Annotated in this window: 415 protein-coding genes, 1 tRNA gene, 2 other RNA genes, 1 pseudogene, 6 riboswitches and 2 other annotated features (2 of these 427 cut by a window edge); of the genes and pseudogenes, 75 read left to right on the forward strand and 344 right to left on the reverse strand. The window is 26.9% G+C overall.

Annotation, left to right across the window (positions count from 1 at the left end; genetic code table 11):
* The 12 genes from pepV to AC4FRL_RS02530 form a co-directional block, all read right to left on the reverse strand.
* On the reverse strand, nucleotides 1–602 hold the 5' end (the start) of the coding sequence (pepV, locus tag AC4FRL_RS02475; RefSeq protein ID WP_491138490.1) for a dipeptidase PepV. It extends 796 nt beyond the left edge of the window; the window shows 602 of its 1,398 coding nt (coding positions 1–602); its start codon is at nucleotides 600–602; its stop codon lies off the left edge, out of view.
* A 191-nt stretch (nucleotides 603–793) separates the two neighbouring features.
* Nucleotides 794–2,095, reverse strand: coding sequence for a uracil-xanthine permease family protein (locus tag AC4FRL_RS02480; protein WP_491138491.1), 1,302 nt, complete (start codon nucleotides 2,093–2,095; stop codon nucleotides 794–796).
* A gap of 367 nt (nucleotides 2,096–2,462) precedes the next feature.
* Complete coding sequence (locus AC4FRL_RS02485) at nucleotides 2,463–3,224, reverse strand: cobalt-precorrin-6A reductase (RefSeq protein ID WP_491138493.1); 762 nt, start codon at nucleotides 3,222–3,224, stop codon at nucleotides 2,463–2,465.
* Nucleotides 3,225–3,242: 18 nt separating this feature from the next.
* Nucleotides 3,243–3,965 (reverse strand): precorrin-3B C(17)-methyltransferase, encoded by a 723-nt coding sequence (gene cobJ / locus AC4FRL_RS02490; protein ID WP_491138494.1) that lies wholly within the window; start codon nucleotides 3,963–3,965, stop codon nucleotides 3,243–3,245.
* A gap of 37 nt (nucleotides 3,966–4,002) precedes the next feature.
* Nucleotides 4,003–5,004 (reverse strand): cobalt-precorrin 5A hydrolase, encoded by a 1,002-nt coding sequence (gene cbiG / locus AC4FRL_RS02495; protein WP_491138495.1) that lies wholly within the window; start codon nucleotides 5,002–5,004, stop codon nucleotides 4,003–4,005.
* 1 nt (nucleotide 5,005) lies between these two features.
* Nucleotides 5,006–5,761: a precorrin-4 C(11)-methyltransferase gene (gene cobM, locus AC4FRL_RS02500; RefSeq protein WP_491138496.1), complete on the reverse strand. Its 756-nt coding sequence runs from the start codon at nucleotides 5,759–5,761 to the stop codon at nucleotides 5,006–5,008.
* Nucleotides 5,762–5,802: 41 nt separating this feature from the next.
* Nucleotides 5,803–6,465: a cobalt-factor II C(20)-methyltransferase gene (locus tag AC4FRL_RS02505; protein WP_491138497.1), complete on the reverse strand. Its 663-nt coding sequence runs from the start codon at nucleotides 6,463–6,465 to the stop codon at nucleotides 5,803–5,805.
* Complete coding sequence (gene cbiT / locus AC4FRL_RS02510) at nucleotides 6,466–7,059, reverse strand: precorrin-6Y C5,15-methyltransferase (decarboxylating) subunit CbiT (RefSeq protein WP_491138499.1); 594 nt, start codon at nucleotides 7,057–7,059, stop codon at nucleotides 6,466–6,468. It abuts the gene before it with no gap.
* A 23-nt stretch (nucleotides 7,060–7,082) separates the two neighbouring features.
* Nucleotides 7,083–7,694, reverse strand: coding sequence for a precorrin-6y C5,15-methyltransferase (decarboxylating) subunit CbiE (gene cbiE, locus AC4FRL_RS02515; protein WP_491138500.1), 612 nt, complete (start codon nucleotides 7,692–7,694; stop codon nucleotides 7,083–7,085).
* Nucleotides 7,695–7,737: 43 nt separating this feature from the next.
* Nucleotides 7,738–8,814 (reverse strand): cobalt-precorrin-5B (C(1))-methyltransferase CbiD, encoded by a 1,077-nt coding sequence (gene cbiD, locus AC4FRL_RS02520; RefSeq protein ID WP_491138502.1) that lies wholly within the window; start codon nucleotides 8,812–8,814, stop codon nucleotides 7,738–7,740.
* Nucleotides 8,815–8,833: 19 nt separating this feature from the next.
* A complete protein-coding gene (locus AC4FRL_RS02525; RefSeq protein ID WP_491138504.1) occupies nucleotides 8,834–9,466 on the reverse strand; it encodes a precorrin-8X methylmutase in 633 nt (210 codons plus the stop codon).
* 2 nt (nucleotides 9,467–9,468) lie between these two features.
* Complete coding sequence (locus tag AC4FRL_RS02530) at nucleotides 9,469–10,308, reverse strand: sirohydrochlorin cobaltochelatase (RefSeq protein ID WP_491138505.1); 840 nt, start codon at nucleotides 10,306–10,308, stop codon at nucleotides 9,469–9,471.
* Between the two features lie 123 nt (nucleotides 10,309–10,431).
* A riboswitch (cobalamin riboswitch) is annotated at nucleotides 10,432–10,609 on the reverse strand.
* A gap of 218 nt (nucleotides 10,610–10,827) precedes the next feature.
* Between AC4FRL_RS02530 and AC4FRL_RS02535 the strand changes: the two genes are divergently transcribed.
* Nucleotides 10,828–12,069 (forward strand): 3D domain-containing protein, encoded by a 1,242-nt coding sequence (locus AC4FRL_RS02535; protein ID WP_491138507.1) that lies wholly within the window; start codon nucleotides 10,828–10,830, stop codon nucleotides 12,067–12,069.
* A gap of 45 nt (nucleotides 12,070–12,114) precedes the next feature.
* On the opposite strand, the gene AC4FRL_RS02540 is transcribed toward AC4FRL_RS02535, so the two are convergent.
* The 6 genes from AC4FRL_RS02540 to AC4FRL_RS02565 form a co-directional block, all read right to left on the reverse strand.
* Nucleotides 12,115–12,441: a hypothetical protein gene (locus AC4FRL_RS02540; RefSeq protein ID WP_491138508.1), complete on the reverse strand. Its 327-nt coding sequence runs from the start codon at nucleotides 12,439–12,441 to the stop codon at nucleotides 12,115–12,117.
* Nucleotides 12,442–12,571: 130 nt separating this feature from the next.
* Entirely contained in the window at nucleotides 12,572–15,727 is a 3,156-nt protein-coding gene (locus AC4FRL_RS02545; protein WP_491138510.1) for an SH3 domain-containing protein, read from the reverse strand.
* 355 nt (nucleotides 15,728–16,082) lie between these two features.
* Nucleotides 16,083–17,084 carry a GGGtGRT protein gene (locus tag AC4FRL_RS02550; protein ID WP_491138512.1) on the reverse strand — a complete coding sequence of 334 codons (1,002 nt, stop codon included), beginning with the start codon at nucleotides 17,082–17,084 and terminating at the stop codon, nucleotides 16,083–16,085.
* A 33-nt stretch (nucleotides 17,085–17,117) separates the two neighbouring features.
* The gene (locus tag AC4FRL_RS02555) at nucleotides 17,118–17,810 is read right to left on the reverse strand and encodes an iron-sulfur cluster assembly scaffold protein (protein WP_011592237.1); all 693 of its coding nucleotides are present in this window, start codon (nucleotides 17,808–17,810) and stop codon (nucleotides 17,118–17,120) included.
* Nucleotides 17,811–18,213: 403 nt separating this feature from the next.
* Complete coding sequence (locus AC4FRL_RS02560; protein ID WP_491138513.1) at nucleotides 18,214–18,891, reverse strand: superoxide dismutase; 678 nt, start codon at nucleotides 18,889–18,891, stop codon at nucleotides 18,214–18,216.
* Nucleotides 18,892–18,974: 83 nt separating this feature from the next.
* Entirely contained in the window at nucleotides 18,975–19,592 is a 618-nt protein-coding gene (locus tag AC4FRL_RS02565) for a hypothetical protein (RefSeq protein WP_491138515.1), read from the reverse strand.
* 363 nt (nucleotides 19,593–19,955) lie between these two features.
* On the opposite strand from AC4FRL_RS02565, the gene AC4FRL_RS02570 reads away from it, so the two are divergent.
* Nucleotides 19,956–21,404: an MFS transporter gene (locus tag AC4FRL_RS02570; protein WP_491138516.1), complete on the forward strand. Its 1,449-nt coding sequence runs from the start codon at nucleotides 19,956–19,958 to the stop codon at nucleotides 21,402–21,404.
* A gap of 46 nt (nucleotides 21,405–21,450) precedes the next feature.
* On the opposite strand, the gene AC4FRL_RS02575 is transcribed toward AC4FRL_RS02570, so the two are convergent.
* Nucleotides 21,451–21,618 carry a hypothetical protein gene (locus AC4FRL_RS02575; protein WP_491138518.1) on the reverse strand — a complete coding sequence of 56 codons (168 nt, stop codon included), beginning with the start codon at nucleotides 21,616–21,618 and terminating at the stop codon, nucleotides 21,451–21,453.
* Between the two features lie 25 nt (nucleotides 21,619–21,643).
* Nucleotides 21,644–22,981, reverse strand: a complete 1,338-nt coding sequence (mgtE, locus tag AC4FRL_RS02580) for a magnesium transporter (protein WP_491138519.1) — start codon at nucleotides 22,979–22,981, stop codon at nucleotides 21,644–21,646.
* Between the two features lie 509 nt (nucleotides 22,982–23,490).
* Between mgtE and AC4FRL_RS02585 the strand changes: the two genes are divergently transcribed.
* Complete coding sequence (locus tag AC4FRL_RS02585) at nucleotides 23,491–23,700, forward strand: cold-shock protein (protein WP_491138520.1); 210 nt, start codon at nucleotides 23,491–23,493, stop codon at nucleotides 23,698–23,700.
* Nucleotides 23,701–23,819: 119 nt separating this feature from the next.
* Here the strand turns inward: AC4FRL_RS02585 and AC4FRL_RS02590 are convergent, their stop codons facing one another.
* From AC4FRL_RS02590 to AC4FRL_RS02645, 12 genes are all read right to left on the reverse strand, one after another.
* Nucleotides 23,820–24,791: a Gfo/Idh/MocA family protein gene (locus AC4FRL_RS02590; protein WP_491138521.1), complete on the reverse strand. Its 972-nt coding sequence runs from the start codon at nucleotides 24,789–24,791 to the stop codon at nucleotides 23,820–23,822.
* A gap of 126 nt (nucleotides 24,792–24,917) precedes the next feature.
* Nucleotides 24,918–27,473, reverse strand: a complete 2,556-nt coding sequence (gene mprF / locus AC4FRL_RS02595) for a bifunctional lysylphosphatidylglycerol flippase/synthetase MprF (RefSeq protein ID WP_491138523.1) — start codon at nucleotides 27,471–27,473, stop codon at nucleotides 24,918–24,920.
* A 220-nt stretch (nucleotides 27,474–27,693) separates the two neighbouring features.
* Nucleotides 27,694–28,629 carry a lysylphosphatidylglycerol synthase domain-containing protein gene (locus tag AC4FRL_RS02600; protein ID WP_491138524.1) on the reverse strand — a complete coding sequence of 312 codons (936 nt, stop codon included), beginning with the start codon at nucleotides 28,627–28,629 and terminating at the stop codon, nucleotides 27,694–27,696.
* A gap of 135 nt (nucleotides 28,630–28,764) precedes the next feature.
* Nucleotides 28,765–29,256 (reverse strand): hypothetical protein, encoded by a 492-nt coding sequence (locus AC4FRL_RS02605; RefSeq protein WP_491138525.1) that lies wholly within the window; start codon nucleotides 29,254–29,256, stop codon nucleotides 28,765–28,767.
* A 134-nt stretch (nucleotides 29,257–29,390) separates the two neighbouring features.
* Nucleotides 29,391–30,539, reverse strand: a complete 1,149-nt coding sequence (locus AC4FRL_RS02610) for a hypothetical protein (protein ID WP_491138526.1) — start codon at nucleotides 30,537–30,539, stop codon at nucleotides 29,391–29,393.
* Nucleotides 30,540–30,548: 9 nt separating this feature from the next.
* Nucleotides 30,549–31,535, reverse strand: coding sequence for a hypothetical protein (locus tag AC4FRL_RS02615; RefSeq protein ID WP_491138527.1), 987 nt, complete (start codon nucleotides 31,533–31,535; stop codon nucleotides 30,549–30,551).
* 350 nt (nucleotides 31,536–31,885) lie between these two features.
* Nucleotides 31,886–32,614 carry a Bax inhibitor-1/YccA family protein gene (locus tag AC4FRL_RS02620; RefSeq protein ID WP_491138529.1) on the reverse strand — a complete coding sequence of 243 codons (729 nt, stop codon included), beginning with the start codon at nucleotides 32,612–32,614 and terminating at the stop codon, nucleotides 31,886–31,888.
* 104 nt (nucleotides 32,615–32,718) lie between these two features.
* Nucleotides 32,719–33,036 (reverse strand): hypothetical protein, encoded by a 318-nt coding sequence (locus tag AC4FRL_RS02625; protein WP_491138530.1) that lies wholly within the window; start codon nucleotides 33,034–33,036, stop codon nucleotides 32,719–32,721.
* A 6-nt stretch (nucleotides 33,037–33,042) separates the two neighbouring features.
* A complete protein-coding gene (gltA, locus tag AC4FRL_RS02630; RefSeq protein WP_491138531.1) occupies nucleotides 33,043–34,473 on the reverse strand; it encodes an NADPH-dependent glutamate synthase in 1,431 nt (476 codons plus the stop codon).
* Nucleotides 34,466–35,365 (reverse strand): sulfide/dihydroorotate dehydrogenase-like FAD/NAD-binding protein, encoded by a 900-nt coding sequence (locus tag AC4FRL_RS02635; RefSeq protein ID WP_491138532.1) that lies wholly within the window; start codon nucleotides 35,363–35,365, stop codon nucleotides 34,466–34,468. The genes gltA and AC4FRL_RS02635 overlap by 8 nt, the downstream gene beginning before the upstream one ends.
* Nucleotides 35,366–35,523: 158 nt before the next feature.
* Nucleotides 35,524–36,690 (reverse strand): iron-containing alcohol dehydrogenase, encoded by a 1,167-nt coding sequence (locus AC4FRL_RS02640; RefSeq protein ID WP_491138533.1) that lies wholly within the window; start codon nucleotides 36,688–36,690, stop codon nucleotides 35,524–35,526.
* Nucleotides 36,691–36,851: 161 nt separating this feature from the next.
* Nucleotides 36,852–38,306 carry an ABC transporter substrate-binding protein gene (locus AC4FRL_RS02645; RefSeq protein ID WP_491138535.1) on the reverse strand — a complete coding sequence of 485 codons (1,455 nt, stop codon included), beginning with the start codon at nucleotides 38,304–38,306 and terminating at the stop codon, nucleotides 36,852–36,854.
* A 347-nt stretch (nucleotides 38,307–38,653) separates the two neighbouring features.
* Between AC4FRL_RS02645 and AC4FRL_RS02650 the strand changes: the two genes are divergently transcribed.
* Nucleotides 38,654–40,960 (forward strand): SH3 domain-containing protein, encoded by a 2,307-nt coding sequence (locus AC4FRL_RS02650; protein WP_491138536.1) that lies wholly within the window; start codon nucleotides 38,654–38,656, stop codon nucleotides 40,958–40,960.
* 70 nt (nucleotides 40,961–41,030) lie between these two features.
* Here the strand turns inward: AC4FRL_RS02650 and AC4FRL_RS02655 are convergent, their stop codons facing one another.
* The 4 genes from AC4FRL_RS02655 to AC4FRL_RS02670 form a co-directional block, all read right to left on the reverse strand.
* Nucleotides 41,031–46,145: a PDDEXK-like endonuclease domain-containing protein gene (locus tag AC4FRL_RS02655; RefSeq protein ID WP_491138537.1), complete on the reverse strand. Its 5,115-nt coding sequence runs from the start codon at nucleotides 46,143–46,145 to the stop codon at nucleotides 41,031–41,033.
* A 276-nt stretch (nucleotides 46,146–46,421) separates the two neighbouring features.
* Complete coding sequence (locus tag AC4FRL_RS02660; RefSeq protein ID WP_491138538.1) at nucleotides 46,422–46,739, reverse strand: hypothetical protein; 318 nt, start codon at nucleotides 46,737–46,739, stop codon at nucleotides 46,422–46,424.
* A gap of 569 nt (nucleotides 46,740–47,308) precedes the next feature.
* Nucleotides 47,309–49,354 carry a DUF262 domain-containing protein gene (locus AC4FRL_RS02665; protein WP_491138539.1) on the reverse strand — a complete coding sequence of 682 codons (2,046 nt, stop codon included), beginning with the start codon at nucleotides 49,352–49,354 and terminating at the stop codon, nucleotides 47,309–47,311.
* Nucleotides 49,355–49,430: 76 nt separating this feature from the next.
* On the reverse strand, nucleotides 49,431–50,660 hold the full coding sequence (locus AC4FRL_RS02670; protein WP_491138540.1) for an HNH endonuclease domain-containing protein: 1,230 nt from the start codon (nucleotides 50,658–50,660) through the stop codon (nucleotides 49,431–49,433).
* Nucleotides 50,661–51,317: 657 nt separating this feature from the next.
* On the opposite strand from AC4FRL_RS02670, the gene AC4FRL_RS02675 reads away from it, so the two are divergent.
* Entirely contained in the window at nucleotides 51,318–51,782 is a 465-nt protein-coding gene (locus AC4FRL_RS02675; protein WP_491138542.1) for a GreA/GreB family elongation factor, read from the forward strand.
* A gap of 137 nt (nucleotides 51,783–51,919) precedes the next feature.
* On the forward strand, nucleotides 51,920–53,677 hold the full coding sequence (locus AC4FRL_RS02680) for a DUF4091 domain-containing protein (protein WP_491138543.1): 1,758 nt from the start codon (nucleotides 51,920–51,922) through the stop codon (nucleotides 53,675–53,677).
* 56 nt (nucleotides 53,678–53,733) lie between these two features.
* On the opposite strand, the gene fliB is transcribed toward AC4FRL_RS02680, so the two are convergent.
* The 7 genes from fliB to AC4FRL_RS02715 form a co-directional block, all read right to left on the reverse strand.
* A complete protein-coding gene (fliB, locus tag AC4FRL_RS02685; RefSeq protein WP_491138544.1) occupies nucleotides 53,734–54,858 on the reverse strand; it encodes a flagellin lysine-N-methylase in 1,125 nt (374 codons plus the stop codon).
* A 201-nt stretch (nucleotides 54,859–55,059) separates the two neighbouring features.
* Nucleotides 55,060–56,025, reverse strand: coding sequence for a tRNA dihydrouridine synthase (locus AC4FRL_RS02690; RefSeq protein ID WP_491138546.1), 966 nt, complete (start codon nucleotides 56,023–56,025; stop codon nucleotides 55,060–55,062).
* A 214-nt stretch (nucleotides 56,026–56,239) separates the two neighbouring features.
* Nucleotides 56,240–56,581 carry a PqqD family peptide modification chaperone gene (locus tag AC4FRL_RS02695; protein WP_491138547.1) on the reverse strand — a complete coding sequence of 114 codons (342 nt, stop codon included), beginning with the start codon at nucleotides 56,579–56,581 and terminating at the stop codon, nucleotides 56,240–56,242.
* Nucleotides 56,574–58,511, reverse strand: coding sequence for an OPT family oligopeptide transporter (locus AC4FRL_RS02700; protein ID WP_491138548.1), 1,938 nt, complete (start codon nucleotides 58,509–58,511; stop codon nucleotides 56,574–56,576). Before AC4FRL_RS02700 ends, AC4FRL_RS02695 begins: the two co-directional genes overlap by 8 nt.
* An 836-nt stretch (nucleotides 58,512–59,347) precedes the next feature.
* Nucleotides 59,348–59,662: a hypothetical protein gene (locus AC4FRL_RS02705; RefSeq protein WP_491138549.1), complete on the reverse strand. Its 315-nt coding sequence runs from the start codon at nucleotides 59,660–59,662 to the stop codon at nucleotides 59,348–59,350.
* Between the two features lie 324 nt (nucleotides 59,663–59,986).
* A complete protein-coding gene (locus AC4FRL_RS02710) occupies nucleotides 59,987–65,626 on the reverse strand; it encodes an NPCBM/NEW2 domain-containing protein (protein WP_491138551.1) in 5,640 nt (1,879 codons plus the stop codon).
* 434 nt (nucleotides 65,627–66,060) lie between these two features.
* Nucleotides 66,061–67,443 carry an MFS transporter gene (locus tag AC4FRL_RS02715; RefSeq protein WP_491138552.1) on the reverse strand — a complete coding sequence of 461 codons (1,383 nt, stop codon included), beginning with the start codon at nucleotides 67,441–67,443 and terminating at the stop codon, nucleotides 66,061–66,063.
* A 506-nt stretch (nucleotides 67,444–67,949) separates the two neighbouring features.
* On the opposite strand from AC4FRL_RS02715, the gene AC4FRL_RS02720 reads away from it, so the two are divergent.
* The gene (locus AC4FRL_RS02720; protein WP_491138554.1) at nucleotides 67,950–68,699 is read left to right on the forward strand and encodes a GntR family transcriptional regulator; all 750 of its coding nucleotides are present in this window, start codon (nucleotides 67,950–67,952) and stop codon (nucleotides 68,697–68,699) included.
* Nucleotides 68,700–68,741: 42 nt separating this feature from the next.
* Here the strand turns inward: AC4FRL_RS02720 and AC4FRL_RS02725 are convergent, their stop codons facing one another.
* On the reverse strand, nucleotides 68,742–69,923 hold the full coding sequence (locus AC4FRL_RS02725; RefSeq protein ID WP_491138555.1) for a NupC/NupG family nucleoside CNT transporter: 1,182 nt from the start codon (nucleotides 69,921–69,923) through the stop codon (nucleotides 68,742–68,744).
* Between the two features lie 408 nt (nucleotides 69,924–70,331).
* The gene (locus AC4FRL_RS02730; protein ID WP_491138557.1) at nucleotides 70,332–71,453 is read right to left on the reverse strand and encodes a S41 family peptidase; all 1,122 of its coding nucleotides are present in this window, start codon (nucleotides 71,451–71,453) and stop codon (nucleotides 70,332–70,334) included.
* A gap of 331 nt (nucleotides 71,454–71,784) precedes the next feature.
* Here AC4FRL_RS02730 and AC4FRL_RS02735 point away from each other — a divergent pair, with 331 nt between their 5' ends.
* The gene (locus AC4FRL_RS02735; RefSeq protein WP_491138558.1) at nucleotides 71,785–72,237 is read left to right on the forward strand and encodes a DUF1097 domain-containing protein; all 453 of its coding nucleotides are present in this window, start codon (nucleotides 71,785–71,787) and stop codon (nucleotides 72,235–72,237) included.
* A 62-nt stretch (nucleotides 72,238–72,299) separates the two neighbouring features.
* On the opposite strand, the gene AC4FRL_RS02740 is transcribed toward AC4FRL_RS02735, so the two are convergent.
* The 15 genes from AC4FRL_RS02740 to AC4FRL_RS02810 all read right to left on the reverse strand — a co-directional run bounded on the left by AC4FRL_RS02740 (nucleotide 72,300) and on the right by AC4FRL_RS02810 (nucleotide 85,877).
* Entirely contained in the window at nucleotides 72,300–72,914 is a 615-nt protein-coding gene (locus AC4FRL_RS02740) for an NUDIX hydrolase N-terminal domain-containing protein (RefSeq protein ID WP_491138560.1), read from the reverse strand.
* A gap of 256 nt (nucleotides 72,915–73,170) precedes the next feature.
* Nucleotides 73,171–75,186 (reverse strand): hypothetical protein, encoded by a 2,016-nt coding sequence (locus tag AC4FRL_RS02745; RefSeq protein WP_491138561.1) that lies wholly within the window; start codon nucleotides 75,184–75,186, stop codon nucleotides 73,171–73,173.
* 441 nt (nucleotides 75,187–75,627) lie between these two features.
* Nucleotides 75,628–77,217: a recombinase family protein gene (locus tag AC4FRL_RS02750; RefSeq protein WP_491138562.1), complete on the reverse strand. Its 1,590-nt coding sequence runs from the start codon at nucleotides 77,215–77,217 to the stop codon at nucleotides 75,628–75,630.
* Between the two features lie 361 nt (nucleotides 77,218–77,578).
* Nucleotides 77,579–78,493 (reverse strand): DNA primase family protein, encoded by a 915-nt coding sequence (locus AC4FRL_RS02755; protein WP_491138564.1) that lies wholly within the window; start codon nucleotides 78,491–78,493, stop codon nucleotides 77,579–77,581.
* A complete protein-coding gene (locus AC4FRL_RS02760; protein ID WP_491138565.1) occupies nucleotides 78,474–78,749 on the reverse strand; it encodes a hypothetical protein in 276 nt (91 codons plus the stop codon). Before AC4FRL_RS02760 ends, AC4FRL_RS02755 begins: the two co-directional genes overlap by 20 nt.
* Nucleotides 78,750–78,767: 18 nt before the next feature.
* Nucleotides 78,768–79,172: a hypothetical protein gene (locus tag AC4FRL_RS02765; protein ID WP_491138566.1), complete on the reverse strand. Its 405-nt coding sequence runs from the start codon at nucleotides 79,170–79,172 to the stop codon at nucleotides 78,768–78,770.
* Nucleotides 79,173–79,189: 17 nt separating this feature from the next.
* Nucleotides 79,190–79,570 (reverse strand): hypothetical protein, encoded by a 381-nt coding sequence (locus AC4FRL_RS02770; protein WP_491138567.1) that lies wholly within the window; start codon nucleotides 79,568–79,570, stop codon nucleotides 79,190–79,192.
* A gap of 14 nt (nucleotides 79,571–79,584) precedes the next feature.
* Nucleotides 79,585–81,183 (reverse strand): DNA polymerase, encoded by a 1,599-nt coding sequence (locus AC4FRL_RS02775; RefSeq protein ID WP_491138568.1) that lies wholly within the window; start codon nucleotides 81,181–81,183, stop codon nucleotides 79,585–79,587.
* Nucleotides 81,184–81,344: 161 nt separating this feature from the next.
* Complete coding sequence (locus tag AC4FRL_RS02780; protein WP_491138569.1) at nucleotides 81,345–82,298, reverse strand: hypothetical protein; 954 nt, start codon at nucleotides 82,296–82,298, stop codon at nucleotides 81,345–81,347.
* A gap of 312 nt (nucleotides 82,299–82,610) precedes the next feature.
* Complete coding sequence (locus AC4FRL_RS02785; RefSeq protein WP_491138570.1) at nucleotides 82,611–83,069, reverse strand: NINE protein; 459 nt, start codon at nucleotides 83,067–83,069, stop codon at nucleotides 82,611–82,613.
* Between the two features lie 3 nt (nucleotides 83,070–83,072).
* Complete coding sequence (locus AC4FRL_RS02790; RefSeq protein ID WP_075857583.1) at nucleotides 83,073–83,357, reverse strand: Mor transcription activator family protein; 285 nt, start codon at nucleotides 83,355–83,357, stop codon at nucleotides 83,073–83,075.
* A 718-nt stretch (nucleotides 83,358–84,075) separates the two neighbouring features.
* Nucleotides 84,076–84,432 carry a hypothetical protein gene (locus AC4FRL_RS02795; protein ID WP_316136823.1) on the reverse strand — a complete coding sequence of 119 codons (357 nt, stop codon included), beginning with the start codon at nucleotides 84,430–84,432 and terminating at the stop codon, nucleotides 84,076–84,078.
* A gap of 11 nt (nucleotides 84,433–84,443) precedes the next feature.
* Nucleotides 84,444–84,749 carry a DUF960 family protein gene (locus AC4FRL_RS02800; protein WP_491138571.1) on the reverse strand — a complete coding sequence of 102 codons (306 nt, stop codon included), beginning with the start codon at nucleotides 84,747–84,749 and terminating at the stop codon, nucleotides 84,444–84,446.
* Between the two features lie 368 nt (nucleotides 84,750–85,117).
* Entirely contained in the window at nucleotides 85,118–85,456 is a 339-nt protein-coding gene (locus tag AC4FRL_RS02805; protein ID WP_491138572.1) for a hypothetical protein, read from the reverse strand.
* A 91-nt stretch (nucleotides 85,457–85,547) separates the two neighbouring features.
* Entirely contained in the window at nucleotides 85,548–85,877 is a 330-nt protein-coding gene (locus AC4FRL_RS02810; RefSeq protein ID WP_491138573.1) for a hypothetical protein, read from the reverse strand.
* Between the two features lie 96 nt (nucleotides 85,878–85,973).
* Between AC4FRL_RS02810 and AC4FRL_RS02815 the strand changes: the two genes are divergently transcribed.
* Both AC4FRL_RS02815 and AC4FRL_RS02820 read left to right on the forward strand, forming a co-directional pair.
* On the forward strand, nucleotides 85,974–87,908 hold the full coding sequence (locus tag AC4FRL_RS02815) for an HsdM family class I SAM-dependent methyltransferase (protein WP_491138574.1): 1,935 nt from the start codon (nucleotides 85,974–85,976) through the stop codon (nucleotides 87,906–87,908).
* Nucleotides 87,908–88,852: a restriction endonuclease subunit S gene (locus tag AC4FRL_RS02820; protein ID WP_491138575.1), complete on the forward strand. Its 945-nt coding sequence runs from the start codon at nucleotides 87,908–87,910 to the stop codon at nucleotides 88,850–88,852. Before AC4FRL_RS02815 ends, AC4FRL_RS02820 begins: the two co-directional genes overlap by 1 nt.
* Before the next feature lie 219 nt (nucleotides 88,853–89,071).
* On the opposite strand, the gene ssrA is transcribed toward AC4FRL_RS02820, so the two are convergent.
* Together ssrA and AC4FRL_RS02830 are read right to left on the reverse strand one after the other, a co-directional pair.
* Nucleotides 89,072–89,432, reverse strand: a transfer-messenger RNA (tmRNA) gene (ssrA, locus tag AC4FRL_RS02825).
* Nucleotides 89,433–89,734: 302 nt separating this feature from the next.
* Nucleotides 89,735–90,313, reverse strand: coding sequence for a xanthine phosphoribosyltransferase (locus AC4FRL_RS02830; protein WP_491138576.1), 579 nt, complete (start codon nucleotides 90,311–90,313; stop codon nucleotides 89,735–89,737).
* 168 nt (nucleotides 90,314–90,481) lie between these two features.
* Between AC4FRL_RS02830 and AC4FRL_RS02835 the strand changes: the two genes are divergently transcribed.
* Nucleotides 90,482–91,471: a tetratricopeptide repeat protein gene (locus AC4FRL_RS02835; protein ID WP_491138577.1), complete on the forward strand. Its 990-nt coding sequence runs from the start codon at nucleotides 90,482–90,484 to the stop codon at nucleotides 91,469–91,471.
* Between the two features lie 84 nt (nucleotides 91,472–91,555).
* Here the strand turns inward: AC4FRL_RS02835 and smpB are convergent, their stop codons facing one another.
* The 21 genes from smpB to AC4FRL_RS02940 all read right to left on the reverse strand — a co-directional run bounded on the left by smpB (nucleotide 91,556) and on the right by AC4FRL_RS02940 (nucleotide 117,635).
* Complete coding sequence (gene smpB / locus AC4FRL_RS02840) at nucleotides 91,556–92,026, reverse strand: SsrA-binding protein SmpB (protein WP_491138578.1); 471 nt, start codon at nucleotides 92,024–92,026, stop codon at nucleotides 91,556–91,558.
* Between the two features lie 240 nt (nucleotides 92,027–92,266).
* Nucleotides 92,267–94,522 carry a ribonuclease R gene (gene rnr / locus AC4FRL_RS02845; protein WP_491138579.1) on the reverse strand — a complete coding sequence of 752 codons (2,256 nt, stop codon included), beginning with the start codon at nucleotides 94,520–94,522 and terminating at the stop codon, nucleotides 92,267–92,269.
* Nucleotides 94,523–94,742: 220 nt separating this feature from the next.
* Nucleotides 94,743–94,973, reverse strand: coding sequence for a preprotein translocase subunit SecG (gene secG, locus AC4FRL_RS02850; RefSeq protein ID WP_491138581.1), 231 nt, complete (start codon nucleotides 94,971–94,973; stop codon nucleotides 94,743–94,745).
* Between the two features lie 278 nt (nucleotides 94,974–95,251).
* Entirely contained in the window at nucleotides 95,252–96,544 is a 1,293-nt protein-coding gene (eno, locus tag AC4FRL_RS02855; RefSeq protein ID WP_491138583.1) for a phosphopyruvate hydratase, read from the reverse strand.
* 224 nt (nucleotides 96,545–96,768) lie between these two features.
* Complete coding sequence (gene gadC / locus AC4FRL_RS02860) at nucleotides 96,769–98,226, reverse strand: glutamate/gamma-aminobutyrate antiporter (RefSeq protein ID WP_491138584.1); 1,458 nt, start codon at nucleotides 98,224–98,226, stop codon at nucleotides 96,769–96,771.
* Nucleotides 98,227–98,544: 318 nt separating this feature from the next.
* Nucleotides 98,545–100,083 (reverse strand): 2,3-bisphosphoglycerate-independent phosphoglycerate mutase, encoded by a 1,539-nt coding sequence (gene gpmI / locus AC4FRL_RS02865; RefSeq protein ID WP_491138585.1) that lies wholly within the window; start codon nucleotides 100,081–100,083, stop codon nucleotides 98,545–98,547.
* Between the two features lie 123 nt (nucleotides 100,084–100,206).
* Nucleotides 100,207–100,953, reverse strand: a complete 747-nt coding sequence (gene tpiA / locus AC4FRL_RS02870) for a triose-phosphate isomerase (protein ID WP_491138586.1) — start codon at nucleotides 100,951–100,953, stop codon at nucleotides 100,207–100,209.
* Between the two features lie 221 nt (nucleotides 100,954–101,174).
* Nucleotides 101,175–102,368: a phosphoglycerate kinase gene (locus tag AC4FRL_RS02875; protein ID WP_491138588.1), complete on the reverse strand. Its 1,194-nt coding sequence runs from the start codon at nucleotides 102,366–102,368 to the stop codon at nucleotides 101,175–101,177.
* A gap of 141 nt (nucleotides 102,369–102,509) precedes the next feature.
* Entirely contained in the window at nucleotides 102,510–103,508 is a 999-nt protein-coding gene (gene gap, locus AC4FRL_RS02880; RefSeq protein WP_491138589.1) for a type I glyceraldehyde-3-phosphate dehydrogenase, read from the reverse strand.
* Nucleotides 103,509–103,598: 90 nt separating this feature from the next.
* Nucleotides 103,599–104,633: a sugar-binding transcriptional regulator gene (locus AC4FRL_RS02885; protein WP_491139517.1), complete on the reverse strand. Its 1,035-nt coding sequence runs from the start codon at nucleotides 104,631–104,633 to the stop codon at nucleotides 103,599–103,601.
* Between the two features lie 212 nt (nucleotides 104,634–104,845).
* Nucleotides 104,846–106,225, reverse strand: coding sequence for an RNA polymerase factor sigma-54 (gene rpoN, locus AC4FRL_RS02890; protein WP_491138591.1), 1,380 nt, complete (start codon nucleotides 106,223–106,225; stop codon nucleotides 104,846–104,848).
* A 212-nt stretch (nucleotides 106,226–106,437) separates the two neighbouring features.
* Complete coding sequence (locus tag AC4FRL_RS02895; RefSeq protein ID WP_491138593.1) at nucleotides 106,438–107,205, reverse strand: hypothetical protein; 768 nt, start codon at nucleotides 107,203–107,205, stop codon at nucleotides 106,438–106,440.
* A complete protein-coding gene (locus AC4FRL_RS02900) occupies nucleotides 107,192–107,764 on the reverse strand; it encodes an ECF transporter S component (RefSeq protein WP_491138594.1) in 573 nt (190 codons plus the stop codon). The genes AC4FRL_RS02895 and AC4FRL_RS02900 overlap by 14 nt, the downstream gene beginning before the upstream one ends.
* 321 nt (nucleotides 107,765–108,085) lie before the next feature.
* Nucleotides 108,086–109,153 carry a BMP family lipoprotein gene (locus tag AC4FRL_RS02905; RefSeq protein ID WP_491138596.1) on the reverse strand — a complete coding sequence of 356 codons (1,068 nt, stop codon included), beginning with the start codon at nucleotides 109,151–109,153 and terminating at the stop codon, nucleotides 108,086–108,088.
* Between the two features lie 113 nt (nucleotides 109,154–109,266).
* Complete coding sequence (locus AC4FRL_RS02910; RefSeq protein ID WP_491138597.1) at nucleotides 109,267–110,106, reverse strand: DegV family protein; 840 nt, start codon at nucleotides 110,104–110,106, stop codon at nucleotides 109,267–109,269.
* A 14-nt stretch (nucleotides 110,107–110,120) separates the two neighbouring features.
* Nucleotides 110,121–110,582 (reverse strand): tRNA (cytidine(34)-2'-O)-methyltransferase, encoded by a 462-nt coding sequence (locus AC4FRL_RS02915; protein ID WP_491138598.1) that lies wholly within the window; start codon nucleotides 110,580–110,582, stop codon nucleotides 110,121–110,123.
* An 87-nt stretch (nucleotides 110,583–110,669) separates the two neighbouring features.
* On the reverse strand, nucleotides 110,670–111,500 hold the full coding sequence (locus AC4FRL_RS02920; protein ID WP_491138599.1) for a Cof-type HAD-IIB family hydrolase: 831 nt from the start codon (nucleotides 111,498–111,500) through the stop codon (nucleotides 110,670–110,672).
* Between the two features lie 79 nt (nucleotides 111,501–111,579).
* On the reverse strand, nucleotides 111,580–113,052 hold the full coding sequence (locus tag AC4FRL_RS02925) for a VanW family protein (RefSeq protein ID WP_491138601.1): 1,473 nt from the start codon (nucleotides 113,050–113,052) through the stop codon (nucleotides 111,580–111,582).
* A gap of 168 nt (nucleotides 113,053–113,220) precedes the next feature.
* A complete protein-coding gene (locus tag AC4FRL_RS02930) occupies nucleotides 113,221–114,168 on the reverse strand; it encodes a glycoside hydrolase family 25 protein (protein ID WP_491138603.1) in 948 nt (315 codons plus the stop codon).
* A gap of 81 nt (nucleotides 114,169–114,249) precedes the next feature.
* Nucleotides 114,250–115,155 (reverse strand): D-alanine--D-alanine ligase, encoded by a 906-nt coding sequence (locus AC4FRL_RS02935; protein WP_491138604.1) that lies wholly within the window; start codon nucleotides 115,153–115,155, stop codon nucleotides 114,250–114,252.
* A 116-nt stretch (nucleotides 115,156–115,271) separates the two neighbouring features.
* Nucleotides 115,272–117,635 (reverse strand): sensor histidine kinase, encoded by a 2,364-nt coding sequence (locus tag AC4FRL_RS02940; RefSeq protein WP_491138605.1) that lies wholly within the window; start codon nucleotides 117,633–117,635, stop codon nucleotides 115,272–115,274.
* Nucleotides 117,636–117,825: 190 nt separating this feature from the next.
* On the opposite strand from AC4FRL_RS02940, the gene AC4FRL_RS02945 reads away from it, so the two are divergent.
* Nucleotides 117,826–118,689 (forward strand): DMT family transporter, encoded by an 864-nt coding sequence (locus AC4FRL_RS02945; protein WP_491138606.1) that lies wholly within the window; start codon nucleotides 117,826–117,828, stop codon nucleotides 118,687–118,689.
* Between the two features lie 29 nt (nucleotides 118,690–118,718).
* Here AC4FRL_RS02945 and nth read toward each other — a convergent pair whose 3' ends face one another.
* The 6 genes from nth to AC4FRL_RS02975 all read right to left on the reverse strand — a co-directional run bounded on the left by nth (nucleotide 118,719) and on the right by AC4FRL_RS02975 (nucleotide 124,245).
* Complete coding sequence (gene nth / locus AC4FRL_RS02950) at nucleotides 118,719–119,348, reverse strand: endonuclease III (protein WP_491138608.1); 630 nt, start codon at nucleotides 119,346–119,348, stop codon at nucleotides 118,719–118,721.
* 18 nt (nucleotides 119,349–119,366) lie between these two features.
* Complete coding sequence (locus AC4FRL_RS02955) at nucleotides 119,367–120,068, reverse strand: lysophospholipid acyltransferase family protein (protein WP_491138610.1); 702 nt, start codon at nucleotides 120,066–120,068, stop codon at nucleotides 119,367–119,369.
* Nucleotides 120,069–120,105: 37 nt separating this feature from the next.
* A complete protein-coding gene (gene queG / locus AC4FRL_RS02960) occupies nucleotides 120,106–121,098 on the reverse strand; it encodes a tRNA epoxyqueuosine(34) reductase QueG (RefSeq protein WP_491138612.1) in 993 nt (330 codons plus the stop codon).
* A gap of 103 nt (nucleotides 121,099–121,201) precedes the next feature.
* Complete coding sequence (epsC, locus tag AC4FRL_RS02965) at nucleotides 121,202–121,711, reverse strand: serine O-acetyltransferase EpsC (protein WP_491138613.1); 510 nt, start codon at nucleotides 121,709–121,711, stop codon at nucleotides 121,202–121,204.
* An 18-nt stretch (nucleotides 121,712–121,729) separates the two neighbouring features.
* Nucleotides 121,730–122,632 carry a cysteine synthase A gene (cysK, locus tag AC4FRL_RS02970; RefSeq protein ID WP_491138614.1) on the reverse strand — a complete coding sequence of 301 codons (903 nt, stop codon included), beginning with the start codon at nucleotides 122,630–122,632 and terminating at the stop codon, nucleotides 121,730–121,732.
* A gap of 42 nt (nucleotides 122,633–122,674) precedes the next feature.
* Nucleotides 122,675–122,913: a binding site (T-box leader), on the reverse strand.
* 60 nt (nucleotides 122,914–122,973) lie between these two features.
* On the reverse strand, nucleotides 122,974–124,245 hold the full coding sequence (locus tag AC4FRL_RS02975; protein ID WP_491138615.1) for a magnesium transporter: 1,272 nt from the start codon (nucleotides 124,243–124,245) through the stop codon (nucleotides 122,974–122,976).
* A 325-nt stretch (nucleotides 124,246–124,570) separates the two neighbouring features.
* Between AC4FRL_RS02975 and AC4FRL_RS02980 the strand changes: the two genes are divergently transcribed.
* From AC4FRL_RS02980 to AC4FRL_RS02990, 3 genes are read left to right on the forward strand one after another with little or no spacing between them, the layout of a single operon-like run.
* Complete coding sequence (locus tag AC4FRL_RS02980; protein ID WP_491138617.1) at nucleotides 124,571–125,350, forward strand: amino acid ABC transporter substrate-binding protein; 780 nt, start codon at nucleotides 124,571–124,573, stop codon at nucleotides 125,348–125,350.
* 18 nt (nucleotides 125,351–125,368) lie between these two features.
* Nucleotides 125,369–126,013 carry an amino acid ABC transporter permease gene (locus tag AC4FRL_RS02985; RefSeq protein ID WP_491138618.1) on the forward strand — a complete coding sequence of 215 codons (645 nt, stop codon included), beginning with the start codon at nucleotides 125,369–125,371 and terminating at the stop codon, nucleotides 126,011–126,013.
* A gap of 11 nt (nucleotides 126,014–126,024) precedes the next feature.
* Entirely contained in the window at nucleotides 126,025–126,702 is a 678-nt protein-coding gene (locus AC4FRL_RS02990) for an amino acid ABC transporter ATP-binding protein (RefSeq protein WP_491138619.1), read from the forward strand.
* Between the two features lie 51 nt (nucleotides 126,703–126,753).
* On the opposite strand, the gene AC4FRL_RS02995 is transcribed toward AC4FRL_RS02990, so the two are convergent.
* A complete protein-coding gene (locus tag AC4FRL_RS02995) occupies nucleotides 126,754–127,425 on the reverse strand; it encodes a hypothetical protein (RefSeq protein ID WP_491138621.1) in 672 nt (223 codons plus the stop codon).
* A gap of 62 nt (nucleotides 127,426–127,487) precedes the next feature.
* Nucleotides 127,488–128,378 carry a YegS/Rv2252/BmrU family lipid kinase gene (locus AC4FRL_RS03000; protein WP_491138623.1) on the reverse strand — a complete coding sequence of 297 codons (891 nt, stop codon included), beginning with the start codon at nucleotides 128,376–128,378 and terminating at the stop codon, nucleotides 127,488–127,490.
* A gap of 296 nt (nucleotides 128,379–128,674) precedes the next feature.
* Between AC4FRL_RS03000 and AC4FRL_RS03005 the strand changes: the two genes are divergently transcribed.
* Nucleotides 128,675–129,214 (forward strand): CDP-alcohol phosphatidyltransferase family protein, encoded by a 540-nt coding sequence (locus AC4FRL_RS03005; protein ID WP_491138624.1) that lies wholly within the window; start codon nucleotides 128,675–128,677, stop codon nucleotides 129,212–129,214.
* A 46-nt stretch (nucleotides 129,215–129,260) separates the two neighbouring features.
* On the opposite strand, the gene AC4FRL_RS03010 is transcribed toward AC4FRL_RS03005, so the two are convergent.
* The 7 genes from AC4FRL_RS03010 to thiD form a co-directional block, all read right to left on the reverse strand.
* Complete coding sequence (locus AC4FRL_RS03010; protein ID WP_491138625.1) at nucleotides 129,261–129,602, reverse strand: hypothetical protein; 342 nt, start codon at nucleotides 129,600–129,602, stop codon at nucleotides 129,261–129,263.
* 31 nt (nucleotides 129,603–129,633) lie between these two features.
* On the reverse strand, nucleotides 129,634–130,929 hold the full coding sequence (locus tag AC4FRL_RS03015) for a SpoVR family protein (RefSeq protein ID WP_491138627.1): 1,296 nt from the start codon (nucleotides 130,927–130,929) through the stop codon (nucleotides 129,634–129,636).
* A 36-nt stretch (nucleotides 130,930–130,965) separates the two neighbouring features.
* Nucleotides 130,966–132,132, reverse strand: coding sequence for a YeaH/YhbH family protein (locus tag AC4FRL_RS03020; protein WP_491138628.1), 1,167 nt, complete (start codon nucleotides 132,130–132,132; stop codon nucleotides 130,966–130,968).
* Between the two features lie 3 nt (nucleotides 132,133–132,135).
* Entirely contained in the window at nucleotides 132,136–134,058 is a 1,923-nt protein-coding gene (locus tag AC4FRL_RS03025; protein WP_491138630.1) for a serine protein kinase, read from the reverse strand.
* 90 nt (nucleotides 134,059–134,148) lie between these two features.
* Nucleotides 134,149–135,930: a DNA helicase RecQ gene (gene recQ / locus AC4FRL_RS03030; RefSeq protein WP_491138632.1), complete on the reverse strand. Its 1,782-nt coding sequence runs from the start codon at nucleotides 135,928–135,930 to the stop codon at nucleotides 134,149–134,151.
* A 144-nt stretch (nucleotides 135,931–136,074) separates the two neighbouring features.
* A complete protein-coding gene (gene thiE / locus AC4FRL_RS03035; RefSeq protein ID WP_491138634.1) occupies nucleotides 136,075–136,704 on the reverse strand; it encodes a thiamine phosphate synthase in 630 nt (209 codons plus the stop codon).
* A 31-nt stretch (nucleotides 136,705–136,735) separates the two neighbouring features.
* Nucleotides 136,736–137,530, reverse strand: a complete 795-nt coding sequence (gene thiD / locus AC4FRL_RS03040; RefSeq protein WP_491138635.1) for a bifunctional hydroxymethylpyrimidine kinase/phosphomethylpyrimidine kinase — start codon at nucleotides 137,528–137,530, stop codon at nucleotides 136,736–136,738.
* Between the two features lie 64 nt (nucleotides 137,531–137,594).
* Nucleotides 137,595–137,706, reverse strand: a riboswitch (TPP riboswitch).
* A 116-nt stretch (nucleotides 137,707–137,822) separates the two neighbouring features.
* Here thiD and AC4FRL_RS03045 point away from each other — a divergent pair.
* Nucleotides 137,823–138,665, forward strand: a complete 843-nt coding sequence (locus AC4FRL_RS03045) for a patatin-like phospholipase family protein (protein WP_491138636.1) — start codon at nucleotides 137,823–137,825, stop codon at nucleotides 138,663–138,665.
* A 53-nt stretch (nucleotides 138,666–138,718) separates the two neighbouring features.
* Here the strand turns inward: AC4FRL_RS03045 and AC4FRL_RS03050 are convergent, their stop codons facing one another.
* Nucleotides 138,719–139,732, reverse strand: coding sequence for a LacI family DNA-binding transcriptional regulator (locus AC4FRL_RS03050; RefSeq protein WP_491138638.1), 1,014 nt, complete (start codon nucleotides 139,730–139,732; stop codon nucleotides 138,719–138,721).
* 217 nt (nucleotides 139,733–139,949) lie between these two features.
* Between AC4FRL_RS03050 and mglB the strand changes: the two genes are divergently transcribed.
* From mglB to mglC, 3 genes are all read left to right on the forward strand, one after another.
* Nucleotides 139,950–141,020: a galactose/glucose ABC transporter substrate-binding protein MglB gene (gene mglB / locus AC4FRL_RS03055; RefSeq protein WP_491138640.1), complete on the forward strand. Its 1,071-nt coding sequence runs from the start codon at nucleotides 139,950–139,952 to the stop codon at nucleotides 141,018–141,020.
* A gap of 67 nt (nucleotides 141,021–141,087) precedes the next feature.
* Complete coding sequence (gene mglA / locus AC4FRL_RS03060) at nucleotides 141,088–142,635, forward strand: galactose/methyl galactoside ABC transporter ATP-binding protein MglA (protein ID WP_491138641.1); 1,548 nt, start codon at nucleotides 141,088–141,090, stop codon at nucleotides 142,633–142,635.
* Nucleotides 142,607–143,635 carry a galactose/methyl galactoside ABC transporter permease MglC gene (mglC, locus tag AC4FRL_RS03065; protein ID WP_491138642.1) on the forward strand — a complete coding sequence of 343 codons (1,029 nt, stop codon included), beginning with the start codon at nucleotides 142,607–142,609 and terminating at the stop codon, nucleotides 143,633–143,635. The genes mglA and mglC overlap by 29 nt, the downstream gene beginning before the upstream one ends.
* Before the next feature lie 40 nt (nucleotides 143,636–143,675).
* Here the strand turns inward: mglC and AC4FRL_RS03070 are convergent, their stop codons facing one another.
* Entirely contained in the window at nucleotides 143,676–144,698 is a 1,023-nt protein-coding gene (locus AC4FRL_RS03070) for an aldose epimerase family protein (protein WP_491138644.1), read from the reverse strand.
* A 224-nt stretch (nucleotides 144,699–144,922) separates the two neighbouring features.
* On the opposite strand from AC4FRL_RS03070, the gene AC4FRL_RS03075 reads away from it, so the two are divergent.
* Entirely contained in the window at nucleotides 144,923–146,086 is a 1,164-nt protein-coding gene (locus AC4FRL_RS03075) for a galactokinase (protein ID WP_491138645.1), read from the forward strand.
* 194 nt (nucleotides 146,087–146,280) lie between these two features.
* The gene (gene galT / locus AC4FRL_RS03080) at nucleotides 146,281–147,777 is read left to right on the forward strand and encodes a UDP-glucose--hexose-1-phosphate uridylyltransferase (RefSeq protein WP_491138647.1); all 1,497 of its coding nucleotides are present in this window, start codon (nucleotides 146,281–146,283) and stop codon (nucleotides 147,775–147,777) included.
* Between the two features lie 85 nt (nucleotides 147,778–147,862).
* Here galT and AC4FRL_RS03085 read toward each other — a convergent pair whose 3' ends face one another.
* On the reverse strand, nucleotides 147,863–149,518 hold the full coding sequence (locus AC4FRL_RS03085) for a nucleoside kinase (protein WP_491138648.1): 1,656 nt from the start codon (nucleotides 149,516–149,518) through the stop codon (nucleotides 147,863–147,865).
* A gap of 126 nt (nucleotides 149,519–149,644) precedes the next feature.
* Here AC4FRL_RS03085 and AC4FRL_RS03090 point away from each other — a divergent pair, with 126 nt between their 5' ends.
* The 4 genes from AC4FRL_RS03090 (at nucleotide 149,645) to AC4FRL_RS03105 (ending at nucleotide 152,425) form a co-directional block, all read left to right on the forward strand.
* Nucleotides 149,645–150,343 carry a DUF421 domain-containing protein gene (locus AC4FRL_RS03090; protein ID WP_491138649.1) on the forward strand — a complete coding sequence of 233 codons (699 nt, stop codon included), beginning with the start codon at nucleotides 149,645–149,647 and terminating at the stop codon, nucleotides 150,341–150,343.
* Entirely contained in the window at nucleotides 150,340–150,774 is a 435-nt protein-coding gene (locus tag AC4FRL_RS03095; protein ID WP_491138650.1) for a DUF4363 family protein, read from the forward strand. The genes AC4FRL_RS03090 and AC4FRL_RS03095 overlap by 4 nt, the downstream gene beginning before the upstream one ends.
* An 87-nt stretch (nucleotides 150,775–150,861) precedes the next feature.
* A complete protein-coding gene (fba, locus tag AC4FRL_RS03100; protein WP_491138652.1) occupies nucleotides 150,862–151,728 on the forward strand; it encodes a class II fructose-1,6-bisphosphate aldolase in 867 nt (288 codons plus the stop codon).
* A gap of 133 nt (nucleotides 151,729–151,861) precedes the next feature.
* Nucleotides 151,862–152,425 carry a class IV adenylate cyclase gene (locus tag AC4FRL_RS03105; protein ID WP_491138653.1) on the forward strand — a complete coding sequence of 188 codons (564 nt, stop codon included), beginning with the start codon at nucleotides 151,862–151,864 and terminating at the stop codon, nucleotides 152,423–152,425.
* A gap of 29 nt (nucleotides 152,426–152,454) precedes the next feature.
* Here AC4FRL_RS03105 and AC4FRL_RS03110 read toward each other — a convergent pair whose 3' ends face one another.
* From AC4FRL_RS03110 to AC4FRL_RS03120, 3 genes are all read right to left on the reverse strand, one after another.
* Nucleotides 152,455–153,066 carry a hypothetical protein gene (locus AC4FRL_RS03110; RefSeq protein WP_491138655.1) on the reverse strand — a complete coding sequence of 204 codons (612 nt, stop codon included), beginning with the start codon at nucleotides 153,064–153,066 and terminating at the stop codon, nucleotides 152,455–152,457.
* A 107-nt stretch (nucleotides 153,067–153,173) separates the two neighbouring features.
* Entirely contained in the window at nucleotides 153,174–154,736 is a 1,563-nt protein-coding gene (locus AC4FRL_RS03115; protein ID WP_491138656.1) for a C40 family peptidase, read from the reverse strand.
* Nucleotides 154,737–154,892: 156 nt separating this feature from the next.
* On the reverse strand, nucleotides 154,893–155,261 hold the full coding sequence (locus tag AC4FRL_RS03120) for a DUF2164 family protein (protein WP_491138658.1): 369 nt from the start codon (nucleotides 155,259–155,261) through the stop codon (nucleotides 154,893–154,895).
* A gap of 171 nt (nucleotides 155,262–155,432) precedes the next feature.
* Here AC4FRL_RS03120 and AC4FRL_RS03125 point away from each other — a divergent pair, with 171 nt between their 5' ends.
* Nucleotides 155,433–155,807: a hypothetical protein gene (locus AC4FRL_RS03125; RefSeq protein WP_491138659.1), complete on the forward strand. Its 375-nt coding sequence runs from the start codon at nucleotides 155,433–155,435 to the stop codon at nucleotides 155,805–155,807.
* 60 nt (nucleotides 155,808–155,867) lie between these two features.
* Here the strand turns inward: AC4FRL_RS03125 and ybaK are convergent, their stop codons facing one another.
* The 5 genes from ybaK to AC4FRL_RS03150 form a co-directional block, all read right to left on the reverse strand.
* Nucleotides 155,868–156,353 (reverse strand): Cys-tRNA(Pro) deacylase, encoded by a 486-nt coding sequence (gene ybaK, locus AC4FRL_RS03130; RefSeq protein ID WP_491138660.1) that lies wholly within the window; start codon nucleotides 156,351–156,353, stop codon nucleotides 155,868–155,870.
* 92 nt (nucleotides 156,354–156,445) lie between these two features.
* On the reverse strand, nucleotides 156,446–157,006 hold the full coding sequence (locus AC4FRL_RS03135) for an ATP-binding protein (RefSeq protein WP_491138662.1): 561 nt from the start codon (nucleotides 157,004–157,006) through the stop codon (nucleotides 156,446–156,448).
* 72 nt (nucleotides 157,007–157,078) lie between these two features.
* Nucleotides 157,079–158,026: a ribonuclease Z gene (locus AC4FRL_RS03140; protein ID WP_491138664.1), complete on the reverse strand. Its 948-nt coding sequence runs from the start codon at nucleotides 158,024–158,026 to the stop codon at nucleotides 157,079–157,081.
* Nucleotides 158,027–158,153: 127 nt separating this feature from the next.
* On the reverse strand, nucleotides 158,154–158,909 hold the full coding sequence (locus AC4FRL_RS03145; protein WP_491138665.1) for an MJ1433 family protein: 756 nt from the start codon (nucleotides 158,907–158,909) through the stop codon (nucleotides 158,154–158,156).
* A 215-nt stretch (nucleotides 158,910–159,124) separates the two neighbouring features.
* A complete protein-coding gene (locus AC4FRL_RS03150) occupies nucleotides 159,125–159,628 on the reverse strand; it encodes a GNAT family N-acetyltransferase (protein ID WP_491138666.1) in 504 nt (167 codons plus the stop codon).
* A gap of 304 nt (nucleotides 159,629–159,932) precedes the next feature.
* Between AC4FRL_RS03150 and AC4FRL_RS03155 the strand changes: the two genes are divergently transcribed.
* The 3 genes from AC4FRL_RS03155 (at nucleotide 159,933) to AC4FRL_RS03165 (ending at nucleotide 162,926) form a co-directional block, all read left to right on the forward strand.
* Nucleotides 159,933–160,712, forward strand: a complete 780-nt coding sequence (locus tag AC4FRL_RS03155; protein ID WP_491138668.1) for a histidinol-phosphatase — start codon at nucleotides 159,933–159,935, stop codon at nucleotides 160,710–160,712.
* Nucleotides 160,713–160,833: 121 nt separating this feature from the next.
* A riboswitch (TPP riboswitch) is annotated at nucleotides 160,834–160,938 on the forward strand.
* A gap of 97 nt (nucleotides 160,939–161,035) precedes the next feature.
* Nucleotides 161,036–161,731, forward strand: coding sequence for an energy-coupled thiamine transporter ThiT (gene thiT / locus AC4FRL_RS03160; RefSeq protein WP_491138670.1), 696 nt, complete (start codon nucleotides 161,036–161,038; stop codon nucleotides 161,729–161,731).
* A 109-nt stretch (nucleotides 161,732–161,840) separates the two neighbouring features.
* Complete coding sequence (locus AC4FRL_RS03165) at nucleotides 161,841–162,926, forward strand: pyridoxal phosphate-dependent aminotransferase (protein ID WP_491138672.1); 1,086 nt, start codon at nucleotides 161,841–161,843, stop codon at nucleotides 162,924–162,926.
* A 59-nt stretch (nucleotides 162,927–162,985) separates the two neighbouring features.
* Here the strand turns inward: AC4FRL_RS03165 and cax are convergent, their stop codons facing one another.
* The 7 genes from cax to AC4FRL_RS03200 form a co-directional block, all read right to left on the reverse strand.
* Nucleotides 162,986–164,035: a calcium/proton exchanger gene (gene cax / locus AC4FRL_RS03170; RefSeq protein ID WP_491138674.1), complete on the reverse strand. Its 1,050-nt coding sequence runs from the start codon at nucleotides 164,033–164,035 to the stop codon at nucleotides 162,986–162,988.
* A gap of 312 nt (nucleotides 164,036–164,347) precedes the next feature.
* Nucleotides 164,348–165,628: an alkaline phosphatase family protein gene (locus AC4FRL_RS03175; protein WP_491138676.1), complete on the reverse strand. Its 1,281-nt coding sequence runs from the start codon at nucleotides 165,626–165,628 to the stop codon at nucleotides 164,348–164,350.
* A 63-nt stretch (nucleotides 165,629–165,691) separates the two neighbouring features.
* Nucleotides 165,692–166,063, reverse strand: a complete 372-nt coding sequence (locus AC4FRL_RS03180) for a hypothetical protein (protein ID WP_491138677.1) — start codon at nucleotides 166,061–166,063, stop codon at nucleotides 165,692–165,694.
* A 111-nt stretch (nucleotides 166,064–166,174) separates the two neighbouring features.
* Nucleotides 166,175–166,588 carry a hypothetical protein gene (locus AC4FRL_RS03185; protein ID WP_491138678.1) on the reverse strand — a complete coding sequence of 138 codons (414 nt, stop codon included), beginning with the start codon at nucleotides 166,586–166,588 and terminating at the stop codon, nucleotides 166,175–166,177.
* 211 nt (nucleotides 166,589–166,799) lie between these two features.
* Complete coding sequence (locus AC4FRL_RS03190; protein ID WP_491138679.1) at nucleotides 166,800–167,705, reverse strand: DUF368 domain-containing protein; 906 nt, start codon at nucleotides 167,703–167,705, stop codon at nucleotides 166,800–166,802.
* Nucleotides 167,706–167,739: 34 nt separating this feature from the next.
* Nucleotides 167,740–168,528, reverse strand: a complete 789-nt coding sequence (locus AC4FRL_RS03195) for a M15 family metallopeptidase (RefSeq protein ID WP_491138680.1) — start codon at nucleotides 168,526–168,528, stop codon at nucleotides 167,740–167,742.
* A 197-nt stretch (nucleotides 168,529–168,725) separates the two neighbouring features.
* Nucleotides 168,726–168,812, reverse strand: a tRNA-Leu gene (locus AC4FRL_RS03200).
* 138 nt (nucleotides 168,813–168,950) lie between these two features.
* Between AC4FRL_RS03200 and AC4FRL_RS03205 the strand changes: the two genes are divergently transcribed.
* Entirely contained in the window at nucleotides 168,951–169,883 is a 933-nt protein-coding gene (locus AC4FRL_RS03205) for a DUF6414 family protein (protein WP_491138682.1), read from the forward strand.
* A 37-nt stretch (nucleotides 169,884–169,920) separates the two neighbouring features.
* Here the strand turns inward: AC4FRL_RS03205 and AC4FRL_RS03210 are convergent, their stop codons facing one another.
* The 13 genes from AC4FRL_RS03210 to AC4FRL_RS03270 form a co-directional block, all read right to left on the reverse strand.
* Nucleotides 169,921–170,790: a methionyl aminopeptidase gene (locus AC4FRL_RS03210; protein WP_491138683.1), complete on the reverse strand. Its 870-nt coding sequence runs from the start codon at nucleotides 170,788–170,790 to the stop codon at nucleotides 169,921–169,923.
* A 325-nt stretch (nucleotides 170,791–171,115) separates the two neighbouring features.
* Nucleotides 171,116–171,688, reverse strand: a complete 573-nt coding sequence (locus AC4FRL_RS03215; RefSeq protein WP_491138685.1) for a zinc dependent phospholipase C family protein — start codon at nucleotides 171,686–171,688, stop codon at nucleotides 171,116–171,118.
* A gap of 99 nt (nucleotides 171,689–171,787) precedes the next feature.
* Nucleotides 171,788–172,291, reverse strand: coding sequence for a hypothetical protein (locus AC4FRL_RS03220; RefSeq protein ID WP_491138687.1), 504 nt, complete (start codon nucleotides 172,289–172,291; stop codon nucleotides 171,788–171,790).
* An 85-nt stretch (nucleotides 172,292–172,376) separates the two neighbouring features.
* Entirely contained in the window at nucleotides 172,377–172,610 is a 234-nt protein-coding gene (locus AC4FRL_RS03225) for a hypothetical protein (protein ID WP_491138688.1), read from the reverse strand.
* A gap of 20 nt (nucleotides 172,611–172,630) precedes the next feature.
* Entirely contained in the window at nucleotides 172,631–172,837 is a 207-nt protein-coding gene (locus AC4FRL_RS03230) for a hypothetical protein (protein ID WP_491138690.1), read from the reverse strand.
* A 35-nt stretch (nucleotides 172,838–172,872) separates the two neighbouring features.
* Nucleotides 172,873–173,265, reverse strand: a complete 393-nt coding sequence (locus AC4FRL_RS03235; RefSeq protein WP_491138692.1) for a hypothetical protein — start codon at nucleotides 173,263–173,265, stop codon at nucleotides 172,873–172,875.
* A gap of 179 nt (nucleotides 173,266–173,444) precedes the next feature.
* Nucleotides 173,445–174,038, reverse strand: coding sequence for a ribosome biogenesis GTP-binding protein YihA/YsxC (gene yihA / locus AC4FRL_RS03240; RefSeq protein ID WP_491138693.1), 594 nt, complete (start codon nucleotides 174,036–174,038; stop codon nucleotides 173,445–173,447).
* Nucleotides 174,038–176,371 (reverse strand): endopeptidase La, encoded by a 2,334-nt coding sequence (gene lon / locus AC4FRL_RS03245; protein WP_491138694.1) that lies wholly within the window; start codon nucleotides 176,369–176,371, stop codon nucleotides 174,038–174,040. Before lon ends, yihA begins: the two co-directional genes overlap by 1 nt.
* 135 nt (nucleotides 176,372–176,506) lie before the next feature.
* Nucleotides 176,507–178,198: an ATP-dependent protease LonB gene (gene lonB / locus AC4FRL_RS03250; protein WP_491138696.1), complete on the reverse strand. Its 1,692-nt coding sequence runs from the start codon at nucleotides 178,196–178,198 to the stop codon at nucleotides 176,507–176,509.
* A gap of 105 nt (nucleotides 178,199–178,303) precedes the next feature.
* Nucleotides 178,304–179,611: an ATP-dependent Clp protease ATP-binding subunit ClpX gene (clpX, locus tag AC4FRL_RS03255; protein WP_491138697.1), complete on the reverse strand. Its 1,308-nt coding sequence runs from the start codon at nucleotides 179,609–179,611 to the stop codon at nucleotides 178,304–178,306.
* Between the two features lie 39 nt (nucleotides 179,612–179,650).
* Nucleotides 179,651–180,235, reverse strand: a complete 585-nt coding sequence (gene clpP, locus AC4FRL_RS03260; RefSeq protein WP_491138698.1) for an ATP-dependent Clp endopeptidase proteolytic subunit ClpP — start codon at nucleotides 180,233–180,235, stop codon at nucleotides 179,651–179,653.
* Nucleotides 180,236–180,424: 189 nt separating this feature from the next.
* Nucleotides 180,425–181,711, reverse strand: coding sequence for a trigger factor (gene tig, locus AC4FRL_RS03265; protein WP_491138700.1), 1,287 nt, complete (start codon nucleotides 181,709–181,711; stop codon nucleotides 180,425–180,427).
* Nucleotides 181,712–181,836: 125 nt separating this feature from the next.
* Nucleotides 181,837–182,625, reverse strand: a complete 789-nt coding sequence (locus AC4FRL_RS03270) for a sugar phosphate isomerase/epimerase family protein (protein WP_491138702.1) — start codon at nucleotides 182,623–182,625, stop codon at nucleotides 181,837–181,839.
* Between the two features lie 203 nt (nucleotides 182,626–182,828).
* Here AC4FRL_RS03270 and AC4FRL_RS03275 point away from each other — a divergent pair, with 203 nt between their 5' ends.
* On the forward strand, nucleotides 182,829–184,415 hold the full coding sequence (locus AC4FRL_RS03275; protein WP_491138703.1) for a DEAD/DEAH box helicase: 1,587 nt from the start codon (nucleotides 182,829–182,831) through the stop codon (nucleotides 184,413–184,415).
* Between the two features lie 50 nt (nucleotides 184,416–184,465).
* On the opposite strand, the gene AC4FRL_RS03280 is transcribed toward AC4FRL_RS03275, so the two are convergent.
* Nucleotides 184,466–184,681: a hypothetical protein gene (locus AC4FRL_RS03280; RefSeq protein ID WP_491138704.1), complete on the reverse strand. Its 216-nt coding sequence runs from the start codon at nucleotides 184,679–184,681 to the stop codon at nucleotides 184,466–184,468.
* Nucleotides 184,682–184,861: 180 nt separating this feature from the next.
* Here AC4FRL_RS03280 and deoD point away from each other — a divergent pair, with 180 nt between their 5' ends.
* Entirely contained in the window at nucleotides 184,862–185,569 is a 708-nt protein-coding gene (gene deoD, locus AC4FRL_RS03285; RefSeq protein WP_491138705.1) for a purine-nucleoside phosphorylase, read from the forward strand.
* A gap of 42 nt (nucleotides 185,570–185,611) precedes the next feature.
* Here deoD and AC4FRL_RS03290 read toward each other — a convergent pair whose 3' ends face one another.
* From AC4FRL_RS03290 to AC4FRL_RS03310, 5 genes are all read right to left on the reverse strand, one after another.
* Nucleotides 185,612–186,907: a zinc ribbon domain-containing protein gene (locus AC4FRL_RS03290; RefSeq protein ID WP_491138707.1), complete on the reverse strand. Its 1,296-nt coding sequence runs from the start codon at nucleotides 186,905–186,907 to the stop codon at nucleotides 185,612–185,614.
* 10 nt (nucleotides 186,908–186,917) lie between these two features.
* Nucleotides 186,918–187,262, reverse strand: a complete 345-nt coding sequence (locus tag AC4FRL_RS03295; protein WP_491138708.1) for a hypothetical protein — start codon at nucleotides 187,260–187,262, stop codon at nucleotides 186,918–186,920.
* A gap of 132 nt (nucleotides 187,263–187,394) precedes the next feature.
* Nucleotides 187,395–188,300: an exonuclease domain-containing protein gene (locus AC4FRL_RS03300; RefSeq protein WP_491138710.1), complete on the reverse strand. Its 906-nt coding sequence runs from the start codon at nucleotides 188,298–188,300 to the stop codon at nucleotides 187,395–187,397.
* A gap of 151 nt (nucleotides 188,301–188,451) precedes the next feature.
* Nucleotides 188,452–191,370: an insulinase family protein gene (locus AC4FRL_RS03305; protein ID WP_491138712.1), complete on the reverse strand. Its 2,919-nt coding sequence runs from the start codon at nucleotides 191,368–191,370 to the stop codon at nucleotides 188,452–188,454.
* A 212-nt stretch (nucleotides 191,371–191,582) separates the two neighbouring features.
* Entirely contained in the window at nucleotides 191,583–191,852 is a 270-nt protein-coding gene (locus AC4FRL_RS03310) for a hypothetical protein (RefSeq protein WP_491138713.1), read from the reverse strand.
* Nucleotides 191,853–192,018: 166 nt separating this feature from the next.
* On the opposite strand from AC4FRL_RS03310, the gene AC4FRL_RS03315 reads away from it, so the two are divergent.
* The gene (locus tag AC4FRL_RS03315; protein ID WP_491138714.1) at nucleotides 192,019–193,164 is read left to right on the forward strand and encodes an amidase domain-containing protein; all 1,146 of its coding nucleotides are present in this window, start codon (nucleotides 192,019–192,021) and stop codon (nucleotides 193,162–193,164) included.
* A gap of 75 nt (nucleotides 193,165–193,239) precedes the next feature.
* On the opposite strand, the gene AC4FRL_RS03320 is transcribed toward AC4FRL_RS03315, so the two are convergent.
* A complete protein-coding gene (locus AC4FRL_RS03320; RefSeq protein ID WP_491138715.1) occupies nucleotides 193,240–193,965 on the reverse strand; it encodes an N-acetylmuramoyl-L-alanine amidase in 726 nt (241 codons plus the stop codon).
* A gap of 160 nt (nucleotides 193,966–194,125) precedes the next feature.
* Between AC4FRL_RS03320 and AC4FRL_RS03325 the strand changes: the two genes are divergently transcribed.
* Entirely contained in the window at nucleotides 194,126–194,704 is a 579-nt protein-coding gene (locus AC4FRL_RS03325; protein WP_491138716.1) for a flavin reductase family protein, read from the forward strand.
* 49 nt (nucleotides 194,705–194,753) lie between these two features.
* On the opposite strand, the gene AC4FRL_RS03330 is transcribed toward AC4FRL_RS03325, so the two are convergent.
* Complete coding sequence (locus AC4FRL_RS03330; RefSeq protein ID WP_491138717.1) at nucleotides 194,754–196,325, reverse strand: ClC family H(+)/Cl(-) exchange transporter; 1,572 nt, start codon at nucleotides 196,323–196,325, stop codon at nucleotides 194,754–194,756.
* A 252-nt stretch (nucleotides 196,326–196,577) separates the two neighbouring features.
* Here AC4FRL_RS03330 and rsxC point away from each other — a divergent pair, with 252 nt between their 5' ends.
* Nucleotides 196,578–197,882, forward strand: a complete 1,305-nt coding sequence (gene rsxC, locus AC4FRL_RS03335; protein ID WP_491138719.1) for an electron transport complex subunit RsxC — start codon at nucleotides 196,578–196,580, stop codon at nucleotides 197,880–197,882.
* 12 nt (nucleotides 197,883–197,894) lie between these two features.
* Nucleotides 197,895–198,872, forward strand: coding sequence for an RnfABCDGE type electron transport complex subunit D (locus tag AC4FRL_RS03340; RefSeq protein ID WP_491138721.1), 978 nt, complete (start codon nucleotides 197,895–197,897; stop codon nucleotides 198,870–198,872).
* 257 nt (nucleotides 198,873–199,129) lie between these two features.
* Here AC4FRL_RS03340 and AC4FRL_RS03345 read toward each other — a convergent pair whose 3' ends face one another.
* From AC4FRL_RS03345 to AC4FRL_RS03370, 6 genes are all read right to left on the reverse strand, one after another.
* Nucleotides 199,130–199,387, reverse strand: coding sequence for a DUF1653 domain-containing protein (locus AC4FRL_RS03345; RefSeq protein ID WP_491138722.1), 258 nt, complete (start codon nucleotides 199,385–199,387; stop codon nucleotides 199,130–199,132).
* 116 nt (nucleotides 199,388–199,503) lie between these two features.
* On the reverse strand, nucleotides 199,504–200,658 hold the full coding sequence (gene thiI / locus AC4FRL_RS03350) for a tRNA uracil 4-sulfurtransferase ThiI (protein WP_491138724.1): 1,155 nt from the start codon (nucleotides 200,656–200,658) through the stop codon (nucleotides 199,504–199,506).
* Complete coding sequence (locus AC4FRL_RS03355; RefSeq protein WP_491138725.1) at nucleotides 200,655–201,800, reverse strand: cysteine desulfurase family protein; 1,146 nt, start codon at nucleotides 201,798–201,800, stop codon at nucleotides 200,655–200,657. Before AC4FRL_RS03355 ends, thiI begins: the two co-directional genes overlap by 4 nt.
* A gap of 142 nt (nucleotides 201,801–201,942) precedes the next feature.
* Entirely contained in the window at nucleotides 201,943–202,380 is a 438-nt protein-coding gene (locus AC4FRL_RS03360) for an ACT domain-containing protein (protein ID WP_491138727.1), read from the reverse strand.
* 321 nt (nucleotides 202,381–202,701) lie between these two features.
* Nucleotides 202,702–205,281 (reverse strand): alpha-mannosidase, encoded by a 2,580-nt coding sequence (locus AC4FRL_RS03365; protein ID WP_491138728.1) that lies wholly within the window; start codon nucleotides 205,279–205,281, stop codon nucleotides 202,702–202,704.
* A gap of 217 nt (nucleotides 205,282–205,498) precedes the next feature.
* Nucleotides 205,499–206,353, reverse strand: a complete 855-nt coding sequence (locus AC4FRL_RS03370; protein WP_491138730.1) for a homocysteine S-methyltransferase family protein — start codon at nucleotides 206,351–206,353, stop codon at nucleotides 205,499–205,501.
* Between the two features lie 221 nt (nucleotides 206,354–206,574).
* On the opposite strand from AC4FRL_RS03370, the gene AC4FRL_RS03375 reads away from it, so the two are divergent.
* Nucleotides 206,575–207,303 carry a lysophospholipid acyltransferase family protein gene (locus AC4FRL_RS03375; RefSeq protein ID WP_491138732.1) on the forward strand — a complete coding sequence of 243 codons (729 nt, stop codon included), beginning with the start codon at nucleotides 206,575–206,577 and terminating at the stop codon, nucleotides 207,301–207,303.
* 40 nt (nucleotides 207,304–207,343) lie between these two features.
* Here AC4FRL_RS03375 and AC4FRL_RS03380 read toward each other — a convergent pair whose 3' ends face one another.
* Complete coding sequence (locus AC4FRL_RS03380) at nucleotides 207,344–208,729, reverse strand: alanine/glycine:cation symporter family protein (protein WP_491138733.1); 1,386 nt, start codon at nucleotides 208,727–208,729, stop codon at nucleotides 207,344–207,346.
* A 74-nt stretch (nucleotides 208,730–208,803) separates the two neighbouring features.
* Nucleotides 208,804–208,889: riboswitch (glycine riboswitch) on the reverse strand.
* Nucleotides 208,890–208,891: 2 nt separating this feature from the next.
* Nucleotides 208,892–208,968, reverse strand: a riboswitch (glycine riboswitch).
* Between the two features lie 342 nt (nucleotides 208,969–209,310).
* Here AC4FRL_RS03380 and AC4FRL_RS03385 point away from each other — a divergent pair.
* Both AC4FRL_RS03385 and AC4FRL_RS03390 read left to right on the forward strand, forming a co-directional pair.
* Nucleotides 209,311–210,063, forward strand: coding sequence for an ECF transporter S component (locus AC4FRL_RS03385; protein WP_491138734.1), 753 nt, complete (start codon nucleotides 209,311–209,313; stop codon nucleotides 210,061–210,063).
* Between the two features lie 236 nt (nucleotides 210,064–210,299).
* A complete protein-coding gene (locus AC4FRL_RS03390; protein WP_491138736.1) occupies nucleotides 210,300–210,482 on the forward strand; it encodes an alpha/beta-type small acid-soluble spore protein in 183 nt (60 codons plus the stop codon).
* A gap of 45 nt (nucleotides 210,483–210,527) precedes the next feature.
* Here the strand turns inward: AC4FRL_RS03390 and AC4FRL_RS03395 are convergent, their stop codons facing one another.
* The 5 genes from AC4FRL_RS03395 to clpB form a co-directional block, all read right to left on the reverse strand.
* Entirely contained in the window at nucleotides 210,528–210,968 is a 441-nt protein-coding gene (locus AC4FRL_RS03395; RefSeq protein WP_491138737.1) for a gamma-glutamylcyclotransferase family protein, read from the reverse strand.
* Nucleotides 210,968–211,609, reverse strand: a complete 642-nt coding sequence (pcp, locus tag AC4FRL_RS03400) for a pyroglutamyl-peptidase I (RefSeq protein ID WP_491138738.1) — start codon at nucleotides 211,607–211,609, stop codon at nucleotides 210,968–210,970. Before pcp ends, AC4FRL_RS03395 begins: the two co-directional genes overlap by 1 nt.
* Nucleotides 211,610–211,644: 35 nt before the next feature.
* Nucleotides 211,645–212,574, reverse strand: a complete 930-nt coding sequence (locus AC4FRL_RS03405; RefSeq protein WP_491138740.1) for a DUF979 domain-containing protein — start codon at nucleotides 212,572–212,574, stop codon at nucleotides 211,645–211,647.
* A 19-nt stretch (nucleotides 212,575–212,593) separates the two neighbouring features.
* Nucleotides 212,594–213,268: a DUF969 domain-containing protein gene (locus AC4FRL_RS03410; RefSeq protein ID WP_491138741.1), complete on the reverse strand. Its 675-nt coding sequence runs from the start codon at nucleotides 213,266–213,268 to the stop codon at nucleotides 212,594–212,596.
* Between the two features lie 211 nt (nucleotides 213,269–213,479).
* A complete protein-coding gene (gene clpB, locus AC4FRL_RS03415) occupies nucleotides 213,480–216,080 on the reverse strand; it encodes an ATP-dependent chaperone ClpB (RefSeq protein ID WP_491138743.1) in 2,601 nt (866 codons plus the stop codon).
* 315 nt (nucleotides 216,081–216,395) lie between these two features.
* Here clpB and AC4FRL_RS03420 point away from each other — a divergent pair, with 315 nt between their 5' ends.
* Both AC4FRL_RS03420 and cls read left to right on the forward strand, forming a co-directional pair.
* Entirely contained in the window at nucleotides 216,396–217,937 is a 1,542-nt protein-coding gene (locus AC4FRL_RS03420; RefSeq protein ID WP_491138745.1) for a GTP pyrophosphokinase, read from the forward strand.
* Between the two features lie 59 nt (nucleotides 217,938–217,996).
* The gene (gene cls, locus AC4FRL_RS03425; RefSeq protein ID WP_491138747.1) at nucleotides 217,997–219,427 is read left to right on the forward strand and encodes a cardiolipin synthase; all 1,431 of its coding nucleotides are present in this window, start codon (nucleotides 217,997–217,999) and stop codon (nucleotides 219,425–219,427) included.
* A gap of 29 nt (nucleotides 219,428–219,456) precedes the next feature.
* Here the strand turns inward: cls and AC4FRL_RS03430 are convergent, their stop codons facing one another.
* The 10 genes from AC4FRL_RS03430 to AC4FRL_RS03475 all read right to left on the reverse strand — a co-directional run bounded on the left by AC4FRL_RS03430 (nucleotide 219,457) and on the right by AC4FRL_RS03475 (nucleotide 229,919).
* Nucleotides 219,457–221,073, reverse strand: a complete 1,617-nt coding sequence (locus AC4FRL_RS03430) for an FAD-binding protein (RefSeq protein ID WP_491138749.1) — start codon at nucleotides 221,071–221,073, stop codon at nucleotides 219,457–219,459.
* Between the two features lie 171 nt (nucleotides 221,074–221,244).
* Nucleotides 221,245–222,522, reverse strand: coding sequence for a glutamate-1-semialdehyde 2,1-aminomutase (hemL, locus tag AC4FRL_RS03435; RefSeq protein WP_491138751.1), 1,278 nt, complete (start codon nucleotides 222,520–222,522; stop codon nucleotides 221,245–221,247).
* A 43-nt stretch (nucleotides 222,523–222,565) separates the two neighbouring features.
* Complete coding sequence (gene hemB / locus AC4FRL_RS03440; protein ID WP_491138752.1) at nucleotides 222,566–223,531, reverse strand: porphobilinogen synthase; 966 nt, start codon at nucleotides 223,529–223,531, stop codon at nucleotides 222,566–222,568.
* A gap of 56 nt (nucleotides 223,532–223,587) precedes the next feature.
* Nucleotides 223,588–225,066, reverse strand: a complete 1,479-nt coding sequence (gene cobA / locus AC4FRL_RS03445) for a uroporphyrinogen-III C-methyltransferase (RefSeq protein ID WP_491138753.1) — start codon at nucleotides 225,064–225,066, stop codon at nucleotides 223,588–223,590.
* A gap of 10 nt (nucleotides 225,067–225,076) precedes the next feature.
* Nucleotides 225,077–225,952 carry a hydroxymethylbilane synthase gene (hemC, locus tag AC4FRL_RS03450; RefSeq protein WP_491138754.1) on the reverse strand — a complete coding sequence of 292 codons (876 nt, stop codon included), beginning with the start codon at nucleotides 225,950–225,952 and terminating at the stop codon, nucleotides 225,077–225,079.
* Nucleotides 225,953–226,027: 75 nt separating this feature from the next.
* Entirely contained in the window at nucleotides 226,028–226,684 is a 657-nt protein-coding gene (locus AC4FRL_RS03455) for an NAD(P)-dependent oxidoreductase (RefSeq protein WP_491138756.1), read from the reverse strand.
* Entirely contained in the window at nucleotides 226,648–227,850 is a 1,203-nt protein-coding gene (gene hemA, locus AC4FRL_RS03460; protein WP_491138758.1) for a glutamyl-tRNA reductase, read from the reverse strand. Before hemA ends, AC4FRL_RS03455 begins: the two co-directional genes overlap by 37 nt.
* Nucleotides 227,851–228,080: 230 nt before the next feature.
* Complete coding sequence (locus AC4FRL_RS03465) at nucleotides 228,081–228,851, reverse strand: formate/nitrite transporter family protein (protein ID WP_491138759.1); 771 nt, start codon at nucleotides 228,849–228,851, stop codon at nucleotides 228,081–228,083.
* A gap of 188 nt (nucleotides 228,852–229,039) precedes the next feature.
* A complete protein-coding gene (locus AC4FRL_RS03470; protein ID WP_491138761.1) occupies nucleotides 229,040–229,660 on the reverse strand; it encodes a DUF2238 domain-containing protein in 621 nt (206 codons plus the stop codon).
* A 10-nt stretch (nucleotides 229,661–229,670) separates the two neighbouring features.
* Nucleotides 229,671–229,919 (reverse strand): GIY-YIG nuclease family protein, encoded by a 249-nt coding sequence (locus AC4FRL_RS03475; protein ID WP_491138762.1) that lies wholly within the window; start codon nucleotides 229,917–229,919, stop codon nucleotides 229,671–229,673.
* A 220-nt stretch (nucleotides 229,920–230,139) separates the two neighbouring features.
* On the opposite strand from AC4FRL_RS03475, the gene AC4FRL_RS03480 reads away from it, so the two are divergent.
* The gene (locus AC4FRL_RS03480; RefSeq protein WP_491138764.1) at nucleotides 230,140–232,200 is read left to right on the forward strand and encodes a helix-turn-helix transcriptional regulator; all 2,061 of its coding nucleotides are present in this window, start codon (nucleotides 230,140–230,142) and stop codon (nucleotides 232,198–232,200) included.
* A gap of 326 nt (nucleotides 232,201–232,526) precedes the next feature.
* Here the strand turns inward: AC4FRL_RS03480 and AC4FRL_RS03485 are convergent, their stop codons facing one another.
* From AC4FRL_RS03485 to AC4FRL_RS03520, 8 genes are all read right to left on the reverse strand, one after another.
* On the reverse strand, nucleotides 232,527–233,792 hold the full coding sequence (locus AC4FRL_RS03485) for a helix-turn-helix domain-containing protein (protein ID WP_491138765.1): 1,266 nt from the start codon (nucleotides 233,790–233,792) through the stop codon (nucleotides 232,527–232,529).
* A gap of 16 nt (nucleotides 233,793–233,808) precedes the next feature.
* Complete coding sequence (locus AC4FRL_RS03490) at nucleotides 233,809–235,110, reverse strand: helix-turn-helix domain-containing protein (RefSeq protein ID WP_491138767.1); 1,302 nt, start codon at nucleotides 235,108–235,110, stop codon at nucleotides 233,809–233,811.
* A gap of 299 nt (nucleotides 235,111–235,409) precedes the next feature.
* Nucleotides 235,410–235,571 carry a hypothetical protein gene (locus AC4FRL_RS03495; protein ID WP_491138769.1) on the reverse strand — a complete coding sequence of 54 codons (162 nt, stop codon included), beginning with the start codon at nucleotides 235,569–235,571 and terminating at the stop codon, nucleotides 235,410–235,412.
* A gap of 80 nt (nucleotides 235,572–235,651) precedes the next feature.
* Nucleotides 235,652–236,281 carry a ribonuclease H1 domain-containing protein gene (locus AC4FRL_RS03500; protein ID WP_491138770.1) on the reverse strand — a complete coding sequence of 210 codons (630 nt, stop codon included), beginning with the start codon at nucleotides 236,279–236,281 and terminating at the stop codon, nucleotides 235,652–235,654.
* Nucleotides 236,282–236,294: 13 nt separating this feature from the next.
* Nucleotides 236,295–237,263, reverse strand: coding sequence for a YkvA family protein (locus AC4FRL_RS03505; RefSeq protein WP_491138771.1), 969 nt, complete (start codon nucleotides 237,261–237,263; stop codon nucleotides 236,295–236,297).
* A 160-nt stretch (nucleotides 237,264–237,423) separates the two neighbouring features.
* Nucleotides 237,424–238,449, reverse strand: coding sequence for a rhomboid family intramembrane serine protease (locus AC4FRL_RS03510; protein ID WP_491138773.1), 1,026 nt, complete (start codon nucleotides 238,447–238,449; stop codon nucleotides 237,424–237,426).
* Between the two features lie 16 nt (nucleotides 238,450–238,465).
* A complete protein-coding gene (gene pepF / locus AC4FRL_RS03515) occupies nucleotides 238,466–240,265 on the reverse strand; it encodes an oligoendopeptidase F (RefSeq protein ID WP_491138774.1) in 1,800 nt (599 codons plus the stop codon).
* A gap of 20 nt (nucleotides 240,266–240,285) precedes the next feature.
* A complete protein-coding gene (locus AC4FRL_RS03520; protein ID WP_491138776.1) occupies nucleotides 240,286–240,684 on the reverse strand; it encodes a DUF6762 family protein in 399 nt (132 codons plus the stop codon).
* A 158-nt stretch (nucleotides 240,685–240,842) separates the two neighbouring features.
* On the opposite strand from AC4FRL_RS03520, the gene AC4FRL_RS03525 reads away from it, so the two are divergent.
* From AC4FRL_RS03525 to AC4FRL_RS03535, 3 genes are all read left to right on the forward strand, one after another.
* The gene (locus AC4FRL_RS03525) at nucleotides 240,843–241,178 is read left to right on the forward strand and encodes a hypothetical protein (protein ID WP_491138778.1); all 336 of its coding nucleotides are present in this window, start codon (nucleotides 240,843–240,845) and stop codon (nucleotides 241,176–241,178) included.
* Nucleotides 241,179–241,250: 72 nt separating this feature from the next.
* Nucleotides 241,251–241,919, forward strand: a complete 669-nt coding sequence (locus AC4FRL_RS03530; RefSeq protein WP_491138779.1) for a metal ABC transporter ATP-binding protein — start codon at nucleotides 241,251–241,253, stop codon at nucleotides 241,917–241,919.
* Between the two features lie 14 nt (nucleotides 241,920–241,933).
* On the forward strand, nucleotides 241,934–242,743 hold the full coding sequence (locus tag AC4FRL_RS03535; RefSeq protein WP_491138781.1) for a metal ABC transporter permease: 810 nt from the start codon (nucleotides 241,934–241,936) through the stop codon (nucleotides 242,741–242,743).
* Nucleotides 242,744–242,810: 67 nt separating this feature from the next.
* Here AC4FRL_RS03535 and AC4FRL_RS03540 read toward each other — a convergent pair whose 3' ends face one another.
* The 7 genes from AC4FRL_RS03540 to AC4FRL_RS03570 all read right to left on the reverse strand — a co-directional run bounded on the left by AC4FRL_RS03540 (nucleotide 242,811) and on the right by AC4FRL_RS03570 (nucleotide 250,141).
* Nucleotides 242,811–244,199 (reverse strand): MATE family efflux transporter, encoded by a 1,389-nt coding sequence (locus tag AC4FRL_RS03540; protein ID WP_491138782.1) that lies wholly within the window; start codon nucleotides 244,197–244,199, stop codon nucleotides 242,811–242,813.
* Between the two features lie 78 nt (nucleotides 244,200–244,277).
* Entirely contained in the window at nucleotides 244,278–246,698 is a 2,421-nt protein-coding gene (locus AC4FRL_RS03545) for an FN3 associated domain-containing protein (RefSeq protein ID WP_491138784.1), read from the reverse strand.
* A gap of 176 nt (nucleotides 246,699–246,874) precedes the next feature.
* Nucleotides 246,875–247,285: a Fur family transcriptional regulator gene (locus AC4FRL_RS03550; RefSeq protein ID WP_491138785.1), complete on the reverse strand. Its 411-nt coding sequence runs from the start codon at nucleotides 247,283–247,285 to the stop codon at nucleotides 246,875–246,877.
* 151 nt (nucleotides 247,286–247,436) lie between these two features.
* Complete coding sequence (locus tag AC4FRL_RS03555) at nucleotides 247,437–248,264, reverse strand: PTS system mannose/fructose/sorbose family transporter subunit IID (RefSeq protein WP_491139518.1); 828 nt, start codon at nucleotides 248,262–248,264, stop codon at nucleotides 247,437–247,439.
* Nucleotides 248,264–249,070 carry a PTS mannose/fructose/sorbose/N-acetylgalactosamine transporter subunit IIC gene (locus AC4FRL_RS03560; protein WP_491138786.1) on the reverse strand — a complete coding sequence of 269 codons (807 nt, stop codon included), beginning with the start codon at nucleotides 249,068–249,070 and terminating at the stop codon, nucleotides 248,264–248,266. The genes AC4FRL_RS03555 and AC4FRL_RS03560 overlap by 1 nt, the downstream gene beginning before the upstream one ends.
* 44 nt (nucleotides 249,071–249,114) lie before the next feature.
* Nucleotides 249,115–249,612, reverse strand: a complete 498-nt coding sequence (locus tag AC4FRL_RS03565) for a PTS sugar transporter subunit IIB (protein WP_491138788.1) — start codon at nucleotides 249,610–249,612, stop codon at nucleotides 249,115–249,117.
* A gap of 109 nt (nucleotides 249,613–249,721) precedes the next feature.
* A complete protein-coding gene (locus AC4FRL_RS03570; protein WP_491138789.1) occupies nucleotides 249,722–250,141 on the reverse strand; it encodes a PTS sugar transporter subunit IIA in 420 nt (139 codons plus the stop codon).
* 400 nt (nucleotides 250,142–250,541) lie between these two features.
* Between AC4FRL_RS03570 and AC4FRL_RS03575 the strand changes: the two genes are divergently transcribed.
* Nucleotides 250,542–251,744, forward strand: a complete 1,203-nt coding sequence (locus AC4FRL_RS03575) for a 6-phosphofructokinase (RefSeq protein ID WP_491138790.1) — start codon at nucleotides 250,542–250,544, stop codon at nucleotides 251,742–251,744.
* 62 nt (nucleotides 251,745–251,806) lie between these two features.
* Here AC4FRL_RS03575 and AC4FRL_RS03580 read toward each other — a convergent pair whose 3' ends face one another.
* Both AC4FRL_RS03580 and AC4FRL_RS03585 read right to left on the reverse strand, forming a co-directional pair.
* Nucleotides 251,807–252,172 carry a C-GCAxxG-C-C family (seleno)protein gene (locus AC4FRL_RS03580; RefSeq protein WP_491138791.1) on the reverse strand — a complete coding sequence of 122 codons (366 nt, stop codon included), beginning with the start codon at nucleotides 252,170–252,172 and terminating at the stop codon, nucleotides 251,807–251,809.
* 133 nt (nucleotides 252,173–252,305) lie between these two features.
* Nucleotides 252,306–253,592 (reverse strand): aminotransferase class V-fold PLP-dependent enzyme, encoded by a 1,287-nt coding sequence (locus AC4FRL_RS03585; protein ID WP_491138792.1) that lies wholly within the window; start codon nucleotides 253,590–253,592, stop codon nucleotides 252,306–252,308.
* 162 nt (nucleotides 253,593–253,754) lie between these two features.
* Between AC4FRL_RS03585 and abc-f the strand changes: the two genes are divergently transcribed.
* On the forward strand, nucleotides 253,755–255,686 hold the full coding sequence (abc-f, locus tag AC4FRL_RS03590) for a ribosomal protection-like ABC-F family protein (protein ID WP_491138794.1): 1,932 nt from the start codon (nucleotides 253,755–253,757) through the stop codon (nucleotides 255,684–255,686).
* Between the two features lie 53 nt (nucleotides 255,687–255,739).
* On the opposite strand, the gene AC4FRL_RS03595 is transcribed toward abc-f, so the two are convergent.
* The 3 genes from AC4FRL_RS03595 to AC4FRL_RS03605 form a co-directional block, all read right to left on the reverse strand.
* The gene (locus AC4FRL_RS03595) at nucleotides 255,740–256,204 is read right to left on the reverse strand and encodes a dUTP diphosphatase (protein WP_491138796.1); all 465 of its coding nucleotides are present in this window, start codon (nucleotides 256,202–256,204) and stop codon (nucleotides 255,740–255,742) included.
* A gap of 120 nt (nucleotides 256,205–256,324) precedes the next feature.
* On the reverse strand, nucleotides 256,325–256,885 hold the full coding sequence (locus AC4FRL_RS03600; RefSeq protein ID WP_491138798.1) for a hypothetical protein: 561 nt from the start codon (nucleotides 256,883–256,885) through the stop codon (nucleotides 256,325–256,327).
* 79 nt (nucleotides 256,886–256,964) lie between these two features.
* Nucleotides 256,965–257,519, reverse strand: a complete 555-nt coding sequence (locus AC4FRL_RS03605) for a DUF1836 domain-containing protein (protein ID WP_491138800.1) — start codon at nucleotides 257,517–257,519, stop codon at nucleotides 256,965–256,967.
* A 233-nt stretch (nucleotides 257,520–257,752) separates the two neighbouring features.
* Here AC4FRL_RS03605 and trhA point away from each other — a divergent pair, with 233 nt between their 5' ends.
* Nucleotides 257,753–258,400, forward strand: a complete 648-nt coding sequence (trhA, locus tag AC4FRL_RS03610; protein WP_491138801.1) for a PAQR family membrane homeostasis protein TrhA — start codon at nucleotides 257,753–257,755, stop codon at nucleotides 258,398–258,400.
* A 39-nt stretch (nucleotides 258,401–258,439) separates the two neighbouring features.
* On the opposite strand, the gene AC4FRL_RS03615 is transcribed toward trhA, so the two are convergent.
* Nucleotides 258,440–259,324, reverse strand: coding sequence for a LysR family transcriptional regulator (locus tag AC4FRL_RS03615; protein ID WP_491138803.1), 885 nt, complete (start codon nucleotides 259,322–259,324; stop codon nucleotides 258,440–258,442).
* 11 nt (nucleotides 259,325–259,335) lie between these two features.
* On the reverse strand, nucleotides 259,336–259,620 hold the full coding sequence (locus AC4FRL_RS03620) for a hypothetical protein (RefSeq protein ID WP_491138804.1): 285 nt from the start codon (nucleotides 259,618–259,620) through the stop codon (nucleotides 259,336–259,338).
* Between the two features lie 192 nt (nucleotides 259,621–259,812).
* Between AC4FRL_RS03620 and AC4FRL_RS03625 the strand changes: the two genes are divergently transcribed.
* Nucleotides 259,813–260,517, forward strand: coding sequence for a polysaccharide deacetylase family protein (locus AC4FRL_RS03625; protein WP_491138806.1), 705 nt, complete (start codon nucleotides 259,813–259,815; stop codon nucleotides 260,515–260,517).
* 20 nt (nucleotides 260,518–260,537) lie between these two features.
* Here AC4FRL_RS03625 and AC4FRL_RS03630 read toward each other — a convergent pair whose 3' ends face one another.
* Together AC4FRL_RS03630 and AC4FRL_RS03635 are read right to left on the reverse strand one after the other, a co-directional pair.
* Nucleotides 260,538–261,068 carry a hypothetical protein gene (locus tag AC4FRL_RS03630; RefSeq protein WP_491138808.1) on the reverse strand — a complete coding sequence of 177 codons (531 nt, stop codon included), beginning with the start codon at nucleotides 261,066–261,068 and terminating at the stop codon, nucleotides 260,538–260,540.
* A gap of 82 nt (nucleotides 261,069–261,150) precedes the next feature.
* Complete coding sequence (locus AC4FRL_RS03635) at nucleotides 261,151–261,786, reverse strand: hypothetical protein (protein WP_491138809.1); 636 nt, start codon at nucleotides 261,784–261,786, stop codon at nucleotides 261,151–261,153.
* Between the two features lie 219 nt (nucleotides 261,787–262,005).
* On the opposite strand from AC4FRL_RS03635, the gene AC4FRL_RS03640 reads away from it, so the two are divergent.
* Nucleotides 262,006–263,661, forward strand: coding sequence for a SulP family inorganic anion transporter (locus tag AC4FRL_RS03640; RefSeq protein ID WP_491138810.1), 1,656 nt, complete (start codon nucleotides 262,006–262,008; stop codon nucleotides 263,659–263,661).
* Nucleotides 263,662–263,697: 36 nt separating this feature from the next.
* On the opposite strand, the gene AC4FRL_RS03645 is transcribed toward AC4FRL_RS03640, so the two are convergent.
* The 10 genes from AC4FRL_RS03645 to AC4FRL_RS03690 all read right to left on the reverse strand — a co-directional run bounded on the left by AC4FRL_RS03645 (nucleotide 263,698) and on the right by AC4FRL_RS03690 (nucleotide 271,262).
* On the reverse strand, nucleotides 263,698–263,844 hold the full coding sequence (locus tag AC4FRL_RS03645; protein WP_491138811.1) for a hypothetical protein: 147 nt from the start codon (nucleotides 263,842–263,844) through the stop codon (nucleotides 263,698–263,700).
* Nucleotides 263,845–263,913: 69 nt separating this feature from the next.
* Nucleotides 263,914–264,879, reverse strand: a complete 966-nt coding sequence (locus AC4FRL_RS03650) for a carbohydrate kinase family protein (RefSeq protein ID WP_491138812.1) — start codon at nucleotides 264,877–264,879, stop codon at nucleotides 263,914–263,916.
* Nucleotides 264,880–264,918: 39 nt separating this feature from the next.
* Nucleotides 264,919–265,113 carry a DUF4250 domain-containing protein gene (locus AC4FRL_RS03655; RefSeq protein WP_491138814.1) on the reverse strand — a complete coding sequence of 65 codons (195 nt, stop codon included), beginning with the start codon at nucleotides 265,111–265,113 and terminating at the stop codon, nucleotides 264,919–264,921.
* Between the two features lie 247 nt (nucleotides 265,114–265,360).
* Nucleotides 265,361–266,701 (reverse strand): MATE family efflux transporter, encoded by a 1,341-nt coding sequence (locus tag AC4FRL_RS03660; RefSeq protein ID WP_491138815.1) that lies wholly within the window; start codon nucleotides 266,699–266,701, stop codon nucleotides 265,361–265,363.
* Between the two features lie 15 nt (nucleotides 266,702–266,716).
* The gene (locus AC4FRL_RS03665; protein ID WP_491138817.1) at nucleotides 266,717–267,403 is read right to left on the reverse strand and encodes an ABC transporter ATP-binding protein; all 687 of its coding nucleotides are present in this window, start codon (nucleotides 267,401–267,403) and stop codon (nucleotides 266,717–266,719) included.
* On the reverse strand, nucleotides 267,396–268,157 hold the full coding sequence (locus tag AC4FRL_RS03670) for an ABC transporter permease (protein WP_491138819.1): 762 nt from the start codon (nucleotides 268,155–268,157) through the stop codon (nucleotides 267,396–267,398). Before AC4FRL_RS03670 ends, AC4FRL_RS03665 begins: the two co-directional genes overlap by 8 nt.
* Nucleotides 268,132–269,136 carry an ABC transporter substrate-binding protein gene (locus AC4FRL_RS03675; RefSeq protein ID WP_491138821.1) on the reverse strand — a complete coding sequence of 335 codons (1,005 nt, stop codon included), beginning with the start codon at nucleotides 269,134–269,136 and terminating at the stop codon, nucleotides 268,132–268,134. The genes AC4FRL_RS03670 and AC4FRL_RS03675 overlap by 26 nt, the downstream gene beginning before the upstream one ends.
* 77 nt (nucleotides 269,137–269,213) lie before the next feature.
* Entirely contained in the window at nucleotides 269,214–269,399 is a 186-nt protein-coding gene (locus AC4FRL_RS03680; protein WP_491138823.1) for a hypothetical protein, read from the reverse strand.
* A 122-nt stretch (nucleotides 269,400–269,521) separates the two neighbouring features.
* Nucleotides 269,522–270,379 (reverse strand): hypothetical protein, encoded by an 858-nt coding sequence (locus tag AC4FRL_RS03685; RefSeq protein WP_491138824.1) that lies wholly within the window; start codon nucleotides 270,377–270,379, stop codon nucleotides 269,522–269,524.
* 97 nt (nucleotides 270,380–270,476) lie between these two features.
* A complete protein-coding gene (locus AC4FRL_RS03690) occupies nucleotides 270,477–271,262 on the reverse strand; it encodes a sulfite exporter TauE/SafE family protein (RefSeq protein WP_491138826.1) in 786 nt (261 codons plus the stop codon).
* Nucleotides 271,263–271,406: 144 nt separating this feature from the next.
* Between AC4FRL_RS03690 and AC4FRL_RS03695 the strand changes: the two genes are divergently transcribed.
* Nucleotides 271,407–271,829: a hypothetical protein gene (locus AC4FRL_RS03695; RefSeq protein WP_491138828.1), complete on the forward strand. Its 423-nt coding sequence runs from the start codon at nucleotides 271,407–271,409 to the stop codon at nucleotides 271,827–271,829.
* A 71-nt stretch (nucleotides 271,830–271,900) separates the two neighbouring features.
* Here AC4FRL_RS03695 and AC4FRL_RS03700 read toward each other — a convergent pair whose 3' ends face one another.
* The 11 genes and pseudogenes from AC4FRL_RS03700 to uraA all read right to left on the reverse strand — a co-directional run bounded on the left by AC4FRL_RS03700 (nucleotide 271,901) and on the right by uraA (nucleotide 282,738).
* The gene (locus tag AC4FRL_RS03700; RefSeq protein ID WP_491138829.1) at nucleotides 271,901–272,425 is read right to left on the reverse strand and encodes a DedA family protein; all 525 of its coding nucleotides are present in this window, start codon (nucleotides 272,423–272,425) and stop codon (nucleotides 271,901–271,903) included.
* A 30-nt stretch (nucleotides 272,426–272,455) separates the two neighbouring features.
* On the reverse strand, nucleotides 272,456–272,953 hold the full coding sequence (locus AC4FRL_RS03705) for a DedA family protein (protein ID WP_491138831.1): 498 nt from the start codon (nucleotides 272,951–272,953) through the stop codon (nucleotides 272,456–272,458).
* A gap of 324 nt (nucleotides 272,954–273,277) precedes the next feature.
* Nucleotides 273,278–274,141 (reverse strand): annotated as a pseudogene (locus tag AC4FRL_RS03710) (tRNA 2-thiocytidine biosynthesis TtcA family protein); the annotation flags it as partial.
* Between the two features lie 155 nt (nucleotides 274,142–274,296).
* Nucleotides 274,297–274,797, reverse strand: coding sequence for a QueT transporter family protein (locus AC4FRL_RS03715; RefSeq protein WP_491138832.1), 501 nt, complete (start codon nucleotides 274,795–274,797; stop codon nucleotides 274,297–274,299).
* 236 nt (nucleotides 274,798–275,033) lie between these two features.
* On the reverse strand, nucleotides 275,034–275,906 hold the full coding sequence (locus tag AC4FRL_RS03720) for a ComEC/Rec2 family competence protein (protein ID WP_491138834.1): 873 nt from the start codon (nucleotides 275,904–275,906) through the stop codon (nucleotides 275,034–275,036).
* Between the two features lie 178 nt (nucleotides 275,907–276,084).
* Nucleotides 276,085–277,398 (reverse strand): GHKL domain-containing protein, encoded by a 1,314-nt coding sequence (locus tag AC4FRL_RS03725; RefSeq protein WP_491138836.1) that lies wholly within the window; start codon nucleotides 277,396–277,398, stop codon nucleotides 276,085–276,087.
* Nucleotides 277,392–278,102 carry a LytR/AlgR family response regulator transcription factor gene (locus tag AC4FRL_RS03730; protein ID WP_491138838.1) on the reverse strand — a complete coding sequence of 237 codons (711 nt, stop codon included), beginning with the start codon at nucleotides 278,100–278,102 and terminating at the stop codon, nucleotides 277,392–277,394. Before AC4FRL_RS03730 ends, AC4FRL_RS03725 begins: the two co-directional genes overlap by 7 nt.
* 150 nt (nucleotides 278,103–278,252) lie before the next feature.
* Nucleotides 278,253–279,251 carry an N-acetylmuramoyl-L-alanine amidase gene (locus tag AC4FRL_RS03735; RefSeq protein WP_491138840.1) on the reverse strand — a complete coding sequence of 333 codons (999 nt, stop codon included), beginning with the start codon at nucleotides 279,249–279,251 and terminating at the stop codon, nucleotides 278,253–278,255.
* A 68-nt stretch (nucleotides 279,252–279,319) separates the two neighbouring features.
* Nucleotides 279,320–279,607 carry a thiamine-binding protein gene (locus AC4FRL_RS03740; RefSeq protein WP_491138842.1) on the reverse strand — a complete coding sequence of 96 codons (288 nt, stop codon included), beginning with the start codon at nucleotides 279,605–279,607 and terminating at the stop codon, nucleotides 279,320–279,322.
* 157 nt (nucleotides 279,608–279,764) lie between these two features.
* A complete protein-coding gene (locus AC4FRL_RS03745; protein WP_491138844.1) occupies nucleotides 279,765–280,778 on the reverse strand; it encodes a resuscitation-promoting factor in 1,014 nt (337 codons plus the stop codon).
* 670 nt (nucleotides 280,779–281,448) lie between these two features.
* Nucleotides 281,449–282,738: a uracil permease gene (gene uraA, locus AC4FRL_RS03750; protein ID WP_491138846.1), complete on the reverse strand. Its 1,290-nt coding sequence runs from the start codon at nucleotides 282,736–282,738 to the stop codon at nucleotides 281,449–281,451.
* Nucleotides 282,739–282,925: 187 nt separating this feature from the next.
* On the opposite strand from uraA, the gene AC4FRL_RS03755 reads away from it, so the two are divergent.
* Nucleotides 282,926–284,509 (forward strand): ABC-F family ATP-binding cassette domain-containing protein, encoded by a 1,584-nt coding sequence (locus tag AC4FRL_RS03755; RefSeq protein WP_491138847.1) that lies wholly within the window; start codon nucleotides 282,926–282,928, stop codon nucleotides 284,507–284,509.
* A 26-nt stretch (nucleotides 284,510–284,535) separates the two neighbouring features.
* Here AC4FRL_RS03755 and AC4FRL_RS03760 read toward each other — a convergent pair whose 3' ends face one another.
* The 14 genes from AC4FRL_RS03760 to AC4FRL_RS03825 all read right to left on the reverse strand — a co-directional run bounded on the left by AC4FRL_RS03760 (nucleotide 284,536) and on the right by AC4FRL_RS03825 (nucleotide 302,963).
* Nucleotides 284,536–285,498 carry a polysaccharide deacetylase family protein gene (locus AC4FRL_RS03760; RefSeq protein ID WP_491138849.1) on the reverse strand — a complete coding sequence of 321 codons (963 nt, stop codon included), beginning with the start codon at nucleotides 285,496–285,498 and terminating at the stop codon, nucleotides 284,536–284,538.
* A 185-nt stretch (nucleotides 285,499–285,683) separates the two neighbouring features.
* The gene (locus AC4FRL_RS03765) at nucleotides 285,684–287,381 is read right to left on the reverse strand and encodes an exo-alpha-sialidase (protein ID WP_491138850.1); all 1,698 of its coding nucleotides are present in this window, start codon (nucleotides 287,379–287,381) and stop codon (nucleotides 285,684–285,686) included.
* 190 nt (nucleotides 287,382–287,571) lie between these two features.
* Nucleotides 287,572–289,758, reverse strand: coding sequence for a DNA topoisomerase III (locus AC4FRL_RS03770; RefSeq protein WP_491138852.1), 2,187 nt, complete (start codon nucleotides 289,756–289,758; stop codon nucleotides 287,572–287,574).
* 136 nt (nucleotides 289,759–289,894) lie between these two features.
* Nucleotides 289,895–291,325: a PH domain-containing protein gene (locus AC4FRL_RS03775; protein WP_491138853.1), complete on the reverse strand. Its 1,431-nt coding sequence runs from the start codon at nucleotides 291,323–291,325 to the stop codon at nucleotides 289,895–289,897.
* Nucleotides 291,326–291,334: 9 nt separating this feature from the next.
* Entirely contained in the window at nucleotides 291,335–291,802 is a 468-nt protein-coding gene (locus AC4FRL_RS03780) for a PH domain-containing protein (RefSeq protein ID WP_491138855.1), read from the reverse strand.
* Nucleotides 291,803–291,923: 121 nt separating this feature from the next.
* Nucleotides 291,924–292,325, reverse strand: a complete 402-nt coding sequence (locus tag AC4FRL_RS03785) for a hypothetical protein (protein WP_491138856.1) — start codon at nucleotides 292,323–292,325, stop codon at nucleotides 291,924–291,926.
* 116 nt (nucleotides 292,326–292,441) lie between these two features.
* Nucleotides 292,442–295,723, reverse strand: coding sequence for a ligand-binding sensor domain-containing protein (locus AC4FRL_RS03790; RefSeq protein WP_491138858.1), 3,282 nt, complete (start codon nucleotides 295,721–295,723; stop codon nucleotides 292,442–292,444).
* Between the two features lie 82 nt (nucleotides 295,724–295,805).
* Entirely contained in the window at nucleotides 295,806–296,906 is a 1,101-nt protein-coding gene (locus tag AC4FRL_RS03795; protein WP_491138860.1) for a DHHW family protein, read from the reverse strand.
* A gap of 15 nt (nucleotides 296,907–296,921) precedes the next feature.
* On the reverse strand, nucleotides 296,922–298,289 hold the full coding sequence (locus AC4FRL_RS03800; protein WP_491138861.1) for an MBOAT family O-acyltransferase: 1,368 nt from the start codon (nucleotides 298,287–298,289) through the stop codon (nucleotides 296,922–296,924).
* 106 nt (nucleotides 298,290–298,395) lie between these two features.
* Nucleotides 298,396–298,899, reverse strand: a complete 504-nt coding sequence (locus AC4FRL_RS03805; protein ID WP_491138863.1) for a DUF4358 domain-containing protein — start codon at nucleotides 298,897–298,899, stop codon at nucleotides 298,396–298,398.
* 173 nt (nucleotides 298,900–299,072) lie between these two features.
* Nucleotides 299,073–300,281 (reverse strand): DEAD/DEAH box helicase, encoded by a 1,209-nt coding sequence (locus tag AC4FRL_RS03810; protein ID WP_491138864.1) that lies wholly within the window; start codon nucleotides 300,279–300,281, stop codon nucleotides 299,073–299,075.
* Between the two features lie 20 nt (nucleotides 300,282–300,301).
* The gene (locus tag AC4FRL_RS03815; RefSeq protein WP_491138866.1) at nucleotides 300,302–300,613 is read right to left on the reverse strand and encodes a hypothetical protein; all 312 of its coding nucleotides are present in this window, start codon (nucleotides 300,611–300,613) and stop codon (nucleotides 300,302–300,304) included.
* A gap of 247 nt (nucleotides 300,614–300,860) precedes the next feature.
* Nucleotides 300,861–302,207, reverse strand: coding sequence for an NADP-specific glutamate dehydrogenase (gene gdhA / locus AC4FRL_RS03820; protein ID WP_491138867.1), 1,347 nt, complete (start codon nucleotides 302,205–302,207; stop codon nucleotides 300,861–300,863).
* Between the two features lie 261 nt (nucleotides 302,208–302,468).
* On the reverse strand, nucleotides 302,469–302,963 hold the full coding sequence (locus AC4FRL_RS03825) for a DUF6106 family protein (RefSeq protein WP_491138869.1): 495 nt from the start codon (nucleotides 302,961–302,963) through the stop codon (nucleotides 302,469–302,471).
* Nucleotides 302,964–303,185: 222 nt separating this feature from the next.
* Between AC4FRL_RS03825 and AC4FRL_RS03830 the strand changes: the two genes are divergently transcribed.
* On the forward strand, nucleotides 303,186–304,211 hold the full coding sequence (locus tag AC4FRL_RS03830) for a branched-chain amino acid aminotransferase (RefSeq protein WP_491138871.1): 1,026 nt from the start codon (nucleotides 303,186–303,188) through the stop codon (nucleotides 304,209–304,211).
* Nucleotides 304,212–304,259: 48 nt separating this feature from the next.
* On the opposite strand, the gene AC4FRL_RS03835 is transcribed toward AC4FRL_RS03830, so the two are convergent.
* From AC4FRL_RS03835 to AC4FRL_RS03845, 3 genes are all read right to left on the reverse strand, one after another.
* Nucleotides 304,260–304,787 (reverse strand): hypothetical protein, encoded by a 528-nt coding sequence (locus AC4FRL_RS03835; RefSeq protein WP_491138872.1) that lies wholly within the window; start codon nucleotides 304,785–304,787, stop codon nucleotides 304,260–304,262.
* Between the two features lie 149 nt (nucleotides 304,788–304,936).
* On the reverse strand, nucleotides 304,937–305,449 hold the full coding sequence (locus AC4FRL_RS03840) for a hypothetical protein (RefSeq protein WP_491138874.1): 513 nt from the start codon (nucleotides 305,447–305,449) through the stop codon (nucleotides 304,937–304,939).
* Nucleotides 305,450–305,531: 82 nt separating this feature from the next.
* Complete coding sequence (locus AC4FRL_RS03845; protein ID WP_491138876.1) at nucleotides 305,532–305,888, reverse strand: hypothetical protein; 357 nt, start codon at nucleotides 305,886–305,888, stop codon at nucleotides 305,532–305,534.
* Nucleotides 305,889–306,094: 206 nt separating this feature from the next.
* Here AC4FRL_RS03845 and AC4FRL_RS03850 point away from each other — a divergent pair, with 206 nt between their 5' ends.
* Nucleotides 306,095–307,426 (forward strand): polysaccharide deacetylase family protein, encoded by a 1,332-nt coding sequence (locus AC4FRL_RS03850; protein WP_491138878.1) that lies wholly within the window; start codon nucleotides 306,095–306,097, stop codon nucleotides 307,424–307,426.
* A 131-nt stretch (nucleotides 307,427–307,557) separates the two neighbouring features.
* On the opposite strand, the gene AC4FRL_RS03855 is transcribed toward AC4FRL_RS03850, so the two are convergent.
* The 9 genes from AC4FRL_RS03855 to AC4FRL_RS03895 all read right to left on the reverse strand — a co-directional run bounded on the left by AC4FRL_RS03855 (nucleotide 307,558) and on the right by AC4FRL_RS03895 (nucleotide 319,022).
* The gene (locus AC4FRL_RS03855; RefSeq protein WP_491138879.1) at nucleotides 307,558–308,187 is read right to left on the reverse strand and encodes an alpha/beta hydrolase; all 630 of its coding nucleotides are present in this window, start codon (nucleotides 308,185–308,187) and stop codon (nucleotides 307,558–307,560) included.
* Between the two features lie 426 nt (nucleotides 308,188–308,613).
* Nucleotides 308,614–309,660 carry a sulfite reductase subunit C gene (gene asrC / locus AC4FRL_RS03860; RefSeq protein ID WP_491138881.1) on the reverse strand — a complete coding sequence of 349 codons (1,047 nt, stop codon included), beginning with the start codon at nucleotides 309,658–309,660 and terminating at the stop codon, nucleotides 308,614–308,616.
* Between the two features lie 12 nt (nucleotides 309,661–309,672).
* Entirely contained in the window at nucleotides 309,673–310,464 is a 792-nt protein-coding gene (gene asrB / locus AC4FRL_RS03865) for an anaerobic sulfite reductase subunit AsrB (protein WP_491138882.1), read from the reverse strand.
* A complete protein-coding gene (gene asrA / locus AC4FRL_RS03870; RefSeq protein WP_491138883.1) occupies nucleotides 310,465–311,496 on the reverse strand; it encodes an anaerobic sulfite reductase subunit AsrA in 1,032 nt (343 codons plus the stop codon).
* A 310-nt stretch (nucleotides 311,497–311,806) separates the two neighbouring features.
* Nucleotides 311,807–312,508, reverse strand: coding sequence for a dethiobiotin synthase (gene bioD / locus AC4FRL_RS03875; RefSeq protein WP_491138885.1), 702 nt, complete (start codon nucleotides 312,506–312,508; stop codon nucleotides 311,807–311,809).
* A gap of 2 nt (nucleotides 312,509–312,510) precedes the next feature.
* Nucleotides 312,511–313,470: a biotin synthase BioB gene (gene bioB, locus AC4FRL_RS03880; protein WP_491138887.1), complete on the reverse strand. Its 960-nt coding sequence runs from the start codon at nucleotides 313,468–313,470 to the stop codon at nucleotides 312,511–312,513.
* An 18-nt stretch (nucleotides 313,471–313,488) separates the two neighbouring features.
* Nucleotides 313,489–314,043, reverse strand: coding sequence for a biotin transporter BioY (locus tag AC4FRL_RS03885; protein ID WP_491138888.1), 555 nt, complete (start codon nucleotides 314,041–314,043; stop codon nucleotides 313,489–313,491).
* A 174-nt stretch (nucleotides 314,044–314,217) separates the two neighbouring features.
* Nucleotides 314,218–315,312, reverse strand: coding sequence for a DUF1002 domain-containing protein (locus AC4FRL_RS03890; RefSeq protein WP_491138890.1), 1,095 nt, complete (start codon nucleotides 315,310–315,312; stop codon nucleotides 314,218–314,220).
* Nucleotides 315,313–315,617: 305 nt separating this feature from the next.
* Nucleotides 315,618–319,022, reverse strand: a complete 3,405-nt coding sequence (locus AC4FRL_RS03895) for an AAA family ATPase (RefSeq protein WP_491138892.1) — start codon at nucleotides 319,020–319,022, stop codon at nucleotides 315,618–315,620.
* Nucleotides 319,023–319,382: 360 nt separating this feature from the next.
* On the opposite strand from AC4FRL_RS03895, the gene AC4FRL_RS03900 reads away from it, so the two are divergent.
* Nucleotides 319,383–320,477 carry a ribose-phosphate pyrophosphokinase gene (locus AC4FRL_RS03900; protein WP_491138893.1) on the forward strand — a complete coding sequence of 365 codons (1,095 nt, stop codon included), beginning with the start codon at nucleotides 319,383–319,385 and terminating at the stop codon, nucleotides 320,475–320,477.
* A 64-nt stretch (nucleotides 320,478–320,541) separates the two neighbouring features.
* Here AC4FRL_RS03900 and AC4FRL_RS03905 read toward each other — a convergent pair whose 3' ends face one another.
* From AC4FRL_RS03905 to pulA (AC4FRL_RS03915), 3 genes are all read right to left on the reverse strand, one after another.
* Entirely contained in the window at nucleotides 320,542–321,609 is a 1,068-nt protein-coding gene (locus tag AC4FRL_RS03905; protein WP_491138895.1) for a PRK06851 family protein, read from the reverse strand.
* Nucleotides 321,610–321,774: 165 nt separating this feature from the next.
* Nucleotides 321,775–322,749, reverse strand: coding sequence for a polysaccharide deacetylase family protein (locus tag AC4FRL_RS03910; protein WP_491138896.1), 975 nt, complete (start codon nucleotides 322,747–322,749; stop codon nucleotides 321,775–321,777).
* Nucleotides 322,750–322,892: 143 nt separating this feature from the next.
* A complete protein-coding gene (gene pulA / locus AC4FRL_RS03915; RefSeq protein WP_491138897.1) occupies nucleotides 322,893–324,857 on the reverse strand; it encodes a type I pullulanase in 1,965 nt (654 codons plus the stop codon).
* A 171-nt stretch (nucleotides 324,858–325,028) separates the two neighbouring features.
* On the opposite strand from pulA (AC4FRL_RS03915), the gene lepB reads away from it, so the two are divergent.
* Nucleotides 325,029–325,571: a signal peptidase I gene (gene lepB / locus AC4FRL_RS03920; protein ID WP_491138899.1), complete on the forward strand. Its 543-nt coding sequence runs from the start codon at nucleotides 325,029–325,031 to the stop codon at nucleotides 325,569–325,571.
* A 21-nt stretch (nucleotides 325,572–325,592) separates the two neighbouring features.
* Here the strand turns inward: lepB and AC4FRL_RS03925 are convergent, their stop codons facing one another.
* The 17 genes from AC4FRL_RS03925 to AC4FRL_RS04005 all read right to left on the reverse strand — a co-directional run bounded on the left by AC4FRL_RS03925 (nucleotide 325,593) and on the right by AC4FRL_RS04005 (nucleotide 340,685).
* Complete coding sequence (locus AC4FRL_RS03925) at nucleotides 325,593–326,417, reverse strand: outer membrane protein assembly factor BamD (RefSeq protein ID WP_491138901.1); 825 nt, start codon at nucleotides 326,415–326,417, stop codon at nucleotides 325,593–325,595.
* 47 nt (nucleotides 326,418–326,464) lie between these two features.
* Nucleotides 326,465–326,734 (reverse strand): ATP cone domain-containing protein, encoded by a 270-nt coding sequence (locus tag AC4FRL_RS03930; RefSeq protein ID WP_491138902.1) that lies wholly within the window; start codon nucleotides 326,732–326,734, stop codon nucleotides 326,465–326,467.
* A 131-nt stretch (nucleotides 326,735–326,865) separates the two neighbouring features.
* Nucleotides 326,866–328,881, reverse strand: coding sequence for an LTA synthase family protein (locus AC4FRL_RS03935; protein ID WP_491138904.1), 2,016 nt, complete (start codon nucleotides 328,879–328,881; stop codon nucleotides 326,866–326,868).
* A 163-nt stretch (nucleotides 328,882–329,044) separates the two neighbouring features.
* Nucleotides 329,045–329,998, reverse strand: a complete 954-nt coding sequence (locus tag AC4FRL_RS03940) for an aromatic acid exporter family protein (protein ID WP_491138906.1) — start codon at nucleotides 329,996–329,998, stop codon at nucleotides 329,045–329,047.
* A 116-nt stretch (nucleotides 329,999–330,114) separates the two neighbouring features.
* Complete coding sequence (locus AC4FRL_RS03945) at nucleotides 330,115–331,809, reverse strand: bifunctional diguanylate cyclase/phosphohydrolase (RefSeq protein ID WP_491138908.1); 1,695 nt, start codon at nucleotides 331,807–331,809, stop codon at nucleotides 330,115–330,117.
* Between the two features lie 66 nt (nucleotides 331,810–331,875).
* Complete coding sequence (locus tag AC4FRL_RS03950) at nucleotides 331,876–332,010, reverse strand: cyclic lactone autoinducer peptide (RefSeq protein ID WP_491138910.1); 135 nt, start codon at nucleotides 332,008–332,010, stop codon at nucleotides 331,876–331,878.
* A gap of 5 nt (nucleotides 332,011–332,015) precedes the next feature.
* Nucleotides 332,016–332,672 (reverse strand): accessory gene regulator ArgB-like protein, encoded by a 657-nt coding sequence (locus AC4FRL_RS03955; RefSeq protein WP_491138911.1) that lies wholly within the window; start codon nucleotides 332,670–332,672, stop codon nucleotides 332,016–332,018.
* Between the two features lies 1 nt (nucleotide 332,673).
* Nucleotides 332,674–333,135, reverse strand: coding sequence for a hypothetical protein (locus AC4FRL_RS03960; protein WP_491138913.1), 462 nt, complete (start codon nucleotides 333,133–333,135; stop codon nucleotides 332,674–332,676).
* A gap of 23 nt (nucleotides 333,136–333,158) precedes the next feature.
* Entirely contained in the window at nucleotides 333,159–333,719 is a 561-nt protein-coding gene (locus AC4FRL_RS03965) for a DUF5317 family protein (RefSeq protein ID WP_491138915.1), read from the reverse strand.
* A 155-nt stretch (nucleotides 333,720–333,874) separates the two neighbouring features.
* A complete protein-coding gene (locus tag AC4FRL_RS03970; protein WP_491139519.1) occupies nucleotides 333,875–334,429 on the reverse strand; it encodes a TVP38/TMEM64 family protein in 555 nt (184 codons plus the stop codon).
* A gap of 166 nt (nucleotides 334,430–334,595) precedes the next feature.
* Entirely contained in the window at nucleotides 334,596–335,591 is a 996-nt protein-coding gene (locus AC4FRL_RS03975; protein WP_491138916.1) for a calcium/sodium antiporter, read from the reverse strand.
* 122 nt (nucleotides 335,592–335,713) lie between these two features.
* Nucleotides 335,714–336,790 carry a DNA polymerase IV gene (gene dinB / locus AC4FRL_RS03980; protein ID WP_491138918.1) on the reverse strand — a complete coding sequence of 359 codons (1,077 nt, stop codon included), beginning with the start codon at nucleotides 336,788–336,790 and terminating at the stop codon, nucleotides 335,714–335,716.
* A gap of 121 nt (nucleotides 336,791–336,911) precedes the next feature.
* Entirely contained in the window at nucleotides 336,912–337,541 is a 630-nt protein-coding gene (locus AC4FRL_RS03985; RefSeq protein ID WP_491138920.1) for a peptidylprolyl isomerase, read from the reverse strand.
* Between the two features lie 161 nt (nucleotides 337,542–337,702).
* Nucleotides 337,703–338,107 carry a DUF3785 family protein gene (locus AC4FRL_RS03990; protein WP_491138922.1) on the reverse strand — a complete coding sequence of 135 codons (405 nt, stop codon included), beginning with the start codon at nucleotides 338,105–338,107 and terminating at the stop codon, nucleotides 337,703–337,705.
* An 84-nt stretch (nucleotides 338,108–338,191) separates the two neighbouring features.
* Nucleotides 338,192–339,022, reverse strand: coding sequence for a Cof-type HAD-IIB family hydrolase (locus AC4FRL_RS03995; RefSeq protein ID WP_491138924.1), 831 nt, complete (start codon nucleotides 339,020–339,022; stop codon nucleotides 338,192–338,194).
* A gap of 150 nt (nucleotides 339,023–339,172) precedes the next feature.
* A complete protein-coding gene (locus AC4FRL_RS04000) occupies nucleotides 339,173–339,901 on the reverse strand; it encodes a PspA/IM30 family protein (RefSeq protein WP_491138925.1) in 729 nt (242 codons plus the stop codon).
* A gap of 85 nt (nucleotides 339,902–339,986) precedes the next feature.
* Complete coding sequence (locus AC4FRL_RS04005) at nucleotides 339,987–340,685, reverse strand: hypothetical protein (RefSeq protein WP_491138926.1); 699 nt, start codon at nucleotides 340,683–340,685, stop codon at nucleotides 339,987–339,989.
* Nucleotides 340,686–340,830: 145 nt separating this feature from the next.
* Here AC4FRL_RS04005 and AC4FRL_RS04010 point away from each other — a divergent pair, with 145 nt between their 5' ends.
* The gene (locus AC4FRL_RS04010; RefSeq protein ID WP_491138927.1) at nucleotides 340,831–341,496 is read left to right on the forward strand and encodes a hypothetical protein; all 666 of its coding nucleotides are present in this window, start codon (nucleotides 340,831–340,833) and stop codon (nucleotides 341,494–341,496) included.
* Between the two features lie 71 nt (nucleotides 341,497–341,567).
* Here AC4FRL_RS04010 and gshAB read toward each other — a convergent pair whose 3' ends face one another.
* The 14 genes from gshAB to AC4FRL_RS04080 all read right to left on the reverse strand — a co-directional run bounded on the left by gshAB (nucleotide 341,568) and on the right by AC4FRL_RS04080 (nucleotide 362,773).
* Nucleotides 341,568–343,904: a bifunctional glutamate--cysteine ligase GshA/glutathione synthetase GshB gene (gshAB, locus tag AC4FRL_RS04015; RefSeq protein WP_491138928.1), complete on the reverse strand. Its 2,337-nt coding sequence runs from the start codon at nucleotides 343,902–343,904 to the stop codon at nucleotides 341,568–341,570.
* A gap of 310 nt (nucleotides 343,905–344,214) precedes the next feature.
* Complete coding sequence (locus AC4FRL_RS04020) at nucleotides 344,215–345,132, reverse strand: patatin-like phospholipase family protein (RefSeq protein ID WP_491138929.1); 918 nt, start codon at nucleotides 345,130–345,132, stop codon at nucleotides 344,215–344,217.
* 141 nt (nucleotides 345,133–345,273) lie between these two features.
* Complete coding sequence (locus tag AC4FRL_RS04025) at nucleotides 345,274–346,563, reverse strand: NCS2 family permease (protein WP_491139520.1); 1,290 nt, start codon at nucleotides 346,561–346,563, stop codon at nucleotides 345,274–345,276.
* Nucleotides 346,564–346,964: 401 nt separating this feature from the next.
* A complete protein-coding gene (locus AC4FRL_RS04030; RefSeq protein ID WP_491138930.1) occupies nucleotides 346,965–347,918 on the reverse strand; it encodes an ABC transporter permease in 954 nt (317 codons plus the stop codon).
* Nucleotides 347,918–349,009, reverse strand: coding sequence for an ABC transporter permease (locus AC4FRL_RS04035; protein WP_491138931.1), 1,092 nt, complete (start codon nucleotides 349,007–349,009; stop codon nucleotides 347,918–347,920). The genes AC4FRL_RS04030 and AC4FRL_RS04035 overlap by 1 nt, the downstream gene beginning before the upstream one ends.
* On the reverse strand, nucleotides 348,999–350,534 hold the full coding sequence (locus AC4FRL_RS04040; RefSeq protein ID WP_491138932.1) for an ABC transporter ATP-binding protein: 1,536 nt from the start codon (nucleotides 350,532–350,534) through the stop codon (nucleotides 348,999–349,001). The genes AC4FRL_RS04035 and AC4FRL_RS04040 overlap by 11 nt, the downstream gene beginning before the upstream one ends.
* Before the next feature lie 123 nt (nucleotides 350,535–350,657).
* On the reverse strand, nucleotides 350,658–351,767 hold the full coding sequence (locus AC4FRL_RS04045) for a BMP family lipoprotein (RefSeq protein WP_491138933.1): 1,110 nt from the start codon (nucleotides 351,765–351,767) through the stop codon (nucleotides 350,658–350,660).
* A gap of 469 nt (nucleotides 351,768–352,236) precedes the next feature.
* Nucleotides 352,237–353,055, reverse strand: a complete 819-nt coding sequence (locus AC4FRL_RS04050) for an alpha/beta hydrolase fold domain-containing protein (protein WP_491138934.1) — start codon at nucleotides 353,053–353,055, stop codon at nucleotides 352,237–352,239.
* Between the two features lie 236 nt (nucleotides 353,056–353,291).
* On the reverse strand, nucleotides 353,292–354,122 hold the full coding sequence (locus AC4FRL_RS04055) for an energy-coupling factor transporter transmembrane component T family protein (protein WP_491138935.1): 831 nt from the start codon (nucleotides 354,120–354,122) through the stop codon (nucleotides 353,292–353,294).
* A complete protein-coding gene (locus AC4FRL_RS04060; protein WP_491138936.1) occupies nucleotides 354,122–355,828 on the reverse strand; it encodes an ABC transporter ATP-binding protein in 1,707 nt (568 codons plus the stop codon). Before AC4FRL_RS04060 ends, AC4FRL_RS04055 begins: the two co-directional genes overlap by 1 nt.
* A 107-nt stretch (nucleotides 355,829–355,935) precedes the next feature.
* Nucleotides 355,936–356,493 carry an ECF-type riboflavin transporter substrate-binding protein gene (locus tag AC4FRL_RS04065; RefSeq protein ID WP_491138937.1) on the reverse strand — a complete coding sequence of 186 codons (558 nt, stop codon included), beginning with the start codon at nucleotides 356,491–356,493 and terminating at the stop codon, nucleotides 355,936–355,938.
* A gap of 282 nt (nucleotides 356,494–356,775) precedes the next feature.
* Nucleotides 356,776–359,952, reverse strand: coding sequence for a type I pullulanase (pulA, locus tag AC4FRL_RS04070; RefSeq protein ID WP_491138938.1), 3,177 nt, complete (start codon nucleotides 359,950–359,952; stop codon nucleotides 356,776–356,778).
* Nucleotides 359,953–360,032: 80 nt separating this feature from the next.
* Nucleotides 360,033–361,991, reverse strand: a complete 1,959-nt coding sequence (glgB, locus tag AC4FRL_RS04075; RefSeq protein WP_491138939.1) for a 1,4-alpha-glucan branching protein GlgB — start codon at nucleotides 361,989–361,991, stop codon at nucleotides 360,033–360,035.
* Between the two features lie 98 nt (nucleotides 361,992–362,089).
* A complete protein-coding gene (locus tag AC4FRL_RS04080; protein ID WP_491138940.1) occupies nucleotides 362,090–362,773 on the reverse strand; it encodes a YybI family spore inner coat protein in 684 nt (227 codons plus the stop codon).
* 226 nt (nucleotides 362,774–362,999) lie between these two features.
* On the opposite strand from AC4FRL_RS04080, the gene AC4FRL_RS04085 reads away from it, so the two are divergent.
* Together AC4FRL_RS04085 and AC4FRL_RS04090 are read left to right on the forward strand one after the other, a co-directional pair.
* Nucleotides 363,000–363,770 carry a threonine/serine exporter family protein gene (locus tag AC4FRL_RS04085; protein WP_491138941.1) on the forward strand — a complete coding sequence of 257 codons (771 nt, stop codon included), beginning with the start codon at nucleotides 363,000–363,002 and terminating at the stop codon, nucleotides 363,768–363,770.
* Nucleotides 363,767–364,231 carry a threonine/serine exporter family protein gene (locus AC4FRL_RS04090; RefSeq protein ID WP_491138942.1) on the forward strand — a complete coding sequence of 155 codons (465 nt, stop codon included), beginning with the start codon at nucleotides 363,767–363,769 and terminating at the stop codon, nucleotides 364,229–364,231. The genes AC4FRL_RS04085 and AC4FRL_RS04090 overlap by 4 nt, the downstream gene beginning before the upstream one ends.
* Nucleotides 364,232–364,276: 45 nt before the next feature.
* On the opposite strand, the gene AC4FRL_RS04095 is transcribed toward AC4FRL_RS04090, so the two are convergent.
* From AC4FRL_RS04095 to AC4FRL_RS04170, 16 genes are all read right to left on the reverse strand, one after another.
* A complete protein-coding gene (locus AC4FRL_RS04095; protein WP_491138943.1) occupies nucleotides 364,277–365,044 on the reverse strand; it encodes a hypothetical protein in 768 nt (255 codons plus the stop codon).
* 292 nt (nucleotides 365,045–365,336) lie between these two features.
* Nucleotides 365,337–367,046, reverse strand: coding sequence for a phosphatidylglycerol lysyltransferase domain-containing protein (locus AC4FRL_RS04100; protein WP_491138944.1), 1,710 nt, complete (start codon nucleotides 367,044–367,046; stop codon nucleotides 365,337–365,339).
* Nucleotides 367,047–367,192: 146 nt separating this feature from the next.
* Entirely contained in the window at nucleotides 367,193–367,516 is a 324-nt protein-coding gene (locus tag AC4FRL_RS04105; protein WP_491138945.1) for a thioredoxin family protein, read from the reverse strand.
* 66 nt (nucleotides 367,517–367,582) lie between these two features.
* Nucleotides 367,583–368,011 (reverse strand): DUF3783 domain-containing protein, encoded by a 429-nt coding sequence (locus tag AC4FRL_RS04110; RefSeq protein WP_491138946.1) that lies wholly within the window; start codon nucleotides 368,009–368,011, stop codon nucleotides 367,583–367,585.
* Between the two features lie 93 nt (nucleotides 368,012–368,104).
* The gene (locus tag AC4FRL_RS04115; RefSeq protein ID WP_491138947.1) at nucleotides 368,105–368,692 is read right to left on the reverse strand and encodes a thiamine phosphate synthase; all 588 of its coding nucleotides are present in this window, start codon (nucleotides 368,690–368,692) and stop codon (nucleotides 368,105–368,107) included.
* 9 nt (nucleotides 368,693–368,701) lie between these two features.
* The gene (thiH, locus tag AC4FRL_RS04120; protein WP_491138948.1) at nucleotides 368,702–369,805 is read right to left on the reverse strand and encodes a 2-iminoacetate synthase ThiH; all 1,104 of its coding nucleotides are present in this window, start codon (nucleotides 369,803–369,805) and stop codon (nucleotides 368,702–368,704) included.
* A gap of 13 nt (nucleotides 369,806–369,818) precedes the next feature.
* The gene (locus AC4FRL_RS04125) at nucleotides 369,819–370,583 is read right to left on the reverse strand and encodes a thiazole synthase (protein ID WP_491138949.1); all 765 of its coding nucleotides are present in this window, start codon (nucleotides 370,581–370,583) and stop codon (nucleotides 369,819–369,821) included.
* A gap of 60 nt (nucleotides 370,584–370,643) precedes the next feature.
* Nucleotides 370,644–371,441, reverse strand: coding sequence for a sulfur carrier protein ThiS adenylyltransferase ThiF (thiF, locus tag AC4FRL_RS04130; RefSeq protein WP_491138950.1), 798 nt, complete (start codon nucleotides 371,439–371,441; stop codon nucleotides 370,644–370,646).
* Between the two features lie 17 nt (nucleotides 371,442–371,458).
* Entirely contained in the window at nucleotides 371,459–371,653 is a 195-nt protein-coding gene (gene thiS, locus AC4FRL_RS04135) for a sulfur carrier protein ThiS (protein ID WP_491138951.1), read from the reverse strand.
* 123 nt (nucleotides 371,654–371,776) lie between these two features.
* A riboswitch (TPP riboswitch) is annotated at nucleotides 371,777–371,878 on the reverse strand.
* 46 nt (nucleotides 371,879–371,924) lie between these two features.
* Nucleotides 371,925–373,628, reverse strand: coding sequence for an MFS transporter (locus AC4FRL_RS04140; protein ID WP_491138952.1), 1,704 nt, complete (start codon nucleotides 373,626–373,628; stop codon nucleotides 371,925–371,927).
* Between the two features lie 304 nt (nucleotides 373,629–373,932).
* The gene (locus AC4FRL_RS04145; protein WP_491138953.1) at nucleotides 373,933–374,742 is read right to left on the reverse strand and encodes a RelA/SpoT domain-containing protein; all 810 of its coding nucleotides are present in this window, start codon (nucleotides 374,740–374,742) and stop codon (nucleotides 373,933–373,935) included.
* A gap of 50 nt (nucleotides 374,743–374,792) precedes the next feature.
* The gene (locus AC4FRL_RS04150; RefSeq protein ID WP_491138954.1) at nucleotides 374,793–375,098 is read right to left on the reverse strand and encodes a DUF6483 family protein; all 306 of its coding nucleotides are present in this window, start codon (nucleotides 375,096–375,098) and stop codon (nucleotides 374,793–374,795) included.
* 29 nt (nucleotides 375,099–375,127) lie between these two features.
* The gene (gene msrB / locus AC4FRL_RS04155; RefSeq protein ID WP_491138955.1) at nucleotides 375,128–375,571 is read right to left on the reverse strand and encodes a peptide-methionine (R)-S-oxide reductase MsrB; all 444 of its coding nucleotides are present in this window, start codon (nucleotides 375,569–375,571) and stop codon (nucleotides 375,128–375,130) included.
* Nucleotides 375,572–375,588: 17 nt separating this feature from the next.
* Nucleotides 375,589–376,230, reverse strand: coding sequence for an alpha/beta hydrolase (locus tag AC4FRL_RS04160; protein ID WP_491138956.1), 642 nt, complete (start codon nucleotides 376,228–376,230; stop codon nucleotides 375,589–375,591).
* 154 nt (nucleotides 376,231–376,384) lie between these two features.
* Nucleotides 376,385–377,329, reverse strand: coding sequence for a polysaccharide deacetylase family protein (locus tag AC4FRL_RS04165; protein ID WP_491138957.1), 945 nt, complete (start codon nucleotides 377,327–377,329; stop codon nucleotides 376,385–376,387).
* Nucleotides 377,330–377,484: 155 nt separating this feature from the next.
* A complete protein-coding gene (locus tag AC4FRL_RS04170; protein ID WP_491138958.1) occupies nucleotides 377,485–377,754 on the reverse strand; it encodes a hypothetical protein in 270 nt (89 codons plus the stop codon).
* A gap of 94 nt (nucleotides 377,755–377,848) precedes the next feature.
* Between AC4FRL_RS04170 and AC4FRL_RS04175 the strand changes: the two genes are divergently transcribed.
* Nucleotides 377,849–378,514, forward strand: coding sequence for a TVP38/TMEM64 family protein (locus tag AC4FRL_RS04175; protein WP_491138959.1), 666 nt, complete (start codon nucleotides 377,849–377,851; stop codon nucleotides 378,512–378,514).
* A 31-nt stretch (nucleotides 378,515–378,545) separates the two neighbouring features.
* On the opposite strand, the gene AC4FRL_RS04180 is transcribed toward AC4FRL_RS04175, so the two are convergent.
* Together AC4FRL_RS04180 and AC4FRL_RS04185 are read right to left on the reverse strand one after the other, a co-directional pair.
* A complete protein-coding gene (locus AC4FRL_RS04180; protein WP_491138960.1) occupies nucleotides 378,546–378,908 on the reverse strand; it encodes a hypothetical protein in 363 nt (120 codons plus the stop codon).
* A 132-nt stretch (nucleotides 378,909–379,040) separates the two neighbouring features.
* Entirely contained in the window at nucleotides 379,041–380,357 is a 1,317-nt protein-coding gene (locus AC4FRL_RS04185) for a murein hydrolase activator EnvC family protein (protein WP_491138961.1), read from the reverse strand.
* A gap of 292 nt (nucleotides 380,358–380,649) precedes the next feature.
* Here AC4FRL_RS04185 and AC4FRL_RS04190 point away from each other — a divergent pair, with 292 nt between their 5' ends.
* The gene (locus AC4FRL_RS04190) at nucleotides 380,650–380,838 is read left to right on the forward strand and encodes a hypothetical protein (RefSeq protein WP_491138962.1); all 189 of its coding nucleotides are present in this window, start codon (nucleotides 380,650–380,652) and stop codon (nucleotides 380,836–380,838) included.
* Nucleotides 380,839–380,884: 46 nt separating this feature from the next.
* Here the strand turns inward: AC4FRL_RS04190 and ssrS are convergent.
* From ssrS to helD, 4 genes are all read right to left on the reverse strand, one after another.
* A non-coding RNA gene (gene ssrS, locus AC4FRL_RS04195) (6S RNA) lies at nucleotides 380,885–381,080 on the reverse strand.
* A 97-nt stretch (nucleotides 381,081–381,177) separates the two neighbouring features.
* Nucleotides 381,178–381,573, reverse strand: coding sequence for a hypothetical protein (locus AC4FRL_RS04200; RefSeq protein ID WP_491138963.1), 396 nt, complete (start codon nucleotides 381,571–381,573; stop codon nucleotides 381,178–381,180).
* Between the two features lie 15 nt (nucleotides 381,574–381,588).
* Complete coding sequence (locus AC4FRL_RS04205) at nucleotides 381,589–381,846, reverse strand: DUF1292 domain-containing protein (RefSeq protein ID WP_491138964.1); 258 nt, start codon at nucleotides 381,844–381,846, stop codon at nucleotides 381,589–381,591.
* A gap of 18 nt (nucleotides 381,847–381,864) precedes the next feature.
* Nucleotides 381,865–384,156, reverse strand: a complete 2,292-nt coding sequence (helD, locus tag AC4FRL_RS04210) for an RNA polymerase recycling motor HelD (RefSeq protein WP_491138965.1) — start codon at nucleotides 384,154–384,156, stop codon at nucleotides 381,865–381,867.
* A 317-nt stretch (nucleotides 384,157–384,473) separates the two neighbouring features.
* On the opposite strand from helD, the gene AC4FRL_RS04215 reads away from it, so the two are divergent.
* Entirely contained in the window at nucleotides 384,474–384,944 is a 471-nt protein-coding gene (locus AC4FRL_RS04215) for a DUF2383 domain-containing protein (RefSeq protein WP_491138966.1), read from the forward strand.
* Nucleotides 384,945–384,993: 49 nt separating this feature from the next.
* On the opposite strand, the gene AC4FRL_RS04220 is transcribed toward AC4FRL_RS04215, so the two are convergent.
* Nucleotides 384,994–385,680, reverse strand: coding sequence for a cation efflux transmembrane domain-containing protein (locus AC4FRL_RS04220; protein WP_491138967.1), 687 nt, complete (start codon nucleotides 385,678–385,680; stop codon nucleotides 384,994–384,996).
* Nucleotides 385,681–385,839: 159 nt separating this feature from the next.
* Nucleotides 385,840–386,802 carry a YybI family spore inner coat protein gene (locus AC4FRL_RS04225; protein WP_491138968.1) on the reverse strand — a complete coding sequence of 321 codons (963 nt, stop codon included), beginning with the start codon at nucleotides 386,800–386,802 and terminating at the stop codon, nucleotides 385,840–385,842.
* Between the two features lie 144 nt (nucleotides 386,803–386,946).
* On the opposite strand from AC4FRL_RS04225, the gene AC4FRL_RS04230 reads away from it, so the two are divergent.
* Together AC4FRL_RS04230 and AC4FRL_RS04235 are read left to right on the forward strand one after the other, a co-directional pair.
* On the forward strand, nucleotides 386,947–387,612 hold the full coding sequence (locus tag AC4FRL_RS04230) for a hypothetical protein (protein WP_491138969.1): 666 nt from the start codon (nucleotides 386,947–386,949) through the stop codon (nucleotides 387,610–387,612).
* Between the two features lie 92 nt (nucleotides 387,613–387,704).
* Nucleotides 387,705–389,636 carry an FUSC family protein gene (locus AC4FRL_RS04235; protein ID WP_491138970.1) on the forward strand — a complete coding sequence of 644 codons (1,932 nt, stop codon included), beginning with the start codon at nucleotides 387,705–387,707 and terminating at the stop codon, nucleotides 389,634–389,636.
* 53 nt (nucleotides 389,637–389,689) lie between these two features.
* On the opposite strand, the gene AC4FRL_RS04240 is transcribed toward AC4FRL_RS04235, so the two are convergent.
* The 22 genes from AC4FRL_RS04240 to AC4FRL_RS04345 form a co-directional block, all read right to left on the reverse strand.
* On the reverse strand, nucleotides 389,690–392,944 hold the full coding sequence (locus tag AC4FRL_RS04240) for a DEAD/DEAH box helicase (protein ID WP_491138971.1): 3,255 nt from the start codon (nucleotides 392,942–392,944) through the stop codon (nucleotides 389,690–389,692).
* Nucleotides 392,945–393,091: 147 nt separating this feature from the next.
* Nucleotides 393,092–394,093, reverse strand: a complete 1,002-nt coding sequence (locus AC4FRL_RS04245) for a LacI family DNA-binding transcriptional regulator (protein ID WP_491138972.1) — start codon at nucleotides 394,091–394,093, stop codon at nucleotides 393,092–393,094.
* A 76-nt stretch (nucleotides 394,094–394,169) separates the two neighbouring features.
* Complete coding sequence (rbsB, locus tag AC4FRL_RS04250; protein WP_491138973.1) at nucleotides 394,170–395,075, reverse strand: ribose ABC transporter substrate-binding protein RbsB; 906 nt, start codon at nucleotides 395,073–395,075, stop codon at nucleotides 394,170–394,172.
* 21 nt (nucleotides 395,076–395,096) lie between these two features.
* Nucleotides 395,097–396,032, reverse strand: a complete 936-nt coding sequence (locus AC4FRL_RS04255; RefSeq protein ID WP_491138974.1) for an ABC transporter permease — start codon at nucleotides 396,030–396,032, stop codon at nucleotides 395,097–395,099.
* A 13-nt stretch (nucleotides 396,033–396,045) separates the two neighbouring features.
* Nucleotides 396,046–397,551: a sugar ABC transporter ATP-binding protein gene (locus AC4FRL_RS04260; RefSeq protein ID WP_491138975.1), complete on the reverse strand. Its 1,506-nt coding sequence runs from the start codon at nucleotides 397,549–397,551 to the stop codon at nucleotides 396,046–396,048.
* A gap of 82 nt (nucleotides 397,552–397,633) precedes the next feature.
* Nucleotides 397,634–398,029 carry a D-ribose pyranase gene (rbsD, locus tag AC4FRL_RS04265; protein ID WP_491138976.1) on the reverse strand — a complete coding sequence of 132 codons (396 nt, stop codon included), beginning with the start codon at nucleotides 398,027–398,029 and terminating at the stop codon, nucleotides 397,634–397,636.
* A gap of 3 nt (nucleotides 398,030–398,032) precedes the next feature.
* Entirely contained in the window at nucleotides 398,033–398,962 is a 930-nt protein-coding gene (rbsK, locus tag AC4FRL_RS04270; protein ID WP_491138977.1) for a ribokinase, read from the reverse strand.
* Nucleotides 398,963–399,089: 127 nt separating this feature from the next.
* Nucleotides 399,090–399,557 (reverse strand): peptide deformylase, encoded by a 468-nt coding sequence (def, locus tag AC4FRL_RS04275; protein ID WP_491138978.1) that lies wholly within the window; start codon nucleotides 399,555–399,557, stop codon nucleotides 399,090–399,092.
* 154 nt (nucleotides 399,558–399,711) lie between these two features.
* Nucleotides 399,712–400,671: an MraY family glycosyltransferase gene (locus AC4FRL_RS04280; RefSeq protein WP_491138979.1), complete on the reverse strand. Its 960-nt coding sequence runs from the start codon at nucleotides 400,669–400,671 to the stop codon at nucleotides 399,712–399,714.
* Between the two features lie 123 nt (nucleotides 400,672–400,794).
* On the reverse strand, nucleotides 400,795–401,361 hold the full coding sequence (locus AC4FRL_RS04285; protein ID WP_491138980.1) for a helix-turn-helix domain-containing protein: 567 nt from the start codon (nucleotides 401,359–401,361) through the stop codon (nucleotides 400,795–400,797).
* A 214-nt stretch (nucleotides 401,362–401,575) separates the two neighbouring features.
* On the reverse strand, nucleotides 401,576–402,220 hold the full coding sequence (locus AC4FRL_RS04290; protein ID WP_003449608.1) for a V-type ATP synthase subunit D: 645 nt from the start codon (nucleotides 402,218–402,220) through the stop codon (nucleotides 401,576–401,578).
* 2 nt (nucleotides 402,221–402,222) lie between these two features.
* On the reverse strand, nucleotides 402,223–403,605 hold the full coding sequence (locus AC4FRL_RS04295; RefSeq protein WP_491138981.1) for a V-type ATP synthase subunit B: 1,383 nt from the start codon (nucleotides 403,603–403,605) through the stop codon (nucleotides 402,223–402,225).
* Nucleotides 403,598–405,373 carry a V-type ATP synthase subunit A gene (locus AC4FRL_RS04300; protein ID WP_491138982.1) on the reverse strand — a complete coding sequence of 592 codons (1,776 nt, stop codon included), beginning with the start codon at nucleotides 405,371–405,373 and terminating at the stop codon, nucleotides 403,598–403,600. Before AC4FRL_RS04300 ends, AC4FRL_RS04295 begins: the two co-directional genes overlap by 8 nt.
* 16 nt (nucleotides 405,374–405,389) lie before the next feature.
* Entirely contained in the window at nucleotides 405,390–405,707 is a 318-nt protein-coding gene (locus AC4FRL_RS04305) for a V-type ATP synthase subunit F (protein WP_491139521.1), read from the reverse strand.
* The gene (locus AC4FRL_RS04310; protein WP_491138983.1) at nucleotides 405,694–406,701 is read right to left on the reverse strand and encodes a V-type ATP synthase subunit C; all 1,008 of its coding nucleotides are present in this window, start codon (nucleotides 406,699–406,701) and stop codon (nucleotides 405,694–405,696) included. Before AC4FRL_RS04310 ends, AC4FRL_RS04305 begins: the two co-directional genes overlap by 14 nt.
* 12 nt (nucleotides 406,702–406,713) lie before the next feature.
* The gene (locus AC4FRL_RS04315) at nucleotides 406,714–407,310 is read right to left on the reverse strand and encodes a V-type ATP synthase subunit E (protein WP_491138984.1); all 597 of its coding nucleotides are present in this window, start codon (nucleotides 407,308–407,310) and stop codon (nucleotides 406,714–406,716) included.
* Nucleotides 407,311–407,340: 30 nt separating this feature from the next.
* Nucleotides 407,341–407,835: a V-type ATP synthase subunit K gene (locus tag AC4FRL_RS04320; protein WP_491138985.1), complete on the reverse strand. Its 495-nt coding sequence runs from the start codon at nucleotides 407,833–407,835 to the stop codon at nucleotides 407,341–407,343.
* A gap of 53 nt (nucleotides 407,836–407,888) precedes the next feature.
* Nucleotides 407,889–409,835: a V-type ATP synthase subunit I gene (locus AC4FRL_RS04325; protein ID WP_491138986.1), complete on the reverse strand. Its 1,947-nt coding sequence runs from the start codon at nucleotides 409,833–409,835 to the stop codon at nucleotides 407,889–407,891.
* On the reverse strand, nucleotides 409,822–410,148 hold the full coding sequence (gene ahaH, locus AC4FRL_RS04330; protein ID WP_491138987.1) for an ATP synthase archaeal subunit H: 327 nt from the start codon (nucleotides 410,146–410,148) through the stop codon (nucleotides 409,822–409,824). The genes AC4FRL_RS04325 and ahaH overlap by 14 nt, the downstream gene beginning before the upstream one ends.
* A 287-nt stretch (nucleotides 410,149–410,435) precedes the next feature.
* Entirely contained in the window at nucleotides 410,436–412,106 is a 1,671-nt protein-coding gene (locus tag AC4FRL_RS04335; protein ID WP_491138988.1) for a B12-binding domain-containing radical SAM protein, read from the reverse strand.
* The gene (locus tag AC4FRL_RS04340; protein WP_491138989.1) at nucleotides 412,006–412,608 is read right to left on the reverse strand and encodes a hypothetical protein; all 603 of its coding nucleotides are present in this window, start codon (nucleotides 412,606–412,608) and stop codon (nucleotides 412,006–412,008) included. Before AC4FRL_RS04340 ends, AC4FRL_RS04335 begins: the two co-directional genes overlap by 101 nt.
* Before the next feature lie 92 nt (nucleotides 412,609–412,700).
* On the reverse strand, nucleotides 412,701–413,993 hold the full coding sequence (locus tag AC4FRL_RS04345; RefSeq protein WP_491138990.1) for a PQQ-dependent sugar dehydrogenase family protein: 1,293 nt from the start codon (nucleotides 413,991–413,993) through the stop codon (nucleotides 412,701–412,703).
* Between the two features lie 127 nt (nucleotides 413,994–414,120).
* Between AC4FRL_RS04345 and spoVB the strand changes: the two genes are divergently transcribed.
* A complete protein-coding gene (spoVB, locus tag AC4FRL_RS04350) occupies nucleotides 414,121–415,638 on the forward strand; it encodes a stage V sporulation protein B (protein WP_491138991.1) in 1,518 nt (505 codons plus the stop codon).
* Nucleotides 415,639–415,677: 39 nt separating this feature from the next.
* Here the strand turns inward: spoVB and AC4FRL_RS04355 are convergent, their stop codons facing one another.
* The 3 genes from AC4FRL_RS04355 to AC4FRL_RS04365 all read right to left on the reverse strand — a co-directional run bounded on the left by AC4FRL_RS04355 (nucleotide 415,678) and on the right by AC4FRL_RS04365 (nucleotide 417,888).
* Complete coding sequence (locus AC4FRL_RS04355) at nucleotides 415,678–416,442, reverse strand: hypothetical protein (RefSeq protein ID WP_491138992.1); 765 nt, start codon at nucleotides 416,440–416,442, stop codon at nucleotides 415,678–415,680.
* Between the two features lie 88 nt (nucleotides 416,443–416,530).
* Entirely contained in the window at nucleotides 416,531–417,373 is an 843-nt protein-coding gene (locus AC4FRL_RS04360; protein ID WP_491138993.1) for a CvfB family protein, read from the reverse strand.
* An 11-nt stretch (nucleotides 417,374–417,384) separates the two neighbouring features.
* On the reverse strand, nucleotides 417,385–417,888 hold the full coding sequence (locus AC4FRL_RS04365; protein ID WP_491138994.1) for a gamma carbonic anhydrase family protein: 504 nt from the start codon (nucleotides 417,886–417,888) through the stop codon (nucleotides 417,385–417,387).
* A 199-nt stretch (nucleotides 417,889–418,087) separates the two neighbouring features.
* Between AC4FRL_RS04365 and AC4FRL_RS04370 the strand changes: the two genes are divergently transcribed.
* Nucleotides 418,088–419,089: a CehA/McbA family metallohydrolase gene (locus tag AC4FRL_RS04370; protein ID WP_491138995.1), complete on the forward strand. Its 1,002-nt coding sequence runs from the start codon at nucleotides 418,088–418,090 to the stop codon at nucleotides 419,087–419,089.
* Nucleotides 419,090–419,112: 23 nt separating this feature from the next.
* On the opposite strand, the gene AC4FRL_RS04375 is transcribed toward AC4FRL_RS04370, so the two are convergent.
* Complete coding sequence (locus AC4FRL_RS04375; protein ID WP_491138996.1) at nucleotides 419,113–419,445, reverse strand: hypothetical protein; 333 nt, start codon at nucleotides 419,443–419,445, stop codon at nucleotides 419,113–419,115.
* A 246-nt stretch (nucleotides 419,446–419,691) separates the two neighbouring features.
* Between AC4FRL_RS04375 and AC4FRL_RS04380 the strand changes: the two genes are divergently transcribed.
* Both AC4FRL_RS04380 and AC4FRL_RS04385 read left to right on the forward strand, forming a co-directional pair.
* Complete coding sequence (locus AC4FRL_RS04380; protein WP_491138997.1) at nucleotides 419,692–420,162, forward strand: Lrp/AsnC ligand binding domain-containing protein; 471 nt, start codon at nucleotides 419,692–419,694, stop codon at nucleotides 420,160–420,162.
* A gap of 107 nt (nucleotides 420,163–420,269) precedes the next feature.
* Complete coding sequence (locus AC4FRL_RS04385) at nucleotides 420,270–420,473, forward strand: DUF378 domain-containing protein (RefSeq protein ID WP_491138998.1); 204 nt, start codon at nucleotides 420,270–420,272, stop codon at nucleotides 420,471–420,473.
* A gap of 94 nt (nucleotides 420,474–420,567) precedes the next feature.
* On the opposite strand, the gene AC4FRL_RS04390 is transcribed toward AC4FRL_RS04385, so the two are convergent.
* Nucleotides 420,568–422,313 (reverse strand): phosphoenolpyruvate carboxykinase, encoded by a 1,746-nt coding sequence (locus AC4FRL_RS04390; RefSeq protein WP_491138999.1) that lies wholly within the window; start codon nucleotides 422,311–422,313, stop codon nucleotides 420,568–420,570.
* A 192-nt stretch (nucleotides 422,314–422,505) separates the two neighbouring features.
* Between AC4FRL_RS04390 and AC4FRL_RS04395 the strand changes: the two genes are divergently transcribed.
* Complete coding sequence (locus AC4FRL_RS04395; protein ID WP_491139000.1) at nucleotides 422,506–423,351, forward strand: ComEC/Rec2 family competence protein; 846 nt, start codon at nucleotides 422,506–422,508, stop codon at nucleotides 423,349–423,351.
* A gap of 53 nt (nucleotides 423,352–423,404) precedes the next feature.
* Here the strand turns inward: AC4FRL_RS04395 and AC4FRL_RS04400 are convergent, their stop codons facing one another.
* Entirely contained in the window at nucleotides 423,405–424,097 is a 693-nt protein-coding gene (locus tag AC4FRL_RS04400; protein WP_491139001.1) for a ribonuclease H-like domain-containing protein, read from the reverse strand.
* A 184-nt stretch (nucleotides 424,098–424,281) separates the two neighbouring features.
* Between AC4FRL_RS04400 and AC4FRL_RS04405 the strand changes: the two genes are divergently transcribed.
* From AC4FRL_RS04405 to AC4FRL_RS04415, 3 genes are read left to right on the forward strand one after another with little or no spacing between them, the layout of a single operon-like run.
* A complete protein-coding gene (locus AC4FRL_RS04405; protein ID WP_491139002.1) occupies nucleotides 424,282–424,500 on the forward strand; it encodes a FeoA family protein in 219 nt (72 codons plus the stop codon).
* Between the two features lie 26 nt (nucleotides 424,501–424,526).
* Nucleotides 424,527–426,290 carry a ferrous iron transport protein B gene (gene feoB, locus AC4FRL_RS04410; RefSeq protein ID WP_491139003.1) on the forward strand — a complete coding sequence of 588 codons (1,764 nt, stop codon included), beginning with the start codon at nucleotides 424,527–424,529 and terminating at the stop codon, nucleotides 426,288–426,290.
* A gap of 13 nt (nucleotides 426,291–426,303) precedes the next feature.
* The gene (locus tag AC4FRL_RS04415) at nucleotides 426,304–426,453 is read left to right on the forward strand and encodes a FeoB-associated Cys-rich membrane protein (protein ID WP_491139004.1); all 150 of its coding nucleotides are present in this window, start codon (nucleotides 426,304–426,306) and stop codon (nucleotides 426,451–426,453) included.
* A gap of 47 nt (nucleotides 426,454–426,500) precedes the next feature.
* Here the strand turns inward: AC4FRL_RS04415 and argS are convergent, their stop codons facing one another.
* A complete protein-coding gene (argS, locus tag AC4FRL_RS04420) occupies nucleotides 426,501–428,198 on the reverse strand; it encodes an arginine--tRNA ligase (RefSeq protein WP_491139005.1) in 1,698 nt (565 codons plus the stop codon).
* Between the two features lie 103 nt (nucleotides 428,199–428,301).
* Nucleotides 428,302–428,507: a binding site (T-box leader), on the reverse strand.
* Nucleotides 428,508–428,682: 175 nt separating this feature from the next.
* Here argS and AC4FRL_RS04425 point away from each other — a divergent pair.
* Nucleotides 428,683–430,191 (forward strand): Ppx/GppA phosphatase family protein, encoded by a 1,509-nt coding sequence (locus AC4FRL_RS04425; RefSeq protein WP_491139006.1) that lies wholly within the window; start codon nucleotides 428,683–428,685, stop codon nucleotides 430,189–430,191.
* Nucleotides 430,192–430,236: 45 nt separating this feature from the next.
* Here the strand turns inward: AC4FRL_RS04425 and AC4FRL_RS04430 are convergent, their stop codons facing one another.
* From AC4FRL_RS04430 to AC4FRL_RS04440, 3 genes are all read right to left on the reverse strand, one after another.
* On the reverse strand, nucleotides 430,237–431,460 hold the full coding sequence (locus AC4FRL_RS04430; RefSeq protein WP_491139007.1) for a CapA family protein: 1,224 nt from the start codon (nucleotides 431,458–431,460) through the stop codon (nucleotides 430,237–430,239).
* Between the two features lie 114 nt (nucleotides 431,461–431,574).
* Nucleotides 431,575–432,198 (reverse strand): site-2 protease family protein, encoded by a 624-nt coding sequence (locus AC4FRL_RS04435; protein ID WP_491139008.1) that lies wholly within the window; start codon nucleotides 432,196–432,198, stop codon nucleotides 431,575–431,577.
* A 190-nt stretch (nucleotides 432,199–432,388) separates the two neighbouring features.
* Nucleotides 432,389–433,768, reverse strand: coding sequence for a PhoH family protein (locus tag AC4FRL_RS04440; protein ID WP_491139009.1), 1,380 nt, complete (start codon nucleotides 433,766–433,768; stop codon nucleotides 432,389–432,391).
* A 218-nt stretch (nucleotides 433,769–433,986) separates the two neighbouring features.
* Between AC4FRL_RS04440 and AC4FRL_RS04445 the strand changes: the two genes are divergently transcribed.
* Entirely contained in the window at nucleotides 433,987–434,601 is a 615-nt protein-coding gene (locus tag AC4FRL_RS04445; RefSeq protein WP_491139010.1) for a 3'-5' exonuclease, read from the forward strand.
* Between the two features lie 51 nt (nucleotides 434,602–434,652).
* Here the strand turns inward: AC4FRL_RS04445 and purB are convergent, their stop codons facing one another.
* The 24 genes from purB to AC4FRL_RS04565 form a co-directional block, all read right to left on the reverse strand.
* Nucleotides 434,653–436,083: an adenylosuccinate lyase gene (gene purB / locus AC4FRL_RS04450; RefSeq protein WP_491139011.1), complete on the reverse strand. Its 1,431-nt coding sequence runs from the start codon at nucleotides 436,081–436,083 to the stop codon at nucleotides 434,653–434,655.
* 229 nt (nucleotides 436,084–436,312) lie between these two features.
* Nucleotides 436,313–436,573: an HPr family phosphocarrier protein gene (locus AC4FRL_RS04455; protein WP_003459789.1), complete on the reverse strand. Its 261-nt coding sequence runs from the start codon at nucleotides 436,571–436,573 to the stop codon at nucleotides 436,313–436,315.
* A 94-nt stretch (nucleotides 436,574–436,667) separates the two neighbouring features.
* Nucleotides 436,668–437,861 (reverse strand): pyridoxal phosphate-dependent aminotransferase, encoded by a 1,194-nt coding sequence (locus AC4FRL_RS04460; protein ID WP_491139012.1) that lies wholly within the window; start codon nucleotides 437,859–437,861, stop codon nucleotides 436,668–436,670.
* Between the two features lie 143 nt (nucleotides 437,862–438,004).
* Complete coding sequence (locus AC4FRL_RS04465) at nucleotides 438,005–438,265, reverse strand: stage V sporulation protein S (protein ID WP_003459803.1); 261 nt, start codon at nucleotides 438,263–438,265, stop codon at nucleotides 438,005–438,007.
* 213 nt (nucleotides 438,266–438,478) lie between these two features.
* Complete coding sequence (rny, locus tag AC4FRL_RS04470; protein WP_491139013.1) at nucleotides 438,479–440,014, reverse strand: ribonuclease Y; 1,536 nt, start codon at nucleotides 440,012–440,014, stop codon at nucleotides 438,479–438,481.
* Nucleotides 440,015–440,321: 307 nt separating this feature from the next.
* Nucleotides 440,322–441,368: a recombinase RecA gene (gene recA / locus AC4FRL_RS04475; RefSeq protein WP_491139014.1), complete on the reverse strand. Its 1,047-nt coding sequence runs from the start codon at nucleotides 441,366–441,368 to the stop codon at nucleotides 440,322–440,324.
* 134 nt (nucleotides 441,369–441,502) lie between these two features.
* Complete coding sequence (gene pgsA, locus AC4FRL_RS04480; RefSeq protein ID WP_491139015.1) at nucleotides 441,503–442,093, reverse strand: CDP-diacylglycerol--glycerol-3-phosphate 3-phosphatidyltransferase; 591 nt, start codon at nucleotides 442,091–442,093, stop codon at nucleotides 441,503–441,505.
* Nucleotides 442,077–443,414 carry a 30S ribosomal protein S12 methylthiotransferase RimO gene (rimO, locus tag AC4FRL_RS04485; RefSeq protein ID WP_491139016.1) on the reverse strand — a complete coding sequence of 446 codons (1,338 nt, stop codon included), beginning with the start codon at nucleotides 443,412–443,414 and terminating at the stop codon, nucleotides 442,077–442,079. Before rimO ends, pgsA begins: the two co-directional genes overlap by 17 nt.
* 68 nt (nucleotides 443,415–443,482) lie before the next feature.
* Nucleotides 443,483–445,855 (reverse strand): FtsK/SpoIIIE family DNA translocase, encoded by a 2,373-nt coding sequence (locus AC4FRL_RS04490; RefSeq protein ID WP_491139017.1) that lies wholly within the window; start codon nucleotides 445,853–445,855, stop codon nucleotides 443,483–443,485.
* 139 nt (nucleotides 445,856–445,994) lie between these two features.
* Entirely contained in the window at nucleotides 445,995–446,675 is a 681-nt protein-coding gene (locus AC4FRL_RS04495) for a ClpP family protease (RefSeq protein ID WP_491139018.1), read from the reverse strand.
* Nucleotides 446,676–446,733: 58 nt separating this feature from the next.
* Nucleotides 446,734–447,930, reverse strand: a complete 1,197-nt coding sequence (gene dapG, locus AC4FRL_RS04500; protein WP_491139019.1) for an aspartate kinase — start codon at nucleotides 447,928–447,930, stop codon at nucleotides 446,734–446,736.
* Nucleotides 447,931–447,943: 13 nt separating this feature from the next.
* Nucleotides 447,944–448,219: a YlmC/YmxH family sporulation protein gene (locus AC4FRL_RS04505; protein ID WP_491139020.1), complete on the reverse strand. Its 276-nt coding sequence runs from the start codon at nucleotides 448,217–448,219 to the stop codon at nucleotides 447,944–447,946.
* A 133-nt stretch (nucleotides 448,220–448,352) separates the two neighbouring features.
* Entirely contained in the window at nucleotides 448,353–450,461 is a 2,109-nt protein-coding gene (locus AC4FRL_RS04510; RefSeq protein WP_491139021.1) for a polyribonucleotide nucleotidyltransferase, read from the reverse strand.
* A gap of 90 nt (nucleotides 450,462–450,551) precedes the next feature.
* Nucleotides 450,552–450,815, reverse strand: coding sequence for a 30S ribosomal protein S15 (rpsO, locus tag AC4FRL_RS04515; RefSeq protein ID WP_491139022.1), 264 nt, complete (start codon nucleotides 450,813–450,815; stop codon nucleotides 450,552–450,554).
* A gap of 115 nt (nucleotides 450,816–450,930) precedes the next feature.
* Nucleotides 450,931–451,857: a bifunctional riboflavin kinase/FAD synthetase gene (locus tag AC4FRL_RS04520; protein ID WP_491139023.1), complete on the reverse strand. Its 927-nt coding sequence runs from the start codon at nucleotides 451,855–451,857 to the stop codon at nucleotides 450,931–450,933.
* 3 nt (nucleotides 451,858–451,860) lie between these two features.
* Entirely contained in the window at nucleotides 451,861–452,745 is an 885-nt protein-coding gene (gene truB, locus AC4FRL_RS04525; protein WP_491139024.1) for a tRNA pseudouridine(55) synthase TruB, read from the reverse strand.
* Between the two features lie 3 nt (nucleotides 452,746–452,748).
* Nucleotides 452,749–453,702, reverse strand: a complete 954-nt coding sequence (locus AC4FRL_RS04530; protein ID WP_491139025.1) for a DHH family phosphoesterase — start codon at nucleotides 453,700–453,702, stop codon at nucleotides 452,749–452,751.
* A gap of 3 nt (nucleotides 453,703–453,705) precedes the next feature.
* Complete coding sequence (gene rbfA / locus AC4FRL_RS04535; RefSeq protein ID WP_491139026.1) at nucleotides 453,706–454,056, reverse strand: 30S ribosome-binding factor RbfA; 351 nt, start codon at nucleotides 454,054–454,056, stop codon at nucleotides 453,706–453,708.
* A gap of 21 nt (nucleotides 454,057–454,077) precedes the next feature.
* Nucleotides 454,078–456,117, reverse strand: a complete 2,040-nt coding sequence (gene infB, locus AC4FRL_RS04540) for a translation initiation factor IF-2 (protein WP_491139027.1) — start codon at nucleotides 456,115–456,117, stop codon at nucleotides 454,078–454,080.
* A gap of 29 nt (nucleotides 456,118–456,146) precedes the next feature.
* On the reverse strand, nucleotides 456,147–456,449 hold the full coding sequence (locus AC4FRL_RS04545; RefSeq protein ID WP_491139028.1) for a ribosomal L7Ae/L30e/S12e/Gadd45 family protein: 303 nt from the start codon (nucleotides 456,447–456,449) through the stop codon (nucleotides 456,147–456,149).
* Nucleotides 456,442–456,708 carry an RNase P modulator RnpM gene (gene rnpM, locus AC4FRL_RS04550; RefSeq protein ID WP_491139029.1) on the reverse strand — a complete coding sequence of 89 codons (267 nt, stop codon included), beginning with the start codon at nucleotides 456,706–456,708 and terminating at the stop codon, nucleotides 456,442–456,444. Before rnpM ends, AC4FRL_RS04545 begins: the two co-directional genes overlap by 8 nt.
* 27 nt (nucleotides 456,709–456,735) lie before the next feature.
* A complete protein-coding gene (gene nusA / locus AC4FRL_RS04555; RefSeq protein ID WP_491139030.1) occupies nucleotides 456,736–457,842 on the reverse strand; it encodes a transcription termination factor NusA in 1,107 nt (368 codons plus the stop codon).
* A gap of 19 nt (nucleotides 457,843–457,861) precedes the next feature.
* The gene (gene rimP / locus AC4FRL_RS04560; protein WP_491139031.1) at nucleotides 457,862–458,326 is read right to left on the reverse strand and encodes a ribosome maturation factor RimP; all 465 of its coding nucleotides are present in this window, start codon (nucleotides 458,324–458,326) and stop codon (nucleotides 457,862–457,864) included.
* 232 nt (nucleotides 458,327–458,558) lie between these two features.
* Nucleotides 458,559–461,373, reverse strand: the 3' portion of a protein-coding gene (locus AC4FRL_RS04565; protein WP_491139032.1) for a PolC-type DNA polymerase III. 1,535 nt of this gene lie beyond the right edge of the window; only the last 2,815 of its 4,350 coding nucleotides appear in the window; the start codon falls outside the window, past its right edge; it ends in the stop codon at nucleotides 458,559–458,561.

A 461,373-nucleotide genomic window follows, 5' to 3' on the forward strand; every position in this document is an offset into this window, starting at 1 on the left:
CCATTATTTTTTTCATCTCCAAAGTTTTTTACAATGTCAAAAATAGTTATTCCCTTTTCTCCATTTATTATAGGAAATTCAGCATCAGGAGTAAAACCAGCTACAGGTGCTTTTTCATGTTCAACATAGTATTCCATGTCTTTACTTCCTGTTTCTTCATTAGTACCAAATATTATTCTTATCCTTTTAGATAAAGGTAATCCTAATTCTTTTATAGCTTTTAAACCATATAAAGAAGCCATTATAGGTCCTTTGTCATCAGTTGTTCCTCTTCCATATATTTTTCCATCATGTATTTCTGCTCCATAAGGTGGATATATCCAATCATCTCCTTCAGGAACTACATCTAAATGTCCTAAAGCAGCTACATATTCTTCTCCTTCACCATACTCTGCATAACCAACATTACCATCTAAATTAACTACTTTAAATCCTAATTTTTCAGATATGTCTAATGCGCATTGTAAAGCTTTAGATACACCCTCTCCAAAAGGCATTCCTTCCTTTGGTTCTCCTTCAACACTTTTGATTCTAATAATATCTTGTACTGACTCAATTAAATCATCTTTCATTTCGTCAATTTTGCTACTTATTAAATTCATTTTTGACACTTCCTCTCATCAACTTCAAGTTAACAAAATTTTAATATATATTACTATACATTTTACCACATTTCTACAAAGTTTTCTAATTCATTTTTATTAAATTTATTTAGGAAAATAATTAATAAAATAAATAATTTATTAAAAATATTCAAAATAAATAAAAAAAGCAAAGAATAAATCTTTGCTTTTTATCTATTTACTAATTTTTTCTTTTCAAAAAAACTTATAATTAAATTTAATATAATACCAACTAAGGCTGCTAAACTTAAGCCTGATATACTTACTGAATCAGTTATTTTAATTCCTATTGGATTTTCTAAGAATATTCCAGATAACCCTATAAAGATTATAATAGCCATTAAAATTACATTAGTTTTATTTAGCTTAACTTTTTCATTTTTAATTGTCTTAACTCCAACTAAAGCTATCATAGAGAAAAGCATTAAACTTATTCCTCCCATTACGGATTGTGGAATTGTTCTTATGAAAGCTCCAAACTTTGCAATAAAGCTTAGTACTATTGCAAAAAGTGCTGTTATTCTTAAAATTGCAGGATTATAATTTTTTGTTATAGCTAATACTCCTGTATTTTCACCATAAGTTGTATTAGCAGGTCCTCCTAAAAGAGAAGCCACTACAGTAGCTAGTCCATCTCCTAAAAAGGTTCTATTTAATCCTGGGTCTTCTATAAAGTTTTTACCTACAACTTGACCATTAGTAGTAATATCTCCTATATGTTCCATAGATACTGCTAAAATAACAGGTAAAGTTATCATTACTGCACCAAAATCAAATTTTGGTAGTGTAAAGTGTGGAACAGCTATCATAGTACTTTCATGAATTAAAGTAGTATCTACTTGTCCTAAAATTAAACTTAAGGTATATCCTACAAAAACTGCGATTATTATTGCTAATTGTGAAAAGAATCCTTTTCCAAGTTTGCTTATACTTAAAGCTAAAGCTAAAGTTACAAGGGCAACTAAAACTGTAGAAAAGGCACCACTCTCTCCTAATATTAAAGAAGTTACTCCTGCCATACTTAAAGCATTTGGTATAAGATTTAATCCTATAACCATTATCATAGGTCCAACTACTCTTGCAGGTAGTATGCTTTTTATCTTATCCATACCTATTCTTTTTACTAAAAGAGCTATTAGTATGTAAGTTAAACCTGCAAAGAAAATACCTCCTTGAGCATATCTTAAATCTCCATATTTAGCTGCAACAGCCTGAATTACAGGTATAAAAGCAAAGGAAGAACCTAAAAAGACAGGTACCTTACCCTTTGTACATAAATGAAATATAAGCGTACCTACTCCTGCTGTAAATAAAGCTACTGAAGGATCTAATCCAGTTACTATAGGTACTAAAACAGTTGCTCCAAACATAGCAACTAAATGTTGAAATCCTAAAAGAGCATTTTTTAAATATGCCAAAAGTCCTACTTTTTTAATATTTTCTTTTTCTTCATTTATTACTTGTTGTGCCATAAAAACTTATGCCTCCTTATTCTTTTTAAGGAGAAAACAAATTTGCTTCTCCCTTTTTTAGCCTCACAGGACTTAATTAAAAAGGTAAAATAAAAAACTTCTTGTTAAAAAAGATAAACCTTAAGAAAACAAGAAGTTAATTTTAATAAATAGACTTTATTTATGATATAAATTATTAATTCTTGTAGCCTCTCTTGGACTATCTTAAAGAATTTTTTATTTTATTAGATTATATTTAAATTTTAATTATTTTTCAACCTATAGTTTTAGTTTTTTACACTTTTTTAATAACTTACTTTAATTTATTTTTTAATTATTTTAAAAAATAACAAAAAACCTCTTTAAGAAAACTTAAAGAGGTTTTTATTTAAAAGAATCCCTTAATAAATTCTATACATTCTTCTATATTAGAAAAGGTTCTTCCATAATCTATAGTAGGTTTTTCTAATATTATTAATTTAATATTAGAATCTAGTGAAGCCTTTGCTTTTTCTAAAGCTCCTCCTCTTAATCCACTATCTTTAGTTAAAAGAGCCTTTGCTTTATATTCCTTTATAAAGGCTTTATTAAGTTCATATCCAATAGGACCTTTTATAGCAATTATATCCTCTATATTAATACCTAAAGCTATTAAATCATTCATTACCTTCTTAGAAGGTAATACTCTATGAATAATTCTATTTTTAAGAGAAAGCTTTACTATTTCCTCTACGCCATTACTGCCTGTAGTATTTAAAATAGGACCATCAATTATAGAATCTATATGCTTAAGCTTTTCTAAAGAAGTAATTCTTATAATATTTTCATCCTTTAATTCTTCTAATACGCCACTTCTCTCGTATCTTATATATTCTATATCTAAACTTTCACAAATTTTCATTGTATTTTTACTAACATTTTTAGCATAAGGATGAGATACATCTACTATTGCTTTTAAATTAAATTTCTTAGCAAAATTTAAAAGTTCAACTTCATTTAAAGGTTTATGATTTTTAAACTTAACATTAAAGTCCTTTAAAAGATTACTTCCATACTCTGTAGCTGTAGATATAACTATATTATCTTCAAAGCCCTTTAAAGCTTTTAAAAACTCTCTTCCTTCAGAAGTGCCTAATATAAGTGCAATCATATTTTAATCCTCATTAGTTTATTTTTTTATTTTATAACCTCTTGGAGTTATGAAATAACCATCTTTTACATAACTTTTTGAATTACCTATAATAACTATAGAAAACATATCTACAACTTCATCATTAAAGTTTTTTAGAGTAAATATTTCCTTACTTTCTCCTTCTCTTAAAGCATTCTTTACAACAGCTATAGGAGTATTCTCTTTTCTAAATTTCTTTACTATTTCAACACACTCTTTTAAATAATATGGTCTTCCTTTACTTTTAGGATTGTATAGAGAAATTACAAAATCTCCTTCTGCAGCTAATCGAACTCTTTTTTTAATCTCGTCATAAGGTGTCATTAAATCACTTAAACTTATATTACAATTATCATGCATTAAAGGAGCCCCTAATACTGAACCTGCTGCACTAGAAGCTGTAATACCTGGTATTATTTCAACCTCTTCATCTTTTCTCATTTCTAATATAAGTCCTGCCATTCCATAAATCCCTGAATCTCCAGTACTTATTAAAGCAACCTTTTGTTCTCTGCTAAGGATTAAAGCTTCCCTGCATCTTTCTTCCTCTCCACGCATACCAGTTTTAAAAACTTTTTTATCCTTTATTAAATCTTTTATCATCTCTATATACTTAGTGTATCCAACTATTACTTCACTTTCTTCAATAGCCTTAACAGCTCTTAAAGTCATTTCATCTAATCCACCAGGGCCAATTCCAATTACATATAATTTTCCCATCTATATATCTCCTTCTTATGTTTATTAGGTTTAACCTTTACTCCTTAAGTATTCCAATGCTTAAGGTCATTCCATTTTTCTTTAGCTTATTTATTGTTATTTTTCCATTCATCAAAAGAATTACAGGCTCTGATACTGCTCTTACCCCAATAGATTTTTCAACAAAATCACTACCCTCAAATTCATTTTGAAAAACTTTAATTTGCTCTTTAGAAAAAGTTTCAAAGGAACAGTTTAAATATGAGCTTAAATCTAAAATAGCCTTTTCATCTTTTTTTATATCTATAGAACCTATCTTTAATACCGCTCTTTTGTCTATATTTAAATTCTTAAGTTCTTCTTCTATAAAAGATATTAAATTATTAGAAGGGGTGTTTTTTCTACAGCCTATACCTAAAAGTATATTTCTTCTAACTAACTTTAAAACTCCTTTTAAAGTTTTCTCTCCTAAAAAAGAATCTTTATTGCTTACAACTAAGGTGTTATCTCTTAAAATTTCACTTTTTTCATAGCCTAAAGGAGTTTCTATAAGTCCATCTTCATCTAAAAAATAGACCTTTTTATCATTTACAAGTCTAGAGGCCATATCCTTTGCTTTTTTTAAATCATCTATAATAAGATTGTTACTTTTAGCAACCATATCTGGTGCAATTTTATTTTGATTATCTGTAGCCGTTGTTATAACTGGAGTATTATTTAAAAGTTTGCTTAATTTTAATGTTAATTCATTAGCTCCTCCAATATGCCCTCCTATTAAGCTTATGGTAAAGTTATTATTTACATCAATAACAACAACCCCTGGGTCCTTATCCTTTTTTACTATAAAAGGACTTATAGCTCTAACTGCAATGCCTGTTGAGCTTATAAAGATAATATTTGTACATTCTTTAAAAAAATCTTCAATTATAGCTTTTAAGGAAAAATCTTTAAGTTTACTTTTATAGGCACTTTTAAAGTTAATACTGTTTTTTTTTAAAAAGTCTTTAAGTTTATCTCCTATAAAATCGCCTCTATGAGTAACACTTATTATTCCAATCATTTTATTCTATTCCTTTTCTAAACATATGAGTAAAATGCTTATCATAAAGAAGACTTTTCTCATAATCACAATCAATAAAATCCCCAACTAATATTTGAGCACATTTATTTATTCCAGCTTCCTTAACTTTTTCAGATATATTTTTTAAATTCCCTACTATTACCTCTTGGTCATCCCATGTAGCTCTAGAAATTACAGCTATAGGAACATCTTCTCTTCCATATCCATTTTTTAATTTCTCAACAACCTTATCAATCATTGATATTGATAAAAATAAAGCCATGGAAGCTCCTATTTTAGCTAACTTCTCTAAATCTTCTGTTTCTGGAACTGGTGTTCTTCCTTCTACTCTAGTTAAGATAACAGTTTGAGTTACAGAAGGTAATGTAAATTCTTTTTTTATTGCTGAAGCTGCTGCTGTAAAGGAACTTACACCTGGTACAACTTCATAACTTATATTAAATTTATCTAATTCATCCATTTGCTCTTTAATAGCACCGTAAATTGATGGGTCTCCTGTATGAAGTCTTACTATGATTTTACCTTCACCATCATTTTCTTTTATAACAGATAAGACCTCCTCTAAAGTCATTGAAGCTGAATTATATATTTTACAATCTTTTTTGCAAAATTCTAGATGTTTTTCACTAACTAATGACCCTGCATATATTACAAGGTCTGCTCTTTCTAATAATTCTCTTCCTCTAACTGTTATTAAGTCCACAGCTCCTGGACCTGCACCTATGAAATATAACATTTTATCCTTTGCCTCCTAAATAATTACGATTTTTAAATAGTCTACTTACTAGCTAATATTAAAGACATATAATCTCTATGACGTAATATTTCTTCTCTAGTTTTTAAAATCTTTTCTCCTTCTCTTCCTGCTCTACTAACTAACACATAATTAAATCCCTTATCTTCTAAGACATTTAAAACCTCTTCTTCCTTTTTGTAAACCTTCATAACAACAACAAATTTTTCATCTTTTATATCTTTAACTCTTCCTGCTGGAAGTACAAGTAAGGGCTCATTACCAACAACTAAAGTTCTGTCAACTATGCTAGCTGCTGCACAGAAAGAAGTTATTCCCGGAATAGTTTTAACAGAAAAACCATGTTCTTCTACATAATTTAATAAATGAATATATGTACTATAAACATAAGGGTCTCCTATAGTTAAAAAACTTACATTCTTACCCTCTTTTAATTTTTCTAAAATAAGCTCATAAGCTTCCTTAACTTTTAACTCTCTATCTTTTTTTCCCATAGGAAAATGCTTAATAAAAGTTTCTGTTCCTTCTTTTATATACTCATTAGCCGCTAATAAGGCTATACTTTCTCCATTTTCCTCTGCACTTGGTGCAACTATAACACTACTGTCTTCTATAGCCTTTACTGCCTTTACAGTTAATAACTCACTATCTCCTGGACCTACACCTATTCCGTATAATATTGCCACTTAATTTTCCTCCTTAAATGCTTTAACAATAAAAATTGGATTATTGCTAATCATCATATATGTATTTTCTTTATTTTTGCTTATGTTAACTAAAGAAATTTCAGTTTTATAACCTAACTCCTTTAAAAATTCTATTGCTTTATATAAATTGTTTAAAGTTATAAAGTTTAATACTAAAACTCCCTTTATCTTTAGAATTTTATCTGATATATTTATAATTTTTTCAAGTCCCCCACCAGAACCTCCTATAAATATTGAATCAAACTTCGAAATTTTCCCTAAATTTATCTCCTTTAAGATAAATTCCATTTTTTCTATAGCATCGCCTTCTAAAAGAGTTACATTTTTACAAGAGAATTTTTTTATATTCTCCTTAGTTATTCTTATAGCTTCTTCATCTCTTTCTATAGAAAAAACTACTCCTTTTTTTAAAAGCTTTGAGCCTTGCACAGTAATGCTTCCTGTTCCGCTTCCAATATCTAAAAAGGTAGAATCTTCACTTAACTCTAGTTTGCTAATAGTAAGTATTCTAACTTCTTCCTTTGTCATAGGACACTTTCCTCGTATAAAATCTGAGTCTTTTAAAAATTTCATTTAATTTTCCTCCAAAGGAAAACCTATCTTTCTATTATTATTACAGATAAATCCCCATACTCTTTATTTAATATATCTTCTGCCTTACCAAAGGTTATTCTCTCCTCTTTATAAGACAAATTTTCTCCTACATATAAAGTAGCATCAATAGAATTTTCTATTAGCTTTTTACTTAAGGTAATTGGAGTGTTTTTTTTATCTGTTAACCAAATAGATAATTTGTTTTCCCTAACAATTTTTATAAAATTCTCTTCCCTTCCATGCATACTTCCTACAAAAGCATTATTCCAAGGCTTTTTAAGTTTACATGTTAAATACTGAAAAGAACTTATTCCAGGTAAAACAGAAACTTCTCCCTTATAATTTTCACATATATAGTTTGTAATGCCATAAAAGGTTGGATCCCCTGATGCCACTACAGATATTTTTTCTCCCTTATTATTATTTAAAAAATCTATAATCCCTTTTAGGCTTTTTACTTTTTTTAATTTATTTTTTTCTATAAAACTTAAAAACTTTAAGCTAGAAATTGCTCTTTCAAATCCAATTATATAATCACTATTTTCAATTTCTTTAAAAACCTTAGGAATTATATAATCTTCATGTCCTGGTCCTAAACCGAGTATTTTAACCAAAGCATCCTTCAACCTTTCCTAATTAATAAGTACCTTTAAAGCTTTAAGACTTATATAAAAGCTTCATATCCTTAGCCCCATAGTACATTAAAATATTAAAATTAGCTTCTCCATAAGCGTATATATCTAATCTTTTTAATATTTTTTCTCCTATTCTTTCATAAAGATTTTTAAAATCATCTCCAAGAAGCCTTACAACACCTTCACTAGTTTTTTCTTCTAAAACTTTTTCTACAAGAGATAAATCATACCCCATTAAGGTAAGCTCTAAAGCTATGACTTCTAGCCTTACATCAGATACTCTACTATGGGTATTAAAACAACCAAAGGCAATCTTACTTAATTTTCCTATATGACCAACTATAGTTATATCCTTTATTCCAATGGCTAAGGCACACTCTATAGAAAAGCCTACAAAGTTAGATATAACAACTATATTATCCTCTTTATGCCCTCTTTCTTTTAAAAATCTTTCTCCCATATTTCCAAAAACAAAAAATAATTTATTATTTTTTAAAGCTTTTTGTCTTATTTCAATACGTATAGATTCTTTTAAAGCTTCCTCTGACATTGGATAAACTATTCCTGTTGTACCAAGAATTGATATGCCATCTACTATTCCAAGTCTAGGGTTAAATGTTTTCTTAGCAATCTCTCTCCCTCTTGGAACAAAAATTGTTATCTTAACTCCCTTTCCCTTAGGCAGAACACTTAAGACCTCTTTTTTTATCATTTCTCTTGGAACAGGATTTATAGCACTTTCTCCCTTTTTTACAAAAAGACCTTCTTTTGTAACAACTCCAACACCTTCTCCTCCACAAAGAATAAAACCCTCTTCTATTTCTTCTGCCTTTGCAAAAATTTCAAGTCCAGAAGTTGCATCTATGTCGTCTCCTCCATCCTTTATAACAGAACAGGAAACTTTATCTTTACAAAAATTTATATTATGTATCTCTAAATTAAGTTTTATATTTTTAGGAGTAGTTATATCTATAGAGCTTATGTTGTTTTTATTAAAAAGCATATAGGTTGCTGCCTTAGAAGCTGCTGCTGCACAGGAACCTGTTGTATAGCCACACCTTAGTTTTTTGCCTCCACTTTCTACATACATATCAAACATTTGTTATACCTTCTTTAATTTACATTTCTCTTTTGTAATTCATATAAAGTAAAGCATTCATTATAGCTGCTGCTACAGTACTTCCACCTTTTCTTCCTCTAACTCTTATATAAGGAGTATTAATACTCTCTAAATCTTCCTTACTTTCACTTGCTCCTACAAAACCTACTGGTACTGCAATTATAAGTTTTGGCTTAGCTTTTCCTTCTTTTATAAGTTCTCTAAGCTTAAATAAAGCAGTTGGTGCATTACCAAAAACAAATATATCTACATTTTCCTTTGCTGCAAGTTCAACTCCTGCCATTGACCTTGTAATATTATTTTCCTTTGCCATTTTAAATACTTCTTCTAATCCAACATAACATTGAACTGATGAATTTAATACCTTTAAAGCTCTTTTATTAATTCCAGATAAAGCCATAGTTGTGTCTGTATATATTTTAGCTCCGTTTTTTAAAGCAGATATTCCAGCTTCGATAGCATCTTTGCTTATATCTATTAAATCTTCATACTCAAAATCTGCCGTAGTATGTATTACTCTCTTTACTATATTTAGTTCTTCCTCTGAAAAGTTCCTTTCATTTTTCATTTCTGAACCTATAATTTCAAAACTTTTTTCTTCAATTCCCATAGGACTTTTCATATAATCCATTATTATTTTCTTCCTCTCTTGTGTTTCTTTTTAGTTTCTCCAAGACCTTTGTAGGTTTCCTTTATAACATCATTTATCCTTTGTATATATAAGTTGCAAAACTCATCATATTCTCCTAATCCCTTTAAGATTACCTTAGCAGAAACTCCTGAAGCTTCAAACCTACTTTTCCATGAATCCTCTTCCTCTGAAGCCATATCATTTTTAGCATGGTCTCCTGCTACAACCATTAAAGGAATTATAGTTATTTTATTAATATTGTTTTTCTTAACTCTTTTTAAAACATTTGAAAAATTAGGATATCCCTCTACTGTTCCTACAAAGACATCATTATAATCCTTATCTTCTAAAACAGATTGTAAGCATCCATAAACAGCATTAGATGGATTTGCACTACCATGTCCTACAAAAACACAAGGAGAATTTTCTTCAATTAAATTCTTCATAGTGTCTATAAAACAAGAATAATCATCAGGACCTCCTTCAAAGCCTTCATAATAAAAAATAGGTCTTCCTATTTCTATTTTTTTAAACATAGGTCTATTAATATCTACCATATGTTTTATGTAATCAAATTCTTCCCCAGGAATAATATGAAGTGGCTGAACTATAACTTCTTCATACCCTTCTTCTCCTAACTTTTTAAGAGCATCTTCTGGAAATAATACCTCCATATCATATTTTTCTTTTAACTTTCTAACTATCATATGTGAAGTAAAACTTCTAAAAACATCATAATCTTTAAAGCTCTCTTCTATAGAATCTTCAATTTTTTTTATAGAGTTATTTATTGCCTCTATATGACTTGTTCCAAAACTTACTACTAATATAGCTTTTTTCATTTTTCACCTCTAAAAACATTAAAAATAAAAAGCATCTGTGCTACAAAGAACAGATGCTTTTGAATCAAAGTAATTATTTTCCAAAATTATGAACAATAAATACTAATCTCTTCCCTCCGAAGCTTAGTTTATAAATTTTAGGCAGGTATCCTGACTTGAGGCTTATCCTTATTTCACCCTTCCCAATTTTTTAAAATTAGTGGCTTATAGAAACTCGTATCCTCTTACAGTAGCGGGGGCTGTAGTGGATTTTAACCACTTTCCCTTTTAATCAAATCAAACCTAAAAATACAAAATATTATTTTTTTTAATTATAATATATAATTTTAATTATTTCAATATAAGGTGAATTTCTTATTTTTTATCTTTGTAGTATAATGTAATTGTTAACTTTTTCTTACCATATTTTAAATCTTTAAAGGTTAAATTTGTGTTACAATTACCTTTTGTGTTATAATTCAGTAAAACGTTATGAAATACACTTAAGTTGTGGAAAATTTAACTAAAGGAGTGTAGTTTATGCAAAAAAGACTTTTATCAGCGTTAATCGCTGCGTCAATTACTTTATCAACTAGTAGTGTGGTTTTTGCTGATACAGTAAATGACAAAAAATCTACAATAGAGGAGAATAAGGTAAAATATTCACAGTTAGATAACCAAGTTATTTCCCTAAACTCTGAAGTATCAAAGCTTAATAATGAGATTGAAGAACTTAATTCTAAATTAGAAGAAAATAAAGCTAAAATGAAAAGTACTGAGGAGAATTTAAAAGAGACTGAAGAGAAAGTAGACACTTTAAAAGCTGAAATAGAAGATAAGCAAGAACTTTTAGGGAAAAGAATGCGTGCTATGTATAAGGGGCAAGATACTATGAACCCTATAGTATTTTTACTTAAATCAGAAGATTTTTCTGATTTACTAACTAGAGTTGATGCTCTTGCAAGAGTGTCTGCCTTAGATAGAAACCTTATAAATAGTTTAGATACGCAAAAAGATTCTCTAAATAATGATATAGAAAAACTAGAGAGTGATAAAAAAGAACTTAAAGAACTTAAGGCTTCAACAGAAACCTCTCTTAAAACTTTAGACAGTAAAAAATCTGAAGAACAAAAGAAAATAGAAGAATTAAATAAACAAAAAGATGCTGTTTTAGGAGTTATTAAAGATAATGAAATGTCATTAATTTCTCATTCTGTATCTATTATAGATTCTTCTTCGTCCCTTTCGGAACTTGAAAGTGCTGTAAGCACATTAAACCAATTAATCCCACAACTTAACATTGATTCTGTAAAGGATGTAGCTAACAAATCTTTAGAGGTTGCAAATAAAAAAATTCAATCTATAAAGGAAGAGGAAGCTAAGAAAAAAGAGGCTGAAAAAGCTAAAAGCACTTCCTCTAGCTTAGGAAATTTAAATAATGTTAGCTCAAATCAATCTAGCAGTAGTGAAAGTAGTGATGGAAAATATAAAAAGACCATGTCTATGGAAGCTACAGCTTATAGTGGTGGTACTTTAACTGCTATGGGGCTTAGACCTGTTAGAGATCCAAATGGCATAAGTACAATAGCAGTTGACCCTAATGTAATACCTTTAGGTTCAAAAGTTTTTATACCAGGATATGGATATGCCATTGCTTCTGATACTGGTGGAGTTATAAAGGGAAATATAATAGACCTTTATATGAACTCTCATGAAGAATGTATAGCTTGGGGTAGACGTCAAGTTACAGTTCATATTGTAGCTTATCCTGGCGAATGGTAAAAAGTAGACAAGCTTAAAATAAAAAAGATAAGGAATATTTATTCCCTATCTTTTTTTACCCCTCCTGCTTTTTTTATAACTCTTTTTTCCTCTCTTAAATCCATTTAATAAGATAAAAATAAGAAAGAAGCTTATTATTATAATGATTCCTAAAACTATAAAATTAAAAAGGTCCTTAAAATCTAAACCGAAATTACCTAGAAAATTTTTAAGCTTTATTGTAGCCTTAAATAGCCCCCATAAGACTATGGTAAATAGTATTCCTACAGAACTTGCCGTAACTCCAGCTTTAGACCTTTTAAAAAGGCATATAACCCCTATTAAAGCAAAGACTATTATAGCAAAGATAAATTTCCAATTTAAAATATCCAAAAGGTTACTCCTAAAAATATTTTCTTAATATATTACTTTATAAAGTATTTAATTATTCTTATTTCCTATAATAAATAAAAAAATAAAAAGCCTAAAATAGTAAAAACTATTTAGACTTTTTATAAATTTCTTATCCTAAAAATCTAGGCAAATCAAAGGTAAAATTATTATCTATATATAAATCCTTATAAGAGGACATAATATCTGCAATACTTGAAGCGTACCAAGGAGTTGTAGCATATTGATGCCATATATTATCTATATTTTGATTATATCTCATCTTATACAAAGTGTTTTGTTCATACTTTGAACTATGAACATAGTTTAGAGAAAGAAACTCTGCAGCACCTTTTATAGCACTATCAACACTTGTCCATCCTCTATTATAAGCATAAGTAGTTCCTAAAATTAAAGCTCTATTAGGAAATACTGATGAATTATCCTTTGCTCCTATTCCAAAAAGATTATATACAGTAACAGGATTTTTTAATTTAATCATTTTATATCCAACTAATTGTCCTGCTCCATTATATATAGGACTACTTTCATCTGCTATTTCTGTAATTGTTACACCCTTTGCTAATTTGCTTGTACCATTTCCAGTCTCATGAAGACATTGAGCAACTAAGAATATAGGATCCATGTTAAAGGCCTTAGCAGCATTTACAAAAGCTTCTCCTTGACCACTTAATACTCCTTTATTATTAAGTCTACTACTTAAAGCAGAAACATTTACATCTCTAAATTTATCTACTCTTAAAAATTGTAAAGTGTTAGTAGATTTTGCTGGGTTTATATACTTTTCAAGGTCTGAATAAGAATAGCTAACAGGATTATTCTTTTGTTGAAGTCTAACATACTTATCTAAAGTTACATTATAATTTGTTTTAGATGAATTTTGTATATCTAAGTTAGGGTTTAATCCCCCTTCTTCCTTTACTATTTCTATATAAGATTTATAAGCATATCCATCTTCTCCTCTATAAATAACCTTATAGAAATCGCCTTTTTCTCCTATTACTTCAATTCTTTCTCCATTACCTAATACTCCTATAATTTGAGAGGAAGTATTTGCTTCACTTCTTATATTTAATCCTTTTGTAGCTGTAACCACACCTATTCCTACAGTAGTTTCTGGACTTTCTGGTCTTTCTTCTCCCTCTGTGTCCTCTACTATTCTTACATATTCCTTTGATACGTAAGCACTAGAACCTTTAAATTCTATTTTATAGAAATCTCCTTCTTCTCCTATAATAGTTACTCTATTTCCACCACTTAAGCTTCCTATTATTTCACTACTTGTACTAGCTCCTTTTCTTACATTTAAAGAACTACTAACTTCTACTACTCCATTTTTCTTTGAAGTATTTGCATTATTATTCTCTGGACTACTTGGTTTATTTTCTTGTTCTTCATTTCCTGAAGCTTCACTTATTTTTACATATTCCTTTGATACATATCCATAAGAGCCTTTAAATTCTATTTTATAGAAATCTCCTTCTTCTCCTATAATAGTTACTCTATTTCCGCCACTTAAGCTTCCTATTATTTCACTACTTGTACTAGCTTTCGCTCTTACATTTAAAGAACTGCTAACTTCTACTACTCCATTTTTCTTTGAAGTATTTGTATTATTATTCTCTGGACTACTTGGTTTATTTTCTTGTTCTTCATTTCCTGAAGCTTCACTTATTTTTACATATTCCTTTGATACATATCCATAAGAGCCTTTAAATTCTATTTTATAGAAATCTCCTTCTTCTCCTATAATAGTTACTCTATTTCCGCCACTTAAGCTTCCTATTATTTCACTACTTGTACTAGCTTTCGCTCTTACATTTAAAGAACTGCTAACTTCTACTACTCCATTTTTCTTTGAAGTATTTGTATTATTCTCTGGACTACTTGGTTTATTTTCTTGTTCTTCATTTCCTGAAGCTTCACTTATTTTTACATATTCCTTTGATACATATCCATAGGAATCTTTAAAATATATTTTATAAAACTCTCCTTCTTCTCCTATAATAGTTACTCTATTTCCGCCACCTAAGCTTCCTATTATTTCACTACTTGTACTAGCTTTCGCTCTTACATTTAAGGAACTATTAACATTTACTACTCCATTTTTCTTTGAAGCTTCTACTGCTTGTACTTTATTTGTATCTTCTGCTTTATTTGATTCTTCCTCTATATTATTTTGTTTTTCTTCTATATTACTAGCATTTTTAGCCTTAGCTGAAGAACCCTCTATTTTAACATATTCCTTTGATATATAAGCACTAGAACCTTTAAATTCTATCTTATAGAAATCTCCTTCTTCTCCTATAATAGTTACCTTACTTCCTTTATTTAAACTTCCTATAGACTTACTATTTACAGTTGCCTTTTCTCTTACATTTAAGGAACTACTAACCTCTATTATTCCAATTTTATTTAAAGAGTTGCTTTCTAACTCCTTTGAAGTTTCTTTCTTAGGATTTGACTCCTCCTTAACTTCTTTTACCTTTTTATTTATTTCACTTTTTGAAATATAGTCTGCGTAAACATATCCATAGGAATTATTAAATTTTATTTTATAAAAATCCTTTTCTTTATTTATTATATCTACCTTATCTCCTGCTTTTAAGCTTCCAATTATTCTACTATTATTAGTAGGGGCTTGTCTCACATTTAAAGAGGTATTTACATTAACAAAGCCATTTCCCTCAAATAAGTCCTTCTTAGTAGCATTAATTTCTTCTTCATCATTATATGAAAGTAAATTTACATACTTACTGCTTACATAGGCTCTTCTTCCATTAAAATCAATTTTATACCAACCATCATTAGACTTATCTAATACGTTTATCCTATCATTTTTATGTAATGTTCCTATTACCTTGCCATTTGCATTTGGACTGGTTCTAACATTTAACTCTTTTGTAGAAATTAAACCAATATTATCTTCTTTTAATCCATCTCCCAAAACTTTAATATTACTGCTTTCTACATAACCTACAAAATCTTTATAAGAAACCTTATAAAACTTTTCTGAAGTTTTATCTAATATTTTAACCCTTGAACCACTTGGTATTAAAGTTATTACATTATATTCCGAGCCTTGACTATTTCTTAAAGCTAAATCTTCAAATGAAACAACTTCTCCAAAAGAAGTTCCTTCTGTGGCTTTTATATTTTGTAAAGAGTCAAGGGGTTTTGCATCAACTTTAGTGGTTGTTGTGCAAATTAAAGCACTAGCACCTATTGCAGCACCAACTATTAGACAACTTAATCTATTTCTCTTCATATTACACTCCCTTAATAAAAAAATTTGAAATCTTATAATAAACAATAAAAAACCCATTCTAACTTAATTTAACTTTAAGAAGGTAATGAATTTCCCTAATTATTTTTATTAGTATTTCTACTATTATTATACTTCCTAAAATAAAATAATCCAATATTATAACCTAAATCTTTTTAAAAATCTATCTATTTTGTTTACTAAATTAAAATATATATATGAATTTTTAATTTTTATTTTTAAAAAACTAGTAAGTAATTAAATTTATAATAAAAAAAGCACACACTATAAGACATAAATCTACATAGCGTGTACTTTTATTTCTTTTAAAATAGAATCAACTAAAAGTTAAGTTCTATTATTTGTTCATTGCTTCTTCTACAGCAACAGCTACAGCAACAGTAGCTCCTACCATTGGGTTGTTACCCATACCGATAAGACCCATCATTTCAACGTGAGCTGGAACTGATGATGAACCTGCAAATTGTGCATCTGAGTGCATTCTTCCCATAGTATCAGTCATACCATAAGAAGCTGGACCTGCAGCCATGTTATCTGGGTGAAGAGTTCTTCCTGTACCACCACCTGATGCTACTGAGAAGTATTTCTTACCTTGTTCAACACATTCTTTTTTGTATGTTCCAGCAACTGGATGTTGGAATCTTGTTGGGTTAGTTGAGTTACCAGTTATAGATACATCAACACCTTCATGATGCATTATAGCAACACCTTCTCTAACGTCGTCTGAACCGTAGCATTTAACCTTAGCTCTTGGACCATTTGAGTATGGAGTTTCTTTAACGATGTTTAATTTACCAGTTACATAGTCAAATTTAGTTTCAACATATGTAAATCCGTTAATTCTTGAAATTATGAATGCAGCATCTTTTCCAAGACCGTTTAATATAACTCTTAAAGGCTCTTTTCTAACCTTGTTAGCTTTTTCAGCTATTTTGATTGCACCTTCAGCAGCTGCGAATGATTCGTGTCCTGCTAAGAATGCGAAACATTTAGTTTCATCTCTTAAAAGCATAGCTCCTAAGTTTCCGTGTCCTAATCCAACCTTTCTGTCATCTGCAACAGATCCTGGAATACAGAAAGCTTGTAATCCTTCTCCGATAGCTTCAGCAGCATCAGCAGCAGTTTTACATCCTTTCTTTATTGCTATAGCAGCACCTAAAGTGTAAGCCCATCCAGCATTTTCGAATGCTATTGGTTGAGTTTCTTTAACGATTGTATAAGGATCTATTCCTAAATTTTCGCAAACTACTTTAGCATCTTCTATTGTTTCCATTCCGTACTTTTCTAATACAGGTTGTATTTGGTTAATTCTTCTTTCATAACTTTCAAATAATGCCATTTTATTATCCTCCTTCAATAATGAATATATAGATTATTCGTGTCTTGGATCTATAGTTCTAACAGCCTCGTCAAATCTTCCGTATTGGCCAGTAGCTTTTTCCATAGCTTCGTTAGCGTTCATTCCTTTAGCTACCATTTCCATCATTCTACCTAAGTGAACGAATCTGTATCCTATAATTTGATCATCAGCATCTAAAGCTACTTTTGTTACATATCCTTCAGCCATTTCAAGGTATCTTGGTCCTTTAGCTAAAGTTCCGTACATAGTACCTACTTGTGATCTTAATCCTTTTCCTAAGTCCTCAAGACCTGCTCCTATTGGTAGTCCACCTTCTGAGAAAGCAGTTTGGCTTCTACCATAAACTATTTGAAGGAATAATTCTCTCATTGCAGTATTTATAGCATCACAAACTAAGTCTGTGTTTAAAGCCTCTAATATAGTTTTTCCTGGTAATATTTCTGAAGCCATAGCAGCTGAATGAGTCATACCTGAACATCCTATAGTTTCTATTAAAGCTTCTTCTATGATACCATCTTTAACGTTTAAAGTTAATTTACATGCTCCTTGTTGTGGTGCACACCAGCCAACTCCATGAGTTAAACCTGAAACATCTTTTATTTCTCTTGATTGAACCCATCTACCTTCTACAGGGATTGGTGCTGGACCGTGGTTTGGACCTTTAGCAATTACACACATTTCTTGAACTTCGCTTGAATACATCATATTCATTTCTCCTCCCTAAAAAATAACTTATAGTAAGAATTTACTATATCTATTCCTCTTAACAACTTGGGACTTTTTATGTCCCTATGGGATATTTAATTACCCTCAATGTCTATTTTAACAAAACAATGGCCATGTAACAATATATTTCTAAAATTTTTTCTAAAAAATCTAAATATTTTTTTATTTTATTAGAATATTTGATAATTATTCTCATATATTTTACCAATTTATTGAAACAACTTCTTTATTATGTAATTATTCTTAATATAATATGTATATTACATAATTATTATAAATATTACTCTTTTAAACAAAATAACCTTTATTTTAAGCTATATATATATTTTTTTGCTTAAAATAAAGGTTATTTATTGCTATTAGTATAATTTATATAAAAATTCTATCTATTTTTATAATATTCCTCACATTTTTCCCAATTGATTATATTAAAGAAATTATCTATATAATCTGCTCTTTTATTTTGATATTTTAAATAGTAAGCATGTTCCCAAACATCTATTGTAAGTATAGGCTTTAATCCTAAGGAAATTGGAGTTGCTTGGTCCTTTGTAGATATAATTTCTAATTTTCCTTCTTTATTACATACTAACCATGCCCATCCTGAACCAAAAGTAGAAAGAGCACACTTTTTAAATTCCTCTTTAAATTTTTCAAAGGAAGCAAAATCTCTTTCTATAATTTTTTTCATTTCTAGAGAAGGGATGTTTTTATCCTTTCCTAATATACTCCAATAAAACTCATGATTATAAACTCCTCCCCCTTGATTTACTAAAGCTCCTCTTATATCACTAGGAGTATTGTCTAAATCACTTAATATCTCCTCTAAGCTCTTTTTGTAAAGTTCCTTATGGTTACTTAAAGCTTTATTTAAATTATCAACATAAGCTTTTTGATGTCTATCATGATGAATTTCTACAGTTTCCTTATCTATGTAAGGTTCTAAAGCATCATAAGCAAAGTCTAAAGGCTTTAAGTTAAATTCACAATTTCCCTTACAAGCTCCTCCACATTCTTTATCTTTTAAAGGTTCTATTTTTTTATTAAAAATATTTTTCATATTTTTAAATCCTCCTATTTTTTTCTTTTAACTTATTCTTTCCAAGAAAAAGCTTATATATTTATATATTTTAAAAATTACTTTTAATTTTTAAGAGTATTCTTCTTAGAATCATTTATTATGAACCTTCTTAAAAGTAGGTAAAGAAAAATTATTATGCCTAAAATCAAAATTAAGCTTATAATTAAGTGTATGCCATCCTTTCTTTGTATAATGTATAAGCTTCCTATAGTTCCATTTATAGCATTACTATTCATTATAAAAAGAGTAATAACAATACTTAATTCCTCTATATCCTTAAAATCTATTTTTAAAATAAACTTTCTATAAATCAAATTTAAAAGAAGTATTATACATACTGTAGTTATAAAAGTACTTTTAAAATCATTTGTACTTATCTTAAAAATTTTATCTTTTGTAAAAATAAAAAATAATTCATTTATTAAATACCCAATAATAAAACTTTCTAAAAAAAATATGAAATTATCTAAATATATTTTTTTAAAGACATTCCTGCCCTCTTTAATCTCTTCTAATTTATCCTTGTAATCTATAACAATCATACAAGCAACTAAAACCCCTACTATATACCTAAAAAAACTCCACTGCAATATACTAGCCATGAAAAGAGATAAAACTACAGAGAGAGTTAGGAGTTTCTTTTCTATAAAATGTTTCTTTAATATTACAAATAAATTCATACCTTTAACCCCTTCTTATTTTTATTTAAATAATTTTTTAAGTTTAAATAAGTCCTTTTTAATATTTTATCACTTTTACTACTTCTTTCCTTTTTTCAAATATTAAAGAATAAAAAATATCAATTATCTTATGAATATATAACAAAAAACTTATATTAATTTTCTAAAAGCCTTACTTTTTATTAAGTTTAATTGTTTTTTTAATAAAGATAAATTTTAAATTATTTAATTTTTTTCATATTTTAAAAATAATAAGAAAGACACGCTTTTTAAAGTCTTGTTTTTGACAATAAAATTCTGCCGTTTTATAATTGTATAGTTACTTTACAAAATATTAATATTTTAAATAAAGGAGATGATTATTTGAGTAAAGATGGTGAAAACTTAAAAAATCCAGAAGAAATAATCCATAAAAATAGATGGTTTATTTTAGCAGTATTAGTTATGCAACCTTTTATGGCCTGTTTAGATAGCAGTATAGTAAATGTAGCTCTTCCTATACTTCAAAAGGAACTTAAGGCAACTATGGCAGGAACAGAATGGATTGTAAGTTCTTATTTAATAATGATTTCAGCTTCTATTTTAATTTTTGGTAGATTAGGAGATATAAAATCTAAAAGTTCTGTTTTTATAAAAGGAATTTTAATCTTCGTTTTAGGTTCTTTTCTTTGCGGAATATCAAATTCACTTTTCTTTTTAGTTTTATCTAGAATTGTTCAAGCAATAGGAGCCTCTATGCTAATGGCTACAAATCAAGGAATTATAACTGATGTGTTTCCTCCTAAGGAAAGAGGAAAAGCTTTAGGTATATCTGGTTCCTTTGTTGCCTTAGGGTCAATTTTAGGTCCTGCTTTAGGAGGAATTATAGTTACATACTTTACATGGCATTATATTTTTTTAATTAACCTTCCTATAGGAATTATTTGTTACATATTTGCTAAAAAATACTTACCTATTAGAAAGACTAAAAGTAAAGAATCTATGGATAAAGTAGGTGCAATATTATTTTTCACCTCTACAATTTTTATTTTTACCTTTATACTTTTAAGTCAACACTTAGGTTTTAATAATATTTATGTTATTTTAGGAATTATCTTAGGCCTTATTATACTTATTGTATTTTTAATTTATGAAAATAAAGTTAAAAATCCTATGCTTAATTTAAACTTGTTTAAAAACCCTATATTTTCTGTAAGTTTAATATGTGCCTTTATATCCTTTATGGCTATAAATACAATAAATGTTATACAACCTTTTTATTTAAATGATATTTTATCCTATAATCCTGGAAAAATATCCTTTATAATGATGGCTTATCCCTTAGTTTTATTTATAATAGCTCCTCTTAGTGGAAGCTTATCAGATAAAATAGGAAGCAAAATACTTATTTTAATAGGTCTATTTTTAACAGGAGTTTCAATGATACTACTTTCTTCTCTAAATGAAACTTCTAAGGAAATAAGTCTTTTTATAATGCTTTCCTTATTAGGTTTTTCAAATGGTATTTTTCAATCTCCTAATACAAATCTTATAATGTCCTCTGTGCCAAAGGATAAATTAGGTATAGCTGGTGGTACTAATGCTTTAATAAGAAACTTAGGTCTTGCCTTTGGAGTTTCTGCCTCAACTTCTCTTTTATATGGAAAGATGAGTTCTTTAGCAGGTTTTAGAGTTTTAGGTTCTATAAAAGAAAGACCTGATATTTTCATATCTGGAATGAGATTTGTCTATATTATAGTTGCCTTAGCTTGTTTTTTATGCTTCTTACTTTTTTTATGCTTAAATATTTTCTTTAAGAAAAATAATAAATAAAATAACCCTTAGAAAAGCTTATACTTTTCTAAGGGTTATTTTACCTTTATCTAGTTTCTTGTATATTTATTATTCCTTGAGGATTTTCAATAACTTCTAAGTTAGATAGGTTTTCGCTATTGCTAAAGTATATCTTTCCTCCTAAAAAAACTAAAAAAGCCAAACAAAGTATTAGTAAAATGTTTTTTAGTCTAAAGTTTTTTTTCTTTTTCATTTATTACACCTTCTTTAATATAGTATTATGTTAAATAGGGTAAAAATAAAGTTCCTAATCCTAAAAAGAAGAAAAATCCACAAACATCTGTAACAGTAGTTACAAAAACAGATGAGGCTAAAGCTGGGTCTACCTTTAATTTTTTTAAAATAACAGGTACTAAATATCCTGCCATAGTAGCTGCAGTCATATTTAAAATCATTGCTAGTCCAATTACTATACCAAGGGCAAGTTTACCAGTAAAAATTATGGCAACTATAGCTGTTACACTTCCTGTAGCAATTCCTATAAAAACCCCAACGCCTATTTCCTTTAGAAAAATCCTTTTTGCATTTTTAAAGTTTAACTCACCTAAGGCTATTCCTCTTACTATAATAGTTAAGGTTTGAGTTCCTCCATTTCCTCCCATTCCAGCTACAATAGGCATAAAGGTAGCTAAAATAACAACCTTACTTATGGTGCTTTCAAAAGCTCCAACAGTAGCAGAAGCTAAAAAAGCTGTTACTAGATTTACAAAAAGCCAAGGCAATCTTTTCTTTACAGATTCTATTAAAGTGTTATTAACCTTTTCTTCTCCATCTACTCCCCCTAAAAGATGTATATCTTCTGTGGACTCCTCTTTTATAACTTCAATAACGTCGTCTATAGTTATTATACCTAAAAGCCTATCTTCATAGTCTACTACAGGTAAGCTAAAAAAACCATATTTATCAAAAATATTAGCAACTTCTTCCTGATCTAAATCAAAGGGTACTGTAATTACATTTTTCTTTGAAACCTTTAATATATTATCTTTAAAGTCAAAGCCTACAAGATCTCTTAAGGAAATAACTCCCTTTAAATTATTAAAATCATCTACAATATAAATATAATAAATATTTTCAACTTCTTTTGCTCTTTTTTGAATTTCCTTTAAAGTCTCCTCTACAGTTATAAATTCTTTTACAGAAATAAATTCCTTAGCCATTATTCCCCCAGCTGTATCCTTACTGTAAGCTAAAAGATTTTTTAAATCCTTAGCTTCTTTAAGTGGAATGCTTGAGAGTATTTTATAACTTTCTTCACAGTTTAAGTTTCCTAATAAATCTGCAAGTTCATCAGAGGCTATTAAAGAAAAAATCTTCTTTTTCTTTTCTTCCTTTAAACTCTTTAAAATCTTAAGTTTTTCCTCATCCTTTGCTAAATCTATAATCTTTGCAATAGTGTATTCTGGTAAATTCTCTATAAGATAAATATTTTCAAAATCTTCTCTTAATAAATCTAAAATATCTGCTGGATGAATTTCCTCTAAAATATTTAATTTCTCTTTCTTAAAATTTTTTAAAAGTTCTTTTAATTCTTCTTTTGTTATTCTCTTTTTCATATACTTTCCTCTTTTCTATAAATAAGAGGAAGATTTCTATAAATATCTTTTTATAAAGGCATATAAAAGGTTTCTTCCTCTTATGTTAATTTCTAAATCCCTACTAGGGGGAAGACTTTCCATCTATACCACCTCCAAAATGCAATAAAACTTTCAAAATATTTGATATATATTATATTAATAACTTTTAAATAATTTGTAAATAAAAATTTAAATTCTTTCCTTATCTTTTTGTAATATTTAAAAAAGATAAATCATAGATATATAAAGAAGTAATAGAATTAATAAAACCTCACTTTTCTTTTACCTACAAGGCTACAATGTTTAGTGAAATATAACATTCCCTGTTTATGATTCTCCTTTTCCTTCACTTAACATAGGTAGCAATAAAAATAAGCAGATTAAAATTAATCTGCTTATTTTTTATTTAAAAACTAAAAAAATATGTTTAATTTTATTTTTATATGAAATACTATTACTGTTTAATTTTTTATTTAAGGAGATGTATTATGAACAGTAAAACTGGAGTAATAAAATGGTTTAATGAAGAAAAGGGATATGGCTTTATTTCCTATAAAGAAGGAGAGGATATATTTGTACATATATCTCAGCTAAAGGATAAAGGACCTATGAAAAGTTTAAAAGAAGGAGATACTGTTTCTTTTGAAATAAAGGATGGGGAAAAAGGCCCTATGGCTACAGAGGTTGAAAAACTTTAAAAGAAAAACTAGGTGATTTATTCACCTAGTTTTTTCTTTAACCTTTACTTTTTTATAAATAAAAATGCTAAAATACAGGGTATAGAACATTTGTTCTTCACCCTATAATTTTATACTCTTTATTTTTCAAAGGGATATTTAATTTCCCAATCTTTTCTTAATTTATCCATAATCTTAATAACATCATAAGTTAAATTTAAGGTATTAGAAGCTTTTTTCTCTTTTATTCTTTCTTCCATAAATAAAACTTCATAATCTAAAGCTTTTTCTTCTTCTCCATACTGCAAAACTTCCACTTTTCCATCTAAGTAATTTATTTGAGCCTTATTAGCCCTTGGGAAATTATCAACAGTTATAAAACCATTATCACAGGAAACCACACCTCTTTTAGGCATTTTAGACCTAAAGGCTAAAGCTATAGTTGCAATTTCCTCTTCTCTTGTTTTTAAAATTATACCTGATTCTTCATCTACCTTAGTTTTAGCCTTTTTAACTGTACTTAAAATCTCCTCTGGCATACTAGATAAAAAATATCTTGCAAAGGATAACGCATATGTTCCAATATCTAAAAGAGCTCCTCCTGCTAAAGAAAGATTAAAAAATCTATTGCTTTCATCATACTCCTTAAAACTTCCAAAGGAAACTTGAATCATATTTACCTTTCCTAAATCCTTATTATTTATTTTTTCTAAAAGTTTTTCATATAAAGGCATATGAAATAAAGTCATTGCTTCTTCTAAAATTAGATTTTTTTCATTAGCTATTTTTATAGCCTCTTCTAGCTCTTTTTTATTTACTGTTATTGCTTTTTCACATAAAACATTCTTATTATTTTTTAAGCTTTTTATAATATACTCATAATGATTACTATGAGGAGTTGATATATAAATTACATCTACTTTCTCATCCTCTATAAGCTCCTCATAACTTCCATAAGCTTTTTGAACCTTATATTCTTTAGCAAAATCATTAGCTCTCTCCTTGTTTCTAGAAGCTACAGCATAAACTTCTCCATTTACTCTATTTAAAGCCTTAGCGAAATCACAGGCAATACTTCCAGGGCCTAATATTCCCCAGTTAATTTTTTTCATATTCTCATCTCCTTTTAAAATAAGTTTATTAAACTTATTTTAAACTAAGAATTATTTTAAATCAAAAAATAAGGGGATAAATATTTATCCCCTTAAAATATTATAATATTTAATTAATTTATTTTCTTACTTAAAAGCACTTTTTAAGCTTCTAAAAATTATGCTCTCCTCTACGTCTCTACTTCTTGAGCAAACTAAAGCTGCCTGTATTACAGTTATAAGTATAGAGGTATTTCTTCTATAGGCTATATATTTATATTCCCAAGTATGACTAAACTTCTCCTTAAATCTTCTTAATCCTTTAAAGGAGTAAAGCGCTTGTCCGTTTTCATAAAATTGAAGAGCTAATTTCTCATTCCAAAAGGCATATTTAGATAAGCCAACATTAGCTAAAGGTGCCATTCCCATATTGAAAACTTTATAACCTTCTTCTTTTCCATATTCAATTAAGTTTATAAACATAAAATCCATAACTCCTCTTGGGGTGTTTTTACTAAACCTCATTAAATCTACAGAAAAACTTTCTAAATCATACATTGGCATTATATTTGCAAAGGCTTTTATCTCTCCCTCTTTATCCTTTAAAATAGCAATAGGTGCTTTATTTAAATAGTCTTCATCAAAAAACCCTACAGAGAAGCCTTTTTCTTTTCTTCCATCTAACCATTCATCTGAAATCTTTCTTAAGGAAGATAAAAATTCCTCTGAAAAAGGTGGATTAACCATATGAAAAGTGTATCCTTCCTTAGTTACCTTACTTCTTGAAGTTTTTAAACTTTTCATCTTGTTTCCAACAACTTTAAAATCCTCTACGGAAACCTTAGCTTCTTCTCCTATTTTCATAAAGTCATATCCATTTGAGTGTAAATAACTTATCATATCCTCATCTATTTGATAAAAAACTGGAGTGTATCCATATTTATCTGCATATTCACAAAAGTTTTCTATTTCTCTAAATAGGTTTTCCTTATTTCCTACAGGATTTCCTAAGACAAAAAGTTTATCTCCATAAACTTCATATTGAATAAATAAATCCTTTTTCTCATTTAAATAAATATATTTATCCTTTAAAAAGACTAAATGAGTTAGGGAATCTCCCTTGTAAGATTTAATTATTTCCTCTACATAACTTTTGCAAGAATCAAAGGTATTTACAGGGATTTTTCTTCTTCTATTTAAAAAGTAAATAGCAACATATATTACAGTTATTAAAACAAAAGCTATAAAACCAAACTTATAAGCCATTTTATAAGGCATCTTACGAACTATTCCTACATATTTTAAGTGTTTTCCAAAGGTTGATAAAATAAAAAAGTAGGATATAAAAGATATAAAAAGTATTGATGAATCTATTAGGGTATTTTTTAAGCTAACTACAAAGCTTTCTCTATAAAACATTCCTCTACTTAAATATAAAAGATAAGCAACTAAAACTAAAAATATTAACTCATATATGTTAATTCCCTTAGTTAAGGATAAAATTATTCCTAAGATAAATAAAATAATACTTACCTTGTATATGCTTTTAGCTCTATATTTTAGCATAAGAGACATTAATATTATTAAAAATCCTAAAATAACACTCATACCAATAGATAATCCTAAAATTTGATTTCCTAAAATTGCTTTTAAAAACTTTATTCTTAAAAGATATTCTGGCACTATATTAGATAAAACTATAATGCATCCAGATATGAAAACTAAAAGAATAACTATTTTATATGCTACCTTAGATACTATTTCATAAGGTAAGCCATTAAACTTTTCATTTATCTTTCCTCCAAAATCATGGACAAAAAGTAATATACCTATAATAGCTGGTATTATGTAATAACTAATTCTATATAATATTATAACTAACAAGCTCTGTTCTATAGGAATACCTAAAACCTCTAAACCACTCATAAAGGTTAAATCAAAGGTACCAATTCCCCCAGGAATTAAACTTAAAATTCCAACGACAGCAGCCTCAATATATATTGGTAAAAAATTAAAGAAACTTATAGTTGCGCCTGTTATGATTAAGGTTGCATAAATTAAAATTATGGTTGTAAGCCATTCTAAAAAAGATATGAATATAATTCCTAAAGTGCTTAAAAACTCTAACTTATCCTTTGTTTTTCTATATTTGTAAGCAGAATAAATTATGTATCCTGGTGCATATAGAGCAATTATTCCTATAGCATATTTTATTATGCCAATATTATTCCATGAGGATATTCTAAGAAGCATATAGGTAAGACAAACTATTGATAAGCCTGTTAAATTTAAAGCTACTATCTTACCAATTTCTTTTAATAGCTTTCTTTTATCCTCTACATAATCTCCATAAAAATACTGCTTAAAGGCTAAAGAACTTGCTCCTCCAAAGCCTAGTAAACTTGCAAGGGAGCTTGCAATCCATGAATACTTATAAAGCTTTCTGTTTTTTAACCTAATTCCAACCTTTTTCTTTAAAATAAAATCATAAAAAGATAAAGGAATATAAGATATTATGCCTAAAATTGCAATTATTAATAAGTTTAAAAAGTTTAACTTATTTCTATACATAAAGAAATAAGATGAATTAAAATTTCTAAAAACTGAAGTAAACTCCTTAACTATAAAAAGTATTACTACAGAAACGAAGGCTATTTTTAAAAATAGCTTTACCTTTTCATTTACTTTTACATTTACCTTCACCTGTTGTCCTCCCAATATTCAAAGTCAAAATTTATTATACACCCTCCTATTCTCAATATCCATTTTTTAATCTTTCTTTTCACTTACATTATTGTAAGAATAAATGGCTTTATTTTCTTATTTTACTTCTAAAATATTAATTTAAAGTTTCACAAACCTTATTTTTACCTTAAATTTTAAAATAAAAAAATACTAGGAAAAGTCTAGAATTTTTAAAAATCTATTTAAGATTTTTTCTATTATTTATAAGATTTCTAAAATTCATACCAAATTCGTGAATATATAAAATAAGTCCTATTAAAGCTGGTAATACAAAATAACTTATTCTATATAAAATCAAAACTAAAAAACTTTGCTCTATGGGAACTCCTAGATTCTTAAAGCCCTCTATAAAAGTTAAATCAAAGGTTCCAAGTCCTCCTGGTACCATACTAACTATTCCAATTGAAGTTGCTCTTACATATACATAAAAAAACTCCTTAATATCTACTAAAGCACCTGTAATTCTAAGAATTATGTATATAAGAAGCATATTTAAAGTCCACTCTAAAAAGGATATTAATACAACTCTTATGGTAAATTTAGCTTCTTCCTTATTTTTCTTATAATTATATAAAGATTTTAAAAGAACTAAAGGAGCATAAAGAGAAACTATATAAACTACATATTTTATTATTCCTAAAGCTTTTATGCTCTTAAACTCTAAAAAAAGATAAATTATGCAAAGAATAGAAAGACCTGTTAAATTTAAAAAGACAATCTTTCCAATTTCCTTTAAAAGCTTTTTTTTATCCTCTACATATCCTCCATAAAAATACTGCTTAAAGGCTAGGGAGGTTGCACCACCAAAACCTAAAAAACTTGCAATAGAACTTGCTATAAAAGAATATTTATAAAGCCTTGTGTTTTTTAATTTTATTCCTACATTTTCCTTTAAGAAAAAATCATAAATTGATAGGGGTAAATAGGCAAAAATGCCAAGTAAAGAAATTAAGATAAGTTTAAAAAAATGAAGTCTATCTCTGTACATATTAAAGTATTTCATATTAAATTCTTTAAACATATTTTTAAATCCAAGGATAACTAAAACTAAAACTATTCCTATAAAAGCAACTTTTAAGGTAAGCTTCAGTCTATCTTTTAATTTTTCATTCACTTTTGTTCTCTCCTTTTTTATCTTATGAAATATTGTTTCTTATGTTATTTTAACCTTAGTTTAATAAAAATAATAAAAAGCGATTTAAAAACCTTAAATCGCTTTTAATACTTTCTTAATTTTACCATAAATATTCTAAATTTTCACCCTGTCCCCAAAATCGTTTACACCTTCAAGAGAGTTTTCTATGTTTAAAAATAATTTTTTTAACCTATCTGAATTTATTACAAGGTATTTAGACTTATTACTTCCTCCTAAAATTGAGTAATTAGGATACTCAACTATGTATTTTTCTTCATCTATACTATTGTTTGTTATAACAATTACATCACTATTTTTTAAAAAGATGTATAATTTTCTATCACTATCTATTATAGGTTCAAAGTTCTTTTTCTCTGTGTTTTCACACTCTCTTAATACCTCTTTTAATTCCTCAAGGCTCTCCTTTTCTAAATGCTTAGATACATTGTGATAATTTTCACTTCTTTCTTTATTCATATAATATTTCATAGCAACAACTTCTCCCTCTTTCATATTTAAAGAGGTACAATTTTTAACATAAACAGAAAGAAAAACTCCTAGAATAAGTATTATAATAACCATAGGGAACACTACCTTTTTCTTCACAATATTACCCCCTACTCTTTTCTTATAGACACCTTTATAATACTACATATTTTTACAAATTTAAAGTTTTTATTAATATATGGATATTTTTATCTGTAATCCCTAAGATAAATTTATAAATTTCTAAAAATATGCTAAATATTATTTTCCTTGCTAAAGTTTAAATAGTGAATTAATTTTACGTAACTAAAGTCTGAAAGGCTTACTTCTTTTAAACTTAAATAAATCTTATCTAAAAGAAGCTTTTGCTCCTCTAAGGAATATATATCCCCAAAGTCTTTTTGAAAATCAAAATATAATTTTTCCTCTAAATCCTCCTTTAAATTAAAAATCATCTCATCTATAAGCTTTAGATATTTATCCTTAAAAAAATCTAAAGAATATAAAAGCTCAATTTCCATCTTTCTCTCTAAACTTTCATGATTTATAAAATTTTCTATATCAAATAAAAGCCTGTTTTTCATAAAGCCCTTATTAAAGCCTTCTATTAATTTTAAAAATCTTTTGTTTAATAACTTATAATAACCCTCTTCCTCTTTATAATCTTTCTCTCCTTTATCTTCACTTAAGGAAAAAGAACTTAAAGCCTCAAAAAAGCTTTCATAAATTTTTTCTTCATAAACTTTATAAAGAGAAAAAATTTTAGAGTTTATAAGCTTTAGCTGTAAAAAATCATCTCTTATTATTTTTAATAAATCTAAATTAAATTCCTCCTTTAAGTTTATTTTAATTTCTCTTAAAAGATTCTTATATTTTAAACTTAATTCTTCCTTTACCTTCTTATTTGCCTCTTCCATATAAGATTTTAAATCCTTTAAAAAATCTTCCCTTATCTTTTTTGTAGAAAGTCCAAAGTCTAATCGACATTTATTATGCTTTAAATATTCTTCCTTAAGATTTTCTCTATATTCTTTAATAGGCTCTAAAATATTATACTTTAAGCTAACTATTACTTCTTCTAAAAGGCTCTCCTCTAAAGAAGTAAGCTTTTCTTTTTTTAAGGAAAGTAACTTAAAATCATTCTCCTTTAAATAAAAATCTATATGTTTTGCCAAAAGTGCAAGGTCTCCTTCTTTTAAATCACCCTTTATTTCTTTTAACTTTAAATTATAACTTTTTAAAGAGGAAATATATTCTCTAAGTCTTAAGGTTATAATAGAAACCTTATGTTCTTTTTTATATTCTTCTAAATTTTTATAAAGAGATAAAAACATATCTTCTCTTTTCTTTTTATTTAAAATTTCCTCCTTAAAAAGCTTTTCTTCTAAATCCTTTAAAACCATATTTTTCTCCTAAAAAAATAAAACTAAAAATCCTATAAAAGCTATAAGAAAAAGTAAAAAGTAGTATTTTCTATCCATATCTTTTTTTAACTCTTCCTTAAAAAAACTTTCTGTATTATCTTCTTTTTTTATATTATTTATCTTCTTTTCTAAAAGATTTACCCTTTCACTAAGTCTTCTTGTGGAATCTATTAAGTCTAGGTTGTATTTTTCTATATTGTTATTTAAAATTTCTAGGGAATTATTTAATTCAGAATTGCCAATTTCAAAAAGATTTTCAATCTCTTTAAAATCCTTTTCAAAGGTTGTGTTTATGTCCTCAAAGCCCTCTCCTAAGTATTCTTTAAGGCCTAAAAAGTTTTCTTTGTTTTCTATTTTGTTAACCTTTAGCCTATTTTCTAGCTTATTTACAGAATTCATTATTTTTAAGCATTCACCCTTTAACATTTTATCTATTTCATCTAAAGTGTCAATATGCTCTTTTAAAACAGTATTGTTTTTATTTATTTTTTCCTTTAGCTCTAGAGACATATGCTTTAAAAGATTTATATTTTGAATTCCTTCCTCTTTAGATAAGTCAAAAATATTTCTATTTATTTCATCTAAATTGCCTTTAATCTTCTCTATATCCTTAGAGGTATCTTCTGCCTTCTCTCTTAGAATAAAAAGATTTTCCTTAGACTTATAGGTTAACTCCTCTAAGCTATTTAAAAATTTAGAGGCCTTTTTTTCAAAGTTTTCTTCTCCCTCTTTAACCCCTAAATTAAAATCCTCTATAGCTTTATCTAATATAACCTTTATATTGTTTTGTAGACTAATTAAGTTATTTCTATTTATTGTAGCAGTCTTCTCTGAAGTACTTGTAAGGGTCTTTATTAAATTCTCTTCTGTAAGTTTTAAATCCCTATAAATAGATTTATCAAAAACTGATTTGCTTATTTCTGAAACTAAGTCATTAAATTCTTCTATCAGGGTATCTTCCTTTTTATTCTCCATAAAATCCTCCCATAATCTACTACTTAATATAATTTTTATATAAATATCTCTAAAATTCCTCATATATAGCCATAGTTTTTAAGAAGTCTTTATAATAATTATACTTTATTTACTATATATGTAAATAGCCCCTTTTGATTTATTTCAAATATTTTACTTTTTATCCCCTTATTTTTAAGAAAACTTTTTTATATTCTTAAAAAAAATCCTTTAAAAATTACCCTTTACTTAGTTTTTATTATTAAATTTAAAAGAAATAGCAAAGTTTCCCTTAAAAAATCTTAAAAGACATAAATTTTACTTTAAAATAAAAAAAGTCTCTTAGAAAAACTCCTAAAAGACTTTTTTATTTATTGATTGTCTGAAATTTTAGAGAATAAATTTAATATTTCAGTATATAACCATATTAAAGTTACCATTAAGCCAAAGGCTCCATACCACTCCATATACTTTGGATATTTATAAGTTGAAGCCTTTAATATAAAGTCATAATCCATAATTAAGCTTATAGTAGCTATTATTACAACAAATAAACTAAAGGCAATACCTATAATTCCTGAATTGTATATAGGTAAAGTTATATTAAATAAACTAAGTACCATACCTAAAAGGTAAACAAGACCTATAGATAATATGGCTATAAATACTCCCTTACGCATTCTGTCAGCTAAACTTTGAGATCTTCTATATATAAATAGAGTAACAACTAAGCAGCAGATAGTTAAAAGTATAGCTGGAAATACTATTCCTCCAAAGATATTTTCAAAAGCTCTTGAAATAGAACCTAATAAAACTCCCTCAAAGGCTGCATAAAAAACTGCTGTATATTGAGCAATTTTAGGCATAAAGGATGTTAATATTCCTAAAATCAAGGCACCTATAGAAGAAACTATTAAAGCACTTTTATAGTTTATACTTGGATTTTGAAAAGCCATATAGCTATAGACAAAGGCAACTCCTAAAATAGCTGTTAGTATTAATATCTTTACTATGGTTCCTTTTACAGTCATAATACTTTTATCTGTACTTACAGCCTTTTCAAAACCAGCTTCTAAGGCAGGATTTGTTCCTCTTCGCATTTTTCTACCTCCTATTAAAAATCACATAAATTTTTCTTTAGAATTATACCCTAAAACTGTGTCAATTTTGTTTCACAAAAACATTCTTTACAAATTAATAAATATTAATCCTCATTAAAATCACAAAGTTCTTCCTTAGATACAAAAACCTCCTTAATAACATTTATTCCCTTACATCTTTTGCATCTTATTTCCTCTTTTTTAAAGGGATTTACATGAAAACTTTCAAAACAATCTCTGCAAAAATATTCATAATTTATTTTGTATATAAGTGTTAAAATACCATAAGAAAAAACTAAATAAACTAAAAGTAAAAGAATTTTTATAGCACTTAAGGGAAGTAAAATATAAAAAACTAAAAGGGGAGATAAGGCTATAATAAATAATATTAAAGGAAGTAGTATGCTTTTTTTCTTTCTCATAAAATATTATTTATTTTCCTCTAAACCCTTTTTTAACTCCTCTTTTTCTCTTAAGTATTCATCTATAGCTTTTGCTGCCTTTTTCCCAGCACCCATAGCTAAAATTACTGTAGCTGCTCCTGTAACAGCATCTCCCCCTGCATAAACTCCCTCTAAGGAAGTTTTTAAAGTTTCCTCCTCTACTAAAAGACATCCTCTCTTATCTCCCTTTAATCCCTTAGTACTTTGTAAAAGAAGAGGATTTGGTGATGTTCCAAGGGACATAATTACACTATCTACCTTAAGTAAAAACTCTGAGTTTTCAACTTCAATAGGTCTTCTTCTTCCTGAGGAATCTTCTTCTCCTAATTCCATCTTTACACACTTAATTCCAGTTACCCAACCCTTCTCATCACATAAAATTTCCTTAGGATTTGTTAGTACATCAAAAATAACTCCTTCCTCCTTTGCATGATGAACCTCCTCTAATCTAGCTGGTAACTCCTTTTCACTTCTTCTATAAATTATATGAGTTTTTGCTCCTAATCTTAAGGCTGTTCTTGCTGCATCCATAGCTACATTTCCTCCACCAACTACTGCAACCTCTTTTCCTAGATTTATAGGAGTAAAACTTTCTTCCTTAAAAGCTTGCATAAGATTTACTCTAGTTAAAAGTTCATTAGCAGAAAAAACTCCATTAGAATTTTCTCCCTTTATTCCCATAAACTTAGGAAGTCCTGCACCAGAACCTATAAATATTGCTTTAAATCCTTCCTCCTCTATTAAATCAGAAAGGTCTATAGTTTTTCCAACTACTACATTTTTCTCTATTTTAACTCCTAAACTTTCTATTTCCTCTATTTCATATTTAAGTACCTCTTCCTTTGGAAGCCTAAATTCTGGAATACCATAAAGTAAAACTCCCCCTGCCTCATGAAGTGCTTCAAAGATTGTAACCTCATATCCTCTTTTTGCTAACTCTCCAGCACAACTTAAACCAGCAGGACCACTTCCAATTACTGCAACCTTTTCCTTAAAACTCTTTTCCCCTTCCTTTTTGTTAGGACTTATTTTATTTTTTCTTGCAAAATCAGCTACAAATCTTTCTAGATTTCCAATAGCTACAGCCTCTCCCTTTATTCCTAAAACACAATTCCCCTCACATTGAGATTCTTGTGGACAAACTCTTCCACAAATAGCAGGAAGAGAATTATATTTTGAAACCTCATAAAAGGCAGAAGCAAAATCTCCTTCCTTTACATAAGAAAGAAAAGAAGGTATATCTACAGAAACAGGACATCCTAAAACACAGTTTGGCTTCTTACAGTTTAAGCATCTCTTAGCTTCACAAATAGCCTCTTCTTCCTTATATCCTAAGGAAACCTCCTTAAAGTTACTTCTTCTCTCTATAGAATCTTGCTCTCCTTGTTTTATTCTTTTACCCTTTAAACTACTCATTTTCCACATCTCCTCTACAGCCACAGCCTCCATGACTATGACTTTCACCCTCTTTAATCTTTAAAAAAGCTCTTCCTTCCTCTGTTTTATAAAGAGCTTGTCTTCTAATTGATTCATCAAAATCTACTAAATGCCCATCAAATTCTGGTCCATGCACACAGGCAAACTTAACTTCTCCTCCAACAGTAACCCTACAAGCACCACACATTCCTGTACCATCTACCATTATAGGATTTAAGCTAACTGTAGTTTTAATATTAAGCTCCTTTGTAAGAAGAGAGGTAAACTTCATCATTACCATGGGACCAATTACAATTGCTCTATTATAATTTATGCCCTTTTCCTTAACTAAATTCTCTAAAAGATTGGTTACCCTTCCCTTAAAACCATAACTTCCGTCCTCTGTAGCTATATATAAATTCCTAGAAACCTTTTCAAGTTCCTCCTTAAAAATAAGTAGTTCTTTGCTTCTTGCTCCAACTATAACATCTGCTAAAATCCCATGATTATATAACCACTTTACCTGTGGATAAACAGGAGCTGCTCCTACTCCTCCTGCAATAAAAATAATATTTTCTTTTTTTAATTCTTCTAAATCCTCATATATAAAATCACTTTCTCTTCCTAAAGGACCTAAAAAATCTTCTATATAATCTCCCTCATTATAATGACCAAGGTCTATAGTACTTGCACCTAAGGCTTGAACAACAATTGTAACGCTGTTTTCTTCATTATTATAATCTGCAATTGTTAAAGGAATCCTCTCTCCCTTTTTATCTGTTTTAAGTATAATAAACTGACCAGGCTTAGCTTTTTTAGCAACTCTCTTAGCCTCAATTTTCATTAAGTACACAAAATCATTTAAATATCTTTTCTCTAAAATTTTAAACATAAATTACCCCTCTCAAAGTTAAAGTATAAAATTAAAAATAGGATTGTATTAAATCCTCCTAAGGTTTTATAAAGCTTTGAGTTTAATACAATCCAATCCTTTCTCTATTTTTAACTACTATATAACTAAAAATTTCCCTCTTTAAAAGTCAACTTCCTTTAAAAGTCAACTTCTTCTCCGTAATAGGCACAAGTATATAATTTTTCCATAGTTTCATCATCAATTTCTCTTGGATTTGAACCTGTGCATGGGTCTAAAACAGCATTATGAGCTATAAACTTAAGATTATTTTTAAAGTCCTCCTCTTCTATGCCATATTCCTTCATGGAAGATGGTATATTAAGCTGTTTATTAAAATCATTTATTAAGTTAATTAAAGCCTCTGTAAAACTCTTATCCTCTTCTCCCTTTAAGCCAATATGTCTTGCAATATTTGCATATCTATCTTCACAAGCTTTTCTATTATATTTAATTACATAAGGTAAGAATATTGCATTTGCACAGCCATGAGGAATATGGAAAACTGCCCCTACCTTATGTGCCATAGAGTGAACTATTCCTAAAAGTGCATTTGAAAAGGCCATTCCAGCTAAGCATTGAGCCTCATGCATCTCCTCTCTACATTTTTTATCTCCTTTATAAGAATCTATTAAGTTTAGATTTATAAGTTCAATTGCCTTTAGAGCTAATGGGTCTGAAAAATTAGACCTTAAACTTGCTGTATAAGCTTCAATAGCATGAGTTAAGGCATCCATTCCTGTGTGTGCAACTAACTTCTCTGGCATAGTTTCTGCTAAAGAAGAATCTAAAATTGCTATATCTGGAGTTATTTCAAAATCTGCTAAAGGATATTTTATTTTAGCTTTATAATCAGTTATTACTGAAAAGGCAGTTACCTCTGTTGCAGTACCTGAAGTTGATGGAATAGCCACAAATCTCGCCTTTTTTCTAAGCTTAGGTAAGGAGAAAGGAACAGTAGCTTCTTCAAAGGTAAAATCAGGATACTCATAAAAAATCCACATAGCCTTTGCAGCATCTATAGGTGAACCTCCCCCTAAGGCAATTATCCAGTCTGGCTTAAATTCTTCCATCTCCTTTGCACCCTTCATAACAGTTTCTACAGAAGGGTCTGGTTCTACGCCTTCAAAAACCTTTGTTTCTAAACCACCTTCTTTTAAGTAATCTAAAATTTTATCTAAAAATCCAAATCTTTTCATTGAGCCTCCCCCAATTACAATAAAGGCTCTCTCTCCCTCTAAACTTTTTAAAATCTCTAAGGAATCTTTTCCGTAATATATATCTCTTGGTAAAGTAAATCTTGCCATGTTATTAAAATCCTCCCTTATAATATTAAAAAATAAAGGGAATGTATTAAGATAAATTTTATTATATTTTAATACACTCTCCCTTTACACATTTTATTTTTTTCTATTTAATTTTATTCCTAAAGCCCCCTAATATTTAAATCTCTATTTTAAGCCCCTTTTTATTTATTCTCTGCTTTCCATTGGTCTAATTGTTTTTGTAATTCAACCTTTATTTCCTCTAAGCCTGAATCATATAACTTCTTATTTAACTTCTCTAAAGTTTCTTCAGTATCTACAGAACCTGTATATAATGCCTTTAAGAACTCTTTAAATACATTTCCTACAGCAGACATTTGAGTTGTAACTGGCTCTGAATCAAACTTAAAGCCTAAAATTGGAGAAGTTTTTGCAGATTGGTTAAATTCTTCAAAAGCATCCCACTTATCTATTGGGTCATTATCTAAAACATAAGTGTCAAATAAGTTTCCATAAGCCCAGTTTGTAACACTATATGGTCCATTTGGATCTCTCTTAATTTGATTATCACTAACCTTTTCATAGTGAGTTCCCTCTAAACCATACATTAACATATTTCTTAAAGTAACATCTGTATTTACTAAGTTTATAAGCTCCATAGCTTTTTCTGGATGTTTAGAAGTTGAAGATATAGCAGTCATAGCTCCTGTAGTTGAAGCATTAGTAACTGCTGAAGAAACTATTGGAGATGTAACAACTTCTCTTCCTAAAGATTGTCCCCATATATTTTCAGCATAAGGTTGTCCATCTGCTTTCCATACAAATCTCTTAACCTCATTTTTCATATTACTAACTGCTGCATCTTGATTTATATATCCTTTTTCATAAAATTCTCTTAATTTCTTAAATAAATGCTTAACTTCCTCTGTTTCATACATATTTTGAACAGTTAAAGTTTCATCATCTACAAATATTCCTAAACCTGAAGTAATATCCTCAATTCCTTCTATAGGAATACCATCTCCTTGAGTATAAAATGGAACAAAGTCTGGCTCATTTTCTTTTATTACCTTTAACCATGGCTCTAAGTCATCTACAGTATGAATATCTTGATATGGAATATCATACTTCTCTACAAGCTCCTTATCAAAAACCCACATAGGTGCTAGGGCTATTTCCTTTTGGTTTGGAATTCCATAAATCTTTCCATCAACTTCAGCACCCTTCCAAAGTCTTTCATCTATAACTTCTTTAAGGTCTGCCCCATTACTTTCTATAAGGTCATTTAATTCTAAGAAAGCTCCTTTTCTTGCATTTTCTAAATATGGGAAGGCCCATGAACAAGTAAAGGCTAAATCATATTCTTCCCCTGAGTTTGCAATTACATTCATTTTTTGACTATAATCACCAAAGTCAATATGTTTTATGTCTACAGTTACGTTTATTTTGTCTTTAATATACTTATTAACTTCCTCCTCTACTAATTCACCATCTGTTTGAGGTTTACCTATAACATACCAAACTAAATTAACAGGTTCTTCACCCTCTCCCCCAGCAGAAGCTCCTCCTCCTGAAGAATTTCCACAACCTGCTAAAATAGATGATGCTCCAATAACTCCTCCTAATAGTAAAGCAATTATTTTTTTGTTTTTAAGCATTTTCTCTATTCCCCCTTATACTAAAAAGTAAACATGTCCACATTATATATATATTTAAAATTTCTCTCCCTTATTCTTACAAAAACCACAATTAACAAAACGTTTACAAGCCTATAAAGTAATATTTTTTTACTTTTTTCTTTTTAAATAATCATATTTCTTTCTTAAAGGTATTTTCTAAGGTGAAAACTCTTAAAGAAAAGTTTATTTAATAAATTTTAAATAAATATTTAATTTTATTTACTTAAAATAAACCATTTATTAACATTCTTAATTATGTTATAATTACATGGAAAATTTAAGTACTATACAACTATTTTAAACTTAAGAAAATAGGAGATGATTTTATGGCTGTAGCAGTAGTTCAGCAACAACCTCAAGAACAACAAAAGGATAAAATAAATGTTGATTTATCTGATGATAAGGTTGCTGTAGTTAAAAGTAATAATACAAAAAGTAAAGAAGCTCCTCCTAAAAAGGAGGAAGAAAAAAAGAAGGAAACTCCAAAGAATAAAAAGGAAGAGGATATTAAACCTCTAAAAAATGAGAAAAAGGAGGAAGTTCCTTCTAAAGAAAAAGAAGCTCCTAAGGATAATGACACTATTAATAAAAAAGATAATATGGTTTTAGAAAAACCTACTATGGAAGAAGTAATCTTACCTGTTAATAAGGATAATAATAAGGATTTTAAAAAGGAGTCTACATCTTCAGACTTTGCCTCAGAAATTAATAAAAGACTTTATGAATATGAAAGCTCTAAGGAAAATCAAAGCAAGGCAATGAAAGAAGCTATTGACCTTCATAATGGAGATAGAAGTAATACCTGTGTTTATTTTCAAGGGGCCTCTTTAAGAGCTATTGGAGTTCCTGTGCCAAAGCATATTGCCTATACCTCAAACTTTTGGAACTGGCTTGAAAATAATAACTGGGAACTTCATAGAGATTTTTCAAATATACAAAAGGGAGATATTATCTTTTGTGGAGAACATCATACAATGTGTTTTATGGGCTGGAAGGATAAAGAAAAGGGAATTGCCTATGTAATGGGAAATGAAGCCTATCTTTATGGCAAGGCCTATTCTCAACGTAATTTAAATGGACAAGTTCCTAGTAAGGAAAATGGATATAATAGACAGTATAAGGCTACCAGATATTATAAATATAAGGGAGAAAATAAAAAAGAAAACTCTAATATTACTAAAACAAATTTAGTTATAGGAGATTTTAAGGTTACTCCTTTAAAGGGAAAGGTAACTGCTAGACAGGATGTATATGTTAATGAAAAACCTTTTCCTACAACTTCTGGTGTAAAAGCTCTTGGACTTGCCTCAAAGGGAGATGACTTTACTGTAATTGGAAAGGCTTCTAATGGATGGTTTCAAGTTCTTTATAATGGAGAAAAGGCTTATATAAGCAATAAATATACTGATTTTTTAGAGGAAAACTCTCCAAATACTAAGGATGATTCCTCTTTAGAACTTTTAAAAAGCACTCCTAAGGAGGAAAATTCTTCTTTAAATAAAGAGGAAAACTCTAAACCTAAGGAAGAAAATAAGCTTTTAGAGGAAGCTCCTTTAAAAATTGCCACTATAAAAGCTAATGGTGGTCTATGGCTTCACTCCTCTAAAAATACTTACATCTCCTCTAGAATTTCTTTAATGGATAATGGTTCTAAGGTTAAAATTTTAAAGGAGGAGGGTTCTTGGTTTAAGGTAGATTATAGTGGAATTACTGGTTACTGTTCAAAGGACTATGTAAAAGATATTGTTACCCTTAAAGAAGAATCCCCTAAGGAAACTCCTAAGAAAGAAGAAGCTAAAAAGGAAGAACCTAAAAAAACTATTGAAGAAAATAAGAATAGTAATAAACCTATAGAAGAAAATAAAAAAGTTATAGTAGAGGATGTTAAAAGTGCTACTGTAAAAGCCAATGGTGGTCTATGGCTTCACTCTTCTAAAAATTCTTATGCTTCCTCTAGATTAACCCTTATGGAAGAAGGTTCTAAGGTTAAAATCTTAGAAGATAAAGGAGAATGGTTTAAGGTTCAATATAATGAAGAAGTTGGCTACTGTGCAAAGGAATATTTAAGTAAACCAATCACTTATAAAATGGAAATTAAAGAGGATATAAAAAAGGAATATAAAAAGGAAAGTCCTAAGGATAATAAAAAAGAGGAAAACGCTCCTTCTCCTGAAAAGAAAGAAGAAACCTTAAATAAGGTCTCTTATGTAAAGGCTAATGGTGGCTTATGGCTACACTCTTCTAAAGATTCAAGTTCTTCTTCTAGAATAAAAATTATGCCTAAGGGAACAAAGGTTACTATATTAGAAGAAAGTAATGACTTTGCTAAAATTTCTCAAGATGGAGAAACTGGTTGGTGTTCTTTAAAATATTTAACTAACCCAGTAAATTCAAAGGATTCTTCCTTAGTAAGTAATAAAGAAAAGGAAAACAAGAAAGAAGCTTTAAGGGAAGGAAGCATCATAGCCCATAGTGGTTTGTGGCTACATTCTTCTAAGGATTCAAAGGCCTCCTCTAGATTAACTGTAATGAGTAAAGGAAATAAGGTTTTAATCTTAGAAGAAAGTGGAGATTACTTAAAAGTTAATTATAATGGTAATATAGGCTGGTGTGCTAAAAGATTTGTATCTTAATAAATTTTAACTTTTCTCTTTTTAAAAAATATACCTCTATGTTTAATATAGAGGTATATTTTTATTTTTTCTAAGAAATATTCTTTTTATTTCTTTTTATTTTATTTAATTTGCTTTCAATTCTTTCAATTTCTTTCTTTGGATTATCCCACCAATGTTTACTCCAAATTCTTATTATATTCCATCCTCTTGACTCAAGATATCTTTGTCTATGTATATCTCTTTCTCTTGCTGATTTTGAACTATGATAAGCAGAACCATCGCATTCAATGCCAAGAACATATTTATCCTCATTTTCATCATATATTGCCATATCTATTCTATACCCTGAAACTCCAACTTGAGTATGCACAGCATAACCTTTTTCTACTAACCTATCATATACTTCCATTTCAAAATCACTATCAAAGGTTGCTTCCTTTGAACTATTATTTTCAGAATTTAGTAATGAATTTAGTATAGATTCTTGTTCTTCCTTATTATCATTATGAACTGCTCTTACATATTGAAGATATTTTTTAAACAATATAGCTCCTTTATTTTTAACATTTTCTACATTAAGTTCTTCAGGTTCAATTGATGTGACTACATATATTTTCTTCTTAGCTCTACTTATTGCAACATTTAACCTATTTTCTCCTCCTTCTTGAGATAAAGAACCAAAGTTTACTGATACTCTTCCCTTTTCATTTTTAGCATATCCTATAGAAAAGATAATTATATCTCTTTCATCTCCTTGTACATTTTCTATATTCTTAACAAATAAACTTATATCCTCATTATTTTCAATACGGTCAATTTCATTTATATATAAATTTCTAAACTCCTTATCCTCCTGTGCTTTCTTTTCAAGTAGATTTTCTATTAAGTTTTTTTGTTTTATATTAAAGGTAATTATTCCTACACTTTCCTTATTTCTTCTTCCTTTTAATATCTTATGTAGTAATTCAACAACCTTATTACCTTCTTCTAAATTTTCTGTGTTAATCCAACTACCCTCTTTACAAAAAACTCTTTCAATAGGTCTAATATTTGACTCTTTACCTACTAAATTTGGAGAAATCTTTAATTTACCATCATAAAAGGCATAATTTGAAAAGTTTATAAGTTCTTCATACTTAGATCTATAATGATAATTTAGACATACACTTTTATAATTTACTTTAGCTAAATCTAATAAACTTTCCTCTTCAATTGCAGCTAAATCCTCAAATTCCTCTTCCATATCTTCTTCCTCAATTTCATTATTAATGGAAGTTTTAAAAATACTACTTGGTTTTAACTGCTTGTCATCACCAGCTATTATAACTTTTTTAGCCCTATATATACTTGGTATAGCATTTTCTATATACATTTGAGAAGCCTCATCAAAGATTACTATATCAAAAAGTTCATCTACTAAAGGTAAAATATCAGAAACTGTTTCAGGACCTAAAAGGAAACAAGGAAATACATCAAATATTAAGTCAGAGTACTTTTCTATATAATTTCTTATAGACAATAAAGACCTCTTTTTCTCAGCTTGTCTTTTAAATTCCTTATATTCAAATCTCCTATATAAATTTTTAATTTTATCATTATACATATTTAATATTTCTTCTTTTACATCTTTTCTTTTAGAAGCCATATAAGAATTTACCTCATAAACTATAGAATCAAATTCATCAATATATTTAATCATATCTTTAACTTCTACTGTTTTTTCTAAATCCATTATGCTTTGTATAATGTAAAAATCAATTATATATTTAATATTTTCTTTTGAAATTATATTATAGTTATCCTTAGTAAACTTTAAAGCTTTTCCCTGCAATTCATTTAAGTATATAACCTTACTTATAGTATCAATATCTTCAAATAATAAATCTAAGACCTCGATAAATTTTTCGCAATCTTTTATAATATTATCACCCTTTAAGAACATATCTTTTAGATAAAAATATTTTTCAAATTTTAAAGTTGATTCTAATAAACTTAAACTATGCATTCCCTCTATTAAATTTTCACTAAATAAATTTAAAACCTCAAATATATTATCAAATCTTTTATGAAATTCAGCTAAATTATTCTTTTCTTTTTCTGCATTTTCTTTATATTTCTTGCTTATGCTATAAGCAATATCTAATAAATCTTTATTTAATTTTTCTTGCATATTACAAAAGCTTTTCTTATTTGATACTTCTAACTTATAATTATTTAAATAATCAGAAAAAATAGAGTCTCTAATTTTCATTATTTTTTCTTTTAATAAATTTAAATCTTCCTTAAATAATTTTATATTTTCATTTTCCTTTTTCTCATTGTTTATAAATATTTTTCTAACTTCCTCATATATATTAAGTAAATCTTTCTTTATGATTTCTTTTCTTCTTTTAAATTCTTCTACATTTTCTGAATGAATTTTCTTATACTTTTCATAGGAAATTTTTAAATCATTATTAATATCAATAATTTCATCTAATATCTTATTATATCTTCTTTCAAACTCCTCTAAAAATTCTTTTTCTTTCTTTTTATTATAAGGATATTTTACCCATTTTAAAACATCAAACCATTTACCCGCTGTTAAGCTTTTAGTTAAATCTATATTTTTTTCATTATTCTTTTCTATTGCTAATTCTTTTAATAATTCTTTATCTACATTAAAATCTTGATTTTTAAATAAATCTAATACTTCCTTAAAATAATTTTTAGAAAAATCAACATCCTTTAGCCAGAAATCCTCATTAAACTCTTTATTTAAATCTCCATTTAGTTCATTATTTACTTTATCTGCTAATTTATCTATTTGATAATTATTTATTTCTTTAGTCTCTTCATTAAAAGCTTCATAAATTAATTTATTTAAATAAGGGTCAACCCCTTTAATTTTCCACCATTCTCCTTTATTTATCTTTTCTAAAAGAGCTCCATTTTTTTTCATATTAAATTCTTCTGCAATAAAGTTTAACTTATCCTCTGTTCTTACTTTAATACTATTAACATCTGACTCTAGACTTTCTTTAACATATTTAGGTGAATAACATAAGATTCCTTCTTTAGAGGTTTCATGGAATAAATCTTGTCCTACTTTATCCTCTTTTAATATATTAAAAATTAAATCTTCAAATTCTCCCTCTCTACCTTTCCAAAAATCTACTGTATTAATTGGTATAATTAGATTTTTATTTTTATTTTTGTTTACCTGTTCACTTAATTTTTTTATGCTTTCTTTATTAACATTAAAATCATTCTTCTCAATATTATTTTTTACTAAATTATAATATTCTGTATCTCCCTCTTTTAATATCCACCATTTACCCTTATTTAACTCTTCCTTTAAATAACCATTTTTTTCTTCATTTAATTCAAGAGCTAAAATTTCTATTTCCTCTTTATTTATACTACCTTGATTTTTTATAATAAATTCTTTTAAACTTTTAAAAACATCCTCATTTTGAGAAATATTATCTAAAATATTCTTATTAAAAGTAATTAAGTTATTAAAGTTTAATATAGCTTCATCTATATCTATGCTATTTATATTTAAATTTATAAAATATAAATAGTTGTTTTCCTTTAAAATATTATAATAAACTTCAAAAGCCTCTATGCTTTCCTCTCTTATGTTAAGAAGATTTGAGTTTAATTCTTCATAACTATATTCCTTAAAACCTTCATCTTTTATTAACTGTCTGTATTTCATAAAACCACTATATCTTTCATCTTTATGGGATGATATTCTCTTAGTTTTACTATACATCTCTTGTAAACTTAAACCATTTTTATTTTTCTCACATAAAGTTTTAGATAAGTCCTCTAACTCAATTAATTTATTATCAACTTTATCTGATAAACTCTCTATTTCTTCCTTAAAGTCAAAATCAGAAATAACATTATTATTTATAACACTTGAAATTTTATTATAAAAGGCTTTTTTATCTTCATTTACATTATGTATTATAATAGCCTTAGAATTTAAATCTCCAAGCCTGTTATATATTACATCTAAAGCTGCTCTTTTTTGAGAAACCATTAATATTCTCTTCTCTTTTGAAAGAGCATCTGATATTATATTAGTTATTGTTTGAGATTTTCCAGTTCCAGGAGGCCCATAAATAACTAGACTTTTAAAATCATTAGAATATTTAACTGCCATCTCTTGACTATAATCTATAGGAGAGATTAAAGATAAATCCTTTTCTTTAAAAGATAACTTTCCATATTCTTCTTTTTCTTCATAATCATAAGGTAAACTATTACTTAACTCCTCATTAGTTTTTAATAAAGACCTTAATAGAGGATTTTCTTCTCCTAAATATATAAGAGATTTATAATCATTATAAATTGAGTTAGATAATGAAAATTGTCCAACTATAATATTTTTAAATAATTCTCCATTACCAAATAAATATTTAGGCATATTTTTATTAGTATATTCTTTAAACTTAGAAAAGTCATCTTTAACACAGGATATATATAATCCAAGATTATTAAGCTTATTTAATATAGATTTTATAGTTTTTTCACTAACATCTTCATAAAACTCATCAAAATCTTCAACTTTTACCTCGTTAAACTTCTCTATAGCTAGCATTAAAACTTTATTTAAAATAATTTTTTTCTCGGCTCCTTTATATATATACCAATTATCTCTCTCTTTTTTCAGATAAACTTGTATAAGTAAAAGAGGTGCTTTAAAAAATTTCCCGTTCTTAAAGTATCCTTCAATAAAAGGATAAGCTAAATATAATTCTCTTTTACCAGTCTCTTTTTCTAACAAAATATACTCTTTATTTAAATCTTTTAAGGAATAACTATAGTCTTGCATCCTTTTAATTTTTTTCTGTAACTTTTCATATAAAACTTTAAAATTATTATTTATTTTTTCTTTTTCCTTCTTGTATTTATCAATATTATCACTATTTCTTAAGTTTTCTATTTCTGATAAATACTCCTCATAACCTCTTTTTAATCTTTTTATTTCTATAGAATTAACTAAAGAATAGTCCTCTAGAATTTTAATTTTCTCCTCCTCAGAATCATTGAAAAAATTTATCATTTCTTCATAAATTGAATTATTAAATTCAATTAAATTATAAATATCAAAGGCTCTTTTTTTATATAACTTCTTTATAACTAAACTTCTGTTTTTTCCACTAATATTTATTAACCTTTCTTTGTACTTCTCTAATATTTCTCTCAAAAAATCAACTCCTATTGAAATTTTATGTAAAGTATATATTCAAAAACTTTTAAATTGACTTTATATGTTAAATTCATAGCTTAATTTTAATAATAATATAAAATATAGTAATTTTTCATATATTTATTATTATTAGTATAAAATTTACAAAAGAAATAATATGTTAAATTTTTTATATCAATAAACTTAATTAAATTTGTTGTTAAAATAAATTTATATAATAAAAAAAACCCTTCAAACTTAAAAGTTCAAAAGGTTTTATTAAGACAGCAAAGGTTAGAGTTTATTTCTCTTAATATTATTTTTTCTTTTGTTTTTTCCATTGTTATATCCTTGTGCTTCACTTTCACAGGAAAGCTTTGACAGTAATTTAATCTGCTCTGCAAAGGTTAAATCACTTTTTGAAGAATTATCACAATTATCATCATAATATTTGCAATACATTCTTCCTACACACTTTAGTATATAACAATTACTTTTACCACATTTACAAATTCCACCCTCATTATAAATACATTTTTTTCTATGCTTCCGTCCTTTAGGTCCTATGTATTCAAGATAAGCTGGTGTTCCTTGCATTTCTTTTATTCCCATTTTAACACCTAATCAATTATAAATTTATTTTTTACTATAAAATTTTAAAGGGAATAGCTTTTAAAACTTTATAATCCCCTATAAAAATAATTTATATTGAAATCTTACTATATAAACCTGTTTTTAACAAATATTTTAATTTAATACTATAATACATAATAATATTAAAAATTTACTTTTTTATTATTCTTTCTCTTTTTAATTTTTAGCCTTTTAATTTATGCTATAAGAATTTAACTATTTAAAAATAAAACACAAAATTAATAATAAATGTATATTTTTTATAAAATCATTCTCTAAGTTATAGTATTATAAAAACTAAAATTAAATTTTTACTCAAAATGTTCTTTATACCACTTTATAATAGCATCTCTATCTAATTCTGAAAACTCTGATGGATAATTTATATCTTTAAATAAAAAATTTGTATATTGTTGTGTTTTTAAATATCTCACCTCTTGTGAAGAAATTTTATTCTTTTCAATTAGACTTTCAATTAAATTAAAAAATAATTCTGATGGTTTTATAAATTCTTCACTACAATTATTTTCATTGTTTATATCAAAGCTTTAATCATTTAAATCAAAAGTAAAATCATCAAAATCTAATTCCATTTTCTCCAATAAATTTTTAATAAAATTTATAATATTATTAGCAGATAAATTAGTTTCATAGTATATACCAGTTGCTTCTATTTCTTTTTTTCTTGTAAGGTTTCTATAATCATTTGTAATGTAAATCCTACTTGCATTATTTATAGAATAATTTTTTTTAGCTAATTCTTTAAATAATTCTGAATATAAATCATAGGAAATATTAATAAATTTATTCAATAAATCTGTCCAACTATTAACCTTTATAGATTCTCCTTCGAAATAAAAACAACTTGGTTTTTTATGTGAAAAATCTAATTCATCACAAACTCTGTAATGTAAACTTTTATCTTCATTTTTGTTATAATGTATGTCTATATATTTGAATTTATTAATTAAAATATTTGCAAGATTTTTTGCACGATTTAAAATAGTATCTTCATTCCAAGTATTAGCAGATAATACATCCTTGTTTAAAATAATTGCTCTTGACTTTTCTCTTATTATATCTTTTTTATCTGCAAATGACTTAGTTCCTAATTCTTTATTATATCCAGTAATAGTTAAATTACCTAAAGTATGTAGATAAACTTCATAAACACTACTATAATTTTTACCAACTTCTTTTTTCCAAACAGCTGCATTTTCTTTTTGTGGTAAAATATGCTCAATAGTAAGATTACTAATATCAATTCTTTCATTTGTTGAATTTTCAATATCTGCTAGAATAAATTTACACAAGGGCTTTTTGTAAAGAGGTTTATAAATTAAAGCTTCTCTAAAATTTTCATCATTTGGCATACGTTCATTAGTTCTTAAATCATTTAAAAAGGCAACAAATTTATTATAATAATTATCATAATCATTATTGTTAAATATTTTATCGTAAATAGTTTTAAAGAATTTAGATAAATTTCTTCCCCTATCACATACTATAATTCTAATTGAATATGTAAGTAAATAATCAAGAACCTTACATAAGGTATCTTCATCTATTTTATTATTTTCATAATCATTAAAAATTCTAAAAATAAATGGTAAAACTGTTGTTTGTTTTATACTATTAAAAGTAATTAAATAATTTGTAATTTTATTATTATAAAATATATGTTCACCTATAAAAGCTGCATAATATTTAGACATACGCTTTAAAGAAATAAGTATATCTTCATGGGTGAAATTATTTTCTTCAAAATGACTTTTAAATAAACTATATGCATTATTAGACTTAACTGATTTTGATATTTGAGAATTTAAAAAATTTATTACAAAATCCCCTAAATTCTTATATCCTACATTTTTTTCTATATCTAACCAGTAATTTTCATAAAGTTCATCCTGCTTAGAATCATCCATTAATAAATAATTTCTAATTAAATCTGCTAAGCTTAATTCAAGCCCTGTAGAATTTATAGACTCAAAAATTTTCTGAGGCTTATCCCCTTGATTTTTATCTAAAATTATTTCAACAACCTCTAACTTTTTTATTCCATTTAAAATATCATTTAATTCTGTTTCTTTTTCTAATGCCTTATTTATAAGATTTTTAAAAGTAATATAATTTTTATATACATTTGAATTTCTATCCATCTTATCAATATTATCTTTAATAAGATATAGTAACTGTTCATTATCTGATTTAACAGGTTTTAATTTAACTTTGTATTTTTCATCACAATGTCTATTAAACATTACTTCTTCAACTTCACTTTCAATACGAACAGAAATTCCTTTAGCTGAATCATATAATGCTTTTAAAAGAATATACATAGTGGTAATTCTTTGTTGACCATCTATAATAAGAACTTCATTTAAGCCACTTCCTCCTTGAATATCATCTATATATACAAGAGTTCCTGTAAAATGTTGAGAATTCTCATCATTTGCTCTTATAATATCTGAAAATAATTTTTCACATTGTATATTAGTCCAATCATAATTTCTTTGATATACTGGAACTTTAAATACTCTTTTATTTTTTTCAAGTACGTCTGAAAATAGCCACATTCTATTAGCTTTCATTATACTCTCCTCCTTTTATTTAAGCTTTATAAAATTCATAGTTTTTATTTAATTATTTTTTTAAATGAAAATATTATTAAAAATTTTTAATAATATTTTCATTTATAATATCTTTATTTTTAAGATTTTGTTCTTTTAAGATTTCCTTACTATTAATTAAATTACAATTCCAAGTACCATATCCTTGATTAAAAGCAATTTGATAAAGAGGCGTTATAGTATTTTTTAAGGAATCTACAAAAATTTCCTTAGATTTTCCCTCGCTTAAATCTAAAGAATAAAGATTTTTATTTACATTAAAATAATCCTCTAAATACTTAGAAGGTATTTTCTTACTTTTTCTTGCTACTTTAAAGGCTTTATATTGCAAATCACAAAAATCATCATAATATCTCTCTAGGTTTGGAAGATTATTTCCCTTTGAACTATTTATGTTTTTAAAAGTAGGTATTAAATTCCAAAGTTCATCATGCAAAACAAAACTCCAAGGTATAAAATGGTCAATACTTACATCACCATAAATATCAAAGTTACTTTTTTCTAATAACTTTCTTGTATATATATCAGTAATCTTCAATTCTTCACTAACTAAATTCCAATATTTTTTTGCCTGTGCTAAGTTACGTTTTAAAGGTGGATATATTTTAAAAGGTATTGCAGGTACATTAGGATTTTTTATCTGCAAATAACATATAAATTTATAGTTTATCCACCCTTCAATAATTGCTTGATTTTCTTTAATATAATTAGCCCAATCAGAACCAAATATTATTATTTTATTCTCTTTATCAATTCTATAAAAAGGTTTTTTATCAGAATTTGACAACTCTACAATATAAGAATGCATTTCACTATCTTTAAGTTTTCTACATAAAATGTTTTCTCTCATACTTATTTTTTCATTATAAAGTGGACGAATAAGCCTATATTGAACATATAGACTTATATTATTTACCTTTTTATTTAATTCTTTATCCTCACTATTAAAAATAAAATCAGATATATAATCTTCATTTTCTTCTCTTGATACATTTAATTCATCATGCAAATAAAAAACTATATCACTTAGTTTATCCTGTACCCCTAAATTAAGCTTATAATACATAATTGGATACCAAACTGTACCAACCATTCTAGAAACTAACCTCTTTACACTAGCTTCACTTTTCCCCTTAATAATCTCCTTATAAATAGCATATAGCCATAACATTTTATAACTAGCAGAAAAGTTTTTCATATCAAGCATTTGCTCAAGATATGCACTTTCTACCTTAAAAGATTTTGGCAAATCCTTCATAAAATTCATTATAAACCTTCTCCTTTATAAACCCTATAAATAATAAATGTAAGTATAAGCTTGTCTAATTTTTTTATTATAAACTTTTAAAAGGTATATTATTTTTTAAAATTTACTATTAACTCAAAATTATATTACAATAAATTAATACTTATTAGTCATTTATTATGTTAAATTTATTCTCTAATGTATTTTTTTATATTTATTATAATATTATAACATCAAAATTTAAATAATAAAAAAGTTTAAGTATAGCTATAAATTCTTTATAAAAATTCTTTGTGCCAGAGTTTAGAAAAAATATGCCAGAGTTTTTTCAAAGCAGTCATAGGCTAAAACCTTGATATAACTAGCTTTAAAGGCTTTTATGACTACTTTTCCATACTTTTTATATTATTTTATAAAAAAAAATATACTAATAATTATTTTTTTTATTTTTTCCTCTATATAAAAAATAGTAAAACTTTGGCAAGTATGGCTAAAGCCTTTAGGCATCAAGAAATCTTTGGAAATAACTCTGGCATAAAGCAGTCATTAAATAAAAAGGTGCGACATAAATTATGAATAAAATTTGTATATAGAATTTATCTTCTCTCCTTTTAAATTTATTGAAATGATGTATAATAAAAAAATAAAGAGTTAAATAAGTTTTTGGGAGGCTTTGTTATGAATAATTATTTAACAGAGGAAAATGTTAAAAAGTTAAGAGAAGAATTAGATTATAGAATGTCTGTTGTAAGGGCAAAAATTGCAAAGGAAAAGTTAGAGGCAGCAGCCCATGGAGATAGATCTGAAAATGCAGAGTATAAAGAAGCTTGTAGAAATTATAGAGAAAATGATAATAGAATACAATATCTTTTAACTATGATTTCTACAGCTATTATAGTTGATGAAAAGAAAGAAGATAATTCTACTTTAGGGCTAAGCAGTAAGGCTAAGATTAAATTTGTAGAAGAGGATGAAGAGGATATAGTTACTTTAGTTACTACTATGGACCTTGATTTAGAGAATATGTGTATTAGCATAGAATCTGACCTTGGAAAAGCCTTAATGGGAAAAAAGGTAGGAGATATAGTTTCTGTAGAAGCCCCTGGTGGAAGCTACAATGTAGAAGTTTTAGAAATTTTATAAAATTTGAGAAACCTAAAATTTTAGGTTTCTCTTTTTTATTTTCTTTAATATTTTTTAGAATTTTTCATATTTTAATAAGTAGAAAACTCCCTTATAATGTATTTATTAGAAATTTTTATGTAAGGAGGAGAAATTTTATGGAGAAGGAAAATAAGCTTTTTGCTTCCTTTGCCTCTACAGACTTTCACCATTTTAAAGAAGATTATGAAAATATAAAAAACTTAAATGAAAAGGAATTTGAAGCTACTTTGTGGAAAGGAGAAGAAATTACCTTTAAGATTATTCTCTATACAAAGGACTTTAAGGTTGATAATATAAAAATTTTAAAAAACTCCTTAGAAAACTCTAAAGGTAACTTTATAGATAAAGAGAATATTAAATTGTCTTATCTTTATGAAACAAAGGCCTCCTTAGGAAGAGGAGATACTCCTTCTAAAACCTTATATGTACCAGATATTATTCATAAATATTATGATGGCTTATGCTTAAAGGAAAGGGACTTTAAAAGTGCTTTCTTAAAAATAAAGGTTCCAGAGGATGCTAAAGCTTCTTTATATAAGGGTTCTATTTTTATAGAATATGAAAAGACAAAACTTTTATCTCTTTCCTTAAAGCTTAAGGTTTTAGATTTAACCCTTCCTTCTTCTAAGGAAGGAGATACCTTAATTGAATTTTGGCAACATCCTTTTGCTATAGCTAGATATTATGGTATTTCAGAAAAGGACTTTTTCAAAGAAAAACACCTTTCCTATTTAAAGGATATTTTAATAGAATATAAAAATCTTGGTGGTGATTCTATTATGGCAACTATAGTAGAAGAACCTTGGAATCATCAATCCTATGATAGTGATATTTCCTTAATTAAATGGAATAGAGATGAATTTGGGAAATTCTCCTTTGACTATACTCTCTTTGATAAGTGGATAGACTTTAACCTATCCCTTGGAGTATTAAAACCTAAGGAGAATATAGGAAAGATTAAATGTTATAGCCTACTTCCCTGGGGAAATATTCTTTATTTTAAGGATTATAAGGGAGAGCTTAACTCTTTAAAACTAGAAGTTAATAGCCCTCTTTTTTATGAAATCTTTGAGGATTTTTTAAAGGATTTTATGAAACATCTAAAGGATAAGGAGTGTTTTAATTTAACCTATATCTCTATAGATGAAAGAAGTATTGAAGAAATTGAAGCCCTTTTATCTTTAATAGATAAGGTTAGAGGAAAAGAGGGAGAAAAGTTTAAGGTATCTGCTGCTATTAACTATAACTTAAAAGATGAAAGCTTTATTTTAGATAAAATAGATTATATCTCTATTGGTTTATCTCATATAGACCATGACTGTAAAAAAATAAGAGAACTTTCTACTAGAAGAAAAAGTTTAAATCTTTTAACAACTCTTTATACCTGCACAGGAGATTATCCAAATAGTTTTTCTTTAAGTGACCCTGTAGAAAGTGTCTACACTCTTTTATATACTCTTTATGAAAATATGGATGGCTTTCTTAGATGGTCTCTAGATGGATGGGTTAATTCTCCCCTAGAGGATATAAGATATAAATACTGGGAAAGTGGAGACCCTTTTTTAATATATCCAAAAGAAAGAGATACTTTAGGGAAAAGCTTTTATTCAACTCCTAGATTAGAAAAGATAAAAGAAGGAATACAGGATGTAAATAAATTTAAATATTTACTTAAAAATAGTGAAAATTTACGCCCTTCTATAGAAAAGGTAATACTATCCTTAAAAAGAGGGGAAAAAGGAGAAAACCCTTATGGTTCTGCAACCTATGCCTCTCAATACCACAGACTTTTAACCTATAAAGAAGTTAAAAGAATGAAAAGAGAATTAAATAAATTCTCTCTTAAATATATTTCTTTAAGAGAGGAAAAATAAAAAAAGAAAGTTTTCTCTTCATTGAAGAGTTAAACTTTCTTTTTTATAAAATTAACTTAAAAAAGAGTTATAAAACATATATAGCCCATTTCTAAAATGCTTCCTCCAAAGCCTTCCTCTAAAAAGTCTAAAATACCTTCTATATTATTTTCTATAATTCTTGAAAAAAGCATAATATAATTTTTAACATCCTCTTTCTCAATTTTCTCATTACTTATGGAATATTTTAAGAAGGAAGCATATCTAACCATAAGAAATTGAAGGATTATAAGCTGAAAAGAAAGAGTTAAATTTTCCATATCACAACTTATGCAATTTGAGTATATTTTATATAAAATTGCCTTCTCTAAGAAAGGAGTAAATTCCTCAAAGGCCTTTTTAAACTCATCATAATTTTCCTTTAAATAAGTTATCTTAATTTCCCCTGCAAAGCTTTCTATAGGTTCTAAAAGTTCCTTTAAGTTATTAACCTTTAAATAATTTTGCACCATATCTAAAAATAAAGCATTAATTTCCTCTAAAGCTTCTAACTTATTTATTTCTATCTCCTTATAAACATAAGCAACTTCCTTTTTATAGTCCTTATCGTAATATTTTTTAAGCTCCTCTAACAAGGCTTCATAACTAGCATAACTTTCATCCTCTAAAATACTTAAAAGCATATCAAAGGCAATTAAAAGTCTTTCCTCTAAGGAAAAATCTCTTTCCTTTACTATACTAGCTAAGGTATCTCTAATTTTTAAATTTAATAATTCTTCTTCCTCCTCTTCCTTAAAAGAAACAGAAGATAAGGAATCTAAAATATCTAAAACAGCCTTACAGGATAAAGAAAGAGACCTTTCTACTTTATCCTCATGAACGTTTTCAATTCTTGGATAAGTCCTACATATTTTTGATAAATAAAGGTCTCCCTTTTCTTTTACAATATTACAAAGTCCCTTTTCATCTAAAAAGGGACACTTAGAAAAGGTTTCCTTATTTATAAAATAAGCTTCTTCTCCCTTAAATTCCTTTTTCTTAGCTCCTTTTAAAAACTCTTTGCAATCTTTTTTCCACTTTTTATATGTATCCTCATCTATATTAATATCCCATCCCTCACAGCAGGTAAAATCACACTTATCTGCAAGGCATTTAAAATCCTCATAACCTGAAAGGTTTAATACTTTTTTATCTTTTTCCATAATTATCTCCATTTTTCCTACTATAAATTTAAAATTTCTTTTATTAAAGTTAAATTAAAATCCTATTTATGTACTTATATAAATTATACCATAAAGAGAAAAAGCTTTTTTTCTTTAAGCTTTAATAAGGCTTCTTAAAATAAAAAAAGCTCCTTAAAGCATAGTTTTCTATGCCCTAAAAAGCCCTTTACTAAAAACTTATTATTTTTCTAAGCTAAAAATTCCTTGTCCTCTTACAATATCCTCCTCTAAGAAAAGTCTTGTTAAAGCTTGATTATACTCTATAACATTTTTAGCCTTTCTTATTTCCTTTCCATACTTTTTACCCTCTGAGAAAATATGTATCATATATCCCCAAAGCTCCTTCATTCTAAATAAGGCATTTTTATCATCCTTAAAAACTTCCCTATACTTATTAAAAATCTCTGAATGAAAGGCTTTAAGTTCTTCCTTACTCATAAATTCTCCCCTTAATATTTCTCTCATTAAGGCAGGATTTGAAAGTATTCCTCTTCCTATCATTATTTTATCTACCTCTTTAAAATTTTCACAAAAGTTTTTATAATCCTCTAAGGTAAAAATATCTCCATTATAACAAATATTATTTTTACTTAAGGAAAGTGCCTCCTTAAAAATCTCTAAATTTGGAGTGTTACCATAAAAATCCTCTCTTGTTCTAGGATGAATAATTAACTCCTCCATAGGATATTGATTATAAATATGTAGAAGGGAATAAAATTCAGATGCTTCTGAAACTCCAAGTCTAGTTTTAACAGAAATCTTTATGTCCTTAAGAGTAAAAATATCCTCTAAAAATCTATTTAACTCCTCCTTATGTCCTAAAAATCCAGCTCCTCTTCCCTTTTTAGCTACTGTTCCTGAAGGACATCCTAAATTTAAATTAATTTCCTCATATCCTAAGCTTTGTAGCTTTTTTGCAGTTTCAATAAAGCCTAAGGAATCATTAGTAAGTATTTGAGGAACTAAATTTATTCCTTCATTATTCTCTTTTAAAAGGTCACGAAGCTCCTTTGTCTTTAAACTTTTACTGCTATTTGGAACTACAAAGGGAGCAAAATACTTATCAATTCCTCCAAAAAACTTTTCATAGGCGTTTCTATATATAAAGCCTGTAATTCCCTCCATAGGTGCTAAATAATACTTCATTTTCTACTCCTTTTTAAATTTATATTCTCTTATTTATGTAAATATATTTTATTTCCATACTTTAATATGGTCAAGAATAATTTAAAAGCTTTTATCTTATAAAGAAGCTTAAAGCCTTACCTTTTATTTTCTTAAAAAGCTATTTTAATTTTACATAAAATAAAAAAGTAACCTATAAGAGTGTTATCCCTTATAGGTTACCCAAAGAATGAATTTATTCTACTTTTTCAATATACTTGCAATTTAAATATATATGATTTAGGAAAAGTAACAATCTTTCATAAAGAGGTTCTACCTTTTCTCCAAATCTATCCTTTAAAATTTCCCCAATTTTTCTTACAGTATTTTCACCATTAATATTTAAAAATACCAAACTACCATATTCATCTAAAGTAGTTCTTTTATACATTGGAATTTTAAATTTTAGCTTTCTGAAAAATCTTTGAATCTTATGGTCTTGTTTTTCTAAAATAGTAACTATACCATTTTCATCAACCTCATATTCAATTTTATCAGAAATTTTAAAGTGCATATCTAAAAGCTCTTCATTATCCATTTTCTTTCACCTTATTGTTTTTTACTTTAGACCTCATAATAGGTACAACTGTTGTAAGAACTAAAAGAACTAAGACTATAATAGCCATTCCATTAGAACCTAGGAATCCAGCTGGTGTACCTGGTTTTATGATACCAGTTACTTGTAGGATTATTCCTATTAATCCTATTATAGAACCTCCAGCTACTAATCCTGAAGATAAGCTTATACCATTTGAAACTCTAACTTCTCTATCATGTGCATTCTTAGTGATTTTTTCTACAAATACACGGATTAATGCACCAACTAAGATTATAGAAGTTGTTGAAATTGGTAAGTAGAAACCTATAGCAACAGTCATTATTGGTAGGTCTACTAAGTATAAGAATAATGCCATAACAACTCCAACTATTATCATTGGCCATGGTAAGTTACCTTCCATTATACCTGAAGTTAAAGTAGACATTAAGTTAGCTTGTGGTAAAGCAAATTGAGCATCCGCTCCTGTTTGAGTTAATTGGCTAGCTAATACTAAAACTGTTCCTGTAACAACAACAACACCAATTATACTTGCTATCATGAAAGAATTTTGCATTTCTTTCTTGCTTCCACCTATGATGTAAGTTACCTTTTGAGATTGGCTGTATCCACCTGCTACTGAAATTGCAACAACCATGAATGTAGCAAATAATAAAAGTGCTTTATTATCAGCTTTTCCAGTCCATCCCATAACAACGAATACTAAAGTTAAGATAACTAAAGAAGCAATTGTCATACCTGATACAGGAAGGTTTGATGTTCCTATAGTACCAGTTAAACGACCTGCAACTATTACAAATAGTAAAGATAAGATTATAGATACTATTGCACCTGCTAAAGCCATAGCAATACTATTTGAAATAAAGAATCCAACAACGAAAACTATAACAGCACCTGCTAAAAGTATTATTATAGGTCCGCTATTCTTTTCTCCTTTTCCATCAGCTGAAGAACTTGCTTTTAAAGTTTCTTTTATAGAAACTACTATAGTTGGTATAAGCTTTACAGCTCCTATAATACCACCACAAAGCATCATTCCAGCTCCTATATACTTAACATAGCTTCCTGAGATTGCATTTACATCCATTTGGCTTATTAAGATTGAAGCATCATTCCAAGAATGCATGCTCTTTTCAGCCATATCACTGAAGTAACCTATTAAAGGTGCTATACCAAAGTTTGCTAAGATAGAACCTGCAAACATTGTAAGAGCAACTTCTAAACCAACTATAAATCCAATACCTAGTAAAAGTGGGTTTACTTCTATTGAGAATTTCCACTTATAGAATTTACTACCTACATAGTTTACTGTATTGTTGACTACATTTAAAAATGATCCAGTTAAAACGTTTATGATACCACTTATAACAAAACCAATACCCATAAACTTAATTGATTCTTCACTTCCTTCAGAAGCAACTAAAGTTTCAGATATTGCCATAGATTCAGGATACATAAGTTTTCCATGTTCCTCTATGATTAAGTAGTTGTAAACTAATGATAGTCCTCCTATACCAAATAGAACTCCTCCAACACCAGCTGCTACCCCTTCTAGGAATGTAAAGTTACTTCCTATTAATAAGATAGCTGGTAAAACGAATATCATACCACTGGCAATAGATTCTCCTCCACTTGCCATACCTTGAGTTATGTTTTTCCCAAGAATACCCTTACTACGAGCAAAAATACCTACAAAAACTGACCCTATAATAGCTCCAGGAATACCTGCTGCAACAGTTAAACCTGATTTCATACCTGAATAAGCAGTAGAAGCAGCAAAAATAACAGCTAAGACTATACCTATAATTAAAACTGGAACATTTACTCCTTTTTTGGACTTTCCAGTGAAATAAGGAACGTAATCTTTACCATTTACACCGCCATAAGCTTCCTTAGGTAATTTCTTTTTCATAGACCTAATCTCTCCTTTCATTTATTTATACCAAAATAAGAAGACTTAATTTAAGAAAACTTAATTGATATATTTAAATTTGCTATATTTTCTATAAAATGCACAAATATTATATCTCACCTTATAGAGAGTCTTGTCTACTTTCAATAATAGTTGCACACATTATATACAAAAACTTATTCTTAAAAGATAAAATATTCTTTTAAGTAACTGTCTTTAATATGCTAAAACTTAGCATAAATTTAAATTATTATGTCTTCATAAAATTATAAAGAAGAAATGCTTATACCTTAAGCAAAATATTACTTTAGTAAGCTTAATATTTTGCTTCTAGTGCTTATTTATTCCCTATTTAGTTTTCCATTATTTCAATGGGTTATTTTACCATTAAAATATTTTTATCATGTTATAATGATACCACTTTATGAGAAAAAAAGCCATGATAATTCTTTCACATATACAAAATTTTTACATTTATTATTCTCAAAACTTTAGATTATTAAAATTTAACAATCTTTAACTGTATTTTTTAAAAAAATATTAAAGAATAATAGGTTTTTTTTATGTTTTACATAAGCTTTTATGAATATTTTTAAAAAAAATTGTTTTTTTTTATTATAATTTAAAGAAATTTAAAAAAAGAAGGATTATAATCACTTTTTGTCAATAATCCTTCTAAAAAGATTTTATTAATAAATTATTTTCTTTTTATTAAAATCTATTTAACATACCCTTTTAAATAAAAATATTTATGATTTTTTAAGAGCTTTAAGCAAGTTTTTTTCTAAATTTAAAGTCTTTTCCCTATAAAATATTCTAATAAAACTTCTATAGCTTTACCCCTTTTTTCTATAACTTAAAAATCCAAAGGCCATAATAGCTACAACAATTTGCAAAAGTATATAGGAGTATATCTCTTTGGTTTTTAAAATATCATGTTTTATCATTTCCTCTTTTATTCCCTCTCTTTTATCCACTCCTTTAAAGGAGTTTTCAAAATCCTTACAAAGTTCATAATCCTTGTTTACTATTTTCTTACTTTCCTTAAGCATTATATTATTTCTAGGAATTGCACTTAAAAAAGCTACAGAGAGAAGAAGAAGGGTAATTTTAAAAATTAATTTCAAAAAATCCTCTTTCTTTTTGTTCATTAACCTTATTCCCTTTTCCATATTTTTCTTTTTAATTTTATTCTTCAACATATTACTACATATAAAAACCTTTGTAAATATATTACATTTATTTTAATATGGCTTATTTTTAGATTCTTTGAAATTATTTTTACTTTAAGCTATAAATAAATTCTATTTTTATCCCTTAAAATTTATAAGACTATTACCTCTTAAATACCTTTTCTCTCTTTTTAAAGCTTAAAGGATTTAACTTTTAAGAAAAATAAAATTAATATACAAATAAGTTTTAAATAAAAAAGAAGGAGCACTTTAGTACTCCTTCTTAAATTTAAGCTAAAAATATTATTTTAATTCACCTTGCATATAAGTTAGGGTAAATACAGCTGAACGTATTTCTTCATCTGTAGAATTTGGATTATTGTATATATCACTTGCGTAATCTATAGCCCAAACAAAGTTTTCCCATCTTATTTGAATATAGCCTTTATTCTCAATTTTTTTAGCTTTTTCTATAGTTTTTTCAAGTTCTACTCTGTTTTCTTTAAGAACTAAATTCTTCTTAGCAGTTTCTAATTCCTCAGTCATAGAGTCTATTTCTTTTTGAGTTGCTTCTTTATTTTCTAAAGTTTTCTTAGCCTTTGCAAGAACCTCTTCATAAGCTTTAAAGCTATTTTGTTCGTAATTTAACTTTTGTAACTTACTTCCTTCCTCTACAAGACTTTGAAGTTTTGTAAAGTCAGTTTTCTTAACTAAAGCTTCATAAGAAGTATTTAACTTTTTATAAAGGTTGTCTACTTCCTCTTGGTTATATCCATCCTTTAAGCTTTCTTGAACTTCTTTTAAAGTATTTTGTAAGTTATTAAAGCTTTCTTCTTCATAGATGCTTGGATTTAATTTTTCTACCTTTTCAACTAAGTCATTTAAAGGAGCCTTATCTATAGCTTTTCCATTTTCATTTGCATAGTATAACTTACAATCTCCAAAACTTCCATGGTCTGAACCATCTCCATTTCCTCCATCTGTAACTACTAATTTTAATTCCTTAGCTCCATTAATATCTACTAAGACATACTTAGCTGGGTCTTTTGAGTTCATTAATCCACTATCAAATTTCTTTTCTCCATCTACATAAACTTCAAAGCTTACAGAACCTATGCTTCCATACATTTCTCTGTCTACTCCTACATATGAGCTAAAGTAGTCAAAGTTTTTATCACTTAAATCATAAACTATTGTAGAAGTTGAGTGAGCTCCTAAACCTCTCTCATAATTTACAGCTTGTCCTTTTTCGTTTGTTAAGCTTATAGTATGTGAATCTATAGATTTATCCTTCTTAGGACCTGCATAAGTGTGAGTTTCTTTCTTATAGTCATAATCTGTTAAATATTTAAAGTCATTCATATCAACAACAGCTATAGTTCTATCTTTAGAAACCTTATTTCCATCCTTATCTTCTACAGTATAAGTTATTTTATATTCACCTGGCTTATCAAAGTTGACATCCCCTTCAACTTGAACCTTATCTGTTAAATCTCCATCTTCTACATCAATAGCACTAAATTCACCCTTAACATCTATAGGTTTTCCTACAGTTGTTGAAACAGATTTTGGAATATTTAATTTTGGTATAGCATTAGAAGTTACTAACTTAGCATCTGCAAAGTCTGCATGGTCTGAACCATTTCCATTACCACCATCTGTAACTACTAGTTTTAATTCCTTAGCACCTTTAACATCTACATTAACGTACTTTTGACTAGTTTTGCTTCCCATAACTCCACTATTGAATTTTTCTTCTCCATCTACAAATACCTTAAATACAACAGATGGGTTATCTCTAGATCCCATAGCTTCATCTACACCTACATAAGCTTCAAAGTACTCGTAATTCTTTCCTTCTAAGTTATAAACATACTCAGCTGGTGCATGAAGTCCTAAACCTTTATCATATTTTACATAGTCTAAGCCATTTAAAAGAGCTATTGTATTTCCACTAATACTCTTATCCTTTTTAACTGTTCCGTATCCTACTTCTGCTTTTTCAGCTTTTAAATCACTTAAATAATCTTTTTCACTAACTACCCTAACCTTAGAAGTTTCTGTGTATGGCTTATTATTATTACTTAATATTTCATAAGTTACTTCATATTCTCCAAGGTTAGATGTATCAACATTATTTGCTTTAACCTTAACCTTGTCTTTTAAAGAATTACCCTTAATATCAAAGGCATTTACATAATTTTCAGGTTTAAATTCTTCACCTAATTGTAGGGTAATTACAGGATTTACAACTAAACGAGGTTTTGTAGATTCTACAGTTATTGTGTCTAAAGTATTTAACTTCTTGTCATAAGGAGTGATTTCATAAACTCCATTTCCATCTACTGTTGAGTTTCCATCTACAAAGGTATTCTTATATGCAAAACCTACATACTTACCATCTTTACGTATTTCATAACCTAAGATATTATTTTTATCTTCATCATTTACATCAAATATAAACTTAACTTTTCCATCTTCATTAGCAGTTTTTATATCAACCTTTGCCTTATCAGTAAATCCATCACCTTTATACTTATAAGCAGTTTCATTTATGAAGTAAATCTTCTTATCTGGTTTTTTATACTTTTTACCTATTTCTTCTTTTACTTTTTCATCTACAAAGATACCATGTCTAGCAAAGAACTCTGTAAGATCTAATTGCATAGCATCAGAAGCTGCAACAACCCAAGATTTATAAATATCTTCTCTGCTATGGTTTCCAAAGTCTTTATTTCTAAATTCTCTTTCAAATTTTCCATAGAAAGTATCATCATAAATTGTTAATTGCCATAATGGTGCTATTTGAGTTAAATCAGTACCGCCACCTAGCTTATTGTTTGAGTAATCATCTAAACCTACTTTAGGATAGATTCTCTTACCCCATACATCTTCATAAGTCATCTTTGTTTTTCCATCATTTTCTTGTTGGAAATGTAAAGACATCATATTATTTGTAACCTCTGGAATAGTTCTTCCATTAGTATCAAAGTTGTGTCCAAGCTCATGGGCAACTCCCCATCCTTTATCTGCATTTAATATGCAATCTTGGTTTCCAGGTCTTATACCTAAAACACCATTTGCAGCATTCATAAAGGCATTTCCGCTTAAGTTCTTAACCATTGGCATTATTCTAAAGTTAAAGTCTGAGTTTACCTCATTTGAATTATCAAATCCCCAATAATTCATTGCTTCTTTAACATAAGCATCCCAAGCTTCAGCAGTATATTTTGGAGTTTTTCCTGTTTTCTTATACCAATCTAAAGCGTAAGTAGCCTCAGTAAATTCAAGAGATTTATCTCCACTTACTGCAAAGATATTAGGTGTTGTATCAGGCTCTTTCTTAATTTTCTCTACATAAGCTTCTAATTCTTTCATAACCTCTTGGTCATCAGATTTTCCTAATATAAATACAGGGTATTTTGAAGCACCTTCTATTCTAACCTTTGGAGCTTCTGTTTGTCTGTCACTTTCATAGTTTGTAAAGTATAATTCTCCACCTTGTATTACATTTTTAGGTATTCCATTTGAATCATAATCTACAGTTGGTATAACTATTTCATTATATCCTGGTTTTAATTTAAAGTTTACAGAACCACCATGTTGAGTAAGAGCTTGTTTATATAATAAAGTTGGTGTAGGCTCACCTGGTTTAACATCTACATAAACCTTTATTTTATCTCCAGGTCTTGCACTATAACCTGTTATTTGCCAGTCTTGGAAACGCCAAACCTTTCTCTTTACAGCTTCCTCTACAGAATTTCCTCTTCTCTCTAAAGTAAATACTTCTTCCTTTCTTGGAGATGAAAGTATAGATTCTGCTAAATCTATATTAGGTTTAAAAGTTTCATATAAAGGATTCTTACTTGCAGCCTCTCTTAAAGCATTTATTTTATCAAGACTATTAAATTCTTCACTAACTTCACTCATAGTACCATCTGTAAATAATTTTGGTATGTAGGAATAAACCTCATCTGGCTTATAGAACATTAATTCATTTATAGATGCAGAGTTTTGAGAAGATTTATTAAATACAATTTTAACTCTCTTAAACTCAGTTGGGTTAAATTTAACTTCAACTAAACCTGAAACATCTTGAGAAGTTGCATTTGCTACTAAATTATAAGTGTCTCCCTTGCTAGTTCTAGATGCATATATAGAAACATCTTCCCCAAAACCTTTTAAATCGCTTTGTCTTGCACCATATAAGATTCTATCTAAAACTACAGGTTCCTTAAATTCAACCTCTACAGTGTTTTTAAAGGAATTTGTATTTAAATTACCTGTTTCCCAGTAAGTATCTAAATTATTATCTATTGCAGCCTCAATCTTTTTATCTGCATAATGTCCACCATTATTTTTAATAGATTTTATATTGTCATAAGGCACTCTATATAGCTTATTATACTCATCATTTTTATTGTAATTTATGCTTATACCATTAGTTGCTACAGCTTTTACATCCTCTTGGCTTAAAATAGCCTTAGCATCATTTATGCTATCTTTATAATCTGTATATAATGGGTGTTTTTTAGCTTCTTCTTCTAGCTTTTTCATTCCCTCTTCATTATTAAACTTATCTGAAAGTTTAGTGTAAGTGTTATCTGCATAAATTGAGTTCATATCATCTAAAACAGGGTCTTCCTTATAGAACATCATTTCTGAAGCAGTAGCTGTTCCATTGTTTTTAAATACAAACTTAATTCTCTTAAATTTAGTAGGGTTAAATCTAATTTCTTCAACATCTGCAGTTTTCTTACCTGTTCCTTCTGCCACTAACTTAAAGGTATCTCCTTTACTTGTATCAGAAGCCCAAACCTCAAAGTTTTCTGCAAAACCTACAGTATTCCAAGCTGACCTATAAGCTATTCTATTTAAAACAGTAGGTTCTTTTAAAGTGAAGATAAGTTCATTTTTAAAGGAATCTGAAGTATGCTTTCCAGTTTCCCAGTAAGTATTTAAATTATCATCTATTATATTTTCAGTTCCTACACTTCCATTTAATTTTCCACCAGTACTTGTTATACTTTCAATATTGCTATTGTCCATTTTAAAGGCTTGGTCATAAGCACCTCTTTCCATTGAATAATAAGGTGCAAACTTAGTCATAGTAGTTTTTGTAGCTTCTATTTCCTGTGAATTTAATAAAGCCTTTGCATTTTCACATTCTTCTACACATTGAGCATGTAAAGGATGGTTTTCTGCTTCCTTCTCTAAGGCATCAATACTTTCCTCAGTTTGATAAGCCTCTGAAACCTTATTCATTTTTCCATCTGTGAAAAGCCCCTTCATATTATCTCTTACTTTATCTTCCTTATAGAAAGAAAATTCTGAAGCTGAAGCCCAATCTCTTTCCGCCTCGTCAAAAACGAATTTTAATCTTTTAAATTTTGTTGGGTTAAATTTAATTTCAATCATATCATTTATAGAGCCATTATACTCTCCGCTAGTAACTAAATTGAAATTATCACCAGAATCCTCTAAAGATGCGTAAACCTTAAATTTCTTTGCAAACCCCTTTCCTCTTGTTCCGTCTCTTCTTGCTGAATAAACAATTCTATCTAATTCTACAGGTTCTTTAAAAGTTACAACAACCTCATTTTTAAAATTTGCATCATTATGCTTTCCTGTTTCCCAATGAGTATCTAATTTTCCATCTATTGCTTTATCAATAGTAGAATTTCCATATACTCCTCCGTTATTAGTAATTGAGATTATTTCATCTCTCTTTACCTTAAACTGATTATCATATTCCTTTAGACTTTTGCTATTTTCTAAGTCAAACTTACTTACAGTTGCTTTAGAATTTTCAACCTCATCTTTATTTGACTCTATTTTAGAAGCCTCTTTATTTATATCCTCTGCAAAAACATTCATAGTTGTAGAGGAAACGTTAATAAACATTGTTGCTAAAAGCATAGCTGCTATTTTTTTCTTATTCATTTTTCTTCCTCCTATTAGTTTTATATTTGGCTTATCTAAAAGTGCACTAAGAAAAAACCTTTAAATTTAATTATGCTAAATTTCTACAAAAAATTTATTAGTTTAATCTTTTCATCTAAATTTTTTTATATTTTTTATAATAAAATTAAAATTCGCTTTAAAGCTTTAAAAATATAATATCATATTTTCTAATAATCATTATCACTTTTGTAAGAAAATTCATAAATAATAGGTTCTTTTTAAATTATATTCACAATTTTAACAGTTTAACAATATTTATTTTTTCTAAAAAAAGAAAAACCTAGAAAATACCCTCTTTAAAGGTAATTTTCTAGGTTCTATATGTTATTTGTAAAGTGTGTGTGTTTAGTATTTTTAAGTTATAGTTATTTATATTTTTAAAAAATCTTTTTTATTTAGAAAAACCTATATTCTTAATTTTTCTCTTTTCTTCCGACTAAGAAGAAATATAGTAAAAGTGCTACTAAAGAAATAATAGCTAAAACTATTAATACATTGCTGTAATGAACTACTAGATTTTCCTTAAATAATCCTGTTATGTTATTTTCTAAAAGCTTAGTTTCCATAAGTATTGCAACATAAGCTATTCCTATAGAAGTTGCTATGTTTAAACAGAAGTTATAAAAACCTATAGCAGTTCCTGTCTTTTCCTTTGGTATAGTTCTTGTTAAAGTGTCAATCATAGGTGCATACATTAAGGCAAAAGAACTTGAGAATAATACCATAACAAGGATAAGTACAAAAATATTACTTTTAACAAAGAAAGCCCCAATTAAAAGACTTATTATTATTCCTAAAATAGCCCCTTGAATACATTGTTTACTTCCTATTTTTTTAGAAACCTTTCCTGATAAAGCACCAACTGTAGCTGCAATAACATAAGAAGGTACTAAAAGTAAAGATATTTGGTCTAACTTATATCCATATAAAGTATCCACAAGGAATGGGAACATAAATATAAATGCAAGTTGTACGCTATATATAACAAAGGCTACAAGTAATACTGATATAAAGTTTCTATTTGTGAAAAACTTAATGCTTATAAAAGCATTTTCATTTTTGCTTATGTATATTAAAAATAAGGAAAGTGCAACTAAAAATCCTATTAAAACAAACCAGTTAAAGCCTGATACAAAAACCATTAAAGTTGCAGCCACTGCACCTACTAAAATAAAGCCTACATAATCTACATTACTCTTTTTAATTTCTTCTTTAGGGATATACTTTAAGATAAAAGGTAATATAAGTAGAGTTAATAAAGGAATTAAAAATAGTACTTGCCATCTTAAATATGTTGAGATATATCCTCCTGCAATTGCTCCAATTACTTGAGATATTGCATAACTACTTGTACTAAAACCTAAGTATTTCTTATGTTCACTTTCTTTAAAATATTTAGCTATAAATATTACATATAAAGTTTCTGCACTTCCTAGACCTGCAGATTGAATTATTCTTGATATAACAATAATTAAAAATGAGTTCTGAAAAATAAATCCTAATAAAGAACCTACACATATTAATATAATACCTAAAACTAAAAGTGTTCTAACGCTTATAGTATCTGATAAAGAAGCATAAACAACAGCTCCAATTCCAATTACTAAACCAGCTAAAGTAACTTGCCAACTAACTTCTGTAGCTGAAATATTAAAAGCTTTAGCTAAGTCCGACGAAATAATTTTAAATGAGTTGTCAATAACTAAAGCAAAAATCATTAAAGCTAATACAGCAGGTACTGCCTTTTTAACTTTTACTTCTTCTACCTTTTCTAAGGCATTAAGTGAAATATCCATTTTAAAACCCTCTCTTTTCCTTTGTTTTAATTTAATTTACTAATAATCTTCACTAACTTGTCTAATATTTTTAATCCATCCTCCCTAAATATCGTTTACAAAATATACTAAAATCAAGGCTTTAGCACATTTATTTAACTTGTCTATTTTTAGTCTATTTTTTAGACAAGTTAATACTATCATATCTTTATTTCAATTTCAACACTTTTTATAAATCTTTATTTTCCTTCATTTTATGGGAAAATAAGCTATTTAATAGAGTTTTTAACTAAAATCAAGAAAAGCATCTCATACAAAACCTAGTAACTTGTCTAAGAAACTTGTCTACTTTAAAAAAGATATGTTTAATAAAAATAAAAAATATATATTTTTTCCTAAATTTTCTTCTATTTTTATATACTTTAACAAAATAAAATCTACTTAATTTAAATAAAGAAAAATTTATGATATACTATTTTTGTTAAAGAATGTATATAATATAAAATTAAAATAAGTTAGGTGTTAAGATGAAATTCACTATAAAAGATACTAAAGATTCAAAAAAATTACTCTATAGAGAAGTTTATGATAAACTCTACAAAAAAATCATAGAGGGTGAATATGCCCTAAATTCAAAACTTCCTTCAGAGCCAGACCTTGCAAAAAGCTTTGGAGTTAGCCGTATGACCTTAAGACAGGCTTTAGCCCTTCTTCAAGATGATGGCCTAGTAAAAAATATAAGGGGAAAGGGAAATTTCATAACAACTCCTGAAAAATCTTTAAAAAAAGACTTTTTAGAGTTAATAGGAAATCCTATATATAAATGTCATACAGAAAAAATTGAGGATATAGATTTAGAATTTAGATTAGAACTTCCTAGTGATTATACTAAAGAAGTTTTAGAAAAGGATTCCAAGGCTGTAGTTGCCTGTGAGCGTTATTATAAAAAAGGAGATAAAGTTTTAGCCTATGCCTTTACCTTTATGGATTTAGAAAGAGCAGAGGAATTTAATTTAGACCTTCATAAAGAAGAAGAACTTTTAGACTTTCTTGAAAATAAGTCCTATGAACTTTCAGAAAGCTCCTTTTTAGAAATAAAACACTCCTCAGCAGGAAACTCCCTTAACCCAAAATATAAATTAGTTGGGGGAAATCAATGTGATTTAATTTTAGAAAGTCTTTACACTAAGGAAGATGCTTATCCTATTCTATTTAATAAATACTATATTCCTTCTCAATATAGCACTTTTAAAATAAAGGCTAGAAAAAAGGAATAAAAAATAAGGTAGCAAATAACTACCTTATTTTTTTATCTTAAATTATATTATAAGTCCTACTATAGTAGCTGTTAACATACTTACTAAAGTTGCTCCATATAATAATTTAAGACCAAATCTTGCAACTACATTTCCCTGCTTTTGATTAAGCCCCTTTACAGCTCCTGAAATAATTCCAATTGAAGAGAAGTTTGCAAAGGAAATTAAAAACACAGAAACAATTCCTATAGTTCTTTGAGATAATTGTAAATTTCCACTTGATAATAAATTCATAGCTACAAATTCATTAGATACAAGTTTTGTTGCCATTACACTAGCAGCTTGTATAGATTCATTTACAGGCACACCCATTAAAATAGCAAAAGGAGAAAATACATATCCTAAAATCTCTTGAAAGCTCATTCCAAAAATCGCTGTAAATATCATATTTATTACGGCAATAATTGCAACAAAACCAACTAACATAGCAGCTACTATAACAGCTACCTTAAATCCATCTAAAATATATTCTCCAAGAACCTCAAAAAAGCTTTGCTTCTTTTCCTCCTCCACAATTAAAATATCATCTTTCTCTGATACTGTATATGGATTTATAACAGAAGCTATTATAAAGCCTCCAAATAAGTTAAGAACAATAGCAGTTACAACATATCTAGGCTCTAATAAAACCATATAAGAACCTACTATAGACATAGATACTGTAGACATTGCAGAGGCACATAGAGTATATAATCTATGCTTTGGCAGTAATCCAAGTTCTTTCTTTACAGAAATAAAAACTTCAGATTGCCCTAAGATTGCTGAAGCTACAGCATTATAAGACTCTAACTTACCCATACCATTTATCTTACTTAAAACTAAGCCTATGTACTTAATTACAAAAGGAAGTATTTTTAAGTATTGTAAAATACCGATTAAGGCAGAAATAAAGATTATTGGTAAAAGAACACTAATAAAGAATGAAAATTGATCATTATTAACTAATCCACCAAATACAAAGTTTACTCCATCTCCTGCACACTCTAAAAGAACTTGGAAGCCATTTGCAATACTTCCTACTAAGTAGTTACCAACCTCAGTATTTAAAAGTAGAAAGCCTAATATAAATTGTAAAATAAGCATTAAAACAACGGGCTTATATTTTATATTTTTCTTGTCGCTACTTCCAATCCAGGCAAGGGCTAAAATAACTATTAATCCTACAACTCCAATAATATATTTCATTTTTTCCTCCTTTTTTATAACCATAAATTTAAGCACCCTTATTTTGTGCATATGGTTAAATAAATACACCTTTAGTAGATTGATTTTTTAATAAATTTTAAAAAGCTTTTAAAGAAAACCTTTAAAAAAACTTTTAAAAAAATATTAATTTGTACATTTTTTCGACACAATTATAAACATTTCAATTATAAATTTCTTTTAAAATTCTGTAAAGACTTATTAACATTTAAAATCAAAGAAGAAGTAGTCCTTATTATAATTTAAAGGGTATGAATACGTTTCGAACAAAAAAATACAGATTTTATTCCTTCTTAGGAATTTTTTATAAAAAAAACCACCCTTTTTCTAAATTTTAAAGGGTGGTTTAATTTTTTTATTTGCTTTTAAATTTAAAAAACTAATATTAATTTACTCTAAACAAGGAAGCTTTTCACAAGGATTTTTATAATTACTTAATTCTTCATAAACATATTCCTCTGGATAAAGAGCAATAACAGAATCCTCTTCAATAAGTCTAAAAAATTTTGTTGAATAAGATATTAAAAACTTGCTATTAGGAAGGGTAAACCTTAAAACTTCTCCATAAGAATTAGGCTTTCCTCCTGTTGGCTCCCCAATTATTTTAACCTCTGTATTATTTTTCAAATCATAAGCATTTATAAGTGCCGAAGAAAAGGTTTCTCTACCTATTATAAGTTTTAAGTTTCCTTTTTTATTTATCCTTTTATTCTCTTTTAAATAATCTATTAAAGGAGTAAATAAAGTTGAATCTCCTCCTAAATTATTCCTAAAATCTATAATTACCTTCTCTATTTTCTCTTTTTCAATTTTATCTATAATTTTTTTAATTTTATTTTCTATGCTTTCCTCTCCCTTTTCTCTACAACTATTATATTTTATATATAACTGCCCCTTATTTAAAAGCTTAAACCAAAGATTGCAATAATCTTTTTTAGCATACAAAGGAAGATTGTGATTTACATAATTTAATTTATCAAAGGAACAAGTTTCTAAGCTATACTCCCCACTTTCTAAAGTTATATCTATTTTATCCATAGTATCACTTACTAAAAGTCCATATAAAACCTCTGCTATTTGCATATACTTCATACTTTGAGCCTTAAAAAAATACTCATTTTCAAAGGATATAATCTTTGAAAGTTCACATAAAACCTCTTTAATTTCCATATCCCCAAGGGCTAAAACTTTCTGAAAAAGCATATGCTCATATCCTTTACAAGCATTTATAATATAAACTCCTTCCTTAAAATAATAAAATTTTAAGGGAATAAATCTTTTAGCTGGAAATACAAGAGATGTATGAGCATCCTTTATAGAAGCAACAATTCTAGAAATTTCAACCTTCATCTCCTCATAATCTAAGCTATTAACAATAGATTTTAAACTCTCTACCTTCTCATCAAAACTTTCCTCACTAGTATAGGCAAATAAATTCTTATGCCTTTTTTTAAGTTCCTCTCTTAAATACTCAATATCTTCTACCCATTTTTTCTCCCATAAACTTTCCATAATTTCTCCTTTAGGAGAAAGCTAAAGTTAATAAAACTAATAAACTTCTCCTTAAATATTTATATAAAAACCTTTTTAAAATTTCTTTATACCTTTATATTTTAACACATAATAAAGTTGATTAAAGGTTTACTTTTGGATAAAATATTAAAGTACGACATATTTTATTAACTTTCTTATTAAAATAGACTTAAATAAAGTCTAGGCTTAAATATATTAATAAAAGTCTAAAAGAAAAATAAATAAAACTTAAGTTTAAAGTAAAAATAAATATCTTTAAACTTAGATAAAACTTTAAAAACACAAAAGATTAAAATTAAGGAGGATTTTTATGGATTTACTTTCATATGTAGCTATTAGCGTTGGTGTACTTTCTGGAGTTTGGGCATGGATGGCCTCAACCTTTAATATGGTAAGTTGGACTGGTTTTGTAGGATGGACTAGTTATTATTCCTCAGGGGGAATGAGTAAAGGACTTTTTAAATCACTATTCTCAAATGCTACAGGAATTATATATGCTCTTCTTATTATAAAAGGTTCTTCTATATTTCCAAATGAATACTGGTCTTACTTTTTAACAGCCTTCTTCTCTTTTATGATGGTAATTCAAGCGAAACTTAAAAAGCTAGAATTTATATCTGGAGCATTTTGTGGCTGTTTCTCAACCTTTGGATTAAATGGAGATTGGCAAGCTGTAATACCTGCTCTTCTTTGTGGAAATATTCTAGGATACATCTCTCAAAAAATAGGAATATACTGCCACAAAATCTTTTCAAAAAAATAAAAGAAAGACTTTATATTAGAAAACTAATATAAAGTCTTTCTTACTAATTTTAAATTTTAATATTAATCTATCAACGTTTTCCAATTATCATCTTTATATGCTTCAAAACACATTTCAATTTGTTCTTTATTATTCTTTTCTGTAGATAATTCTGGTAATTCACTTAAAGAAAAATATTTATATTCAGTAGTTTCAATATTCTCTGTAAATTTACCACCAATTACGGAACATAAAGCAAATATTTTACATACTCCATAGGCATAGATAGGCAAATTATGTTTTGCTCTATCTTGAATAGCTATAACTTTGTCTACAACTACATCTAAACCAGCTTCTTCTTTTGTTTCTTTAATAATATTATCCTTAACAGAAATATTTACATCTACCCACCCACCAGGCAATGACCACTTTCCATTATTCTCTTTAACTAATAATATCTTATTATTTTCAAATATCGCTGCTCTAGTGTCTAACTTTGGTGTTTGATATCCTGTTTCATTACAAAAAAGTGTTTTTACTTTTTCAAAGGAAACATCAGATTTTAAAGCCATCATTTCAGTAGCAATATTTCTAATTCTTTCATATCTCTCTTTATCATAAGCATCCTTACTATACGTTAACCCTGCTTGAGCTAAACTTTGAAGTTCAATTGCCCATTCTATAATTTTATCTTTCATATTTTTCTTTACTCACCTCCACTTTTAAATGATTACCAATATGTATCTGTTTTTCTTTATCAAATCCCTATTATTTAAATATAATAATATATAAAGCAAATTATATATTAATTCTTTATATGATAAAAAACCACGATACTTTTATCGTGGTTTTTTTGGTGGAGGCGATACGTGACCTTTAAAATCCACTACTATAAAGTATTAAGATTATATATCTTATTTTCCCTATCTCCACCTAAAATCAACTATATTATTTTTATTTTACATAAACTATATTGTTTATTATCGTTGCCATTTTTAAATTTATCCAATTACATATAGAGGACTCCCAATAATTTTTATCTGAAAACTTATTATTGAGTAATTCAAGATTCTTTTTAAATCCAACTTGCCAATTACAAGCATAGTAACAATCATTAAAATCTTTTTCCATATAATCATAGCTTAATTTCTTTGCTAAATCATTTAATAAAAATATTCTATTATTATTTATATAACGCTTCACTCTCAAATTTAACTCTTCTTCATTTTCTATAATAATATTAGATAAATCAATATTAAATAATAATTCATTTTCACTAAAAATGTCTGTTTTTCTTAACCATGCACCTATCATATTAGCTATAAATATTCTAAAATTATCTCTTGTTTCTGATTGTGTTTCGTGTCCTAATCCAATTTTAGCTTTATTATAATAATTTGATATGCTTCTCCCATGAAAATCACCATTTATATATTTAAGGTATTGACCATTTTTATGTATTTCATTATAATTTACTAAATTATCAGATAATTTTGATATATTTTCAAATAATACTTTTAATGCTATACCCTCTTCATTTCTATTCCTTTTAACAGCAATTAATATTCCATTTTCAGAGTATTGCTTTTCAATTGCCTTATTTAAATTAAGAATTATTCTAAATATTTTTTCTTCATCCAACTCTTTACCTAATGCAATTTTTAACTCCTTTGTATCATTAGGAGCTAATGATATAAATTCCACAGTATTATTCATATTGTACTTATTATTTCCTATTTTTAAATCTTTATTATTATCTAAACATAAATATTCTAGTTTATAACTTTCAAATGCACTTTTATAATATTCACTAGCTTCTATTTCTGGAATCTCATTTTTTCCAGTATTTTTTTTATATGAATTATTAGCTTTACTTTTAATAATAATATCAGCTTTTGTTCTACAAACTGTAACTGCTTTACCATTTAAAATATTCTTTTTGGATAATACTTCAATACAATCTTCATAGACAGTATCTTTTTCATCTGATTTGCATATAAAAAGCAAAGAGTCAAATGAATTGGCTAGCACTCCATCTATTTCATTTTCTATAGATGATTTTTCATCTGATATATGTGTTATTCCCATAGTATCTAATATATTTATAACAAAAGGTTTTTCACTTGTTCTATAGCCTTTATTATAAAATTCTAAAAATTCATCAGATGGTCTAGTAATATAAATTACTTCTGAAAAGACTAACGAAAATACACTATTATCATCAAATATATCTGACATAAAATCAGCTATTTTCTTATCTGTTACATCTTCATATATTATATTTTCACTATTATTAAAAAACTTTTTATAATAATTTAATATGCTCATATCAAATCCTTTAAACCAGTTTTCTAAATCTGTCTTTTCAATATTATTATAAAGTCTATTCTCTATTTCTTCTAAAAACACATCTTTCTTTTTTAGCCCTCTTATTTTTTTGTCTTTCCTTTTCTTAAATTCTCTTTCACATTCTTCTTTAAGTCCATTCCATATTAAACTTGATAACATTCTCAAATTATCAATTAATACTTCTATTTTATCTGAATATTCTTCTTTCAAATAATTAAATGCTCTATATTGCTTATTTTTAGGATTAAACATTTGTAAAACATTTTCATCATCTATTTCTAACAACTCTAAATCTTCCTCATTATCTATTAAATTATATAATAAAGATGCTAATATTGGAATTATATTCCTGCTGTAATCTGTTCTTGTAGCTTTAACTTTAGCTTTTATATAAACTTTATTTATTTCCATCATTTCATTTAGTGATAATTTAAATTTAAACAAACTCTTTTGATTTTTCTCTCCAATATTATTGCTGAGCCTCTTATTATCCTCAGGACTAACTAAATATCCAAGTATAGTTGACTTACCACTGCCTGTTGGTCCAGAAATACAAATCACATTACTTATTTTTACTGCATCCTCCAATGCAACCATACTTTTCATTTTTTCTCTCATCATTATTATATTCCTCCTAAATATTTATTCTAAAATTTGAATGACACTATTATTTAGGTTTAATAAATAAAAAAGCTTATAGTTTAATAAACTATAAGACTACACTCATAATTCATCAAAGTTGTACTAAACAATCCTTACTAATATATCATATTTTACGTTTTCGAGAATTCGTTATAATATATTAATAGACAAATTTTAGAATTTTAAATTTTATTTTAATAACAAATATATGATTTAAAATAACAAAAAACTTATAGTCTAATAAACTATAAGTTATCTACTCATAACCTATAACTTATCGAAGTTGTACTAAACAAACCTTATTAATAATATCTTACCAAGCGTTTTCGAGATTTCGCAAAGATATATTAATAGATAAATTATTTTAAAATATTAATTTGTTATTTAGTACTTTTATTCTATTGCAAATCTTCCCAACTGTCAACTAACTTTTATATAAAAACTATCACTATATCTTTCATATAACTCATATCTTCTAATTTTACTTACAACCTCTACTCCTTGATTATTTTTAAGCAAAGAAAAAGACACATTGAATGTGACTTCAATGTGTTCTTTATAAATAACTACTTCTTTTACGAAGCTTTGAATAAATTTTTTACATTCTGGAATATTTCTACTCATTACATAACTACTAAAATTGTTTAGTAAGATTCTAACATCACTTTCTGTTATAACTTGAGTTATTTCATCTGATTTTAACTCTAATAGCTTGAATTCTAGTTCTGATTTTCTACTTTTTAGCTCATTCATCTTTACCTTAAACTCCTCTTGCATAAACCCACTTGCAATTGCTGTAACAATATTATTTATTTGAGCTTCTATCTCCTCTATTTCTCTTTTTATTACCTCCTTCTTTTCTTCTTCAAATTTGTTTTTCATTTGAAGGTTCTTATTAATTCCTTCTACTAAATGTGGTATCGCCTTGTCATTAAATATTTTTCTCTCAAGCTCTGATAATACATACTCTTCTATGTATTCCTTTCTTATTTCTTTATTGTCACATACCTTAGAACTTGTTAATCTTCTATAAGAACATCTATAAGAAACATAAATTGGTTTATTCTTTGCTTTTCTTCTATTTCCTTGATAATGTTTTCCACAACATCCACACCTAATTAACCCTGCAAGTAAATAACTCTCTTTCGCTTTATTAGCACCAGGTGCTCTCTTTCTTGCCTTTAATACTTCTTGTGCTTTTTCAAAAGTTTCCTTTGAAATTATTTGAGGCATACCTCCTTCTATCCTTATTATTTCACTTTCATCTTTATATGCATGACTATTTCTTTTTCCAAAAGCATTTTTCTTTGCACTCTTGTTATATACATATACTCCAGTATATTTTTCATTAGTCAAAATACTATGAATGCTATTAGTTTTAAAAATAGTTCCCAACTTAGTTTTAAAACCTCTTTCATTAAGCTCATTCACCATATCACTTTGAGAGTAACCTGTAATATACATCTCAAAAATTAACCTTACACTTTCAGCTTCTCTTTCATTTATAATATATTTCTTTTCTGAATTAACATCATATCCCAATGGAGGCATACCCCCTGTATGTTTACATTTATAAGCGTTTTCTTTTAACCCTTTCATAGTTTCTCTTGCTAAATTCTTAGAATAATATTCTGCCATCCCCTCAATCACAGATTCAAGTATTACACTTTTTGGGCTATCATCTAATTGTTCTGTTACACTTATTAGCTTAACGCCACATTGCTTTAACTTTCTTTTATAAAAAGCACTATCATATTTATCTCTGGAAAACCTATCTAATTTATGAACAATAATAACTTGAAATAAACCTTTTTCAGCATCCTTTATCATTCTTAGGAATTCAGTCCTCTTTCTACTACTAGTTCCAGACTTTGCTCTATCAATATATTTTGCTACTATCTCGTAATTATTTCTATCTGCAAAGTCAGAACTAGCTCTAAGCTGTGCTTCTGCTGACTCCTCCCTTTGATTATTGCTTGAAAATCTCCCATAAAAAGCTGCTTTAGTCATTTAATCACCTCTTAAACACTTTTATTATCTAAATACTTTTGGGTAAGAATATCTATTAGTACTTTATAAATACTAATATTATTAAAATCCTGACTTTCTTCTAATATTATTTTTTCTATAGAATCTCTATTATAGTCTCTTTCATAAAGTTTAGTCCTTGATATTTTAGTTTATATATATTCCTCCATTTTGTATTCCTCCCATGTATTCATTATTATGATATATACTTATTAATTGCATTTATTACATCATTGTAAGTGGATAGGTGGCTAAGTGGTTAAGTATCAGTAAAAGTTAAATTATAGAGCTTGATTTTAGAACTTTATTCAAATCCTACTACCACTTAACCACCTTGCCACTTTTATATAAATGTATATTTATCTCTTTTAGTAGGTAATTTAGAATAATCTATTCTAAAGTTTTTAAGATGTAAAGTACCCTGAACTTTCTTATACTCTAACTCTTTATTTAAAACTATTTTAGCTGAATTAGATAAAGCTTTCCAAAATCTCTGTGGTGATTCTGTACCTCTAGATGAAATATTCTGACCTCCAATCCATAATTTGTAAGAATCTAGTATCTCCTTTTTAGTTTCACTATTACCGTCTTCGTATATAAGTGCATCTTTCAAAAAGGATTCTACTGGATTTTGCTCTTCTTTATAAGCTTTTGTTACTTTTTCAATTGCTTCACACTCTGTAAATTTATAATCATTATTTATAAGTCTTTTAGCTCCTTCAATAGCCCAATTAAGAACTCCACTTAATTCTTCTAAAACTTTTTCTTTTAAATTTTTATCCATCTCTTCTTGCTGGAAAATTCTATTAAATGGAACTATAAGTATTTTTCTATAGTATCCATGAGTATTGTCTAAAGTATCTGGTAATTTATTTAACAAGAAAATCATTTTACAAGTTGACTTGTAGTTTAAATCTCCCTTATATTTTCTTGCTATGCTTGTCCTATCTCCACTAACAAATATTTTTAGATTTTCAGTACTTATAGCATTGCCAATCTCATTTTCATTTGCAATATTTACAGATTTATCTATAAGACCTTCTGTTCCAAACTTCTCTGAAAATCTTGAAAGTGGTATATTACTGACATTGGCTACTCCAACCATATTAGCAAGTATTTCTGCTATAAAACTCTTACCATTAGAGCCAACGCCAATAAAATAAAATGCCCTTTCCCCTTTAGTATTATTTATTAATGTGTATCCAAATATTTCTTGGATACACATTAATAGTCTTTCATCACCACATACTATCATCATATGGTATTAATTCTTCACTATTTAAGTTAAAAACACCATTATTTACAGGTATAAAAGAATCATCTATATTGGATATATCTATTGTTGGAACTTCTCTAATTAATCCATCAAGAATATCTCTTTCATACTGCCTTTTCCAACTATCTTCTATAGCTTCATTCATTAAATGTCTTAGAATCTTACCCATTAAATCATCTGTCAACTCTTGATAAATGCCTTCTTTTCGATTTAATATTAATAATTTATTATTTTCCACAACACACTCTAATACCTTTTATAGGTAGCTTACACATTTATTAGTATTTAGCCTTAATTTCTTTTTTTCATCATAATAATAACCTAATGAAATTGCTCTATTATGCTTAATTAATGCTTTTAACTCTTCAATTAATCCTATATCTAAAGAAACATCAATATCTGAAAATTTAATCTTACTTTCATCAATAGTTATACTGTTAAGTAATCCTTCACGTATGGATGGAAACAACTTTCCATCTATACTATCACAATGTTGTTTTAACTCTATACAAGCATCTTTATCTCCTCTATCTTTTATAAGTCTAATTATTAAATTTAACCTTTTTAAAGATTCTGGTAGATGTGTAATTATTATTATGCTTGTTATAAATTCCATAACTAATTCTAAAACATGTTTTTTTCTTGCACCTATTTTATACATATTAATCTCCTCCTAAGTTAGTTGAATTCTCTTTCTACTATATTTGCATAAACATTACCTTTTTCATCTGTATTATGCTGTATAGTTATAATACATTTCTTACCTGCTAACTCCTCAATGTTTATCTCATTTGGAATATTACCATTGTAAACATCCATTAAAAATTTAAAGCACTTAGACTTTTCTGATTGAGACACCATTATCTTTTCTTTCTTTTCCTGCTCTGTTACTCCAACACTAACGATATAAATTACTTCAATATAATCTCTAAACCCCCAATCAGTTTTACAATCTTTTAAGTAATTTATTCTTTGTATTTTTGCTTCGTAATTTCCTTCGTTTAAAGTAGCCTTAACTTTAGATGTTCCTAATATTTCTTTATTATTTCTAAAAATCATTTGTAATCCTCCTCTTATTTACACCAATTATTACTTATTGTACTATCAACAACAATTGGAATGTCTTTAACTATAATTTGCATACCTTCAATCATACAACTTTCTAAAATATTTTTAGCTTCTTCTGATTCATCTTCTAGTACTTCTAAAAGTATTTCATCATGCACTACTGTAACTAATTTCCAGGTGTCTTTCATTCTTTCTACAAGTAATGCTAAAGCCTCCTTTAACCCTTCTGCTGCTGAACCTTGAATAGGTAAATTCAATCTTTGAGTCTTTGTTAAGTTACTACCTTGCCACCTTCTGCCACCTAAACTTCTTATATAATCTGCTCTCAACAAATTATCTTGAAGCTCTCTAATCTTTGGATATACTCTAAGAAATTCAAGTCTGTATTCCTCAGCTTCTTCTAGTGATACATTTAAACCTGACTTTCTTAAATTCTTTTGGATACCATAAGAAGTAATTCCATAAACTATACCAAAGTTAAGGCTCTTTGCTACTTGTCTTTCTTCCTTAGTTATTTCTTCTATAGTTTTCTTAAAAACTAAACTAGCTGTTCCAGTATGAAGGTCAACACCACTCTTAAAGTAATTAATTAAAGTTTCATCACTTGAAATACTTGCAAGAACTCTAAGCTCAACCTGTGAATAATCAGCACAAACTAATTTATTCCCTCTTTCTGCAATGAAAAATTCTCTACTACTTCCTGGCATAGCTTGAAGTGGCGGGTTAATACATGACATTCTTCCTGAAGCAGCTCCAATTAACCACCATGCCCCTCTAATCCTCCCATCCCCATATATAAACGTTTTCACTTTTTCACCATAAGTCCTTATCTTAGTCTTTAACCTCCTATATTTCCTAATAAGCCTAACTACTTCATGACTTTCTGAGTATTTAGCTAATTCATCATCAGAAGTTGAATGTAGCTTAATTCCATAAGTATACAGTGATTGAACTAATTGCTTTGGAGAATTTAAATTTAGTTCAGATAAATTTAAAATATTCTTTATCTCTTCCTCAATTTCATTACAGAGTTGTCTATCTCCATCTAACACTCTATCCCATTTCTCAAAATCCATCTTTATACCATTAAGTTCAAGCATTATTACAGAAGTTAAAGCCTTTCTTTCTCTTTCATAGGTTTCTAATAAATTTTTCTTGATTAGTTCATCTAATAGCTTATAGTATAATAACCTTGTATTAATAACATCTTGAATAACATAATCAATATGCTCTTGTGTTAGTTTTTCTACATTCCAATTTTCACTATGTTGCATAGACTTATCTATAACAACTCCTAAGTACTTATTACATAATGCTTTAAGACTTAATTCTTTTTCACCTAATACTTGTGCCATTACTAATGTACAAGAATAGTTATTTACCTCATAACCATTATGTATAAAGAATTCTACATCAAACTTAGCATTATGAAATACTTTAAGAATTTTTTCATTCTTTAGAATTTTTCTTAAATCATCATCAACTACTGTTCTAGTGAGCACTTTACTACTTCCATCTGAAAAAGCTACTAGTCTTATCACCCCTTTCATAAAATATAATGAACTAGTTTCAATATCAATAAAAACAACCTTTAATTTATTCATCGACTTCCTCTCCTTAGATGCATATTATTTTATTTTAAAAAGAGCATTTTTGTAACTTGTTTGCTACATCTATAGGATATAATATTTTTATTTTTAAAAGTCGTGGGGAAATATAAAAAATATTCTCCACCCATATAGACAAAGAATATTTTTTATTTATGTTACATTTTATTTCTATTAATTTTTATCTCTTCTATTATATTTTTAATTTCTTCTTCAGTATGAATATAGTTCATTTTAGGCAATCTTTCTTCCGCTAGTTTCTCCTTATACTCACTTATGGCTAAATTAACAATCTCTTTACTATTCAACATCTCTCTTCTTTCAAATTTATAATCTTCTACATCTTGCTCTCTAATATCACCTGCAATGTTTACTATCTCCATCCAATCTTTTATTTTTTCTTTTAAAAATACTTCTAAATACTCAATTAATTCTATCTTATCTTCAACAGTTAATTTATTACTAATATCTATTTTACTATCCCTAACTTTTTTTAACTCTTCTTCAATCTTGCTTTCATTTAAATCTAGATTTTTAGGATTAATTGTAGAAACAAAACCTTCCAATTCATTTATTCCACTTAACTTTACTATTGAAGCTTCTATAAGAATATCGCTAAAGAATTGTGTATTAGAAATCATGCTTTTAATTTTTTCAACGTATAAAGCTTCACCTAATAAATTTCTGCATATATCTTCTATTTCTTCATATATTAAACTCTTTAACTTATCATCTTTACACTTTTCTTCTATACTCACCTTTACTTTTTCTATAAAGCTTCTTTTTTCCTCAAAAGTAATGTCTGCAAACTTTTTACCTTTTAATTTACTTATAAAACTTCCTTTTCCACTTTCTTCTGAAAGATAAACTTTAAATATCTCACCAACTACAGCCGGTAATTCAAACCTATTTTTATCGTTTTTAAATAACTCAAAATCACACTTAAGTACCTTACAAATATCCCTTAATTTTTGAGTTGATTCTTTAACAAAACTCTTATAAGAATAATCTTGCATTTCTCCTGGTAAAATATCTCTTCCTATTTTTTTAACATATACCTCTTTTAATACCTGATTTAAACTAATCTTATCCTTATTAATATATTCGTTCATACTACACCTCTTTAGTTTTTATAATATACTTAAATATTACAAAAAAAATTTCTACTTTCATAGAAATTTTTTACTAAATTATTAAACATAAGCATAATAATATATTTCAGTAATTTAAGACTAAAAAAATATTTGTCATTTCTTTAACTATTTCTTATATAGTTTACTTAAATACTTCATAAAAAAAATATTAATTACTTCTGATTTACTTTTAAACATAACTCTTTCCCCCCTTTTCCCCTATAATAAAAAAATAAGCCTTAATCTTAAATTATTAAGAATAAGACTTATTTTAATTTTATATATTTAATTCTATACTAATTCTTCACCTGTTGCAGTTTTCATTTTTCCTCTAAAAATATTTACGGCATCTACTATTGACCATATATTATTAACCAATACTATAGGGCCAAATATAAATACTGCTACTAAAAATATTGATAGCTGAATGAATCCTTTTTCTTTATAACCTAAATAAAAATTATGAATTCCTATAGCTCCTAGCAATATTGCTGAAATACCAGCTACTACTTTAGAATTTCCTATTGGTTTGCCTGTCCCATTACTTCCCTTTAAACTATTAGATATGTTTATTTTTGAATTCTTTAATTTACATCCACAATTTAAACATACTTCTGCTCCCTCTTTATTTTTAACTTCTGTACCACATTCACTACAGTAATTATTACCTTGTCCTTTATTTGTTCTACAATGAACACATACAACAGCTTTTTCATTTTTAAATTTATTTCCACATTCTTTACAATACATAATTTATACCTCCACTTTTTCCTCAATTTTTTCTCTAATTGCTTCTTTATTTATAACTTGTTGTAACCAATTACATGTATAACCTAATTTTCTTGACAGCTCTTTTAAGTTTTTACCATTATAGTTTTTAGTTAAGTATTCTAATATGTAACTTTTAGAATATAATCTCATTGGAAAAGTTACTTGCAGACCTCTGTAATTCTCATATATCTTTAATGTAATTTCCTCTCCCAATATTTCCACCATATCTTTATAAATACCACTATAATTTTCACTTTTTTTACTCATACATATATCTACTCCTCCTTCCATTTCTAATATAAATAATAACCTCACTTACATTTTTTGTAATGTTGATTATATATGTGATTTTCTATTGTAAAATCATATATATAATTTCAATATCTAAAAATAGACATTTAAATTATTTTATTAATATTACTTATCTGACTCATTAATATAAAAAGAGTTAATGCTCCTGAAGTATAGAAACATTAACTCTTTTAATTTTATTTATTAGTATTATATATAATTTAATTATTATTAATTGTATATATTTATTCTTTTTTCTCTCTATTCTGATTATATTTTTTATTTTTTATTTATTTTTATTAAGGCTTTAGCCCCCCTCTCCCCCCATCACTCCCCTTGAGTTCCGAGTTCCCTCTTTCCAAGTTCCATTATTTATATGTTTTATCTTTTTCATTTTTTATTTTTAAGTAAAATTAATTACCTAAAACTTTTGATTGTCTACTTATTCAATTTAAAAACAACTTATTTAGCCCTTTTTTGAGCTTTTTCAATCTAATGGCTACTTTTCTTCACTATCTAAAAAATCTCTGTTTTCTGATGTGTTTTTGTTGCTTTTTGCTCTATTTCTCTCTATCATCATAGAGCTTTTTTTTTAAATTATCTTATATTGTTACTTATTATTTACTGCTTCTATTGAAGTAGCAACAACTGTTAGTATAGTACCAACTACTTTTATTACCGTTATAATATCCATCTATTTCACCTCCTTTATATAAGTATAGATATATGAGTAATCATCTCTTACAGGAACTAACTTTATAACATATTTAGCAATTTCCAAGTCTATATATAGTAAAGTTTCATTATCATATCCTCTACCATTACAGAAACTTATTACATTATCAAAGTTATTTATTAAATCAAATTGAATGTAGTTAAGTTCATGTTGTAACTTCTTTAAATCTATTTCCTTTTTATCATTTAACTCAATTATTAAATCTCTAGGATTCCATTGATTAGCAAGTCCTCCATCATAGAAATCAAACCTCATTACTCCAAGTAGTTCTTTAGAACTATACTCAAAAGTCTTTTCTTTACTTAGTTGTTTCACATTCTTACCTCCTAATATTCTTCAGCTAACATCATAGTTGAGTATTCATTATCATCTATAACGAAAACTTTTATACTTCCATTAACCTCTATATTTTCTAAATCTATAACATACTTTTCTTTGTACTCTGGAACTTCTTGACTATTTTCTATTACGATTCCTTCATCATATTTTCTTATCTTAAAAACTTGTAAGTAATCTAACTCTTGTCTCTCTTCATTTAACTTATCAATCATGCTCCAAAGTATAAGTTGTAATTTTAAATCTAACTTTTCATTAGCTCCTCTCGTTATATATCTACTCTTTTTCTTAAACATCTTAATCCTCATAAAATAAATAAAGCTACCTAATTACTTTTCTTGTAATTAAGTAGCTATTTTAATTCTTGCTTTAACATATCTATAAATTTATCTGAAAAGACTTTTTCTTTAATGGACGTCTTTATTAAGTCCATTAATTCTAATTCAGTTACATCTAAACTTCTTGGAACATAGATATCATCACCTCTTACTGTATCTTTATATACTGAAAACCTTATCTCATTTCTTTTAATAGACTTAACAAAAATCTTCTCTATGCAATATGTATAGTCTTTATCTCTTAAACTAGCTTATTTTAAAATATTACAGTATCTAGTACTTTTTATTACTTCTTCCTCACCCTTTTTAGCCACACTATCACCTCCCTATTCTAAAAGTATCTTAGAAAGTTCTTCATTTGCTATAACTACTACTGAAAAATCGCTAGAAAGTAAAAATAGTGAAGAAGTATAATTAACTCCTTCACTACATTCAATTATATCAGTATATTCTGGTACTAATCCCTTAAATTTTTCTCGTTTCAATATTTCTACATCTACGATATTTTCTACTATAAGCATATATCCTCCTAAGTCATTATTAACATCTCTCTCCACTCCATAATTTTCTACAAGAACAGCAATAATTTCAAATATATTTTTTAAAACTACTGCTGGGTAGTCATTTAAGTCTTTCAATTGCTTTTTCAAGTAAATCTGTTTCATTATTACACCTCCTCTACATTACAATAATATATATTTATAATTTTTACTATATGCTTTCTCATATATACCCCACTAATAATACAATTCTATCCTAAAGTCTTAATTCCCCAATACGTTCTAAATAATATATATCAATTACATAATTACTATCAGTTTCAATACAAATATTTAAATAACTATTTTCACCAATGATTAATTTATCAACCCATTTTTTATGTTTAAATATCTTATTTATTAACTGTAAATCTTTTTCTTCTTTAATTATTATTATTTTACTTATTCCTATATTAAAAAAATCTTCATTCTTTTCATAGTTTATATACAACAAATCCAATTTATATCTTATAAATTGGATTAATTCATCATTGATATCTTTCTGTAATTCGCTTATTAAGTCATCGTATTTTTTTATAACAATCACACTATCACCTCTTTTAGATTTTTATGCTTTTTTCACATTGCACTACAGTCTCATTTGTGTTATGATATATTTATGAATTATTAATGGAGGGTATATATGAAGAAACGTATAAATGAAAGTAAAACTGAAAAAATTGTAGATAAGCTTTTAGAAGAAAAGGGGTTCGTTAAGAGTAATAATATTTTGATTGAACCAAGAAGAAGTGAAAATCCTTTTATAGATAAAGCTCTATCTAAAGCTAGCAAAAAAGGTACCGGTGAAAGAGGTGAGCCAGAACATATCATAACTGAACTTGGTATTAACGATTTAGTTATTGTCACTGAAATTAAAGGTGATGAATCATTACATGAAAGTATTAATAGAGATAAGCCAGTTGATTATGCAGTCGATGGAGTTATTCATTATATGTCTTTTTTAAGCAAGGACTTTAATGTTATAGGTATAGCTATTAGTGGTAAATCTAAAGATAATTTTAAAATTTCAAATTTTTTCTTACCTAAAGGTATTAATAATATATCTGAAATAAGAAAAATAGAATCTAATGAATTGCTAACTATGGATAACTACAAAAAGATAATTAGAAATGACCACGAGTATAGTAAAATGAAAAGAGCTGAACTTATATCATTTTCTAAAGAAATTCATAATGACTTAAGAGATTATATTAAATTAGCTGAAAATGAAAAACCATTATTAATAGGTGCAATTCTTTTAGCTATGGAGTCAAATGGATTTAATAATTCTTACAGAGATTATGTAACAGATATGGAATTAGCTCAGCAAATCTGTTCAAACGTTCAAATTATTTTACAAAGACCGGAATTAATGATACCCTTAGAAAAACGTGAAATTATGAAACAAGTTTATAACTTTATCCAAATCCATCCTGAAATAAATAAAAATGTATCATTAACATTAACTCCAGAAATTAAATTAGCTTTAGACCCTAAAACTCAAACTAGGATAAAAGAGGAAGCAAAAGAATCTCTGCTAGAATTTAAGCGTTTTAGACCTTTATTGTATATAGTTCATAAATTAGAGGAAAAGATTCTTCCACTTATGAAAATAGATGGTGGTTATGATGTATTAGGCGAATTCTATGGTGAATTTCTAAGATATACAGGTGGAGATAAAAAAGCTCTTGGAATAGTATTAACCCCTAAACATATTACTGAGCTGTTTGCTGAATTAGCTGATATATCACCATCTGATAAAATGCTTGATACCTGTACTGGTACCGGAGGATTTCCTATAAGCAATATTAATTATCTTCTTGAAAAAGCTGGTGATAATGAAGCTTTAAAAGAAACTATAAGGAAAAATACCATTGTAGCTGTAGAGCAACAACCTCATATGTTCACATTATGTATGTTTAATATGATTTTAAGAGGTATTAGTACTAAACATGTTATATTAGGAAATTCTTTCAATATTAAATCTACACTTACAGCATTAAAATGTAGAATTGGTAATCTTAATCCCCCTTACAATCAAAAGGGTGAAGACCTTCACGAATTGGAGTATATAAAACTTAATCTAGATTGTTTAGTTACCGGTGGTATAGGTATAGCCATAGTACCAGTTTCATGTGCAACTGGTAATTCAGCTCTTAAAGATAGACTACTACAATCACATACACTCGAAGCAGTAATGAGTATGCCAGATACGTTATTTGACCCAGTAGGTATAGTAACATGTATTATGGTTTTCAAAGCCGGTCAGCCTCATCCAAAAGGATATAAAACATGGTTTGGTTATTGGAAAGATGACGGTTTTATAAAAACTAAAACACATGGACGTTATGATATAAATAACTTATGGAGCAATATTAAAGACTCTTGGGTTGATATGTTCAAATATAAACGTGAAATTAAAGGCACTAGCATTTTATATTCTGTTACTAAAGATGATGAATGGTTAGCTGAACCTTATTTAGAAACAGATTATAGTAAAGTAACTAAGTCTATTTTTGAGGAGGCTTTAAAAAACTACTCTATCTTTAAAATAACCCATAACGGAGGTAATGAATAGTGGCTAAAGTTCAAGATATATTTTATTGTGATTCAGGTAATGGGCTTGCTTTAAATGCATTAGATACTTCCTCTCAAGATATTGCTTTTATATCTAGAGTAGGTAGTAATAATGGAGTCTCTTCATTTGTAAAGCGTATTAATTCATTAGAACCTTTTAAAGCTGGATGTATATCTGTAGCATTAAGCGGGAGTAATGTATTAGAAGCATTTGTTCAACCATTTGATTTCTATACTGGATACCATGTTATGGTGCTAACCCCAAAAAATCCGGATATGACTCTTGCCGAAAAAATCTATTACTGTCAATGTATTAAATGTAATAGATTTAGATATAGTTATAACAGACAAGCAAATAGAACACTTGCTTTACTTGAACTTCCTGATACTGTTCCTGAATGGGTAAAATCAATAAGTTCTATACCTGACTTCACTTTGCCATTTAAAAATGAACCTGTTAGCGATTTAGATTTTTCTACCTTCGGTACTTTTAAAATAAGTGATTTATTTGACTTAGTGCCTGTTAAAAGTACACTGATAAACAAAGCAAAATTGGTTAATGGCAAAACTCCTTTAGTTTCATCAACAGAATCTAATAATGGTATCTCCTGTTATTCTGGTTTATGTGCTAATAATAAAGGTAACGTACTAACCTTAAATAAAAATGGTAGTGTAGGATATGTGTTTTATCAAGAATCTGACTTTTTAGCTACCTCAGATATTGCAATCCTATCTCCTAAATTTGATATTAATACTTTTATAGCTATTTTCTTAAAAGTAATAATCGAACAGGAACGTTTCAGATATAATTATAATAGAAAGTGGTCTAATGAATTAATATTAAATACAACAATTAAACTTCCTATAAAGAATGGTTGTCCAGACTGGCTTTTTATGGAGAATTATATTAAACGACTTAGATTTAGTAAAACTATTTCAAACTAAATCTTTCTATAAAAGAACTAATATATTATCTAATATTAGTTCTTTTATTATAAAATAAAATTTTAATTTAAATATTAATTAACAATTTAAGAAATATTACTATCTACTATAAAAATAACTCTCGACAACCTCTTTCTATATGTCGAGAGTTTCATATTGGATATTAATTTTAAAGTAAATAACCCTCGATAAAACATTTCTGTATTGTCGAGGGTTTCATGGTGGAGGCGACGGGTGTCGAACCCGTGTCCGAAAGCAGACCAGTAAGACTTTCTACGAGTGTAGTCTTGTGTTTTAAAATTCCCTCAAAGAACGTCCACAGACAAACTTTCTTCTTGGTAAGCTTCATAAATTCCGTTCCTAGCTCAAAGCTTTGCTAAGCTCGGTTCCCCACTTTTAAATGACACCCTTACTCTCAACCGTGGGCAATTGAGGAAGGATGAGCAGCGCTAAATTAAGCTGCTAATGCAAAATTATCTTCTGCGTTTATCTTTAATGCATACTTTATTATCGAGGCACCATGCTTCCCTCGACTCGCTTATCAAACCCATCTTACCCCCGTCGAAGCCAAAACGCCCCCTTATATGAGATAATATGGTCTAAACGCTAAAAATTCCATATTTAATTTTTAAGTTATAATAGTAACAAATTTACTTTTTTAATTATATATCAATTAATTAATTTAGTCAAGGGACATATATTTTTGTTTGTAAGAGATAATTCCTTGACTAATTAATTAACTTTTCAACACTTTAAAACAGACAATTTATATAATACATAATTATCATAAAAATATCAATGGTTAAATTTACCTAAATTAAAACTTTTCATCTTTTGTTTTCTTTATAATAATATAATTTTCTTAAGGATTAAATATTAAATTTACTTAAAGTAAACTTCCCCATCTTCTATCTTATCTATAGTAACTAAAGATTCAACTCTTATTCCCTTTTCCTCTAGGTGAGTTCTTCCATTTTGGAAACCTTTTTCTATAACTATTCCAACTCCAACAACTTCAGCTCCTGCTTGTTTAACAACATCTATTAAGCCAAAAACTGCACAAGCATTTGCTAAAAAATCATCAACTATAAGAATTTTTTCTCCTGGTTTTATAAACTTTTTATCAACCACTACATTATATATTGTTTTTTTAGTAAAGGAATAAACCTCTGAATGAAATACTTCCTCTCTTTTGTTTCTTGGCAATCTTTCAATTTTTTTACCAAATACAACAGGCACATTATCAAAATATTGTGCAGTTATTATTCCTAAGGCGATTCCTGTAGATTCAATTGTAAGGATTTTATCTACTTTATCATTTTTAAATCTATCTTTAAATTCTTTCCCTACTTCATTAAAAAATTCTACATCCATTTGGTGATTTAAAAAAGAATCAACCATTAAAATATTATCTTCTGTAACTCTTCCTTCTTTTTTTATCTTATCTTTTAATAGTTCCATTTTTGGTTACATCCTTTCTTACTATTAATTTATAGTTAATAACTTTATTATATCATAATGGAAAAACCTATTTCCATTTAATTTTATTATAACTTATTATCTCTATACATGTAATCATTTTTATAAATTCTTTATATAATATATTAAATAAATATGTAGGAGATAAAAATGAATTCCCTTAAATCCTTAAGTATTATACCTCTATGTATTTTAGCCGTAATTATAATATTATATTTAATACAAACAAATGAAAATATTAAAGAAGCAAGAGTAGAAAGATATTATAATGCAAAAAAGTATAAAATGGCCTACTATATTTTAGAAATGTATAAGGAAGATTTAGAACCTTTATATTTTCATACCTTTAAAATACTTATCTTAAGAAAAGAAAAGGAATTTTCTAAGGCCTATGAAGCCTGTATAGAAGCTTTAAAAAGTATAAAAGAAGAAGAATATGATGTATCCTTTTTATGTAACATAGCCTATGTTTATTTTGACCTAAAACTTTATAATAGAGCTTTAGAATATGTTGATAAAGCTTTAGAGATAGACCCTCTAGACCCTTATTCTTTAAACCTTAAAGGATACTACTATAATGAATTTAAGGATTATGACAAGGCTCTTTATTTTTTTAATAAGACTTTAGACATTTATAGGCCCTATAAAGAAGCAATCTTTGGTAAAGCCTCTTCTTTATTTGGAAAAGAAGAATACTTTTTATGCATTAACTGTTTAGAGGACTTTCTTAAACTAGATAAATCTAATCATTTAGTTTATAAAAAATTAGGTGAATGTTATTTTCTTTTAGGTAATTATAATAAAAGTGCAAAAATGTATGAAAAAGCTTTGCACTTAGAGAAAAAAGAAGAAAACTATTATTTTGAATATGCAAAGGTTCTTATTTACCTAGAAAAGTATGATAAGGCCTTAGTCAATTTAGACAAGGTTTTAAGTTTTTCCCCTTATAATTTCATGGCCTTTTATCACAAAGCACAAGTCTACTCTATGCAAAAGGATTTTGACAATGCTTTTTATTATTTAGAAAGAACCTTTACTCATTCTCCTTCTTTAAAAGAAGTAGCTCTTAAAGATGATATGATGACAAACCTAAAGTTCTTTTCAAAATTTAAAGAACTTTTAGATTCTAAAGATACTTAAAAAATATTAATTAAAAAAATAATTTAATTTATAAAAAGCACTTAAAAGACCTTTAAATCTTTTAAGTGCTTTTTCAAAGAAAAATTAATATCTATTTCTTTCCTTAAGCTGTCTGTCCATCTCTCTTTTATGAGCCTTTTCAAGCATAGAATCTCTTTTATCGTAATTTTTCTTACCTCTACAAACTCCTAGATTAACCTTAACTCTTCCATTTTTTAAATATAAAGAAAGAGGGATTAAAGCAACCCCTTGTTGCTGAACTATTCCTATTAATCTTTGAATTTCACTTTTATGTAGAAGAAGCTTTCTCTTTCTTAAAGGGTCAACATTAAATATATTTCCCTGCTCATAAGGACTTATGTGCATATTATTTATAAATATTTCTCCATTATTTATATCTGCATAACAATCCTTTAAATTTACTCTTCCATTTCTAATAGACTTAACCTCTGTTCCAACTAAAGCTATACCAGCTTCCATAGCTTCATCTACAAAGTAATCATGTCTAGCTTTTCTATTTTCTGCTAATGTTTTATTGTCTTTTCTCTTTGCCATACATCTCACCTACTATGGTTATATTAAAAGGATTTTTTACTTTAAAAAGCAAAAGACCTCTTATTTTCTCTCTTTGCTTATTATTTTAACATATTTACTATTTAAATGTAAATTAATAAAGCTTTTCCTAAAAGTAGTCTCTTTAATGATTAAAATCTATCCTATATTACTAATTTTAATACTAAATAAAAAAGAGGTCTATTTTAAATATAAAGGCTTATTATAAAGTTTTATAACTTTTTAAAGTTCTTCCTCTGCTGTTGCCTCTCTAGGTTCTATAATTTCAACCTTACCTTCTTTTTCAAGACTTTTCTTAACTTCTTCTAATAAAGTTTCTCTTTTCTTAGTTTCAGCTTCTTTTTTCTCTAAAATATATTTATCTTCAACTATTTCAAAATAAACTTCTCTAGTATCCATCTCTACTCTTGAACAAAGAACTTTAACCTTTTCTCCAAGTTTATAAACTTTCTTAGTTCTCTCACCTATTAATTGGAGATTTTCTTCATCATAAATATAATAATCATCTCTAAAGCTTGTTACATGCACAAGACCTTCTATAGTATTTGGAAGTTCTACAAAGGCTCCAAAACCAGTAACTGAAGATATAATACCATCAAATACTTCTCCAATTCTGTCTTTCATATACTCAGCTTTTTTAAGGTCATTTGTTTCTCTCTCAGCTTCCTGTGCAATTCTTTCCATTTCTGAAGATTGCTTAGATGCAGAATCTACAATATTTAAAAGCTTCTTACTTCTTTTTGCATCAATTTTTTTATTTATATATTCCTTTATAATTCTATGAATTTGTAAATCTGGGTATCTTCTAATTGGAGAAGTAAAATGACAATAATATTCAGCTGCTAAACCAAAATGTCCTAAACATTCAGGAGAATATTTAGCTTGCATCATACTTCTTAAAAGTAAGGTATTTATTACAAGTTCTTCATCTTTACCCTTAACCTCTTCTACAACCTTTTGTAAATCAGAAGGTTCTATAACCTCTCCAAAATTAAAGGAATATCCTAAGCTATAAGCAAAGTTTTTAAATCTTTGAAGTTTTTCATTATCAGGTTCTTCATGCACTCTATAAACAAAAGGAACCTCAACTTCATGCATAGCCTCTGCTATAGTTTCATTACAAACTAGCATAAATTCCTCTATAATTCTATTAGCTATGGCTCTTTCATAAGGTTTTATTTCTATTGGCTTTCCTTTTTCATCTAAAATTATTTTGCTCTCTGCAAATTCAAAGTCAATAGCTCCTCTGCCCATTCTTCTTTTATTTAATATTTTACAAAGTTCTTCCATATCCTTAAAATCTTCTACTAAATCTTTGTATCTTTCTATTAACTCTTTATCCTTATCTCTTAAAATTTTAGTTACGTCAGTATAAGTCATTCTCTCATTAGTTCTAATTACACTTTCATGAATAGAATGATTAACTACTTTTCCTTTCTTATCTATTTCCATAAAACAACTTAAAGTAAGTCTATCTACCTGTGGATTTAAAGAACATATTCCATTTGAAAGTTTTTTAGGAAGCATTGGAATAACTCTATCTACTAGATAAACAGAAGTAGCTCTTTTAAAAGCTTCCTTATCTAAAGGATTATTTTCTTTTACATAGTGAGTTACATCTGCAATATGAACTCCTAATTTATAGTTTCCATTTTGAAGTTTTTCAATAGATACAGCATCATCTAAATCCTTAGCATCTTCTCCATCTATAGTAACCATTTTTAAATCTCTTAAATCTGTTCTTCTTTTTATTTCTGCATCTGGGATTTCCTCTGGAATTTCTTCTGCAAAGGCTAAAACTTGAGGTGGGAATTCTTCAGGAAGAGCATACTTTTTAATAACAGTTATAATATCTAGACCTAAATCTCCTCTATTGCCTAATATTTCTACTACTACTCCTTCAGGATTTTTTCTTCTACCATCTGGCCACTTAGTTATTTCAACAACAACTACATTGCCTTTTTTAGCTCCATTTCTATCTTTTTTAGATATGAATATATCATTTTGTATTCTCTGGTCCTGTGGTAGAACAAAACCAAAACTCTTGTTATCTTCATATATTCCTATTATTTTTTTATTAACTCTTTCAGTTATTCTTACAACTTCCCCTTCGCGTCTTTTTCCTTCTTGGCTTTCCTTTACAACCTTACCTAAAACTCTATCTCCGTTCATAGCACCATTTAAAGAGTTTTTAGGAATAAATACATCTTTTAATCCTTCTTCCTCTGGTATTAAAAAACCAAAGCCTTTTTGATGTATTTGCATTTTTCCAGGTATTAAACCAGCTCTATCTATTAAAGCAAATTTATCTTCCTCATCTCTAGCTATTAGTCCCTCTTGTTCTAGTGCCTTAAAGACCTTCTTAAATTGTTTATATTCAGCTTTATTTATGTTAAATATCTTTGATAGTTCTAACATGGTCATAGGTCTATAGGCTTCTTCTTTCATAAAGCCTAAAATTATATCTTTTATTTTCATGCTTTTTCCTCCGTTCTATATATAGATTTAAAGGCAACTTTATATTTTGCTTTAAAAAGCTTTTCTTAACTACACTTAATTTTTAAATTAATTTTTTCTCCTTATAAGAACTTATTTATTATAGTAATATAATATGTTTAAAAGTTCTCTTTAATTTAAGGAAATTTAAACCAATATAATTTAAAAGCCACCCTTTCTTTTATGGGTGGCCAAAAAATAACTATTTAACTAAATTTATAGCTAGGGTATTTAGAGCAAATAATATAGAAGCTATAACTGTAATTTTCATAAGTCTAGCCTCTCTTGTTCTACCCTTATTTCTTGAAAAGAAGCTGTTTTGACTTCCTTGAATCAATCCACTTAAGGCATCTGCTTTACTTGGTTGCATCATTATTGAAACCAAAATTACTATAGCTAAAATAGTTTGGACCACTACTAAAAATGTGTTCATAAGAAAACCTCCTAAGCTTTGTATAGTTGCATAATTCCATGCACTTATCATATCACACCAATTAAAAATTTACAATATTTATATACTTAAGTGTATAACTTTTATATAATAAATCATATTATATACTTTAATTATTTTTATTTTTATAATCATTTACGAGTATATTATTTAAGATAATATTTTCTAAAGTATATAAATAAAATACTCTTTCTTTTTAAAAGCTTTATATTTTAGAAAATAAAAAAACTCCTAAAAACTTAGGAGTTTTTTATTATTTATTATTTTAAGTTAAAGAAGGCTTTTCTTCCTCTATATTCTGCTACTTCACCTAATTCTTCATTTATTCTTATTAATTGATTGTACTTAGCTACTCTTTCACTTCTAGCAGGAGCACCTGTTTTTATTTGACCTGCATTAACTGCAACAACTAAATCTGCTATAGTTGTATCTTCAGTTTCTCCAGATCTATGAGAAACTACAGCTGTATAGCCAGCTCTATTAGCCATTTCAATGGCATTTAAAGTTTCTGTTAAAGTTCCTATTTGGTTAAGTTTTATAAGAATTGAGTTAGCAATTCCTTTTTCTATACCTGTTTTTAATCTTTCTGTATTTGTAACAAATAAATCATCACCAACTAATTGAACTTTTTTGCCAAGTCTTTCAGTCATTAACTTCCAGCCTTCCCAGTCCTCTTCTGCCATACCATCTTCAATAGAGATTATAGGATATTTATTAACCCAATCTTCAAAGAAATCAACCATTTCATGAGCTGTTAAAGTTTTTCCTTCATGCTCTAAAACATATTTTCCATCTTTATAGTATTCTGAAGAAGCTGCATCTATTGCTATAAAGAACTCTTTACCTGGTTCATAACCAGCTTTTTCAATTGCTTCTAAAATAACTTCAATTGCCTCTGCATTTGATTTTAAGTTTGGAGCAAAACCACCTTCATCACCAACACCAGTTGAATATCCTTTTTCATTTAAAGTTTTCTTTAAAGCATGGTAAACTTCTGCACAAGCTCTAACTGCTCTTTCAAAGCAATCAAAACCAACTGGCATAATCATAAATTCTTGAATATCTACAGAGTTATCAGCATGACTTCCTCCATTTATAATATTCATCATAGGAACTGGTAACACCTTAGCATTTACTCCTCCAATATATTGATATAGAGGAAGTCCTAGATAATTAGCAGCCGCTTGTGCTACAGCTAAAGAAACTCCTAAGATTGCATTAGCACCTAATTTACCTTTATTTTGAGTTCCATCTAATTCTATAAGAGTTTTATCTATGTAGGCTTGGTCTAATACATTTAGTCCTATTATTTCCTCTGCAATAGTATCATTAACATTTTCTACTGCTTTTTCAACGCCTTTTCCTAAATATTTTTCCTTATCTCCATCTCTTAACTCTACAGCTTCATATATACCAGTTGAAGCTCCTGAAGGTACTGCAGCTCTTCCTACTGTTCCATCTTCTAGATAAACTTCAACCTCTACAGTTGGAAAGCATCTTGAATCTAAGATTTGTCTTGCTACAACGTCAATTATTTCTATATATTGTTTCATCTTTAAATTCCTCCTTAAGAAAATTCAAGTTAATAATCAATTATTTTTATTCTTTACTTTTCTAATAAATTTTATGCCTTAATTTTAAGGTATTTTTAATATTAATAATATGATTTAAATCACATTATTGAAAATGATTATCATTAATCCTTTTCTTTAACTTCATAAAAAAGGCTCTCCTAAAGAAAATTTAAAAACTTATTTAGGAGAACCTTCTTATAAATTTAATCCTTATGTCTTAAGACAGCAGGGGGAGTGTTTTGTTCATGGGAGTGCATATATCTTTGACATAAGTCATAAATTGCAAAAGGTAATATTAAAGAAACTAAATAGCTAACTATAAGAATCCACATATACTCATGGGATTTACTTAAACTTCCTGCAATAGATGCTGGTGGTACAAAGGATATAAAAAATGCAAATATTGAAGTTAAAAGCCCAACTATAGAAACAATTAACTTAACAGGTTTTCCTCCTGGCATTTCATAAGCACCTTTTAATCCTTCTCCTAAGATAGCTTTTATATATCCTACAAAAAATAGTATATATCCACTTAAATATATAACAACTGTTAAAGACATGGCAGCTAAAAATGAAAGATTACTTCCACCAGCTCCAAAGGTTAAAACAGCTGCCCATATACTAACTATTACACCCTGTGCAATAACTAAATATACTGGTACGTCATGTGCATTTGTTTTAGCCCAAGATTTTGGTATAGCCCCTTCCTCTGCTGCTATAATCATTCCTCTTGTAGGTCCTACAACCCAAGAACTAACCTCTGCAATTACTCCAAAGGCAAGTAAAAGGGCTATTATCTTAACTAAAATTCTATTGTTTGCTGTAAAGTGTCCTAATAAAACTGCAAAGGTTTGCACAACACCTGCACTTAAATTTATCTTATCCTCTGGTATAACTGCTGCTATAGAAAGTCCTCCTAAGGTACTTACAACAATTGCTACTATAACTAATAAAAGCATTGCTAAAGGATATTCCTTTTTAGGATTTTTCATTTCATTTGCATGAGTTGCAGAAGCTTCAACACCCATATAAGATAATATAAAGGAAACAAAAACAACTAATGTATCAATTTTTGAGAAATCTGGAACTAATTTATCCTTACTAGATATGTATATAGGATTTCCTTTTGCTATATATATAAGAGATAATATTATTAAAATAGCAGCTGGAAGAAGAATTCCTATAACAAAACCTATCTTAGCTATTTTAGCAGTATATTTTGTTCCTCCAAATTGAGATAAAGCTAAAACCCAAAATATAACTAAAACGCCTATAAATTTTATAAGTGGATTACTGTTTAAAGCAGGCCAATCAAAAACATAGGATAAAGCTCCTAAAATAAAGTAAATCATTGTTACAAAACCTACTGTTATTTCAAAAAACTCAAAAAACAGATTTGCAAAACCATATTTTTTACCTAAGTTTTTTCCTGTCCAAGTAAAAACACCACCTTTTTCCCATCCATCTACAGTAGCCATTTCTGCTGCACATAATGCAACTGGGATAAACCACAAAAATCCTCCTAAAAGCAAATAAAATACTAAGTGCAATTTAGATGTTGCAAAGGTTGGATACTCATAAACAGCCATTACCATAGAAGCTGTCATAGCAAAAAATCCAAATAGTGTCAATGATTTTTTTGGTGCTCCTTCCTCTTTCATTTAAACTCAACTCCTTTTAAGTTATTTGATTAGCTCAAATAAATCAAAAGTTAGTTCCTTCAGTAAGAAGTAAGAAACTTTTAAATTTATGAGTTATAAATTTTAATATTTTATTAACACTTTATTTATATATATTATACCTCTTTTTCTATTCCCTGTTAAATGTTTTCATAAAATATTCCAAAGTAGTACTTTATCAGGAGTTTAATTTTTACTTTTATATTTTATATATATAAAAATTATTTTAATGATAATTTATTTTTAATATAAATAAAAAAGAAGATGCCTTCTAATTAGAAAACATCCTCTTTATATAAATTATTTATTTAAAAGACAAGTTCCTGTCATTTCTTTTGGTACTTCTAAGCCCATAACATTTAACATAGTTGGAGCTATATCAGCTAATTTTCCACCAGATTTTAATGATTTTCCTTCAGCTTCTTTTGATACCCATAAGAATGGTACAGGGTCTGAAGTATGAGCTGTCATTGGTTTACCAGTTGAGTAATCTATCATTACTTCTGCATTACCATGGTCAGCAGTTATGAATAAAGTACCATCTTTTTCTAATACTTTATCTGCAACCTTTCCTAAACATTCATCAACAGCTTCTATAGCCTTAACAGCTGCCTCTTGAACACCTGTGTGTCCTACCATATCTGGGTTAGCAAAGTTTAATATAATCATATCATATTTATCTTCATCTAATCTCTTTAATAATTCATCAGTTACTTCATAAGCACTCATCTCTGGCTTAAGATCATATGTAGCAACCTTTGGTGAAGCTATTAATGCTCTATCTTCATTAGGATTTGGTTGTTCAACTCCTCCATTAAAGAAGAAAGTTACATGAGCATACTTTTCAGTTTCAGCAATTCTTAATTGATTTAATCCTTTAGAAGCAACATATTCACCTAAAGTATTTGCATAACTTTCTGGTCTATATGCAACATCTACACCTTCTAAAGTCTTGTCGTATTGAGTCATACAAACAAAGTTTACATGTAATTGCTTTCTTTCAAAGCCTTTAAATTCAGGGTCTACAATAGCTCTAGTTATTTCTCTAGCTCTATCTGGTCTAAAGTTAAAGAATATTACTGAATCACCATCTTTAATTCTAGCAACTGGGTGTCCATCTTCCTCAATTACTGTAGGTAAAACAAACTCATCAGTCTTGTTATCATGATAAGATTTTTCTATAGCTTCTATAGCTGAAGAAGCTTTTTCACCTTCTCCTAAAACCATAGCATTATAAGCTAATTGTACTCTTTCCCATCTGTTATCTCTATCCATTGCATAATATCTACCACTTATAGTAGCTATTTCACCAACACCAAGTTCTTTCATAAAGTTTTCTAATTCAACAATGAAATCTTTACCTGATGAAGGAGCAACATCTCTACCATCCATAAATGCATGAACATAAACTTTTTGAAGTCCTTTTTTCTTAGCTAACTCTAAAAGTCCTTTTAAGTGGTCTATGTGAGAGTGAACCCCTCCATTTGATAATAAGCCCATTAAGTGTAATGAAGTGTTGTTTTCCTTAGCTTCATCCATAGCCTTAACTAAAGCTTCATTTGTGAAGAAAGTTCCTTCTTTTATTTCCTTAGTTATTCTAGTTAACTCTTGGTATATTATTCTACCAGCACCTATATTTAAATGTCCAACTTCTGAGTTACCCATTTGTCCTTCAGGAAGTCCAACTTCTAAACCTGAAGCTTGTAATTCTGTATGTGGATATTTATTATATAATCTATCATAATTTGGCTTTTTAGCAGCTAATACTGCATTACCTTCTTTATTTGGAGAAATTCCAAATCCATCTAGTATCATTAACATTACAGGTTTTTTACTCATAATAACCCTCCAAAACTAAATTTCTATTTATACATTTATTATAATGTGTACCTAATTAAAAAACAATAGCAATAGACAATTGGTATTACTTGCCTATTGCTACTATTTAATTACTAATATTGATTAGTAGTTTACGATTTTAGCAAAGTCATCTGCAACTAAGCTAGCTCCACCAACTAAAGCACCATCTATGTCTGATTTAGCCATTTGCTCAGCTATTGTATTAGGCTTAACTGATCCACCGTATTGGATTCTTACTTTGTCTGCAACTTCTTTACCAAACATTTCAGCAACCATAGCTCTTATTGCAGCTATTGTTTCATTAGCTTGATCTGATGTAGCAGTTTTTCCAGTTCCAATAGCCCAGATTGGTTCGTAAGCTATAACAACTTTTTCAGCTTGCTCTTTAGTTAATCCATCTAAATCAGCAGTTATTTGAGCTTTTATAACTTCATTAGTAGTTCCATTTTCTCTTTGCTCTAAAGTTTCTCCACAGCAAAGGATTGGAGTTAAGTTATGCATGAAAGCAGCTTTAACTTTTTTATTGCAAGTTTCATCTGTTTCGTTGAAGTATTCTCTTCTTTCGCTATGTCCTATTATAACGTAATCTATGTTCATAGCTTCTAACATTCTTGGAGCTATTTCTCCTGTGAATGCTCCTTTTTCTTCAAAGTGCATGTTTTGTGCACCTACTTTTATGTTTGTTCCTTCAGTAGCTTTTTTAACAGCATCTAAACAAACAAAAGTTGGGCAAACAACAACTTCACATTTAGCATCTTTAACTAATGGCTTTAATTCTTCAACTAATTTTAAAGCCTCATCTATTGTATAGTGCATTTTCCAGTTTCCTGCGATTATTGGAGTTCTCATCTATATTCACCTCTATTAATATTTTAAATATTAAATAATACTATAAGGCTTTATACCTAAAATATTATTTCTCTAAAGAACTTAAAAAACTTAAAAGCTTTTAAAAGTCTTTAGCATAAGAGGGCTAAGTTTTAATGAAATTAATTTCATTAAACTTAGTCCTACCTTATAAAACAACAATCTTTATACTTCAATCTAATTTTTCTACTTTAAAACTTAAATTATTTATCGTTTAAAGCAGCTATTCCTGGTAATACTTTTCCTTCTAAGAATTCTAATGAAGCTCCACCACCAGTTGAGATGTGAGACATTTTATCACCAAAGCCTAAGATATTTACAGCAGCTGCTGAATCTCCACCACCTATTATAGTAGTAGCATTTGAATCAGCCATAGCTTTAGCAACAGCTATTGTTCCTTTGTTGAAGTTTTCAAATTCGAATACTCCCATTGGTCCGTTCCAAATAACTGTTTTAGCATCTTTTATAGCTTCAGCGTATATAGCTTCAGTTTTTGGTCCAATATCTAATCCCATGAATCCTTCAGGAATGTTTTGGTCCTCAGTAACTACAGCTTCAACATCTTTAAATTCTTTAGCTATTCTATGGTCTACAGGTAATAATAATTTAACCCCTTTGTCCTTAGCTTTAGCTAACATTTCTTTAGCGTATTCAACTTTATCTTCTTCTACTAATGAACTTCCTACTGTGTATCCTTGAGCTTTTAAGAATGTATAAGCCATTCCTCCACCTATTATTAAAGTATCAACTTTTTCTAAAAGGTTGTTTATAACATTTATTTTATCTGAAACTTTAGCTCCACCTAAGATAGCAACAAATGGTCTCTCAGGACTTTCTACAGCATCTCCTAAGAATTTAAGTTCTTTTTGAATTAAGTATCCACATACAGCTGGATTTAAGTACTCAGTTACTCCAACTGTTGAGCAGTGTGCTCTATGTGCAGTACCAAATGCATCATTAACAAACATATCAGCTAAGCTAGCTAATTCTTTTGAGAACTCTTCTCCATTTTTAGTTTCTTCTTTTCTGTATCTTGTGTTTTGAAGTAAAACTACATCTCCATCTTTCATTTCAGCTACAGCTTTTTTAGCATTTTCACCAACAACATTGTCATCAGCTGCAAATACTACTTCTTTTCCAAGCATTTCGCTTAATCTCTTAGCTACAGGTGCTAATGAAAATTCTGGTTTTGGTTCTCCCTTTGGTTTACCCATATGTGAGCAAAGGATTACTTTAGCTCCATTGTCAACTAAATATTTAATAGTTGGCATAGCTCCATTTAATCTGTTTTCGTCAGTTATAACACCATCTTTTAATGGAACGTTAAAGTCACATCTAACTAAAACTTTTTTACCTTTTACTTGAACGTCTTCTATAGTCTTTTTATTGAAGTTCATTATATTCACCTCTTAAATAATATTTTATAATCACCTTTAATATAAAGAAAAATCATTTATATGTTAAAGTAGTCTGGCCTCATAGCTTTAACTATAAAACCAGACCCTTTATATAATCAGTCTAAATATTTAATTTTAAAATTACTTAGAAACTAAGCATTTTAAAGTTCTGATTAATTGGTTAGTGTATGAAGCTTCATTGTCATACCATGAAGCAACTTTAACTAATTGTTGTCCGTCAACTTCCATTATCTTAGTTTGAGTTGCATCGAATAATGATCCGAAGCTTATTCCGATAACGTCTGATGATACTATTGGATCTTCAGTGTATCCAAATGATTCGTTTGAAGCAGCTTTCATAGCAGCGTTTACTTCTTCAACTGTTACTTTTTTGTCTAAAGTACAAACTAACTCAGTTAATGAACCAGTTATTACAGGTACTCTTTGAGCGTTTCCGTCTAATTTACCAGCTAATTCTGGGATAACTAAACCGATAGCTTTAGCAGCTCCTGTTGAGTTTGGAACTATGTTAGCTGCAGCAGCTCTAGCTCTTCTTAAATCTCCTTTTTTGTGTGGAGCATCTAATGTATTTTGGTCATTAGTGTAAGCGTGGATTGTAGTCATGAAACCTTTGTTTAATCCGAAGTTATCATTTAAAGCTTTAGCCATTGGAGCTAAGCAGTTTGTTGTACATGAAGCACCTGAGATAACATCTTCGCTTCCATCTAATATGTTGTGGTTTACGTTGTAAACAACTGTTGGTAAGTCATTTCCAGCTGGAGCTGAGATAACAACCTTTTTAGCACCAGCAGTTAAGTGAGCTGAAGCTTTCTCTTTTGATGCGAAGAATCCAGTACACTCTAATACTACGTCTACTCCTAATTCTCCCCATGGTAATTCAGCAGGGTTGCTTTTTGCAGTTACTTTGATTTCTTTTCCGTTAACTACGAAAGCTCCTTCTTTAACTTCTATTTCACCATTGAATCTTCCTTGTGCTGAATCGTATTTGAATAAGTGTGCTAAAGTTTTAGCATCAGTTAAGTCGTTGATTGCTACAACCTCAAATTCTGGGTTGTCGATCATTAATCTTAATGCTAATCTTCCTATTCTTCCAAATCCGTTAATAGCTACTTTTACCATTATAAATACCTCCTAAAAGATGTTGTTTTTTATATATAAAATATTTAAAAATATTTTAAACAAAGTTATTTTTAGAGATTTAATATATTTTTATTCATCTCTACTTAAAAATTTTAAAATTTCCTCAGCTGCTCCCTCATCAGTTATAAGAACAGCATTTTTATTGCCATAAACTGTAGTTAAAATGGCTTCTGCCTTATTTCTTCCTCCAGCTACAGCTATGTGATTTTTTATTTGTCTTAAATCATTTATTGCAACCCCTAAAGTTGGCATTACATAAACGACTTCTGATTTATCATTAAAATAGCAACCTAAAGCTTCTCCTATAGCACCTAAATCTAAAAGCTTAATAACTTCTTCTTTAGGAACTCCTCTTTTGTTTGCCATTTTTTTAGCTTGACCTATACCATATATTAGCATATCTGCACTTTTAATATTTTGTATAAGTTCTTTCATGTCCTCTTGCTTCATTAAAGCATCCATAACTTCTTTGCTTATGTTATCTGGGACATGTAACATTTTATAGGTTCCATTTAACTTTTTAGCTAAATTTGCAGCTATTGTATTTGACTGCGTCTCAACCTTTTTACCCATACCACCTCGTGCAGGTACTACTAAGATATTTTTAAGATTTGCCATATCAGGTAACTCATCTATAACTTCTTTTACGGTAGTTCCTCCAGTTACAGCAATTGTATAGCCATCTTTAATGATATTCTTAGAATAATTTGCAGCGGCTTTTCCAAGCTCTTTTATGGTATTTTCATCCTCACTGCAGTCTCCTGGAACAACAATTACCCGTCTTATATGAAGCATATCACATAATTTCTTTTCAAGGCTAGATAGTCCCTTTATTTCATGTATAAATCCTTTTAAAGATTCTAGCATGAATTCTCCCTCTGGAGTTACAGACATGCCTGGAGTGTTTATTTCTATAAGGTTTTGAGATTTTAAAAAACCTATTTCTGTTCTTACAATTCTTTCACCTAAATTTAAATTGTTTGCCAAGGCTCTTCTTCCTATTGGCTGATTATAATAAATTGTTCTGATTATATTGTATCTTTTAACTAATAGTTCAACCATTTCAGGAACTATTATCTTTTGCAATTTTAAAATCTCTAGCAAACTTAACAACTCCTTTGGACATTCTAAGTCCCACTTGCTTCTCAAATGTCCCGCATGTTTATTATAAAACATATCAAGAAAAAATTAAAGGGTTTTTAGAAAATTTTTTCTTATTTTTTTAAAATATATAAAAAAATATAGGTAACTGCCTAAAAGCCTCTATATTTTTTCATTAAAATTTTCCCTAAAAATCAAGTTAAAATCCTAGGTAATTAAAATCTTTTTCTTTTACTAGAGGCTTTAATTCCTAACTCCTCTCTATACTTAGCTACAGTTCTTCTTGAAATTTTTATTTTTTCCTTTTCATTTAAAAAATCACTTATATCTTTGTCTGAAAGTGGCTTTTCTTTATTTTCCTTCTTTATTATTTCCTCTATTTTTAACTTTATATTTTCTGTAGACTCTTCTTCTTTTCCCTCTTTACCTTTTAAGGACTTTATGAATAAATCCTTTATTTTTATAGTTCCTAAAGCTGTTAAAATATATTTATCTCTTATAGCCCTTGAAACCGTAGACTCATGCATATCTAATTCTTTTGCAATATCTTTTAAAGTCATTGGCTTTAAATATTTTATACCCTTTTTAAAGTACTCCTCTTGTTTACTTAAAATACACTTTAAAACTTTATATAAGGTATTTTGCCTATTTTCTATGCTTTTAATTAAAAATAAAGCACTATCTATTTTTTCTTTTACATATTCCTTTTCATAATTATTTTCTTTATCTTTATTTAATATTTCCTTGTAAATTGGATTTATAGATAATCTTGGAAGAGTATTCTCCTTCATTATTACAAAAAACTCTCCATCAATTTTTCTAATTTCTGCATCTGGAATTAAAAAGCCAACTTCTTCCCCTGTATAAAAACCTCTAGATGGTTTTGGCTCTAAAGATTTTATTATATCTCCATATCTTTGAGTCTCCTTTAAAGATATACCTAACTCCTTTGATATAACTTTATATCTATTATCGCCTAAGTCATCTAAATGATTATTTATAATTTCTTTTAGAAAAGAATTGTATAAACCTTTTCTTTTAAGCTGTATTTTTAAACATTCCTTTAAATTACGAGCTCCAATTCCTAAGGGCTCTAAATTTTGTAAAATCAAAAGTGCTTTTTCATATAATTCCTCAGAACAGCATAAATCTTCCATAACTTCTTCTTTCTTTATGTCTAAATATCCTTTTTCATCTAAGCATTCTACCATGTAATAGCATAGACTTCTTATGTAATCTTCTATAGGAAGTTCTAATAACTGCTCTTTTAAATAATCCTTTAAGGATTTTTTATTGCTTATAAAGGTAAAGGGTGATATTTCATCCTCATTATACTCTCCATAACTTTGAGAACCATAGTTATCTGACTCTAAATATTTTATTAACTCCTTATATTCTATTCTATCTTTTTCTTCTTTTCCCTCTTTTATATTCTCATAATTTGCTTCTAAAAGAGGATTTTCTAAAAACTCCTTTTCAATATACTCCCTTAATTCATAGGTTGGCATTTGCAAAATTCTTATTGAAAGTTGCATATTTTGAGTCATAATTAGCTTTTGTGCTTGAGTTAAGTTTAAATTAAAATCCATTAACATATGTATATCACCTAAAATATATAGTTATAATTTATTTGTCTTTTATATTTTAACCTTTCTTTTTTAATTATCTACTAAATAAATTTATTTTTCAATAATTTAAAAATCTTGCTAAAATAAAAAAGGACCTTTAAAAAGATCCTTTCCTTATGAAAAATTAAAAATATTTTAAATTTAATTCCTTCTTTTAAAGATAGCTATAACTCTAATATTTAAACTATATTTCCTATTTTCTTTATGGGAACATTTATGTCCCTTTTTAAAGAATCAAAAGAACTTTCTTCTAAAATAAATAATAAAGCTGTAGAAGGTCCTGCAGATTTATTTAAAAAATCTCCCTTAGCTTTTATATCTATTTTTATAAAATTACTTTTTTCTAATTCTCTTATTTCATGAAGAATTCCCTTTGAGCCAATTGGTAATATATCTTTTACAGCCTTATTCTTCATTAATAATTTAAGTTCTTTAAAGGTTGCAATTTCTCCTAAATCATTTTCTATATCTTCAATAACTTCTTGTCCAACCTTCGGCAATCCTAAAAGACATATTAAATCTCCTTCTTTAAAAGAACTTTCCCTGTTTTCTATTTTTTCTCCTATTACTGTAAGACCTAAGAAGGTTTCATAGGTTTTAAAGTTATCCTCTGTACTTCCTGTTATACATTCTTCTAGTTTAAATTCATCTAAGAAAAATTTTTCATCATTATATTCTTTTATAGCTTTATTTATACCCTTTATTATCTTTTCCCCTCCATTTTCCATAGACATTCCTAAGTTATTTATTATAACTAAAGGTTTTGCTCTAAAGGATAAAAGTTCAAAAAGGCATACTCTAGAAGAAAAGTATGAAACTATTTCATTTTTAACTTTTACAAAATCTCCTTCACACTCTCCTATACCACCACAGCTATCACAAGCTATTACTAAGGTATTTTCTTTATTTTTTAGTAAAGTTAAATCTCTAAACTTAGATATTTGCATTTTTTAATCCTTTGCTAACTATAAAAGCTATAACTATATTAACTAAACTTGCTAAAGTAAGTGGTAATCCTAAAAGTTTTAAAAAATCTAAAGGGGCAACTCCTCCTAAGAAATAATGAATAAATTCCCCAGTTATAAGAGTAAATACTACTCCATTTAAAAGAGTACCAATAATCCCTGCTAAGATAACTTTTCCCTTATTAAAGATAAAAGATGTTATATAAACAACTATAAACATTTCTATAGCTATTAAAATATGTACTGGTAAACTTAAAGGAAAACCTGTTCTTAAAGCTACAAATAAATGAGCTAAAATACCTATTATTCCTCCAACCACAGGTGATATTATTATCCCTCCAACAAAAGCTGGCATAGAATCTAAAGCTATACTAGAGAATATAGGAAAATTTGCTAATATAACACTTATTGCTATAAGCATAGCAGAAAAACATAAACTTTTAAGGTCTAGTCTTTTTTTCTCCTTTGTAAAAATCATTGTTTTTTCTTTTTCGAATTTCTTTTTACTAGAATTAACAGATTTGTCTTTAGTAAAATTCATAGGTCTTTTCCCTCCTAAATAAAATTTCTTCCTAATTTAATTTTAAAAATTTATTTAATATTCTTTTAATCTCTTTTATTAATAAGCTTTTTAAAATTAAATTTAAATATTTTAGAAAATAAAACTTAACTTCTTTTTAAATTTAATACTTAAATAAAATAAAAAAACTGGCATAGACTTTTAACCATACCAGTTAAAAAGATTTCTCTTTTATTTTATTAAAGGTATAAAATTTATTTTTAAAAGTTTAAGCTTTTATTTTCACTTTATAATTGCACAATTTTCTGTCTTTTGTCAACCTTATTGTTAATATTTATTTAACTAAATTTTAAAATTTTCAACTTCATCTAAGCTACTAGGTATATTAATTCTTCCCTTTATAATATCTTCTTTATATTTATTAAGCTTAATTAAAGTTTCCTCTTTAATTAAAGAAGTATTTATTTTACCAATTTCAATTCCTTTATCTCTTATGCCAAGTTCCATTTGATTTTTAGGTCCTGCTTTAAAATCACTATTTATAATCTCCTTTGCACTTTTATAAAGAGCAACATCTAAGTTTTTTATAGTAGAGGTTAATATAAAATCACTATACTCTGGAAATTTTTTTGCCCAATCAATATCAGAACCTATAGCATATTTCCCTTTATCTTTAGCTACTTTAAAAAGCCCTTTTCCACCTTCTCCTGCTACCTCAAATATTATATCTGCTCCCTTATCATATATATTTTTTGAAAGAAGCATACCCTTATTTTCATCTTTAAAATCCCCAATATATTCTATTAAATTTTCTTCTATTATATTTTTATAAGCTTCTTTATTTGAAAGCTTTATTCCTGATAAATAACCAGATAAAAAGTCTTCCATTAATTCATTCTTAGTAGCTCCTAGAAAACCAACCTTATTTGTTTTAGTTGTTTCTCCTGCAATTATCCCCATTAAAAAAGCTCCCTCTTCATTTTTAAAATCTATAGATTTAACATTTGGAAGATTAGATATTGTATCAATTATGGCAAAATTTTTCTCTGGATAATCCTTAGCTACCTTATTTAAACTATTTAAAAATTTAAAGGAGGAAGCAAAGGTTAAATCATTATTTTTTGCAGCCTCTCTTAATTTTTTCTCATAATCTTTTGAAGAAATAGTATCAAAAATTTCAATTTTTGCCCCATATTCCTTTTTTATTTTCTCTAAGCCTTCCATAGCTAAATCCACAAAGTAATTATCTTCCTTAGAAAAATCATCTCTTACTAAGGCAAAATTATACTTTTTCTTCTCCATAAAGCTTATTCTTTTTAATTTTATTCCTTCTTCCCTAGAACAACCTAAAACCATAGAAGAAAGAATTAAAACAAAGAAAATACCTTTTAAAAATTTCTTAAAATTCATTTCACCCTCTCCTTTTTTTCTTAATAAAACTTATTATTTTCTTTTAAAATAAAATTTATGTAAGAAAAAAGTATAAAAAAAAGAAGCTCAATATTCTTGAGCTTCTTTTTATTTTAATAGTCCTCTACATAAAATAATCCAATTACCTTAGGTCCTGAATGAATAGCTACAGAACACCCTAAGGAAAGTTTTATATATTCAATATTATTGCTTTCTAAATATTCCTTTATAGGTATATAAATATCCTCATTTTCAAGTTCAACTAAAACTATAGGCTCTCCAGTTTTTTTAGCTATTGAATCAAACTGTTCAATCATTGCCTTAACCATCTTTTTAGTTCCTCTTATCTTACCTTGAACATTCATCTCGCCTTCTAAAATATTAAGCATAAGTTTTATACCTAAAGCATTTACAAATAAGGCTTTTCCCTTTGAAAGTCTTCCTCCTCTTACTAGGTTATCTAAACTTTCAAAAGCTATAGTACTTTTAATATGATTTCTATATTCTAAAATTTCCTCTTCTAGTTCTTCTAAAGTTATTCCTTCTTCTATTAATCTAGCTGCTTTTAATACAATTAATCCAAGACCAACAGTTACACTTTTTGAATCTATTACGACTATATTATCACTTTCTAATTCCATCTTAGCTAAACATGCTGATTGATAAGTTCCACTCATCTTAGATGAGATGTGTATAGATATAACCTTATACCCCTTTTCTAAGTAGCTTTTATACTTTTCTATAAATCTATTTGGAACTATCTGTGCTGTAGTTGGAAGAGCATTTTCAGCTTCTATTCTATCCATCATAGCATCTACTTTTATCTCAATACCATCTAAATAGCTCTCTTCTCCAAAGTTTATTAACATAGGCATTACATCTATGTCATACTTTTCTATAATCTCCTTAGATAAGTCGCAAGTACTATCTGTTATGATCTTTATTTTATCCAAAATATATTTCCCCCTTATTTCATGTTTGGAAATCCAATTTGTCTTAAAGCTTCATAAGCTATAATAGCTACTGTGTTTGATAAATTCAAACTTCTAGTAGTTGTATTTATCATTGGTACCTTTATTCCATGGTGAGCATTATGAACCTCTTCTGGAACTCCAGCGGATTCTCTTCCAAACATTATAAAAGCTCCCTCCTCATATTTTACTTCATCATAATGGTCCTTTGCATGAGTTGTAGATAAATAAATTTTCTTATCCCCATACTTTTTCATAAAGTCTTCATAGCTTTCATGAATTTCAAGGTCTAATTGACTCCAATAATCCAATCCTGCTCTTTTTAAATGTTTATCATCTATAACAAAGCCCATAGGTTTTATTATGTGAAGCTTTGAATTTGTTAAAACACAAGTTCTTGCAATATTTCCAGTGTTTTGTGGTATTTCTGGTTGATATAATACTATATTAAGATTCACCTTTGTCCCTCCAAATAAATGTAAAAAAACAATTTTTTTAACTTAAGTCATAAGTATATGATATTATCTAATTAATTAAAATGCAAGTTATTCATTTTTTAATATAAACTTATTTATAACTTTAGAAACTCCATTTTTATCATTACTAAAGGTTATATAATCTGCTTTTTCCTTTAAAATATCTATAGAATTTCCCATAGCAACACCTAAACCTGCATACTCAATCATAGATATATCATTTTCATTATCTCCTATACATATTATTTCTTCTCTTTCTATTTTATATTTTTTAGCTAAAGCCTTAACAGCTCTCCCTTTATTAACTCCTTTATTATTAATTTCTAAGGCATACTTCCCTGATTTGCAAACTTCATAAATATTTTCTTTTAGAAGTTCTTCCTTTATTTTTTTAAGTTTTTTCTTGTTTAAATCTATTATTATACACTTTCCAATACTATTATCCTTAAAAACCTTCTCCCACTTTTCTTTTGTATTTACATAAAAATTCTCAATTCTATGCTCTTTTTTAATATTTTTATTTAAAATAACATTACATAAACACTTTCTAAAGTTAGAAGGCCAATAAACCTTATCCTTTGAATGAAAACTTGGAACTCCTTTATAAACTTTACAAGTATTAATTATTTTAAAGCATTGAGTTTTATTTAATAAATTTTTGCTTATTACAGTTTTCTTATCCTCATCAATTATCCAAGCTCCATTATTAGCTATAACTGCACAATTTACTCCTAAGAATTCTGAAAAATAAATAGCATTTTTAAGATTTCTTCCTGTGCATATTATTATATGTACACCTTTTTCATAAGCCTTTTTTAAAGCCTGTCTATTTTCTTGTGAAATAGATTTTTTAGAATTTAATAAAGTTCCATCCATATCAATACAGACCATTTTATACATAGTAAATTCTCCTCCTATAAAAAAAGAGAAGGTTAATTAAAACCTTCCCCTTAAAATATTATTATACATTTTTTAAATTTTAGTTATTAGGCTTAGGGTTATTATTTTGTCCCTCTGCATTTTGACTCTCTTGTTTTGGAGCTTCTGCCTGTCTACTTTCTCCTCTTTTTGTACCAACCTTTATGATTTCATCCTTTTGTTTATAAACATCATGACCTATTAATTTCTTATCTATTTCTTTTCCATTTTGATAAGTAACTAAATATCCTGTAGATTTATATCCTGTAACTGGATTTTGCTCTACAACTCTTTCCCCTGCTGGTAAATTTGGGTCCTCAATAGTTTGAACTGATGGTTTTAAAGTTTCATTTACAACAGTTTGTAATTCATAAGTTTTTCCATCCATTCCTTCGACATTTCCATAAATGTTAAATGTAACATGTTTGTCGCTTGTATACCCTTGTATATATATAGGAAAATCATAAGGATTTTTAAATTGATAGTCTAAAGAACCCCAAGATACTGTAGCATCTTCACTTGGTCCTGAATAAGTAGTTGTCATACTGTGATTATGTCTCTCTGTTGGCATTATACCTGCTTTTAATACAGCTCTATATAAAGTTGTTGAAACTTGACATATGCCTCCACCTGTAACCATAACAACCTTATTTCCTATATAAGCTGCTCCATCTTTATATCCCTTATCTGTAGTTCTCTCTCCTAAGGTATCATTATAGCTAAAAGTGTCTCCTGGCATTAAGATTGTACCATTAACTGCCTTTGCTGCAATCTCTACATTAGCACTTCTATCTGAATTTGAACTTGCATAACTTGTTGTAAAACTTCCTATAACTCCATCTATTTTTGATAGCATATCCTTAGTTATTTTAGGTTTTGTAACATCTACAGGAACTTCTACAAGCTCTGTTCCCTTTGGATCGCCATTTATAGCATCCTTAACTAAAGAAACCATCTTATCCTGTTCTATAACTCGTCCATCTTGTCCTGCAACAACACTTATGTTGCCTCCATCTATACTTATTGTAGCATTTTTAGCTGGTTGATTAACCATATCTGAAAGTTGTTTTTCATAACTTCCTAATTTTGATTCATCATACTTAAAGTCTAAATTTAATTCTTTTTTATCTTTTCCTTTTATTAATTTATTTTTTTCAAAAAGATTTAAATCTTTTCCATAATTTAAAGCTTCTTCTACAGTTTCTTCTATATTATACTGTGGTGACAAATCAGAGTATTTTATATCAATACTTTTATCTGCAGCTTGAACCTTAATGCTCTTGCTTTCTAAAGGTACTTTAACTTCTTCATCTAAAGTTTTAACAGCCTCATCTTTTGTCATTCCCGATAAATTTATATTTTCAACATATACATTTGGATAAATTTTATTATTCCATGCATCGACTTTCTTTTGAATACTAAATATATACGCAAAAACAGCTATTGCAATAATTGCTAAAATAGCAACTAAAATTATTACTATTTTTTTATTTCTTCCTTTGACTGTGCTTGGATTTTCCTTGTTTTCTTTCACCTTTATACTCCTCTCTAAACCTTATAAAAAAAACTATAATCTAAAATTTGCTAAAAATCATTACAATATAATAACATTTATTATTATAACAAATTTTTTATACTTTTTGGAATAAAATTAAATAGAGCTAAAAAACTTTAACTCTATTTACTCTAAAAACATACCATTTTAAATGTTATCTAAAAAGTATTCACTTCTCTCCTTTGAAAAATCTCCTGCAATATCAAAAGCTTCTATGGACACCTTTATAACTTTTCCTAGAGGTAAGTTAAATCTATTTTTATCAATTACAATCTTTGTTGCTTTTCTTGGTAAAGTTCCTGCATAATTATCATTTATAAAAACATTATAGCCATTTAAATCTATTTCTCTATTAGGATACCAAGATACATATATTTTATTTCCTACCATATAAGCCTTAAGCCCTGTTACAGAATTTGGTGGCTTTAGGCTATCTATACTATTTGGCCCCCAATTTAAATCAACTAAATTTCCAACTCCATCTAACTTACCCTCTTCTGTGTATTGCCACATTGTCCATCTTCTCCATCCTCCTATATTAGGTGGAATTTTAGGATTTGAAGGTATTTTTGTGTACATAGCAAGCCATAAAGGCATATCGCTTAGAGGATATTTTCCCTCTACTTTAAAATCATCATATAAAGCTATGAAAAACAATCCTGTATATAACATTAATCTTCTTCTTGTTTTTTCTTCAAATCTGTATCTAAAGGTATCTATCCATTTTACAAGCTCACTAGTACTTAAGCTTCTATCAACTGGTACTTCAACATCTATTACAGGAAATAAGTCCCCATAATCTAAAGGACCAAAGGCCTCTTGTAAAATTTCAATAAATTTATCTGCTTGTAACTTAGCACTTTCTAAATCCTTAGAAGGCTTTCCAAAATGATAGGCACCACAAGGTATGCCTAATCTTCTACATTCCTTTGCAAAAAATAAAAATTTCCTATCAACTCTAAACTTTCCACTTCCAGAACCAGAAGCTCTTAAATATACAAAATCTGAATTTTTAGAAAGAGTTAAAAAGTCAACATCTTTACTAAATTCATTTAAATCTGGTCCAAAAGTACTTAATGGATTTCTATCTTGCATTAATACTCTCCAAAAAATATTATTACTATATAAAATATAATTTTTTTTAGAAAGTTGTTACTAAACTATATGTTAATTATTTTATTCTCTATTAACTTTTAAAGATTTTTCTATTATTGTATCTAAAAGTTTTTCAAAACTCATGTTTATACCAGCTGCACTTTTTGGGAATAAGCTATTTTTTGTCATTCCTGGTAATGTATTCACTTCTAATACATATGGTATATTATCCTTTACTAACATATCAACTCTAGCATAAACATCACACTTTAATAGTTTATAAGTTTCTAAAGCCATTTTTTCTACTTCCTTGTGAAGCTCATCATTTAGATTAACTATAAATTCATCTGCTCCACCATCTTCATATTTTGAAGCTATATCAAAGAACTTACCCTTTGGTTTTATAGCTAAAACTGGTAACATTTTTCCATCAATTATAGGACAAGTTATCTCGTCTCCCTTAATATACTCTTCAATCATAACTTCTTCATCATATTTTAAAGCTTCTAAAACAGCATCCTTAACTCCTTCTTTAGATTCAACTAAAGTTGTAGCAACTGAAGACCCTCCATTATTAGGTTTTATAAAGACAGGATATCCTAAAGCCTCTATCTTTTCATAATCTACTTCCTCTAAAGATGAAACCATTAACCACTTTGCTGTTCTAACATTTCCAAAGGCTAAGATTCTTTTTGTCATATCTTTATCCATACATATAGCACTACTTAAAGGACCACAGCCTGAAAAAGGTATACCTAAAGTTTTTAAAACAGCTTGAACAGTTCCATCCTCACCAAATTTACCATGTAAGGCTAAAAGTGCAAAGTCTATTCCACGAACCTTTTCTATTAAATCTTCCTTCTTATTTAAGACTATAGGAATAGCCTCATATTTATCTTTATCTAAAGCATCAACTACAGAATTACCACTTTGAATTGATATCTCTCTTTCTGAGGAAATGCCTCCCATTATTACTCCAACTTTCATATTTTTACCTCCAAATAGAAATAATTAAGGACTTGTCTTTTATAAACAAACCTTTAATATTATATCACTATATTTTTAAAATATAAAGTTAATGAAAATATTTTACTTTTTAAAAGTTAATATATATCATAAATATCTGCAAATTCTATAGATATCTTTTCAACCCCTCTTTTATACTCTAAATTACTTGTTTCCTTTTCTTCTTCTTCCATTCTAATGTTAGGCAATAATACAGAAAACTCACTTCCCTTTTTACTACTTTCTCTTAAAAAGACCTTTCCACCATGTAACTCAACTAAGGATTTTACTAGAGAAAGTCCTATGCCACTTCCCTCTTTATTTCTATTTAAGGATTTATCATTTTGTATAAATCTTTCAAAAATAAACTCTTTCATATGACTTGGAATTCCAATTCCACTATCTTTAATCCTTATATCAACCCACTTTTCATCTGTAAATATATTAACTTCAATTTTTCCTCCAGCTTCAGTAAACTTTATTGAATTAGATAATAAGTTTAAAAGTATTCTCTCTATTTTATCAGGGTCGCAAGCAATCTCAAGTTCTTCACAATCTGTATCAAAAATTATCTCTATATTTTTAGCTTCTAAATAAGGTATTATAGATAAACTTATATCCTCTGTTAACTTTATAATGTCACAATTTACAAAATTCATCTTTATAAAACCAGCATCAATCTTAGTTATATCTATAAGATTATTTACAAGCCTTAGCATTCTAAAACAGTTTTGCTTTAAAGTTTTTTCATACTTATCATAAACTACTTCAAAATTTTCTCCATTATTTTTACTATTATTTAAAAGTTGTATGCAAGAATAAATTATATTTATAGGAGTTCTAAGCTCATGAGATAAATTTGCAAAAAACTCTCCTCTTATTCTGTCGTACTGCTTTATCTCCTTAAATTTATTTTTTAAAACTTCTATTTCTCTAACATCTTGTATATTTCTAGCAACTCTTACCCATCCTAAGGTATTGTTTCTATTATCCGTAATTCTACTAGATATAGATTCTAATTCAACCATTCCACTCTTAGCTCTTACCTTATCTATTGTAAGTATTTTATCCTCACTAAAATACTTATTATCTATAATGTTTAAATTAGATTCTACAAGAAGTAAATCATAATATGTTTTCCCTAATAACTCCTCCTCCTTATAGCCTAAAACCTCTGTAACTGCCTTATTTACATAGCTTATTTTTCCAAAGTTATCTATTGTAAAAATAAGGTCTTTTATATTCTCTGTAACTCCTCTTAACCTTTGTTCTTCTAACCTTAATTTTTTCTCCATAATATATTCTTCAGTAATATCATTTATTCTAAGAACATAATATAAGTTTTCTCCCTTTTCTATCTTTTGAACATTTATATCTAGAACTTCTTCTCCCTCATTAAGCTTTGCAACACCATTCCACTCTTTAGATTTTCTAAGTATGCTCTCAATACTTAAAATATTTTTTTCATATAAAAAGCCCTTAATTTTAAATTCTAAATCTTTATAAGCCTTATCTCTAGATATTTCCTCTTTAATTCTCTTATTTCTACACTTTTCATTTGCATATATAACCTTTAATCCATTGCTTAGAAGTATAACCTCGCTATTACAATCAAATTCTATTAAATTAAAAAATACACTTAATTCTTCTTGAACAAAATCCTTCTTTTTTATAATCTGTAAAGAATCAAAAAACATACCAAAAACAAATATAATAATAGATATAAAGTTAAAAAATACTATATTTAGTTTTATAAGTTGGTTTCCTGTAAAAATTAAAGATATTCCATAAATTAATTTTAATAACATAACAGAGGAACTTACCATAATCACTAAGTAATATATTTCCTTTGTTTTAAATACTTTTATTAAACAAATTATTATACTTGAAGTATAAACAAAAAATATTATAACTAAAGTAAAATTATATAAAAGACTATAATTATAAGTTCCTAGACCATAATTAAGATTTAACCATTGTAATAAAATCGTTATCAAAATTACAGAAAGCAATACAGTCTTTTTATACTTATCTATAAAGGAATCAAACTTTTCTATGCAAGAAAGTGCTAATAAAAGAAGAACTCCTCTAAATAAGAAACTAAATAAATTCAAATCATAAAGCTGACTATCTATTAAACCGCCCGTAAAAATTATAAATATCATCTTAGTTATAAAACTTACATAAACTAAGGATATACCAAAAAATTCTTTTCTTTTAAGTCCCTTATAATATAAAAAGCATATAGCTAAAATCATAACACAAAGAATAACCTGTGTTATTACTATAATCTCCTCTGCACCATAAACAGTATTTCCTCCCTTAAAGGTATTTTTATTTAAACAATAAATAATCCCTAATACCTTTAAGAAGAATAAAGTAAGAATTATTATAGTAATTATGACAATTCGTTTTAATGTTTTTTCTTTAACATCTAAATTATTAAAAAGCCCATTTAACATATATAAACTTTCCCCATTCTTAAATCATAATGATAATTACATTATATATTAAAAGAAAAAAAATAAACCTTTTTTGCAAAAATTTATTCATTTCTTCATAAAATTACTATATATTATTAATGTTGACCTAATTATTTTTAAGAAATAAAATGTTATTATAAAAATTTTAACAATTTAATAGGAGGATTTAATGAATAATAAAACAAAAGGGATAATTTTAATAACCATATCTGCCTTTAGCTTTGCACTTATGAGTACCTTTGTAAAATTATCTGGTGATTTACCGTCTATAGAAAAAAGCTTTTTTAGAAATTTAGTTAGTTGTATTGTGGCCTTTTATTTAGTAAGAAAAGATAAAGCATTACTTTTTGGCCATAAAGAAAATAGGCTTGCACTACTTGGCCGTTCCGCCTTAGGAACTTTAGGAATATGGGCTAACTATTATGCAATTGATAGATTAATACTATCAGATGCTACAATTCTTAATAAATTAAGTCCATTTTTTGTTATTATATTTTCATATTTATTTTTAAAGGAAAAACTAAAACCTATTCATATAATATGTCTTTTAGTTGCTTTCTCTGGGGTATTATTTATAGTAAGACCTAGTGGAAGTTTAGCAGGTAATTTTATTCCTTCTATAATAGGACTATGCTCTGCAGCCTTTGCTGGTGGTGCTTATACCTTTGTTAGATATTTAGGTGGGAAAGAAAAGGGAGCTACTATTGTGTTTTTCTTCTCCTTTTTCTCAATAGTTACAACTTTCCCTATTATGCTATTTCAATTTAAAATGTTTACCTTAAAGGAATTTTTATTTTTAATCCTTGCAGGTGTTGCTGCCTCTTGTGCTCAATTTGCTTTAACAGCAGCTTATAAATACGCTCCTGCTAGAGATATTTCAATTTATGACTATACACAGGTTATCTTTACAGGTTTAATAGGCTTTGTTCTTTTTGGAGACATTCCTAGTAGCATATCCTTAATAGGTTATGGATTAATTTTATTATCATCTTTTTGTATATTTTTATATAACAAAAAAGAATCTAGTAAATAAATAAAAAGCTACACTCTTTTGTGTAGCTTTTATTTATTATTTTTAAAATAATCACAGTATTTATTTATCTTACATATATCACATTTAGGTTTTCTAGCTATACAACATCTTCTTCCATGAAAAATTAAAAGATGATGGGTTAAAGACCATTCTTTTTTAGGCAACTCCTTTTGAAGTTGTTTTTCAGTTTCAAGCACATTATCTGCATGAGCTAAACCTATTCTATTTGAAACTCTAAAAACATGAGTATCTACAGCAATAGATGGAACATTAAAAGCATTTGATAATACTACATTTGCAGTCTTTCTTCCTGCCCCTGCTAGAGAAGTTATTCCTTCCATAGTTTTTGGAACTTCCCCATTAAAATTTTCCTTAAGCTGCCTAGCCATCATAATTAAATTTTTAGCCTTATTTCTATAAAGACCTATTTGCTTTATTCTCTCTTCTAACTCCTCTTGAGTTATGTTTAAAAAGGAATCTACATCTGGATAGTCTTTAAAAAGTCCCTTAGTAACCTCATTTACCTTCTTATCAGTAGTTTGAGCTGATAAAATTGTTGCAACTAAAAGTTGAAAAGGAGTTTCATAATTTAATTCGCACTTAGCATCTGGATACTCTTTTTTTAAAATTTCTAAAACCTCTTTAGTTCTCTTTTTCATAGCATATCCCCCTAGTTTTTATTTATACACACCTCTATATTCCTCTGGTAAAAGTTTTGCTATACTTTTCATAAGATAAGTTAAAGCTCTTTCTTCATATTCATGTTTTCCTTCATCCTTTTCTTTTTTAGGAAGTTCTATAGGATTTCCAAACTTTATATTAACCTTTGCATGATGAAACTTCTCAGCTCCCATATTTTTGTCATTAATTGGCATAAGCTTTTCTGTTCCTGTCATTCCAAAAGGTACTATCTTTGCCTTTGTAAGTCTTGCTATAAGTATAATTCCTTTTTTACCTTCTATCATTTTTGCATTTCTACTTCTTGTGCCTTCAGGGAAAATTACTATATTTTCTCCTCCCTTAACAGCCTTTACAATTTTACTTAAAGATTCTCTATCTGCAGAGTTTGGTTTTATTTCTATATTCTTAACTAGTCTTGTACCTATATTAGTTAAGGCTTTATCATTTAATTTTACACCAGCTATAAAATATGGATCAAAGGGCTTTTGTAAAACCTTATCTAAAACTAATCCATCTGCATTACTTAAATGGTTACCTATAAATATAAAAGGACCCTCCTCTTTTTTTATTTCATCAAGTCCATAAACATTAAGGTCAGCATATTTATTTAAACATCCACCGATTAAATTTCCTGCTACTGGTTTAAAAATACTGTCTGGTAATTTAACTAATACATTAGCTACTATACGACTAAACATAACTTTACCTCCTGTATCAAATTTTAACAATATATTATTATACATCATAAAAATTTAAAAGTCTATTTTTAAAATCTTTAAGATTTTTAGAATTTAATTGATAATCTGATATATCCTCCTTATCTATTAATACCTTCTTAATCATTATATTCCTCAAAATAACATTTTTTCCTCTCCATCCACAGGAAGTTTTTTTAAAACTTTCGTTAAATTCTTTTTTACTTAATTTATGAAAATCATCATAGGAATCCTTTTCCATAAAATCTAAAGGCTTAAAATCCTCTATTTTAGAGTAGAATATATTTTCATTATAAGGACATTTTTTTTGACAACTATCACAGCCAAAAATTCTTCCATTGAAAAGTTTTAAATATTTCTCTTCTACATTCTTTTTTTGTGTTATATAAGACATACAAGAATTAGTATTTGTCATTTTACTTCTATTTAAGACCTTGCTAGGACAAGCTTTATAACAAATTTCACAATCATTGCACTCCTTATATTCTCTTAACTCCTCTAAACTTCTTTCTTCATCACAAGGAATATCTAAATCAGTAATTATTTCTCCTAAAAAAACATAAGAACCATATTTTTTAGTTATAAGCATATTATTTTTCCCTATAAAACCAACCTTAGCTAAATATGCAATATATCTCTCTGGTAAAGAGTTACTATCTACTAAAGCTATAGCTTCTCCTCCTAAGGATTTTATATAGTTTACTATTTTTTCTAAATAATTATTTAGTACAAAATGATAGTCCCTTCCCCTTGTATAAATAGAAAAACCATTCTCTTTACTTTCTCTATCATGTAGATATGGAAAAGCTATACTTATTATAGTTTTACCATTTTCCATGTATATATTTGGATTAATTCTCTTTTCTATATCTTGTTCTTCAAATTCATTTTCAAAATTCTTTTCTTTTCTTATTTCATAAACTTCCTTAAGTTCTGTAAACTCTCTACATTTTATAAAGCCTACTGCATCTAGTCCTAAAGAATTACAAAAACTTAAAATTTTTTCCTTCAATATGTTCACCTCAAATTTAAAAGACTATAGTTTAATTGACTTTTTATAAAGTTAATTAAAACTATAGTCCTATTATAAAACAAAATATTAAATATTCTATAAATCAATTTTTAAATTTAGCTGGTATTCCAACTGCTGTTTTACCCTTTGGCACATCCTTTAAAACTACCGCATTAGCTCCAATCTTTGCACCATCTCCTATATGTATAGGTCCTAAAACCTTTGCTCCACATCCAATAATAACATTATTACCAACAGTTGGATGTCTCTTACCTTTATGCTTTCCTGTTCCTCCAAGGGTAACTCCATGATATATAGTAACATTATCTCCTATTTCTGCTGTTTCTCCTATTACTACTCCCATTCCATGGTCTATAAATAAACCTCGTCCTATTTTAGCTCCTGGATGAATTTCTATACCTGTAAAAAATCTTCCTAGTTGAGAAACTAACCTTGCTAGAAAAAACATTTTTATATTATATAGTTTATGAGCTATTCTATAAAAAATTAAAACATGTATGCATTGATAAAGCAATAAAACTTCTATCTTTGTTCTAGCTGCGGGATCATTTTTCATAACATTTTCTATATCATATCTTAAATTTTTGAACAAATTTTTCACTCCTAAAAATTAATCATATAAGCCTGTTGAAAAATACTTTTCTCCTCCATCAGGTGCTATAACTAAAACCTTCTTATCCTTGTCTACATTTTTTAAAACTTCTTTAGCACCAAATAAAGCTGCCCCTGAAGATATTCCAACTAAAACACCTTCTTTATCTGCAAAGGCTTTTGCCATAGAATAAGCCTCTTCATTTGTAACCTTTATTATTTCATCAACAATACTTGAATCATATATTCCTGGTACAAATCCTGCTCCTATTCCTTGTATCTTATGAGGTCCTGGATTTTCTCCTGATAAAACAGCTGAATCCTTAGGTTCTACTGCTATTACTTTAATATTTTTATTGTATTCTTTTAACTTTCTTCCAACACCTGTAATAGTTCCTCCTGTTCCAACTCCAGCTATAAATATATCTAAATCTGGCATTTCTTTTATTATTTCTTCTGCAGTACTTTCATAGTGTTTCTTTGCATTTGCCTTATTTAAAAACTGTTGTGGCATAAAATATCCCTTTTCCTTTGCTAATCTTTCTGCTTCACTTATAGCACCTTTCATTCCTTTGCTTCCTTCTGTTAATATTATCTCTGCTCCATAGGCCTTAATCATATCTCTTCTTTCTTTACTCATAGTCTCTGGCATAGTTATAATAACTTTATATCCCTTAATTTTTCCTATCATTGCAAGAGCAATACCAGTATTTCCACTAGTTGGCTCAACTATAACTCCACCTTCTTTTAATAACCCATTTTTCTCCGCTTCTTCTATCATACCTAAAGCCGCTCTATCCTTTATACTTCCACCAGGGTTAAACTTCTCTAGTTTTACAAAAACCTTTTCTCCTTCAAATAGATTATTCGCTTTTAAAATTGGTGTATTTCCTATTAAATCTAAAACATTATTAAAAATCATATAAAATCCTCCTAAAAAATATAATAAAAAGTCTCTACTCTATTTAGAGACGGATTTTACTCCGTGGTTCCACTCTAATTAGGTAAAGACCTCACTTATTTAAAGTACTAAAAAATACTTAAATCACTTTAACGGGTGATACTCGAAAATTCCTACTTTTCAAAAATTTCAAAATTTCTGTTCAAAAGTGCACTTCTTATAAAGATTCAGTGAAAGATTTCCAGCACCACTTTCTCTCTGTAACCTCTCTTTATAATACTCTACTTTATCACAACATTTATCTCTGACTATTTTGATATGAATTATATACTTTATTATATTCTTTTATTAAAATTTGTCAACTAATCATTATACTTTTTCTTAAATTTCTTTTTCATATTATTTGGAATAAGTTCATCTACTATATCATGAATAAGCACCATACCAACTAACTTTTCTTCATAATCTACAACTGGAATTGATATTAAATCATATTTTGTGGATTTTTCTATAGCGTCTTCTATAGTACTATCTATATTAACGCTTATAGAAGATGTATGCATAACTTCTTTAAGTCTTTTATCTCCTTCATTCATAATTAAGTCTCTTAAAGTTACTACACCCTTTAATCTATCCTCTTCATCAGTTATATAAACATAGTACATAACTTCTTCATCAGCCTTTAATTCTCTTAAAAGTTCCACGGTTTCTTGTAGGGTAAGGTCTAAATTAAAGGATATAAAATCCTTATTCATTATACTTCCTACAGATTCATCTGAATATGCCATAAGTTCCTTAACTTCCTTAGCATCTTCATTTTCTAAGGCTATTAATACCTTTTCTCTTTCTTCTTCATCTAGTTCATCTATAATATCTGCAATTTCATCATTTGGTATATTTTCAAAAAGCTCTGCTGTTTTTGAATGAGAAAGCCCTTTTATTATACTACTTTGAACCTCTGGTTCTATTTCTTCTAAAGTATCTGCTGCTAAGTCTTCATCTAAGCTATCAAAAACTTTTTTTCTGTTAATTGCATCAAGTTCTTCTAAGATATCTGCCAAGTCAGCAGGATGTAGTTTCTGAAGCTTTTTATATGGAAGAGCTAGTTTTAAGTTATCATTTATCATTTCTAAGGATTCTACATCTTCCCACATAATAACTTTTTCTTGGAATTTTTCCTTAAAAAACCTAGCTAACAATTTTCCTAAGCCCTCTAAACCTCTACGTCTAAACTTTACTATTTTACCTGTTTCAACAGCTATTACTCTAAACTCTCCTGCAATCTTTACTATTCTTAAATCATCAACCTTTACAACTTTTTTACCCTTTAAATCAACTATCTTTTTATCTAGTAAATTCTGTGATAAAAGATAAGTATAATTTCTTGGAAGTATCTCTCTACTTCCTCTTATTTGTATTTTAAATTTCCCATTATCCTTTTGATAAAAGTCTATACTTTTAAATTCGTAATCGAATATTACCCCATCTCTTTTAACTTTATATCCTATAATTCTTGGGTAACCATCCTCTGTAGTTACGTAAACATCCTTTAAAACTCCTAGAACTTCATTAAATTCATCATAAATCTTTTTGTTTATTATATTACTATATAAAAACATTGTTAATTTATTCATATAAGCTCTCCTCCTTTTTAATTTTAAATTTTCAATTTTTAAAATTACCTCTAAGAAAAGGAGGAAGTTAAAAGGTTTATAGAGCTAAAAAGAACTTCCCTCTTTTCTTAATATTTAATTTTAAAATGCACCTATCTTCTCGAGGGCTATCTTCCATTTAGTTTCACCACCTATAATTACTTAAATTACATAACTCTCTAATTTATTATATTATATAAACTTTAAAATGCAACGTTTTGTAAATATTTAAATAAAATTATTTTTATTTGACTTTATCACTTTAATATGATAAATTAATGAACTAACAAAGCAAGGAGGTTTATTTATGAAAAAAACATTATTTTTAACAATCTCTTTTTTAATACTTTCATTATGTTTTTTAGGTTGTTCAAAAAATAAAAGAACAAATCCTAAAGAAAAAAATGAAGTTATAGTTGGAATAGATGATACCTTTGTGCCTATGGGCTTTAGAAATGAAAAGGGAGAGCTTACAGGCTTTGATATTGATTTAGCTAAAGAAACTTTAAAAAGACTTAATTTAAAACCTATATTTCAACCTATAGACTGGTCTATGAAGGAGACTGAACTTAATAATGGAAATATAGACCTTATATGGAATGGATATAGTTTTACAAAGGAAAGAGAAAAAAAAGTTTCTTTCTCTAATTCTTACTTAAAAAATAGACAAGTTGTAGTAACCTTATCTAATTCTAATATAAAATCTCTAAAAGATTTAAAAGGCAAGACTCTAACAACGCAAGATGGTTCTAGTTCCCTTCATACTCTTTTTAAAAGGGAGGATATTCTAAATATTTTAAAAAATAAAGAAGCTGTGCTTTATGATAATTTTAATGATTGCTTTATGGATTTAGAATCTAAAAGAAGTGATGCTATTCTCTGTGATGAAGTTTTAGCTAAATACTATATTTCTAAAAAGAATCCTAAAAACTTTTATATTTTAGAGGAAGATTTAGGAGAGGAAAGTTATAATGTAGGTCTTAGAAAAAATTCAAATTTACTAGAAAATATAAATAAAACTCTAGAAGAAATGAAAAGAGATGGTACCTTTAATAAAATTTATGAAAAATGGTTTGGAAATAATTAAATTAAGGAGGTTTTTATTTTGAACTATATAATTTCTTTAATACCTTCAATTTTAGAAGGTTTAAAAAATACCTTAGGAGTGTTTATTTTAACCTTAATATTATCTATTCCCTTAGGAATTTTAGTTGCTATTTTTAGATTATGCAAAAATAAATTTTTTAATTATATATCTTACATATATGTTCTAATTTTAAGAGGAACCCCTCTACTTTTACAATTAATTTTTATATTTTTTGGACTACCTTTAATAGGAATAACTTTAGATAGATTTCCTGCTGCTATTATAGCCTTTACACTAAATTATTCTGCTTATTTTGGAGAAATTTTTAGGTCTGGTATTAAGGATATAGATAAAGGACAATTAGAAGCAAGTAAAATCTTAGGTTTTTCAAAGTTATTTACCTTTAAAAAAATAATATTACCTCAGGCCTTTAAAAAAATTCTTCCTTCTTTAGGCAATGAAACCATAACTTTAATTAAGGATACTTCTTTAGTTTATGTAGTTGGTATAGGAGAACTTTTAAGAGCAGGGAAAATAGCAAGTAATAGAGATACTTCTCTTATGCCTTTATTTTTAGTAGGAATTATTTATTTAATCCTTATAATAATTTTAACTTACCTATTTAATACTCTTGAAAAAAAATATTCTTATTATGAAAATTAGGAGGTTTTAAAATGATTGAAATAAAAAATTTAGAAAAATCCTTTAAAGGAAAAAAAGTTTTAAATAACATAAATTTAAATATAAAAGAAGGAGAAATAGTTACCTTATTAGGAAAATCGGGAGCTGGTAAAACAACTTTAATTAGAATTTTAAATGGCTTAGAAAAGTGTGATTATGGCGATATAACTATAGACTCTTTAAAACTTTGCAAAGATGGTATATATAAAGATTCTAAAGCTTTTTCCTTCTTACATAAAAAGGTTGGCTTAGTTTTTCAAAACTTTAATCTCTTTCCTCATATAAATGTTTTAGAAAATTTAATTTTAGCTCCTGTTAACAATTTAAAAATGCCCTTAGAAGAAGCTACTAAAAAGGCTAAGAATATTTTATGTAAACTTTCTTTAGAAGATAAAGCTTTTTCCTACCCTTTTGAACTATCTGGTGGAGAAAAACAAAGAGTTGCAATTTCAAGAGCTTTAATGCTAAATCCTAAATATTTATGTTTTGATGAACCAACCTCTGCTTTAGACCCTATTCTTTCTTTAGAAGTTTCTAAATTAATAAAGAAACTTTCAAAAGAAAATATAGGAATATTAATAATAACTCATGATTTAAACTTTGCAAAGGATGTTTCAAGTAAAATTATAAAATTAAATCAGGGAAACCTAGAAAAAAATTTTTTACCTTAAAAGATAAAGACTATATTAAAGTCTTTAAAAGATAAAATTTAATCTTAAAACTTAATATAGTCTTTTAAAAATTCTATTTTTCTTAAAGCTAATAAGTAAGTAACTTCCTAATATTCCTAAAATCAAATCACTTACTATATACCCATTTAAAAATTTCATCCCTAAAAATCCTAAAGAATTTTCAATTATTACAAAGGCTAAAATTACACTTAAAATAAAAAGTCCTCTTTTATCTGAATGACTTTCCTTTTCTAAAAAAATAAAAAAACCTAATAAAATTGATAATAATATTATAAAGATAGACTTTATAATGTTTTCTCCTAAAGCACTTACTAAGTACCCATAGTCTAAAGAAATTTCAAAATAAGTTCTAGAAAATCCTATAAAAAATATTAAAGATATTAAAATTAAAAAAGGCATAAACTTAAATATTTTAAATTCTTTTTTATCACTTCTAAGAAAAATAAAAAAAGCAATTAAACTTAATATAGGAATATAGATTATATCTAAAAAAACTACATATTTAAAAAGACTTATATACTCTTGCTTATTAAATACTGATAGCACTATTAAGGTAACTGCTTTTAAAAACTGTAAAAAAAATACTAAATATATAGTACCTTTTAATTTTTTAGGTGAATATTTATAATTTCCAACTAAATTATTTATAGCAATGAAAATTATAAGAAACAATATTGTGTAATAAATAAATCTTTCATTCATAAAGCCCTCCTAATTTATTTTTACCTTTCTTGTTTACATATTAATCTCATTACTATAAAGTATTATTTATCTTTACTATTTATTCCTAAAACTTGAATTCCATCTTTGATACATTGAACTCTTAAAGGAAAATCTGGTCCTCTCTCCCCATCTATATCTGTTACTATATCCTCATTAGATTCTATAAGAAGTTCATCTGTTTTTATGTACTCAATTCTAGAATCATTTAAGTGTTCTCCCTTTAAAACCTTTATAAACATAGGTATTAATTCTGGTATATGACAAGCTTTAAAAATTACTATGTCTAAAAGTCCATCTTGAACCTTAGCTTTTGTAGCTAATTTAAAGTTCCCAGCTGTTTGCCCATTAAAAACAAGCATTAAATATATAGGTTCATCAAACACCTTTCCGTTTGCTGTTATCTTAACCTCTAATTTTCTAAAATTAGGTATTTCCTCTAAGCCCTTTAGGTAATATGCAAGTTTTCCTATAGTATTTTTTAAATTTGTATCTGTTTTTTGAGACACATCTGTAAATAGTCCTGTAGATAATACATTTACAAAGTAATTATCATTAACCTTTCCTAAATCAACACCAACTGCATGAGAATTTAATATCTTCTCAACACAAGCTCCTGCATCTTGAGGCATCTCTAAATGCTTTGCAAAATCATTAGCAGTTCCAACTGGTATTATTCCTATAGGAATATCTAAACCTCTTTTTTTCATAGCATTTACAACAGTATCTATTGTTCCATCTCCACCTGCTATAAGTATGTATTCATAAGAGGAGTCTACAATATCAAAAGCATTTATAACATCTACTCCCCTTTGTATTCTATAAGGAACTATGGTGTATCCTTGTTCTTGATGCATAGTTATTATTTTATCAAGTTCTTTTAAAATAGCATTTTCTCCCGAATATGGATTATATATAAATCTTACCTTTTTCAATGTTTTTCCCTCCACTTTTAATTCTTTGTTATAAATAAATTAAATTGATATTTCCTTCAATTAATGGTATGATTTTTAATATATTATAAAACCCTGCAATATTATAAAATTATATCATTTGTTAATCTTATTGTCGATAATCTAGTATAAGTAATTAAATTTTGACTTATACTAAATTTATGAAATAATAATTATTTTTTTAATCTCATTAAAGTATATATTAAATTTAAAGTATATTTTTAAGATTTAACTTAGTATAATTTTATATTGTTAATATTTTTATTAGGAGTGATTATATGAGAAAAAGTAGTATACCAAATATATTTACTTTTATAAACCTATCTTTTGGTATATTATCATTATTACAAAGCTTTAGAGGAAACTATTTACTATCTGCAATATTTATAATTTTAGCTGGTTTAGTAGATAGATACGATGGTAGAGTTGCCCGTTATTTAAAGGTTTCTAGCGACCTTGGTAAAGAGTTAGATTCTTTAGCAGATTTAGTATCCTTTGGTGTTGCACCTGCAGTACTAACTTTCTTACGTTTCGGATTTTTTGACCTTGATTTTTCAGGATCACATATTATATTAATTATTATAGGATATGCTTTATTGCTTTGTTTCCCAATTTGTGGTGCTTTTAGATTAGCTAGATATAATGCAACACAATTTGATGGTGTTTTTAGAGGAGTACCTATAACTATAGCTGGAGCTGTAGTTGCTTTATTTATTTTATTATCTTTAGTAATTAATTTTAACATAATTTTCCCAATTGTAATTTTATTAATCTTTTCTTACTTAATGGTTAGTAATATTGAATTAAAGAAATTTTAATAAAAAGTCTACTTATGAAAAATTCATAAGTAGACTTTTTAATTTGCTATTCTCTATTAGAGTTTTCGAAAAGAACATCCTCTTGAACTTCAGTTAAAATTTTATCCTCTGAAACTTTTTCCATTATAAATTTAGACTTTAATTTAATGTATTTAATATAAGCTTCTTCATTATCCTTAATTACATCTAAAATTGAGTCAATAATTTTACCCATCTCATTTACTCTATCTAAAGCTTCATCTAAATCTCTTTTCCTAACCTTACATATATTATTTAACTCTCCTGTAGCTCCAACTAAAAGTCTATAAGTGTTTGCATAACTATTTAAAACAGAACTCAAACTATTTATTTCCTTAAAATGCTCTCTAAAAACCTCATTTTTCGCCATAAATTCTCCCCTTTACTTTTTAAATTTAAAATTATAAATCACAAGTAAATACTACATCTTTAAAATCTTTTCCTTTACTTTTTAAAACAACTTTTCCTCTCCATAAAAAATTTATATGTTCTAAAGTTTTTTTTGCATTTTTTGTTTCTAAATATCTTCCATCAAAAACATGTTCTAAATATAAAATCTTATTTTTTTTATCAACCTTCTCAACTCTTATATAGGGAATATTTCCCTTTCCACATCTATCTGAAATTAAATTTCTAATATCTTCCCAACCTAAATCATCTGATACTTCTTCTACGATATAATCAAAACCTCTTTTCCCATATTTAAAAAGATTAAGTTCTATACATAGTTCCCTAGTTAAATACTTTCTTATAAAAGATGCATCTCTTTCTAAAGTTCTAACTTTAAAAAGCTCCTCTTTTCCATACCTTTTTTCTATATCTTGAAAAATTTTAAATCCTAAGTAATAAGGGTTAATGCCATAACCTATAGGACAAACTATATCATTATGTCTTTTTAAAAATTCTAAATGCATTCCTTGATTTAAATTCAATTTTTTCAAAATATTATAATGCCAATAACTTGCCCAACCTTCATTTATTATTTTACTTTCAATTTGAGGATTAAAATAAAGGCTTTCTCTTCTAACTATTTCTAGAATATTTTTTTCCCATTCTTCTAAATCGCTATAATCTATTAAGAACTTCAATATATCATCATATCCATCAAAACAAATAACCTCATCGCTTTTAAATTCTTTTTCTTCTTCCTTTAAAACTTCTTTATTTAAAGACTTATATTCTTTTTTATTAAACTCTTTGCTTACTTGATACCTTATTGAATGAGCAGCATCTAAAATTTTTTCTACCCTTTCATAGCCTTTTTCTTTTATATATTTTCTTATTATATCTTCATTTAATTTAAACATTTCTAGGCTAGTAGAAGCCTTTGTTTCTTCTTTAAACAACCTATTATTTTTAAAAAAATCATTATGTCCATATACATGAGCCATAGTTAAAATTTGCAAAAGCAAATTATTGTTTTTCATTAAATAAGCTATGCAAGGATTAGAGTTTATAACTATTTCATAAGGAAGTCCCATAAGCTTTAAAGAATATAAAGTTTTATTTTTTTCATAAGCTTTTCCATAACTCCAATGAGGATATCTACAAGGCATACCTAAATAAGCCATGTAACTTAACATTTCTTTATAATTTATAATTTCAAATTCTTGATTATAAAAATCTAATCCTTCTTCCTTAGCTATCCCCTCTATTTTTTCACTAAAAAATCTTAAATCCTTTAAGGTATAATCCATATTTAAAGCCCCTTGTTAAATTTTACTTACTACTTATTATTCACCGTCCTCTTTAGATAGTATATATTTTATAGAATTCCACAACTCTTTCTTATCCTTTATCTTAACAGAAACAAATTTATCACTTTTTATTTCTTTTTTAAATCTGTAAAACATTGTTGTAGAATATGTTGAAGGAAGAAGCTCTATATAACCAAAAATATTACTTATCCTACAAATTTCTTCTACAGACTTCATAGCTTTTTCATTATCCTCGCTCCAATTATCCCCATCTGATGCATAAAAGGGATAGATATTCCATCTTCCTTTATCATACTTATTCTCTATTAACTCTATAGCCTTATTTATTCCTGAAGATATATATGTCCCTCCTGATTCGCCTTTATGAAAAAACTCATACTCGCTAACATTTTTAGCCTTAGTTGTATGGGATATAAATTCAAATTCTAAATTATTATATTTTCTTTTTATAAATCTAGATAAAAGGAAAAAAAATGACCTTGCTAAATATTTTTTTGTATTATCCATAGAACCTGATACATCCATTATAAATATCATAACTGCATTACTTTCTTTTTTAGGAGCCCTCTTTGTTTTATAATACCTTAAATCTTCCTCTCTAAAGGGTACTCTTTCTAAGAAATAATCTTTATCTTTTTCCTTTAAAATCCTTTTTCTTCCCTTAGCTCTAGCTATTTTACACATTGAGCTTTTCTTTTTTGAAATTCTTGATTTAATCCCATGCCTTTTATAGCCTCTTTTTTTATTTGATTTTTCTATATTTATTTCAGAATACTTCTTTCTATCTAAATTGGGTAAATTTAAATCTTCTATCATATATTCCATTATTTCTTCTAAAGTAATTTCTGTTTCATAAAAGTCTTGCCCTTCTTCATTTCCTGCCTTTTTATCAGAAATCGCCTTTCTTTTATCACTTGATATTCTATCTCCTCTTTTTTCTTCTCCATTTCCTGTTGTTACTCCCTTATTACCCTCTCCGAAGATAAACTTATATTCTTTTACTCCTTTAATCTGTATTTTATAAATCTTATTTTTATTTTCCTGTAAGATACTTTCCTTTGATAAAATATCTCCTAGATTTTCCTTAATTAGCTTTTCAACTAATTCTTTATGTCTTCTTTTATCTTCTAAGGCTCTATCATATTCTATATAATAATCTTCTATTCCTCTGAATATAGCCATATTTTAATCCTTCCACAAATTATTTGAAGCATATTTTAATATAACCTCACAACAATGAGGACAGTAACCTATTTTTTCAAGTTCTTTTACCATTAAATTATATTCTTCCTCCTGTCCTTTATCTCTTATTCTAGATTTTGTTACTATTCTAGATAAGTCCTTAACAGAAGAAGTAAGTTTCTTTTCAATAGCCTCTTTTAAAGGTTCATAAGAACTATAATCTATTTTCCCTCCATTTCTAACCATATAAAACATGTAAGATGTTACATCCTTTCTAAATCCCTTACAAGAAGCCTCTGATATGCCTATCTGTTCCTCAATACTTCTCATAAAGTCTTCATCTACCTCTAAGTCTTCCTTTGTTGTAAAATCTTTAATCTTTGTTTTATTTACATAGGCCTCTGCATTATCTATATAATTATTAAATAAACATTCAGCTTGTTCCTTAAAAGAATGAATAAAAGCCTTTGTTATTTCATCTTGAAGAATTATATTATATTCCTTTCTAACAATGTCCTTAATATATCCTAAATACTTTTTCTTTTCTTCTATATAAACATCCATATCCTTAATAGCTTTTATCAAACTATCCATAAGACTTAATGGATTTATACAGTTATGTTCTGCATTACATAAAGAATTATCTATAGCTTTTATTATAAATCTTGTTGAAATCCCCTTCATACCTTCTTCATTTTCATATTCTTCCTTAAGTTCTGAAATATCCACTCTATTTATACTTCCATTTTCTAAAACTTCAGAGCCATTATAAAGCTTTAACTTTGTCATTAAATCAACCTTACTAGAAGGTATTAATCTTGTTAATATAGCAAATATAGCTGCAATTTCCATGGTGTGAGGAGCTATATGGGCCTTAAAATTTGATTTTTTTAATATTTTTTCATAAATTTTAATTTCCTCATCAAGTTCTAAACAATAAGGAACTTCTATTTTAACTATTCTATCTAAAATAGCTTCATTTGTATGGTCTGCTTTAAATCTATTCCATTCCGCTTCATTTGAATGAGCTATTATAAGCCCATCAAAATATATCATAGCTCCCTTTCCTGGAGAAGGTATTAACTTTTCTTGAGTAGCTGTTATTATTGTGTGTAAATACTCAATATCATTTTTAAATATTTCAATAAATTCAACCAATCCTCTATTTCCTACATTAAAAGCTCCATTTAAAGAAAAAATTCTTGGGTCTTCCTCTGAATAAATATCCATTTTAGAAATATCAATAGACCCTGTTAAAATTGAGGTGTCTTGATTATTAGGGTCTACTGGAGGTACAACCCCAATTCCCTTTCTAGACCTTACAGAAAAATTTTTAGTTGTTACTGGAAATCTTTCATATTCACCGGAAAATTCTCTTAATAATCTTTCCTTGCAGACAGGACATAAATCACCTTCTATTTTAACTCCTAAAATCTTGCTAAATTCTTCTCTTAAATGCCTTGGTATTAGGTGAAGAGGCTCCTCATTCATAGGACATCCCTCTAAAACATATATTTCTTTTGAAAGCTCTAAAAGCTTTTTTATAGAATCTACTAAAGATGACTTACCTGCTCCTACAGGTCCTACTAAGTATAAAACTTGTCTTGCTTCTTCTCCATTCATTGATGCTGAATAAAGGTAGTCCATTACTTTCATAATAACTTTATCTATTCCATAAAAATTTTCCTTAAAAAAATTATATTTTTTTATCTTATCATTTCCATAGAGTCTTCTTATTTTTATATTTTCTTCTGGTTTCAATATTTCAAAGCCTTTTTCTAAAATAAGGTCATAAATTCTTTTATGAGAAAGTTTTATAATATCTTTATCATTTTTTATAATATCTAAATAATCAAGAAAGGTTCCTTTAAACCTTTGCTTATTATGTTTTTCCCTATCAACTTTTATAAGCTCCTTAAAATCCATTATAATCCCTCCTTTATCTTAAATATATTCTCTTTATGTTATGTTCTATGACAAAATATTCTTTTAAATAAAAAAGAAGCTAGTAAAAACCTAACTCCTTTTTTTATATCTATCATAATCTCTTAAAGTTGTAAGAATAAATGCACCATATTTTATTATCTTTTGTTCTCCAAGACCTCTTATATCCCTTAACTCCTCTTTACTTTTAGGATTTTTATTTATTATTTCCATAATCATAGAATCTGTAAAAACTATATAAGGTTTTATACCTTCTTTTCTTGATATATCCTTTCTTAAAATGCGAAATCTCTTAAAAAGTTCTAAATCATTGCAAATCTCCTCTTCTTTTTTGTTTACATTTAAGACTACCTTTTCTTCTCCTTTTAATATAGCTATTGATTTTCTGTTTAATTTAACCATAGAATATGTTCCTTTTCTTCTTTCTAAGGCTTTAATAGCTAAAAGTTCATTAATTATATCTTTTATGTATTTACTTGTATACTCTTTCATAATTCCAAAGGTAGATAACTCGTATAACTTATATTTTTCAATTTTTTGTCCATGTATCCCTCTTAAAATATCTATTAAAACACTCTCACCAAAAGATTCCTTTGTTCTATATATGCAAGATAATATTTTCTGTGCTTCTAAAGTCATATCAACTAAATCATTACTTTTTAAACAATTAGTACAATTGTTACAATACTTTATAGAATTTTCTTCTTCAAAATAATCCAAAATATACTTTCTTAAACATTTATCATAATTACAAAACTCTATAATTTTTTCAAGCTTTTTAAACTCTATATTTCTTCTTGAAATTTCTGTAGTAGAACTTATTAAATAATCCATTATTCTTATGTCCTTTTCAGAATAAAGAAGATAACATTTAGAAGCTCTGCCATCTCTTCCAGCTCTTCCTATCTCTTGATAATAATTTTCTATACTCTTAGGAAAAGTAGCATGTATTATAAACTTAACATCTGGCTTATTAATTCCCATACCAAAAGCATTTGTAGCTATCATTACATTTATATTATCTTTTAAAAATTCCTCTTGATAATAATTCTTTTCCTCCTCTTTTAAAGCACCATGATACTTTCCTACACTTTTCCCTCTATATTCTAAACACTTATAAAGTTCTTCAACTTCACTTTTAGTAGAACAATAGATTATTCCAGATTCCTCTGAATATTCACTTATAATTTCACTTATTACTTCTAATTTATCAACTTCTTTTAATACGTTTATTTCTAGATTATCCCTACTAAAACTTCCTTTATAAATAAAAGGATTTTTAAGACCTAAAAGAGCTATTGAATCTTTCATAACTAATTCTGTTGCAGTAGCAGTAAAAGCTGTAATAATCGGTCTTTTTTTAAATTTATCAATAAAAGGTCTTATTTTTCCGTAGCTTTTTCTAAAATCATGTCCCCAAATTGATACACAATGTGCCTCATCAACTACTACTTGTTCAATATTTGCCTTATTTATATTATCTAAAAAATATTTATTTTCTAATCTCTCAGGAGAAACATAAAGAAGCTTTATATCTCCTTTTATAAACTTTGAAATTATATCTTTTACACTTGAAAATTCTACTCCTCCACTTATATAGTCTGCCTTTATTCCTAAAGAATTTAAATTATCAACCTGATCTTTCATAAGCGATATCAAAGGAGAAATCACAAGAGTTGTCCCTTTAAAAATATAAGCTGGTATTTCATAACATAGGGACTTTCCTCCCCCTGTTGGCATTATGCAAAAAACATCATTTCCACCTAAAATTTTATCAATTACCTCTTCTTGCCCTTTTCTAAAGTTTCTATATCCAAAAATATTATTTAAAACCTTAAATTTCTCTCTTACCATATCCCTCTCCTAACTTTTAAGTTTTATAATTTAAATATTTTATATAAAAGAATTTAAATTATAAATATTATACTATAAATAAAATTTAAATAAAAAGAGATTCTAAAACTTAAGAATCTCTTTTAATTATTTCATCTTTTATATTTAATATTCTAAATTATTCATTATATTTAAAAATTCTCTACTTTTATTTCCTATATTATCACTCTTTAATAAAGAAGATATAACAGCAACACCATCTACATTTTCCAAAATTTCCTTGCTTAATTTATGAGTATCTATCCCGCCTATGCCATAAATAGGAATAGGAGAAACCGCTCTTATTTCTTTTAAGATTTTTAAATTTATTAAAGTTATATTCTCTTTACTACTACTTTTAAATAATGCTCCAACCCCTAAATTATCTGCTCCACCCTTAATAGCTTTTAAAGCCTCCTCTTTATTGTGTACTGTAACTCCTATAATTGAATCTTTAGGTAATATTTTTCTAGCTAATAAAATATCCATATCATCTTGCCCAATATGAACCCCCTTAGCATTTATAGCTAAAGCAATATCAATTCTATCATTTATTAAAAATAATGCCTTAAATTCTTCACAAAGCCTTTTTAATTCTAAAGCCTCTCTACACATTTCTTTAGTATTTTTATTTTTTGCTCTATACTGAACAATTGAAACTCCTCCTTTTAAAGCCTCTCTTGTTTTTTCTAAAAGCTCTTTAAATGTAAGGTTATAATCAGTTACTAAGTATAACTTTTTTTCTTTAAATCTCAATTTAAATCCCCCTATTTAAATCTCTTAAACTTTAATAAAATTTGTGAAAATGATGCAAAGGACCTATTCCTCTTCCAAGTTCTAAGCTATTTTTTATTGATTCTGTAACATAAATTTTTCCAAGTTTTATTGAATTATAAAGGTCTATTCCCTTAGCTAAATTAGCCGTAATAGCTGATGATAAAGTACAACCTGTTCCATGAGTATTTTTTGTAATTATCCTTTTTTCTCTAAAAAAAGTAAATTCCTTTCCATCATATAAAACATCTGTAGCTTCTCCCTTTAAATGCCCTCCCTTAATTAAAACATTTTCTACTCCTAATTTTTTAATAAGATAAGCTGCTCTTTTCATATCTTCTAAATTAGATATTTTTATCCCTAAAATTTCTTCAGCCTCTGGTATATTTGGAGTTATTAAAGTTGATATAGGTATTAAATTTTTTATTAAAATACTTTTAGCCTCCTCTTCTAAAAGCTTAAATCCATTTTTTGATATCATAACAGGATCTAAAATTATTTTAGGTAAATTTCTTATTTCTTTTAAGGCTTTATTTATTGCCTTAATCGACTCTTTTTTATAAACCATCCCTATTTTTATAGCATCAACATTTATATCTTCAAAAATAACTTCTATTTGTCTTTTTATAATACTAGGATTAATATCCATAACCTCAAAAACTCCCATAGTATTTTGAGCCGTTATTGAAGTTATTACACTCATTGCATAAACTCCATTTGCAGAAAATGTCTTTATATCACCTTGTATACCTGCTCCTCCTGAACTATCTGACCCTGCAATTGTTAATGCATTATATAATTTATACATATTATCTCCTTTCAATAAAAAAAGCATATATAAGCCATAAGCTTATATATGCTAAAATTAAATACACTAATATCTTAGGCTTCCCTACGCTAGAATTATCTATATCAGGTTAAAGGGTCAAGAAATTTAATTTCTACTCTCAGCTAGATATAAAACTAGCTCCCCTAGCAAATTTATAAAATTATATTCCAAATAATATCATATATTCAATTATTTATCAATAACTCCTTTTGAATTTATTTTATATAAGTACTATAATTTTAATATATGATAAACTTTAGGAGGAAATTATATGGTTAGCTTAATTTTAGAAGGAGGAACTTTTCGCCCAATTTTTAGTGCTGGAGTTATGGATGCACTTCTTGATAATAATATAACCTTTCCCTACTGTATTGGAGTTTCTGCTGGAATAACTAATGGTTTTTCATACTTTTCTAATCAAAGGGGAAGAAATATTGAAATATTAAAAAAATATAGAAATGATAAAAGATATTTAGGTTTAAATAACATTTTCAAATGTAGAAGTATTTTTGGACTAGATTTTGTATTTGATGAATTAGCAAATAATCTTTATCCTTACAACTTTGATAATCTTTTAAATTACAAAGGAGAGATTTTAGTTGGAGTTACTAATGCAAATACAGGTAAAACTGAATATTTAAATGGAAAAATTAAAGATGATAAATATATGGCTTTAAGAGCAACCTGCGCTATTCCACTTTTATTTCCGCCTATAAAAATAAATGGAAATGAATATTATGATGGTGGCTTATTAGACCCTATCCCAATAAAAAAAGCTATAGAAGATGGAAATGAAAAGCACTTAATAATACTTACTAGACCAAAAAGCTATAGAAAGACCTTGAAAAAAAGTAATAAATTAGCTTCTAAAATAGTAGGCTCTAAATATCCTAAATTAAAGGATTCTTTTTTAACAAGACATATAAAATATAATGAAACAGTAAGATTTTGTGAAGAATTAGAAAAGCAAGGAAAAGCTATTATAATAAGACCAGAAGAAAAGGAAGCTATTGAAAGTTTTGAAAAGGACATAAATAAATTAGAAGAAGCTTATTTATGTGGTTATAAAGCCTGCATAAAGAATATAGAAAAAATCAAAGCTCTATTCAATTAGGGACAAATAAAAGAGACTTTAGTAAAACTTTTAGTCTCTTTTATGGTATTAAATTATATTTCTCTACAACTTTCTCTTTTTATTAACTTAACAGGTAAAACTATTTTTTTTGATATTTCCCGTTCTGTTCTCATTCTTTCTAAAAGAGTATCAACAGCAATATTCCCCATATGCTCCGTAAAAACTTTTACAGTTGTCAAAGAAGGAGTTAAAAATTTAGCAGTACATATATCATCAAAACCTAATATACTTATATCTTCAGGTATTCTTAACCCTTTTTCAAATATTGCTTTATAAGCTCCTATAGCCATAGGATCACTAGCTATAAAAAATGCTGTAGGAAGATTTTTTTCTTTTAATATTTTTTTCATAAGTTCATATCCATGTTCTGGTAAAAATTTTCCTTTTAAAACCCATTCCTCTCTGTAATTGCCTATTTTCTCCATATATTCTTTAAAAGTTTTTTCTCTATAATTAACCTTCTTAATAGGTTCACTTCCATTATGAGTAACAGATTCCCCTCCTAAATATCCAATATCTTTATGACCTAAAGATGTTAAATAATCTAAAGAAAGCTTTACTCCATACTTAAAATCTACAACTACAGAATCATATTTCCATTCATCAGGAGAAGAATCTACAAAAATTATGTTTTTAGATAATTTCTCCATTATGTTTATTTCTTCCTCATTAAATATACCAATTGCTAATATTCCATCTAAATCTCTATATTCTTTAGTTCCTTCATTTATAATCTTTTGAAAATCTATAGGTTTAAATTTAATTTTTTCTTCATTACATTTCTTTTCCACAGCCATTCTAATCGAAAGAAAATATGGGTCATTTAATTCCTGTATTTCTGTATACCAATAAACTATACCTATAGTATAATTTTTCATCTTACTTCTTCTCTCTTTTACAGGTATATAATTTAATTCTTCTGCTATTTCCATTACCTTTTTTCTAGTTTCTTCAGATACGTTAAGAGTTTCATCTAAATTTAAAACTCTAGATACAGTAGCTATGGAAACACCAGCACTTTTTGCAATATCTTTAATAGTAGCCACATAATCACTCCTTACTTTTCCTAGTTTATATTATATATTTTTTTACTAAAATGTTCTAACATTTTATTTGTATAATATATAAATTTTAACTGAACAAATATAAAATAATACTTTATTTAATTTTTTTTAACAAATTTCTCTTGTTTAATTTCCATAATATGTTATAATTTACTTAAAATTACATCAAATTTTCTAGTAAAATAAGGGAGGATATATTATGAAAAAGAAAGGGTTAGCACTTATTTTAATTTCAGCTTTAACTATGGGAACATTAATCGGCTGTGGAGGTGGCGCTCCTTCTAATACTAATGAATCATCTACTGAAGCTCAAAAGGAAAACGATTTACCTAAAATAGGAGCAACAATTTATAGCTTTGAAGACAACTTTATGTCTTACCAACGTAGAAATATAGAAAAACTTTCTGAAGGACAAGCAGAATTACTTATGAATGATTCTCAAAATAATCAATCTAGACAAATAGAACAAATAGATACTATGATTGCTAAAGGTGTTAATATTCTTGCAATAAACTTAGTAGACCCTAAATCTGCACCTACAGTTATAGATAAAGCTAAGGCAGAAAATCTACCTGTTGTATTCTTTAATAAAGAACCTGATGAAGCAGCTATGCAAAGCTATGATAATGCTTGGTATGTAGGAACTACTTCTGAGGAATCTGGAGTAATACAAGGTGAAGTAATGGCTGAAGGTTGGAAAGCTAATCCTAACTGGGATAAAAATGGAGATGGAAAAATTCAATATGTAATGCTTAAAGGAGAACCAGGACATCCTGACGCAGAAGCACGTACTAAATATTCTATTGAAACATTAAATAAGGCAGGAATAGAAACTGAAGAATTAGCTATGGATGCTGCTATGTGGGATTCAACAAAGGCAACTGAAAAAATGGATGCTTGGATTGCTAAAAATGGTGATAATATAGAAATGGTTATTTGTAATAATGATGGCATGGCTCTTGGAGCTATATCTTCTCTTGAAAAAGCAGGATATTTAGATGGAACTCCTGAAAAATATGTTCCTGTATATGGTGTAGATGCAATCCCTGAAGCACTAGATAAAATTAAATCTGGAAAAATGGCAGGTACAGTACTAAATGATGCTAAAAATCAAGCTAAGGCCTTAGTAGAATCTTGTATGAATTTAGTAAATGGTAAAGAAATAACTGATGGAACTGAATGGAAACTTGATGATAAAAAATCAATTCGTGTTCCTTATGTAGGTATAAATAAAGATAATATAACTATCGCTGAAGATTCATATAAATAATCAAAATTTAAATGGGATATATCAAATATTTGATATATCCCTCTTAATAAAGCAGGAGGTAAAAAAGATGAAAAACTCTTCAAACCTTTTAGAAATGCGAAATATCTCTAAAGAATTTCCTGGAGTAAAAGCCTTAGATAATGTAACTTTAAAAGTAAAATCAGGCTCTGTTCATGCTTTGATGGGAGAAAATGGTGCTGGTAAATCCACCTTAATGAAGTGCTTATTTGGAATATATCACCCAAATTCAGGAGAAATTTTTATTTCTGGCCAAAAGGTACAATTTAAAAACTCAAAACACGCCTTAGATAATGGAGTATCTATGGTTCACCAAGAATTAAATCAAGTTAGAGAAAGAAATGTAATGGATAATCTTTGGCTTGGTAGATATCCTAAAAAGGGATTTTTTATAGATGAAAAGAAAATGTATGAAGAAACAGAAAAAATATTTAAGGACTTAGATATAAATGTAAATCCTAAGGATAAAGTTTCTAATTTATCTGTTTCCCAAATGCAAATGGTTGAAATAGCTAAGGCTGTTTCATATAATTCTAAAATAATAGTAATGGACGAGCCTACTTCTTCTTTAACTGAAAAAGAAGTAAATCATCTTTTTAGAATAATAAATAAACTTAAAAAACAAGGTATTAGTATAATTTATATTTCTCATAAAATGGAGGAAATATTAGAAATTTCAGATGAAGTTACCATAATGAGAGATGGTAAATGGATTGCTACTGAAAAATCCTCTGAACTTACTATGGATTTAATAATAAAACTTATGGTGGGAAGAGAACTTACTGATAGATTTCCTAAAAAGGATCATACTCCTAAAGAAACAATCCTGGAAGTAAAAAATCTTAGTGATAAAAAACATGAACTAAAAGATGTTTCTTTTGAACTTAGAAAAGGTGAAATTTTAGGAATTGCAGGACTAGTTGGTGCTAAAAGAACTGAAACATTAGAAACTCTTTTTGGTCTTAGGGAGAAAGAAAAAGGTGAAATTTTACTTCATGGAAAAAAAGTAGATAATAGTAGACCTTTTAAAGCTATGAAAAATGGTTTTGCTCTTGTTACTGAAGAAAGACGTCAAACTGGAATCTTTGGGAATCTGCCAATAGATTTTAACTCTATAATAGCTAATATAGATAATTATAAAACCCCTTCAGGACTTTTATCAAATAACAGAATTTCTAAAGATACAAAATGGGTTATAGATTCAATGAAAGTAAAAACCCCAAGTCAAAAAACATTAATAGGTAGTCTATCTGGTGGAAATCAACAAAAGATAGTAATTGGAAAATGGCTTCTTAGAAAGCCTGAAATTCTCCTTTTAGATGAACCTACTAGAGGTATAGATGTTGGTGCTAAATTTGAAATATATCAACTTATAAATGAACTTGCAAAGGAAGATAAAGGCATAATTATGGTTTCTTCTGAAATGCCTGAACTTTTAGGTGTCTGTGACAGAATACTAGTTATGAGTAATGGAATGGTTTCTGGCATAGTTGATGCAAATGAAACAACTCAAGAAGAAATTATGCATCTATCTGCAAAATATCTATCAGTATCAGGAGGAGTTATAAATGGAAATCAAATCAAAGAAAAAGTTTAATTTTAATACACAATGGCTTATGAATAATGCTATATATATTGTTTTACTTGTTTTATTAATAGGAATTTGTATTATTTCACCAGATTTTTTATCAATAAAAAACTTTATTAATATATTAAGCCAATCTTCATCTCGTATAATAATAGCTCTTGGAGTTGGTGGTATACTTTTAACAGCAGGTACAGACCTTTCAGCAGGTAGAACAGTAGGTCTTTCCGCTGTAGTATCAGCTTCTTTACTACAAGCTGGTGATTATGCCTATAAAATGTATCCTAATTTACCTGAACTTCCTATATTTCTTCCTATTTTAATAGCAATGATTGTTTGTGGAGTTGTTGGTCTTATAAATGGATTAGTTGTTTCTAAATTTAATGTGCCTCCTTTCATAGCTACTTTAGGAATGATGACAGGAATATATGGTATTAACTCAATATATTTTGATAGACCTCCTTATGGTGCTATGCCAATTGGTGGACTTAGTCAATCTTTTAGCAATTTTACTCTTGGCTCTATTCCTATTTACGGCAATATAAAAATTCCTTATTTAGTTATATATGCACTTATTGTAATTGCTGTAATTTGGACTTTATGGAACAAAACAAAATTTGGTAAAAACCTTTATGCTATAGGTGGTAATAGAGAAGCTGCTGTAGTTTCTGGAGTTAATGTAATGAAAACACTTTTACTAGTTTATATGTTAGCTGGAGTTCTTTATGGTTTTGCAGGAACCTTAGAAGCAGGTCGTGTTGGTAGTGCTACTGCTAGTACTGGTGAAATGTATGAATTAGATGCTATAGCTTCTTGTGTTGTTGGTGGTGTATCAACTGCTGGTGGTGTTGGAACAGTTCCAGGAATCGTAACTGGAGTTTTAATATTCCAAGTTATAAACTATGGCTTAGCTTTCATAGGAGTAAGTCCTTATTTACAATTTGTTATAAAAGGCTTAATTATAGTATTAGCTGTAGCTCTTGATATGAGAAAATATATGAAAAAAAATTAACAAAAAATGTATGGAAGAATATTCTTCCATACATTTTATTTTATAATATACTAAATTCAAAGGATGTATTTTGAGTATATTTATTTCCTGCTTTTAAAACTATATAATCTAAAAAGCAATCATCATAGCCTATTGGTAAAGATTGTGTTTCAAAGCATATACCATCATGCTTTTTAGCAACCTCTCCTTTATCTAAAGGTAATTCATCAGGAAAATTCATTGAATAACAAACCACGGCTTTTTGGTCTGTTTTAACCTTCATAACTCTGCCTGAAACTTCATCTATAAGCATAGCATCATAATCTGATTTTTTATTTAAAACCCAAGGATGGTCATAGCCTGAACCTATTTTTAATTGAACATCCTCTTTATATATATCCTCTCCAATTTTTTTAACCTCTCTAAAGTCAAAAGGTGTTTTTTCCACAGGTAATAAGTTCCCCGTAGGAATTAAATATTCATCTAATTCACAAATTTTATCTGCATCTATAAAAAGTTTTTCATCTAATACAGTTCTTTTACTATTTCCTGATAAATTAAAATAAGAATGATTAGTTAAGTTTACAATCGTATCCTTATCTGAAATCGCTTCATATTCTACAGAAAGCTTTTCCCCTTGTAAAATATAATTTACTGTAGTTTTTAAGTTTCCAGGAAAACCACCTTCTCCATCCTTACTAAAATAAGTAAAGGTAGCTATTAACTTATCTCCTTCTTCTTTATAAGAATAATCCCATATTTTTTTATTAAAACTATGTTCTCCTCCATGAAGACAGTTACCATTATTATTTTTGTCTAAATTATAAGTTACTTCATTTAACTTAAAAGAAGCTCCTCCTATTCTTCCTGCAACCCTACCAACTATAGCACCTAAACTTGATGGATTATTTATATAATTTTCTTCTTCTTTATAAGTAAGAACTATATTCTCCTTAACTCCTCTTTTATCCTGTACACATAGTCTTTCTAAAGTTGCCCCTACATTTAATAATTCTAAAGATATCTTTTCATTTTCTAAAAGTATTTTACTTATTTTATCATTAATTTTACTTTCTTTAATCAAATTATTCACTCTCCTCTCATATTTATAAGTAAATTCTAACAAGTTAAATTGTATTTTTCAACAAGTTTAACCTTTTAAAGCGCCTATTTTAGACAATGATAATAATAAGTATATATTTTAAAATAAATTAACAAAAAGTTAGTAAAATTTTTAGTAAAACATTTGATTTTTACCTTCTGTAATCGTATAATTAAATTACAGATTTTCTATTTCGGAGGTATAAAATGGAATTAAATAAACTTAAATTAGATTTTATAAATAAATTTGGAGAACAACCTGAAGCTTTATTTTTCTCACCAGGAAGAATAAATCTTATAGGAGAACATATTGATTATAATGGAGGCTTTGTTTTTCCTTGTCCAATAACTCTTGGAACTTTTGCTGCTGCAAGTTTAAGAGAAGATAAAATTTTTAGAGCTTACTCTCTTAACTTTGAATCTCTTGGAGTAATAGAATTTTCTTTAGAGGATTTATCATACAAAAAAGAAGATAATTGGACAAACTACTTAAAAGGAGTATTAAAAGTTCTTTTAGAAAAAGGATATAAAATAGATAAAGGATTAGATTTGCTTATATACGGTAATCTTCCAAATGGTGCCGGTCTTTCTTCTTCAGCTTCTTTAGAAATGTTAATTGTAAAAATATTAGATACTTTCTTCTCACTTAACATTTCAAAAGTAGATGCAGCACTTATAGGTAAGGAAGTAGAAAACACTTATATAGGTGTAAATAGTGGTATAATGGACCAATTTGCAATTTCTTTAGGAGAAAAAGATAAGGCAATTTTATTAGATTGTAATAGCTTATACTATGAATATGTTCCTTTAAACTTAGGAGATAACTCAATAATAATAATGAATACTAATAAAAGACGTGAACTTGCAGATTCTAAGTACAATGAAAGAAGAAAAGAATGTGATGATTCCTTAGAAATATTAAAAAAATATGTAGATATTTCTTCTCTTTGTGAATTAGATTTAGATGAATTTGAAAAGTATAAAGATAAAATAAATGACCCTATTAAAGCTCGTAGATGTTATCATGCTATTTCAGAAAATGAAAGAGTAAAAGAAGCTGTAAAAGCTTTAAAAGAAAATAACCTTGAGCTTTTTGGAAAACTTATGAACCAATCTCATATATCTCTTAGAGATGACTATGAAGTTACAGGTAAAGAATTAGATACCTTAGTAGAAAATGCTTGGAAACAACCTGGTGTTTTAGGTGCTCGTATGACTGGTGCTGGTTTTGGTGGTTGTGCTATAGCAATAGTTAACAATAATAATGTAGATGAATTTATAAAAAATGTTGGACAATCATATAAAGATGCTATAGGCTATGATGCTTCTTTCTATGTAGCATCTATAGGTAATGGTCCTACTAAGCTTTAATATAATTTTTAGCTGTATCAAAATATATTAAGCTTAAAATATTTTAAAATATATAAATAATCATTATAAGCTAAATTAAATCCCTTAAACATATTATAAAAATTTTACTAAAATGCAGTAAATTAAATATATTTTAAGCTTATAAAAATATATTTTGATACGCTCTCTTCAATTTAATTAAGGAGGATTTTCCAATGTATAATTTAAATGCTTTAATAGATAGATTAATAGAAATATCAATAGAAAATAATCTTATAGAAAATATGGATAATATATATGTTAGAAATAGACTTCTTAGTCTATTTAATGAAAATTCATATACTCCATGTGAAGAAAAACTTAATCTTACTCTTCACGAAACTTTAAATGAACTAATAAATATTGCTATAGAAAAGAAAATTATAGAAGATGCTTTATATGCAAAAGATATATTCTCTAGTGATATGATGAATATATTCTTACCAACTCCTTCTATAATAAATAAGGAATTTTATAAAAAATACCATATTTCACCTAAAGAAAGTACAGATTATTTTTATTCTTTAAGCAAAAGTTCAAATTATATAAGAACTGATAGAATAGCTAAAAATATAAGTTTTAAAGCACCATCTAAATACGGAGTTATGGACATTACAATAAACTTATCAAAACCTGAAAAAGATCCAAAAGAAATAGCTTTAGCAAGAAATTCTGTTAAAAGTAATTATCCAAAATGTTTATTATGTATTGAAAATGAAGGCTATGAAGGAACAGTAACTCATCCTGATAGAGCTAATCATAGAATGATTAGATTAAACCTAAATGATAAAACTTGGATGCTTCAATACTCTCCTTATCTTTATTATAATGAGCATTGTATAATTCTTTCAGAAAATCATACTCCTATGAGAATAGATATTTCTACATTTAAAAATCTATTAAGTTTTGTAGATAAATTCCCTCATTATTTTGCAGGTTCTAATGCTGATTTACCTATAGTTGGAGGCTCAATCTTATCTCATGAACATTATCAAGGAGGAAATCATAGATTTCCTATGAATGATGCAGAAAAATTATTTGATTTTTCTTTAAATGCCTTTAAAGATGTGGAATGTGAAGCTATTAAATGGCCTATTTCTACAATAAGATTAAGAGGTGAAAATATAGATTCTTTAGTTTTAGCCTCTGATTTAATATTAAAAAAATGGAGAGATTATTCTGATGAAGCTTTAGGAATATTAGCCTATTCTAATGAAGAAAGACATAATACAATAACTCCTATGGTAAGAAAAGAAAAGGGTAAATTCGTAGTTGATTTAGCTCTTAGAAATAATAGAACTTCTAAAGAGCATCCTCTTGGAATATTCCATCCTCATAGTGAAGTGCATCACATTAAAAAGGAAAATATAGGTTTAATAGAAGTAATGGGACTTGCTGTTTTACCTGGAAGACTTTTAAAGGAACTTGAAACAATAAAAGAATACTTAAAAGATGAAACATCCTTAGATAATATTGAAGATTATCATAGAACATGGGCTCTTGAACTTAAGAAAAAGTTTGATTATTTAAAATCCTCAATAGATTTAAATGACTTTGTAAATAAAGAATTATCAAATAAGTTCGTAGCTGTTTTAGAACATTGTGGTGTGTTTAAACTAAATGAAGAAGGCTTAGAAGGCTTTAAAAGATTTATAAAAATACTTAATAGCTAAAAAAGATGTATCAAAATAGATAAATACTATTTTGATACATCTAATTTTTTTAATAAACTACTTAAAAATTCAATAAAAACTTATATTAATATTTATAAAAACAACTTCCTCCTATAAATTCTCTCAAAATTGAATTTTCTGGTACCCTTTCTTCCTTTACATCTACAAAAAACTTTAAGGTATTTATTAATCTTTTAACTTCATAATAAACACTACTATTTTTATCTACCCTTTCTAACTCTTTTAAAGCATACTCTTTTAAAACTGCTAGTTCATATACTAAAGTTGAGTTAAACATAACATCAGCCTCTTCTTGATAAACAAATATATTCTTTTCCTCTCCTCTTTTTATAGAACTCCACATTTCTAAAGTTTGTTCAGCTCCATATCCTCTTGACAATGAATCTCTTACTATACGTCTTATTTTTCTTACATCTGTAGTCGGTATTCTATTATGATTATCTAAATTTAATTGAGTTAAAGCAGATATATAAATCTTAAACTTATTTTTTAAGCTAATTTTTTCTGTAAGTTTTGGATTTAATCCATGTATTCCTTCTATAACTAAAACACCATTAGTAGGAAGCTTTATTTTATTTCCTAACCACTCTCTTTCTCCAAGCTTAAAATTATAAGAAGGTATTTCAACCTCTTTCCCCTCTAAAATATCATAAAGATTTTTATTAAATAAATCTAAATCTAAAGCATTTATAGATTCAAAATCTGGTTTTCCTTCTTCATCTAAAGGAGTATGAAGTCTATTTATGAAATAATCATCTAATGATATAGCAATTGGAATGTATCCATTAACTCTAAGTTGTATTGAAAGTCTTTTTGAAAATGTTGTTTTCCCTGATGAAGAAGGACCTGCAATTAAAATAATTTTAACATCTTTTCTTTCACTTATCATATCTGCTATTTGGGCTATCTTTTTCTCATGCAAAGCCTCTGAAACTCTTATTATATCTTCTTTATCCTCTCCTATTAATTTATAATTTAAAGAACCTACATCTGGTGTTCCTAAAATATTTAACCATCTTTCATTTTCTCTAAATACACTAAATAACTTCTTTTGTTCCTTAAACTTTGGAACTATGGTTGGATTTTTATAACTTGGAACCATAAGTATAAATCCAGGATTATGATATAATAAATCAAAATACTTTAAAACACCAGTTGAATAGGCCATATCTCCATAAAAATAATCATATCTATCCTCTAATTTATATAAATTCACATACTCTTCCTTAACCCAATTTAACAAATCAACCTTATCTTTCATTTTATAAGACTTAAATATATCAATAGCCTCTTTTTTAGGCATCTTTATCTTTTCTATTACAATATTTTTATTAATTAATTCTATCATTCTATTTTTTATCTTTAATACATCTTCTTTATCTAACGCCTTTTCTTTGTGAATCTCTCCAAAGGTTCCTTTACTTATAGAATGTTCTATATTTATTCTAGCTTCTTTAAATAAATCTAAAGTAGCTTTTATAAAAACAAATTGCAAAGTTCTACTATAGGCTATTTTTCCCTCAGGATTAGAAATATCTATAAACTCTAAAGGTCCTTCATTATTTATTAAATCAGTAAATTCATAATATCTATTTCCTTGTTTTACTAAAGTTATAGGAACCTTTTCATTTATATAATCTTTTCCTAAAAGCTTTTCATATCTATCTCCCTTATTTATTATAAATTCCTTTCCCTTTAAAAAAACTTTAAATTTCTTCATAACTACCCTTCCTCTCTACTTATAAGAAACCTCATTGTTATTATACACTTAAAACTTTCAAAAAATTATTTATTTTTGTATAAATCTTAATAAAAATTGTTACCCTACTTAACAGGAGGTTTTTTTATGCTAATAACTTTTATAAGGACTGTAATACTTTATTTTATTGTAATTTTGAGTATTAGACTTATGGGGAAAAGACAAATAGGAGAACTTCAACCTTACGAGCTTGTAATTACCTTAATGCTATCTGACCTTGCCTCTTTGCCAATGCAAGATACTCGTCTTCCTCTCCTTTTAGGAATAGTACCTATAATTACTCTTTTATTTGTAAAAATAGTAATTTCTGAAATTCAACAACATAGTAATTTATTTGAGAGAATTTTAGATGGAACCCCTTCAATAATTATAAGCAATGGAAAAATAGATTTAAACATGATGAAAAAACAAAGACTTACTATGAATGACCTTTTAGAAGAATTAAGAAGTGCTGGTTTTTTAGATATAAAAGATATACAATATGCAATAATAGAAACTAATGGAACTATTTCTATTATTCCTAAAAGTGTATGTGATACTTTAAAAAGAGAAGATTTAAATATAGAAAAAGAAGAAGCAAAAATGCCAATTGTCTTATTTGAAAGAGGAAAATTAAATAAAAAGGCCTTAAAAGAAATAAATAAAGATGAAACATGGTTAGATAAAAAACTAAAGTCCCTTAATTATCCTAAAAAAGAAGAACTTTTTCTTATTATGCTAGATTCTAAGGGAGAGTTTTATATTCAAAAAAATTTATCTAAGAAAAAAGAGGACATAGCTTTATGAAAAACACAATAATTTCTTCAGTTATATTTTTTTCTCTTCTTGCATCTATATTGTTTTTTAATAATAAGTTAATAAAATTATGCGATAATATAACTATGTATAGTAACGAAATTGAAAATACTTTGAGCTTAAAAGATTTTAAATCTTCCTATGAAAAGTCCTTAAATTTAAGTAAAATATTAGAGGATAATTACCTCTCTTTATCTCTTTACATAAACCATGAACAACTAGACAACTTAAATAAGGAAATTTTAAGCTTAACTCAATATATAAAGGCAGAGGATGTTTCAAGTAGTCTATCTTCAATCCATGTAATAAAAATCTATACAAAGCATATAAAAGATATTCAAAAGGTTAACATAGGTAATATTTTAAATTCCAATTTAAAAAATATATTTTATTGTGGAATTTATAATGATTTTAGTTTATAATATTATTTGAAAGGGGCAAGTCCCGCATGGACTTTTTTTGTCCCTATACAAAAAGTTAATGACAGATTTTGAAAGGTGGTAAACAAAATGGCATTAGTTAACGCAAAAGAAATGTTAAATAAAGCAAGAGAAGGAAAATATGCTGTTGGTCAATTCAACATAAATAACTTAGAATGGACAAAAGCTATATTATTAACAGCTCAAGAAAATAACTCACCAGTTATATTAGGAGTATCAGAAGGTGCTGCTAAATATATGTGTGGTTTTAAAACAATAGTTGGAATGGTTAATGGAATGATGGAAGAATTAAAAATAACTGTTCCTGTAGCTCTTCACTTAGATCACGGTAGTTACCAAGGAGCTATAGATGCTATGGCTGCTGGATTCTCATCAGTAATGTTTGATGGATCACACTACTCAATTGATGAAAACATAGTAAAAACTAAAGAAATCATAGATTTAGCAGCTGCTAAAAACATATCTGTTGAAGCAGAAGTTGGATCAATTGGTGGAGAAGAAGATGGAGTTGTTGGTGCTGGAGAAATCGCAGACCCTGCTGAATGTAAGCAAATAGCTGATTTAGGTGTTACTATGTTAGCAGCTGGTATAGGAAACATCCATGGAAAATACCCTGCAAACTGGGCTGGATTAAACTTTGAAGCTTTAGCTAACATTAAAGCTGCTACTGGAGATATGCCTTTAGTATTACACGGTGGTACTGGAATTCCTTCAGATATGATAGCAGAAGCTATTTCTTTAGGAGTATCAAAAATAAATGTTAATACTGAATGTCAATTATCATTTGCTGCAGCTACTCGTAAATATATAGAAGCTGGAAAAGATTTAGAAGGAAAAGGATTTGACCCAAGAAAATTATTAAATCCTGGATTTGAAGCTATAAAAGCTACAGTTAAAGAAAAAATGGAATTATTCGGTTCAGTAAACAGAGCTTAATAATTTACAAATAAGAGAGATTAGATTTTTCTAATCTCTTTTTTTATTTTAAAAAGCTTTAACTTTTAATATTCTTTTCACTCTCTTATATTTTGTTTATAATAGTAATATAAAAATTTTGGAGGTAATTATTATGAAAGAATTAGAAACTAGAATTATGGATATAGATGTAGAAAATTTAAGAAATACTCTAGTAAAACTAGGCGCTAAAAATGTTAAAAGGGAAAATCAAATAAATGATATTTTTGACTTTCCAGATAGAAAATTATTAAACAAAAAAGGATACGCTAGAATAAGAACTGTTGAAGACCTTATAAATAATAAAACTATTTACTTTATAACTACAAAGAAAATGATAAGCCAAGAAGAATTTAAGGTTATGGAAGAAAATGAAACTATTATAGAAAACGGTGAAATTGGAAAAAACATTTTTACTTCTTTAGGCTTAGAGCTTTTTCAAAGTATAAAAAAATATAGAGAAAGTTATAGTTATAAAAACTCTTTAATTGAAATAGATATTAACGACCCTTCTTTTTGCCCCTTTCCTTATGTAGAAATAGAAACTACTTCTCTTGAAAAACTTAATGAAATTTTAAAAGATTTAGGATATTCTATAGAAGATACTACATCAAAAACTATTTATGAAATTTTAGAAGAAAGAGGATTATGCCCTGATTCTAGCAAAAAAGGAATTTAATCTTTTAAATAGGATGACTTTTAGTCATCCTATTTAAAAATATTCTTATTTTTAATTTTATCCTTTATTATCTTAAATATTTTCCCACTTTTTTTAGGAACTGCAAAGCTATTATGATGATATCTCTTATTATTTAATATATCCTGGGAAAACATTTCTAATTCTATTACTAATTGTTCATATTCCATATAGTTTTCTTCTAATCCCTCTTCAAATAAGCTATCTTTAACTAAAACTCCTATACCCTTTTGCCAAGTAATATTTTTTTTATTACATGCACTTCTAAAATCCTCTAATAAAATATTTAATGGCTCACTCTCTTTAAAAACATCAAAATTTTCGTTTAAGATAACTGAAAGCTTTATTTCCTTAAAAAAACTCTTTCTTTTATTTTCCTCTCTAATCTTCTCTATAAACTTTCTGTCAAAATCATTTAAAATATTATTTTTAATAGAAGAAATAAATATTACATTGTTATAATCCCTTATTTGGTTATTAAAATTATATAAAAAATTCTCTTCTAAAAAATTTATACTAAATTCTACTTTTTCTATAAGACTTTTCTTTATGCATTGGCTTATATAATAAGCATTACTTTCCTTATCTTTAAAATCATTAATTAATATCAATACCCTTTTCACAAAACACCTCCCAAAATTTTACAATTTAATTATATTATATTTTACATTTTTTGTATATAAAAAAAGCAAGCTATATAAATAGCTTGCTTTAAATTATTCTGTTAAGTTTAAAGAACTCTTCTAGCTCTTCCTATTCTGCTCCATGGAACAGGAGCTATAGAAACAAATTTTCCTTTGTTAGGTGATTCTATCCATTGGTTATTTCCTATATACATTCCTACATGACCTAAATCTTTAAAGAATAATAAGTCTCCTGGCTTTGCATTACTTGGAGAAACCTCATATCCATTATTTATTTGGTCATAAGTACTTCTTCCTAAATTTACACCTGCTTGTTTAAATCCCCATTGCATTAAACCTGAACAGTCAAAAGCTCTATAATTTCCATTTAAATATTGTGAAGGAATATCATAGAATCCTCTTCTTGCATGGTCTGGGAAAGTTTTTCTTAAATTACTTAATAAATTTGAAGTTAAAACTTCTCCTGTTCCCCCATAAACATAAGGTGCTCCTAATTGTTGTTTCATAGCACTTAAAACTTTTTCATATGTTCCTTGATTAACTTGTCCATTTTGACTTCCGCCTGTATTTCCTTCATTTGAAGTTACTATTTTAACATATTCTTGATTTAAATAGCCAACCTTACCATTATAATTAACCTTAAACCAGCCTGAAGCTGTTTTTCCTTGTATAGTAAATTGTTCATTTGGTAATAAATATGCTAAAACTGAACTATTAGTATTTGGTTGACTTCTAAGTCTTAAATTACTACTAACATTTACTACTTTTCCAGTTTTGCCTTTATAAGTTTCATCTAAACCAGAATTTCCACTTCCACCTTGGTTGTTATTTGAATTTCCTTCTTCTATAAGTTGTACAAAGTCTCCATGAACATGTCCTCTTGTTCCTTCAGCTTCAATATTATACCATTCTCCACTTCTGCTTTGTATATTAAAAGTATCTCCTGCACTTAAAGAACCTACAACTGAGCTACTTGTACTTGGCTTTTCTCTAACTCTTAAAGAAGTACTTACATTTACAACCTTACCTTTTTTACCAGCTACAGAAGTATCAACCTGTGAATTACCCCCATTATTTGAAGAATTATCTCCTACCTTTACATAATCTCCATGGATATATCCTGTAACTCCATTTGCACTTATATAGTACCAATTGCCACTTTTTCCTTTTATCTCAAAGCTATCTCCACCTCTTAGGCTTCCTACAATGGCACTACTTGTACTAGGTGATTGTCTAACTCTTAAAGAAGAACTTACATTTATAACTGTTCCTCTTTTTCCAGCTAAAGAAGTATCTAAATTACCACCTGAATTAGAACTTCCACCTAATTCCTTTACATAATCACCATGAATATATCCAACTTTACCCTTAGCACTTATTTTATACCAAGCGCCTTCTTTTCCTTCTATATTAAAAACTTCACCATTAGTTAAATATCCAAGAACCTCACTATTTGTACTTGGACTTTTTCTAATTCTTAAATTTGTACTAACATCTACAACTTGTCCTTTTCTTACGCTTCTATCTGCATTTGCTTCTAACTGCTTTGCATTTTTATGTTCAGCTGCATAAGCCTTTTCGCTATGTGCAGTAACTACACATACCGTTGTTACAGCAAAAAGTAATGCTGCTATTTTATTTTTATTCATACACAATCCTCCCTAGTAGTCATATTACACCCCTACAAAAATAATCCTTCACTTCTATAATATATTTTTTATAAAGATTAATCAACAAAATAGTTACAAAAAAATTTCAAAAGAAAAAGAGATTACTGTAATTTATTCAGTAATCTCTATGTTCTACTACTTTTCTAAAGTTAATAAATCATCAGATTTTTCAAAAATATATTTATAAGAATCTAAAACTCCTTGCAAATAAAATTTTGCTCCTAAATTTTCAATAAAAAATTTTATTATATCTTCTAAAAATTCTTCATCTAACTTTTCTTCTTTTTCCTCCTTAAAATATTTTAGAATTTCCTTTTTCAAAAACTCCTTCTTCTCTTTAGAAATATCAAAATTATTATTTATCTTAATACTTCCTCTCTTTTTATTATCTATTGTTATATCACTTATAAAAAAACTTGTATAACAAATTCCCTGCTTATCATAATAATCTTCTTTGTTACCATAATATCCTTCTTCAATTTTATTTAAATCATCTTTTTCCATTTTACTTTCACGCCTTTAAATTTAAAATTTTTAATATTCCTTTATATATTTTATTCAAAAAATATTCTAAAGTTACTTAATATAAGTTTTATCTTTTAAGTTTTTATAATAAAAAGTTTATTTTATGATTATATAAATTATTTCTGTAAATACTAACTATGAGGTGATTTTATGTATAAAGCAATTGGTATAAATAAAGACAAAGAATTAAAAGCTTTAAGAAAAAAAACTAAACGCTTTGTTCCTCCATATCATTATAAAAAAACTTGTTCTTGTCATAATGAAAAAGAAAATATAAATAATTCTTTTTCAGAACCATTAAAAAATATAAAAAGATATGAAAATATAAAAGATGGACATTGCAAATTAAAGCCTTGTATTTTAGATAATAATTTTAAAATAAACAAAAAATTTTTATTAGCTTCTCTTTTAGTATCTACAGTAAGTATTATAGGACTTAGCTGTGCTAAGAAAAGGAAAAAAAATAAAATCAATATTTTAGAAACTGCTACACCACTACTAAAACTTACTAAAAACTTATTCTAAAAAATAAAAGAAGCCATAAATCTATGGCTTCTTTTATTTAAGTTAAATTTATATTTAAATCTATTTTATTAAAGATTCAAACTCACCCTCTACAACCTTTACTAAGTCCATAGGCTTTAACTTTATTTGATGACCTATTTTTCCTGCACTTACTATCATAAACTTTAAATCCTTAGCACTTTCATTTATAAAGGTTTTATAATTACGTTTTAATCCTATAGGAGAACATCCTCCTCTGATATATCCTGTATATTTTAATATATCTTTAACTGCTATCATTTCAACCTTCTTTTCACCAGCTATCTTAGCAGCATTTTTTAAATCTAATTCTTCTGCAACTGGTATAACAAAAACATATAACTCTTTGCTTGTTCCTTGAGCTACTAATGTTTTAAATACATTCTTCTCATCCACTCCAATTTTATGAGCTACTGAAATTCCATCTATTTTCCCATCTTCACTTTCATAACTTAACATATCATATGAAATATTCTTAGAATCTAATATTCTCATAGCATTTGTCTTAAGTTTTTTATCTTTTGCCATAAATTTCACCTCTTAAATATTAAATACTTTATTATTATACAATAAAATAAAAGTATAATCTTATATATTTAAAATAGTTATATTCATATTTTTTATATTTCTCTTAGGAAAACAAAATCTGTTACTTCCTTTTTTAAATTATCGTAGGAAGTACTATTATCTATTTTAAAATCACATAACTTAATTATTTCTCTTGTATCTTTTTCTAAATCATCCTTAGAATTTTGTTCATACCCATCTCTATTTTTTAGTCTTTTTCTTCTTACCTCTTCACTACAAGTAACTCCTACACTTTTAAAACCATATTTTTTCCAAAACTCAAGGTCTTCATAAGTTCTTCCACCAGTTACTATTATAAGCTGTTCATCATCTATTTCATATACAAATTCCTTCTTAAACTTTTCTAAAATTTTTCCTAAAACATAATAGCTTAAAAAGTTTTTATCTATTTCCTTTAACTTTAAAGCTGTATCTACATAAAATTCTCTTTTTTTATTACGCCATTTATCTTCAGCTAAAAATATACAAGACATATCTCTAACTAAATCTCCTATATTGAAGAAACTAACACTTTTTTCTGAATACTCATTTATAAGTTTAGCTACAGTATCTTTTCCTGAACCTTTTTCTCCAAAAATTATTAACCCAACCATAGTTATCAATTCCCTTCTTAGCATAAGATTTACATAATAATTATAACACCTCTTTAAATTTACAATTTTAAACTATTCTTTAAAATTTAGTATAATTTCTCTCCCCTCAAAAGCTAAACTAGAGTTTTGAAAAATATTCTTTGCATTATTTATAAATTCATAAGGCTCTTTAAGGGAAGGGCTAAAATGAGTTAAAACTAAATCACAAACCTCTCCCATTTTTCCTAAAGAGGCAGCTTCTTTAAAGGTCATATGTTTATTCTTTATAGCTTTTTCTTTATCCTCTTCACTTCCATAAGTTCCTTCACAAATATATAAATCACTATCCTTTATAAATTTAGGTATTTGTTCTGTAGGCCTTGTATCTGTGGTAAAACTTATTTTAATCCCTTTTCTTTCCTCTCCTAATACCATATCAGAGGAATATTTAACTCCTTCAAATAATACATAGTTGTTTTTTTGTAATTTAGACCATATTGCCTTTGGAATATTATTTGCCATAGCCTTTTCTATATTAAATTTTCTTTTTCTTTTAATCATAAAAGAATATCCATTACAAGGTGAAGAATGATCTAAATCTAAAGTTTCTATGCTTAAATCTGTATCACAATCAAGGTCATAATTTAATTGTAACCTAGAATCTTTTATAGAAAAGTCTATATTTTTTGCTTCTTCTATTATCTCTATATTAAAGGGAAGATATGTAAGTGTTACTGAAAAGCCTTTTAAAACTTCACTTATCCCCCTAGGTCCTATTATATATAAATCCTCAACTCTTCCACTATTACCAATTGTAGATAATAATCCTGGTAAACCATAAATATGATCTCCATGAACATGACTTATACATATAATATCTATTGACTTAAATCCTGTTTTTCTTTTTCTCATGGAAACTTGAGTTCCCTCACCACAATCTATAAGAATATTTCTTCCTTTAAAATTAACCATAAAGGAAGATAAAAATCTATCAGGCATTGGCATTCCTCCACCGCAACCTAAAAAAGTTAAATTAATCATAACTACTCCTCCTAAAAGTCATTAAATCTCAATGTTTTTAAGTAAAATATACCATAAGGAAATAATAAATACTATTTTATAAATATAAAATAATAAATAAAAGATATCTCTTTTAAAGAGATATCTTTTATTTAAAATAATTACATTCCTTTTCTTTTAAAGACCTTTTATCAAAAGGGTTTGTAACTAAAGCTCTTAAAAATAGTTGAGGATAGTTAGCCTTTAACTGTTTCATGTATTGAACCCATTCAAAGGTTAAATATTTATATGCAACATTTATATCTTTTTCTATATGATTAACTTCATATTCTTCTAATCTATGAGAAAATCGACTACTTAACTCCTCCCTTAAATGCATAAGACATATAAGCATTTCTGAAAATTCTTCATGTTCTATTAACATAGGATTAGTTATTAAATTTATTACTAAATCTTTTTGTGAATTTAACTTATTTTCTAAATATATTAAATCTATCTTGTTTATATCAATTTCATAAGAATAATTATTCACAACTTCTTCTAATCTTTTAAAATCATTTTTATTCCATTCCTTCGTAACTAAAACTTCTTTTGCAATAATTTCTGTACTATCATCTGCAAAGACAAATATATTTAAAATCTCTGTTCCAATTTCACTAAAGAAAACTCCAATTAACATACTTAACTTATCTTTTAAATGTTCTTTTTCTCTTTTTTCAAGTAATTTATCAATTACTAAAGTAGTAAAAAATACTTCCATAGGTATAAAAGCTATGTCTGCAAAAAGAAATATTAAAGTATGATTAAGATCATTAAATATAAGATAGTGTAAATAATGCAAAAATAAAGACAATCCTATTAACCCAACACCAATTAGTAAAAATTCCTTTTTCTGCTTGCTCATATTCTGTTTCTCCTTTGTATTTAAAGTCATTCCTATTTAAGACATTATATATTATAACCTTACTTTTAAACTCTTTCTATGCTTTTAAAATTTAATTTACAAAGATACTTACAAATAAAATATATATTAATTAAAACTTATACTTAATTTATAATCTAAATCCTTAAATAAAAAATCAGTTTATAGAAAGTTTTCTATAAACTGATTTTTATTAATTATATTATTGCTTTTTCAAGACATAAAAAAGGTTCTACTATATCTCTCATAGACATCATTTCCCCTACATGGACATATCCTAAATTTTTATATAAATTGACAGCATTTTCATTTTTATGATAAGCACTTATTCTTATGGAGTTACATTTTTTCTCTTTAGCCATTTCTTCTATAAAATCTATCATTTTTTTACCATAGCCCTTACCTCTATGTTCTGTAGAAACAGCTATTCTATGAAAAGATAAAAATGGACCATCTACTTGCCATGAAATATCATTATAAACATCATAGGCATAGTCATTTACTGTAGCTACTGCTACTATTTCTCCTAATACCTCTATTCCATAAAGATGATTATTAAAAATATCTTTCAAAATTATTTCTGTATTGGGATAATTTTCATTCCAATTATAAAGACCCCTTAAATTCATTTCCTTTACAACATTATCATAAATACTTTTAACTTTTTCTAATTCTTTTTCTTCTATCAATCTTATTTTCATTTTCCTTATACCTCTTACTAAAAACTAATTTAAAATAATGCCTAATTAAATAATTAACTAAAACTTACCCCATGTTCATATCTCCTTTAAATGTTAATAATAAAATAACTTTAATTATGTAAAGTTCTCTTTACATAAAACCCTCTTTAAATCCACTTAATTACTTATCGTGGAATAATTTTATTTTATTCAAAAGGAAAAGTCAAAGAATTTTTTGTTAACATTTTTCTATTAAAATTTTATTAACATTTATCTTTTAATTATTTTTTTGATATACTCTATTTATAGAGAGGAAGTGGAATTTATGTTAAAAAAAATTAATTTTCATACTCATACTAAAAGATGTAAACATGCCCTTGGAGAAGATGAGGATTATATTAAAGAAGCCCTTAAAGAAAATTTAAATACCTTAGGTTTTAGCGATCACGCTCCTTATGCTGACAATAGATTTTCTCTTAGAATGAACTTCAATGAACTTTGTGAATATAAAGATTCTTTAGAGAAATTAAAAGATAAATATAAAAATTATATAAATATAAAAATAGGTTTAGAAATAGAATATTTGCAAACAGATGATTTTTATTATAACTACTTAAAAAATGAATTAAAATTTGATTATTTAGCTCTAGGGCAGCATTTATTTTTAAATGAGGAAGGAAATCTTAAAAATACTTACAATTTAGATAGCACAGAGGATTATATAGATTATGCAAAAAGTATATCCCTTGGAATAAAAAGTGGTTACTTTAGTTTTATAGCCCACCCTGATTTAATCTTTATAAATAATTTCCCTTGGGATGAAAATTGTGATTTAGCCTGTGATATTATAATTTCCTATGCAAAAAGATATAATTCTATCTTAGAATTTAATGCTAATGGTTTTAGAAGAGGAAAGAAAAAATTTATAGATGGAGAACGTTTTGCATATCCTTATGAAAAGTTTTGGGAAAAAGTTTCTTTGTCTAATGTAAAAGTAATAATTAATTCAGACTGTCATAATCCTAAAGAAGTCTTTGACTCTTATGTTTATTATGCTTATGAAAAAGCTAACTCACTTAATTTAAATCTAGTTTATGACATATAAATTTTCTTTTAAACTTTCTATTTTTATTTAAAAAATACAAATTTAGATAATATTTTTTCATTTAATAGTAAATATTACTTGACCAAAGGTAAATTTATATATAAAATATATTTAGAATTATTTCATGTGCTAGGGGTGCCTATTGGCTGAGAGATGATATTTTTATCATTAACCCTCAACACCTGATCTGGTTAATTCCAGCGTAGGGAAGCGTTTAGGGCTGTATTTAAACCAGATCTTTAAAAAGATCTGGTTTTTTTATTTAAAATATTTAAACTCTCCCTTAGCACAATTAAAGTTTAAGAAGGGGGGACTGAAAAACTATGATGTCATTTTCTCAAATAATAAATGATTTTATTCAAAGTTTTTCATCAATTAATTTAGGAGGAAATTTTAAGGAGATTGTAACTAATCCAATGACAATTCTCGCTTTAATAGGGGTCCTAATTATATTATTTTTACTTATAAAAGCTAAAAACATAAAATTTGATGCAAAAATGCTTACAACTATAGGAATTGCTTTAGCTCTTACTGCTGTTTTAAATATGCTAAAGATATATAAATTTCCACAAGGTGGAGGAATAACTTTAGGTAGCATGATTCCTATTATACTAGTTGCTTACGCTTATGGCCCATTAGTTGGAATGCTTACAGGATTTTTATTTGGGATAATATCCTTATTTATAGACCCATATATTATACATCCTGTTCAAGTTCTTTTTGATTATCCAATTCCATATATGGCTTTAGGAGTAGCAGGTTTCTTTAAAAATCATAGAATGTTTGGAGCTATAGTTGCGATATTTTTAAAATTCTTAGCTCACTTTATTTCAGGAGTAGTATTCTTTGGTTCTTTTGCACCCGAAGGAATGTCTCCAATTTTATATTCATTCTTAGTAAACGGTGCATTAATAGGCGCTGATGGATTAATATGTATAATTATTTTAAGCATATTACCTGTAAATAGGCTTATTAAGGCCATAAGACCAAAAAACATAGCAAATAACTATGCTTCTTAAAATACTAGGGTTAGATTATTTAATTAATCTAACCCTTTTTATTTCTTTAGTAAAGAATTATACTATAATTAAGAAATTTAAAGTTATATCAAATTTAAAGGAGGTACTTATGAGTATTAATCATGGTGCTAATTTATTTGATTTATCAGATAAATTAGGAGTAAATAAAAACGATATAAAAGATTTTAGTTCAAATATAAATCCCTTTGGTGCTTCTAAAAAAGCTAAAGAAGCTATTTTAAAAAATATAGATTTAGTTTCTATTTATCCAGACCCTAAATATAAAAGATTAAAAGAATCCATTTCTTCATACTGTAAATGCAAGGAAGAAAATATTATAGTTGGTAGTGGTGCTACTGAGCTTATATCATCTTTTATAAACATTATAAGTCCTAAAAAGGCACTTCTTTTATCTCCCTCTTATTCAGAATATGAAAGTGAATTAGAAAAGATAAATTGTAAGGTATATAAATTTTTTGCAAGGGAAGAAGATAACTTTAAAATAGATTATATAAATCTTATAAATCATATAAACTCTTCAAACTTTGACTTAGTCATAATTTGTAATCCTAATAATCCTACAGGCTTTGCCTTTTCAAAAGATGAAATAAAAAATTTAATAAAAAACACCTCAACATTTTTTATGGTTGATGAAACCTATGTAGAGTTTACAGAGCCTGAAATTTATTCCTCTACTCCTTTAATAGATGAATTTAATAACCTTTTTGTAATTAGAGGAACTTCTAAATTTTTTTCAACTCCAGGAATAAGGTTAGGCTATGGACTTATTTCTAATGAAAAAATAAAAAAATCCATTTTAGAAAAATTAGACCTTTGGAACATAAATATTTTTGCCACAACTATGGGAGAAATTATGTTTAAAGATTTTGATTACATATTATCAAATAACCATAAGTTAAAAGAAGAAATGGAATATCTTTTTAAAGAATTAAATTCAATAAAAGACTTAAAAGTTTATAAAAGTTATAGTAACTTTATCCTTTGCAAAATTAAATCAAAAAAAATAAATGCTAAAAATCTTTATGATGAACTTTTAAAAAAAGATTTAATAATTAGAAACTGTACTTCCTTTGAAGGTTTAAATGAATACTTTTTTAGAGTGTGTTTATTAAAACATGAAGATAATAAACTTCTTGTAGAAAATCTAAAAGAAATATTTTCTAATTTAAGTTAAATAAAAGGTTATAAGCATAATTAAATTTAATTATACTTATAACCTTTTGTCTTTATAAGTTAAACTATAAGAAACATAACAGCAATTATTATATAAACAGCTAAAAGCTGAACTCCTTCAAGCCAATTAGATTCTCCATCACTAACTATACGATTAGCTATAAGAACAGATACTATTAAAGCAACTAATTCAAACTTATTAAAAATAATACTCATAGGTTCAAAAATAAGGCTTAAAAATATTAAAACTGGAGCTACAAATAATATTATTTGTAAACTTGAACCTATAGCAATCTCTACAGAAACATCCATTTTATTTTTCATAGCCATTATTATTGCAGTACTATGTTCTGCAGCATTTCCTATTATAGGAATTAAAATTATTCCTACAAAAAATTCACTAAGCCCTAAAGTTCTTGTCATAGGCTCTACAGCCCCTACTAAAAATTCACTTTCTACTGCAATAATTATAGTAGCTACTATAAGGACTATTATAGATTTTTTTAAAGACCATTTACTCTCTTCTTCACAATCCTCTCCACTTTCTATAGCATATATATCCTTATGAGTAAAGAAAGAGAATACTAAACTTAAAATATATATTATAAACATAACTAAAGCTACTATTACACTTAAACTTTCATACTTTGTATTTAAAAATTCTATTTTTATAGTATGCATAAATATAGCAGGAATAGTAAGACCAATAACTGCAAATAGTAACATACTTGAACTATTCTCCATAATCTTCTTGTTAAAACTTTGAGTTTTATATTTTATTCCTCCAGCTAACATACTAGCTCCTAAAACTAAAAGGATATTTCCAATTACAGACCCTGCAATAGATGCTTTAACAACATCAAACAAGCCACTTTTTAAAGCAAAAAAAGATATTATAAGTTCTGTTGCATTTCCAAAGGTAGCATTTAAAAAACCTCCTAGCTTAGGTCCTGTATAAAATGATATTTCTTCTGTAGCCTCACCCATAAGCCCTGCTAAGGGTATTATAGCTAAAGCTGATAATAAAAATCTAATAGTCGGTGAAAAGTTCATAAATTCTCCTATAATACTTATAGGAATGAATATTAAAAGTAATTTTAATATTTTCATCTTTAGTCCTCCATATAAACAAATTTTGCTAAAACAATTATAACATTTTATTAAAAAATTTACATTTTATTAATACACAAAATTTTAGTATTACATAAAGTTAATATACCCAAATTAGATTTTTATATAAATTTTTAAAAAATTACTTTAAAAAGCAAAAAAAACGCTCTTTTAAGCGTTCTTTTAATTAATTACATATCTACATTATGAAATAACTTTGGCAATATTTTTTCTACTATTTTAAAATATCATAATTTTGCGACAATTTCAATAATTTTATTCAATTAATTATTTTAATCAAAAAATTAATTTTTATTCTAATATTCTTTCTTCAACTTTTCCATCTATATCTTTAAAATCAATTCCTAATATTTTTCCAATAGTAGGTCCATGATTTACAATACTTCCTCCCTCTAAAACAACTCCCTTTTTAATTCCTTTTCCAAAAGCTATTAAAAAAGTTTCATAATTTTCTTTTTTAGGAGAGTATCCATGAACTGCTTTATAAATATGTTTATCTTTAATAAATTTAGTTTCTTCAACAACTTTCCCAAAATATTCATTGGAAAAATAATATCCTCTCCCCCCTTCAACCATAAAAGCACATTCATTATTTGCCCCTTCTTTAATGGCTTCTTCTTTAGTTAATATTCTTTCTATAACTCCTTCTCTTTTTAGCTTATTTAAAATTTCTAAAGCTTTATCTTTAACCTCTTTATTTTCATCTTTTAAATAAATATAAGCAGAACCTCCACACTCTTTAGAAATAACCTTAAATCCCTTAAGCTTACCTTCCTTTATATTTATTAAATTTGCATCTTTAAAAGCACTATTTAACCTTATGACTTTATCTGTATTTATTGCACTATGGTCCCCTAATAAAATCAAAGTAGTATCTTCATAAATTTTAGCTTCTTTTAAAGCCTTTATTATTTCTCCAACTCTTAAATCATGTCTTTTTAAAGCTTCTAAGGCTTCTTTACTAGAATATCCAAAATCATGTCTATTAGAATCTACATCTATTAAGTGAATCATAGTTAAATTTGGTTTATATTTTTTTATAGTTTCTATTGCACAGGCTGTAGCAAAATCATCTAAATATGGCTCTTTTATTCCTTGTCTAATATGAGAAAACTTTTTATTCATATTAAATTGAAAGATTTTACTTCCTGCTAAAGCAGACATTACTATTTGATTTTGCCATGGTTTTGTTGTAAAAATTTCAGGCATGTTATAATCAATCTTTACCTTTCCTGTAACAGGCCAAAGTATAGAGGCTGTTTTAAGTCCTTTTTTCTTAGCTAAAGTAAATAAAGTTTCTCCCTTTATTTTATTTCCATACCAATTCCAATTAGGATTTTCTTCTTTAAAACTTAAAATAGTATTATTAGTTATTCCATGATTTACTGGATATTTTCCTGTTACAATAGTTACATGTGCTGGATAAGTTAAAGAAGGATATATACTATTAACATTCTTTATAAGTGAACCATTTTTTATCAATTTTGATATATTAGGTAAATTTTTCATTATCTCAATATCCTTAGAAGAAACTGCATCTAAAGATATAACTACCATATATTTGCTACTCAATATTATCATCTCCTGTTCCTATTAAATTATTTTAATTCTTTTATCTCTTATGTCAATGATAATTTATGTTAAAGCATAGGATTTCTTTGTACTCTCCTTTGATTTTTTTAAAATCCCTCTAAGTTCTTCATAAATTTCCTTAGGTATTTGCCCCTTTATTTTACTTAAAATTTTTTCTCCTTCTCTAATTCTACCAATTCTAATATTTTCTATAAAAGTATTTATTCTATAGGAAACTCTTATTTTTTTACTTAAAAATATTAAAATACTTAGTAAAAAAGCAGGTAATAACACTCTAGGCTCAACTAAAGCAAACAAGACTACTATCCAAGCTATATTAGAGACTATTTTATAAGCTTTACAAAGACTTAAAACTTCATTGCTACACTCAATCTTATAAACTTCTCTTTTTTTCTTATTTTTTTTTAAATTCATCTTAATTCCCCCTTTATATAATACAATTATATACTTAAAATGAATTTTTTACCATATTAAACTTTTAAAAAAAGACTATTATTAAAATAGTTTTAATAATAGTCTTTTTTATTATCCTATTATATCCTTTGCCATATCCTCTAATTTAACTTCTCCTTCTTTTTCTGAGAAATTATAAAAACAATTTGCAATTTGAATTTTTTTAGCTCTTGATATATTTAAATCTTTACTTACCTTTTCTAAAAAGTCAACCTCTTCAATATCACAATCTTCATCTACAAGTCCTATTCTAACTAATTCAAAGTAAACTATATTCTTTATTCTTTCTGAAGAATTTTTTATAACATCTATAGCTTCTTCATAAGACAAGTTACCTAAATTACTTTCTTCTAAGCTTAATTCACTTATGTACTTTCTAATTAAATCCTCTTCTTCTTTTCTTATATTTTCATCAACTAAAGCAAATTCAGTTACTAAATTTATAAAAGCTAAGGCTTGTTCTTTGTTTAATTCTCTTAAAAACATTGAAATCCCTCCATATAAATAAAACTTTAACTTATTAATAATAATATACTATAAAAAAAAAATTATAACAAAAGCTTAATAGCTAATTTATAAAAAAGATATTCATTTATCTCTTTTTATCTAATTATATTCTAAAAATTTATATTATTAAAGAAAAAGCTACCATTATTTCATATAATGATAGCTTTTTTGTATTTTATTACAAAGAATTTTAAGAAATTCCCTCTTTTTTCTCTAAATAAGTTTTTAATTGTTGTAGCCCTATAATTAAAGCTCCTCCTATAATGAAGAATAAAAAGTTAAAACTTTTTAAGTTCATAGCAGCTCTTGGAACTTCTAAAGTTGTAGGACCCATAAAAACTGCATATATAGAACCTATCATAAGTCCTATTATAAAATAAACCATTTGTGATCTGTAATTTGAAAGCAAATATTTTATTAACTTTATAGTAGTAACTATTCCTACAATAACTCCTAAGGCAAAAATTAAAAGCATAGGAAGATAATCAAAGTTTAAAGTTAAAACAGCTTTAACACCTTTTAAAACTGGTGCATAAAGACCAAATATTAAAAGTAGAGTTGAACCTGATATTCCTGGTAAAACCATTGCTGATATAGCAATCATTCCTGCTAAGAAAACATATATAGCTAAAGGAAAAGAAAACTTATTTAAAACTATACTTGTTCCACTATCTCCACTTGAAGCTGGATTAAAATATGTTATTAATGCAACTACTAAAATCCCTAAAATAGCATATATTATGTATCCATAATTTTTCTTTAAGGTTTCCTTATCTTCTTTAATTATTATAGGAATAGAAAATATTATAAATCCAGTAAATAAAGAACTTATCTTATATATTTCCTTATCAAAGATTGAAGAAATAAATAAAACTGATAAAATTAATCCTGTTACCCATCCAATTGCTAATTTTAATAAAAACTTTATAGCATCCTTTTTACTAATGTCAGTTTTCTTTGAAGAGGTTAAAGCATTTAAAGAACTTATAAATTTATTATAAAATCCCATTATAAATGCTATAGTTCCACCAGAAACTCCTGGTACACTATCTGCTAAAGCCATTAAAAAACCTCTTATAAAGTTAATTACATACATAGAAAATCTCCTTTTAATTTTATTTTATTGTTTATTATTTTATTATATCTAATTTTTCATATAATTCTTCTAAGGTTATATTATTTTCATAAAAGTAATTGCTAACCCGTAAATCTCCAACATATCTATAATGCCAGGGTTCATATTCATATCCTGTTATATCCTCTTTTCCCTTCATATATCTTAATATAAAACCATATTTATGAGCATTTTCTAATAGCCATTGTCCTTCCTTTGTATCTTCAAAAGATTTTTCTAATTGAAATCCTATAGACCTTGTTGTAAAATCAACTGCTAATCCTAGTTGATGTTCACTAGCTCCTGGTATGGCAACTAAAGTACTACTTTCACTATTTTCTCTCTTTAAAGCTCTTTTATATAAATAATCTTGTTCTTCATAAGACCTATAAGCACAGGATATATATAAATCTAACCCTTCTTTTTTAGCATCATCAAAAAGTCTTTCTATATCTTCTTTCATAATACTACTTATCTTATTTCTCTCTTCACTTTCTAAACCAACAAAGTTAGCCTTAGGCAATACTAGTTTTTCTATATTATAATCTTTACTTATTAAATTTTCTTTATTAACAAGTTTTAAAAGTCCTTTATCATCTTTTAAGATTTTATCTTTTATATAAATTTCATCTTCCTTAAGATTTTCATAAGAATTTTCTTCATTGACCTTTTCCTCTAAAGTTTCATTTAAAACAGCAACTTCAAAGGCTTTATTTTTATATACTTCATAAAATCTACCACTAAAAAAACTAATTAATAAAATTATAAAAAAAGCTAATATTTTTATATATCTTTTTATTCTCAAGAAAATATACCTCCAACTTTAAACATAATCTTTTAAATTATTTCCAAAATTAAAGATATATAAACTTAAAAATATAAATTTATTTATATTATAAAATAAATTTATTTATATTTGTTAAAAATTATTAAAGTTTAAAGTAATTTAAAAAGTAAATAAATAATAAATATATAAAAAAACACCTGACAAAATCAGGTGTTTGGTGCCGAAAACGGGACTCGAACCCGTACGAGTATTAGCCCGGCGGATTTTGAGTCCGCTGCGTCTGCCAATTCCGCCACTTCGGCTTGAACATTTTAATTATACATTACCCTCCTTTCATTGTCAATATTTCCAATTAAACTAGCTTTTAAAAAACTTATCATAGTATTTATTTTTTGTAATATAAATTATAAGAGTATAAATTTGCCTTAGGAGAATAGATTATGAACGAACTTTTAAACCTATTTATCTATATAGATGAATATTTAATAAAAAGTCTTTCCTCTGTATATTTAAATGGATATATAGATATATACACTTCTAAAAAAATTTGTGATAATACCTTATCTGGTAGAATTCATTCAGATGAAAATAATAAATTATTTTTTGGAGAAGGGAAAAATAAAATATATAATAAAGGCTTTAAAACTAGTAATAAATCAAGAGATTTCAATAAAACAAATTATTACGGAAATAATAAAAGTATAGAAAATAGACTTTTTGGAAGAACAGAAGAAGAAATCAAAAGAATTTATACCTCCTTTGAAATTCACAATAAACTTTTAAAAAAAATGACTAATTCTAAGGCTATTAAAGATATTGACGCCTCTAGTTTTAAAGATACTAATATTTGCGAAGGAGATTTTTTAAAAATAAAAGGCTCTTTAATAGAAAACTCATTAAACTCTTACTTAGATTCTTTAATTAATTTAATAGAAGCCTTTCCACTAAAGGACTTAGACTTTCTTCTAAAAGATACCTCTTTAGAAAAATTAAATTTTTCTATTATATTAAATTTACTAAAAAATATAAAATCTAAATTTACCTTAAACTCTACAGAAGATATGATTTTATCCTGTGTAGATTATAATGCTATAATAAATGTTAATTCAAAATACTTTTTAAATGGTGATTTTTACGCCTTTCATAAATCAAATATCAATGTATTAGGAAAGGTTATTAAAATATGTAACAATGAAGAAGATATAAATCTATTTAGAAAAGTAAATCAAGAAGATTATCATATAGAACTTTTAAAATCTATAAGCCCCTATTTTGAAGTATTAAGAAAACTTAATATTCCCCTACCTAAATGTCCAGTTACTAAAATAAAAGGACCTAGTATTTTAATCCTTCCTATAAGCATGTATTTTTAAAAAAAAGACCTTCTAAAAAATATTAGAAGGTCTTTTTTTATTTAGCTATTATTTCTACTCCATCTTCTGTAACTAAAACAGTATGCTCCCATTGTGCTGAAAGAGAACCATCCATAGTTAATGCTGTCCAATCATTATCAGCATCTACAAAGACATCATACTTTCCTTCATTTATCATAGGTTCTATAGTAAATACCATTCCCGGTACTAAAACCATACCTTCTCCTGCATCTCCATAATGGTATACAAAAGGGTCTTCATGGAATTTTAATCCTACTCCATGACCTCCAAAATCTCTAACTACTGAATATCCATTTTCCTTTGCATGTTTTTCAATGGCATATCCTATATCTCCTAAAAATCCCCAAGGTTTAACTGCCTTAATTCCTTCTTCTAAACATTCCTTAGCAACTCTTACTAATTTTTTTGCATTCTCACTAGCTTCTCCAATAATAAACATTCTTGAAGCATCTGAATAGTATCCATTATATATAGTAGATACATCTACATTTATTATATCTCCTTCCTTAAGAATTATATTCTCATCAGGAATACCATGACAAACTTCATCATTTATTGAAGTACAAACACTTTTAGGAAATCCTCCATAATTAAGAGGTGCAGGAATTGCTCCTTTGCTTATAGTATAATCATGTACTATTTTATTTATTTCCTCTGTACTCATTCCTGCCTTTATATTTTCAGAAACTAAATCTAAAACTGCATTATTTATTTCTGCACTTTTTCTTATTCCTTCTATTTGCTCTTTATTTTTTATTATGTCTCTTGTAGGAACTTCATATCCTTCCCTAGCAAGTTCTTCTAATTTTTCATCAAACTCCATATGACATTTTTTATATTTTTTTCCACTATTACACCAACATAGGTCATTTCTATTTATTTTCATTTTTTGTCTCCTTATAAAAACTTTAAATAAAATTAAAGTAATCTCTATATTTAAGTATATACTAAGTTATACTTTTTTCAAGCATACTATAAAAAGCTCTTATAAAAAAAGTATAGGTTAAATTTAAAACCTATACATAAATGTAATTAATGAAATTTTATACATAGAAGGAACTATATTTTATTTTATTATATTCATTATAGTTTAACAAATTATATATAACTCCTCTTACTTTAATTTTTTTTGCAAATATTATCAAAATATTTCCCCCCAAAAGCTACTCTTTTTATAATAATATGTAACACTTAAAGAATTTATTAATACTTTAATTTAAAATAGAATCATTTTTTTCTATAGACTCTAAAACATATCTAACAATAGAATTGTTTAAATACATTGCAAAAAATAAATCACTTATAAAGCCTTCAGACTTTCTATAATCTTCTAGAGCTTTTTTTAAAAAATTTTCATAGGTAGAGTTTTCTAAAATTTTATAACTATCATTTATTTCTATATCCTTTGTAAGTACCTTATGAAGTTTTTTCTCATATAATACATGTTTTAAGGTAACACTTTTTTTAAATCCCCATTCTTCTTCATGAGGAAGTGAAAAAAAATCACATAAAAAATGACATACAACGCCTAATTCTATACTAAATTTTTCTTTTCCTATTTCATTTATTATGTCTTTACTTTTTAAACTACTTAACCACTTTACCTTATGATATATTATATCTTCAAATTGCTTTCTTCCATGTTTTTTAACTCTATATTTAGGAGATATATCAGGAAGAACATTTCCCTTTAAAAAACTATCTTTATCTATTAAACTTTTTAAATCTCCTTCTATACTATTAAATGTGTTCTCTCCTATTTCAACATGAGTTTTATAAAGCATAAAAAATCACCACCTTTTAATTTATTTTGCTCAAAAAAACTTTTTTTAAATTACAATAATAAAAAAAGGTTAAATATATTAATTTAACCTTTTAAAAAATCAATAAGTTATTTTTCCTTCTTTATACATCTTTAAAACCTTATCTAAAAATCTAGCTCTATCAGAATCCACAAGATTTCTAATAGAAATTAACATATTGACTATATTATCTTCTCCTGTATTATTCAAATTATTTAAAGATGCTCCTCCAAAATTATTAATTAATGAATCTAAGTTTCCCATATTATTGAAATTATTATTTCCTAAAAGCCCCATAAGAGAACCTAAATCTCCAAATCCACCTACATTTCCAAAGGGATTGAAATTATTTTCATTATTAACTTGATTTTTATTATCAATGAAACTACCTTCATTACTTAAAATTGAATTTATAGAGTTCATATCAAAGCCATTATTATTCATAGCTGATAAAAGTTCTGATAAATTATTTTGGTTTATATTATTAAGTCCTAAAAGTTCTAAAATTTGAGGATTTAAACTAGGAGCAAAGTTTTCTTCTCTTAAATTTTCCCTTTTCTTATTTTTATGTTTTCCTTTTGACATCTACTATCCTCCTTATAAATAAAAATATATGTATTATTTTTTTATTTAAAGGAGGGTTTTAAATAAAAACCCTCCAATAATTATTCTAACAACATTTATAGCCGCAGCTATTTGTATTTACACCACCACATAGCCAGAATAATAAGAATAAAGTATATGCTCTATCATTATTTAATAAACCTGATTGGCAAAGCATTAATAAAGTTGGTAAAGTTGTACATGGATTAAATGATGAACATGCTACATTTTTTTCATGACAACAATTATTCTTCTTGCTCTTGCAATGGCATTTATTTTTACAGCATTTACTTCTGCTCATAAAATTCACTCCTTTTTACTTTAGCAACACTTATTGTTACTTCCACAAGAATTAAATCCACCACATAATAATGATAATAAAATTAAGATATATGCTCTATCATTACATAATAATCCTGAGTTTTGTAATATTAAAAGAGTTGGTAATACTGTACAAGCATCCATTCCATTACATCTATTATCTTTAACATGATTTTCTCTACAACAACATTTTCTCTTCTTGCTCATTTTAAATATCTCCTTTCTTATTATTTTATTTTAAATTAGCATCCACAGTTTCCTAAAAATCCATTTCCATTATTATTTCCACAGTTGTTTGAAGAACCACCCCATAAAGTTGATAAAATTATTATCCATATTATAGAGTTACAACCAAAGCCACTATTTCTATTTCCACAGCAACAATCCTCATCACAGCAGCATCTATTTCCAAAGCCACTATTTCCACCAAAGCCGCCACATAATAAGAATAACCAAATTAAAGAGTTAAAGCCTCCACCAAAGCCAAAGTTGTTTCCAAAGCCTCCACAATTATTAGGGAAAGGTGCACAATTATTATTTCCTCCAACTGTTCCACAATTATCAAAAGAATTTCCATAACCCTTATTACAGCAATTATCTCTTGTCATTCCATCTAAGATTTCATTTAATTCCATAAATCTTAACCTCCATTTATTTTCTTTATACTACATACTATTCTAATAATATTTTTTTGACACATATTTTTGTAATTTTTTCTACTTTTTGTAATAAATTTATTTTTTAAAACATATAATTTCTAAAATAAAAAAGAAGTTATGAAAATTAAATTTCATAACTTCTTTTTATTATCTACTTACTCTTCATTAACTAAATCATCAAAAAGATAATCTACAAGTTCATCTTTTCCTTTTTTATTTAGTGAAGAGAAAAACTTAAGCTTATAATCTTTTGGTAATCCTAAAGTTTCTTTAATAAGCTTCTCACTTTTCCCTATTTGATTATTAGATATTTTATCACTTTTTGTAGCAATAACTACAACTTCATATCCATAATGCTTTATCCACTCATACATTTGAACATCATCAGCAGTAGGTTTATGTCTGCAATCAACTAATAAAACAACCTTCTTTAACGGAGCTCTATTTAATAAGTATCTCTCTATTGTAGCACCCCAAGATGCTTTTTCCTTTTTAGATACCTTTGCATATCCATATCCAGGTAAATCAACTAAATAAAAATCTTTATTTAATAGGAAGAAATTTATTAATCTAGTTTTACCTGGTGTTTGACTTACCTTTGCTAATCCTCTTCTATTAGTTAAGGAGTTAATTATAGAAGATTTACCAACATTTGATCTACCTACAAAGGCTATCTCAGGTAAATTATCAGTAGGATACTGTTCTCTCTTAACTGCTGATATTATAAATTCAGAACTTTTTATTTTCATTATTTTTTCACTCCAACCAATGCATTTTCTAATACATCATCAATTTTCTCTGCAAGTATTATATTTAAACTATCTTTAACTATTTTAGGAAGTTTAAGTACATCTTTTTCATTTTCTTTAGGAACTATAACTGTATCAATTCCAACTCTTCTTGCTGCTAAACATTTTTCTTTTAACCCACCAATAGCTAAAACTTTTCCAGTTAAGGTTATTTCACCAGTCATAGCAACATTATGCTTAACCTTTTTATTAGTTAATGCCGATACTAACGCAGTAGTCATAGTAACCCCCGCTGAAGGACCATCCTTAGGAACTGCTCCCTCTGGTGCATGTATATGAATATCCTTGTCTGAATAAAATTCATCTTTTATTCCTAATTTTTTCATATTAGCTCTAACATAGGAATATGCCGCTTTTGCAGATTCTTTCATTACATCGCCAAGTTGTCCTGTAAGTTCTAATCTACCTTTACCATCCATAACTACTACTTCTACAGGCAATGTATCTCCACCATAAGCTGTCCAAGCCATTCCTGTAACTACTCCAACTTTATCTTCCCTATCAATTTCATCATAGCTAAAGATTTTTGGGCCTAAATATTTTTCAACTAATTTAGTTGATATAGTTAATGTTTTCTTATCTTTTTCTATTATATCCCTTATTCCTTTTCTTATAACATTAGCTATTTGTCTTTGAAGATTTCTAACTCCAGATTCTCTTGTATAACTATCTATTATAAGCTTTAAAGAAGAATCAGATATTTTTATTTGTTCTTTAGTTACACCATGTTCTTTTAAGACCTTTGGAACTAAATATCTTTTAGCAATTTTAAATTTTTCTTCATAAGTATATCCTGATACTTCTATTAATTCCATTCTATCTAAAAGAGGTCTTGGAATACCTTCTAAAGAGTTCGCAGTTGTTATAAATAAAACTTGAGATAAATCAACATCTACTTCTAAATAATGGTCTCTAAAAGTCTTATTTTGTTCTTTATCAAACACCTCTAACAAAGCATCTGCTGGATTTCCTTTAAAATCCATACCTAATTTATCTATTTCATCTAATAAAAATACTGGATTCATACTTTTAGCTTCTTTTAACCCAGTAACAATTCTTCCTGGAATTGCACCAACATAAGTTCTTCTATGTCCTCTTATATCAGCTTCATCCCTAACTCCACCTAAAGACATTCTTACAAACTTTCTACTTAATGCCTTAGATACACTTTTAGCAATCGAAGTTTTTCCAACTCCTGGAGGACCAACTAAACAAATTATAGGCCCCTTTAGTGAATTACTTATTTGTTTAACAGCTAAATATTCTAAAATTCTATCCTTTACATCCTTTAAGCCATAATGGTCCTTATCTAAAATTTTTCTTGCTTCTTTTATATTTAAAGTATCCTTAGTAAATTCTCCCCAAGGCATATCTAATAAATTTTCTAGATAAGTTCTTATAACTCCACCTTCTTGAGAGTATGGAGATGATGATTTAAGCTTTGATATTTCATATAAGGCTTTTTCCTTTACATCCTTAGGAAGTTTTTTTTCTTTAATAATTCTTTCAAATTCAATTATAGCCTTCTTATTTTCATCCTCTTCTCCAAGTTCTTCTTGAATAACTTTAATTTGCTCTCTTAAATAATATTCTTTTTGCCCATTATCTAATTTCTTTTTTACTTTAGAACCTATTTTCTTCTCTATTTTAGCTATTTCAATTTCTTGCTTAACATAAAATATTAATTTTTCAATTCTTTCTTTTAAATTTAAAGTTTGAAGTATATCCTGCTTGTCCTCTTGTTTCATAAGAGTATATGCAGATATTAAATCTGTTACCTTTTCTAAATCTTTTTCATCTTCTAAATTGTCAAATAAATCTGCATTAGATACACCATTACCTGATGTAATATCTAAAAGTTCGAAAAAATCATCCTTTAATTTTCTTGATAAAGCCTCAAGTTCTTCTTCATTGTCATCTTTATCTATTTCGACTTCTTTTATTTCTACTTCAAATAATTCCTCTTTTTCAAAGAATTCATCTATCTTTGCTCTTTTGATACCTTCTACTAAAACTCTTATAGTATCCTTTGGCATTTTTACAATTTGTTTTATTTCACATATTGTACCTATGTTAAAGATGTCATCTTCACTTGGATTTTCAACATCAATATTTTTTTGAGCTGCTAAAAATATCTTTTGATTTTCAGCCATAGCTCTTTCAACAGCCTCTATTGATTTTTTTCTACCAACATCAAAGTATATAACCATACTAGGAAATACGGTTAAACCTCTTAGAGGAATTAAAGGAAGAATTAATTTATCTTCTTTCATAAATATCCCCTCCAAAAAAAATTAATAACTATGTATAAATATATAGTCTTTATCAAGTATACACATATTATAAGTTTTTTTCAAGCTTATTTAAAATCACAAAATAAAGCTAACACTTAAAGTGCTAGCTTTATTTTATGATTTTGCCTCTAAAGAACTTGCTCCTAAAAATGCTATATTTTCATTAAATATTAAATCACTATTTATTTTATCTTCTATTAAAATACTTTTATTTAAAACCTCTTCTAAATTTTTAACATAAACTATAGAAATTCCTTCTATTTCTTTATTTACATTAGCTAAATTTTCTTTTGGTAAAATAACAGTACTAGCTCCTGCCCTTTTAGCTGCTAATATTTTAGCATTTACTCCTCCTATAGCCTTAACCCTTCCTTTTATTGATATCTCTCCTGTCATAGCTATTTTATTGTTTACAGGAAGATTTTTAATTGCACTATATATAGCTGTAGCTATACTAATTCCAGCTGATGAGCCATCAATAGGAATACCTCCTGGAAAATTAATATGTATATTATAATCTTTTGTATTTAAATTATATAAATTATCTAATGCAGTTAAAACATTTTGCACTGAACAATAAGCTGTACTCTTTCTTCTTATTTTTTTATTTCCATCTCCTAATTCTTCTTGTTCGACTATTCCTGTTATCTTTAAATTTCCTCTTCCTTTTTTAACTTCCTTAGCTGTAGCTTCTATTTCCATTAATATACCATTATTTGTTCCATAAACAGCTAAGCCATTAACACAACCTATTTCAGGTTCTTCTAAAATTTTCTTCTCTAACCTAGGATTATACTGACCATTTTCAATTACCCAGTAAATATCTTCTTCTTTTATGTAATCTCTATTGTCATTCATTGCAAGTCCTGAACATAATTGAATTAAATTAATAACCTCTCTTCCATTTGTACAATACTTTGAAACTATATTAAGACCTTCATCACTTATTCTATATCCAACCTTTCTTGTTGCATTTGATGCAATTTTTTTAATTTCCTCAAAACTTAAGGCTTTAAAAAATATCTCTACACACCTTGATCTTATAGCAGGAGCTATTTCTTCTGGACTTCTTGTTGTTGCTCCTATTAACCTAAAATCAGCTGGTAGTCCTTTTTCAAAAATTTCCTTTATATAAGGAGGAGTATTTGGATCTTCTGAACTATAATAAGCTGAGTCTAAAAATACCTTTCTATCCTCTAATACTTTAAGAAGCTTATTAAGCTCAATAGGATGAAGTTCTCCAATCTCATCTATAAAAAGCATCCCTCCATGTGCTCTAGTTACTGCTCCAACTTTAGGTTGTGGTACTCCTTTAATGCCTAAATCTCCAGCTCCTTGATATATTGGGTCATGCACAGAACCTATTAAGGGGTCTGCAATTCCTCTTTCATCAAATCTTAAAGTAGTTGCATCTATCTCTACAAATTTAGATTCTCTATTAAAAGGAGAAGAAACAATATTTTTAGCTTCTTCTAAAATAATTCTAGCAGCTGCAGTTTTCCCAACCCCTGGAGGTCCATATATTATTACATGCTGTGGATTTGGCCCACAAAGTGCTGCTTTAAGTGCTCTTATTCCCTTTTCTTGCCCTATTACTTCATATAAATTATTAGGTCTACTTTTTTCAGTTAAAGGCTCTGTTAATTTTATTTTCTTTAAATTATTTAACTTTTCCATCTCTTTTTCATTTTCTTTTTTTAAAATGTTTTTATTATTTTTTTTATTAGAAAATGATTTTGTCATGTAGATATAGAAAAAAATTGACATTAATACTTGTAAAAATAACATAAATGTATATATATTCATATTAAATACCATCCTTTCTTAGGCTTAGTATTCTCCTAAATTTATGAGTATATTCCAAAAAACTATAAATAAAAAAGATGCACAATTACTATGCATCTTTTAAAATTAAGCTGTTTCTATATCTTTTTTACTCTTACTTTTTTTCTCAGCTACTAAATTTGGTCTAACTTCACCTTCTGGAAGTCTTTCAATTATTGGTGGCTTCTTATCTTTTATAGTTTCTTCTGTTATAGTAGCTTTTACTATATTTTCATCTGAAGGAATATCAAACATTATATCCATCATAGTTTCTTCTACTATAGCTCTTAAACCTCTAGCCCCTGTATTTCTACTTATAGCTTCATCTGCAATTGCTTTTAAAGCCCCTTCTGTAAACTCTAGCTTTACATTATCTAATTCAAATAACTTTTTATACTGCTTAACTAAAGCATTCTTTGGCTTTGTTAATATGCTTACTAAAGCTTCATTATCTAAGGCTTCTAAAGTTACTAAAACTGGTAATCTTCCTACAAATTCAGGTATTAATCCAAATTTTAATAAATCTCCAGGCATTATATCTTTTAAAAGTTCGCCAACATTCTTTTCATTTTTACCCTTAACATCAGCTCCAAAGCCTATAGAACTTTTAGTTTCTCTTTTTTCAATTATCTTATCTATTCCATCAAAAGCTCCACCACATATAAATAAAATATTTGAAGTGTTTATTTGTATAAACTCTTGATGTGGATGTTTTCTACCTCCTTGTGGCGGTACTGAAGCAGTTGTTCCTTCTAAAATTTTTAATAAGGCTTGTTGAACACCTTCTCCTGAAACATCTCTTGTAATAGATGGATTTTCTGATTTTCTAGCTATTTTATCAATCTCATCTATATATATTATACCTTTTTCAGCCTTCTCAACATCATAATCTGCATTTTGAATTAACTTTAAAAGTATATTTTCAACATCTTCACCAACATAACCAGCTTCTGTTAATGTTGTAGCATCAGCTATTGCAAATGGTACATTTAACATTTTAGCAAGGGTTTGTGCAAGTAAAGTTTTACCTGAACCTGTAGGTCCTAGTAAAAGTATATTACTCTTTTGTAATTCAACTTCATCTTCTGATTTGTTTGCATTTATTCTTTTATAATGATTATAAACAGCTACTGCTAATGATTTTTTAGCTCTTTCTTGACCAACAACATATTGATCTAAATAACTTTTTATTTCCTGTGGCTTTGGAAGGTTGCTAGCTTCTAATGGTGATGTTTCTGTATTGCCTTCAAATTCATCCTCTATAATTTCTGAACAAAGCTCTATACATTCATCACATATATATACTCCAGGACCTGCTATTAATCTTTTAACTTGCTCCTGACTTTTACCACAAAAAGAACATCTTAATTGCTTCTTATCTTCAAATTTTCCCATCTTATCCACCTCAACTTTCCATAAGATTTAAGCTATAAATTATTTTCTTTCTATAACTTTATCTATTAATCCATATTCTACTGCTTCTGATGCTTCCATAAAGTAATCTCTTTCCACATCCACTTTTATTTTTTCAAGAGGTTTATTTGTATTTTCACTTAAAATTTGATTTAATTTATCTTTTATTTTTAATATTCTCTTTGCATGAATATCTATATCAGTAGCTTGACCTTGGAATCCACCTAAAGGTTGGTGTATCATAATCTCAGCATTTGGAAGTGCAAATCTCTTACCCTTTGCCCCTGAAGATAATAAAAAGGCTCCCATAGAAGCAGCCATACCTATACAAATTGTAGATACATCAGGCTTTATATATTGCATAGTATCATAAATTGCCATACCAGAAGTTATAGAACCTCCTGGTGAATTTATGTAAAGATATATATCTTTATCAGGGTCTTCACTTTCTAAAAATAATAGTTGTGCAACAACAAGATTAGCCGTTACGTCATTTACCTCTCCACTTAACATTATTATTCTATCTTTTAATAATCTTGAAAATATATCATAACTTCTTTCACCTTTACTTGTTTGTTCAACTACCATAGGCACTAAATTGCTCATTAAATTCCCTCCTTTTAAAAAAACTCTAATTATAATATTGCCATATATTTATAAAAAACATACATTATCATAATTATTATATAAAAAAAATAAAGATTTGTTAATTAGTCTTTTTCTAAATAAACTTTTAATTTTAAAATAATTGCCAAGAAATATTTCCTGGCAATTATCTGAAAGTTAATTTATTTATTATTTTAAAGCTTCAAATAACATTTTTAAAGTTTTTTCTCTTTTAACATCTAACTCTAAAGCAGCTCTTTGAGCGTTTAATAATAAGTCTACCATTTTCTCAGTTTCTGCTCCATTTGCATACATTTTAGCAACTTCTTCAGCTTTAGCTTTTAACTCTTCTTCAGTAGCTTCTATAGCTTCTTTTTCAGTTATAGCATTCATAACTAAGTCAGTTTTTACTTTTCTTTCAGCATTTTCTTTCATGTAAGATCTCATTTTTTCTTCAGTGCTTCCAGTAAACTCATAGTATTGAGCTAAGCTTAAGCCTTGTTGTCCTAATCTTACTTCTAAATCTCTTACCATGTTGTCAACTTCTCTGTTTATCATAGCTTCTGGAATTTCTACTTTTGCGTTATCAACTACAGTGTTTATAACTTTTTCTTCCATTTCTCTCTTAGCTCTTAATTCATTAGCTTTTTTAGCTTTTTCTTTTAAGTTAGCTTTTAATTCTTCTAATGTATCAAATTCTGAAACTTCTTTAGCAAACTCATCATCTAACTCTGGTAATTCTTTAACTTTGATTTCTTTTACAGTAACATCAAATTTAGCTGGTTTACCATTTAACTCTTCTCTTCCGTAAGCTTCTGGGAATGTTACATTAACTTCTTTACTTTCTCCAACCTTTAAGCCAACTAATTGTTCTTCAAAGTTATCTATGAAACTTCCTGAACCTATTTCTAATGGATAATCTTTTCCTTCTCCACCTTCAAATGCTACACCGTCTATAAATCCTTTAAAGTCGATAACAGCTATATTTCCATTTTCAACTGTTCCTTCTTCTTTAGTTTCAACTCTAGCGTTTCTAGCTTGCATATCAGCTAATTGCTTTTCTATATCTTCATCATTTACTTCATAAGATACTTCTTCAACTTCTAATCCTTTATAATCTCCTAAAGTAACTTCTGGATAAGTTGTAACTTTTGCTTTATATATTAAGTCTTTTCCTTCTCCAACCTCTACTACTTCTATTTGTGGATAATCAACAGGCTTTATGTTGTTTTCATCTAAAGCAACTCCATATGTTTTATCTATACAAGTATTTATAGCATCATCAAATAAAACTTCAACTCCATAGAATTTTTTTACCATGTTCATTGGAACTTTTCCTTTTCTGAATCCTGGTACGTTAAACTTCTTTGAGTTTTTATTATAAGATTTCTTTAAGGCCTCGTTAAAGTCCTTAGCATCAACTTTAATTTCTAATTCAACAAGGTTTGTGTCTATTTTGTTCATTTTAGCTTCCATTGTATATTCCTCCTGTAAATAGCCTTTTAATTCCTAAATTGTGAATTAACCTAGGCAATTATAACATATAATTTCTTTTTTTATCAAATATTTCTTTTATTTTATTCTTACATTTATACATTTTATCATAATAGTAGTTTTTTTTCTATAAAATCTTTAACAACTTTTAATTCTTCGTAATTTTTAAAATTATCTCTATAAACTTCTATTATTAATGGCCCTTTATAGTCTATTTTTTTAAGTCCTTTAATTATACTTTTATAATCAACTTTACCCTTTCCTGGAAGAAGACAAATATTTTTCTCATCTCTATCATTTATATGAAAATTTATTAAATCCTTACCCATTATATCTATATATTTTAAAGGTTCTTCAAAACTTTTATAGGCCTGTTTTATATCAAAGGTAAACTTCATATCATATTTTAAATTCTCTTTTATATATTTTAAAAAATCTAAATTTGAAGACATACACCAAGAAACATTTTCCTGTGACAAATATATGTTATTTTCTCTAGCTATATAATTTAATTCATTGTATATATCTAAAACTCTCTTTTTATTTATATCTTTATAGCCTTCTTTTTTCATTCCATGAAAGGTATAAGATGATGCACCTAATTTATTAGTAGCTTTACATATACTTTTAAAAATTTCTAAGGCATCTTTTCTTCTTCTTTCATATTTATCAAATAAATATGGCTCATACATAGATGAAAAAAAATGTACTGATTTTATATTAAAATTATATCTATTCTTTTCATAAATTAATCTTTCTAAAAATTCTTCTCCATATTCAAAATATGTGTTTAAAAATAATTCTCCACTATTAAAACCTAAATTCTTCATTATCTTTATGGATTTTTCCAATTCAAAATCTGGATAAAAACATGCTGAAGAAATTCCAACTTCCAAATTAAATTCTCCTTTCCTATTTTCTTTTCATTATTATACCTTATAGTAAACATTTAAATAAACTCTTTAAATTTTTATTTTAAATAATACCATTTGCTTATATGGAGATACTATGTTATGATAAGCTTTGTTTGATTGTGAGAATTTTAAAAATAAAATAAATTTTAAAAACTAAAAATATACAAAAAGAAAGAGGATAAAGAATGAACAATATAAAATTTGACGACTTAGGTCTTAAGGAAAGCTTACTTAAAGCTATAAAAGATATGGGATTTGAAGAACCATCCCAAATACAAGCTGAAAGTATTCCTGTAGCCCTAGAAGGACACGATATAATCGGTCAAGCTCAAACTGGTACTGGTAAAACAGCTGCTTTTGGATGTGCCATAATAAATAATGCGAATTTTTCTGGAAAGAAAAAATCTCCAAAAGCACTTATTTTAGCACCAACTAGAGAGCTTGCTATACAAGTTAACGAAGAACTTGTAAGACTTGGAAAACATGAAAAGCTTTCTGTTTTACCAATATATGGTGGCCAACCAATAGATAGACAAATAAGAGCATTAAAAAATGGCGTTGATATAGTTGTTGGAACACCAGGTAGAGTGCTAGATTTAATAAGAAGAAAGAGTTTACCTCTTAATGATATAGGCTTCTTAGTTTTAGATGAAGCTGATGAAATGTTAAACATGGGATTTATTGATGATTTAGAAGAAATTGTTAAATCCTTAAAAACTGATAGACAAACACTTTTATTCTCTGCTACTATGCCTCCACAAATTAAGAAATTAGCTAGAAATTACATGAAAGAAGATACAAAGCACATCGCAATAAAGAAAAGTTCTTTAACAGTTTCAAAAATAGAGCAATTTTATTTCGAAATAAAACATAGAGATAGATTTGAAACTCTTTGTAGAGTTTTAGATTTTGATGAGCCAAATGCTGCAATAATTTTCTGCAAAACTAAAAAAGGTGTTGATGAAGTTGTAGAAAAAATGCAAGCTAGAGGATATATGGTTGAAGGTATGCACGGAGATATGAGCCAAAACCATAGACTTCAAACTTTAAGAAAATTTAAAGAAGGTAGCTTAGACTTCTTAGTTGCTACAGATGTTGCAGCTAGAGGAATAGATGTAGAAAGCGTAACTCATGTTATAAACTATGACCTACCACAAGATAACGAAAGTTATGTGCATAGAATCGGAAGAACTGGTAGAGCAAATAGAGAAGGAGTTGCTTACTCTTTAGTTACTCCAAAAGAATATATGATGCTTAAACAAATTCAAAAGCATACTAAAAGTAAAATAATAAGAAAAGCTGTCCCTACAGTTGATGAAATATTCCAAAATAAACATAATAATATAATAAACTCTGTAAAATCTACTATAGAAGAAGCTAATGAAGATTTCCAAAAATTTATTCCAATAGCTACTCAGTTAGATGAAGATTACAGTTTAGTAGATGTAGCTGCTGCTCTTTTAAAAATAGTATTTGATAAAGAATCTTCTTTTGATTATACATCAAATTCTATAGAAGCTCCTGTAATGGATGAAACAAGATTATTTATGTCAGTTGGAAGAAGAGATGGTATAACACCTAAAACTCTTGTAAACTTCTTAAAAGAAACTGCTAGAATAAGTCCTAAACAAGTAGGAGATATAGATATAAAAGAAAACTTCTGCTTTGCAAATGTTGATTCTGATGTTGTAAATAACATAATGAAAAAATCAATGGGTAAAAAACTTAACAAGAGAACTGTTAATATAGAAGTTGCAAAAAAAAGAAAATAATAAAATAAAAATACATACTCCTTTGAGTATGTATTTTTTATTTAAAAATATTATTTTTTACAACAACTACTTCCTCCCTTTTTAGAACAACCTAAACATTTCCTATGATTTTTTTTATTACATCCACCTAAACTTCCACAACAACTTTTTTTAAAGCCTAACTCTCTTAACTCTTCTTCACTTAAATATTTAAGTGGAAATTCATTTTCTCCAAAACTTTCATATTCTAAAGTATCTTTTATTTCACTTTTATCTATATTTAACAAAATTTATCACCTCATTATATTGAAAAGATTTTTAAAATTTAATTGTTATTTACTAATATAACATATTAAATATTCTTTAACTACTTAATATTAATTTTAAATTTATATAATTTTTAGCATTTTTTCATTATTTATGATAAAATTTACTTATAAAACATTTACATTAAGAGGAGGTAACTTATGAGTATTCATATAGGTGCAAAAGAAGGTCAAATAGCTGAAACAATTTTATTACCAGGAGATCCTTTAAGAGCTAAATTTATAGCGGAAACATTTTTAGAAAACCCAGTTTGTTATAATGAAGTTAGAGGAATGTTAGGATATACAGGAACATATAAGGGAAAAAGAATATCAGTTCAAGGTACTGGTATGGGAGTACCTTCAATATCAATTTATGTTAATGAGCTTATAAGAGATTATGGTGTTAAAAACTTAATAAGAGTAGGTACAGCAGGAGGAATGCAAGAAGACATAAAGGTTAGAGATTTAGTTTTAGCTATGTCTTCTCATACTGATTCTGCAATAAATAAAGTTAGATTTAATGGTTTAGATTTTGCTCCTACAGCATCATTTAAGCTTTTAAAAGCTGCTTATGACACAGCTGTTGAAAAAGGATACGACCCAAAGGTTGGTAGTGTATTTACAGCTGATAGTTTTTATAATGATAATCCAGAAGCATGGAAACAATGGGCTAAGTTTGGTACTTTAGCTGTTGAAATGGAAACAGCTGCTTTATATACTTTAGCTGCTAAATATGGAGTTAATGCTTTAACAATACTTACAATAAGCGACCACTTAATTACAGCTGAAGAAACTACATCAGAAGAACGTCAAACTACTTTTACAAAAATGATGGAAGTTGCCCTTGATGCTGCTATAACTTTATAAATATAAAAAAGCTATATAAAATAATTTATATAGCTTTTTTATTTAATTATTTTCCTCTTTAGTATTATCTTTTTCTAAACCTGGTAAAGAAAAGTTTTGCACTTCACAAACTATCCACTTTCCATTTTCAAATTTTAAATCAGTAAAAAAGTTCTTCTCCATAAATTCACTTTTTATATCTATGCCTAAAATCTTCTTTTTTATTTTATAAGATACATTTACAACAATTCTCGCCTCATAAATTCCCTTATTTTGTTCTATAGTACTATTTTCCATCTTTATTTTAAGATCGCTTATGTCATAATCATTTTTTAGAAGAAAATATTTTTGACTTAAAATATTATATACTGTATCTTTTACATTTTCTCTAGCATCTCTTATGTCGCCTTTATTTTCTGAATTTAAAGCTTGAAATACACTTCCATAAAATTCTTTTACAACCTTCTCTACGTCATCTTTTATAACAGTATCTTTTAAATTTAATTCTATATTTAAATCGGGATGATCTTTTATATACACTTTATCACTTTCAATTTCTCCCCATGGAGTATTACATTTTATTGTTAAATAAGTAGAACCATCCTTTGGAAAAGGTCCTACATCCTTAAAATCTCTAACCTTTATTCCAGAATCCTCTCCATTTATGTAAACTTCACCATCTTCAAAGGTACTCTTTATAGTAACAAGCATACCTTTTAAAGGTATATCAACCTTATTATCATCCATCAATATAAACTCTTTTTCCTCTTTCAAATTAGAATTATAAGCCTTTTTTTCAACTTTAACCTTATAAACTCCAGGCATAATATTAGGAATCTCTAATTTTTTACTGTTATTTGTAGTTCCTATAAAATTATTATCTAAATATACATTTGTTTCTGGAAAATTTGATGAAACCAAAAGATTTTTCTTTTCAATATCAACATACCACTTCTCTCCAAAAAAACCTTTTTTAGATTCTAACTTTGTAGAATAAAGCTCATCTCCATTTTCTAAAGCGTAAACTAACTTATTAATTCTACTTTTATCTGCTTTAAAAAAGTTAATATAAGGTATTAATTCTTCTTTAGTTATTCCTGAATTTTTATTTCCATCCTCTATTAAATTTCTTAAAGCTCGTTCATTCCCTTTGCTTAAAGAATTAGAAAGTTGCTCAATTACATCTCTCTTTTTACTACTTACATTTCCATATAAGAAAACTATCATTAAAATTACTGCTAAAATACAAAGTAAAATTATTTTTGGATCTCTTTCCTTTATAATTTTATCCTTAAATTTCTTGTAATAGCTAGAAACCTTATGCCCTACCCCTTTAATACTCTCCTTAAACTTCTCCATAATTATAAATTTACTCCTCTAATAAATTTATAATCCATTTATTGCAGGCTGTACATTTATAAACTTGTATTCCAAAAGGATATAAAATTTCATCTTTAAATTTATCATAATTACTTCTTAATTCCTTTAAAGAATAAAATTCATCGTCTTCTGTTAAGGCCCCTACTAATTCTCCTATATAATTTTCATTACTTTTATAACAACAATCATTTTTATCTGTACAATTTATTTTTTCTAAGGTTAATTCCTCTTGAAAATCTTGTAATATAGGTATTATATCCTGAAATTCCTTTATATCATCTTGAAAATCCTCTAAAAAAAAGTCTACCCCACTTATAGTAAATAACTTATTCATTAAATCACCTCTAAAATTTATACTTAAATATTTACTAGCTAATACTAGTATTGCATAAATTAATTAATTTTACTAACTTATTTTAGCATAATAAAGCTTATTGTAAATAAACTATTTAAAATATAAGTAAAATTATTTTATTATAGATAAAAATTCCTCTTCACTTATTATTTTAATATCAAAATTTTCTTTTATTAAACTTTCTGCCTTTTTTAATTTTAAACTTTTTTCCTTTTCTTTTAACTTTGCTAAATCCTTAATACCTGTAATTAGATAATTAGTTTTTCTACTTACTGAATTTTTAACAAATCCACCACATCTTATTACATTTCCTATAGCTTCTCCTCTAGACATAGAACTTAAAGGCCCTGTAAAAACCACATTTTTACACTTTAATATATTTCTATTGTCCTTATTTTCTTTAAGCTTTAAAAAACTAGAGTATTTACACTCCCCTAATCTTCCCGAAGATTTATATCCTCCATTATATACTTCTCCAATTCTTATAGATAACTTTTTTGAAAGTTCTTCAATTGAAGATATATCTAAATCTTTGCATATATTCATCAAAATATTAGCACAAGCTCTTGCATCTTCTCCTGCATGATGGTGAGAAAATTCAAAACCTAAAGCTTCACTTACAGTTCCTAATTTATGATTTGGTAAGTTTTTATAATAATTTTTTGCCATAACAACAGTACAAGCATATTTAAAATTAGGATACTCTATACCATAAAAATCTAAAGTTTTCCTAAGAACACTAATATCAAAGGATGCATTATGGGCAATTACAAAAGCTCCATCTATATAATCTCTAATTTCTTTCCAAATTTCTTTAAAATTTCTTTCCTCTTTAACATCCTCTGGTCTTATGCCATGTATCCATATATTCATAGGTAAAAACCTCATTTCACAAGGCTTTATTAAAAAATATTTTTCCTCTATTATTTTATCATTTTTAACAATTGCTAATCCTATAGAACAGGCACTATTTCTTTTTTCATTAGCAGTTTCAAAGTCTATTGCCACAAAATCCATTTATATATTTCTCCCTTTCTATGTACAGTAACCTATATTATATCATATTTTATTTTAGTCTTTTATTACAAAAGAAAAAAGACCTTATATCTAGAAGTTTTTTCTAAATATAAGGTCTAAAAATTTATAAAGATAATTTAAATACTAAAAATTATTTTATTACATTTTTTATTTCACTAAATAACTCTTTATTTTCTTTTATTTTATCTTCATTTCCTAAAACACAGATATAATTTTCCTTCATTAATTCTTTAATCATAGGTGCAAAACTTTTTATCTTTTCACAATCTGCATTTATTATTTCTTCTCTTTCTTTTTGTAAATCTTCATAAGTAAAATTACTTAAATAATAAGAAACTGCTAAATCACCTTTTATTCCATTACTTATTGGTTGGTCATACTTTCTTATAGTTCCTATTATATATTTAGTTAATTCTCTCTCATCTACCTTAAAGTTATTTAAATAATTAGGTATATTATCATAAGCTTCTAAAGTACTTTCTATATTAGGGTCTCTATAAGAAACTATATAAGCCCCTCCATCTCTTCTAAAGTTAGAGAAAACGCCATAAGCTCCTCCCTTAACTCTTACAGCATTCCATAAATAATCAAAACCTAAAATACTTTCTAATAAAGATAAAACCCCTGAATATTTATATCCTTTATCTTTGTAATTTCCACCTTTAGCTACATAATCTACATCCCCTTGAAGAATAAGCCCTTCATTTTTATTTCCTAAACTAAAGTTATACTCTTTTTCTTCAAATTCTTTATCACTAATATTTTTTATTAATAAGCTTACATCTTTTTTAAATTTATCATATTCTTTTTCTCTTCCTGAATAACTTATAAGCATATTCTTTTTATTAAATATTAACTCTCTTACCTTTTTTAAATTATTACATATAGTTTCCTTATCTTCTTTATCTAAATTAACTAAAAAGTCATAATAATTAAGACCACTTATCTTTTCATCATAGGCTCCTCTAGAAGTGCAATAAGATAAAACTTTTTTCATAGCTATTCTATGACCACTATCAAAAATAGCTCCTTCTAGTCTAGCTTTCTTTTCATTTATTATTTGCATAATTCTATCAATATCATCTAAATTAGTTTTGTTTATAATTTCATCAACTAATTCTATTGCTTTTTCTCCCTTACTACTTAAAGCTTTATAAGAAACCTCTAAATAAGGATTAAACTCATCATTTTTCTTTAAGTTTGCAAAGGTTATAGCACCAAAACTTATTCCTCCTGTATTAATATTAATAGAATTTGATAATTTAGAATAATCATAATTCTCTGTACCACATTTACCTAAAATATCACATAACAAGCTAACATATGGTATTAATTCCATAGAAACTGTTCTAGTCTTAAAGAAAAAATTAACATAGTCTATTTTATTACATTGAAAATCATGATGTAAGGTTAAGATTTTTTCTATTTCCTTCTTTTCAGCAGGTATCTTTATAGCTTCTTTATCTATATCCTTTAAAGATAACATAGGAATACTTTCTAAATCTTCCTTTTTATCAGGGGTACTTTGTCTTTCTTTTAACTTTTTACAATTTTCTATTATTTCATCTAAAGCTTCTTCACTAAGAGATTCTTTTATATTCTGTAGCTTTTCTTTTAGTTTTAAAGCCTTTTCTTCATTTATTCCTTTTTTAGGATGAAGCGCTACTAAAGAAGCATGATTATTTTTTAGTATATATTTATCAATTAAATTCTCAAAGTAATTACTAGTTAAAGCTGATTTTATTTTTTCTAGATTTTTTTCATATTCTAAATGAACATAAGGCTCCCCTTCATAAAGCCAACTATCCATAATTTTCAAATAGTATATAAGCCCCTTAGGGTAAGAGCCAAAATCTCCTTCTCTTAATTCAAACTCTACTCTATTTATAGAAGCTTCTACAAGCTCCTTATCAATACCATTTTTAACTAAGTCTTCTAAGGTATTCATAACTATCTTTTTAAATTCTTCTTCTTTATTTAATTTAGAATTTTTAACTAATATCGCAAAAGTTGATTGTTTAGTTGAACTGTCAAATTCTCCAGATACTGCCTTTCCTATACCAGAATCTATTAAAGCTTTCTTTAAAGGTGCAGCTGTGCTTCTAGTTAAAATATAGGCTAAGATATCAAAGGCTAAAGTAAGCTCTCCCTCTGTAGAATCTCCAATTACAAAATTTAAACTATAATAACTTTTATCATTTAAATCTTCATTTTCAGCTATACCATAATTAAAAACTTCTTCTTTCATAGAAGCAAAAGCTTTTTGTTCCTTAATTCTTGAGTCTATATTTTTATATTCAAAGTTTTTTAAATATTCTTCATTTATAAACTCTAATTCTTTTTCTGTATCTCCATTTCCATATAAGAAAATATAAGAATTTGACGGATGATAATATCTTTTATGAAAATCTAAAAATTCTTCATAAGTTAAATCTGGTATTTTATCAGGGTCTCCTCCTGAAGATAAAGCATAACAAGTATCTGGATATATTGTTTTAGCTATATCTCTATAAAGTATAGAGTCTGGTGAAGAGTAGGCCCCTTTCATTTCATTATAAACAACACCATTATATTTTAATTCATCCTCTCTATTCTCTATGTAATAGTGCCATCCTTCTTGCATAAATATTTCTTTATGCTTATATATGTTAGGATATAGCACAGCATCTAAATAAACATCCATAAGATTCATAAAATCTTTATCATTTCTTGATGCTACAGGATATATTGTTTTATCTGGATAGGTCATTGCATTTAAAAAAGTATTTAAAGAACCCTTTAAAAGTTCTACAAAAGGCTCTTTTGTATTAAATTTTCTAGAACCACATAAAACTGAATGCTCTAAAATATGAGGAACACCAGTACTGTTTTCTGGTGGTGTTCTAAAGCCTATTGCAAAACATTTATTATCATCTTCACTTAATATTTTTATTAACTTAGCCTTAGTTTTTTCATGTTGAAAGGTTAAAGCTAAACCGCCTATTTCATCTATTTTTTTTATGTCTAAAAGTTTAAAACCGCTATAAATATTATTCTCTTTAAAATCCATCTTTCACACTCCCCTTAAAAGGTATTTTTAATATGCTTATTTTAATAATTGTACCATAATTAACCTTTATTAAAAAGTTTTTAACTAATTCTCCCTATTTAAAAACATAAAACTATATACTTTTAAATAAAAAAAGAAATGATACCTTAATATATCATTTCTTTTTTAACTTAATATTATTCTTATTTTAAAATTAAAAGTTTATTTATAAATTACAAAATTCCAATATATCTTGCAATTACATATAAAGTTATAGCCCCCCCACCTAAAAAGCTTATTTTTGCATTTCTTATATTTTTAGCTACAGACTTTTCAAAAAGACCTCTAAGTATAAGTAATATTCCTAAAACTAACCCAATGCCTTGATTTGTTAAAAACCATGCTGGATTTAAATATGTATAGAAGTATCCGATTACAAGAGGGAAAATAAAACATGCAAAAATACTTCTTATAAATGAGACCTTTCCTTTTACTAATTTCATCTTATGTAATTCTCCTTTACGCTTTTATTACTTTTTAATTTTACCAATAATTCATAAATAATAAAAGTATATATGTTTTATTATTTAACATTTATATTTACTTATTATTTTTTATCTTTATCTATCATATAGATTATTAAATTATATATTAAATTAGGAGGAATTGATGAAAAGAAAAAAATTAATATTATTAGGAATATTATTAAGCATAATAGTAATACTCTCAATTAAATCAATTATAAATCATAAGGAAAATAAAATTCCTAAAGAAGCCCTTTATTTTTTAGAAGAACCTTCAAAGGATAAGGAAGATATCTTAAAGGATAAATTTAGTTTAGTTTTAAAAGATATTTTTAATTTTAGAAATAAAACAATACTAAATAATAATTTAGAAGCTTTAAAAACACTTTATGACCTAAATAAAAAAACTAGCCTTTTTGCCTATGAAAAAGAAATTAAAAAAATTAAGTATTTAAATAGCTGGTCTGAAAAACAAGGTATTAATTTTAATGATATAAACTCAACTAGTGAAATTATTAAAATTAAAAAAACTGAAAATGGTCTTTATGAAATAATATGTTCCCTTTCTAGTGAATTTACATATTACTATTTAAATGAACCTCTTAATTATAATAAATTTACTTTAGGAACCTATCATTATCTTACCTTAAAAAACGAAGATAACAAATATATTATAACTAAAGAATGGTATACAGACCCTTTTTCAGACTCTCTTGATTTAAAAAATATAAATTCAGAAGAAATTAAATCTTATATATTAAAAAGCACACCTACTCCTTATACCCCTGATGAAAGGACTAAAAAGGCAATAGATTATGCTCATTCTTATTGTGGAGTTCCTTTAAATAATGAAAAAACTTTTAAATATAATAAAGCTTATAAAAATTTCAATGATGAAGGAGGAGATTGCGCAAATTTTGCTTCTCAAATACTTTTTGAAGGTGGAGGCTTTAGAAAAAATTCTACATGGAACTATAATGGAAAAGAAGGTTCTAAAGCTTGGGTAAATGCACAAGCTTTTAAAAATTATATGATTAATAGTGGAAGGGCTTCCTATATAGCTAAAGGAAAATATCCAGAAATATATAAAGAAGCTTACAACTTAAGACCTGGTGATTTTGTAGCCTATGAAAAAAATGGCCGAATAACGCATATATCAACTGTTACAGGTTTAGATAGCAAAGGGTATCCTTTAGTAACCTGTCATAATACTGATAGACTTCTTGTTCCCTTTGATTTAGGTTGGAGTAACTCTAATATTTCTTTCCATCTAATTGATGTTTATTATTAAATTTAAATATAAAACCTACTAAAAGCTTATGAAAATTATAAATTTATTTTCTTCTAAGCTTTAGTAGGTTCTAAACTATAAAGTTTCTTTATATCTTTTTAAAGATTTAACTATTAAATTAGTTAACTTTTCTTGATACAATTTATTTCCTAGCAAAACATCCTCTTCTAAATTACTCATAAATCCCATTCTTAAAATTATTACAGGAACTTTTGAAAACTCAAATCCTCTAATATTATTTCTTTCAAAAATACCATTTACCCTTATATCTCCTTCTCTTAAGGTTTCATTTAATATTTCACTATAATTTCTACTATTTTTGTATAAATCATCAAAATTATTGTTTTTACAACTCTTTAAAGAAGGAATTAAAATTGAAGCTCCTCTTTTTTTAAAATCATCACTTCTATCGCAATAAAGTTTTATTAAAATATCAGCTCCTGATTTATTTCCTATATTAGCTCTATCTTTATCACTTAAATAAACCTTATTTCTCTCTCTAGTCATAAAAACTTTATATCCTTCTTTATTTAAAAGCTCTCTCAAAATTAAAGCTACCTCTAAATTTATTTCATATTCTTTATTTTTAGTAAAAACTCCTCTTGTTTCTAAGGGAACTTTAAAATTTCTATTTTCATAATAAGATGATATAAAATTAATATCCTTATCATAATCCTCTTGATAAGCTGCATCAATACATATAGTAAATTTTTCTTTATCCTTTGCAGAAACTATCTCCCTTGCTAAAATCAAATTTAAAATCATTATAAAAATAATTAATAATACAAATTTTTTTCTCATAAAAATATCCTCTCTAAAATAATATAAATAATAAATATTATTTCACTAAAAAGAAAAAATATTATAATCTTTAGTTTTATATATAAATTTTTCATGTTATAATTTTAAAGTCTTAAATTAAAAAAAACTAAAGATTTTAATATAAATAAAGGAGATAACTATGAAAAAACTTAATTTTAAAGGAAGTGTAATGTTAAATCCTACTCCCGTAGTTCTTGTTACATCTAAAAATAAAGAAGATAAAATAAATGCTTTTACTGTAGGATGGGTTAGTACTGTTTGTACTAAACCGCCAATAATAGCAATGGGAATAAGACCAGAAAGATTATCCCATGAATACATAAAAGAAAGTAAGGAATGTGTTATAAATTTACCTTGTAGAGATATGGTTAAGTTTGTTGATTTTTGTGGAGTTAAATCAGGAAGAAAAGTAGACAAAATTAAACATTTTGGATATGCTCTTAGTAAAGGAGTTTCCATAAGTACTCCTTCTATTGAAAAAGCTCCTGTTGCCTTAGAGTGCAAATTAAAATCTATAACTCCTTTAGGAACTCATGACATGTTCTTATTTGAAGTTGTAAATGTAAAAGTAGATGAAACTCTTATAGATGAGAAGGGTAAAATTCACTTTACTAAAGCAAATCTTATATCCTATAGTCATGGAGAATATTTTGGTCTTAATTCAAAGCCCTTAGGCTCCTTTGGATACTCAATAAAAAAGAAAAAAGTAAAGAAATAATAAATAAAATACACTAAGATATTTTTCTTAGTGTATTTTTTAATTTCTATTAAATTTCTTCCTTTGCAGAAGTTAAAGATTGAATTTTATTTAAAACTGAACTTGCATTACTTTCATCTACCATAACAACTAAGTAATCTCCATTTTGTATTTCAATTGAACCTCTTGGAATAAATTCATTATTTCCTCTTTTTATAGCAACTAATAAAGCTTCCTCTGGCCAATTAACATTTTTAACTTTCTTTCCTTCTGCTTCACTTCCTAATTCAACACCAAATTCTAATAAAGTTTTATTATTTGAAGGTTCATCAACTTTAACTCCAGCTTTTTCTATCCATCTCTCTAATAAAGATTCATATATTGGCTCACTCTTTAATATGTCAGATGTTACATAAGAAACTATTACCACAATAGATAAAGCTAACATATGGTCAAAGGAACCTGTCATTTCAGTAATTAAGATTATTCCTGTTATAGGCGCCTTTACTATAGAAGCAAAATTTCCTGCCATAGCTAAAATTACAAAATCTATTATATATTCCTTTGGTAATCCTAAGCTTGTAAAACTTAATAACCCAACTATATTACCAATTATTGCTCCTAATAATAATAAAGGAAAAAATATTCCTCCAGGAGTACCAGCACCAAAACTTACAATTGTTAAAAAAAACTTAACTAAAAGTAAAGCTAAAAGTATTTTTACTGGAAAACTTTTAGTTACCAAGTCCATTATAAGTTCATGTCCTCCTCCTAAGATTATAGGGATAAAAATTCCTAATAATCCTGTTATTAAAAAAGGTACCATAACCTTAATTTCTACAGGAACCTTTTTAAATTTTCCATAAAAACTTTGAACTTTTAAAATCCCCTTTGAGAAAATTGTACCGCCAATTCCTAAAACAACTCCTAATACTATTAAAAGCCAATAATATTTTAATGGTAGCACAGGAACATTTTCAATTCCTAAACTTGGATTCATACCTAAAAATTGTTTTGATACAAAATCTGCAACTAGAGATGCAGCCATAGCAGAAACTAAAACTAAAGGAGAAAAACTTTTATGTACTTCTTCTAAAGCAAATATAACACCAGATAAAGGTGCATTAAAAGCTGCAGCAAGTCCTGCAGAAGCCCCTGATGTTATTAAATACTTTTTCTCTATATTTACTCTCTTTAAACACTTGCTAAATCCTTCACCTATTGCAGCCCCCATCTGTACTGAAGGGCCCTCTCTTCCTAAGGATAAACCTGCACCTAGTGAAATTACTCCTCCTAAAAATTTATATATTAATATTCTTGCCCAATTCATCTTTAGCTTACCTATTAATTCACCTTCAACCTGTGGAATACCACTACCTGAAATCATAGGCTCTCTTCTAACCATAAATCCTACTAAAGCACCTAAAATTGCTAAAATAGCTAAGACTATTAGCATATTTCCTACACTTAAAGTAGCAAAGGCATAAAGCTTTTTAAAAAGTGGAAATAAATAACTTACAATGACTCTATTTAAGACTAGTACTAGTGAACATACAAGCCCTATAATAGCACCTTCTAAAACTAGCTTAAACCTTAAGTCTTTTCTATGGGACAGTACCGTTTTAGTACTCTCATTAATCAAAGCCTTCCCCTCCTTATTTTTCATTTTATTAACACAACTATTATACCCTTATGTTTTTACACTTTCAAATTTAATTAAACTCAAATTTTTAATTATTTTTTCATATAAAAATAATTAAAGTATTTTTTTACTTATTTCCTATAAAATTATTAAATTTAATATAAAAGCTAATTAACTAAAAATATGTAATTTATTAAAAAGTTTATTCATAGTATTAAAACAAGGAATATTATAATGAAAGGATGTATGTGCATGAGTCTTTTTACCTTTAAAAAAGGACTACATTTACCTTATAATAAAGAACTTACAAAAAATAAAGATATAGAAAGTTTTTCTCCTAAAGAAGAACTTATATTTCCACTTTCTCAACATATAGGAAGTCCTTGTTCACCCTTAGTTGAAATTGGAGAAAGAGTTTTATTAAATCAAAAGATAGCAGATTCTAAAGAATATATATCCTCACCTATTCATTCTAGTGTATCTGGCTTTGTAAAGGATATAAAAGAAATTACTTATAAAGATAATATTAAAGTTAATTCAATAATTATAGAAAATGATTTCAAATATGAATCTATTCCTAAAGATAATTTAAAATTTTCTAAAGATATGCCCTTAGAAAGCTTAATTTCCTTAGTAAGAGAAAATGGAATAGTTGGTCTTGGTGGTGCTACCTTTCCTTCTCATGTAAAACTTAATATAAAAAAAGACAAGGAAGTTAAGTACTTAATAATAAATGCAGCTGAATGCGAACCTTATTTAACCTGTGATTATAAGGTTATGACAAATTACACAAAGGAAATAATAACCTCTTTAGAAATTTTATCTAATTATTTTCCTAAAGCTCTAATTTACATAGGTATTGAAGATAATAAATTAGATGCTATAGAAATTTTCAAATCAAACTTAAAGGAAAATTCAAAAATAAAAGTCTTTAAATTAAAAACTAAATATCCTCAAGGTTCTGAAAAACATTTAATATATGCTCTTACAAAAATAAAAATTCCTCCAAAAAAACTTCCTTTAGATTTAGGCTGTATTGTATTTAATATATCTACTATATATCAAATGTATAAAAGTTTTATAGAAGGAATACCTTTAACAGAAAGAATCATAACTGTAACAGGTGATGCAATAAAAACACCTAAAAATTTAAAAGTTAAAATAGGAACTCCAATTAAAGATATAATAGAGTTTTGTGATGGATTTAAAAAAGAACCAAGAAAAATAATTTTAGGTGGTCCTATGATGGGTACTTCTATAAACTCACTAAATACTCCTATTACTAAAGGAACTTCAGGAATTTTATGTTTAAATAATACAGAAGATTTTAAAAGTACTTCCTGCATAAGATGTGGAAAATGTATATGTTCATGTCCTATGAATTTAATTCCTCAAAGATTAAATGAAGTTATAGAAAAAAATGATTTAGAAGAATTTAAATCTCTTGGGGGAATGAATTGTTTAGAATGTGGATGTTGTTCTTTTTCTTGTCCTGCTAAAATTTCCTTAGTAAAAAATATAAAAAAAGCTAAGAAATCTTTAAAAAATCAAAATTAGTGAGGTGAAAGCATGGTTTTTGTAAAAGAGGATTCAAAGGAATCTTTAAATATAAAGAAAGTAGAAGAAAATCTCTTAATGGATTCTGCTCCTTATATAAAGGATAAACCTTCTACTCAAAGTATAATGAGAGATGTTTTAATAGCCTTAATTCCAACCTCCTTAGTTGGGGTTTTGATTTTTGGTATAAGAGCTATTTTTGTAATATTAACCTGTATAGTATCATCAGTATTATCTGAATATATCTTTCAAAGAGTAACAAAAAGAGAGATAACTATAAAAGATTTAAGTGCTATAGTTACTGGTCTATTACTTGCATTAAATTTACCTGCAAATACTCCCCTTTGGGTTGCTTCTATTGGCTCTATTGTAGCAATAGTTTTAGTTAAGCAAATTTTTGGTGGGATAGGTTGTAACTTTATGAATCCTGTATTAGCTAGTAGAGCCTTTTTATTAGCTGCCTGGCCTGAAAGCCTTGGTAATTTTACAATAGATGGTATAGCCTCTGCAACTCCACTTACTCTTTTAAAAAATGGTCAAGGAAACATGCCTCCTATAAGTGATGTGTTTTTAGGTAGCATTGCAGGGTGTATTGGTGAAGTTTCTGCTTTAGCTATACTTATAGGTGCAATTTATTTATTTTATAGAAAGGTTATAACTTGGCATATACCTGTAGTCTATATAGGTACTGTTTTGATTTTAACTACAGTTATAGGTAGAAATGGACTATTCACTGGAAATGGATTTTATGAAATATTTACAGGTGGATTATTTTTAGGAGCGTTTTTTATGGCTACTGATTATACAACTTCTCCTATGACAAAAAAAGGTCAAGTAATTTTCGCCTTTGGTTGCGGACTTGTTACAACTATAATAAGAATTTTTGGTGGTTACCCTGAAGGTGTTTCCTATGCAATTATATTTATGAATTTACTTGTTCCTGTTATAGACAACTTTATAAAGCCTAAAACCTTCTGTGAAGAAAAATAAATTTTTAAAAGTATATAATTAATATTTTAGGCAATAATATTTTTGTAGGGTTATTTAATCTATGCAGCTGTTCCTATATTTCTCTACTTAGAGACTTTATTTAAAACTAAATTCTAAAATGTACGCGTTATTATTTTAGTGTTTTAAATTTCTCTAAAACTAATCTTTAGTTATAGTAAATAACTGTAACAACTCTTATTTATTAAAGATAGCTAAGAAAATTTTAAAAATTTTCTTAGCTATTACGTTATAAAATATTATCTTTTATTTAAGCTTTCAATAGTAACCTCTTCAAATCTATATTTTTGTCCTGTAGGATTTTCCTTTCCCTCTTTAACCTTTTCTAAAAACATATTATAAGGTCTTACAAACTGGCCACAATCACCATACAAAGCTCTATATAAAACCAGCTTTTCTCCACTTTCTGAATGAGTAACAATTCCTTCTACTAAATAAAGGTCTCCCTTAAAATGTCTAAAAATTTTTCCTAAAGATTTTTCAATATTTCTTTCCATAAATATCCCTCCTAAAAATAAAGAAGATTGTATATAAAAACTTTAAAAGCTCTTTTAATACACAATCTACTTATTATTTTATACTTAAGAATTTTTAAAAACAATTATAACCTTATTTAAAATATAAAGGTCTCCATTTCTTCTATTGCTTTATCTACTAAAGCTTCTATATTTAACTTTTTCTCTCCCCTTACTAAATCTTTAATTCTTGGCTTAGTTTTTGGATGCTTAGGAACAAATATTGTGCAACAATCCTCATAAGGAAGTATAGATGTATCATAAGTTCCTATTTCTCTTGCAATATCCATTATATCTTCTTTATCCATAGCTATTAATGGCCTAAAAACTGGGCTATCAGAAACATCATTACTTGCCATAAGCCCTTCCATAGTTTGAGATGCAACTTGTCCTATACTTTCTCCTGTAGTTATAGATTGTATATTCTTTCTCTTTGAAAGTTCACAGGCAACTCTCATCATAAACCTCCTCATTATTATAGTAAGTTCATCTTCTCTACATTTTTCTATTATATCCATTTGTATCTCCGTAAATGGAACTACATAAAGAGTTATTTTCTCTGTATAACTACCTACTATTCTTGCTAACTCCTTAACCTTATCCTTAGCTCTCTCAGAAGTATAAGGATGAGAATGGTAATAAATACAATGAGTTTCAACACCTCTCCTTGCCATTAAATATGCAGCAACAGGAGAATCAATTCCTCCAGATAACATAACCATAGTACTTCCATTCATTCCATAAGGTATACCACCTACTGCTTTTATTTTATCTTTATCATTAAAGATATATGCTTTTTCTCTTATTTCTATATAAACCCTACATCCTGGATTATGTATATCAACTTCTATTTCTCCATTAAGCTCTGAAAGTATATATCCTCCAACTTCTCTTGAAACTTCCATAGAATTCATATCAAATTTTTTATTTGCTCTCTTTGTTTCAACCTTAAAACTTTTAGTTTTACTTTCTCTTATTTTTCTTAAAGCTTCTCTTTTAATATCATAAAGATTTCTTTCTACTTGAGTAACTAAACAAAGTTCCTTAATCCCAAAGACCTTTTTAACTCTATTTATAACTTCATCTAAATCATCTGCTTTTATAAACCATCTATTTTGATCTGTTATAATTTCATGGTTTATTCCCTCTAACTTTTTCTTTATATTTTCTTTTAATCTTCTTTCAAATTTATTTTTATTAAGCCCCTTTAAAAATATTTCCGAAGCATATTTTACTAAAATTAAATTATTCATAATCTTATTCTCCTTAAAAATTTTAAAGCTTTTTTTAACACCTCTATGGTATAATCAACCTCTTCTAAAGTGTTATACCTAGAAAAGCTAAATCTTATAGCTCCTTGAATACATCTCTCTTCTAAACCTATAGCCCTTAGTACATAACTCCCCTTTTGTATAGAATTTTTTGATGAACAAGCAGAACCTGTTGAAACAAATATGTTATTTTCCTCTAACATATGAAGTAAAACCTCTGATTTAACTCCTAAAAAGGAAACATTTAATATATAAGGAGTATAGTTATTACTTAAAGGAGTATTTATTATTACATCTTCTATTTCTGAAAGCCTTTTTATAAAATATTTTTTTAAACTACTTACCTGTTTATAGGATTCTTCCATTAATTCATATGAAATATCCATAGCTTTTACCATACCTATATAAGATGGTGTATTTTCTGTACCTGCTCTTAATCCACTTTGCTGTTCTCCACCGGTTATTAAAGGCTTTAAATTTATTCCCTTTCTAATATACATAAACCCAATTCCCTTTGGTCCGTGAAATTTATGGGCAGAAACTGTATAAAAATCTATATTAAATTCTTTAACATCAATTAAAAACTTTCCAAAGCCTTGAACGCCATCTACATGAAATTTTGCTCTTTTACTTTTTTCTTTTATTAAATTCCCAATTTCCTTAATTTTTTGTATACTCCCAATTTCATTGTTAATTTGAATTATAGATATTAAAACTGTATCTTTATTTATTGAGTTTTTTAATTCTTCTAAATCTATAAAACCCTCTTTATTAACCTTTAAATAAGTTACCCTTACTCCTTGTCTTTCTAGTTCTTTATAAGTATTTAAAACACTAGAATGCTCAAAAGATGTAGTTATAACATGAGTGTTTTTTTTACCTAGCCCTTTAATTATCATATTATTTCCTTCACTAGCTCCTGAAGTAAATACTATTTCTTCTCTAGATGAATTTATCTTTTTTGAAATGCTTTCCTTAAGCTCCTCTATCTTTCTTTGAACCTTTATTCCTAAAGTATATAAAGAAGAGGGATTTTCCCAAAATTCATCCATAGCATAATAAACTTCTTCTCTTACTTCTTTTAAAGGTTTTGTAGTTGCACTATTATCAAAATAAACCTCCATTTAAACCTCCCTAAACTTTATTCAATTACTATTATTTCATATTTAATATTAAACCATAATAATTATTTATTATCAAAAACATTTTTTTCCATTAATAAAAATTAAAAAATCTCAACTTAGACTTAACTAAGTTGAGATTTTTTTATTCCATAGCAACAAATTCTACTTTTTCAACGCCACGCACTAATTGAATTTCATTTAACATCTCTTTTATATCACAATTCATAGTTGATATATCTATTGTAAAACTAACATGAGCTAACCCATGTATAGGCAAGCCTTGATCTATTGTTAATATATTTCCTCCAACCTCTGATAATATATTTAAAACAGAAGATAAAACACCTTTTTCATGAGTAACTACCATATTAAATATAACTTTTCTTCCCTGTAATGTTTCTGAAAACTCAAAAATATAATCTTTATATTTATAATAAACACTTCTACTAATTCCTGCCTGCTTAGTGGCTTCTGTTATTTCTTTTACCTTTCCTTCTTTTAAAAGTCTTTTAGCATTTATTACCTTTTCAAAAACTTCTGGTAAAACTCTTTTATCTATAACTAATAAATTTCCTTCCATTTTGGAAATATTCACCTCTTTACATCTATAAAATATTAAATACTAGCAAAACAGTAAATTCTTATTACCACTTACTAAAATATCATCTATAATTAATATTTTCAATAAATATTATACTTTATAAATGAAAATTAAAAAACACTTTAACAATAAAATTAAAGTATTAATAAATTATTATTTTGGATTAAAGTATTTATTTTTATTATTAAGTTTTTAACATTATAAATAAATTATATCACCACAAATTCTAAAAGACAAGTGTATCTCTATAAAATACACAATATAATAGAGGATATATAAATATATCCTCTATACAGATTATTATAATACTATTTCAAAAGTTTTTATTTGTTTTCCTAAAATAACACCTTTAATAGAATTTTCTTCTACATTTAATTTTTCTATAATTTCCTCATTTAAATTAACTTCATTTATTTCTTTAACTTCTCTATTAACTTTTATTTCAAAGTTCTCATCCTTATTAGAAATATTAAACACTCTTATTATTATAGAATCTCTATCTTCTGCTTTCTTAAAGGCTGATAAAACTACATTGTCTCCTTTAATTGTAACTAAAGAATCCTCATTCTTAAAATCTCCTTGAAGAGCTAGCATATTAACATTGAAGTTATAAGCTTCTTCATAAGAATTTTCAAAGGTATAATCTCCTTTATGAGGAATTATTGAATATTCAGCAATATTTTCTCCTAAGCATTGAGCCTCTGGTGTTTTAAATACACCCCAATCTCCTAATTCTCCAACAGCTCTTAAAATAGTTAAGGCTATAGTATTTTTACTATCTCTTAAAACCTCATATTCAGGAAGTCCTTTATTGGCAATCATAAGTCCAACTTTTCCATCATTAACATCAACAAAATTTGTTTGCTTTTGACAGTTAGAAGGATTTTGCCATCCTTCCCATGGAGTAGTTTCTCTTTCTATAACATCAAAGTGTCCCTCTGCAAAATGAGTATCTGCTTCTATTTCACTTGGGAATAAAGCTCTTATTCTATGGTCTTTTGCCTTATTTTCTATTACAACTTTTACATCTACTCTCTTTGAAATTTCATTTAAAGTTATGGTAGAAGTTAAGTTTATCTCAGTTTTATCTTCTAATCTTCTACTTTCTTTTTTACTAGCTTCAAAAGGAACTTTTAAAGTATTTTTAACCTCTATTACCTTTTCTACTTCATTATCTATTAAAACATTTATAGTAGCTTTATTATCTAAAGTATTTATTATTTCATCTTTTAATGGAGCTCTAAATATATATTCATCTCCTATATCTCCACAATCTTCAAAGTAATTTAAATTTTTATATTCTTTCTTTGTTTCTTTGTGAAGTAAATTAAAAGTACCATTTTCATTAAATTTTAGTAAAAAGAATTTATTTTCAAAAGTTAAATCCTTATTAATTTCTTTATTTTCTTTCTTTTCACAAGGTACTATTTCAAAGGATTTTAATCCTAAAGCTTTTATATTACTTGCTAAAAATCTAACCTTAAATCTATTTACATATTCAGGTTGTCTAAATCTATTATTTGGTAAGGTATATTTAAAAGTTTCTCCTAAGGCTTCAACTGAAGAAGGTACTTCCTCTCCGTTTTCTTCAACAACTTTAAAACTTTCTATAGAAGAATCTTTATTTATATCAACTATAGCTTCTACTACCTCACTTCTATCCCATCCTAAAGTATTAAAAACAACTATATTTTTTCTATCCGTAGTAGTTCCATTTACTAGATTTAACATATATTCAGTACTTCTATCTATCATTTCCTCTGATATTTGCATACTAGCTTTAAATCTTGTTACCATATCTTGATGAACTTCATCAATACTACATCCACAAATAGAATCATGAGGGTGATTTTGAATTAAATATTTCCATCCTTGAAGTATAAAATCACTTTCATATTTTTTACCTTCTAAAGATGCCATAACTCCTAAAGGCTCAACATATCTTTCTAAAAGATTTTGAGCTCTATTATTCATTTGCTTTAAATAAAGTCTTGAAGAAGCTGTGTTACATAAAGTCCACCATCCATCTGTATACTGTCCATTTAACTCTCCTGTAACAGTTTTTAAATCCTTAACTTCCTTTTTAACATCTTTTATATAATCAACTAAATTACTATGAACTAACTCAAAATCAACATCATTTTTTACATTATCTATTATATCTCCAACATTTGTTTGAACAGGTTGATGGTCACAACCATTCATTAGTAATATTTGATTTGTTGTAGCATACATTTCTGCTTTATTTACTCTATCTTCTAAAAATTCAATAGCCTCTTTCTTTTCAGAAGGAATTTCATTTCCATTGCTATACCAGTTAGCCATAAGTATTCCTAATACTTCTGAACCCTCTGGAGATTTCCATAAAACCTCTGAATGATATTCATTTTCCCCTACTTCTTCTACCTTTTGATTATCAAAAGCTATTGGAGTTATTCCTCTACCAAATACGGCATTATCAATGCCAAAACCTCTTAATATCTGAGGTGCTTGAGATATATTACCAAAGGAATCAGGGAAATATCCTATTTTTACAGGATTTCCAAATCTTTTTGCAAATCTCATTCCTAAAAGCATATTTCTAACATTTGCCTCTGCACTTATTAAATATTCATCTTGAAGAACATACCAAGGACCTATATGAAGTTTTCCTTCTTCTACAAGCTTCTTTATTCTATCAAACATATAAGGTTTTATTTCTAGATAATCATCTAAAGCTATAGTCTGTCCATCTAAGTGAAAATATTTAAAATGCTCATTATTTTCTAAAGTATCTATTAATGAATCCATAAAATCTACTAATTTAACTCTATGTTTTTGAAATGGTATATACCACTCTCTATCCCAGTGACTATGTGAAACTACATGTACTTTTTTCATACCTAACCTCTCCTTATCTAAAGTTCATTAACTTATACATAGATTATATACGTTTACAAAGGATTCATTCAATTTTCAATCTTATATGTTTACTGGACTTTTTATAGATTATTTAATCTTAATCTTAGTTTTTATATACTATAAAAATAATATTTTAATATCTATTTCTTATGTTTTTTAATAATTATCTAGAAAAATAATATTATTTATTAAATTATTAATTCTTATTATTTTCTTTTAATTTAGAAAGAGCCTTTATATAGGCTTTATTAGTTCCACAACACCCTCCTATTATATTAACGCCTTTTTCAATAGCACTTTTAGATAAAGTCTTAAATTCTTCTACATTTAAGTCATAAATCAACTTTCCTTCTACATTCTTTGGCATTCCTAAATTAGCCTTTATATATATAGGAAGCTTAGTAAGCTCCTTAATAATATCTAAAGCCTTTAATATTTCTTCATATGATGTGCAATTTATACCTAAAGCATCTACTCCTAGAGGTTCTAAGGTTGAAACCATTTCCTTTAAAAAGTTATAAATATTCTTTTTATTAGACAAGGTAAAGGAGCATATAATAGCTTTATCTGTTATAGTTTTAGCTTTTTTTAAGGCTAATTCTCCTTCTTTTATACTTCCTAAGGTTTCAAAAATAACTAAATCAAACTTATCTTCTCCAGCTTTAATTATTCTTTCAGTATTTTCATAAACAATATTTTCAAAAGAAGGGGAATTTTCGTCTAAATAGTATGAAATAGCTCCTATATCTAAAGCAACTAAAATATCCTTTTCCTTAACTTTATTCAAAATATTCAGACTAGATTTTATAACCTTTTCTAAGTTATATCCATTTATTTTTTCATTTATAATATTGCACATAAAAGTATTTGAAAGTATTAATTCAGCTCCAGAATTTATATATTCTCTATGTATTTTTTCTATTAATTTAGGGTTTTTTAAATTTAAAATTTCTGAGGAGGTTTCCTTTAAATTACCACCTAACTCAATTAATCTAGTTCCCATAGCGCCATCTGCTATTATTAACCTATCTTTTAAGTTTAAAACCTTCATTTTTTATTCTCCAATCAAAATAAATTTATTAGAAAGATAATAAATTTTATTTTTTAAAACAAAATTATTATCTTATATTATTTATATTTTACATTTAAAAAATAAATAATAAAAACATAATTTTTTTATTATTTTATCTATTAAAAGAAAGTCTATATTTTATATTTTAAAAAAACTGTTATAATATTACTAGTAATAGTAATATTAAAGGAGCGAAATATATGTTTAGATCTATATATTGGTATGGAAAAGGATATGCCTGGACATTAATAAAATCCTTGTCTGACATTAAAAAAATTAATAGGTTAGAAGAAGAAGGCAAGCTTGAAGAAAGAGATGAGTATATATATCAGTGTAGTAGAAAAATAGCTTATACTTTTCTTAAGGCTGCTGGACTTGAAGTTAATGTTGAAGGCTTAGAAAATATTCCTGAGGGGCCAGTTCTTTTTGTTTGTAATCACCAAAGCAATATGGACATACCTGTAATTATGTACTCTATTGATAGACCAAAGGGATTTATAGCAAAAAAAGAACTAGAGAAAATGCCTATATTAAAAGATTGGATTTTACTTTCAAAGGCTATATTCATTGATAGAGAACATCCTAAAAAAGCCATGGCAGGTATTTTACAAGGAATAAAACAATTAAAAGAAGGATACTCTATGGTTGTTTTTCCTGAAGGAACTAGAAGTCAAAGTAGTAAAATGGGAGAATTTAAAGCTGGAAGTTTTAAACTTGCAACTAAACCAAAGGTTCCAATTGTTCCTCTTACAATTGATGGAGCTTATAAAATAATGGAGGGAAATCATTATTTTATAAAACCTGGAAAAGTAAATCTTTATATTCATCCTCCAATTTACACAGATAAACTTACAAAGGAAGAAATTGCAGAACTTCCTGAAAGAGTTGAAAATATAGTTAGAAGTAAACTTCCTAACAAAGGAAGATAAAAAAAACCATGAGTATAAATTTACTCATGGTTTTTTTATATTAATTTAAAACTGTTCCTTCTAAATCTATCTTTTCTTCATTTAATGATTTTTTATTAAAGAAATCCTCAGTTTCCTCTATTACAACCTTTCTTAGTCCTATAATTCCTATAAGATTTGGAATTGCCATTAATCCATTAACAATATCTGCAATTATAAATATTAAAGTTAAAGGTAAAAATGAACCTATACCAACTAAAATTATATATAAAATTCTATATGGCTTTATAGCTTTTATTCCAAATAAATATTCAATACATCTTTCCCCATAATAATTCCAACCTAAAATTGTTGTAAAAGCAAAAAACATAAGTCCTATATTAACTATATATGTTCCTATATTTTTTATAGGAAGACCAATTTCAAAAGCTCTTGTTGTAAGTGCTGCTCCTTCTAAACTTCCACTATAAGCACCAGTTAAAATTATTACAATTCCAGTCATAGTACAAATTAAAATAGTATCAAAAAATGTACCTGTCATGGAAATAAGTCCTTGTTTAACTGGAGATTTAGTCTTAGCAGCAGCTGCTGCTATTGGTGCACTTCCAAGTCCTGCTTCATTAGAGAAAACCCCTCTTGCTATTCCACTTTTCATTACTGTTATTATACTAACTCCAATGGCTCCTCCTATAGCTGCTTTAGGATTAAAAGCACTTTCAATAATTATTGATATTGCCTGTGGAACTTTATTAAAGTTAAAAATTATAACTATTAAAACTCCTAAAACATAAAGTCCTGCCATTAAAGGAACTACTTTCTCTGAAACACTAGATATTCTTTTTATACCACCTAAAATTACTAAAGCAACTAATAAAGTTACAACTATAGCTGTAACAATTGTAGGAATTTTAAAAGTAATACTTGCAGCATCTGTTATAGATTTTACTTGACCAAAAGTTCCTATTCCTAATAAAGCTACACAAATTCCAAAAAAGGCAAAAATATTAGCAAGCCAATTTAAACCAAGTCCATTTTTTATATAATACATTGGTCCTCCTGCCATTTGACCATTTTCATCTACAACTCTATATTTTATAGCAAGTACTCCTTCTGCATATTTAGTTGCCATTCCAAAAAAAGCAGCTACCCACATCCAAAATAAAGCACCAGGTCCTCCTGCTTTTATAGCCGTTGCAACTCCAACTATATTTCCTGTTCCTATAGTTGCTGAAAGAGCTGTACATAAAGCTCCAAAACTTGAAACATCTCCCTCTGCATTAGAAGAAATTTCATCATCTTTTTTAAATACATACTTTAAAGCTAGTGGTAATTTTAATATTTGTAATAATTTTAACCTTATAGTCAGGTATATTCCTGTACCTACAAGTAGCATAAGAAGTGGTACTCCCCATACTAAATTGTCAATTTGATTTAATAAGTTTTCCATAAAAAAATCCTCCTTAAATTTAAATTTGCGGAGGAGAATAAGGATACTTAAAAAATTTAAGTAACTAACCTTATCCTCTGTCCTTTTACCTGAGAGTTTCAGCCAAAAAATTTGACCTTGCTCCTTCGGTGCTCTTTTTTTAAAAGAGTCTCTCCAGAGGCTCGTCCAGTAACGGTCCTAATACCTGAAAGATTTCCCTCTTCGGTGGATATAAAATATCACTCTCCCATTACCTTCATCCGAACATATTGAATTTTAATTTATATTATATAGTTTATCTTTTTAAAAATCAATTGTTACTTTAATTTTTTTATTAAAATAATTTTATATTCGAAAGTTATTCTTTTTCACAAATTGTCAGAAAATTGTTAATTTATCTCTTTAACCTCTTTATATAAGCCATTGTTATTTTTAATCTATCATTAATTTCCATATTTTTTCCTTTTTTTCTTGAATTAATTGAAAATTTAGTGTTAAAATATCAATGTCGGTATTCTTTTAGAAGCTGAACTAATTTTTACGGTTAAAACTTAATAAAACCGAATTATATCCCTTTTGGGAATAAGAACGGAGGAGAGAAAATGAATGCAGTCTATCAAACTAGACGTAGAACAAGAAAACTAGTAGTTGTTGGTATGCTCTCTGGTATATCAATATTTCTAGGATTAACAGGATTAGGATTTATAAACGTTCCACCTGTTAGAGCTACTATTATGCATATTCCTGTTATAATAGGAGCTATTGTTGAAGGACCTATTGTAGGAGGATTAATAGGCTTAGTCTTTGGTTTATTTTCTATGTATCAAGCTTTTATGGCTCCAACGCCAACTAGCTTTATGTTTTGGAATCCAATTATAGCCCTACTTCCTAGAATTCTCATAGGAGTTGTTAGCTACTATGTTTATATTTTTATGATTAGAGGTTCTAAAAAGAATCTAAAACTTACAACAATTGTAAGTTCATTTTTACTAGGAATACTTTTATTCATAAGCTCTTATGCTTTAATTAAATCACCAACTATAGCTGCTATAATTGGTATAGTATTCTTTTTAGGAAGCTTAATTTTAATGTTTAAGTTTAAACATAAAAATAAAGAAGAAGCTTTATCTATAGGGGTTTCAGCTGTTGTTGGAACACTAATAAATACAGTAGGAGTTCTTGGTTTAACATATATATTTTATTTAGAAAGATATGCCGCAGCTTTAGGAATTTCTGAAACTGTAGCAAAAGTAACCTTAGCAGGTATCGGAATAACAAATGGTATTCCAGAAGCTTTTATATCTGCTTTAATTTCAATTCCTGTTGTTTTAGGAGTTAAGAAAATTTTAAGATAAAGAAACATATTTTAGCGTATAGTTTTTAATCTATACGCTAATTTTTATTATTAAAATATCTTTATTTAATTTTAATCTTTTATCTAGGAAAAAAGTAGAACTAAATCTTTTTTACTCCTTTTATGGTTATAAGTTTATAGATTATAATATAAAGAATTTGCACATTATAAGGGTGTAAGGTAAAGAAATTCTTAACCTTAAAAAAATCTTATTAAACTTAAAAGGAGGAATTTAAAATGGCGCAACATTTAGTTCCAGAAGCAAAAAATGGTTTATCAAAATTTAAAAATGAGGTAGCAAATGAAATGGGTGTACCATTCTCAGACTATAATGGAGACCTTAGTTCAAAACAATGCGGTAGTGTTGGTGGAGAAATGGTTAAAAGAATGGTAGAAAAATACGAGCAATCAATGAAATAATAAAATAAAAAAAGAGGTAAGCATATACTTACCTCTTTTTTTTATTTAGGATGCCTTATTAATCATAAAGTTTCTCCAATTTCCATCTTCAATTAAAATGCTATCCTTTTTAAAATCCTCTTCCTTATCTCTGTTATAGTAATAAACATAGCATTTTTCAGGAGAATTCTTTCCTAAAATTTCTACATCCATTTCTACTCTATTATACTCATTATTTTCATTTAAAGGTCCTAAATATCCTTCCATAACATCCATATCTTCTATAGTTTTTTCATAGTCTAATATGGTCATAACTTCTCCATAAACAAATCCATCTCCTTGAACTAAAGCTGGATATCCCTTTTTAGGCATATGATATAAAGTTCCCTTCACTCTTCCTAATTCGCTTTTTATAACCTTACCCTTTAAGTACTTTTCATAGTTGAAAAACCCTGTTCTTAAACTTCCATAAACAAAAATTTTTCTTCTTATCCTAGGTTCTAACATTAGCAAATAGCACCTCCTAAAACCTTAATGTCTTCTTCATTTAAAACTATAGCTTTTATAGCTAGTTCTAATCCTTTTGCTATATCTGAAATAGCCATAGAAGGTGTATTAGGCTTATTTACAACCTGTGATGGAATATATGGAACATGGATAAATCCAGCTCTTATGTTTTTATATTTTTTATCAACTAAATATAAAACACCATACATAACATGATTGCATACAAAAGTTCCTGCAGTATTAGATAAAGAAGCAGGTATTCCATTTTTAATCATCTCTTGAACCATAGCTTTTACTGGTAAATTACTAAAATAAGCCATTTCTCCATCTTCATATATAGGAATATCTATTGGTTGATTTTTTTCATTATCTTCTATTCTAGCATCATCTATATTTATAGCTACTCTCTCTGGAGTTATTCCAAATCTTCCACCAGCTTGTCCTATAGATATAACTACCTCTGGATTTATTTCCTTTATTTTTTCTTCTATTTTTTCTAAAGATTTTCTAAAAACTGTAGGTATTTCTAATTTGTGAATTTCTGCTCCTTCTATTGTATCAGGTAACATTTTTACTGCTTCTAAAGCTGGGTTTACACTTTCTCCTCCAAAAGGATCGAAACCTGTAATTAATATTTTCATTCTTATCAACTCCTTAAATTTTAATTAAATCTAATTTAAAATGCTAAGAAATACATTAAAGCAATATGTACAATTAATAAAATTATAGCAAATAAACTTTGACATTTAATAACTACGTTCTTATCTTTTGTTTCTAATAAAGCAGCTGGCATTACATTAAAGTTTGCTGCCATTGGTGTAAGTAATGTTCCACAATATCCTGCTGTTAAAGCTAAAGCTCCTGCTATAGCTACATTAGCTCCTTGAGCAAATACAAATGGTAATCCTATACCAACAGTTATTACTGAAAAAGCTGCAAAAGCATTACCCATTATCATAGTAAATACTGCCATACCTACACAATAAGCTGTAACTCCAGCTAATATATGTCCCTCTGGAATAAAGTTTGATATACCAGAAGATATAACATCACCAACTCCAGCTGCTGTAAATACTGTTCCTAAAGCTGCTAAAAGCTGTGGTAATATACTAGTAGAACCTACTGATTGTACCATTCTATTACTATCTTCTACTAAATTTTTAGGTTTAGCTTTTAAAACTAAGAAACTAGTTATTACAGCTGCAACTGAAGCTATTCCTATAGCAACAGTTCCTGATAAACTTGTAAATTGTGCAATTAATAAAGAACCTAAAGCTATTACAATAGATGGTAAGAAAATTTTATTCTTTAATTTCTTAGCTTCATTTTCTGCAAACTTTACATTAGGCATTTTTAAGTTTCCTATATTAACCTTTTTACTTGCTGTTAATACTCCTATAACTAAAAGTAAAGCACCTACTAAAACAGGTGGCATAACTCCTCCTGCTATAAAGATAATTGATAATATAGTCCAAAATATTGCAGTACCTATTCTTGTTTTATGATTTTTGTCTTTTAAAGTGTAAATTGCTGTATTTAACATTAAAAGACCAACTAATATATAAAAGAATTCTAACAGGGCATTAGAAATCATCTCCATATTCATTTTAGTATCACCTCTTTATTTATACTTCATCTTTTTTAGATAAGTTTTTTCTTAATTTCTTATCTAAAATTCTATTTTGTAAAACTCCTAAAATAAGGGCTATTACAGCAATTGGTACAGATGCCTTTGCTATTTCTAAAGTAGTAACCCCATATCCTAATTCTTGTAAAGTTCCTGCTATTAGTAAAACACCAGAACTTGCTAAGAATACATTTTGTCCAAAGAAGTTTCCATAGTTATCCATAGCTGCTGCAGTACCTTTTATTAAGTCTTCGCTTTTTTCATCTACTTTACCATACTTGCTAACAGCTGCTCCTTGAGCCATTGGATTTATAAGAGGTCTTATAAATTGAGCTTGTCCACTTAATCTTAAAGAAACGGCAGAACCTACTTCTCTAATAAATAAGTAACAACTTAAAAGTTTTCCTGTTGACATGTTTTTCATATTTTTAATTAAAGTTATTGCTCTTTCTTTTAATCCAAATCTTTCACACATTCCTATAACAGGTAAAGTTAACATAAACAAAGTCATATGTCTTTGACTTACAAAAGTAGAACCTAATTTATCTAATATTTCAACAAAACTCATATCTGCAACTAAACCTGTAGCTAATCCTGCCACTAAAACAACTGCTATAGTGTCAAATTTAAGTGCAAAACCTATTATTACGATTACTATTCCTATAAGTGCCAATTTCATCTCTCCTTTTTGGTTTTTTTCTTTTAATTTTTACTTCCGTTTTTTTTAAATATTATAACCATATTTTTTTCAATTTTCTACAATATTTTATTTAAATTTTGTAAATTTTAAGGCATTTTTTTATTAATTCGTTCTTTATTATCATTTTATTAAAAATAAATTAAAAAAGTAGTATCTAGTTAGATACTACTTTTTTCAAATTATTTTATTTTCTAGAAACTATAATCTTTCCATCTACTCCATTTATTAAAGCAACTGAACCATCATAAATTTCTCCTGCAATTATCTTCTTAGCTATTTCAGTTTCTAAGACATTGCTTATATATCTCTTTAATGGTCTAGCTCCATATACAGGATCATAGCCTTCTTCAGCTAATATTTCTTTAGCACTATCAGTTACTTCAAGAGTTATATTTCTTTCTCTTAATCTGTTTTCAACATCTCTTAAGAAGATATCAATAATCTTCTTAATTCCTTCACTACTTAAAGGTCTAAACATTATGATGTCATCTACTCTGTTTAAGAATTCTGGCTTGAATCTTAATTTCATTTCATTCATAACATTTTCTCTAATATCTTCTTCTATACCCTCATTAGATTTGTTTTCTAATAAGTATCCACTACCAATATTAGAAGTCATTATTATTATAGTATTTTTAAAGTCAACAGTTTTACCTTTGTTATCTGTTAATCTACCATCATCTAGTATTTGAAGGAATAAGTTAAATACATCATCATGAGCTTTTTCTATTTCATCAAATAATATTACTGAGTATGGATTTCTTCTAACAGCTTCTGTTAATTGTCCACCTTCTTCATATCCTACATATCCTGGAGGAGGTCCTATTAGTCTAGATACTGCATGTTTTTCCATATATTCAGACATATCTATTCTTACTATATTATCTTCGCTATCAAATAAGTTTCTAGCTAAAGTTTTAGCAAGTTCTGTTTTACCAACTCCTGTAGGTCCTAAGAATATAAATGAACCTATTGGTTTTCTTTCATCTTTAAGACCTGCTCTAGCTCTTATTACAGCATTTGCAACTGCAGTTGTAGCTTCATCTTGTCCTATTACTCTTTCTCTTAATTCTTCTTCTAATCTTAAAAGTTTTTCTCTTTCACTTTCAACTAATTTTGTAACAGGAATTCCAGTCCATTTTGAAATTATTTCTGAAATTTCATTTTCAGTAACTTCTTCTTTTAATAAAGCATTCTCATTATCTTTTTCCATGCTTTCTTCTTGTGCTTTTATTTTGCTTTCAAGCTCTGGAATTTTTCCATATTTAAGCTCTGCAACTTTATTTAAATCGTACTCTCTTTCATATTTCTCAACTAATCCTCTAGCTTCATCTAATTCAGCTTTTAAATCTCTAATTGCTGAAATATGAGATTTTTCTTTTTCATACTTAATTGTCATCTCATCATTTTTATCTTGAAGCTCTGCAAGTTCTTTTTCTAAAGAAACTAATCTTTCCTTAGATGCTTCATCATTTTCCTTTGATAAAGCTTCTTTTTCAGTTTCAAGCATTAAGATTTTTCTTCTTATAATATCTAATTCAGTTGGAAGAGAATCTATTTCACTTCTTATCATAGCACCAGCTTCATCTATTAAATCTATAGCTTTATCTGGTAAATATCTATCTTGAATGTATCTATGTGAAAGTTTTGCAGCAGCTACTATTGCTGAATCATGAATTCTAATTCCATGATGAATTTCAAATCTTTCTTTTAATCCTCTTAAAATTGATATAGTTTCTTCAACTGTTGGTTCTTCAACTATTACAGGTTGGAATCTTCTCTCTAAAGCTTTATCTTTTTCTATATATTGTCTATATTCATCAAAAGTTGTAGCACCTATACAATGAAGCTCTCCTCTTGCAAGCATAGGTTTTATTAAGTTTCCAGCATCCATTGCTCCATCAGTTTTACCAGCACCTACTATTGTGTGAATTTCATCTATGAATAAGATTATTTTTCCTTCTGAGCTTTGAACTTCTTTTAAAACAGCTTTTAATCTTTCTTCAAATTCACCTCTATACTTAGCACCAGCTATTAATGCACCCATGTCTAATGAGATAATTACCTTATCTTTTAATCCTTCAGGAACATCTCCTCTTACAATTCTTTCTGCTAATCCTTCAACTATAGCTGTTTTACCAACACCTGGCTCACCTATTAAGATAGGATTGTTTTTTGTCTTTCTTGAAAGAATTCTAACTGCCCTTCTTATTTCTTCATCTCTTCCTATTACAGGATCTAATTTATGTTGTTTTACAAGTTCTATTAAGTTAGTTCCATATTTATCTAAAGCTTCATAAGTTCCTTCAGGGTCTTGTGAGTCAACTCTTTGACTACCTCTAACCTCACTTAAAACCTTTAAGAAAGCATCTTTAGTTATATTATTCTTTCTTAAAATTTCTCCTATAACACCATTTTTATCTATTTCCATAATTGCAAGCATTACATGTTCAACACTTATGTATGAATCTTCAAATTGCTTTGAAATTTCTTCTGCTTTTATTAAAACTTCATTTATTCTTCTTGTAGCAGTAACTCCTGAAGATTGTGCTGCTTCCCCTAATACCTTAGGCATCCTGTCTATTTGAACATGAATATCTCTCTTTAATGAATCTATATTAACACCCATTTTTTCAAATATATTAGGAATTAAGCCATCTTTTTGATTTACTAAGGCTGAAAATAAGTGAATTACGTCTAATTGTTGATTATTATATTTAACTGCTATTTCATAAGCATCGTTTAAGCTTTGTTGTACTCTTAATGTCATTTTATCTGCATTCATTTTATCACCTCAATATTCTCTTTTTTCTATCTTCTGTTACTATAATACTATAAAAGTCAAAGAAAGTCAAAGTCTATTTTTCACTTTCATAATTTATTAATCTAAAGGTAAAATTACTTACAATTTATTATAAAAAAAAGTTTTAAGTAATAATTATTTAATTATAAGGATATTTCATTAAGAATTTATTCATTTTTGTAAGTTCTTCTATATATTTATTATTTAAAATTACTCTATTGTTATACTTTCTATATGTTGGTATTATTAAAATATAATAAGTTTGTTAAAAAATAAATAAAGGAGGGTGTCTTAAATTTGGAGTTAAAAGTTTTTGATTTTACAAAAAGCACTTTAGAATTACTTAAGGATATGAAAAAAGATTTAGCCTATAGTGCAAATTTATTAGATGATTTTTTCTATTCTCTGCTTGAAAATTCCTGTGATGGTTTTTTTAACATATCAACTAGAGTAAAATCAGCCTCTAGTTTAAAGGAAAAAATCATAAGGCATAATTATTACATAAAATTTAAATCCCCTAAGGATTTATTTAAAAATCTTTCTGACTTAATAGGGGTTAGAATAGAATGTAGATTTATAGAAGATGAGGAGCATATTTTTAAATTTTTAAAGACTATTTTTAATTGTACAGGAGAAAAAGGTTTTTCTTATTCCGCTCAAAATCCTAATATTTTTTTAGACCTTAGAGAGAAACAACCTCTAAAACAAAAAAATGGTTTTGAACTTTACAGAATAGATGGTTTTATTTTAAATGAAGGAGAAAAGTATAATTTTGAACTTCAAATAAAATCAATGGTAAATAATTTTTGGGGTGAAATAGAACATAAGATAATTTATAAAAATTATAATATGATTTTAGGAGATAAGTTTTATAAAAATATATTAAACTCTATAAAAAATAATCTTTGTTTAATAGATAATCAACTTTTAACAATTTTTAATCATGTAAATACTCATATGGATAGTTCTAATAATGTTGGCTTAAAAAAAGAAGGAATAGAAATGTTATTATCTAAAATGATTTACGATATTTATTCTTCTAAGGTTAAAAATGATTTAGGTATTTCTATAGATTTTAGAAACGCCTGTGATATAATAATAGATTATATTTTTACAAAAAATAACTGTAACACCTCACAGGAATATTATAATACCTTTGTAAATACTTCTGTTAGGTTAAATGAAGTTTTTAAAGATTCAATTTCTTTTAAAAATAAATTATCTATAGGGGCAAGTTCCCTTAACTTTGATTCTACTTTTTCAAATTCTATAGGAAAAAAATTAGCCCATGCAATGAATTATGATTTTCATTGGAACTTATTTTTTAAAATACTTTTCCAAATAGAACCTGGTAATAATAGAGAGGATTTTTATTCCTTTATAAGATATTTAGAAACTATATTTTCAAATAGAGATTCCTACTTAAATCTTTATTTAAACTTTTCTTCTGAAGAAGTTTCAAAAATAAAAGAAGATATTTTATCCTCTTTAAATAAAGCCTTCTTAAAAATAGACTCAATTAAGTTTATCTATAGAGACAAGCTTTCAGAAATTTTTAATCATATAGATAACTTTGTTAAATTCTTATGTAATTATATGAATAACTACAAGGAATACGAAGATTATAGTTACCTTTATAAAGAGTACTTATATCTTACTCTTTTAAGCATCTTTAATATGAATTTACAAAAGGTATCCTTAAGGGAATTTGCAAGTGAATTAAAAAACAGTAAAAGCAAGCTTAGAATAAGCTATAAAGGAATAAAACTTTTAGCTTCAACTAAAGAAAGTTCTACTATAAATATAAACGAACTTTTAGAACAAATTTATGTAAGATAATTTATTACTTTATAAGATTATTTAATCTTGTAAAGACTTAACACAAAGGAGGAAGATTTATGCACTTATTTTTAACAACGATTTTTATAATTAACATTATTTTTATTATTTCTATTATTTTTATTGAAAGAAGAAACCCTGAAACTACTTGGGCTTGGATATTAATCTTAACCTTCTTACCTATAATAGGCTTTGTAATTTACATCTTATTTGGACAAAATATAACTAAAGAGAAAAACTTTAAAAGAAAAATATCAGATGATAAAACAAAACAAAAATATCTAAATTCCTTTAAGGCTCATTATAAATTAGATGATATTTCTCAAAAATATAAAGACTTAATAAAAATGAACTTTAATAATGATAATTCAACATATACTCAAAGAAATGATATAGAATTATTTTTTGATGCTAAACCTTTATTTAAGGATATGTTAGATGCAATAAATAATGCTGAAAAATTTATTCATATGGAATTTTACATTTTTAAAAGTGATGATATAGGAAAGAAATTTTTAAATGCCTTAGTTAAAAAAGCTAAAGAAGGAGTTGAAGTAAAATTACTTGTAGATTCTATAGGAAACTCTATTCATAAAAAAGATATAAATAAATTAAAAGAAGCTGGTGTAGAATTTAAAGTATTTTTCCCTGGACTTTTTAAATATATAAATCTTAGAATAAATTATAGAAATCATAGAAAAATACTTATTGTAGATAGTAAAGTTGCTTTTTTAGGTGGATTTAACATAGGAGATGAATATCTTGGAAAGGATAAAAATATTGGTAATTGGCGTGATACTCACACTAAAATAAAAGGTCTTGCAATTAATGATTTAGAAGGAAGATTTCTTTTAGATTGGAGTTATGCAAATAATTCCTCCTTAGACTTAGATTTAAAAAAATATTTTATAGACCCTCACAGTAAAGATCTACCTAAAAAAATAATTGGCTCTCAAATAGTTTCTTCTGGTCCTGACCATGTTGAACAACAAATAAAAAATGGATACTTTAAAATAATAAACTCAGCTAAGAAAAATTTATTTATACAAACTCCATATTTTGTCTTAGATGAACCTATGCTAGAAGCTTTAAGACTTTGTGCTTTATCTGGTGTTGATGTAAAAATAATGTTACCTGGTAATCCCGACCATAAATTTATGGCTTGGATTGCAAACTCTTATTTTGAAGCTTTATTAAAAGCAGGTGCACATATATATTTATATGAAAAAGGCTTCCTTCATGCTAAAACTATAGTAGCCGATTCCTCTATTTGTAGTATAGGAACAGCTAATATGGATATCAGAAGTTTTTCTCTAAACTTTGAAAGCAATATCTTTATATATAACGAACATATTTCAAAAAATATGGAAAGTCAATTTTCTAAAGATTTAGAAGTATGTAAAGAGGTTACCTTAGAAGGTTTTGAAAAAAGGTCTATAATATCAAAAATAGGAGAATCTGTTATAAGATTAGTAGCTCCTTTAATGTAAAAAATACAGTGCTTTTCGCACTGTATTTTTTATTCCTTAAAAGAAGCATAAATATTTTTATCCATTTTTACAGTTATCATCTTTTCCATAGATTTCTCCATATTCTCATAATCCTTTCTATAATGAGAACCTCTGCTCTCTTTTCTAAGAGAAATAGCTTTTAATATTGCTTCACATAATATAAGATTGTTCTTAAGCCTATAAGAGTCTATTAAATCTCCTTTTCCTGCTCTTAAATCAATTTCCTTTTTTATTTCTTCTATTTTATAAAAAGCTTTTTCAAGTCCTTCTTCACTTTTTTCTATCATAGCATTTTTAAACATAATATCTTGAATAATTAAAATAAGTTCTTTAGCCCCTTCAATTTCATAATAATCAAAATTAGTTTCTTCTTTTTTGCTAGGCTTGTTATTTTTCAAATATTCTCTAGCACTTTCCCCTGCTATTTTTCCAAAAACTATACCATTTGCTGTAGATAATCCTCCTATCCTATCAGCACCATGCATTCCTCCTGTACATTCTCCTGCAGCAAATAATCCTTTTACTGAAGTTTCTGCTTTTTTATTTATTTTAATTCCTCCATTAGAAGCATGAAAAAATATTCCTATATTTATTTCATCTTCCATAGTTAAGTGTTTATTTTCCTTTAACCAATTAAAATAAACCTTAATAAATTCTGGCATATTCTCTTTTAAACTCTCTTTATACCTTATCCTAATACCCTCTTTATTTTTAAGAAATTCCTTAAAAATTCTATAATCTATATCCTTTGAAATTAATCTTGAAGTAAAAGGACCATAAGTTGACCTTAATTCTAATTTTTCTTTTAAATTATCAACTCCCTTAAATATATCTTTTCCATCCTTATCTCTAGCTTCTATATATTTAAAAGTTTTTTCATTAAATATAGTTTTAGGACAAGGCTTTATATATCCTGGCATCATTTGCATAAATTCTAAATTTACTAACTCACATCCAACCTTTAAAGCTAAGGCTTGTCCTTCGCCTCTTATATCTTCAGTATTTAATCTATATTTAAAAAGCCCTCCAAAGCCACCTGAAGCAATTATAAGTGCCTTACACTTTATAAACTCTATTTCCTTATTAGAATTTATAATTATTACTCCTAAAATTTTATCTTCATCCTTAACTATATCTATAACCTCTGCAAAAGGATATTGAAAAACCTTATTATCTTCTAACTTATTTTGTAAAACCTCTTTTAAGTTATTAAACAAAAGTCCATTCCAATTTCTATTCTTATGGTCAAAACAGGGTATAAATTCTTTTTCCTTTGAATTTATAGCTTCCTTTAGTTTAACACCCATATCCTTTAAATAATTTATACTGCTATTTATATTTTTAACAAAAGTTTCTACTAATTCATCATCTAAAACATAAGAGCCAACCCTTTTAATAGTCTCTATTAAATCCTTTTCATCCTCTTCATTTTCAGGTCCTATAAGCCCTAATCCCCATGTTCCAGGATAAAAACTAGACCCTGAAAATATATTTGAACTACTTGAAAGTATAACTTTTGCTCCTTCCTTTGAAGCCTCAATAGCTGCTATAATTCCAGCAATTCCAGCTCCCATTACAAATACATCACATTCTTTGCTTTTTTTTAATTTTACCTTTTCTCTCATAAATACCCCACTTAAATAAACTAATTAATTATAAAATTAAGACTGATTTAAAGGTAAAACATATTATTAAAAACTTATAAATATTAGCCTTAATTAAAACTTTTATATAAATTAAATTTATCTTTAATATGTATACCTAAAATCAGTCCTTATTTTGAACTTTCTTAAATTTTATCCTTCAAAACTACTAAAAGCTTCTAAGAATTTATCTATATGTTCCTCTGTATGCGCTACACTTAAAAACATTGCTTCAAATTGTGATGGTGGTATATTAAATCCTTTATTTAACATATGTAAGAAATATCTTTTAAATCTTTCTCCATCACAAGTTTTTACATCTTCATAACAATTAACTTCTTTTAAATCAGTAAAGAATAAAGTCATCATTCCACCTTGTCTATTAATAGTAAGACCAATTCCTTTTTCTCTAGCTATATCTAAAACTCCCTTTTCAAGTTTAGCACCTATTTTTTCAATATGGTCATAATAAGATGGATTTTCATAAAGTTTTTTTACAGTAGCAATTCCTGCACTCATAACTATTGGATTTCCTGACATTGTTCCTGCTTGATAAACCCCACCTAAAGGAGATAAATTTTCCATTATTTCTCTTCTTCCACCATATGCTCCAGAAGGTAGTCCACCACCCATTATTTTAGCATAGGTAACTAAATCTGGCTTTACGTCAAATAAACTTTGAGCGCCTTTATAAGCTACTCTAAAGCCACACATAACCTCATCAAATATAAGAAGTGCTCCATATTCATCGCATAATTCTCTAAGCTTTCTCATAAAGTTAGGATTACACTTAACAACTCCCATATTTCCTGCAACTGGTTCTATTATTATAGCAGCAATATCCTTTCCATATTTTTTAAATAAATCTTCAACTTGTTTTTCATCATTATATATTCCTATTAAAGTATTTTTTATACTTTCTTCAGGAACCCCAAGACATCCAGGAATTCCTTCTGTTAACACACCTGAACCAGCTTCTATTAAAAACCCATCAAAATGTCCATGATAACACCCTGCAAATTTAATGATTTTATCTTTTTTTGTGTAACCTCTTGCTAGTTTTACAGCACTCATTGTTGCTTCTGTCCCTGAGTTTACCATTCTTATCATATCAACATTGTCTAATGTTTCACATAAAAGCTTAGCTAAATCTAACTCTAACTTTGTTGAAGCACCAAAGGCTATACTTTCTTCTGAAGTTTTCTTTATAGCTTCTACTACATCTTCATCACAATGACCTAATATCATAGGTCCCCAAGCTAAAACAAAGTCAATATACTCATTTCCATTTTCATCTTTTATAATAGCTCCCTTACCGCTTTTTATAACTGGAGGATTTATTCCAACACTTCCAAAAGACCTTACAGGACTATTAACTCCACCTGGCATATATTTTTTTGATTCTTCAAAAATTTCTTTATTTTTATCCATATTAATTCTCCTAACTATAAAATTGTTAAGTAAATAAGTTTAATTACTCTTTTAACCACTTAGCAGCTTCAATAGCATAATATGTTATTATCATATCTGCTCCTGCTCTTTTCATTGATAAAAGCATTTCTAAAGCCACTTGCTTTTCATTTATAAGTCCAAGTTTAGCCGCAGCTTTAACCATAGCAAACTCTCCACTTACATTATAAACACAAAGAGGTACATTAACCTTTTCTCTAACTTCCTTAACTATATCTAAGTAAGATAAAGCTGGCTTAACCATAACAATATCTGCACCTTCTTCTATATCTTGTTCTACTTCTTTTATAGCTTCTCTTGAATTTGCAGGATCCATTTGATAAGTTTTTCTATCTCCAAATTGAGGAGCTGAGTTAGCAGCTTCTCTAAAAGGTCCATAAAAAGCAGAGCAATATTTTGCAGAGTAACTCATTATTCCAACATTAACAAAACCAGCTTCATCTAAAGCTTTTCTCATAGATAAAATTCTTCCATCCATCATATCTGAAGGAGCTACCATATGTGCTCCTGCCTTTGCATGAGAAACTGCTATTTTATCTAAGAAACTTAAGGTTTTATCATTATTTACATCTTTACCTTCAATTATTCCACAATGTCCATGGCTAGTATATTCACACATACAAACATCAGTTATAATTAATAAATTTTCATAATCTTTTCTTAACTTTCTAATAGCTTTTTGAACTATTCCTTCCTCTGAATAAGCTTCAGAACCACAAGCATCTTTATACTCTGGAATACCAAAAATAATTACTCCTTTTATATCTAAAGATACAACCTCATCAACAATCTCATTTAATCTATCTAAAGATACATGATAATTTCCTGGTAAAGAACTTATTTCATTCTTTATATTATTACCCTCAACTACAAATATAGGAAATATAAAATCATTAGCTGTTAAAATATTTTCTCTAACAAGATCTCTCATTTCCTTGTTTATTCTAAGTCTTCTTCCTCTTTTTATCATAATATTTCCTCCTAATTTGTTTGTAAAATATCTATAGATTTAATTTTACCACAAATTTATTTTTTAACCTCTTGCCATATTTCCTTAATTTCACTTAAAAATCCATCTCCACAATGTATTTTGCACATTTTACCGTCAATTCCACTTTCATTTAAAGCTTTTAAAGTTATAGGCCCTATAGCTATACTTACTTTTTCCTTAAGATTTTCAAGTCCTATTATATCAATCATATTTTTAACTGTTGAAGGGCTTGTATATAATACCATATCAACTTCATTAAAAGCTCTTGGGTTTTTAGCTTCTCCACAAAGAGTATCGTAAATATTAACTCTTTCACAAACTGTTCCTAAAGAAGTTAATTTATCAAATAAATATTCCCTACTTAAAGAAGAACATGGAATTAGTATATTTTCTCCACCTTTTAAACTATCCTTTAAAGAATCAAAAAGCCCTTCTGCTGTAAAAGAATGAGCTGTTACACTTGGCATAAGACCTCTAGATACTAAAGCTTTCTCAGTTGCTTTTCCTAAAACAGCAAATTTAGCTGTTATTTTTCTTACATCAAATTTATTTTTTATTAAATAATCAAAAAAAACATTAACAGCATTTACTGATGTAAAAATTATATAATCATATTTTCCTATTTTTTCAATATATTCATCTAAATTACTTGAAGTTTCCTTTATTTCTATAGAATTTATTTCTGTAACCTCAGCACCTAATTCTTTTAACTTCCACTTAATATCCTTAGCTTGTTCTTTAGACCTTGTTAAGCAGATATTAGCACCAAATAAAGGTAACTTTTCATACCAAGAAAGCTTTTCATTTAAAGAAACAACCTCTCCAACAACTATTATACAAGGTGATTCTAGCTTAGCTTCTCTAACCTTTTTACATATATCTTCTAAATTCCCAATAACCTTTCTTTGCTTTGATGTTGTTCCTCTCATTACTACTGCACAAGGAGTTTCTATATCTTTTCCATTTTCTAATAACTTTTCTACAATAGTTTCTAGATTAGAAAGTCCCATCATAAAAACTAAAGTTCCATTTTCCTTTGAAAGAGCTTCCCAATTCACATTTAAAGTTCTAGCAGACATACCTGTTACAATATGAAAACTTTGAGCTAAACCTCTATGAGTTATTGGTATTCCTGCATAATTTAAAACTGAAATAGGTGAAGTAACACCAGGAATTACTTCAAAGGGTATATTCTCTTTATCTAAAGCTAATACTTCCTCTCCCCCTCTACCAAAAACATATGGGTCCCCCCCTTTTACTCTTCCTACAATATGACCTTTTTTAGCAAGAGCCACTATGCTTTCGTTTATTTCTTCTTGTGTTTTATAATGACATCCTGGTTCTTTTCCACAATAATAAATTTCACAATCATCATTTAAGTAATTAAGTATATTATTTCCAACTAATCTATCATATAAAACTGCTGTACATTTTTTTAGTGCATTTATTGCTTTAAGTGTAAGTAATTCTTCATCTCCAGGACCTGCACCTATTATATATGCTTTTTTACTCATGATTCTCCTCCTATACTTCACCTAATATTTTTTCTGCAAGTTTTTTTCCTAATAATATATTATCTTCTTTATTTCCTAATATATCTTTTTTAACTATTTTATTATTTACAGTAAATGTACCTATCATGTATAAATCATTTCCTTTAACTTCTGAATAAGCACCTATAAGACTATGACATCCACCATTTAAAACCTTCATAAAGCTTCTTTCCGCTTCAACAGTAACTCTAACTTCCTTATTATCTAAAGCTTTGAAATAGTCATTAAATTCGCCCTCTTTTAAACATTCAATTCCTAAAGCTCCTTGACCTATAGCTGGTAAAAATATCTTAGGGTCAAAATAATCACTTATTATATCCTCCATGCCAAGTCTTTTTAATCCTGCCGCTGCTAAAATTATTCCATCTAAGTTATCCTCAGTTATTTTTTTAATTCTAGTTTGTACATTTCCTCTAATTGGCACAATTTCTAAATCACTTCTAAATAATTTTAATTGTTCTGCACGCCTTATACTGCTAGTACCAATTCTAGCTCCCTTTCTTAAATTACTTAAAGTTGAACCATTTAAAGATACAAAAGCATCTCTTATATCTTCTCTCTCTGGCATTGCAACAAGTTTAAAATCCTTAGGAAGTTCAAAAGGTACATCCTTCATGCTATGAACAGCACCATGTGCTTCTTTATTTAAAAGTGCTAATTCTATTTCCTTTACAAAAAGACCCTTACCACCTATTTTATTTAAAGAAACATCTAGTCTTCTATCACCCTCTGTCATTACTAAAAGTTTCTTACTATCTATATTCTCTTTATCTTTTAAAAGTTCCATAACTTTTTCAGTTTGAACCTGTGCTAACTTACTTTTTCTAGTTGCTATTATTAATTCCATTAATCTAAACCTCGCATTTTGATTATTTTTCATAGAATATCTTTTAAAATATTAGCTTTTAAATTTAAATAACCTTTAATCTAAGGTTAAAAATTTAGCTATTTCTTCTCCTAAAAGATTTTTTAAATATTCATATTCTTTTTCTTCTAAAAAATATTTTTTAAATTCTTTACTTGAAATTATATCTATAATATCACTTTTATTTTCTAACTTTTTAGCCTTTTCTCTTATTTTAGCTACTTTAATTGAATATAAATCATTTTCCTTTACTATTTTACTTACCTCTTCTCCTATAGCTCTAGTTATCTTAGGAGAACATAATTTACTACTTATGCTAAAGCCTAAATTTTCATAACATCTACTATAAGGAATAGCTACCAAACCCTCTTTATAATTAGATGCATTTAAGTATAATTTATATTCTTCATTACAATCATTGCTTATTTCTCTTACTAAAGAAGGGTTGTCTACAGCTATTATTATAAGATGTGCTTTTTTTATAAAGCCTTTGTAATAACTTCCCTTTTCTAACTTTAAATTTTCACTTTTAATATCTAAAATTTCCTTTGAAAAATCCTTAGATAAAATATGTACATAACAACCCTTTTCTAATAAGCCCTTAACCTTTATAGTAGAGGCCTTACCTCCACCTATTACTTTAACATGAAATTTGCTCCCTATAACATTTATAGGTACTAAGTTAAAAATATCTTCTCTATTATTTTTAAACAAGAATTATCACTTCCTTTTAAAGCTTCACTTTTTAAAAGTTCTATTGCTCTATTTACATAAGCATCTGCTGTACTTTTTATCATTTTTTCTGCTAACTTTAAATTTTCTCCATTTCCTTTATTAGAAAAAGTTTTTATTCTCTCACTACAAATTTCATTTTCTTTTATTTTAATTCCTCTTATTTTATTTGAAACTTCTCTTATTTTAAGCCAGTTTAAAAATTCATCTATACTATCTTTTACTATGTACTTATAACTTTCCATTCTATCTTTTCTTATTTGTTTATTTTTATCATCAATTTTACTTATTTCATCTATATCCTTAAGAATTACCCTTTTATTATCAGCTAATTCTTTATCAACATCTCTAGGTACTGCTAAATCATATATGTATATTTTCTCTCCTAATTCTTCTATATCCTCAACTCTAACTACAGTATGAGGTGCAGAAGTACAAGAAACTATACAATCTACCTCATTTATAACTTGATTTTTCTCATTAAAATCTAAAACTTCCACTATTGTATCCTTTAAATTTTCTGCCTTACTTTTATTTCGTAAAACTAAATAAATACATTCTATATTGTGACTTAAAAGATGTTTTATTGCTAATTTTCCTATTTCTCCATAACCTAAAACCATAAACTTTTTACATCCTTTTAAAAGAGCACTATTTATTGAAATAGATACTGATGAAACTGGAACTTCAAACATTTTGCACTCTGTTTTGAATTTTTTTCCGCAAGAAATAGCTATTTCAAACATTTTCTGTAACTCTGAAGAAATACTTTTATCTAAAATAGCTGTTTTATATGCATCCTTAATTTGTCCTAAAATTTGATCTTCTCCTAAAATTCTTGAATGAAAACCACAAATTACTTCCATAAGATGAGTTACCGCTCTTTTTCCCTCTGATAAAAACATATATTCTTTTAAATTTTCATTCCAATTAAACACCTTAAAAATATTTTCAAAAATTTCATTTTCCGATAAATTTTCTTCACAACTAAAATATATTTCTGTTCTATTACAAGTATTTAATATTACAACTTCTTTAAAAGAAACCAATAATTTTTCCACATATTTTTTATGCTTCTTAGGGTATAAGGCTAATTTTTCTCTAATTTCTATATCTACATTTCTTTTAACCCCTATAACTCCTATCATGAACTGCCTCCTAAATTTTTATATCATCTGTTAAAATTTTATTAAAACACTCTATTTTATAATATCATAAAAATTATATATGCCCAATGAAATAATTATATTACTTATATTAAAATTTTATATTTATTATATAATATATTAGTTATGCAATAAAAGCACCCCTAAAACTTAGGGTGCTTTTATTTTTTAAATTAATTTTTTATTATAACTTTTTAAATATATAATTAATCTTATATTTTATCCTTTTTATCTACATAATAATAAAGTATAGCTAAAAGACATCCACCAAGTATATTACCAAGGGTTACAAAAAACAAATTATAAAAAATTCCAGATAAACTTATTACTGTACCTTTTGTTAATAAAAGCCCCATAGTTAACAAACTCATATTAGCAATACTATGCTCAAAGCCTGATGTTACAAAGGCAAAAAGACACCAAAATATCATAATAAGCTTAGCACTTTCAGTCTTTAATCTAAAAGTACACCATACAGCTAAACAAACTAATATATTACAAAAAACTCCTCTTATAAATAATTGTTCTGGCGGTAAAGTTATTTTAGTTTCAGCAGTTTTTATAACAAAATCACTTATACTCCCATTAACTAATCCTGCTAATAAAAATCCTAAAGCTGCTATAATAGAGCCTAAAAAATTTCCTATATAGGAACCACCCCATATTTTTATACAATCTTTTAATTTTATTTCTTTCTTTAAAACTCCTAAAGTCATAATAAAATTATTTCCAGTAAAAAGCTCAGAACCTGCAAAAACCACTAAACTTAATGCAACTCCAAAAGATGCTCCCATTATTATTTTAGTACTTGGTGAATTATAACTATTTAATATTCCACCTATAGTAAAAGCCAAAATTATCCCAAAACTTACATAAAGTCCTGCCAACATAGAATATACTAAATACCCACCTTTATTTCTATGTAACAAAGAAATTTTTCCTTTACCAGCGTTAACAACATTATTAAATTCTTCCCTAAACATTTTAAAGCCTCCTAACTTATAAGTCTCCCACTTAGATTCTAAAGTAAAAAGCTTTTAATCACTAGAAAAAAATTAATAAAAATCTATTTTTTACCATTTATACACCTTTGCTTAACAATTTATAAATATTTTTAAAAAAGTATGGTAGAAACCTTAAAAGCTAAAGTTTCTACCATACTTATATAAAATTATTTTCTTTTATTATTTGTTCTCATAAAATCAGTTAAATCTTGAAATAATCTGTTTTTCTTTCCTTTTAAGAATCTATTTAAGAAAGGTGCTAAAATTATAGGGAAAATACTTCCTGTTATTATATCCTTCATTGTATCAAATAAGCTAAGTTGTGCTGTTAGGCCAAAAGTTTGGTCTGTAAAAAACTCCCAAGTTTCCCATATAGCTGTGCAAGCAATTCCAAATATCATAGCAAAAACTGAAATAAGAATAGGCTTTACATTATCTGTTTTATAATCATTAAGATATAAAAATAACATATAACCAAGTATAAAGGTTAATATTCCTGATAAAGTATGTAAAAATGTATCCCAGTTTGGAATTGCATAAAAATTATTTACCTTAGCTAAAAACATAGAAATAAATATAAATCCTACTATTATAAAGTTTAAAAAAGGAGATAATTTTATTTTTGCAACTTTGCATATAAGTCTAGGTAAAATTAATGTTATAAAAGTTAAAACTACAGAAGATAGTAAATTAAAATTTTTATTTATTATTCCATAGACTAAATAAGCCAAAAGTAAAATATAAAAAATAATTTCAAAATAGACATCATAGGTTAATTTTCTTTTCATAATTTTCCTCCTAAATATTCATACTACTTATTAACTCTAACTTTTGCTTTCTTGTAAGTTTTTTTATGTAGTATTCTCTGCTTTGTGCTTCTCTCTTCTCTTTAAAGCTTTCAAAATAAACAAGCTCTAAGGGGCCTCTTCCTCTAGTATATTTAGCTCCACATCCCTTTCTATGATTATTTATTCTTTTTTCTAAGTTATTAGTCCAACCAGTATATAAAGACCCATCTCCACACTTTAAAATATAAACATAATTCAAATCTATCACCTCTTTTAATATTAAATCATACTCTTATTTTTATCAACTTATAAGCATAACATTATTTAGCAAATTTTATTTTTAAAATCTATTGATATATAATATTAACAAAAGGAAAATTATTTAATAACTAATCCTTAAGTATATAAAATTAAAATTTATTACAAATTAATCTTAAGGCTTAAATAAATATTATTAATATTAAGAAGGAGTTTTTTAAGTGAGAAAAGAATATGTTAATTTCCCTTCTAGTGTCCCTGTAACTATTTCATATGCAAATATAAAAAACTATCCTCTTCATTGGCATGATGCTATAGAAATTTTATATGTTCTTAAAGGTAGTATAAAGATTGATATAGATACTGATAGCTATGAAATAGGAGAAGATGAAATTGAAATAGTTAATACAGAACAAACTCACAGAATTTATTCTGATGAAGAAAACAGAGTTTTAATATTTAAAATAGACCCTCATTTTTTTGAAAAATACTATAGCGATATAGAAAATATGTTTTTTTATACAAATACTTCAGATGTAGGAGCACAAAGTGATGAGTCTTATGATAAACTTAGAGTATTTTTATCTATTATTTTATGTGAAGAGGCTCAAAAAGTAGATGATTATGATAAATATATAGAAAAGTCCTTAGTTGAGCTTTTATTTCATCTTTTAAATAATTTTCACTATCTTTTATATGATAATGAGGAAATTCATGAAAATAATATGCTGCTTGAAAGATATCATAGAATATCTAAATATATATTTAATAACTATAATAAAAATATAACTTTAAAAGATATTGCTAATAAAGAATTTTTAAGTACTCATTATCTTTCACATGAAATAAAGTATGCAACAGGTTTAAGCTTTACAGACCTTTTAAACCTAACTAGAGTAGAAGAATCTGTAAAACTACTTTTAGATACTGATAAATCCTTATCTGAAATATCCTATGAAATTGGATTTTCTCATACTAGATATTTTAATAAACATTTTAAAGCATATTATAATTGCACCCCTCTACAGTTTAGAAAAAAAAATAAAATAAGTGAGGAAGAATATAATAAAGAAAAATTAATAACTTACTTTCCACTAAAGGAAAGTCTATGCGAACTTTCTTATTATTTAGATGATTATCCTCGTTTTAATTACGAAGATAAAATACACAAATTAACCTTTAATATGAATACTGAAGGAGAAGAATTTAATAAATATTTCAAAGAAGTACTAAATGTAGGAGATGCCTTTGACCTTTTACTTGAAGACAATCAAGACATTGTATATGACCTTCAAGACCATATAGGGTATAAATACATTAGACTTTTACATGTATTTTCCTCTGATATGGGAATTTTCCCTGGTTCTAAATTTTTTAACTGGACTAGAACCTTTGATATATTTGAATATATATCTTCTTTAAACTTAATTCCTTTAATAGTTTTAGATGATTTTGGTTATTCAAAAGAAAACTTTTTAGAGATAATAAAATCCTTTATAGATTTCTTTAGGGAAGTGGAAAGCTTTGACCTTAAGGATTTAAAATTTCAATTTACAAATTCAATAGATAAAGCTTTAAAAGATTCCTTAGTAGAATTATTTAATAAGGAAAATATAAGCTTATTAGAAGATTACTATACCTTAAATAATAAAATAGATTTAATTTATGATACAGCTTATATGCTTCCTTATATAATTCATAATACAATAAACTCTGGAAAAAAATTAGACTTTATAAAAGCTTTTGATGCCTTAGATAGACAAATAGATATTACAAATGAAGTTTTCTTTGGTTATCCTGCTATGGTAAATGATAAAGGAATTAAAAAACCTTCCTATTATGCTTATTATTTTCTAAGTAAGCTTGGAGATACTCTTCTTTATAAAGGAAATGGATATATACTTACTAAATCAGAAGATGAGTATCAACTTCTAGTTTATACTTATAATGAAGATATTAATTCTATAATAGATTTTAAAGATTTTACTAAACTTAGAGGAGTTAAGGACTTGGTAGATAAAAAGCTTTCCTTAAACTTAATCGATTTAGATAGTGACGTTAGAATAACTAAATACACCTTAGGAGAAAACTTTGGTTCTTCCTTTAACTATTGGATTTCTATGGGAAAACCTAAAAGATTAAGAAAAGCTGAAAAAGATATACTCTTTAAAGCTTCTTATCCTAAAATAGAATTTAAGTATTCAAAGAAAAATACTATTTTAAATATACAAACAACCCTTCAGGGTTATTGTGCAGAACTATTTATACTTAAAAAGCTTTAAGATTGTATAATAAACATGAAAAAACAGTACTTTTTTGCCTTTTTATAAAATTTACCTTTTAAAAATTCCTTACATTTGTACATTTTTTTAAACATGAATAGAAATTATTTTTTATCTAAATTAATTATATAATAAACTCATAAAAGAAAAGAGAAGATATGAAAGAAGGTATTTTTTATGGCAAGGCTAAAAAAATTTTTTAGACCTATAAATATAAACTGTTTTAATTGCAAATTAAGTTTTTTACAACAAACTATGGATTTATTTTATAGAGATTAACTATATAAAAAAGAGTTAGAATTTTAAATTCTAACTCTTTTATTATTTTAATATAAGTTATCTACTTCTTTTATAGCAAAGCTTAAATATTTTAAAGCTTCATTAGTATCATCTAAATAATGATAAAGGTCTGCCATCTCTAAATATCTTGCTCTCTTTTCTTCATAAGTACCAAACTTAAGTAAAAGGTCTGTAGCTAAATTCATATACATTTCCCATTGCATATCACTTCTTTCATTTTTACTAAGTTCAGCCTTAAAATAATAACTTCTTTCTATAAAAAACATATTATTTTTATTTATTGCAAGTTCTAAGGATAAATCACAGTATTCCTTAACACTTTCTATACAACCATTTTTATTATATACATTTATTATAAATAATAGAAGTTCTATATAACCTATTTTATCCTCTTTATTAACGTTAAATATGGAATGTTCTGTTAGCTTTTGTGCTTCTTCATACTTTCCACATTTTAAGAAGGCATCAATAATTAAACTATTTATTCTTTTCCAATTATAACAATTACAATCTACCTTTTCTTTGTACTTATTATAGTTATTACTAAACTCCTCATAATCCCCTTCTAAAAGTTCTAAAATAGCTAAAATTCCTTGTGCTTCTCCTAAGCACTTTTCATTAACATTAATTCCTTTTATAGAAAAAATATCTTCAATTATTTCTTTACTTTTATTTATGTTTCCAACTCTATAATTGCAAATTGCTAAAGCTGTTGCATTTTTTATATAAATTTCAGTATTTTTTTCTATTCCTTCTTTTAGTAAAAAATCTAAAAGCATATTATAGTAAGTTATAGCATCTGAAAAATTTTTTCTTACTGTAAAATATAAAGCTAAATCTTCATAATATCTTCTTTTACTGTCTTTGTTACTTTCATAAATATTTGAATATTCACTTAATAAATCCTTAGCCTTTTTAAAATCTCTAAGATTTGTGTAACTTATAAAAAGAATATGCATAAGCTTTGAAGATATATCTTCATAACCTTTACTTAAAGAATACTCTAAATATTCCCTAATTTCTTCTGCTTCTTCATCATCTAATATATTTTTTTTCATGTATTTACTAATAGAATTATTTAATTGTGTTAAATCATCGCATAAAAGATATTCAAGGTCTAAACTTAACCTATCTGCAACTAATTCTAATACCCATTTATCAGCTTTTACTTTTCCATTTTCTATACAACTCATTCTAGATATAGATATGTCGTCTTCGCAAAGCTGCTTTAAGGTTAAACCTTTATATATTCTAGCTCTTTTTATTTTCTCCCCTGTAGATAAAAAATCCATTACTCTCACCTATACCTTAACTTTTAATTACACCTAAATTTTTAAGATTATTTATACCCTTGTCTAAATATTTGGCAGCTTCATAATCTCTCTTTAATTCTAAGTAAAACTTTCCAAGTCTAATAGAGATATCTGCTTCTTTCTTTTTCATATTATTTCTTTTTGCAATTTCAAGTGTATCTAATAAAATATTTTCTGCTTCTTTTATATTATTTTGCAGAACTTCAATTCTAAAGGTTAAAATTTTATATTCTATTAATCTGTTAACATCACTAATATTTAATTTATTTTTTATTTCATTTAAAATTTCTATACACTTAGTAATATTTTTTGTTTTAATATGATTTTCACATAAATTAAATAAAGTATCTAAAAGTTTAGAATCTGTATTTTCTTCTCTTATCTTCATAGCTCTATTATAATGCTCAAAAGATTCCTCTATATTATCAAATTCAAAGAATAATTTTCCTAGAGAATCTTCTATAGCACTTATTTTATCTAATTGTTCTAGTTCTCTATATACGTTAAGACTTTGCTTAGAATATGCTATAGCACTTTCTAAATCTCCTACTTTAGCATGTTCCTCTGCTAATAATTCTAAACTTTTAGCATAAGCTTTTTTGTTGTAAACTTTTTCAAATTCGCTTTTCGCTAAAAATGCAAAATTTATTGCCTTTTGTAAATTTTCAATAAAGAAGTATGTTTTTGATATTAAATAATAAATTTCACCTAAAAGTAAATCCTCTGTAAGCTTATTATTTATATATATCTTCTCTGCTTCTTTTAAGTATGAATTTGCCGAATAATATGCCTTAGAGTGAATGCTTATTTTTGCTATATTAACGTAAGTTTTAACCATATCTATATGACTATTGATTTGTAAAAATAACATATTTGCAGACAGAAAATACTGTTGGGCTAAAAGATGTTCTTCATTTTTCAAATGCATCTCTGCCTTTAAAGCTAAATTTTTAGCTTTTCTATATATAAGGTCATACTTATCTGCATAATATATAGCATATTCAATAAATTTCTCACCCTTTTTTATATCATCATTTAAAATAGCACTTTCAGCTATCTGTTCATAGTATAAACATATTTTCTCAGCCTGTGTTTTCTCAGTTTCCATTAAATATTCAACAGAAGTATTTAATGTAAGTGCAATGTACTCTAAAAGGTCCATAGAAGGATTTGATCTTCCAGATTCAACTAAACTAATTTGTCCTGGAGTTATTCTATCTCCTGCTAATTCCTTAAGAGTCATATTTAATTCTTTTCTTCTTCTTTTTATTTTTTCTCCCAATGATAATATTTCCATAGCTTAAATCATCCTCTTACTGTTATTATTTTAACATCCATAACCACTTAAATTATATCATAAATTTAGGTTTGAATGTCAATTATTCAGTATTTTTGTAAAAAAATCTATATCTTTGTGCATTTTTTAAAATCTTTTAATAATATACTTTAATTTTAAGAAGTTATATTTCTGTTTTTTTAATATACACACTTATTATTTAAAAATATTATATATTATAATCAAAAAATTCTCCACTATGAAAAAAAATTTCTATATATATACAAAAAAGCAGCTTAAAGCTGCTTTTTTAATAAATCTTATTCCATCCAGCCCATACTTTCGCCGGCGGCATCAATCATTCTTCTTGAAGCCCTTTTTAAAGCTCTTTGTGTTTTTCTGTCTAGATTTGGTGTAACCATCATTCCAACAGCTGCTCCTATGGCTCCTATTGCTAAAGTAGTCATTATTTTTTTTCCCATAATAATCACCTCTTTAATAATAATTGATTTATAACTATTTTGTGTAGTTAAAAAATTTTTATAAGAGGTAAGTAATAGCATTAAATACTTTCTAAGGCTTTTTTAGCAAGAATATCAGCTCTATCATTAAACTTATTTCCGCTATGCCCCTTTATTTTTTTGAACTTTACATTGATTTTATTTAACTTATCTTTCATAAACTCATGATAATTCTTTGTTATGTCATTATTCCTCTTCCAAGTTCCTAAAGCCCAACTTTCTATTCCTTGATAATCATAACAAAGAATTATATTTTCATATCCTTTCTCTATAGCATAACTAACTGCTCTCATAGCACCTTCAACTTCTCCTGAAACATTTCTTAAAGCTATAGCTTCTTTATTATATCCAACTCCCTTATCTTCATATAAAATCTCATTGTTTTTTACAACTAAAAAACCATAAGAATAGTTACCTTTTTGCACCATAAAGCTACCATCTACATAAATATAGATTAAATCATCTATATTTTCCTCATACCCTTTAGTTTCTTTAATACTTACACCACTTTCATGAAGCTTAATAAATTCTTCAGCCTCTTCTTTTAAAGCAAAACTTTTATATTTAGCTCCCTTAACTCCTATAACTTCACTTTGACACTCTTTCCAAGTTTCAAAAATTTTTGCCACTCCTGACTTTCCCTTTGCTACTGCATAATACTTTTTAGCCATATTATTCTCCTTTTTAATTTGTAATTAAGTCTATAACTTCATATATATTTTCTAAATTGTTAGCTCCTGTAAAGCCTCCGAAAAACTCTACAGTTTTTCTTAAAACAATAACAAACTCATTTTTTCCTTGCCAATTTTCCAATATAATATTTATATCTACATCTTTTATTATTCTATTTAAAGCGAAAAAAATAACAGTAAAATCATCTAGAGTTCCTAAAAAAGGAATCTTATCAGGTAAAATATCTATAGGACAAGCTACATAACCTAAAGAGGCTGAAACTATAGCTTTAGTTTTAAGAGGTACTCTTTTATCTTTTAAAAGTCTAAAAATCAAAGCAACTATATCTGGTATAAACATTATGTAATCTTTATAATCCTTTACCTTATTTGGAATATGCTCAACTACAAATTCCCTACTACTTGTATAACTATCCTTAACCTTTTCTACATTTATACTCATTATATAATCTTCTGTCTTTTCTTCCTCAATGTCTTCTTTAACTTCTATTTCTAAAACAGGTTCTTTAAGTTTTGAAATTTCTAGATCAATTTTATCTAAAGATATATGTAAAAGTCCTTCTTTAATCTCTAAAGTATTAAAGTTTAAATTTAAAAAAGGTATTTTTTCTAAAATTTTCTTATAACTTACAAGTATTTTATCTTGCTTTACTAAAATTCCTTGTTCTTTAAAACCCTTCAAAGCTATTTTTAACCCTATTTTTCTAAAGGGTTTTAATATACCAACACTCATAAGCTTAGCCTTTGAAAATTCTAAAACTAAGTTGTTATCTTCTATACCTAAAATATCTATTCTTGCCTTAAATCCTAAGGAAAGAACCTTTTTAAAAACACCTTCAACTTCTATCCCTTCTTTTATTTTCAAACTATTTATAGTAAGTCCTTTTATTTTAACAAAGTCATTAATAAAACTTTTTATATCCTCTTCATTTAACTTTATATCAACCTTTGAAATTTGCAAAACATTTCTCTCCTATCCTTAATTATTATCCACCTTTTAGTATATAGTATTTACTATAAATTTTGAAGATAATTCTATAAGTGTATTTTTAAAATTAAATCTTTTAAAATTATTCTAAAAAAAGACTTTTCTTATGTAATAATAAGAAAAGTCTTTTATATTATTTCTTTATTATCTTATAGTTATTGAAAAAAATAGCTAAAATAGCTCCTGCTATAAAACCTCCAAAGTGTGCAGAAATATCTATATTAGGTAGAGAAAGACCTATAAATATATTAAGAAGAATAATAACTATTATATTAGTTATTAAACTCTTTCCAATTTTATCCTTTTCACTATAAGCAAAAACTAAACTAGCCCCTAAAAGTCCAAATATAGCCCCTGATGCTCCAACTCCCATAAGTGGTGAGAAATAAAGACTAAATAAACTAGCAACTATACCAGAAACAAAATATATAACTAAATATTTCTTTGCTCCATAAATTTTTTCTATAAAATCTCCTAATATATATAAAGCATACATATTAAATACAAGATGTACAATTCCATCATGTAAAAACATTGAGGTTATAAGCCTATAATATTCTCCATTAAATATTATGGCATTATTATGCTTTGCTCCCATCCAATATAAAATCTGTGGATTCATCTCTATAAGATTTCTAAAAAATCCTGCTCCAAGAGCAGTTGCTATTATAAGACAAATTAAAAAGGCTAAAATATTTAAACTTATTAATATAGCTGTAACCTTTCCACATTTTAATCTTTTATACCAAGGAAGCTTTACTTCCTCTTTCTTCTTTAATAAAAAATCAAGTATTTTAACTAAAGGCTCAGAGCTTCTATCACTTTTTATAATTTCTTTTTTTTCAGCATCAACAATTACTCTATGGCAATTTTCTTCTATAGCAAAGTCTTCTTCCTCCTTTTCATTTTTAACATAGTTTTTGTATATAACTATATTATGAAGAGAATAAGGCTTATCTAAAGTTTCTAAATACTCTTTTGCTATTTCTAAATTTTCTTCTTCTTCATAAGACTTAGATATTATAACTGCATATTTACCATCATCTTTAACAGTTTTTAAGGCTATCCATAACTCCTTACCTTTTCCCTTTAAATCTTCAACATAAAAGCCATAATTATTTATAAGTAAGTTAAAATAATCTTGCTCAAATTTACTCATTGCCTCTCCTCATTTTCTAAATAATTTCTTCTAACATATCTAAAAGCTCATTAAATCTATTAAATGTATCTTGAAGAGGTTTTTCTGTAGTCATGTCTACTCCTGCTACTTTTAAGGTATCTATAGGATACATTGAACCTCCAGCCTTTAAGAATTCTTTATATCTTTTAACAGCCTCCTCTCCCTTTGTAAGAATTTCTTTTGCAAAGGAAGAAGCCGCTGCATATCCTGTAGCATATTGATATACATAAAAATCAGAATAAAAATGAGGTATTCTAGCCCATTCTATAGCTATTTCTTCGTCTACATTCATTGACTTACCGAAATATTTTATATTTAAGTTTTTCCACATGTTGCATAAAACTTCTGATGTTATTGACTCCCCACTTTCAACAATTTCATGAGTTTTTAGTTCAAATTCTGCAAACATAAGTTGTCTAAAGACAGTTGTTCTTATTTGTTCTAACTCTTGATTTATTAAATATAACTTTTTATTTTTATCTTTTTCCTTTTCTATTAAATAGTGTATAAATAAAATTTCATTTGTTGTTGAAGCAACCTCTGCACAAAAAAGACTATAATCTCCATATATATAAGGTTGTGTCTTTCTAGTATAATAAGAATGTATAGAATGACCCATTTCATGAGCTAAAGTTGAGGCATCATTTAGTTCATAATTATAATTTAATAGAACATAAGGCATAGTGTCATAAGAACCCCATGAATAAGCACCACTTCTTTTTCCCTTATTCTCATAAACATCTACCCAGCCTTCATTTATTCCTTCATTAAATATATTTAAATATTCTTCTCCTAAAGGCCTTAAACCTTCTCTAACTAAATTTATAGCATCATTATACTCTAAAACTTCCTTATTATTATCTATAACAGGAACATATAAATCATACATATGAATTTCCTCTAAATTAAGAAGCTTTTTCTTAATTTCCACATATCTATGAAGTGAATCTAAATTATTTTCTACTGCTTTTAAAGCATTATAATATACATCACTTTGAATATTATTAGGCTCTAAGGAAGCCTCTAAAGAGTTTTTATATTTTCTTATTTTACTATTAAAAACAAAATTTTTAATAGAACTTGATAAACTTGTTGCTAAGGTATTTTCGTATTTTTTATAAGTTGAAAATAAAAGATTAAAGGCCTCTTTTCTTACTCTTCTATTTTTACTTTTTATAAAAGAACTATAATTTCCTTCACTTAAAGTAACTAACTTTTCATCTTCATCTAAAATTTCTCCAAAGGTCATATCTGAATTTGTAAGCATTGAGTATATACTCTCAGGGGCTCCTAGACAATCTGAAACTGAGGCTAAAATCCCTTCTGCCTCCTTTGATAATACATGTGGTTTTTCCTTTAATATCATTTCAAAATAAATTTTATACTTTTTTAAATCCTTATCTTCTTTTATAAATTCTTCTATTACTCCATCTTTTAAACTTAAAATTTCAGGAACAAAATATGCAGTATAACTTAAAAATTCTGCTGAATAAAAATCTATTTTATTTACTAAATCTTGCATTTTAGCATTAGTTGTATCTTCATGACTTCTCATATGAGCATAAACATATAACTTTTCAAATTTTCTACTTAATTTTTCATTTAATAAAAGAAAGGCTTTTAATTCATCTTTATTATCTAATTTTCCTTCAAAATCCTTTAAAGCTTTAGCTTCTTTTTTTAATTTATCTAAATCTTCATTCCACTTATTTTCATCTTTATATATTTTATCAATTCGCCACTTATAACAATCTAATATTTCATCTCTTGTTTTTAACTCTTTAACCTCACTCATCTTAATTCTCCCTTCAAATATTATTTGTAATCTTCTTCCTTACCTTCTATATCTAAAAAAACCTTTTTCATTTGATTATTTATAATTGAGCAAAGTTCATTTAAGACTGCTCTCATTTCTTCATGTTCTTCTTCAAAATTAAATTTAACTCTCCAAGTTGGATTATATTCTTCATCAACCTCTTCTATACTATAACCTAAAGAAGTAAATTTTTCACTTTCAAATAAATCATATATAGCTGAAAACTCCCATTCTAACACATCTTTATCTGTATCAAAAAAAAGACTTACCTCACCATCTACACAATATAACTTCTTAACAAAATTACTTCCTTCTAAAATATAATAACTACCAAGTTCCCCTTTTATAATTCCATTTTCTTTATCCTTTTCCATTATGACTAATGAAGAAAAATCCATATTATATCATCCTTTCCTCTATATCTATATATACTAATTATAAATTTTATATTTATATTTGCAAGTATATATTATATATATAAATAAGCTTTATAACTTTTATTGATATGTAAAATTATGGTAAAATATTACTATAAATATTTAAAGGAGGTTTTTTAATGAATAAATTTTTTATAAGAAGATTTATTTTTTTAATTTCTCTTATCTTTCTTATTATTTTTCCTTCCTTATTTATAGCTAATAAGTTTTATGTTAATCAAAAATGTAAAGATTTATACTTTGCTACAGAATATTTATCAACAAAGGGAGATATAGAAAATAGTTTCTTAACAATAAAAAATTTTGACTTAAAATTTTTAGACAAAGATATTGCTATTTTAAATATACAGGGTCTTACTTATGAAAAGCCCCATAAATCTACCAATGCCTTAGCATACTTTAAAAAGAATAAAAATAATATATGGTCCTTAGAAAAAATAGAAAGGTTAACTTAAAATGCAAATTATTTGCACTTACTTTAAAATCCATGTATAATTTATTTAGAATTAAATTAGGAGTGATAAAACTTGATAAAAATAAACAATCTTTCCTTCTCCTATAATGGTAAAAAGCCTTATCAATTAGACCATATAAACTTAAATTTACCAGAGAAGGAATTTATATCTATAGTAGGGGAAAATGGAAGTTCTAAAACTACTCTTTTAAAACTTTTATTAGGATATTTAAAACCTATTGAAGGAAATATAGAAATAAACTTAAAAAGTGTTGGCTATGTTCCTCAAAAGGTTGATAATTTCAATTCTCAATTTTCAATTACAGTTTATGAAGTCTTAAAAATACATTTAAAAACCTTAAAGATAAAGGATAAAAGCGAAATAGATAAAGCTCTTTTAGCTGTTAATATGTTAGAATTTAAGGATAAGTTAATAGGTTCTCTCTCAGGAGGACAACAGCAAAGAGTTTTTATTGCTAGAGCTTTAATAGGCCATCCTAAAATTTTAATTTTAGATGAACCCTCCACAGGAATAGATGAAAAGACTCAAAAAGATATATATGAACTTATATATAAATTAAATAAAGAAAAAGCTATGACAATTATATGTGTTGAACACAATATACAAAAATCTCTAAGATATTCTTCATATATTTTAGAGCTTAAATCTTCTAAGGCTAAATTATATAAAGCCTCAGATTACTTAAAAAAAATCAATAAAACAAATACGGAATTTATATAGAAAGGTCTTTTAAAATGTCTATTATACAAAATATTTTTCAATTTGAATTTATGAGAAATGCTTTTATGGCAGGGTTTATAATATCTCTTTTATGTCCTTGTATAGGACTTTTCTTAGTGCTAAAAAGATATTCAATGATAGGAGATACCTTATCACATTCTTCCTTTGCTGGAGTTGCTATAGGATTAGTTTTTGGTATAAATCCTCTTTTAAGTGCATTTATATTTACAACTATATGTGCTTTGCTTATTGAACTTTTAAGAAATTATTACAAAAAATATGCAGAACTATCAATGTCTATTATACTTACCTTTAGCTTAGGTTTAGCACTTATATTAATTAGTAGTGGTAAATCTAGTACAACAGTTAATTCCTTTTTATTTGGAAGTATATTAACAGTTTCAAAAAGTGATTTAATAATAATAGGATTAGTTTCTATTCTTTGCTTTATAGGTATATTTTTATTATATAACAAATTAATATACACAACCTTTGATGAAGAAGGTGCTAAAATTGCTGGAATTAATACAAAACTTATAAATTATATTTTTACTATTATAGTAGGAGCTACTATATCAGTTTCTATTAGGGTTATGGGAATACTTGTTATTTCTTCTATAATTGTAATTCCTGCAGCAACTGCAATGCAATTTAAGAAGGGATTTACTAAATCCTTAATCATATCTATGATAGTTGGTGTTATAGATGTTTTAAGTGGTTTACTTTTATCTTCTTTATTTGACTTAGCCCCTGGTGGAACTATAGCTTTAACCTCAGTAGTAGTTCTTATTTTATCCTTAATATTAAATAGAAAAAAATCATAATAAAAAGTACAAATAAATTTAATGAAATACCTTTAAAATTTTCATTAATTTATTTGTACTTTTAATATTATAAGCTTATAGTCTTATCTTTTCCTTCTTCATTATACTTAAATAATTTATCTTTTTTATATAAATATCTATATATTCCATATATAACAATACCTTTTAAAGCTCCTGTTATACTTATAGCCCACCAAATTCCTTCTAAACCTAAAAATTCTGGTTTACACATTATATAAGCCATTGGAATTCTAGCACCAGTTAATAAAACACTAACTATAGAAGGTATATAAGTTCTTCCTAGACCATTAAAAGCACCTGTTGTAGTTATTTCTATACAAACTAGTATTTGACAATATCCAAGAATTTTTAAATAAACAATTCCTTCTTCAATAGCCTTAGCTTCTGGTATAAATACACTAAATACTTCTTCTCCAAAGAAAATTAAAATAAAAGAAGCAAAAATCCCTACACAAATAGCTATTATCATTGTTATATTAAAACCTTCAGATATTCTTTTAAATTTCTTAGCTCCATAATTTTGCCCAACAAATGTTCCTAAAGCTGTGGCTATTCCTCCTGAAGTCATCCATGCAATTGCTTCTATTTGAGAACCTACCTTTTGAACCGCTATAGGAATAGGACCAAAAACTGCAACTATTTTTCCTATAAACATTGAGAAAACAGTAAATAATCCACTTTGAAAGGCAGCAGGTAAACCAATATGAAATAAAATCTTTACATAATTTATATTTATTTTAGTAAATATATTAACCTTTAAATACTTAGCTTTACTTTTCATCATTATATATAAAAATGTAATAGCAACTATAACTTGAGCTAAAACTGTGGCTAAAGCAGCACCTAAAACTCCAAGCTTAGGAAATAATCCTACTCCAAATATTAATAAAGGGTCAAATACTATATTAAAAATCAATCCTATAGTATTTGCTATAAAAGGAGTTTTACTATCTCCAGAACCTGTGAAAACTGCTGTAAAAACTGGATTTAGAAAACTAAATATCATTCCTATTGAAATAGTTATTAAGTATATTCTAGCCATTTTTATAACTTCAAGATTTCCTAAATCAAAAAATCCTATTAATTGATTATTAAATAAAAGCAAAATTAGTGAGTATAAAAGAGCTAAGATAATATTTATTTGAAAAGCACTTTTTATATATTCCTTTGTTCCTTCAATATCTTGTCTTCCTAAACTTTGTGCAACCTTTATTTCAGCCCCAACCTTTGAAATCATAACAAAAGCCATACCAAGCCACGGAAAAAATCCAGCAGTTCCAACAGCAGCTACTGCATTACTTCCTACTCTACCAACCCAAATCATATCTGCCATATTATAAGCCATCTGTATAAAGGAGGTTGCCATAATAGGTATGGAAAGTTTTATAAGATTACTTGTTATTTTCCCCTTAGTTAAATCAATTCTTTTGTCCATTTTGCCCCCTTATTTTTTTAAAATTATCATTAAAAATTATAATCTATATAATTATTAAGCTAAATATTTAAAATTATTTTATATAACAGTTACTTGATCTGCAAAAATAAATGTTGGTCCCTCTCCTGGCATTATACTCCATGAAGGACAAAGTTCCTCATTTTTAGCATAAATCTTTATATATCTTATTTTTAAATTCCTCTTTGCACATATATCTTTTTTCCCAACCTCTTCTCTTTTTTCATTTAAGTCTTTTTCTATTCTTTCTAAAAGAGAAAAGTTCACTCCATCTAAAGAAGAATAAAACTCAACAAACTTAGGATAATATATCCATGCTCTTGTATCTTGTAAAAAACCAATCATTATTTCTTTTATTAATTTTTCTTCTCCTAGGTCAACTATAACACTTACATCCTCTGTATATCCTAACCAATTTCCATCTGTATAATGTAAGGTTCCTTTTTTTCCATCTATTAAATCATAAACTCCGTTTCTGTTATACATATAATGTTCTGTAGGATTAGTTAAACCTCTTATATCTTTTATAGGCAAGGTTACATATATTCTGCTTTCTATGGTATCACTTTCCTTATACCCTTCTCTAAAAACCTTAGCTTTTAAAAAAGTTTTATCCTCTACAACTAAAGGAGTTTGATATAAAGGAGAATCTATCTTTGGCTCACTTCCATCTAAAGTGTATCTAATTTCCCCAAAATCATCTTTTTTCTCTAAAATAATTTCCTTAGAAAAAGGTTTACTAAGTAAAAGTGTATCTATATTAGCTTTTGGCCTAAAAGCCCTTAGCTTAATTTTATTCTCTCTCTTAACACCTTTATATTTAGGAATATAGAGGTCTACCTTTTCTTTATTTTTAAAATAATAAGAAGTAAAAAAGCTTTCTTTTAAAACCTTTTCACAAAGTGTATTTAAATTTAATATTATTTTATTATTCTCTGGAATTATTAATACCTTTCCATATTCATAAATAAAAATTCCTTCCTTTAAAGAAACATTAAATTCAAAACCTTTATGTTCACAGAATAACATCTTTTTACTTAACTTCTTTAAAACTGGTAAAATATTTATACATAATAAATATTTATCTTCATTTTTTAAATTAAAAACAATATTTATAGAATCTTCTTTAAGAAGAATATTTATTTCCTCTTTATCATTTAATTTTAAAATTCCCTTACAAATCTCATCACTTATCTTTTTAAAATCAAAATCCTTAGCCTCTACCTTCTCATAATCTCCTAATTTTTTATATCTTAAAAAGCTTATATTAGGTCTTTCACTTATATATTTTTTCCAATAATGAGGAGTCATCAAAGGAAGAGTATCAAAAATACTTTCATTCTCCTTTAAAAAATCATTAAAATATCTTGACATATAATTTTCATTAAATAAATGTATATCCCTAATACTTAATATATTATTTTCATATAAAAAACTACATCTATAAAATCTACTATTATACCAAAGAGTTTTCATATTGTAAGTATTCCAATCTTTTTTAGCTAAAGCTGTTGTTACTGGAGTTAATCTATATTTTTTCTTAAACCAAGTTGCACTTTCTTCTAAGGTTTCAATTCTTATTTTCCCTTCTTTTTCTAATTTAGATATATGTTCTATTTGAACTTCATACCCTTTATACATTGTATTCCATAAAAAAGTATTTTCCTGTCCAACTTGAGCGTAAGAAAACCCTAAATTATCCTTATTATTTAAACAATCAAAAAACCATTCAACCCATCTTTTGTCTTGTCCAATTATCCAAGCTGGCTCTAAGGTGTGAACCCCTTTTAATTCCTCTCTTAAACCTTCTTCAAAATTATAAATTGGATCTGGCCCTAAAAGTCTAAACAAAGGTAAATCTAGTTGATTTTCAAAACTTTGAGCTGGCATATATTCATTTAAAAGACTTGGGTAATAAGCTTGACTAAAATATCCTCCCCAAAGAGTAAAACCATCTGTTCCAATTTGGTCTCTACAAATAGCTCCTCCAATAACTCCATATTTTTCTTTAAAATATTTTAAACTTCTTATGTCTATAACCCAAGAACCTACAGTCTTTGGATAATAACCAAATATATTTTTAAAATCTTTCATATATGCATCTATTAATTTAAATCTCTCCTCTGGCGTATACCCTAAGGAGTACCCAATATTTACATAATCATTTATTGGAGTTTTTCCCTTCCAAAGAACTCCTGCCTTTTTTGCTAATTCTTCTGTTATTTCAAACCAAGCAGCAATTTCATCATATTCCTCTAAAGAACTTTTTATAAGCTTTATAAACCTTTCATCCATTAATGCATCATGTTTTAAGGCATAAGTTGCAGGAAATCCATACTGTTTTATAAGTTCAATTTCTTTAACTACAGTATTAAAATCATCCTCTACAAATTCACCACTTGGATAAACTGTTTTTCTTATAAAATTATATATATTAACTATAGTAATATTATCCTTTTTTACCTCTTTAAACTTTATCATATAACCCCTCCTCTTTTTACCATAATTTTAAGTAATCTAATTATTATAAACAATGGAAAAATTTTAGTTTTATAAAATATTTTCTTTAAATTTTCTTTTTTGTGAATTTATACAAGAAAGTGAAAAAGCTTTAAGAAAATGAATTATTTCACTCTCTTAAAGCTTTAAATTCTAATTTATTTATTATTTTCATTTATGCACTCTTTACATATTCCCTTTAAAGTAAGATTATGTTCCTTAACCTTAAATCCAGTTTGATTTCTCAAAAGCTCTTCTATTTGTTGCATAGGACAAGGAACTTCTATTTCTTTATGACATAAATCACATTCTAAAATATGCTTATGCATATTATTACTTTTTAATTTATAATAACTTTTACCATCTCCTAATTCAAACTTATCAACAAGACCTTTTTCTAAAAAAATCTCTAAAGTTCTATAAACAGTAGATAAATTTATCTCCTTACATTTATTATATATGTAATCTGCTGTAAGGCTTCTATCACTTTCTTTTAATAAATCATATATTAATAATCTAGCCTTGGTAACTTTAACACCCTTATCCTTAAATATTTCTTTTACTTCCATAACAATCTCCTAAACAAATACTTAAATCATTAATATAAATTATATCACATAAAAAAATTTGTATAAAATATATTTAATTTTTACTTTTATCCTTTAAAAAGTAAAAAAATGAAGGATATATTAAAATATATACCTTCATTTTTTAATTAAACTAACATATTCCCACTAATCCTAATATTATTCCTAAAAACATAACACCAAACATAACCATGTTTATATTTACTTTTTTACGTAAAAGATAAAAAGCAAGTAAAGTTACACATAATGGAACTATTCCAATAAATAATTGATTTAAATATTCTTGAATCATTATAGGTTTATCACTACCTTCTACTGCAACTTGAAGTATAGTTTTAAACTTAACATTTGATGCAGTCATAGAACCCATCATAATAAGTCCTAATATGCTTGAAGCCTTAGTTAATATTTTCATTCCTCCACTTTCATAAAGCTTTTGAATAAAGTTTGCTCCTACTGAATATCCACTATAAAGAGCATAATAATGTATTAAAAATGCTGGTATATTATATAATAATAAGAAAACAATCGCACCTAGTGGAGAACCTGTACTAGCTAATGAGATACCAATTCCAGCAGCTACAACTCTTAATATTCCCCAAAAAAATGAATCACCTATTCCTGAAAGAGGTCCCATTAAGGAAGCCTTAACCGCAGTTATAGAACCTGAATCAAAATTTTCATCTTCACTATTTTGCTTCTCCATAGCTGAAACAAGACCCATTATAAAATTATTTAAATGCATTGTTGCATTAAACCAAGTGGTATGACGAACTAAAGCCTCTGCTCTATCTTCTTTACTTTTATAAAATCTATTTATTACAGGTAAAAGAGTATATATAACCCCTACAGCATGATACTGAGTTGCTCCAGTACGGCTAGCATTCATAGTCCAAGAACGCCAAAATACTGAACGTAACATTTTTTTATCTTCAATTGATAAGTTTTCATTCATTTTCATCATGCAAAAAATTCCTCCTCTTCATCCTCTTTAGTTATAGGTCCTGAATTTTTAGGCCCTGCAAGAACAAGTTTTGAAATTTGTAAATCCCTTTGAGATGTTATAACACATATAACAACTCCTAAAACTGCTACAGCAATAGCAGGTAATTTTAAATATGCTGTAAGAATAAAACCTAATAAATAAAATACAGCTAACTTATTATCCCAAAGTAACTTCATTAACATTGCAAAACCAACAGCTGGTAAAAGTCCTCCTGCTGCACTTAAGCCATTCATTAATCTAGCTGGTATATTTTCTACTAAAGCGTTTACAGGACCACTACCAAGTAAAACTCCTAAGAAAGATATTGCAGAAATTATAAGATAATATAAAGCCCATGTTCCATAATGAAGTGCTACTATTTTCTTTTGATCATTTTCTCTTGCAGCATTATCTAAAGCAGGTGCAAAAACATTCATTAAAACGTTCTTTAAAAACATAACAACAAAAGCTGCTAACATACCTATTGGTATAGCTAAAGTAATTGCTGCCTTTGTTTCAACATTAGAAATAATAGCAAATGTTGTTGCTAGAGTTGTTGCTGTAACTGGCTCTGCAGCTATAACACCACCGATGTTAACATTTCCTAAAAATACTGCCTCTAAAGCAGCTCCCATTAATATACCTGTTTTCATATCTCCCATTAATAAACCAGTTACAAGTCCTACAACTAAAGGACGTTCCATCATACTCTGTCCTGTTAAATAGTTTCCTGCAAAACAGATAAATACACTTAGTGCCGCCATTAAAGCATGCATCAACATATTTTTTACCCCCTAAAATTATTTCCTTTTAAATTTTCCTTAAATTAAAATTGAGATAAAGCCTTCTTTAAATCAAGTTGCGGATTTGAAGGTAATACTTGATTATAAGATTTAACACTATCTATTTCTGCTAACTCCTTAGCGGCTTTTAATTCCTCAGGATTTAACTGAACACTTGAAAACACCATTACCTTATCCTTTGGATTTGATTTATCAAAACGTCCTGCATTAGCAACGTTTACACTTTCTATATCACTAACTTCTTTAGCAATTTTTGTAGCATCTGAAACACTATTTACTATTACAAACATTCTTTTATCTTTTCCACGTGGGTCGTTAAAAACTTTTATTGCATCTTCAACAGAACGTATTAAAAGTTTCATTCCATTTGGAACTGCCATTTTTAAAGTCATTTGCATAACCTCATTTTTTGCTGCTTCATCATTTGCAACTACTAAAAGTGGTGCATTTAATTCCTTTGTCCATACTACTGCTACTTGTCCATGTATTAAACGGTCGTCTACGCGTACTTGTGTTATCATATCTTTTGTCCTCCTAAAATCATCCTTTTTAAACGATTACTTTTTTCTAAAAAAATAATTTAATCGTTTTCTTAAATTGCATTAAAATATTGTTTTTTATTTTTTACTTTTAAAAGAAGTCATCCTCATCATCTTTAGATAACTTTGTAGAAACAAGAGTTACTTTAGCTTCATCTATAGCATTTTTTATAGATTCTTCTGTAAGCTCCTCTTCCATTGAAAATAAAATTGATAAAATTATTGCTAAATTAGCATTAGAAATTATAAAAATATTTTCTTTTTTTGAAGATAAAACTTCAGTTACTGCTTTTTGATTAACACTTCCTCCAAATAAGTCAGTAAAAATTATACCTTGTTCATTCTCCCCAATGTCATTTATAAAATTTACTATTTTCGGAGTGTAATCTTCCTTTGTGATATATGCATTTATTATTTCTACATCATCACCCTTATCTGCAAGTATATTTAAGGAACTTTGAATTCCCTCTGCCATTTTTCCATGACTTGCTATTAAGATTTTTTTGTTCATAAAAACTTCACCTCTCCCTTACAATTATAAACATTATGTAAATATAAATCAACCAATTTTTGAATATTTTTCAAAGAATTTTTGAATATATTTTATTTTTATTTAGCATATATTTTATTATTTTTATCAAAAGTTACTCATATTTTTATTAAAATTTCTCAATAATATACTCAAATTACTTCCCTTTAAAATCTCTAAAAAATAACTTTTTCTCCTCTATTTTATAGTAAATACGAATACTAAAATAAAATTTACCATTTAATTTTTCCTAAATTCTAATTTGACAATAAATAATAAATTGGTGTATATTATGAAATAGAGTATCTTATTAAGCTAAATAGTATAGCACATTTACTTGTTTATTAAGAAATGTGCGTAATATAAAGGAGAGATTTTTCAAATGAATTGTATTATAGCTCAATCTGGCGGACCAACCTCAGTAATAAATGCTAGTGTTTATGGTCTAGTTAAAGCAAACAAAAACCTTAAATTATATGATAATGTTTATGGAGGCTTAAATGGAATTGAAGGAATATTAAATAGAAAAATAATAAATCTTTCAGATCTTGATGATGTTCAGTTAGAAAGATTTAAAAATTCACCGGCCTCTGGCTTAGGCTCTTGTCGATATAAATTAAAACCTCTATATGAAAGTGAGGAAGAATATTTAAATCTTTTAGAAATTTTAAATTCTCTTAATATAAAAGCTTTCTTTTATGTAGGTGGAAATGATTCTATGGATACAACAGCTAAGTTAAACGCTTTTGCAAAGGCTAAAAACATAGATATAAAATTCTTTGGAATTCCTAAAACTATAGATAATGATTTAATGCATACAGACCATACCCCTGGCTTTGGAAGTGCTGCAAAATTCATATCTACTGCTGTTTTAGAAACATACTTAGACTCTAAGGTTTATACTAACAATGGAATATTCATAATTGAAACTATGGGAAGAGACACAGGATGGTTAGCTGCCTCTGGTGCTTTAGCCTCTATAAATGGAGAAAAATGTGCAGACTTAGTTTACCTACCAGAGAGAGCATTTTCAGTACAAAGCTTTTTAACAGATGTTTCTAGAATATATAAAGAGAAAAAACATGTTTATATAGTAGCTTCAGAAGGATTAAAAGATGAAAATGGAAAGTTTCTTACTGAAACTGCGCCAAAGAATGATTCCTTTGGACATGCTCAATTAGGTGGAGTTGGCTCCTATCTAAAAAATTTAATAATACAAGCTAGTATAACTAATAGAGTTAAATCTTTAGAACTTAATACTCTACAAAGATGTTCAATGCACTCCTCTTCTAAAATTGATGTAAATGAGGCAGTAATGGTTGGACAAGCTGCTTTAGAGGCCTCTATAAATTCAGAGGGTGGATATATGGTTGCTATAAAAAGAGAATCTTCCTCTCCTTATAAAAGTTCTACCTTTTTAATTGAAGCAGATAAAATAGCTAATAACATAAAATACTTCCCAGAAGAATGGATAAATGAAGAAGGTAATCACATAAAAGAAGAAGCTTTATCTTATCTTAAACCTTTAATTAGCGACTTTGAAGATAAAGATTCACTTCCAATTTATCATAGCTTCGTTTTATAAATATTAATTACCCTAAAATTTTACCCACATAAAAAAGATGCATAAAATTTATGCATCTTTTTTTATTCCTCTCTAAGAACTTCTTTTAAAGCATTATAAGAAAAATCTATTATTTCACTACAACTAACCTTGTTTTTCTTTAAATCTAAACAAATTTCTGATCCAAACTCATCTCTAACTTTATTTAAAAGCTTTTTAGCATAAAGTCTAGCTTCATTTTTTTCTTCATTACTTTCTCTTCCCTTTATAAGGCCAATAGCCATAACTGCTCCATTTACAGCACCACATAAACTTCCAACTGCAAGTCCTGTCCCCATTCCACTTCCTAAAGAAATTGGAATGTTATCCCCAAACTCTTCATTATATGTTTTTAAAATAGCCTCAGTACAATTATATCCTTCTTTATGATATTCTGATGGATTTCTCATAATAAATCTCCTCTCTTTAAAATCTTTTATATTTATTATATAATAAATATTAAAAAAATTTTATTATTATTTTTTTAATAAAAATAATAAGCTTCTAAAAAATTAACTTTTAGAAGCTTATTCATATAAAATTTTATAAAGTTAATTTTTTTCCCTTTAATAAGTCTACATAATTTAAAAAATCATAAACTTCTTCCTGAGTATTATATATGCCAAAGCTTACTCTTAACATTCCTGGTCTTTCTTTATTTGTATATGCATACTTTAAAAAGTCATTTTCTTTAATTTTCAACAATCTTCTAACATAAGGATGAGCACAAAAACTTCCATTTCTAATTGATATTCCTCTAAATTTAGCTAATCTTTTTGCCATTTCTTCATGCTGTACTCCCTCTACATTAAATACAACTAATCCTATTCTATCCTTTAAATTAGAATCACCATAAATTGTTATTTTATTAATGTCCTTAAGTCCTTTTATTAATAAATATTTAAGTTCTTCTTCCCCTTTAACTATTTTTTCAAAACCTATTCTCTTTATAATTTTAAGAGAAGATAAAAGAGCACAAAGTCCTATTATATTTGGTGTTCCAGCTTCAAATCTTTCAGGAATAGTATCTAAAAAAACTTTATTATCTGATACTAAATCAACAGATCCTCCCCCTCTTAATAAAGGACTCTTATCCTCTATTAATTCTTTTAAAGCAATAACAACTCCAATTCCAAAGGGTGCATATATTTTATGAGATGAAAAAACTAAAAAGTCTATATAATCCTCTTCTTCATTGCCTTCAATATTTATTTCTCTATGTGCTACTAACTGAGCAGCATCTACAATTATTTTAATACCATTTTTATGAGCTAATTTTGCTATTTCATTTATTGGATTTAAATATCCTGTTACATTAGAGGCACCTGTTATTGTTAAGTATTTTATTTTTTCTCCATAAATTTCTATTAATTCTTCTATTTTTTCCTTTTTTAATCTTCCATACTCATCTACCTCTACATATAAGGTATTGCTATACTCTCTCCAAGGCAAATCATTTGCATGATGCTCCATTCTTGTTGTTATTACATAATTTTCTTTACATCCTAAGGCCTTCCCTAAAAGATTTAATCCTTCAGTTGCATTTTTAACATATAAAACAGTATACTTCTCTTTATTTTTAATATTAAAAAAGTCTAATATTTTTCCTCTAGACCTTTCATAAAAATCATTACAAAAATTCTCTTTATAGCCAATTCCTCTTCCAACAGAACTATATAAATTTAACATATGCCCTATAGAACTTAAATTTTCTTTAAAAGAAGGTGTCGTAGCTGCATTATCAAAATTAATAGGAATAACCTTATTTCCATTAAAAAGTTCTATTTCTTTATCTATACCTATAAATAAATCTCTAAATTCATTTTTCATAAAACATCACTCCAATGATATATTTTATTCTTTTAATATACTTTAAGTGATTAAATATTATTATTTATAAGGGTTTATTTAATATTTGATTTGATGAAAAGGCTCATTATTAGTATAATTGTATGTGATTAATACTATAAATTTGATGATAGGAGTTTTAAAATGATTATTTTAAGCTGTAGACACTTAAGTAAAAGTTTTGGTATTGATGAGATTTTAAAAGATGTAACATTTAATATAAATGAAGGTGACAAGGTTGGCTTAATAGGACCAAATGGAGAGGGAAAGTCAACCTTATTTAAAATTCTTACCAAACAATTAGATTATGATAGTGGTGAATTATTTTTAGATAAAAATAAAACCTTAGGATATCTTTCTCAAAACTTATCTTTAGATAGCGAAAATACTATATATGATGAAATGCTATCTGTATTTTCCTCTTTAATAGAACTTGAAGATAAAATAAAAATCTTAGAAGAAAAACTTAATGAGCCTTATGACTCTTCAAATGAAGAATATCATAATAAACTTATAAAAGACTATACTTTATCTCAAGAACTTTATGAAAACAGAGGTGGTTATACCTTTAGAGGAGAAATTTCAAAAGTTCTTAAGGGCTTAGGATTTTTAGAAGAAGATTTTAATAATAAAATTATAACCCTTAGTGGTGGACAAAAAACTAGATTAGCCCTTTGTAAACTTCTTTTAAGAAAACCTGATTTACTACTTTTAGACGAACCTACAAACCATTTAGACTTAGAAGCTATAGAGTGGCTTGAAGAATATTTAAATTCTTATAAAGGAACTGTTTTTGTTATTTCCCATGATAGATTTTTCTTAGATTCTGTAACAAATGTAACCTTTGAACTTATAGGTGGAAAGGTTCATTGCTATAATGCAAGTTATACAAAATTTTTAGAACTTAGAAAAAAGGATATTGAAGCTAGATTAAAAGCTTATAATCTTCAACAAGCTGAAATAAAAAGACAAGAGGAAATTATAGAAAAATTCCGTTCATTTAATAGAGAAAAAAGTGTTCGTGCTGCTGAAAGTAGACAAAAAGCTTTAGATAAAATAGAAAGACTAGAAGCACCAGAAGTTATAAAAGAAGCTTCTAAAATAAGCTTTGAAACCTTAGTTAAAAGTGGAAATGATGTTTTACATATTGAAAACCTAAAAAAAAGTTATGATAGTCTTTTATTTGAACATGTAAACTTAGATTTAAAGCGTGGAGAAAAAGTTGCTTTAATTGGAGAAAATGGCAGAGGAAAAACAACTTTATTTAAAATAATAATGGGAATTATAAAACCTGATTCTGGTTCAGTAACTCTTGGAAAAAATGTATTTACAGGATACTATGACCAAGAACAATCTAATTTAGACCCTGACAAAACCATAATAGATGAAGTTTGGGATGATTTTCCTAATTTAACTACTACTGAAATTAGAAACTATCTTGCTTCCTTTTTGTTTACTGGAGATGATGTTTTTAAAAAAATCTCTCTATTAAGTGGTGGTGAAAAGTGTAAAATAAATCTTTTAAAACTTATGCTTTCTAAAGCTAATCTTCTTCTTTTAGACGAACCTACAAACCATTTAGATATTATGTCTAGAGAGGCCTTAGAAGATGCTATTTTAAGCTATGACGGTACATTAATTGTAATTTCTCATGATAGATATTTTTTAAATAAAGTAATTAATAAAATACTTGAATTAAAAGAAGAAGGAATTAAAACTTACTTAGGAAATTATAATTATTACATGCATAAAAAAGCTAATCCTAATAGATTTGAAGATATTGATGAGGAAATAAATAGTGGAAAGACAAAAACTCAAATAAAGGAAGAAAGAAAGAAAAGAAAAAATGCTGAAAAATCCGCAAGAGCTTTAAGAGCTAAACTTAGGGATGTTGAAAAACTAATTCCTAAAAAAGAAGAAGAACTTGAAAAACTTCAAGGTATGCTTTGTACTGAAGAAGTTTATTCTAATCCTTCTGAAAGTGTACGGGTTAACAAGGAAATAAACTCACTTCAAGAGGAAATAGATACACTTTATGCTACTTGGGAAGAACTTTCAGAAGCTCTTGAAGAATAAATAAAAAGTTAGTAAGAACTTTTCTCTTACTAACTTTTTACTTTTATAATAATTTATTTTTTCCCTGTACTTCCAAAACCACCACGGTCTTCATTTCCAAAGGATTCAACTTCTTCAAACTCTATACTTGGCATAACCTCCATAATTCTAAATTGTCCTATTTTATCACCTTTCTTTATAAGAGTCCCTTCTATATTTTTTCCTTCTTCAACCTTAACATCTTTTCCTTGAAGACAATAAACAGGCATATGCCATTGGTCATTATCTCCTATGTAAGTATCATCTACAACTCCAACTCCATTAGTTTGTATAATTCCCCAAGTTTTAAAAGTTGAACTTCTAGGGGCTAAATGTCCTTCCCATCCTTTTGGTAATTCTAAAGCAAAACCTAAAGGTATCATAGCTCTCTCTCCAACTCTTACAAATACCTCTTTATTTGCATAAACATCTATCCAGTTCCCTTTTCTTATTTTTTCTAATTTAGTTGCTCCATTAAAATATTTAATTCTAATTATCATATTAAATTCCTTTCTTTTGTCTTTAAAAACAAAATTAAATATAGACTATTATATAATTTTATCTATTAAAATTAAAGCCCACAGAAAATACTGTGAGCTTATAAACAATTTATTATTTAGTTATCTACAGCTTACTCCTTTATGACAATGACAATAAATAGGTGGTCTATTGCAATCTTCTTCTCTTTTTCTTAAACTATTTATAATTACTACCTTAGCATGCTTATTATTTTTAGAAATACAAACTTCATAGCATGGATAGTACTCAGGCTTTTCAAAATAACAAGGGTCTACTGGTTGTTTTATAGCATATAATCCATCATCTAAACATTTAAAAGAAACCTTTCCACAAGAATCTGTATATTTACAATCCACAAGTTCAAAGCCAGTATTACAATCTATTTTGTATAATTCAATTGGCATTCCACTTATTGGCTCTCCATCAGAACATCCTAATAAAGATTGTACTTCAATAGAACCTTTTTTAGGTATTGGCTTTTGTACTGGTCTTTTACAACATTCTCTATCTAAATTGCAATTAAAATCATTATTTACATGATGATGACCTTTATTATGATAATCACAATTATGATAATCATTATATCTTACATCTTCAAATAATTCTTCTAATTCCCTTGTATCTATACCTTTATTTTCAAAATTACATTCTCTACAATTCATAAATTACCCTCCTAGGTTTTATCATATGATTAATATATATTATGACTACTAAATATGAATTGTTACAAGATTACTTATTTTATTTATTGTCTAATATTTTTTCTGCTAACTTTTTGTATATATTAGCCTTATCTATAAGTATTGAGGAAAATAATAATTTTTTCTCATTATCTTTTAAATCTTCAAATTCTTTTTCTAAATTACTAAACTCTAAATCTACTTCTTTTTTAACTTCATCTAAGTTCTTTTCTTGCGATTTCAAATATATATTATATAAGTTTCTAATTTCTTCAGAAGTTATCTCGCCCTTATTATATTCATCAACAATTTCTCCTAAGGCTAATTTTATATCACTAAGGGCTAACACCCCTTTCATATTGTATATAAAACACATAAGTATAATATGCTCTTTACTATATTTTTTATTTTTTATATCCATTAATAATTTACCCTTAGCATAATTATTTATCATTGTTTTAGTTAATATTTTATCATCCTCAAATCTTTTATTATTTCCTAATTTACTTTCAAAAAGTTGAATAACTTGATCCATATATAAATCTATCTCTGGTATATCATCTAAGCTAATTTTGTTATCTAAGTTTAAACTTTCTAATAAATTATTTAAATCCATAAACTCACTTCACTTTCATTTATTTTATCATGTAGTTTTTAAAACTACATTTTGTTCTATATATACTATATTATAAGGAAATCAAAATAAATTCAAGATATTTGGTAATAATATATATATATTTTAAAAATTCTCCATAATTTGAAGGTTGAAATATTCCTATATTTAAATCATAATAATAACATCATAGTAAGTAGTTTTCAAAACTACTTGAAACTTGTCGGAGGTATGTTATGAAAAATACATTTTTTAGAGAACCTATAAACGGTTTTACTCACTTATTTGGAGCTATACTATCTATATTTGCTTTAATTTTATTAACTATTAAGGCCACTTATGTATATGGTATTGGTCTTCCACTTTTATCTGTCATATTATTTGGTTTTTCCTTAGTTCTTTTATATAGTACATCTGCAATATATCACTTAGTTAAAGCTAAGGATTCAACTATAGCTTTTTTAAGACGTTTAGACCATTCTATGATTTTTATACTTATTTGTGGAAGCTATATGCCTTATTGTCTTATTGGTCTTTATGGTAAAGCAAAGATTATTATAACTACTTTAATAATAGTACTTACAATTTTAGGTGTTCTTTTTAAAATGATATGGTTTAACTGTCCTAGAATAATTTCAACTCTTATGTATATAGGTATGGGTTGGATTTCCCTAGGTGCTATTCCCTTTTTTGATAACATACCAACCTTAGCCTTAGTTTGGTTAGCAATAGGAGGAGTTATTTACACCCTTGGTGGAATTATATATGCACTTAAACCAAAGTTTCTTGAATTTAAAAACTTTGGTTTCCATGAAATCTTTCATGTATTTATTTTATTAGGAAGTCTTTGTCATTTTATTTCAATATTCTTTTATCTTCTATAAAAACAGGGTAATACTAATTAATTAGTATTACCCTGTTTTTCATATATTTGAACTTTTTATTTTTTCTATAAAAGTTTCTAAGTTTTTAGAAATAAATTTATCTTTATGATATATTAAGTGAAGTTCTCTACTTATACTTACCCCATCTATTTTTATTTCTTTTACTAAGCCTTTATTAACCCTCTCTGAAATAGCCTTATAAGAAACACAAGCTATACCAAGACCTGTTTCAACAATTCTAACAATTGCCTCTGTATTACCAAGTTCCATGTAAACATTATAATTACACCCCTTATTCACAAGGTAGTTTTCTATAATTTCTCTTGTGCCACTTCCTGACTCTCTCATAATAAACTTTTCATCTTCTAAGTCTGTTAAGCTTATTTTTTCCTTTAAAAATATAGGGTTACTAGGATTTGCTATAAAGGCTAACTCATCTGTGCCTATATTTAATATTTCTAGTTCATCAGATTTTACATGCCCTTCTACTAGAGCAATGTCAACCTTATTTTCCATAATGAGTTCTTCTATTAGTTGAGTATTTTCTATTATTAAAGAGATTTCTATATTTTTATGTAATTCATTAAATTCCTTTATTAACTTTGGAAGTATATATATACCTAATGTTGTACTAGCACCTATTACTATTTTACCCTTTTGTCCTTCTTTATTACTTCTAATTGTATTGTTAGCTTCTTCATAAAGATTTAAAATTCTTCTGCTGTATTCAAAATAAACTTCTCCCTCATGGGTAAGATAAAGCCTTTTTCCTATTCTATCAAAAAGCTTAACATCTAAGTCACTCTCTAATTCTGCTATAGCTTGACTTATTGAAGGTTGACTTATATACATAGATTTTGCAACCTTAGTCATATTTAAGCATTTAGCTGTTTCAAAAAATATTTTTAACTTTCTAAAATTCATTTAATCAATCCTTACTTATCATCTTTTACTTCTTCAAAATCAACATCAATAACTGGTCCATCATCTTGCATGCTAGACTCAGATTTTTTTTCTTCCTTTGTGAAAGTGTAAGTATAAGCATCTCTTTTTACTTGCTTATTTTTTCTAAGATGTTTTCTTATAAACTTAAAGTATATCCATCCTACGAAGCCAAGTACTAAAACAACTAATAAAACATATGGTAATATCCAAATTGCAAAAGCGAATATAAGTATTGTAACAATTATTCCTATTAAAATTCTCAAATACTTTTCCATATATTATCACTCTCTTTATTTTTTTATTCTATTAATTATAACATAAACTTAAGAAAATAAGAACCAATTAAAGCTTAAATTTTATTAGGTAATAGTTATATTTAAAAATTTTTTTTGATTATATTTAATTTTTTTTTGAAAATACTAAATAATACAATAGAAATATAAATTAATCCTTATGGAGGTTATAAAATGAAAAAATTTTCTATACTATTAATTTCAATTATATGTATTTTTTCAAATCTATTTTTCAACTTTAATTATGTAAAATCAGCTCCTATAGAAGAAAAAAAGATTTTTTTAACCTTTGATGATGGACCAGCTGGTAAAGTTACAGAAGAAATTTTAAATATTTTAAAAGAAAATAATGTAAAAGCTACCTTCTTTTTAGTTGGAAATTTAATAGATAATAATAAAGATTTAGTTTTAAGAATGAAAAATGAAGGTCATTCTATAGGGCTTCACACTTTTACTCATATAAGAGAAAAAATATATAAAGATGATGAATCTTTCTTAAATGAAAATTTAAAAACTCAAGAAATAATAAAAAGTATAACAAAAGATAAGGTATATATCCTTAGATTTCCCTTTGGTTCTAATAATAGTACTTATAATTTAAAAGAAAGCTTAGTTTCTAAACTCCATTTAAAAGGCTTTAAAATATATGATTGGACTTTAGATAGCAAAGATTCTATAGACCCTAATATAAGTGAACATAATATAATTAAAAACTCTATTAATAACTCTAACAATATAGTTTTATTAATGCATTGTGGTTATTCAAATAAAAATACTCCAAAAGCACTTCCTTATATAATAAAATATTATAAGGAAAAAGGGTATTCCTTTGAAGTTATAAATGAAAACACTAAAGAAATTTACAAATTAAAAAAATAGGAAGGAGATTTCTCTCTTTCCTATTTTGTTCCTAAATTCAAAACTCCCTTAGCTAAAGAACTTCCTATATCTTTTGCAACTGAAGAAATTTCTAAATCCCTTTTTATGTTTAAATTTATTAAAATTGAAGTATTTTCAAAATAAATCAAGTTATAAACCTCTCCCTTTTTAACTCCTTTATTTTTATAATCAATCTTTTCAAAAAAATAGCCTATATTTTCTGCAAACTTAAGTCCTCTTCCATCACCTTCCTTAACAAAAGAGGTAACTTCATTATTATTTGAAAAGTTTAAATTTAAATTTATATGCAAAGAAGAATTTAATTTTTTTGCCTCGTCTTTAATTTTTTTTAACCCTTCTCCTCTAAAATAAAAAACTTCATTATAAGGCGTTAAATCTATAAGGTTTATATTATTTTTTTCAACTTCTTTTTTAAAATAAAAAATAATTTCCTTCCCTAATTCATCTCTTAAATAATCTTTTGTTCCTAGCTGTAAAATATTAAGCTTTCCTAAATCCAAAGTTATAATGGCTTCATTAGCTAAATACATATTATCCTCCTATGTTAAAAACTATACTTTATAATATGTTCTTTAAAGCTAAAATGCCATTACTATAAGAAAAGGTAATTTTCTATCTTTTTAATATAATTTTTTCTCCCCTTTCTCCTAAAACAAAATATAAATCAGGGTTTATTTCATAAATGAAATTCTTTATATATTCATTTCTAAAGTCATGAAAGTTACTAACATCTCCCCCTATAGAATTCCAAATTGCTTCATGCACATCCTTTCTTAGCTTCCAGGATAATTTTTCAGAGGAAGATGCTATTATTTCATTAAGTCTATCACAAGGCATTCCTTCTAATAAATAATTATTTAATGTCTTATAAAGGTCTAAAATATTATCTTTATCTACTTTTTCAAATACTTCTTTAGCATCCTTTTTTCCTTCTTTCTCATAAAGAGATAAAATATTCTTCTTTAAATTTTTATCTTTCTCTAATATTCTAGTTATATAATAAGCACTTCTTTTTTCAGCAGACTTTATTTTATCTTCTAACCACCCATGAATATTATCTTTATCTATTATTTCTTCTAAGGGCTTATTTGAAGTTTTTTCTCCAAAATTTAAATTACAATAATATATCCATTCTTTTATAGGCATATTACTTTTTTCTGCTAAATCTAAAATTCTTTCCTCCATGCTTTCAAAATGCTTTATTTTATTAAATAATAAAAAATGAATCTTTCCTAAAAATAAACTCATAATTTTTCACCTCTTTGTATAAATTATAAATAAATTATATAATTTATCTTCTTTAAATTCTGTAACATATGTTACCTTCAAGAAATTTTTTGTTAACTTTTTGTAAATAATGCGTTTTTATAAAGTAATAACGTTTCAAATCGTTATACGAAATTGTAAATATATCTTTTAAGTAATATAATAGAAATCGACTGTTTTATAAGGAGTTGATATATTTAAATGTACAAACCAAAGTTAATTTCTCTTTTAGAAGATAAAGAGAACGGATTTACAAAAGAACAAATTTTAAAAGATGTAATAGCAGGGATAATAGTTGCAATCATTGCCTTACCCTTATCTATTGCCTTAGGTATTTCTTCAGGTGTTTCTCCTGAAAAAGGACTAATAACTGCAATTATTGCTGGATTTATAATTTCACTTTTAGGTGGAAGTAGAGTTCAAATTGGTGGCCCAACTGGTGCTTTTGTTGTTATAGTATTTGGAATTATTCAAAAACATGGAATTAATGGATTAATAATCGCTACTTTTATGGCTGGTATTATTCTTGTCTTATTTGGCTTATTAAGATTTGGTAGCCTAATAAAGTACATTCCTTACCCAATAACTGTAGGTTTTACTTCAGGAATAGCTATAACTTTATTCTCAACACAGATTAAAGATTTTTTAGGCTTATCAATTAGTAAAACCCCCTCTGAATTTATACCTAAGTGGGAAACTTACATATCTAATATAGGTACAACTAATCTTTATACCTTAGGCATAGGAGTATTAGCTCTTATTATCTTAATACTGTGGCCTAAGATAAACAAAAAAATTCCTGGTTCTTTAGTTGCACTAATTATTACAACCTTAGTAGTATTTATATTTAAGTTGCCTGTTGCTACTATAGGAAGTCAATTTGGCTCTATAAGTTCAAATATTCCTATTCCAACCATACCTAATTTAAATATTAATACCTTAATTAATTTAATAGGCCCAGCCTTTACCATAGCTCTTTTAGGAGGAATTGAATCTTTATTATCTGCTGTTGTTTCAGATGGTATGATTGGAGATAAACATAACTCAAATGCAGAACTAATAGCTCAAGGAATAGCTAATATGTCCTCCTCATTATTTGGAGGAATACCTGCAACTGGAGCTATTGCTAGAACTGCAGCTAATGTAAAAAATGGTGGAAGAACCCCTGTAGCTGGAATGGTTCATGCAATAACTTTACTGCTTATAATGCTTTTATTTATGCCTCTTGCTAAATTTATTCCCTTAACAACCTTATCTGCAATACTAATAATAGTTTCTTATAATATGAGTGAATGGAGAACCTTTAAAGCTATGCTAAAGGCTCCTAAAAGTGATATAGCTATATTATTAACTACATTTTTCTTAACAGTTTTATTTGACTTAGTAATTGCTATAGGTATAGGCATGGTAGTTTCTATGTGTCTATTTATGAGAAGAGTTGCAACTTCTATAGAAGTTAATGAATTAAATGAAGAAGACTGTTCTTATAAATCTACTATAGATACTGACATGGAAAATTTAAAAGTTGGAGAAAATGTTTTAGTTTATGATATAAGAGGGCATTTATTTTTCGGTGCTGTAGATACTTTTATAAATACAATGAAGGAAATAAATGATGATGCAAAGGTTCTTGTTTTAAGAATGAGACATACTAAAACTTTAGATGTTACAGGATATAAGCAAATTAAAAATATAGCTTTAAGTTGTAAATCTCGTAATATTACCTTAATAATATCTGAATTACAAGAACAACCTAAGAAAGTTATGAGACTTATGGGATTTATTGATAAACTAGGAGAAGATAAATTCCCAAAAACCTTTAATGAAGCCTTAGAAAAAGCTAATTCTTTAGTATAAAAAAAGACACTAGTAAATTTTTACTAGTGTCTTTTTCTATTTATCTAGCTCTATGCTATCAAGTTCTATTACTTCCGTGTCTTTTTTATTTTTTTGACTTTTATCATATAATAGCGATGCAACAAAAGCACTTCCTGCTAAAGCTAATAACGCAAGTTTGCCTTTTTTAATTTTTTTATTCATAAAACCTCACCTCACCACATTTATATTTATGTAGTCTTAAAAAATTAATACTACACAGAAAATATAATTTTATTTATTTAAATCATATTTTTTCTCTTCCCAAATAGTTTTTTCTAATTTCTTCAAAACAGTTTCTAAAGACATATCAGGATGAATTGTTTCTTCATGAGATATTGTTATGTTAGACATAGTAATTGCAAATTTAACAATATCTTCAATATCCATTCCATTCATATATCCATATCCTAAACCAGCTACAAAAGAATCTCCTGCACCTGTAACATTTTTAACATCTACTTCTGTTGCTTTTATTTTACCACAAGATACACCATCATTGTAGAAAATTCCATCAGCATCTAAACTTATAAATACTTTTTTAATTCCTAAACCTAAGAAATAATTACTTGCCTTTATTAAATCCTCTGTATCTGTTATAGGGAATCCAGCTAATATTTCAGCCTCATGTCTATTTGGCTTTATTGTATGGAAATCTTTTATAAGATGCTTTACCCAACTTGCTTTTTCAGCAGATACAGGGTCTAAAATAAAATTAGTTTTATCTTTAAAGTTTTTTAATAAATACTCCATTATCTCTGGATTATCAGAATCTAAAACTGTATATTCAGCATTTTCAAAGATTTCTTTTTTAGAATCTATAAAATCAGTATTCATAGCTCCTATACTTTTCATATCTGCAATTGCAGAAACCATCTCACCATTTTCATCTAAAATAGCTAAATAAGTTGGAGTAGTCCCACCTTCTATAAGCATAGAATCATCCATGTGATAACCTATTTTTTTTGAATGCTCAACTATGCTTTTTCCATGTTCGTCATTGCCTAATATAGACATAAAATTAGTATTTACTCCTACTCTTGCCATATTCTCAGCAATATTTCTACAAACTCCTCCAAAAGATATTTTAACATGCCCTGGTGTTGAATTATATGGTCTATAACTTGCCTTACTAAAGCCAAAGACATCCACTACAGAAGCTCCAAATACCAATAAATATGGTTCTTTTCTTAAGTTCATTTATTTAATCCTCCCTATTTTAAAAACAATAAATTATAATTATTCAGCAACAAACTGATTAGTATCTTTATTATATATGTATCCACACTCTTTAAGTCTTTGTCCAATTATATCTTTTTCAAAACCTAAATCATCACACATACTATCTATATTACCATAATAATCTCTTAATTTTAAATTTATAATACTAAGTAACATATATGGATCCATCTCTTTATAGTTGCTAATATCCATTATAAAAATCTCTCCTTTAAAAAAGTGCTTTAATAATATTATATACAACTTATTTAACTTCTACAATTTTTTATTTAATTTATTATTATATTTTTATTTAATTTTTTATCACATTTTGATTAATTTGCATATTATATTATTAGGTTATAATTATTAACTTATATTAAGCTATTAAATAAACCTCCTGTTTTAATTATTTAATTATTATCATATTCTCCCTTGCATTACAATAAAAACCGTTGAATAATCAACGGTTTTTATTTTTATTTACTTTATTATTTCTATATTCAAGGAAAAGAAATAATAAAAGAGTACTAAACTCAGTCATAGGTATTGTTAGCCAAACTCCATAAACACCTAAAACTTTTGGAAGTATTATTATAAATATAATAACAAATATTAATCCTCTAAAGGTTGACAATATGGAAGATTCCTTTGACTTTTCAACTGCTTGAAAATAAGCTATATTAAGTATATTGCTTCCATTAAATAAAAAGGCTATAAAGTATAAATAAATGCCTTGTCTAGTTATATCTAATAAGGCTCCTCTATCACTTGTAAATAAACTTATCATTTGATTTGGAATTAAAAAGCCTAAACTTAAAAATAATATTCCTAAAATTATTACTATTCTTCTTGTAAGTTTTAAAAACTCTTTTACTCTTTCTTCTTTTTTAGCACCAAAATTTACACTTATCAAAGGTTGTACTCCTTGAGAAACACCATTGAAAACTGCCATAAATATTAAAACTATATTTGTAATTATTCCATAGGCAGAAACACCTAAATCCCCTTGAAAATTAAAAATTACAATGTTAAAAATAAATATAACAAAGCCTGCGGATATTTCATTTAAAAAACTAGGTGTACCATTTTTTAATATTCTTAATATATTATTTATTGTTATACCTGATAATTCTATATGCATAGTATTATTTTTTCTTATAAAATGTATTGATAAAACTCCTAAAGCAACTAATTGGCCTATAGAAGTAGCTAAGGCTGCTCCAAACATTCCCAAATCAAATATATATATAAATATATAATCTAAAATTATATTAGTTGCATTTGAACCTATAACAGCATACATAGCTAACTTAGGCTCTTTATCATTCCTTACAAAAACTATAAAAGCTGAAGCAAAGATAAAAAGTGGATTAAAGGTTAATATAATTTTTAAATAGTCCCTAGCTAAAGGAAAGGTTGATTCTGAAGCTCCAAGCATGTAAACTATTTTATCTAAGAAGAAAAATTCTAGTAAACTTATAATTAAACAAAATATAATAGCTATAAAAACTGCAGAGGTAAATATTCTATTTACCCTATGAAACTTTTTTTGTCCTAAGGCTACAGATAAAGCTGTAGCTCCCCCAATTCCTACAGTAAGCCCTATAGCACTATAAAAATTATATATAGGTAGTGAAATATTTAAAGCTGCTAAACCTAATTCACCTATTTTATGTCCTATAAACATAGTATCAAATAAAATACAAACTGACAGTCCTAACATACCTAAAACAGAAGGCATCATATACTTTCTAAGAAGCATACCCTCCTTATCTTGTAATAAATCTAACTTTTTACTCATCTTATCCCTCCTTATTTAATTTTCCCCATATAAAATTTTTGTAATCTTTTCTTCTATATTTAAAATATCCTCCCCCTTATTTAAATCAAATTCTCCTAATACCTTAACTGGTCTATCTCCTAAGATAAAAATTTTATCTCCTAAAAATAAAGCTTCCTCTACATTATGAGTAACCATTATAACGGTATTTTTATTTTTTTCTATATAATCCTTAAGGTATATAAGCATATTTTCCTTAATTCCCTTATCTAAAGATTTAAAGGGTTCATCCATTAATAAAAGACTTCCATTATAAATTAAAGCCCTTAAAATATTTATTCTCTGTCTCATTCCCCCACTTAACTCTTTAGGATAAGAATAAATATAATCTTTTAATGAAAAATCCTCTAAAAAACTTTCTATTATTTTCTTTCTATCTTTCTTTTTATAAAACTTTATAATTGGAATTTCTAAGTTATTATAGATATTTTCCCATTGAATCAATCTATCTTCTTGAAAGACATAGGAAAACTTTTCAGGCACCCCTAAAAGCTCCCCTTTATCTATTTCCTCAAGATTTGCTATTATATTTAATAAAGTACTTTTTCCACAACCTGACTTTCCCAAAATACAATTTACTTTATTTTCCTCAAAATTCAAAGAAAAATCCTTATAAATTTTATCTTTGTTAAAACTTTTTTCTATATTAATTAACTTAATCATTATTTCTCCACCTAAAAACTCTCCCACCAATAGTTTTTTGTATTAAAGAAAAAATTATTCCTATAATAATGACAATTATTATCCATGCAAAAACCATATAGGTATTTAAATAATTTTTTTCTAAAAACAAAGCTGTTCCTATTCCATATTTAGGTTGTCCTATAACTTCTCCTCCTATTACAAGTTTCATAGTCAAAGAAAATGTAGAAACTAATATTCTAAACAAAGAAATAGCTATTGATGGAAAATAAATTCTTTTTATTAAAACCATAGTATCTATTTTATAAACTTTAACCATTTCTAATAAACTTTTATCTATATTTAAAATAGCTCCTATTATAGCATCATAAAAAATCGGAAAACTAACAATAAAACCAACCAATATAGGAGCACTTCCTTGCTTTAACCAAATTAAAGCAATAATTATAAACCCTATTGTTGGTAATGACCTTATTATATTTAATATAGGAATCATAAAATTATATATATATTTATTTAAAATACTAAAAACTCCTAAAAATATCGCTAATAACAAAGCTAATAAAAAGCTAAAACTGGTTCTAATTAATGTACTAAATATTATTTTTAAAAATTCATCTCCCTTTAAAACTTCAATTAACCCCTTAAACGTTAAATAGGGAGAAGGTAATATTACCTCGCTCCCTATAATCATACTAGCTATTTGCCAAAAAATAAGAAGTATAATTGAAGATAAAAGTATTAATTTCTTATTCTTGCAAGAAAATTTCTTCATTTACCTTCTTTCCTCCTATTGCTTTAGGCTCTAAGCTGTAAATCTTGTCATAAAAATAAATATATTCTTTTTCACTATCTAAAGCAGAAACATAATTTAAATTTGCTCTTTCTAAGGCTTTAGAAATTACTTCTTTTTTTCCTGTAATTCCAACCTCCTCTGCAAATTCACCAGCTTCTTTTTTATGGTCATTTGTCCATTTAACACTTTCTTTAAATTCCTTTAGAATTTTTTCTACTGTTTCTTTATTATTATTTGCAAAATCAGAGTTTATTATAACGCTTGACTGAGGATATCCCCTTTCAAGTTTACTCATATCTTTCCACATTTCGTTTAATGATGCTACTATTTTAGTATCTTTTTTCTTTTCCATTATTTGAGTTAACATAGGTTCTGGAACAACTGCATATTTAGCTTTTCCTTCTATAAATAAAGGTGCTAACTCAGAAGCAGAATTTACATAACTTAATTTTAAATCCTTCTCTGGATTTATTTTATCATTTTCAAGCAATATTTTAAATATTAAATCTGGTGTTAATCCTTGCCCAACATTATAGACATCTTTTCCTTTAATATCCTCTAAGCTATTAACAGAACTATCACTACTTATTAAATATAAAGAACCAAAGCCTACAGTAGCTGAAAGCTTATACTTTCCTTCTTTATTATAAGCAGTAGCTGCAACATTTGAAGGAACTATAAAAATATCTCCCTCTCCTTTTAACACTTTAGAAACTAAAGCATCTGCTCCCTTTACTATTGTGTAATTTATATCTACACCCTTTACTATTTCTGGTTTTTCCTTTATAAGCTTAACTATACTAATTGCAGGTAATCCATCTGGAACCACAACTTCTACTTTTTTCTTTTCTTCCTTATTTTCTTTTTCCTTATTATTAAAATTAAAACATCCAATAAAAGAACTTAATAAAAGCATAAAAATTAACAGTAAAGAGAATACCTTGCCTATTTTTTTCAAAGTCTCACCTCCTTTTTAAATTATATTTATCATCTTCTTTTATTTTGCAAATTAAAAATAATTTTATTCAAAAAATATTATTTTATTTCCCTTATTCTATTTATAAGATTTTTCTCTATAAGTTCAGACTTTGAAAATCCCTTTCTAAAATATCTTATTTGCTTATACTCTATGCCATCCATTAAAAAATCTAAAACATCTATTCTATCTCCTTTATAAGAAATAGGGTCTCTTTTTCCTTTAAGATAAACTAAAAGTTCCATTTTTTCTCTCCTTTTTAATTAATTATAATTCTTCTAATTATATCATATTTTAAAATCTAAACCTATATAGCATAAAAAAAGCCTTAGAAAAGAATACTATTTCTTTTCTAAGGACTGTTATTTTATCCCTCTGCATTTTGTAGAGAATAAACTTCTTCTAAGGATATACCTAACTTTTCTGCTATTAATTCTTGTGATAATATACCTAAAAGACTTTTAGCTATTCTTAGTTGTTCTTCTTTTACTGCATTTTTAACAGCTAAATCTCTTTCTTCATTGTATAATTTCTCAATTTTTGTCATTGCTAACAACTCCTTAAGCTCTAATGCCTCTTTTTCATCAATAAATTTATCTGTAGATTCTATTAAACCATTTAAAATAATAGCTTCATCTCTTTCAGATTTTATAGATTTTGCTAATTGAACACAATCTCTTAAAATATTACTATCTTCATATTCACTTCTCATAAGAGGAAGCATAATAAATTTTATTTTATCTCCTTGAGTTAAATTATCTTCTATAATTTTCTCTTTTAATTCCTTCAAAGCTTTTTCAGCTGTAAATCTATTCATAAATATGCTTTCTGAACAAATTAATATATCTCCAAAACTTAAAGTATTTCTAGCTTCCTTTACACTAGAATTATAAACTATAGCCATTCTAACCTTAGGGAAAGACCCTCTGTGCTTATAATATCTTTTTATAACCTTAACAGCTACCTCTAGATATATAAACATGTTTTCTTCTATGTTTTTTTCATCTTCATATCCAAAAAGCAAAATAGAACCATCTTCTAAAATAAATATTTCATTAGGTCCTCCATCAGAAACTTCATTTTCAAAGAAATTTCTTGGTAGTCTGTCCATTATTTTAGGGATATCATTAACTCCTAAAACCCCAAAAGGTTTGCCTTTATAAAGAGGTCCCATAAGTTTATATAATATTTCTTTAGCTCCATAACTTATGCCATTTTTTGTCATGTTTTTATCACCCTCACTTTGTTGAGAACATATTCTTTTCACTATTATATCATATTTTATTTATATATATTTCATATAAACTTAAATAAAAAAGTTTTTACAAAAGAGCCTTAACAAAATTGTATACATTTAGTAAAATTATTAAAATTGTTATGGTATTAAAAACCTTCATTATTACTTTATTACTAAATATTCTATTAAATTTAGCTCCTATAAATCCTCCTAATATTCCTCCTAATATCATACATGGAAGCATAGTTAAATCATAAGAAGCAAAACCTGTTCCAAAAGCTATTGTTAAAAGCTTAGAAGCTTGGGAAAATAATATTATAAGAACAGAATCTCTAGCTGCATCTTTAGCCTCCATAGAAAAGAAAATTGTTAAAAAGGCTACATTTATAGGTCCTCCACCAATTCCTAAAAAGGAAGCTATAACCCCTAAAAAAATTCCAATTATAGCACTAAAAAAAATATTATCCACCTTATAACTTTTAAACTTTTCTTTATTATTCATATATATATATACAAATATTAATAATAAAGCTAATATCCCACTTTGTATTAGTGAAACTTTATTAGCCTCCATAGCCTTTAAAGTAAAACTTAATAATTTTTGTCCTAAAAGTCCTCCAATAACAGAACCTATTGCTAATATCCCAGTATTTTTTATATCTATCTTACTTTTGCTTTTATATGATAACTGTTTAATTGTAGATACAACAGCCATAGAAAAAATAGTAAAAGCTGATAAGACCCCAATAGTTGCTAAGTTATAATTACCTAAAAAATCTAAAACTGGCTTTATTATAACTCCACCACCAAGCCCGGCCATAGAACCGCATATAGTTGATATTAAGGCTACTAAAAAATATATTAAAATCATATTTTCAACTCCCTTAGCTTTTTATTTATTATTTTTTAAATATTATTTATTATAAGATGAACTTTTTTGCTTTTAAGTTTACATAATAAATCTTATATAGTATGTTATACTTAGCTATATTAAAAATATAAGGAGATTAAAATTTTGGAAACGTTAAATGATTTATTAAATTTAGATTTAAATAATTGTAGTATTTTAAGTATTAAGGAAGACCATTTAATCTTATTTAAAAATGAGGATTTTCAAACTCAAAGTAAATTTTATTTTTACTTATATAATAAACTTACTTCTATAGATAAAAAGGATACAAAAGCCTTAGCTTATTGCAATTACCTTTTATCTTACTATCTATTTATAGTAATGACTCCTTTATACTATGAGGAACTAGCTTTTTATCATGGAAAAAAAGCTTTTCAAATAGAAAACTCCATTAAATATATGGAATGGCTTTTACTATTTGGAACTTTAGAAAATCCTCTTTTAACTTATGAGCTTTGTTCTGACCTTGCAAATAAAATATTAAAGAAAAACCCAAACTCTAAACTAGCTAATTTATTTCTTCTTTAATAAAAAGACAATATAAAAATAATATAAATTTTTAAAGCAAATTTAGGTTATTTTTATATAGTCTTTTAATTTTATCTAAAAATTACATCTCCAAAAAAGTAACCAATAAAAATAAAAAATAAATTCCATAAAAATATTCCTGGAATTGAAAAAATTAAAAACTTAAGAAAATTCATTCTAACAGAACCAGCTATAATTGAAACTATAGTTCTTAAAACTGGTAAAAGCCTACAAATAAATACTCCTAAAACCCCTTTTTCTCTTAATATAAAACTACTCTTTTTAATAGTAGGAGAAAGCTTCGGAAATCTCTTTCCCATTTTATCTAAAAATAATGCTCCTCCATAATATCCTATTAAATAAAGAACTATACTTCCTAAAACCCCTGCTAAAACAGATATAAATACAACACTATATAAACTCTCATTATTTTTAGAAGCTAGTAAACCAGCAGCAGGCATTATAATACCAGCTGGAAGCCCTGGTAAATTTAAATACTCTAAAAAAACTATTAAAAATAATAAAATCAAACCATAACTTTCAAAATAGTTTAATAATGAGTCTATGCTCATAAAAAATTCTCTATCCCCTTTCATATATATAATTTTTAAAATTCCCTAATAAATTTAAAGCTGTATTTTTCCTCCGAAAAAATATCCCACTACAATACCTGTGAAATTCCAACAGAATATTCCTGGTATTGAAATTAAAATAAATTTCCAAAAATTTATCCTAACTGTTCCACAAATTAATGAAACATAAGTTCTTACTATAGGTATTAATCTACAAACAAAAATACCAAAAATACTATGGTCTTTTATTATACTTTCCGCTTTTGATATTTTTTCTTCAGCCTTAGGATGCTTTTTTTTAATTTTTTCTAAAAAAGAAGCACCTACAAAATAACCCACCAAATATAATATTATACTTCCTACAAGACCAGCTATTAAAGAAATAAACATTACTTCTATTATACCTTTATGAGCCTGTCCTGCTATTATTCCAGCAGCTGGCATAACTATACCTGTAGGCATTGCTGGAATACAATATTCTCCCACCACAATTAAAAATAAAACAATTAATCCATAAGTATGTACATAATATAAAATATCCTGCATAGTCATAGATATCATCCTTCTTTCTTTTGTTTAATATACTAGGATTATATAAGACTATTATAACATATAGTATCTTTTAAACCTTATTATTACTTGTAAATTTAAATTCAAAATTAAAAGGGTGTGTAAAAAATTTACACACCCTAAAGTTTATTTTTAATTTTCAATTTGCATACTTTTTATCTCTTTTAAAGATAGTCCAGTCTTCTTTGCTATTACTTCATCATCTAATAAACCAATAAGACTTCTCGCTATATTTTGTCTTTCATATAAAACCGCTTCATTTACTAAAGCTTTTTGCTTTAACTTAGCTGTTGAATTTAATAAAGATTCCTCATCATAAAAATCTAAGTAAGAATAATGCTCCCCGTCAATATCCCAACCTAAAATTGAATCAACACTTACATTTTGAGCTGCTCTAAATATTGACTTATCTACTCCATCAAATTTTTTCTTAAACTCTTCAATCATATCTTTAATTTCAAAACGTTTATTTCCTATTTTCTTAGCAGCTACCATACAAGCACAATTTAAAGGCCAGATACCAGCTCTTTGAATCCATCTTTTTATGTACTTTTCCTCTACATAATATAAAGGTCTTATAAGCTCTATTCCATCAAAATTAGCTGCCTTTAATTTTGGTAACATTGTTTTAAAATTACCTGCATATAAAACATTAAGCATTGTAGTTTCTATTACATCATTAAAATGATGTCCTAAGGCTAATTTATTACATCCAAGTTCTTTAGCCTTTCCATATAAAGAACCTCTTCTCATTCTTGCACACATATAGCATGGATAATCCTTAGCTATTTTATCTACAACATTAAATATTCCAGAATCATAAATATATACTGGTATATTTAAATATTTGCAGTTCTCCTCAAGAAGTTCCCTAATTTGAGGATGATATCCTGGGTCCATTGCTAAAAATACAAGTTCAAAATTTATTTGTCCATGTTTTTTTAGTTCTTGAAAAAGCTTTGCCATTATTAATGAATCTTTTCCTCCTGAAATAGCTATAGCTATTTTATCGCCCTCTTCTATTAAATTGTAATCCTTTATAGCTTTTATGAACTTTGACCATACTTTCTTTCTATATGTCTTAACTAAACTTCTCTCTATTTCATCTAAAGGTCTTCTCTCATTAAATGGCACTAAAATCTCGCATCCCTCTCCTGCAACACCACTCATTTTAATCACCTCACTATATAAAACTCTTTTGTTATTATAACAAGTTTATCTTCTTTTGTCTTTATAAAATACAAGTTAATTTTATAGAAAACTTTTTATTTTAAATTTAAAGACTTGTATTTTTAATACAAGTCTTAATAAGCTTTCTAATAATCTTATCTATTAAAGTTAACTTTTCCAAAATATTTCTTAGTTATAAAATTAAAAAGAGGAACTCCTATTATAGTTATCACAACAAATTCTCCTAAGGCTACTTGTAAAGTAGATAAAATAAGTGGTAAACCATAAACATAATGAAGCATCCATCCTATTATTAATCCATTAAATATAGTTGGCCAAAGAGATGCAATCCATATAGATTTTTTCCCCTTTATATATTTTCCTGTTAAATAAATAGCCCAAAGACTTATAAACGTTGCAAAGGTACCTAAAATAATATCAATAGGACCGTTAGGACCTAAAATATTTGCTATAAAACAGCCTAAAGTTAATCCTACTATATAATCCTTTTTATAAAAGGCTAAAAGCACCATAATTTCTGCTATTCTAAATTGCACTCCTGAATAACTTATAGGAGCTAAAACTATGGTTAAAGTTGCATATAAAGCTGCAATAAGTGCAGAAATAACTATTCTTTTTATATTTTTATCTGTCATACATCCTCCTTAAAGTTTAAACCTCCTAAAATATCTTAAATATAAATTGCTATATTAATAAATAAAACCGTAGATAAAAGATATCTACGGCTAAATAACAAAATTATATAATACTAAAAAAATACCGTAGTTTTATTTTAAGACAGGAGGTTTTCGAACTGTCTATCCTTATATTTTTCCATGTAATTATATAATATATTATTTTAAAAATCAATTTAACAAATTATTTTTAAAAATTACTTATTTTCACTATGAAGTTTTACATCTAAATTTTCTCCATTAGAACTTATTGTTATATCTCCATCTCTAAAGGTTTCATAAACCTTAATATTTGCCTTTTTTAACTTACTCATAGTTTCCTTATGTGGATGACCATATTTATTATCCTTTGCACAAGAAACTATAGCAATGCTTGGGTCTACAGCCTTTAAAAATTCATCACTAGTTGAAGAGTAAGAACCATGATGCCCTAACTTAAGAACATCTGCCTTTAGATTTTTCTTTTCTCCTAAAACCTGTTTTTCCACTAAAGCCTCTGCATCTCCTGTAAACATAAAGGAGTTTTTACCATAAGAAACCTTCATTATAGGAGAATAATCATTTAACTCATCATAATTATCACTAATAGGAGAATATACTTCTACCTTTGTATTTTTTCCTAAATCAATATTTGTTCCTTCTTTTATTTGCTTTATTTTTAACCCTTCATTTTTTACTGCTTTTAACATATTTTCATAAGTCTTTGTTGTATGTGCAACTTTAGGTGCATAAAAAGCTTTAACATCAAAATTTTCTAAAACTTCATCCATTCCCCCTATATGGTCTTCATGAGGGTGAGTTGCTATTGCTATATCAATAGTTTTTATTCCTCTATTTTTTAAATCATTAACTAAATCATTAGCTCCCTTATTTGTTCCTGCATCAATTAACATATTAATTCCATTTACTTGAACTAATTCACTATCTCCTTGCCCTACATTTAAATAAGTTACTTTAATCTCATCAGAATTATTGCTAACCTTTTGACTTTCTTCACTACTTTGTGTTCCACATCCCACAAAGCTTAAAAATGTAACTGTACTTATTATAGCTAAAAATTTTTTAAACATTTTGCCTCCAATTATTCTTTTTATTCTTTTTAATAATCTTATCATATTTTTTACTTTTTTCAATTTAAATATTTTTTCTATAAATAAATATACCCCTTCTAAATTTAGGATAAATATAATATAATTATATTTATAGCCAACAAATATATAAAAACTAAAGAAGCATAGATTTTTTTATCTAGGCTTCTTTTTCTTCTTTTATAGGCAATAATATTTTTAATATAAATTTATTCTCTAAAGATTCTATAATCATTTCTCCATCATATTTTTCTAAGGCGTATTTTATATTTTTAAGACCAATTCCATGTAAAAACTTATCTTTTTTATCTGTTACAAGTTCTTTATTCATTTTATTTATTTTAGAATTTTCTATTTTAATTATATAAAACTTATTTACATAGTTGCCTTTTATAGTTATATATCTTTCTTTATAATCCTCTAACTTTTTACAAGCTTCTATAGAATTATCAATACAATTTGAAAATATAGTACATATATCAAAGTATTCCATAAAATTCATTCTTGAAAAATCTATAAAAACTTCTAAAGAAATATTATTTTTTATACAATTTTCTCTTTTATTATTTAGTATTACATCTAAAACTTCATTTCCTGTATTAAAGCTTAAATTTAACTTGTCTATTTCTAAATTAAGGCTTTCAATATATTTCTTTTTGGAAAAATCCTTAACATTACTATCTATACAAGCTATATGATTTTTCATATCATGATAAAGCCTTCTAACTTTTTCTTGATTTTCCTTTAAGTTTGAATAATATTTATACTCCATTTCTAATTTATCTTTTATAAATTCATTTTCTAATTTTAATTTATTATTTTTTATTATTTTACTTACAATAAACATTAATGACATATTAGATAAAAGCATTAAAATAGATATAAAAAATATAGTTGCATTTTCTATATAATTATTTCCTCCACCCTTAAAGGCATAACCAAATATAACTAATATGATAATTATATTTGTAAAAATAGGAGTAAGAATATATAAAAGATCTCCCTTTGCTATATCAAAAGGAAACTTTAAACATCTTACTATAACTATTAATGATATTAATATACTCTTTGATAAAATCATAGTTTCTAATCTGTATATATTTTTATCTAAAAGCTTAGATATACTACTTAAATCATTTATCTTAACTATAAATGACATAGATATTGCCTCTATAGTTAGCATAAATAACCAAAATATTAAAGAAACCATAAGAGACTTTAAAAAGGTAACTTTAAAATTTAATTTATAATAAAGTAGTCCTATAAAAAAACATATTATTATTCTTTCATTAGGTTCTATATCTAAAATCTTTAAAAGCATAGAAAATAATATAACTAATAAAAGAGAAAAACCTCTTACTCTTCCACTACTTTTTTTTAAACTAAACTGACTTATTATTAAATAAAAACTTATCCACTCTATAACTAGAGAAAGAACTTCAATAGTATCCCAAAAAAATTCATTTGTTAACATATCAAATCTCCTAAAAGACTAGTTAATTTAAGCTTTAAATTTTTCATCCTATGCTTACTTACAGGTATTGTAAAGCTATCAATTATAACACAATCTTTTTTTATCTCCTCTACTCTCATTAAATTAACTATATAACTTGTATGACACCTGAAAAAGCCCTTTATACTTAATTCTTTTTCTAGCTTATTCATACTAAGCTTTACTTTAAAATCTTGAAAAGTAGTGTGTATTATAATTTTTCTCTCAAAGGTCTCAAGAAAAAGTATATCTTCTATCTTAATGTTTAAAACATCATTTTTTTCTTTAACTCTTATAAAATTATGTCTATTTTCTAAAATGTTTTCAACACAAGCCTTAACTTGAATTTTTAATTCATTATATTTTAAAGGCTTTAATAAATACCTAAAGGCTCTAACTTCATATCCTTTTTGAATGTACTCCCATAAAGCAGTTATAAAAATAATCTCAACCTTATTATCATACTTTCTAATTTCTCTTGCTGTTTCCATTCCTGTTAAGCTTCCCATTTGTATATCTAAAAAAAGTATATCTAGCTTTTCAGGATAGCAATCTAGCAAATCTTCTCCCTTTTCAAAAGATAAAATTTCATATTCTACATTTACTTCCTTTAAAATTTTTTCTAAATTCTTCCTAAGTTCTTCTCTTTGCAAGGAATTATCTTCACATAATGCAATTTTAAACATGTATAATAATCTCCTTTTTAACTTATATTTTCCTATGTAATTTTATCATACTTTTTTTTATATTGCTTAAAATTTAAATAATAAGAATAAACTTCTTAAATATTAAAAAACCTTAAGAAAAATTTTTATATTTTCTTAAGGTCTTTTCTTTTAATCTAATTTTATATATTTAGATTTAAACCAGGCTGTTTTATAACCATTATTAGAAAAATAAGTACATAAAAAATAATCTTTATCCTTTTTATGAACTAAAAGTCTTTCACCATTTTCTACATATCCCATATTTAAGCTTTCTTCCTTATTTAAGTATCTAGCATATAACTTAGTTGATACATTAAAAACTCTCCCATTAGTATCTATTTTAAGATAATTTTGATTTGAATTTACCCAAACTTTTTTTGATTCTACATTATTAAAATCTTTCCAATATACAACAGGTAGATAATTTCTTTTATCACAAACTTCAGGAAGAATTTTTATTCTTTCTCCTTTATATATCTCGCCTAAATCATTATAATTATTACTTGGATTATCCCTTGGGTCTAAATTAACCATAGCTTTTGCATTAGTTTCTTTTAAAAAGCTTTCCTTTAAAGAATTATGTTTATTATTGCTACTTAATGCTACATTATCTATTGCTTTTCCAATTAATTCTCCAATTAACTTAGGACCTTTTTCTTTATAAATTTTAACATCCTCAGTAGCTTCACAAAAGCAAACCTCAACTAAAACAGCTGGCATTGAAGTTTTTCTAAGTTCATATAACTTAGGATTTTCCTTAACTCCCCTATTTTTAAAACCAGCTCCTTTAGCTAAATTAGAAACTATATTTTCAGCATAAGTATATGCCTCTCCACCTTTTTTATAAATCCAAGTGCCTGTACCTAAGGCACCCTTATAACTTTCATAAGCCTTGTCAAAATGTATTGATATAAATAAATCAACCTTATTTTCTTCTGCTTTTTTAACCCCTAAATAAAGATCATCATTAACATTACACTCCTCTGGTGTTACATCTATAACTTCATGGTTTTTCTTTAAATAATTTATTAAATACTTAGAAACCTCTCTATTTTCTAAAGTTTCATCAATTATTCCTAAAGCTCCTCTAGCTTTTAAGTTATGGCCTGCTCTTACTGCTATTTTCATTAATATACCTCCTAAAAATAAATTAACAATAAAAAAATACTTTTAAAAGATAGATTAAGTGAATTTCTTTATCTGTATTTTAAGATTTTTTCATCCATTGTTACTCCACCTTTTTTATAATCAATTTTAACAATTGATATAACTCTACCAGCACCTTCTTTAAGACATATTTCTTGAGATTTTTTTACAATATCTAATAATGTATCTAAATCGCCTTCCATTGTAGTTTCCATAGGACCTACCTCAAATTTAACTCCTTGTGATTCAATATAAGAAATAACCTTATCCACAACTTCATAAAGTCTTGAATCTTCTATTGAAGGTAGAATTTGTAAACTAACATTGCAATTTTCCATAGTACTCAACTCCCATATATTTTAAAATTTATAAATTTATTTTATCACACAAAATAAAATACAAATTATATAAAAGCTTATATATATATTATTTTATTATTAAATTTTTATATCTTTATAATAAAAAAACAGGTATAAAACCTGTTTTTTATCGTAGTTAATTTAATATATAAACGTCTAAGTTTCTAACGCCCCAGCTAGATGCTTCTGCCTCTGTATTAAAGAATAGATCCACCTTATTTCCTTTTATAGCACCACCAGTATCAGCAGCAATAGCATATCCATATCCTTCAACGTATAACTTTGTTCCTAAAGGAATTACATTTGGATCAACTGCTATTGTACTATACCCATTTGGATCTCTTAATACTTGCATTCCTGATGCAGTATATGCTTCTTTTGAATTTAAAGAATGATTATAGGCAGTAGATGTAACATTTATTTTCTTTTTAAAATTTATGCTTTCTCCACCTCTATTTAAAGTTTGAGCTTTTTGTGTCCCTTTAACAACTTCTTTATTAACAGGCTCCTTAACAACTAATTCCTGTATAACGTTATTACTCACTTCTTTTCCATTTTCATAAACAAGTTCACGGGTAACTTCCTTCTCCCCATCTTGTCCATCTGTTAAAACTTCTGTATACGTTTGTGGTTTATTCTCATCATTTTTAACTTCAGTTGTAAAGTCTATAGGTTGCATCTCTTTAACCTTCTTAACCTCTACCTTTACCACCTCAACGTTCATTCCATCTTTTAAATTTTCATTTTTGCTTGGTAGTATCTTATCATTTTCATCAAAAGTTATTCCTTCTGACTTTAACATATTCTCTACATTATTTTCAGCACTTACAATCTCTTTTTCGCCATCCTTTGTTTTTACTTTTACATTGACAGCCTTATTTACAGTGATTGTTTCATTTTTTGATATTTTACTTTCTAATGAAGGTATTACTTTGTCTTTAGGTGCTAATGTTATTCCATTATCGTGTAAAGCCCCTTGTACTGTTCCCTTGTAGGTAACAATCTCCGTTCTCTCTCCATTAACTACTACGTTAAGAGTTTTTCTCATTGAAAATACTACTATTCCTCCAACTATAACTAATCCTGTTAGTCCTAAAGCTAAGGTCTTATTTCTATTTTCCTTTGAAAACAACTTTTTAATATTCACCATATTATCTCCTCCTTCTGGCAAGTAAAAGTTTTAATCTTCCCTGCGAAAGTTATACGCTTTTTTTTATGTCAGAAGGGATTTTACACTTTCCTAAGTAAAATACATTACCTATTGTAACCCATTTGTAATTATTAATCAAATAGCCTATTTTACTCATATTCTTACTATTTCTATAAATTCTTAGATATAATGTGCAAAAACACAGTTTATTTCTATAAATGCTTTAGTATACTTCTTATACCTTTAAATAATGCATCCTTTTATTCTATTAATTAAAAATTCTGATAATTCCAAGCTATGATTTTAAAGGATATTTTAGAAAAAAATATATAATTTAAATACATTTATATCTTTTTAATGAATTAATTTCCATTAAAATCTTTATATATTTTTCCTATCCAATATTAATTTATTTAAAAAAACTTTTTACATTATATATATCTTTTTAATAAATTAATATTATACTGTATTTACGCTTATTTTTTGAATTGAAAGTAAAAGCTTCTTTTAATTCTTTATAAGTTAAATTTAAAAAGTCTTTTAATAAAGTTAGAACTTACTTTCTACATAAACTTAAAAAATATTGCTTAACTACATATATAACTTTATTAAAGACTAAAATAACTTGCTTTAAATTTAAAGCAAGTTATTTTTTATAAAAAACAATATTTTATTTTTCATTCATTAAACCCAATTTATCAAAAAGCATAAAGGATATACTTAAAATCATAGCTACTATAGTTGCAAGTCCCATTCCTTTAATCTCTATGGAGCCTAATTTTATTGCAATATTACTTAAACCAACTATCATTGTAACTGATGTCAATATTAAATTTCTTGATTTTGAATAATCAACCTTTTCTTCTATAAATGTTCTTAAACCAGAAGTTGCTATTGTACCGAATAAAAGCAAACTTACTCCCCCTATTACAGGTGTTGGTATGCTTCTTATAATAGCTGACAAACTTCCTGAAAAACCTAGTATTATTGATAAAAGTCCTGCACCACAGATTACATAAGAACTATAAACCTTTGTTAAGGCCATTACTCCAATATTTTCACCATAAGTTGTTGTTGGAACTGAACCAAAAAATCCAGATATAATAGTTGATAATCCATCTCCTAAAAGAGATTTATTAAGACCTGGGTCTTTAGATAAATCCTTTCCAACTATGCTACTTGTTACTACTAAATGACCTATATGTTCTGCCACCACTACAAAGGTTGCAGGTAAAACTGTTAAAATTGCAGTTAAATTTGGCTTTGCTATATGTATTTGCGGTAAAACAAATACACTAGCTTCTTTTACAGGAGTAAAATCTACTAGCCCTAAGAAACAACTAAGTAGATAACCTGTAACTATTCCTATTAATATAGGTATTACCTTTAAAAAACCTTTTAATAATACAGAAGCTAAAATTACAGTTATTATTGTAACCATTGAAACTAATACCCAAGTTGGATTTAAAACCTTAGAATTTGATAAGCCTACTGGAAATCCTGCCATATCTGCAGCTGTTGGGGCTAATTCTAAACCTATTATTGTTACTATAGCTCCCATTGCAGCTGGTGGAAATAAATTTCTAATCCAATTAGTTCCTACAAATCCAACTATTAAGGCTATAAGTATAAAAACTAATCCTGAAACTACAAAACCACTTTGAACTTCCATAAAGGAATAACCTTCTCCAATTAAAAGTAATACTGGTGATATAAAGGCAAAACTTGACCCTAAATAAGCAGGAATTTTTCTTTTTGTTATAAAAGCATATATTAATGTTCCTACTCCGTTAAAAAATAAAACTGTTGCTGGGTCAATATTTAAAAGAATTGGTACTAAGACTGATGAACCAAACATTGCAAATAAATGTTGGATACTTAATGGAACTGATTTTTTTAGAGGTAACTTGTCCTCTACTCCTACGACTTCTATAAGTTCTACATCTTTAGATTCTATCATTTTTTTATCCTCCCTTTTCTAGACTCTCTGGACTAGATTAAAAGTTTATATAAAATATAGCACACCGTTCATAATAATTCAATATTTTTTTATCTCATTTTATGTTATAATAAGTATTCATGTGCATAAAAATACTTTTTGCACATTAACAATTTATTAAAATTTAAAGAAGAAAGGACAGAACTTAATGATTACAGTAAATAATGTAAGCTTAAGATTTGGCGGAAGAAAACTTTTTGAAGATGTTAACTTAAAGTTTACTCCTGGAAATTGCTATGGGGTTATTGGTGCAAATGGTGCTGGTAAATCTACATTTTTAAAAATATTAGCTGGTGAAATAGAACCTAATACAGGAGAAGTTTCAATCCCTGCTAAAACTAGGGTTTCTGTTTTAAAACAAGACCATTATAAATATGATGACTGTGAAGTTTTAAAAACAGTAATAATGGGAAATCCAAGATTATTTGAAATAATGGAAGAAAAAGATGCTTTATATGCAAAGCCTGATTTTTCTGATGAAGATGGAATAAAAGCTGCTGAACTTGAAGCAGAATTTGCAGATTTAGATGGATGGGAAGCAGAGTCTGAAGCTTCTTCACTTCTTCAAGGTTTAGGAATAGGAACTGACCTTCATTACAAATTAGTTAGAGACCTTAAGGGTGATGAAAAAGTTAAAGTTCTTTTAGCTCAAGCTTTATTTGGTAAACCTGATGTGCTTATCCTTGATGAGCCTACAAACCACTTAGATATAAAGGCTATTACTTGGCTTGAAAATTTCTTAGCAAACTTTGAAGGAACAGTTATAGTTGTATCTCATGATAGACACTTCTTAAACATGGTTTGTACACAAATATGTGATGTTGACTTTGGAAAGATTAAGTTATATGTTGGTAACTATGACTTCTGGTATGAATCAAGTCAACTTGCCCTTCAAATGGCTAAGGACCAAAACAAGAAAAAAGAAGAAAAAATTAAAGAACTTCAAAACTTTATTGCTAGATTCAGTGCTAATGCCTCTAAATCTAAGCAAGCTACTTCTCGTAAAAAATTATTAGATAAAATTACTCTAGATGATATTCAACCCTCAAGCAGAAAATATCCTTTCGTTGGATTTAAACCTGAAAGAGAAGTTGGAAATGATATTTTAGAGGTTAATGGAATATCTAAAACTATTGATGGAGTTAAACTTTTAGATAATGTAAGTTTTAGAGTTAACAAAGATGACAAAATTGCTTTTGTTGGAAATGAACGTTCTATAACAACTTTATTTAAAATAATAAACGGAGAAATGGAACCAGATTCAGGAGATTATAAATGGGGTGTAACAATAACTAAAGCTTACTTCCCTAAGGATAATACTGAGTTCTTTGAAAACTGTCAGTTAAATTTAGTTGATTGGCTTAGACAATTCTCAGATGAAAAATCTGAATCTTATCTTAGAGGCTTCTTAGGAAGAATGTTATTCTCAGGTGAAGAAGCTCTTAAGGAAGCTTCTGTATTATCAGGAGGAGAAAAGGTTAGATGTATGCTTTCTAAGTTAATGCTAAGCTCTGCTAATGTTTTAACTTTAGACCAACCAACTAACCATTTAGACTTAGAATCAATAACAGCTGTAAATAATGGTCTAGCAGATTATAAAAGCGTATTATTATTTTCATGTCATGACCACCAATTCGTTCAAACTATAGCAAACAGAATAATTGAATTAACTCCTGAAGGAATTAAATTTGATAAATCTTGTACATATGATGAATACTTAGAAACTAAATAAAAAAAGCGTGTTTAATACACGCTTTTTTATATATTATCTCCTATGGTTTTAAACTCATACCCATTCTCTTTGTAAAATTTTATTATTTCAGGCAATATTTTTACTGTTTTTTCCTTTCCAAAAGTATCATGCATAAGTAAAATAACTTGATTTTTCCCTTTAGAAGTTCCTTTTACATAATCTATCATTTCTTTTAAAGTGTAAGGTTTTCCTTCTGCATCTCCATTTAAGGCATTCCAATCTATACTTACTATATCGTTATTTTTTAAAATAACATCTAATTCCTTTAAATTTTCATCCTTATAATAGACTCTACTATTATACCCTCCTGGCATTCTTAAAACCTTTGTATCAAATTCTACTCCTAATACATTTTTCATTTTATCATTAGTTTTTTTAAATTCTTCCATAAAATAATTAACATCAGTTTTATTCTTTGGATATAATCTTTTAAAATTATGGGTATAACAGTGATTAGCTAAGGCATTTCCTTCTTTTATAGCTCTTTTTAATATTTCTTCTTCTTTTTTACCAGAATCTAGTCTAGAACCTAAAATAAAAAAAGTTCCTTTAACCTCTTCTTTTTTTAATATATCTAAAATCTCCTCTGTAAGGGGACTAGGTCCATCATCAAAAGTTAAAAACACATACTTTTCTTCTCCTAAATAAGAACCATCTATCATTTTACTAACATCTCTTACATTTACTGCATAATTCCTTCCTTCAAAAGTTAAATTACATCCTGGTATTATATCAGTTAAATTATAATTTGGTAACTTTACTGTAGCTTCTTCCATAATCACCTTTTTACTTTCAACCTTATTATATGTATCTCCTTTAACAATTTCTAAATTGCCATAGTTTAAAGCTAAATAAGAGCCTAAAAAGACTAAAGCAATAATAAAGATAAAAGTAAAAAACAAACTTTTTCTGCTATATGTTTTTTTTAATCTTTCTTTTTTCTCTTTGCTAAAAGTCTTCCTCTTCATACTACCTCCAAAACCTAATTATTATTTTTTTATTAAAAATACCTTAATAAAAAATCATCTTTACTCTTTATAAATAGTATTACTCAAAAGAAAGATTTATATTATTTTATAAAAAAGTAACTCTATCCTTTTTACTCATTTAATGTAAATAAATAAAAATTATAGAGTTAGTAAAAACATATTATTTATAACATCTTATCAATTTCTTTTAAATTTAATCTTAATGATTTTATAAAGGGCATATTATAATTTTTCTCCCAATAGCCATAAGAGGTTAATATATAGGTTCCATCAGGTAAAATTTCATTTCCAGCATAACCACAGTCTCCACCTTTTTCGCTATTTGTAAAGTCTTTCATAAGCCTTATTCTATACTGCCCTTCTCTGTTATGAACTAAATCATCATAAGTTCCTACCCAAGCTACAAAATCTCCAGCTATCCACTCCTTATAATCTCCTACCTTTTTAGGGTCTCTTATTATCTCTCTGAAAGTTATTAATATTCTTCCTGATGAATCATAAGTTGCTTTATGTCTCTCTCCCATTAAAGCTCCTTGCAATTCTATAGGTTCTGTCCAAGTTTCTCCTTCGTCATTAGAAAATGAAATCATAGAATTTTTTCTTTTGCTTTGTGCTCTAGCTATTAAAGCCAATTGATTTTCACAAGGAGAACGTAATACTTCAATTTCACATAATTGTGCTTCTTTTTCTATTTTATCATGTTCCTTTAAAAGCCTAGAAGGTTCACTCCATATCTCATTTCCTTCCTCATCAAAGCTTAAATATGTCTTCCAATTATTATAACTAAGATCATGAAAAATCCCCATCCACCTATTATCCATAATTCCCTTATTATTTTTAACTCTAGTTAAACTTGCATGTGCAACTACTGCCTCATATTTACCTGTAGGAAAATAATGCTTAAATTCACTCCATGTTTTTCCATAGTCCTCTGAATAAGATGTTTTAAACCCCTTTTCCTGTCCTCTAGGAACACCTGAAATCATTTGTATTCTAATTTTTCCATTAGGCTTCTTTATTTTATATATAATAGGTGTTTCCTCACTTTCTTCCCAAGAAGAGGGTGTTTTTAATCTTTCACTCCAAGTTATCCCTGAATTTTCACTTTTCTTAAGAACTATAGAACCTTTTCCATGTCCCTTTGGATAAACAACATAAATAGTTTTATTATCATCCATTAAAACAGTTGAAGGATGCCCTAAATAAACTCCCTCTTCTTTATCAACTAATATTTGTCTTTCCTCATCCTTTGATAAATCTATGAAAGGAATATCATAGCCTATTTTAACATTCTGACTACTTAATGTTTTTATTTCATTTAAATCCAAAACTTTAAAATAAAAATCTAAATAATCTATTTCTCCTTCAAAAGTCTTTATAATTTCTTTTTTATTATTTAAGCTCCCACCTATAAATATAGAATTTAAATTATTAAGAAAGTTAAGATTTATACTATTATCTAAAGTTTTAATATTTTCCCCATCAATATATAGATTTATATGGTTACTTAAAGATAAAATTAATATGTGCCAAGAATTATCATCATATTTTTTTTCTGATTTCATATTAAAAATTAACTTTTTATTTTTTTTCATATAAAATTCAATTTTCCCTTTATTTAATCCTAAGGTTAATTCATCAAAAAAATATTTATTCTCTAATATGCTAAAAAGTATGCCATTATAATTATTTTCATAACTTTTAAACTTTATTATAATATTTAAATATTTTTTATTTTTAAGTTTATAAGTATCACAACTTATATCTAATATCTTTTTTCTAATTGGTGTAAATTTTTCTTTTATAGAGTAACTTAAAATTTCTTTTGTATCTAAGGATTTGCACACTTTTTTCTCAATCATATTTTCCTCCTAAAATTAATTTTTTTACTTTATAAAAATAAAAATTTAATTACATTATTAACTTTAAATATCTTTATATAATAAAAAACCATATTAAACCTTAAATAAAACCTATACTTTTTAATAAATATATATTTATATAAAACTTATAAATTTTATCAATTTAGTTTAATATGGTTTTTAAATTTAACTAATCAAATTTAAATCCACTTAAAAGTTCTGAAAAAGGATTATTAATATCTTCATTAGCTTCCTTTTTCATCTTTTGCATTATTTTATTTACTTCTCTTTTATTTGTTTTATTGTTATTTTCAAATCTCTTTTTAAACTGTGATTCTTTCTCTCTAAAATTACAATTTGCTCCTACACAAACATATATCTTTCCCTCACCATGTCCTCTAAGTTCTAATTTTCTTTTACATTCTGGACATCTAACATTAGTTGTTTTAGATACATTTTCTCTATAACCACATTCTCTATCTTGACATACATTCATAGTTCCATTTTTACCCTTTACCTCAAGCATATACTTACCGCATTGAGGACATTTTTTACCAGTTAAGTTATCATGATGAAATTTATTTTCTCCAAGCTTAACATCTTCAACTAAAGCAACAGTATAATTCCTTATATCTTTTATAAATTTTTTAGAATCACCTTTTCCTTTGCTTATTTTTTCTAGCATTTCTTCCCAATTAGCTGTTAATAAAGGAGATTTTAAATCTCTTGGAACTAAATCTATAAGCTGCTTCCCCTTAGATGTTGGAATTATTTCCTTACCTCTTTTCTCTATTACAAAGGAATTAAATAATTTTTCTATAATATCCGCTCTAGTTGCTACAGTTCCAAGTCCTCCTGTTTCACCTAAAGTTTTTGCAGAAGATTTATCTACTGAAATAAATTTTTGGGGATTTTCCATAGCAGATAATAAACTTCCCTCATTAAATCTTGAAGGTGCTTTTGTTTCTTTAGTTATAATATTAATCTTAAGAACCTTAAAAAAGTCCCCTTCCTTTAACTTAGGAAGCTCTTGCTCTTTTATATCCTCTTCTCCTTCATCATATACTTCTTTATCATAAAGCTTTTTCCACCCCTTAGATTTAACAACCTTTCCCTTTGCAATTAATTTTTCTCCCTTAACTTCTCCAGTTAAAGTTGTTTGTATATATTCAAAAGGTGGCATTAAAACACTTAAAAATCTTTTAACTACAAGCTCATAAACTCTTCTTTCATCAGAGCTTAAGTTAGATAATATTCCCTTTTCCTCTGTTGGAATTATAGCATGATGGTCTGAAACCTTATTATCATCTACAAAATTCTTATTTGTTTTTATAGGAGATTTTAATAACTCATTTGCTATAGTTCTAAACTCTCCTATAGCTACAGCCTTTAATCTATCTTTAATAGTAGATACTATGTCCTTTGATATATACCTAGAATCTGTTCTTGGATAGGTAAGAAGCTTATGATTTTCATATAATCTCTGCATTATATTAAGAGTTTGTTTTGCTGAATAACCAAAAATCTTATTACAATCTCTTTGAAGTTCTGTTAAATCATATAATTGTGGAGAAAATTTCTTCTTATTACTTTCGTTTATATTAATTATTTTTCCTATTTTCTCTTTATTTAAGTTTAAAACAACCTTCTCTTTAAAATCTTTATTAAAAATTCTTGAATTATTATCTTTATTTATCCAAGTAAAATTGCATTTATCCGTTTCAACCAATATTGTATTATACTCTTTCCCTTTGAAATTTTTAATTTCCTCTTCTCTTTGAACTATCATAGCTAAAGTAGGTGATTGAACCCTTCCAGCTGATAATTGAGCATTATATTTACATGTTAAAGCTCTAGTTACATTTAATCCAACTAACCAATCAGCCTCTGCTCTACATTGAGCTGCTTTATATAAATTATTATAATTTTCTCCAGGCTTAAGATTTTTAAATCCCTCTAAAATTGCTTTATCTGTTTGAGAGGAAATCCAAAGTCTTTTTATAGGTTTTTTAATATGTGCTTTTTCTATTATCCAACGAGCAACAAGTTCTCCTTCTCTTCCTGCATCTGTAGCTATTATAATTTCATCTACATCTTTTCTCTCCATTTGCTTTTTAACTTCATAAAATTGCTTAGAAGATTTTTTAATAACTTTAAGTTTCATATGCTTAGGTAACATTGGAAGTGTTTCCATAGACCACGCTTTAAATTTATTATCATAATCCTCAGGAGATTGAAGTTCAACTAAATGTCCTAAAGCCCAAGTTATTATATATTCCTTTCCCTCAATATAACTACCCTTATTATTATTACATTTTAAAACCTTAGCTATTTCTCTTCCAACACTAGGTTTCTCTGCTAAAACCAATTTTTTCAATAATATCATCCTTTCATGACACTTCTATTAAAGGAAGTATCTTTAAAAAAAGGGAATTATAAAAGAAAATTATAATTACCCTTTAAGACTTTCCATATTCTATACTACCTTAAATATATTTACTTAACAAATAAATTTACAAAGTTTTTCTAAACTCATTTTTTATTTTTTCATAAATATCTAGTTTTAAATTTTTTAATTTAATAAATTCAAATCTTTTCTGAGAATAAAATCTAAGTTTAAAGTTTCCAATTTTTTTTCGTATCTGAAAAGGGTTTGAAACTACTTTTATCCCTTCCATACTAGATTTTTTTATAAATATTTGCCTTCTATTTAAGGACTTGTAACTTACATAATAAAGATTTTTTCCTATACCTAACTTTGTATTTTTATATAAAAGACTTCTCTCAACAAATACTATAGGTAAACTTATAAAAAATGGCCAAAATTCCTTATTTATAAGAAAAATAATTAAACTTAAATATAAAGCTATCTGCATTGGAACTATAAAAAATCTTCTTCTTTCTTCCTTTCTTGGAGAGTATATTATTCCTTGAAAATTAAACTCAGGAATTAAATGCTTTAAGATTTCTCTATATCCCTTTTCATTACATAAAGGGAAAATAAGTTCCTCTTCCTTTATGTTATTTCCATATCCTACTACAGAACATTTTATTGTATAAAACTTAAATATTTGATTTATAATATTCTGCTCTATCTGCACAGCATGTACACTTTTCATAGGGATTGAATAACTTCTTCTTGTAATTAATCCATACTCAACCTTTAAATAATCATTATTTCTGTATATTGTAAACTTATAATACTTACATAAAATAGCTAAAACAGAAAAAGTCATTATTATTATTAAGAATATACTAAATAATAAAAGCATTGATAAAAATAAGGCTAATATTGTATTTCTAGATATAAGCCTCTCTATAACCATATCTTTTAAAAAGCTTACTAATTCATCATCTAACCCCTTATATATTTTACTCATGAAATGTATAGTTGAATATAAAACCCCAATGCCTAGTAATATATTATTTCTAAGCATAGATAGCAATATTAAATGAAGTGCTGATATATTATACCCTAAAACTTCATTTATAGATTTTTTTTCATGAATTAAGTGTTTCATTCTGTAACTTAAATTTCCATATAATAAATCTAAATCCTTCTTTTTAAATATCATTACAATTTCAGCATTTCTTTTATAAGAAGGATATACACTTTCTATTTTTATTTTTCTTAAATTAAATATTCTATGAAGCACACTTCTTTCAAGTTCTATTAAGGATATACTCTTTAGAGGAACTACCATTTCTTCTCTAATTAAAGCCCCTTCTCTATAAATTAAAAAGTTTTCTTCTAAGACTATACTTGTGTTAAACCATTTAATTATGGAAAAGGTTAAAATGCTTAAAATACAAATTAAAGTTATTATAAAAACATGCTCATTAAATTTTAAAGCTAAAAAGATTATTATAGGCCATGTAACTTTTATTAATTTAAAAAATATTATTAAAATTTTACACCAATGATTTTTTTTATAAAAATTCATTTTTAACTCCTAAATTCTATCTTTAAAAATATAATTAAAAGCTTCAAGTTTTTCACTATTAAGAGCTGGTATAGTAACCTTTCCCCCTGCTGTATATATTTTTATATTTTTTATTTTTAAAATCATATCAATAGGATCCTCGTATAAATTTATGTATTTTATGTTTTCCCTTTTTATAAATATATATCTTTTAAAAAATATGCCATATCTAATTTCTAGAAAATTATTAAATATAAAATAAGACCATGTAAAATAATTTATTACGGGAAATACTAAAACTATAAAAAAAGCTATAATCAAACCTATTCCTTTAAAAAAATTTATGTTTCTATATAAAAATGTACTTAAAAAGTTTAAACTATTAATACCTTGAATCCTTAAAAATATAACCTTTAAAAAGAAATATAAAAAATATAAAGCTAAAAATCTAATTATAATTTGCTTAATAATAAATAATTTGCTTAATTTATAATTCATCCACTCCTCCTTTAATAAAAAAACCTATAAGAAATATCTCTTATAGGTCACATATTTTAACCTTTATCTAGTAATAAATATTTTACCACATGCTTGTACTTATTTAAATCCTTATATATCTTTACACATTGAATTTACACTTTTTAAACATTAAATCTCTCTTAATATTAAATAAAATAAATTCTAAAAGTTCTTCATTTTTATTTTCATCTGCAAATTTTTTTATTTCTTCATAATTATCTAACAAAAATTCTATAATAAATTTTATCCATTTTAAAATTTCTCTCTCTTTTACCCTTTTATAATCATAAAAAATTGTTAAAATTAAATTTTCATAATCTATAAAAACACCTTTAATTTCTTTCATAAAAGAAAGAACCCTTTTAAAGCTTTCTTCATATTCTTTCTTTTCTCTTAAAGTTTTTAAAATAATATCATTTTTTAAAGTTACTCTTCCTTTTTCACTATATACAACCTTTATATTACAAGCTAACCTTATAGCACATCTTTTTAAATCTATCATAAATTCTCCTAAAAAAGCTTTTTCCTAAAATTTTATGAGTTTGTTCCTTTTAAAATTCCTAAAAAATAAAACTTACAAGAATTTATAAATTTAATCTTGCAAGTTTTATCTTCTAATTAGTTATCTTTATTTTGTTTTATAGGTAATGTAATTATAAAGGTACTTCCTTTATTTACTTCACTTTCAACTCTTATATCTCCATGATGTAACTCTATAATACTTTTAACTAAAGTTAATCCTATTCCACTACTTCTATAAGGCTTTTTAGCTTTAGAATCAGCTTGAACAAATCTATCAAAAATAGCCTTTTGTTGTTCTTTAGGTATTCCAACTCCAGTATCTTTTATTGAAATCTCTACTTTATCCTCTCCAACTTCTTTTATAAAGACCTCAATTTTTCCAGGCCCCTCAGTATATTTTATAGCATTAGATAAAAGATTTATAACACATCTTTCTATTTCACTTTTATCGCATTCAACTTCAAGTTCCTCTATTTCAGGGTCTATTATAATTTCTAAGTTGTTCTCTTCAATATATGATTTTAAGCTTAAAGCAGTATCCTCAACTAAAGAAACAATATCATTCTTCTCTATATTTAGCCTATAAGCCCCAGCTTCTATTTTTGAAGAATCTATTATATCATTTATTATTTTTAAAAGATTATTAGCATTATTTTTAAGAGTATTTGTATAATCTTCCACTTGATATTTACCTAAAATATCCTCTTTATTTTTTAATTTTATCAATTGAATTGTAGCTAATATAACATTTAAAGGTGTTCTAAGTTCATGAGAAAGATTTACAAAATAATCATTTTTAAACTTTTGTCTTTTTATCATTTCATCTTTAAGCTCTGCGGCTTCTTTATAAAGCTTTTCTTTCTCTTCATATAGCTTTTCTTTCTCTTTAGCTTCTTTCTTTAATTGTTCAGCTCTCTTTTTAACGGTTTTCTCTAAGGCAGTTACATAGCTCCACATTAGAAAAATAACTATTACAGCACTTGAAAAATATATTAAATAAGCAGTTGGAGTTCGCCAAGGAGGAGGATCTATTTTTAAATCTAAGGTTGTAACTGGAGTTAAGTCTCCATGATTATCACGAGCTCTAATTAATATTTTATAACTTCCAGAATCTAAGGTTGCATAATTTGCATTATTTCTCTTATTTGCAAAAACCCAATCCTCGTCAATACCTTCTAATTTATATTCATAGGTAATTTTATTTGTGTTTAAATAATCTGGTAAGAAGAAATCAATAGATATATTATTTTCATTATACTTTAAGCTAAGGTTTCCTCCATAATATGGATAAATTTTATTATTTACCATTATTTTATCTATAACAACCTTATTTTTATCTTTATCATCAGAAAATTTCAAAACATCTTTAGGATAAAAGGCAGTTACACCATTTATTCCTCCAAAAAACATTTCTCCATCACTACTTTTAAAATAAGACCTTCCATTAAATTCATTACTTTGAAGTCCATCCATAGCTGTATAATTTATAAATTTATTTTCATTTTGGTCAAACCTAGATATTCCATCATTCGTACTTATCCAAACATTATCATTTTCATCTATAAGTATTCCATATATAAAGTTATTTGATAATCCATTTATAACAGTATAATTTGTAAATGTTTCTGTCTTAGGGTCTAATTTGCTTAGTCCAGCTTCAGTTCCTATCCAAAGATTTCCCTTTGAATCCTTTGCTAAACAACGAACCCCATTATTTATAAGACTGTTATTATCAAAGTTATTATTTACATAACTTTTCAATATTCCCTTATCTTTATCAAACTTTACTACTCCTCCATCAATTCCTATAGTAATCCACAAAAATCCTTCTTCATCTTGTGATATACTAGTTACAGCATTTTCAACTATTCCTACGGCCTTAAATATGTTTGAGTAATCAGTAAAGGTTCCTGTTTTATCATCATAAGACTGCAAGCCTCCTCTTGCTCCTATCCAAAGCAAGCCATCTTTATCAACAAAGACATTTCTAGCATCCATCTTATTTCTCTCTTGCATATCTTCAGGATAAGGTATTCTTTGTACTAAACCACTTTCCTTATTTATCTTGTTAACTCCGCCTTGAGTAGCAACCCATAAATTATCTTTATCAGCTTCACATATCTGCCAAACAACATTACTACTTAAGGTATTTTCATCATTGCTATCACTATAAAAGTTTGTAACTTCTCCAGTTTTAGTATTTAGTCTATTTAATCCTGCAGAATTTGTACCAAGCCAAAGCATTCCATTAGAATCTTTATATATTCCACTCATACTATTATCACTTAAAGTATTTTCCTTATCAGGTTCTCTTCTATAGTGCTTAAAAGGTTGATTCGGGTTTAATAAGCTTATCCCATTATAAGTTCCAAACCAAATTAGTCCACTTCTATCTTCATAAGCCACTAAAACATTATCGTTAACTAAACTTGTATCATCATAATATCTACTTTCAAAAAGATGCATTTTTTTATCTTCTTTACTATATTCTAAAAGTCCTTTTTGAGTAGATATCCATAAATTGTCGTAAGTATCCTCATATATAGTATTTACACTTTCTGGGGCTATATTAAACTTTTCTAAATCCTTATCTAAATAAGTAATATCCTTATAATTGCTAGATATTAACATAACATTTTTGTTAGTAACTACCCACATATTATCTTCTCTATCTTTATAAATATTTGTTACAGAAGCATTATCCTTATCTAAGGTTTCATTTATAGATTGAAACTCCTTTGTATTTGTATTTATTACACTTAATCCTTCACTAGTTCCAATCCAAATATTCCCGTATTTATCCTCACATAAGGAGTTTATAACATTACTTTTTAGCCCTTTAGGATTACTATCTTTAAATAACTGCTTTATTTCTCCATCCTTTGGATTATAAATATTTAGTCCTTTTCTTGTAGCTATCCAAATAGTACCATCTTTATGTTTTAATATATCCCATATATTATTATTTGATAATTTGCTTTTCCCCTCTTCATCTTCAAACATTCTACTTACTTCATTAGTTACTACATTTATTTTGCTTACCCCTTTACTAGTACCAACTAAAATATTATCTTTATCATATTCCATTAAAGCCGATATAAAGCTTGAGTTTATACTATTTTTATCATTTACAAGTTCTCTAAAAACAACAACTTCATGCCCATTATATTTGTTTAATCCATCTGATGTCCCAAACCACATGTATCCCTTATTATCTTGAATTATTTTACTTACTGTAGATTGAGATAAACCGTCTTTTAAAGTCAGGTTATTAAACCGTAACTCTGACTCTCCTAAGGCAAATACGCTTTTAAATGGTATAAATAACATTATAAAAGAAATAAAAGCATATCTTATAAGCATTTTTCTAATATTCAATTTTATTTACCTCTCTAAAACTAAAATGACAATTTAATTCTCTCAAAAAAGAAGAATATTGTCAAACAATGTCATATTAATTTCAATATTTTATCTTTATAACATTTATATCATTAAAAAAATTCTCAATATTATAAAGCACTAGTGCTTCTTTAAAATTATTTTTTTTTATATAATCGCTTACCTTATATGGAAAACTTCTAAGGTCTATTACATGAATCTCACTAAAATTCATAGATAAAAAGGGAATCATAGAATTAGCAAAGGAATCTTTAAATACAACTAATTTTTTATCTTCCTTTATTTTCTTATTTTTTATAATGGTAAGTCCATTATTGCCTCTAAGGAAAACTGAATACTTATCTCTTGTCTTTAATTTTTCAAAATCATATAGTGTATTAAAGATTTTATCTTCTATACTCATCTTTATATTGTCTATATCATAATAAATTAAAGTATCTCCCTCTGAATAAAAACTCTTTGATTTTGAAAAATATGTTCCATAAAAATTTTCAACCTTATTTTCCTTTAATTCCTTTAAATTTATTTCTTTCATTCCTAAGGATTTCATATAAGCAGTATAAGCTAAATAAGCACCATAGGTGGTCCAATGATGGTCTGTCTTATAATATATATAATCCTTCTTACTATTTTTCAAAATATTTATTAAATCTATATTTATATCTTTATTACTTCCCTTATAAATTTCCTCTATAAGTTTTTCTTGATTCAAAAGCTCTATATTAAAGGGTAAATACTCTTTATATATTGTATAGGAATTAGGGGCTATAAGAGTTGTAACCCTTCCATTAAAATTATTTATAAAAGTATTTAATGCCTTTTTATTATTTTTAAATCTTTCTTCATCATAATATAAAGTTTTTTCAAACATATATCCCTTTTCTCCATAAATTATATTATTATTTTCTCTTTTTCCTAAAAAATATTCACTTATAGATTTTAAACTTATCCATTTATCTCTTAAGAAAAAGTTATCATTTATATAATTTTCATAATCCTTAACATAGTAACCCTCTTTAAAAGATTCTAGAGAAAATTCTGGTCTTTTTTGCAACTTTCTATTTTCTATTTCTGAAAAACTTTTTTCCTTTTCAAAAATATCTAAAAAAGTAATACAAAATAAAAATATAAAAAACATATAAAATATTGGATGTTTTTTCATATTTGCAAACTCCTTTTAAAATCTAAAATATAAAAAAGGATTATAAGTAGAATCTACTAAGTAGGAAATTGAAATAAAAAATAAACTAAAGATTATTATGGATTTCAAAAAATTATTTTTTTCTATATACTTATCATAAAAAATTTTTATAACCTTTGTAGAAGATAATATACATATTACAAAGATAAAAAGATAATTCATAAGATAATAAAGAAAATCAAAGGAAAAATTACCATAAAATAAATATTTCAAATCACTTAAATTTTCAAAAGAAAAAATAGCCCATCCGAAAAACAATAATATTATTGTATAAACATGAGATATAATCTTATGTTTTTTTAAGTAATCTCCTATTAAAAATTTTTCTATACAAATAACAATAAAAAAATAAAGTCCCCATATTATAAAATTATAATTTGCTCCATGCCAAAATCCTGTTAAAAACCAAACTATAAAAAGATTTCGAATAGTTTTTATTTTTCCTAATCTATTGCCTCCTAAAGGAATATATACATATTCCTTAAAAAATGAACCTAAAGTTATATGCCATCTTCTCCAAAACTCTGTTATGCTTCTTGATATATACGGGAAATTAAAATTTTTAGGAAATTTAAATCCTAAAATTTTTCCAAGACCTATAGCCATAGAAGAGTAGCCACTAAAATCAAAATAAATTTGAAAAGAAAAAGCAATAATAGATAGCCATAATAAAGGTGTAGAAACATTACTAAAACCAATATTTTCAACTTCTTCAAATAAAAGACCAATATTATTAGCAAGAAGCACCTTTTTACTAAGACCTATTATAAATTCAATAATTCCCTCTTCTACTTCTTTTATCTTAATATTCCTATTTTTAAGTTCTTCTTTTACTTCTCTATATTTTACTATAGGCCCTGCTATAAGTTGTGGAAAAAGTGATACATAGGCTCCAAAATTTAATATATTCCTCTCAGCTTCCACTTCTCCTCTATAAACATCTATTGTATAAGACATGGTCTGAAATGTGTAAAAACTTATTCCTAAGGGAAGAGTTAAACTTATAAAAGAAAAAGAAGTGTCAAGGGCTAAATTTATATTGTAAATAAAAAAATTAAGATATTTAAATAATATAAGTAGTCCTAAGTTAAAAATAATTGAAAGGATAACTAAAAATAATGAAACTTCTCTTTTTTCTCTATGCTTATCTATTAATAAACTTATAGAATAATCTACTATTATAGAAAGTATCATAAGAAAAAAATATTTTACTTCTCCAAAGGAATAAAATATTAAACTTAATATAAGTAAAGATAAATTTTTAAATTTATTTGGAGTTAGATAGTATATTATAAATATTAAAGGCAAGAATCTAAATATAAACAAAATACTGCTAAATACCATTTTAAACACCCTTAAAATCTATTAAACTTATAATCTATAACTAGGATTAAACTTTATAATATTTTTAAATTTATAGTAAAGTTTAATCCTTATTAAATTTAAAAGCTTACTCAAATTGTTCCTCATATAAAGTTTTTGCTTCTTTTAACTGTTCCTCTGGCAAAACAAATAATGAAACATAATCACCCTTTATAAAAACCTTTGATGATTCTGCTATTTCTTTTTCCTCTGGATAAAAGGCCTTTCCTATTTTATCCTCTAAAACTTTATTTAATGATTCTTCAACATTTTTAACCTTTCCCTCCTTAGCTTTAACAATAATAATTAAAGCATTTCCAGGGGACCTTCCTGTTTCTGCTATTCCATATTCATAAACATCCTCTAAATTTAAATGATATATTTCCTTAGCCATTTCATCATCTACAGGCATAGGCATAACAACTAATCCCTCATCTACTAATTTATTAACCATATCTTCAGCACTTAAAGATAATTTAATACTCCCACTTTCTTCGCTATTAACTGTATCACCTTTATTGTTAGATATACATCCACTAAAGGTAGCTCCTATCATTATAGCTGCTAAAACACTAATTAAAATTTTCTTCATCCCAATCTCTCACTCTCTAAAAGATATTTCTTATATTAAAGCTATTATATAACACTTGATAATTACTTCCAATATTGTAATAATATTGTTAATCAATTAGTAACTTTTAGTCTTTACATAAAATAAAAAACACTAAAGTTTTAAAACCTTAGTGTTTTTTTATTTTTATAATATTATTTTTTTATCTTACTTATATTTTTCTTTTTTCTTACTACATTTTTCTTTGAAGAATTTTTTTTAACATCTTCCTTATGTATTTTTCCCTCGTATAAATAAAGTCTAGGAATTTTTATTTTTAATTGTCTTTCGCATTTTAAAATAATTTTCTCTTCTTTATAATCTGCTAAGGAATAAGCAAAACCTTTTTCACCAGCTCTTCCTACACGCCCTACTCTATGTAAATAATTTTGAGAGTTCATAGGAATATCTAAATTTATTATATGAGTAGCTCCTTTAATGTCTAAACCTCTAGCTGATACATCAGAAGTTATTAAAACCTTAGCTTTACCACTTCTAAAATCTTGAAGTGATTTCTTTCTCTCCATTTTGTTATCACTACCATGAAGAGAAACTGCTTCTATTTTATTATATCTAAGTTTTTGTATTACATTATTTACATTATAACTATTATTTATAAAAACTATTATTTTTTTATCATTACCTATGGCATGTATAAGTTTTCTCAAAAAGTCTATCTTATCTCTTAATTCCACTTGAAAATATCCATGCTTTATATTTTCATTAACCTTATTTTCACTTTTAGCTTGAATAAGAACACTTTCTCCTATTAATTCCTCTGCATTTTGTAAAGCTTTTTCATTCATAGTAGCTGAAAATATAAGTTTTTGAGTATCTCCTTTACAAGACTTAACAACACTTCTTACATCCTTTATATTTATAAAATCTAATAACTTATCTCCTTCATCAATTACAATTGTTTTTATTGTATTACAAGTTATTTTTTTCTTGTTTATAAGCTCTAATATTCTTCCTGTAGTTCCAACAAGTATATGAGGTTTATTTTTAAGTTTCTCTATCTGCCTTTTTATATTTCCACTTCCAACTAAAGTAGTAGAGGTTATTTTCTTTTCAAGTCCTCTCTTAAGGTCATTTAAAACATTATTTATTTGAACCCCTAACTCATGTGTAGGAGAAAGAATAATTGCCTGCATTTCATTTTTTGAATCATCAATATTTTCTATTATAGGAAGTAAATAAGCTAAAGTCTTTCCTGTTCCTGTTTCTGCTTTACCAATTACATTATTCCCCTTTAATACTTCAGGTATAGCTTTTTCTTGAATATCTGTTGGTTCCTCTATTCCTAAGCCTATTAAAGATTTTGAAACCTCTTTACTTAATCCTAACTTTAAAAATTTATCCATTAGCATCCCATCCTTTTTACTTAAAGTTTAACCTTATTATTTTTTAATATATTTTCACAAAGAGTTTCAAAATGAGAGGTGTCTACTCCCTCTTTTTTTAACTTAGAAAGTCTTAAATTTATTCTCTCTAAAGCTTCTTTGCCTTCTCTCTTATCTCTTTTTTTAATACAATTATTAAAATAATCCACTAAATAATCTATTTTTATAACTTCATTAGCTAAGTCTTCTCTATCTTCATTTATAAGTTCTATAAGCAAAGAATAAACCTTAGGAGAAGTTGAATCTCTATGTAATTTTAAAAAATCATTGTTTCTGCTAGTTATCTTTGACATATCTATTTTCCTTTCTAAATAAATTATGATTTAACATAAGTTATTAATAATAACATTTTCTAATATATCATAAGTAAAAAGAAAAAAACAGAAGAAACCATCCTAAAATAAACTTAAAATAAAACTTATTAATATGTTTTACTAATCTAATAAATAAATCCATAAAGCTCTATTTTAAAAATTAAGTATAGTTTCTTCTTTAAAGATAAGATTTTCTATTTATATTTTAAAATTTAATATTTTAATTTTATATAACTCCTTGTTCTAACATAGCATCTGCAACCTTTTTAAATCCAGCTATATTAGCTCCAATTATTAAATTTCCATCATAGCCATATTCAGAAGCTGCATTTCTAGAATTATAGTATATATCTTTCATTATATCTTTAAGCTTCTTATCAACTTCTTCAAAAGTCCAAGACATTCTTAAACTATTTTGGCTCATTTCTAAAGCTGAAGTTGCAACTCCACCAGCATTAGCTGCTTTTGCAGGAGCAAATAATATTTTATTATCTATAAATAGTTTTTGAGCTTCTAAAGTTGAAGGCATATTTGCTCCTTCTCCAATAGCAATTACTCCATTTTCAATTAATATTTTAGCACTTTCTTTATCTATTTCATTTTGTGTTGCACAAGGAAGAGCTATATCACATTTTATATTCCAAATTCCTCTACATCCTTCTGTAAACTTAGCTGCTTTAACATAATTTACATACTCTGAAATTCTGCCTCTCTTTACTTCCTTAATTTCCTTTACAACCTCTAAATTTATTCCCTTTTCATCATATACATATCCTGATGAATCTGAAAGTGCAACAACCTTACCACCAAGTTCAGTAATCTTTTCAGTAGCATATATTGCCACATTTCCTGAACCTGAAATTACAACTGTTTTACCTTCTATGCTTTTTCCATTATCTCTTAACATTTCATCTACAAGATATACTAAGCCATATCCAGTTGCTTCTTTTCTAGCTAAGCTACCACCATATGTTAAGCCCTTACCAGTTAAAACACCTGAATCTACAGAATTTTTAAGCTTTTTATACTGACCAAACATATATCCTATTTCTCTTCCTCCAACTCCAATATCTCCAGCTGGTACATCTACATTAGGTCCTATATGTCTATATAATTCACTCATAAAACTTTGGCAAAATCTCATTATTTCTCTATCTGATTTTCCCTTAGGGTCAAAGTTAGACCCACCTTTTCCTCCTCCAATAGGAAGAGTTGTTAAAGAGTTTTTAAATATTTGCTCAAATCCTAAAAACTTTATTATGCTTAAATTTACAGAAGGATGGAATCTTAACCCTCCCTTATATGGTCCTATAGCACTATTAAATTGTACTCTATATCCTCTATTAACTCTTACATTACCTAAGTCGTCAACCCAAGGAACTCTAAACATTATAACTCTTTCAGGTTCTACTATTCTCTCTAGTATTCCTTCTTCTATGTATTTAGGATTTTTCTCTAAAACTGGTATTAAAGAATATAATACTTCCTCTGAAGCTGCTAAAAATTCGCTTTCACCAGGGTTGTTTTTCTTTAAATCTTCCATTAAATTATCTACATATTTTTTTACATCCATTATTAATGCCCCCTCTTTTAAGCATAGTTAATTATTTAGTATAAAATAAGCTTAAATTAAGTTTTAAATATAAAAAAAATAACTTAATTAAATCTTATTTAATATTATAGCACAAAATACCATTTATTAAATAATAAAGTTTAATATTTAATAAATTATCATTTTTTAAAAGTTTTATATGTTAATTTAATATAAAATCTCTTTTTTTAAAATTTATTTTTTTAATATTTTATAATAAAAAAAGACGATTTAAATCGTCTTTTATCTAATAACCTTTTGTGGGTTTGAAAAAAATATTAAATCTAACATTTTTTGATCTAATAAAACTTCATAAGCCACAAACTTAGTTTCCCATCTTACTACAATTACATAAACCTTTTTTCCATCTTGAACATTAGTATAACACTTATTTACCTTTGCACTAGAATATCTATCTAAGGAACTATCTCCTAAGGGTGCAGCAATTTCAATATCTCTTAAATCTATGTTACCCTTTATTTTTCTTCTAACTCTTTCATAAATAGCACTAATCTCAAGTTCACCATCTGTAAACTCATAATCATATTCAACCATTGACAATCTTTTAGCTATAAAAAGTGGTAAACATATTATTAATAAAAATATTAATGCAGGTATAAGCCCCATAAAGATAAATATCCCTGCTGCTAAAAATAAAGAAATAACCATAGCTGGAACAATAATCTTATGTAATCCTGATTCTTTGCCACTTATACTCAATTCATAAAATTTCTCCATACCTATCTCCCTTTTTAATTACTTTTAATTAATTATAACATAATTTTCTTTTCAATTTTATATAATAAATAGGGTAATAAATATTAATTTTTTGTATTATTTTAATATTTCTTAATTTTTACTAAATAAATATTTTTGCAACTTTTAATTTTTAATATTTCATTTTAAAAATTATAATGATAAAATAAAAAAGTATTAAACTTTTGATTGGAGTGTTAAACTATGGATAAAAATACAGATATTGATTGGAATAATCTAGGTTTTTCTTATATAAAAACTGATTATCGTTATATATCTCATTATAAAAACGGTGCATGGGATGAAGGAAAATTAGTTAAAGACAACAAATTAACTATAAGTGAAGCTTCAACAGCACTTCACTATGGACAACAGTGCTTTGAAGGGTTAAAAGCTTACAGAACAAAAGATGGAAAAATTCAATTATTTAGAGTGGATGAAAATGCTAAAAGAATGAATAAATCATGCGAAAAACTTTTAATGCCTGAAATACCTGTTGAAAAGTTTATAGATGCTTGTATGAAAGTTGTTAAAGCTAATGAAAGATTTGTTCCACCCTATGGAACCTTTGCAACTTTATATTTAAGACCTTTTATGATAGGTGTTGGCGATAATATAGGTGTTAAGTCAGCTCCTGAATTTATATTCTCAGTATTTTGCATTCCTGTTGGAGCATATTTTAAAGGAGGATTAAAACCTGTAAACTTTATGGTTGCAGATTATGATAGAGCAGCCCCTAAAGGAACTGGTTCTATAAAGGTTGGTGGAAATTATGCTGCAAGCTTAAAAGCTCATGAAATAGCTGTAAAAAAAGGCTTTGCAGATTGCATATACTTAGACCCTGCAACTCATACAAAAATTGAAGAAGTTGGTGCTGCAAACTTTTTTGGTATAACTAAAAAAGGAGAGTTTGTAACTCCATATTCAGATTCAATTTTGCCAAGTATAACGAAATACTCTTTAATGGAAATAGCTAAAAACAATCTAAAAATGCCAGTTTATGAAAGAGATGTTTTAATAGATAATTTAGATGAATTTTCTGAAGCTGGTGCCTGTGGCACAGCTGCTGTAATAACTCCTATAGGTGGCATAGAATATAAAAATAAACTTCATATTTTCTATAGCGAAACTGAAGTTGGACCAGTAACGAAAAAACTTTATGATATTTTATGTAAAATGCAATTTGGAGATATTAAAGCACCTAAAGAATGGATATTTGAAGTTAAATGATATAAAAATAAAGGAGGAGAATTTTCTCTTCCTTTATTTTTTATAAATTTATTCCATAAATAGATTGAATTTTTTTGCTAAAACTTCATACTCTTTAAAAGTATCTTTATCTTCATAAAAAACTGGAAATTTCAAATTATAGTTTCCCCAAATAGTAAAAGGTTTTTCAATAAAATAAAATGTTGAAAAAAATAATTCTCTTGTATTTAATCTAATTATAAAATCAATCACTCTACTATCTTCTATTTTAAAATAAATATCTTTTCTATTATTTTCACTAATTATTCCCTTTAATATTTCTGTATCCTCTTTGTTTAATTTCTCTAAAAGCTTTTTTAAACTTTCATCATCTAATTTTTCAATGTAAAAATCTATAATTAAATTATTATTATTAATTTTTAATGCTTCTTTAAAAAAGGCTAAAAAACTTTTTTCTTTTTCCTTAAATAATTCATCCTTCTCTATAGAAGGTGCTAATATTTTATTAGGATATTTATCTAATCCTTCCAATATATTATTAAATCTTATTTTAACTTCTCTTTGAAAATCTTCCTTTTTTATAGCTTCTAAAAACAAGGTATCACTCCCTTTTTTTACTTTAAATTATATTATATACTAAAGTATTTTTATATAAAAAAACTTATAAATTATAAAAATTTATAAGTTTTTTCATATAATCATTCTATTTCCTTAAAACCTATAACATCATAAGTATTATTATCTTTTTATTTAGTAATATTTTGCTTTTCACATTCTTCTAAACTTAATGGGAATTTATAATTATTTTCATCTAAAGAATTAATTAAATTAATGAAAACTAGTACTTCTCTTATAGTTTTTTCAATATTTTTTATTATGCTAGGAAAGGTAAGATTACTTTCCCAATCTTTAAGCTCTTCTTTTAAATTAAAATTTATTAAATCATCTTCTTTATTTCCATCATAAAAGGTATAATCTTCTCTTTTTAATATTATTTTATTAAAACTAAAATCCTCTCTAGCATTAATTTTATAAACTCTTTTAATAAAACCTTCTTTTTTAACCTCTAATAAGTAAACTCCTTTTATTATTAAAAATTCAACTAATCCAGAATCATTAGTCTTCTCTTCATATTTATAATTATAATTTTTAATAACAATATTTACTCCCTTAATAGGACTTTCATCTTCTTCTAAAATATTTAAAAAAATTCTTTGATAAATCATATTTTTTAAGATATTAAATCTTAAAATTTTCACCCTTTTTTATTACTATAATATATAAATATTCTTATAAAAAATTTTTGATATAAAATAATTCTATATATTTAAATTTAAAATTTTAAGAGAAGTTATTTTGATTTTTTAAAGCTTTAAAACTCTTAAATTTAAATATAAATCTTTGAAATATATAAAGATAAAAAATAAGAACAGCCATAGAGATTAAGACCTCTATAGTTAATATTCCTCCTCCTAATTTTAATATTTCTTTATTGCTTATTAAGATAACATACAATAAAAGAGATAAAGAATTCTCTAGTATAAGTATTCTTTTTAAATTTACTAAAGATTTAATATCTTCCTGTTTTAAATCCTTAATAAGTTTTTCTTTTTTATAAAGCAAATCATAAATAAGATATAATCCTATTAATATTTCTATAGCTAAAAATATTAATACAATAAAAAAACCAAATACCATGCGCTCCCCCTCCATTGTAATCGTTTTAAATTAATTATAACATTTTATTAATTTTTTTTAAATAAAATAATTAATTTCTTCAAAATTAAAATTTTAACCTTTTTGTAAATTTAAGCCTTTAAATGTAAAATACTATTATAATTGTACGATTTTTATATTTTATTGTTATAAATTATTTTTTAATAATTTATAAGAGGAGGCACTATATGAAAAAATTTTTTAAATACTTATGTTTAATTTTACCCTTAACCTTTTTAATAGGGTGTAGCAACAAAGAAAACTTAAATAACTTTTCTTTTTCCGCTTTTAAATTCAAAAATTTCTATGCCTTAGATAAAACTGAAGATAACATAAAAATAAACTTAAATGGTAAAGTTCAAAATCTTAAATTTCCAATATACTTAGACAAAAATAGATATTTAATTCCTTTAAATGAAATTGTTAATCTTAATAATGGAGAATTAAATATAGAAGAGGATAATTTAACAGTTAACCTTTTAAATAAGAATATAAAGGTTAATTTAAAGGATAATGTTTGGTCAGACTCAGAAAAAGAAAATCAAAAACTTAAAATTACTCCTATAATACAAGGAGGGGCTACATATATTTCATTAATTGATTTTGCTAATATGTTTGATTTAAAAAGCAGATGGAATTGTGATGAAAAAACAATAAAATTATATACAAATAAGGATATGTTAGATGTTAAACCTTATAAAGGAAAAGGTCCACAAAAAGGTATTATAAGATTTGAAGATGTAGCTTCTAGTGGTACAGGCACTTTAGAAGATTCAAATTATCTTGAATCTATAAGAGTTATGGCAAGATATCTAGGAAAGAAAAATGTTCCTTATCATATATCCTGGATACCTAGATATATAAATCCTGAAAAAAATATAGATAATGACCCTTCTAAAGAGAATAATTTTGCTAATGCTGAATTATTATACACCTTAGATTTTGCAAGCTATAATAAAGGAGAAATTGGTTTACATGGATATACTCATCAAATAGATAATTCAATTAGTGGACACGGCTTTGAATTTGGTAAATATAATCCTTCTGTAGATGATTTAAAATTAAGAGTATCTAAAGCTATAGATATAGCAAAAGACTTAAATATAAATATAAGCTTTTTTGAAGCACCACATTATACTATAAGCAAAGCACAAAATGAAGCTTTAGAAAAAGACTTTAAATACATTTTTAATGATTATGATGATAGCAAAGCACAATCAAAACCTATTAAATCTCCAACAGGAAGTGGCTCATATTACATTCCTACTCCTTTATATTATATTGAAGGTGGGAAAGAAAATGCTATGTTAAATAAAATATCCAAAATGTCTAATAAAACTTTTGCTGGAATGTTTTATCACCCATTTTTAGAAACTAAGCTTATAGAATTTAAAGATGGACAAGATGGCTATCCTGAAGATATTTATAAGAAACCTTCTATTATACAAAAAGTAGTTGATGAATTTGAAAAAAGAAATGTTAGCCTTATTTCTATAGAAGAAGTATCAAAAAATAAATAATATACATAATAAAGCTCTAGTAATAAAATTTACTAGAGCCTTTAATTTAAGTGATAAAATTCATGTAATATTTTATAAAAAAAGAATAAAGCTATCTTTCTAAGAAATAACCTTATTCTTATTTATAAAATCTATTTATTTATTATAAAATCTTTTTCTATCTCTAAAGCTTCTTTTAAAGCATCTACAGTAGCCATAACTTCACCCTCTATATCAAGAGCATGATTTGCATTTTCTATTACAAAGCTTTCTAAATCTTCTCTTTTTTCTATTGATAATCTATGTTCTAAGCTAAGTAAAGGATCTTTATCTCCTGTTATAACTAATGAATTTTCTTCTATATTAAATTCATTTAAAGTCTTATCTATAGGACTTATATAAATGTTTTTAATATTTTTAAATCTTTCTCTTAAATCTTTATTTAGGAAATATTGAACGCTTGTTCCTATACTCTTTCCTATTATTAAAATTTCTTCATATTCTTTATCTATAGCATTGTCTATAACTTCTAAAGATTCAGAAACCATTATACTAAATTCTTTTTCTATATTAAATTCACTTCTATTTATTTGATATCCATATTCAATCTCTAAAACATCATATCCTAATTCCTTAGCTAATTGCTTAGAGTAATCTAAATATGATCTATCTAAACAGTATCCTATACCAGGTAATATTATGCAAAGTTTATTACTTTTAACATCAATAAATCTTGGGCTTAATTCAACTCCCCAATAAGATTTTATTACTTTATTATTCATTTTAAAAACCTCCTATAAATTTTAAAGTTTTCAAAAATCTGTCCTAAAAAGTGATATGAAAGAGAGAAAATGCTTCACTTCTTAGGACAAATTATCTTAAATTTATAATAAATTTTGTTGTAATTATCTTCAAGTAATATTATAAATTTAAATTTTAATTCAATCAAAATTCACTAAAAACAAAGCCTTAAATTATATATAGCTTTATTAACAATTTGTTAATACTTTCTCTCTTTATTAAATATTATCCTTGTAATATATTTGAAATTTTAAATATGTAAGAAAAAAATTACATAGATTAAATATAATAATCTATGTAATTTTATTTAACTTATTTATTTTATTTAAGTAATTTTAAAAGCAATCTATAGAGGTACCCCTACCCTATTGTCTCTTTTAAAATTTATAATAAATCTTCTCTAAAAATTATCTTACTGGTCTAGTAGACTCTATGCTCTTATGCATTTTTATAGGCTTAACGTTGAAGTTTGATCTATATTCTGTTTCTGCCCAGAATATGTTATCAGCAACTAAAGCTTCTGGATTTAATTCTACTCCGTCTAAAATTATTTCTTTAAACTTGTGGTATCCAGCTCTGTCTATTAAATGACCACCATGTAAGTATTCTGGCTTGTAGTTTAATGCCCAAGCAGAGAATTTTTGCCAGTTTGCAAATATTCCAAGAACAACTTCTTCAGTTGCAAAGTTTACAAATGTTTTACCCATTCTTGGTGTTTGCTTACCTGTTCTACCACCTATAACTAATCTATAGAACTTTTCTGGTTTTCTAGTCCAAGCACTTGCAGGACATGCTAATACACATTCTCCACAACCTACACAACAACATGGATCTTTATCTATTAATCCTTTATGATTTAAGCTTAAAACTCTTGTAGCATGGTGTTCACAAGCTCTTACACAAGCTCCACAACCTATACATCTTTCAGGATGATATTCCATTCTAGCTTGTCCTATAACACCAAAATCTTGGAAGTGTGCTTTAGCACAGTCATTAGGACAACCAGCTACTGATACTTTTATATGGTAGTGTGAAGGGAATACTAATTTTTCTATTTTATTAGCCATATCCTTAGTATCTGCATTAGCTTTTATACAGTGTGAATTTCCTATACATGCCATAACGTTTCTAGCACCTATTGTAGGATATCCATTTTCATCAACTGTCATATCACAGTTACATCTATCAACTTCAACTTCTTGTAAGTAACCTTCTATGAATTTATTTACTTCTGGAATATTTTCATATTTTATTCCTGGAATACTAAATGTTTGTCTCATTCCCATGTGGAAAGTTCCATTTCCCCAAGTTTCAGCTATTTCTTGAACTTGAGATAAGTACTTAGCATCTACAATTCCTCCAGGAACACGCATTTGTAACATGAATTCTCCTGGAACCTTTGATTGACGAAAACAATTTAATCTAACCTTTTTTATATCTATATCATGATTCATAAATAATTCCTCCTAATCTAGTAAATCCTTTGCTTTTGAATAGTTAAAAACAGGACCTTCAAGGCATACATATGTTTCATTTATTCTACAATGTCCACATTTACCAACTGCACAAGACATTTTTCTTTCAAAAGAAACCCATATTTTATCTTCAGGAACTCCAAGTTTTAAGAACTCTAAAGCTGTAAAATGCATCATTATAGGAGGTCCTACAATAATAACTTCATAGTTGTCTCCAAAATCTTCTAAAGGTAACTTATTTAAATGAACAGTTACAAGTCCAGTTTCCCAACCTTCTTTTGTATCATTATCTAAAGTGTAGATAGTATTAAATCTTTCACTCCATCTATCTAAATCATTTTTGAAAAGTATTCCCTCTGAATTTTTAAATCCAAATACTAAGCTTAAGCTTTCAATATAATCTGGCTCATCATAGAATTTGTTTATTAAACTTCTAACAGGTGCAACCCCTGTTCCTCCAGCAACAATTACTACATTTTTGTTCTTAAATTGTTCTACAGGCCATCCTTTTCCATAAGCTCCTCTTAAAGAAATCTTATCTCCTACTTTTAACTTAAATATTTCATCTGTAACCTTACCTACAGCTCTTATTGTAAAGTCTAAGTATCCTGGTCCAAAACCACTTACAGAAATAGGTGCTTCTCCTATTTTAGGAAGAGATAATTGTAAAAATTGACCATGTTCAGGAACTATGTCAGAAGCAATTCTAAAAGTCCACTCCTTATCAGTTTCCTTAACTATATCTATTATTTCGCATGCTTTAGGTGTTAAAACATTTTCCATTTACATCTCCTCCTTGATTTCTTTTACTGCCTTTGCAACCTTGTTTATAGATGCTGTCATTGATATATTTTCAGGACATCTGTCTGTACATCTACCACAACCTACACACATATTTTCTTCTCCAAATTGAGCTTTATAGTCATGAATTTTGTGCATAACTTTATATCTCATTTTGTCTCCAGCAGTTTTTCTAAATGAATGACCTCCTGCCATTTCATCAAATCCATCTACATGACAAGATGCTTGTACTCTCTTTCTTTCTCCTATATTGTGGTTTGAATCATGAACTACATCTCTTGTTGTAAAGCATGTACATGTACTACAAGCAACTGTACAACTTCCACATTGAATACATCTTTTATTATATTCTTCCCACATTTTGTGCTCTTTAAGTTTATTTAAAACTTCAACACTTTCTATTTCAGGTAATTCAACCTTAGCTTCATTTTCTTCAATAAATTGAAGTTCAAAGTCTGCTTCTTGCTTTCCTTCAAAATATTTATTTAATTCTTCTTCCTTAACATTGAAAAGTAAGTTATCCTCATTAAATCTTACAGCTAAGCTATAATCATCAGTTTTGTTACTGTTCATTGTTGTACAAAAACATGTATCCCATCCTTCTGTACATTCTATACAAACAAACTTAACTCTATCTCTCATTCTTTTATAGAATACATCTTCAAAGTTACCATTTTTAAGATATATAGTATCTTGTCTTCTTTGAGCATTTATATCACATGGTCTAGCAAAAATAAGAATTTTCTTTTGGCTATCCATTCTACTTTCTCTAAATTCATCTTCTATAAAATAGTATAAAGTTTGAGAAATAGGAGTAATTACTTCTTTAACTGGATAAGTTGATTTTTCATCATAAACTATATCCTCAACTCTATCTATAACATCATATTTTATAATATCTGTATCGGAATATCTCCCTTGTTTTTCAAATCTCTTTGGAGCATAAATTATATACTCTTTCTTAAGCTCATCAAATAGCTTATTTACTTCTTCTAAATTTAATTTGTATCCCATTCAAACACCTCCAAAATTTAAACCATATAATCGTTAGTTTATTTTTTAACAAACTCCTTACACATTTATAATACCTTATTTTTTTAAATAAGTTAAATTCATATTTTTTATAATATATATAATAAAATAATTATATTGCTATCATTAATTTTAAAAATTCATTCCAATAATATTATTTTTTTAAAAAAATATATATTTTTTAAACATTTTAAAATTTATATTAATAAATTTCAGTTTTTGCAAAAAAATATTAAAAAAGAAAATAAGATATTAAGCCTATCTTATTTTCTTTAATATATTACCTGCTTTTTTACTCATAAATTAAATTTTTGAAAATAAATTTCTTTAAATTTTTAAAACTATAACTCTCAATATTTTCTATGCTTTCTACTGTAAATATGTTGTTTATTCCTGTTAATTTTTTTATGGTTTTCTTATTATCCCTATGTATAATATTATTCTCATTAAAATTATTAAGTATTATACAAGACACCTTCAAGTTTAAGCTTTTTAAATAATTTATTGTAAGAAAACTTTGATTTATAGCACCTAATCCACTATTAGAAACTAAAATAATTGGAAGTTTAAATTCCTTTACTATATCTTCTAGCATTATTCTATTTTTTTCAGATAAACTTATTGGACATACTACTCCTCCACTACCTTCACAGAGAATAAAATCATACTTATTTTTTAAAATTTCATAATCTTCTTTTATCTTTTCCATATTAATAGAAACCTCTTCAAGTTTACTAGCTAAATGAGGTGAATATGGATTTTCTAACACATAAGAAACCATTTTTTCATAAGATTCTTTAATATTTGAAAGTTTAATAACTTCTATGCAATCTAAAGGAAGAAGCTTTTCCTTTTCTTTTTTAGCTCCACTTAAAACAGCTTTATAATAAACTGCCTTTATCCCTTCCTCTATTAAAACTTTTAAGATCAACCCACTTATAAAAGTCTTTCCTACATTAGTATCTGTTCCTAATATATAAACACCTTTTTTCATAATTAAAGAACCCTCATATTAGAATCTTCTATTAATTTTTTATCATCTTTTATTTTATTTCCACAGGTAGTTAATAAATTTCCTGTTATAGTAGCATTAGCTCCTGCTTTAAAAGCATTTTCTCCAAAATTTTCAAGAAAATTCCTTCCTCCTGCTAATCTTATTCTAGCTTTAGGATTTATAAATCTAAAAATAGCAATAGTTCTTAAAATTTCTTCTTCTCTTAAGGGTTCTACATACTGAAGCTTTGTTCCCTTAATAGGATTTAAAATATTTATTGGAATTGATTTTATTTCAAGTTCGCGAAGAGTAAGGGCTAAATTAATTCTATCTTCTATACTTTCACCAAGACCTATTATTCCACCAGAACAAACCTCTAAGCCAACTTCTTTAGCATTTTTTATAGTCTTTATTCTTTCTTCATATGTATGACTTTTACATATATTCTCAAAATACTCTTTAGAAGTCTCTAAATTATGATGATATCTTTTAACTTTAGCTTCCTTTAATCTTTTTAAAGCTTCTCTATTTATTATTCCATGAGATGCACAAAGCTTTATATTAACATCATTATTTAACCTTAAATAATAATCTAAAACTTTTTCAAAGTCTTTTCCATAAAGCCCTCTTCCAGAAGTAACTATAGAAAATCTATAAACTCCTTCATTACAGTTTTCCTTAGCTATACTTTTTATTTTTTCATAGGATAAAAGAGGATAAACTTCTATTTTGCTATTGTTATTATTAGATTGAGCACAAAAAGCACAATCTTCATTACAACCTCCACTTTTACCATTTATTATAGAACACAACTCAACAGTATCTCCACATAATTCTTTTCTAATATTATTAGCCTCTTTAAGCAGTAAATCTAAATCACTATAAAAAAGTTTTATTGCCTCCTCCTTAGTTAATTTTATATTATTTATAGCTTTATTCTTCATTTTTAAAATAAAACTCATAAAATCCTCTCCCAATCTTTAAATATATCCTAAAGCCTTAAGTCTCACATATAACTTAGAGCCAACTAAAGCAACTATAAATGTTAATAACAAATCGCTAGGTAAAAATGAAATTGCACCAATGCTTATAGCTGAAATAACACTCATAGTACTTCCTAAATAAAAATTATATATTAAATACATATAAGATACTCCAAATAAATAAACTACTAAAAGCCCTAAAACTCCTGCAAAAAATAGATTCTTAGTATTTACAACCTTTAATTTTTCTCTTATCTTTCCTATAACATAAGCTGCAAATATGAAACCAATTAAATATCCAAAGGTAGGTTTAAGTATATAAGAAGGTCCACCTCCCTGCGTAAAAATAGGGATTCCTAAAAGCCCAACTAAAACATATACTATTTGTGCTAGTGCTCCTCTTTTAGCTCCAAGTAATATTGCACCTAAGGCACAGAAAAAATATTGCAAAGTAAATGGTACTATAGGAATTGGTATTTTTATAAAAGCTCCTATAGCTGTAAGTGCTGCAAAAATAGGTATAAGAGTTAAATCTCTTGTTTTAATACGCATAAATTAGTTCTTCTCCTTTTATAAATATTAAGTAAATATTTTTTAAATTTACAAATATTATAATATAGTATGAAACCCTTATTGTCAACCAATTAATTATTTAAGGTTTACAATAAGGATATTAAAAGAACCTATATGAAAATTTTTAATCACATAGGCTCTTAAGATAATTCTTTAATTGTTATTATTATTGTTATTATTATTGTTATTATTGTTATTACTATTATTATTGTTAGTATTAGTAGTATTTTCAGAGTTATCCTCAGGTTTATCTTGTATATTTTCTTGATTTTCTAAATCATCTTGATTTTTACCAGTCTTTATAATTATATTTCCATTTTCATCATAAGTTATTCCATCTTTAACCTTCTCACTAGCTGAACTAAACATATTTACTATAAAGTCTTTTATATCTCCTAAAATATTTTTTATACCATTTAAAGCCTTTTCTATAATACCACTTTCTTCTAAATGTCTACCTGTTTCTTCTAAAACCTTATTTAACTTTTCATTCATGTCCTTTAAAGACTCTTTCATAGAAGCATAATTATAATCTAAATCATTTATTTTTGACATAAATTTTATTGTCTGCTCCTGTTGTCCTTGAGTTAATATTATATTGTAATTATTAGTAACATTATTTACTATTTTCCCTATTTCCTCATCGTTTTTAGGTTTATCTTTTATTACATCTGTCTTAATATCATTTACAACTACAGCGGCCTCATCTTTTCCTAAGGTTTCTCCATCTTTAGTTTTAGCATCACTTAAATTGTTAGTTAATGATATTTCTTCTCTTGCAGCTTCCTTTTTTGGCAAAGCTAATTCCTCTCCAGAGGCATCTTCAAAACCCTTTAATATTCCTGCTAAAGCTGCTGTTCCTGTAACTTTAAAAGGTGCATCAGCCTTTACATCAGCATTATTTACTCCTGAAGTAAGAAGTGCATTTGCAAGCATACTCCCTGTTACTTCTGTTAAGTTATTTGTAATTACATTTATTCCACCTTTATCCTTAACAACTACATAAGAACTAGAGATTGATTGACTACTTTTAGGTATTGGTTTGCTAGTATCTAAACCTAACTGTTCTCTTATATCTTGATTTGTTACATTTATTATTTTAACTTGATTTTCTTTTACTCCAAAAGCTTTTAACATCTCTGCTCTTTCTGCCTCTGTTAAATTAGCTCCTAAAGTAACTACTGCTTCGCTTTTTTGCTCCTTTGCAAAAATTTCAGTGCTAAAGCCAATTGTTAATGTACTAATCAAAGCACCACATATAAATTTTATAAACCTTTTTCTTTTAGCCATATAAATTTATTGAAAATAGATTAAAATCTCTTTTCAAACTCCCTCCCTATTTTTAATTTTATTTTAATTTTTTAAATTAAATTTTATTAAATTTAACTCTATGTTTTAAAATTATATCACTTTATAAAATATTAAAAATTAAAATTTAATTACTTTAATATTTCATAAAAACTCTAATAAACAAAACCTAGTATAACTTTATATTATACTAGGTTTTATTTATCTATATTACTTTATATTTATCTTTTATACTTAAAATAGTCCTAATTCTGTGTTATGTTCTTCTTTAAAAACAACTCTACCCCTTTTTGTATATCCTCTACTGTAATTTTATTTATTGTACTTGAATCAAAACCTTCATCACAAAGTCTAACACTTTGCACTCTTATTAAATTATCTAAAAACTGCTTTATCATAAGTCCATTTTTAAGAGCTAATTCTCCAAATTTCTTTTGCATATCCCCAATAGAGTTTTCTAAAGTTTTTTTAACTTCCTCTTCTAAAGTAAAGCCCTTTTTAACTAAAGTACTTAAAGCAATATCATATAATTCTTTTTCATTATAATTGCCAAAGTCAATCCAAAGAGGAAATCTATAATTTAACCCCTCATTACTTAAAATAAGCTCCTTCATTTTTCCTCTTATTCCACCTAAGACAATTATTATTCTATTACTATTGCTATCTATAAATTTTATAAGGTCTGATACAATCTCATTATATCTTTCTTCTCCATAGAAAGTATTCCACTTATCTATATAAAGCACTTTCCCAGTATGCCTATTTAATATATCTTCTACTTTCATACCTGAGTTAATCATAGCCATAAATTCATACTTATCTATTTGAACTATATTTTTAGCCTTAATTATTCCCATGCTATATAACATTTCTGAATATATATTTAAAACAGTCTTTTTCCCTGTTCCACTCTCACCTGTAAATACCATATTCATATACTTATTTAAATCAACTTTAAAACCAAGCTTCTTTCTTTTTTCTCTTATTTTCATTAGTTTATATTGTCCTCTTAGAAAATCCTTAAGTTCCTCATTACCTATTAAATCATTTAATCTCTTTTCTAAGTCAAAGTGATTATCATATTTTATTGCATTCATAGCTTTTATATCTTTTGTATTTATAAGATTCATTTCATAAACACTTATATCACTTTCTGCAATTCTAATACTTTGATTTCTTATAAGTTGTTCTACATAATTTCTTACCATTCTTCCATTTCCAGATTGAGCATCTGAATTTTCATATATATCAACAAAATTTTTCTTAAGCTCTGAATAGGCATTTTTAGAAAGCTTAAAACCTTTAGATTCTATTAATTTTATTGCCATCTCTAAAAGTTCATTAGGATTATAGTCTTCAAATTTAGTCCAAAGAGGAAATCTTGACCTTAAACCTATATTAACATCAAAAAAGTTTTCCATTTCCTCCTCATATCCTGCTAAGATAACTATTACCTCTCCTGCATAATCCTCTATTAATTTTAAAAGTGTTTCTATAGCTTCCCTTCCTATAGAATCATTAGCTAAAGTATAAGCTTCATCTATAAATAAAACACCACCTATAGCTTCTTTAAATTTTTCCTCTGTTTTCTTTGAAGTTTCTCCTTGAATCTCTGAGACAAAACTTGACCTATCAGTTTCAATTAACTGTCCAATTTTTAAAAGACCCATACTATTTAACATTTCAGCTACTAATCTAGCTATACTAGTTTTTCCTGTTCCAGGATTCCCTGCAAAAACCATATTTAAATTTTGTTCTATCTTTGTGTTTACTCCAACAGATTTTCTTTTTTCTTGAGCTATAATAAGTTTATACTGACTTCTTAAAAAGTCCTTAACTTCATCAAGGCCTATTATTTCTTTTAATTTTTCTTCTAAATTAAATTTTGCACTTACCTTAAAGTTAAAATTATCTTTCTCTAAAAGGTCAATAGCTCTTTCCTTATTTACTAAATATTTTTTAGAGGCATCCATTATAGCATTTTCTACAATATTTCTAACAAATCTTGCATTCCCTAAATCACTTTTGCCTACCATTTGATTTTTAGAAAATAATTCAATAAGCCCTGCCTTTGCATTTTTTGCAATTCTATATCCCTTAGATTTTGCAATGTTAACTGCTATTTCATACATTTCTGAAGGGGTATAGTCTTCAAATTTTATTACATTTGGAAATCTTGATTTTAAGCCTTGATTAAAACTTAAAAACTTTTCCATATCCTTTTCATATCCTGCTAAAATAACTGTTATATTATCTCTATTATCTTCTATTCCCTTTAAAAGTGCATCTACTATTTCATGTCCTGTTTTATCATTTTCATCCTTACATAAAGAATATGCCTCATCTATAAATAAAACTCCTCCTAAGGCAGATTCTATTATTTCATTTGTTCTTCTTGCAGTATCATTAATTCCATCCCCTATAAAATCTGCTTTACTAACCTCTTTAAATATATTTTCTTTTATCATTCCTAAAGCATATAAATATTCAAAGGTTATTCTTGCTGCATTTGTTTTTCCTGTTCCAGCATTTCCTGCAAATATCATATTCAAAGAGATTTTAGTTGTTTTTAATCCAAGTTTCTCTCTTATTTTTTGCACCTTAAAGTTATTTTCTATCTTATCTATAAACTCTTTAAGTTCCCTCATTCCAATTATTGACTCTAACTTATATCTAACTTCCTCTAAAGTTGGATTTGTATAATTTCCTAAGTTATAAATCTTATCATTAGATTTACAATAAATACTATCATCCTCTACATATATAAGTAATCTACTGTTTGCCTCAATAGACTCTTTTCTAATTACATTTATTATAGGCTTACATATTTTATAAGATATGTATTCTTCTAAGCTTAAACTTCCCTTCTCCCTAAAATTATCTTCTATATAATTACAAAGTCCTGCTCTCTCATCAATTTCTTGATTTTCATCAAGACCTATTATTATATCTATATCAAATTGTTCCTTTACCTTATCTATTTCTTTTAATAGTTTCTTCTTTATTACCTTATTTTTATCCTTTTCACTTAAAGCCCTTCTATATAAAGTTTTATCCTTATTTATTAAAAACTTATTACTTATGTATTGAACATCCTCATCTTTATCCTTATTATAAAGAAAAATAAAAAACTTATTATTACAGATAATTTTATTTACAACATTTTTATTAACCTCTTTATCAAAATTTTTAGCTTCAACCAAAAATTTATTTTTTATAACATAATTATCCTTTAACATTAAACAAGAATTAGGTTTTATTTCTGAAAGAACCTTTAAAATTTCTTCACTTGCCTTATCTGTGTTTTTAAATACTACACCTTGAGAATCATTATTTAACTTTTCATATAAATCTGTTAAAAAGGCATTATAGCCTAAATTAAATTTATATGCTGCTAAATCTATTTCATCAATTTTATTATTTTTAATAAGTTTATAAAAATTAAGTTCATTAAAAAAATACTTTAACACACTATTTTTAAATATATCTCTTTCTTCTATTATAAGTAAAATACCTTTACTATCTTCCTCTATTTTTTCTTTAAAATAATCACATAACTCATTATTAAAGGTTTTTTGACCAATAAATTCTTCATTTAGTTTTTTTTCTATTTTAGAAAATTCCTTTTCTACAAAATCTTTATCTCTCATAACTTACGCTTCAAAACTTATTTATGAAGCTCCCTCCTTTTATATTTTTATATATTTATTCTAATTTTATCTTAAGGCTTAAATATTAACAACTATTTAACTTTAATTATTAATACATAATAACTTTTAAAAGTAATTACTTATGATTTAATTTTTAAATGAATTTAACTTAATATTCATATTTCTAAAAAATTTAAATAGTCTGATAAAGAAATTTTAATATTTTTTATAAAATTTAGTACAAATTTATGATAAATTGCTATTTTTAAAAGTAAAATATTCGTATATAATATAAATGAATATATCTTAGTATTTACAATTATAAATATTTTAAATAATCATCAAAAAGGAGATAGAGGAATGAATGAACAAAATCATGGATTAGGTATTATAGCACTAGAAAGTTGCACAGAACTTGGTAGCGCTATAGACAAGCTTATACAGGAGAAAAGAAATTGTGAAGAATCTTTCTTAATTAAAACTGACGAAATAAGATTCTCAAATGGTGAAGGTAAAGTTAAAATTCCAGAGTCTGTAAGAGGAAGAGATATATACATTCTTTGTGATATAGGTAACTATAGTTGTACATATAAAATGTTTGGCTTTGAAAACCATAAAGGACCTGATGAGCATTTCCAAGACATAAAAAGAACAGTTTCTGCAATAAGAGGAAAGGCTAGAAGAATTACAGTAATAATGCCTCTTTTATACGAATCAAGACAACATAGACGTAAAGGAAGAGAATCTTTAGACTGTGCTTTAGCACTTCAAGAGCTTGAAAGATTAGGTGTTGATGAAATTTTAACCTTTGATGTTCACGACCCTAATGTTCAAAATGCTATTCCACTAATGTCCTTTGAAAACTTCTACCCAACTTATGATATAGTTAAAGCTTTAATTAATAATGAAAAAGATTTAGAACTTGATAAAGAAAAACTACTTGTAATAAGCCCTGATACTGGTGCTATGGATAGAGCTATATACTACTCAAGCGTTTTAGGAGTTGATGTTGGTTTATTTTATAAAAGAAGAGACCATTCTCGTATAGTTAATGGTAAAAATCCTATAGTAAAACATGAATACATGGGAAGAGAAGTATCAGGAAAAGATGTATTAATAGTTGATGACATGATAGCTTCTGGTGAATCTGTACTTGATATTGCTAAAGAACTTAAAGGAAGAAATGCTAGAAATGTCTACATAGCAACTACTTTTGCATTCTTTACTGAAGGATTAGAAAAATTTAATAAATTCTTTGAAGAAGGAATAATAAAAAGTGTTTATTCAACTAATTTAACTTATATCCCTGAAGAATTAAAACCTGCACCTTGGTTTAAAGCAGTTGATTTATCTGATTTTATTGCTAAAATTATAAACAGATTAAATTACGATAAATCTGTAGCTTCATACATGGATGCAACTCATATAATTCAAAGATTATTAGAGGAAAAATAATAAAATTATAAAGCATAAAATGATAAAAAGATGCTCTCTTATTTTAAGAAGAGCATCTTTTTATTTATTTAAATAAACTATCTAAATATTTTAAAGCCTCCTTAGAATTAAAATATTTGTAATAGATATTATCTATTTTCTTTTTAACTTCTTCTCCTTTTTTCAAAAATTCAGTTCCAAGAGATATTTGCTTTTTATATTCAAAAGAAACTTTATTTATTTCCTCTTTATGAATTTCATCTACATCTCCATCAATGTATATATCATAAACATCTATTACATAATCCTCTTCAGAATTTGGAAAATATTCATGAGGTGCTGTACTATCAAAAATTGCAAAGTTTAATTCTCTACAAATAACCATATCCTTGCTATCTGGGTCAAACCCACAATTATAAATCTCTATATCATATCCTAAATCACAAAAAGCCTTAGCTATTTTTTTTAATAAAGTGGATTTTCCAGTTCCAGCCCTTCCCTTTAAAAAATATCTTTTTAATCCATAAGTTATACTAGGTACTTTATCTTTAGCTCCATAAGGAGTAGCACCACCTAAATATCTTTCAGTTACATCTCCTTTTCCTTCTTTTTTTATAGCATTTTTAGACAATAATAAAATAATATCCTCTGCTAGTTTATTTGCCTTTTCTATATTTAAATAAGGAAAATAAATACTCTCCCAAACATCATGAATATTTAAGGCTATTTCAAATTCTCTATTAGCTTTTTCCATATAACCTTTAAATTTATCATTTAAATTTTCTAAATATCCTCTATTTTCTTCTATTTTATCTTTTAATAAAAATCTATCTAAATCTATTATATTAACTTTATGAAAAGCCTTATCTAAATTGAAAAAAGAGTGCATAGGACTTCCATTAAAGACAGCTATATCTTTATCTCTTAAGATAACACCCTCTATTTCATTAAGATCTATAGTACTTAAAATAACCTCAATTTTTGAAAAAGATTTATTTTTTTCAATAAACTCTTTTAAAAAATTACTTTTAAAGATATTGCTTCCTCCATTTAACAGATAAATATTTTCTACTTTCTTTAATATAGAATTATAAAGAGGCCTAAAGCCCTTTGATGTATTTCCGCATCCATAATAATAAATTATATTTTCCATTTCTTCTCCTTAACAAAATCCATTTCTTAAATTATTATATTTTTTACTTTTAAAATAAGTTACAATAAATAAGAGAGCTAAATTCATAAAATTAGCTCTCTTATTTATATTAAACAAAAATTTATTAAAACCTTTTATTATAATAAATAATATGTTTTCTTTATTTTAACCATTATTTTGTTCTTTAGAAGCATTATCTCCACTTTGAGAATTACTACTATCTACAGGTGTATTTTTTATTACCTTAAAGGCATAACCATGGTCTTTATAGAATTTAATTATAGCTGGTAAAGCTTGTACAGTTTCTTTTTTCGCAGCTGCATCATGCATTAATAAAATAACATGATTTAAGGTATCTATATTCTTAGCTGAATTTTGAACATACTCATCTATAGTATAATGTCTACCTGTTGCGTCTCCTGTTTCAGCATCCCAATCTATACTGACTATATTATTTTTTGCAAGTGCTTCATCTAAAGCCTTTAAGTTAGGGTCTTTATAATATCTTCTAGACATATATCCACCAGGCATTCTAATAACTCTAGCATTAAAATTATCCCCTAAAACACTTCTCATTATTTCATTAGTTTCATTTAATTCACTCATAAACTTATTTACATCAACGGAATTTCCAGGATATATAACTTTGTAATCATGAGAAAAACTATGACTTGCTATAGCATTCCCTTCTTCTATTTCTTGCTTTAAAAGCTCTTGATTTTCTTTATTATCCTTTAAAGCAGAACCTATATCAAAGAAAGTAGCATGTACACCTTCTTCTTTTAAAATCTTTAAAATTTCTCTTGTATTTTCACTTGGGCCATCATCAAAGGTTAAAAATATCTCTTTATTATCATCTGAAGCTTTTCCTTGAAGCATTTTTTCAACTTCATCGGCACTAACTGCATAAGAATCTGCACCATAAATTATATTTCCATTTGGCATTATATCTGTTTCCTTTGGCTCCTCTTTCTTTGTTTCCTCCTTAGCTAAAGCTACAGTATCTTTATTGTCCTTGTTAAAGAATATTGATTTTATTCCAAAACCTAAAACAATTAAAACAACAAGCCCTATTAAAAGAACTGCAACTCTTCTTTTAAAATACTTACTCTGTCTTCCTTTTTTTACTCTGTTACTCACAAAATTCATCTCCATGTCTATATAATTTCTTAATCTCTCTTATCTATAATAAAACTTAAAAAAAGTTTTTTTGTTACAAATTCTTTAAATTAAACTTATATTAACAAATTAAGATTTAAAAGTTATTTTTTAATTAAGAAACTTTAATTATTAAGCTTTTTAAGAATCCATGCAGACTTTTCTGATAAATTTAAAACATTTTCTTCCTTACAAACAATATTAGTACCTGCAAAAAATTTATTTACTAAAACTCCCCAAACTCCCTTAGGTAATTTTACTTCTCTTTTCTCTCCACTATTAAAAATTAATATAAATTCATCTATAGTATCTTTTAGACTATAGGCAACTATTCCTTTTTTATTTTCACAAATTTCTTCTTCTATAAATAATATTTTCCCCCTTATTTCTTCACTACTATTTAATCTAAATAAGGAATATTTTTTTCTTAAACTTATTAAGCCCTTATAATATTTAAATAAATCAATATTAGTTACTTTATCATTCCAATTAATTTTATTTACAAAATCATTAGAATTATAACTATTTTCTATAATTTCTCCCTTTTCATTAAATTTACTCCTTAAAAACTCCTCTCCACAATGTATAAAAGGAATTCCTTGAGAAGTTAAATAAATAGCTGCACTTAATTTATTCATAGCTAAAATTTCTTCTCTTGTTGCATTTTCACAAACAATTTTAAGCTTGTCATATAAGGTATTATTATCATGAGATGAACAATAATTTACTGTTTGATAAGGTTCCTTAGCCCAAGGAGCTTTTGAATAATTTACCTTATTATAATCTATATCCTTATGATAAATAGATGCAACTATACCAAACTTAATACTTTCCTCAAAATTCTCTCCATAGTTTACAAATCCACCTTCCTTTAAATTTGATACATGACCCTTTATTCCATCTCTCATATCATCACTAAAAGCACCTATTTGCATTTTATCAAAATCTTTTATATTACATTTAAAAGAAGCTTTATCTTTAGGAAGAGGTGATTCTCCTCCATTCCATCCTTCTCCGTATATTAATATTGAAGGGTCTATTTTATTTAACTCTTTTCTTATTTCTTTTAAGGTTTCAATATCATGTAAAGCCATTAAATCAAATCTAAAACCATCTATATGATATTCTTTAGCCCAGTACATTATAGAATCTATAATGTACTTTCTTACCATAAGTCTTTCTGAAGCTAATTCATTTCCACAACCAGAACCATTAGTAAAATTTCCAAATTCATCTTGCCTATAATAATATTTAGGATAGGATAGATTTAAATTAGAATTTTCTAAAGAGTACGTATGATTATAAACAACATCCATAACAACTCTTATTCCTGCTTTATGAAGCTTAAATACCATTTCCTTAAATTCCTTAATTCTAACTTCTCCTTTATATGGATTTCTAGAATATGACCCTTCAGGCACATTGTAATTTAAAGGGTCATATCCCCAATTATACTGCTCTTTATCTAAATTTTCCTCATCAATAGTTGCAAAATCAAAAGCTGGTAATAAATGAACATGTGTTATACCTAATTCTTTTAAATGATCTAAAGTAGTTTTAACCTCTGTCTTAGGAATCCTTGTACCCTTCTCTACAACCCCTAAAAATTTTCCTCTATTTTTTAAGGAAACCCCTGAACTTTCATCTATTGAAAAATCTCTTATATGCATTTCATATAAAATTGAGCTTAAATAATCTTTAAGATAAGGTTTTTTATCCTCTTTCCACCCTTTAGGATTAGTTTTATCTAAGTCAATAACCATTCCTCTATACCCATTAACTCCTAAAGCCTTAGCATATGGGTCAACAAATTCTCTACAAAAGCCTTCTACTATAATACGATATTTATAATAAACACCATTTAAATCTCCCATCTTTTCAACTTCCCAAAGTCCTTTATCTTTTTTATGAAGTTTTAAAGTTTCTATTAAGGTATCTGTATTTCCATCCTTATAAAGTAAAAGCTCTAAACTTAAAGCTTCAGGAGACCAAACTCTAAATATTGTTTTCTCCTTGCTATATATAATCCCAAGTTCTCCCTCATAATAAAATTTTTCATTAAACTCTTTAGAATTAAAATTTTTACTCATAAAATCTCTCCCTTAAATTTCGGTAACGTTACCAAAATCATATATAAATATAACTTAGATTAATTATATTAAAGGAATCACAAAAATTCAACTTAAAGTAAATTATAGTTCTTATTTCTATTAAAATAAAATATTCTATACTATATTAATTTTAATAAAGGATTCTTATCTATGAAATTTTTAAATAACAAATTAAAAATATCAAATAAAATTCTCAACCTCTTAATTGGCTTTTTCATTATGCTATCCTTAATTTTAATATTTTTCTTAAATAACATTAACATAGCAATTGTTATTGGTTCCTCTATGGAAAATACCATTCATGATGGTGATATATTAATTGTAAATAAAAAATCCTATAATTCTCAAAGTCCTAAAAGACAGGACATAGTAAATATCTATTCTCCTTTAAAATATGATAGCTATTTAGTAAAAAGAATTGTAGGTATGCCTGGAGACCTTATAGAAATTAAGGACTCTTCTATCTATATAAATAATAAAAAACTTTCTGAACCCTATATAAAAGAAAAAATGACCAACGCTTATCCTCTTAAACTTAAAATACCAGAAGATAAATTTTTTATTATGGGTGATAATAGAAATGTTAGTTTAGATTCAAGAGACCTTGGCTTAATAAAGGGTTCTCACATAGAAGGAAAGGTTTTATTTAAATACTGCATAAAGGAACATAAGTTTAAATTAAAAATAACCTAGAGAAAACTCTCTAGGTTATTTTTAATTTAATTCTTTTTTTATACCATCTTTTACTTCTACTACCTTCCAGTTCTCTTTATCTACTAAGTATTGACATATGAAGGCAGGTTCTGGTTTTCCCTGTGGTTGATAATATTTATTTATTATAAAACCAACTTTTCCATCACCAAAGTCATAAACTTCATCAGATTTTAATTTTAAAAATTGGTCTTTTTTAACAACCCCTAAATTCTCTACAGTATTTAAGGCTTTACTACTTAAGTTTTCTTCTTGCTTTTCTTTAGGCTTTTCTTCATTTTTTTTATTTTCCTCTAAATCTATTTTTTCATCTAAACTCTTTAATTTAGAATTACCACTTTCTAATAAATCTTTAACGTTATTTCCTAAATAAGAAATATTTTTTATGGATTTAGTTAAAATATCTCTAGCTTCTGAAAACTTACCTTCATTTTCTAAATCATTAACCTTTTCCATATCTGAATAAAAATCATCAATAGCCTTTTTATCCTTATTTATTTCATCTTTTAAATTTTTAACTTCTCCACTTATTAAAGCTTCGTTTTTATTTTCTTCAACCTTTTTTAAACTATCTAAAGCAACATCTAATTTAAAATCCTTATAGGCTTTAGTTGCTACTACATAATCGTAAGTTAAATTATAAAGACTTGTAGCCTCTTCCTTATCCTTTGAGTCTTCTTCGCTAGCAGTTTTAAAAATTGCTGTAGCCTCCTCATAATTTCCTTCCTTTATAGCTTCTTTTCCTTGATCTATTAAAGTATTATTTCCACAGCCTACAAAACCTAAAGTAAATATTAAACATGATGCTACAACTATTTTTTTAATCATAATATTCTTCTCTCCCATTTCCCCTTAATAAATTAACTAAAAAAATTTTATTTTTTATATGTAATATAAGCTTTTAAAACTTCACTAAATTTTTCATTTTTTAATGCTTCAATTAAAATTCCTATTACTTCATAACTTGAAGTTTCTTTATTTTCTCCTCTTAAAAAAAGTAAAGTATTTTCTACATCCTTAGCAATTATATCTATATCTGATTTATTTAAAGTTAAGTCTATATCATTAGCAGCATTACATAAACTAGTTGATAGTTTTTCTAATTTAAATTCCTCAATTCTTCCATCTTTTTTTATTATATTCATAATATCCACCTCTTACAATTATAGTATAATTTAGTAATTCTTAAATTAAGTATATCATTTACATTTTATTCTTAAAAGATAAAATATAAAAAAATAAAAAGGCTATTTCAAAAATAGCCTTCCCATTTTATTTATTTTATAGTTATAGAATTACTACTACTTAAAATTTTATCATACTTTCCAATTTGACCAACAGATATTTCCTTCATGTTAGATGGTATATCCTTTGTTGATAAAGTATTTTCATCAATAAACTCAGTTTCCTTTATTTTACCATTTATAAGAATCTTGCTTTTATAGTTAAAGTTTTTGCCTCTAACCTCTAAAGTATCACCATCTATATAATAATTATCTAAAGTTACTTTCTCTAAGCCCATATCCATATTAGTCTTTTTATACTTTTCTTTATTATCACTTAAAATATACTTATCTCCAAATAACATATCGTATTGAAGAAGTTCAAACTTTTCATTATAGTCTTCACTATTTTTAAAAGAATTATGGAAATTTGGCATTACTCCAGATACCATATTAAGCTTGTCTAATATATAAGTAGTAAACTCCTCAGCTTCCATATTTACATTTTCCTTTTCAAGTCCTATGTTATCCCAGATGAAAAAGTCTGATAAATATTTATCTCCTTCTTTTAAAACACTTTCATCATCATTTATAACCTTTAAAGATGGAAGGTGGTCTCCAAACATTGCAATAACTGTAGGCTCACCTGATTCTTCAACGTAATCTATAAGCTCCTTTATATATTCATCTACACCTTGTAACTTTTTAATGTAAAATTGTAGCTCATTTCTTTCTTCATTATCTAAATCTCCATCTACTGTATATTCTTCAAAATCTGAAGAAGAATATCCTCCATGACTTTCAACTGTTACATTATAAATAAATTGTGGCTTATCGCTACTAGATAAAATACTTTCTATAGGTTTTATATTTAATACATCCTCTGGAAATTCACCTTCTTCATTAGTTGGCTTGTCCATATATTCCATAGAAATATATCTATCAAAACCTAAGTTAGGGTAAACTGTATCTCTATTATAGAAGTTACCCTCATAGTTATGAATAACACTTGTATCATATCCATAATCATGAAGTATATAAGCTAAACTTTCAACTGGTTGTTTCTTTAAAATATTATTATTAGGTATTTCTCCAACTGGTAAATAATCTGTACTAAGTCCTGTTAAAACCTCAAATTCACTTCTAACTGTTCCTCCACCATAAGTTGGAACCTTTAAAAATCCATGAGTTGATTCAGAAGCCACCTCTCTAAAGGTAGGAATTGGATCTTCCTCAAAGGTTAATCCATTTATCCTTTCTAAATCCATAAAAGATTCTAACTGAACAATTATTATATTTGGAAGTCTTGCTGGCTTAGCAGTTACCATTTGTTCACTATTACTTGCTAATTTTTTTTCTTCAGATATATTATTTTTTATATCATCAATAGAATCTTTATTGTAATTTTCAGGTTCTTCAACCTTAAATCCCGCTGCAGTATCTAAAAATGAATATATAAATCCATTTTTAGCATAAGAAGTTGGTATATCCCACCTTAAAACATCTATATGATTTTTTGCTACTACAAAAAATGAACTAACTAATAAAACGCTCAATGGAAAAACTATAAATCCATAAGGATTTAAAATCTTATTTCTGCTCTTATATCTTTCTGTAAACCATAAAATCCCTAATATAACAATTATAACAAAAAACCCTATAATAACATATTTTAAAAGACTTAAATTTAAATAGTTACCTGCAATGGCTAAACCCTCTTTAAAAGAAAACATATCTGCCCATATAAGTGGGGTACCTCTAAAACTTACCATTAAACCACTTACTGCATAAAAACCTAATAACACTATGCTTATTATTGCATATACTAGTCTAGTTTTCTTAAAGAAGAAAGCTATTGAAGTAAACATTAAAAATATTAAATAGTTAAAAATAAATATGTTGGTTTCCCCTATTAAAAATTTTTTACCATTTTCAATAGAACCTCTGTGAAAAGACTCCCCTAAAAAAACTAAAATAAAAGATAGAGAAATCCATAAAAAGATATTAATCCCTAAATTAATTAAAGTTTTTTTGTTAATAAAGATCTCTTTAAAGTACTTCTTGTTCATTTTATGCCTCCCTTAAAATGAGTGTAAGAACCAAAATCTAACCATTAACAATTAAATTTATAAATCTATATTGATTATTCTAACTTATTTAAGTATTTTATGCTATTTTAATTTTGTTAATATTCGTTTAAAGAATATCTAAGCTTTTTTTAAAAATTAATATTTACTTGCTAATATAACATTTATTTTTTGTTTTTATAAATAGTTCTAAATCATTAAGAAACTGAAAAAGCATTGCTCTATTTTCAAATTCTTCCCTAGTAACTGGTAATTCTTGTTTACTAAGTTCTCTTTTTAATCTTTCTAATCTGTTTAGTAAAATATTTATATTAACCTCTTTTCCTATAACTGAAGCTAATTCCTCTGTAAAGTTTGCAACTAATTCTGTCTGTTCTACAGTTTTAGAAATTCTTGAAAAATGCTCTCTCATATACTTTAAAATTTGAAGTTGAACTTCTCTCATATCTATATAATGTATATAATATTTAAAATCTGAAAATAAATAATTATTATAATTATCATTTGCTCTTTTTTTAGCGATATTTATTCTCTCCTCAAGTTCATCAAAGAGCTTTTGTTCCTTTATAGAAACACTATGAGTTCTTAATGAATAGGCCATATCCATAAATATTTCCTTTATTTTCTCTGAAATATAATCTATATCTTCTTTTATTTTTTCTTCATTTTTTGGCATATAACTATTTAAAACTAAAGCAACTAAAACTCCAACTAGCATAAGTCCTAATTCATTTGTAATCCAATAAAGATTAACCACCTTTTCAATTAAAAGATGAGTAACTAAAACAGAACTTACAACAATTCCATCTGTAATTTTTAATTTAACTGTAAGTGGTATAAATATCAAAAGATATAATCCAAAAACAATTGGATTAAAACCTAAAGTTAAAAACAAAATAGAGGATACTATTAAAGCTACAATAAAAGATTCTATTCTTTTCATAGCTATTTTAAAAGATTCTCTTTTTGTACTTTGTACACTCAATATTGTTATTATTCCAGCTGAAACCCAGTAGCTAAGGCCAATTTCCTTTGCAATTAACATAGCTATAACAGTTCCTATAGCTGTTTTTAAAGTTCTAATTCCTATAAATTTCATTCTAAACTCCATATATTAATAATTAATTTTGCTTATATGCTTATAATATAATCAAATAATAAAATAATCAAATTTATTTATTTTTATAAAAAAGAGATGTAATAAATTACATCTCTTTAAAAGTCTTGAATATCTTTTATGTTATCTCTTATTAATTCTATGAAAATATCAACAATTTCTTCATCAAACTGACTACCACTACACCTTTTTAATTCTTTTAATCCTTCTTCATAAGACTTTCTCTTATTATAAGGTCTATTGGAGGTCATAGCATCAAAACTATCAATAACTGTTAAAACTCTTGCTAAGTAAGGTATTTCCTCTCCTTTTATTCCCATAGGATATCCTAAACCATCATATCTTTCATGATGATATAAAATAAGAGGTACAACTTCCTTTAAAGAATTTACAGACTTTATTATTTCAACCCCATCTTTAGGATGTTCTTTTAATATCTCCCATTCTTCTAAAGTTAACTTCATCTTTTTTATTAATATATCATTAGATATATTAATTTTCCCTATATCATGCATATATGCTCCATAAATTAAATTTTTTTTATCTCTCTCAGACAAATTTAATTTTTCAGCCATAAGCCTACTATAAATAACAACTCTCTCTACATGACTATAGGTGTATTTATCCTTTGCATTTATTATACTTATTAAGGTTTTTATAGATGTTACAAGGGTATTTTCTTCCTCATTTAAATCTCTTTTTAACTCATCTAAAACAGATACATAGGTTTCAACTCTGTTCTTATGAAAAAACTTAGCTCTATATAAAGCATCATCTGCACATTTTACTAAATCTAATTCATCCTTTGCTTTATCTGGAAAAACTCCAATTCCAACAGATACAGTAAAATTTTCATTGGGCTGATTTTCTTGTCCCTTAAAATAAGTTTTTTCAACCCTTTCTCTTATTTCTTCTGCTATAATTGTAGCTTCTTCCTCTGAAGTCTTTGGAAGAAGCATTGCAAACTCTTCTCCTCCATATCTAGCTACTAAATCAGACTCTCTACATTTTTCCTTAAGTATTTTCCCTATAATCTTTAAAGCTTCATCTCCTTGTTGATGTCCATATAAATCATTATAATGCTTAAAATAATCTATATCTAAAAATATTAAGGAAAGCTTTTCCTCATTTAAAAGACTATAATTCATATATTCTCTTAACTTATCATAAAAATATCTATGATTAAAAACCTTTGTTAAACCGTCCTCATTAACTAAAGTTTGTAATTCTTCTATATGGTCTTTCTCTGTTTTTACATAAAATCCTAAAGTCCAAGCAGTTAAAACAAAAACTCCTGCTAAAATCAAGTCATTTTGAAAAAATATATTTACATCACTACTTTTATCAAAAATTAAATCTATAGTTAAAATAATAGCTGAAGATACTATAGCTACAGTACACCCTCTATGCATTCCACCCTGTATAGTTGAGGTTATTATTATAAATAAAAACAAAAATTTATTATTACTTGTATTTCCTCCAGAAACTAATATTGCAAAGAAAAAAATAATAATAAATAAAAAAGTTTCAACAAATTGAATTTTTTTAATGTGGTTTTTATACTTTTTCAAATTAGCCAAGCTCCACAATATATATATTATAGATAGTAAAACAATAGAAATTAAGGCAGCTGGAACTATCCCATAATATATAGGCATTTTTCCATAGAAACTTATTATATTAAAAATATATTGAAGAAAAGCTATGGCAGAAAATAATAAAGCAGATACTTTTACTATTGATAATATTTCATCAACTTTTTTCTTCTTATTCTGACTTACATATTTAATCATACTATCCTCACTAAAATCACGAAATAAGGTCGGCTTAAAACCGACCTTATTTACAAAAATTATTTTTTATTCATCTCTTAAAGATTTTGGTTCCTTTGGTTGGTGTGTAAACCAAATGCAAGCTGAAGTAGCTGCTACTGTTGCAATAACTGTTGTTACTGCTGCAAAGGCTGTTAATAAATTTTTGTTTAATTTTTTCATTTAACTCATCCCCTTAGGCTTAATATTTTATTTATAAAAGAATCTATAGATTTTAAAAATATATCACCTATGTAAGTTAGAGTCATGCACTGCCAAGCCACACCTAAAATTATACTAAGCATTAAAAACTTAACATCATAAAAATTAAAATAATAATATAAAATTGCACTTAATAATTCAATAAATAAATATATATTTAAAATCTTTAAAGATCCTTTTTTCATACGTTTTCTTTTTTTCTCAGTTTTTATAGGTTTATTTTCTGTATCTACAGGAGCCACCTTATAAATTATGTAATACGCTAAAATAAAAACAATAAATCCTATTATTAAAACAATTTCAAAGGGCATATCTTTAAATAATCTTCCTTTTATTAAAAGTCCCATAGCTAAAGAAACTACTATACCTAAAAAAGTACAAATATTTGAAGACTCTGAATGGGCACCGCCTGAATACTTTCTAAGTATGCTTGCTGTAAATAAAAATACTAAAGCTTCTAGAGAAACCTTTAATAATATTCCAAATAAAAAAACTGAAATTATTGATACTAAAGTTTGAATTAAAGCATATGTTCCATACTGAATAATTTCTTCTTTTTCTAAGTTATAATTTAATTCTAAGGAAACTTTTTTAGCTATTAATTTTGATATATTCTCAATCATCTTATCTCAACTTTCCTTTTTTTAATGCTACTATATAATAAGCAAAAACTATAAATGCAAATATTATTGTAGAAGGTATTCCAAAAATCACCTTATCTACTGAATTTTTAAATACTTCTCCTAAATTTTTATTTAAGACAAACTTAACAATTGCAATATTTAATCCCTCACAAAGAAATAGTATCATTAAAATTAAAATTGAACTTCTTATACTAGCTATTAAATCTATCTTATTTATATTAAAAATTAAAAATATTAAAACAAATACATTTAATATAGTATGAACTCCGTAACTTATTGGTAAAAACCTAACTAAATAAACTACTAAAGAAATTATTAAACTAGATAATACATACGAATTTTTATCTATCTTTTTATTTGCAAAACAATATGCTGCTAAAACCATTAAAAAAGCCTCTGGTATCCCTCTTATAAATAACTCTAATAAAGTTACCTTTAACATTTGTTCCTCCAATTGCATAGCCTTTAAGCTAAGCTATTATTAAATTTAACCTCATCATTTGTTTTCTTAACAGTAACATATATTATAATTACCACAAATACCCTTATGAATATGTCTCCTATACTTAAAATGCTATAACCTATATCTATAAAATCACTTAGATATTTTAACTTAACAGTACTATCTCCTAAAATATGAATATCTTGTATTTTAGAAAAGGTATCTCCTTTAAGATATCCTGTAAAATAAGTTAAAGATGGAAAAGCAGGCATCTTTCCTCCATTTGCTTTAATAACAGTATTATTTAAAAAGGTTCCTAAAAATATAAATAAGGCACCTATAAAAGCACTTATATACTCTTTATACCAGAAGATAGGTATTAAAAATAAATACATATAAATACATTTAAAATATGGTGCTAACTTTACAACACCATAGTTTCCCATAAATATATTTATTTGAAATATTATATATAAAACTTCAAAAATTAATATAGGATAGATTGTCCAACTTTTAAAAAATGCCTTTAAGCTATAACCCTTTAATTTTGCTATTATTAAGCCTATAATAACCGCTTCTATCATATGTTACTCCTTAAATCAAGCTTAAAGCTTTAACAGTTTATTAATATTTTATTCATTTAAATTAAATCATATAATTCATATTAAATCAATAATAAAAAACCATTATTTACAAAAAAAAATCATTTTTTTCGCTTTTATTTATTAAATTTACCTATTTAACTTTTTTTCTTTTTTAAATTCTTAATAGTTAAATAAAAGAAAATAATACTTATTACTCCTATAACTAAAGTGAAATTCTTTTTAGAAGCAACTATTACTCCATAGCTTGCTAAAGCTTCTAGTAATATAGAAGGTATTTTCCCTAAAAACGTAGCTATTATAAAGGTAAAACTATTTACATTACTCATTGAAGCTGCAAAGGTAACAACTCCAGAAGGAATAAAAGGAATTAATCTTCCTTCTAAAATTAAAAGACCTATATGTTTATTTTCACTATCTATTATTCTATCTACTAATTCATACTTTCCCTTAATGCTTCCTAAAAATTTTTTAAAGCCCTTTCTATAAACTTTAAAACTTATAAATCCTCCTATAACTTCTCCTAATAATGAAATTAAAAATCCATTTACAGGACCAAAGAATATAATATTAGCTCCTGTTACAAAAACAGAAGGAACTACTCCTAAAAGAGCTATAATTATACTTATAAATAAACTTATAAAAATAGCTATTTCTTCATACTGATTAAATATATTTATTAAATTATCTATATTTTTCTCCTCCTTTAATTTTTATTAATTTAAGTATATATTTTTAAATGTTAAAATTCCAATCTCTTTTATCACTTAGTTAAAATAAACCATCTAATAAATTTATATTCTAAAAATTTTAATATTAAACTAAAAATAGCTGTCTTTTTAAAAAGACAGCTATTTTTTAATTTCTCATTATTACGTATATCATATATCCTATATAAAGAATTACAAGAAAAGCTCCTTCATACCTTGTTAGTACCTTTTCTTTTTTCTTATTTAAGAATATTAACGCTCCTATTATTAAAGTTACAATTATAAGGAATATTAAATCTATAGATAAACTTCCTGCAATTTTTATAGGACTTATTAAGGAAGATAAGCCTAAGATTAAAAGTATATTAAAAGTGTTAGAACCTAAAATATTTCCAAGGGCAATGTCATTTTCCCCTTTCTTTGCTGCAACTAAAGAAGTTACAAGTTCAGGAAGAGATGTACCTACTGCAACAATAGTAAGTCCTACTAACTTTTCACTTAATCCTAAACCTAAAGCTATACTAGATGCTGAATCAACTACTATTTTTCCTCCAAGTATAATGCCTATTACTCCAATTACTGATAATATTATATTTTTAAGAGTACTTTTAGGTGCTTTTTCCTCTTCCTTTTCAAAATTTTCAACCTCTGTTGTTAAAGCAACCTCTTCCTCTTTTTTATTATTTTTCTTAACAGTATATATTAAATAACATACATATACTATACACATTAAAAATAGTATTCCACCTTCTAATCTAGATAAAGAGTTTTTAGTCCCTATAAAAGAAGTAAAGGCAAATACATATAAAATAAGTGTAGCTACTAAATTTACTAAGAAATCTTTTTTAATAGTTTCTTTTTTTATTACTAATGGTGCAACCATAGCTGTACATCCTAAAGCTGCTAATAAATTAAATAAATTAGACCCTAAAACATTTCCCATAGTAATATCATTACTGCCACTTAAAGATGCAGATATACTAACTGCAAGCTCTGGTGCACTAGTACCTAAAGATACAATTGTTAATCCAATTATAACAGAGGGAACACCTAACTTTTTAGCTATTCCCGAAGCCCCATCTACAAAGAGATCTGCACCTTTAATAAGTAAAATAAAACCTATTATTAAAAGTATGTAGTTCATTAATTCCTCTCCATTTCCTAGAAATTTTAATATATCTTTTATAAATCATAAATATTATTATACTATTTATTTAAAGAATTTCTATAATATCGAAATTTGTTTTCATCTAGTTAATACTTTGTCTAAACATCAAAACTTAACTGTTCTTCTTCTTTTAAAATATCCTCTTCTAAATAAGATATTGTTATGCCAAGTAACCTAATTTTTCTTGAACTAAAATCTACAAAATTTAAAAGTTCCTTTGCATACTTTAAAATTTCCTTCTTTTCTTTAAAAAATTTTTCTAAAGTTATACTTCTAGTTATTGTTTTAAAATCATTGAATTTTACCTTTAAAGTTAATGTTTTTCCTTTTTTATTTGTAAAGTAAAGGGCTTTTTCTACCTCTAAGGATACTGCTTCTAAAACCTCTAAAATTTCTTCTTCATTTTCTATATCCTCCCTTAAGGTAACTTCTTTTCCTATAGACTTTCTAATTCTATTAGGATTAACTTCTCTATTATCTATTCCCCTAGCAAAATCATATAAAAGTTTTCCTCTCTCACTAAAGATTTCTATAAGTTCTTCCTTTGAAAACCTTAATAAATCTTCTCCTTTAAAAACACCCATATTATTTAATTTATTTTTCGTAACCTTTCCAACCCCAAAGAACTTCCCAATAGGCAAAGCTTTTAAAAACTCCTTAGAATTTTCTTTAGTTATTACAGTTATTCCCTTTGGCTTTTTATAGTCTGAAGCTACCTTTGCTAAAAATTTATTGTAAGATACTCCTGCTGAAGCTGTAAGATTTAACTCCTTATAAATTCTCTCCTTAATTTCTAAGGCAATTAAAGTTGCTGAACCCTTAAGTTTTTTACTTTCTGTAACATCTATATAAGCTTCATCTAAAGATAAAGGCTCTATAATATCTGAATAATCCTTTAATATGTTCATAACCTCTTTTGAAACCTTTTTATAAAACTCTATTCTAGGTTTTATGAAAACTGCCTTAGGACAAAGCTTATAGGCTGTTAAAGAAGGCATAGCTGAATGAATACCATATTTTCTAGCTTCATATGAACAAGTGGCAACTACACCTCTTCTATTTGGATCTCCTCCAACTATAAGTGGAACTCCTTTATATTTAGGATTTTCTCTCTGTTCAATAGATGCATAAAAGGCATCCATATCTATATGAATTATCTTTCTTTCCCTTTTCATAAAGCCTCCAAAAAAACATATATTTATATGTAATTTTACAACAGGACTTTTTTTATTCCAAGAAAAAAGATAGGTTAAAATAATAACTAAAACCTATCTTTTTAATAATAAAAAATAATATTTAATTTTTAATTTTTTTTGGCTCTTTATAATTTACTCCCTTTGTATCTACTCTTATTTCTTTAATCTTAATTTCTTTAAGAGGCTTATCATTTTCTCCTACAGAGGATTTTTCTATTTCATGAACTACATCTAGTCCATTTATAACCTTTCCAAAGGCTGCGTATTCTCCATCTAAATGAGGAGAATCCTTTGTAACAATAAAGAACTGACTACCAGCACTATCTTTTTCACTAGACCTTGCCATAGAAAGTACCCCTTCTTCATGTTTTATATCATTTTCAACTCCATTTGAAGAAAACTCTCCCTTTATGCTATAACCAGGACCTCCCATTCCATTTCCCATAGGATCTCCACCTTGAAGTACAAAGCCTTTTACTATTCTATGAATATCTAACCCATCATAAAACCCACTATTTGCTAAACTTATAAAATTATTTACAGTATTCTCTGCTTTATTGGGATATAATTCTGCTTGTATATCTCCATAATTTTCTATTTTAATCGTTGCAATTGGAAGTTTTTCCTTTGGAATTTCATTTTTCGATTCCTTCTCCATTTTTCCACAACCTATTAAAAATAAAGATAAAATCATAATACCTACTAAACTTATTTTCTTTAAATTTTTCATAAAACCTCTCCTTATTTTGAAATTTATTACTAATATGGTTTAAATTATAACATTTTACTGATTTTAATTTATGTACTATATAAAATTAATTTGTTTCTATATAATTAAATTTTCCTAAAAATAAAAAGGTATGTATTCATTTTAAGAATACATACCTTTTTCTAAATTTCAAATTCTTCAACTTCTACAGCAAAATCTCCACAATTTTTGCAAACATTTATATTTACTAAATAGCTTTTGTCTACCTTCTTCTCCTTTAAAAGCTTATTATAGGTAAGTCCTTCATAATTCTTTTCTATATTACTAATAACATATTCTCCATTTTTACCATAGATAAACATATTAAACTCTAAAAAAGGAAAACTTTTTCTCTTTTCTTCTAAACCAAATTTACACTCTTCACAAGGACCATCATAATATGCTTTACTAAATAAAACCTTATCACTTTCTCCTAATATTTCAAAAAGTTTATCTAAATTAAAATTCTTAACCTCTTCATTAAAAAAATAAATTAAATTTTCATGAGTTAAATTATATTCTTTTCCATCAAAAGTAAATTTAAACATTCAATTCTTCCTTTCTATAATTTTTTATAAAAATCATCTCTTAAACCTATTTAATAACTTTAAAATAGATATGTCAAACATAAATTATTTTAAAACAAATTTTTCTATAGCCTTTGCAACCCCATGATTTTCGTTACTATCTGTAATATATTTTCCATATTCTTTTATAAAATCTGGTGCATTTCCCATTACTATAGGTAACCCAGCAACCTCTAACATTGATATATCATTTCCACTATCACCTATACAAATTACCTCCTCTAAAGGAATTTGTAATCTTTTAGCTAATACCTTAACAGCATTCCCCTTAGAAGTTCCCTTTTTCATTATTTCTATACATCCTCCCCAAGAGGCATAAACTAAATCAACTCCTTCTATATTTTCAAACTCCTCTTTAGCTTCTTCAATACTACACCCATCTTCTTTTTTTATAATTATAAATTTTAATATTTTATCTCCCTGTTCCTTATAAGCCTCTTTTAAGGTATTATATTTAAAAAACTTTATCTTCTCTTTTTCTTCTACCCAAGTATTCATAAGCCTATGACTATCCTCTTTTGGTATTTCAGTTTCAGATATTAACCCTTCTGTAGAGTCTACATAAGCTAAAAAATCGTACTTTTCTATAATATCACATATTTTCATATAGGTATCTTCATCTAATGTAGACTTAAATATTACTTCTTCAGTATCTTTATCTTTTATATATGAACCATTTGAACAAATAAGTGGTGCATTTATTCCTATTATGTTTCCATATATTTTTGCTGAAGGAAAAACTCGTCCTGTTGAAATTGCAATATTTACTCCTTTATCTATAGCTTTTTTTAAAGCTTCTTTATCTCTTTTGCTAACTGTATGGTCTTTTTTTAAGAGAGTTCCATCCATATCTATACAAATTAATTTATAGTCCATTTTAAATTCACCTCTAACCTTTTAATTTATGTAATTAAAAAAAACTTATAAATATCCTTTGAAAATCCTTTTATGCTAATAAAAACATAAAAGGATTTTTTTCTAAATATTTATAAGTTTTATTTTACCATATTAAAATATAGTTTTTAATTATTCTTTATTTTTATACTTTTCTAATTCTAAGTCTAGCTCATCCTTTGAAGGTTCACTTTTTGAAACTTCTTCTTTTTTATCTGATGTTCTATACTTATTTAGTTCTTCATCTAAACTTAACTCTTCTAACTTAGCAAATTCATCATCTAAGCTTTCACCTTTTAACTCTTCTAAGCCAGCTGCATAGTTTTCTTTTCTTGAAATACTTCTTTCTATGTCATCAATATTTATTGAGTTACTTTTACTTTGAACATTTGCAATAACTTCATTTATTTGTTTTGAAGCTTCTGCATTATTAACTCTAGCTACAGCTTCATCTCTGTAACTTCTTGTCTTATCTAATTCTTTTTCTAAATCAGCTAATTTAGCCTTTAAAACATCCGCTTTAGCTCTTTGTCCTTCATAACTTGATTTTAAAGATTCATACTTTTTATCACTTTCTAATTTAAGCTTTAAAGCCTTCTTAGCTAATTCTTCATTACCTTTATCCATAGCTAACTTTACTTTTGCATCATATTGAGCTGAATCTTCTTTAGCTTGGTTCATTTTCTTTTCTGTATCTTTTAAATTACCAAAGATTTGAGCTGAAGCTCTTTTAGCTTCGTTAAAAGATTTTTCCATCTCTCTTATCTTTTGATCTAATAATTCAACTGGATTTTCCATATTATCTAAAGCTGAATTTGCCTTAGATTTTATCATATTTGATATTCTATTGAATATTCCCATTTCATTACCACCTTTAACTACTATTTATTTAAATTTATTATACATTCTCTTTTTTACAATTTCATGTCATAATTATTAATTTTAACTATCTTCTTTTTCTAATTAAAATAAATACTAATAGTATTAATAATATTATTCCAATTCCTATAAATGGTCTTCTTATAAACATAAAACTAAACATATTACCAAGCATATTAAATATGTTGTTTAACATAAGCATATCAAAAAAGCTAAATCCTCCACTAGAGTTCTTTTTTGAATTATTTCCACTTTGTGAACTGCTACTACTTTCATTATTTTTATTAGAATTATTCTCTTTTGAACTTCCCCCTGAGTCCTTAGGAGGTTTACTATTAAACTTATCACTTGTTGAATAATTATTGTTTCCCTTTTTACTTTCTGAACTTCCTTTATTTTGACTACTTTCATCATCTACTTTTCCAGGACTTTTATTACCTCCTGAGGAAGAATTATTATACTTATCTGTGGTTGAGTAATTACTATTTCCATAATCCTTCTTTTTCCCACTTGAAGAATTACTTGGCTTAGAATATTTTTTGCTTGAACCATAGGAACTGCTTTTGCTTGAGCTTTTAGAGCTTGAGCTACTACTTCTACTTGACCCTCCACTAGAAGAAGATGAACCTCTTTTAGCTATGCTATTTTCTATTCCAAAAGTATCTGCCTTAACTTCCTTTAAAGGAGAAAGATTTAAACATCCAACTATAAAGAAAAAAGCTACAAAAAACAGTAAAAGTTTCCTAAACCTCTTATGTTTTTTCACCCTCTTACCCTCCTTAAATATGTTTATATCATCATTATAAATTAATTATTAAATTTTGTATATTTTAATATTTTAAATTCATAATTATTTGATAATCTGTGATATCATAAATATATAATTATTATATGGTAAAGGAGTATATTAAATGAATGCAAAGGAATTTTTAGATAAAGAGAAAAACACCTATGGTAATCTTTATAGTGATCTTGTTTTTGTTTTAGATGATATTGAAGATTTAAGTGAAAATTCTACTTTAAAGGAAAGAGCTTACTATAAAAATATTAAGATTTTAAAAGAATATAATAATTTATTAGACAAACTTTATAAAAGTCTTCCAAAGAAAAAATCTTTTTTATCCTTCCTAAACAAATCTAAGGATAATGAAATTATAACAGAATGTGAAAACTTTAAGAAAAAATATAAAGAATCTCTAGATAAAATTTTCTTATGCTCTAAATGTATGTGTGTAAAATGCATAAGAGAATGTGAATTTAACCCTTGCTTAAGCTGCAATAAAACTGGGAAAGTTAACTACTGTGATAAGGAAAATATAAATCTTATAGTCTTTGATAATTTTATAAAGCAACAATATAATAATGAAACTAGAGAAAATGAACCTATAGAAATTCTTTGTGAAGTTGAAATTTTAGATATAGATAAACGCTTTAGAATTTTAAAAGAAGTTTTAACAGGAGAAAAACTAGTTTTAGAATATATATATGATATAAAAGATGGTGATTTATATAATTCTATTGATGATGTGGATTTATTTAATGAAATAATAGAAGTTTATGAAAGCAATAAAATATAAATAAAAATACTAGGCACTTAATATTAAAACTCTAGTGCCTAGTATTTTTTAATATATTTTAAATATTAAAATTAATCAAATAATAAATCTAATATTTTTTCCCCTGCTCTCCTATTTTCTCCTTTGTAAGGAAAACAATGAATATGAATTGCAGGATTAAAATTAAGTTCTATTATTCCATGATTATTAAAATTTGCTTCTTCTTTAATATCATCTATTACCATATCAACTCCACATATAAGTGCCTTAGCAGCTTTAGCTGACTTTAATGCTACATCTTTATAGCTTTTATGTATTTTATCCGTAAAGTCTATGCTATCTCCACCTGTACTTATATTAGAGTTTTCTCTTAAATAAACCTTTTCTCCCTTTTTAGGAATTGACTTAAAGGTAAGTCCTTGATTTTTTAAAAACATTTCCTCTATTTCACCTAATTTTATCTTTTCTAAAGGAGTTTTATATCCTATTCCTCTTAAAGGGTCTTTATTTTTTTCAATAACAAGTTCTTCTATAGTGCTTTCTCCATCTCCAATTACATTAGCAGGTTCTCTATGAAGAATTCCAACCACTTCATTACCTATTACAAGAAATCTATACTCTTTTCCTGTCATAAATTCTTCTATAAGTATTGAATTATCCTCTTTAAAGGCTATTTCAATTGCCCTATTATAATCTTCTCTCGAAAATTCTAAAGGAAATATACTAATTCCCAAACCAAAATTAGTTGACTTAGGTTTTATAACTATCTTCTCTCCCTTAAAAAGCCTAAAATCTTTTTTAGCCTCTTCTATATTATAGTAATCCTTTCCCTTTGGAACCCTTACATTATTTTCTTTTAAAATTTCTTTTGTAACAAGTTTATTTTCCATTATTAAAGCAGTTATATAAGAATCCTTTGATGTTTTTGTTGCTTGCTTTACATACTCAACCTTTTCTCCCTTACAAAGAGAAATAAAATTTTCTAATCTATCTAAAATCTTAACCTTTATCCCTCTTTTAAGAGCATCTAAAATTAAAATTTGTGTTGATAACTCTAAATCTTCATATCCTATTAAATTAAATTCCTTATTTTTAAAAGACTTTAAATAATCCTTTGCTAATCTCATATGAAAATTAACATAGCCTTCTTCTTTTATAGAAGTTATAACTTTTTCAGAAACTGTATTATTAGGATTATTAATTTCTTCAATTGCTCTTTCTAAAGCCTCTTTAAAAGCATGATTATTTGGAAATAAATTAAGTAAAATTTCATTTATTTCATTTAAAATTTCTTTTCCTTTATCTCTTAATAAAACAGGAGATTCATTTTCATAAATACAAACATTTTCTTTTCTTCCTTTTAAAGCAGCTATATCATGGTTTTCAAAAAACTCTTTTTGCTCCTTATAAGTTATTTCTTTATTCTCTTTAAATAAAGTGTAAATCATAAACAAATGAACCATATAAAGTGTGTTTTTATTTACTCCCTCTAAACTTAAAGGGTCTAAATCTAAAAGTCTAACTTCTAAATAATCTATTCCCTTGTTAAGTAAACTACTTAACATATCTTCTTCTCCTAAGGATTTTAATCTTATAGGATTATAATATTCTTTTACATTTTGTATTTCCTTATCTCTAACTAATCTTTCTATATCTTCTGCATATTCTTTTATACTGTTATAAGACACATAATAATCCCTTTTATTTTTATATCCATATATACTATTTCTTAAGGATATATCACCTTTTATAAAGTAAGAATCTTCCCCTAATTTTTCTCCTTCTTTTTTTATATTATCTATGTAGCTTTCATGAAAAACAGGACTTGCACCAGTTAAGTATATTAATAACCAATGATATTTTTGAAAATTCCTAGCCATCTTTAAATATAAAGCATCTTTAAATTCTCTATAGCTTTCACCTTTATTAAGTTTTTCAAATAAAATTTTTATAAACTCCTCTTTGAAAGAAAAATTATAATGTATTCCACTTATAACCTGTTTTTTCCTTCCATATTTTTCACTAAGATTTTCTCTATAAATTTCCTCTTCCCTATTTTTTAATTTAGCAATAGGTATATTGCCTTCTTCCTTTGGTAATATAGGAGGATTACTTTGAGGCCATAAAAATTCATCTCTTTTTATAAGTTCTAAAGAAACAACCTTATTTAAATTACATATAAAACTATAAACCTCCTCTAAGGTTTCACAAATTGGAGTTACTAACTCTAACTGACTTTCAGCAAAATCTGTTTTTATATAAGGATTATTTTCTCTATCACCAAAAGCTTCTGGATGATTTGTAAGAGCCAGTTTTCCATCTCTTGTAACTCTAACATTTTCTTTTTCTAATCCAAAATTAGCCTTAAAAAAGTAATCCTCTAAGCTTTCATCCTTTATAATATTTAATAAATTTTTATCTAAACTCATTACTTCTCTCCTCCTGTAAAAGACCTATTTAAAATCTTTTTAAAAACTCTATATAATAAACTCTCTTTATATTCTACTTACAAAAAACTTTTAAGTAAATATTTCCATATTAATTAATCACCTTAATTCTTATAGGAATTCTAGGCTTTATTATAAATATATAAGAAAATCACCCTATAGTCAAAGGTATTATTTATTTATTTTATTCCTATTTTTTTAAAATACTCATAAATTCTCTTACTTTCTTTAAAGTTAAAAAATCTTTATTAAAGAATATTTATTATTAATAAAATAAAAAACACTATAGTTTTTAACTATAGTGTTTTTTAGTAAATTTCTTTTTTAAATTTTTAAAAAACTTAAAGGTTTTATATAATATAGGATTTTCTTCCTCCATATCGTCTTGAAACCTAATTCTTGATAAATTAATTATAGGATTTAAAAGGTCCATAGTATCTTCATAACCTTGTTTTGTTCTTAAACGCTTAGCATCCATATTTAAATTTAAAGTTCCATTTATTATGCTATCATCTAAATTTCTAGGAATTATTTCTATAATTTCAGCATTAGGATAAAGACTTCTATCTACAAATTCCTCTTTAGATAAATGAACTACAATTATAACATCACACCCTTCACCATAAACAGGTTGTATTGGTGTATTATCAACCATTCCTCCATCTAAATATTTTTTTCCTTCAACTTCTGAACTATCGTATATTAATGGCAAAGAAGCAGAAGCCATTATTATTTCTTTTCCTACATCCTCATCATAATCATTTATCTTAAAATACTTAACCTTACAATCTGGTAATTCCGTACAGGCAGCATAACATATTTTCCCTGATTCTTTAACCTTGTTTATGTCTATAAATTTATTTACTACTTCATAAGCACCATCCTTAGGGAAATCTCCATTTTCTAACCTATCTGACATATGTTTTTTTACAAAATTAATACTTTTTACCCCTAAAGCTAAAACAACACCTTTTTTTAAAAGGTCCATTTTTGTCATAGGAAGTAATTTTTCCATTGTAACTTCGTCCCATAGTGCTTGAGCATTATCCATATCTCCTTGAGCAAATAAAGCAGCATTAAAGGCACCTATAGATGTACCAGAAATAACCTCTATGTACTTGTCCAGTTTCAACTGTACTAAAGCTTTCCAAACACCTAATTCATAAGCGCCTTTTCCTCCCCCTCCAGATAAAACTAATCCAACCTTCATAATGTCTCCTCCATTTATTTATAAAATGAATATACTTATAAAAAATCTTATATTATATCATTTTACTACAAATATAAAAAAATTTCATAATTAATTATAAAAAATAACCTATGAATAAATTTCATAGGTTACTTTTTTATATTATATTAAAAATTTAAGTAAAAATACTAATCCTAAAATTACAGTAGTTAAACTTATTTCTTTTCTTTTTCCTGTAAATAATTTAAGTATTATATATGATATAACACCAAAAACTATACCATCTGATATTGAATATGCAAAAGGCATCATTATTATTGTTAAAAAGGCTGGTATTGCCTCTGTAAAATCATGTAAGTTGATTTCCTTTATAGGCTCAATCATAAATAATCCAACTAAAACTAAGGCAGATGCTGTAACAGCTGGAGTTATAACAGCAAATAAAGGTGCAAAGAATAAAGCTAAGAAAAACATAAATGCAGTAGATACTGCTGTTAATCCTGTTCTTCCCCCTTCAGCCACTCCTGATGCACTCTCTACAAAAGTACTTACTGTACTTGTTCCTAAACAAGCCCCAAGTGTTGTTCCTACTGCATCAGAAAATAAAGCTTTCTTTATATTAGGAACTTTACCATCTTTATCTAACATTTTAGCCTTTGTTGCAACACCAACTAAAGTCCCTATAGTATCAAACATATCCATAAATAATAAAGTAAATAAAGCAATTACCATATCTAAAGAAAATATATTATGAAAATCAAATTTAAAGAAAGTAGGTGCTATTGAAGGTGGCATACTTATTATTTTAGTTGGTAGAGGAGTTATTCCCATAGGTATACCTATTAAAGCAGTAATAATCATACCTATAAATAATGCTCCCTTAACATTTTTAGCTATTAAAACACTTGTTATTAAAAGTCCTATTATTGCTAAAAGTCCTGTACCTGATACTATATTTCCTAAAGAAACTATTGTTCCTCCCTCTGTATGTACTACTATTCCTGCGCCTTCTAACCCTATTAAAGCTATAAGTAATCCTATACCAACTGATATAGCATTCTTTATTCCCTTTGGTATTGAATCTACAATTGCTTCACGGACATTAAATATAGTTAAAAGTATAAATATAATTCCTTCTAATAAAACTGCAGTTAAAGCAAATTCAAAAGAATATCCCATTTGTATAACTATTGTATAAGCAAAAAAAGCATTTAATCCCATTCCTGGAGCCTGTGCAAAAGGTAACTTAGCATAAAGTCCCATTATTAAAGTTGCAATTACTGCTGATAAAGCAGTTGCTGTAAAAACAGCTCCTTGATCCATTCCTGCTGCTGATAATATTGATGGATTTACTATAAGTATGTAAGCCATTGTCATAAAGGTAGTTAATCCAGCAATAAACTCTGTTTTCACATCAGTATTATTTTCCTTAAGTTTAAAGAACTTTTCCATCATCTCACTCTTTCCTTCTTTTGTTTTTATAAATACCTTTAATATATTAACAGATTTTTTATATTTATCAATAGTTTTACGAATATTTTTGTCGAAAAAGTAAAATTAATAAGTTTTTTTGTAGGATTAAAATATAAAATACGTATATTAAACTCTTTAATATATTATATAATACGAATAAAAACATATTTTTTTAATTTTAAAATATTAAATAAATATATTTTTTAAAACTTTGCGAACCTTTAATAATTTCTATTTGTTAAAACTAATAAATCTTTCTAATCCCTTCTTTAAATTCCTTTAAATTTATTATCTCTAATTATTATTAAAATAAATATAACTTAAAATAAAAAAACCTATTTCTAGATTTTTTTATTTTATCTAGAAATAGGCTTAATTTATTATCTTTTATCTTTTTGATATGGTTCTCCAGCTGCTTTAGGTGCTTGTGATGTCTTAGAGAATACAATTAAAGCAATTAAAGTAACTACATATGGGAATATCTTAAGTAGTACTGGAGGTATGCTTGAAAGTGATGGAACTATTTGAGATACATTCGCTATAGTTGTTGCAAATCCGAAGAAGAATGTAGCTCCTAAAACTCCCCATGGCTTCCATTGACCAAAGATTAAAGCTGCTAAAGCTAAGAATCCAAGTCCTGCAACACTTCCTGTAAATTCTCCACCATAAGTTACAAGAATTATAGCACCACCAAGAGATGAGAATGCTCCTGATATCATAACACCAATATATCTCATTTTATAAACATTTATACCTGCAGCATCAGCAGCTTGAGGATGCTCACCACATGCTCTAAGTCTTAAACCAAAGCTTGTTTTATATAATAAGAATGTACTTACAACAAGTATTAAAATAACTAACCATGTAGTTGCATAGGTCTTTGAAAAGAATAATTCACCAATTATCGGTATTGAAGATAATACAGGAACATCCTTAGGTACGAAACCTTGCATAATTCTTATGTTACCACTACCTGTCATATTTCTAGCTAAGAATACAGTTAAAGCTCCAGCTATCATGTTTATAGCTGTACCACTTATTACCTGGTCTGCATTTAAGTTTATACTTGCAAAAGCATGTAATAAAGAAAATAGCATACCAACTACAACAGCAACGCCTAAACCAATCCATAACGGAAGTGAGCTACCTGGCATAGCTTCTTGAAGCTTTGAAACTGTAAAAGCTCCACTAAAAGATCCAACAATCATAAGACCATCAAGTCCTATATTTACTACACCACTTCGTTCAGAAAATAAAGCACCTAATGCGGTTATTAAAAGCGGTATAGTAAATGCTATTGCATAAGGAAATATTTGTTGAATTGTTTCCCACATTATTTGCTCACCACCCTTTCTTTAGTTGTTTCTTGATTTTTATTTAATTTCTCTTTTTTCTTTTTATGAAATTTATTAAATAATCTCTCCATTATTACACTTGTAGCAGAGAAGTAAATTATTGTAGCCATTATTGTATCTGCTATTTCTGGAGGTATGCTTGTCATAGCATTCATAAATCCTTTTCCTGTGTATAAAAGTCCAAAGAATAAAGCTGAGAATAAAACTCCAATTGGCGTATTTGCACCAAGTAAAGCTACTGCTATACCATCAAATCCTTGTGAAGGCATAACACCTATTTGCATACTTACAGCATTTCCTGTGTATTGAACAACCCCTGCAAGTCCTGCAAGTCCACCAGCTATCATCATAGCTAATAATATATTTCTATTTACTGAAATTCCTGCATACTCTGCAGCATCTCTATTAAATCCAACTGCTTTTAATTCATATCCTAAAACTGTTTTGTTTAATACAAACCAAACTCCAAATACAGAAACAAGTGCAATTATTATTCCTATATTTATAAAAGAACCTTGGAAAAGGTCTGTAAGTGCTTGTATTCTTAAAGTTGCTCCTGCCGGAAGCTGTGCAGATTCCGTTTCTAAAAACTCTCCTTTAAAGTACATAGGTACAACATAATAAACTATCCAATAAGCTATCCAGTTCATCATTATAGTTGAAACAACTTCATGAACATTAAATTTTGCCTTTAATACTCCAGGAATAAGAGCCCATAAAGCACCACCTAAAATACCAGCTATAATCATTAAAGGTATTAATATTGGAGATGGTAATTTAACAGTTAAACCTACTGCTGTTGCAAAAAGACCTCCCATAAGCATTTGTCCTGGTGCTCCTATATTGAATAAACCAGTTTTAAAAGCAAAAGCTAATGAAAGACCAGTTAAAATTAAAGGAGTTGCCGTAGCTAGAGTATTTCCTATTCTTTCTATATTCATAAGTCCACCTTTTAATAAGAAAGAATATCCCTCTATAGGATTATGACCCATAACAGCCATTAAAATAGCACCTGCAATAAGTCCTAATATAATAGCCATTAAAGATATAATAAACTGTTTAAACTTCATGTCTATCTCCTCCTTTTATACCAGCCATCATAAGACCTACCTCGTTTTCATTTGTTTCATCTGCATTTACAATTCCTATAAGTTCTCCATTATTTATTATTGCAATTCTATCTGAAACATTTAATATTTCATCTAGTTCAAGAGATACTAAAAGAACAGCTTTCCCTCTATCTCTTTGTTCTACTAATCTTTTATGAATATACTCTATAGAACCTACATCAAGTCCTCTAGTAGGCTGTGCTGCTATTAAAAGTTCTGGATTTAATTCAATCTCACGCCCTATAATAGCCTTTTGTTGGTTTCCTCCAGAAAGAGATCTTGCTATAGATGCTCCTCCTTCTCCAGATCTTACATCAAATTCTTGGATTATTTTTTCTGCATATTTCTTTATTTCTTTTTTATTTAATAATCCTTTACTAGAGAATGGTTTTCTATCATAAACTTCTAAAACCATATTTTCTTCTATTGTATAATCTAGAACTAATCCTCTTTTATGCCTGTCCTCAGGAATGTGAGCAATACCTGAATTAATTCTATTTTTTATGCTTTCTTTCGTTATATCTTTATTTCTAAAGTTTATAACTCCATTTTCACACTTTCTAAGACCTGTAATAGCTTCTATAAGTTCACTTTGTCCATTACCTTCAACTCCAGCTATTCCAACTATTTCTCCTGCTCTAACATCTAATGAGAAATCTTTTAGTCCTAAAACCTTTTTATTATTTTTAACAGATAGATTTTTAATATCTAATACAACTTCACCAGGCTTAGCTGGCTTTTTATCTACTTTAAAAGATACTTCTCTACCTACCATCATCTTAGCCATTTCAGCTTCACTAGTTGTTTTTACATCTACAGTACCAATATATCTTCCTCTTCTTATAACTGTACATCTATCAGCAGCTGCTTTTATTTCTTTAAGTTTATGAGTTATAATAATTATTGATTTTCCTTCATTTATAAGGTTTTTCATAATTTTTATAAGCTCATCAATTTCTTGAGGTGTTAAAACAGCTGTAGGCTCATCTAGTATAAGAACATCTGCATCTCTGTAAAGCATTTTTAAAATCTCAACCCTTTGTTGCATACCTACAGATATATTTTCAATCTTTGCATAAGGGTCTACATTTAAACCATATTGCTTTGAAAGGTCTTCAATCCTTTTAGCAGCCTTTTTTAAATCCATTCCAAGACCTAGAAGTATTTTAGGCTCACAACCTAAAACTATATTTTGTGTAACTGTAAAGTTTTCAACTAATTTAAAATGCTGGTGAACCATTCCTATACCAAGGTCATTTGCAACATTTGGGTTAGTGATTTTTACTTCTTTTCCTCTAACCTTTATAACACCCTTATCCGGTTGGTTCATTCCAAAAAGAATTCCCATTAAAGTAGATTTACCCGCTCCATTTTCACCTAGTAGAGCATGTATCTCTCCCTTTCTAAGTTGCAATGTTATATTATCATTTGCTACTATACCAGGAAATTCTTTACGGATATTAAGCATCTCTACTACATATTCCATAAGTTATCCTCCTTAATACTTAAACTCTTTTTTATTTAAAACCATACATATATAAAAATTAATTAGCATAATAAAAGGAGATGGAAGCCCATCTCCTTAATAAAAACTTCCTTGAATTTTGAACTAATTTATTAAGTCTCCTTGCTCGCTAGAAACTGTTATTTCACCATTTTTTAACTGTTCAAATACTTTGTTTACTTCAGTCATAGTTTCTTCACTTAAGTTTGGATTCTTATCTGGTAAGCCTACACCATCATTTTTTGCATCATATAATAAAGTTTCTCCACCTGGGAAAGTTCCATCTAATTCTCTCTTTATCATGTCATAAGATGCATGGTCTATTCTCTTAACAGCTGAAGTAAGTATTACAGATTTATCTCCTTCGTATATACCATCTTCATATTGGTCAACGTCAACACCTATTATCCAAGCTTCTTTTCCTGAAGCAGCTCTGTTTTTAGCTTCTTGTATAGCACCTACACCAACGCCACCTGCAGCACAGAATATAGCTTTTACTCCATTATCATACATTTGAGCTGCTATTTGTCCACCAGCTGCTGAATCATCAAAAGATCCTTGGTATATTATATTCTTAGCTTCAAGAGTCATATGAGTTCCTAATTTTTCATTAGCAAAGTCTACACCTTGTTGGAATCCCCAGTTAAACTTTTGTACTGGAGGAATTTCCATACCACCTATAAATCCTAATTGTCCTTCTTTAAGTTGTAATGCAGTAGCAACCCCTGCCATAAATCCTGCTTGTTCTTCAGCGAAGAAAATTGAAACCGTATTCGGACCTACTTCAGGTTTTGCATCCTTAGCACCTGAATGTGGAGCACCATCTAATAATACAAATTTAGCATCTTTATATTTTTCTTGTCCTTTATATATAGCAGTTTCAAATTTAAATCCTGGAGTTACTATAAACTTATATCCAGCATCATAAAGGTTTCCTATTTCTTTTAAATAGTCAGCTTCTGTTGTTCCACTTGGTTTTAAGTACTTAGCTTCTATACCTAAATCTTTTTCAGCTTTTTGTATTCCTTCCCAAGTTCCTTGGTTAAATGACTTATCGTCTATTGTACCAGCATCAGTAACCATTCCAACCTTTAATTTGTCTCCTTTAGAACCTGCATCCCCAGATGCTTGTCCTTCACTAGAACCTCCACAACCAGCAAGTAAAGTAGCCGTTGTAAGTACTGCTAAAACAGCAGAAAGAAATTTCTTTTTCATACTAATATTCCTCCTTAATACCTAAAAATAATTCTTACTTTAAATTTATGTAATAAACTAGAATTAAATTAATAAATAAGCAAATGAAATTGACCAATATTCACAAAATATATTTAAATTAATATTCGAGTTTACAACATAATATTAAACCGTGAAAGCGTTATCTTTCTATGCGTTTTTTTTATTTTAATATTTTATTTTCATTTTTATATATTTACCCTATTTTATTTATACTTTGTACAAATTTACCCTTTACAAATTATTCTTTTTAACCCTAAATTATCCTATAATTATTTTAATCTTATTCCATTTACATAAATTTAATTAATTATACATACTTTATTAATATATATAAGTTTTTCAATATTTTATATATGAAAGCGCTTTCTTATAAATATTTTATTTTTCTTTATTCCTTTTAAATATAAAAATTTATAAAAAAAAAGACCCTTATTTTAGGGTCTAATAATTAAAATCTATTAATAAAGCTCATTACTTCTCCTGTTTTTTCATTTCCTGAACCTATAAAAAGATTTAATAAATCAATATGTCCATATTCTTTTAACATTAAAAATTCTCCTTTTCCATTAAACTTATTTATTTTTTCTATAAATCTCTTAGAATTCTCAAAGTTAACTATTGAATCTTTTTCCCCATGAACACATAAAACTGGAATTTTAGGAGAATTTTCCTTTATTAAATTTATGGGATTAACAGAAAATATCTCTTCCCTTTTATATAAATATCTTTTTATATAATTTTTATATTCTTTAGAATCACATTTACTAAAGTCTAAAGTCCCTCCTAAAGATACAAATGAATCTATTATTTTTATATCTATATTAAATTTTCTTCTCATATTTTCATTATAAATTAAATTTGCTGCTAATTGAGCTCCTGAGGAATATCCCATAACAACAATTTTTTTTACATTATTATTTTCTATATAATGCTTTAAAGCAGAGAATATATTTTCTATTTGAACAGGATACTTATGTTCTGGTGCTAATTCATAAGAAGGAATAACTACATTAAAACCATATTTATAAAAAAACTTGCCTATAGCCGCACAACCCTTAGGTCCTCCTAATATTCCTCCACTATATATAAAAAATATTGTTGGCTTTCTCTTATCATAGCCTTTATATACTCTATAATAATCTTTTTTGTTATCACCATATCTAAATTCACTATATTCTATATTTCTATCTTTTAAAAAATTGTAATTAAAAATTTTAAAAAATAATTTTCTCTTTAATTTTTTCTCTTCCTTACTACTCTCATACATTTATAATCTCCTTAAAGTTTAAAATTACGTTTAAATTTCTCTCATACAAATATACCTATAATTATTAACAATTTCAACACTTTGTTTAAAATTTATTAATATTTCTTTTTAATTGTCTATTTACCCTCTAAATAGATAATTTTTAAAATAAATTTTTATTAAAGATAAATCCACGCTAGAAATTTTTTCAAAAAAAGTGAGAAGTATAAAAACTTCTCACAATTATTTTTAATATTTTATTTTATAAAAGGGTTATAAAATCTACTTCCATTTTTAATTGTAAAGCTTAAAGATATTATAAAGATTAAAACAACTAAAAATATAGCAAGATAATCTCCTTTTGAAAACTTTCTTTCATTATACCAAGTTCTTTTTTTATTTTTTCCAAAGGCTCTAAGTTCCATAGCAGTACTTATATTTTCTATTCTATCTAAACTTGAAAAAATAAGTGGCATTAAGATTGAAGATATATTCTTTATTCTCTTTAATAATTTTTCTTTTCTAGACATATCAATTCCTCTTGCCTGTTGTGCAAAGGATATATCATGATATTCTCTTTGAATATCTGGTATATATCTTAAAGCTATAGAAACAGAATAGGAAATTTTATAACTTATTCCTATTTTATTTAAAGAAGCTGCAAACTCACTAGGATTTGTTGTTAATATAAATAAAAGAGCCATAGGAATTACAGATAAATATTTTAAAGTAACATTAAACTCATAAAATAACTGTTCTAAAGTTAAAGTATAAGGTCCTATTATATGAAATATATTATGTCTTGTTCCGTATATATGAACACCTTCATAAGGTGAAAATATAAAAATTGCTAAATCATTTAAAAGTAAAAATACTAATATAAAATAAACTATAAAAGAAACTTCTTTAAATTCTATCTTAGATACCTTAAAAATTATTAAGCTAAAAATAAGCATAGCTAATAATACTCTAGTGTCATAGGTAAGCATAGCTGTTAAGGTCCAAAGTATAAAGCATATAAGCTTTGTAGCTCCTGTTAATTTATCAATAGGAGAATCTTTTCTTATATAAGTAAGCATTGCATCCATTAATTTCTTACCCCCCTATCATAATCAATAAATTTAGAAACAAAATCCCTAGGATTTTCAATATTAAACTTTAATGCTAAATCATATAAGGATGTTTCTTTTAAACTTGCTTTTTTTATTACCTCTTTATCCGTAAGTATTTCCGCTGATATGTTATCTGCTATTTTCTTTCCCTCTGAAATTACAATAGCTCTATCTGTATATTCAAGCATAAGGTGCATATCATGAGTTATTAAAATTATAGTAACTCCTCTTTTATTAAGCTTTAAAAGAAACTCCATTATTTCATTATAATGCTTATAATCTTGACCAGCTGTTGGCTCATCTAATATTATCATCTTTGGATTTAAAACTAAAATTGCTGCTATAGTAACTCTCTTTTTTTGACCAAAACTTAAAGCAGAAATAGGCCAGTTTCTATATGGGTAAAGACCACAAATTTTTAAAGTTTCTAAAACTCTCTTTTTAACTTCCTCTTCTTCTATTCCTCTAACTCTTAAGCCTAAAGCAACCTCATCAAAAATCATTGTTTTAGATATCATCTGATTAGGATTTTGAAGAACTATACCTATCTTTTCTCCTCTTTCTTTAATGGTTTTTCCCTTTAAAGTTTCTCCTTCAAATAATATATCTCCCTTTGATTCTTTATAAAATCCACAAATAAGCTTTGATATGGTTGATTTACCTGCACCATTTTTTCCTACTATACTAACTATTTCACCTTTATTCACCTTAAAATTAATATCAGATAAAATATTTTTTCTTTTATTATAAGAAAAACTTACCTCCTTAAATTCTAATAAAACCTCTTCTTTTTTTTCTCTTTCAGTATGTTTTAAGCTTTTACACCATTTCCTTAACTTTTCTCCCTTATCTTTAAGGGTTAATTTATCTATGCTCTCTAAATTCATATCTTCCTTAAGGTCATAACCACTATACTTTAAGGCAGTTACATATAGAGGTTCTCTTATTCCATACTTTAATAATTTATTAGAAGCTAATATTTTATTTGGAGTTGTATCACAAATAATCTCTCCTTCGTTCATAAGAATTATTCTATCCACTCCCCCACTTAAAACTTCTTCTAATCTATGTTCTATTATTATAATAGTTTTCTTAGCTTCCTTTTGTATTTTATCTATAAGCTCCATAGAAGCTTTTCCTGCTGCTGGGTCTAAACTTGCTAAAGGCTCATCAAAAAGAAGTATATCAACATCATCTACTATTGTACCTGCTAAGGTTACTCTCTGCTTTTGTCCTCCTGAAAGACTATAAGGTGCTAAATCTAACCTATTTTCTATATCAACTATTTTTGAAACATAGTCTACCTTCTTTTTCATTTCTTCTTGAGAGATGCAACTATTTTCTAACTTAAAAGCTATATCCTCAGCTACTGTTAATCCAATAAATTGACTATCTGGGTCTTGCAAAACAGTACCAACCATTTTAGAAATTTCAAAAACACTTAAATTCTTTGTTTCTTTTCCTTCTATTTTAAGGCTTCCTGAAATCTCAATATCTGTTGAAAAAGGTATTAACCCATTTATACAATTTGCTAGAGTACTTTTTCCAGAACCTGAAGGACCAGCAATAAGAACCTTCTCTCCTTCATATATAGTTAAATTTATTTTATTTAAGGTTGGTTTTGACTGAACTATGTAATGTGCAGTAAAATCCTTAAACTCTATTATTGCTTTTTTCTCCATATTAATCTCCTTAAAAATAGTTTATTAATGTAATTCTATTTCACTTTCTAAAATTAGCTTTAAAAAAAGGTTGTTTGAAAATATATTTCCCACAACCTTTCAAACTTCTAATATTCTTTTCTTAAGCTACCTCTTTTTATTCTTGTCTTAGCATAGTTAGCTACTAAAATAGTTCCTAAAACGCCAACAGTAACCATATTAGAAATTCCACCAATTGCTCCTTGTAGATAAACCTTATTTGCAGGCTCAGAGTAAATTAATATATCTAAAGTTGGAGCTACTAAAAACCATGCCACTCCATTTGCAATTATTTGTATTATATTAAATATAATTATTTGCTTTAACTTAAAAACACCCTGATTTATCTTTAAAATTCTTGAACCAAAACCAATTATTAGTCCTACTATTCCTGAAGCAAAAACCCAGCTTATCCAAGGAGATCCAAAAAACACTATATCCTTTAACGCATGTCCTATAAACCCTATTAAAAATCCAGCTAAAGGTCCATATAATAAAGCCATTAAAGCTAAAAAGGCATATGCAGTTTCTATATTTGTATTAGGAATACCTGTAGGCAAAGAACCAAAACGCCCTAATATCATAAAAACAGCTGAACCAATTCCTATAGCCACAATAGTCTTAATTGATAATTTAGTTTTTTTCATTTTTCATCTCCATTTTAAATCTATATGTATTAAAAATATAATATTTATTTTTTAAATATTAGCATAAATTCACACAGATAACTATAAAGTTTATTAAAGCAATTGTCAATAATCTTAAATATTATTAATATTAATATTCTTTTAATTAAAATACTATATTAAATAATATATTTTATTTATTAATATTTATTTCCTATATAAATTTATTGCTTATTTTCATAAAAACTTTATTTAAATAAAAATAAAAGTAGGAGAAAATTTAAAATCTCCCCTACTCCTATTCTAAGAAACAGCAATCATTACAGAGTATGCTTTTAATTTTACTCCTAGGCTTAAATCTACCTTTTCTTTATTAATAAACTCATAATCTTTAAGGATAACACTCCATAAATTCTCTTTCATTAAAGGTAAATTTATCTCATAATCTTCAATTGTTGTTCCATTATATATTATTAGCATTTCCTTAAAATCTTCCTTTAACAAATCATTTTTATAATGAGCTATTATAACTCCACTTTTATCATCTTCATTATAAAAATAAACATTTAAATTTTTTCTTATTTCCTCTTGATTTTTTTCTCTTAAAATACTAATTTTTTTTCTTAAATTTATTAAATTCTTATAATAGTTAAAAACCTCTATATACTTTTCCTTGTCACTCCACTTTATGCTATTTATATAATCACTACTTTTGTAACTATTATGGTCTCCTTCTTTACTTCTTAAAAATTCACTTCCTCCTTGAATAAAGGGTATCCCTCTTGAAGTTAGAAGTATAGAAACTCCTAATAAATCTTCTCTTATAAATTCATTCTCTAGTATGGTTTTTTCTTTAAGATTTTTAAAATCCTGCCCCTTTAAATTTTCTAACTGACTTTTTAATATTTGATCCCACAATGTATAATTATCATGGGAATCTAAATAATTTATACTCTCTAAAGGACTAAAGGTTAAAGTATTTATAGAACCTTTAATCCCTTCAATTACTTGCCATGCCTTTTCCTTGTTATGCTGTTCTCCATTTATATATCCCCTAGAAGGACTATTATCTCCCCTTAAGGCATTTCTAAAATCATCATTAAAAATAGAAAACTCTAATCCTTTTTGACTCCCCTTAAAAGTTCCATTTTTTAAAGGTGACTCTCCTCCCTTCCATGGTTCGCCATATATTAATAAATTCTCATTAAATCTCCTAATTTTTTTTACAACTTCTTTCATAGTTTCTAAATCAATAAGTTCCATTAAATCAAATCTTAAGCCATCTATATGATAATTTTTAATCCAATGAATTATAGAATCTAAAATATATTTTCTAACCATAGGTCTTTCAGAAGCAATTTCATTGCCACAACCAGAACCATTTGTATATTTTCCTTTTTCATCACTTCTAAAATAATACATAGGAACTATATTATCCATATTTTCTGTACTATACATGTGATTATAAACAACATCTAAAATTACCCCTATATTATTTTCATGAAACTTTTTTACCATATTCCTAAACTCTAATATTCTTTTTTTAGGATTATACGGGTCTATGCTATAACTTCCTTCTATGCAATTAAAATTTTTAGGGTCATATCCCCAATTTCTATTTTCTTCTTTTTCACAATTTTCTTCATCTACAGAGGCAAAATCAAAAACTGGCAAAAGGTGAATATGAGTAATTCCTAATTCTTTTAAATGGTCTATTCCTGTTTTAACTATTACATTGCTTTTTTTACTATGATAAAAAGTTCCTTCCTCAACAGCACCTAAAAATTTTCCTCTTAATCTTTCTGATACTCCAGAACTTTTATCTATTGTAAAGTCTCTTATATGCATTTCATAAATTATAGCATCCTCTTTATTTTTAAAATCAAATTTTTTATAATTATTCCAATTATAAGGGATACAATCTTTATTAAACATATCTAATAAAAATCCCTTTTCTCCATTTATTCCTACTGCTATTGCATAAGGGTCTATTGCATAAGTAGTCTTATTTATATACTTAAAGTTTTTATCTAAATCATTAAAACTTAATCTATAAAGATAATACTTACCTTCATTTTCTTCCCTTTTTATATTAACTACATAAGTACCACTTTCTAATTCTCTATGCATTTCATAAATTCTTAAAGGATTTTCCTTTAAATCTTTATATTCCTTATAGATTAAAAGTTCAACTTTTTTTGCTGTAGGCGCCCATAACTTTAAAGATATATTTTTCTCATTAAATCTTACTCCTAAATCCTTTCCTATATAGTAATAATTATTTAAAAAGTCTCTAAAAAAAACTTTACCTCCTAAAAACATACTAGAGGCTCTAACTTCTAATAAATCTCTTGGGTCTATATAAAACTTAAGATTTGTCAAGCTAATCTCTTTTTCCTCTACCTTAATAGTAAATAAGGACTCATCTATTTTTATTCCATTTTTATAAAGATAATATTTTACTCCTATTAAAGGTTTGTGAGATAAATAAATCTTTATTGTATGATTATTATCCATTACTGCAAATATTATCTTTGGTATGCTCTCCTTTATAACTTCCTTTAAAGAAAAAAATAATTTTTCATTTTTATATAAAGAAAATAGATTTTTCTTTTCCTTATTTAAAGAAAAGGTTATACTCTGCTCTTCCCATAAATTTATACTTCCTTTTTCTAAAAGACTTTTTCTTAATATAAAATTTTCATCATTTAAAAATGCCCCAACTCCCATAGAGGTTTTAATATTTAATTTAATTTCTTTTCCCTCAATATTTCTTCCAAAACTCCATATATTCCAATTAAAGTTCTCTCCAAAGTAATCTTTTTCTTCTTTAATAAACTGAAAAAAACATCCCTTATCCTTTTCATCTATAATTTCTATTTCTTTATAAGCACTTATATTGCTTACAGGGTCAAAGGCTTTTATTAAAATCTTACTTTCCTTATTAAAATTCTTTTCTAATTTTAATATTCCATCTTTTAAAGTAACTCCTTCTAAGTTCCCTTCTATAGATAATATATTTTCTTCAATTTTTATATTTCCAAAAAGTGATTTTTTAATAACCACTAATTCAACAGGATAAAAAACAGATAAGCTATCTCTTGAAGATATGATTTCTAAATGCTCTTTAAAAGGCTCCCAAAAAAAATTAAATAATTCTCCCTTTTCTTCTTGGTTTTTTATAAGTATTTCCTCTCCCTCTAAATTAGTTACAAGATATCCATAATTATAAATTCCCTTCTTTAATCCTTCTAAAAATGTAATCTCTTTATCTAAATATACTTTTCCACTATTTTTATCTAAAGCAAAATTTAATTTAAAGTTCTCTTTTTTTTCCCAAGAATTAAAATCTCCAACTAAATAAGCTTTAGCTACATCTTTTAAAAAGGCTCTTACTCTTATGGTATTAGTTAAAGGACATACCTCTATGTAGTAATCATTTTTTTCATAAGAAAAACTTTTCTCTACATATTCAAACATAAAATACACCTCTATTACTTTTTATGTAATTTAAGGCTACTATATATACTTCATTAAAATATATTAGTAGCCTTTATATATTACTTAACTCTTAAAACTAAAGCAGCTAAAGGAGGAACCTTAACCTTTATTGAAAATTTAAACTCTTTAAAATCCTCCTTATAAGCTTTTAAATATGTTTCACCCATAACATTTCCTGCTCCACCATACTTTAAAGAATCTGTATTAAAAACTTCAAAATACTCTCCCTCTAAAGGAACTCCTATCTTAAAGTCATAATAAACTACTGGTGTAAAATTGCATATAAATATTAATAAGTCCTTTTTATTTTTTCCTTTTCTTATAAAAGAAAATACACTTTGATTAAAATTATCTGCATCAATCCATGCAAAGCCCTCTTTATCATAATCTAATTCCCAAAGGGCTTTATTTTCTAAATAAAACTTATTTAAACTTTTGAAAAAGTTATGAGTTTTTTTATGAATTTCAAACTCATCAATAACCTTCCATTGAAGTTCTTCCCACTCTCTCCATTCAACAAATTGAGCAAATTCACTTCCCATGAAAATCAACTTTTTCCCAGGATGCCCCATCATAAAAGAAGCATATAATCTTAACCCAGCATATTTTTTCCAGTTATCTCCCCACATTTTGTCTACAAGAGATTTTTTTCCATGTACAACTTCATCATGGGAAATTGGCAAAATAAATTTTTCATTATAGTTATACATCATTGAAAAATTAATCTTATTATGATGATATTTTCTATATATAGGGTCTAAATTAATATAGCTTAAAGTATCATTCATCCATCCCATATTCCATTTATAAGTAAAACCTAATCCTCCTTTTTCAACTTCCTTTGTTACACCTTCCCAATCTGTAGACTCCTCTGCTATAGTAATAGCTCCTTTTCCTTCTTTCTTTATTATGGTATTTAATTCTTTTAAAAAAGCTATTGCCTCAAGATTTCCATTATCTCCATAAATATTAGCTTCCCACTCTCCATAATTTCTTCCATAATCTAAATAAAGCATATTAGAAACTGCATCTACTCTTAAACCATCTATGTGAAATTCTTTTATAAAATACATTGCATTAGATAATAGAAAAGATTTAACCTCTAATCTTCCTAAATCAAAATTACAAGTTCCCCAGCCCTTATTATTAGCCTTCCAAGAAGCTTCATACTCATAAGTTGGAGAACCATCAAACATGTATAATCCATGTTCATCTTTACAAAAGTGACTAGGAACCCAATCTAAAAATACTCCTATATTATTTTTGTGAAGCTTATTTACAAGAGTTTTAAATCCATTTAAATCTCCATATCTACTTGTTACAGAATAATATCCACTTCCTTGATATCCCCATGAGGCATCTAAAGGATGTTCATTTATAGGCATAAGTTCTACATGAGTGTATCCCATTTCCTTTATATATTTTGGTAATAAATCACTTATTTCTTCATAAGTTAAAAACTCTCCATTTTTTCTTCTCCAAGAACCTAAATGTAGCTCATATATATTTACAGGTTTTTTATCTAAACCTTCTTTTTCTCTTTTATTTAACCATCTTTTATCAGCCCATTTAAACTTTTTTTCTTTAATTAATATAGATGCTGTATTTGGTCTTAATTCTGATTTAAAAGCATAGGGGTCAGCTTTATAAACTATATTATTTCTAAGCTCATTTAAAATAGCAAATTTATACTTTGAATTTTCTTCTAGTTTTTCTATAAATAAAGACCATATTCCTTTTTCATTTATTTTTTTCATAGAATATTCTTCTTTAACTTTCCAATTAGTAAAGTCACCAACAATATATACTTTACTAGCTTTAGGTGCCCAAGTTGTAAACCTAACCCCTCTTTTTCCATTTTCTTTTACAAAATGTGCTCCCATAAAATTATATGCTGAAAATTCTTTTCCTTCTAAAAATAACTTAAACTGACTTATAAAATCTTCATTTTTTAAATTGCTCTCCCTTTCGGTAACGTTACCATTTTTATTTTCCGTAACTTCCTCACAAATTCTCATCCTTAATAACCCTCTCCTTAAAAGTGTAAATATACAATATTTTGATTTTATTATACTATTTTCCATTTAAAATTACAATTGATTGTACCATTTTTTTCCTATATTTTCTTTGTAACTAATTCTCTATCTTTTACAATAAAATTTTTTTCTTTATTTAATTCTATTTTACTTTGAATTATTCCTAAAACATCTAAAAGTACTATTCCAATTACACTTTGCCTTGCTAAAAAAATATATTTATTTCTACTAAACTCCTGTATTTCATAGTAAGTATTTATATCAGAAAGTGCAGGATTTAAATTTAATTTAACTCTGCCCTCTTCATCATATATAAGATTTAAGTATTCCCTATCCTTAGAAGAAATATCTATAATATACTTCTCCTCCTTATTATAAATTATAGATACTTTATAATTTTCAATATATCTTATTCTTGGTCTTTCTTTTTTAACAATATCCCATTGGTCTAATAATAAAATTATTTCTCCATTATAATATTCATATAATAATAATATAGCTACATTTCCAGAGCCTTGAAATTTTCCTTTTATCAAAATAAAATCTTTTCCGTCTCCCAAAAAATCCCCTAAAAAAATCTCCATATTATATCCACCATAAGGCAATCTTTTGCTTATTAATTTCTTTTCTTCCTGTAAATAAAGATTTATTTCAAGTTCTTCTTGAAACCCGTCCTCACTTAAAGGATAGTAACTTATTAAATCAACTTTATCTTTAGAATTCTTTCCTCTTATATGTCCTATCTTTGAATCTAAAATTACCATATTTAAAATCCTCTTCTAAAGTAATATACCTTATATTAATTTATGCAAAAATATAATTAAAGTAACTTTTAAAATAAAATTCTCTTACTTTATTTGTTAATTAAATATTTTATATTTTTTTTAAAATTAACTCTTTATAAAAAAGTATTCTTCAAAGTATAATAGAAAAGAAATATTTTATTTATAAAATTTTTCATCATAAACTAAATAAAATTTGGAGGTAAATATGGACTTTAATAGAATTATTAATTTCTCAACAGAAGTTGGCACTTTAATGTTAGAAAATGGTGCTGAAACCTATAGAGTTGAAGAAACAATGAGCAGAATATGCTTAGCTTATGGTGTAGAAAAAGTAGATGTTTTTGTTATTCCTACAACCATTATAATAACTATAAAAACTTGTAAAAATGCTATTTCTAGAACTACTAGAATAAAAAGTAGAAGTATTAATTTAGATAAAATAGCTAAATTAAATAACCTTTCAAGAGAAGTAGCCTTTAATGAAGTTTCTATTGACGAAGCCGAGGAAGAACTTAATAAAATTTCCTCTGAAAAAGAATATCCCTTAAAAATAAAAATTCTTGGATATTTACTTTCAGCTTCAGCTTTTACTCTTTTTTTTGGTGGGAATTTAAAAGATTCTATAGTATCTGGATTTATAGGAGTTGTTCTTTGCCTTCTTGCTTATGTTTTTAATATTTTAAAAACCAATAACTTTTTTATTAACATAATATCAGGTGCCTTAACCTCTTTACTAGCTTATGTAGCTGTAAGACTTAATATTGCACCTAACTTAAATGAAATAATAATAGGTGCCCTAATGCCCTTAGTTCCTGGACTTGCTATAACAAACTCTCTTCGTGATATAATAGCTGGTGATTTAGTTTCAGGAAGTGCAAAATTTATAGAAGCTTTTTTAATAGCTGTTGGAATTGCTATTGGAAGTGCTAGTATTTTATCTATATTAATAAGCCACTATGGAGGTATGAGTATATGAATACAATAATCTTAAACACTATATATGCCTTTTTTAGTTCTTTAGGTTTTGCTTTGATTTTTAACATAAAAGGAAGAAATCTTTTTTTTGCTTCCTTATGTGGGGGATTAGGTTGGTTTGTTTACCTTTTTTCAAACGAATTTATAATTGCAAATGAAAGTTTTAACTATTTCTTGGCAGCCCTTTGTATAGGATTGTTTTCTGAAATTTCAGCTAGAAAACTAAAAACTCCTGTCCTTGTATTTTTAGTTTGTGGAATTATTCCTCTAGTTCCTGGTGGTGGAATGTTTTATACAATGCTAGAAACCTTAAAAGGAAATATAAATAAGGCTTTAGCCTTAGGCTGTAACACCTTAATGTTAGCTGGTTCTATAGCAACAGGTCTTGTTTTAGTTTCATCCTTTACAAAATTATATTATGCCTTAAAGAAACTTATAAATAGAAAACTTAAAAAAGCATAGATTTTAGTAAAAGTCCTAGAAAAATTTCTAGGACTTTAAAATTTCCTATCTTAAATAATCATTTGCTTCTGAATCCCATGATATGAAATAATAAACATCCATTAAGTTGTCAAACTCATTTTTTACAAAATCTAATATTTCATTTTTTGAATTACTTGCATGATTTTTTTCATAATCTTTTCTTATAGTTAGAGTATATTTTTCTCCACTATCTGTATATTTTATTATATCCTCTACATAATCTGATTCATCATCATAATTTTTAAAATTATCATCCTTTATTAAATATAACTTATACCCTTTACTTTCTAAAGCCATAAGAATATTTTTAAACTTTTCCTTTAATCTATAATCTGTTCTTATTTTATTTACAAGATTTCTTTGCTCTATATTTCCATACTTATCTAAATAAAGAGCTGTATTCCATGAATTAGCATCTAATCCAAGTTCTATACGAGGAATATAATTAAATACCATATCCTCTTCTATTCTATTTCCTTCTATGTTATTAAATAAATTTAAAAGTTTAATAAGCTTTCTAACATCTGCTCTATTCTTTCCATAAGATAAATAAACTCTATCTACACATTCATTATTAACTCTTTTTAAAGGCCAAGTTATACTAGTTATGTATTGCTTTTCCCAATGTGAACTTAGTCCTCTAGAATCCATAAACTCAAAAAGCCCTAAATTATTAAGCTCTCTTAATTTTTCTGCAACAAGTCTTCTTTTTTCTAAGGTAATATTATCCTTATCTTTAGATTTTTCTATATCAAAAGCCTTAAAATCACTTTCTAAAAAAAAGTTTCCCATAAATTTATACCTCCTTAATAAAACTTAATTTCCTTATGCCTTATTAAATATTTATTCTATTATACCCCTCTTAAAAATACATTAAAAATATTCTATTTTGATAAATTTTAGAATAAATAATAGTTTTTTTATTTCTATTTAAAAACTATTATAGTATTCTTAGTAAATAAAAAATAATTTATAGCTTTTTTTAAAAAACACTATAAAAATTACCTTTTTTATATAAAAAGTAAAATTTTTAAAAACAAAAGAGCCTTTTTTAAAAAGACTCTCTTTTAAATATAAATATTTTTTATTTTTTCTCAAGATTATCCTTTGAATTTGCAATCAAAAAGCATAAATCAATAAATATTTCTGGTAAAGACATAAATTTAGGATAAGCTAAATATCTAGGACTCCATATAGGAGAAAATTTTGATTTATATCTTCTTAACCCATCAAAACTATAAAATATATTTCCACTATTATAAACTAACCTAGCTAATTTTTCTTGCAGATGAGAATGATTGTTAAATCCTACATTAGATAAGGGTGCTTCTCCTAAACTAAAATACTTATACCCCTTTTCTTTAAAGAATATAAATAAATTTAACATTAAATAATCCATAGATGCATTTGGTGCATTCTTATTAATTCTCATTAAATCAATAGCTACAGTTTTTCCTCCATCAAAGGCATCCATTATACTTACAAAACCTACAATCTTATTTTCATCATTTTTCTTTAATATAGCTACTGGAGATTTTTGTATATAATCTTCACTAAACCACCCTAAAGAAAAGCCTTTTTCCTTTCTATCACCTAACCATTTATCAGAAATCTCCTTAAGTTCTTTTATAGTTTCACAATTAAAAGGTGGATTTATTATAGAAAAAGAATATCCTTCTCTTTCAACTCTTCTTAAAGTATTTCTAAAGGAGCTTTTCTTAGAACCACTTAAATTAAATTTTTCTAAATCTATTTTAGCTTCCTCTCCTAACTTAAAAAAATAATAACCTGCATCATGGTAAACAGAAAAATTTTTCTCCTCAATTTCATAAAAGACTAAATCATATCCATATAAATCAGTAAAATCTTGAAATTCTTCTATAGCACTATATAAATTCTTTTCCTTAGCAATAGGGTCTCCTAAGACTATTATTTTATCCTTATACTTACTATACATTATTAAAGATTTTCCCTCATTTGCAAAAAATACTTTTTTATCCTTTAAATAAAGCAAGTGAGAAAAAATATTACCATAATCTATACTACTTAAAAACTTAGAAATTTCCTCTAGATTTGCATCTTTATATAACTTATCTTTTTCTATTTTAGGCATAGTTATATACCAAATTATTAAAAATATAAAAAATGTTATGTAAGTAAATAGAGCTATCTTTAAGTCTCCCTTTGTACTTTGAATAAAATCTACATAATACTTATAATCCTTAGTAAAATGTATATTAAACTTATGTATAAAATTTGCAAAAACTACTATAGAAACACAAACAATTGCTAATATTGCACTTAACTTTGTAAACTTAATAGGAATACTTTTTCTATAAAAACGTCTTTTTGATAGTAATAAAAATATTGTTACTATTAAAATAAAAATTCCCTCTTTATAGTCTAAATCTTTTATAAAGGCAAAGGCTCCTCCTACTACAAGTAAAACTAAGGTTACATAATAAGCCCTTTTAACCTTAAAAAAGACCTCCTTAGATGTCATAAGTAACATAAGTCCTATTAAAACAGAGGCTCTATGAGAAAATCTTAAAAAAGATAAACTATAAATATTATCTAAAAACTTTATTTTATAAAATATACTAGGATAAATTCCTGATATTATTAGAACAACTCCACTTATAAAAACTAATACTGAAACTACTATTATTGATAAATCTCCTAATATCTTATAGTTTTTTAAAAGCCTTTTTACGTTTTCATAGTTCTTCTTATCTAATATAAAGTTAATAATATTTTTTAAGTGCCTATAACTTTTTTTAATTGAATCCCACATGTTATCTCCTTTCATTTTTAAACAAAGAAAAAAACCATTTAACAATTTATTCATGTTTAATTGTATATAGTATATATAATTTTATTATTCAAGGCAAATTTAATGTGAATTCTCAAAGTAAAATAAAAATATCTAAATTAATTTTTTTAATTATATAAATTAACATATCTTTCTATGGATTTTTTAAACTCTAAAACACTTATATACTTAGATTCTCTTAAAACTTCTTTTCCATCTATATATAGTATAATTGCAGGAAACATAAATATACCTAGTTGAGAAACTATCTTTATATTTTCCTCTGCTTTAAGTTCTACTATTTTCACATTTTCATAATTTTTCACAAGACTTTCTATTTTAGGTTTTAATGCACTACATGCAGTACAAGTCGTTGTACTTAAATATACAATTCTTATTCCTTTTTCTAATACAAAATCTTCAAATTCTTTATCACTTTTTAAAATTTTCATATTATTCCTTCCTTTTTTTATATATTTAAGGGGATGAATTTTAAAATTCATCCCCTTAATTAATATTTATTTAACCTCATGAGTTGTCATATCACCAGACTTTAAGGCTTTTCTTTCAAGTATTAGATTTTTAACTAAAACATCTATAGTCCAATTAATAGAAGTTTCCGTAACCATTGCAACTAAAGGTCTTTGTATTCCTACCTTTTTTAAATTCTCTAAAAAGATATGAACCTTACCTGGTGCTATTGCATTAAAAATTATAGCTCTCTCTTTAACCCCTTCTCCTTGAACAGCTTTCATTTCATTATCTAATATATCTTTTATTACTTCTTCTCCATTTTTAGAGCTTAAAACTATTTGGTCTTTTATTCCCATTATTCTAGCAAAGTTTTGTATTTTTTTTAACTCTTTATTTCCAAAGTTATATAATATAACGCAATTTCTTCCTTCTTGTTCACTTCTATCTGATATATCTATTCTTTCAAATGACATAATAAACTTCTCCTTCAATAACAAATTGTAATTATTAATTAATATAAATTATACCATAAGTAAATAGATAATTATATAAGCTACCTCTTTTATTTAATCAACACCTATATTTAAAGAATTTAAGTACTCCTTTATATTATTACTCATAAATACTGAAGACATACAGGCAAAATCATCAGCACCACTTTTTAAAACCTCTCTAAAATTTAATTCGTTTATTCCTCCCAAGGCAACAACCTTACATTTTACTCTTTCTTTAACTTCAGTTATAAAATTAACACCTTTAGGCTCCACCTTTTCTTTACATTTAGTTTTAAAAATAGGAGATATTAAGATGTAAGAAACTCCTAAATTATCTACATAAATAGCTTCCTTAAGAGAATGAACAGAAACTCCAACCTGAAGTTCTTTAAGCCTATCTATATTTTCTATAAAATCCTTAAAACTCAAATGAATATGCTTTTCTCCTAAAATTTTAATTGCTTCTAAATTAGAATTTATAATTATATTTGTATCAGAACTCACTACGGTTTTTATTTCCCTATAAATTTCTATTAAATCTTCTAAATTTAAATCCTTCTCCCTTAATATTATATTTTTAATTCCTTTTGTAGCACTTTCTTTTATTACTTTAAAGTATTTTTCCTTGCATACTAAATTTCTATTTGTTATTAAAAACATACCTAACTCCTAAAATCTATGCCAATCTTTAAATATAGGTTGATAACCTTGTTTTTTTATTAAGTCCTTAACTTCTACAACAGAACTTTCATCACTTATATAAAATTGTCCTGTTCCTTTTTCTTTTAAAGAATGTCCTCCAACCTCTGTAGAAACTCCAGCACTTAATTTATTAACACCTAAAGGAATCAAATTTTTTCTAAACTCTCTATCTTCTCTAGTAGATATATTTATAGTTCCTTGTGGATCAAAAAGTCTGTAAGCTAAAAGGGCTTGAACTAAATTTTTATCTAAAACTTCCTTTAAATTTTCTTTTCCTCCATAACAAGGTCTAATTCTAGGAAGTGAATAACTTATATCAATATGAGGATATTTATCTCTTAAATACTTACCATGCATTGCTGTAAAAAATGCATCTATTCTAAAATCACTTAAGCCTAATAAAGCACCAATTCCTAAAGTTCTAATTCCAGCTTTTATCCCTCTCTCTGGTGCATCTAATCTAAACTTATAATTTTTTTTAGGACCTTTTAAGTGTACCTTTTCATATACACTTTCATCATAAGTTTCTTGATAAATAGTAAGTCCCTCTGCTCCTACTTTAACAATTCTCTCATACTCTTTTTCTGTCATTGCATATACCTCTATTGTAATAGATGGAAATTTACTACTTAAAATCTTAATAGCCTCTTCTATATATTCTACTGGAGTATGATATTTACTTTCGCCTGTAAGTATTAAAATATGCTTAAAACCTTCTTTAGAAATTAATTCTCCTTCTATTTTTATTTCTTCTTTACTTAGCCTTTTTCTAAATATTTTGTTTTCTATATTATAGCCACAGTATGAGCATTTATTTATACAATAATTAGAAATATACATAGGTGTATATATTAATACTGTTTTCCCAAAATATTTTAAAGAAAGATTTCTTCCCTCTTTAGCCATTTCCTCTAAAAGACTTTCAGCTAAAGGAGAAAGTAAATTTAATAAATCATAATAATCCTTATTTCTTTTATAAATACTTTTTAAAATATCTTCTTTTTTTACTAAGGAAAAATATTTGTAAAAATCAAAATTTCTATATTTTTTTATTACTTCATAAAAACTCAAAGAAAACCATCTCCTATCCTAAAAAACCAGTAAGAGGAGAAGAGGCATTTCCAAATTTTGATTCATTCCCCAATTTAGCCTCATAAGCTAATCTTCCTCCCTTTACTGCCATAGAAAAAGCCTTAGCCATGCTTACAGGATTGCAAGAAGATGCTATAGCTGTATTAACTAAACAAGCTGCAGCTCCCATCTCCATAGCTTCCATAGCCTGTGATGGTTTTCCTATACCTGCATCAACTATAATTGGAATATCTAATTCATCTATCATTATTTGAATTAGTTCCTTTGTTTTCAAGCCTCTATTACTTCCTATAGGTGCTCCAAGTGGCATTATAGCTTTTGCTCCAGCTTCTATTAATTTTCTTCCTACATAAAGATCTGGGCACATATAAGGAAGAACTATAAACCCCTCCTCTGATAATATCTTTGTAGCCTTTATTGTTTCTTCATTGTCAGGAAGTAAATACTTAGAATCTGATATAATCTCTATTTTTATCCAATTTCCACAGCCCATAGCTCTAGCTATTTTAGCTATTCTAATTGCTTCTTCAGCATTTTTAGCACCTGATGTATTAGGAAGCAAAATTATATCCTTAGGTATATTTTGAAGAATATCTTCCTCCTTATTATCTAAATCTATTCTTCTTAAAGCTAAAGTTATAACATTAGCACCACTTCCCTTTAAAATATCCTTTATCATCTTATTTGAAGGATACTTACCACTTCCAACAAAAAGCCTATTTTTTATCTCTACTCCACCAATTATTAATTTATCCAAAATACTCTACTCCTTTTATACTAAATTAAATATTATATAATTTATTGATTAAGTATATTTTTAAATTTTATTAAAAGCTATATCTATAACTAGATTTGCCATATGATTTGCACATATAGCTACTCTAGGTGCCATTAATCCACACCCTTCCTTAGCCTCATTTATAAAATCACCACAAATATAAAATCTTTCTGTTATCTTTTTTGTTTTTATTAAGTTAGAATCAAAAAAACCAGCCATACCAGAAGAAGAAATCAAAAACTTATCAGTTATATTCTCTAAGAAATAATTAGCCAATAAAGCTTTACTCTCTGCTCTATCAAAGGCCTCTAATATGATGTCCCCCTTATTTAATAATTTCATATTATTCTTTTCTAGCTTTAAATTTAAATCACAAACCTCTATAAAAGGATTTATTCTCTTTAAATTTTTCTTTAAAGCCTTTACCTTATATTCTCCAATATCCTCTATATAATATTGTTGTCTATTTAAATTAGAAGGTTCCACTAAGTCAAAATCTATTAAAATTATTTTTCCAACGCCTATTCTACTTAAAGAAATTGCAATATTAGAACCTAGTCCTCCACAACCTGCTATTAATACCTTAAGATTTTTAAGTTTTTCATAAACTCCTGGAGTATGTCTACATATCATAAGCTCCTCTAACTCTTCTCTTTTAGGCATTACTCCCTTTTTAATAAAAACAATTCTATCTCCTTCTTCAAGAAACTTGTCCTCTTCAACAGGAAAGCCATTTAATATAATAATATTAGAATCTGAAAACTCTTTTTCTTTTAAAGAATACACTGTTATTTTTTCCTCTAATACTCTCCATTTTTCATTAACCTTTATATTCATATATTCCTCTCTTAATACTATCCTCCACCAACAAAGGCAATAATCTCAATTTTATCTTCCTCATTAAGTATAAATTCATTGTACTTATTTGAAGGAACTATATCTTTATTAATTTCAACAACAACTCTTTTACTACTTATTTCTAGTAAGTTCAATAAATCAAGTACTGTATTTATATTATTCTTTTCTAAATACTTACCATTAACAATCATATTCTCACCTCTTTTCTTATTTTTAAGATTATTTACACCAACAAAAAAGGTTTAGCTTTTATTGCTAAACCTTTTAAAATATATTTTCTAATTAATCATAAAATATTTTTAGTATGAAAAATATAAGATTAAAATATACTTCCCTACGTTGGTACTAACCAAATCAGGTTCTTAGAGTTAGAATTTAAATTCCTCTCAGCCTTAAAGGCACCCCTAGCAATATCTTAAAATTATTTGTTTTTATTTATCATACCTTAAAAATTAAATTTTATCAATTAATTTTTTCCTTTTTTTCCATTTTTCTGTTTTTCATAGTTATTAAATCATTATTTAATAATAATGTTAATATAAATCCTATTAAAGCTATAATAGAACAAGTTAAAAACAACTTAGTATAACCTGTATTCATTGTACTTTGAAAGGCAGTTTCTATAGCATTTTTAGCTCCCTCTAAACTTTTCATATAGGATTTTTCTATAGCCTCTATATTAACATTAGGATTATTTAAAAATTTATCTCTTAACACTATAAATTGTCCATTTACCATTTCTTTTATAATGCTAAAAATATTAGTTACACTAGCATTTCCTATGGAGTTTGAAAAATTTGAACCTCCTCCTAAAGAGTTCATAACATTAGACATTCCACCCTCTAAAGGTGGCATAACCTTTTGTAATGCTTCTGGAACCTTTCTTCCTGCATCAGAGATAAAATTAATAAGAATATTTGGAGATACTGCAATTCCTATAGATTTAACTAAAGATACTGCTGATTGTCCAACTGTAGCTTCATTATCTGGAACTAAGCTAAGCATTAAGTAATTTATTGGAGTTCCCATAGAAAATCCTAAACCAAAGCCCATAATACCTAAACCTACAATTAAATTAAAAATTCCTGGATGTTTAGTTGTTATATATCCTTGATAGAGGTTTCCTATAATAACTAAGGCCATCCCTATTAAAAGCACTTTTTTAACACCTATTTTATCAATAAATTTTCCTCCTAAAGGAGCTGCTATTCCAACAAATATTGCAAAAATAGTAACTATATATCCTCCACTTCCCATTGGAGTTTTTAGTATATTTTCACTAAATTGAGGAATAAATACTGTAGCCATTAATCCACAACCTACAACAAAACTTAAAATTAAAGTTATGGCTATTTCTTTATTTGTAAAATAAGATAAGTTTATTACAGGGTCCTCTGCTTTTCTTTCTACAAAAACTAATATTGGAATTGATATTATAAATATTAAAAGATATGGCCAAACCTCTAAGGATTTTATTGAATTAATAAAATCATAAAATTTTAAATTAGTAGCTCCATACATTAAGGATAGTATTAATACTGTTAGTACTAAAGAACCTAAAACATCTAATTTTTTAACTCCCTTAGAAGAAGTATTTTCTTCTAATTTTCTTGCCATAAAAAGTATAATTATACTAATTGGAACATTTACTAAAAATAAAAACCCCCAGTTTTTATCACCGAAAATAGAAAGTATTCCAGAACCTAAGGTTGGTCCTACAACTGTAGCTATTCCATAAACTCCACCTATCATTCCTAAGGCTGAGCCTCTTTTTTCAACTGGAAATGATGTTCCTATGTATGCTGTAGCGATTGGCATTATACCACCACCACCTATAGCTTCTATAACTCTTGAAACAAGTAAAAAAGTATAGCTATTTACATAATCTGATATACCACAAAGTAAAGAACCTAGACAAAAAAGTGATATTGAAACCATATAAACTTTTTTTCTTCCATACCTATCAGATAATTTCCCCATAAGTGGCATAGATACTGCATAGGCTAAAGTATATATTGTTACAACCCACACACTAGCATTTTGTGAAACCTTTAATCCATCAGCTATAATATCTCTTGCAGGAGAAACTATTCCAGAATCAATAGCTCCCATAAAAATCCCTAATAAGAAGACCGCCATGGTAATTCCAACTGATTTCTTCTTCATTTTTTATCATCCTTTCATAAGCTTTCTTAAATTCTAGTGTGATTTTTATTAATATTATTCTCTTAAATATTATTAATAAACTTCACAATGAACTAGGTTCAGTTTACTACCATAATTTAATAAAATCAAAGTTAGAATTTTCTTAAATTGTTTCAAAATATATTAAAACTACCTGCTTATTTCATTTTTATTCATATTTAGTTAATGTTTTATTAATATTATAATTTTATAAATTTCTTTTCTTTTTATTTATAAAATTATGAAACCTATAAATATTACTTCTAATATTTATAGGTTTCATTTTCTATCTTTTTATATTTTTAATTTCTTCTTTTAATTTTTTAATTTCTTCCTCTTTTTCTCTTAACTTATCTTCATAATATTTATCTTTATTATCTAAATTATTATTTAACATATTTATTAAAGAGGCCATTTCATCTGCACTTCCTACAATTCTATTAAAAAGTAAAAGATTAGATTTTAAAATCTCTGGTATTTCATTATGAGAATATCTTAATCTATGGTCAATTTCTCCATATCCTTCCTCAAAAATAGTTCTAACTTGAATTTCTGCAATAACTTTTTGATTAGTAGGATAACATTCTACAAGATAATGAACTGACCTATACCCAGATTGTCTTGATATAACCTCAATTCCTAAATCATCAAAGATACTCCTATCATCTCCATCTCTTATATTAGCTGTTATTTCAATAACATCCCAAGTTTTTATTATAAAGTCATGTATATCCTTCCATTGGTCTTTAAATATATGTAAAACCCTTATACCTATTAAATCTGTTATTTCATTTTTATAGTTCTCTTCATTAAAATCAAAATCTTCACCATACTTTTCTTTTCTATTTTTTGTTTTTCTAATTATTTTTTCTATCAATCTTTCAGGATTTTTTATCCTTGATTTAACAGAATGAACATTTTCATTAGAACGAAGTATATTTGCTATAAATTCTGCTTGATTATAATAGGAATCTTCATAATTTACAAAATCATTATATATGTTTTGTAAGGTTTCAAATTTAATTTTATTTTTTTCTATATCAACTTTTGAATGAGGATATTTTTCAAGAAAAAACTCCTTATCTAAGCTTCTCATAATTATCTCTCCCTGTCTTAACTTATTAAAAATTATTATAGATAAAATTATTATTTCTTTTTATCTATTAATTTTTTTAAATCCTCTAAACCTAAATCAATTTCTTCCCTAGAAAAATTATATCTTTTAAGTTCTTCATCACTTTTGCTCTTTAATAAGTTATACATTTTTTCACCAATTTCATATATCTCTATAGATGGATTTTTCTCTGCTTCTTTAAATAGCATATCTTCAGCTTCTTCAATTTCCCCCTTAGATATTAATCCTCTTAAAGTTATCCAAAATATATCATCCTTTGAATAAGTATAAGATAAAGAAAAATCATTTTCTCCATCATCATTTAATAAAAATCCCATTAAAACACCTACTTTTATATTTCATTTGTTTATTTAAAAATCTTTAAATACTCTCCATATCCCTTTTCTTCTAATTCTTCCTTTGGAATAAACTTTAAAGAAGCAGAATTTATACAGTATCTTAAGCCTCCTAAATCCTCTGGTCCATCACAAAATACATGACCTAAATGAGAATCCCCTAATTTACTTCTAACTTCTGTTCTAATCATTCCATGACTTTTATCAACCTTTTCTTTTATCACACTTCTATCTATAGGTTTTGAAAAAGCTGGCCATCCACAGGCTGAAGTAAACTTATCCTTTGAAGTAAATAAAGGTTCTCCTGTTGTAATATCTACATATATTCCTTCTTTATCGAAATTCCAATACTCATTTAAAAAGGGTCTTTCAGTTCCATTTTCTTGAGTAACATAGTATTCTTCCTTAGTTAAAATCTTCTTAAGCTGCTCTTTATCTTTCTTTTTATATATCAAAATTATCACTCCTCATCTTAAATTTTTTCAAAATAATTTTTCATACTTTTTATTACTTCCTCTAAAACTTCAATACTCTTAATTACATCTCCCTTTATACATAAAGAATGACCAGCACCTTCTATTTCAATGACCTTTATCCCTAAAGATTTTATTTTTTCTAAATTCTCTGAAGATAAAAATTTATCCTTCCTACCAGTTATAGCTAATCCTTCTTGATAAACTTCCTCTTTAAAGGTTTCATCTATAGGAGTTAAGTATATATTTTTTACATCATAGCTTTTTTTAAGATAATTATATAACTTATTTTGTAAAACTGTTCCTAAACTTTTACCTATTAAAATAACCTTTTTATATTTTTCTCCTTTAAGCTCTAAAACACTAAACAAAATATCTAAAGACTCAAGAAAAACTTCTCTTAAATCCTCTATATTCTCTTTATTAAAGGGTTCTCTACTAACTTGAAAACCATACTCTATTTCTAAACAATCAAAATTAAAATCTAAAGCTAATTGCTTAGAGTAGTTTAAAAACGCCTTATGTAAAGTATATCCAAGTCCAGGTAAAATTACTACTAAAACAGAACTATCATTACAAGTTAATTTGTTTTTAGTAATACAATTCCACATAGACTTTTTTTCTATATTAAAAACTTTCATATAATATTCACCTTCTTTTTAAATTATATTATATAATTATATGTTAATTTTTTTCAAGAAATAAAGATACAAATTAAAACCTTATATAATAAATTTTACTAAAAAAATATTTTATAAAATAAAAAGATATGCTATTTAGCATATCTTTTTATTTCTATTTAATTTCTTCTTTACTTTTTTCAGTATTTTTTATAACCTTAAAATTGTACCCTTCATTTTTATAATAATCTATTATATCTGGTAAAATCTCAACAGTTTTCTCTTTTCCTGCAGCATCATGCATAAGAATTACTACATGATTTTTTCCCTTTGATGTCTTTTTAACATAGTTTAACATTTCTTCCTTTGTATAAGGCTTTCCTTCTGCATCTCCATCTAGAGCATTCCAATCTACGTTTACTATTCCGTTTTTAGCTAAAACTTCATCAAATTCCTTAAGAGATGGGTCTTTGTAATATTTTCTACTTCCATATCCTCCTGGCATTCTTAAAACTCTACAATCAAATTCTTCTCCTAAAATTCCTTTCATTATAGAGTTAGTTTTATTAAACTCCTCCATAAAATAATCAATGTTTAATTGGTTTCCTGGATATAACTTCTTAAAATCATGGCTATAACTGTGATTTGCAATTGCATTTCCACTTTTTAATTCCTTTTTTAAATAATCTTGTCTTTTTGAATCTTTCTCTATGCTACTTCCTAAAACAAAGAAGGTAGCATGTACACCTTTTTCCTCTAATATATTTAATATTTTTTCTGTGGAATTAGAAGGACCATCATCAAAGGTTAAGAAAACCTCTTTCCCTTCTCCTTTATATGTATCATTTGCCATGCTTTCTACATCTTTAGCATCAACAGAATAGTCTAAAGCCCCATATATAACATTCATTCCTGGAACTATATCATCTAAATTTGGTTTCTTTACAGGCTCTACCTCTTCACTAGCCTTTGAAGTTTTATTAGCTAAATTGCTTCCTATAGCTGTTACTATTTTTATACCTAGGAAAAGTAAAAGTATTATAACAACTACCCCTAAAATTATTTTTAAAATTCTATTTCTTTTAGAATTTCTCTTTTTAGAAAAAATATCCTTACTCATCATTTCCTCCTATACATATGATTTTATCCTTCGTTAAGACTTAACTTTCAACTTAAATTTATTTAAATATAGAATTAGCCTAAATATTATTATATATCAAATTTAAAAATTTTTCCTAAAAAATAAATCCTAAAATAAACTTTTAGGACTTATTTTTAACTTAAATTATTTTTAAAATAAAGCATTCCATAAATACTTATTGATATTAATAAAAGTATTATTTGTAAAAAGGATATATAGTCTATTAAATATTCATTAACTTCTCCATATATAAATATTCTTCTAAATAACTCTACAATTAAAAATATAGTTAGGGTTTTAAAATAGGCCTCTTTTTTTATTAAATAACTTCTATAACATATGTAAATAAGGTAAATAATACAAAATACTACTATAAAGCTTATGATAAAATCCTTATCTATCATTAAATTTCCTCCCTATTAAACTATATTAATTTACATTTATATAATTTTATTTTACAATAAAACTTGCTAAATAAATATAAAGGATGGATTAATAATGAATAAGTTTAATAAAATATTAACAACTATAGTTATATTAATTATATCTATAGCTTTATTTTTTCTCTATAAGTTTAATCTCTTAAGTCTTGACTCTTTAAGAGAGGTAATTATAAATTCTGGATATTTCGCTCCCTTAATTTATATAATAGCCTTCTCCCTAGTTCCTTTAACTTTTTTCCCAGATTCTCTTTTAGCAATCTTAGGTGGAAGTTTATTTAATCTTTTTTTTGGCTTTCTATATACAAGTATAGGTGCTTTAATAGGAGGAAGTATCTCCTTTTTTATCTCTAGATTCCTTGGCAAATATTTTGTAGAGAAATTAGAAAATAAAAAGCTAAAAAATATACAAGAAATACTAAAAGATAATGGCTTTTTAATGATTTTACTTTTAAGACTAATACCTCTATTTCCCTTTGACCTTATAAGTTATGGTGCAGGACTTACTAAAATTTCCTATAAAGATTTTGCTTTAGGAACTTTAATTGGAACTATTCCTGGTATTTTAGTTTTTGTAAATTTAGGAGCTCAATGGATTAATTTTAATAAAACAAATATATATTTATCTGTAAGCTTATTAATATTGTTTATATTATTTTCTTTCTTTTTAAAAAAGATTTATATAAATAAAACTTTAGAAAAAAGAACTAAAAAAGTAGTCTAAGAAGAATCTTAGGCTACTTTTTATTTTAAATTTATATATTTTTATAAGTACTTATATTTATAGGTTCTATATTATTCTCTCTTGCCCATCTATTAAAAAGATTAAAAACATGCATATCATCTAATTTTTTTCTAATAGAATCCTCTTCTTCCTTTTCACAAACTAAATACTTTTTAAATAATACTCTTTTATTATAATCTAATAAATTTAAAAAATTATCTTGTTTTTCCTTATCCATGCTATTGAATTTATTTTTAAAATCAAAGTTAAAATCTTTCCCTGCCTTTCCACCTTCCTTAGTGAAGCTTTTAAAAGCTAGTTTTATTTTATACATTGATTCAAATAATAAACCAACCCCAAGTAATACTATTCCTATTAAAATTAAAATTTTCATTTAATCACCCCTTAAATATCTTTTTTTAAAATATTTTAATTAAAAAAGAGTATATCAAAATTTAACCTCAAAGAAATTTTACCATAGATTTTCTTTATGAGATAATTTTAATATACCCAAATAAAATATAAATTAACTTATATAATTCATAGGATTTACCCATTGTCCATTTATCATTATACCAAAATGCAGATGTGGTCCTGTACTATAACCTGTTGAACCTACATATGCAATTACTTGTCCTTGATTTACATGCTGTCCAACTTGAGTAGCTAATCTAGATGAATGACCATATAAGGTGCTTGTACCATCTCCATGGTCTATTATAACCATATTTCCATAAGCAGTATTCCATCCTGCCTCTACAACAGTTCCAGCTTTAGCTGCTAAAATAGGTGTTCCATAAGCTGCTCCTAAATCTGCTCCTTGATGAACACTTTTCTTTCCTGTAACTGGATGAGTTCTAGGACCAAAAGGGTCTGTAACTCCACCTGGTGCAGGTCTTATAAAGCCCTTAGAACTTTTAGAAACATTCTCTACAGTTTCCTTCTTTTCTAAATTATCTTTATTAGTACTTTTTACCTCTTTTGAAGAATTATTTTTCTTCTCTTGTACCTTTTTATTTTCATTGATTAAATTATTTATGTATCCAGTAAGATTTGAATTATCTTCCTCATAGCCATTAATCTCATTTAATATAGCTTTTTCTTTATCACTTAAGCTATTTATCTCTTTTTCCTTCTCTTCCTCTAAAGAATTTAACTCTTTTATTTGCCCTTCATACTGGCTTACTAAAGAATCAAATTCTTTTTTCTCCTTTTCTAATTTACTTTTTTTATTTGATAATTCCTCTTGCTGCTTTTTTAAATTATTCTCTTCATTATTTAAATCTTCTTGAACAGATTTAATCTCTTCTATTAATTTATTATCTGTATCTACTATATATTTTATGCTAGATATATTACTTATAAAATCTCCAACATTTTTTGATTCAATCATTATATATAAAAACTGATTGCTTAGATTAGATTTGTAAGCACATCTTATTCTTCCTGAAAGTATACTCTCTTTCTCTTGTTCTTCTTTTTTCTTTTTATCTATGTCTTTTTCAACCTCTTTTATTTTTACTTGAAGATTATCTATACTTTCCTCTAAGGAATTTATATCACTTTTATATTCATCAACTTTTTTTTGAGAAGAAAGTAACTTTTGATTTTTTTCTGCAATTTCTTTCTGTATCTCATCTAATTTACTTTGAGATTTACTTTTCTCTTCATTTATACTATTTTTTTTATCTTTTAAATCATCTATTTTTCCCTTATTACTATTAATTTCTTGCTGTGCTTCCTCTTTGCTTTTAGCATAAACACTAATATTACTGCTATTTATAGAAAAAGCTAATACCATAGTCATACTAAGGATAATAGAAGCTATCTTTTTCTTATTCATAATATTTCACCTATTTCTTCTTTAAGATAAATAATTTTACTAAAATACCATACATCAAATCATTATACACTATAAAAATAAATTTGTTAATATATATTGTATATACAGAAAACTCTTTTAACTTTTAATTTATTTTTTATTAATTTTTATAAATTTATATTTTATATTTTAGCTTTAATAATCTTATTTTAAATTTTATTTATAAATTTTACATAGATTTTATAATAAATAACTCACCAAAACTTATAAAATTTCTATAATGTTATTGTATAAATATTTTGGAGGTTCTTATATGAAGAAAAATGCTTGGGAATACACCTTAGAAATTATATCTTTAATGGGAGATATAGACTATTATAACGATATGTTAAATAAGAGTATTAATAAAAAAGAAAGAGAGATATTTTCTAAAAAGATAGATTCCTTAGAATATGAATTATTCTCTTTAAAATCTAAACTAAAGAATACTTATATTCTTTAAATGAAAAAAAGGTTCAAACTAAGTTGAACCTTTAAATAAACCAATTTATATTCCCAAATATGCCGTCACACTTACAATTTTATACCTGCCTCTCGCAGGTGGGTTCTACTCAAATTAATTCGATCTTCTTCTGTCACAAATGTGAAGTAAAACTTGAAGCCCGATTTCCTTAATTGTTTTGTAAATCCCGTATTTCAAATGTAGGTTAAAATTAATAAGCTTCGCGTACATCTCAGGATTAATTATGCTTTTATTATAACATAAGAAATAAAAAAAGCAACCTTAAATTTTTAGAATATTTTTACTATTTATTTATATATATTTAAAATAAAATACATTTTATTTTAATTCATCTAATATATCATCTACTTCTAATTCGCAATCCTCTGGTAAAAATACTGCTAAGAATTGTTTTCCTGAATAATTGCTAGGCTCTATTTCGTATCCATAAGCCTTTGCTATTATTTCAAAGTCCTCCATAACTTCCTCTAATATTTCTTCTACATTATCTACAGCAATATCATCTAAATAAGGAATAACTCCCTCTAAAATCCATGGATGACTATCCTCTTCATAATCAGTTTCATCCTTTGCACAAGCTTTAGCACCTTGTATTTCAACATCTTCAAAATCATAATAAAACTTAAGTGCAAGTTTATTATCTTCTGAAAACACTTCTTCTATTTCTGTTAAGCCATTATTTGATAAAAAATTTATTATTCTATACTTTTCCATGCTATTTACCTCAAATTAGTATAATAATTTTTTATATTCTTTCTTTACTAATCTAAACTCTTCATCATCTTCAACTAAGTTGTATTCTACAGATTCTCCTACTTTGTCTACTCTAAAAACAAAATCCTCAGCTTCATCTCCCTCTCCTTCTAAAGGTGATAAAACTATGTATTCTTTTTTATTTTTCTCTCCTAAATATATTTTAGCTACAACTTCAAATTCTACCTTATTTCCTTCTTCATCTCTAAAGGCCATTATTTGCTTTTCTTCCATTTTTGTATCCTCCTAAAATTAATCTATTAAAGATGATTTCTCACCCTTATAAAATATATATTCATAATGTAATGCTCTAGTTAAAACTACATAAAGAAGTTTTTTATCTATTTCATTTTCATTATAATTTTTTTCATCTAAATTATAAACTATAGTACAATCAAATTCTAATCCTTTTGTAAGGTAAGATGGTATTATTACTAAATTTAATTCAAATTCTTTATTTTCTTCTTTAATCAAGTCAAAATCAAACTTTGAGTATTTTTTAATAAAAGTTTTTACTTTTTTACATTCTTCAAGAGTTTTACAAACTATTGCTATTGATGTTTTTCCTCTTTCTCTTACCTTATTAACTATTTCATCTAACTTTTCACAGAAATCCTTTGAATTTTTAAAGTTAATCTCCTCTGGCATCATACCATGCCTTAAAACTGGCTTAGCTGGTTTTTCATAAGATTCCTGCTTAAGTAAAACCTTATTTGCATAATTTATTATTTCTACTGTACTTCTATAACTTTGACTTAAATGTTTATACTGTGCTTTACCATTATATATTGATTTAATAAGTTCTTTCCACTCTTTAATTCCTTTAAAAGAATATATTCCTTGTCCTATATCTCCAACTATTGTTAAAGAATTTCCTAAAACCATCATAGATATTACACATAATTGTAAAATTGAATAATCCTGTGCCTCATCAACAACTATATGTTTTAATAAAGTGCTTTCTTCTAAGCCTTCTATTTTGAATTTTAAATAAAGCATAGCAGCTAAATCATCTGAATCTATTATTTTATTATCTATATTATTTGACAAGTTTTCTCTCATATATTCAATTAAATCTTCTTGTATTTTCCCATGGCTTATTTTCTTAAGAAGATTTTCATCTTGGAAAAGATTTTTATAAAGATTAGTCGTATCTATTCCCTTCCATTTGCTAAAATATTCATTAAACTCTTTTCTAGCAGATTTCTTTATTTCTTTTTTATGATTATCTCTCTCATCATAAAGTTCTATTAGCTTCTCTCTTCTTTCTTTACAATCTTCCATGCTTTTTTTTAGTCTAGCTATTTTATATTCAAATTGAAAATCAACTTTATCTAATACCTTTGAAACCTTTTCTCCTAATTTTTTAGAAAAGTAATTTTTTATTTCATCTTTTCTTTTATTTACAGGATACTTTTTTAAATCCTCTAAAAATAATCTTTTTATTTCCTTTGAGTCAAAAACTGAATATCCACAAATTCTTATATTATCTATATTACTATCCTCTTCTTCAAGAATTTTTATATATTTATCTAATATTTCCTTAAATAATATAGAGCCTCTTATATAACTACTTTTTTTCATATATTCAGTTTCTTCTTCATTATTTTCTAAAATCTCTACTAACTTTTTATCCTTACTTATTAGTTTTCCCTTTATACCTAACTTTTTTAAAGCTACCTCTTCAAAAGTTTTTTGATTAATAGAATCAACCCCTAAATTAGGCAATACTTCAGAGATATAATCTAAAAATATTTTATTTGGTGCTATAATTAAAATATCTTCTCCCTTTAAGGTTTCTTTATATCTATATAATAAATAAGCTAATCTATGAAGTGCTACAGTTGTTTTTCCCGAACCTGCTGACCCTTGTATTATTATCGGAGAATTTTTTGGTGCTCTTATTATTTCATTTTGTTCTTTTTGTATTGTAGAAACTACATCTTTTAGTTTAGTTCCTGTACTATTTTCTAAATTTATTCTAAGGAATTCATCTATTAATCCTTCCCCTTCTTCATTAATACCAGATTTTAAAATAATTTCATTTAATCCTTCATCAAAGTATTCTTTTAAATTATAATCTTCATCAAAAAGAAACTTTCTCTTTAAACTAAGCTCCCCTTCAACAATTCCAATTGGTGCTTTATAATAAGCTTCTCCCTGAGTTCCACTATAGTATAAATCTGAAATTGGTGCTCTCCAATCTATTACCTTTTCCTCTCCTTCTAAGATATCTCCAAGGCCACATTTTCCTATATAAAAACTTTCAAAATCTTTTCTATATTCCCTGAAATCTATTCTTGCAAAATAAGGTTTATTATAAGATTCATTAAATTTCTCTTTTTCCTTTGATAAAAAGTTTAAGGATTTTTTAACTATTTCAGCCTCTTGATTATAAGAACCCTTAGATTTTTTATTTAATGCTTCTAACTTTGTACTAGCTTTTATTTTTTCTTCTTCTAATCTTTTTTCTTCTTTTTCAATCCATTTTCTAGTCTCTAGAAGAACTTCTTTTTCATAAGCTAAAGTAGAATTGTAATCCATAAAAAAATCCCTCCCTTACTATGTAGATATTATCTTATTAATCTAAAGAATTAAAGGTGCAAAAGACCTTTTATTTATTAAATGCAAGTTCTTTTACACCTCCTTTTAATGAAATATAATAAATTTTATAAATTAATTCTATTATACAATTTGTAATTACCCCTAAAGTTACTAAAGATAACTTGACTACATTATATTGTTATATTATAGTAGATTTTTTTATTAAGTTCAAATATATTTTACTCTAAGGACTTTATAAAAGTTTATAAAAATATTTTTTAATGAAATGGATAAAATATCTTTGAGGTGATATTTATATGAAAAAAATAACAGATAGAACTCCTTATGAAGCTTTAAATGATAATCTAAAGGGAATTTATATGGGAATAGATATCTTTAAAAAATACGAAAATAAATGTAAATCTCCTGAACTAAAAAAATTATTAAAGGAAGTTATAAATTTATATACTAAAGAAGCTACTACAGTTTCTAATAAAATATCTTCCCTTGGACATTCACCAGCTAAGGATGTTGGAATTTTAGGAAAAGCTTCTGAAATAATTTATAACATAAAAACAATTACAGCAGATACTGATAGTGAAATTTTAGAAGAAGGCATTAAAGCCTTTAAAACAGGTATAATAATGTTTCAAAAATTTATTGATGAAAAAGGACATGAGCTAGATAAGGAATCTATAAACTTAGTTAAGGATATAATAAAAGAAAATGAAGAATTAAATAAAAAATTAAATACTTACTCAAGTCCTCATCAAGCTGATTTCTTTTAAAAAATAAAAAGGCTATAAATTTATAGCCTTTTTTAATTATATTTTTATCTTATAATAAAGCATGTTTTTTTAAAACTATATTCTTCTTTAAAAACTTTTCTTTTTTATAGCTTATTATATTTTTTATAGAATCCTTTAAAAATTTTAAGGGCATTTTTAAAAAGGCTATAGAACATATAATAACCATTAATTGATCTAAATATTTATTTATCCAAAAAAACTCTGTGTTTTTAAGTAATTCTCCTATTAAAAAACCTATTAATATTCCTAAGCTTAAAAAAGAATCCATTAACCATTGACTACTTTCTATATTTACAAAAGAAGAATTTATTTTTTTACCCTTAATATTTAAAAATATATAAGTCATTAAAGAACCTATAATAGATAAAATTATATAAATTAATATATAATCATAAGAAACTATTTTTCCTCCATTAAATATTTCTATAACTGCACTTACTATAGAATAAATGCACATTACAAAAATTACTAAGGATTTAAAAATTACAATTAATTCTTTTAAAAGTTTTTTATCTAAAAATTTATTTTCTTTATCTTTATTTATATAAATACTTCCAACTAAAGATACTAAGGATAAAAATATTCCTCCTAGTGAATAAATACCATCAAATATTATAATTTCTGAGTTTAAAATAAACCCAAATACTATACCTAAAATAGCAAAAACTGCCGTCATTAAAATTGATACTTTAAGCAAATTACTTTCCGTCTCCATAAATTACACCTCTAAATAAGTCATATATTAATATTTTATGACTTTTATAGATATAATTCATTGACTAATATCCCCTTCTTTAGTTATAATCATGCTTTCTTTTAACTTTTAAAATTTTTAAAAAAGCCCTTTAGTAGCTAATTTAATTAAGAATAGTACTTAAAGTCTCTTTATTTTTATATGCTCCTTTATACATTCTCTAAAAATTAAAGCTTTTTCCTTAGAAGGATAAGGATTATTAAAAATCAAATTCATATTTATATTTTTTAAAGCTTCAGTAAAATCTCCCTTTAAAAAATTTTCATAGGCTAAAAGATAAAAACAAACTGAAGTTTCTTTTAAATCTTCTAAACTTTTATTATAAATATTTATATTTTTATTTTCCTTTAATCTATATTTTAAAATTTTATTTCTATTATTTTCATTTATAAAATTTCCTTTTAAATTAATCATTTGATCACTTATAATAAATCCCTTATCAGTTAAAGTTACTATGCTTTCAATTATACATATTTTATCAGTAGTTGCTTGTCCTAAAATCTGTTGTATTATGCTTAAGTTAGCAATTTTACTTCCCATAGGATAATAAGAATTACATCCCCATACACCACTTATATTTGCTTCTTCTTTTCCTTTCTTAAGCTTACCTTCCTCTGTATAAACAAAATCTAAATAATATTTAAAATTATCCTTTATATCTACAACATATTTTTTATTTCTTTCCTTATTTAAAATCTCAACCTCATAATTTTCTCTATAAAAAGCTTCCATTTTATTTCTTTCATAAAAACTCTCTGTATTAAAAACTTCAACTAATTCTCCCTCTTTATAAGTAAAAATTTTTCCACTTACACAACCACCAAAACAATCACCTATAGACCTAACTAAAACATCTAACTTTTTATTATCCTTAAAATATTCTAAATTAACTTGAAAATTATAATTATTATCCTCTAAAGCATATTTTAAAAGTTTTTCACTTTTTCCCTCCTTAAGTATTAAAAAATGTTTCTTTAATCCCTTATCATAGGATGATATTATATAAACCTCATCTTTAAAACCATTTCCTGTTACATCTCCAACCTTATAATCTATTACTTTTTCATCATAATTTTCACTCATATTTAACCCTCTATAAATTTAGATTATAATATTATTTTATATTCTATTTTTTTCATCTGTTACTTATATTTAAAAAGAAGTGAATTTTAAATTTATTTAGTTTATAATTTACTTATGAAAATTTCATGGAATGGAGATAGACATATGACCAAAAGAAAAAATAAATTTTTATTGATTATTTTAATAATAATCATTTTATTATTAGGTGGTTTTTTTGGTATAAAAGCTTTATATAAATCTTATTTTGCACCTAAAGTTCAAGTAACACCTATTAATTCTAATATAGAACTTAATGACTTAACTTTACTTAAAAAGTTTTTACCAAATAATATTAATCTTTCTTTAAAAGAAATAAAGGTTAGCTCTTCAACAGAATTTTCAGATGATGAACTAACAGACCTTTTTATATTAGCTCTTAGAGAAAGTCCAAATGCTATAAAAGACCTTACAGGACTACAAGTTGATATAGAAAATGGGGCTATAAATGTTTATGCTGATGTAGATTTTAAGGGCGTTCCTTTTCAAGGAAAACTTACCTTTACAGCTTATAGTGAAAATGGAAAAGGAATTTTTCACTTTGAAGAAGGAAAACTTGGATTTTTAGATATTTCAAAAGATACCATATTTAAAAACTTAGAAAACAACTCTATATTATCTTTTGACAAAGAAAAGGGAGATATTATACTTTCTTTTAAAGATATTATAAAATATCTTGAGATAAGTTCTATAAAGGTAGAGGGTGATAATTTAAATATAGTATTTAGTGGTACTATTCCTTTACTTAGTGCTCTTTTCCCTAATATAGAATAAAAAATTATGCCATAGAAATCAAAAAATTTCTATGGCATAATTTTAAAATTCAAATGGAATAATAAAAGTATTATATCTATTAAGGTGATTTTATGTTTTATAATGCTTTTAAAAACTTAAATCTAGACTTAGATTCTATGAAAAGAGAAGGTACAATTGCTACTTTAATATTTTTACTATCTTTTTCACTTTTAGGCATAAATAATGCCCTCTTAGCTTATCCTATAGCTCTAAGTTCTTCAATTTTATTAAAAGAAAATTTTAAAATCAATCCTTTAGAAAAATTTATAAAAACAATAAGTCTTTATATTCTTATAATATTTCTATCCTTTTTAGCTTCTAGAAATATATTCTTCGGAATTTTTATAAACTTTCTAAGTTTATTTTTTATAGTCTACAATTTTTCTATGCATTATACTCCTTTATTATACAAACCTCTTTTAATGCTATATGTATTTACTTACTTTTATAAAGTAAACTTTTTAGAGCTTAAAGGAAGAATACTTACAGTATTTCTAGGTTTTTCTTTAATACTAATTTTTCATCTTTTCTTTAATAATTTAACCTATAACTCTCTTATTAGAGAAAAGATAAATAAAATTCTTTCACTTTTAGAAATGCAAGTTTCAAATATTTTAAAGAAAGAATATAATTCTAGTATTAAAGAAGATATTAATAAAGAACTTTCAATACTTTGCTATAACCTTTATACAACTAGAAAAAGAAAGTCCTTAACTAATAATTTAGGAAGTATTCAATTTAAAATATATCTTTTATTAGAAAACTTAAATGTTCAACTTTATAATTTAAATAATTTATACCAAAACTTAAATTATAAAAGCCCTTTAATAAACTTATTTTTAAAGGATTTAAAAAAAACCTTAAAAAACTTAAAAATATTCTTAAATAAAGAAGATAGCTTTTATAATATAGAAAAATATCTTTCTATATTAAATAAGTATAATAAAAATATACCTTATCAAATTCCCTTAATTCATGATTTATGTGTATCGTTAAAAAGTCTTTATATAAATTTTTCTAATATATCAACCTTAGAAGAAAGTGAATTTTACAAAGCCTATAACCCTTGGAAAAACAAGAATAAAAAACAATTTAAATTTAAAGATTCTCTTAAGTTTGGAACTATAAAATTTAATTTTGCTTTAAGAATCTCTTTAACCTTAAGCCTTATTTTTTTTATAAGCTCATTTTTTAATCTTCCAAAGATAAGTTGGGTTTCAATAACTGTAATGTCTATAATGCAACCTTATTATGAAGATACCTTAAAAAAAGGAAAAGATAGAATAAAAGGAAATATACTTTCAATTATTTTCTTAATTATATTTTTAAACATATTTCCTTATAGATTTATTAAGATTTTAATTTTAATTCTAACTTTATATTTAACTTATGCCTTTAAAGATTACTATAGTCTTTCATTTTTTACGGCACTTTCTTCTATTACTTTAGCTTCCTTAAACTATAATATTAATACTCTATCTAGCTTTAGAATATTTTATTTACTTTTAGGTATAATAATTACTTTTTTAACTAACAAGTTTTTATTTCCCTATAATTTAAATAAGGGTTTAGAGGAATTAAGCTTTAAAATAATAAGATATTTAAGCGTATTAGTTTCAATTTTAACGAAATCCCCTTTAAAAAATCAAGATGAAATTATAAATTTAATAATTCATATAAAGTTAATGTGTAATAAACTTAAAATTAGAAATATTGAAAGGAAAGATGAAAATATAATAAAGTTTATAGACCTAGTTGAAAATCTTCTTGCTTCTTTAAGTTATTATATCTTATTAAAAAAAGATTTAGGTTTAATTTGTAGCATAAATAAAAATACATTAATACAGTTTGAAAACGCTCTTAATCTTTTAATTAAAGAAAAATCCTCCTTAAAAGATATAATAAGCTTATTAAAGGATACAGTTGACTATATTATTAATTGTGAATACCTTAGTAACCCTCCCTTAAACTCCTATTTTAATGGTTATCTATACTATAAATAATATAAAAAAATACAAGAGGTAAATATTAATCCTCTTGTATTTTTATTTATAAATTAAACTAAATAATCAACTTTAAATAAATCCATTAATTCCTCTTCACTTAAATTATTAAAAGTGTTTCCTAAACCTAATTCTTCTTCCTCAATTATCTTATATATTAAATCCTTTTTTTCTTCTTGAAGGGCTATAACCTTTTCCTCAATAGTCCCTTTTGCTATTAACTTTATAACTTCTACTGCCTTTTTTTGCCCCATTCTATGTGCTCTATCTGTTGCTTGGTCTTCAACAGCTGGATTCCACCAAGGGTCAAAGTGAATTACAATATCTGCTGAAGTTAAATTAAGTCCTGTACCTCCAGCTTTTAAGCTTATTAAAAATACTGAATTTTCTCCTTCATTAAATTCATTAACCATGTTAATTCTTTTTTTAGATGATATACCTCCATCTAAATAACTAAAGGAAATCCCCTCATTTTCAAGCCTATCACTTATATTCTTTAATACTGAAGTAAACTGAGAAAAAACAAGAATTTTATGTCCGCCTTCTATGCTATTATTTAAAATTTCAATTAATGCTTCTATTTTTGCACTTTCTCCTTCATAATCTTTTAAAGCTATTTTAGGGTCTAATGCTAACTGTCTAAGCTTTGTTATATAAGATAATATCTCAATTTTCCTTCTATTAAAATCATCTAACTCCTTTTTTTTCTCAATAATTGATAAAGCATTATTAGCATATACTGAGTAAGCTTTTTTTTGCTTTTCTTCTAAATCAACTAAATAAAGCTTTTCAATTTTATCAGGCAATTCCTTTATAACATCCTTTTTCTTTCTTCTTAATATAAAAGGTTTTATAAGAGAGTGTATTTCTTCTAAAACCTCTTTACTCTCATTTAACCTTTTATAATATCTAAGAGTAAACCTCTGTCTATCATAAAGATATCCTGGCATTACAAAATCAAAAATTGACCAAAGTTCAATAAGTGAATTTTCCATAGGGGTACCTGTTAAAGCAAATTTATAAGTTGAATTTATCTCCTTAACAGCCTCAGAATTTTGAGAGTCTGGATTTTTAATTGCCTGTGCTTCATCAATAAAACAGTATTCAAAGTTTATTTTTTTATATTCTTCTAAATCTCTTTTTAATAAATTATAAGTAGTTATAATTACATCCTTATTTTCTATATTTTTTAAAGCCTCTTCTCTTTTTTCTTTACCTTCATTTAAAACCTCTACAGATAAAGTAGGAGCAAACTTAGTAAATTCCTCTTTCCAATTATATATTAAAGAAGTTGGGGCAACTATTAAAGTCTTTTCCCCCTTGTTAGAAAGAATAAAAGTAATTGCTTGAAGAGTTTTTCCAAGACCCATTTCATCCCCAAGAATTCCTCCAAGGCCTAAGTGCTCTAAGGTTTTTAGCCAATTATAACCAATCTTTTGATACTCTCTAAGATTTGCTTTAAGTTCCTTTGGAACATCAAAGGATAATTTTTTTATATTCTTAAATTTATTTTTTAATTCATTTAACTTCTTTTTTCCTTTAATATATCTAATACCTTGACTTTCTATATAATTAGCTATATATAAGGCTCTGCTATTATTTATTTCTAAAATATTATTCTCTAAATTTTCATTTTCTAATGAATCTAATAAATTTAAAAATTTCCTTAATTCTAATTCTTCTAAATCAAGAAACTCTCCACTTTTCAATTTAAAAAATTTTAAATTTTCCCTAAAGGCTTTAAGTATTTCTTTTGTTTCTTCCATAGGTATATCTCCAATTTTAAAATCAAACTCAAAATAATTATACCTTCCTGGTTTAATATCTCCTTTTATTCCCTTACTTCCTAAAGTTTTTATTCCTTTAAAATTTTCTGAATAATAAACCTCTCCATATTCTTGTAATTTATATAAATCATATTTGAAAAAACTAAATATATATTCATCTCCTAAATAAAAATAAAACTTTTTATTTATTTCCTTAAGATTAAACCTTTCAACTAAAGAAATAACCTCTTTTTCCTTTTTAACATCTCTATATATTATTTTTTCTGTACAGTCATCAAATATGTTAAATTCATATTTACCATACTTCACCTTTAAAGTTAAACTTACTTCTTTTCCTTCCTTATCAAAATAAAACTTAAAATTCACCTTATCTAAAACTATTTTATCAATTATATTTTTAGATAAAGTTACATTTTCTGTTAACTCTCTTAAGGAGGGAATTAACTTTCTAAGAACTCTATCTTCCTCCTCTTTATCAAATTTTATAACCTTTCCTTCTAAGAATATATCTAAATAATCTTTTATTTTATAACAAAAATCTTTTTTAGGTATATATATGCTAGTTCCATACAAAAATACATCAAATCTATCTCCTAAAATCTTTGGCATTCCATTTAAAGAGGTAAGTTCAAAACTATTTTTTAAATCTCTTAAAGAAAAGTCTATTGGCACATCCTCAAAAAGAACCTCTCCCTCTACAGCTCTATAAAAAAATCCTTCATTTAGGTAAATCCTATGATTTTTTATAACACGGAAAAATTCCCTTACTAAATAATTTGGTATCTTTATACTTTTTCCCTCTATAAAAGCATCTCTATTTCTTAAAAAACTTTTTATTGGCTTTTCTATTTCCTTTAAAGCCTCTATAAATTCTATAAGTTCTTTATCTTTAGTACTTAACCTTTGTTCTCTTATATCAAAGGTAAAGGCTTTACTATACTTTATAGGTATTTTATTATAGTAAGCTACTAAAAATTGCTCAATATCTTTTAATATATAAAGCTTATTAGAACTCATGGATTTAGTTCCTATTTTAAACTCTGCAATTATGCTATTACTCCATTCATTTTTATTTATATAAACTTCTATTTTTAATTCTTCTTTTTTATCTTCTTCTTTAAGAATCAAATCTAAAATTTTACTTTCCTTTTTCTTAGAAAATAATTTTTTATTTTCTTCAAATTCCTTTTTTTTAGCTAATTCTCCTAAAGCTTTATAAAAAGTTGCTACTAAATGTTTACAACAATAATTTTCTTTACTAAATTCATGCTTTTCATAATCTTCACAAGTACAGTATGTAGATAAAACATCCTTAGTCCTAATATCTATTTCTAATTTTGTAATATACTCATTAAATAATCCTTCTGAAATTACTCTTCCCTTAACAGATACTAAATCCTCTTCATCTTCTATGTCTACGGACTTAACAAGGTCATTATTTATTATTCTTTCACCCTTTACGTAATTTCTTCCTGTAGTTTCTTCTTTAAATCTTTGTAACAATAAATCTTCAACTAACATATTTACTCCTCTATTTAAGTGCTTCATATCCTATAATTATAACATAAATTTATTTCCTCTTAAAAACTAGCTTAACTTTATTTAATAGCTCTAAAAATAAAAAAAGGTTTTATCAAAAACAATTAATTTTTGATAAAACCCCAATTATTATTTTACTGTTCCTCTCTCAACTAAGGAAGGTTCTAAATTTATTATTTTATTTTTTATAGAATTATTATTTATTAATTCTATAAGTAATTTACAAGAAGATTCTCCAATTTTATATATAGGCTGTGCTATTGTTGTAAGCTCTGGCTCCATATAAGAACAAATATTTATATTATCATATCCTAATATGCTTATATCCTTAGGTATTTCATATCCATTTCTTATTAAATATTTCATACCTCCAATTGCCATAACATCACTACTATAAAATATTGCATCTACCTTTTTATTATTCTTAACTATACTCTCTGTAGCTCTTATTCCACCTTCCATAGAAAAGTCTGCCTCTTCTATTATGCTTTTATTAAATATTCCTAATTTATTTGTAATATTTTTAAAAGCTTCAAGTCTTAAGTTTGCTATTTCTAAATTTGATTTACCTGTAACAAAGGCAATGTTTTCTTTTCCCTTATTAACTAAATAGTTTACACCTAATTCAATACCTTTTTTGTTATCACAAAATACACCATTAGTATTTTTTTCCTCTGAAACTATTCTATCTATCATAACAAAGGGAATTTTATTGTTTCTTAAAATTTTAATCCATTCCTTGCCTTCTCCACAAGCTGCTATTATAACACCATCTACTAACTTACTAATTAATAATTTTAAATATTCTTCCTCTTTCTTTTTTTCATTGAGAGTGTTACATAGAATAATACTATAACCATGCTTTTCACTTTCAATTTCTATTGCCTTTGCCATTTCTGAAAAAAAAGGGTTTTGAATATCTGGTATTATCATTCCTAAGGTATAGCTCTTTTTAGTACTTAAACTTCTAGCTAGAGTATTTGGTATATAATTTAATTCCTTTGCAGTTTTTAAAATTCTTTCTCTAGTTTCCTTTGAAACATTTATTTCCTTTTTATTTAACACCATAGATACAGTTGTTTTTGATACATTTACTGCTTTAGCTATATCTAGTAATGTAGTTTTTCCCATTTAACGCAACACCTCTTGTCCACTTACTTTTATAACAACAGTAATTATACCATAATATATCTTTGTATCTATACTATTATTTACTATACACCTTTAAGTCTGCTGCTATTTTATCATCAACTTTTTCACCTTTGTAAATTTTATTTGCTAATTCTACACCTAAAGCACCAATTAAGTCTGGTTGTTGTGCTATTGTTGCTGTCATTTCGTCAGCATCTATAGAATCTTTAGCATCTTCATTTCCGTCAAAGCCTACAACTATTGCATCTATCCCACTAGCTTTAATTGCTTTAACTGCTCCTAAAGCCATTTCATCATTATGAGCAAATACAACTTGAATATTTGGATTAGCTTGAATTATATTTTCCATAACTTGAAGTCCTTTTTGTCTATCAAAGTCAGCAGCTTGTATTGAAACAAAATTAAATTTATCATCTTTATCCATTATATTGTGAAATCCTTCTCCTCTATCTCTAGTTGCAGAAGCTCCTGGAATACCTTGTATTTCTACTATATTAATTGGACCCTTCTCATCTTTAAACTTATCTAACACATATTGTGCAGCCATTTCTCCACCTTTTACGTTATCTGAAGCTATATGACTTGTTATTTCTCCTCCATTAGCTTGTCTATCTAATGTTATAACTGGAATATTACTTTTATTAGCAACTTCAACAGTTTTAACAACTGCATCACTATCTGTTGGATTTATAAGTAAGGCTACAACTCCTAATTGTATTAAATCCTCTACATTTGCTCTTTCCTTTGCAGGATCATTTTGAGAATCTAATACTACTAAATCATAGCCTAGCTTTTCAGCTTCCTTCTCAGCTCCATCTTTCATATTTACAAAGAATGGATTGTTAAGAGTTGATAATACCATTCCTATTTTAGGCTTATTATTTCTTACACAACCCATAAATGAAGTCATAAGCACCATGAGTATTAATCCAACTGAAAATATCTTTTTATTTATATGCATAAAACTCACCTCTTAAGCTTCTTAATTTTTTCTGCTCTTTTTATCTAAAAGTACTGCTATTAATATTACTAAACCTTTTACTATTGATTGATAAAAAGGTGATACATTCATAAGGTTTAATCCATTATTAAGAACACCTATTATAAGAGCACCAATTAAAGTACCTGCTATTGTTCCTTCTCCACCTGCTAAAGAAGTTCCTCCAATTACTACCGCTGCGATTGCATCTAATTCAAAACCAGTACCTGCATTTGGTGAAGCTGAACCTATTCTACTTGTTATTATTACCCCTGCTATAGCTGAAGCAAAACCTGATACTACATATACTAAAGTTTTTATTTTATCTGTATTTATTCCTGATAATCTTGAAGCATCTTCATTTCCTCCTAAGGCATATAAATATCTTCCAAATCTTGTTTTTGATAATGCATAAATTGCTATGATTGCTATGATTATTGTTATTATAACTGGTATTGGTATAAATCCAATTTTTCCATTCCCTATTTTTACAAAGGCTTCAGGTAATTTTGATATTGGAGTACCATCTGTAAATACTAAAGTAGCCCCTCTAAAAATTGTCATTGTAGCTAAAGTAACTATAAAAGCTTGTAATTTTCCCTTTGACACTAATAATCCGTTTATTAATCCAACTCCTATACCTATACATGCAGCTACTATAATAGCTAAGAATACGTTTCCAGTAGACTTAACAATAGATGCACCTATAGCTCCACTAATAGCTAAAGTTGATCCAACTGATAAATCTATTCCACCAGTTAATATTACAAAAGTCATTCCTATTGCTATAATTGCATTAACAGAAACCTGTGTAAATACATTAGTTATATTTGCTACAGTTAAAAAGTTTGGAGTAACTATAGTTATAACTATACATAAAAGTACTAAACCTATAAGAGATTTATATTTAGATATATTTGCCTTAACATTTGCTTTCATTATGTAATCCTCCTTAATTATTTATTCCAACAGCTAATTTCATTATGCTTTCTTGATTTGCATCATTTCTATTTAGCTCTCCTGAAATTTTACCCTCACTCATAACCATAATTCTATCGCTAATACCTAAAACCTCTGGTAAATCTGAGGAAATCATTATTATAGCTTTTCCACTAGCCTTAAGTTCATTTAAAAGTTCATAAATTTCCTTCTTAGCTCCTACGTCTATTCCTCTAGTTGGCTCATCAATTATTAACACCTCTGGAGAAAGCATAAGCCATTTAGCTAGTATAACCTTTTGTTGATTACCTCCACTTAAATTTTTTATAAGTTGTTCTTTGTTTGGTGTTTTTATTTTTATCTTCTTTATATAATAATCTATATCCTTTGCCTCTTCTTTTTTGTTAAGAGCCTTAAATTTATTTTCATACTTTTTCAAATTACAAAGTGTCATGTTTTCTCCAACAGACATCCCTAAAATACATCCTTCTTTTTTTCTATCTTCAGAAAGATAACATATTCCATATTTTATAGCATCATTTATGGAATTTATTTTTATAGGACTTCCATTTAAAGAAATTTCTCCACTTGTTTTTTTATATTCACCAAATATAGTTTTAGCAAGTTCTGTTCTTCCAGAACCCATAAGTCCTGCAACCCCTAGAATTTCTCCTTGTCTAAGAGTAAAGGAAGCTCCACTTACCCCTTCTTTACAACTAAGATTTTTAACCTCTAGAGCTAAATCTCCTTTTTTAACTTCTCTATATGGAAATTGGTCTTCAATAGTTCTTCCTACCATCATAGCTATAAGTTTATCATTATCTATATCCTTTATTTGTGCACTTCCTGCATATTTACCATCTCTTAAAACTTCTACTCTATGACATATTTTAAATATTTCTTCCATTCTATGAGATATATATATTATTGCTATACCTTTTTTTCTTAAGTTTTCTATAACTTTAAAAAGGTTTTCAGTTTCAACATCAGTTAATGCAGTAGTAGGCTCATCCATAATAATTATTCTAGCATTTTTTGTAAGAGCCTTTGCAATTTCTATCATTTGCTTTTCTCCAACATTTAATGTGCTAACTAATCTATCTGGGTCTATATTACATCCTATCTGTTCTAAAAACATTTTACTTCTTTCATCTAATAATTTTTTATTTATTTTTCTTGTATATTTACTATACTTTTCATTTCCTAAAAATATATTTTCTGAAACTGTTAAGTTATTTAAAACACTAAGTTCTTGGTGAATTATTGTTATTCCAGCTTCTTCTGCTGATTTAATTCCCTTAACCTCAACTTCTCTTCCTTCTATGAAAATTTTACCTTCATCCTTTTTATAAACTCCACTTAATATTTTCATTAAAGTTGATTTTCCAGCTCCATTTTCACCCATTAAAGCAGTAACTTCTCCACCATAAGCACTTAAACTTACCTTGTCTAAAGCCTTAACGCCAGGAAAAGATTTAGATACATCTACCATCTTTAACATTGGTGTTCTCTCACCCATTTAATACACCTCCTAAAATACTTAGCTACTTCAAAATGAATATTCCACCTAATTAGTTAAGTAGAATATTCAATTTTAAAATTTAAAACACAACCCCAGATTTTAAAATTATATTTGCATAAGGAGTTTGCTCTCCTGTTCTAATTACAGCCTTGCACTCTTTTAAATCATTTTTTAACTCTTCATGAGATATAAAAGTTATTTTTGTATCTTTTATAACACTTTTTATTTCATGAAATAATTTAGGACTTATCTCTTCTGTTTCTTTTGCAATTAAAACTTCCTCAATTTGAAGTTCCTCTAAAACAGCTTTTAAAGTTTCCATAAAACTTGGAATTCCTTTTACTAGAGCTAAATCTATTCTTTCAGTTTCCTTTGGAATTGGTAAGCCACAATCTCCTATAGCTAACATATCAGTATGTCCCATTTTTGATATTACTAAATTTATATCACTATTTAATAAAGATGTTTTTCTCATAAATTAATCCTCCTTATAAATTTCTAAAATTTCTTCTAAATAAGGTATTGAGGGTTGAGCTCCTTTTCTTTGAACAGCTATTGAAGAAACCTTATTTCCAAAATTTATAGCTTTAATTAAATTTTCTTTATTTAAATTTTTTACATCTAGCTTTGAACTTAATCCTCCAATAAAGCTATCTCCAGCTGCTGTAGTATCTACTGCCTCTACTTTATAGGCCTTAACTATTTCACAAAAATCTTTTCCTATAAGAGAAGCTCCCTTTTCTCCAAGAGTAATAATAACAAATTTAACTCCCTTATCTAAAAATACCTTTCCAGCTATTTTTGCATCATTAATATTTTTTACTTCAATTCCTGTTAAAAGCTCTGCTTCTGTTTCATTTGGAACTATTATATCTGTATAATTTAATAATTCTTCATTTATTTTTTTAGCTGGTGCTGGATTTAAAATAGTAATCTTATTATTACTTTTAGCTATTTTAAAAGCTTCTAAAGTTATTTCTTCTGGTGTTTCAAACTGTGAAATTATAATATCTGATTTTTTTATTAAATCCTTAGCACTCTGTATTTCATCCTTTGTTAATGTCATATTTGAACCTGCATTAACAATTATTGAATTATTACCTTCCTCATTTACCATTATTAAAGCCATTCCTGTAGGATGTTTTTCATCCTCAAAAACATAAGTTACATCTATATTATCTTCTATTAATTTATCTTTAAGTTCTTTTCCATTTTCATCTTTTCCTATTTTAGAAATCATAAAAACTTCAGAACCACATCTTTTTGCAGCTACTGCTTGATTAGCACCCTTACCTCCTGGTATCTTTTGAATTGATTTTGAAAGTATAGTTTCTCCAACCTTTGGCATATCTTTAATCTTCAAAACTAAATCCATATTCATACTTCCAAGAACACAAACTTTATTCATTTAACATCCCTCCATAGTTAACCGTTTAACTGAACCGTTTAACTATATAATAATACTTTTGTAAACGATAATCAAGTCTTTTAATAAAAAAAGATAGCATTAAAAATGCTATCTTTTAAAATTAAATTTATTCTTCTACTAATTCATACATTTCTTTAGCTCTATCTACATACATAATACCTTCTAAATGGTCAATTTCATGTAGAAAACATCTAGCTAAAAGGTCTTGAGCTTCATAAACCTTTAATTCTCCCTTTTCATTTAAAGCTTGTATTCTAACTGCTCTTGGTCTTTCTACTAAACCTTCATGCATAACATAACTTAAACATCCTTCATAATCTTCATAAGTTTCCTTTGAAATTCCTATTATCTCTGGATTTATAAGTACATATTCATTTTCCCCATCTCCAAAATCTATATAAACAACTCTCTTGTTAACTGCTATTTGAGGAGCAGCTAAACCTATTCCTTCTACAGTTGATAATGTATCCTTTAAATCTTTTATTAAATCTTTAACTTCATTTACATCCTTAACAGGCTCTGAAACTTTTTTTAAAGCTTCATGTCCTATTTGAACTATTTTCTTTACAGCCATTTAATTTCTCCTTTCAAAATTCCTATAACTATATTAAATCATAAAACAATTATTTTTTCACTAAGAAATTATAGTTAATATTCCTATAAAAATTATTGACTGCCTTTTAAAAACTTTAAGTAAACTTAAAATATTTTAAAAAGACAGTCAAAATTTATAATATTATCATAATTATAAGTAATGATACTAAGCTTAAACATCCGCTTAATATACATATATACGAAACTATTTGCTTTACAGTCATTCCTCTTTCTTGTAATCTATAATGAATTTGACTTCTATCTGCTTCATATACAGGTTTTCCTGAATGAAATCTTCTTAATATTACAAATATATTATCAAAAATAGGAACACCTAAAGCTAATACAGGCACTAATATTGATAGTGCTGTTGCTTGTTTAAAAGCTCCTTCTAAAGCTATAATAGCTAAGATAAAGCCTAGGAAGTTAGCCCCCGAGTCTCCCATAAACACCCGTGCAGGATGCCTATTATATCTTAAAAATGCTAATATTGATCCTACTAGAGTTATTGACATATATGCAGAATTAAATTGCCCCTTTGCAAGAGCAACAACAAACATAGTCATAGCAGATATTATGGAAATACTTCCTGCTAATCCATCCATTCCATCAGACCAGTTTATTACAGTAGTAACTCCAAAAATCCATGTTATGGTAAGTATGTACTGAAACCATCCTGAAAACTGAATAAAATCTCCAGTAAAAGGATTATTTATACCCTTAAAAACAATTCCAGCCTTAAAAACCATAGTAGCTGCTAAAATTTGAATTATAACTCTTGGATAAATTGGAAACTCCTTACCTTTCCCTTTGTAATAGTCATCAATTACACCTATTATTATTACCAAAGTAGCTGCTATAAATATAGTAAAGGTCTGTGTTAATTGTCTTTTTGAATCTATTCCAAAAAGATATGTTGCAAAAAAACCTATATACATAACAACTCCTCCTATTAAAGGAGTTGATTTATCATGTTTCTTTCTTTTCGTAGGCTTATCCACAAAGCCCTTTTCATTAGCAAATTTAATAAATTTTGGCATTAATAAATATACTATCACAAAAGGAATAAGCATTACAATTAAATACTTAATCATTTTTTCTCCCTCTGTTTAAAACATTTTAACATATATTATTCTAGTAGATTAACAGATAATATTAATTACATTTTAATTAAATTTCTCTTAGTTCTATTATAACACAACTTAATTAAATTAATACTATTCTGCCTCATGTTTTAAACAAACTGAAAAGACATGACAAGGAATTTTTCCTTCAGCTTTTCTTTCATATTTTTTTACTAATTCTCTAATTTGTCTATTTACTTCTTTAAATTCTTCTTCATTTAAGTAAATATTTTTATAATTAAAGCCAATAGAATCCTCTGCATTTCCACTATCTACTTTCTCTGAAATTCTCTTCATTGTCTGTTCCTTTGAATTATCATAATACTCACTTAAAATATTTAGTATTTGAGATTTATAAACTTTCTTAGCTTCTTTTTTTATATTGTTTCCTTCTATATTGAAGGTTTCAGCAGTTAAGTAATAGTACTTTGCTATAATTCCCTTTATTTCTTTAGTCTTAACAAGTTCTAAAATACCTGCTTTTTCCAATTTTTTAATATGGTAATGAACTTTTGCTGGTACTTCCCCAAAAAAATCAGCAATTTCCTTTACCGTAGCAGACTCTTGATTATTTCTAAGATAAGTAATTATCTTTAATCTATAAGGATCTGAATATGCTTTAATTTGTTCTAAAGTTGTTAAATTCATAACATCGTTCATTGTAAGCCCCCCTAATATTTCAGTATAATATTTACTTATTATACCATATTTTTAGATATTTTACACTTTATCTATTCATTAAAATTTTTATTATATTAAAATATCTATTTTGCTTAATAAAATTATACATTTTATTTCTAAAATAGTAAAGAAAAAAGGCAAATCTTGAATTTTTATTAACACAAGATTGCCTTTTTTGTTAAATTATATAAATTTATCCTCTTTGTTCTATCATTGACTTAACTTTCATAAGTCTTGTAAGAGCACTTCTTTCATTTTCATCAAGTTTCATTCTGATGTATCTTATAGTCTCTTTTAATTGAGGAATTGTCATATATTCAAGAGCATTAACTCTTCTTCTTGTCTTTTCTATCTCGTCTGCCATAAGCTGACCAGATTTTTCAACTTCAGCAAGTTCTAATAATTTTGGTAATATACCATATAATTTAGAAATTGCATCATCAAGTTCAGCTGAAGTATTCATAAAACCATAAGGATAAATACTACCTTCATCACCTTCTAATTTTCTTTTGAAGTTCATTATAGGCACATTTACACTCATTATGTTTTTATTTCCCACTTCAACCTCAATTTCTTCTTTAGGGTATGCTATAGCTTCCTCTAGGAACTCTGAACTCATAACAGCTCTAGCCATAACGAAGTCTTTTAAGGAACTTCCTAGTTCCTTTTCAACTTCATCTCTTAATTGATTATTATATTTGATAAGATTTATGAATTGTCTCATTAACTCATCTTGCTTATCTTTTAATAATTTATGTCCTCTTGTTGCTGTTGCTAATCTTTTCTTTAGCTTTGAGAGTTCCATTCTAGTAGGATTGACATTTAATCTTTGTGCCATTCTTACTCATCCTCTCCAACAGGCATATACTTTTCAAGATATTCATCTCTAATTCTCTTAAGCTCTGTTCTAGGTAAGATCTTAAGTAATTTCCATCCAAGATTTAGAGTTTCCTCTATTGTTCTGTTAGTTGTAAAGCCTTGTGAAACATACTCATCTTCAAAAGCTTCTGCAAATTTAGCGTATGCTTTATCTACATCTGATAATGCTGATTCTCCTAAGATAGCAGCAAGTTCTTTAGCTTGCTTACCTTGAGCATATGCTGAGAATAATTGGTTCATTGTATCAGCATGGTCTTCTCTAGTTTTTCCTTTACCAATCCCCTTATCTTTAAGTCTTGATAATGATGGTAAAACATCTATTGGAGGCATTATTCCTTTTTTATAAAGCTCTCTTGATAATATTATCTGTCCCTCTGTTATATATCCAGTTAAGTCTGGAATTGGGTGAGTTTTATCATCTTCAGGCATTGTTAATATTGGAATCTGAGTTATTGAACCTTCTTTTCCAACTAATCTTCCTGCTCTTTCATATAATGTTGAAAGGTCAGTATATAAGTATCCTGGATATCCTCTTCTTCCTGGAACTTCTTTTCTAGCTGCAGAAACTTCTCTTAAAGCTTCACAGTAGTTTGTTATATCTGTCATTATAACAAGAACATGCATTCCTTTTTCATATGCTAAATATTCAGCAGTAGTTAATGCCATTCTTGGAGTAGCTATTCTCTCGATAGCTGGGTCTGATGCTAAGTTCATAAATAGAACCGATCTATCTATAGCACCAGTTTTTGTAAACTCATCAACAAAGAATTCTGCTTCTTCGAAAGTGATACCTATAGCAGCAAATACAACTGCGAACTTAGAATCTGAGTTTAAAACTTTTGCTTGTCTTGCAATTTGAGCAGCTAACTCTTTGTGTGGAAGACCTGAACCTGAGAAAACAGGAAGTTTTTGTCCTCTAACTAGAGTATTAAGTCCATCTATTGCAGAAATACCAGTTTGAATAAATTCTGATGGATAGTTTCTAGCAACTGGGTTTATAGCTTCTCCATTTATATCTAATCTCTTCTCTGGTATTATATTTGGACCATTATCCTTTGGTCTTCCCATACCATCAAAGACTCTTCCTAACATATCTTCTGAAACACCAATTTCAAGTGGTCTTCCTAAGAATCTTACCTTTGTATTTTTAAGGTTTATTCCTGCTGATCCTTCGAAAAGCTGAACCATAGCTTTATCTCCGTTAACCTCAAGAACTTTACCTCTTCTTAATTCGCCAGTTTGCATCTCTATTTCAACTAGCTCATCATATTTAACACCTTCTACGCCTTCAACAGCCATTAAGGGTCCTACAACTTCTGTAACTGTTCTGTACTCTTTAAGCATTTAGAACACCTCCTTCGCTGATTAACTTGTTCATTTCTGACTTTAATTCAACTAAGATATCATCCATCTTACTTATGTCTTCTTCTGCTATATATTTACTTCTTGCTATTTTATCTCTTACAGGAAGTTTTAATATTTTATCTAAATAAACACCAGCTTTTAAAGCTTTTTCTGCTTCATGTCTAAAACTTAAAATTAAGTTTAACATTTTATATTGTTTATTTAATGAAGTATAAGTATCAATTTCATGGAATGCGTTTTGTTGTAGATAGTCTTCTCTTATAGATTTTGCAACCTCAAGTTTTAATCTATCCCCTTCTGAAAGTGCATCCATACCAACAAGTCTTACTATTTCTTCTAAGTTTGCTTCTTCTTGAAGAAGTGCCATAGCTTCTGTTCTTAAATCTGACCAGTCTTTTTCTACATGTTCATCCATCCATTCACCCATTTTTTCTAGGTATAATGAATATGATGTTAACCAGTTAATTGATGGGAAGTGTCTCTTATAAGCTAATTGAGCATCTAGTCCCCAGAAAACTTTAACTATTCTTAAAGTTGATTGAGTAACTGGCTCTGATATATCTCCTCCTGGAGGTGATACGGCACCTATAGCTGTAACTGCTCCTTCTCTTCCATCTTTGCCTAAAGCTACAACTTTACCAGCTCTTTCATAATAATCAGCAAGTCTTGAACCTAAGTAAGCTGGGTAACCTTCATCCCCTGGCATCTCTTCAAGTCTTCCTGACATTTCTCTTAAAGCCTCAGCCCAACGTGATGTTGAGTCAGCCATTATTGATACTGAGTATCCCATATCTCTAAAGTACTCTGCAATTGTTATACCTGTATATATTGAAGCTTCTCTAGCTGCAACGGGCATGTTAGATGTGTTAGCTATAAGAACTGTTCTCTTCATTAAGCTCTCACCAGTTTTTGGGTCTTTAAGTTCTGGGAATTCGTTAAGAACGTCTGTCATCTCGTTACCACGCTCTCCACATCCAACATAAACAACTATTTCAGTATCTCCCCACTTAGCTATTTGGTGTTGAACTACTGTTTTACCAGCTCCGAAAGGTCCTGGAACTGCTGCTGCACCACCCTTAGCTACTGGGAAGAAAGTATCTATAACTCTTTGTCCTGTAGTCATAGGCTCTACTGGATTTAATTTTCTTGCATATGGTCTACCTTTTCTTACAGGCCATTTTTGCATTAATGTTAAGTTTTTATCGCCTTTTTCAGTTTCTACTACAGCAACAACTTCTTCAACATTAAAATCTCCAGCTTTTATTTCTTTTATTTTTCCTTCAACTCCATAAGGAACCATTATTCTGTGAAGAACAACAGGAGTTTCTTGAACTGTTCCTATTACATCTCCTGCTGAAACCTTATCTCCAACTTTAGCAGTTGGTACAAAAGGCCATCTCTTTTCTCTATTTAAAGATTTAACTTCTACCCCTTTACTTAAGAAAGCAGAGTTAGCTGCTTTCATGAAAGCGTCTAGAGGTCTTTGTATTCCATCGAACATTGACTCTATAAGTCCTGGTCCTAATTCTACTGAAAGTGGTTCACCAGTAGTTATAACTGGGTCCCCAGGTCCAATACCTGATGTTTCTTCATATACCTGGATTGAAGCCTTATCTCCTCTCATTTCAATGATTTCTCCGATAAGACCTTTTTCTCCAACTTTTACAACGTCATATACATTAGCTTCATCCATACCTTCAGCAACTACTAAAGGACCTGAAACTTTGATAATTTTCCCCGTTTTCAAGTTATCTACCTACTTTCTATAAAATGTTAACGCCAACTGCTTTTTCAACGTTATCTGATATTCTTTGTTTTCCTATATTTAGAGTTCCTTGATTGCTTGGAATTAATATTACAGCAGGAAGTACTTGTCTTGTATATCTCTCGATAGTTTCTTCTATATTCTTAGCTACGTGCTCTGTAACAAAGATTACTGCATAACCTGTCATTGCAAGCTTATCAACGGTTTTTCTAGCTTCTTCATCTTCAACTACAGGAAAAACATCTATTCCTAAAGCTTTAAATGCTAAAACTGAGTCCTTATCACCTACAACTCCTATTTTCTTATACATATCCATCACGCAGCCTTTCTCTTATTACTTCCTTAGTAATATTGTTTAATTTACCAACCATGATAGTTCTTATTTGCTTTATTTCATTTTCTTTAACATACATATATGTTAAAACTGGCTCTAAACCTTTAGTTACTATTTTAGCTTCCTTCATTATTCCCATTATGTGATTATCAATAAGCTTTTCAAATTCACTAACAGATGAAGTTTCTATGTAACTAGCTATACCTTCTCTTAGTACTTGTGAATATTCTTTACTACTTAAGTTGTTAGGAATATTTTCAATAGTATCTAAGTATAAACTTCTAAACTTACTTGTATCTATACTACCACCTGGCACTATAGCATCTAAAAAGAAGTTAACATTTTTATCTTGCTTTTTAGCTCTTAATAATGTCTTTACATTATTTAAATCTATAAGATTAGTAAGATATCTATCTAAAGCCTTATCTTTTATATTCTTTTTATTTGCAATTTCATGAATATGAGCATATAAATATTGATCTGCAATTAAATCTATATATTGAGGATCTTTATTATCTTCAAACTTTTCAAATATTTTTCTTAAGCACTCTTCCATCTTTTTAGGAAGTCTACCAAAATCATCTCCATTTATTGCAGTTTTTAAATCAGTTACTCCAATCATACCAACTGGTATTAACATTTGGGAAAAATCTTTATCTAAGATTTTCCCCTTAACTAATACCTTAATGTTATGATAGTCATATTTTAAAGCCATAACATCTATGATTTCTTTTAGAGGACTAGCTTCATACATAGTTTTATATAATCTAACTAGCTCATTTGATAAAAGAATTTCATAATCATCTGGTCTTCTTACATCATTCATAAATGCTGCATACTCTGTTTCTTGCAGAACTTTTAATGCACTTTCTGAAGTGTTTGCATCTATCATTCTTTCTATTTGAGCTTTATCAAGGAGTTTCTTTTCGTATACTCTGATTCTAGGAATTAATTGCAAAAATTGCATTGAATCCATTCTATATCCTCCTTAATCAAATAATACTTTATTTACATCAAACTCTAACTCTCCTCTTAAAGAGTTAATTAAAGCTTCAAAGGTATTATTTATTTGTATTCCATTTCTATCTAATATGAAGCCACCATTAAATTTGCCTTCCATATTTAATGTAATACTTCCTTTTTTTCCTTTTGATTCAAGTTCTTTATTTAATGCTTCCAAGAACTCATCGCTAAATATATCTTTATCTTTTTCGTTGATTATAATTACTTCTGTTCCTTCTAGATTTAAAGAATCTAAAGTTGATATAACATAGTACTTATAATCTCCCTTAGAAAGCTTTTGTAATTTTTTTATAGCTTCCTCAAATACTTCTGATATAACAGCTTGTTTAGCTCTTAACATATCATTTCTTACTGATAATTTAGCATTTGAAATTATTCTTGCTTTTTTAACTTCTGCTTCTATATTAGCCTTAGTTATTATTTCTTCTTTATCTGCCTCTGCTCTATTAGTTTTTTTAGATATTATTTTATCTTTTTTTGCTTCAGCTTCAGCTAATATATAATTTTTCTTTTCTTCAGCATCATTTAGAATCTTGGAAGTTAAATTATTTAAATTTGACATTCCCTTCACTTCTCCAATCTTTGCTTACTATTATTGTATTACGCTTGCACCATTTACTAATAAGAATGATATAACGAATCCTAATAATGCATATGTTTCAACCATTGCTGCGAATATAATACCTTTTGTATTATGTTCTGGTCTCTTAGCTAAGATTTGGATACCAGCAGCAGCTGCTTTACCTTGAGATATACCTGACCATAAACCTGTTATAGCTATTGGTAAACATGCAAATAATAAGTATAATCCTTTAGCTAATGAAGCTTCACCATTACTAATTTGGTTAAATACTAAGAAACCTATAACGAAACCATAAAGACCTTGTGTACCTGGTAATAATTCAAGAACTAACGCTTTACCAAACTTTTCTGGTTCTTCAGTAACTAATCCAGCTGCTGCTTCCCCAACTATACCAACACCTTTAGCTGATCCTATACCTGACATACCTACAGCTAAAGCAATACCTAAAGCTCCAAATATTAATCCTCCGTAATTTGCCATAAAATATGAAATCCAGTTTTCCATAATTTAATTCCTCCTGAAAATATAATGTTATTTTAATTTAATTTTAACTATAATTATTTAATTTTTTTAATTGTTATAAATTTATTTATTGTTTTAAATGGTGTGAATGCTCTTCCGCCACCTTCATAGAATTTTGAGAAGTACTCAACATATTGTAATCTTGCTGTATGAACATATGCTCCAAGTAATGATAAAAGCATGTTAAATGTATGAGCTGCTATAAAGAATAATGGCCCTACAATTATAATTGCTATTCCTGGGAACATACCAATTATTAAGTTAAGTGCAGCTGCAATTGATCCACCTGCAATACCTAAAGCCATAAGTCTTGTATATGATACTAAGTCTCCTACATATCCTGTTATACCATATAAAGCATATAAACCTTGACCTAATTTAGCACCCTTAGTTTTTTCATCTCTACCTTGAGTAAATACTATTAATAGAGAACCTACTATAGCTAATATTTTACCAACTAAGCTTATAGTTCCACCAAAGAATATCATTGGAAGACCTACTAAAAGCATAATCCATGAACCTACATCAAATAAAGCATATAAGTATTGTTTATTTCTAATTAACATGTAACCTTTAATGAATAATCCAAAGAATATTTGAATTACACCAAAGCCAACTGATAGAATAAGCAATAGATTCGTATCTTTACTTGGATTTATAAGTCCAAATGGTAATTCAAATCCAAATGCAGTACCAAATATTAATCCTGCAATTGCTGTAGCTATACTTAAATACATGAAGAACTTAACAAACTTTTCTTGAGTTTCATCTAAGTTAAATAACTTCATAGCTAATAGTGATCCAATAAATAATACTATTCCGTATCCTAGGTCTGCAACCATCATTCCAAAGAATACTAAGTAGAAAGGTGTTAAAAGTGGTGTTGGGTCTATTTCGTCATACCTTGGTAAACTGTACATCTCTGTTATTGAATCAAAAGCTGCTGCTGGTCCTTTATTATGTAATTTAACAGGAACTTCATCAACTTCATCCTCTTTAACTTCTTCAAATTCAAGATAGTACATATCTCCTACAGAGGATTTTATAATTCCTTCTAAAGAAGCATCATCTTCCTTAGGAATCCATCCTTGAATTACAACAACTCTATCTGTTTTTAAGAAGTTTTCACTTGCTTCTTTTCTAAGAAGTATGTTGCTAAAGTATTCATAGGCTAATTCTAAAGTTCTCTTTTCTTCTCTGTAATTTGAAAGACTTTCTCTTACCTCTGCCTTTTTAGCTTCTATTTCTTTTATTTTAAGTTTAAATTCTTCTACAAGAACAGAAGCCTTCTCTTTATATTTACTTTGAAATGCTGAAAAACCAAAGTTTTTTAATACTTCGTCCATTTCTTCAGCTTTGTCTTTCATAGCAACTACAAAGACATAAGAATCTTGGTCAGTATTAGAAATAACTTCTAAATAACTTTCCTTGAATTCGCTTTCAATTTCGTTCTTCATCTTCTCAAGATTTTGTCTTGAAAGAACACCTAAGAACGCAACTACTTTTTCAAAATTATTTAATTCACCTAGTGGAGCATCGAAACTTTGCCATGGCTCTAAGATTTCTATTTCACCTAAAAACTTTGTCTTCTCATTCTCTAGAGTAGCAAGCTCTCTCTCCATCTTCTTAACCTCTGAATAAACGACTTCCCAGTTGCTATTTTCAACCTTTACTTCTAGCTCATCCAAAGTTAAGCTTTCTTTACCAGCTCTTAAAGCTTTAAGTCCTCCAACGTCACTAACAAATGGGCTTAAGAAGTCTAAAGCTGATCTTGTCTTTGAAACATTATCTTCTACAGAAATTGTTTCATCATCTAAGTCATCTTTCTTAAGAGATTCAAAAACTTCATTACCTTCAAGCTTTTCTTCATCTTGTAGGTTTATAAACTCAACTTCTGAAGAACTTTGAATTTTTTTAAGAAGTTTTTCTTTCTCAGATTCAAAGGCAAGTAAGGTGAATTTATTCATCTTAACTATTGCCATTAGTTTTCACAATCCTCTCAATAACTAAATTTACTGCAGAATCAATCTTAGCACCTTTAAGACTTGATACCTCAGCACATTGTCTTTCGCCTTCTGAAAGTATGACACTTGCCTCTTTTCGTCCAGCTTCCTCTGCATTGCTAATAATTCCTCTTGCAACATTTTTAGCATCTTCTATTATTGAATTGTATTTTTCATCTGCTTCTACTGTTGCATCAGAAATTATTTTTTTGCTTTGCTCATGAGCGTTTTTAATCATTTCATCAGCTTGCAATTCAACTTTTTTAATTTCTTTTATTGCTTCTATTGCCAAAGTTTCACCACCTTTATATAAGGAATTTTTTATAAAATATATATTAATACTTTATATAGTATTAATTAACCCTTATTACTAATTATACATGAAAATCAACTTAATTCAACATAATTTTGCTAATGTATACAATTTCAGAAGTTTTTTTTGCAAAAATCTGCATTGCCTTTATTTAAATAAAAGATTAAAATTATTAACATTTAGAAAAAGTCGCATTAATATATTTGCATATTGTATATTAATACGACTAATATACTAACAATTTTTTAATTTTCCATTTATTTCATTTACAATTCTGTATAAGAATTATAATCAAAATTCATCTCATCAAATATAAGATATTTTTCTTCAAAATTAATCTTCCCATTTTTAATATAATTAATTATATCTACCTCAAATTTTTCTATGTGAGACTTTTTATAAGGCATTTGTCTATTAAAACTGTCTTTTATGTTTTGTTCTTCTTCTTTTGTTATAGTTCTTACTAAAAATTCTGGAAGCCATCTCTTTTTATTAAAGCATAAATAATCAAATTTTAAAACTTCTTTAAAAAGACCTTCATCCTCTCCTCCTATCTTTTCAAGATAAAAATCTAATAATATCTTATAATATTCAACATTTCCTATACTTCTCTTAAAATTTCCCTTTTCTTCAAAAAACATTGCTAAGTCATAATAAAAATCAAAGGGCTTTTCATATATGTCTAGGAAAAATTTAATCACATTATTAAATTTACAAGAATTATAGTATTTATCAACTACAGCTTCTACCTTTTTTAATAATAAAAGTTCTTCATAACTTATATCCTTACTTCTTATTATTTCATAAGGCGCATAAGGAGAATAAACTATTCCCCACTTTTTAGCTTCTTCTCTCATTGAAGAACCTTTTAATAATTTTAAAAATCCTAATTGAATTTCATCTGGTCTTATAGCATGAACATCATTAAAAGATTTTTTAAAGGATTCTAAATCTTCTCCTGGTAGTCCTGCAATTAAATCTAAATGTTGCATTACATTTTTTCCTGCTGCAACTTTTAACACCTTATCTTTTATATTTTCATATGTAATATATCTATTTATATTATGTAAAACCTCATTGTTAGTTGTTTGAACACCAACTTCTAATTGAAATCTTCCTTTTGGAGCATTATTTAAAATCTCTATTTGCTCTTTTGTTAAAAGGTCTGCTGCAATTTCAAAGTGAAATCTTGTATTAGTATCTTGCTCACTTAAATACCTAAGAAGTTCTGCTGTGTACTCTCTATTACAGTTAAATGTTCTATCTACAAACTTAACTAATTTTAGTCCTCTCTCCATAAAATATTTCAATTCTTTTTTTACTCTTTCAATATCTAAAAATCTAACACCATGCATTACAGACGAAAGACAATACTTACATTTAAAAGGACATCCTCTTGAAGCTTCATAATAAACAATTTTATTATTTATATCTTCCTCATAAGTATATGGGAAAACTAACTCATTCATATCCATTTCTGGTCTTTTAGGATTTTCAAAAACTTTTCCATCTATTTTATAATTTAATCCCTTTATATCCTCTATTTTTCCATGACCAAGCTTGTAAAGAACAAACTCTCTAAAAGTTTTTTCTCCTTCACCTACTATTACATACTCTCCCTCATGACTTTCTAAAAACTCTTTTCCTTCATAGGAAACCTCAGGTCCCCCGTAAAGTATTTCTATATTAGGGTTTACAAGTTTTATAAGTTCAGATAATCTGTTTACAAACTCCATGTTCCATATGTAGCAGGAGAAAGCCACTATATCTGGTTTCTCCTCAATTATGCCTTCTAAAATATTTTCAATTCTATCATTTATTGAAAACTCTTTTATTTCACCTTGGAAATCTAAATCCTTTGTAAAGGCCTTTAGATATCTCACCGCTAGATTGCTGTGAATGTATTTTGAGTTTATCGCTGTTAGCAGTATTTTCATAATTTATACTTCCTCTCTTTATTCCTTTGATAAATATTATTTTATCACAAACTTTAGTTTCCTCTATTTCGAAATATTTTTCAAGTACTTTTTTAGAAGTGTCTATTGTAAATTCTTTTGAAATGCTATTATCAATAAATTCAAATTCCTTCTCCTTATTTCCTGCCATTAAAACTTTAACTTTATCTTTAACTGTCTCTTTTTTTTGTTTTTCTCTATCCCAAATATATAGTTTTCCTCCAAACCTAACACTTGTCCATATTTTCTTTAAAACTTCCTCAGCTTCATTTTTACTTAATTTACTTAAAGAAAAAAACAATACCCCATTATCATACTGATTTCTATATTCCTCTTCTAAATTTTCAATATAATAATCAACACTTATTTCATCCTCTGTTTGTTTTAAAATATTATAAATAATTCCATAGTTATCTATACCCACATCTAAAGTATTACCTTTAAAACTTATGTTTCTCATATCAAGATTAACTTCTCTTATCATAAAACCCACTCCCATTTTATTCCATATTATCTTCTATTATACATATAAAGAGTAATTCTTTCTATTGTTATTAGAAAAAATTACTCTTAAATTTATTTTTTAGCTTTATTTTTATCCTTTATTAGTTTTGAAAATAAAATTAAAATAAATAAAAGATTTATAAATATAATTACATAATAGTTATAAATTTTAATCTTATCTTTGTTACTATCTAATTCTAAATTAAAAATTCTTCCCCTTTCTCCATCTAAGATATAAAGCTTTTTATTTATTATTTTCATATCCTTTATTTTTATATCTTTATTTAAGGATATAAACTCTTTAACTTCTCCACTTCTAAGAATTATATATATATTTTTTTTATCTTCATTAAAAAATAAAATAGCATCTTTACTTTTTGAAAAAAATCCCTCTTTATCTATAACTAAGGAATTAATCTCCTTAACCTTATTACTAATGTATATAGGCTTTGGCATCACATAACTTTTATGTTCTTCCGTTATAAAGTTTATTATAGGTTTTCCCTCCTTTATAAACCTTTGAGAATTTAAAGCATCTCCTCCACTATATTCAGGCCATCCATACCAAGTACCTTCTCCTTGCATTTTATAAATATAATCTGAATCACCACTTAAGGGCCTATATCCCTCTTCCTCAATTCCTCCAACTATAGCAAAAATCTCTCCTAAACTATTAAAGTCAATTCCTTTAATATTTCTAATACCATAAGAATAAAGCGTAGCTTTTTCACTTTCTATAGAATATTCAATTAAAGCTCCATTCCCTAAAAGTTTTCCTTTTATCTCTTCTCCTTTTTTAGTTTTAGTATTATAAGGTACAAAAGCACCTTTTTTATTTTCATCATAATTCCTTCCACTTAGTATTATATCTACAGGAGGTACATCTTCCTTTTCTCCTTCTTTATCAACAATTCCCGAATTAGTCTTTGTACCTATACTTAAATATATTTTATTATCTTTTATAAGTATCCTACTGTCTTCTTTATTTAATCCTTCATTTTCAATTTCATTAAGCAAAACCTTTCTTTTAGAATTTTCTATATCATAATAAACTAGTTTTTCCTGTATTGTATAATATAAACTTTTATCCTTATATTCTATATCATATATATCACTTTCTTCCTCATGTTCTAAGGAAAGCTTATTGTTTTTATCTAACTTTAAAATTTTATTTTGTGCTGCTATAAAAATATCTTCCCCATTACTACAAAATCCTCTAGCCTCCTTTAACCCCTTTACTATTAATTCCTCACTAAAACCCTCATCTAATAAATACTTTTCATCTTTTTCATAAAAAAAGCATACTATTGTACTTAAAATTATACTCATTAAAACAAAAATTCCACCCTTTAATAACCCCTTCATCTCTCCTCCTTTTAACCTAAAGCTTTTTAAAATCTAGGTTAATTTATAACAACCTTCTATATAATGAATATTTAACATAAGTTGTGAATATTCATTATTATTGAACTTTTAATATGGTGGTGATTCATTGAGTAAAAATGATTTTTATAAAAATTCCTTTATGTTAACAGCTTCAAACTTAACTACTGGATTATTAGGTTTTATATTCTCTATGTATTTATCAAAAGTATTAGGCCCTGAGGGTATGGGGCTTTATGGAATTATAATGCCTATATATAATTTATTTATATCAATTATGACAGCTGGTATAATAGCCTCTATATCAAAAATAACAGCAGTTTACTCTGCTAAGGATGACTATAAAAACATAATACGCACAATGAAAGTTGTAGCTTTATTTAATTTTGTTTGGTGCCTTATTATAGGAATTTTTGTATTTTTCTTATCTCCTTTAATAGGACATTTTTGGGCTAAGGACCCTAGAATTATAAAAGCTATAATGGTAACTTGTCCTGCAATGATTTTTATTGCTCTTTCAAATATTTTAAAAGGATTTTTCTATGGAACATCAAAAATAACTGTTCCTTCTTTTATAGATATTTTAGAAAAATCTCTTAGAATCTTTGTTTTAGCCATATTAATATTTATATTTAAAGCTGAAACCCTAGAGTCCTTAGTTACCTTAGCTTATTTAGCCCTTTGCCTTGGAGAGTTACAAAGCTTAATACTTTTATTTGGATATTTTAAATATTCAATAAATAAAATTCCTAGAATAAAAGGAAAAAGTGAAAGCTTACCTCAATTATTATTTGATGTTTTAGTAACTTCTGTTCCTTTATGCTTAAATGGATTTTTAATGAGCATTTTTAGTGTAATCTCAACTCTCTTAGTCCCAAAAAGGCTTATAGTTGCAGGATTTACCTATTCTCAAGCACTTTCTCTTATAGGAAAGTATTCAGCTATGGCAATGTCTATAGTAACTTTTCCTATAATAATAGTTTCTTCAATAAATACATTACTAATTCCAGATTTATCTCAAACTTTAAGTCGTGGAAATTATATATCAGCAGCTAAAAGAATTAGAGATGTTATTAAAATAGCCTTTTTAATAGGTGTATGCACAACAATAATTGGTCTTTCAGTTCCAGATTCTTTAGGAAAGTTCTTTTTTGGAAGAGATGATTTAGGAAATTATATAAGGATAACTTCTTTAATAATGCCTATTGTTTTTACTTCTAATACAATGTATGGAATTTTAAATGGTTTAGGAAGACAAAATATAATTTTAAGAAACACCATAATAACAGAAATTTTAGAAGTTACACTATTATTCTTTTTAACTTCAATTCCTTCTATAAATATTTATGGTTATGCAATTACTATGCTTATAATTTCCTCATTATCTCTTTGTTTAAATCTTTATGAAATTTATAAACATATAAATTTAGGTATGTCCTTAGGAGATTTCTTAATATATATTTTAATAGGAGTTTTAACCTATACTATTTTAAGTCCATTATCCTTAAAGCTTTCTCTTATAGACTTTAGGCTACAGGTTCTAACAATTACAACTATAGCTTCTTTAATTTTTATAGGATTAATAGCAAAGGATAAATTTAAAAAGAAATTAAAAAGAGCTATTTAATTAATAAAAATAAGGAGTTTTAAAAACTCCTTATTTTTATTAATTACTTAAATATATTTGAAATTCTTTACTCTTGCCTAAAATTCTTTTTATTTTAACCTTGTTTTTCTTTAAATCATAGAAAGAAATCTTTTTATTTACTAATTGACTTTCTAAATCTCCAACTATAACTATAGGTCTTAATCTATAAATCAAAGAATTTAAATACTTATTATCTTTATTTATAGAATTTATATTTAAAATATCCATTCTTAAATCTTCAATTTTGCTTAAATTAAGAAATTCCTTAATTGAATTGTTTGATAAAACAGCTACCTTTATATTATCTAAGGTAAAAAAAAGCATAATTTCTTTCTTATTTAAACTTTTAGCCCATAATTTAAGCTTTCCTCTATTATAATTAATTCCCTCTTCTCCTTTTAGTATATCTATATTTTTTTCTTTTAAAGTAGAAATTAAACTTTTATCGATTCCTTCTAAAGAAGGGAGAACTATCTTTTTTACTTTTAAATTATCTAAAACTTTCCCTAAAAATTTATTTGTATTATTATTTATATTTTTTAAAAGAAATAAATCTATATTTTCTACCTTAAGTTTATTTATTCCTTTTAAAAATTCATCTTCCTTTTCTCCTTCACTTATAAGAATAGATTCTTCATTATTTTTTATAAAAATTAAATTCTCCTCATATAAAAATTCCATATAACTTAAATTCTCCTTAGCTAAAGCAGTTTTTCCTCCAAGATTTATAAAAAACATTAAGCTTAAAAAAGATATAATTGCTATATTTCTTGACCTTTTCATAAAATTCACCACCTATAAGATAAAATTCCCTAAAGATGATTTTTTATGCAAATAAAAAGCTTAGAGTTTAAACTCTAAGCTTTTAAAATTATTTTAATCTAGTTCCAAATTCATCCTGTTCTATTAAACCTTTTTTCATTAAACCACCTAAGGCCATTTTGAAATAATTTTTAGATGTTTTAAAAGTATTTCTTATTTCATCAGGAGTACTTTTATCATTTAATCTCATAACTCCTCCATTTTCCTTTAGATAGTTTAATATAGTATCTCCAAGTTCGTTTCTTTCTTTAAGTTTATGATTTCTTAAAGATAATCCAACTATTCCATCTTCATAAATCTTTATTATTTTACCCTTTAAACTATCTCCTGGTTTGATATTTGTAAAATATTCATTTTTAAGAACTACAGCTCTATATTTACAATCTATTGCAACTCTTAAAGAACCATTTGTTTGATATCCATAAACAACACCAAAAACTTCTGATCCAAGTTTAGGTTCTTCTAGTTCCTCTAAATATTTATCCACCTCTGTTGTTGCTGCTAATCTTCCTGTCTTATCAACATAAATATAAACTAAATATTTTTTACCTTCCTCCATTTTATACTTTTGCTCCTTTAAAGGAACAAATATATCTCTTTCTAATCCAAAATCTACAAAGGCTCCAATTTTAGTAACAGACTTAACTTCTAATAAAGCAACATCACCAACAACTGCTAAAGGCTTTTTTAATGTTGCTATAAGTCTATCTCTAGAATCTCTATATATAAATGCCTCTACTTCATCTCCAACCTTTATTTCTTTTCCATCTAAATTTCCATTTGGAATTAATATATCATCTGAAGTATTTTTAGTTCCTCTATCTAAGTAGTATCCAAAATCCGCTTCTCTAACTACTTTCATTTTATTAAATTGACCTATGTTTATAGCCATAAGTTCCTCCTTTATTTAATATAAAGATTTTTCATCCTTACATATTCTTTTCTTGATTTTTTTATTTTTTCTATTTCTTCCTCAGTAAGTTCTCTAACAACTCTACCTGGAACTCCCATAACTAAAACTCCCTCTGGAATTTCCTTATTTTGACTTATTAAAGTTCCAGCAGCAACCATAGTATTTTTGCCTATTTTAGCTCCATTTAATATTATTGCCCCCATGCCTATTAAACATTCATCTTCTATATTACAGCCATGTATTATAGCACCATGACCTATGGTTACCCCATCACCAATACAAACATTATATCCTTTATCAATATGCAAAACTGCATTATCTTGCACATTAGTTTCATTTCCTATTTTTATCAAACTCTCTTCTGCTCTTAAAACAGCCCCAAACCAAATACTACAATCTTTTCCTATAGTAACATTTCCAATAATATCACTACTTTCTGCAATAAAAGTTCCTTCTCCAATTTTAGGCTTATTTCCTTTAACTTCAATTAACATCTAATCACCTCTTAGTCATTCTTGTAATTTTATCATATGAAAGTAGATTGTGTCTACTTATGCTTTTTAGAAGCTATATTTATATGTAACTTAATTAAATGTATTCTTTTATAATTTACTATTTTAAATTTATAAAGAATACATTTAATTAATACATTATAAATATTATATAATATATTAATCTTTATAAAGAGGTCTTATGGATAAAAACTTTCTTTTTTATGATAATTTAAAATTCTTTTATGGAATACCTCATAGCCATACCTCCTTATCTAACGGAGAAGGAAGTCCCTATGAAGTTTTAGAAAAGGCAAGATGTAACGGACTTGATTTTTTAATAATAACAGACCATAATAAATATTTAAATGAATTAATGATAGATAAAAATAAAGAAATTTCAAGATGGGAGTATTTAAATAAATGTATAAATAGATATAACAAAAAACATTCAAATTTTCTAGCACTTCCTGGCTTTGAAGCAAAATCAACAACTTTAGGACACTTAAACATAATTTGTCCTAATAGATTTTTTACTGGAATTATTTCTGATATTAATTTTTTTCTTCTTTGGCTAATTAATGACCATACAGCTATTTTTTCCATAAACCATCCTAAAAAAACTTTAGAAAAAAATATTAAATTTAATCCTCTTTTTGATAAACTTTTATCTTCTATAGAAGTTTATAGTGGGAATCCTTTAGAAAATTATAAAAATTATGAAAAAGAATTTTTTTCACTTTTAGATAAAGGTTTTAAACTCTCTCCTTTAAACTCTCAAAATAATCATAAGCTAAATCAAGGGGATAGTGAAAATCTAACTTGTGTTATTGCAAATAAGCTAAATAAGAACTCATTTTTAGAATCTTTAAAAAAAAGACACATTTTTTCCACAGAATCTAGGACCTTAAAACTTATATTTTTAGTAAACTCATTCTTTATGGGAGATACAGTATACCTAAGTTCTAGGGAAAAAATTAAATTTTATATACAAGCTAATGACCCCAAAAATAAAATTTCAAAAATTCAAATTTTAAGCAATTTAGGAAAGGTAGTAAAAGAAATTAATAATATAAATTTATATAATGTTAAATATTTTTTCGAAAAGCAATCCAATAATTGTGAAACTTGGTTTATTACTAAAATTTATCTAAATAATGGCAAAGAAGCTTTAAGCTCTCCAATCTTTATAAAATCCAAATAAAAAAACTCCATTTTAAATGGAGTTTACTTTTTTGAATCTTTATTATGTTTAACTCTATTTGGTTTTGCCTTTGGCTTAATAACAATCTTTTTCTCTTTTTTAATTCTTGGATATCCGTTTTTAACAATATCTAAGAACCATAAGAATAGTACAGCTGCTATACTTGAGATTATTAAAACAATCCATTGATTCATAGGTATAAACATAGGTATAACAAAAATTATTATTGCTGCCGCTAAAATTATCCACTTATTTACTCTGACTTTGTTAAATACATATCTACCTAAAACTGTGTATCCACCAAAAATCAATACTCCTAAAAGTACAACCTGTATAACTAATACAAATATACCCATAATTTTGCCTCCTTGCATAATACTCCTTATATAATATATTAGTCTAAAAGAAAAACATTTTCAAGTTTTTACTCTTTACAATTGTTTTCAAAAACTTTATATTTGTAATATCATTTTTATTAATGTGTTAAATTAACAAAAATATATTTGTTATTTTCCAAAGTATAGGTGGTATTTTTGTAAAAACTTTGATAGAATATAATTATCAATTTATTCAAATTATTCAAATTTTAAAGAGGTGATACTATGTCTTTAATGAACACATCAACCCATTTAGATGAATTAGATCTACAAATTTTAGATATCCTAATTAAAGATTGCAGAACTCCTTATTTAGAGATAGCAAGAATATGCCATGTTTCTGGTGGGACAATCCATGTCAGAATGAAAAAGATGGAAGACTTAGGAATTATAAAAGGTACTAGAATACTTTTAAATTTACCTAAATTAGGTTATGACGTTACATGTTTTGTTGGTATTCATGTTAACTCAACAACATCATACACTCATGTTTTTGACGAGCTATCAAAAATTAAAGAAGTAGTTGAAATTCATTTAATAACTGGAGGATATGCTATTTTTGCTAAGGTTATCTGTAAAAGTATAGCAGACCTTCAAGATATTTTAATGAACAAAATCAATCACATTGAAGGAATAAGTGGAACTGATACCTTTATATCTCTATCTCAACCAATAGATAGGAATATAACTCTTTAGGAGAAGAAATAGCTTAAGCTATTTCTTTTTTTGCCCTCTTTTAAATATGAATAAAATTAAAAAATCTACTAATAATATTAACATCTCTAAAAAAGGAGGTGTTAAATTTGAAAACCTTAAACATAATAGCCCTTACTTTAGTAATAATAGGTGCTCTAAATTGGGGATTAATAGGTCTTATGAATTTTAATTTAGTAGACTCAATTTTCGGCATAGCTTCTATTTGGAGCAGAGTAATCTATCTTTTAGTAGGTTTATCTGGACTTTACTGTTTAACCTTCTATGCTTATTTAAACCGTATAAGAGAGTAAAGATTATCTTAAATAGAAATAAAACTTACAAACCTCTTAAAGAAATTATTTTCTTAAATGTTTGTAAGTTTTATAAAAGGATATATTAAAACATCTATATACTTTCAATTATATTAAAAAGTTCTAAAGCTGCCTTTTTTGGCCCTTCTTTTTCATAGCCTTTAAGTGCTAGACAAGTCTTTATTTGTCCTACTTTAACCTTACTCTTAAACATATAATCAAAATATTCATCTATTATTAAATCCATCTCTTTCTGCTTTTGTGTAGGCCCAAAAGGATTAGCAAAATAAGATTTAACCAATCCATTTTCTGTGGTTGTTCCTTTAGCCATTCTACATCCTGCTTTAAAAACTTCCTTAGCCTCCTCTGCACTTTTAAAATACTCAATAGAATTTTCTTTTTCACTTGTTTTATCATAATTATTAGCATAAAGAAAAATATCTACTTTATAACCTTTTATAATATCATCATATTTACAAACTGGAATAAGAAGTCTTGCATTTATTTTATCTGGATTCATAAATATACTTCTGTCAATTTCTTTAAAGGCATAGCCTTGATCTAAATCATCTAACCTAACAAAGGCTCCAATTTCAGTTCCATATCCTTTAATTTTATCTTCTTCCTTTTTAAACACTCCCATATCATCAAAGATTATAGTCATATCACTTATATACTCTTCACTTAAATTCCTAAAAGCCTCTAAACTTTCAGACTTTCCAGCTCCACTATCTCCCATTATTACTATATTAGCCTCTTTTCCATTTTTAAGAACTACATTTACCATAGCACCATGTATTGGCATATATCCTCTTTTTATCATAACAATATTGTGAAGAGTTAATATCATTTTTTTCATGTATCCAAAATAATCTATTTCTTCACTATAATTTGCATATCCTAACATTATATTGTTTTTTTCATCATCATAAAAACAGGTTTTTACCTCCTCTTCTTCATCTTTAGCACCAAAAATATATATAAGCTCTGGCTTTACCCCTCTGCATTCTTCAACTTTAGCTAATTCAAATAAATTACATAAACTTATTCCATGTGACATAAAGTCTCTATGAAAATATACATAAGCTAGAAGTTCCCCAACTTTAGCAGGATAACAAAACCATTCTTCACTATTAATACTTGCATTATTTAAAGGATTTTCTTTAACCTCTAAGAAAATCCCATCTCTTGTATTTTTTGCAGGATAAGTTATAAATGGAGCTTCTAAAGAAATAGCATCTATAAAAGGAATATGCTCTAATATTGAATACTCTCTAGAATTTGGCCAAATTAAATCACTTACCATAATACTAGCATTTCCACCTGCTGAAACTTGTCTTAAAACACTTGGCATATTTCCTAAAAGATTTTTTTGAAGTCTTCTGTAAAATCTAAGTACTAAATCATTAAAATTTTTATTAGCATCTACAAAACCTACTGCTGATATTCCATCCTTTAGCTTATTATTTTGAATAACTGTGTATCTCTCTAAATTTCTCCAAAAAGAATAAAAATCATCTATAAGATTTATAAAAGCTTTCTTATTACAAAGTATATCCTCAAAAGCTTCATTAATAACTAATATCTCATCTACCCCAATCATAGATAAAAGTTTTAATGTGCTTATTAAATATCTAGATAAAACTTTTATATCTTCTGTTCCTATAGCCTCACTTAAAAATCTAAAATTATGGCTTTTTTTGTTTTTAGTCTTTTTTAAGTATGCCTCTAATACTCTTTTAAATCCTTCGCTATTTAATATAGCTTCAAAACTATCACAATATTTTTCTGTAAAGTTTATAGTTGCTTTACCATGTTTTAAGCAAAACTCTTTTTTCATTATTATTCCCCCTTTTTATTTTAAAAGCTATAAAAAAATAAATATTTCCAATTTAATTATAACATTAAAGTTGTATCTTTCCATAATTTTTCATTATTTATTTTTTTTGTAATATATTCTTTTATATATTTGTCTATATTTTTTTATACTTGTCAATAATTTTTATACTAAATATTCTATAAAGGAGCTTTTATGAAAATAACCACTAAAAAACTAAGCTTATTTTTAATATTTATACTTTTAATTAAAATCTTTTCTTATTTACCCTCTAATAAATTTTTAAAAGAAGATTTTTTAGTACATTTTATAGATGTTAATCAAGGAGATTCAACTTTAATACAAAGTAATAATAAAAATTTACTTATAGATACTGGTTCCTTAGAATACTCTAAGAATTTAATTAACTATTTAAAAAAAATCAATGTAAAAAAATTAGATTATATAATAGCTACACACCCCCATGAAGATCATATAGGTTCTATGAAAGCTTTATTAAATGAATTTTCTATAGATTATTTTTTTACTCCTTTTATAAAAAATAAAAATTCTTCCTATAATAATCTTTTAGATTTAATACATAAAAATAATATTGAAATTAGGTTTTTATCAAATTCTGGTCCTTTGCCTATTGATTTAGGTAAAAACTGTAAGATCATTCTTAAATCCTCTTACAAGGATTATGAAAATATAAATAATTTTTCTCCAATCCTTAAAATATATTATGGTAAAACATCATTTTTGTTTACAGGGGATGCTGAAATAGAAGCTGAAAAGGATGTTCTTTTATCTAAGAAAAATTTAAAATCTAATGTCTTAAAGGTTGGTCATCATGGCAGTAGCACTTCTTCTTCCGAGGAATTTTTAAAAGAAGTATCTCCAAATATATCAGTTATTTCTTCTGGATTAGATAATTCCTATGGACATCCTTCAAAGGAAACTTTAAAAAAATTATCTAAAAGCAAAGTTTTTAGAACAGATGAAGATGGAACAATTGTTTTAAGTTCTGATGGAAATTCCATAATAAAACATAAAAACTAAGGGTACCCTTTTGGTACCCTTAGTTTTTATAGCTTACTTAAATCTATAGAAAACTATTTACTTTCTTCACACTTTACATCTTCATCTAATTCATCTAAATTAACTAATATTTTTTTCCAACTTAACAATATGTAAAATAAATTAACTACATCTTGTTCATTATAAATAAGTATTTTTTCAACTTTTTCCTTTGGCATTCTTTGAAAATATTCCTTATCTTTTAAAACCTTATGGAAGGTTTTAGCTAAGTTTGAACCTGAAAGAACATCTCCCTCTCTTTCAATTCCAAATTTTTTTTCTAAAGCTTTAAGACCTATCCCTTGTTTAAAAGTATGCTCATAAATTTTCTGTATATCAACAGACCTAAAGTAATTGCTAAAATCAAAGTTTATTCCATACTTATCAAACAAATAATTTATAACTGTAAAGTCATTATTTCCAGAAAAAGTTACTATATACTTTTTCTTTTTTTCTGCTGCAACCATTATAAAATATTTTTTTGCTAGGTAAAGAATATCTCTTACTTCTCCCTTATGCTCTATCATGTACTGAGTAGTAATAAATTTTGATTTTTCCTCATCAAAATATCCAGCACCAAAAACTCCTATGCACTTTGGCTTTTTATATACATAGTGTTCTAAATCAAAATATACAGCCTGTTTATATATATCATAATTTTCATTAAAAGATAGGGCATTACTAAGATCTAAATCATTTATATCTATTTCATGCTCTTTTATGATCACTTTATCACTCTTTTCTTATATAAACTTGTAACAAAAATATTATATCATTATATCATTATTTAGTTAAGTATTAATAAATATTAATTAAAATTTTAATTAATAGAATTATTAATTGACAAATTGGAGGTAAATTGATATAATTTAGATGAATTTGATAATGATTTTCATTAGTGAGGTGCTTAAGATGAGTATATATGATTTAAAAGTAGGTCAAGCAGGAGTTGTAGATACAATTCGTGGAAATGACGCTTTAGCTAAAAGACTTCTAGCTTTAGGATGCATAGAAGGAACAGAGGTTACTCTAAAAAGAGTTGCTCCCCTTGGTGATCCTTTAATAGTTAATTTAAGAGGTTTTGATTTAGCAATTAGAAAAAAAGATGCTAAAAATATAATTTTAAAATAAAAATATAATAATTAGGGGGAAAACTAATGACAACAATAGCCTTACTCGGTAATCCCAACGTTGGTAAAACTACGCTTTTTAATGCCTTAACAGGTTCTAACCAACATGTAGGAAACTGGCCAGGTGTTACAGTTGATAAAAAAGAGGGTTTTTTTAACTCTAATAAAATAGTAGATTTACCTGGTATATATGCACTAGATACTTTCTCTAATGAAGAAAAGGTATCTAAAAAGTTCCTAGAAAGCGAAGATGTTGATTTAATCTTAAACATAGTAGATGCTTCTAATTTAGATAGAAATCTCTACTTAACAATGCAACTTAAGGAGTTTAAAAAACCTATAGTATTACTTCTTAATATGCTTGATGTTGCAGAAAAAAAGGGAATAAAAATAGACCCAAAAAAGTTAGAAAAAGCCTTTAATCTTAAAGTAATTCCTATAACAGCTTCTAAAAAAGAAGGTTTAGATACTGTAAAAGAATTTATAGATAAAGGTGATTTTCAAAAATATTTAGACAAAAATACTTACTCATTTAAAGATGAGGCACACACTTATAAATTTATAGAAGATAAATTATCTGACTGCTATAAAAGGTCTAACACCTCTTCAACTAGCTTAACAGATAAATTAGATAAAATATTTCTAAACCCATGGCTTGCATATCCTTTATTTATAGCACTTATGTTTTTCGTATTTCAATTTACTTTTGCCTGGGTTGGACAGCCAATTTCTGATTTTTTAGATAATGTTTTAAACGAAAGCTTTATGCCTTATTTAAGCAACTTATTATCTAATACTGCTCCTTGGTTCCAATCTTTAGTTGTAGATGGAATAGTAGCAGGTGTTGGAGGAATAATAGTATTACTTCCAATAATTTTAGCTTTATTCTTATGTATATCTATTTTAGAAGATAGTGGATATATGGCTAGAGTTGCTTTTTTAATGGATAAATTTATGAGAAAGATAGGACTTTCTGGAAAGGCATTTCTTCCTATGATAACAGGGTTTGGATGTACTGTTCCTGCTATTATGTCTGCTAGAACCTTAGAAAGTGAAAAGGACAGAAAGCTTACTGCTCTTTTAGCTCCTTTTATGTCTTGTAATGCTAGATTGCCTGTATATGTAATTTTCGCTGGATTATTTTTCCCAAATAATGCATCTTTAGTTGTTGCATCCTTATACATATTAGGTATATTAGTAGCTTTTATATTAGGTTTAATATTTAAAAATACTTTATTTAAAAAAGAAGAAGAACCGTTTATAATAGAACTTCCTGAATATAAAATACCAGAGATCCGTTCAGTACTAGCTCAACTTTGGGATAAGTCAAAAAGCTTCCTAAAAAAAGCTGGAACTATAATCTTTGCAATGAGTGTAATCATTTGGTTCCTTCAAAGCTTTAACTTTAACGGAATGGTTGAAGATATAACACATAGTTTCTTATATAATATAGGTTCATTTATAGCTCCAATATTTACTCCATTAGGTTTTGGAGACTGGCAAGCTTCAGTATCACTATTAACTGGTTTAATGGCTAAAGAAACTATAATATCAACTATGGAAGTTATTTATAAGGGTGATTTAGTTCACATGTTACCACAGTTTTTCACAGCAGTTTCTTCTTACTCATTTATGGTTTTTGTATTACTATACACTCCATGTATAAGTGTTGTAGGAGTTATGAAAAAAGAATATGGTGGTAAATTCACAATATTATCAGTAATATTCCAATTTGTAGTAGCTTGGATAACTGCCTTCATAATTTATCGTATAGGATTATTAATATTTTAAAGAAGGTGTTCAAATGGAAATTTTTATTACAGCTCTAATAATATTAGCTGTTATATTTATACTATATAAAAACTTCAAAAAATCTTCTAGTGGGCAATGTAATGGCTGTAGTGGCTGTGCTTCTAAAGGAAATTGCCCTAGTAGAAAAAATAATAAAAAATAAAAAAATAACCAATTCCTCTTATGGAATTGGTTATTTTTATTACTAAATTACATTTTTTCAACTACATCTATTCCAATTAAGAATAAAGCATTTTTTATAACTTGAGCAGTAGCTGCTATAAGTTCAAGTCTTGCAGCCTTTAATCCTTCATCCTCTACATTTAAAACTGTATGATTATTGTAGAATTTATTAAAGGCCTTAGCTACCTCTATAGAATATCTAGTTACAACTGAAGGTTCTAACTTATCTATTCCTAAAAGAACAGCTTTTTGTAAACCATCTAAAGTCTTAGCTAATTCAAACTCTTCCTTTGAAGTTAACTTTGTAAAATCTGGCTCTGCCTTTATGTTTTGCTCTTTAGCTTTTCTTAATATACTTTTAGCTCTTGCATAAGAATATTGAACATATGGACCTGTTTCTCCATCAAAGCTTAGCATTTCTTTCCAATCAAAAACTATATCTCTTTCTCTTGAGTTCTTTAAGTAAGTAAATAATATAGCACCTATACCTATCTTCTTAGCAACTTCCTCTTTATTTTCTAAATTAGGATTCTTCTCTTCTATAGTTTCTCTAGTTTTTTCTATAGCTTCATTTAATAAATCTTCAAGTAAAACTACGTTTCCTTTTCTTGTTGAAAGTTTTTTATCTGCAAATTTAACTAATCCAAATGGAATATGAACACAGTTTTTAGCCCAATCTTTTCCTGCTAATTCTAAAGTTTTAAATACTTGATTAAAGTGTAATATTTGGTCTTTACCAACTACATATATACATTTATCAAAATTATATGTTTTATGTCTGTAACTAGCAGCTGCTAAGTCTCTTGTAGCATATATAGATGCTCCATCTGATTTAACAACTATACAAGGTGGCATATTATAATCATCTAACATAACAACCTTAGCACCATTACTTTCTGTTAGTATTTTAGCTTCTTCTAATTCCTCTACTACAGCATCCATTTTATCATTGTAAAAACTCTCTCCAGCCCAAGAATCAAAATCTACTCCTAACATATCGTATATTTTGTTAAACTCTTTTAAAGATAATTCTTTAAATCTTTCCCATAAAGCTACTGCTTCTTCGTCTCCATCTTCAAGCTTTTTAAAGTACATTCTTCCTTCATCCTCAAGCTCTGGGTGTTTTTCAGCTTCTTCATGGAATTTAACATATATTCTTAAAAGTTCATTTATTGGTGCTTCTTCTAAAGCCTCTTCATTTCCCCATCTTTTATAAGCTGAAATTAACTTACCAAATTGAGTTCCCCAATCTCCTAAGTGATTTATTCTTATAGCATTATATCCTTCAAAAGTTAACATTCTATATAATGAATGTCCTATAGCTGTTGTAAATAAATGCCCTACATGGAATGGCTTAGCTATATTAGGTGATGAATATTCAACAACAACATTCTTTCCTTCTCCTAATTTAGAAGAACCATATTTATCTCCCTCTTCTAAGACTTTATTTATTATATCCTTTGAAAAAGCTACTTTATCTACAAAAAAGTTTAAATAAGGCCCTAAACACTCTACCTTTTCAAAGCCTTCCTTATTTATTTTTTCTGCTAATTCAGAAGCTATCATATTTGGTGCTTTTCTCATAACCTTTGCTAATTGAAAGCAAGGAAAAGCAAAATCACCCATCTCTGGTTTAGGTGGTATTTCTATAAGTTTTTCTATGTTTTCTAAATCTAAATCTACATGTTCTTTAATTCTTTCTGCAACTAACTTTTTGTAATCCATAATTATCCTCCTTATTTTATCTAACTTTAAAATCATATATTATAATGACATTATTGCCAAAATATAAATTTATTTACAATATAAAAAAACCGTCTCTTTATAAAAAAGAGACGGATATATCCGCGGTACCACTCTAATTGGTTAAAAACCCACTTTATAATTTAACGCAAAGCGACATTTTAACAAATTTTTAATTATTAAAATGCAATCTCAGAGGCTCTTTTCATCTAAACTATTCTATAAGGCTTACACTCTACCCTTACTCGCTTAAGAAATCATAAAGACTACTCTTCTCTTCACAGACTTTATATATTATATTTTCTTAACTTATTATAGTATTTTATCTTAAATTCTGTCAATATACTATTATATTTATTATTAATAATTCTTTTATTTTTTTAAATTCCATTGAAAACTTCTTTAAAATTAGATAGTATCAATATTATAATCAAATTATATTTTAAACAAGTAGAGGGGAAAAGAAATGGATAGAATAGGAGTAATAGACATAGGTTCAAACTCTGTAAGATTAACTCTTGCTGAAGTTGAAAGATCTGGATACTTTAAAATAATTGATGAGTTAAAAGAACATATAAGATTAGGTTCTGACCTTTTTTCATGCTCTGTATTAGATGAAGAAAAAATAAAAATTACAATTTCATCTATAAAAGCTTTTAAATCTATGTGTTTATCTTGTGGTGCCTCAAAAATAGTACTTATAGGCTCCCAAAGCATAAAGGACTTAGATGAAAAAATTGACCTTAAAGGAATAATAAAAAGAGAATTAGGGCTAGACCTTAGAATTTTATCTAATGAAGAAGAAATTCACTATAACTTTTTAGGAGCTAAAAACTCTCTTTATATAGATAACTCTCTTCTTTTAGACATAAATGGAAATAACACTCATCTTTGTTGGCTAAAGGATAATGAAATATATAAAGAAGTTACCCTTCCTTTTGGATATGTAACCTTATCTTCCTTATTCCAACTAAAGGACATGATTACCTATGAAAACAACACAAAATGTGTAGATTATATTAAAGAACATTTAAAAGAAATAGACTGGCTTAAAGATAATTCCTTTGATTCTGTTATAGGTGTTGGAGGTTCCTTTAGAAATCTTGGTAAAATAGATAGAAGAAGAAAAAGATACCCTATTGATATTGTGCATAATTATGTTCTTTACGACTACGATGTAGATGCAATGTTTCATCTTTTAAAAAGCAAAAATCTACGTCAAAGGCAAAAAATAGAAGGTCTTTCTCCCTCTAGGGCAGATGTAATAGTAGCTTCTACTGATTTAATCAAAGAGATTTTAACTTATACAAACACTAATGAGGTAATAATCTGTGGTAGAGGTCTTAGAGAAGGCTTAATATATGAGTATATAATAGATAAATTCCATACTTATGATGATATTTTAGATGTAAGTTTAAAAGGTATTATGGATACATTAAATATAAATATTCCTCATGCTAAAAATGTATGCAAACTTGCCTTCACTCTATTTGATGGCTTAAAACCTCTTCATCACTTAGGAGATGAATTTAAAAACATATTAAAAACAGCCTCTTTGCTTCATGACTGTGGTATAAGTATAAGATACTATGACCATCATGTGCATTCATTTTATGTAATATTAAACTCTCACATAAGTGGTTTAACTCACAAAGAGATTTTATTAAGTGCTTTATGTGCAGCTTATCATAGAAATAATTCTTTCCAAGCACCAATTGCAAAATATTCAACCATAATAAATAGGTTAGATATAAAACACGTGGAGTACTTAGGAGTTATTCTAAAAATTTCTGAAGGCTTAGATAGAGGCTTAACAGGTCATGTTAAAGATGTTGATGTTATTATAAATGAAGACAATGTAACATTAAAACTTCATTCTGAATATGATTTAGAACTTGAAATTCGTCAAGCAAAAAGAAGTTCTAAAGCTTTTGAAGAGGTTTATAATAAAGAATTAATAATTGAGAAAGCTTAAAATAAAAAAAGTTTATGGTCTTTAAAATCCATAAACTTTTTTATTTTATACTTTATTTTCAATTATATTTCTTGTTGACTGTAAAGACCTATTTAATTCCTCTAAAGTTTCCTTGCCTAACTTTTTTCCTTCTTCACTATTTAAAGTTTCTTCTACTGGCAATATATAATAATGAGATTTTTTATTTTCTCTTGGAATTTTATAAACCCAAGTTGGTATATATTCTAAATCGTCAATTAAAACACCTTTTCTTGTTTTCTTTAAGGTTAAATTTAATAAAATACCATCAGCAGTTCTACTATCCCCCATAGTTTCTTTTCTCTGATTAGAAAGAAAATTTCCTAAAGAATAGGCAACTAATGTCCTTTCACCCTTTTCTCCTACTATTTCTTCTATAGGTTGAACTACATGAGGATTACTTCCTAAAATTAAGTTAACTCCATATTTATTTAATTCCTTTGCAATTTCAACTTGATACTTACTAGGTTCTGTACTATATTCAACTCCCCAATGCATTCCAAAAACTATAAAGTCAGCTCCATTTTCCTTCATATCATAAATTAAAGTTTTCATTTTCTCTAAATCTTCTTCTAAATTTTCATATGAAAAAGTATTTAAAGTACTTTCTTCTCCTATTTTATTTCCATTTATTTCTCCTTTCCTACTTTCATAGGTATAAGAGGTAAAAGCTATATCTATTCCTTTTATACTTTTTATTATATATTTATCATTTCCAATTGATGTCATTTCTTTATTAATCTTTTTTTCAGTATTTTTAAGAGCCTCATATCCTTGATCTAATGAATGGTCTGTAGCTAAATTTAAAATATTAAAACCTGCATTTTTTAGGGCATCTATCATAGAATCTGGACCATTATATTTTGGATATCCAAAATAACCTATTTCTTCTCCTCCATAAACCCCTTCAATAGTTCCATAACTTATATCACTATCTTCTAAAAAACTCTTTATATACTTAAAGTTATCATTAAAATCATAGGAATTATTTTCTTCACTATGAGCTGACCATATTTGCTCATCTTGTAAAATTATATCTCCTACAGCACTTATATTAACTTTCTTACCTATTGAAAATCTACTTAAAAATCCTTTTTTATCACTTTCCTTAAAAACTTCCTCATCTTCTTCTAAAGTAGCTCCTCTTGTGCTTAAAACATTATTCCCTATAATATTATTTATTACAAAAACGGAACAGATAATAAGTAAAGAGGCTAAAATTAATTTTATTTTTTTAGACATTCTTATCATATTCTCACCCCTTTATATATTACCATATTTTTACATTTTATTTCAATTATCTTTATAAAAAAATAGATTAGATAAAACTAAATAAAATTCAGTTTTATCTAATCTAAAATATTTTTACATGAATAATCCGCCTATAGAATATACAAAAGACATTACTAAATTAGCTGGAATAACCATTACGTATCTACCTATAAGTATTACAATTATTAGTATAGGATAGTAGTACTGATATATAACTTGTGATAATTTATAAAATAATTTAGGTTTAAGGTCCTCTAAAATTCTAAAACAATCTAATCCTGGAAGAGGTAAAATGTTAAAAACAAAAAAGTTTACATTTAATATTACAATATACTGTAATATTAAAAATATTATTTGAGAAAGATCTCCTCTTATACCAAAAAACTTTAAATATAATGCCATTAATATAGCACAAACTATAGCTACAATTAAGTTAGAAAGCCAAGCAGCTATATTTACCTTTAAAGCATCCTTTCTTGGATTTTTAAAAGCATTCTTGTTTATTTCTACTGATTTACTCCATCCAAATCCAAAGACAGCCATCATTACAGCCCCTACAATATCTACATGCTTAAAAGGGTCTAATGTTAATTCTCCCTTAAATCTTGGAGTTTTATCTCCTAACTTATCTGCCATTTTAGCACGAGTATATTCTTTAACAGAAAAAGCTATTAATATTGCTGGAATGCTTAAAAAGACATTTAATAAAAATTGCATATCTTAATACCTCCTTATTTCGTATTTAAAATTATACCATATTTTTCTTAATATTCTTATGTAATAAGACTAAGCTTAATAAATTATTAATTTAAACCTTCTTTTAATACATTTTATCATAAAATTTTATATATTTAAAAAGAGATTTCTTAACTGCATTTATAGTAAGAAATCTCCTTTTCCTTAAAACTTATAATCTTTTTGCCGCTTCATAAGCAAGTTCACTTCTTTCACATTCATCATATTTTAATGTAACTTGATAACAAAGATGACTTCCTTTCATTCTCTCTGAGGCATAACAAAGGCCATTACTTCTTGAATCTAAGAAAGCTTGATCTATTTGCTCTGGGTCCCCTACTAATATTATCTTAGAACCTTCACCAGCTCTTGTTATAATAGCCTTAACTTGCTTTGGTGTTAAATTTTGAGCTTCATCTATTATAATCCAATTTTTTATTATACTTCTTCCTCTTAAATAGGCAACAGCTTCTGTAGTTATTATTTTTCTCTCAAAAAGTTCTTCTATTTTATCATTTAATTCTCGTTCATTAGAATATCTTTCATTTTCATCAGAATCTATTAATATTTCTAAATTATCATATATAGGCCTCATAAAGGGTGCTATTTTTTCTTGCTCTGTTCCTGGTAAATAACCAATTTCCTCATCCATAGTAACATTAGGCCTACAAACTAATATTCTTCTATACTGTCCATTCTCCTCTTCTAGAATTTTTTGCAAACCAACGGCTAAGGAAAATAAAGTTTTTGCTGTCCCTGCAGGGCCTTTTATAATAACTAGCGGAGCTTTTTTTGCATCGATACTTAAACACTCTAGCATAAATTTTTGTCCTACATTCCTTGGACTTATTCCCATAATATTATTATTATCCTTATAAAGTAATGGTCTTATAACCTTTCCATCAAATCTTCCTAAAGCAGTTTGTTTATCATTGTCATTACAATGAATTATTAAAAATTGATTAATCTCTAATTTAGGCTCTATATAAGTTTTATTATCTTCATCATAAAAACTTAATTCTTTTTTTTCTATAAACTTATTTTTAAAAAAGTTTTTTAAATTATCAGCTCCTGTATAAACCTCAATTCTTCCACTATACTGCTCCTCAACCTTTGGAACTACTACTTCATAAAAATCTTCTGACTTTATTCCTACTGTATCTGCCTTTATTCTCTCAAAAATATCCTTAGTTATTAAACAAACATCTTCACCTTTTTCCTTTAAAGATTTACAGATTTGTATTATTCTATTATCTGCTTTACTTATATTCCAAGCTTCTGGTATTTTAGTATCATAAAAATTAGTAACAACCTTAAGTTTTCCTCCTTTAGGGAGAATAACCCCTTCTCTTAAAGAACCACTTTTTCTTAACTTATCTAACTCTCTAGCAACATTTCTTGCATTTGCCCCTAAATCATTGTTCATTTTTTTTATATTATCTAATTCTTCTAAAACCACCTCAGGAATAATAACATTATTATCTTCAAAGGAATATATAGCTCCTGGTGAATATAGCAATACGTTAGTGTCTAATATATAAGTTTTCTTCAAAACAATCACTCCTTTAGAATAATAAAACCTATAAATAATCAAACTTGATTTTCATTTGTTTATATATTAATATTTAAGAATACTCAATATAATTCTTAAATATTAATATTTTATAATCAAAATTTCTATAATTTATAAAGTGTAAATTTTTAAAGAACATATATTTTAATTTAAACTTTATTTTCTTATATTCAATAAACATTAGGAGGCCTAAATAAATGAAGTTACTTTTTTTTGATACAGAAACTACAGGTGTTAGACCAGGCAGTATATGTCAACTTAGCTATATACTTGTAGATACTTCAACTAAACCACAAAAAACTGTAGGAAAAAATATATTTTTTACAGTTGATGAAATGGAAGAAGAAGCAGAAAAAATTCATGGTTTTTCCTTAGAAAAACTTTATGAATTAAGCAATGGATTATATTTTGAAGATGTCTATTTAGATTTTATTAAAGATTTTTCAGATGCTGACTTTTTAATTGGACATAATGTTCAATTTGATATAAAGTTTTTAAAACACGAACTTTTAGGTCTTGGAGAACTATTTGAACCTAAAAATACATTTTGCACTATGAAATATTATAAAGATATATGTAAGATTTTAAGACCTACTGGAGATTATAAAAATCCTAAACTTGAAGAGGTAATTAAATTCTTAAATATAAGTGATTCTAAAATAAGCGAAACAGCAAATAAGTATTTTATGGGTAGTGGCAATTATCATGATGCTAGATTTGATACAGCAGCTACTTATCTTATAGTTACAGAAGGAATTAAAAAAGGTTATATACCTAAAAATTATTTTACAAATCTTCTAGAAAAAAAATAAATTCAAATAAAAAGAGTTATTTTAGAAACTTCTAAAATAACTCTTTTTATATTAAACTGTTATATCACTACTTAAATTTGTAGCTTCTTTATTTTTTTCTAGTATAGGATTTACATATTCATCAATAAACTCTGTAACCTGACTTGGTGCTCTACCAACAAATTTAACTGGGTCTATTATAGATATTATTTCCTCTTTTGAAAGATTAAAGGAAGGATCCTTTATTATTCTTTCTATTAAGTCATTGTTAAGTCCTTCTCCCTTAACTCTTTTAGAAGCTTCCATAGAATGAATTCTTATTCTTTCATGAAGTTCTTGTCTATCTCCACCTTTTTTAACTGATTCCATCATTATGTTTTCAGTCGCCATAAAAGGTAATTCTTGATTTACATGTGCCTCAATAACTTTATTATAAACCACCATATTCTCTGCAATATTTATATAAAGATTTAAAACACCATCTAAAGCTAGGAAAGCTTCAGCTACTGCAATTCTCTTATTAGCTGAGTCATCTAAAGTTCTTTCAAACCATTGTGTTGAAGCTGTAATAGCAGGATTTAATGCATCTACTATAACATATCTAGCTAAGGCACCCATTCTTTCACTTCTCATAGGATTTCTCTTATAAGCCATAGCTGAGGAACCAATTTGATTTTTTTCAAAAGGTTCTTCTACTTCTTTCATACTTTGAAGTAATCTTAAATCATTTGAGAACTTATATGCACTTTGTGCCACTTCTGATAATGTATTTAAAATTATAGAGTCTAATTTTCTTGGATAAGTTTGTCCTGTAACTCCAAAACTTTTTTCAAATCCCATTTTTTCAGCAACTATTTTATCTAAAGCCTTTACCTTTTCTTCATCGCCTTCAAAAAGATTCATAAAACTAGCTTGAGTACCTGTAGTTCCTTTTACTCCTCTTAATTTTAAAGTTGATAATAGAAAATCTATATTTTCAATATCCATAACTAAATCTTGCATCCATAAGGTAGCTCTCTTACCTACAGTAGTAAGCTGTGCTGGTTGAAAATGAGTAAATCCTAAAGTTGGCATATCTTTATATTTTAAAGCAAAGTTTTTTAAGTTATTTAAAACTGCAACTATTTTTTTCTTTATTAGTAATAAGGCATCTCTCATTATTATTACATCAGTATTATCTCCAACATAACAACTTGTAGCGCCTAAATGTATTATTCCTTTTGCCTTAGGACATTGAAGACCATAAGCATAAACATGACTCATAACATCATGTCTAACTTCTTTTTCTTTTTTTATGGCTTCTTCATAATTTATATCTGAAATATGACTTTTAAGCTCTTTTATTTGCTCATCTGTTATATTTAATCCTAATTCTTTTTCACCCTCTGCAAGAGCAACCCATAATTTTCTCCATGTTGAAAATTTCATATCATCAGAGAAAATATAGGACATTTCTTTTGATGCATATCTTGAATTTAATGGTGTGCTATATAAATTTTTCACTTTTTCCCCTCCTAAAGTAGAACTGCTAATTTAAATTTATTATATCATAAGATAAATTTATTATAAATAAATTTATCCTTTTTTTATATATTATTCGTGTTTTTACCATATTTTCTTTAAAAACAGCATATTTTTTTACTTAATATACGTACATTAAATATAGTTTTTGACAAAAACATAAAAATTATTAAAAAATAAAAGGATTCCCCTAGGAATCCTTTTACGAAGATTACTCTTCTAAATTTTCAATTAACTTAGCTATTTCTTCAGCTGCTAAAGCTTCATCATCACCACTTGCGATAACCTTAACATTAGCATCTTTAGAAACTCCTAATGATAAAACTCCGATTAAGCTTTTAACATTAGCTTTCTTTCCATTATACTCTAAGCTTATGTCAGATTTGAAAGCTGAAGCTTTTTTTACTAGTAAAGTTGCTGGTCTAGCATGTAATCCTGTTGAATTTTTAACTATAACTTCTTTAGTTACCATTATAAACACCTCTTTACTTTTATTTGTTAATTAACACTACTAACTTCTTAATTATACTCATTTTTTTAGAAAATTTCAACAACTTAAATAAAGATTAATTTTCATTATTAAGTTTATTTACGAAATTTTTTATTCTTTTTAGGCCTTTTTCTATTTCTTCCTTAGATGTTGCATAAGATAATCTTATAAAATTATCTTCCCCAAAAGCTATCCCTGGTATTACAACAACATTTTCCTCTTTTAGTAATAAATTTGCAAACTCCATAGAACCTTGTAAATTAGCCTTTTTTATCACCTTAGATATATCTATCATAACATAAAAAGCTCCCTTTGGTTCTATAAAATCAAGTTCATCAATTTCATTTATAAGTTTAATCATAAGGTCTCTTCTTGAAGCAAATTCTCTAACCATATTATTTAAGGTTTCTTGTTCTCCCATTAAAGCTTCTAAAGCTGCAAATTGAGCTATACTATTTGTATTTGAAGTCATATGACTTTGAACATTATTCATAACTTTTATAAGTTCTTCATTATAACTTGCTGCATACCCTATTCTCCATCCTGTCATAGCATAAGCTTTAGAAAATCCATTAATAACTACTGTTCTTTTAAAAGCATCTTCACTTAAAGAAGCAATACTTATATGTTTTTCTTTTCCATATATAAGTTTTTCATATATTTCATCAGAAATTATTATAAGATTATTTTCTTTAGCAAATTTTGCAATCTCTTCTAAATCCCTTTTTGAATATACTGTTCCTGTTGGATTATTTGGAGAATTTATTACAATAGCCTTAGTTTTATTAGTTAATACAGAATTTAATTCCTTATAAGTAACCTTAAAATCATTTTCTTTTTTAGTTTCTATAAAAACAGGTACTCCATCGCTTAATTTAACTAATTCAGGATAGCTTACCCAATAAGGTACTGGTATTATTACTTCATCACCTGGATTTAAAATAGCCATAAATAAATTAGCTAAAGACTGTTTAGCCCCTGTTGAAACAATTATATTCTTATTGCTATAAGTTAAATTATTATCTTCTTTTAACTTCTTTGCTATAGCCTCTTTTAACTCTACTATTCCTGAAGTTGATGTATATTTTGTTTTACCATTATTCATAGCATTAATGGCAGCTTCTATTATATTTTTAGGTGTATTAAAATCAGGTTCTCCTACACCAAAACTTACAACATCTATACCTTGTTTTTTTAACTCTCCAGCTTTAGCTGTTAATGCTAAAGTTAAAGATGCCCCTATATTTTCTGCTTTTCTAGATAATATCATCTAATCCCCTCTTTACTGCTTGAAATTTTATTACGTTTCAAATATATCATTTTTATTATTTAAAGTAAACAAATAAAAAAACTGCTACAGAATTAAACATAGCAGTTTTTATTTATTTACCAAATTTAGAATTTAACTAAACTTTATCTTGGCTGTATTATAAGCTTTATAGCTGTTCTTTCTTCTCCATCAATTTCGATGTCTGTAAATGCTGGGATACAAACTATGTCCTTACCACTTGGTGCAACAAATCCTCTAGCTATAGCTATAGCCTTAACAGCTTGATTTATAGCTCCAGCTCCTACAGCTTGTATCTCTACAGTGTTTCTTTCTTTTATTATAGCTGCTAGTGCTCCTGCTACTGAATTAGGATTTGATTTAGTTGATACCTTTAATACTTCCATTATATAAACCTCCTAGACCTTTTTAGGATACGTTTACATTTATAGTTAACGTTTTCCTTTAAGTATAAATATTCTATATACTTCTATTAATTCCTTCTAAAATCTATAAAATATTTTTAAAATTTAAATTTAAATAACAAAACTCCACTAAAAATTTAGTGGAGTTAATTAAAAAAATACATTTTGTAAACAAAATGTATTTTATATATTCATTTATTTAGCATAGTCAACTGCACGAGTTTCTCTAATTACATTTATCTTGATTTGACCTGGATACTCTAATTGCTCTTCTATATTCTTAACAATATTTCTCGCCATCTCAATTGCCCCTGCATCGTCAACTTGATCTGGTTTAACCATAATTCTAATTTCTCTTCCAGCTTGAATGGCATATGACTTTTCTACACCTTCATATGAAGTAGCTATTTCTTCTAATTTTTCTAATCTCTTAATATAAGCTTCTAAAGTTTCTCTTCTTGCACCAGGTCTAGCTGCTGATATAGCATCTGCTGCTTGAACAAGTACTGCCTCAAGAGTTTGCATTTCCACGTCACCATGATGTGCTGCAATTGCATTTACAACAGCTGGTGATTCATGATATTTCTTTGCAAGTTCTCCACCTATAACTGCATGAGGACCTTCATATTCTTGGTCAACACCTTTACCTATATCATGTAAAAGGCCTGCTCTTCTAGCTAAATTTACATCTAAACCTAATTCAGATGCCATTAAACCAGCTAAATATGAAACCTCTATTGAATGTTTTAAAACATTTTGACCATAACTTGTTCTATACTTTAGTCTTCCTAGAAGCTTAATTATTTCAGGATGTAATCCATGAACACCAGTTTCAAAGGTTGCTTGTTCTCCTTCTTCCTTAATGTCATTTTCCACATCTTTAATAGCTCTTTCTACCATTTCTTCAATTCTAGCTGGATGAATTCTTCCATCTACAATTAATTTCTCTAAAGCTATTCTTGCAACTTCTCTTCTAATTGGATCGAAGCTTGAAAGAATAACAGCCTCTGGAGTATCATCTATTATTAAATCAACCCCTGTTAATGTTTCTAAAGTTCTTATATTTCTACCTTCTCTTCCGATGATTCTTCCTTTCATCTCATCGTTAGGTAAGGCAACAACATGTACTGTTGTTTCAGAAACATGGTCTGCTGCACATCTTTGAATAGCAGTAGTAATTATTTCTCTTGATTTTTTATCAGCTTCTTCTTTGGCTTTAGTTTCAAGTTCTTTAATCAGCATAGCTGATTCATGTTTTATTTCTCTTTTTACTTCATCTAATAATAATGTTCTTGCCTCTTCACTTGAAAGATTAGAAATCCTTTCAAGTTCTGATCTTTGTTCTCCGTATAAACTTTGTACACGTTCTTCAAGGTCTTGAATTTCTATAGACTTTTTATTTATGCTATCTTCTCTTTTTTCAAGCATTTCACCTTTTTTATCTAAAGATTCTTCTCTTTGTATAAGTCTTCTTTCAAATCTTTGAATCTCGTTTCTTCTATCACGAGTTTCTTTATCAAGATCTGCCCTTAATTTGTGCACCTCTTCTTTAGCTTCTAATATGGCTTCTTTTTTCATTGATTCAGCTGCTCTTTTAGCCTCCTCAAGTGTTAAGTTTGCTTCTTTTTCTAAGCTTTCCACCCTATTTTGTGAAGCTTTCTGTATAAGAGTGTATTGAATAAACCCTACTACCCCTAATATTATTATTCCTATAAGTATTCCTACTATCATATAAACACCTCCTCGCTTATTCTCTCTATAAAAACACTTCGCGTAGAAAGGTGTCATACTATTCTCACTGTAATTTTTTTGAATATGATAAACCAGTATTTGTTATTATTGTATAGTAATTTTAAACTTATGTCAAGATTACCCCTTGCCTATATTATATGCTAAAAAGCTTATATTATTCTTTATGTAAAAGGGTAATGAAAGCTTTTTTAAGTACTTTGTCTGTTAAATTTATAGATTTTAAAGCTTTTTTATTCTATCAACTGATAAAATTTTAATAAAAAAAAGATAAGGAAACCTTATCTTTTTATTCTTCCTTTTCTTCCTTTTCCTCTGAAACTTCAATAGCTTTTGCTAAAGGAAGAGAATATTTCTCTCTTATTTGATTTTCTATATCTAAAGCAACGGCTGGATTATCTTTTAAGTACTGCTTAGCATTTTCTCTTCCTTGTCCTAATCTTATATCTCCATAAGAGAACCAAGCTCCACTTTTTTGCACTATATTTTCCTTTACTCCAACATCAACTATATTACCTTCTTTTGATATTCCTTCATTATACATTATATCAAATTCAGCTTGTTTAAAAGGAGGTGCAACTTTATTTTTAACTATTTTAACTCTTGTTCTATTACCAGTTATTCCATCACCTTGCTTTATTGAATCTATTCTTCTTATATCCATTCTAATTGAAGAATAGAATTTTAATGCTCTACCTCCTGGAGTAGTTTCTGGATTACCAAACATTATTCCAACCTTTTCTCTTAACTGGTTAATAAATATTACTACACAGTTAGATTTATTTATTGTACCTGTTAATTTTCTTAAAGCCTGTGACATTAATCTAGCTTGAAGTCCCACATGAGAATCACCCATTTCTCCTTCTATTTCCGCTCTTGGAACTAAAGCTGCAACAGAGTCTACAACTAAAACATCTATAGCTCCTGATCTAACTAAAGCCTCTGTAATCTCTAAAGCCTGTTCTCCTGTATCTGGTTGTGAAACAACTAAATCATCTATATTAACACCTAATCTTTTTGCATAAACTGGGTCTAAAGCATGCTCTGCATCTATATAAGCTGCTGCTCCACCTAATTTTTGAGCTTCTGCAACTACATGTAGAGCAACTGTTGTTTTACCTGAACTTTCAGGACCATATATCTCAATTATTCTTCCTCTTGGTACTCCACCAATTCCTAAAGCTATATCAAGGTCTAAACAACCTGTAGATACTGCATCCATTTGAGGAGAACCTTGCTCTCCAAGTTTCATTACAGAACCTTTTCCAAATTGTTTTTCTATTTGCCCCATAGCCATTTCAATAGCTTTTAATTTATCTTTATCTATATTTGCCATACTTAACCTCCTTGAATAACCGAACATAAGTTCTACTATTATTATAATATAAACAAAAAAAAAGTCAATATAAACATGAAGTCCTAAAAGAACCTCATGTCTTAATAATTGACTATTTTTCAAGTTTTAAACCCTTATCTATAGGTATTTATAACATTTTTATTTTTTCTAAAGTAATCTACTCCAGAAATTATTGTTATTATAACAGCTAAATATAAGAATATATTAGGAACATAAGTAAAGAAGTTTCTTAAAAAGCTACTTCCAGCAACTAAGTCCATAATTCCTGGTGAATTTATTATATTTACTTGTAATAATAAAAGCACTATAGCTATTATTTGTATTACAGTTTTTATTTTTCCCCACCAACTAGCAGCTATAACTATTCCTTCTGAAGCAGCTATAGTTCTTAATCCTGATACAGCAAATTCTCTAGCTATTATTATAATTGCAGCCCATGCAGGAACTAATTGTAATTCAACTAAAGAGATAAGTGCTGATGTAACTAATAACTTATCTGCTAAAGGGTCCATAAACTTACCAAAGTTAGTAACTTGATTTCTAGATCTTGCAATATATCCATCTAACTGGTCTGTAACAGATGCTACTATGAATATAAGTGTTGCTATTATACTACTATAAGGCAAGTTTTGGGAAGCTATAAATACTAAGAATATGGGAACTAAAATTATCCTAATTAAAGTTAATTTATTTGCAAGATTCATTGCATACAACTCCTATTAAATCATATTCTAATGCTTTTTCAATTTTAACTTTACAAAACTGATCCTTTTTAGCTCCATTTCCTTTTACATAAATATAACCATCTATATCTGGAGCCATTTCATAGCTTCTTCCTATATAGTATTCTCCATTAAATTTTTCAATAAGAACTTTATATTCTCTACCTACTTTATTTTTATTGATTTCTTCTGATACTTCCTTTTGAAGTAGCATTATTTCTTCTTCTCTTTCTCTCTTAACTTCTTCATCAATTTGATTTTCCATTATAGAAGCTGGTGTTCCTTCTTCCCTTGAATAAGTAAATACTCCAACCTTGTCTAATTTATATGTTTTTATAAAGGATTTTAATTCTTCAAAGTCCTCACAAGTTTCTCCTGGGAACCCAACAATTAAGGAAGTTCTTAAAACTATGTTAGGAATATGCTTTCTTAAATCTTCAATTTTTCCTATAATTTCTTCTTTTGTAGTTTTTCTACCCATTCTCTTTAAAACATTGTTACTAATATGTTGTATAGGTAAATCTAAATATTTACACACTTTCTCATTTACTGCTATTTCTTTTATAAGCTCATCATATATAGCTTCAGGGTAGCAATATAAAACTCTTATCCATTCTATTCCTTCTATCTTAGCTAACTCTCTTAAAACAATATGAAGTCTCTTTTCACCATACAGGTCTACCCCATAATTAGTTGTATCTTGTGCTATTAAAATAAGTTCCTTCACACCTGATTTAGCTAAGCTTTGTGCTTCTTCTACTATGCTATCTAAATTTCTACTTCTAAATTTCCCTCTAATTTTAGGAATAATGCAGTAAGTACAGAAATTATCACATCCTTCTGCAATTCTTAAATATGCAGTAGCTTTATCTGTTGTTATAAGTCTTAGTCCCTCATTAATTGAAACATCACTGTAATTTATAGCTTTTATCTTTTCTTTATTTCCATTTATAAAGTTCATTATGGCTTCATTTATTTTAGCATAATCATTAACACCTAACATTATGTCTATTTCAGGCATTAATTCTAATAATTCATCACCATATCTTTGGGTTAAGCATCCTGTAGCTATAAGTAACTTACAGTTATGACTTGTTTTATATTTTGCCATATCTAATATTGTGTTTATGGATTCTTGTTTAGCTTTTTCTATAAATCCGCAAGTGTTTACTATTATTATATCTGCTTCCTTTGGATTATTAGTAAGTTCATACTCATTTTGTACCATGCCAAGCATTATCTCTGAGTCAACCCTATTTTTGTCACAACCTAAACTCACCATTCCTACCTTATATTTTGCCAAATCTACTTCCTCCTACGTTTAAATATATATCTTTTATTTTAAAACTCTTTTTTAAATTAAACAAGTTTTTATTTAATATTTTCTATTTCATCCTTACTAATAAGAACTTGTCTTGGTTTACTTCCATCTCTTCTAGAAATAACACCACATTCTTCTAATTCTTCTATTATTCTTGCCGCTCTGTTAAATCCTATTCTTAATCTTCTTTGTAAATAAGATGCAGATGCTTGACCACTTTCTACTACAATATCTATAGCTTCATCTAAAAGTTCATCTCTATCTCCTTCAGAATTTCCTTCTGAAGAAATAGCTACTGAATTTATATGTTCTAGTATTTCATCTTCATATTTAGTATCCTTTCTAGATTCCTTTATAAAAGATACCACATGTTCGACCTCTTCTTCTGAAATAAAAGCTCCTTGAACCCTTTGAGGTTTAGCTTCTCCTACAGGATAAAATAACATATCCCCTCTTCCTAAAAGTTTCTCTGCTCCTGCTGAATCTAAAATTGTCCTAGAATCTATCTGACTTGAAACTGCAAAAGATATTCTAGATGGTATATTAGCTTTAATAACTCCTGTTATTACATCTACAGAAGGTCTTTGCGTTGCTATTACTAAATGCATTCCTGCAGCTCTAGCCATTTGAGCAAGTCTACATATATAATCTTCTACATCATGAGGGCAAGCCATCATAAGGTCTGCAAGCTCATCTACTATTATTACTATATAAGGAAGCTTCTCCTCTACTTCTCCCTTATTAAATAAAGAATTATAAGATTCTATATTTCTAACTCCATTATCAGCAAAAAGTTTATATCTTCTAGTCATTTCATTAACAGCCCAATTTAAAGCAGCAGCTGCTTTTTTAGGTTCTGTAACTACAGGAATTAATAAATGAGGAATGCCATTATAAACATTTAATTCAACAACCTTTGGGTCAACCATTAAAAGCTTAACATCCTCTGGAGAATATTTATATAAAATACTAACTATTAAAGTATTTATGCAAACACTTTTTCCTGAACCTGTAGCACCTGCAATAAGAACATGAGGCATCTTAGTTAAATCTGTAACTACTGCCTTTCCTGTTATATCTTTTCCTAAAGCACAAGCTACCTTAAATTTATTGTTTAAAAACTCTTTAGATTCTACTATTTCTCTAAAGAAAACGGGAGTCTGCTCTTTATTTGGAACCTCTATTCCTATTGCAGCCTTTCCTGGAATAGGTGCTTCTATCCTAACCCCTTTAGCTGCTAATCCTAAGGCTATATCATCTGATAAGTTTACAATTTTACTTACCTTTATTCCCGCCTTAGGTTGAAGTTCAAATCTAGTAACAGAAGGTCCCTTTGTTACTTGAAGTATTTTAGCCTCTACACCAAAACTCATAAGTGTTTCTTCAAGTTTAGCTGCATTTGCTAATAAAGCTTTTTTATCATCCTTGTCTAATTCATGTTCCTGTATATTTAAAAGATCTGCTTTTGGCATAATATAAGTATTAAATATTTTTTCATCTTTTTTGTCATTAGTATATACTTCTTTACTTTTATTTTCCTCTTTTGATTTTTGAGAAGCAAAGCCTCTTTGTTCTATTATAGTATTATCTATGTCTAATTCTCTAGGCTTTTTGCAATCTTTTTTTAACTTGCTTACATTTTCTTTGTTATCTAAATTGTTCTCCTCTATAGTATCATCAATATTACTTAAAGAGGAGTTTTTCATAAAATCTAAAATTTTAACTTTACTTTGTTCTTCAAAATTTCCTTTAGATTCTAAATCCTTATTTCCTTTTGAGGAATCTCTCTTCTTTAAACTTATATAATCATCTTTTTCATAATTTTTATCTGTAAACTTAACCTTAGAGGCCTTGTCCTTAAATCCTCCAAAAACTCCTTTTAAAGAAGCTAAGTTATAATCAAAAATAAGCATAGAGGCTATTATATATAAAGTTATAAATACTATATAAAGCCCAACTTTTCCTATTAATTTATATAAAGGTAATACAGTTATAAATCCTATTAATCCTCCATGCCAATGACTTTTAGATGTCCATATGTCCTTTATAGATTCCCATAAGTTTCCTTGAACATAATAGTCATTTATATTTATAGTTTGTATAAGCAAAATAGTTGTTATAAGTGCTATAGTTATGCCTAATCCAACTCTTGAAAAAAGCACTTCCTTTTTAAATAAAATAAGTGTTACACATAAATATATTATGTAAATAGGTATAAAAAATGCTCCTATTCCAAAAAAACCCATTAATATAGTTCTTGATATAACACTTAAATATCCTGCTTTATCTGTATATAAGCTAAACATAACAATTAAAGAAGCACAAATTGCTATTAAAGCATATATTTCTTCTGTAACTTTAATTTGGCCTTGCTTTTTCTTCCTATTAGTTTTATTTGAACTTTTTTTCTTTACGCTAGCCATACTAAAATAAATCACCTCACCTTATTTTAATATTAAAGGAGTAAATACTTGTACCAAAAAATATTATACACATAAACTACTGCAAAATGTCAAAATATTTTTATATTATATAAATAGAACCATAGAATATACTATGGTTCTATTTATTAGCTTCTATTAAGGTATTTAACTTATGTAATGCTTCCTTAACTCCACCAACTTCATTTATTAAGCCACACTTAACTGCCTCTTCTCCTATTAAAATAGTTCCCATATCATTTAAAAGCTCATCTGTTTGCATCATAAGCTTCTTTAAAACCTCTAACTTTATATCTGATGTTCTTAGTATAAAATCATTTATTCTCTCTTGCATTTTATTAAAATACTTAAAGGTTTGAGGAACTCCTATTACTAATCCATTCATTCTTATAGGATGAATTATCATTGTTGCTGAGGGAGATATAAAAGAGTAGTTAGAGGCTGTAGCTAAAGGAACTCCTATAGAGTGTCCTCCTCCAATAACTAAAGATACTGTAGGCTTTTTTAAACTTCTTATCATCTCAGCTAAGGCTAAGCCAGCTTCTACGTCTCCTCCTACAGTATTTAAAACAAATAATATCCCCTTTATCTTATCATTTTGCTCTATATCTATAAGTTGAGGAATCATATGCTCATATTTAGTTGTTTTCGTTTGTGGTGGTTGAACATTATGTCCTTCTATCTGTCCTATTATAGTTAAAACCTGTATATTAGAATCTTCCTTTTTTTCCTTAGGCAAAACGGTACCTAGTTCTTTTATTTCTTCTAAGGTTTTATTTTCATTTTCTTTATTATGTTCCATAATTTAAATCTCCTTCCTGTATATTTTTATTTTATACAGAAAGGAAATTTTATATACATTATTTCATAAAAGCTCTATGAAGTGCTTGTATAGCCTTATTTACATTATTGCTATCAACAAGGCACCAAATAGTCATATGTGAATCAGCTGTTTGTAAAACTTCTATATCTTCACTATCTAAGGCTCCTACTATCTTCGCCATAACTCCAGGAATTCCTCTCATTCTTGAACCAACTACAGCAATAGTACTTAAATTTTCAACTAATTCATATTTTAAATTATTTTTTATCATAATATCTTCAAATAATTCTTTAACTCCTGCATCTATAGTAAATACTTTTTCTCTTGGGAAAATATTTATAAGGTCTAAGCTTATCTTATTTTTTGCAAGACTTTCTAAAATTGTTTTGTAATTTTTATTATCTTTATTATCATCAGCTTTTATTGAAACTTGTATTCTATTACCTTGATGAGTTATTCCTGTTATAAATTTATTATTTTCTAAATCACCTAAGTTGTCTATCATTGTACCAATACATGTACTCATGGTATTTTTTATTACTAAAGTAACATTTCCCTTCATAGCTATTTCTACAGCTCTTGGATGAATAACCTTAGCACCTTGATCTGCTAATTGAAAAACTTCATTATAGCTTATTTTATTTATAAGTTCCGCTTCTTTAACTATTCTTGGGTCTGCTGTCATTATACCATCAACATCTGTATATATTTCTACTTCTTCAGCCTTTAAAGCAACACCTAAAACAGCTGCTGTAGTATCACTTCCCCCTCTTCCTAAAGTTGTTAAGAAACCATCTCTATCAACTCCCTGGAATCCTGCAACAACTGGAACTTTTCCATCTTTTAAAATCTCTAAAATAAGTTTTGGATTTATATCTATAAAGTCAGCACTTGAATAGTTATTATCTGTAAGAATTCCAGCGTTTCCACCTGTTAAAGGAACTGCTTCTATTTTTGCCTCTCTTAATTCATCACACATAACTACAGTACTTATAATTTCTCCACAACCCATAAGTAAGTCTGTAGCTAATTTATTTTCCTTTTTAAACTCTTCTGATACTAATCCTAAAAGTGTATCTGTTGCATAAGGTTCTCCTTTTCTTCCCATAGCAGATACAACAACAACTGGTAAATATCCTTTTTCTATAGCACCCTTTACCTTTTCTACAACCATAGTTCTTCTCTCTTTTGTTGATACAGAAGTACCACCAAACTTTTGTACTACTATTTTCAAAATATCCACACTCCTAAAGCTTAGTTTTTTTAATCATGTCACTATCTACATCTAATATTATGGTTTTAGCTCCTATTCTTTTTACATTTTCCCATTCTATTTCTAAATATTCATCTGAGTTAAAAAGATTAAATTTGCTACCACCTAAGTTTACTATTAAATATCTTAATTTTCCTTCTTCATCTATAATAACATCATTATTTATAAGACCACTATATTTCTCACCATCATTTATATTTATAATTTCATATCTTTCTATTTCACTTAAATACTTAACATTATTACTCATAATATACCCTCCACAATTATTTATTAAAACAATAAATAATATGTTACTTATAAATAATATATGTCATTTAAGCTTAAAAGAAACTATTTTATAAAATATAAAAAAATAAAAAGGCAATAATAATTGCCTTTTACTATTGCTCTTTATTCTCTTCTTCTGCTTCTTTTATTGCATCTTTTCTTGAAAGATTTATTCTTCCTTGAGAATCTATTTCTGTTACTTTAACTAATATTTCATCTCCAACAGAAACTATATCCTCAACTTTCTCTACTCTCTTATTATCTAATTTAGAAATATGAACTAATCCTTCTTTATTAGGTAATACTTCAACAAAGGCACCAAATTGAGCAATTTTTGTAACTTTACCTAAATAAATTTCTCCAGCTTTAACTTCTTTAGTTAAACCTTCTATTATCTTAACTGCTTCATTTACTCCCTCTGCTTCAGAGGATGAAACATAAACTAATCCATCATCTTTTATATCTATTTTAACACCAGTATCTGCTATAATTTTATTTATAACTTTTCCACCAGCACCAATTACATCTCTTATTTTTTCAGGATCTATTTGTAAAGTTGATGTTTTAGGTGCATATTTAGAAACTTCTTTTCTTGGAGCTGGTATGCATTCTTTAATTTTATCTAAAATCATTAATCTTGCTTTTCTTGCTCCATATATTGCATCATGTATAACTTTTTCAGATAGTCCCTTTATTTTAGTATCAACTTGTATTGAAGTTATTCCTTCTACTGTTCCTGCTACCTTAAAGTCCATATCTCCAAAGAAATCTTCTAAGCCTTGAATATCAGTTAAAACTTCTTCTTCTGTTAAGTCCTTTGAAGTTATTAATCCCATAGCTATACCAGCTGCAGGTCTTTTTATTGGAACACCAGCATCTAAAAGTGCTAATGTACTACCACAAACTGATGCTTGTGATGTAGAACCATTTGAACTTAATACTTCTGATACTAATCTTATTGTATATGGGAATTCAGCTTCTGAAGGTATAAGTGGTTCTAAAGCTCTCTCAGCTAAAGCACCATGACCTATTTCTCTTCTACCTGGTCCTCTTAATGGTCTAACTTCTCCTACGCTATATGCTGGGAAATTATAGTGGTGCATATATCTTTTAGATTCTTCTTCACCAATACCATCTAATATTTGAATTTCACTTATAGAACCTAAAGTTGCAACAGTCATTACTTGAGTAAGACCTCTTGTAAATAATCCTGTTCCATGAGTTCTTGGAAGTAATCCAACTTCACAGCTAATTTTTCTTACTTCATCAAAAGCTCTTCCATCTGGTCTTTTTCCTTCTTTTAAAAGCATATGTCTTACAACTTCTTTTTGCATGTCGTAAACAGCTTCTCCAATGTCAGACATATTATCTGGATATTTTTCCTCAAACTCTTCATTTATTTTAGTTTTAACTTCGTCCATTGCAGCATTTCTTTCATCTCTATCAGTAATGTGCATTGACTCATTTATCATATCAAAAGCAAATTCTCTTACTGCTTCTTCTATTTCCTCTGGTACTTTATGTAGCTCTGGAACTTTCTTCTCTTTACCGAACATACTTGTAGCTTCTTCTTGGAATTTTATTATATCCTGACACTTATCAAAACCAAATTTTATAGCATTAATCATAGTATCTTCTGGGATTTCATCTCCACCAGCTTCAATCATCATAACTCTTTCACTAGTTGCACAAACAGTTAATTGAAGTGAGCTTTCTTCTCTTTGTTGTGAAGTAGGATTTAAGATAAATTCATCTCCTATTAATCCAACTTGAACTGCAGCAACTGGAGTAGTAAAAGGTATGCTTGATAAACATAATGCCATTGAGGCAGCATTTATAGCTAGTATTTCAGGAAGGTTATCATTTTCTACTGAAACAACTGTACATACTACTTGAACATCATTTCTATACCCTTTTGGAAATAAAGGTCTTAAAGGTCTGTCTATAGCTCTACCATTTAGTATAGCTTTCTCTGAAGGCTTTCCTTCTCTTTTTATAAATCCACCTGGTATTTTACCAACTGAATAAAGTCTTTCTTCATATTCAACACTTAGTGGAAAAAAGTCTATTCCCTCTCTTGGTTTTTCTGATGCATTTACATTTGTTAATATTACTGTATCTCCATAACTCATTAATATAGCAGCATCTGAAAGCATTCCTAGTTTACCGAACTCAACTTTCATTGGTCTTCCTGCTATGATAGTTTCATGGGTATGATTCATATAAATACCTCCTTTCGGTATATAAAGACTAAAATTTTACAATATTAATATTTTTAAAATAATAGAGCGGTAAAAACCCGCTCTACTAAATTATCTTCTTAATCCTAATTCTTTGATTATAGCTCTATATCTTTCGATATCTTGCTCATATAAGTAGTTTAATAATCCTCTTCTTTGTCCAACCATCATTAAAAGACCTCTTCTTGAATGGTGGTCTTTTTTGTGTGTTCTTAAGTGATCAGTTAAAGAGTTTATTCTTTCTGTTAATAATGCAATTTGAACTTCTGGTGAACCAGTATCTCCTTCGTGTCTTGCATGTTTAGCTATGATTTCTTGTTTTCTTAATTTATCCATTGTTACACCTCCGAAAAATTATCCCCTAGTTCCAAGAAAAAAGACGGTTACCCTTAAATCTTAGAGTTAGGTTCTATATGATTATATCAAAAGTCGCTTTTATTGTAAATCTTTATTACAAATAAATTTTTATGTGGCTTTTTTCAGCAAAATTCTTATCTTTTATTAATTGACTTTTTAGTTCTTCTAAAGAGTTGAATTTTTTTTCATCCCTTATTTTATTTATAAAATGAACACTTATATTTTCTCCGTAAATATCATCATTAAAATCTAATATGTGAGTTTCAACAGTAATAACCTTTCCATTTACAGTAGGATTACTACCAACAGAAGTTATTCCTTTATAAATTTTATTTTTAACTAATACATTAGTATAATAAACTCCTATTTTAGGTAAGATTATTTCACAATCATTTTTTAAATTAGCTGTTGGAAAATTAATAGTTCTTCCAAGTTTTTTTCCATCTACAACTTCTCCAGTTAAAGAAAAATATCTTCCAAGCATATTATTAGCTTCTTCAATTTCTCCACTAGCTAAAGCTTTTCTAATTCTTGTAGAGCTTACAACTTCTTCTTTATAAGTATATGGGTCTATAACATAAAGTTCTATACCTTTATCTTTACACAATTTTTCAAGGAGCTTTACATCTCCTTTATTTTTATGACCAAACCTATAGTTAAATCCAACAACAATTCCACAGACATTATATTCTTTTATAAGGTTTTCTATAAACTCTTCAGGTTCTAACTTCATAAACTTTTTATCAAATTCCACAAAATTAGTTAAATCAACTAAATTTTTAAGGATATTTATTTTTTCTTGTAAATTCATTAGAAGTTTTGGTGCTTTTTCTTTATTTATAAGCTTTCTTGGATGATTTTTAAATGTATATACCATACTTAAGGAATTCTTTTCTTTTGCTAAATCCCTACTTTTATTTATTAAAGCTAAGTGGCCTTTATGAATACCGTCAAAACTTCCTAAAGCTACATAGGTGCTTTTCTCAACCACTTTCTTAAAATCATTATTTATTAAAATCATTGACTACTCCTCTATTAGTAACTTCTCTATTTTAAATCCTTTTTCATCCTTTTTTCCTAAACCTAAAAATACTCCTTCTTCTCCATATACTCTATATAGCTTGTTTATCTCAAGTTCTTTTTCATATAATCTTTTATCAAAAACTTTAACTCCATTTTTTAAAAGCTTAAAAAACTTATTATTTACAGTTATTTTAGGAAAGGCTTCTAAAGCACTTTCAATTGAAATAATATTATTTTTTAAAATTTCTTCTGTTAAATCTTCTATATTTATTGCTTCCTCTTTAGTAAAAGGGCCATTTTGTATTCTCTCTAATTTAGTCATAGTTGCACCAACACCTAGCTTTTCGCCAATATCATAGCAAAGACTTCTTATATATGTTCCTTTAGAACAAGAAACATCCATTTGTATATTATAAATTGACTCTATTTTTATATTATAAATAGAATCAATAGTAACCTTTCTTGCTTCTCTTTCAACTTCAATTCCTTGTCTTGCTAACTCATATAGTCTTACCCCATTTTGCTTCAAAGCAGAATACATAGGTGGAACTTGCTCTATAGTACCTATAAAAGAATTTATACAATTTAATATTTCTTCTTCTTTTACCTTTGATGCATCACAAACTTTTAATATTTTGCCTTCTAAATCATAGGTATCTGTTACCGTACCAAGTTTAAAATTTACTCTATAGATTTTTTTATTATCCATTATATAATCTATAATTTTTGTAGCTTTTCCAATACAAACTGGCAAAACTCCAGAAGCTTCTGGGTCTAAAGTTCCTGTGTGCCCAACTTTTTTGGTTTTTGCAATTTTTCTTACTATAGCAACAACATCAAAGGAAGTCATACCTGTATTTTTATATATGTTAATTACTCCATTCATAAATTACACCATCTCTTTTTCAAGAACTTTTAATATTTCATTTTTAGCTTCTTCTATATTTACACCCTTTATAAAAGCTCCTGATGCCTTTGTATGACCACCGCCACCAAAATTTTCTGCAATACTTCTAACATCTAAAGAATCTTTAGACCTTAAACTAACCTTTACCCCTTCGTCTACTTCCTTAAGAAGAATGCATCCTTCTACTCCTTTTATTTGATTTCCTAAAGATACAACATCTGAACTATTTTGAATTTCTTCTCCAATAGAATCTATCATGTCCTTAGTAATTCTCATAAGAACTATTTTATTATTACAAACTAGTTCCATATCTCCTAAAACTAGGGACATTAATTTCATTTTAGCAAAAGGTTTATTGTCAAATATATTTCTATGAATTTCATAATGCTTTATATAATTAACTAATTCACCTGCTATTATATGAGTTCTTTCAGTAGAATTTGAATATCTAAAAGAACCTGTATCAGTTATTAAAGATGTATAAAGACATTTAGCTATATCTTCATTTATTTCAACCTTCATCTCTTTAAGAAGCATAAATATTATCTCTGCAGTAGCAGAAGCCTCTACATCTAAATAATTTATATTACCGTATTTATCATTAGATAAATGATGGTCTATATTAACTAAAGTTCCTTTAAATTCGCTTAAATCTGCTGAAATTCTTTCAAAATTACCACAATCTAAAACTATAACACAATCTGTATCTTCTGATGGCTTTATTACTTCTCCATTTATTTCCTCAGCATAAGGCAGAAAGCTTAGGTTATCTGAGACTAAGTCTTTAGAGATAACATAAGCTTTTTTACCATAAATTCTAATGCCTTGAAGTAGTGCTAAAACACTACCTAAGGCATCACCATCTGGAGATACATGATATGTTATACCAATTTTTTTACTTTTATTTATAATTGATATTACTTCATGAAATCTCATTTTTTATTTCTCCTTAATTTGATTTAACAATGATTCAATATACATTGCATTATCTATAGAATTATCTTCTTCAAATAATATTTCAGGAGTACTTCTTAGCTTAACTCTACTTCCAACTTCTTTTCTAATAAATCCAGCTGAATTTTTTAGAGCTTTTAAGCTTTCCTCTTTTTCTTCATCATTTTTAGCGAATAGGCTAACAAAAACTTTAGCGTATCTTAAATCCTTCGTAACTTCAACATGAGTTACACTTACCATAGCTGTTAGTCTAGGGTCTTTTATTTGATTTCTTATGATATCACTTACTTCTTTTCTTACTTCTTCATTTATTCTTTTACCTCTGAAGTTAGCCATATAAATCACCTCTTTATAAAATTAAAGTTCTTTTCTTTGAACTGCTTCCATAGTATATGCTTCTATTATGTCTCCCTCTTTAATGTCATTAAACTTCTCAACACTAAAGCCACATTCATATCCAGCATTTACTTCTTTTACGTCATCTTTAAATCTCTTTAATGATGCTAATTTAGATTCAAAAATAACTATTCCTTCTCTTATAACTCTTACATCAGCATTTCTAACTAATTTACCAGTTAATACATATCCTCCAGCTATTGTTCCAACATTAGAAATTTTGTAAGTAGCTCTTATTTCTGCTGTTCCTAAAATAACTTCTTTGTATTCTGGATCTAACATACCTATCATAGCTGATTTTATATCTTCTATAGCGTCGTATATTACTCTATAAGTTTTAACTTCAACTCCATCTCTTTCTGCAGCTACTATAGCATTGTTATCTGGTCTAACATTAAATCCTATAACTATAGCATTAGATGCAGCAGCTAGTGTTATGTCTGTTTCTGATATAGCACCAACAGCACCATGAATAACTCTAACCTTTACATCATCAGTTGATAATTTTTCTAAAGATGCTTTTATAGCTTCAACAGAACCTTGTACATCTGCCTTTACTATAACTGAAAGTTCCTTAACTGAACCTTCTTTTATTTGGCTATATAAATCCTCTAAAGAAACTCTATGAGATGTTGCAAAGCTTTCTTGTCTTATTTTTTCTTTTCTAGCTTCAGCCATATTTCTTGCAGTTTTTTCATCTTTAACTACTGTAAATCTATCTCCAGCAGCTGGAACCTCTGAAAGTCCTAAAACCTCAACTGGAATTGATGGACCAGCTTCTTTTATCTTCTTACCTGAATCATCAAACATAGCTCTTATTCTTCCATAAGTGCTACCAACTACAATTGAATCTCCCATGTGTAGAGTACCATTTTGAACTAATAAAGTTGCAACTGCTCCTCTACCCTTATCTAATTTAGCTTCTACTACTGTTCCTTTTGCTCTTCTTCCTGCATCAGCTTTTAACTCTTGCATCTCTGAAGTTAAAAGAACCATTTCTAATAAAGTATCTATATTTTCTCTAGTTTTAGCTGAAACTGGAACTGCTATTATATCTCCGCCCCAATCTTCAACAACTAATCCATGCTCTGTTAATTCTTGCTTAACTCTATCTGGATTAGCACCTTCTCTATCCATTTTGTTTATTGCAACTATCATAGGAACATTAGCTGCTTTACAATGGTTTATAGCTTCTACTGTTTGTGGCATTATTCCATCATCTGCTGCAACAACTAATATAACTATATCAGTTATTTGAGCTCCTCTAGCTCTCATAGCTGTAAAAGCTTCATGTCCTGGAGTATCTAAAAATGTTAAAGTTTCTCCATTTACTTCAACGGTATAAGCACCTATATGTTGAGTTATACCACCAGCTTCTGTACTTGTTACCTTTGATTTTCTTATAGCATCAAGTAAAGAAGTTTTACCATGGTCAACATGGCCCATAACTGTTATTATAGGTGGTCTTTTAGCTAAGTTTTCTTCTTCTACATCAGTATCTTCTTCAAAGTCTTCTAAAGTATTTTCTTCTTCTTTCTCGTAAACTGCAACCTCATATTTTTCTGCAACCTTTTGAGCTGTTTCAAAATCTATTTCTTGGTTTATTGCAGCCATTACTCCTGTAAAGATAAGAGTTTTTATAACATCATTAACTGGTTTATTTAATTTTTCAGCTAACTCTTTAACTGTTATAGTCTTTCCGATTTCAATAACTTCAACATCTTGTTCTAAGTTATCTTCTTCATTACCTTTTTTCTTTTTCTTTTTCTTTTTAGCAGCATTATTAACTTCCTCTGCTAATTCTGCTTCATACTCAGCAACCAATTCACTATTTGCTTCGCTTCCTGCTAAAAGTTCTTTTATTAATGCAGCGTCCTCATCCTCTATAACGCTCATATGATTTTTAACTTCAACGCCAAACTCATCCATTAATACATTTATAAGAACTTTACTTGGAACTCTTAATTCTTTTGCCAATTCATAAACTCTTATTTTTGACATATATTCACCCCCGAAAATTTTTAGATGAACTAATTATTATTAGAATAAGACAAAAGCTTCTCTGCCATATTCTTATCAGTTACTCCTAATATATTGATTTCACATCTACCTATGCTATAGCCTAATTCTTCTTTCGAAAAATTATCTATATAAGGTATATTATACTCTTTGCAGTATTTAAGGAATTTATCCTTTGAACGCTTTGAAATGCTCTTTGAAAAAATAAATAAATAAATTTTATTCTTTTTAAATTCTTCTTCGCATTTATTATAACCTTCTAAAAGTTTTCCTGCTCTCTTTGCAAGACCTAAAAAATTAAGAAACTTATCCATTTTTTATCTCTTCTCTCAATCTATCATAGACTTCATCTCCAATGTTAGATTGAAGATTTTTATTTAATCTCTTTGCTTTAAATGCTTTTTCTAAACACTCAACATTTTTACATATATAAGCGCCTCTTCCTGATTTTTTACCAGTTAAATCTACAGAAACTTCCCCTTCAGAATTTTTTACTATTCTTATAAGTTCTTTCTTAGGTTTCATTTCCATGCACCCATTACACATTCTCATTGGAATTTTTTTAGGTTTCATCTTGTCACCTCCAAAGTCTAGAAGCTATTATTCTTCTATTATAATGTCTTCTTCAATAACAACATCTTCATTATCTTCATTTGATAATTCTTCTGCTTTAGATTTACTTTTTATATCTATTTTCCAACCAGTTAATTTAGCTGCTAATCTAACATTTTGTCCTTCTTTACCTATAGCTAATGATAATTGACTATCTTCAACTATAACCTTAGCTGACTTAGTTTCTTCATCAGCTTCTACACTTACAACCTTAGCTGGGCTTAAAGCATTTTCTATATATTCAGATGGAGTATTGCTCCATTTTATTATATCAATTTTTTCATTTTTTAGCTCATTTACTATATTTTGAACTCTAACACCCTTAGGTCCAACACAAGCTCCCATAGCATCTACTGACTCATCATTTGAATAAACTGCTATTTTAGTTCTAGAACCAGCTTCTCTAGCTATACTTTTTATTTCAACTATTCCTTCATATATTTCAGGAACTTCTAATTCAAATAATCTTTTAACTAGTCCTGGATGTGTTCTTGAACATAAAACTGAAGCACCTTTAGATGTTTTCTTAACTTCAACTACATATAATTGTAACTTTTCATTAAAATTATATTTTTCTGTAGGCATTTGTTCATTTGGCCCTAAAACACCTTCTATTTTTCCTAAGTCTACAAATACATTACCTTTATCTTTTCTTATTACAGTACCTGGTAATATATCAAACTCTTTTTCAGCAAATTCTGAATAAATTACATTTCTTTCAGATTCTTTTATTCTTTGTATAACCATTTGCTTTGCAAGTTGTGCTGCAACTCTTCCAAAGTTTTGAGGTGTTACTTCTATTTCTACTATATCATCTAATTGATAAATAGCACTAATAGCCTTTGCATCTTCTAAACTTATTTCTGTTACATCATCATAAACTTCTTCAACAACTACTTTTTGAGCGTAAACATGAATATCACCTGTTTTTTCATCACGCTTTACCTTTACATTTTGTGCAGTTGTACCTGAATTTGAAAAATTCTTTTTATAAGCTGCTATTATAGCATCATCTATAGTTTCTAATAAAGCCTCTACTGAAATACCTTTCTCTTTTACTATTTCAGATAATGCCCCTAGAAAATCTTCATTCATTGTTAAACCCTCCTTAAAATTATATCTCCCCTTCAAGGTTCGCTGTTTTAATTTTATCTTTAGGAACTTTTACTTCATTCCCTTCACATTCAACTACTATTTCATCATCATTTACTGCCTTAAGAATTCCTTTTACATTTTTTCTTCCACTTAAAGAACTCTTAAATCCAACAAATACTTCTTTTCCTATAAATCTATTAAAATGCTCATCACTATGTAATCTTCTATTTAATCCTGGTGATGAAACTTCTAAGAAGTAAGCATCTTTTATAGGATCTTCTATATCAAGCATATCACTTAATGCTCTACTTACAATTTCACAATCTCTTAAAGAGATTCTATCTTCTGGCTTTTCTATATATAATCTTAAATAATATTCATTATTTTCTTTTACATACTCAATATGATATAAATCATATCCTTTTTCTTTAACTATAGGAGCACAAAGTGCTTCAAGATCAGCTACAAGTTGTTCTTTTTTCATTATACTTCCCTCCCTTATTAAGTTTTAAATCTTATTTTTATTGTATCCAATAAAGTAAATACCTATTAATTTATATAATAATAGGTATGCAAAAACGCAACTTTATTCTAAGTTGCGTTACAAATAGAAAGAGCGGGCTTTTCTGTCCCACTCCTTTACCTTAAACTATTAGTAAAAAACTTCTACTTATATAGTAACATAGTATATTTTATATTACAAGAAATTTTTAAATTTAGCCAAATAGACTAAGTTGATTACTCTCTTGCATTCCATTTAAACATCCATGATTATCTAAAGTCTCTATTACTATCTTTGAAACCTTAGACCTAAGTCTTAAATCTTCCTTTGAAATAAATTCTCCATTTTCTCTACATTCAACTATACTCTTTGCTGCATTATCTCCAACACCTTGAAGAGCATTTAAAGGAGGTCTTATTCCATCTTTTTCGATTTTAAATTTTGTTGCTTCTGATTTATATAAATCAACTTTTAAGAAGTTTAAGCCTCTTTTATACATCTCATAAGATATTTCTAAAATCGTTAAAAGTCCTTTTTCTTTTACAGATATATTGTTTCCTAAAGAATTTAATTCCTCCATCTTTGCCTTTATAGCTTCTTCACCTTTACATATTAAATCAGCATCAAAATCATCTGCTCTTACTGTAAAATATGTTGTGTAGTAAGCTTCTGGGTAATAAACTTTATAATAAGCTATTCTAACTGCCATCATAACATAAGCAACTGCATGGCCCTTTGGAAACATATATTTTATTCTCTTACAAGATTCAATATACCAATCTGGCACATTTTTTTCTCTCATTAAAGCTTCATCTTCTTCACTAAGTCCTTTACCCTTTCTTACCTTTTCCATTATAGTAAAAGCTTTTTTAGGTGGAAGGTCCTTATACATAAGATAAACCATAATATCATCTCTTGTTGCTATACAATCCTTTAATGTAGTGTATCCTTCCTTAATAAAATATTGAGCATTATTAAGCCAAACATCAGTACCATGAGAAAGTCCAGAAATTCTAACAAGGTCAGCAAAACTTTTAGGTTGTGTATCAACTAGCATTTGTCTTACAAACTTTGTTCCAAACTCAGGAAGTCCATAGCTCCCAACTTCACATCCTAATTCTTCCTTAGTTACTCCTAAAGCCTCTGGTGATGTAAATAAACTTATAACCTTTTTATCATTTAAAGGTATAGTCTTAGGGTCTAAATTAGTTAAATCTTGAAGCATTCTAAGAACAGTTGGGTCGTCGTGTCCTAGTATATCAAGTTTTAAAAGTCTACCACTTATTGAATGATAATCAAAATGAGTTGTTATAATATCTGTATTTACATCATCAGCAGGATGTTGTATTGGACAGAAATTATATATTTCATTATCATTTGGAACAACCATAATTCCACCAGGATGTTGCCCACTTGTTCTCTTTATTCCAGTACATCCAATTGTAAGCCTTTCAATTTCTGCTTGTGAAACAACTATATCTCTTTCTTGAAGATATTTTTTAACAAATCCATATGCTGTTTTTTCAGCTACAGTACCTATAGTACCAGCTTTAAATACATATCCCTTTCCAAAAAGAACTTCTGTGTATTTATGAACAACCGCTTGATATTCTCCTGAGAAATTAAGGTCAATATCAGGTTCTTTATCTCCTTCAAATCCTAAGAATGTTTCAAAAGGTATATCATGACCATCCTTTATATATTTAGCTCCACAATCAGGACAATTTTTATCTGGTAAGTCAGCTCCTGAACTTATAGAACCATCTAAGAAAAACTCTGATTTTTTACAATTTGGACATACGTAATGAGGTGGCAACCCATTAACCTCTGTTATATCTGACATTGTTGCTACAAAAGAAGAACCAACGGAGCCTCTTGAACCAACTAGATATCCATCTTCTAAAGATTTAGCAACTAATTTTTGTGCTATAAGATATAAAACAGCATATCCATTATTTATTATAGAATTAAGTTCTTTATCTAATCTTTTTTGAACAACCTCTGGAAGATTTTCTCCATATATACTATGAACCTTATTCATAGTCATATTTCTTATTTCTTCTTCAGCACCTTCTATTTTAGGTGGAAATGTCTCATCTGGTATAGGTTTTACAACCTCAACCATATCAGCAATTTTTTGAGTATTTTCTATTACAACCTCTTCACAAGCCTCTTTTCCTAAATATTCAAATTCCTTAAGCATTTCATCTGTTGTTCTAAAATATAAAGGTGGTTGATTATCTGCATCTCCATAACCTTGACCAGCCATTATTATTCTTCTAAAAACCTCATCATTAGGGTCTAGAAAATGACAATCACAGGTTGCAACTACTGGCCTATCCATTTCTTTTCCTAAATCATATATCTTTTTATTTAAATCTTTAAGTTCTTCTTCATCTTTTACATTACCTTTTCTTATAAGAAATTCATTATTTTCTATAGGTTGAATCTCAAAGTAATCATAAAAGGATGCAATTTCCTTAAGTTCTCCTTCACTTTTGCCCTCTAAAACTGCTTTATACAATTGACCTGCTTCACAGGCAGAACCAATTATAAGCCCTTCTCTATATTGAGAAATTAAACTCTTTGGAAGTCTTGGTCTTCTTGCAAAATAATCTAAATGAGCCATTGATACCAGTTTATATAAATTTTTAATTCCCACTTGATTTTTAGCTAATATTATTATGTGATGTAGAGGTAACTTTTTCACATCTATATTTGATAAATACTTTTCATTTAATGTTTTAACATCATGAATATCCATTTCTTCTTTCATTTTTTTAAAAGAAAATTTTAATATTTCCGCTGTTGCCTTAGCATCATCTACAGCTCTATGATGATTTTCAAGGCTTATGCCTAAATGCTTAGCAACTAAATTTAATTTTACCTTTTTTAAATCTGGATAAAGATACCTAGCTAAAGGAACTGTATCCATTACAGGATTTTTCAATTCTTTTCCCATGTCTTTTAAATTCTTTTTTATAAATCCTACATCAAAAGAAGCGTTATGTGCTACTAATACAGAATCA

Source organism: Clostridium sp. TJA032 (genome assembly GCF_058310275.1).

Excerpts from the sequence above, each read along its gene's own strand:
- abc-f (WP_491138794.1), top strand. The coding sequence starts at position 253,755 with ATGATTATTTTAAGCTGTAGACACTTAAGTAAAAGTTTTGGTATTGAT.
- AC4FRL_RS03600 (WP_491138798.1), bottom strand. The coding sequence starts at position 256,885 with ATGAATTGTAGAGAATGTAATTTTGAAAATAAAGGTATAGATACAAGG.
- lon (WP_491138694.1), bottom strand. The coding sequence starts at position 176,371 with ATGAAAGAAGATAAATTAATTCTTCCTTTAATTCCTCTAAGAGGTTTA.
- AC4FRL_RS03010 (WP_491138625.1), bottom strand. The coding sequence starts at position 129,602 with ATGGCGAAAAATGAGGTTTTTAGAGAGCATTTTAAGGAAATAAATAGT.
- AC4FRL_RS02620 (WP_491138529.1), bottom strand. The coding sequence starts at position 32,614 with ATGCGAAGAGGAACAAATCCTGCCTTAGAAGCTGGTTTTGAAAAGGCT.
- pulA (WP_491138938.1), bottom strand. The coding sequence starts at position 359,952 with ATGTTTGAATATGTAGAGAAAAGTTTTTCTTATGAAAAAAATGATTAC.
- AC4FRL_RS03580 (WP_491138791.1), bottom strand. The coding sequence starts at position 252,172 with ATGAGAAATCCATCAGAATATCATAAAGAAGGATATAATTGTACTGAG.
- AC4FRL_RS04200 (WP_491138963.1), bottom strand. The coding sequence starts at position 381,573 with ATGGAAAAGTATAGAATAATAAATTTTTTATCAAATAATGGCTTAACA.
- thiI (WP_491138724.1), bottom strand. The coding sequence starts at position 200,658 with ATGAATAATTTAATTTTAGTAAAATATGCTTCGGAAATATTTTTAAAG.
- AC4FRL_RS04380 (WP_491138997.1), top strand. The coding sequence starts at position 419,692 with ATGTCTTTAATGAACACATCAACCCATTTAGATGAATTAGATCTACAA.
- AC4FRL_RS03185 (WP_491138678.1), bottom strand. The coding sequence starts at position 166,588 with ATGTTTTTAAGAGAATTAAACAAAGAACAAGCCTTAGCTTTTATAAAT.
- AC4FRL_RS03885 (WP_491138888.1), bottom strand. The coding sequence starts at position 314,043 with ATGCGTATTAAAACAAGAGATTTAACTCTTATACCTATTTTTGCAGCA.
- AC4FRL_RS02750 (WP_491138562.1), bottom strand. The coding sequence starts at position 77,217 with ATGACTAAAGCAGCTTTTTATGGGAGATTTTCAAGCAATAATCAAAGG.
- AC4FRL_RS04185 (WP_491138961.1), bottom strand. The coding sequence starts at position 380,357 with ATGAATAAGAAAAAGATAGCTTCTATTATCCTTAGTATGACTATGGTA.
- AC4FRL_RS02975 (WP_491138615.1), bottom strand. The coding sequence starts at position 124,245 with ATGAATAAATTAACAATGTTTTTATATAGTAATATAATAAACAAAAAG.
- lepB (WP_491138899.1), top strand. The coding sequence starts at position 325,029 with ATGAAATTTTTAAATAACAAATTAAAAATATCAAATAAAATTCTCAAC.
- AC4FRL_RS04060 (WP_491138936.1), bottom strand. The coding sequence starts at position 355,828 with ATGGAGAAAAAAGCAATAATAGAGTTTAAGGATTTTACTGCACATTAC.
- deoD (WP_491138705.1), top strand. The coding sequence starts at position 184,862 with ATGAGTATTCATATAGGTGCAAAAGAAGGTCAAATAGCTGAAACAATT.
- AC4FRL_RS04160 (WP_491138956.1), bottom strand. The coding sequence starts at position 376,230 with ATGAAAGTTTTTAATATAGAAAAAAAGTCTATGTGGAATTGTATTACT.
- AC4FRL_RS04465 (WP_003459803.1), bottom strand. The coding sequence starts at position 438,265 with ATGGAAGTATTAAAGGTATCAACTAAATCAAATCCTAATTCAGTAGCA.
- AC4FRL_RS04090 (WP_491138942.1), top strand. The coding sequence starts at position 363,767 with ATGAATACAATAATCTTAAACACTATATATGCCTTTTTTAGTTCTTTA.
- AC4FRL_RS04340 (WP_491138989.1), bottom strand. The coding sequence starts at position 412,608 with ATGATAAGAGAAGTTAATCTTGATATGAGAAACATAAGTTTTAAAGGT.
- AC4FRL_RS04065 (WP_491138937.1), bottom strand. The coding sequence starts at position 356,493 with ATGAAAAAAACTAAATTATCAATTAAGACTATTGTGGCTATAGGAATT.
- AC4FRL_RS04095 (WP_491138943.1), bottom strand. The coding sequence starts at position 365,044 with ATGGGAAACTTTTTTTTAGAAAGTGATTTTAAGGCTTTTGATATAGAA.
- AC4FRL_RS03665 (WP_491138817.1), bottom strand. The coding sequence starts at position 267,403 with ATGATTAAGTTAATTAATATAGAAAAAAGTTTTAACAAAGATAAAATT.
- AC4FRL_RS03090 (WP_491138649.1), top strand. The coding sequence starts at position 149,645 with ATGCTAATAACTTTTATAAGGACTGTAATACTTTATTTTATTGTAATT.
- AC4FRL_RS03310 (WP_491138713.1), bottom strand. The coding sequence starts at position 191,852 with ATGAAATTAGTAAAAGGAAAGGTCTCATTTATAAGAAGTATTTTTGCA.
- AC4FRL_RS04335 (WP_491138988.1), bottom strand. The coding sequence starts at position 412,106 with ATGAAAATACTGCTAACAGCGATAAACTCAAAATACATTCACAGCAAT.
- AC4FRL_RS04425 (WP_491139006.1), top strand. The coding sequence starts at position 428,683 with ATGGATAGAATAGGAGTAATAGACATAGGTTCAAACTCTGTAAGATTA.
- AC4FRL_RS03945 (WP_491138908.1), bottom strand. The coding sequence starts at position 331,809 with ATGATTAAATATGTAAGTCAGAATAAGAAGAAAAAAGTTGATGAAATA.
- AC4FRL_RS02815 (WP_491138574.1), top strand. The coding sequence starts at position 85,974 with ATGAAGAAACGTATAAATGAAAGTAAAACTGAAAAAATTGTAGATAAG.
- AC4FRL_RS04035 (WP_491138931.1), bottom strand. The coding sequence starts at position 349,009 with ATGAAGTTTAAACAGTTTATTATATCTTTAATGGCTATTATATTAGGA.
- AC4FRL_RS04460 (WP_491139012.1), bottom strand. The coding sequence starts at position 437,861 with ATGATATTATCTAGAAAAGCAGAAAATATAGGGGCATCTTTAACTTTA.
- AC4FRL_RS03215 (WP_491138685.1), bottom strand. The coding sequence starts at position 171,688 with ATGCTTTATAAAACTCATGTTGAAATAGGAGAGAACACATTTAATAGT.
- AC4FRL_RS03570 (WP_491138789.1), bottom strand. The coding sequence starts at position 250,141 with ATGAACAAAAAAATCTTAATAGCAAGTCATGGAAAAATGGCAGAGGGA.
- AC4FRL_RS04345 (WP_491138990.1), bottom strand. The coding sequence starts at position 413,993 with ATGAAGGGGTTATTAAAGGGTGGAATTTTTGTTTTAATGAGTATAATT.
- tpiA (WP_491138586.1), bottom strand. The coding sequence starts at position 100,953 with ATGAGAACTCCAATAATCGCAGGAAACTGGAAAATGCACTATACAATA.
- AC4FRL_RS02920 (WP_491138599.1), bottom strand. The coding sequence starts at position 111,500 with ATGTATAAAATGGTCTGTATTGATATGGATGGAACTTTATTAAATTCT.
- AC4FRL_RS03125 (WP_491138659.1), top strand. The coding sequence starts at position 155,433 with ATGTATAAAGCAATTGGTATAAATAAAGACAAAGAATTAAAAGCTTTA.
- AC4FRL_RS02990 (WP_491138619.1), top strand. The coding sequence starts at position 126,025 with ATGATTGAAATAAAAAATTTAGAAAAATCCTTTAAAGGAAAAAAAGTT.
- AC4FRL_RS03105 (WP_491138653.1), top strand. The coding sequence starts at position 151,862 with ATGAAAGAATTAGAAACTAGAATTATGGATATAGATGTAGAAAATTTA.
- AC4FRL_RS03005 (WP_491138624.1), top strand. The coding sequence starts at position 128,675 with ATGAGAAAAAGTAGTATACCAAATATATTTACTTTTATAAACCTATCT.
- AC4FRL_RS02535 (WP_491138507.1), top strand. The coding sequence starts at position 10,828 with ATGCAAAAAAGACTTTTATCAGCGTTAATCGCTGCGTCAATTACTTTA.
- galT (WP_491138647.1), top strand. The coding sequence starts at position 146,281 with ATGTATAATTTAAATGCTTTAATAGATAGATTAATAGAAATATCAATA.
- AC4FRL_RS03345 (WP_491138722.1), bottom strand. The coding sequence starts at position 199,387 with ATGGAAAGAAATATTGAAAAATCTTTAGGAAAAATTTTTAGACATTTT.
- AC4FRL_RS04365 (WP_491138994.1), bottom strand. The coding sequence starts at position 417,888 with ATGTTAATTGAAGTTAAAGGAAATAAGCCTAAAATTGGAGAAGGAACT.
- AC4FRL_RS02790 (WP_075857583.1), bottom strand. The coding sequence starts at position 83,357 with ATGAGTAAAAAAAGTGAAAATTATAGTGGTATTTATAAAGATATGGTG.
- AC4FRL_RS02670 (WP_491138540.1), bottom strand. The coding sequence starts at position 50,660 with ATGAATTTTATGAAGGATTTGCCAAAATCTTTTAAGGTAGAAAGTGCA.
- AC4FRL_RS03645 (WP_491138811.1), bottom strand. The coding sequence starts at position 263,844 with ATGAATAAAAAAATTAAAAAAGGCAAACTTGCGTTATTAGCTTTAGCA.
- AC4FRL_RS03390 (WP_491138736.1), top strand. The coding sequence starts at position 210,300 with ATGGCGCAACATTTAGTTCCAGAAGCAAAAAATGGTTTATCAAAATTT.
- AC4FRL_RS02650 (WP_491138536.1), top strand. The coding sequence starts at position 38,654 with ATGGCTGTAGCAGTAGTTCAGCAACAACCTCAAGAACAACAAAAGGAT.
- AC4FRL_RS03135 (WP_491138662.1), bottom strand. The coding sequence starts at position 157,006 with ATGGTTGGGTTAATAATTTTTGGAGAAAAAGGTTCAGGAAAAGATACT.
- AC4FRL_RS03230 (WP_491138690.1), bottom strand. The coding sequence starts at position 172,837 with ATGAGCAAGAAGAGAAAATGTTGTTGTAGAGAAAATCATGTTAAAGAT.
- AC4FRL_RS04290 (WP_003449608.1), bottom strand. The coding sequence starts at position 402,220 with ATGGCACAAAGATTAAATGTCAATCCTACTAGAATGGAACTCTCAAAG.
- mglC (WP_491138642.1), top strand. The coding sequence starts at position 142,607 with ATGGAAATCAAATCAAAGAAAAAGTTTAATTTTAATACACAATGGCTT.
- AC4FRL_RS02680 (WP_491138543.1), top strand. The coding sequence starts at position 51,920 with ATGGAGAAGGAAAATAAGCTTTTTGCTTCCTTTGCCTCTACAGACTTT.
- AC4FRL_RS04280 (WP_491138979.1), bottom strand. The coding sequence starts at position 400,671 with ATGATTAAGTATTTAATTGTAATGCTTATTCCTTTTGTGATAGTATAT.
- AC4FRL_RS04010 (WP_491138927.1), top strand. The coding sequence starts at position 340,831 with ATGAATGCAAAGGAATTTTTAGATAAAGAGAAAAACACCTATGGTAAT.
- AC4FRL_RS02565 (WP_491138515.1), bottom strand. The coding sequence starts at position 19,592 with ATGAATTTATTTGTAATATTAAAGAAACATTTTATAGAAAAGAAACTC.
- AC4FRL_RS04315 (WP_491138984.1), bottom strand. The coding sequence starts at position 407,310 with ATGTCAAATTTAAATAATTTAACTTCCAAGATTCTAAATGATGCTGAA.
- AC4FRL_RS03940 (WP_491138906.1), bottom strand. The coding sequence starts at position 329,998 with ATGAAATTTATAGGAATTAGAACTTTAAAAACAGCTATAGGAACTGTT.
- AC4FRL_RS03020 (WP_491138628.1), bottom strand. The coding sequence starts at position 132,132 with ATGGCTATATTCAGAGGAATAGAAGATTATTATATAGAATATGATAGA.
- AC4FRL_RS04235 (WP_491138970.1), top strand. The coding sequence starts at position 387,705 with ATGTTTTATAATGCTTTTAAAAACTTAAATCTAGACTTAGATTCTATG.
- AC4FRL_RS02485 (WP_491138493.1), bottom strand. The coding sequence starts at position 3,224 with ATGATTGCACTTATATTAGGCACTTCTGAAGGAAGAGAGTTTTTAAAA.
- pcp (WP_491138738.1), bottom strand. The coding sequence starts at position 211,609 with ATGAAAATATTAATTACAGGTTTCGATCCTTTTGGAGGAGAAAGTGTA.
- AC4FRL_RS04040 (WP_491138932.1), bottom strand. The coding sequence starts at position 350,534 with ATGGAATATGTAGTAGAGATGCTTAATATCCGTAAAGAATTTCCTGGT.
- AC4FRL_RS02525 (WP_491138504.1), bottom strand. The coding sequence starts at position 9,466 with ATGGATTATATGAAAAGTCCTATGGGAATTGAAGAAAAAAGTTTTGAA.
- AC4FRL_RS03550 (WP_491138785.1), bottom strand. The coding sequence starts at position 247,285 with ATGGAAGTAAAAGAAATATTTAAGGATAAGGGTGTTAAAGTTACCAAG.
- AC4FRL_RS03855 (WP_491138879.1), bottom strand. The coding sequence starts at position 308,187 with ATGAATAATAAAGTAATAAAATCTTATTGGGGAGTTGAATTAAGCCCA.
- AC4FRL_RS04445 (WP_491139010.1), top strand. The coding sequence starts at position 433,987 with ATGAAGTTACTTTTTTTTGATACAGAAACTACAGGTGTTAGACCAGGC.
- secG (WP_491138581.1), bottom strand. The coding sequence starts at position 94,973 with ATGAACACATTTTTAGTAGTGGTCCAAACTATTTTAGCTATAGTAATT.
- AC4FRL_RS02740 (WP_491138560.1), bottom strand. The coding sequence starts at position 72,914 with ATGAAAGATAAAATTATAGAATGGGCAATTGAACTTCAAAGTTTAGCT.
- AC4FRL_RS03785 (WP_491138856.1), bottom strand. The coding sequence starts at position 292,325 with ATGATAGATTTAAAAAGATGTGCTATAAGGTTAGCTTGTAATATAAAG.
- AC4FRL_RS04045 (WP_491138933.1), bottom strand. The coding sequence starts at position 351,767 with ATGAAAAAGAAATTTCTTTCTGCTGTTTTAGCAGTACTTACAACGGCT.
- hemA (WP_491138758.1), bottom strand. The coding sequence starts at position 227,850 with ATGATAGGAGTTATAGGGGTTAAAAGAAATGTAGATATAGAAATTAGA.
- AC4FRL_RS03620 (WP_491138804.1), bottom strand. The coding sequence starts at position 259,620 with ATGGAAAAGTATTTGAGAATTTTAATAGGAATAATTGTTACAATACTT.
- AC4FRL_RS04530 (WP_491139025.1), bottom strand. The coding sequence starts at position 453,702 with ATGAGATTTCATGAAGTAATATCAATTATAAATAAAAGTAAAAAAATT.
- AC4FRL_RS04145 (WP_491138953.1), bottom strand. The coding sequence starts at position 374,742 with ATGAGAAGCTTAGATAAGGAGTTTTTTCTTGAAAAATATCCTCATTCA.
- AC4FRL_RS02765 (WP_491138566.1), bottom strand. The coding sequence starts at position 79,172 with ATGTATAAAATAGGTGCAAGAAAAAAACATGTTTTAGAATTAGTTATG.
- AC4FRL_RS03800 (WP_491138861.1), bottom strand. The coding sequence starts at position 298,289 with ATGGTATTTAGCAGTATTTTGTTTATATTTAGATTCTTGCCTTTAATA.
- AC4FRL_RS02955 (WP_491138610.1), bottom strand. The coding sequence starts at position 120,068 with ATGTTTAGTCGTATAGTAGCTAATGTATTAGTTAAATTACCAGACAGT.
- thiD (WP_491138635.1), bottom strand. The coding sequence starts at position 137,530 with ATGTATAAATTATATAATGCATTAACAATTGCAGGGTCAGATAGTTCA.
- AC4FRL_RS03470 (WP_491138761.1), bottom strand. The coding sequence starts at position 229,660 with ATGAAAAGAAAATTAACCTATGATGTCTATTTTGAAATTATTTTTTAT.
- cobJ (WP_491138494.1), bottom strand. The coding sequence starts at position 3,965 with ATGGGAAAATTATATGTAATTGGAATTGGCCCTGGTGGATTAGATGAA.
- thiT (WP_491138670.1), top strand. The coding sequence starts at position 161,036 with ATGATGTCATTTTCTCAAATAATAAATGATTTTATTCAAAGTTTTTCA.
- AC4FRL_RS03905 (WP_491138895.1), bottom strand. The coding sequence starts at position 321,609 with ATGGAAAATATAATTTATTATTATGGATGCGGAAATACATCAAAGGGC.
- AC4FRL_RS04495 (WP_491139018.1), bottom strand. The coding sequence starts at position 446,675 with ATGGAACATAATAAAGAAAATGAAAATAAAACCTTAGAAGAAATAAAA.
- AC4FRL_RS03685 (WP_491138824.1), bottom strand. The coding sequence starts at position 270,379 with ATGACAAAAAATGGCATAAGTTATGGAGCTAAAGAAATATTATATAAA.
- AC4FRL_RS03715 (WP_491138832.1), bottom strand. The coding sequence starts at position 274,797 with ATGACAGATAAAAATATAAAAAGAATAGTTATTTCTGCACTTATTGCA.
- AC4FRL_RS03895 (WP_491138892.1), bottom strand. The coding sequence starts at position 319,022 with ATGAGAGATAAAGATTTTGTAGAAAAGGAATTTTCTAAAATAGAAAAA.
- AC4FRL_RS03630 (WP_491138808.1), bottom strand. The coding sequence starts at position 261,068 with ATGTATTTAGCTAATGAAGCCATTATAACTTTGGATTTAGGAAAGCTT.
- gshAB (WP_491138928.1), bottom strand. The coding sequence starts at position 343,904 with ATGAGTTTAGATAAAAATTTATTAAATATTATAAAGGATGAAAGCTTA.
- AC4FRL_RS03585 (WP_491138792.1), bottom strand. The coding sequence starts at position 253,592 with ATGAAAAATGAATTTAGAGATTTATTTATAGGTATAGATAAAGAAATA.
- AC4FRL_RS02875 (WP_491138588.1), bottom strand. The coding sequence starts at position 102,368 with ATGAACTTCAATAAAAAGACTATAGAAGACGTTCAAGTAAAAGGTAAA.
- AC4FRL_RS03925 (WP_491138901.1), bottom strand. The coding sequence starts at position 326,417 with ATGATTAAAAAAATAGTTGTAGCATCATGTTTAATATTTACTTTAGGT.
- nusA (WP_491139030.1), bottom strand. The coding sequence starts at position 457,842 with ATGAATGAAGATTTTCTAGGGGCATTATCTGAAATAGTAAAAGAGAAA.
- AC4FRL_RS03780 (WP_491138855.1), bottom strand. The coding sequence starts at position 291,802 with ATGAATTATAAATTAAGCAAATTATTTATTATTAAGCAAATTATAATT.
- def (WP_491138978.1), bottom strand. The coding sequence starts at position 399,557 with ATGGCTGTAAAGAAAATAGTTCAAATAGGACATGAAGCTTTAAAAAAA.
- AC4FRL_RS04085 (WP_491138941.1), top strand. The coding sequence starts at position 363,000 with ATGGACTTTAATAGAATTATTAATTTCTCAACAGAAGTTGGCACTTTA.
- AC4FRL_RS02895 (WP_491138593.1), bottom strand. The coding sequence starts at position 107,205 with ATGCAAATATCTAAGTTTAGAGATTTAACTTTACTAAAAAATAAAGAA.
- pgsA (WP_491139015.1), bottom strand. The coding sequence starts at position 442,093 with ATGAATCTTGCAAATAAATTAACTTTAATTAGGATAATTTTAGTTCCC.
- AC4FRL_RS03380 (WP_491138733.1), bottom strand. The coding sequence starts at position 208,729 with ATGGAAAACTTATTAAATCAAATTGACAATTTAGTATGGGGAGTACCA.
- bioB (WP_491138887.1), bottom strand. The coding sequence starts at position 313,470 with ATGAGTTTTATTTTAAAAATGAAGAATAAAGCTATAAATAATATAAAA.
- gdhA (WP_491138867.1), bottom strand. The coding sequence starts at position 302,207 with ATGGATGTAAAAAAATATGTAGATAATTTAATGGAAGATTTAAAGAAA.
- rnr (WP_491138579.1), bottom strand. The coding sequence starts at position 94,522 with ATGAAAATAAAAGATATAATTTTAGGCTTTATGAAAGAAGAAGCCTAT.
- rsxC (WP_491138719.1), top strand. The coding sequence starts at position 196,578 with ATGAGTCTTTTTACCTTTAAAAAAGGACTACATTTACCTTATAATAAA.
- rbsB (WP_491138973.1), bottom strand. The coding sequence starts at position 395,075 with ATGCATATAAATAAAAAGATATTTTCAGTTGGATTAATACTCATGGTG.
- AC4FRL_RS04150 (WP_491138954.1), bottom strand. The coding sequence starts at position 375,098 with ATGGGATTTTTATTAAATGATGATGGAGAAAATGATTTTTCTTTATCT.
- AC4FRL_RS03595 (WP_491138796.1), bottom strand. The coding sequence starts at position 256,204 with ATGATAATTAGAATTAAATATTTTAATGGAGCAACTAAATTAGAAAAA.
- AC4FRL_RS04180 (WP_491138960.1), bottom strand. The coding sequence starts at position 378,908 with ATGAAAATTTTAATTTTAATAGGAATAGTATTACTTGGGGTTGGTTTA.
- AC4FRL_RS02800 (WP_491138571.1), bottom strand. The coding sequence starts at position 84,749 with ATGTTTAAGAAAAAGAGTAGATATATAACGAGAGGAGCTAATGAAAAG.
- AC4FRL_RS03140 (WP_491138664.1), bottom strand. The coding sequence starts at position 158,026 with ATGATTAATTTAACTTTTTTAGGTTGCGGTGGAGGAATGCCAATGCCT.
- AC4FRL_RS04285 (WP_491138980.1), bottom strand. The coding sequence starts at position 401,361 with ATGAACGATGTTATGAATTTAACAACTTTAGAACAAATTAAAGCATAT.
- AC4FRL_RS02745 (WP_491138561.1), bottom strand. The coding sequence starts at position 75,186 with ATGATGAGAGAAAAAATGAAAAGTATGGTTGCATTGGAGGATGCAGTA.
- AC4FRL_RS03625 (WP_491138806.1), top strand. The coding sequence starts at position 259,813 with ATGAAAAAATTTTCTATACTATTAATTTCAATTATATGTATTTTTTCA.
- helD (WP_491138965.1), bottom strand. The coding sequence starts at position 384,156 with ATGGATTACAATTCTACTTTAGCTTATGAAAAAGAAGTTCTTCTAGAG.
- AC4FRL_RS02735 (WP_491138558.1), top strand. The coding sequence starts at position 71,785 with ATGGATTTACTTTCATATGTAGCTATTAGCGTTGGTGTACTTTCTGGA.
- AC4FRL_RS04205 (WP_491138964.1), bottom strand. The coding sequence starts at position 381,846 with ATGGAAGAAAAGCAAATAATGGCCTTTAGAGATGAAGAAGGAAATAAG.
- mglB (WP_491138640.1), top strand. The coding sequence starts at position 139,950 with ATGAAAAAGAAAGGGTTAGCACTTATTTTAATTTCAGCTTTAACTATG.
- infB (WP_491139027.1), bottom strand. The coding sequence starts at position 456,117 with ATGTCAAAAATAAGAGTTTATGAATTGGCAAAAGAATTAAGAGTTCCA.
- AC4FRL_RS03395 (WP_491138737.1), bottom strand. The coding sequence starts at position 210,968 with ATGTTAGAACCTAGGATAAGAAGAAAAATTTTTGTTTATGGAAGTTTA.
- AC4FRL_RS03680 (WP_491138823.1), bottom strand. The coding sequence starts at position 269,399 with ATGGAACTTTTAGTTTATCTTAAAGGAAAAAGAGACCCTATTTCTTAT.
- AC4FRL_RS04245 (WP_491138972.1), bottom strand. The coding sequence starts at position 394,093 with ATGGGAAAAACTACATTACTAGATATAGCTAAAGCAGTAAATGTATCA.
- rimP (WP_491139031.1), bottom strand. The coding sequence starts at position 458,326 with ATGAAAAAAGAACAACTTGTAGCTGATCTTGAAGCACTTTGTGCTCCT.
- AC4FRL_RS03500 (WP_491138770.1), bottom strand. The coding sequence starts at position 236,281 with ATGGCTAAAAAGTATTATGCAGTAGCAAAGGGAAAGTCAGGAGTGGCA.
- AC4FRL_RS02675 (WP_491138542.1), top strand. The coding sequence starts at position 51,318 with ATGAATAATTATTTAACAGAGGAAAATGTTAAAAAGTTAAGAGAAGAA.
- eno (WP_491138583.1), bottom strand. The coding sequence starts at position 96,544 with ATGAAACAATATATAGAAATAATTGACGTTGTAGCAAGACAAATCTTA.
- AC4FRL_RS03830 (WP_491138871.1), top strand. The coding sequence starts at position 303,186 with ATGGATAAAAATACAGATATTGATTGGAATAATCTAGGTTTTTCTTAT.
- AC4FRL_RS03365 (WP_491138728.1), bottom strand. The coding sequence starts at position 205,281 with ATGAAAAAAGTACATGTAGTTTCACATAGTCACTGGGATAGAGAGTGG.
- AC4FRL_RS03555 (WP_491139518.1), bottom strand. The coding sequence starts at position 248,264 with ATGAAAATGAATGAAAACTTATCAATTGAAGATAAAAAAATGTTACGT.
- AC4FRL_RS03810 (WP_491138864.1), bottom strand. The coding sequence starts at position 300,281 with ATGGATAAATTTTTAAAGTTAGGATTAAGTAAAGAGGTTTCAAAATCT.
- AC4FRL_RS03510 (WP_491138773.1), bottom strand. The coding sequence starts at position 238,449 with ATGAGTAAATTTGAGCAAGATTATTTTAACTTACTTATAAATAATTAT.
- AC4FRL_RS02530 (WP_491138505.1), bottom strand. The coding sequence starts at position 10,308 with ATGAAAAAAGCTATATTAGTAGTAAGTTTTGGAACAAGTCATATAGAG.
- AC4FRL_RS02555 (WP_011592237.1), bottom strand. The coding sequence starts at position 17,810 with ATGATGTATTCAAGCGAAGTTCAAGAAATGTGTGTAATTGCTAAAGGT.
- cax (WP_491138674.1), bottom strand. The coding sequence starts at position 164,035 with ATGAAAATATTAAAATTACTTTTAATATTCATTCCTATAAGTATTATA.
- AC4FRL_RS02945 (WP_491138606.1), top strand. The coding sequence starts at position 117,826 with ATGAATAATAAAACAAAAGGGATAATTTTAATAACCATATCTGCCTTT.
- AC4FRL_RS04370 (WP_491138995.1), top strand. The coding sequence starts at position 418,088 with ATGGATAAAAACTTTCTTTTTTATGATAATTTAAAATTCTTTTATGGA.
- AC4FRL_RS02695 (WP_491138547.1), bottom strand. The coding sequence starts at position 56,581 with ATGGATAATGAAGAGCTTTTAGATATGCACTTTAAAATTTCTGATAAA.
- AC4FRL_RS03825 (WP_491138869.1), bottom strand. The coding sequence starts at position 302,963 with ATGGAGAAATTTTATGAATTGAGTATAAGTGGCAAAGAATCAGGATTA.
- hemB (WP_491138752.1), bottom strand. The coding sequence starts at position 223,531 with ATGATAAAAAGAGGAAGAAGACTTAGAATAAACAAGGAAATGAGAGAT.
- gltA (WP_491138531.1), bottom strand. The coding sequence starts at position 34,473 with ATGAGTAGTTTAAAGGGTAAAAGAATAAAACAAGGAGAGCAAGATTCT.
- thiS (WP_491138951.1), bottom strand. The coding sequence starts at position 371,653 with ATGATTGTTAATGGTAAGTATTTAGAAAAGAATAATATAAATACAGTA.
- pulA (WP_491138897.1), bottom strand. The coding sequence starts at position 324,857 with ATGAGTAAAAATTTTAATTCTAAAGAGTTTAATGAAAAATTTTATTAT.
- AC4FRL_RS04100 (WP_491138944.1), bottom strand. The coding sequence starts at position 367,046 with ATGTGGGATTCAATTAAAAAAAGTTATAGGCACTTAAAAAATATTATT.
- rbsD (WP_491138976.1), bottom strand. The coding sequence starts at position 398,029 with ATGAGAAAAACATCTTTATTAAATAGTGATATAAATTTAGTAATATCA.
- AC4FRL_RS03180 (WP_491138677.1), bottom strand. The coding sequence starts at position 166,063 with ATGAATTTAAAAAAAAATAAGAAAAAAAGAGAAGTTTATAAGATTGAG.
- AC4FRL_RS04320 (WP_491138985.1), bottom strand. The coding sequence starts at position 407,835 with ATGGAAAACTGGATTTCATATTTTATGGCAAATTACGGAGGATTAATA.
- cobM (WP_491138496.1), bottom strand. The coding sequence starts at position 5,761 with ATGTTATATTTCATAGGTGCAGGTCCAGGAGCTGTGGACTTAATAACA.
- AC4FRL_RS03540 (WP_491138782.1), bottom strand. The coding sequence starts at position 244,199 with ATGGACAAAAGAATTGATTTAACTAAGGGGAAAATAACAAGTAATCTT.
- AC4FRL_RS04255 (WP_491138974.1), bottom strand. The coding sequence starts at position 396,032 with ATGAAAGCAAATGTTAAGGCAAATATATCTAAATATAAATCTCTTATA.
- AC4FRL_RS03795 (WP_491138860.1), bottom strand. The coding sequence starts at position 296,906 with ATGAAAAAACATCCAATATTTTATATGTTTTTTATATTTTTATTTTGT.
- AC4FRL_RS03275 (WP_491138703.1), top strand. The coding sequence starts at position 182,829 with ATGAACAATATAAAATTTGACGACTTAGGTCTTAAGGAAAGCTTACTT.
- AC4FRL_RS03735 (WP_491138840.1), bottom strand. The coding sequence starts at position 279,251 with ATGAAAATAGCAGTAAGAGCAGGCCATAACTTAAAAGCTAGAGGAGCT.
- AC4FRL_RS03095 (WP_491138650.1), top strand. The coding sequence starts at position 150,340 with ATGAAAAACACAATAATTTCTTCAGTTATATTTTTTTCTCTTCTTGCA.
- AC4FRL_RS03900 (WP_491138893.1), top strand. The coding sequence starts at position 319,383 with ATGAATGAACAAAATCATGGATTAGGTATTATAGCACTAGAAAGTTGC.
- AC4FRL_RS03560 (WP_491138786.1), bottom strand. The coding sequence starts at position 249,070 with ATGTTGATGCATGCTTTAATGGCGGCACTAAGTGTATTTATCTGTTTT.
- AC4FRL_RS04115 (WP_491138947.1), bottom strand. The coding sequence starts at position 368,692 with ATGTTTTTAATAACAAATAGAAATTTAGTATGCAAGGAAAAATACTTT.
- AC4FRL_RS03405 (WP_491138740.1), bottom strand. The coding sequence starts at position 212,574 with ATGAATATGGAGATGATTTCTAATGCCCTGTTAGAATTCTTTTATATA.
- AC4FRL_RS02755 (WP_491138564.1), bottom strand. The coding sequence starts at position 78,493 with ATGATGATAGTATGTGGTGATGAAAGACTATTAATGTGTATCCAAGAA.
- asrA (WP_491138883.1), bottom strand. The coding sequence starts at position 311,496 with ATGGGATACAAATTAAATTTAGAAGAAGTAAATAAGCTATTTGATGAG.
- hemC (WP_491138754.1), bottom strand. The coding sequence starts at position 225,952 with ATGGAATTAATAATAGCAACTAGAAAAAGTAAGTTAGCACAGGTTCAA.
- AC4FRL_RS03120 (WP_491138658.1), bottom strand. The coding sequence starts at position 155,261 with ATGGAAAAAGATGATTTAAATAAAATTGAAGAAGGATATTATGGTAAC.
- AC4FRL_RS04325 (WP_491138986.1), bottom strand. The coding sequence starts at position 409,835 with ATGGCAATAGTTAAGATGAATAAATTCACCTTACTTGCCTTTGAATCT.
- AC4FRL_RS04175 (WP_491138959.1), top strand. The coding sequence starts at position 377,849 with ATGAATAAGTTTAATAAAATATTAACAACTATAGTTATATTAATTATA.
- AC4FRL_RS02835 (WP_491138577.1), top strand. The coding sequence starts at position 90,482 with ATGAATTCCCTTAAATCCTTAAGTATTATACCTCTATGTATTTTAGCC.
- cls (WP_491138747.1), top strand. The coding sequence starts at position 217,997 with ATGCACTTATTTTTAACAACGATTTTTATAATTAACATTATTTTTATT.
- AC4FRL_RS02690 (WP_491138546.1), bottom strand. The coding sequence starts at position 56,025 with ATGAAGTATTATTTAGCACCTATGGAGGGAATTACAGGCTTTATATAT.
- smpB (WP_491138578.1), bottom strand. The coding sequence starts at position 92,026 with ATGGCAAAGAGAAAAGACAATAAAACATTAGCAGAAAATAGAAAAGCT.
- tig (WP_491138700.1), bottom strand. The coding sequence starts at position 181,711 with ATGGAAGCTAAAATGAACAAAATAGACACAAACCTTGTTGAATTAGAA.
- AC4FRL_RS04435 (WP_491139008.1), bottom strand. The coding sequence starts at position 432,198 with ATGCAATTTTTATTAAATGTCTTTTTAAGCATTCCAGCAATATTAATA.
- AC4FRL_RS04220 (WP_491138967.1), bottom strand. The coding sequence starts at position 385,680 with ATGGAGACGGAAAGTAATTTGCTTAAAGTATCAATTTTAATGACGGCA.
- AC4FRL_RS03635 (WP_491138809.1), bottom strand. The coding sequence starts at position 261,786 with ATGAGTTTATTTTTAGGAAAGATTCATTTTTTATTATTTAATAAAATA.
- AC4FRL_RS03565 (WP_491138788.1), bottom strand. The coding sequence starts at position 249,612 with ATGATAACACAAGTACGCGTAGACGACCGTTTAATACATGGACAAGTA.
- mglA (WP_491138641.1), top strand. The coding sequence starts at position 141,088 with ATGAAAAACTCTTCAAACCTTTTAGAAATGCGAAATATCTCTAAAGAA.
- AC4FRL_RS03745 (WP_491138844.1), bottom strand. The coding sequence starts at position 280,778 with ATGGTGAATATTAAAAAGTTGTTTTCAAAGGAAAATAGAAATAAGACC.
- AC4FRL_RS04025 (WP_491139520.1), bottom strand. The coding sequence starts at position 346,563 with ATGGAAAAGTTCTTTAAACTTAAGGAAAATAATACTGATGTGAAAACA.
- AC4FRL_RS02585 (WP_491138520.1), top strand. The coding sequence starts at position 23,491 with ATGAACAGTAAAACTGGAGTAATAAAATGGTTTAATGAAGAAAAGGGA.
- AC4FRL_RS03760 (WP_491138849.1), bottom strand. The coding sequence starts at position 285,498 with ATGAAGAGGAAGACTTTTAGCAAAGAGAAAAAAGAAAGATTAAAAAAA.
- thiF (WP_491138950.1), bottom strand. The coding sequence starts at position 371,441 with ATGAATATAAAGGTTAATGAAAAATGGAGAGTATTAGAGGAAAAAATA.
- AC4FRL_RS03950 (WP_491138910.1), bottom strand. The coding sequence starts at position 332,010 with ATGAAAAAATTAAACAAAAATTTATTAACAGCCTTTGCAGCAGTAACA.
- AC4FRL_RS02785 (WP_491138570.1), bottom strand. The coding sequence starts at position 83,069 with ATGTATTGTAAAGAATGTGGAAATAAATTTAAAAATGAAAAAGCTGTT.
- AC4FRL_RS03670 (WP_491138819.1), bottom strand. The coding sequence starts at position 268,157 with ATGAAGAAATTTTCTTGCAAGAATAAGAAATTAATACTTTTATCTTCA.
- AC4FRL_RS02775 (WP_491138568.1), bottom strand. The coding sequence starts at position 81,183 with ATGAATAAATTAAAGGTTGTTTTTATTGATATTGAAACTAGTTCATTA.
- AC4FRL_RS03220 (WP_491138687.1), bottom strand. The coding sequence starts at position 172,291 with ATGTCAAAAGGAAAACATAAAAATAAGAAAAGGGAAAATTTAAGAGAA.
- cbiT (WP_491138499.1), bottom strand. The coding sequence starts at position 7,059 with ATGAAATTTTTAAAAGACTCAGATTTTATACGAGGAAAGTGTCCTATG.
- uraA (WP_491138846.1), bottom strand. The coding sequence starts at position 282,738 with ATGATAGAATCTAAAGATGTAGAACTTATAGAAGTCGTAGGAGTAGAG.
- AC4FRL_RS02905 (WP_491138596.1), bottom strand. The coding sequence starts at position 109,153 with ATGAATTTTAAGAAATTTTTAAAAGGTATTTTCTTTGTTTTAATTCTT.
- AC4FRL_RS03360 (WP_491138727.1), bottom strand. The coding sequence starts at position 202,380 with ATGGAAGGAAATTTATTAGTTATAGATAAAAGAGTTTTACCAGAAGTT.
- AC4FRL_RS03235 (WP_491138692.1), bottom strand. The coding sequence starts at position 173,265 with ATGGAATTAAATGAAATCTTAGATGGAATGACAAGAGATAATTGCTGT.
- AC4FRL_RS04055 (WP_491138935.1), bottom strand. The coding sequence starts at position 354,122 with ATGGATGCAATGCTTACTTATATAAGAAAAGATTCTCCTATTGATAAA.
- rbsK (WP_491138977.1), bottom strand. The coding sequence starts at position 398,962 with ATGAATAAAGTTTGTGTTCTTGGAAGTATGAATATGGATTTAGTTTTG.
- AC4FRL_RS03965 (WP_491138915.1), bottom strand. The coding sequence starts at position 333,719 with ATGATAGAAGCGGTTATTATAGGCTTAATAATAGCAAAATTAAAGGGT.
- AC4FRL_RS02635 (WP_491138532.1), bottom strand. The coding sequence starts at position 35,365 with ATGTTTAAAATTTTAGAGAAAAGATATTTAAATGATTTTGTGTACTTA.
- glgB (WP_491138939.1), bottom strand. The coding sequence starts at position 361,991 with ATGAGAATTTGTGAGGAAGTTACGGAAAATAAAAATGGTAACGTTACC.
- rpsO (WP_491139022.1), bottom strand. The coding sequence starts at position 450,815 with ATGGATAAATTAAGAAAACAAGAAATCATAGCTAAACATGCAAGACAC.
- AC4FRL_RS04020 (WP_491138929.1), bottom strand. The coding sequence starts at position 345,132 with ATGAAGGTTGGATTAGTTTTATCTGGAGGGGGAGGAAAAGGCGCTTAT.
- AC4FRL_RS02480 (WP_491138491.1), bottom strand. The coding sequence starts at position 2,095 with ATGGCACAACAAGTAATAAATGAAGAAAAAGAAAATATTAAAAAAGTA.
- AC4FRL_RS03605 (WP_491138800.1), bottom strand. The coding sequence starts at position 257,519 with ATGGATTTAAATAATTTATTAGAAAGTTTAAACTTAGATAACAAAATT.
- AC4FRL_RS03375 (WP_491138732.1), top strand. The coding sequence starts at position 206,575 with ATGTTTAGATCTATATATTGGTATGGAAAAGGATATGCCTGGACATTA.
- AC4FRL_RS03075 (WP_491138645.1), top strand. The coding sequence starts at position 144,923 with ATGGAATTAAATAAACTTAAATTAGATTTTATAAATAAATTTGGAGAA.
- AC4FRL_RS03485 (WP_491138765.1), bottom strand. The coding sequence starts at position 233,792 with ATGGATTTTTTATCTACAGGGGAGAAAATAAAAAGAGCTAGAATATAT.
- AC4FRL_RS03520 (WP_491138776.1), bottom strand. The coding sequence starts at position 240,684 with ATGGATTTTTCTTCATTAGTCATAATGGAAAAGGATAAAGAAAATGGA.
- AC4FRL_RS02715 (WP_491138552.1), bottom strand. The coding sequence starts at position 67,443 with ATGGATATTTCACTTAATGCCTTAGAAAAGGTAGAAGAAGTAAAAGTT.
- AC4FRL_RS03615 (WP_491138803.1), bottom strand. The coding sequence starts at position 259,324 with ATGAATTTTAGAAAGTTAAAAATATTTTTTGAAACAGCTAAATGCTTA.
- clpX (WP_491138697.1), bottom strand. The coding sequence starts at position 179,611 with ATGGGAAAATTTGAAGATAAGAAGCAATTAAGATGTTCTTTTTGTGGT.
- rny (WP_491139013.1), bottom strand. The coding sequence starts at position 440,014 with ATGATAGTAGGAATACTTATAGGAATAATAATATTAGGGGTAGTAGGG.
- AC4FRL_RS03720 (WP_491138834.1), bottom strand. The coding sequence starts at position 275,906 with ATGTTTAAAAAATTTTTAGCTATAATAAGTACAGTTACATTTTTAAGC.
- AC4FRL_RS03775 (WP_491138853.1), bottom strand. The coding sequence starts at position 291,325 with ATGAATTTTTATAAAAAAAATCATTGGTGTAAAATTTTAATAATATTT.
- recQ (WP_491138632.1), bottom strand. The coding sequence starts at position 135,930 with ATGGTAAGAGAGAAATTTAAGGTTTTAAATAATATTTTTGGATATAGA.
- AC4FRL_RS04360 (WP_491138993.1), bottom strand. The coding sequence starts at position 417,373 with ATGGCTATAAACATAGGTCAATTTAATAAAATGAAAGTAGTTAGAGAA.
- AC4FRL_RS04190 (WP_491138962.1), top strand. The coding sequence starts at position 380,650 with ATGAAGAAAAATGCTTGGGAATACACCTTAGAAATTATATCTTTAATG.
- AC4FRL_RS03315 (WP_491138714.1), top strand. The coding sequence starts at position 192,019 with ATGAAAAGAAAAAAATTAATATTATTAGGAATATTATTAAGCATAATA.
- rnpM (WP_491139029.1), bottom strand. The coding sequence starts at position 456,708 with ATGAAACCTAAAAAAATTCCAATGAGAATGTGTAATGGGTGCATGGAA.
- AC4FRL_RS04455 (WP_003459789.1), bottom strand. The coding sequence starts at position 436,573 with ATGGTAACTAAAGAAGTTATAGTTAAAAATTCAACAGGATTACATGCT.
- yihA (WP_491138693.1), bottom strand. The coding sequence starts at position 174,038 with ATGAAAATAAAAAGTTCTGAATTTATAATATCAGCAGTTAAGAGAGAA.
- AC4FRL_RS03305 (WP_491138712.1), bottom strand. The coding sequence starts at position 191,370 with ATGGATTTTAAAGAGAATAATATTTATAGCGGTTTTAAACTTTTAGAC.
- AC4FRL_RS03535 (WP_491138781.1), top strand. The coding sequence starts at position 241,934 with ATGTCTATTATACAAAATATTTTTCAATTTGAATTTATGAGAAATGCT.
- AC4FRL_RS02545 (WP_491138510.1), bottom strand. The coding sequence starts at position 15,727 with ATGAAGAGAAATAGATTAAGTTGTCTAATAGTTGGTGCTGCAATAGGT.
- AC4FRL_RS03545 (WP_491138784.1), bottom strand. The coding sequence starts at position 246,698 with ATGATAAAGTTTAAAGAGGTAAAAAAGGATAATATTACTATAGTTAAT.
- AC4FRL_RS02560 (WP_491138513.1), bottom strand. The coding sequence starts at position 18,891 with ATGAAAAATATTTTTAATAAAAAAATAGAACCTTTAAAAGATAAAGAA.
- ybaK (WP_491138660.1), bottom strand. The coding sequence starts at position 156,353 with ATGGCAAAAGATAAAAAACTTAAGACAAATGCTATGAGAATATTAGAT.
- AC4FRL_RS03655 (WP_491138814.1), bottom strand. The coding sequence starts at position 265,113 with ATGGATATTAGCAACTATAAAGAGATGGATCCATATATGTTACTTAGT.
- AC4FRL_RS03295 (WP_491138708.1), bottom strand. The coding sequence starts at position 187,262 with ATGAATAAGTTATTTACTATAAGTGGGGTAGACTTTTTTTTAGAGGAT.
- AC4FRL_RS03465 (WP_491138759.1), bottom strand. The coding sequence starts at position 228,851 with ATGTTTAGGGAAGAATTTAATAATGTTGTTAACGCTGGTAAAGGAAAA.
- clpP (WP_491138698.1), bottom strand. The coding sequence starts at position 180,235 with ATGAGCAATTTAGTGCCTATGGTAGTTGAACAAACAAGTAAAGGTGAA.
- hemL (WP_491138751.1), bottom strand. The coding sequence starts at position 222,522 with ATGGATAAAAATAAAGAAATTTTTGAAGAATCAAAAAAATATATGCCA.
- AC4FRL_RS03845 (WP_491138876.1), bottom strand. The coding sequence starts at position 305,888 with ATGGTATTTGGTTTTTTTATTGTATTAATATTTTTAGCTATAGAAATA.
- AC4FRL_RS04505 (WP_491139020.1), bottom strand. The coding sequence starts at position 448,219 with ATGAGTAATAATGTTAAGTATTTAAGTGAAATAGAAAGATATGAAATT.
- AC4FRL_RS03290 (WP_491138707.1), bottom strand. The coding sequence starts at position 186,907 with ATGGAGAAGTTTAAGGAGAGTATTAAAGGGGTAGGGCATAAGGTTTCT.
- cbiD (WP_491138502.1), bottom strand. The coding sequence starts at position 8,814 with ATGTTTGATATGTATGTAGAAAGTGGAGGCAAAAAACTAAGGTGTGGC.
- AC4FRL_RS02705 (WP_491138549.1), bottom strand. The coding sequence starts at position 59,662 with ATGAACAAAAAGAAAGAGGATTTTTTGAAATTAATTTTTAAAATTACC.
- AC4FRL_RS03955 (WP_491138911.1), bottom strand. The coding sequence starts at position 332,672 with ATGATTGAGAATATATCAAAATTAATAGCTAAAAAAGTTTCCTTAGAA.
- AC4FRL_RS03325 (WP_491138716.1), top strand. The coding sequence starts at position 194,126 with ATGAAAAAACTTAATTTTAAAGGAAGTGTAATGTTAAATCCTACTCCC.
- AC4FRL_RS02710 (WP_491138551.1), bottom strand. The coding sequence starts at position 65,626 with ATGAATAAGAAAAAAATAGCAGCTATGCTTTTAGCAACAATGTTTATT.
- AC4FRL_RS02805 (WP_491138572.1), bottom strand. The coding sequence starts at position 85,456 with ATGAAACAGATTTACTTGAAAAAGCAATTGAAAGACTTAAATGACTAC.
- AC4FRL_RS03740 (WP_491138842.1), bottom strand. The coding sequence starts at position 279,607 with ATGGAAAATTGCAATGTTAGTTTACAAATTCTACCTTCAATAGAAGAT.
- AC4FRL_RS03985 (WP_491138920.1), bottom strand. The coding sequence starts at position 337,541 with ATGAAAAATTTAAAGAAAATAAGTTTAGTAGGTATTATGATTTTATCT.
- AC4FRL_RS03190 (WP_491138679.1), bottom strand. The coding sequence starts at position 167,705 with ATGTATGTAATTAACTTTATAAGAGGTTTTTTAATGGCTTTAGCAGAT.
- AC4FRL_RS04050 (WP_491138934.1), bottom strand. The coding sequence starts at position 353,055 with ATGTATGAGAGTAGTAAGGAAGAGAAAAAATTAAAGAGAAAATTATTT.
- AC4FRL_RS02780 (WP_491138569.1), bottom strand. The coding sequence starts at position 82,298 with ATGAACGAATATATTAATAAGGATAAGATTAGTTTAAATCAGGTATTA.
- mgtE (WP_491138519.1), bottom strand. The coding sequence starts at position 22,981 with ATGAAAAAGAGAATAACAAAAGAAGAATTAAAAGAACTTTTAAAAAAT.
- AC4FRL_RS04240 (WP_491138971.1), bottom strand. The coding sequence starts at position 392,944 with ATGTTAGTTGAAGATTTATTGTTACAAAGATTTAAAGAAGAAACTACA.
- AC4FRL_RS03145 (WP_491138665.1), bottom strand. The coding sequence starts at position 158,909 with ATGAGCAAGCAGAAAAAGGAATTTTTACTAATTGGTGTTGGGTTAATA.
- argS (WP_491139005.1), bottom strand. The coding sequence starts at position 428,198 with ATGGATTACAAAAAGTTAGTTGCAGAAAGAATTAAAGAACATGTAGAT.
- rbfA (WP_491139026.1), bottom strand. The coding sequence starts at position 454,056 with ATGGCTAACTTCAGAGGTAAAAGAATAAATGAAGAAGTAAGAAAAGAA.
- AC4FRL_RS03385 (WP_491138734.1), top strand. The coding sequence starts at position 209,311 with ATGAATGCAGTCTATCAAACTAGACGTAGAACAAGAAAACTAGTAGTT.
- AC4FRL_RS03085 (WP_491138648.1), bottom strand. The coding sequence starts at position 149,518 with ATGAAGAAATTTAAAGTTTTTTTAAAGGGAAAGGAATTTATAATAAAT.
- AC4FRL_RS03370 (WP_491138730.1), bottom strand. The coding sequence starts at position 206,353 with ATGAAGGTTTTAAACTTAAAAGATAGGTTAATAATAGCAGATGGCGCT.
- AC4FRL_RS03340 (WP_491138721.1), top strand. The coding sequence starts at position 197,895 with ATGGTTTTTGTAAAAGAGGATTCAAAGGAATCTTTAAATATAAAGAAA.
- AC4FRL_RS03765 (WP_491138850.1), bottom strand. The coding sequence starts at position 287,381 with ATGATTGAGAAAAAAGTGTGCAAATCCTTAGATACAAAAGAAATTTTA.
- AC4FRL_RS04000 (WP_491138925.1), bottom strand. The coding sequence starts at position 339,901 with ATGGGAATATTCAATAGAATATCAAATATGATAAAATCTAAGGCAAAT.
- AC4FRL_RS03355 (WP_491138725.1), bottom strand. The coding sequence starts at position 201,800 with ATGGAGGTTTATTTTGATAATAGTGCAACTACAAAACCTTTAAAAGAA.
- AC4FRL_RS02665 (WP_491138539.1), bottom strand. The coding sequence starts at position 49,354 with ATGAAAGCTAATAGAATGTGGCTATTTTCAGACGTACTTGAAAAAAAT.
- AC4FRL_RS03815 (WP_491138866.1), bottom strand. The coding sequence starts at position 300,613 with ATGTCAAAGATAACTAGCAGAAACAATGATTTTTTAAAATTACATAGA.
- AC4FRL_RS02830 (WP_491138576.1), bottom strand. The coding sequence starts at position 90,313 with ATGGAACTATTAAAAGATAAGATAAAAAAAGAAGGAAGAGTTACAGAA.
- AC4FRL_RS03805 (WP_491138863.1), bottom strand. The coding sequence starts at position 298,899 with ATGAAGAAAATTTTAATTAGTGTTTTAGCAGCTATAATGATAGGAGCT.
- gpmI (WP_491138585.1), bottom strand. The coding sequence starts at position 100,083 with ATGAGTAAAAAACCTGTAATGTTAATGATACTAGATGGATTTGGAATT.
- AC4FRL_RS04110 (WP_491138946.1), bottom strand. The coding sequence starts at position 368,011 with ATGTCATTTGAAAGAATAGATATATCAGATAGAAGTGAACAAGAAGGA.
- fba (WP_491138652.1), top strand. The coding sequence starts at position 150,862 with ATGGCATTAGTTAACGCAAAAGAAATGTTAAATAAAGCAAGAGAAGGA.
- AC4FRL_RS02725 (WP_491138555.1), bottom strand. The coding sequence starts at position 69,923 with ATGAAATATATTATTGGAGTTGTAGGATTAATAGTTATTTTAGCCCTT.
- AC4FRL_RS04225 (WP_491138968.1), bottom strand. The coding sequence starts at position 386,802 with ATGAGTGAAAATTATGATGAAAAAGTAATAGATTATAAGGTTGGAGAT.
- AC4FRL_RS04260 (WP_491138975.1), bottom strand. The coding sequence starts at position 397,551 with ATGGGTGAGAGAACACCAATGTTAAAGATGGTAGATGTATCTAAATCT.
- AC4FRL_RS04375 (WP_491138996.1), bottom strand. The coding sequence starts at position 419,445 with ATGGGTATATTTGTATTAGTTATACAGGTTGTACTTTTAGGAGTATTG.
- AC4FRL_RS03320 (WP_491138715.1), bottom strand. The coding sequence starts at position 193,965 with ATGAGAAAAAAATTTGTATTATTAATTATTTTTATAATGATTTTAAAT.
- AC4FRL_RS02930 (WP_491138603.1), bottom strand. The coding sequence starts at position 114,168 with ATGCAAGATAGAAATCCATTAAGTACTTTTGGACCAGATTTAAATGAA.
- AC4FRL_RS03430 (WP_491138749.1), bottom strand. The coding sequence starts at position 221,073 with ATGAGAGAAAAGGTAAAATTAAAAAAAAGCAAAGAATGTGATGTATTT.
- AC4FRL_RS03730 (WP_491138838.1), bottom strand. The coding sequence starts at position 278,102 with ATGTTTAAAATTGCATTATGTGAAGATAATTCCTTGCAAAGAGAAGAA.
- feoB (WP_491139003.1), top strand. The coding sequence starts at position 424,527 with ATGACAACAATAGCCTTACTCGGTAATCCCAACGTTGGTAAAACTACG.
- AC4FRL_RS03960 (WP_491138913.1), bottom strand. The coding sequence starts at position 333,135 with ATGTTAAAGGTAACTTTATTAGAGTTATTTATAAGAGGGATACCAGAG.
- AC4FRL_RS02660 (WP_491138538.1), bottom strand. The coding sequence starts at position 46,739 with ATGGGAATAAAAGAAATGCAAGGAACACCAGCTTATCTTGAATACATA.
- AC4FRL_RS03650 (WP_491138812.1), bottom strand. The coding sequence starts at position 264,879 with ATGAACTTAAGAAAAGAACCATATTTATTGGTATTTGGAGCTTCTGTA.
- pepF (WP_491138774.1), bottom strand. The coding sequence starts at position 240,265 with ATGAGTGAGGTTAAAGAGTTAAAAACAAGAGATGAAATATTAGATTGT.
- AC4FRL_RS03015 (WP_491138627.1), bottom strand. The coding sequence starts at position 130,929 with ATGGATTATACCTTAAAGGATTTAAGATTTTTTAGTGAAAAAATAGAG.
- AC4FRL_RS03995 (WP_491138924.1), bottom strand. The coding sequence starts at position 339,022 with ATGGACTATAAATTAATTTGTATAGATATGGATGGAACTCTCTTAAAA.
- AC4FRL_RS02900 (WP_491138594.1), bottom strand. The coding sequence starts at position 107,764 with ATGAATTTTACTAAAGACAAATCTGTTAATTCTAGTAAAAAGAAATTC.
- AC4FRL_RS02770 (WP_491138567.1), bottom strand. The coding sequence starts at position 79,570 with ATGATTTTTAGAAATAATAAAGAAATATTAGGAACATCTAAAGTTAAG.
- clpB (WP_491138743.1), bottom strand. The coding sequence starts at position 216,080 with ATGAATGCAGATAAAATGACATTAAGAGTACAACAAAGCTTAAACGAT.
- AC4FRL_RS02980 (WP_491138617.1), top strand. The coding sequence starts at position 124,571 with ATGAAAAAAACATTATTTTTAACAATCTCTTTTTTAATACTTTCATTA.
- AC4FRL_RS03930 (WP_491138902.1), bottom strand. The coding sequence starts at position 326,734 with ATGAATATAATAAAAAAAGATGGAAGAATTGAGGAATTTAAATTAGAA.
- AC4FRL_RS04170 (WP_491138958.1), bottom strand. The coding sequence starts at position 377,754 with ATGATAGATAAGGATTTTATCATAAGCTTTATAGTAGTATTTTGTATT.
- gadC (WP_491138584.1), bottom strand. The coding sequence starts at position 98,226 with ATGAAAGAGGAAGGAGCACCAAAAAAATCATTGACACTATTTGGATTT.
- AC4FRL_RS03975 (WP_491138916.1), bottom strand. The coding sequence starts at position 335,591 with ATGAACTACATACTTTTAATAATAGGTTTTATTTTACTTATTAAAGGT.
- AC4FRL_RS04545 (WP_491139028.1), bottom strand. The coding sequence starts at position 456,449 with ATGGATAAGTTTCTTAATTTTTTAGGTCTTGCAAAGAGAGCAGGAAAA.
- cysK (WP_491138614.1), bottom strand. The coding sequence starts at position 122,632 with ATGATTTTTAATAATGTTTTAGATTTAATAGGAAATACACCAATTTTA.
- truB (WP_491139024.1), bottom strand. The coding sequence starts at position 452,745 with ATGAATGGAGTAATTAACATATATAAAAATACAGGTATGACTTCCTTT.
- AC4FRL_RS04395 (WP_491139000.1), top strand. The coding sequence starts at position 422,506 with ATGAAAATAACCACTAAAAAACTAAGCTTATTTTTAATATTTATACTT.
- AC4FRL_RS04520 (WP_491139023.1), bottom strand. The coding sequence starts at position 451,857 with ATGATTTTAATAAATAATGATTTTAAGAAAGTGGTTGAGAAAAGCACC.
- AC4FRL_RS02645 (WP_491138535.1), bottom strand. The coding sequence starts at position 38,306 with ATGCTTAAAAACAAAAAAATAATTGCTTTACTATTAGGAGGAGTTATT.
- AC4FRL_RS02995 (WP_491138621.1), bottom strand. The coding sequence starts at position 127,425 with ATGAATGAAAGATTTATTTATTACACAATATTGTTTCTTATAATTTTC.
- AC4FRL_RS03725 (WP_491138836.1), bottom strand. The coding sequence starts at position 277,398 with ATGTTAACAAATGAATTTTTTTGGGATACTATTGAAGTTCTTTCTCTA.
- AC4FRL_RS03990 (WP_491138922.1), bottom strand. The coding sequence starts at position 338,107 with ATGTTTAAATTTACTTTTGATGGAAAAGAATATAATTTAACTCATGAA.
- AC4FRL_RS04310 (WP_491138983.1), bottom strand. The coding sequence starts at position 406,701 with ATGGATTCAATGCAATTTTTGCAATTAATTCCTAGAATCAGAGTATAC.
- AC4FRL_RS04230 (WP_491138969.1), top strand. The coding sequence starts at position 386,947 with ATGACCAAAAGAAAAAATAAATTTTTATTGATTATTTTAATAATAATC.
- AC4FRL_RS03115 (WP_491138656.1), bottom strand. The coding sequence starts at position 154,736 with ATGAATAAAAATAAAATAGCAGCATTACTTTTTGCTGTAACAACGGTA.
- AC4FRL_RS03640 (WP_491138810.1), top strand. The coding sequence starts at position 262,006 with ATGTACAAACCAAAGTTAATTTCTCTTTTAGAAGATAAAGAGAACGGA.
- rpoN (WP_491138591.1), bottom strand. The coding sequence starts at position 106,225 with ATGTTAATGGATTTTAATTTAAACTTAACTCAAGCACAAAAGCTAATT.
- AC4FRL_RS04165 (WP_491138957.1), bottom strand. The coding sequence starts at position 377,329 with ATGAGTAAGGATATTTTTTCTAAAAAGAGAAATTCTAAAAGAAATAGA.
- AC4FRL_RS03755 (WP_491138847.1), top strand. The coding sequence starts at position 282,926 with ATGATTACAGTAAATAATGTAAGCTTAAGATTTGGCGGAAGAAAACTT.
- AC4FRL_RS04405 (WP_491139002.1), top strand. The coding sequence starts at position 424,282 with ATGAGTATATATGATTTAAAAGTAGGTCAAGCAGGAGTTGTAGATACA.
- AC4FRL_RS03525 (WP_491138778.1), top strand. The coding sequence starts at position 240,843 with ATGAATAAATTTTTTATAAGAAGATTTATTTTTTTAATTTCTCTTATC.
- AC4FRL_RS02575 (WP_491138518.1), bottom strand. The coding sequence starts at position 21,618 with ATGAAAAAGAAAAAAAACTTTAGACTAAAAAACATTTTACTAATACTT.
- AC4FRL_RS03935 (WP_491138904.1), bottom strand. The coding sequence starts at position 328,881 with ATGAACAAGAAGTACTTTAAAGAGATCTTTATTAACAAAAAAACTTTA.
- recA (WP_491139014.1), bottom strand. The coding sequence starts at position 441,368 with ATGGCAAATATAGATAAAGATAAATTAAAAGCTATTGAAATGGCTATG.
- AC4FRL_RS02940 (WP_491138605.1), bottom strand. The coding sequence starts at position 117,635 with ATGTTAAATGGGCTTTTTAATAATTTAGATGTTAAAGAAAAAACATTA.
- AC4FRL_RS03045 (WP_491138636.1), top strand. The coding sequence starts at position 137,823 with ATGGTTAGCTTAATTTTAGAAGGAGGAACTTTTCGCCCAATTTTTAGT.
- gap (WP_491138589.1), bottom strand. The coding sequence starts at position 103,508 with ATGGTAAAAGTAGCTATTAACGGATTTGGAAGAATAGGAAGATTAGCA.
- cobA (WP_491138753.1), bottom strand. The coding sequence starts at position 225,066 with ATGAGTAAAAAAGCATATATAATAGGTGCAGGTCCTGGAGATGAAGAA.
- AC4FRL_RS04490 (WP_491139017.1), bottom strand. The coding sequence starts at position 445,855 with ATGGCTAGCGTAAAGAAAAAAAGTTCAAATAAAACTAATAGGAAGAAA.
- AC4FRL_RS02615 (WP_491138527.1), bottom strand. The coding sequence starts at position 31,535 with ATGGAGAATAAAAAGGAAGATACCCTGATAGAAGAATTTAATGACTTA.
- AC4FRL_RS02610 (WP_491138526.1), bottom strand. The coding sequence starts at position 30,539 with ATGGTTTTAAAGGATTTAGAAGAAAAGCTTTTTAAGGAGGAAATTTTA.
- AC4FRL_RS02935 (WP_491138604.1), bottom strand. The coding sequence starts at position 115,155 with ATGAAAGTTGGAGTAATAATGGGAGGCATTTCCTCAGAAAGAGAGATA.
- AC4FRL_RS03025 (WP_491138630.1), bottom strand. The coding sequence starts at position 134,058 with ATGGATTTTAAGGAGCTTATAAAAGTTGATAGGGAAAAACATAATAAG.
- AC4FRL_RS02700 (WP_491138548.1), bottom strand. The coding sequence starts at position 58,511 with ATGAAAAAGAAATTACCTAAGGAAGCTTATGGCGGTGTAAATGGTAAA.
- AC4FRL_RS03165 (WP_491138672.1), top strand. The coding sequence starts at position 161,841 with ATGAGTATTAATCATGGTGCTAATTTATTTGATTTATCAGATAAATTA.
- bioD (WP_491138885.1), bottom strand. The coding sequence starts at position 312,508 with ATGAAAAAAGGTGTTTATATATTAGGAACAGATACTAATGTAGGAAAG.
- AC4FRL_RS04415 (WP_491139004.1), top strand. The coding sequence starts at position 426,304 with ATGGAAATTTTTATTACAGCTCTAATAATATTAGCTGTTATATTTATA.
- asrC (WP_491138881.1), bottom strand. The coding sequence starts at position 309,660 with ATGAATCATGATATAGATATAAAAAAGGTTAGATTAAATTGTTTTCGT.
- AC4FRL_RS02590 (WP_491138521.1), bottom strand. The coding sequence starts at position 24,791 with ATGAAAAAAATTAACTGGGGAATATTAGGCCCTGGAAGTATTGCCTGT.
- AC4FRL_RS04390 (WP_491138999.1), bottom strand. The coding sequence starts at position 422,313 with ATGAAAAAAGAGTTTTGCTTAAAACATGGTAAAGCAACTATAAACTTT.
- AC4FRL_RS04105 (WP_491138945.1), bottom strand. The coding sequence starts at position 367,516 with ATGAAAATTTTAAAAAGTGATAAAGAATTTGAAGATTTTGTATTAGAA.
- AC4FRL_RS04140 (WP_491138952.1), bottom strand. The coding sequence starts at position 373,628 with ATGAAGAAGAAATCAGTTGGAATTACCATGGCGGTCTTCTTATTAGGG.
- AC4FRL_RS02640 (WP_491138533.1), bottom strand. The coding sequence starts at position 36,690 with ATGGCAAGATTTACTTTACCAAGAGATATATATTACGGAAAAGATTCC.
- AC4FRL_RS04215 (WP_491138966.1), top strand. The coding sequence starts at position 384,474 with ATGAAAAAAATAACAGATAGAACTCCTTATGAAGCTTTAAATGATAAT.
- cbiG (WP_491138495.1), bottom strand. The coding sequence starts at position 5,004 with ATGATTGGAATAATAAGTGTTACTCATAGAGGCGATTTTATAGGAGAT.
- AC4FRL_RS04080 (WP_491138940.1), bottom strand. The coding sequence starts at position 362,773 with ATGGTAATTTTAGATTCAAAGATAGGACATATAAGAGGAAAGAATTCT.
- AC4FRL_RS04305 (WP_491139521.1), bottom strand. The coding sequence starts at position 405,707 with ATGGATATGTATAAGAAAATAGGAGTTGTAGGTGATAAGGACTCAGTT.
- AC4FRL_RS02625 (WP_491138530.1), bottom strand. The coding sequence starts at position 33,036 with ATGAGAAAGAAAAAAAGCATACTACTTCCTTTAATATTATTTATTATA.
- AC4FRL_RS03850 (WP_491138878.1), top strand. The coding sequence starts at position 306,095 with ATGAAAAAATTTTTTAAATACTTATGTTTAATTTTACCCTTAACCTTT.
- AC4FRL_RS04430 (WP_491139007.1), bottom strand. The coding sequence starts at position 431,460 with ATGATAAGAATGTCTAAAAAAATAAAATTAATTTTAGCCTCTTTACTT.
- AC4FRL_RS02730 (WP_491138557.1), bottom strand. The coding sequence starts at position 71,453 with ATGGAAAGTTTATGGGAGAAAAAATGGGTAGAAGATATTGAGTATTTA.
- AC4FRL_RS03155 (WP_491138668.1), top strand. The coding sequence starts at position 159,933 with ATGTTAAAAAAAATTAATTTTCATACTCATACTAAAAGATGTAAACAT.
- nth (WP_491138608.1), bottom strand. The coding sequence starts at position 119,348 with ATGAAAAAGAGAACTAAAGAGGTTTTAGAAATTTTAAAAAAAGAGTAT.
- AC4FRL_RS03495 (WP_491138769.1), bottom strand. The coding sequence starts at position 235,571 with ATGGGAAAAAAAATAATGACTACTTTAGCAATAGGAGCCATAGGAGCA.
- AC4FRL_RS03210 (WP_491138683.1), bottom strand. The coding sequence starts at position 170,790 with ATGAAAATAAATAGAAATGACCTATGTTGGTGTAATAGTGGAAAAAAA.
- AC4FRL_RS03690 (WP_491138826.1), bottom strand. The coding sequence starts at position 271,262 with ATGATTTTAATATATTTTTTAGTAGCCTTAATATCAACTATATGCGGT.
- AC4FRL_RS03700 (WP_491138829.1), bottom strand. The coding sequence starts at position 272,425 with ATGAAAGGGGATAGAGAATTTTTTATGAGCATAGACTCATTATTAAAC.
- AC4FRL_RS03225 (WP_491138688.1), bottom strand. The coding sequence starts at position 172,610 with ATGAGCAGAAGTAAATGCTGTAAAAATAAATGCCATTGCAAGAGCAAG.
- AC4FRL_RS03490 (WP_491138767.1), bottom strand. The coding sequence starts at position 235,110 with ATGGAAATATTATCATTGGGAGAAAAAATAAAAAGAAGAAGAAAAGAA.
- AC4FRL_RS04355 (WP_491138992.1), bottom strand. The coding sequence starts at position 416,442 with ATGAAAAGGTCAAGAAATATAGCAATTATATCTTTTTTAAGCTTAATG.
- AC4FRL_RS03575 (WP_491138790.1), top strand. The coding sequence starts at position 250,542 with ATGAATTGTATTATAGCTCAATCTGGCGGACCAACCTCAGTAATAAAT.
- lonB (WP_491138696.1), bottom strand. The coding sequence starts at position 178,198 with ATGAATATATATACATTTATGTTATTTTTACAAGTATTAATGTCAATT.
- AC4FRL_RS02720 (WP_491138554.1), top strand. The coding sequence starts at position 67,950 with ATGAAATTCACTATAAAAGATACTAAAGATTCAAAAAAATTACTCTAT.
- AC4FRL_RS03705 (WP_491138831.1), bottom strand. The coding sequence starts at position 272,953 with ATGACTATGCAGGATATTTTATATTATGTACATACTTATGGATTAATT.
- asrB (WP_491138882.1), bottom strand. The coding sequence starts at position 310,464 with ATGGAAAATGTTTTAACACCTAAAGCATGCGAAATAATAGATATAGTT.
- AC4FRL_RS04295 (WP_491138981.1), bottom strand. The coding sequence starts at position 403,605 with ATGCTTAAAGAGTACAGAACAGTTACAGAAGTTGTAGGACCCTTAATG.
- AC4FRL_RS03205 (WP_491138682.1), top strand. The coding sequence starts at position 168,951 with ATGAACGAACTTTTAAACCTATTTATCTATATAGATGAATATTTAATA.
- AC4FRL_RS04030 (WP_491138930.1), bottom strand. The coding sequence starts at position 347,918 with ATGTGGGAAACAATTCAACAAATATTTCCTTATGCAATAGCATTTACT.
- dinB (WP_491138918.1), bottom strand. The coding sequence starts at position 336,790 with ATGAAAAGGGAAAGAAAGATAATTCATATAGATATGGATGCCTTTTAT.
- AC4FRL_RS04510 (WP_491139021.1), bottom strand. The coding sequence starts at position 450,461 with ATGAATCATACCCATGAAACTATCATAGCAGGAAGACCAATGAAAGTT.
- AC4FRL_RS03660 (WP_491138815.1), bottom strand. The coding sequence starts at position 266,701 with ATGAGTAAAAAGTTAGATTTATTACAAGATAAGGAGGGTATGCTTCTT.
- AC4FRL_RS02550 (WP_491138512.1), bottom strand. The coding sequence starts at position 17,084 with ATGGCATTATTTGAAAGTTATGAAAGAAGAATTAACCAAATACAACCT.
- AC4FRL_RS03150 (WP_491138666.1), bottom strand. The coding sequence starts at position 159,628 with ATGAAAATAAGATTGATAGAAGAAAAAGAATTAGAAAAAGTTAAAAGT.
- trhA (WP_491138801.1), top strand. The coding sequence starts at position 257,753 with ATGAAAAATACATTTTTTAGAGAACCTATAAACGGTTTTACTCACTTA.
- fliB (WP_491138544.1), bottom strand. The coding sequence starts at position 54,858 with ATGGAAAAAGATAAAAAAGTATTAAACCTTTCAGGTTATGAGGATTTT.
- AC4FRL_RS03300 (WP_491138710.1), bottom strand. The coding sequence starts at position 188,300 with ATGGATTTTGTGGCAATAGACTTTGAAACTGCTAATGAAAAAAGAAAT.